Below are 461,373 nucleotides of genomic sequence, written 5' to 3' on the forward strand. Positions count from 1 at the left end.
ATAAGTTCAACTCTGAAAAATAAATCACAATGAAAAATAGTATTACTTCGTTACTCCTGCTACTTGGCCTTTGTGCCACTGCACAGGTAAAAGTTGGGGACAACCCCACAAACGTGAATGCCAGCGCGGTACTGGAAATGGAAAGTACTGATAAAGGTATGCTCTTGCCACGTATGACGGCAAGCCAGCGTGATGCCATAAGCAATCCTTCCAATGCATTGCTTATATATAATACAAGTGAAGATTGTATTAATATTTACAATGCTGCAAGCAGTAGCTGGAAATCTATTTGCAGTAACGAGGCAGAAGGCACAGCAGATTTCTCGGTAGATTGCAGCACTCTGGTGGTTTCAGGGACATATGCAACGGGTACGGCTCTCGATCCTGAAACGAATTACATAACCGTATCTGTTAATGTTGCCGAATTGGGAACTTACAATATTGTCAGCAATGCCGCAGGTATGTTTTTTTCGGCGATCGGTACATTCACAACTTTGGGAACGCAGGATATCGTATTGGTTGGGCAGGGTTATCCGCTCGTATCCGGAACTAATTTCGTGTCACTGCAAGTTAATAATAGCATTTGTACAACTGTTATCAATGTTACTACCGGTATTGCTACTATTACGGGTTGTGGTACCATAGGAAGCCTTACCGGAAATATATATGCTAATGCACCCATAGCGGTTGGCGATGTATTTCAAAGTTATACAGCAGGTCCTGCATACACTGGTGGCGGGGTATATGGAATTACTTCCTCAACCGTAAATGGGATACGCATCAACCAGCCGGTAAACGGCACATTTATTACAAGTGGTGCACCTATTGATTATTTCCTGTCGGGTACACCGATTATGCCCGGAAACAGTACCGTCAATTATTCAATAAATGGGTATGCCTGCTCTTTCACGGTACCTGTTCAGAGCGGAACCGGACTTGCCTCAGGGGTAACCTGTTCAGGCACCCTCAGCGGCACCTATCAGGTTGGAACGGTAATGAACAGCGGCAATACCAAAGTGGTTACCTTAACCGTTAGCCAGGCCGGCTCTTTCTACATACGCACCAATACTGTCAACGGCATTTACTTTAGCGGCAGCGCTACGGCTGCGGCTGCAGGGCCGCTGAATGTAACGCTTACCGCAAGCGGAACTCCTACAGAAGCGGCCACAAACAGCTATACGGTTGTGGTAAGCAATACTGCCACTACTTTTACCAACTGTTCATTTAACGTAACTGCTGGGCTACCCACCACAGTACCGGCCTTTAATACCCTAAGCTGTGCGTCACTAAGCGCCGGGGTTTCCTATATCAAAGCAAGTAATGCGGGAGCTAATGACCAATTCGGAGGCAGGTTAAATACGTCATCATTCCTTTACGGCAAAGGAACGAAAATATCGGCCGATGGTTTGACATTAGCTATAGGCGCTATCCTGGAAGGCGGTGACTTAACAGGCGGCCCCATCAATTCCACCAATAACGATAACTGGAACACTGCGGGAGCAGTATATGTGTATACGCGCTCATCAATAACAGCAAACTGGGTATTTCAGGCAAAGATAAAGCCTTCGCAATTGAACGCAGGCGATATTTTTGGAAACGCACTGGATCTTAGCAATGATGGAAATACACTCGTGGTAGGGTCAATTCGGGAGTCTGGAAGCGGGACCGGGGTCAATCCGGCCCACAATAACTCAGCCGGCGCTGCCGGTGCAGCGTATGTATTTACCCGTAGTGGCAGTACCTGGAGCCAACAGGCATACCTTAAAGCTAACCAAAGCGATGCGAATGATGTTTTTGGATCAAGCGTTGCCGTGAGTGGCGATGGCAATACAGTGGCCGTAGGAACGCCTGCCGAGGATGGCAGCGGTACGGGTATAAATCCTGCAGTTAATAATAACAAGGCCAATTCCGGTGCAGTCCATATATTCAACCGTAGCAGTGGTGTCTGGAGTTATGGCACCTACATTAAGGCGTCAAACCCTGATTCAGAAGATCATTTCGGCTGTTCTGTTGAGCTCAATAATGATGGTACAACGCTGGCCGTAGGTGCGCGGTATGAAGACGGCAGCAACCCGGGTATTAACCCCGTCGTCAACAACAGCACCAGCGCGGCCGGTGCAGTATATGTGTTTCAAAAAAATGCCGGCACATGGGCCCAGCAAGCTTATTTAAAAGCAGGAAATGTATCCGCAACCGATCAATTCGGGGCAAATGTGGATTTGGACGGCAGTGGTAACACCCTGTTAGTTGGTGCACACGGAGATGATGGTAGTGGTAAAGGAGTTAACCCGGGAGCTAATGAAAGTACAGCTGATGCCGGTGCGGCATACATATTCAAAAGATCGGGAACTGCCTGGAGCCAGTCGGCTTATCTAAAATCCTCAAATCCGACTGCTTCTGATTATTTTGGTTATTCTGTTAGCATAGCTAATGACGGGGCTTCTGTTATTTTAGGGGCTTTTGGTGAAGACGGATCGAACGGATGCATTAACCCGGCAGACAATAATAGCACTACAGATAGCGGAGCTGCCTACCTGTTTAGTTTAGTTGGAGGCAACTGGGTTTATTCGTATATGTTGAAAATGCCTAATGCGGTAGGTTCAACAAGCGGTGACTATTTTGGTGCCGGCGTGAGCATAAATTCTGATGGACGGTCTATCGCCATTGCAGCATTCAACGAAGATGGCAGTGGAATGGGTATTAACCCTACAGCTAATAACTCTGCTGCTGATGCCGGCTGTGTAATTGTGTACACTAAGTAATTTCATTATGAGGCTAGCAGGCAATTTTATAAAACTCTGCTCATAACATTATTGCAAACAATGGAAAAGAAACTACCGGGCCAGGAACCGGGAAAGATAATGCACATCAATGCTGCCGGGGTACTGTTTAAAGACCGGGCGATACTGCCGGTTGTAAGCAGGAAGAAGCCGATTTATTTTGAAGAGGTCAGGAATGTAAAGATCTGGCGCAGGCGCGGGATCACTATCAACCTGATGAGCTTCCTGGCAGCGCTGGCCCTTTGCCTCAATGCCGCCATGGGCCGTTATACAGGGCTTGAGCGGGTGTTTATCCTCCTGTATTCGGTGGTTTTCCTGGGTCTTGCCATCTTTTACAAAAGTGTAAAATATAAAATGACACTGGTGTACAGGGATGGCAACCGTATCGATGTGGATGTGGACCGGTTTTTAAAAGACGATGCCAAATACATGGCCGTCAGGATCAATAAAGCTGTAAGCAGCAACAGGTAATATGCCGGAGAAGAGGAATTACGTGCAGAGGCTGGAGTATTTCTATTTACGAATCGTACTATTGTTCTTTAAATAGTAGCTTTTTTAGTAGCGCAATACAGTCTCCTATCCTCTATCGTATTTTTTGTTGGGGCAATAGAGGTAGTGCTGTATTGTATTTTTTGGGGATGCCGCAGCACGGTTGGTAGCCGTGCTGCTTTTATCCGGTTAAGAGCCGCATGATAGGCTTCCGGTCTCGCTACATTAGAGTTTAGTGCGCCGCGATTGTTTTTAGCCCCCCCTGCCCTGCTGCTTTTTAAAAAAATTTGAAAAAGAGAAATATTTTGTAAGTGGAAGGTGTCAACAGCCTTCATTTTTGGGGAGCCGCAGGCTTTCGGGCCTGCGGTTTATTTTTCACGGGGGTGAAAATCCCAGGCTACAAAATAATTGTAGATTAGTTGGATGCCAGAGGTTGGTTGCCTTTGGGTTTGGATGACCGCAGGCCTCGTGCCTGCGGTTTTTTTATGCGCAAAAGTTTGTTTTTGATCTATTGGATGGCCCTGCATGTCTTGCCGCCTCCAGATACAGATAGATGCAGTTTTGGTATTGATCCATTAACAAGGAAATAGACAAGCATAAAAAAAAGGACAAAGAGTAAAAACTTCTTTGTCCTTTGTGGTGGGCGATGAGGGATTCGAACCCCCGACCCTCTCGGTGTAAACGAGATGCTCTGAACCAACTGAGCTAATCGCCCTAATATGTTTTGCAATCTTGTTCCGTATTGCGAGTGCAAATATACGCTTAGTATTTGTATTTGCAAGGATTTCGGAAAAAAAATTACTGTTTTTTTACATCCTGCAAAACGGCCCGGTCGCTAAAATTCACAACTTCAATTACAATCGGCTCATCTTTAATGGTTTTCCCTTCTATAACATACAGCTTGCCCCCGCCCGGATTCGGCTTATTGCTTTTAGAAAAATCCACATCGCCATATTGCAGGCTGCGTTTTATATCGTCCATAGTTACCCATTTTTCTTTCAGGGTTGCTTCGGCCTGTTTAGATATTAGTATTCCTTTGGTACGAATGTCCTTTAGGACCCTGCAATTCGGCATGTAGCAGAACTCGGTACGTTTTTCGGAGAATATGAAATACAGGAATACGCCCCCTATAAGAAAGCCTAAAAGATAATATGCCAGCCTGTGTACGAATTTCATCGGTGTGTTTTTATATAATTAAAAGCTTAATCGTGTAATTTCCTGCGTTTCCTTTCGGCGCTTATCAGGTTCAGCTCGCGGCTGGTCTGCCCGGCTACAGAGGTATTCTCCTCTGCCCTTCTTATCAGGTAAGGCATCACATCCCGCACCGGCCCGAACGGAAGGTATTTCGCCACATTATAGCCATGTGCCGCAAGGTTAAAGCTGATATTGTCGCTCATGCCGTACAGCTGCCCGAACCATATCCTTGTGTCGTTTGTAGCAATATTGTTCTGCTGCATCAGTCCCATCAGCATGTAGGAGCTTTCCTCGTTGTGCGTACCGGCAAAGATCGCCATTTTATCAAGATGCTCAACCATATACTGTATCGCATCATTATAATTGATGTCGGTTGCTTCTTTGGATATGCATATCGGCGACAGGTAACCCTTCTCTTCAGCGCGCTTGTTTTCCTTCTCCATGTAGGCGCCGCGCACGATCTTCATCCCGATATAAAATCCTTCTTCCTGTGCTTGTGCGTGCAGCTTTTTCAGGTAATCGAGCCTGTCGTGGCGGTACATTTGCAGTGTATTGAAAACGATGGCCTTCTCCTTGTTGTATTTGCGCATCATGTCGGCTACCAGTTCGTCGGCGGCATCCTGCATCCAGCTTTCTTCGGCATCGATAAGCAGCGCCACATCGTTGGCATGGGCCGTTTTGCACACTATCTCAAAGCGCTCCAGTACGCGTTTCCACTCAGCAGCCTCTTCTACGGTAAAAGTTTTGCCCTCGCCTAATTTCTCATATAATTCAAACCTGCCGAAACCAGTAGGCTTGAAAACCGCAAAAGGTATCGCTGTCCGTTCTTTGGCAAACTCAATCGTCTTCAATGTTTTCTCTAAAGCTTTATCAAATTCCGATTCGGCTTCTTTTGCTTCCACCGAATAATCCAGTACTGACGACACGCCTTTGGTAAACATCTTGTCAACAACAGGAAGGCAATCTTCTTCCGTAGTGCCTCCGCAAAAATGATCGAAAACAGTGGCGCGTATAAGCCCTTCAACAGGCAGGTGCAGGTTTAGCGCAAAATTGGTCACTGCCGTACCTATCCGCACCAACGGCTGGGAAGCTATCATTTTAAAGAGAAAATAAGCCCTGTCCAGTTCGGTATCGCTTTTCAGCGCAAAAGCATCGGCCGTATTGTTGAAGATTTTTTCCATTGTTTTAAAAAATTTATGCAAATATAAATACTGTGCAATAATTAATGGTATAAAATACTTTATTTTGCTTATTCGATAAAAGATCATCATGCAGCCGATAAAAACTTCAGGATATACCATTTACTTTAATGACGACTGCTATGGCTACCTGCAGGAAGTGCTTACCTATGAAAAATACTCCGGTATCTTTATATTGGCCGACACCAATACCTCGCAGTACTGCCTGCCTAATTTCCTGGCGCAGGTGCCAACAGAGCTGCCGATAGAGATCATTGAAATCGAAGCCGGTGAAATAAATAAATCCATAGAAACCTGCATTGAGGTATGGCATGCACTGACCGATCTGGGCGCCGACAGGAAAAGCCTTATCATTAATGTTGGCGGCGGCGTGGTGACTGACCTGGGAGGGTTTGCGGCATCAACATTCAAGCGCGGCATGGATTTTATTAATGCCCCTACCTCGCTGCTGGCAATGGTAGATGCATCGGTTGGTGGCAAGACAGGGGTCGACCTGGGCGTGCTTAAGAACCAGATCGGGGTCATTAATAATCCCGTTGCTGTACTCATCGATACGCAATTCCTTGAAACACTGCCACAGCCGGAGATGCGATCAGGACTGGCGGAGATGCTGAAGCACGGCCTGATAGCCGACAAGAAGTACTGGGATAATTTTTCGGACCTAACCGGATTGACAACTGATGACCTGGGTGTGCTGATCCATTGGTCGGTTGAGATAAAGAACAGTATCGTAGAACAGGACCCTAACGAGAAAGGGCTTCGCAAAGTGCTGAATTTCGGGCACACGATGGGGCACGCCATAGAATCGCATTTCCTGAACAGCGCTACTCCCCTGCTCCACGGCGAAGCTATAGCGGCAGGCATGGTTCTTGAAAGTTATTTTTCGATGATAAAGGGCTTTATTGGTAGAGAAGAATATGAAACTATAAAATCGGTGCTGCTTTCTATTTTTGGCACGAATGATTTTACATCAGAGGATATAGAAAGTATAATGGCCTTACTGGTACATGATAAAAAAAACGAGGCCGGGAAGGTACAGTTCGTACTGTTGGAAAGCATCGGAAATGCAGTGATAAATCAGGAGGTGGAAAACGCATTGATAATCAATGGGTTCGAAGACTATCAAAAGTAACAATTTTTTAAGAGATTTGTTTTTAAATACGGATTATTATTTTTTACATTTGCCGGGATGAAAATAAACAAAAACATGTTTTCCCTCATCGGGAGTATCAGCAAATACATGGCTTTGGCAAACATTGGCAAGGTAACGTTTTCGTTGAGGAATATAACCGCGGGTGAGGCTTTTCACAGCATATCGAACTGCCAGGAAAAGCTCCAGATAATATATGCCAATATAAGGGTTTGAAAAAAGGTGATATCTTAGGATTTTTCTTATTTTTATTATCTTATTTATCCCTTAAAAAACATGAACACAAAATATTTCGACCTGATAAACCAAACATTCTATTTCCCTCAGGAAGAATTTACACTTAATAAAGATAACCTTCAGTTCCATAACATAGACCTGATGAAATTGGTGGAGCAGTATGGCACACCATTGAAGTTCACTTATTTGCCGCAAATCTCCAATAACATCCGTAAAGCCAAGACATGGTTCAGGAATGCGATGGAGAAAAACAAATACGACGGTAAATATTATTATTGCTATTGCACGAAAAGCTCTCACTTTGAATATATCATGGATGAGGCTTTTAAGAATAATATACATATTGAGACCTCTTCGGCTTTCGACATCAACATCGTTGAAAAGCTGCTTGAAAACGGGAAGATCAACAAAAACACGTATGTTATCTGCAACGGTTTCAAGAGGGACCAGTACATACAGAATATTGCGAGGCTGATAAACAACGGCCATACGCGTACCATGCCGATCATTGATAATTATGAAGAGCTTGACCTGCTTCAGGAGCAGATACCCGGAAAGTTTAAAATAGGTATCCGTATCGCAGCCGAAGAAGAGCCTAAATTCGAGTTCTATACCTCGCGTTTGGGAATTGGCTACAAAAATATATTGCCTTTCTACCGTAAGCAAATACACGAGAACAAAAAGGTAGAGCTGAAAATGCTTCACTTCTTTATCAATACCGGTATAAGGGATACCTCTTATTACTGGAATGAGCTTGTGAAATGTTTGAAAGTTTACGTTAGCCTTAAAAAGGAGTGCCCGACACTGGACAGCCTTAACATCGGCGGCGGTTTCCCTATCAAGAATTCACTGGCTTTTGAATACGATTACCAGTACATGATCGATGAGATCATTAACCAGATAAAGATCGCCTGTGATGAAGCTGAAGTGGATGTGCCGAACATCTTTACCGAATTCGGTTCATTTACCGTTGGCGAAAGCGCAGGGGCGATATACCAGGTGCTGTACCAAAAACAGCAGAATGACAGGGAGAAATGGAACATGATCGATTCGTCGTTCATCACCACACTTCCGGACACCTGGGCTATCAATAAGCGTTTCATCATGCTTGCTGTGAACCGCTGGAACGACCAGTATGAAAGGGTTTTATTGGGTGGGATGACATGCGACAGCGACGATTATTACAACTCAGAGCAAAACATGAACGCCATTTACCTGCCGAAATACAATAAGGAAAAGCCTTTATACATTGGCTTCTTTAATACCGGGGCGTACCAGGAAACGATTGGTGGCTACGGCGGGCTCCACCACTGCCTGATACCACAGCCTAAGCACATCCTTATAGACCGCGATGAGAATGGCATACTGGCAACAGAAGTATTCTCTGAGCAGCAGCAGGCCGATGAGATATTAGACATCCTCGGCTACAGCAGGAAAGAGAACAAATAAACAGAACTTAGAAAATAAAATAACTGAAATGAACAAAGGACCTATTAGCCAATTTATTGAAAAGTACTACCTGCATTTTAATGCTGCCGCTTTGGTGGATGCCGCTAAAGGCTACGAAAAGCAATTGCAGGACGGTGCCCAAATGATGGTGACCCTTGCCGGGGCTATGAGTACGGCTGAACTTGGGAAGATCTTTGCCGAAATGATCCGCCGCGATAAGGTTCAGATCATTTCATGTACCGGTGCGAATCTTGAAGAGGATATCATGAACCTTGTGGCACACTCGCATTATGAGAGGGTTCCAAATTACAGGGACCTTACGCCGCAACAGGAATGGGACCTTCTTGAAAGAGGCCTGAACCGTGTGACCGATACGTGCATCCCCGAGCATGAAGCTTTCCGCCGCCTGCAGAAGCATATTTACAAAATATGGAAAGATGCAGACGATAAAGGCGAACGCTATTTTCCGCATGAGTTCATGTACAAGATGCTGCTTTCGGGCGTATTGGAAGAATATTATGAGATTGACCTGAAAGACAGCTGGATGTATGCCGCTGCCGAAAAGAACCTGCCGATCATCGTACCAGGATGGGAAGACAGCACTATGGGTAATATCTTTGCTTCTTATGTTATTAAAGGTGATCTGAAAGCGTCTACCATGAAGTCGGGTATTGAATATATGACATTCCTTGCCGACTGGTATACTAAAAACAGCAGCAATGGTGTTGGATTCTTCCAGATAGGTGGAGGTATCGCTGGCGATTTCCCGATATGTGTAGTGCCGATGCTGTACCAGGATATGGAAATGCATGATGTGCCGTTCTGGAGCTATTTCTGCCAGATATCTGATTCTACGACAAGTTACGGATCTTACTCCGGCGCTGTGCCTAATGAAAAGATCACCTGGGGGAAACTTGACATCAATACACCAAAATTTATTATCGAATCTGATGCAACTATCGTTGCACCGCTTATATTTGCTTACTTGTTAGATTTATAATACTGCTTTATGAAAAGAGTTATAGTTGACTACGCCAAATTAACTAATGAAATTTTGACCCTGCTGGTTGAAAAGTTCCCCGAAGGATATGATGATTCTAATATCGTCCGCTTTAAGAATGCCCGTAACGAAACCATTGAAGCCGTAGAAGTAAGGACGGAAGACACCATTTACCTTGTAAAAGTGAGCACCAAGCTTGCCGACAGGATCGAGAATTTCGATGACGATGATATCGACGAGCCGGCAGATGACCTTGATGCATTGAAAGACCTTGAAGTTGGCGATGATGATGCTGATGAAAAGGAAGAAAGCGCCGATACGGATGACGATGCAGACGGTGATGACGACGATGATGAAGATGAGGATGGTTTGCCAAGGCGCAGAAATGTAGGCCTTGACGAAATTGAAGATGACGAAGACGAGGATGAAGACTAATCTTCTACCTAAAATTATATTAAAGAACTCTTAACAGGGTTCTTTTTTTGTTTTGTAAGGATTATTTTTACAAAAAAACATAACGATGAAAACTACCATAGCTATCCTGGCATCAGGATTATTGTTGGCTTCCTGCCAAAAGAAAGAAGAAAAGACGGAAACCACTATTGAACAGCCCGCTGCTACTACAGTAACCGAAAAACAATGCTATCTGAAAGTTATAGCGAAGGACAGTATCATTGTTCAGGTTGAACGCGACGGCGACAGCATTCATGGAATATACCATTGGAAACCTTTCGAAAAGGATAAAAAAATAAGCACGTATAAGGGCGTGATGAATGGTAACACCGCTAATGTAGTGGCATCATCCCAACAGGAAGGAATGAATTACAAAGAAGAAGTTGTCTTTATCATTACTGACAAGAACCTGGAAGTGAAATTTGGCGAAATGGTTGAAGGCAAAGATGGCGTGTGGAAATATAAGGATATGAATGCTACTTCGAAAGAAGTACTGGATAAAGTGGATTGTAAATAAGCTGTAATATAGTGGAACGCGGATTGAGCGAATTTACACAGATTGATGAAATCATACGCCTTTCATAATTAGTGCTAATTTGTGGAATTAGTGGCAAAATTCGCGTGAATCAGCTCAATCCGCGTCATCCGCGTTCCATTTTTCCTATAAATATCTTTCCTTAAATATCTTTATATGATGGTTTTGGTGGCCGATAAGCAGGAAGCCTAAAGCCCTGACCGATACCGTATATCCGGAAGCCGTGCCTTTTCGCAGTAGCTCATCCTGCGTAAAAGATTTGAACATCATGATATTAGCATGGCGTACGGCGCTCATTTCGGTAAGCAGGTCATTGATGCTCCTTTTGGTGGCATCGGTATTGGCCGCAAAGCTGTTCTCATCAAAACCAGGCAATGGCGTATTGTCATTCCGCGAAAATCGTAGTGCACGGTAGGCGAATATCCTTTCAGAATCTATAACGTGCTGTAAAATATCTTTTATAGTCCATTTGCCTTCCGCATAACGGTAGTCGTATTTATCCATTGGGATCTCACGTACAAAATGGGTAAGATTGTGCACGCTTATTTCAAGCTCTTCCGTCAGGCTATATTCAGGATTAACTAAGTGGATGTAGGCTTCTTCCTGGTAGGGTGCGTATTCGTCAGGAGTAATATCAGATATTTTCATTAGTTTAATAAATTGGATATATAGCAAAGCTACAAAAATGCCACATTTCACTCTACTGAAATGTGGCATTTTCGTAGTTTTAAATGAATTATATTTAAGCCGAATTCCTGCTGGCGTTGATATTCCCGAACAATGAGCGTGTTACAATTTTTTCATACACCTCCAGCTCACTTTCATCTCCATTGCCGCTTTTTATTTGTCTTATTTTGTTAAGGGCATATTGCTGTATCGTTAGCAGCGGCACAACAATATGTTCGCGCATTTTTATTGACGCTTTCCCGTCAGGGTAATTTTCCATAAGCTCTTCATAACCTGATATTTTCAGCAGGAGGCGTTTGGTTTCTAAAAATTCATTATAGATGATTTCCCAGAATTCTCCAAACTCAGGGTCGTCCTTCATGTAGGAGGTTAGTGGAAAGAACGATTTAGAAAGCGACATCATACTGTTCTCTAACAGTGTCCTGAAAAACAACGAATTATCATAAAGTGCCTGCACCTTCTCCCACTCCCCTTTTTGCTCGTATTGCCCTAAGGCATAGCCTACCCCAAAGAACCCGGGCACGTTCTGCTTCAACTGGCTCCAGGAACCTACAAAAGGTATAGCCCGCAGGTCGGCAAACACGATCCCGTCTGACTTACTCCTTTTCGAAGGGCGGCTTCCAATATTGGTTTTAGCATAATAGTTCAGCGTACTCATCTGGTCGAGGTACGGCAGGAATTTAGGATGCTGCTTGAAGGCGGTGTATTTCTCATAGCCAAGGCGCGCAAGGTCATCAACAGTTGTTTTCTGCTCTTCCGTAAACTGCTTTTTATCTTTCTCGAAAACACCATTGGTTATACCGGCGCTCAAAAGGTTTTCCAGGTTAAAGCGGCACGAATCGAGCGTACCGAAATTGGAGCTTATCGTTTGCCCCTGTATGGTAATCTGTATCTCATTATTTTCAATACTCGCCCCTTGTGAAGCATAATATTTATGCGTCTTGCCTCCGCCCCTTGCCGGCGGCCCGCCACGGCCATCGAAAAACACGACCTTAACCCCATGTTCGCGAGCCATAAGCGTCAGGTTTTCTTTTGCCTTATAAATACTCCAATTAGCCATCAGGTAACCGCCGTCTTTGGTGCCATCCGAAAAGCCCAGCATTATTGTTTGCCTGTTGCCTCTTCGCTTCAAGTGGGCGGCGTATAACTCATTTGTATAAAGCAGTTTCATTACCGAGTCGGCAGCTTTAAGGTCGTCCACAGTTTCAAATAGCGGCACTATATCTATTGGCGGCTGTTCCCAACCCAAAAGACGGAACATAGTTAAAAGCTCCAGCACATTGAGGGCACTTTCATTATTGCTTATTATATAGCGGTTGATGCCCTGCTCTCCATTATTTTCCTGTATGGTTTTTATGAGAAGGATCGACTCGAGCGTGCTGCGGGTATCTTCATCAAAGTCTTCCGGATTAATGGTAACTTTTAAACTTTCCAGTACCTTTATTTTTCCTGCTTCATCAAATGACTCATATCCTAAAAGCTGCTTGTTGTCTGTTGACAGGAAGTTTATTATATTTTCAAATACAGCATCGTGTATCCTGCTGTTCTGCCGGATATCCAGCGACGCGAAATGAAACCCAAAAAGGTTAACCTTATTAATAAGCCCGTCTATCTCATCAGAATACAGTGACTGGTGGTTATTGACAACCAGGTCCCTTATATCTACCAAGGCTTTTTTAAGTTCTTCAAGCGTAATATAAATCTCTCCTTTTGAATAGAATACCGACCTGTACAGCTTTTGCTCGATATCCGTAATTCTTTCTTCTACACCTGTAAACGTCAGCTTTCTTTTCAGCTGGCGTATATCATTATAATAGCATTTCAATATAGAGCAGCGCAGCCTGTTTGCCACCTTGAGGGTGATTTCTGTAGTTACAAAAGGGTTGCCGTCGCGGTCGCCTCCCGGCCAAAAGCCAAATGACAATACCGGATGCTTTAGCGCACCCTCTTTATATATGGCGCCCTGCACGAAGTTGGAAATATCGCCGGCAGCCTTGTAGAATACATTCTCCAGGTACCATAGCAGGCTTACGGCTTCGTCATACGGGGTTGGCTTTTCTTTTTTTATAAAAGGCGTTTTACCCAGCTGCGACAACAGGAGCTTCACTTCTGCCAGGCTGTTTCTTTTTATTGCCGAAGTCAGGTCGGTAATAATGCCAAGCACTGCACCCGGATAAAACTGCGTGGGGTGAGCCGTGAGTACCGCACGTACCTGGAAATCTTCGAGAAATTCCCGCAGTTCCTCCATCTGCCCACGGTTCTCTGCTTTTTCGCGGCTGTCTCGTATTGAGCCATTGCCTTCAAGGTTATTAAGGCTTGTAAATGCTGCATCCTCTATTGCATCAAACAGCACGATCTGCCGCTCTACATACTGTATAAAACGGAACATCAGGCTAATCTTTTCTTCCTGCGTAGCGTCCTGCAAATACTTGTCTGCAAATTCATCGAATATCTGCTCCGGGCTTTTTTTGTTCTTGTAGCCCTCATCGCAAATTTCGGAAAACAGGGGCAGCAATACGCCTGTATTATCAATCGACTGAAACGGAAGGGTTATGAAGATACTGTTGAAAAGCTGGTATTTGAGCTGTACTTCTTCGTTGAAGCGCTCAATTCTCGTAGAAGGATACATACGGTAATTTTTTGTTGAATTTAATAAAAAACCCCCATGCAAAAAAGCATGGGGGTTATAATATTTTGATAAAAATCTTACAGATCTTTAAATATCGTATGCATAAGACGTTTCTTGTCGTTGATGCTTTCTTCAAGCGAGATCATCGTTTCGGTCCTGTAAACACCCTCGATGTCATCTATCATGAAGATAACCTCTTTAGCATGTTTGGTATCCTTAGCCCTGATCTTACAGAAGATGTTGAATTTTCCGGTAGTAACATGAGCTACAGTAACAAAAGGTATCTCATTTATCCTCTCAAGTACAAATTTAGTCTGCGATGTATTGTGAAGAAATACCCCAACATAAGCTATGAAAGAATAGCCCAGTTTTTCATAATCCAGCGTAAGTGAAGACCCCATAATGATCCCTGCATCTTCCATCTTCTTAACCCTCACGTGCACTGTCCCCGCAGAGATCAGCAGTTTTTTTGCAATGTCAGTAAATGGCACCCTGGTATTGTCGATCAGCATGTCTAATATTTGGTGATCAACTTCATCTAAACGAAACTTACTCATAAATGTATGTTTTAGTTGGTTAAGGTTGTCGGGCATTGCCCATCAAATTAATAATAAATTACATTTATAAGAAAACAGCTGTTTAAACCTCCTGTCCATTAACAAATTTCCTATCCTTACCGATAGAAAAATCTGCTTTTTCTTCAATTTTTGGCATTTTGCTTCCGTCTGGCCCGTGAAATTCTTCGCCGTTGCAGTCGAATTCTGCGTGACCATGTACACCATCTAAATTGCCTATTTCGCTAATAATAGCTTGAAAAATTACAGAATTATCAAATAGCACTTCCCTATATTGTGATGCAAAATTCGTGATTTTTTCTTTATTTTCATAATTTATTTTGACTTTTTTGTACATGATGTCATAAAAAACAATCTTATTTTGAGGAATATTGAAATAATCTACGCTTTTGTTAACAACTATAACGTTTTCGTGAATTGCATTAAATCCTGCTAATAATGCAAAAAAGATAAATTTCCGGGTAAATTCCCTTTCATAATCACCCGCATAGTGACCGGCCTCAAACAGCACCGTAGGTACGCCAAGCGACTGGAACATATCTCCTATGCAGTTGATATTAAAGGAATCATCAAAACGCCCTACCTGCCCCGGTATATAAAGCTGTAGCGTTTCGTTGATGGCAGCAATAACATTTATTGCCTTTTGGCGCGTTTCATTCACATCCCTGGCATCATTAAACGAAGGCGCCAAAAAAGATACAGTAGCCGGTGTGGGTACATCCCCAACACCAAAAATGGTACGCTGGTCGTGCATATTATAACAGTAGTCCGGCTTAAAATCTTCAAAGCATTTTCGTAATATCCTGCTTTCGAGCTGCGAGAGGTTTACCGAATCCCGGTTCAGGTCAACTCCATTAGCATTTACCCGCGTGTAAGCCACAGCACCGTCCGGATTTACTATGGGCAGGATAAAGAAGGTAAAATTGTCTTTTAGCGTTTTCGCAAAGTCATTATCGCTTTTGAGGAATGACAGGAAATCAAAAACAGCCTTAGTAGTTGTTGATTCATTCCCATGCATCTGCGACCATATAAAGATTTTGGTTTTTCCGGTTCCTGCAATAACGCTATAGACTGGCTTCCCCAAAACCGACTTACCCTGCTCGCTAACCTCAAAGCAGTTTTTATAACGTTCAAGCAGCGGCTCAATATGAGTGTTAGTAACATAACGCCCATACAGGAACTCCTCTTTATAGTTGGTGTATAGTGATTCTAAATTCATGTTTGTTTTGTTTAATTACAAAAGTAAACATCTTGTTTTTTACAATTGTAAACAATGGTAATGTTGTAATTGTTTACAATTGTAACAGCGGTTTTATTTACTAAAAAGTTTTTTGCGATTCAGTTACTTTTTATTTATAAAATCATTGTAATTCAATATTTTAAATGTATTCATCTAAATACGAAGTTTACATATTATCCTTGTGTTGAAACATTTTATATTTTGTATGAATTAATTGTTTACATTTGTAATATATATCAATTAATCCAGTATGTTACAATGGTAAACACCGACGATTTTATAAAACGTATCGAAATACTCCTCGATCACTACGCAATCTCTGCATCGGTATTTGCGGACAAAGTTGGCGTACAGCGCTCCGGCCTTTCCCATTTATTATCAGGAAGGAATAAGCCGAGCCTGGATTTTATAATGAAGATTATGGAGAGCTTTCCTGAAGTCGATCTCTACTGGCTATTGAACGGAACCGGCACATTCCCGAAAGAAATAGAAACTACGGTTGCTTCTCCTGCCGCCAGTCCTGTAGCAGAAACTCTCCCCCCGCCTGCTCCGGTTGCCGTCAGTGAAAAAACAGAACCTATTATCACCGATCTTTTTTCGCAGGTTGAAATAGCTGAGCCTGCTCCTGCTACAGCACAGGAAATCGAACCGGTAAATAAGGCGGCGGTAAAAAAACCGGAAACAGCTAAAAAAATAGAAAAGGTATTGCTGTTTTATACTGACGGGACTTTTAAAGAGTATACCCCTGAAAATTAAAAAACCCCGGCTGCTTTATAAAAAGCAGGGCCGGGGCCATTAACCAATAAAACAAACACAAATTTTCTTTACAAATAACCCTTCTAACAGGTAACTCTTTAAGTTGATCTTATTGACTAATTTGTATCTTCAAATCTGTATTGTAAATTTACAACGGGTATTTGTTAAAAACCTGTAATGAAAGGTTAAACTGTTCTTAATCATTTTTAAAGCTATATTCGGGTCGGTATCCCGTAACTCCTATATAATTGCTCTCCAAAACAGCCATATCCGCAGCCCTATCGCCTGTAAGATAATAAGGTGCAGCGAATACCACCTCTTTCTTTGCATAATCAAAGGCCACAGCAACTACCGGGACATCCGCTTTCAGGGCAATGTAATAGAATCCTGTCTTCCACTCCTCTACCTTCTTACGCGTACCTTCGGGTGCAATGGCAAGACGGAATATTTCTCTTTCCCTGAAAATAGCCGCGATTGCATCCACTTTATTCTCATTTTTTTGCCGGTCTAGCGGTGCTCCTCCCATCCACCGGAAATAGCCCGCGAATGGAAACCTGAACAACTCCTTCTTTGCTACAAAATGCATTTCCAGCCCGATAGACCCCCGGGCGAGTACACCGATAATAAAGTCCATCCAGCTGGTATGGGGCACTACGATCATTACGCATTTTTTGAGGTCCGGATCCATTGTCCCTTTTATCTTCCAGCCCATTAGCGTGAAAAAGATAAACCGGTATATTTTTTTCATGTATCTATAAAAAACTGGCTGTAAAAATAGTATATATTTACCAATTGAAATTAATCTGTTGAATATACGAATGAACGCGGTCACTACTGCTAATGCTACACAAAACGCTAAAAAAGAAATCAGGGAAAATGGCTTCTCGGTCATTGAAGGCATTTACGATGATTCTGAGATACAGCAGCTTCTTTCTGCAATCGAAAATGTGGATACATCGGGGGAAACTTTCCGGAAATCGGCCAACCTTTTTGCTATCAGGCAGTTTTTAAAAGAGATACCTGAAACATTACCACTAATTTTTACTGATAAACTGAAGCATATTATAAAAGAAATTTGTGGCGAAAGCTGCTTCGTTGTAAAGTCTATTTTTTTTGACAAGCCGGGCGAATCAAACTGGTTTGTGGCGTATCATCAGGATCTAACCATATCGGTTGCTAAACGAATTGAAACAGAAAACTTCGGGCCATGGACGGTAAAGCAGGGGCAGTTTGCCGTACAGCCACCACTCGATATACTTGAGGATATTTTTACTATCCGCATCCATCTGGATGAAGCCAATGAGAACAATGGAGCACTAAAGGTCATTGAAAAATCTCACTCAAAAGGGATTTACCGTCCGGAAACCATTGACTGGCAAAAGGAAAAAGAAATAACCTGCAACGTCCCAAAAGGCGGAATCATGCTGATGAAGCCACTCCTGCTCCACAGCTCAGGGAGGACAACCAACAATGCGAGGCGCAGGGTAATCCATATCGAGTTCAGCAATAAAAAACTACCGGGAAACCTGCAATGGTCGGAAAAAACAGTGATACCATGCTAAAGCGCATCTTAAGTTTTTTTATCCCGGTCAATATTTACAAGCAACACTCAACTACCAGCCAGAAACTGGAGGTGACGTGGAACAATGGCCAATTGGTACTTGATTCTAAAAACACTAATTATTCTTACGGCAGCTTGCAGCGCATCCTTAGAAAAGGGTTGCATTATATTGGGTTCGAAAGGATACGCGGCTTTGAGAATGCTTTAGTCCTTGGCGTCGCTGCGGGAAGCGTTATAAAAACACTTGCGGAAGAAATAAAATTTAAAGGAAAGATAACCGGCGTGGAAATAGACCCGGCGGCCATTGAGATCGCCAATACCTACTTTGGACTGGATAAAATAACAAACTGCGACATAGTGATCGATGATGCTTTTGAGTTTGTACTGAAAACAAAAGAAAAGTATGATCTCATCATCATAGATATCTTTAAAGATACCGAAATGCCTAACTTTTTATTTGAGGATTTCTGGATAAACAGGATCAATTTTCTACTTAAAGTAAATGGTTTTATATTATTTAATACCATGACTTTAACTAACCAACATAAAGAAAGGAATTTATCGTATCGATCACGCTTTTCGGAACAATATTCAGTGCGGATGTACCCGAAGGTAGAGGACCATAATGAGCTTTTTACGATAAAGAAATTGAAATAAGGATAGTGGTAAATGGAACGCGGATGACACAGATCGGGCGGATTTTCACAGATTGCCTGTAGTCTATACAATTGATTTATCTACATTATCTTTGTTCCAGCATCTTCCGCGCTTTCTCTAAATCCTCAGGCGTATCAATACCGATTCCGGCATGGCTGGTTTCGACCATCCTTATTTTTTTGCCGTACTCCAAATAACGCAGCTGCTCCAGCTTTTCCGAAGCTTCAAGTGATTTCATTGGCAGCTTGTAGAAATCCAGCAGCGCATGTTTCCTGAACGCATAGATCCCTATGTGACGAAAGTACCTCACTCCTGCTTCCTTATCGCGGGGATACGGAATAACCGAACGCGAGAAATACAAAGCAAAATTTTTCTGGTCTACAATTACTTTTACGTTGTTAGGGTTTTCTATATTCTCCCAATCGGTAATATGCATCATCACAGAGGCAAGGTCGATTTCATGTGCAGTATCACTTTTAAAAACTTCCAGCACATCTGCCAAAGGTTCCTTATTGATAAACGGTTCGTCGCCCTGCACGTTTACAACGATATCTACATCAAGATTTTCCACAGCTTCTGCAATTCGGTCGCTGCCGCTTTCGTGCTCTTTTATGCTCATAATAGCCTTTCCGCCATTGGAAACGATCTCATCATATATAATGTCGGAATCAGTTACCACAAACACATCATCGAACAGCCCAGTGTTGAGCGCTGCCTGGTAGGTACGGGTTATAACGGTCTTGCCGCCCAAATCCTGCATCAGCTTGGCAGGGAAACGGGTACTGGCATATCGTGCAGGGATTACAGCTATTATTTTCATTTAATTAAATCTTTATTTCTTTTTACATAATCAAGTGCTTCATGCAGAAGTACCTGTAACTTTTTTACCGTTTTACAATCTTTTTTGTATAACGGATTATCCCAATCAGCATCCCGGACAATCATAATACTAAAGAATCCGGTCCCTGATTCGAAATCACCTCCATACCATCCGATATCAATACAGAGATTTTCAATATGTTTAAAAGTGATCTGGTTTATATCTTCCCTCAGGTCATCCTTATGATATATTAATGGCACATCAGAAAATAAAGGACAATTATTAGAAAAAATAAGATTGCCGTCTGAAATATCAAAAATATTATTCATAAGTATTTCTATTCTTCAAAACTCTCATCCTTAAACCCTATCAGGTACAATTTATCTTTTGCCCTGGTTACCGCCGTATACAGCCAACGGATATAATCTTTTGTAATACCATCTGGTAAATACGGCTGCTCTATGAACACGGTATTCCACTGACCGCCCTGCGATTTATGGCAGGTGATGGCATAGGAGAACTTGACCTGCAGCGCATTAAAATGGATATTATTCTTAACTTTCAGGAACTTGCGGTACTGCGGCTCGCCTTCATAATCTTTCATCACTTCGTTGTACAGGCGGTTCGATTCCTCATAGGTCAGGGACGGCGACTCGCTTTCCACAGTATCCAGCAACAGCACGGTTTCTATCGGCCTTTGGTTGGGATAATCTACCATACGCACCTTTACGCGGGCAAATTTAAACCCATACAACTCCTCGATCCTGAAAATCTCAAGCACTTCAATGATGTCACCATTGGCAATGAACCCGGCTTCACTCTTTTCGTCAAGCCAAAAATAGTTATTCTTTACTACCATCATATAATCTCCGGTAGAAAGTTCGCTTTCGCGCGATAAAATCCGGTTGCGTATCTGTTGGTTGTACTGGTTGGCGCGCTTGTTAGACCGGACGATAAAAGCCGTATCCTCAATACTGTAGTTGCTGTAGGACTGTGTGATAGCATCCTGTATATCATAACCATCCACCAGCCTGATGATGTCTTTAAATCCTTTTACCTTAAACCGGAATGCATCAAAAAAAGCAGTTTTTAGCAACTCCCTAAGTTCAGTCGCATTATACAAGATACCTGAATTCTCTTCCTGGCGCATTACTTCGTCCAATTCAATGTGCTGTATGTCCTTGTAATAATTACGCGCCAGCGATTCGATGTCCAGCGCGGGACTGAGTTCGGAGTTAACCGGTGGCAGCTGTGCCGTATCGCCTATCAGCATCATCTTGCAGTTCTTGCCGGAATACACGTAGGATATCAGGTCGTCCAGCAATGAGCCGTTCTCATACATTTTAGATTCCTGTGATGTGTCCGAGATCATCGAAGCCTCATCGACTATGAAAACAGTATTTGTAAATTTATTCGGCTGTAGCGTAAACCCCACCATACCGCCAGTCCCCTTTTTCGGGAAATAAATGCGCTTATGGATTGTGAATGCGGGCTTGTTAGAATAGCCCGCGATCACTTTAGCGGCACGGCCGGTTGGTGCCAGCAGCACGTATTTTTTATTGGCTTCTGACAAATAGTTCACTATCGTGGAAATGATGGTGGTCTTCCCTGTACCTGCATAACCTTTCAATACAAAAAGTTCGTCCCGGCTGTCATTAATAATGAATCCGGCTGCCTTCTGCAAAAAAATATCCTGCTTAACTGTGGGGTTGAATGGGAATTTTTGGCGAAGGAGTTTATAGAATTCAGGGGATTCATTAATCGGGAACAGTTTATTTAAAGCCCAAAGATAGGTAAAAGTTTTAGCCACGAATTGCACTAATTAACCGAATGTTTTAAAACGGGCGATTGTCAAATTTGTGTAATTAGTGCAATTTGTGGCTAACTTTCTCTTTATACAGTTGATCTTAAACTGCTTTCTTATTTAAAATAGCGAGACTCCTTGTGTAGTACCAGTCCGTACCATCAAAATAGTTTTTGAAATCGAAACCAAGCAGCGTTATTTTTCTGTCAGGGCTTCCATCCCAATCGACAACAAACCCCGCTTCTTCAAGCTTTGATTGAAAATATGCTCCTGTTTCTGCCTTATTTTTACCATTGGACTGCGTTTGTTCGGTATCGCGAAAAGCACCGAATGACAACGTCAGTTCGCCGTCATCAAGGCACCTGTTTAAATCCTGCTCATTATATAGTATGTAACCGTAGGGCTTAAAATTCGTTTCTGCCAGCACCTCATCGATCACCTCATAAGCATCAGAACTCGTGAAGCCTGCCTTATGCAAAGTGATATAGCCCTCTGCGGAAAGCTCGTCAAATACTTTTTGCAGTGAAAGCAAATTGGCCGAAACCTGGGCAGCGGCGGCATGCTGTTGTGCGGTTTGTTTTACATATCCTTCCAGTTCCTCACGGTCAAGCCCTATTTCCGAATAGCTGGATATAATGTCATTTGATCCAAAAAAGCCGCTCTTTATCTTTTTATCTATGTCCTCTTTGTAATCTTCTAATTTCTCCACAGGCGTATTTTTATATTGGTTATTTCCTGAAGCCAAATATAAGCGATTACGGCTTTTATCAGTATGATTAACCAAAAAAGAATGTAAATTTGTAACCCAACCCAAGTTGTTCGATGACTGAGACCATTACCTCAAAAAATTACAAGAAACTGTCGCTCCGGATCGCCCACAACGGGATGTCGTTCTGCTGCTTTGATACACTCAATTGGGAAATCACAAGCTGCAAGTCGGTGGCGTTTTCAAAGTACACACCTATTGAGGAAGAGCTTTGGAAGGCGTTTGTGAACCATCAGCAGCTGACACGCCCGTATGATGAGATCATGGTACTGCATGACAACAGCTTCAACACCTTTGTGCCAGATGCGCTTTTTGACGAAAATTATATTGGCAGCTATCTCCAGTACAATACCAAAGTTTTTGAAACGGATTTCTTTGCGTTTGATGCCATAGGAAGCTATGAGCTGAACAACGTTTATGTACCGATGATGAACGTGAATAACTTTCTCATCGACCAGTTTGGCGCTTTTGAATATAAGAACGTAAACAGCGTGCTTGTTGCAAAGCTGTTGGATGCATCCAAAAATATCGATGAGAAGCAGGTCTATGTACATGTGCAGGACAGCCATTTTGAGATCGTTGTGGTACGCAACCAAAAGTTGCTGCTGTACAATTCATTCGAATACAAAACGCCCGAAGACTTTTTATACTACCTGCTCTTCACGATGGAGCAGCTGTTCCTGAACCCCGAAACGGCAAAGGTAAGCGTGCTTGGTAAGATCGACGAAAGCCATCCGTGTTTTACACTGGGATATACCTATATAAGGAATATTGCCTTGTTTGATACAACAGCGCTACAGGAAAAATGGGGCAAAAGCCAACACGAAACGCTGGAACATTTTATACTATTCAACTCATGAGGATCATTTCAGGAAAATATAAAGGCCGCAGGATAAGTCCCCCAAAAGGGCTGCCCGTAAGGCCAACTACCGATATGTCGAAGGAGTCGCTGTTCAACATACTGAACAACCGCTTCGACTTTGAAGGGCTTAAAGTGCTCGACATTTTTGCCGGTACGGGCAACCTAAGCTATGAGTTCGGGTCGCGCGGGGCAAGCAGCATAACCGCTGTGGATGCCGACTTTGGCTGTATAAAGTTCATAAAGCAGACAGCGGCTGAGTTTGATTTTAATATTTCCGCCGTAAAGAATGATGTATTTAAATTTCTGGCCGGGCATAAATCGACCTACGACATTATTGTAGCCGACCCGCCCTACAATTCTTCCCAAAAAGAATTTGAAACGGTGGTAACACAGGTTTTTGAAAACGGGCTACTGAATGAAGGCGGCATGATGATAATAGAGCACTCCAAGCACACGCCTTTAAATCACATGGAGCATTTTTCTTTTGATAAGAAATATGGCGGAAGTATATTTTCTTTTTTTGAGTTTGGGAGGAAGGATAACGGAAATTAGTCTGGACAACTATAATAATATGGAAACTAAAGCCGACCAATTTTATCCTACTTATAAATCAAGTGAAAGAGATATTTTACTTATAGAATTTGAGGAAGCTCAAAAAATTGCGAATGGGCAATTAAAAGTTTATGCTCAAGTAACAAATATACTTTTAGCAATTGCTACATTTACTCTTACATTTTTCTTTGATGAAAATTTCATTAATAATTCTGGAGTCAAACTTTTTTTGACATTTCATAAAGTCTTTTTTGCTATAATACTGTTTTTTTTTGGCGCAATATTATTGAGATATTTTGTTGACTTACAAAAACAAATTACTCTCAATGCAAGAAAGGTTGTTACACTCAGAACATTGCTTGGATTAGACTACGGCCACATACATTTGACATTACCTAACTGGCGTGTTGAAGGAGCTAATAATCCATTTGCAATTAAATATTTTTATAGCTGGTTTAGTTTTCAAAGTATGCCGTTTTGGCTTTTGAGTATATCAATAAATACAATCTGGTACTTATCAATTTTAAATAGCAAAGAAATTCTTTTTAGTATTCTTGATACAGAATATTTAATACCTTGGGAAATCGGATATGTTATAATCACATTAACCTACATAGTAATTTTCAGAACATCATTATATGATCGACATGAAACCTTTTTTCTAACTTTTACTAAAAATTTTTGTGCAATTTTAAGAATCAAACTTTTAGAAAATTTCGAATATATCCTATATAGGGCAAAGCTATCTTATTTAGAGGCTGACAGGTTGAATCTTAAATATAATTTTTTAAAAGATACAATAGTAAAGATTGAAGATGAAAACTTTCATTCAAATAATGGTGTAGTATTCAAGTCAATTGCTAGAGGAATTTTAAGTCAATCTAAATCCCTGCGAATTAGGTATGGATTTATACAAAGCGGCGGTTCTACAATTACAATGCAATTAGCAAGATCCTTATTTATTCCCGCCACACAAAATAAATTTAAACGTAAAATTGCCGAAATACTTTTATCCATTTGGCTCAATCATCAATTCACCAAAGATGAAATACTAAAACTTTATATCGTCTCGGTTAGGTATGAGAAAGGTATATACGGATTAGCAAGAGCCTCACGTTATTTTTTTGGAAATAATAGGGATAAAACGCTAACACTTGAAGAATCATTCTTTTTAACTGAACGATTGTCTAATATCAACTCAAAAGTTAACTGGAGTAGAATCGAGCATCTGGCAAATAAAGTTTCAAATATTAATTATGACGAGTTGCTTAATATATATCAAAAACAAATAGACGAACATAGACTAAAGATATAGTTATCTTTCTAACAAAAAATAAAGCAGGCCTGTAAGCCGGATTCTGTGCCCGTCAACGACGCGGCCCTTATCATTTATCTGGACCATTCATTACTGAATGGCTCTATCTGCCTACCCCCCGGCATCGGACGGGCCGTCCTACATATAGCCGGTGTACATGGCATTTCACCGCATAGAGTTTACCTGGTTTCACTACAGCATTACCTGTACATACTTTCTGTTGCACTTGTCCTCCCGCGGTTCTGCATCCCGCAGTGACGGGCGTTACCCGCTATGCTGCCCTCTGGTGTCCGGACTTTCCTCGCTCTGTGGTTAGAACGCGATAAGGCGGCCTGCTGGCGCGAAAGTACGTTATTTAAATGAGTTTTCAGTCGCAGTCACAGTTTTCATTTGCTCACTCTTGTGAATTATAGGTTACGAAGCGGTACACCGGACTTCCGACTTCGGACTTATCATTATCCAAAAATCTAACATTCTTTAAGAAAAACCTTAACAATTCATTGGCGCATTAACACTTATAGAATGGCTAATTTTAAGTAAATAAAACAGCTAACATAAATCAAAATATCATGGACAGACAGATGTATCATTACGCCACAGTATCTAAGGCGTTACAGGAACTGAACGACAAAGGCTATACAACCGACTTCAACCTTGAGGAAGAACGTATTAAAACCAATTCTGAAGACTTTGAAATTTCGCACATTTACCGTTATGAAGGAGAAAGCGATCCCGGCGATGAAGCTACCGTATACGGCATTAAATCGAAAGGCGGAGAGAAAGGCGTATTCGTTGTTAGCCCCGGCGCATTTAGTGAAGACGGCGCAGCAAAAGTATTGCTTGACATGTCTATAAAAGGCCGCGCAGAACAGCAATAAACATGAACAGGCTTCAGAAAAGGCTCGAAAAAATAGGGAGCGATCCCAAAATTACCGCCAAAGCCGTTGGCCTGCGTTATTCTTTAAAGTCGGATAAAGGCTATTACAGGAAGCGGAAGGGCAGCGGCTTTACTTATATAGACGAAGAGCGTAGAACAGTTAAGGATAAGGAAGTGCTCGACCGCATTAAGAAGCTGGTGATACCTCCCGCATGGCAAGATGTGTGGATCTCCCCTTTTGAGAATGGGCATCTGCAGGTTACGGGTATTGATACCAAAGGCAGGAAGCAGTACCGCTACCACCCGGAGTGGAACAAAATACGCAACCAGTCAAAATTCTTCAGGCTGCGAAGGTTTGCCAATGCATTGCCTCATATCCGCGAGCAGGTAGAAAAAGACCTGGCGCGAAAGGGGCTGCCTTATGAAAAGGTGATAGCCCTTGTAGTAAAGCTTATTGAGCTCACAAACATCCGGATAGGCAACGATGCCTACAAAAAACTGTATGGCTCCTTCGGGCTTACTACATTGCGTGACAAACATGTTAAGTTTGACGGGGCAACCGTAGTATTTGATTTTGTCGGGAAAAAAGGCGTAAAGCACAAGATAAAATTACAAAGTCGCAGAATGGCCAACCTTGTAAAGAAATGCAGGGACATTCCCGGACAAGAGCTTTTCCAATATTATGACGACGATGGGAAGCATCACACAATTGGATCCGGAGATGTGAACCATTACATCAAGGAAATTTCGGGAGAAGATTTTACCGCCAAAGATTTCCGTGCATGGGCAGGCAGCCTGAATGCCTTATGTGCTTTTCATGAGTGCGGCGAATTTACCAGCGAAAGCGACTGCAAAAAGAAGATTGTTGCCGTATTGGATTCTGTTGCCGAAAAGTTGGGGAACACACGCACTGTATGTAAAAAATACTACGTTCACCCTACTGTTATCGCGGCATTTGAAAGCGGCAATATTTCAAAATATAAATGCGACGACGTGCCTATGAAGGGTGAGCTGAACGCGCAGGAGAAGTCGCTTCTACAATTGCTTTCCACTGAAGATATCGCGGAAGTATTAGCCTAATGCATTAAAATTAAAGGTTGAAAATTTAAATCTGAAATATATGTGATTAAGCTTGGATTTACGAAAGCAGCTATCAGTCAAAGCCTTAATCATATTTGCATTTTTCTGCCATGAATCTTTAAATTTTCAATCTTTAAATCTTTAAATTCAATATATTTGCTCCACAGTTATCTCCATGGAACAATTCATCGTATCAGCCCGTAAATACCGACCGCAGACATTTAAGGATGTCGTGGGCCAGCAGGCTATTACCAATACGCTGCTGAATGCCATTGAGAGCAACCATTTAGCGCAGGCCTTATTGTTCACTGGACCGCGGGGCGTGGGCAAGACCACCTGCGCGCGTATCCTTGCGCGCAAGATCAACCAGGAAGGCTATGATGACCCGTATGAGGATTTTGCCTTTAATGTATTTGAGCTCGATGCTGCTTCCAACAACTCTGTAGATGATATCCGCAGCCTTATCGACCAGGTGAGGATACCGCCACAGACAGGGAAATACAAGGTTTATATCATCGATGAGGTGCACATGCTTTCTCAGGCCGCTTTCAACGCGTTCCTGAAAACACTGGAAGAGCCTCCAAGGCATGCCATTTTTATACTGGCTACTACCGAGAAGCACAAGATCATCCCAACGATACTTTCACGCTGCCAGATATTCGACTTTAAGCGGATAACCGTAAAGGATGCCAAAGAGCATCTTGCTGAAGTGGCACGCAGCCAGGGTATCACTTTTGAAGATGACGCACTGCACATTATTGCCCAGAAAGCGGATGGCGCTATGCGTGATGCACTTTCGATATTTGACCGTGTGGTGAGCTATTGCGGCAATAACCTTACGCGCCAGGCTGTAACCGAGAACCTGAACGTACTCGATTATGAGTACTACGTAAAGGTAACCGACCTGATACTCGAAAACCGTATCCCTGAATTGCTACTTACTTATAACGACATCCTTGCGAAAGGCTTTGACGGGCACCATTTTGTGGCAGGGCTTGCCTCCCACTTCCGTGACCTGTTAGTGTGTAAAAACCCTGCAACACTTGTATTGCTTGAGGCTGGTGAAACGGCCCAGCAGCTCTACAGGGCGCAGTCGCAAAAAGCATCACAGGACTTTTTATTGCAGGGTATAGACATTGCCAATGAGTGCGACCTGAAATACAAAGTGAGCCAAAACCAGCGACTCCTTGTTGAGCTTTGCCTTATGCAGCTTGCCTCCATCACCTTTGATGGAGAAAAAAAAAAGCTGACCGGTTTATAATCCCTCCTCATTATTATAAGGACAATGCCCCGGCTATTAAGGTCAGGGTTGAGGAAACTATTGTACAAACGCCGGAAATTACCCTCGAAACCGTATCGGTTTCTATAGAGGAAAAGCCGGCTGCCATCACCCCGCTGCCTACTACCGAACTTGAAGTAGATACTCCTGAAATCGTAAAGCCTGTTGCCGTTAAGGTTGAGGATAACGATGGTGAGGTAAGAGTATCCGCTTTTTCGCTCGCCGGGCTTCGAAAGAAACGGGAACTGCAGGAAAGCCAGAAGGCACAGGTACGCAATGCCGACGAATTGCCACGCGAGCCGTTCAACGAGACCGACATGCGCCTGCAATGGAACAAATTTGCACAGCGCCTTAGCGATAGCGGCCAGAAGATTATGGCAACCTACATGCAGATCAACGACCCGGTGCTGGATGCCGATGGGTTTACCATTCGACTGGAACTTCCGAACGCAGGCTCTAAAGTGGATTTTGATAACAATAAGCACGAATTGCTTGGCTACCTACGCGGTAAGCTGCACAACCATGACATTGTTATTGATGTACACGTAAATGAGGTCGTTTCCTCAAGGCATGCCTTTACCCCTCAGGAAAAATTCGAAAAGCTTAAGGCCATTAACCCTGCTGTGGAAACGCTGAGGAAAATGTTTGATTTGGATATTTAGATTACTGGAGGTTGGATTATTATAATCTTCGGTTGTAATTGAGCAATAAACTGACTCTATCAGAAGTTAAATAAAATAACTGCCTTGAGAATTAAAATATGAAATCATTAATCGCTGCCTTTTTTTTACTATTTCTCTTCTCCTGCAAAAGTAAAATGCCGCATCCCGATGCCTCTTTGCCTGAAAATACTGAGACTATAGCGGAAACCACAGTTACCCCCGAAAATGTGATGAAAGCCTCACTGTCCCTTTATAATAAAGAATTTGCAAATTTTAATATGGTACAGCACAATTCCGACAGCATACTGGCCTCACACCTGCAAATAGAAATGATCGGCAGGGGACTGTTTGAAAAGATGCAGGAGAATCCTGTTAGCTTTTGGGATGAAGATGCCAAAGGCGCGGTGAAGATCGATACGGTGCTTACCTTAAAGACAAGGGACACGGTACTAACGTTTATAGATGATCTAACCGACACCGAAATGCACCGCACATTCAGTTACGAAGGCCGACTGCCGGTCATTAATCATTTTGTGGTCCTGGGTACATATTATGAAGATTACGGTTATATGCTCTTCAATATGGATACGGGTTATAATACATCTACCTATCAGGCATTCCCACTTATATCACCTGATAAAAAATACATCGTTTCGCTCTATGCGAACACCCATTCACCTCAATCGGCGGAAATGAGCATTGAAAGGATCGAAGGAGGAGAAATTATTCCTTTATTGAAAGCCGGCTTTACCAACTGGATGCCGCAGGAATCGTTTTATGGCAGTGATGGCTGGCTTTACATCTCCGTAAATCACCCGAAAACGTACTGGACACCTGATGGAGAGGTAAGTGAAGAGCACCAATATATTAGGATTAAAATTTTATAACAAGCTTAATCACCTAAGAATATCATCATAAAATTTATAATTCTCCTCATCAAAGCAGACGAAAATCACTTCTTTGATAATGTCATTTTCTGCAAGGAAATCCGAAACCGTTCCGATTGCAATCTTTGCAGCCTTGTCTTTCGGAAAATGGTAAATGCCGGTACTGATATTTGGAAAAGCGATAGTTTCGATGCCATTTTTAACTGCAAGTTTCATGCTGTTGGCATAGGCGCTTTTCAATAATTCTTCTTCCCCGCTCTTACCGCCGTTCCAAACCGGCCCAACGGTATGGATCACATATTTAGCCTTTAGCCTCCCTCCGGTCGTAATTACTGCTTCTCCGGTACGGCAGCCACCCTGCCTGTTGCGTATTGCAATGCACTCATCAAGTATGGCCTTGCCGCCCGCAATATGTATAGCACCATCCACGCCTCCACCGCCAAGAAGCGACGAGTTGGCCGCGTTCACGATGGCATCGGTCTCCATTTTGGTAATATCGCCTTTGACAAGTTTTATTTTAGATTCCATAACTTATATCTTTCCGTAATACATGGCTTTTACAATACCGTCCGAAAGCCCTATTTTTGGCACATAAATGTTGCGTGCGCCACTCCATTTCATGGCATTCAGGTAAATGCGCGCCGCGTAGATAATAACGTCGGCACGATCGGGGTTAAGGCTGAGCTCCGAGATACGCTGCTCATAGCTGAGTCCATTGAGGAATTGGTACTGCGAATTTACATAAAAATAGGACAGCGGCTTTTCCTGCTGCTTGCCCGACATTTTGAAAAGTTTGTTGATGTTCCCACCCGACCCGATAAGGATCACATTATCATAAGGCTCAACTATTTTCTTGATCCATTTTTCTATTTCCTGCCACACGAGCTCACTTACCATATTGTTAAGCAGGCGTACAGTCCCGTTCTTAAACGATTTGGAAGCCACTATTTTGCCTTCAGTAAATAAAGAGAACTCAGTGCTGCCGCCACCTACATCCACAAAAAGATAAGTATGGTCCGGTTTGATGAAATGGTGCAGATCGGTAGCCGCGATAATTCCGGCTTCTTTCCTTCCATCAATGATCTCTATCCTGATGCCCGCTTCCTGTTCGATAATATCCACGACATCCTTAGCATTGTATGCCTCACGCATTGCCGATGTTGCGCAAGCCATGTAACGTTCCACTTTGTGTACTTTCATCAGCAGCTTGTAGGCTTTCATCGCATCGATCATCCGTTGCGTATTTTCTTCGGATATCTCCCCTACGGTAAATGAATCCTGTCCCAGGCGTATAGGCACACGCACCAGCGATTCTTTGTTGAACTGTGTTTCCTTACCTTCCTGCTCTACGATATTGGTAACCAATAGCCTCATGGCATTGGACCCGATATCTATCGCTGCATATTTTTTTAGTGTAATCATTCTCTCTGAGGAAGGTGCTGAGGTGCTTAGGCACTTAGGTTCTTAGGCCCTAAGCAACTCAGAACCTCAGTCCCTTGCGCTTTATAATTGTTCGTAAATAACTTCGAGCTTGTTTCTGTAATAATTGTACGTTTCCAGTTGGGCGCGGAACGGTTTTTCGTCCGGCTTTTTCCTGTATTTGTTTTCGAGCGTCTCGCTGTGCAGGCGCGCCTTTACATTGGCCTTCCACCCTATTTCGAATACCTCCAGCATTTCCTGCTTTATATCCGCATCATAAATTGGGCAGGTTACCTCCACCCTCGCGTCAAGGTTGCGTGTCATAAAATCGGCCGAAGATATGTAAACTTCATGATCGCCGCAATTGGCAAAAATATAAACCCTGGAGTGCTCCAGGTAATTATCTACAATGCTGATGGCCTCGATATTCTCACTCATGCCTTCAACGCCGGGTATGAGGCAGCAAATGCCACGAATGATAAGCTGTATCTTCACGCCTTCCCTGCTCGCCTCGTAAAGCTTGTCGATCATCCTGTAATCGGTAAGGCTATTCATTTTCAGCTTTATATAAGCCTCCTTGCCGCCTATGGCATTGAGTATTTCCCTATCGATAAGCTTGTAAAACTTGCTTCTTGTATAGTGCGGCGAAACGAACAGGTGCCTGTAACGGTGCACCCTATAATTGACATCGAAAAACTCGAATACCTTGCTCACCTCTTTCATGATCTGCGGGTGGCTGGTAAATAATGTCACATCGGTATATACTTTTGCCGTCGATTCATTGAAATTCCCCGTTGAGATAATGCCGTAGCGTTTTATTTTCCCTTCTTCAACACGTTCCACAACACATATTTTGCTGTGCACTTTCAATCCTTTTACCCCAAATATCAGGTTGATGCCTTCTGTCTGCATCTGTTCGGCATACGAGATATTGCTGGCTTCGTCAAAACGGGCCTGCAGCTCTATTTGTACCGTAACTTTTTTTCCGTTCTTGGCTGCATTTATAAGCGAGCTCACAATTTGTGAATTCCTGGCAAGCCTGTAGAGCGTAATTTTTATAGTGACCACTTTCGGGTCGAGCGCTGCTTCGCGCAAAAATTTAATCACATAAGCATACGACTGGTACGGTGCGTTCAAAAGATAATCCTTGTGCTTCAGCTTTTGTATGATGCTCCCCTCCAGACTTAATCCTGTAATGGGAAGCGGCACATTTTGCTGGTATAAAAGGTCCTGCCTGCCAAGGCTGGGGAAATCCATATAGTCCCTTCGGTTATGGTAACGCCCTCCCGGAATAATACTGTCGGAAGAGTCGATCTCCATGTGCGTCAGGAAAAATTCGAGCGTATCACTGCCTATCGCCTGGTCGTATACAAAACGCACCGGTTCGCCTATGCGGCGATCCTTCACGCTCGTTGAGATCTTTTCCATAAGGCTTTTGCTCTGGTCGCTGTCTATCTCCAGCTGGGCATCGCGCGTAATCTTGATCATGTGGGCACAGATGCTTTCGTATTCAAAAATATTAAAGATACTCTCCAGGTTGAGCCTTATAACATCGTCAAGCATAATGATATACTTTTTCTCGCTGTTGGATGGCAGCTGTACGAAGCGGTTTATGGTTTTAGGTATTTCTACAACCGCAAAACGCACACCATCATCTTTAAGGGCAAGCCTTACAGCCAGATATCCTGAGGTGTCTTTCAGCAAAGGGAATTCATCGAGGTCGTTAAGGATAATGGTAACAAGCTCAGGGCTTACCTTCTGTATGAAAAAATCTTTGATGAACAATTCCTGCTCCCTGTTGATCTGGGTTTCATTGACCATAAAGATATTCTCCTTTTCGAGCTCTTTTTCGATAACACTCAAAATGCGGAGGCTGTCCGATTGCTGCTCAATTACAATCTCGGTAATTTCCTTAAGCAGCTTTTGGGCGGTAATTCCACCGAGAATTTTCTCACCGGTCTTGCCCTCGAGGCTCAGCCGGCGGATAGCGGCATACCGTACCCTGAAAAATTCGTCGAAGTTGTTTGAAAATATTCCTAAAAACCGAAGCCTGTCCAAAAGCGGCACTTTCTCATCGCCTGCTTCCTGTAGTACCCTTGCGTTAAATGCCAGCCAGCTTTTTTCCCTGTCAATGTATCTGTTTACCGGTGAATGGTGAATCATGCTTTTTTAATTCTCTTGGAAATAACGTTTTTTTAATCTTGCCTTTCCGGATCGCCTTCCAGTCATTTTCTTCAAATGACAGCGATACGAAACCTGCTGTCGGCACGTTGTCCACAGCATGGTTCCCAAAGGTATTAACAAAATTAGTAATAGCGTCGTTATGTCCAAAAAGAATTAGGTTATCAAATTGGTTATCGCAGGTTTTTATGATATTCGCAAGCTTTTTTTCATCGAACGTATAAAGGTCATCCTTAAAAACGATGGTGTCTATCGGAATAGAAAGGTTCTCTGCAAAAATATAAGCTGTGTTCTTAGCCCTCTGCGCAGTGCTGCTCCACACAACAAACGATTTTGGCAGGAACTCATCTACTTCCCCAGCCATCAGGTGCGCATCGGAAATGCCGCGATTAGATAAAGGGCGGTCTTTATCTACCAGTGGAGCATCCCAGCTTGATTTGGCATGTCGGATCAGGATTAAATTTTTCATACGCTTCAGGTTTAGGTTGTATGTATCAGAAATTTAAATGTCTAAAAAAATAAGAAGCGGTATTCCCTACGAAATGTTAATTCGGTACTAATATTGCATTTATGGCGCCAGCCTGTCGGTTTTCCAGGAAAAGTCCTCCATAAGTTTATACCTTATCCTGTCGTGAAGGCGGTTGGGCCTCCCCTGCCAAAATTCCATTTCTACAGGCTTTACAGTATAGCCACCCCAGTTATCAGGACGCGGAATTTCCTTGCCTGAAAATTCCTTTTCCAGCTCTTTTAAATTATTCTCAAGATAGCTCCGCGACGGGATTACCTCACTCTGCGGCGATACTATTGCGCCAAGCCTGCTGCCTTCCGGGCGGCTCTCGAAATAACCGTCAGAGAGGTTTTCGGCCACTTTTTCTGCAACACCTTTTATGATTACCTGCCTTTCCATTTCATGCCAGAAGAACGACAGGCATATATGCGGATTTGCGGCGATCGCTTTTCCTTTTTCTGAACTGTAATTGGTATAAAAAACAAAACCTTCGTAAGTAAATTGCTTAAGCAGCACCACGCGCGACTTTGGGAAGCCGTCCAGCCCGATAGTAGAAACCGTCATGGCATTCACCTCGGCGGCACTGCCAAATTCTTCTACTTCCACAAACCAGTTCCTGAAAAGCGTGACAGGATCTTCCGGGAGGTTATCTTCTATAAGCTGGCTTTTTTCGTAGGATTTGCGGTAACTGCTTAGGTCGGTCATTTTTGATTTCAGATTTCAGAATGTAGATTTCAGATTGAGCTTCACTCGAATCCAAATAGTTATAGATTCGTTTTAACTTTAAAAAATTGGTAAAATTACAATTTGTTTATTGCCTATCTTCAAATTATAATACACAATGCAATATAAGCAATATAATCGTCATGAGTGAAGTTTAATCTGAAATCTACATTCTGAAATCTGAAATATCAAAGTTCAAAAACTTTTCCGTCGTCTGCCAATAGTACATTTTCGAAGATAGTTTGCGCTTCTTCCCTGAATGGCTCTATAGAGTTGTATCGCGTAGAAAAATGCCCCAGTATCAATTGCTTTACATTGGCCATTTTGGCAATTGTAGCCGCCTGCTTTGCAGTAGTATGCATGGTCTTTTCGCAAAGGTGGGCTTCTGAATCCAGAAATGTGCTTTCATGATAAACGACATCCACATCCTTTATAAGGGGCACGATGCTTTCATCGTATATGGTATCCGAACAGAAGGCATAGCTCTTTGGCGCGGGTGGGTCGAATGTCAGTTCACTGTTTGGAATAACCCTACCATCATCAAGGGTAATGTCACTGCCGTTTTTTATCTTTTGGTAATATGCAGTGTGGATGCCATGCGCCTGCACAGCGTTGATATCCAGCTTGCGCTCGCCAGGCTTTTCCCGGAACAGAAAGCCATTGGTATACACCCGATGCTTTAGCGGGATAGTGGAAACGATAACTTTATCATCCTCAAATACCACTTCGGGTTCTTTGGATTCCAACTCATGGAAATACAGGTTATAGCCCGTCCACGAATTGGATAGCTTCAATTGCAGTAATGTAATCTCTTTAGTGCCTTTGGGGCCATAAATATGGAGGTCAGTCTTACGATTTAGCAATGAAAAAGTGGAGACAAGCCCTATCAGCCCATAGTAATGGTCACCGTGCAGGTGCGATATGAATACATGATTTATTTTAGAGAACCGCAGCTTGTTTTTTCGCAACTGCACCTGCGTACCTTCCCCGCAGTCAATGAGGAACATCCTGTTCTTCATTTCCAGTACCTGCGATGTAGGGTTGGTTAATGTACGTGGTGTTGCTGCATAACAGCCTAAAATTGTCAAATTCATTTGTTTCAGGTTTCAAGTTTCAGGTTGCGCCTGTTACCCGTAACCATCAATAGAAAATAATCAATAAAAAATAATAAATTTAAAAGCCCAGGTCGCGCTCTATCTCCTCCATTTCGATAATGTCATTCGCTTCCAAAGGTGTAGGGACCACGACCATTTCTTCAGGCACATCGTTAAAGTCGATATCCTTAGCCACCAGCACAAAGGATTTCTTTGCTTCCCTGTGCTTATTGGACAATGGCAGGAATGTCAGGACGGCATCAAGGGTAATGTTTCCGTCCTGACTTATGTCGAGGATGAGATTGTGGTCTTTATAGCTGTTGTATTCAGCAGTCACTTTATCCAGGAACGATGCTATGTCCCCCTGCGTGTCCTTAATGGTTATGGTGTGCCCTTTTTCTTCTACTTTCATTTTCTTTTAAATACTGAGGTTCTTAGACAGTTAGATTTTTAGACTGAAAGCTAAGATACGAAGTTCATTATTATTTCTATTGGACTTTAAAATATTTTATGAGCTTAAAACCGCTGGAGAGACATAGTACTATTACTATATCTCATTGAATTTTTATTATGATAGTTCCCAGACGTTGCAATGCAACGTCTCTACATTGTATATATAGTAATTTACGATTGCGACTGAAAACTGCGACTGTTTACTGTTTACTGCTTTATCTTAGAGGCCAGCAGATATATTACCGCCATCCTGACCGCTACGCCGTTTTCTACCTGCTCCAGTATTACCGACTGCTGGGAATCGGCTACGTCGCTGGTAATCTCTACCCCGCGGTTTATCGGGCCCGGGTGCATGATCACGATCTCTTTATCCAATGAATCGAGAAATTCCTTATCGACCCCGTATTGCTGTGCATATTCGCGCGTAGACGGAAAGTAATTCACATCCAGCCTCTCATTCTGCACGCGAAGCATATTGGCAACATCGGCCCACTCCATCGCTTTGCGAAGGTTGGGTTCTACAGTTACCCCAAGCGATTCTACATAGCGTGGTATCAGCGTTTTCGGGCCACATACTTTTACTTCGGCACCCTGCATCTGCAAGGCATATATATTGGATAATGCAACTCTCGAGTGAAGAATATCACCTACAATCACTACTTTTTTACCTTCTACCCCGCCCAGCTTTTCGCGAATGGTATACGAATCAAGCAATCCCTGTGTTGGGTGTTCGTGCGCCCCATCGCCGGCATTTACAATGCTTGCAGACACATTCCTAGAAAGGAAATGGGCAGCACCCGGCCTTTCGTGGCGCATCACTACCATATCTACTTTCATAGAGAGAATGTTATTCACGGTATCGATCAGCGTTTCGCCTTTTTTTACCGACGATTGTGCCGCAGAGAAGCTTATCACATCGGCAGAGAGCCTTTTTTGCGCCAGCTCAAAAGAGAGCTTGGTGCGCGTGCTGTTCTCAAAAAATATATTAGCTATGGTAATATCACGCAGTGACGGGACTTTCTTTATGGGGCGGTTGATCACTTCCTTAAACTGGTCGGCAGTTTCAAATATCAGGTCAATATCGCTTTTATTGATATATTTTATCCCGAGTAAATGATTAACGCTTAGTTCTTTCATTGTTGTTGTTTGTAGTTAAGCCTTAAATTAAAAAAACACCGTCTTCGCCTTCATTCTCTTTCCAGGACACTTTTACTTTCTCATCGTTAATGGCATCTACCTGGCGGCCGCGATAGTCGGGCTGTATCGGCAGGTGACGGCTAAAACGGCGGTCTATCAGTACCATCAGCTCAATTTCCGAAGGGCGGCCAAAGGACTGTATCGCGGTAAGTGCGGCCCGGATGCTGCGCCCGGTGTAAAGCACATCGTCTATAAAGATCACTTTCTTATTTTCCACCAAAAAATCGATTTCGGTACGGTTGGCTTCCAATGGCTTATCATGCCTGCGGAAATCGTCCCTGAAAAAGGTAATATCGAGGAATCCCAATTTTATTTCAGGTACGCTGTATTCCTTTTCCAATATTTCCTTAATGCGTGCTGCGAGGAAACGTCCACGAGGCTGTAAACCAATGAGTACGGTATCGGAAAAATCGAGGTGTTTTTCAATTAACTGGCAGGCCAAACGGTGGAGGATGATATTGACTTCCGTTGAAGTGAGCAATATTTTCTGGCTCATAATGCGGTGTTGTGTTTGGTTTGTAAAAGTAGGTAAAAATTTCAAAAAATTAAAACCGACACGGCATTTCCAAAAATCCTAATATGAAGCCAATTAGTTCAATTTTAACAAAAACCTGTTTTTCCATCAGTAACTTTATGTATGTAACCTAAAAAACAAAAAATCATGCAAAACAGGGTAATCAAACTCAGCTTATTTGCAATGCTGTTATCATTAGTGACAGGCTGCGAAGTAGTGGGCGATATTTTTAAGGCCGGTATGTGGGTCGGTGTTATTGTGGTAATCGCTGTAATAGGGCTTATCATCTGGCTTATCAGCCGGTTCAGGAAATAATATTTATTATTATGGTAAAAGGCCCAAAGATTTTAGAAACCTTTGGGCCTTTTTACATTATCAGCAGACTTGGAATCGTATATTAGTTATACATTTTCGCACGCAGCTCTTTTACTTTGTCATCATCGAGATAGTCATCGAACGTCATGTAGCGGTCAATAACACCTTTTGGCGTAATTTCCAGTACGCGATTGGCAACGGTTTGCGCGAATTCGTGGTCATGGGTCGTGAACAGCACCGAGCCTTTAAAATTCTTCAATGAGTTATTGAATGCCGTGATCGACTCAAGGTCAAGGTGGTTGGTAGGCTCATCGAGCATCAGCACATTGGCGCGAAGCATCATCATACGCGAAAGCATGCAGCGCACTTTTTCACCTCCCGATAATACGCGGCCTGTTTTAAGAGCTTCTTCCCCACTGAAAATCATCTTGCCCAGGAACCCGCGGATATATACCTCATCGCGCTCTTCTTCGGTTTTGGCCCATTGACGAAGCCAGTCAACCAGCGTAAGGTCATTCTCAAAAAACGCATGGTTATCTGCCGGAAGGTAGGACTGGATGGTTGTGATACCCCAGTCGAACGTACCGCTGTCCGGTGTCATATTGCCATTAAGTATCTCATAAAAAGCAGAGGTTGCTCTTGAATCCTTTGAGAAAACAACAATTTTATCGCCTTTGGCCATGTTGAGGTCAACGTTTTTGAACAGCACTTCACCGTCTACCGATGCACTAAGGTCTTTTACGTTAAGTATCTGGTCACCTGCTTCACGTTCCTGCTCGAATATGATGGCCGGATACCTCCTGCTTGATGGCTTGATATCGTCCACCTTCAGTTTTTCAAGCATTTTTTTACGGCTGGTAGCCTGTTTTGATTTAGCTACGTTGGCACTGAAACGCATGATGAATTCCTGAAGCTCCTTTTTCTTCTCATCGGCCTTCTTATTCTGCTGGGCTCTTTGCCTTGCAGCCAGTTGGCTCGACTCGTACCAGAAGGTATAGTTACCCGAGTATTGGTTTATCTTACTGAAATCAATATCAGATATATGGGTACATACCGCATCCAGGAAGTGCCTGTCGTGCGATACAACAATTACAGTATTGTCATAATTAGCAAGGAAGTTCTCGAGCCACGAAATGGTTTCAAAATCAAGGTCGTTGGTAGGCTCATCCATAATGAGCACATCCGGGTTGCCAAACAAGGCCTGCGCCAATAGCACACGCACTTTAAGCTTACTGTCCATATCGCTCATCAGTGTATAATGGAATTCTTCGCCTATACCAAGGTTAGATAGCATCGCGGCAGCATCAGAATCGGCATTCCACCCATTCATCTCTTCGAAGATCACCTGCAGTTCTCCAACCCTTTCGCCATCTTTATCAGAAAAGTCGGGCTTGAGGTAAATCTCGTCCATCTCCTTTTTAACGGCATACAGGGTCTTGTTACCCATCATTACCGTTTCGAGCACGGTATGTTCATCGAACATATTGTGGTTCTGGTTAAGTACCGACATCCTTTTGCCCGGCTCCAGGTACACGTGCCCTGAAGTAGGGTCGATATCTCCTGCCAATATCTTAAGGAATGTTGACTTACCTGCACCGTTTGCGCCGATTATACCATAACAGTTGCCCTGTGTGAATGATGTATTTACTTCGTCGAATAAAATTCGTTTACCGAATTGTACCGATAAATTTGAAACTGATAGCATTTTAAAAAATTTTTGCAAAAGTACAAAAATTAAGGGAGGATTACGTATGTTGCATTACAATGGATAACGAATTCTTATTTTAACGCCGTTTTAACACTATTAAAGAAGTAATAAAATATTTTTGTTTTTGCGCAATTATCACCTAATGTCAAACTACTATAAGGCCGTACTATTATTTGGCATCCTGCTAATGATCACATCTTGTAAAAAAGATGATGATTTTACTGCTTATTTTGGCGGACAGGTGATAAATCCCCGCAACAACTATATTGTATTCAGCAAAGATGATAAGGTAATAGACACGCTCAGACTGGATAAGAACAACCGCTTTTTCATAAAATTCGATTCGCTTACACCGGGGCTTTACAGCTTTAAGAATGAACCTGATTACCAATATGTTTACTTTGAAAAGAATGACAGTATCATGGTCTCCATCGATCCCTCCGATTTTGATGAGTCGATAGTGTTCAGCGGCCGCGGGGAAAAGAAAAATAACTTTATGATGGAGTTATTCCTCCTTCATGAAGCCGACAGGAACAAAGCGTATAATGTGTATGACAAGGAATTCCCGGAATTCGTAAAGTCCATCGATTCAACCTACCAGCTCCGCAAAGCTTTTTACGAAAAGAACAAGGCAGCGATAAATTGGAGCAGCGACTTTGATTTTTATGCGTCGTCGCGGGTTAACCTGAACTATTATACTAAGAAGGAGTATTACCCCTATTTGCATTTCAGGAGAACGGGTAAAGAAGTAAAATCAAAGCTTCCCGGAAACTTTTACGATTTCAGGAAAACCATTAATTATAATGATACCAAACTGCTGCACTATTCGCCCTACCTGCGTTATTTAACGGCTATGCTCAACAATATGGCCATTACAAAAGACCATAAAAGCGGCAGCCTCGAGGAAGAACTCTATAGAGATAACATAGAAAAGCTGAATATCGCCGACTCGGTATTCTCTAACCAGGCGGTGAAAAATGTGGTGCTTAACAATATTGCATTCAGCTACCTTCTTGAAGACCAAAATATAACGAACAATAAAAAATTCCTCGACCGTTATCTGCAGCTCTCCACTGACGACAGCGGTGACAATGAGATACGAAAGATCGGCAATGCCATACAGCTGCTGAAAGAAGGCCGCAAACTACCTGATGTAAAACTGGTTGACGGTAACAACAAGCCGTTTGACATTAATAGTATAAAAAAAGAAACCGTGATCTTTTTCTGGACCGGCTGCGCGAAAGCCCAGGCTGAAATGGTTTATGAAAAGATAAACAGCCTGAAAAAGACGTATGGTAACGTTGCGTTTATAGCTGTAAATGTAGATGAAGCCACGGAATGGAAAAAAACGGTAACCCAATTCAGTTCGCAAAATGTATTGCAGCTCCGTGCGGCTGACTTTAAAGCATTGCGCGAAAAGTGGGTTATCACCAAGATAAACCGCACCATCATCCTCAACCCCGACGGCACTATAAAAAATGCCTTTGCCAATCTTATGGATGAAAAATTTGAGGAATCGCTTAAATAGATTTAGCCACGAATTTCACAAATTGCACCAATTTTTCTTTCTGACTTTAAAATATACCTCTTTGGAGCATATTACGAAATAATTGCATAAAACAAATAAGCCACGAATTACACCGATTACCAAGTGATTTGGTGAAATTAGTGTAATTCGTGGCTGAAATATTTATCCTGAGAATTATCTTGAATAATTAGGAGCCTCTTTAGTAATCGTTACATTATGCGGGTGGCTTTCGGAAATACCGCTTGACGTAATACGTACGAACCTTCCTGTTTCCTGCAATGTAGAGATGTCCTTTGCACCGCAATAGCCCATACCGGCACGAAGCCCGCCTACAAACTGGAGCATGCTTTCGAACAGTTCGCCCTTATACGGCACGCGGCCCACGATACCTTCCGGTACCAGTTTTTTCACGTCGTCCTCCACATCCTGGAAATAACGGTCTTTCGATCCCTCTTTCATGGCTTCTACCGATCCCATGCCGCGGTAGGATTTGAATTTCCTTCCTTCGAATATAATAGTCTCTCCCGGCGATTCCTTAGTCCCTGCCAGCAATGAGCCAAGCATTACGCAATCGGCGCCAGCCGCAATGGCTTTCGGGATATCGCCTGTGTAACGGATACCGCCATCGGCAATCACCGGCACACCTGTTCCCCTTAATGCAGCGGCAACTTCAAGCACTGCAGAGAACTGAGGGAAGCCTACACCGGCCACTACACGTGTGGTACATATAGAACCGGGACCGATACCTACCTTAACAGCATCAGCGCCATTTTCAGCAAGATAAAGCGCAGCTTCGGGAGTAGCGATATTACCTACGACTACATCAAGGTTAGGAAATTTAGCCTTTACTTCTTTTAAGACATTTACAACACCTTTGGTGTGACCGTGAGCCGTATCAATGATAACAGCATCAACACCTGCATTTACAAGCGCTTCGGCCCTCTGCACCGCATCGGCAGTAACACCCAGGGCAGCGGCTACGCGAAGGCGGCCGAACTTATCCTTATTAGCTATTGGCTTTTGTGTCAGCTTTGTAATGTCCCTGAAAGTAATAAGGCCTACCAGCTTGTAATCGCCATTGACTACAGGTAGCTTTTCGATCTTGTTTTTCTGGAGGATGCCTTCCGCCACATCAAGGGTTGTTCCCTCGCCTGCCGTTACAAGATTTTCCGAGGTCATTACTTCAAGGATTGAGCGGCTGTTGTCTTTCTCAAAACGAAGGTCACGGTTGGTTACAATACCTTTCAGGGTGCCGTTCTCATCGACTACCGGGATACCCCCGATGCCATATTCCTTCATTACATTCTTGGCATCGCCTACTACGGCTGTAAGCGGCAGTGTCACCGGGTCGATAATCATGCCGGACTCTGCCCTTTTCACTTTGCGGACCTCCGTGGCCTGCTGCTCGATGGTCATGTTCTTGTGGAGTACGCCAATGCCGCCTTCGCGGGCCATAGCAATTGCCATAGCGCTCTCGGTAACGGTATCCATAGCGGCAGACACCACAGGGACATTGAGCGTAATGTTTCGGGAAAATTTCGACTGTATGCTTACTTCGCGAGGTAAAACTTCAGAGTAGTTGGGAACAAGGAGAACATCGTCATAGGTAAGGCCTTCTCCGATGATCTTAGTTGTGTGTGCTTTCATCGTTGCAATTTGTAGTTAAATTGCATGCAAATATAGTAAAAATTAAATTACAAAAGACAAATAACAAATTCACGATGTAAAGTAATAAGTTTATTATAATTCTATAATTTAGCTTCAGAATTTTTTACATGAAAGACTATGGCCTGAAATTGCGGCATATATTAATAATCTTTATAAAGGTTACTATTACGACAGTAATTTTTTATTTACTATCCTATTATCTTTTTGTAATAAAAATAGAAATTCACTTTATAGATTACTTCACTGATTACATTTTGCCTGTGGGGCTATCAACGCTTTCAACTACGATATGGATACGCCCAAAATTAAAGCTTTTGGTTTTTAACAGTAATTCAGATCCCTTACTATTTTATTATTTTATATGCATCGGGCACATGACTTGGCTTATGGTAGCAGCTGCCTCATGGCTGGTTTTGGCTACAAATCCACTTATTAGTCTTAATAATGTACAAGAATCAGAAAATATAAAAACCAGGTTTTATAAAATTGAAGATTATACTATTGATACCAGAAACACCTCGTTTTCTTATAGTATAGAAAAGATCAAAAAAGAGAGGTATTATTATATGGATCTTTATTTTGTTGCCCCATTTCTTATTAGGGATAAAAACGGATATTCAGATAATTATAAATACTGGATAATAAAAGAATATTACAATAAGCAAAGCACTGATATTGATAAGGAACTACGCAATAAATACTTTGACGATTTTATAAAGACAGCGGAAAAAGATTTTAAGGAAAGAGGATATGCTTATCATGCAAACCATTTTGAAAGAATAATGTATTCTATTGAAAAAAAGCATGCGCTGAAGGCTATTCACAAAATAACTCCAGGCATAAGAGACAAAGATGTTATTGTATTCATATCATCTCAAAAGGATTTGGGTTATGAGAAGCGAAGAGTTCAGAAAATAATATATATAGCTTCGTTGTCAGGTATCTTAACCTTAATGTTAACTTTAATTTTTCCGGGATTCAATCATCGTAAATTAAAGTCATTTGCAGGAAAGAATCCATTGTCGGAAATAGTAAATTTACTTTTCAAAAATTAATGATTTAATGTTTTTAGCATCGGAAAAAACATTCCGCACAAAAACCGGCTATTGCCATATCTTACCCGATAAGATCATACTGACCAGGGATGGTACAATTGGCAATATAGCTAAGGCATCTGTTGGGAATAAAATCGCCAGGATATTGATAATTTACGGAATTATTGCTGCTATTTTTTTCTATCAGGCTTATAACAGCTATACTGACGGGGAGGTTGTTTTTTGTACATTATACTGTGCAGCAGGCCTGTATCTCATCTACGGGATCACTACCAGCATCAACAATTCTGCTGCGCCGGTTATAGAGCGAAGTACAATTAAGTCGGTCACGTATAAAAAAGCCATTCCCGGCCTTACCCGGTCACGGTTTGAGGTACTGTTTGAAGATAATGGTAAAATAAAAAAGAGGCTGATTCTGCTTCCCGGGTCCTTGTCGGGAGGACCGGCTGAAACGGAAAATGCGTTGGAGATCATGGCAGAAGAAAATTTAATTACAAGTTCCGAATAATACTATCTGTTCGAACGGCCATTTGTACCTGCCAGGCCTGGGAGTTTTTTATAGCCCCATATTTGTCGTACTTTTGCGGCACATGAAACAAATTTTAAACCTATTCGATTTTTCCCAAAAAGTAAATTACAAAAACGAGGTGTTGGCAGGGCTTACAGTGGCCATGACCATGATACCTGAATCGCTTTCCTTTGCCATTCTTGCAGGCTTTCCGCCATTGGTGGGACTTTATGCCGCATTTATTGCTGGCCTCGTAACAGCAGTTTTTGGCGGCCGGCCCGGAATGATCTCCGGCGGGGCAGGCGCGACCGTAGTTGTGCTGATAGCCCTTATGAAGTCGCACGGCATAGAATATGTATTTGCTGCTGTTGCCCTTGCAGGGGTTATCCAGATACTTATCGGCCTGTTTAAGTGGGGTAAATTTATAAGGCTGGTACCGCAACCGGTTATGTTCGGTTTTGTAAACGGGCTCGCGGTGATTATTTTCATGTCGCAGCTGGAGCAGTTTAAAACCGCTATCAACGGGCAAAGCTCATGGCTGTCAGGAAATGCTCTTTTGATAATGACGGGACTAGTAGCCCTTACGATAGGCATAGTACTCCTTTTTCCAAAAATAACCAAGGCAGTTCCTGCATCGCTGGTAGCAATAATTATTGTTTTCCTGGTCGTGCTGCTTTTCGATATCGATACAAAAACAGTGAGCGATATAGCTTCTGTAGAAGGGGGCTTCCCGCCATTCCACATACCTCAAATCCCTTTTAGCTATGAAGCTTTTAAGATTATTGCTCCGTATTCACTTATAGTGGCTGCTGTGGGGCTCACAGAAGGCCTGCTTACGCTAAACCTTACCGATGAGATTACCGGCACCCGCGGCAACAGTAACCGCGAATGTATTGCACAGGGCGGGTCGAACATAGCAAACGGATTCTTTTACGGGATGGGCGGCTGTCCTATGATCGCACAAACACTTGTAAATCTTTCCGCAGGGTCGAGGGCGCGCCTGTCGGGGATCATTGCTTCCATTACCATATTGCTTATCATACTTTTTGGTGCCCCGGTAATAGGACGGCTCCCTATGGCTGCCCTGACCGGTGTGATGATCATGGTTGCCATAGGCACATTTGAGTGGTCCAGTTTCAGGATAATCAACAAGATGCCAAAGCACGATATTTTTGTTGGTATACTCGTTGCGGTAATTACAATTGTGCTTCACAATCTCGCACTGGCAGTCCTCATAGGAGTCATCATCTCGGCGTTGGTTTTTGCCTGGGAGAGTGCTAAGCGCATCCGCGCAAGGACATATATTGACCAACAGGGCAGTAAGCATTATGAAATTTATGGGCCGCTGTTCTTCGGCTCGGCAATGACCTTTGCAGAGAAGTTCGATGTGGAAAATGATCCGGGGTATGTGATCATAGACTTTAAGGAAAGCCGGGTAGCAGATATGTCGGCCATTGAAGCGCTAAATACCATCACGAAAAAGTATGCCCAGTCCGGAAAGACTGTAGAGCTGCGCCACCTGAGCCCGGATTGCCGCGAACTGCTTAAAAATGCTGCGGCTGTAATCAATGTAAATATTGAAGAAGATCCCGGTTATACGGTTGCTACAGATAAAGCTGCGATCCGATAGGCATGTGTCCAATCATCAAAAATATCCCAAACACTTTTAATGATACTCCCCAAACAGCTTTGTAGCCTCATTATAGGCGCTTTCAAAGCTCATGGCACGCAGGTTATGGTCGGCTTTTTGGGCGGTAAAGTACGATAGCATTTTTTCGGTAGGCATATTGCCGGTCAGCTCATCCTTGGCCATGGGGCAGCCGCCAAAGCCCTGTATAGCTCCATCAAAACGCAGGCAGCCTGCTTTGTACGCCGCATCCACTTTTTCGTGCCACTTATCGGGCGTAGTGTGCAGGTGCGCACCGAATTCGATATTAGGATACTTCGGAATAAGATTAGCGAACAGGTAGTCGATAACTTCAGGGGTCGAGCTGCCTATGGTATCTGAAAGGGATAAAATCTTTACGCCCATCCCGGCCAGCTTTTCGGTCCACTCCCCCACTACATCCACATTCCATGGGTCGCCATACGGATTGCCGAAACCCATAGAGAGATAAGCCACAACTTCCTTATCAGACTTATCTGCAATATTGAGGATTTCCTGCAATGTAATGATCGATTCAGCTATGGTCTTGTGGGTATTTCGCATCTGGAAGTTTTCCGAGATAGAGAACGGATACCCAAGATATTGTATTTCCTTGTGCTGTGCTGCTGCTTCTGCGCCTTGTGTGTTTGCAATGATGGCAAGCAGCTTGCTTTCGGTAGCAGACAGGTCGAGCATAGCTAAAACTTCTGCCGTATCCTGCATTTGCGGGATGGCTTTTGGCGACACGAAACTCCCAAAATCTATGGTATCAAAACCAACCCGCAGGATGGACTGTATATAGGCTGCTTTCTTCTCGGTGGGTATAAATGCCTTAATGCCCTGCATGGCATCCCTCGGACATTCGATAAGTTTGACTTTATTCATAGAAGCCCAAAGATAAAAAAGAATTGGTGTTTACGAAAACGTTTTTTTTAAGTTGCTTAGGTTATGAGGCACTTAGGTTCTAAGCACCTCAGGAACTAAATAGCTAAGAACCTAATAACCGCTTACAAATATCCTTAATAAGTCCCGGACCTTCATAAATAAAGCCTGTATAAAGCTGCACCAGGCTTGCTCCGGCTTCCAGCTTTTCCATGGCATCTTCTGCTGTATGGATACCGCCTACCCCAATGATGGGGAATGCCTTATTGCTTTTCTCTGAAAGGAAACGGATAACCTCTGTAGAGCGTTTTGCTAACGGTTTTCCACTCAGTCCGCCCATTTCCGACTTATTCCCAGACTGCAGCCCTTCGCGGGAAATGGTAGTATTAGTCGCGATTACACCGGCAATTTTGGTAATGTTTACAATATCAATAATATCCAGCAGCTGATCATCGGTAAGGTCGGGAGCAATTTTTAGCAGTATCGGCTTTGCTTTTGGTTTGGTGTTATTTTTATCCTGCAGTGTTTGAAGCAGTTTTGTCAGCGGTTCCTTATCCTGTAGCTCCCGCAGGTTCGGCGTATTGGGTGAGCTCACATTCACCACAAAATAATCTACGTAGTCGTACAAGGCATCAAAGCATATCTCGTAATCGCTTACGGCATCTTCATTGGGCGTCACTTTATTTTTCCCGATGTTGCCTCCAATCAGCACGTGGCCTTTGCCTTTTGGGTTTTTCTTCAGCCTTTCCACAGCGGCGGCTACTCCTCCATTATTGAAGCCCATACGGTTAATGATAGCGCTGTCTTCGCGAAGGCGGAACAAACGTTTCTTCGGGTTGCCTTCCTGCGGTTTTGGCGTAAGCGTCCCGATTTCTATAAAACCGAACCCAAGCCCGGAAAGCTCTTTATAAAGTTTGGCATCCTTATCCAGCCCGGCAGCAAGGCCAACAGGATTTTTAAATTTCAGCCCGAAAACTTCGCGCTCCAGTTTTGGGTCGGAAACTTCATAAACGGAATTTAAAACTGACGGGATGCCCGGAATGCTGTTGAGAAAACGTATCGACGAGAAAGTAAAATGGTGCACTTTTTCGGGGTCGAAGCGAAAAAGCAATGGCCTGATAACTGATTTGTACATGGTTGTTGTGTTGTTAGTGCAAAAATAAGATTATAAGCGGTATAAATAAATGTTTCCGTAAATTTATCCCACGAAACGTTCCTTATGCTTAAAACCATTTTTTTACAACTCGCAGGAAGCTATACTTCAAATACACCACTTGCCGAAATGCTCTGGGCAGAGATACAGAAAAAGTATTCTGGCAAAGGGCGATATTACCACAACCTCTCGCATCTGGAAAACCTTTACACACAGCTCGAAACCTGTAAAAGTGGCATACAGGACTGGGATACCCTGCTGTTCTCAATGTTTTACCATGATATAATTTATAAAGCAACAGCAAAAGATAATGAGGAGAAAAGCGCTGAAGCCGCAGTTAAAGCCTTAAAGGCGATCGGTTACTCTGCTGATAAAACAGATTTATGCCACTCGCAGATCATGGCTACTAAATCGCATACGGTTAGTGATGACAATGACACCAACCTTTTTACCGATGCCGACCTTTCAATAGTAGGGAGCAATTGGGAGGATTATGCGGCCTATTACAAGAATGTGCGTAAAGAGTATTCCATATATCCTGACTTTATGTATAACCCCGGGCGGAAGAAAGTCTTACAGCATTTCCTGGACATGGAACATATTTTTAAGACAGAATTTTTCAGGGATAATTATGAGGCAAAAGCCCGCGAAAACCTAAAGAGGGAAATAGAATTACTAGGATAAAACTTAAATTTGACGGATAAAACAGTACAATGGTTACAAAAGAAGACCTTGAAAAAAGATATTTGCAGCTTTCCAATTCTGAACTGATAGATATCATCGACCGGAAATTTGAATATACAGAGCTTGCGGTAACTATTGCAATCCAGGAGCTTGCAAAAAGAAATGTGGACGAGCAGGATGTGGTAAAATACAAGGAAAAAGTATTTTTAGAATTTCGTGATGAGTTTCAAAAGAATTTTGTTGACGACCTGAGCATTTCTCAAAAACTATTCTTCTTTTATTTTTTCTGGATACCCTTCATTACTATTCCTCTCAAAAATAATTTTGCGCGCGATGGCTTCATGTTAAAGCGCAGCCAGGCCGGTTTTTTCTCAACAATGGGCTTTGCAGCCTGCTTTATTTCAATATTTTTAGTTAGTGTCAGTTCAGCCCTGACGTATGCCGTTTTTATCCTGCTTGGTTTCCTGACACTTCAGTACGACCTTTTGATCCGCAGAAAAAACCGCCTGCAAGCATCCCGGGAACAGATTAAACAATCAGAAGAGTAGATTAATTGGGTCATTATGGGAATCTGAAAAATAATATACTGTTTAACTGTTCAAATTAGGCAATTAAATGCTGTAAATCGTAAATTTGTGCTTCAACAAACAAAACGAACATGCAGCATATTATAGACCGGTTCATTAGCTATGTAACCGTTGATACCGAATCTGACCCGAATTCTGATACCACGCCGAGCACTGCAAAGCAATGGGACTTAGCCAACAAACTTGTAGAAGAGCTGAAAGCCATAGGGCTTGAAGATGTAACCATTGATGAAAATGCCTATATCATGGCGACACTCCCATCGAACGTGGCACACGACGTTCCGGTAATAGGGTTCGTTTCCCATTTTGATACCACACCCGATTTTACCGGGGCCAATATCAAACCACAGATCGTTGAGAATTATGATGGTGGAGATATCATCCTGAACAAGGAACAGAATATTGTGCTTTCGCCGAACTATTTTAAAGACCTGTTGCAATACAAAGGGCAAACGATAATCACCACCGATGGTACTACCCTTTTGGGCGCTGATGACAAAGCCGGTATTACCGAGATCGTTACGGCAATGGAATACCTGATACAGCATCCTGAGATCAAACACGGAAAAATACGCATCGGCTTTACACCGGATGAAGAGATAGGACGCGGTGCGCATAAATTTGATGTGGAAAAATTCGGGGCCGACTGGGCTTATACTATGGACGGCAGCCAGATTGGCGAACTGGAGTACGAAAACTTCAATGCGGCGGGTGCCAAAATAACCTTTAAAGGTAAAAGCGTGCATCCGGGTTATGCGAAAGGCAAAATGATCAACTCGATGCTTATCGCCAATAAGTTCATTTCGAAACTGCCGAAAGAAGAAGTGCCGGAACATACTTCCGGATATGAAGGATTTTTCCATGTTACAGGAATTAACGGAAGCATTGAGGAAACTACGGTGCAGCTTATCATACGCGACCATGACAGGAAAAAATTCGAGAAGCGTAAAAAGCTGGTGAAAAAAATTACCGACAGCATCAACAAAAAATTCGAAAAGCAATTTGGCGGCGACATTGCCACTGCCGAGATAAAAGACCAGTACTACAACATGAAGGAAAAGGTAGAGCCTGTTTTCCATATTGTAGACATTGCCGAGCAGGCGATGAAAGACCTTGGCATAACGCCAATAATCAAGCCGATACGCGGCGGTACTGACGGCTGCCAGCTTTCCTATATGGGGCTTCCATGCCCGAATATCTTTGCCGGTGGGCATAATTTCCATGGCAAATATGAGTATGTGCCTGTAGAAAGCATTCAAAAAGCCGTGGAAGTGATCGTAAGGATCGCCGAGCTTACCGCGATAGAAAAAAGCCATGGAGCAGCCTAAGAAAACCTGGAATAAGGAACACCTGTGGCCTGAAGGGCTGGATGCGCTAAAGTCCATCATCAATACCACAGGACTTGAGGAAACCACCAAGTGGGGCGGGCCAACCTATACTTATAACGGAAAAAATGTGCTGGCTATAGGAGGGTTTACCAACTATTTCGCTATTTGGTTCCACAAAGGGGTTTTCCTGAAAGATCCTGCAGGTGTACTGATCAATGCACAGGAAGGCACCACTAAATCGCTGCGGCAGTGGCGGTTTACCAATATAAGCCAGATTGACGAAAAACTGCTGCTGCAATACATTAACGAGGCTGTTGAAATAGAAAAGGCGGGGCTGGCCGTAAAGCCCGAACCGAAACAATTCGCAATGCCGGAGATACTGCAAAAGGAACTTGATGCCTCACCTGAAATGGCTGCAGCATTCGCCCGATTTTCACCTTATAAGCAAAAGGAATTTTTAGAATTTATTGGTTCTGCAAAGCGTGAAGAAACACAGAAAGCACGGCTTGAAAAGTCGAAACCGATGATACTGGAAGGCAGGGGCCTGAACGATAGATACAGATAGTTTTCAGCCGCAGTAACATGCTTCAGCCGGATAAAGTATTTGTATAAAAAATCCCCATCATGATTTCGTGATGGGGATTATTGCTGTTATTATATTACAGCGGACAGATAAAATACGTTATCGTACACTTATTCGCCGATATTTGCCGTGTTGCTGACCGGTTTCCGCATAAAGCGCCGGCGTAGGTTCTCATCCTGCACGAACGGGTGGAAAGTGCAGCACCCCTTACAGCCTCCAGCGGCAAAACTGACTACCCGTCATCTTCGCTTCGACATCGTGTACTGTATTGTTTCCTGTCTATAATGTAAAGGTACACAACGAATTGTTACCCTGCTCTTAAAGAGAGCTTAAACTCATGTTAATACTGTATATATAAAAAAATCCCCATCTCTCGATGGGGATTTCGTTATGCTTTTGCCGGTGCACTTACCTTTTGGCTTAGCTCAAGGGAAATCGCACTGCGTTCCATTTTTAGCTTTCCGGCCATAGTTTCTATAACCACAGTATCTTCAGCAAGTTCGGATATCCTTCCGTGGATGCCGCTTTTGGTAATTATTTTATCGCCTATCTTAAGGGCTTTTTCAAATTCTTTTTCAAGTCTCTGTTTTTTCTGTTGTGGCCTTATCATTAGGAAATAAATGACCACGAACATTAAGACTAATGGTAAAAATGTTTGTAACTGTTCCATGAATTAGTGTTTTACAACGCCTATCCCGCCGGCTTTTGGCGTAACGTTGGCTTTAAAGTTAAGTATTTCGGTTCCTTTCTCTGTATTAAGGGTTACCGTAACCTGTTTTGACTGGTTGCCGCTTTTGCCGCTTGAGTTAAAAGTAACTTTTATCTCGCCCGTCCCACCCGGTTTCACAGGGCTTTGGGTATAGCTTGGTATGGTGCAGCCACAGCTTGCCTTTACATTGCTCACAACCAGGTCGGCCGTACCTTCATTGGTAAAAGTGTAAGTATGCTCTACCGTAGTACCTTCTTCTATAGTACCAAAATCGTGATCCATACTGGCGAATTTTATCACCGGCAGTTTTCCGGATTCTGCATGGGCAAGCTCTGCTTTTTTGGCAGTGGCATCGTCAATGCGCAATGCGGCATTTTCTTTTTTGCATGATGTAAGCGCTAAAGCTGCTATGGCAAGCATAGCTACAGATCTTTTAATCATAACTATTGTTTTTTTTAAATTGTTTTACATTAAACCTCTTCCGGTTTTTACTAATTTATTGTTGGCCTGATAGTCCTTAATAAGGTTATCGAGAATACCATTGATAAAAATACTGCTTTTCGGTGTCGAGTATTCCTTTGCGATCTCCAGGTATTCGTTTATCGTTACTTTTACCGGGATAGAAGGGAATTTCAGGAATTCGCATATTGCCATTTTAAGGATGATAGCATCCACCTCGGCAATACGTTCGGTATCCCAGTTAGGCGTCTTATCGATAAATTCTTTGGCAAGCTCTACCTCGTTAAGCACCGTTTTGCGGAACAGGTTGCGCACAAACTCCTTATCATCGGCATCTTTATACAATTTTGGCACATAAAATGCATCTTTGCCTTCAATGGTAAGCTGTTTCAGCTGCTTGCTGATAAGCGTGTTCACCAATGGGATATCATCTACCCAGGTAAGCTTGTGATCTTCGAGGTAATCGTACAGCTTTTCGTTAGGCGCTACAACTTCGGTAAAAAGGTCCAGCACAAACTGGCGGTCTTCCTCAAAATTGTTCTCCCTGTTGTGCATGTATTTCTCATATACCTCGCTGCTTTTCACATCTTCGAGAAGCAGGAGTATATAATCATCGTTAAGTTTCCAGTTATTGATCTTGCGGTCTTCCAGCGCTATGCTCAGGGCATTGCTTTCGGCAAGGATCTCCAGTACCTTATTGTTGATGAATTTCTTGTTGGGGTTGCGGTCCTCGGCAGTTGCGAGGTGCTTTTTTTGGGATTTTACAATAAAATCTTCTTCGCTGTTCCTTATTTCTACCAATGCCGAAAGCATGATAAGATAGAGGTCACGGATATTTTCTATGCTGTTAAAAAGAAATTTCTCTTCCTTTTCAAGATTGTCTGAATCATTTTGATGCATGGCATAAATAGACTGCATCACCTTCACCCGAATATGTCTTCTGTTTAACATCCTCCTTTAAGAACCTTTAAAAATTAACGAAGCGAAAGAAAAATTCTTTCGCTTCGCAAAATTAAGAATAATATCTTTTTACGCTAATTATTTAGCGGTTTCTTTTTTCCTGTCGTCAATACGCTTCTGTGCGATAGACATTGCTGCCTGCTGCGTAGTGATGCCGTTCGCTTCAGCGAAATGGAATATCTCAAGCGTAGTGTTGTAGATATTCTCAGTCCTTCTCATAGCTTCAGCTTTGTCATAGCCTACGATCTCAGCATAAACATTGATGATGCCACCGGCATTGATAAGGAAGTCCGGTGCATAAGCAATCCCTTTTTCCATCAATATCTTTCCGTGCACCTGCTCTACTGCAAGCTGGTTGTTGGCAGCGCCCGCGATAACTTTAGCTTTAAGCTTGTTGATGGTGTCATCGTTAATGGTAGCACCAAGCGCACATGGAGCATAGATATCAACATCTGCACTGTAGATGTCGCCTTCGTATATTTTAGCGCCGTATTTTATGGCTACTTCTTCCATTTTAGCCTGGTTGATATCAGCTATCTGCACCAAAGCGCCTTCTTTTGTAAGGTAATCGATAAGGGTTTCGCCCACGTGGCCTGTTCCCTGTACCAATACTTTTTTACCGCTAAGGTTATTGGAACCGAACTGGTGCATTGCTGCAGCTTTCATACCCATATAAACGCCATAGGCTGTTACAGGAGATGGGTTGCCCGAACCTCCTATAGATTCTGATATACCGGTAACGTGTTTTGTAACTACATGTATACGGTCCATATCGGCAGTAGTTGTACCTACGTCTTCAGCAGTGATATATTTTCCGCTAAGCGAATCTACAAACTGCCCGAACCTTGTGATCATCTCAGGTGTCTTGTCTACTTTCGAATCGCCAATGATAACAGCCTTGCCTCCACCCAGGTTCAATCCTGAAATGGCCGACTTATAGGTCATACCCCTTGACAGCCTCAAAACATCATTCAGGGCTTCCCACTCATTGGCATATTTCCACATCCTCGTTCCTCCAAGCGCAGGGCCTAAAACTGTGTTATGGATACCAATAATTGCTTTTAAACCTGTATCTTTGTCATGGCAAAAAACCACCTGCTCATGATCGTTGAAAGATGCCTGTCCAAAAACCGGATCGACCTTCGTAAGTTCGTTAGCTTTAATAACTTCTGTTATCATAATAGAATTTTTTAAATTTGAAATTATTCAAAAACAGGTTACAAAATTACACATATAATTAAGATAAGACAATATATTTGTGTTTTTTTACGTATTCAATAATTAAACGTATATTTTTTTGATACTCACAAAACCTTACCAAGAATAAGGTTTTAACATTTAAGCCTATAAAAGAATTGCATTCTGCATTATACTATGAAAGAACTTCAGTATTTAAACAAATATTTTATAAAATATAAATTTCAATTTCTTCTAGGGATTTTAATAACTATCGCCGCGCAAATATTCTCTTTGTTTACGCCGCAGCTTGTTAAGGAATCCATCGACTCCACACAGAAGTTCCTCGAGAAGGATAATGTGCCTGCCGGAGCCATTTATGACATGCTGGGCGAAAACCTTCTCCTTATTATAGCCACAACATTAATTGGCGGTGTACTCACCTTTTTTATGCGCCAGACACTCATTGTAATGTCGCGCCATGTGGAGTTTGACCTTAAGAACGAGATATTCAGGCAGTACGAGAACCTTACACAGAGTTTTTACAAGCAGAACCGCACCGGCGACCTTATGAACCGCATCAGTACCGATGTAGACAGGGTGCGCCAGTATGTAGGGCCTGCCATTATGTATTCGCTCAATACTATAGTAAGGACAGTGGTCGTGATAACGCACATGATCATCATTTCGCCAAAGCTCACCCTTTATACACTTATCCCGCTGCCGCTGCTTGCCTGGAGTATCTTTAAGATCAGCAGGGAGATCAATAAAAGGAGTACGCTGTACCAGCAGAACCTTTCCAAACTATCCAGTTTTACCCAAGAAATGTTCTCGGGCATCAGGATAATAAAAGCATATGCGCTCGAAAAGCAAAAACAGGCTGCTTTTGATGAGCTGTCGCGCGACAGCGTTAAAAAGAATATGAGCGTTGCTAAAGTGAACGCACAGTTCGGACCGCTAATGATATTACTGATAGGCCTGAGCAACCTGGTGGTGATCTACGTTGGCGGGATGATGTACATCAACGGCAGGATAGAGCTTGGCACCATAGTGCAATTCATGCTGTACATCAATATGCTTACGTGGCCGGTAGCGTCATTAGGATGGATATCCTCGATGATACAGGAAGCGGAATCTTCGCAAAAAAGGATAAATGAGTTCCTGAAGATTGAACCTGAAGTCAAAAACAAAACAACCGAACATACTCCTATATTAGGACAGATCGCATTCAACGATGTGACATTTACATATGACGATACCAATATCACCGCACTTAAAAATGTTTCATTTGAAGTAAATAAGGGGGAAACGCTTGCTATATTGGGGCGTACCGGCTCGGGAAAATCAACCGTACTGTCGCTTATCAGCAGGCTTTATGATGCAGAGAGTGGCACCATCACCGTTGATGGTGTAAACATTAAAGAGGCCAACCTGTACGACCTCCGTAATAGCATTGGCTTTGTGCCGCAGGATGCCTTCCTGTTCTCTGACACGATACAGAACAATATCAAATTCGGGAATGAGGATGCCACAAATGATGAAGTTATCGCGGTAGCCAAAAAAGCAGTTGTGCACAACAACATCAAAAACTTTACAAACCAGTATGAAACGATATTGGGAGAGCGTGGCATAACGCTTTCCGGCGGACAGAAACAACGCGTGTCTATTGCACGCGCCATGATAAAAGATGCGCCGATACTCCTGCTCGACGACTGCCTATCTGCCGTGGATACCGAAACCGAGGAAGCTATCCTGAACAACCTGCTTGAATTCTGCAGGGATAAGACCACTATAATCGTGAGCCACAGGGTGTCTTCTGCAAAAAATGCGGATAAGATAATCATACTGGAGGACGGCAGGATCATCCAGCAGGGCACACATAATTCGCTGGTAAGCCAGCCCGGTTACTATAAAGAATTATACCTGAAACAACTTTCTGAAAAAGAATTGCAATAATTTGTTGCTTTATTTAGATTTTTTTTAGATTTTTGGTTGCTACATAGACCAATATAAAAGAACCCAGGATTATGAGAGAACATGACATGCTGGAAAAGGAAGAGATCTTTTCTAAAGTTTTAAGGGCGGGAAGACGAACGTATTTTTTCGATGTAAGGGCCACAAAAGCCGATGATTATTACATTACCATTACCGAAAGTAAAAAGTTTACCGAGGAAGATGGTTCTTTTCACTTCAAGAAACATAAAATCTACCTGTATAAAGAAGATTTCACTGCATTCAGGGAGATCCTTGACGAAATGACCAACTATGTGCTTTCCAACAAAGGCGAAGAAGTTATTTCTGAAAGGCACCAGAAAGATTTCAGGAAACTTTTTGGTGAAAAAGGAGAAGAGGCAGTATCTTATTCTGCCACCGAAAACTTTACCGATGTAAATTTTGACGATATTTAACAGCCGTCACAATTAGCGATCACAAAGTCCGGAATCTGTTTGGTTTTGGGCTTTTTTGTTTTTGAATTAGTGATTATAAAACTTTTTAGGCTAAGTGAAGTATTTGAGTGAAATTGCAAAAGAAAATTATATGAATACAAAATACTTAATACTATTCTTCCTAATCACAGTAAAAGGATTTAGCCAAACCTTAGATAAAAATATTATAAAATCAGATTATTCTATCAATTACTCCTCAAATTGGAAACTTGACGAAACAGGAAGAAATGGATCTGATTTTATTTTAATTTCCTCGACATTTACAGGAAAATTTAGAAACAACATCAATTTATTAATACAAAACCTCAAAGGCACGAATTTAAATCTTGACACCTTTACAGAATTATCTAAAAACCAGATTAATTCCAAAGGGAAATTAATTACAAGTCGTAAGAAATCTGCAAATGGGAAAGAATTTCAGGAACTTACATTTGAAGTATCGATTCCAGATTATAACGTTAAATTTTTACAATACTATTTTTTAAAAAATGAAAAAGCATATATATTGACATTTACAGCCTTGAATAGTGAATTTGACAACCTGTTACCTGAAGTAATTCAAATAATGGACAGTTTTCAAATTTGAGAATGGAAACTACCCAATCCTCAACCCATTCTCAACCTTAAAATCAGGAGAAAGCAATATCACATCGCCCTCCTGCCCTACTGCGCCTAGCACAAGGCATTCGCTCATGAATTTGCCGATCTGCTTTTTAGGGAAATTGACGACAGCTACAATCTGCTTTCCAACTAATTCTTGTTTGGTGTAACGCTTTGTAATCTGCGCCGAGGATTTGCGTATACCGATTTCAGTACCGAAATCTATAGTCAGCTGATAGGCCGGTTTTCGTGCTTCGGGAAAATCATTGGCTTCGAGTATGGTGCCAACACGCATTTCTGTTCTTTCAAATTCTTCCCAGGTTAGCATAGTTAAGCAATTATTTAAATATAGTAATGTACCAATTGAGCTTCACATGACAGAATTGATACATTGAAAAATTGATACATTGGATTATTCCTTTTCCAAAACCACATCAATCGGCTTGTTCATTTTGCGCCCAAACTTCATGGCGGCCTGCTGGCTTTCGTTAGAGCAGAGCATATACATGTTATAGCTGTAAAGAGGCAGTATTACGGTTTTGAATTTACCGCCATTATCTTTACCATCTTTATCTTCTATCTTTATCTGGAATCGGTCGGCCTGGAAAGTATTAGCGACAGAAATAAGGTAATTGTCTTTGGCAAACGGGAAGAACCAGCGCTCTTTTGCAGCGGTAGCACCTTCGGGAAGGCGCTTGTTGTCATCACCTATAAGGTAATTGAAGCTGAATACCATCGGCTCATCGGCATTCTTAAAGCTGTATTTATTAGCGGTGTTGACAAGATCGTTGCCAAGGCTATCCACTATAGTTATCCTGAGATTCTTAATATTCTCTTTCTTCCCGGATTCGTGCACATCCAGCACCACATAGGAGGTAAAGTCATAGCCGCAATGCATCACCTGTGCCTGCGAATTAAAACAAATAATCAGAAAAAAAAATAGAATGTACCTCATAATATGCAAAAGTAAGATTTATAAATCTTACTTTCAAAAACTATTCCATTAAAATGGCTGGCTTATTTCTTTACTAACACGATCATAATAAGCAAACCTGCAATGAATGATGTCGCTGCTGCAAATGGGAAAAAATACATATACTCTGCTATACCAAAGAAAATATAGGCAAAACCTACAGGACATACAACTTTTTTTGCTATTAGGCGATTCTCATTAATAAATCCGGATGTAAGCCACAATATGACTATCGACATACCAAAAAGGCCAAATATCATAATGCTGTATCCAGTGTGGTAGTCGGCCATGCTTTTTGATGCCCCCATAAAGTCAGCCTGATATCCTTTCATTACCCGAACCACTTTTGCCATACCGGGATCTGTCGGATTATCCCAATTAAGATGACCTATTGTATGCCCTAAAAGGTGTATGGTAATTAATACAGCCGCAATTCTCAATAATAATTTTGAACTCATAATGATTATTTTTTTAGCAAAGCTATATTTTAGAGCGCAGAAAAAATTGTAAAAATCGGAAGTTACCGGTAGAATATCTTATCGAAATCGTTTACCTGTTTTTCAAATTTTCCTGGTGGCATGCCTGTAAACCTTTTAAATTCCCTGATAAAGTGAGACTGATCATAATAAAGTCCGTAAACATCAATGGGCTGATTAAAAGAGAACGCCTGATAGGCAGTATGAAAACGCACGACCGAACATAAGTTTTTCGGGCTGATTCCTAATTTTTCATCAAATTTTGCTGTAAGCCAGCGACTGCTGTAGCCTGTTTCACGCTCCAGGTGTTTAATCTGTACCATTCCTTTAGATGAGCGGATCCTGCTAACGCAATATTCAAATATGGGGTCTCGGCCATTGTTAAAAATTTTGAGAAGATAATGCTGTAGAAGTATTGCTTTCTTTTCCGGCGATGGCTCATCAGTAATTTGTTCTTCAATTTCCAATGCTTTTTTTCCCACCACATCTATAAGTGCATAAATTCGATTATGTATGTCCGCCTGTCTGATATTAAAAAATCGGCTTATACCCATTGGGGTGAATTCTACTCCTATTGTACCTGACTCCGCATCATCCTGTACATCAACAATTGAAGGAACATCACAAATACCTATGAGGGTAATACTGTTTTCTTTTGACATGTGTTTCCATCCTGGCATAGTTCCCGACAACCCGTTACAAAAAGGCACTACAAGCTTGGGAAGCCCGTTTGGAACTACCAACTTCATATCTTCATCAGCGATTTTTTCCGATGACCTGAAAATCCATACCTTTTCCACATACCCCTTAAGGGCAGGATGTATCGGAATATGCTGCAGACTCATCATTTCGCTAAAATATAACAAAAAATTACTTTATCAAAAAGAAACCCTAATATCTAACGACATTAGGGTTTTTACAGTTTTATTCACGCACAATGTAAAACTATAGTAATACAAGGTGGTATATTTTTAATGCGCTCAAATGAAGTTCTTTTTGAATACGTTACTTCACCTCCATCAATTCTACATCGAAGATCAGCGTGGCATCCGGAGGGATAACGCCGCCTGCGCCGCGTGAACCATAACCAAGGTGAGAAGGTATAACGAAACGCGCTTTGTCGCCTACCTGAAGCAGTGCAATACCTTCGTCCCATCCTTCGATAACCTGTCCAACGCCAAGCTGGAAATCGATAGGCTGCTTCCTTTTGTAAGAAGAATCAAATACCTGCCCGTTCTCTAATGAGCCTGAATAGTGAACTGATACTTTTTTGCCTTTCTCGGCTTTTTTGCCGTTCCCTTTCTGGATCATTTTGTAACGAAGCCCGCTATCAGTCTTGTCAAATCCTGCAGCCAGTTTTTCCATAGCTTCTTCAGCTTGTTTCTTTGCTTCGGCAACACGTTTTTCACGGGAACCTTCAAAGGTGCGGAACGCCTCTATAGCATTCCACTTTTTAGCCTCTTCGCCTTCGCGGATGATTTCAAGGCTTTCGATAACATCGCCCTGCTGAATGCGGTCAACTACATCCTGGCCTTCTACCACGTTACCGAAAACAGTGTGCTTATTATCCAGCCATGGGGTTTCTACATGCGTTATGAAGAATTGCGACCCATTGGTACCAGGCCCTGCGTTCGCCATAGAAAGTACACCCGGCCCCTTGTGTGTAAGAGTTGGGTGGAACTCATCGTCAAACTGGTAGCCCGGCCCGCCGGTACCTGTTCCCTGCGGGCATCCACCCTGTATCATGAAATCAGGGATAACCCGGTGAAACTTCAGTCCGTCGTAGTATGGTTTGCCCTGCGGCTTTTCGTTATTTTCAAGGTTGCCTTCTGCAAGCCCTACGAAGTTGCCTACAGTTCCCGGAGTCAGGTCGTAAGTCAGCTTTACAAGGATGCTTCCTTTATTGGTATTGAATTTTGCGTAAATTCCGTTTTCCATTATGTGAGTTGTTTTTTCGTTTGTGAAGGGCAAATTTACGAATTATTTTACTACCGCAGCGGCATGGATTTCATAACAAATTGTAAATTTGGTTCAATAAAACAGTATGGAATACACGGCGGAAAAAGTTTGCAAAGAATGTGGCGCTAAAGATATTTTTGAGCTCACCAAAACAGAGGCTGCGTTTTCACTGAAAGATAGTACGCTTCAAAACAGCAAATGCACCAATTGTGGTTCTGAGAGATGGAATTTTTACGCACATAATAGACCTGACCTGGATACTGAATTGCTTGAAATATGGGGTAATGATCCTAATATCTATTTTATGGACCAGGATGAAGATATTGTACTTGCCGAAGAAGAGAATATACCATTGTTTTTAAATGCAATAGATAATAAACTCTATCCTCAAAGAAAGCTAAACATATTACTTGCTGCTTTATGTATCATAGTTTATGACAATGTCGCTGCAAATGAAGAGTACACGGATGAGGAAAACATTAAAAGAAAAAAAATCGCTGACAAAGTTATTCCTGAATTAAGCTATCGAAAGCATCTTATAGATGAAACAAAAAACTGGGAAATAATGGACTATATCAGGAAAGTCGTGTTCCCACTTATCGGATTAAATAAAAGAAAATGAAAAAAGAAGATATTTACCTCGATATAAACAGGAAGGCATGGAACCAGCGTACGGAGGTTCATGTAGATTCCGATTTTTATGATATGCCCGCCTTCGTGAACGGGAAAAGCAGCCTTAATGAAATTGAACTTGCCTTATTGGGCGATATAAGTGGTAAGACAATACTGCACCTGCAATGCCATTTCGGGCAGGATACCATCTCTTTTTCACGCATGGGAGCGGTCGCTACAGGTATGGACCTTTCGGATAAAGCCATTGAAAAAGCCCGCGAGCTATCAGACCGGCTAGGTACACAAACACGATTTATCTGCTGCGATGTATACGACCTTCCTAACCATCTTGACGAGCAGTTTGACATTGTTTTTACAAGCTATGGCACAATAGGGTGGCTGCCCGACCTTGCGAAATGGGCAGGCGTGGTCTCGCATTTCCTGAAGCCGGGAGGCCGGTTTGTTTTTGCAGAATTCCATCCTGTGGTATGGATGTTCGACAATAATTTTGAAAAAGTACAGTACAATTATTTTAAGTCCGATGCCATTATCGAAACGGAATTTGGCACCTATGCCGATGTTACAGCGCCGCTCGAGCACGAAATGGTTAGTTGGAACCACGCACTATCAGAAGTAGTTACAGCGCTTATCGCCAGGGGATTGGAAATACATTCATTCAATGAATACGACTACTCGCCTTACAACTGCTTTAGTGGCACCGAGGAGTTTGAGCCGGGAAAATTCAGGATAATCCGTTTTGGGAATAAAGTACCAATGGTATATTCGCTGATGGCGGTGAAAAAATAAAGGTTATGAGCTTTTACCATGTACTGTAACCGTATCGGGATCATCGCTAAGATAAACAGGATTATTTTCTGATGTGGTTATCGATAGTACCACTCCGTACTCGCGGGGCAACCCCAGTGATTCAGCATCGCGCCACTCTCCTTTGCCAAGCACAGCGACCGCTTCTCCTTTTTCCAGCACGCCTTCACTGTAATGTAAAGACTTGTTCAGGCCAAGGAAACCCTGGCTTTTCTTATCGTGCTTTTTCAGGTAAGCTTCAAGCCTTGGGCCTGCATCTTCAAAAGTACCCGAGTGGTATCGCTTATCCATCTCAATATACTTTTTGATAGTGTTGTCATTAATATAGGCAACCTTATCGCCATCACGCAGTACAAAGCGGCATTTATCCTCCGCCTCTATAAGCGTTGACGAACTTTTTCCGTGACTCTGCATTATACGGACGCAGTACCATGCACATTCCCTTCCGGAAAGCGGCGCTTCAAGAGGCTCATCAACAAATTCTACCCGGCCGACGATCTTTGCGGTTTCGCCATGCTTAAAGTCTGCAAGGCTGCGCAATGGTGCCTTTTTGAGCTTTCGGCGTACAATTGCCTTGCGGGTAAAAAAAGAAATAATTATTGCAATGATAACTACTACGGCAAGAATAATCAGGTCGGCAGTACCAAAACTTCTATGGCTGTGATATCGTAATGGGTAAAGCATAAATTACAAATTTTGGCGCAATATAGCAATATAACTTTGTTCAAAACACCAATTTCTAACTGTAATATTTTTACATATAATTACTACATTTGTTTCGCTAAAAATCGCCACTATGGAAAGCTTATTCGACCCACACGGGAACCAAAAAATAGTAGAACGCATACACCAACTCACACCTATAAAGCTCTCAGAATGGGGCGTAATGACCGTTGCCCAAATGATGGAGCACTGCCAGATGCCGCTTAAGGTAGTTTATGGCACTAAAGAGATCAAGGTAAACTGGCTCATGAAGCTGTGCTTTGGCCGTAGCGCCAAGAAGATGTTCACAGGAGAGAAAAAATTCGGGAAAGGCCTGCCGACAGCTAAAGAATTCAAGGTCACTTACCACCCTGACTTTGAGGAAGCAAAAAAAGGCCTGCTGGAGCTTGTTACAAAATTTACCCGCGACGGGCATGCAGGTATCAAGGTTACAAGTCACCCGCTGTTCGGTAAAATGACCTATGAGGAAATAGACCACGCGCAGTGGAAGCACCTGGATCACCATTTAAGGCAGTTTGGGGTTTAAATGTAACAATAAGGCAATTAATTAATGTAACAATTGGCATGCGGTGTGGCAATTGCTACATTTGCAAATTATAAAAATTGATACATTACCAATGCGCATCGACATCATTACCGTACTTCCCGAATTATTACGAAGCCCCTTTGAGGCCTCGATCCTAAAACGCGCCATCGACAAAGGTATCGTGGAAGTGCACCTCCATAACCTTCGCGACTACAGCACCAATAAGCATAAGAATGTCGACGACTACCAGTTTGGCGGGGGTGCCGGAATGGTGATGTCCATTGAGCCGATCGATGCATGCATATCCAGGCTGAAAAGTGAGCGCGACTACGATGAAGTGATTTATATGACCCCTGATGGCGAAACGCTGAACCAGGGAATGGCGAACCGCATGTCGCTTTTAAAGAACATCATTATCCTTTGCGGGCATTATAAAGGGGTTGACCAGCGTGTGCGCGACCATTTTATTACCAAAGAGATATCTATCGGGGATTTTGTGCTTTCGGGTGGCGAACTGGCCGCGGCGGTGGTTTCGGATGCTATCATACGCCTGATACCGGGGGTACTAAGCAATGAGACCTCTGCACTTACCGACAGTTTCCAGGACAATCTGCTCTCCCCCCCTATCTACACCCGCCCCGCCGAATATAAAGGCTGGAAAGTACCGGATGTGCTCCTCAGCGGCAACTTTGCCAACATAGACAAATGGCGTGAAGACCAGGCGTTGGAACATACGAAGAACAGGAGGCCGGATCTTTTGGAATAGTTTTTTTGTTTCAGGTTTAAGGTTTCAGGTTGCTGCTCTGTCCATAATAGTTAAGCATGGATTTATCAGACCCAAAACTTTCAAAAAAACTTTAAACTTTAAACCTTAAACTTTTTGCTGCTTCAAAATAATTTTTACCTTTGCACCCTCATTCGGACCAACCTCTGACGAAAATCGTGAATGTTGCTTTGGATCAATCATTTAAAATTAACAATTATGTCTGATCTATTAAAATTTGTTCAGGACGAATTCGTAGCAAAAAAAGACTTCCCTGATTTCAATGCAGGTGACACTATCACTGTGTATTATGAAATTAAAGAGGGTGAAAAAACAAGGACACAGTTCTTTAAAGGAGTAGTTATCCAAAAAAGAGGCGCTGGTATCACCCAGACTTTTACAATCCGTAAAATGTCAGGTGCCGTAGGTGTAGAGCGTATCTTCCCGGTAAACATGCCTGCTCTTCAGAAAGTTGAAGTTAACCAAAGAGGTAAAGTTCGCAGGGCACGTATATTCTACTTCCGCGACCTTACGGGTAAAAAAGCAAAAATCAAAGAAAGAAGGAGATAATCCAAACTTTCGGAATTATACAAGGATCCCATCGCATTGCGGTGGGATTTTTTTTATGTAAGACCCCAAAGGTTTTAAAAACATAGGTGTTCGGAAGACTATAGGGTTCTTTATGCATAAATTAAGTTTTTAAATTACTTGATTTTGCAAGGATTAGAAATTTAATCGATATCCTTATATGCCGCTCCTCCGGAGCTCAAGTAGGTTTCGCTTACATTTTGCTATAAATATTCCGTCCCTCCGGGACTCATCAGTGGCAGCCCCGGCGGGGCGATATGTTTATAGAAATGTTGAACATGAATGCCTTAGAACTCCGAAGGAGTGACATGTGGATTATTTGTCACTCTTCCGAACTCTTGTATTTTAAAAACCTTTGGGGTCTTTAGCAACTAAAAATATGATTGTAACGTCCGCGTGAGGATCCCGAAAGCTTTCGGGACGGCATCCCGTAGCCTGCCTGCCGGCAAAGGCAGGCTTGCGAAGGGATACAGCGACTTGACGCTGAAAGCCGAACTAGCGCGCCCAAAAAAATTAATTGAAAACATTATGTTCTTACACCGTTAAAAACTACATTTGGATATGGATCCTATCTTTATAAAAATAGCCGACGTACGCGGCGGTGTACACTTCATAAATATCTCGCATATTTATGAGGTTGAGGAAATTGTAACCGCCAAAGGTAAAGAACGGCACACGCACATCAGATATTATTCCATACCGGATTGCGCAAAATGCCAGGTGAATAAAGTAATTACAAAAGAATTCCCGACTTCCGTGCTGGAGCGCATCAATCAATTAAAGCAAAATTCGTAAAATTTCAATCGTTTTTTTGCCGGTTTTGCCGTATCCGTTTCCGGTAGATTTTGCTATATTTGCGAGCCTTGCTTTCATTATAGCGAAGCACAGTAACAAACACAATATAACTTATTAATAATCCCTTTCCAACTTCGGAAAGGGGCCATTTAAAATTAATCTAATGTCCAAAACATCAAAGATTTTTTACACGATAACTGATGAGGCCCCTATGCTGGCCACGCATTCTTTCCTTCCTATTGTACAGGCCTTTACCGCCCCTGCCGGAATTGAGGTTGAAACCCGCGACATTTCCCTTGCCGGAAGGATACTGTCTAACTTCCCGGAACGCCTGACCGACGCCCAAAAGACGGGCGATTCGCTTACCGAGCTCGGCCAGTTGGCGACCACCCCGGAAGCCAACATAATAAAGCTGCCAAATATATCGGCTTCGGTACCGCAGCTGAAAGAAGCCATTAAAGAACTACAGGGACAGGGCTACAAAGTGCCAGATTATCCTGAAGATGCAAAGACTGATGAAGAAAAAGAAATAAAAGTCAGATATGCCAAAGTATTGGGATCTGCTGTAAACCCGGTTTTACGCGAAGGCAACTCCGACCGCAGGGCACCAAGGGCCGTTAAGAATTATGCCAAAGCACACCCGCACTCGATGGGGCCATGGTCGGCAGATTCTAAAACCCATGTTGCCAGCATGAGCGAAGGCGATTTTTACGGAAGCGAGAAATCGGTTACCGTAAAAGAAGCCACTGATGTAAGGATAGAATTTACAGGCAATGACGGTGCTGTTACCGTACTAAAACCAAGCACGCCGCTAAAAGCAGGCGAGATAATCGACTCGTCGGCGTTGAGCCTCAGCAAACTGAAAGCCTTTGTTGCCAAAGAAGTAGCTGACGCTAAAGCACAGGGTGTATTGTTCTCCCTGCATATGAAAGCGACAATGATGAAGGTGTCTGACCCTATCATCTTCGGCGCAGTGGTAGAAGTTTACTTTAAGGATGTTTTTGAGAAATACGCAGCATTGTTCAAAGAGTTGGGTGTAGATACGCGCAACGGCCTTGGCGATGTGTATGCCAAGATAGCAGGCAATGCTCAGGAAGCTGAAGTGAAAGCTGCCCTTGATGAGGCGATGAAAAACGGCCCTGCAATCGCGATGGTAAATTCAGATGCAGGAATAACCAACCTGCACGTACCAAGCGATGTGATTGTGGATGCTTCTATGCCGGCCATGATACGCACTTCAGGACAGATGTGGAACGCTGAGGGTAAAGGACAGGATACCAAAGCGGTTATCCCTGACAGGTGCTACTCAGGGCTTTATACAGCTACGATAGACTTTTGCAAAAAACACGGCGCTTTTGACCCTGCAAATATGGGCAGCGTACCAAATGTAGGCCTTATGGCGCAAAAAGCCGAGGAGTACGGTTCGCATGACAAAACCTTTCAGGTTGCTGCTGATGGCGTTGTAAAGGTGATCGACAATAATAACGGTACCATATATATGGAGCAGGCAGTTGAAGCAGGCGATATCTTCAGGATGTGCCAAACCAAGGATGCTCCGATACAAGACTGGGTAAAGCTTGCCGTAAACAGGGCGAGGCTTTCGGCTACCCCTGCGGTATTCTGGCTGGATGACAAGCGTGCGCACGACAGGCAGCTTATCGAAAAAGTAAATACTTACCTGAAAGACCACGATACGAATGGCCTTGACATCAGGATCATGGATCCTATCGCAGCAACGAACTTTACACTGGAAAGGATTATAAAAGGTGAAGATACGATCTCTGTAACCGGGAACGTACTTCGCGATTACCTCACCGACCTCTTCCCTATCCTGGAGCTTGGTACATCGGCAAAAATGCTTTCTATCGTTCCGCTGATGAATGGCGGCGGGTTGTTCGAGACAGGCGCGGGAGGTTCTGCTCCTAAGCACGTGCAGCAATTCGTTGAAGAAGGCTACCTGCGTTGGGATTCGCTTGGCGAGTTCCTTGCATTAGGTGTTTCTCTGGAGCACCTCGGCCAGACACAGGACAATGCGAAAGCACTGGTTCTCTCTGAAACGCTGGATGCAGCCAACGAGAAATTCCTCGAAAACGACAAATCACCTGCACGTAAAGTAGGCGGTATCGACAACCGTGGTTCGCATTTTTACCTTGCCTTATACTGGGCACAGGCGCTTGCCGCACAGGATAAAGACGCTGAACTGAAAGCTAAATTTGAGCCGATAGCTAAGGAACTTACTGAAAACGAAGCTAAAATTGATGCCGAGCTTATCGGGGCGCAGGGCAAGCACCAGGAAATTGGCGGCTACTATCACCCTGACTTTAACCTGACTGATATAGCCATGAGGCCAAGCGGGACGTTCAACAGCATCCTGGCTAAATTGAATTAAGCGATTAATGCTATATTATATTGAAGCCATCCGTGAGGGTGGCTTTTATTTTAAGTTGGTAATTAAAATATAAATCTTTTAATTTGATAAATTAAAGAACTTATGGAGCTGGGAATACTTAGAACTGTTACAGCAAGACAGAAATGGATTAGTGAAGCCAAGGACTTTACTCCATGGCTTGCACAAAATATTTTATCATTGAGTAATGCCGTGGGTATTGAACTCGAAGTAGAAAATATTGAAGTAAAGTGCGGGCCATACTCAGCGGATATTTTAGCCAAAGATACAGCAACAAGTAAATTTGTAGTGATTGAAAATCAGTTAGAAAAAACTGATCACGACCATTTGGGAAAGGCTATTACTTATGCTTCGGTTTTAGATGCCTCGACAATAATTTGGATTGCAACAAATTTTACAGAAGAACATAAAAAAGCATTAGATTGGTTAAATGATCATACATCTGATGAAATTCATTTTATGGGGTACAAATTGAATTATGGCAAATTGACAATAGTAATCCTGCACTAAAATTTAATATTATAAGCCAGCCCAATCAAGCTGTTAGGCAAATCGCCAGGACTATAGCAGCAGAAGATCTTTCTGATAAGAAAAAATTTCAGTTGGAATTTTGGACAAGATTTAAAGATAAACTTGCGCTAACAAGAAAAATAAATTCTCTCCAAACACCACGTCCACAATATTGGTATGATATAAGTTTAGGAAAAAGCTATTTTACTCTCTCAAATATTTGCAATACAGAACAGAATACAGTTGGCATTAGAGTTTATGTAGGAAATAAAATCGCTCCTGTAGTATTTCCCTATCTGGAAAATAGAAAAGAAGAAATTGAAGATCTAATTGGTTTACCGCTGCAATGGGATCCAAATCCTGACAATAGAGATAAGATCATTTTGCTAGCTCATTCTACGGATTTTGATGACAAAATATTAGTAGATGAAGCTCTAAATTGGCTAGTTGATTATACAATTAAATTCAGAGAAGTATTTAGCAGGATTATTAGGGAGATGAGAATTACAAATATTGAATAGCCATGAAAATAGAAGACCTAAATAAATCCAAATTTCCAATTTATAGTTTTTGATAAAAATTGGAAGAATAAAAGGAACGATATTATTTCCGGGGAAACTGGAAAAGCAAATGGAATTTATCCAAAGGGGGGTGCCTAAAGCCACATATGAAATAAATTTGATCATCAAGCCATCCGTGAGGGTGGCATTTTTATTTCCGATAACTTGTACCTAAAAATAACTCTTATCCCGGTTTTGATATTACTTTTAAAACTGTAGCTATGAAACAAATACTACTTCCCTGTTGCTGGCCTCATATCCGGTTAAAAGAAATGCACCTATTTACTATTAGACAGGATGGGAAAAGTAGATTAAGTTTTGGAGAATAACTTTATTAAAACAAGTCTTACATTTGTAAAAATAATTTCTGCGAAATGTATATCAATCCTAAAAACCAGTTTGATAAAGCTGCTGATGGCGCTACAGAAAAGCTTATACGCCTGCTCGCTGAGAACGGTACCGAAACCAAGGTTAAAACAGGGCAGCCGGCAATAAAGGAAGGCCAGCGCTGCGACTTTTTTTTCATTGTCATTTCAGGGAGCTTCCGGGCATACCGGCTGCTAAATGACAAGGAAATGATTATCGGATTTAGTTTTGCCGGCGATATTGATACAGCGCCCTATGCTTTTATTACCAACTCCTATAGTACCGAAACCATCGAAGCTATAGTTGACAGTACAATCATCAAAGTGCACCGCAACACCCTGGAATCATTGAAAGAGCTTTATCCCGAAATGAAAAACTTTACCGAAAACCTTTTGGCCCATTATATTGAAGTGTTGGTAAAGCGGCATATTGAATTCAAGACCTATACTGCCGAACAGCTCTACCACTCATTATACCAAAGGCAGCCGGACGAGGTAAAGCTTATACCGCTAAAATATATAGCTTCCTACCTTGGCATTTCGCAGGAACGTCTGAGCAGGATAAGGGCAAAATCACCGAATTGACTTAGGTCAATTTATATTTATCGCCATTAAAATAAATTTGCGGCATCAATCAAAAAAATCGAAATCATGAAAATTTTAAAATTATTGCCCCTATTGTATCTGTTTGTTTTTGTAGCATGTAACAACGATGACGATGTAAAGCCGTCTGTCGACAAAAAGCCGTTGTTGCAGGAAAAGCTTAACGCCGCACTGGCAGACTTTCCCGGCCTCAGCCTCAGCGTAAAAACACCGACTGAAAGTTATACTCTTGTAGCAGGCGATGCTGCCGTAGGCCAAACACCAATGCAAACGGGCAGCCTGCAATATATGCAGAGTATATCTAAGACGTTTACAGCGGTGGCCGTGCTGAAACTTAAAGAAGAAGGCAAAATAGACCTTGATGCCAGGATTAACACCTATCTTCCTGCGGATATCTGTAATAATTTAGCCAACGGGAATAGCATTACCGTTCGGCAGCTGATGAACATGACTTCGGGGCTGCCCGATTATCTTGACAATGATTTATTTTTCGAGGATGTGCTCTCGGGTCCGCTGCCTATGCCCAGTGAGCAAATACTTGGCTACATATATGGTAAACCTGCCAACTTTACTCCCGGTACATCTTTTAGCTACAGCAACATCAATTATCACCTGCTCGCCCTGATTATCGACAGTGTTACCGAAAACGGCCACCGCCAGTACATCACCCAGAATGTTATCGGGTCAGCCGGGCTTACCAACACGTACTATATAGCAGGCTCTGATATTACAGCCGCGCCTGCGGGTACTGTGGCCAGCTATCTCGCAGATGGCAATACATTTACAGATATAAGCGCGCTGCAGCTGGGCACGGTACTGTCGTTCATTGGCGATGACGGTATTGTTGCTGCACCAGCAGATATCGCATCATTTTACTATAAGCTGTTACACGACGGTTCTTTAGTATCGGCAGCTTCATTGGCAGAAATGAAAACAACTGTAAGCCTGCAGGGCGAGCCAATATATGGCCTTGGCCTGCATTTTTATAAAACTGACAGCAGCGTGCATGCCATAGGGCATGACGGAAGCGGTGCAGGTGCCGGCGCCTATGCATTTTATTTCCCATCAAAAAATACGAGCATCGTATTATGCACAAATACGGGTACACTTACCGATGCCGCTAAGGAAACGCAGCTAATGAATTTGTGGCAGGAAGTAAGCGGTATTTTGCTGGAATAAGATTTAGTTGTATTATTTTTCTGTAATTTATTGTAACAGACTGCAATTTAATTCGTCATACTGCGTTATGAAACCGAAAAAGAAAAATAAGCAGCTGTAAAAATTGCAGGTATTTGCCGGAAATACATAAATGTATCCGGGAAAATTGCTGCAACTTTGCATACAGTTCATCAATCAATCAATAAAACAAACCACATCATGATTTTACGAACGAAAGGGTATCTTACGGTATTCCTCATCATGTTCCTGGGGAGCGTATTGGCCCAGGAAAAATTTACCCTTAGCGGTACCATTGCTGATGGCAGCAGCAACGAAACGCTTATCGGAGCCAGCGTTTACATTAAAGAAGTACAAAAAACCGCCACTACCAATGAGTACGGTTTTTTTTCAATTTCGCTTCCCGCAGGCACGTACACAGTGCAGGTTAGTTATGTGAGCTTTGGCACACAGGAAGAAACTATTGTCCTGAACGGCAATGTGCGGAAGAATTTCAGCTTGGTCTCGAGCAGTGAGGAGCTGCAGGAAGTCGTTATATCTGACGACCGCCGCAGGGCCGAGATCAAAAGGCCGGAGATGAGCGTAAACAAGCTCTCGGTACAGGAAATAAAGAAAATGCCTGTTGTGTTGGGCGAAGTGGATGTATTAAAATCCATACTCACGCTTCCCGGCGTAACCAATGCGGGCGAAGGCTCGTCGGGCTTTAACGTACGCGGTGGGGCTGCCGACCAGAACCTTATCCTGCTGGATGAAGCGACCATCTTCAACTCTTCCCACCTATTTGGTTTCTTCTCGGTATTCAACTCGGACGCGATTAAAGACCTTAAGCTTTACAAAGGCGGTATACCGGCACGCTACGGCGGAAGGGTATCATCGGTCCTGGATATTTACCAGAAAGAAGGAAACAATAAGGAATTCCACATGAATGGCGGCATAGGCCTCATATCGAGCCGCCTTTTGGCCGAAGGGCCGATAGTAAAGGAAAGGGGCTCCTTCCTTATAGGCGGAAGGGCTTCGTATGCCCACCTGTTCCTGAAGCTGACCGATAATGATAACTCGGCATATTTTTATGACCTGAATACAAAACTAAGCTATAAGCTTAATGATAATAACAACCTGTATTTATCTGGTTATTTTGGCCGTGACCTTTTTAACATCAACCAAAGCTTTAATAATATTTACGGGAATTCGGTAGTGAATTTGCGCTGGAACCACCTGTTCAGCGAGAAGCTTTTCTCGAACATGAGCATGATATACAGCGATTATTATTATGGGCTCCAGCTCGATTTTATCGGGTTTAACTGGGATTCCGGCATTAAGAACTTCAATTTCAAGTACGACCTAAAGCATTATCTTTCGGATAAGCTCAAGCTGAATTATGGATTGAACACTATTTACTATGACTTCAATCCCGGGGAAATAACCCCTAATGGCCCGAATTCTGCCGTGAATGCCGAAACGCTGGAAAAGAAGCACGCCTTTGAACCGGCTATTTACCTTGATGCCGAACAGGAGCTTACCGACAATATCACCGTAAGCTATGGTATGCGCTACAGTATGTTTTACCGCCTTGGCAGCCAGACGTTCAATACCTATGCCAATAACCAGGCGGTTACTTTTGACGAAGAACTGAAAATATATGAGAAAGCCATGCCTACCGGCACAAGGACCTATGGCAGTGGTGATGTTATAGCCAATTTTGGCAACCTGGAACCCCGCGCTGCCATATCTTACCAGTTGGATGACAACCAATCGGTAAAAGCGAGCTACAACCGTATGGCACAATACCTGCACCTGATATCGAACACCTCTTCCCCTACTCCGCTCGACGTATGGGCGCCGAGTGACAACTATCTTAAGCCGCAATTGCTGGACCAGGTGGCTGTAGGGTATTTCAGGAATTTTAAGAATGATGCCTATACGCTGGAAGTGGAAACGTTCTTCAAAAAAATAAAGAACAGGCTGGACTATATAGACGGCGCCGACCTGATCGCTAACAAAGCCATAGAGCAGGTGGTGCTTCCAGGTCGGTCAAGGGCCTACGGACTCGAAGTGCTGCTAAGGAAAAACACCGGCAAGCTGGGCGGCTGGATATCCTATACACTATCGCATGCCGAGCAGCAGACCCCGGGAAGGGCTCCGGGTGAAACCGGAATAAATAATGGCAGGTGGTACCAGACAGGCTATAACAAAACTCACAACCTTTCTATTACCAGCACTTACGAACTTACGGACAAGTGGTCGTTCGGCGCGATATTCGTATTGCAGTCGGGGCTGCCTTCTACCTTCCCGAACGGGCAATACCAATATGGGGGCATCACGATACCAACCTTTGAAGGCCGCAATAACAGCCGCCTTCCGGCCTACCACCACCTTGATGTTTCGGCAACCTATACGCCAAAACCCGAAAAGAAAAAAGGATGGCAGGGCGAATGGGTTTTCAGCATTTACAACCTGTACAACAGGATGAACGCCGCCTCTATCACTTTCAGGCAAAATGAGGACAGCGGGCATAATGAGGCCGTGAAATTATCCATTTTCGGAATCATACCGAGTGTAACGTACAACTTTAAATTCTAAAACACTGTCACCCTGAGCGCAGTCGAAGGGCCTAAACAATATATCATGAAAAATATCAAATATATACTGCTTCTTATAACTATCACATTGCTTGCCTCCTGCGAGCATGTGGTGGATGTTGATCTTGATACGGCTCCGCCACGGCTTGTGGTAGATGCCTCTATCAACTGGGAAAAAGATACTGATGGAAGCCAGCAGACCATAAGGCTTACCACAACTGCGCCTTATTACCAGAATGAAGTGCCCCCGGCATCGGGCGCTACGGTTTTTATTACCAACACCTCCGGTAATGTATTCAATTTCATAGAAGATCCGGGCACAGGCAACTATAACTGCATCGACTTTGTCCCGCAAATTGGCGAGACCTATGTACTGACCATAAATTACCAGGGACAAACCTATACTGCAACAGACAAGCTGTACGCCACCCCTGATATAGCTTATACGACCCAAGATAATGAAGGTGGTTTCTTCAACGATTCTGTCGAGGTACGCTTCTTTTTTATGGACAATGGTTCGGAGGACAACTTTTACATATACCGCTTTGATACCGACCTGATGCCATACCCTGATTATGATGCTATAGACGATGAGTTTTTCCAGGGGAATGAGATGTTTGGTATTTATGACCATGAGGATTTTGAGCCGGGCGACGTACTGAAAATAAGGCTATATGGTGTTTCGCAGCGTTACTATAATTATATGGACCAGCTGATTGACATTGCCGAAGGAGGTGCAGGCAGCGGCCCGTTCCAGACGGTTCCGGCTAATGTGCGCGGCAACATCGTGAACCAGGCCAGTCCCGATAACTATGCCCTTGGCTATTTCAGGCTGGGCCAGGTCGACACATTGGATTATGTAATACAATAGTTGGCATTCTTTTTGTAAGAATAAACCAAAACCCAAAATATGACCCGAAAGCCTGCCATAACATTACTATTCCTTATGGCAGGCTTTCATGCGTTCGCGCAGATCCCATTCGATACCATCTACAAAAATGATGATAGTTATGAAGTGTCGGAACTCATTAATTATAAAGCCAACTTCATCCTGAATAAACAATTTGAGGATGCAACGGAAATAGACAATGACTACTTTATCGTAAAGAAAAACGGGAAGTATGGCGTGTATAACGAGACCGCTAAAAGTATTTACGCCGAAGTAAAGTATGACACCATTACCCCTATCGGTAATTTCCTTCTTAATGGCAAATGGGGCAACCTGCTGTATGGGGAAGAACTATCGAAACTGATATTGGAGCACCCGCGGGGCGTTGTTTTCATTAAAGACAAGAAATATGGCGTAAAGAAAATATCAGGTGAAACTATCCTGAAAGCAGAATATGATGAGATCATACCGCAATCGTACGGGCTTTTCTTTTTCAGGAAGAAAGATAAGTGGGGTTTTATAAATGCGGATAAGGACAAAAGCCTGGTAAAGCCCAAATTTGATCATATGGTAGCCTATACTGACTTCGATACGCAATATCCAACCGTTATAGCCTACAGCAATAAAGTCCAAACGAAGTACACTATTTATGGGCAGCCTGCCGGAAAAAAACAAAAGAGAGCAAAGCAGCAACGAATCATTAAAAGGTACTACGGGTTTGTACAGGGATATTGGTTCAGCGGATGGAAACCTGCTACGTTCTTTTTTACCGATGGCAAAAAGAACGGCGTGAAAGATCCCGCAGGAAACGTAATAATCCCTGCAAAATATGATATGATCAACCCGCTGATGGATGGCAATTATATCGTCTCGCAAGATACACTGCACGGGATGCTGGACAGCAAGGGGCAGATTATAATACCTCTAATATATAGTGGCATTGGCCCTGTTAAAGGTGATGCGCTGAAGGACAACCTGTTCTATGTTTACAAACAGAATGTGTCGTCGGTTTTTGATGCGAGAGGCAACCAGCTTTATCCTTTTGAGATATTGTCTTCAGAAGGTTCGATGCCGTTAAATGAAGATTACAGTAAAGTGTGTTTTCAGATCGTGGAAAATAAGGTCCTCGAAAAGAAGAAAGAGCTGGATGAATATGGCGAGCCCGTATTTGACAGTGATATATACAGCAAGGCACTCCTGCTTTATGAAAATGGAAAAATAACGAAGGTGCTTGGCGGCTGCACCGACATAAAATATATTGACCATCCGGATTCTTACACTGTTGTGTATACCGTTTACGGAAGTCCGCTTTTTGGCTTTTACAGCGAGGAAACAGGCAAAAAGACAGATGCTGTTTATAAAAAGTATTTACCGGTAGGTAATGGCCGCATTGTTGCTATGAAAGGCGAAAAATATGATACCCTGCTGGACGAGAATTTAACTGCAACCCCGCTGGATATAGAAGTGACAGGCTATAAAGATGGGTATTACCTTGTAAAAGACAGCAGCGGCATGAAGGTAATGGATGAGAATCATACTGTTTCGAAATTTGCCTATCCGAAGCTGGAGTTTTTAAGCAATACTGACCGCGGAAGCTATATAGCTCCCGAACTGAAGGCTGCATACTCCCGTGTATTTAAATTTTATGATTGGTCTGGGAAATGCGGTCTTATCGATGCAGATGGAAAGATACTTTTCCCTGCCGATACCTATGATGATATAAGCATAGCATTACGTACTGCCGATGACCCCTACCCTACAGCCGACAGGATGAAGGCCATCGGGAAATATTTAGACCGGATAATGGTTGCTAAAACATATAAAGGCGATACTGCGGAAACCGACCTGTATTTCGAAGGTGAAAAGATCGCGTCTTTCAATGTTTACAAAAATTGGCAGCTAAAATACAGCGACATTACACAGAATAACCAATTGATCATCAGGTACCCCAATATCAGGGTGTATAACCTTTTGACGCAAAAAACCGACCTTGAGGTAAAAGCCAATAATTTTAGCGAAGATACGGATGGCGGCTTTACAGTTATTGAAGAATATGGCAAGCGAAGAGGTATAGAGAAATACAGCACTTCCGGAAAATTGCTGTCTATCATTGCAATCCCTAAAGAGGGATTGTACAGCTACGAAAAAAGCAAACTGGAATACATTCATAAACAAAATGGGAAATATGGCCTTGTAAATGTAAAGGGCGAAATGGTGTCACCGTTTTTGAATGATACACTTTCAACGTACGATTACCTGTATTATATTGCAACTCGCGGCACCAAAATGGGAATCATTACAAAGGAAAGCGTCGCAATCCCTTTTGAATATGACGCGATTACCTATTATCCTTATAATTGGATGAATACAGAAAAGGGTGTTTATATCCTGAAAAAAAATGGAAAATTTGGCGTAGCCGATAAGGATGCTAAAATACTTCTGCCCGCAGAATATGATACTGCATTCGCTAAAGGGGAATTTATCATTGCTAACAAAGGAAATGTCTTTTCTGTTATGGACCGAAGCGGTAAACTGTTGTTCAATCTGGATTGCGACACATTAGAGGCCTATACGATGGAGCTGCTATATTTTACCAAAAACGGGAAGCAGGGTATAGTACGAAATGATGGAAAAACATTAATGGCAGCTTTATATAATCAATTCGAACAGTTGGGTAAAGACATTTATATTGTTACCGACGGAGATGCTAAATATCTAACTAATGATAAAGGTGAAAAGGTTCTAAATTTGCCCTTACAGTCGGCAAACACTATTACTTCGGATTACAAGCCTTTTGATATTACAGAAGACTATCTTGTTTTGCAAAACACAGGAGGCAAATACGGCTTATATTCTTTGGACATGAAAGAACTGCTCCCTTTTGAATATGACGATATCAGTGAAGTGGTGAACTTCAAATATGTTATTTTGAAAAAGAACGGGCATGTTGGTGTCGTGACTACTGAAAATAAAACAGTTATCCCTTTTAAATACGACTATATTAATTTCCGGGAATATGAGGACTACTTTGAAGCAGATGCCGGTAAAGCAAATTACCTTATTGCGCCCAATGGCATTATCCTGCAGGAAGAACTGGATGATTAAATAATCTTTTGGAAAGCGTCCCTTGGTGTGCCATCGCTTACATAGATCATCCCGCAATAAGTAAAGCCATTCTTCTTTAAGAAATTCTGCATGGGCAGGTTGTCATGGTGCGTATCCACCCGAATATTACCGATCTTTGAAAAAGCAAAATCGAATGCTTTTTGGGCGATACCTTTGGCTTTGCGCCCCGATGCCAGGCGGTGTATTACTCCATACGGCTTGTCATTTAGCCAGGAACCATCTTCGATCACTTTATAATTCGGGTCCGGGTCTTCTCCTTCCATAAAGCAGAAATAGCCGACGATTTCATTATCTAAAACACAAACAAATCCGTGGCCGTTATTGATATCTTCTAAAATAATATCCTGCGAAGGATAGCCCACCCACTGCGTCATGTTCCCGCTTTCGCGCATGATTTGGCGGGCTTCATCAATAATGGGCATTATAGTATTTAGGTCATTGGGTGTGGCTTGTTTTACCTGCATTTTTTATTTTTAAGTTGTACCGCAAAGTTGCACAAAGAAGACACAAAGATGCGCAAAGTTTTTTAGTATAGTCAAATCTATATAAATGTCATTCTATAATTTGCAGGTTTTATTTTCACGCAAAGGCGCAAAGCCGCTAAGACTCATGCCGGATTTAAGTCGTAAAAGCCGCAAAGCATTGCGTAGCAATGTTTGGATCACTCAGCTTTGCGTCTTGGCGTCTTTGCGTGAAATTCATTTATTTGTATAAAATAAAATTGATTCAAGTATAACTAAGGACTCAAAGTAATTTCTGCTAAAGCAGAAATTGAGATCCGTGGAAATCCGCCTGATACGTAGCCTGTCCAGCTTTAGCAGGGTTCCTTAAAATATCTTATTTTTACGTCAAATTAAAAAGCATGTCATCACACCACATTGTACGCGACGACCAGGAACCCGCACTTATCATTGCCAATGGGGCTGAATGCAGCAAAGAGCTTATGGGCCAGCTGCTGGAATGGTCGCCACTGGTTATCGTGCTCGACAGCGCTATTGAACGCGTCATCAACCTTGGTGTGAAAGTAGATGTGCTGCTGGGTGATTTCGACCGTGGGCTTGATCCGGAGCAATACCGCGATATGCAGTACCCGCTGGAAATTGTATATACTCCCGACCAGGACAAGACCGACCTTGAGAAGGCTTTCGATTTCCTTATCGACCGGAAGTTTCCCGCTGCCAATGTAATCTGGGCCACCGGAAAGCGCGCCGACCATACCATTACCAATATCACCAATATTGTGCGTTATCGTGATAAGCTGAAGGTCGTGGTACTTGATGATCATTCGAAGATATTCCTGTTACCTAAAAAGTTTGAAAAATGGTACCCCGCAGGTACTCCCCTTTCATTGATCCCAATTGGAAAAGTATCGGGCATCCACTCCAAAAACCTGAAATACGAGCTTAACAATGACGAGCTGACCATTGGCTACCGCACCGGAAGCAGCAATGAAGCGCTGGCTGACGGCATGGTGGTGATAGAACATAGGGAGGGTGACCTGCTGATGATGGAGTGTTTTGATTAGTTTTCAGTCGCAGTCGCAGTTCTCAGCCCGAATAACCGATACAATTCCCTATAGCCCTGATTGAAGTGGAAATCCTTTTTGCAAAAAAGATTGAAACGGAAAGCAGGAAAATGGATGGCAAAAAAAGCCCAAGCCATTCGCTCCTAAAAAAATCTATAATCAAATCCATACAAAATGCAATTCTGCAATATGTCGATTTTATTTTCACGCAAAGTCGCAAAGCCGCAAAGACTCATGCCGAATTTAGGCCGTAAAAAGCCGCAAAGCATTGCGCAGCAATGTTTAGAGCGCTCAGCTTTGCGTCTTTGCGACTTTGCGTGAAATACAATTTTATCTGCGTGCAAATAAAATTTGTGTCAAATAAAATTGATTCAACTATATAATAAATTGTAATCACCCGGCTACTTCCCTTTACTTCATGTTCCTAACAAAAAAGGACGCTTTGAAAACTCAAAACGTCCCTTAAGAAAAATGTTTCAGTAAGTATTTAATTAATGTCCTGAGAGCAGGTATTCTTTAAAAGTGTCTGTTTTAGGGTCTTCGAATATTACTTCGGGGCGGCCTTTTTCCACGATCTCGCCAAGGTACATGAAGGCTACGTAGTCGGCCAGCCTTTTCGCCTGTCTTAGCGTATGCGTAACCAAGACAATAGAGAATTCTTTACTTAGTTCTTTGAACTGTTCCTCTATCTTACGGCTTGAAATTGGGTCGAGTGCAGAGGTAGGCTCATCCGCAAGGATAACCCTCGGCTGTATCGCAAGTCCGCGTGCCAGGCAAAGGCGCTGCTGCTGCCCTATAGAAAGCCCGCTGGCCGGTTTTTTAAGCCTTTCTTTCACTTCGCCCCACAGTGCTACTTTTTCAAGATAGTACTCTATGCGGCCATCCTGCTCGCTTTTATCCTTAATACCTTTCAGCTTTAGGGCATAGCGGATGTTATCGGCAATGGTTCCCGGCAGCGGGTGCGGCCTTTGCGAAAGCAGCCCCATTTTCTGGCGCAGGTCGTATACATCTATTTTTTTATCGAGTATGTTCTCGCCTTCAAACAACACTTCGCCTTCGGTACGGATATCCGGGTATAGGTCGGTTAGCCTGTTGAAGGTCTTCAAAAGCGTGGTCTTACCACAGCCCGAAGGGCCAAGCAGGGCCGTTATACCCTTGTCGCGGATGTTCAGCTCCACATCTTTCAGGGTTTGCTGCTTGCCGTGCCAAAGGTTCAGGTGGTTTACGTATATAAGGTTATGAAGCCCTTTGGCTTCGTCTTTCTTTATTATTTCCTGGTCAATAGGAAGCGTTTTATCATCCATCATCGTATTCTGTTTTTTGAAAGTTTATTGCTGATCATCCTTGAGGCAACGCTTATTACAAGTATGATCATTATCAGTACAGCTGCTGCTGCATAAGCACGTGCTTTTACTTCGGGTATCGGCGAGCTAAGCTGGAAGAAAACGGCCAGTGGTAATGTTGCGGCAGGCTCGTTAAGGCTTTCGGGTATATAGTCTGTATAGCCTGCAGTAAAGAGAACTGAGGCGGTATCGCCTATTCCTTTTCCAAGTGCCAACAGGAAAGCCGTTGTTACACCGGGCATGGACTGCTTCAGTAGAAAACGGAACCCGGTCTCCCCTTTAAAATAGCCCAATGACAGCGCCGACTCGTAAAGCCCTTTCGAAACATATTGTATCGATTCGTCCATAGAGCGAATCATTACAGGGCTTATGAGCAATGCAACGGTTATGATAGCCGCAAGCAGGGAGCTTTGCCAGCCGAAAAGCAGCATCAGGTTAAAGCCGAAAGCTCCATACACAATAGCGGGCACACCCAAAAGCACATCGAGCCATAAACGGATCTTTTTCTGCCATTTGGGGTGCGAAAAAAGGTAGGTGTGGATAAACAACGTTGCCGGTATGCTGATAAGCAATGCCAGCAGCGAAGCCCCTAAAGCAAGGTATAGTGAGCCGATAATGGCATTCAGTATGCCGCCTTCTTTTCCGAAATAGTATCCACCTTTAGGGACTTCGGTAAGCATCTGCCAGTTGAGTGCCGGGATGCCTTTGGCAAAAATGCCAAAAATAATACTGAAAAGCACTATAACAATGGTTAGCGTAAACAGGAACAGTATCGCTTTTACAATTTTTTCTTCTAAATGTTTTTTCTTACTCATGGCTTAACTGCTTTTTAGGTGATAATGCCCGATTACCTTGTGTGCAAAGTAATTGAACAGGATTACGATGATCAATAGGATAAGTGCAGAAAGCATCAGTGCCGAATCGTATTTTGGTATCGACATCATTTCGCCATAGTTATTTGCCAATAATGCCGGCAAAGGGTAACCCGCATCGAATACGCTCTTGGGTATCTGGACAATGTTCCCTACTACCATCAGCACTGCAATGGTTTCGCCAAAGGCCTTACTGACCCCGAGCGTAAACGAGGCAATGATGCCGTGCTTTATCTTTTTGATGATAATATCCCTGATTGTCTGCCATTTGCTGGCTCCCATTGAAAGGCCTATCTCCATCAACTCCATAGAAACCGCTTCGAACAATTCGATGAGCATATTGAGCACAAAAGGTATGGTAGCCACTGCAATAACCACGCCTGCCGCAAAAACAGAATAGCCGGTGGCATTTTCTGCACCGGCTCCTGTTGCCCATTCTGATATAAGAGGGACTATGGTTATGATACCCCACAGCCCGAAAATGACCGATGGTATACCTGCTAAAATGTCGATTACCGTTCGTAACATCCGCTTTACCCATAGTGGTGCGAACTGCGTAATATAGATCGCTGCGGCAAGGCAGACGGGAATCATCAGCACCAGCCCAGTAAGGGTAATGATAATGGAATTGACGATAAACGGCCACAAACCGAACTTACCCTGCATGGGCATCCAGTCCGACCCGAAAAGGACATCACCAAACAATCCCGGCGCAGAAACTATTGGCCAGGATTTGTATAGCAGTGATGCTCCGATGGCAAACGGCAATATGATTATGATGAGCAATGCAAAGAGCATCCATGATCTCCGGAAATACTCCGCTATATATCTTCTTTTTGGCATTTAGCTATAATTTTTTTATCTGCTTCTCGATGTTGTCTTTTTCAAGCAGTATGTAACCGTTACTTACTACAAAATTTTGCCCTTTTGTAAGTACCCAGTTAAGGAATGCCTTAACAGCAGGCGATGCAGGCTTGCCTTTGGTAACCAGGAAAAGCTCACGTGCCGGTGGAGAAGGGTACCTTCCGTCAGCAATAGCTTTAGTGATGTCGCCAAGTGATTCGTAGAAATTTTCTTCCGCATCGATCTTGCCGTTACCGTTAACATCGATAGGCAGTACCTCAAGACCCAGGTATTTTTTGCCGCTGTTAATGTCATAAGCATAAATTACATTGTTGTAGCCAATACCGTTCTTGTCTTTCTTAACAGCATCAGCAAGGCCCGGATCTCCAAAAACAGCAATGCCCTTAAGCTCTTCCTGGGCTTTTCCGCCAAGGTATTTTGCCCATGTTTCCGCAGCTCCGGCGGCATCGGAGCGGGTATATACATTTACTTTTTCTGTAGATTTTTTCCAGTTCTGCTTGCCGTCCTTGAGGAATATAGCAGCCAGCTCATCGCGGGTAAGGCCTTCTGCTTTTAATTGTGCCAATAATGGATTGCTTGCAGAAATAGTAGGTATCACGGCATCTTTGGTAACTGCAAAGCCATAAGCGCCCTGGTCGGTCTCTATTTTACTGATCTCTTTTGAATACATGGCGATATCTGCTGCACCATTCAGCATGTCGGTCATACCTTTACCGGCACCACCACCGGATATATTGAATTTCACATCCGGGTATTCTTTACGGAATTCCTCAGCCCATACATTTGCCAGCGGGTAAAGCGCGAACGCACCCGACATTGTAATTGTACCTTCTATCTTTGCAGTTCCGTCAGCATTTTTCTCTGCTTCTTTTTTTCCGCAGGAATTTAATAAGCCAACCAGCATAACAGCTGATAAGGCGATAGTAATTGTTTTTTTCATTTTGTCTGAATTTAAGGAGGATTATTATTTTTTATTTTTCTTAATGAATATGTCGAGTGCATTAAACGTCAGCTCGATGTAGGCAAAATTTGACGCCCCTGCGTGTTCTCCATTCGCTGCATCCTGCCTGTTCTGCACAAATTCTCCGGTTGAGAAGTACATATAACCAATGTTGGCATCCATGAATTTAAGCGGCTTGAATTGCAATCTGGAATCGAAACCGTGGCCCAGGAACTTACCGCTCTGGCCTGTTGTGTCACGGTTCCCTGTGCCTGCAAGCAGGTTGTTGAAACGGTCTTTTGAACTTTGCAGCCAGTAGAAGCTGTAGCCCATATCTATTTTATAGCCTTTAACAGGCTCAAATTCTACTTTCAGTTTGGGGGTCACTACGTTTTCAGGTATGATATAATCATCGCCTGACCACGGCCTCGCGAATCCGTAGAAACGCTCGAACCTGTTCGTTTTTTTATCATTAGGGTCTTTATCTCCAGTTACATAGCCAAAGAACATGCTAACCCTCGGCTTCCATGAATGCTGGAACCTGTACCCCACTTCGGCTGTTATCATGTAAGCGTCCTGTCTTTTTCCCTGATCGTCACCAAACTGGTAGGTACCGGTAAAGTCGTAGTTCCACGCCTTGTTCACGAATCCGTAAAGCCGTACTCCCGGTGAATGAATCTGGCGGTACCCTATCCTCCTGTCCTGCCTGAGGCCCATGTAATAAGGCTCGATGGTTATTACATCCGACCATTTTCTCCAGTGGCCAATAGCGGCGCCAAACTGCCTGTCATTATCTGCGTGATCCCGGTCGTCAATTACCCTTACTATGGGGCGGAGTGCAAGAAGGTCGAGCTGCCAGTCATTCTTATCCTGCCCTAAAGCGGCCCTGAAACCAAGGAAGTTATTGGTAGTATTCCTCCATAAATTCTGTCCAATAAGCCTCCTGTCCAGGAATTCGAAAGCCTGGCGGCCGTACCTAATCATGAATGGGCGGTTGTTACCCAGTGCGTCGGTGCCGAGCGCTTTTTTGAAGTAAAGCTCGGCAAAGCCCTGTATCATTTCCCGTTTGTTAACGTCGCGGTTATCAAGCGGGTATTTACCGTTCGACCTGTCGCTGTCCTGCATCTCCAGCACGAGCCTGAGCGGGTCGATAATATTTTTAATGCCTATATATAATTTCCCTTTGTAGAGGATAGGATAATCAGTGCTGTGGCTGTCCGGCCTCCTGATATCGTTGTTCCTGTATTCGCCCCTAAACCTGTAGTCAAAGCCTGCATCCAGCCATGTAAGCTTTTCGGCAATACCCGACTGGCCAATGTTCCTTACATAGCCTGGTGGGTCGGTTTCCCTTTTGGTCCCGTAAGTACCCGCTTCAACGTAATAGGATGTCCTGGCAGGCTCCTCTTTTGCCGGTGCTGTAACAGTCTCGGTTTTTACACTATCGGTGGCTGTTACTTTAACAGGCTCCTGCGCAAAGGCACTGCCGGCTGTAAATAACATAACTGAGCTAAAAAGGATAAATGGATTCTTGCGTAGACGTAAGTTCAATACAAATTCTACCAATTTGATAGAATTAGTCGAAAAATATTCACTTTTAATTGCTGTTTCGTAATTTTTACCCATGCTTTATGTTAAATTTCGGCTAAAATAGTAATTCTACTAATATGATGGAATTTATTTTTTAACATTTTCAAGAAAAAATTATTTATGCTTATTAACTAGCTATTAATCAGTGAATTAAAATAAATAGCTAACAGGAAGCATAGCGTGAAACATTGAAGATTAAAACATTACGCCAAAGAAAAGATCAGGGCTCTAAAAACGAAGCTATGCTGGTTTCCTTCATAACCAGTCGGGTCTGTTCCTTAATTTTCATGAACTCCCTCCGCATGGTACAGGTCACTTCGTCATTACAATCGGCACATTGTTGGTAATAATCGAAAGCAACACAAGGAACAAGCGCGATGGCACCGTCAAAAAGCCTGTGGATATCGGCTACAGATATAGTTGCTGGCGGCTTACTGATAAAATACCCGCCGCCATAGCCTGTCTGGCTGCCAACATAGCCGGCACGCTTAAGGACAAGCAATATCTGTTCGAGGAATTTTTTAGGGATATTTTCATCGGCTGCGATATCTGCCGTAAATACGTTGCCTTTTCCCTGCTTTTTGGCAAGGTATATCAGCGCCTTGAGGGCATATTTACATTTTTTCGACATCATGGGATGCAAATATAGGGAAAAAAGACTATTTTTTCCCTATATTTTTAGCAGCATAATAACAGATAAACCGGGCTATTGGTGAAGGTTTTTATCTAACAATTGTTTCATAGACTCTTTTGAAATTTCATCCGGCTTTAATGTAACTGATAATTTATCACTTACAACGGCATCCTCCATAGCGAACCACGGCGTTTCTTTATAAGCACCTACGGCAATAATAGTTACCGGCTCACCTATCGGCAGGTGTATATTTCCCATTACGGCAATACATTTTTTGTCCATATAGCAAGGGATGCATACTTTCCTTTTTTTGAAGACCAGATAGCTAATTGCAACGTCGCTTTTTTGTTTATCCGATATATTGATCTCTACAATTACATCCTTTGCCTTAGGATCATTATAGAATTTGTCACAATTTGCCCATCCCATTTTATCAATAGAAAATATATAACTCTCTGCAATGCTAATTTTTTGCTTTTCCAATTCTTGTTTTTTCCGCCTGATTCGTTCCTTTTCTTCCATTTCTTTCTTTTGTTTCTCAATACGTTCAATAGCTTTTTCATATTCTGCCATTGCTTTTTTAAAATCCTGCCCTTCAAATACCGGTATTACTTCATAACTAAGCGTCGGCTTTCCTTCAGCGGTGAGTGTAAGCGTATAGGTACCTTCTGTTTTGGCCTTCGCAAGGGCAACATGTTCCCACTGAGTGCCATCTACAGGTTTTTTATAGTTTTGGGGATCGGTAAGTTTCCATTTTACATTTTTGAAATAGCTGAACTCTGGGAAATATTCAGGGTGTGGGAATACAAGGTTGATAGTCACACCATCTGATTTTTTATATTCTACCGGTTTTAGCGGCGCGATCGGAGCGAGTATGTCGTAATTATTATTATCAAGTTGATCATCATTTACTATTAGTTCCTTCTGCCGGGCCACCATTACTTCATTGGGAGCTATTATGTTTTTTGGATCGACCCAATTGATAGTACCATCTTTACTCTCTTCCCCTGAGAATATCTGCATGCCGGGCACTTTCTTTTTAGCAGGCATTGTTATCTCTATTTTTTTTGAATCGGCAAGAAATAGTGGTTTCCCTCCCGAAGTAGCATTCACATATACCATACCGCCGCTTTCGAGTATCTTATCGCCTGACATCGTTGCCAGACCGCCCAGGACAATATCTGCCATGTTCAGGGCTTCCTTTAGCTGCACCGTTACTTTGCCCTTTACGGGTTTGCCGTCAGCATCTACGAACGCGTTGGCCGGGATGTCGAGCTTTGTGCCATTCTTTCCCTTAACTGTGGCTTTTCCTGATGCCTCTATGGTGAACTCCTGGAGCGAAAGGTTATCCGTATTGAAGAAGCTACGTGGCGAAGCCTGTGCAATCAGCGGGGTTTCGGTGGCGGGTTTTTCGACTGCAGCCGGGGCTTTTACTTCTGTCTCTTTTTTACAGGCGATGAATGATAGTGCGGCAAGGCAAAGGAGGGATAGGTTTTTCATAATGGGTTGGTTTATAAAATGGCAACGGAAAAGGACTACAAAAAATTGCGTACGTAGTAACAACGATAACTGAAAATAAATACAGCTTCTCCCTTAGCCCTGATTGAAGCGGTATCCTCCCGGCGCAGCAAGGGAGATATAGCGGAAAGCAGGAACAGGGATGGCAAATATTCCAAAGCCATTCGCTCATGAAAATTCATAAATGAAGGTTTTTGAACGAAATAAATCATTTAATATTGTAGAGGCGTTGCACCGCAACGTCTCCCGTAAATTTATAAATGCTGAGACGTTGCGGTGCAACGCCTCTACACCGGAATTGACAAAACTGCGGGTGAAAACTGCAACTGCGACTGCCCACTATTTTGTATATTTGTAAAAAAGCCAAAAGAAATGAAATTCAATGTAGTATCTGACTATAAGCCTACCGGGGACCAGCCTGAAGCAATACGGCAGCTGACCGCAGGCATTAATGAAGGAGAGAAATTCCAGACCCTGCTTGGGGTAACAGGTTCGGGTAAGACCTTTACCATGGCCAATGTGATACAAAATGTGGAAAAACCCACATTGGTACTGGCGCACAACAAGACACTGGCGGCACAGCTGTACAGTGAGTTTAAGCAATTCTTCCCCAACAATGCAGTGGAGTACTTTGTATCCTATTACGACTACTACCAGCCCGAAGCCTACATACCCGTGACAGGGCTTTATATAGAAAAAGACCTTTCGATAAATGAGGAGCTCGAGAAGATGCGTCTTAGTACTACCTCCTCCCTACTCTCCGGCCGCCGCGATATTATCGTGGTCGCGTCGGTGTCCTGCCTCTACGGTATCGGTAACCCGGTAGAGTTCCAGAAAAATGTGGTGTCGATAAAACGCGGCGAAATGATATCGCGTACCAAGCTGCTGCACCGCCTCGTACAAAGCCTGTATGCGCGTACCGAAGCCGACTTTACACCCGGGACTTTCCGCATCAAGGGTGATACTGTGGAAGTATTCCCGAGCTATGGTGACGAACCGTTCCGTATCCATTTTTTTGGCGATGAGATAGAGGATATAGAAGCGTTTGACAAAGCAACTTCTAAAGTTATTGAGAAATACGACCGCCTGAACATTTACCCGGCCAACATGTTCGTTACCAGCCCCGATGTGCTGCAGGGCGCCATTTGGGAAATACAGCAGGACCTCGTAAAGCAAGTGGATTACTTTAAGGAAATAGGCAAGCACCTAGAAGCAAAAAGGCTTGAGGAGCGTACTAACTTTGACCTCGAGATGATACGCGAACTGGGGTATTGCTCGGGTATTGAGAACTATTCACGCTACCTTGACCGCAGGCTACCCGGCACACGCCCCTTCTGCCTGCTGGATTATTTTCCGAAAGACTTCCTGATGGTGATCGATGAAAGCCACGTGACTGTAAGCCAGGTGCATGCGATGTACGGCGGTGACCGTTCGCGCAAGGAAAACCTTGTGGAATTCGGTTTCCGGCTACCGGCCGCGATGGATAACCGCCCGCTGAAATTCGAGGAATTTGAAGCCATGCAGAACCAGGTAGTGTACGTGAGCGCGACCCCTGCTGATTATGAATTACAGAAAAGTGGCGGTGTGTATGTAGAGCAGGTCATACGCCCAACCGGATTGCTTGACCCTATTATCGAGATACGCCCAAGCCTGAACCAGATAGACGACCTTATTGAAGAGATCCAACAGCGCGTGGAGCTTGACGAGCGTGTGCTTGTTACGACACTGACCAAGCGTATGGCCGAAGAGCTCGCCAAATACCTGACGAAGGTCTCCATTCGTTGCCGCTACATCCATAGCGAAGTGGATACGCTGGAACGTGTGGAGATAATGACCGACCTCCGTAAAGGGTTGTTCGATGTGCTCATCGGGGTAAATCTGCTGCGTGAGGGCTTGGACTTACCAGAGGTATCACTGGTAGCCATACTGGATGCCGATAAAGAAGGTTTCCTGCGCTCTAACCGGTCATTAATACAGACCGTAGGCCGCGCGGCGCGTAACGTGAATGGTAAAGCCATCATGTATGCCGACAAGATAACCGACAGTATGCAGCGCACCATTGACGAGACCAACTACCGCCGCGAAAAGCAGCATAACTACAATATTGCCAACGGCATTGTACCGCAGGCGCTGAACAAGAAGATCGAGAAGTCGGTTCTTGGCAAAAGCAATGCCTACAAGCTGGAAGAAGCCCCTAAGATCGCCGCCGAACCTGATACTACGTACATGACGAAGATCGACATTGAGAAGATCATCCGTGAGAAGCGCAAGTCGATGGAAAAGGCTGCGAAAGAGCTGGACTTTTTACAGGCTGCGAAATTGAGGGATGAGATAAAGGTGTTGCAGGAGAGGGTTTAGGATTGATTAATTTATTATTTTATGATTTGATAAATATGAAAATATTTCAAGTAATATTATTTCTAATTTCACTTAAATTATCAGCGCAAAATATGAAGCCTGTAGAACAGCTTATTAACACCGCAGAACCTGGATGGGTATTGGTAAATGAGTGGATCGGTGAAGCGAAAAATAAAATTGAAGTTCTGCCTGCGAATACCGAAAAAGCTAAAGAAGCACTCTATAGCCTACAAATTACTACGCGCTCGCCAATGGGTGCGATTGTTTATAGTTCAGGCGGTATTTTAATTGATAATGGATGGATTAGGATTCTTGGTTCAGGAAGTGAGAAACTGAATCGATCTCTTCCTGAATGGAATAAAGGAAAAGCTTTTGATGAATTTGGAAAATCCGGAAGATTTATGTTGATTGCTGATGATGCAGTGGGAGGCTTTTTTATTTTAAATGGCGGAGGTTTAGGAACTGATATTGGGAAGATATATTATCTTGCCCCTGACAGCCTTGAATATGAACCCTTAGACATGACATATACAGAATTTTTAATTTTCTGTTTCAATAATGACTTGAATGAGTTTTACAATGGGTTTCGTTGGAATAATTGGAAAGATGAAGTTTCTAGTCTTGATGGAGATAAGGTTTTATCATTCTATCCCTACCTTTGGACAAAAGAGGGAAAAGACATAAATATAAACTCAAGAAAAGCAGTATCAATCGAAGAGCATTATTTTCTTACTCTTGATTTTAGAAAGCAATTAGGGTTAGATTAGTTTATTCATGTTATCAGAACGAGTAGATAACTTTTCTCAGCTATTTTGTCAATAAATTAATTTACAAGCCATTAACCCAAAATGGACGATATCGAATCAAAACTACATAAAATTATAGTAACAGCCATTAACAACATACCGGTCAGCCGGATGGGAGAGTTTTTCCATAAATGTTTGTGCTTTAAACAAAATGCTTACATGAAAAAACTAGTCACTGCTCTTCTTCTCATGCTACCCTTCCTCGCTTCGGCGAATGTCCTTACCGATACCATAACCAACTGGCAGGTTTATAAAGATGGTAAGCTCGTTTTTAAAAGCAATGATGGCAATAAGAAAATTTATACCGTGAGCCTGAATAAAGAGGATAAATTCAAGACACTTGAATTGCATATAGGAAGCGATATAGGTACAAACGAAACCAAAAGGAAGCTATTGTTTTGGCAGGGCGATAAGCTTATTTACACTTCCGTTAAGGCTGTCAAACCCCACGTAAGCACAACTTTAGTCCTCACTAAAGAAGAACTGCTGCGCGCTGTAGGCCCCGACATTGACAAAACCTTTACCGTAACCTACGTGGAAGGCTCCGGCAATGATGGCAGGGTTGTTTTTCAACTGGTAGTGCATTAGCTCCGGTCATACAGCAAACCCACGATATTGCATCGCCTAAAATTAAAACACAAAATAACCTACTTATATTAAACCTGATGGCTATGAACACACTTGCATATTTTGAGATCCAGGCTACTGACGTGCAGAAAGCTAAAGCCTTTTATGAAGCTGTTTTTGGATGGAATTTTGTAAAAGAAGAATTTTTCCCAATAGAATATTACCGCATAGAAACAGAAAATATGTTTGGCGGATTGCTGCAGCGCCCTGCAGATGTCCCACCCATGGGTTATGGTACCAATGCTTTTACCTGCTCTATGATGGTGGAAACCTTTGATTACACTGCCGAAAAGATACTTAGCAACGGCGGACGTGTAGCCATGGCAAAGTTTTCAGTGCCGGGAAGGTGCTGGCAGGGCTACTTTTTGGATACTGATAATAATACATTCGGCATTTTTGAGGTTAACGAAAACGCCGGAAAGTGATCGCAGTACAGTTTAAATATTGCTTTTCACTTTCTTAAAACTCTATTAAATCCATAGAGAAATAATCGTAAACACCTCTCATACAGCATATATTTTTTTCATTTTTCAATAATTATGACAAAATATTACTATTATTGCAAAAACTACTGACATCACTTAAAGAGCGGTATTATGAAAAAAATCGGCATCATAGGAGGAGGCTTTACAGGTACAATGACGGCAGTGCACCTTATTGAAAGATCGGCTGCATGCGAGATCACAATATTCAATGAAGCTGCGACTTTTACGCGTGGAACGGCCTACACTCCATATTCCGATAAGCACCTGCTTAACGTGATTACGTCGAAAATGAGCGCCTATCCCGGAAATCCCGATCATTTCCTGGACTGGGTAATGGAACGCCCCGACTTTAAGGACCTGGACAGGAAGCTTATTGCCAATGCCTTCATGCCGCGTGCAATATATGGTAAATACCTAACCGAAGTTTGGGATAGTGCCCTTGAGAATGCCGACGGCAAATGTATTGTTAACGTTGTAGACCAACAGGTTACCGACCTTGATGTGAATAACAGCTTTATCACTCTTAAACTGGATAATGGTGACAGCATGATGTTTGATTACTGCGTGATCGCTTCAGGAAATAACGCTCCCCGCAATCCGCGAATCAAAAGCCCCGGATTTTACAACAGCCCAAATTACTTCCAGAATCCGTGGAAAGAAGAATCGGTCCTCAACCTTACTCAAAAACCGGTACTTATAGTTGGTAATGGCCTTACTATGGTAGATACCGTGATCAGCCTCACCGAACAAGGGTTTAAAGGGGAGATCCACTCGATATCGCCAAACGGATTCAATATACTGCCACACAGGCATATCGGCATGAAATACAGTAAGCTCGCCGAAGAAATAAAAGAAGGCATGACGCTTTTGGAAATCGTGAGCCTTGCCAACAAACACATTAAGATCGCCCGTGAATATGGCGTGAGCGCCGAACCGGTTATCGATTCGTTCAGGCCGTATACCCAAAAGATATGGCACAATTTCTCTGACAGGGAAAAAACCACTTTCATGTCGCGCCTGAGGCATTTATGGGGAACGGCGCGCCACAGGATACCGATGCACTCTTACGAAAAACTACAAAAGCTCCAGGCTGAAGGCAGGCTGCACATACATTCAGGCAACCTTATAGATATTAACGAGAATTCAAACGGTATCGAAGTAGAATACCGTGACAGAAATGACGGTGTTACCAAAATGATGACTGTCGGAAGGATAATCAATTGTACAGGGCCTGAAAGTGACTTTTCAAAGCTGGAAAGCGGTTTGCTTAAAAACTGCGTAGACAACAATATCCTGAAACAGGATGCCCTGAAGCTCGGTATTGTTACCGATATTCATACATATGGTATTATTGGGCCTGACGGAAATGCGTACCAAAACCTGTTCACTATTGGAGGCAACCTGAGGGGTGAGCTATGGGAAACTACAGCAGTGCATGACCTTAGGGAGCAGGCCGAAAAGCTGTCACAAAGCTTGGCTTCAAAGATCATGGCGGAGAGCGCTGAACTAATATCTTAATATAAGCCAAGGGTTAAAAATAACCTAAAACGCCTGAACATTTATTTATATTGGGTTATTTTCATGGAATAGAATCAAATATATCATGAAAATAAAGGCTATATGTATGGTTATGTTGTTTTCCCTGCTTTCCTGCAAGGAAAATAAAACAGAGGATGAAAACCCGAAAAAGAATACGATAACTGCCCCGGTAGGTCAACCTGAATCTGACACAATTCCTGTAGATGACAACATCCCGGTTGAAGATCCAATCAATGATATAAAGAAAGAGTTCTCAAGGATAAATGCGGCAGCGTTAACCAAAAAGCACTATACTTACCAGTGCGATGAGCTTATGGCAATCGACTATTATTACGAAGGTGATACTGTCGTAAAAGCAGTGGTAGATTATGGTACTGTAGGCGACCATTACCAGAAATCGGAGTTTTATTATAAAGATGGTAAGCTGTTCTTCTTTTACGATTTTACCGAGGGCGGCCCTGCCTGCGAAGGCTGCCAAATGAAACTGGAACAACGTTATTATGTAAAGGATGACCTCGTAATAAAGTACATCAAAAACAAAAAGGAAGAAAAATGCACGACCTGCAATTTCTCCCAACGCTCAATTCCTTACCGTGCGCTAAAAGCTGCGAAAACACTCGACTTTAAAACTGCATTCTGCTCATAATGAAAAAACACGCAAAAGGTACGGTTACCGAATTTACCATTGAGGCCCCACAGTTAGGGCGCGAGAAGACAATTTGGGTATACCTGCCCTACAATTATAATGAAAGCGAAGATCGTTTCCCGGTTATCTATATGCATGACGGGCAGAACGTATTTGACCACGCCGAATCCCAGAAGCGGGAATGGCATGTAGAAGAGAAGCTTAACGACCTGCATTCGGAGGCCATTATTATTGGCATTGAACATGGCGGGAGTACGCACCGCATTGACGAAATGACGCCTTACAAGAATGAAAAATACGGCGGCGGCCATGCGGATGATTATCTTGCTTTCATTACAGATACGCTAAAGCCTTACGTTGATATGCATTACCGTACTTTGCCTGATAAAGAAACTACCACCATATTCGGAAGCTCAGTAGGAGGCCTGATCTCGTTTTATGCATTGCTGAAATTCCCGGATATGTTTGGCAATGCCGGGGTCTTCTCCCCTTCATTCTGGTTTAGTGAAGAAATATTCAAACTGATAGAAACGGTTGGGCTAATCGAAGGCCGTATCTATCTAATGGCGGGTGATCATGAGAGCACTGCTATGGTGCCCGACCTTGAGCATATGGAACAATTGCTTCTTGAGCGGGTTAATCATAAAGAGCAGGTATATAAGAAGATAGTACACGGCGGGCACCATAATGAGAAGCTGTGGCGAAAAGAATTTAAGGAGGCATATTTATGGCTTATTAATAAATAGTGTATAGAAATTCAATATCTGACTATTTACCAAGGATATATTTCTTTTCTTTGCAGGAATTAACCCCGGATAAATCATTATGAAATTTTCACATCTTCTTATTTTTATTACATTAAATACCACTGCATTATTTGCACAAAAACAAGGCATCCCTTCAGTTTTTTTTCTTGATAGCCTTGAAATAACGATGGATGATTTCAGAAAGATCAATCCTCTGACACTAACTCTGACATCAGTATATTATGATTCTACTGCTGTTGAACTTGTAGGAGAAAGAGGGCGCAGAGGTGTAGTATACCTGGAAACCAAGCAATTTGCAAAAAAAAGATATTGGAATTTCTTTAGATCAAAGTCAAAAGAATATAGAAAACTATTTCCGACAAAAGATAGCGATATGAATGCCGTTTATATCCTGAATGATACTGTACAAACAGGAGACGACTTCCATGGTGATCTTGCTCTTATTGACAATGAAACATTCATATCTATCAAGATCATTGATAAGAAAAGTTTAAAGAAAAAATATTCTATCACAGATAAAGATTATGGTATCGTTATAGAAGCTACAGAGCCAAAAGAATAAATATACCTTTTATTCTCAGAAGACTTTTTTACAACTTATATGTCCCATATCTAATTCTGCTGCGCCCTGAATAAGGCCAGCAGCATATCGGGATCAATAAGGCCGGTAGGCGACCGCTGCATTTCATTCAGCACACCTTTCATGGCGAAAGGGCTAAGCCCCATGTTAATGCCCATTTCACGGATAGCAACCTGCTCGTTATCATGCAATACACCATCAGCATGCATCAGCAATGCCAGCCTGTAAAACTGTAGAATCCTCTGATGCTCGCTTTTGATGACCACTTTTTCAGCAGGATGTTCGAAAAGGCTTTCAAAAACAGGTTTTTCAATTTTAAGCTGTGCTGCTACAATAGAGAGAAAAGCGAGTTCCCTTTCATGTATTTCACCATCGATCTTTGCAAAGGAGATCATTTCGGTCAACAAGCTTAATTTTTCTTCATACGTGTTCATTGAATTACTATTTTTAGCTAATTTATTCTTTTGACCGTAAAAAAACAAACGAATTATGAAACGGTACCTATTTTTATTGTTCGCGTTAATTTCAATTACTGCGAAAGCACAAAGCACCGCATCGGGAAATGTTTGTACTTTCACAATCCATTCGCCACAGCTTGATGTGGAGAAGAAGATATGGGTTTACCTGCCTGCAACTTACCAAAGTGACATCAAAAAGAAATATCCCGTAATCTATATGCATGATGCCCAGAACCTTTTTGACAGGGCTACATCATTTACGGGTGAATGGCGTGTTGACGAGACCCTCGACAGCCTTAAAGCCGAAGTGATCGTGGTAGGTATAGAGCATGGCGGCAACAGACGGATGGCGGAGCTTACTCCCTACCCTAATGCCAAATACGGCGGGGGTGATGCTAACATATATCTCGACTTTATCACCGAAACACTTAAGCCACATATTGACGAAAACTACCGCACCAAAACCGACAGGAAAGATACCGCTATAGCCGGGAGCTCGCTGGGCGGCCTTGTATCCTATTACGCCTTGCTGAAATATCCGGAAACGTTCGCGAAGGCGATTGTGTTCTCCCCGGCATTTTGGTTTTCGAAAGAAATTTATACGCTTACGGAAGAAACTGCTAAAATCGATGGCAGAATATATTTCCTTGCCGGGGACAGCGAAGATGAAAATATGGTACCCGACCTTGAAAAAATGGTAAAGCTGGTTGAAGGAAAAATAAAGAACAAAAAGCACCTTGTACAAAAAGTAGTACCGGGCGGCAAACATAATGAGGAACTTTGGGCCCGGGAATTTCCTGCTGCCTTTCTATGGATAATGGAATAGACCTGAATTGGTTCATTTGGCTATTTGTAACGAATAACCAAATCCACGAATCCACAAACCAACTATAAACACTATCTTTGTTAAAAATTTAATGGAGATGAATAACAACGATGTATTCAAAAAGCTTCGTGTAGCCCTTCAGCTAAGGGACGACCAGATAGTAGACATATTGCAGCTTGTGGATTTCAGGATTTCTAAGGCCGAGCTTGGCGCTTTCTTCCGCAATGCAGACCATCCTAACTATATGGAGTGTGGCGACCAGGTGTTGCGTAATTTCCTGAACGGGCTGGTTATCCATTTGAGGGGAACAAAAGAAAACCCCACAAATGCCATGGATGTCATTGAAAAGAATAAGGCAGCTGTCAAACAAAACGCTGGAAAAGCAGGTCAGGAAAATAAAGCCCCGGCATTAAAAGAAAAACCAAAACGGCCGCCGCTAAAAGGCCCGAAGCAGCATAATAATAACAAAACAAAAAAAGAGCCTATTGTTGAAAAAGTAAAATTCAACAATGGTAAAAATAAAAAATCCTGATGTGTTCAGGATTTTTTTATGGTCGCCCGTAGAGATTCTTTATCTTTGGGTAAACGTCATCCAATGAAAAATTACTTCACTCTTTTACTTATCATCATTTCGGTATTTTGTTCCTTCGCCCAAAAAACCGAATATACCACCCAAAGCAACATCCGCTATTATCCCGAAAGCATTTATAAAAACGATGCGTATGCCGCAGAGCGCTGCGTACTGGATATTTACTACCCGAAAGGCGTAAAGGATTTTGCCACAATACTTTGGTTTCATGGCGGCGGGCTTACCGAGGGTAGCAAATACATACCCGAGGCACTGAAGGACAAAGGCTATTGTATAGTAGCCATAGGTTACAGGCTAAGCCCCAATGTAAAGGCAAAATCCTGCATTGAAGATGCAGCGGCGGCCATTGCGTGGGTGTACAAAAATATCGCGACTTATGGAGGAGATCCTTCACACTTATTCGTATCAGGGCATTCTGCAGGCGGGTATCTGGCCATGATGACAGTGCTGGACAAATCCTACCTTTCAAAATATAATATGGATGCCGATAAGATCGCCGGGCTGATACCGTTTAGCGGGCAGTGCATTACTCATTTTACCATTCGCAAAGAAAAAGGCATTCCGGAGAAACAACCCGTGGTTGATGAATTTGCTCCTTTATACCATGTTCGCTCGGATGCACCGCCTACATTGCTTATTACAGGAGACCGCGAGCTGGAAATGCTGGGCCGCTATGAAGAGAATGCTTACATGGCACGGATGATGAAGATTGCCGGGCATAAAGATATCCGCCTGCTGGAACTCCAGGGCTACGGGCACAACATGGAAGCGCCTGCTTTCCCGTTGCTGCTGAAGGAAGTAAAAAGGATTATGGATTTGAAGAAATAATCTTATCTGTACAGGATATAAATAGCCGTTGCAAGATTGAAAAGGCCTATCACAATATTAGTGATGCCGAATGACCTGTAGGTCTTATTAAGCAGGCTTTTTTTATTATTTATCCTTCTCCACCTGATGGCATGCCAGGTGGCCAGTGTTCCAAGTGCCACAAAACCGGCAGCTGAAATATACAGGTAAGGTAAGTCTAATTCGCTTAAATTACTGGCTTCCATAGCGGAAAGTTTTTAAGGAAAAAATCCCCAACTAAAGCCGGGGATTTTTTATATAACTTGTAAATTGTTTTCTTAGCTAAGAGCAGCTTTTACCTGGTCTGCAGCTTCCTGGAAGAGTGTTGCAGAAAGGATTGGCATACCGGAGTTGTCGATAAGCTCTTTTGCAATATCGGCATTGGTACCCTGAAGGCGAACGATGATAGGCACTTTGATTGAATCACCCATATTTTTATAGGCATCAACTACACCCTGGGCAACACGGTCGCAACGAACGATACCGCCAAAGATGTTGATTAGGATCGCTTTTACGTTCGGGTCGCGAAGGATGATACGGAAAGCCGTCTCTACCCTTTTAGCATCCGCAGTACCACCCACGTCAAGGAAGTTGGCCGGCTCAAATCCTGCATATTTAATAAGGTCCATAGTTGCCATAGCAAGCCCCGCACCGTTTACCATACAGCCTACGGTACCGTCAAGGTCAACGTAGTTAAGGCCTACTTCTTTTGCCTCAACCTCGATAGGGTTCTCCTCGCGGATATCGCGCATGTCGGCATATTTTTTCTGGCGGTAAAGGGCATTGTCATCAAGCACCACTTTAGCATCTACAGCCATGATCTTATTATCAGATGTCTTAAGCACCGGGTTGATCTCAAACATGGAAGCATCGCTATCGATGTACGCTTTGTAAAGCGAGGCAACGAATTGCGTCATTTCCTTGAAAGCGTTGCCGCTAAGACCAAGGTTAAACGCGATCCTCCTTGCCTGGAAAGCCTGAAGGCCAACAGCAGGATCAATTTCTTCGGTGAAGATAAGGTGCGGCGTGTGCTCGGCAACTTCCTCGATATCCATACCTCCTTCGGTAGAATACATGATCATGTTGCGCGCTTTGCCCCTGTTCAAAAGAACAGACATATAGAATTCTGAAGTTTCACTTTCTCCGGGATAGTACACATCTTCAGCAATAAGCACTTTATGTACCCTCTTGCCCGTAGGAGGCGTTTGCGGGGTTATAAGGTTCATGCCGATGATCTGTTCTGCAAGCTCTTCAACCTGCTGAAGGTTTTTAGCCAGCTTTACGCCACCGCCTTTACCGCGGCCACCTGCATGTATCTGTGCTTTAACAACATGCCATCCTGTTCCGGTCTCGGCAGTAAGCTGTTTTGCAGCAGCTACAGCCTCGGCAGGATTATTGGCTACAATACCGCGCTGAACACGTACGCCGTGGCTTGCAAGTATTTCTTTTCCCTGATATTCGTGTAAATTCATAATTAATGCATTTATCTTTTTAAAAGTGCAACAAAAATAGGAAAATCCATCCAATCGCAGAAAGGTTTTTAAATTTTTTATTACGGCGCCTATGTTAGATTTTTCCACGCAGATTTTTTCTGCGGAAGCTATGGGCAGTTCATAATTTGAAGGATTTAACTTAGGGTTTCAGTTATGTTGCCTGTTATGTAATGCGTGCCGGTGTCAACTGAATTTTGGTTTTAACACGCAACCTTTTAATATCCTTACGTCTTATTTATAAAGACGGAATTAAAAATAATTGCTATGAAAAATCTTGTATGCCTTTTAGCTGCTGTATTCGCCTTATTCTTAACCCATTCTAATGATGACGACTATGCTTCGGGGCATTCTGTGAATGAAATACCTGATTAAATATTTTACTTTTTTGGCGCAACCTTTTTACAATTTAGCATCTAAATTATAAAAAACACAAGCCATGAAAAAAACAGCACTTTTACTTTTACTCCTGCCTTCGATATGGATGACAGCATGCAGCGATGACGATAATTCCAATGTCAACGACCCACAAGCCGCAGAAGGGCAGTGGAAACTGGTAAACGTTAGCGGAAGCATTGCCGGTACCAGCCACGACTTTGCACCGGGCACCATCACATGGACTTTTGATGAGGATGCCAACACCGTTACCGTTGTAAATAATAATACCAATGAAAATGCCGAGGACTTTTTTGCTTCCGGGACGTATGATTTTCATTTTGAGGCCAACCAGAATACTCCTGATATGTGTGCACAATCCCTTTTTATTGAAAATTTAGAACTGGGATGCCAAACCGAAACTGCCACACAGCTTGTACTATCGCAGACTTGGGCGGATGGCTACCAACTTACTTTTGTAAAATAAGGTTGTTACTTGTTTAGGCCGGGTTGGATCTAAAACACTGTTTCGTCACTGCGGTTTTAAATCAGCCCGGTTTTTTTTTATTAGACTGTTAGATATTAGATTAATGGATTTTAGATTGCACGGCAAGATTTGGAATTTGTTATTTCAATATTGGAATTTAAAAAGAGATGTTGTATTTATAACAATTTGTTATATTTTGTTAATCTTCAGCAGTTGACTTGTTTTGGTTTATATTCCGATTTAATTTTACCGAAAATAAGAAGGAAATATGGACACGAAACAACTGCTGCAACTGGCCGAAGAATTTGGGAATCCGCTTTATGTATACGATGCGGCTAAAATACAATCGCAATACCAAAGGCTCGAAAAGGCTTTTGCAAAAGTAGAGCATTTAAGGATCAACTATGCCGTAAAGGCGCTCTCTAACATATCGGTACTGAAACTGCTGAAGCAAATGGGCTCCGGCCTTGATACGGTTTCCATACAGGAAGTACAATTAGGGCTGCTTGCCGGGTTTTCGCCCGACAGGATCATCTATACCCCAAACGGTGTTTCGATGGAAGAGATCGAGGAAGTAGCCGCAATGGGTGTCCAGATCAACATTGATAACCTTTCGATACTCGAGCAATTCGGAGCCAAGCACCCGAAGACACCGGTATGCATCCGCATCAATCCGCACGTTATGGCAGGCGGCAACAGTAATATTTCTGTTGGGCACATTGACAGTAAATTTGGCATTTCCATCCACCAGATGCCCCACCTGCTGCGCATTGTAGAGAATACAGGTATGCACATCAACGGCATCCACATGCACACAGGCAGCGATATTCTTGACATTGAGGTGTTCCTTTATGCGGCAGAGATATTGTTTGACACGGCAATACACTTTAAAGAACTGGAATTCCTGGATTTCGGAAGCGGGTTTAAAGTGCCTTATAAAAAAGATGATATCCAGACCGACGTGGAAGAATTGGGCAAAAAACTCACAAAACGCTTTAATGCGTTTTGCAACGAATATGGCCGGGAGCTTACACTCGCTTTTGAGCCGGGGAAATTCCTGGTGAGCGAAGCAGGTTTTTTCATGGCCAGGGTAAATGTAGTTAAGCAGACGACCTCAACGGTATTCGCAGGGGTCGACAGTGGCTTTAATCACCTCATCCGCCCAATGTTATACGGGTCGCAGCACCATATCGAGAATATTTCGAACCCTAAGGGCAAGGAGCGCTTTTACTCGGTGGTAGGTTATATCTGTGAGACCGATACATTTGCCAGCAACCGCCGCATTGCTGAAATAAAAGAAGGCGACATACTATGTTTCCGCAATGCCGGGGCATACTGCTTCTCGATGAGCAGCAACTACAATTCAAGGGTGCGCCCTGCCGAGGTGCTTTGGTATGAAGGTAAAGGCCACCTGATAAGGGAACGCGAAACATTTGAAGACATCATCCGCAACCAGGTTATTATGGAGTTTGGGGCGGCTGTGGTTTAGGTTATATATATTGTTACTTTGAAGAAGGCCACGTAGAAATACGTGGTTTTCCCATTTTATAAAAACAGGTAATTTTACCTATGATGGTCAAAATATTGTTTATTATTTTTGAGCAAAAACATATTTATGAATAATTCAAAAGCTCATTACATAATATTTCATCCTGAACACGCTAGATGTTGTGTTGAAGTGAATGCTACAGTAAAAGACAATGATACTATCATACCAAATTGGAAAGGAAAAATTTACGTAGATGCAATAGGTGCTGGAAATGAAGATCCCTTTGTTTTTAATGATCCATGGATTTATTCTTATTGTCATGCAAGTCAATTGCGAAGAAATTTCCGTAACGATAGTTTTGTCCAAAAAGGTTCAAATTTAGTTTTTGTTAGTGGGCAAGATGCTGAAAAAGGAATGCTTACAGTAGATACCGTATTTCATATAAACGATGCTTATAGATGGCAAAAAAATCCTTTGGACCTTCCAAATAAATTTAGCCAACATTATTTTAATGACAAATCCGACCTATGGAACCGTCATTTAAAGTTTCCAATTACTGAAAAAGTTCACGATTCAGTATCTCACACCTATGAAGCTAAGAAATATCGACCTGATAATCCAGAATATTCTTTCCTTCCATTAGAAAAGAGCGGTATCCGTACATCAATATCTTTTGAAAACATTCCAAGAGAAATCCGAAATAAAATTACAACTAGGATCAAAGGAAAATATCCTGCATTACTCTCTCAAATTGAGATGGATATTATTATAAGTATGATTAACCAAAAAAGTCAAATACAAGTTTTAGGAGATATTATCTTATCAGAGCAGATAGCTTTTTATTATAAAAAGTGTTAAACATAAAATCTTGCTTTCCTATTTCCTAAACACCTGCGAAATAATCCCGCCATCATACCCAATATTAATTCCCGGCTCGGCATCGCCTATGAATTGCAGTACCCTGCTGACACTATAGTTATCTATCCCGAACAATTCCGGGAATGGGTCTACTTTTTTCCTTAAAAAACCGCTTTTCGGCACGAACTCAAATGAGATATCGGTAATCATTATCCTGCTACGGGATTTAACCGTATAAAATCGGGAGTACTCGGAGAGGGTAATTTCTTCCGACTGGTTTGCAATGCCTTTAGCATGGCGGATGAAGAATACCGCAATGCCATCTTTTACCGCGACAATAAGTTCGGGTTTTTTCATCGTCAGCCCATCAAAAAGCGATTTGATGGCGAAACCAAGCCCAACAATAAATATAACGCCTCCAAGGGCGGTCTTCCATGTAAAATCATTGGCTAAAAGTGATGGAAGGGTAAACCACAATATAAGCGTAATAGCTGCTATAGCAAAAACAAAAACTATAAGTTTTGCTTTTCTGACGCGCAACGGGATTTGTAGGATATCGTTCATTACACTAATTGAGTAAAATTATGTTGCAATATATAAAATCATTTAAAGAATTTCGGCAAAAAATATATCTTTGGGACACGTAAAATAACCTATTAAATGAGAAAAATTATAATGATGCTAAGCTTCGCACTTTGTACGGTCGCGATAAATGCACAGGAAAGAATTGACAGGCCTGATTTAAAATTTGAAAAGAGTTCACAAGTCTTAACGGAAGCCACAGGATGGATTTATAATAAATCTTCCGGAAAATGGATGGAAAACTTAAATACTATTACTACCGACAAGCCTTACTCAGACAGTAAGAGAGCGATTGAATATATGCGGTCGCGGTCATCTTCAACCTTCAATAAGCTGCAAATAAAGACAATAACTTATAATAATACCCCCTATTATATACTTGTTATGGAAAGGTGGGCCGGAAGTTACAAATATCCTTCCATACAGAAGGATTGGCAAACAGGTATTCGTAACTATGCCTATATAATTAGCGAGGAAGAATATAACAAGCTTAGAAATATACAAAACTCCATTGAAGTCCTGGTTGAGGGTGATGTGTATATTTATGAATACGATGAGACCAAACTGCTTGATGAAATACAAAATGAATTAATAAAAATAGATCAGCAAAAGGCATTGGAGACACCAAAGAAAAAGAAGCAAAAGAATGAAGAGAAGAAAGGCCGCAAGATGCTATTTTTGGTAACAAAATCTACTGAAGGACAAATACGATTTAAGTTACCGATGACTATATATGGCAGTGCTCCAGACTTTTCTCAAGAATATTACGAAACAGCCCCTGAAAATTTTTCGAAACTTATTATACCAAATACATAATATATTTATCCTGGATATAATGCGAAAATTACCTGAAGTAGTACCTTAGAAAGGCAGTTTTTAATAAGTGTATTAATCAATTATTGCGAATCCTACATGCATTGAAATAAATTAAGTATTAGTAGGATTTAATTCTATTTTATGCAAAAACTCAAAGCCGTAATTTTCGACCTTGACGGTACACTTGCCAATACCCTTCCGTTATGCATCAGCGCTTTCCGGAAATCTATTGAGCCATTGGCCGGAAGGGAGGTTAGCGATGCCGAAATTATAGCGACTTTCGGGCCTTCGGAAGAAGGCACCATAATGGCCCTGGCACCAGATCATTATGATAAAGGCGTGAGCGATTACCTCCGTATTTATGAAGAAAGCCATGCTATGTGTCCCGCCCCTTTTGAGGGAGTTATTGAATTACTGGACGTTCTGAAAAATCAGGATATCCGCATTGCGATGGTTACCGGAAAAGGACAGGTTAGCGCCGATATCTCTTTGGATAAATTCGGTATCGCCCACTATTTTGAATTAATGGAAACCGGCATTCCGCATGGGCCAAGCAAGCCAAAAGGAATACAGGCGATCCTGGACATGTGGGATGATATTACTAAAGATGAGGTGATCTATGTCGGCGATGCCCCGGGTGACATTACCGCATGCAGGCAGGTGGGCATACCGGTAATTGCAGCTGCCTGGGCAGAAACCGCCGAGCCGGAGCTGCTTCTCCCTATGCTACCGGATGAGCTGTTTTATACCGTGGACGATTTCGCGGAATGGCTGAAAGACCACATATAAATTTAATAATATCGTGTAGGAAAAATTTATTACATTTGGTTGTCATCAATCATAACCAACTGAAAATGAAATACAAATTTTTCTTCCTGATGATTATCCTTACAGGGTATGCAGGCCAGGCCCAAATCATTATAAAACCTACGGATGCCCTGTGGAAAGCTATCCAGGATAAAAACCAGAAGCATGCGAAGGCTTTTGTATCCGGTGATATACCCGCACTGATGGAAACCTATTGGAACTGGGGCGTAGTAATGCCGGAACACAGCGCAACACGGTATTATCCCGATGCCATAAAAGACTATTACAAGCAGTGGCTTTCGCTTGCTAAAATGAACAACTTTACGAAAACCACCTACGAGGTGATTGATTATGATGGCTATGCATTAGAGACCGGTACCTTTACACAAAATTACACCCTGAAAGGCGGCAAACCTTATAATTATACCGGGAAATACATGGTGTTGTGGCGCACCAGCTCCAAACTCTTCGATTCGCCCTGGATAGCAGCCGAAATATGGGGTTCCAATACTCCTTTCGATGATGCTGTGCTTCCGCAGATAACAGATGAAGGCGCTGTTGTGCTGCGCGACAGGCTCACCAATTCTGATATTGAGAAAGAAGTGAAAGGGCGCAATGCTATAATTGCAAAACTTGTAAAGGAACGCAAAGGCGGCGAGCATGCGAACATGTTCCTCCCAGATGCCATTTATATGACGTATTATACCCCGATGCTGGTTGGCATAGACAAAATACGCCCTTATTTTACCGAACACGAAAAGCCGGGCGATGTGACTATAGACTCACTTTTGCTTGACGCTTCATTGGTCATGGAAACAAAAGACGGGGCTATAGAGTTCGGTTTTTACAGTGTGGGATATACAGCGAGCGGTCGTAGCGGGATGGTTAACGGTAAGAGCATTAACGTATGGAAACGAGATAAGAACGGAGCACTGATGATGTTCAGGCAAATGGTGAACCATGATTAGTTTAATATACAGCACAAAGCAATAATTAACTTGCAAATTATGTTATAGAAAAGAACTACCACCCTTGGCATCATGAAAATACTATTGACTTTAGTGGCACTTTTACTCTCGTGCCCTGGCTTTTGTCAAAATAAAGACATTAATATTGATTATATGGTATATACTCCATGGTGCGTAGCAGCATCAATAGAGGATTCGATCAAGGGTATAGACTATTCGATGGGTCTGGGAGTTGTTGCAAAAAAAATAAAAGACCGAAAAAGATCCCCTAAAAGATCGGTATCCGTTTTCCTAGATGAACAAGTGATAAGCTTATACCATAACTATAACGGATACAGGCTATATATAATAAACGCTACAGATAAAGATGAAAGGTTTGATACGGATTGTGGCGTTTTGTTCGCTGGTACAAAGGCTTATATAGATGATAAATGGCAATCTATAGAAGAAAAGCCCCTTATCATCAGCTGCAGCTTTACTTATGAAATATTGAAAACGGGATATTATTGGGAATTCCATGTACCAAAATTCACAGGAGAAATACCGGTAAAGATACGTTACAAAGTTTACGCAGGAGGTACTTATATCTATTCTAATGAGATAGATGCCAAGATCAACAGGGGACAACTAACAAACAAAACATCTGATTATCCTGAATGGGAAAAGCCTTTGGAAGAACATTAACTGAAGTATCACAATTTTATTTACCTTTAATGCGATACTTAGTACATCCACACATAACTAATGAAATTCTTAGTTCCCACCCTCTTGCTACTTTCCTTTCTCTCTATTAATGGAAAGGGCAAATTCACACATTTTGAGAAGCCGCAGCAAGGACTAACCGATACAGATACACTGATCATAGGCGATATAAACAATGATAAAATTATTGATACTGCATTCATCACCGGCCCAAAATGGCTGAATGAAGAGGATGGCTGGGGCGACCCAGGAACTTCGCCATACGAAATCGATATTACATTTTCATGCGGACTGCCTGCTATCCATAATGGCACAGCTGTAATGGGATATGTGGAGAACATCGGTGACATTAACAAAGATGGGATTTCGGAGATCATTGTTGTCCCTATATGGTTTATCGGTTGCTGGGGGCGAATGGAATTTTACACTTTCAAAGAAGGCAAATGGCACAATTTCGGTGAGGCAGAATGCCATATTTGCAATGAGGATGATTACAGATACATCGAAAGGATCACAAAACTTAGCAAAAATAAGATTCGGGTAATTGAAGATGCGTGGGACAGCGAAGCTGGCGACAGGGTAAAGAAACCGAAGATACTGAGGTTAAATTTCAAAAAACAAGCATCAAATTCCAAATAACAAACTGCGATACCCTGACATAACGAATAAATAATGTTCAAAATGAGAGGGCTATTACATTAGTTTTTTACCTTTGGTGAAATCGTACATTTTTCATCTATGGACAGAAGAAGATTTTTCAGGAATGGGTCGCTGTTTACACTTGGCGCTACATTAATAAGCCCTTTTAAAGGCACTGCCGGAATACTCGATACCGGTATATTAAACAAAAACAAGAAAGCAAAAAATATCATCTTTATGGTGAGCGACGGCATGAGCACCGGCACCCTCAACATCGCCGACCTGTACATCAACCGCAAGCTTGGGAGAAGCTCCAACTGGTTGCAATTATACAAAGACCAGCGCGTTAGCCGGGCACTTATGGATACGGCTTCTGCGAGCTCTATCGTTACCGATTCCTCAGCGGGGAGCTCTTCGTGGGGCGGCGGCATGCGGGTGAACAATGGCTCGCTGAACGTTGGCCCAAAAGGTGAAAGGCCGCTGCCGATACTCCAAAAATTCAAAAAAGCGGGTAAGAAGGTGGGCTGTGTTACTACAGTGCCAATAACCCACGCTACCCCCGCAGGATTTTGCGTGAATAATGATAGCCGCAATTCGCAGCCCGAAATAGCAGAAGATTACCTGAAAATAGGCTTTGACATAATGATGGGCGGCGGCAATAAGTATTTCAGCGCTGAAAAAAGGCAAGATAAGAAAGATGTTTATGCCGACTATAAAGCCAAAGGCTGGCAGGTAGCAAAAAACAGGCAGGAAATGCTGCAGGCTACCGAAGGAAAGCCGGTGCTTGGTGTATTTGCTGAAGATGCGCTGCCTTTCAGTATCGATCGCAGAAGTAACAGCGAGCTTGTAGCTAAAGTCCCCACCCTTGCAGAAATGGCCCAAAAAGCCATTGACCACATGAAAAACAACAAGAACGGTTTTGCCCTCCAGATAGAAGCGGGAAAAGTAGACTGGGGAGCGCACTCTAATGATATTGCCGCGCTGCTGTATGACCAGGTGGCTTTTGATGAAGCGATAAAGGTAGCGATAGATTTTGCCGAAAAAGACGGCGAAACACTGGTTATCATTACTACCGACCACGGCAACGCCAACCCGGGGGTCATTTATGGCAAAGAAGCCAACAAGAATTTTGACAACCTGCAGAATTTTGTTCAGACCAACGAATGGGTACTGAATGAGATCAAGCCGGCATCGACTACAGCACAGGTGCGCGAATTTATAAAGCATGCACAGGCAACAACTATAACCGAAGATGAGGCCAAAACGCTGTTAAGCTATTATACCGGCAAATTTGGCAAGAAGGATGGGCTGTATAATTATAACAATTTACCCTTCAGGGAATTTGCAGAAATGCAGAAACAATATAATTCGGTGGGTTGGATAAGCATGGACCACTCGGCTGATTATGTTGAGCTGGCGATGTTCGGGCCCGGCAGTGAATTGCTGAAGCCTTTTGTAAAAAATACCGACCTGCACTACCTGATGCTGCAGGCTGCTGAAGTGGAGAATAAATTTTAGCCAATGAAAACCCTGCTTTGCTTCATACTCACTTTATTATTTTTCAGCTGTAACTCATCAGGGAATTTGCCCGATGAAGACGATTTGCAGGATGGCGACCTTATTTTCCAGGAATCTACATCAGCGCAGAGCAAGGCCATACAATTGGCCACGCACTCAAAATATTCGCACTGTGGGATAATTTTTAAGGGAGAAGGCAACTGCTTTGTTGTTGAAGCCATACAGCCGGTACAGTCGACACCGCTGAAGGATTGGATCAAACGCGGGAAAGGCGGGCATTATGTAGTAAGGCGCCTTAAAGATGCCGATGATGTACTGACACCAAAATTCGTCCTTGAAATGAAGAAATTTGCCCGTATTTATTCAGGAAAAGATTACGACCTCCATTTCAGCTGGGACAATGACAAAATGTATTGCTCGGAACTTATCTGGAAAATTTACAATCAAAAAGGCAAAGGAATCGAAATAGGCCGATTACAGAAACTTAAAGATTTTGACCTGAGTAATCCTATTGTAAAAGAAAAGCTTGCCGAACGCTACGGTGATAAAATACCTTATAATGAAAAGGTTATTTCTCCCGGAGAGATATTTGATAGCGACCTGCTTGAAACAATTATTTCGAAATAGTCCTGTTTTGTTTTTACCACAAAGTGCCTGTTTATTAAACCTACATGGTTTTAAAACCTTGCAGGTTGAGAACGTAATGATGATATCCTACAAGGTCTTTGAGACCTTGTGGTATAATTTTACAAAAAACGAACTGTTTTTACGATCGGTATTAAAACTTCACAGCCATCATCTCCTGCTTTGCAATTTCGAAGTCAGCTATCATTTCCCGTAAAATTTCGCCTGCAGGTTTTATCTCGTGTATCAGCCCTGCTATTTGCCCTATCTCAAGCTCGCCTTCTTCAAGGTCGCCTTCAAACATTCCTTTTTTGGCACGCGCCCGGCCCAACAGTGTTTTCAGGTCGTCAACTGTAGGCGACTTGGCATACAGTGCCACTACATCATGGAAAAACTTGTTCTTTATCAGCCGCACCGGAGCCAGTTCCTTAAGTGTAACATGGGTATCACCATCCTGGGCATCAACTATCGCCTGCTTGAATTTTTCGTGGGAGGAAGATTCTGTTGAGGCAGCGAAACGGCTGCCCACCTGTACGCCATCGGCACCAAGCACCATCGCGGCCAGCATTCCTCTTCCGGTGGCTATTCCCCCTGCGGCTATCAGCGGCACAGACAGTTTTTCCTTTACCATTGGAATGAGAGCTAACGTTGTAGTCTCTTCCCGTCCATTATGCCCACCGGCTTCAAAGCCTTCAGCCACAACGGCATCGACTCCTGCTTCCTGCGACTTCAGCGCAAATTTCACACTGCTCACTACGTGAACAACAGTAATGCCTTTCTCCTTTAAAAATCCGGTCCATGTCTTTGGGTTGCCCGCAGAGGTAAAAACGATCTTCACGCCTTCCTCTACGATTATATTCATGATCTCCTCAATGTTCGGGTAGAGCATCGGCACGTTTACCGAAAAAGGCTTATCTGTTGCTTTTTTGCATTTTTGGATATGCTCCCTAAGCACTTCAGGATACATCGACCCTGCCCCTATGACACCTAAGCCTCCGGCGTTGCTTACGGCGCTGGCCAGTTTGTAGCCACTGGCCCAAATCATTCCCGCCTGTATTATTGGATATTGAATGCCAAATAGTTGTGTGATTCTGTTCATGTATTTATTAAAGTGGTTATTCCTTTATTATCCTGCCCGATTGTGTCTCCTGCCCGCTCTCGATCCGGTAACTGTAAACTCCTTTGGCAAGTTCGTTCATAGTTACTGAAGTATGATCTAAAGACAAATTCTCCTCCGTGACTTTTTGTCCCAAACTATTAAAAACAGTTACCGTTGCACTAAGAATCCCTTTAGGAAAAACAAAGTTTACTACTCCCTGTGTAGGGTTCGGATAGATAAGGAAAGGCTGTTTTTTGACATCTTCGAGACCAAGGCCATCGTTCAGCGCCATGGCAAAATCAGGGATGCCGTAGCCGTATTGTATATTCGGGTTGGCATAGCGGTCAGCCGATTGTTTCACCACTTGCAGTATCTCGGCATTGCTCAAACCGGGCAGCGCCTGCCATAAACAGGCTACCAGCCCTGCGGTGATAGGGCTCGAGAAAGACGTACCATTTGCCGCACCGATACTGCCGTCTACGCCTGATAAAGCCGAAGCCACTCCCTGCGCCATCACATCGGGTTTGACCCTCATATCATAGCTTGGGCCAACAGAGCTGAACGAGGCATATTCCTCTGTTGCATTAACAGCGCCTACGGTCAGCGTGTTAAAAGCGTCCGCAGGCACACCGATATGCAGATTGGCAGTATTGGCAGTATTCCCTGCTGATGTTACGCATAGCATACCTCGTGAGAAGGCGATGTTGGCGCCACGTGTTATAAACGCGGTCTCACCGTTAATATCCTCATAGGCATAGCTATAGGCCGGATTATCATATATAAAGTACCCAAGCGACGTGTTGATAACATCGGCACCTAAACTGTCTGCCATCTCGGCGGCCTGCACCCAATACGACTCCTCTACAGGGTTCTCGCCGGAAACATCTTCGGTGACGAACAGGTAGTAAAAAGCATCCGGAGCCGTGCCCACAAGTTGTCCTTCGGTATAGCCGCCCATGGTAGAAAGTACCATCATGCCATGCGTGCCACCCGAATAAAAATTATCCGACTGGCTTACAAAATTATAGCCGCCAAGTATCAGGTTGTTGTCGCGAAGCCTTTGGAACGGCTGTAAATTATCTACTCCGGGAAACCCTGCATCGAGCACAGCTATTGTCATGCCGGCACCGGTGAAATTTTGCTGGTGAAGCACATTGCCGTTGAGCATTTGTATCTGGTTGACCGAAGTTCCGTAGTTGAAATCAGCCTGGGTTTCCATAACTTTATTAACCAATGCAGGTTGTTGGATACTTCCCGGCCTTCCTGAAGTATTAAGCAACTTATTTGCAAAATCGATATGGTCTACAAAATCAAGGCTGGCAAGGTCATTTACAGCATCCTCGCTTCCGCGGACATGCAGGCAGTTGAGCCATTTGGACTTTGCCATGACGGTAATTCCGGGCGAAGCGGTTATCCCGTCGATATAAGCCTGGTGGATGGGTACGTCTATTACATCAAGCGGAATATTATGGGCGGCCCGCCTGTCGATCGCTTTTTGCGAAAGCATCTCCAGCGGGTTCGCAAGGTAAAAACCCGCATCGGGCTTATTGGTAAAATAAACCCACGCATCTTCCTGCTGTGCGGAAACTGCTATGGAAATAAGCAGGAACAGAATGTACAACAGCTTTTTCATAGGCGAAAAGTATGACATTTTTAAAAATTAAGCAAACGCACAGGCAGGTTGCTGTATTAAATTTAAAAGCTATTTTTGTAATATCCGCTAAAGAAAAATGTTTTATGAAAAATTTAATTGCCGGGCTGTTCCTGCTCGGTGTATTTACTGTCAACTCACAGGTAAAACTCACTGACTCCGATTTTAAAAACCTGGTCGCTATTGGCGAGATCCGCTCAAAAGATTATATGGCAAATGGAAAGGATTTTGACAGGTCGCTCACAAAACTCCGCACACCAAAACTCGCCCATATCGTTGATGTGCTCACACTTCTCGACGGCAATGATACAGCGCTTTTGAGTGCCCGTCACCTTACCCGCCCCGATAATGAAGAACTACAGCTTTGGTACGTATTACGCGAGATTGGGAACAATATGCAGAAAGATAACAAAAACCCACGTCCGAATACAGATGTTGCCAAAGATATCCTGGGCAAACCTATCGATGAGCGCTGGCTGGTAGATAACTATTATGATGAGCTGGACCGGGGAATATCAATGATGTTCAACGAAAAAGACTTTAGTGCGATTAACCTCGACATACAAAGTTACAACCTTAAAAACCAAACTGAAAAAGCGATCTTTTTCCTGAACATTATAAAGCCGTTCACGCAGCGTTTCATCTTGCTTAACAATGTAAAGAACCCCGATAAGATCATGGAGTTCGCTGCCCGTATGCCGCAATTTAACGGAAAGGCCTATTATACGTTTACCTACTTCGATTTTGAGGATTTTGAATACCCCTTCGATCATGGAATGGCTTCCTATACAACGACAAACCTAAAGGAATATTATAATTGGCTGATGTGCCACTTTATGGCCACTGCCGAAAAGGGAATGTCGGCTGTAACAAAAGAAATATATTACAACTCGATACTCTACACCCAAAAATATTTCAAATACTCCGGGGTAGAGACCGACCTTACCGAGATATATAATAACGCGAAACAATAATCATAGCTTTTAGTGGCTGCGTTCATACACTTTAATAACAAGCCTTATTTCATAAGATAATTTATAATGATATACCTGATACTTAGTATTATCTGCAGCGTAACGGTTGGCGCCATTTTTAAGATTTCAAAAAAGCATGATACGTGCACTACCCAGATCGTAACCTGGAACTATGTTTTTGCACTTATACTCTGCTACATTTTTTTCAACCCCGACCTTTCGATGGCCGCTCCCAAAGCACACTGGAGCCTTTATACGCCACTGGTAATCCTGCTCCCGTCGATCTTTCATTTAATGGCTACATCCATAAAGCACATGGGTATCGTAAGGACGGATGCCGCCCAAAGGCTTTCGCTGTTTATACCCATTATCGCTGCATGGCTTATATTCAGGGAAAATTTCAGTACGCTGAAACTTGCAGGCCTTGCCGTAGGATTCCCGGCCATACTGCTCATACTTGCTAAAAAGAAGGAAGAAAGCCCCAGCCGCAACTGGATGTTTCCCGTGCTCGTTTTATTTGGGTTCGGTATTATCGATGTGCTTTTTAAGCACGTCGCGATATTGCCTTCGCCAAGCTATACCACATCTTTATTCTTTATTTTTTGCGGTTCGCTGGCAGTAACCATGTTGGTTGTACTCTACCAGGTCATTATCCTTAAAATAAGCCTTAAGCTTATGAGCCTGGCTTTTGGTGCGTTGGTGGGCATATTCAACTTTGGCAATATCCTGTTCTACCTTAAGGCCCATAAAGAGTTCGCCGAGAACCCTTCAACCGTTTTTGCCGCCATGAATATGGGCGTCATCGTTGTAGGCAGCATTGCCGGTATCTTTATTTTCAAGGAAAAACTATCAAAATGGAATTATATGGGGATTGTTTTGGCTTTGTTGGCTATTGTTTTGATAACGTTGTCTCAGGTTTACAAGGGGGTGTGATGTGAAATGAATTTATTATTGCATATGTTAATATAAGTGAAATTCAAGGACTAGATTAAGTTTAAATAATAATCCCAAGTGATTGCAAAAGATCTAAAATATGTCTGGCTTTAATTGGTTAACTAAATTGTGTTGACTTGCGTTCGTGATTTGATATGTTGAAGTCCAAATGGTTTGATAACCTCTTGTATAAGATATAAATTCAACTGTTTCTCCCCGTGTTCTTGTAGTACATAGTATAACATCACATCGAAAAACATCAGTTAACTCAATTAATCTATGTTGCAATCCCGTATTTGGATCTCCTTGAGTTTCCATTCCTATTATTATTCCTTTATTTCTACAATCAATCTGAAATAATTGATTGTATGTATTAATAACGGTACTGGAAAAATTGGCGTATGGACAGGGTAAGTACTAAGAAGTAATGTAGCAAATTCTCTTAAAGTTCCACTTTTTCCTTTACCACCCGTAGTCCAAATAGCTAGGATTTTTTGTCGAAAAAATTAGAGGCAGTCATAGTTTAAAATATTTTAATTCCTATTTATAAATTACCCTTTTCTTTGCTGATGAATCACCTTCATACTGAATATTGGGGTAAAACTGCTTAAAATTAACACCATAGATTGTATCCCCAGGAATATTTTTTATGAGATTATATTTAGTTATAAGTTCAAAATCATGTTTCATGAAATCTTTTAAATCAAAATCAATTTCTGGTTTAAATTCCCAAGATTCACCCATTTTTGACAAACTATTTGCGAAAAAGATTGCCTGTTCATATGTCGATAGCTGTGCCCGTAAAATTTTGACATAATTATATTTTTCTTTATAATCAATATTTGTTTGATTATTTACATAACTTACCATTTGATATAAATGACGATAATAATGTCCTATTCTAAATTGATGTCCACCATAATATTTAATATATCTATTATGATAGTTTTCAATTTCAGTGTATGCTGAATCATTCGGTATATTGCGGTTTTTACGCCATTCGTAAACCGCTGTTACCAATTTTTTTTTCTTTGTCCTTGTTCCTGCATTTTTTATAATATTCCATTTTGTAAATATTTGTTCATCGAAAGCCGGTTTTAAGCTTAGATAATTAATTACCAAATCAATAATATCTGAACGATATTTATCTTTAAAAATATGTTTCAAAACTAAAATACCTTCAGCACTTAAACCATAAAATACTATACTATAACAAATATCAATTTTAGCTAAAAGAGCAAGACTGATATTATTATCTTTAATATATGGTTCATTTAATAATTTATTCTTATAATCATCAATATATACAGAATTAAATTTCACAAATGGACTTAATTCATTTCCACATATTATAAATTGGTTAAAAATCACTTTGAAAACAGATTTCCCTTCATAAACAATTTTTTCAATGAACAATGAATCATCATTTTCAGCTAATTTTTCTCCATTAAAATTCAATTCATCTACATTTTCTCTATGAAGTCTAATCATTTCATAAAATTGATTTTCAAACTGGGTCTTTTTAAATTGCTCCTGCTGTTCTCCTAACTCAATCTTAAACTGAATTTTATCTTCTTCTAACTGCTTTAAAAACTGTTCTCTTTGGAGTTTATTAGCTTGAAATTGCATATAAAAAGCTAAGTATGTTAACAGAACACCTCCTATGGCAATAAATGGATTCATAATTCCGCCTAATGTATCTCCAATCTCTCCTGTGTCAGTTAAATCTATAATTGAAAATTTAACAAAAAAGTATGGAGCTATAAATGAAAACAACAACGCCAAAAATGCTAAAATAAGCATTGTAATCGCTTTATAATTAAGCTTATATAATTTTATTTCGTCTGTATTATTCGCTTCCATTATATTAATTTAATAAACGCAATTTAACATTTTTAATTAATCGTAGTAAATTTTGTATTTAAATCCCATTAAAAAAATAATTGTACCTTAGCCCTACAAACAAATCCAATGATCTCGAATACCCAATTCCAGCACGAACTCGACCTTATCATAGCCAATGCCATACGTGAAGATGTTGGCCCCGGCGACTACTCATCCATTGCCTGTATACCCGCCACTGCCACAGGTCGCGCCAAACTGATCGTTAAAGACAACGGCATCCTGGCCGGCGTGGACTTTGTGCAGCAGGTATTTAAGTATGTCGACCCCAACCTTGAAATCGAGGTTTTTATAAAAGACGGTACGCCTGTAAAATATGGCGATATCGCATTCCATGTGTCAGGCAGCTCGCAGAGCATCCTTAAAGCTGAAAGACTGGTGCTCAATGCCATGCAGCGTATGAGCGCCATTGCTACCAAAACCAAAAAATATGTCGATATCCTTGAAGGGACAGGTACCAAAATACTCGATACCCGTAAGACTACGCCCGGCATCCGCGCCCTCGAAAAATGGGCCGTGAAGATAGGCGGCGGCGAAAACCACCGCTTTGCGCTATACGACATGGTGATGCTCAAAGACAACCATATCGACTTTGCCGGGGGCATTACCCCTGCCATCCAAAAGACACACGAATACCTGAAGGCAAATAACCTCGACCTGAAAATTATAGTGGAGGCACGCAGCCTGGAAGAAGTCCGTGAGATCATAAGCAACCCGGGTGTGTACCGTATCCTGCTTGATAACTTCGATTATGAGACTACACGTGAAGCTGTTGCGATCATAGGCGACTATTGCCAGACGGAATCTTCGGGCGGCATCAATGAGGACACGATGCGCCACTATGCCGAATGCGGTGTGGACTATATTTCCTCGGGTGCGCTCACCCACTCCATCTACAATATGGACCTTAGCCTAAAAGCATTCTAAATGTCGGTAGAACTCGAACACAGGCTCGAACGGATACCCGTTATAAAGCATCTTGTGCGCTTCGGCAAAAGCATAAAGCTGCCTTATAGCGAAGGGCTTACGCTGTATCACCTTGTCGAGCTCTACATTACCGGTATCGTCAATGGCGATATCTCCTACCGGGCCGGGGCCATTGCGTTCAGCTTCTTTATGTCGCTGTTCCCGTTCACATTGTTCCTGTTCAACCTCATTCCGTACATCCCGCTACAAGGCTTTAAGGAAGACTTTATGTTGTTCGTGCATGACAACGTGCCACCCAACACCTACGATGCCATAGCAGACATCATCACCGATATCATGACCGATAAAAAGGCCAACCTGCTTTCCTTCGGTATCGTGCTGGCCATCCTCCTGATGAGCAACGGTATGAATGCCATCCTGAGCGGTTTCCAGAACAGCATGCACATTACTATAAAACGGACTTATTTCAGGCAGTATGCGCTCGCCATCGGCCTGTCGCTCGTTTTTGCCATCATACTTATCATCACGGTGGCATCAATCGTAATATTGGAGTATTTTATCCAAACGCTGACCAACCATGGCTGGCTCAATGACGATGTGTGGTTGCTCAGGCTGGTGCGCTACCTGATCCTGATACTCATGATACTTACCACAACATCGCTGCTGTTTAAGTTTGCCGCCAAAGAGACCCGGCAGGCCGCTTTCTTCAGCTACGGATCGGTGTTCAGTACGGTTTTGTTTGGCTTAACCTCGTTCGGGTTTAGTATTTACGTTTCGCAATTCGCGCAGTACAATAAGCTGTACGGATCTATTGGCACGCTACTTGTATTGATGCTGTATATATGGATTAACTGTTTTATTCTCCTGCTTGGATTCGAATTAAATGCGCTTATCCATAAATTAAAACGAAAAAATTTATATATTTAACAAATTAACAACTTTAAATTATGAAGAAAGCATTATTAACCCTTCTGTTTGTTGCCGTTGCGGGAATTTTTTCTGTACAGGCACAAGTCACGGGCCGATGGAAAACCGTTGACGACGAAACCGGTGAAGCAAAATCTATCGTAGAGATCTACGAGAAAGATGGCAAGGTGTATGGCAAAGTGGTTGAAATACTCAACCCCGCCAAAAAGAACGCTACCTGCACTAAATGCAAGGGCGCTGATAAAGATAAGCCTATCCTTGGCCTTGTAATTATTAAAGGCCTTACAAAAGATGGCGATGAATGGACCGATGGTGACATCCTCGACCCAAGTAAAGGTAAGCTATACAGCTGTACCATAGAGCTCGATGGCAAGGACAAGCTTAATGTTCGCGGATACATGGGCATCTCGCTTTTGGGCCGTACCCAGACATGGTCAAGGGTTAAATAGTTTTCAGTTTGTCATTCTGAACGAAGCTCAGCGCAGTGAAGAATCTTATTTCAGAATCTAAAATATCCTAAATACCTAAAGCACTTTCGGAAACGGAGGTGCTTTTTTGTAGCAGGTTTAAGCGGTTCTTTGTTATCGCCTGTCCCGCTGTCGCCTTTATCTGCCTTCGCAGGCTGCGGCAGGATACCGGCTCTATCGGGGCTATTGGGAAATGGCAGTTGTTTTGTCGGCTATCGCATTGAATCTGCAAAACTCTCACCTTCGGGGTTAGGAGCTTTTTATTATCTTTGTGGTATATAACCCACTCACATCCTGTATATGCCATATTTCATCGAAGTAATCCTGCCATTAAACCTGACTAAGCCACTCACCTACTCTATCACACAAGGAGAATATGGCTTCCTTAAACCCGGTATGCGTGTCGCGGTACCAGTTAAAAATAAGATCTATACAGGCTTAGTTACTGAATTGCATCAAAATGCACCATTACTTTACGAAGCAAAGGAAATCCACCAAATTCTCGACGATGAACCTTTAGTAACTAAAATACAGCTTGCGCACTGGCAATGGGTAGCGAATTATTACATGTGCAGCATTGGTGAGGTGTACAAGTCGGCAATGCCAAGTGGTTTTTTGCTGGAAAGCGATACGATCATTACATCACTCCAGGATTTCGATGTCGAAAGCGGAGAACTTACTGATGACGAATATCTTATTTATGAAGCCCTGCAACAGCAATCGGCATTGAAGATACAGGAAGTTACTTCCATACTTAATAAAAAAACAATCCTTCCTATCATTAACCGGCTGATTGCAAAAAATGTGGTGGCTATACAGGAGGAAATATCTGAAAAGTACAAGCCCAAGACCATACGTTACATCCGCCTGCCGGAAGAATTCCTGCGGGAAGAACAGCTTGCTGAATTGATGGAATTGTTATCTAAGGCACCTAAACAGCGCGAGGCCGTGATGCAGTATTTCCAGCTTCAGGCATCGGAAAAAAAACCCATTACTGCTAAAAAGCTTAATGATTCGGGGATAAATTCTACAGTCATAAAGTCTTTGATAGACAAAAACATCTTTGAAGAATATTTCCTGGATGAAGACCGCGTACAGTTTGAGGGCGATAATAATGCAGGCTTTGGCCTCAGTCACAAACAAAAAGAAGCATTTGACGAAATAAAGAAAAGCTTTGGGCAAAAAGATGTTACACTGCTTCATGGCATTACGTCGAGCGGCAAGACCGAGATCTATATTAAGCTCATTGAAGAATATATAAATTCCGGCCAACAGGTACTGTACCTCCTTCCGGAAATCGCGCTTACGACACAGCTTGTAGTACGGCTTACCGCCTACTTTGGCAACCAGGTAGCAGTATTCCACAGTAAGTATAATAATAACGAACGGGTAGAAACCTGGAACCAGGTGCTGTCTGCATCCGAAACGGCAAAAGTCGTCATCGGGGCGCGTTCTGCCTTGTTCCTGCCCTTCCAAAACCTGGGGCTTATCATCATCGACGAAGAGCATGAGCCAACTTTTAAGCAGCAGGACCCGGCTCCACGCTACCATGCACGTGATGCGGCCATCGTTTTGGCGAATGCCCATAAGGCTAAAGTTTTACTGGGGTCGGCAACACCCTCTATAGAAACGTATTACAACGCGTCCGGCGGCAAGTATGGCTATGTAGAACTGAAGGAACGCTTCGGTAAGGTAATGCCGCCTGAAATCATCCTCATTGACTTGAAAGACAAATACAAGCGCAAGCAGATGACCGGGCACTTCAGCGATTTTATGATCGAAACCATTGCCGAAACGCTGGCCAATGGCAAGCAGGTCATCCTGTTCCAGAACCGCCGCGGCTACTCGCCCTGGGTAGAATGCCTGACCTGCGGGCATGTTCCGCAATGCCCACAATGCGATGTTAGCCTTACCTACTATAAATATAAAAACCAGCTGCGCTGCCATTATTGCGGCCACCACATTGCCAAGCCCACGCACTGCCATAAGTGCCAGTCGCCCGACCTCGATACCAAGGGATTTGGTACCGAGCAGATAGAACTCGAGCTTAAAACATTGTTCCCCGATAAGCATTCGTGGCGCATGGACCAGGATACTACCCGGGGCAAGCATGACTACGAAAAGATAATCGATTCGTTTAAGAACAGGGAAATTGATATTTTGGTAGGTACCCAGATGCTGGCAAAGGGGCTGCATTTTGATAATGTTGCGCTCGTGGGGATAATGAATGCAGACAACATGCTGTACCAACCGGATTTCCGTGCATTTGAGCGCGCTTACCAAATGATGGTTCAGGTTGCGGGGCGTGCCGGGCGGAAAGACCAGCGTGGTAAAGTTTTGATACAAACGTATAACCCACTGTATAATATCATTCGCCAGGTGACCGATAATGATTATGAAGGCATGTACAAGGAGCAGCTATATGAAAGGCATAATTTTAAATATCCTCCGTTCTTCAGGCTTGTACGGATTACATTGCGGCATAAGGATTATGAGAAAGTAAAAGAGGCGGCAATTTGGCTGTTCAATGTGTTGTCGCAACAGCTTGGCGTAACGGTGCTGGGGCCGGAAGAGCCGGGCATCAACAGGATACGCAATGAATACATCCGTACCATAATGATCAAGATCCCACAAGGTGCCGCGCTGGGAGGCACCAAAAAAGCGATACAAAGGGTGCTCTCAAGCTTTGATGCCGTATCACAATACAGGGCAGTAAAGGTGACACTTAATGCCGACCCGTATTAGTTATAACAATACAGGCATATAGAAAACTATATGCCTGTATTATTGTTTTTTTAGGTAAGGGGATTCTAGGACGGTTTGTTGAGTGCGTTAGCAAGGTCTTCTTTTTTATTGCGGCTCAGGGGTATCTGTGTTTTGCCTATTTCTGCAAATTTGCTGTTGAAACGCTGCACCTTATCAATATTGATGATAAAGGATTTATGAACCCTCAGGAATTTATCTGGCGGCAGGTCGTTTTCAAAAGATTTCATGGTAGAGAGCACCAGGTGCGTATCGTCTTCGGTATTGATCTTTACATAATCCCCGAAAGCCTCTATCCATTTTATTTTTGAGATATAAACCTTGAAGTTCTTGAGGTTGCTTTTTACAAAAATAAATTCGGCCTCCTCTTCGGCACCGTCATTTTTCATCTGGTGCATTTCAATAGCCTTTTGCACTGCCTTGTAAAAACGCTCCTTATTGACGGGCTTATGCAAATAATCGACAGCGGCGTAATCAAAAGCCTTAAGGGCATAATCTGATTTTGACGATACAAAGATGATCTGCGGCCTTGATTTGAGTCCATCGAGCAGGTCGAACCCTGTTTGTACCGGCATTTCTATATCCAGGAACAGGAGATCGACGCTTTTGTTAAGGATGCAGTTACGGGCATCTGAAGCATTGGAAAAATCTCCAACGAGCGTCAGGTCGGGATGCTCATTAACCAGTTTTGCTACAGTAATCCTATGTATTGTGCTATCATCAACAACAACACAGTTAAGTTTCATTTGTCATGCTCTGTTTATAATGTTCAGTAATTTTGTTTCGTTTTTTTAGTTTGGGATAAGACAAATATAAACAAAAAATCATTTTTAACAATTCCAAAAAAAGCAAAATTACCTCTTGCGCATTAAATATAAATAATTACATTTGCACCCAATTTTATAACAAATAAATATTTTTATTATGAATCACTATGAAACTGTTTTCATCTTGAATCCCGTTTTATCTGAAACCCAGGTAAAGGAAACAGTAAGCAAGTTTGAAGATTATCTTACTTCAAGAGGTGCCCAGATCGTTGCAAAAGAAGACTGGGGATTGAAAAAATTGGCTTACGAGATCCAGCACAAGAAAAGCGGATTTTACACACTATTGCAATTCCAGGCTCCGGGCGAGATCCTTATCGGCTTTGAAACCGAATTCCGTCGTGACGAAAGGGTAATGCGTTTCTTAACCGTAAGCCTTGACAAGCACGCCATCTCATGGGCAGAAAGAAGAAGAGAAAAATTAAAAACTAAAGCAGCCAACTAATCATGTCAAATATAGAGCAGTCAGCTAAAGGAAAAAAAGACGGGGATATCAGGTATCTTACGCCTTTGAACATAGAAACGAACAAGACTAAAAAGTATTGCCGTTTCAAAAAATCAGGTATCAAATATGTAGATTACAAAGACCCTGATTTCCTATTGAAATTCGTAAACGAGCAGGGGAAATTGCTTCCGCGCCGTTTAACAGGGACTTCCCTAAAATACCAAAGGAAAGTATCTGTAGCTGTAAAGAGGGCACGTCATTTAGCATTAATGCCATATGTGGCTGATTTATTAAAATAAAAAGGAGTCAATATTATGGAACTTATACTTAAACAAGACGTACAGAATTTAGGTTTTAAAGATGATGTAGTTACCGTGAAAGCCGGATATGGCCGTAACTTCCTAATTCCACAAGGATTTGCCCAAATGGCAACGCCTTCAGCTAAAAAAGTTTTGGCTGAAAACCTTAAACAAAGGGCTTTTAAAGAGCAAAAGATTGTAAACGAGGCAAAAGCGACTGCTGAAGCGCTTAAAGCACTTGAGATAAAACTAACTGCAAAAGCAGGCGGCGAAAAACTATTTGGTTCTGTAACCAATGCTGATATCGCAGAAGCGCTTGAAAAAGCAGGACAGCCTATCGACAGGAAATTCATCACAAGCGGTATCGTTAAGCGTACCGGCAAATACTCTGCAAGCATCAGGCTTCACAGGGATGTGATCGTTGACCTTCCTTACGAGATCGTTGCTGAACAGGAAAAATAATTTTCTGAATATATATAGAAAGCCTTCCTTTTGGGAGGCTTTTTTGTTTTACATACACATACTACTTTGTAACTTTGCCACTCTGAAACTTTAGAACGCACAATGAAATACGCACGACTTACAAAAGAACAGCTTGAAGAACTGCACCCGGAATTCATAAACTTCCTGGCATCGCAGTCTATAGATAAAACCGAATGGGATACCCTGAAAAAAGAAAAACCTGAAGTAGCCGAACAGGAGATCGATGTGTTCTCTGACCTGATATGGGAAAACGTGGTTTCCAAAGCGGAATGGCTGGAACATTATTCTAAAAATCATATCTTCCTGTTCAAGCTCGACCAGGAAAAAATGGAAAGCATCGTTATCCATGCACATACTCCCATAGCCGATTTCCTTACAGAAGGCGGCCTGCAATGGCTCAATGAAAATATCTTTTCGGATGAAGTACAAATCCAGCGTGGCGCGAAGCCTTTCAGCCAGGAAAGGAACGATGAGATATTCAGCCTTATCGAGCAGGGCGCTATTTTGAGCGACGGTACGCTTTATAAGCAACTGGAGGATATGTTTTAGAGGAAGGGGCTGAGAGCCTTAAGTGCTGAGTTATTGAGGTTATTAGTTACTTAGCATCTTAGCGACTAAGAACCTCAGCAACTTTGCAGCTTTTTCAAAAAACTTGGCTAAATTAGCGGGGCAAACAAATTTCAGCCAATGAACATCGAACAGCAGATAAACGCCCTTCGGGAAGAACTCAACCAGCACAACCATAATTACTACGTACTTGATGCCCCGACCATATCCGACTTTGAGTTTGACATCAAACTCAAAGAACTTCAGGATCTGGAGGCAAAGCATCCTGAATATTATGATGCCGACTCTCCTACCCTGCGTGTGGGCGGTGCGGTTACCAAAAACTTCAATACGATAGCACACGAATACCGCATGTATTCACTGGACAACAGCTATTCCAAAGAGGAGCTGCTGGAATGGGAAAAACGTGTGCACCGGGGCTTAGGAACCGATAATGTGCAGTACACCTGCGAGCTGAAATACGACGGCGCTTCCATAAGCATTACTTATGAAAACGGGAAACTAAGTCGGGCAGTAACACGTGGCGACGGTTTTCAGGGCGATGAAGTGACTACCAATATAAAGACCATACGCGCTGTTCCGCTTAAGCTAAAAGGCGACTACCCTGAAAAATTCGAGATTCGCGGGGAGATCATCCTCCCGCTTGAAGGGTTTGCCAAAATGAACCAGGACATCCTGGCTAATGGCGGTACGGCCTACGCCAATCCGCGTAATACCGCATCGGGCTCCCTAAAGCTGCAGGATAGCGCTGAAGTGGCCAAACGCCCGCTGGATTGTTTATTGTATTCTCTTATTGGCAATAACCTTCCTGTCGCTACGCAGTTTGAAGGCCTTGACAAAGCGCGCCATTGGGGCTTTAAAGTCCCTAAGGAAGCACGCCTTGCCAAAAATATGGAAGAAGTGATGCAATTCATAGGCCATTGGGACATACACCGCCATGAACTGCCGTATGAAACCGATGGTGTGGTAATAAAAGTGAACGATATCCACCAGCAGGAGGAACTGGGCTATACCTCCAAGTCGCCACGCTGGGCTATTGCATACAAGTTTAAGGCGGAACGCGTTTCTACCAGGCTAAATTCAATTACCTACCAGGTGGGCCGTACCGGTGCGATAACCCCGGTTGCGAATCTGGAACCTGTACAGCTTGGCGGTACGACCGTAAAACGTGCGTCACTCCACAACGCCGACCAGATTGAAAAGCTGGACATCCGTGAAGGCGATGAAGTATTTGTAGAAAAAGGCGGCGAGATCATCCCTAAAATCATTGCGGTTGATTTTACAAAAAGGCCGGAAGATTCAAAACCAACTATTTATATTGAAAAATGCCCGGAGTGCTTTACGGAACTGGAACGCAAAGAAGGCGAAGCACAGCACTACTGCCCTAACTACTATGGCTGCCCTCCGCAGATAATCGGGCGCATACAGCATTATATTTCGCGAAAGGCGATGGATATCGAGGGCCTTGGCGGCGAAACCGTGGCGTTGCTATATAATTCAGACCTGGTGCACAATTATGCCGACCTCTATGAACTGAAAAAAGAACAAGTTGTCCCACTGGAGCGCATGGCAGATAAGTCGGCGGAGAACCTTATCAATGGTATTGCCGCATCGAAGCAAATCCCGTTCGAGCGCGTGCTGTATGCCCTTGGGATACGTTACGTGGGCGAAACCGTTGCCAAAAAACTGGCAAAACACTACAAAAACATTGACAATCTGGCGAATGCCTCGTTAATGGATTTGGTTTTGGTTGATGAGATCGGAGAACGCATTGCGCAAAGTGTTATTGAGTTTTTTGAAAATGAAGAGAACCGCAAGCTTGTAGAACGCCTGAAAAGCTATGGTGTACAACTGGAAACCACTGCTGCCGATACAAGCGTAAGCGACATGCTTGCCGGCAAAATATTTGTGGTATCGGGTGTTTTTGCCAAATTCTCACGCGATGAACTGAAAAAAGCGATAGAAGATAATGGCGGCAAAGTTGGCAGCTCTATATCATCTAAAACCGACTATGTGATTGCCGGTGACAATATGGGCCCTGCGAAATTGGAAAAAGCAAATCAGCTGGGTGTAAAGATCATTAGTGAGGATGAGTTTATTTCTTTAGTAAGTTCCTGAGTGGCTTAGGTTCTGAGGCTCAGTGTATATCAGTAAAATAGAATCGATGAAAAAGCATATTATCTTTTTGTTGTTTATCGGCCTAAATTTATATTCCCAAGATAAAGGAATCGAAATTTATACAATTAAAACTATCAATAATTCCGAGAAGGACTGCAATAATTGTTTCGATATCAGCAAAGAAATTTTGTCAGGTGAGCCATTATTGAAAACCACCGATATTGACCATTTTGATTGGGAAAAACAGCAATTTATCTTAAATGATACTGGGAGAGAGAAGGTACGTAAATTAGATATCCCAATGGATGGATTGCCGGTTGTATTTGTAATTAATGATGAACCGATTTATGGTTTTTGGCTATGGCATCCGTTATCATCCCATGTATGTGATCGTGTTTTAACATATCCGAATTGGAGCTTTGAACTGGAATTTGGACTTCCAAATGATGGTTTTGGTTCAGATCCAAGATATGATGCGAGGATTAAAAAGTATTTGAATATCAAAGACTAATTCAGGATACACTCAGAAAAGCCCAGATTAAATGAATTAAATATCTCCGCTGCCAAATATGTTATTTAACTCACTACCTTTTGCAGTTTTCCTGCCCATAGTATTCCTGCTGTATTGGCGGATAAGTCCAAAAAATCTGCACCTGCAAAATGTATTGTTGCTAGCAGCCAGTTATTTCTTTTATGCCTGTTGGGACTGGCGTTTCCTGTTTCTTTTACTATTTTCTACAGCATTGGATTATGTTACAGGCTTAAATATAGTGGCTGTGCAAAGCCAAAGGGTCAAAAAGTTTTGGTTCTGGCTGAGCATCTCCGTAAATCTATGTTTTCTGGGTGTTTTTAAATACTATAATTTCTTTGCTGACAGTTTCACAACGGCAATGTCCGGTTTGGGCCTTACGGTACATCCGGCAACATTAAATATCATATTGCCCGTAGGGATCTCTTTCTATACTTTTCATGGCCTTTCCTATGTCATTGATGTTTATAAAGGCCGTATCAAAACCGAAAGGAATTTTATAGATTATGCGCTCTTCGTGAGTTTCTTCCCATTGCTTGTGGCCGGGCCTATTGAGCGGGCAACGCACTTGCTCCCACAGTTGAAGCGGGAGCGCATTTTTAACCTCAACAATATAAAGTACGGCCTCCGTCAGATACTTTGGGGGCTTTTCAAAAAGATCGTCATTGCCGACCAATGTGCAAAATATGCCAATGCCATATTTGACAATTCCGATACCCTTTCAGGAAACAGCCTGGCTTTTGGGGCACTGTTCTTCACGTTCCAGATATATGGGGACTTTTCGGGATATTCTGATATAGCGTTAGGCACGGCACGACTGTTTGGCATCGACCTGATGCGGAATTTTGCTTACCCGTATTTCTCCCGGGATATTGCCGAATTCTGGCGCAGATGGCACATATCGCTTTCCGGATGGTTCAGGGATTATGTTTATATCCCGCTTGGAGGAAGCAGGACCAGCCCGTTAAAAAAGACAAGGAATATATTCATCATATTCATCCTGAGTGGATTTTGGCACGGTGCTAACTGGACCTTTATTGCATGGGGGATACTCAATGCGTTATATTTTTTACCCTTGCTGCTCACCGGCCGCAATAGGGATAATATTGAAATTGCGGGCGGAGATGGACTTTTCCCATCATTTAAAGAAACCTTGGGAATGGCAACGACTTTTTGCCTGACCGTTTTTGCGTGGATATTTTTCAGGGCAGAGAATATCGGGCACGCTTTCAGGTATGTTGGGAAGGTGTTCTCAAAAAGCCTTTTTGACATGCCTGATTTTGAAGAAAAAACACAAGGCGTGCTATTACTTGGCGTAGCCTTTTTGTTCCTTTTGGCTGAATGGATCGGCAGGAAAGAGCAATATGCCATTGCAAGGCTGGGACTCACATGGAACAGGCCTGCCCGGTGGGCATTTTATTATTTACTGATCGCTGCTATATTTCTATACGGCGGCAAAGAGCAGCAATTCATTTATTTCCAGTTTTAGCCATGAAAAAATTAGTCATCCTGCTCATAAAGTTCTTTACTCCCCTGCTGGTAATAATAGCTATTTATGCATGGCTGGATCCCTTTAAGGTAGTGCGGCACTATGATACCTATTATAAGCCTTATAATAAAGTAAGTGTGTTCCTCGACAAAGATTATATAAGCACCGCTAATTACGATAACCGTTATGAGAAAGAACATTATGACTCTTTTATTTTTGGTAATTCAAGGTCGATGATGTATCAGGCTGCCCAATGGCAAAAATACATTGGTGCCGGGAGCAGGCCTTACCATTTTGATGCATCGAACGAAACCCTTTTCGGCATTTGTAAAAAGATCGCCTATATTGATAACAAACAGGAAAAACTAAAAAATGTACTTTTAGTCATTGACAGGCAATTGCTTTTGCAGACAAAAAGCAATGAAGGCCATCTATTCGAAATATCGCCTCAGCTTGTAAATAATAAGAACTTTACCGATTTTCACCTTACATTTTTCAGGGCTTCCCTTACCTGTAAATTCCTGCCCGGTTATGTGGATTATAAAGTTTCCGGAACGCCAAAGCCATACATGACAGGGAATGTCTTGGATGATATCCCCTTCACGTATAATGCCGTGATCAACGAGATGGTAATGACCGATACGGAAAGATCGATAGCTGAAGGCACTTTTTATACCGCTGAACGGATGAATGTTTTTTATAAGCGGGATACGATACAGAAGGTTTCGGAAGCCTGTATTGGCATTAAACAAAAACAAATGCTGAGTGAGATCTCGTCCATTCTAAAAAAACACGGCACCAGGTTAAAAATAGTGATCAACCCGCTGTACAACCAGGAAAAATTGAACCCAAAGGATATTGCTTTCCTTAAGAGGCTCTTCGGTCCGGATGTAGTATATGATCTTTCGGGCATTAACAGCATTACGAACGACTACCGCAATTATTATGAAAACTCGCACTACAGGCCGCAGGTAGCGAACATAGTCCTGAAAAAAATGTATGGCGGGCGTTAATTTTATTAATTTTACAACCCTGAACAGATACTTATGAACATCAGGCTACTCGCCATAGGAAAAACTGATAACAAAGCCCTGCAACATCTCATGGACGATTACATGAAGCGGCTGTCTTTTTACATAAAATTCGAGTTAGAGGTTATTCCCGATATTAAGAATGCGAAAAATCTTAGTGAGGCACAGCAAAAGGAAAAAGAGGGTGAGATAATTTTATCCAAACTCTCCCCTACCGACCAGCTTATTCTTTTGGATGAGAATGGCAAGTCATTCAGTAGCGTTGGCTTTTCTGAAGAATTGCAGAAGAAGATGAACTCAGGGATAAAAACACTGGTATTCGTTATAGGGGGGCCTTATGGCTTTTCGCAGGAGGTTTATACTAAAGCACAAGGCAAGATATCATTATCTGCTATGACTTTCTCCCACCAAATGGTAAGGCTGTTCTTTATTGAGCAGGTGTACCGGGCATTTACTATTCTGAGGGGGGAGCCGTATCACCATCAATAACCATTTCAGATTTTTGATTTCAGAATTTAGATTGAGCTCCACTCCTGCTGTTAGTCGGTTGGCTTTGCATCACCTTTTTCGAAATATATTCCCTTTTCTTTTCCGTCAAGTGAAGTAATTATCATAATATAACAATCATAATGAAATGATGTACTTTGCATTAATGCTATAGGTAAGCTGTTTTTATAAATAGTATCAGTATCCAGATAATATCCTGAATCTTCCATTTTATCACTGAACTGTATCCAATCACCTACGCGAAATCCCTCTCCCCATTTCCATTGATACGAAGCGGCAATTTCCGCGTCCGATTTGCAACTTACTATGATAAGCGAGATCAAAGGCAATAACATTCGTTTCATACTATACTATGCATATTTCATTTTACTAAAAATATCAATCGTTTCTTTCGCCTCCTTTACATCATGCACCCTCAGTATATTCGCGCCTTTATTTAAAGCAATCGTGTTCAAAACCGTAGTCCCGTTCAGCGCTTCCTGCGGGGTGTTGCCTAGCAACTTGTATATCATTGATTTTCGCGACATTCCTGCGAGTAGTGGTAAGCCTGTCATTTGAAAAAGCTCCATTTTATTGAGAACCTCATAGTTCTGTTCCAATGTCTTGGCGAACCCGAATCCGGGGTCGATAATAATATCATTGATGCCAAAGTTCCTCGCGGTATTGATCCTTTCCGCAAAATAAGATAGCATTTCTTTTACGATATCATCATACTGCGTCAGCTTTACCATGGTCTGCGGTGTGCCCCGCATGTGCATCATGATGTAGGGCGCTTTCAGTTTGCCAACGGTCTCCAGCATTTTGTCATCCAGCATCCCGGCAGAGATATCATTCACAATTGCTGCGCCACTTTCCACGCAGGATTTGGCTACAGCCGAACGAAAAGTATCTACAGAAATAAGGGCTTCCGGGAAATGCTTCTGCAGCAAATCCACTACGGGAACAATGCGCTGCAGCTCTTCTTTTTCGCTTACAAATTCGGCATTGGGCTTTGAGGAATAGGCGCCAACATCAATAAAATCAGCTCTTTCGTAAAGCATTTTTTCGGCGTGGGCAAGCATTTTTGCTTCATCTTTATGCTTTCCACCGTCAAAAAAAGAATCGGGCGTAACATTGAGTATACCCATTACTTTGGGTTTCGAGAGATCGACCAGCGTGCCTTTGCAGTTGATAAGCATGGTTATTCTTTTTTAAAACCACCCTTGCCTTTGGGGGTCTTTTTTATTACATTTGGAAAAATTAAAACACAAAGATACTACTTAAATGAGTTCTACCTCCAGGGAATATGACAGCATAATTGCAGTTTGCAGGCAGCTATACATCAATAAAATGAAAGATTACGGAAGTGCCTGGCGCATCCTCAGGCTGCCATCGCTTACCGACCAGATCTTCATCAAGGCACAGCGCATACGGAGCCTTCAGGAAAATGAGGTACGCAAAGTGGATGAAGATGAAACCGGGGAATTCATAGGCATTATCAACTATTCCATTATGGCATTGATACAGCTTGATAAAGGCATTGCCCTGCAGCCCGACCTCGATGTGGAGGAAGCTACAAAGCTTTATGACGAAAAAGTTCTGCTCACCAAAACACTCATGGAGGCCAAGAACCACGATTATGGCGAGGCCTGGCGCGATATGCGGGTGAGTTCCCTGACGGACCTTATCCTGCAAAAGATACTGCGCGTAAAGCAGATCGAGGACAACAAAGGGAAAACCCTGGTATCAGAAGGTATAGACGCCAATTACCAGGACATGATAAACTATGCCGTATTCGCACTGATACTGGAAAAAAAAATATAACATCTTACAAACACACATAAATGAAGGTAATCATAACAAATATTTGCAGGATACTTGTCGGGGTATTATTCATCATATCAGGGCTTATTAAGCTTAACGACCCTATAGGCTTCTCATTTAAACTGGAAGAATACTTCAGCGCTAACGTACTGAACCTTGAGTTTTTAGTGCCTTATGCATTGGCATTGGCTGTGGTCATCGTTATTTTTGAAACGGTACTGGGCGTAATGCTCCTCGTTGGCTACAAGAAAAAATTCACGATATGGAGCCTCTTGCTCATGATCATCTTCTTTACGTTCCTTACCTTCTATTCGGCCTATTTTAATAAAGTAACTGATTGCGGGTGTTTTGGCGATGCGCTTAAGCTTACGCCGTGGCAGTCGTTCAGCAAGGATGTGGTGCTGCTGGTGCTTATCCTGATATTATTCTTCAACAGGAAGCATATCAAGCGCCTGTTTGGGAAAGTAGCTGTAAATGTGATGGTATATGCCAGCCTGCTTTTGTGCTGCCTTTTCGGCTATTATGTGCTAAACCACCTGCCTGCAATAGACTTCAGGGCGTATAAAGTGGGTACCAACATTAAGGAAGGCATGAGCGTTCCTGAAGGTGCGCCTAAATCGGTTACGGAGATGGTATTTATCTATAAAGTGAACGGGGTAGAAAAAGAATTTACTGATAAGGAGCTTGACAAAATACCGGCTGACGGGGTATTCGTTGACCGTAAAGATAAAGTTATCGTAGAAGGCTATGTGCCGCCAATACACGACTTTACCATTGAAAAAGACGGCGAGAACTTTACCGATGCTATGCTTGAAGAACCAAAACTGATATTGCTTATTTCATACGACCTTTCAAAAGCCAGTGATAAAGGCCTTTCCCAACTGGAAGCATTCTCTAAAAAAGCGCAGGCCAAAGGTTACAAGGTAATAGGCATGACAGCATCGGACGCGCCGGTAATTGAGCAAAAGAAAAAACAGTTCGGCATTACATTCGATTATTACTTTTGCGACGCTACAACACTTAAAACCATAGAGCGCGCTAACCCGAGCATCGTGGTTATGGAGAAGGGCACGATAACCGAAAAAGCGCACTGGAATGATATTGATTATGTTCAACTGAAGTAATTATTTAGATTGTTGGATGTCGGATGTCCGAAGTCGGATGTTTACAATCACACTCTGTAATTGATAGCTTCATCTAATCTGCTGCATAAGCATCGGACTTCCGACATCGGACTTGAAACAATAAAAGTGATAAGATACTTTCTATACAAAACAGGATATGCGCTTCTCACGCTTTTTGGTGTGGTAACTGTCATATTCTTTTTGTTTACGGTATTGCCGGGCGACCCTGCTCGGATGATGCTCGACCAGAACGAGAACTCGGAGCAGCTGGCTATCATCAAGAAAAAATACGGGTTCGACCAGCCTATTGCCACACAGTATTTTTATTACCTCAATGACCTCTCCCCCATTTCCTTCCACAGTACGACTGAAGGCGATTACACTTTTTTATCGGAAGGAAAATACAGCGCCGTTAAGCTTTTTACCATTGGCGGCACAACTACGGTTTTAAAAGCGCCTTACCTCCGCGAAAGCTTCCAGAAAAGTGGCAAAAAAGTAACGCAGGTAATAGGCGATACCCTGCCGAACACCGTAGTGCTGGCTTTTTTTGCGATTATCATTGCTATTGTGGTCGGGATATTTTTCGGCATCATTTCGGCATTGTATAAAGATACGTGGATCGACCGGACCATTGCCCTGGTAAGTACTTTGGGCATGAGCCTCCCTTCATTTTTTGCGGCTATACTATTTGCGTGGCTGTTTGGGTTCCTGCTGCATAAATATACCGGGCTCGACATGACCGGGAGCCTTTATGAGGTAGATGACTTTGGCGAAGGGTCGTATATTAAATGGAAAAACATCATATTGCCTGCTATTGTGTTGGGAATACGTCCGCTTGGGGTGGTAATACAGTTGATGCGTAATTCGCTCCTCGAGGTTATGGGACAGGACTACATCCGTACTGCACGGGCTAAAGGCCTGAGCGAAGTACGCATCATCCGGAAGCATGCCCTTAAAAATGCGCTCAATCCTGTAGTTACGGCCATATCGGGCTGGTTTGCATCGATGCTTGCCGGAGCTGTTTTTGTAGAATACATTTTCGGGTGGAACGGCCTTGGCAAAGAGGTTGTAGAAGCGCTCAACACACTCGACCTGCCTGTCATTATGGGATCGGTGCTCGTTATTGCGGCAACATTCGTTATCATCAACATCCTTGTGGACCTTATTTATGCCTGGCTGGATCCGAAGATACGATTGGGGTAACGAAAACGATATAACAAATATTTAGATTTTTAATCGCTGTTTGTTCGCCTGCAAATCGTAAATTTGAGACTCTTAATTCAAAAAAATGAAAAAATTACTCTTGCTGCCACTTATCCTTTTCGGATTGATAGGCTGTACCGAAGCGCAGGAAACTTCTTTTTCCAAAGAAGCGCTCAATGCAAAAATGACATCGCTGGACGGAAAGGAAATCGCCTTTAAAGATATCCTTGCACAATATAAAGGGAAAACCGTCGTGATCGATGTTTGGGCCTCCTGGTGCCCCGATTGCGTTAAAGGCATGCCGAAAGTACATGAACTTCAAAAACAGTTCCCTGATGCGGTTTACTTATTTCTGTCATATGACCGTGCAGACGATGCGTGGAAAAAAGGCATAGAAAAACATGGGCTGCAAAAAGGACAGCACTACCACGTGGGCACTAATATGAAGCAGGGTGACTTTGCACCGGCCATAAAACTGGACTGGATTCCGCGCTACATGGTTGTAGATAAAAACGGGAAAATTGCCCTGTTTAAAGCCATTGAAGCCGATGACGAAAAACTGATTGCTACTTTAAAAAACCTTAAATAATGAGAAAAAAGATCGTTGCAGGAAACTGGAAGATGAATAACGACAGTGCGCAGACCGAGGCGCTTATAGATGAATTGCTGGCTAAAAAACCGGAAAATACAATTGCTAAGATCGTAATAGCCCCGAGCTTTGTAAACCTGCAGGCGGCAGTGGAACAAACACATGGCACGAGCATAATTGTTGCAGCACAAAACATGCACCAGGCCGAAAGCGGAGCCTATACCGGCGAAGTTTCAGTAGGTATGCTGAAAAGCATTAAGGTAAACACCGTTATATTGGGACACTCTGAAAGAAGGGCTTATTTTGGCGAAACTAACGCGCTTTTGGCTCAAAAGGTAAATACGGCTTTGGCGCACAACCTTACGGTCATCTTCTGCTTTGGCGAAGAGCTTGCCGACAGGCAGTCGGGCAATCATTTTGCCGTGGTAGAATCGCAACTGAAAGAAGGTTTGTTCCATATTAGCGAAAGCGACTGGAGCAGTATAGTACTTGCTTATGAGCCTGTTTGGGCTATAGGTACCGGCGAAACGGCTTCACCGGAACAAGCGCAGGAAATGCATGCTTTCATCCGCACGCTGCTTCGCAACAACATCGGCAACAAGATTGCAGAAGAAACCTCTATACTATACGGTGGCAGCGTGAAGCCTGACAATGCGCGCGAGATATTCTCCAAACCGGATGTTGATGGCGGGCTGATAGGCGGTGCATCGCTTAAGGCAAATGATTTCCTTGAGATTGTGAACGGGATGCAATAGGTCCATTATTATAAAATAAAAAGCGGCGACCCGGATGGATTGCCGCTTTTTGCTTTTCGTATCAGAATTAACCGTATAAATTACTTGCTCTCCTTCAGCACCATATCAATAGTGATAGCCCCGGCAAGGATGATCATTTTATTCTTTTTATCAGAATAATCAGGGTTGATCATTACATTGTATTTATCGGCTGAAGTGAATATCTCTTTCACTGCTCCTGCCCATTTTTTAGAGATAGCCCCGATCTGCATCTGGCGGGCATCTTTAATTACAAAGTTCCAGGCTTTCCAGTCGCCCGATATCACACCTACAACATTCTCTGCCATGTCGGTTATCGTGAAGGTAGGCTTGAACAATTTGAACTTCTGCTTTATCTTGCCTACAGGCTGGCCATTGGCATCCTGGATTACGATCTTCGACATAAAGAATGTCCAGCCCCTCGAAATAGTGGCTTCCAAGCCGTTATTGGCATTGCGTATCTCAAGGTGGAAAGGCATCATGGCTTTGTTCAAAAACAGCCTTAGCACTTTTTGCCCGGCACTTATCTTTTGCTTTATAGCGCCTATGTTTTCCCCTTTGTCATTATATAGGGTATAACTGTTCTCGAACTGGAAGAAATTTACTTTCTCATCAATAAAATAGCTGTTAGAATCAAAAAAGTTACTGTTCATTTTAATCGGTTGGTTATTTGTTTCCTACTCATAAGGCTTTTCGGATAGCGCCCCGTTTTTTTCAGTGGGTGCTGGCCTCCACTTTTCAGGTTCATAAAAAGCAAACATAGGAAATATTAAGGTTTCATTAACAGATTTACAATTAAAAAACATAAACCCTATTCATGATAACAGTTCCTTGGTTTTGAGATAATACCCGCATAAAATGCAAAACCCATTTTTGCAGCTACTAAAAACTACAAACCATGTTACACAACTACACAAAAAAAGGGCTGCTGTTATTTGCTATTTGCATGATAACACATTTGTCGGGAGCACAGACCCTGCTCCATTACTGGAATTTCAACAATCTGCAATCAGGTACGGTAGCCAGTGTTGCCGCAGACAATTCCTTAGTCCCCGGATCTGCCGCAATCACCTATCCGGGTACGGGTGCAGGCTACATGGATGATGTAGCCGGAGATATCCTTAACGCACAGGGTACAGACGTTGCCGGCAAAGGCCTTCGCCCGCGCAACCCCAGCAACACCCGCGACCTGCTTATCGCTTTTCCCACAACAGGGTACGAAGACATTGTAGTAAAGTTTGCTACTACCAGAACTACACAGGGAGCAACAGAACAATACTATTCTTATAGTACTGATGGCGGCACTACATTCATTACAAACGGACTGGCTGTAACAACGTTCAACCCGATGGTAGATACCTACAGCCTTGTTACACTTGATTTTTCTAACATTGCAGGAGCAGACAACAACCCGAATTTTATCGTAAAAATAAGTTTTGGCGGCGCTACGGCATCAGGGTCAAGCGGCAACAACCGCTTTGACAACATCACCGTTATGAGCGGCACAAGCAGCGAACCCGTGAATTCTACAGTTGCTTTTGCCGATGATTTCATTGTAGTAAATGAAGATGCAGGAACATTGGATTTCGTAATAAATCTTACGAGCCCTACGACAGGATCTGTAGATCTTGTTGTGAAAGGCGCACCGTTCAGCACTGCTGACAGCAACGACTTTACATTCACAACACAAACCCTTACTTTTACAGCAACAAGCGCGCTCACGCAAACCATCAGCATTCCGATTATTAATGATACGGATGAAGAGCAGCAGGCAGAATACTTTGTGCTAAGCCTTGAAAATCCTGTAGGCATGACGGTAACAGGTGAAACACTGGCAACCATTTACATTAAGGATAACGACCGCCTTGCTCCTGTGCCTAACCAGGATATCCAGCTGGAGTATGTTACGAGTTTTGACCCGTCAGGTATTAGCGACAGTACCTGCGAAATTGTGGTGCATGACCCTGCGAGCCAGAAGTTGTTTACAACAAGCGCTGTTGAAGGCAGGCTTGACATCGTAAGCTTTGCCAACCCTGAAGCGCCGGTTACAGTAAGCTCAATAGATATGACACCTTATGGCGGCGTAACGAGCGTTGCGGTGAAAAACGGCATTGTTGCCGTGGCTTCGCCAAATAACCCGGAACACCTTAACGGGCATGTAGTATTTTTCAATACATCGGGTACTTTCCTTAAACAGGTAGAAGTGGGTGCATTGCCGGACAACATTTCTTTTACGCCGGATGCTGCCAAAGTGCTTACCGCCAATGAAGGCCAGCCGAACAGCGATTACAGCATAGACCCTGAAGGCTCTGTAAGCATCATCGACATATCTGGCGGCATCGATGCCCTTACGCAGGATAATGTGACTACACTTTTATTTACTGATTATAACACACAGGAAGCTGCCCTTATCGCTTCGGGTGTAAGGAAACTGAAGCTAACGAGCACAATGTCGGAAGACTTTGAACCGGAGTACATCAGCACAAGCGCCGATTCCCAAAAAGCATGGGTTACACTTCAGGAGAATAATGCTATAGCCGAGATCAACCTTGCCAACAATACTATTGCAGATGTTTGGGCACTTGGCACTAAAGATATGAGCATCCCCGGAAACGGTTTTGATATATCAGACAATAACAATGAAGTGCTGATAGCTAACTGGCCTATAAAATCATATTATATACCTGATGGGGTTGCCACGTATAATGTTGGCGGTACCAACTACATCATAACCGCTAATGAAGGTGATGAAAAAGAATATGACGGATTTGAAGAAAGGACGACCATCGGTGCGGCCGGCTACGTTCTTGATGCAGCGTCCTACCCACAGGCAGCCATGCTTAAAAAGAGCCACAATGCCGGGAGGATGAGGGTAACCAACCTTGACGGAAATACTGATGCAGATGCAGAATATGAGCAGATATATAGTGTAGGTACGCGCTCGTTCTCTATTTTCAATGCTGATACTAAAGAGATCGCTTATGACAGCGGCGACGATTTTGAGATGTATACATCAGCTGCTATCCCTGCGATATTTAACGCTGACAGTGAAAGCAACACACCAAAGTCAAGGAGCCGCGCCAAAGGCCCTGAGCCGGAAGGCATAACAATAGCTACTATAATGGACAGGACTTTCGCCTTTATCGGCCTCGAGCGTATCGGCGGTGTAATGGTGTATGACGTTACAGACCCGAATAACGTTCAGTTCACAGACTACAAGAACAGCAGAAGTACATCAGCCTATGAGGGTGATAACGGCCCGGAAGGCATCATATTCATAAAAGGCACTGACAGCCCTGACAGCAAGCCATATATCATCGTAGCCAATGAAATCAGCGGTACGCTTACCATATTCGGGGTAAACACCGAAAATCTTGGTACAGGCGAATTCAATAATGGCCCGAAAGCGTTCACGGTATTCCCTAACCCATCAGTTAGTGGTATCGCATACTTCAACCGCGCTGCCGATATTGAAGTATATGATTACAGCGGCAAGCTTATCCTTTCGCAAAAGCAGGCGCTTACTATCGATACCTCCAAACTGACCTCCGGCATTTACCTTATAAAGACCGCCGAGGGCATAACGAAGAAATTACTCGTGGAATAGTTGTTTTTCTTTTTAATTTTTTTATCCTGCCTCGTAAAAGGCAGGATTTTTTGTTAAAACTTATTACATTAGCCTTAAAACCACACTATATGAATCCTGTAGCCTTATTCTGGCTGTTGCTGGCCATATCTTTTATATGCTATAAGCTCAAACGTAAAAAATTATCTCGTGTACTTGCAGCAACCGCGTTTATCCTGTTATTCCTTTTTTCAGTTACGCCTTTGCCTATATGGATGCTGCGGAACCTTGAGCAGCAATACCATACATACAACCCTGATAGTAAGAGTACTCAAAGGCCGATTTTGGTCCTTGGAGGAGGCCACACAAACGATGCGTCATTAGCCTATGTGCACCGCCTTTCCGTCCCTGCCCTATCGCGACTGGCCGAAGCGGTTAGGCTTTACAACCTGCAGCCGGGCAGCAAAATTGTTTTATCAGGATATTCTGAGTCCGGCCAAATGCCAAATGCCGTGGTCATGGCGCGCTCGGCACTTTCATTGGGTGTAGCTGCAAAAGACACCATGATGATGGTAAAGCCTGCCACTACCTGGGAAGAAGCAAAATACTTTAAGAAACGCTTTGGCACGGCACAAGAATTTATTTTGGTCACCAGTGCCTCACACATGCCGCGCGCTATGGAAGCCTTTCGTAAGCTGGGGATGAAGCCCATTGCCGCCCCGGCCAACTACCAGATACAAAAGGAGCCGGACAGCAGCCTGTACCCATGGAAGCCTTCACCCAATAACCTAATGTACACCGAAACGGCTTTTCATGAGTATGTGGGAAGGCTATATTACAAGTGGTTTAAGGAGGAGTAAGTTTAGGGTTTGTCGTGTTAATGCTCCGCAAAAATTAACCCTACTGTTAATCATTTTTAAATATGAAACCTTTTCATGACTTTTCTTAGTAAATTGTATCGTTATCTTTAATTTTCATATTATGAATAAGTCAGGCCCTATAATATTTATCGAAGACGACGTAGATGACCAGGAAATTATATCGCATGTTTTTAAAGAACTGAATTTAAAAAATGAAATCCACTTTTTCGGCGATGGAGAATCGGCATTACACTATCTTACCGAAACTGAAATTGAGCCTTTTATCATATTTTCCGACATCAACATGCCAAAACTAAGCGGCATGGAACTGCGCAAAAAAGTGCATGAAAATGAAGACCTTCGCTTAAAGTCCATCCCCTATCTCTTCTTTTCTACACTGGCTGAGCAGCGTGACGTTATAGATGCCTATTCAAAATCGATCCAGGGATTTTTTGTAAAACCTGCCAGTTACAGTGAATTAAAGGATACCATACATTCGATTGTAGACTATTGGCAGCGATGTGTATCTCCTAACTATATAAAATAGCCAATTGGATGAGGCAGCAATAAAAAATCCCTCCATTTATAACAGAGGGATTACAATATACTGTTACAGGTTTATATACCCGCTACTGCCTTTATCTCGTCAATGATCCTTACGGCCAGTGCATCTGCTTTATCCTGCGTTTGTGCCTCGGTATAAATCCTGATGATCGGTTCGGTATTTGATTTTCTTAAATGCACCCATTCATCGGCAATGTCTATCTTCACGCCGTCAATGGTCGATATCTGTTCGCTACTGTATTTCGCTGCCATACCTTCCAGTATCGCATCCACATCAATCTGAGGGGTAAGCTCTATCTTATTCTTGCTCATGTAATACTGCGGGTACGAAGCCCTTAGTGCCGCCACCGAGGTTATATTATTTTCTGCCAGGTACGTAAGGAACAAAGCTACACCCACGAGTGAGTCACGCCCGTAATGCAGTTCAGGGTAAATGATGCCGCCATTGCCTTCGCCGCCAATGATGGCGTTATTCTTTTTCATCAGCTCCACAACATTCACTTCGCCTACAGCGCTGGCTTCATAGATACCGCCATGTTTTTGGGTTATATCGCGAAGTGCCCGGGACGATGACATATTGCTTACGGTATTGCCGGGCGTTTTGCTTAATACATAATCAGCCACAGCTACAAGGGTATATTCTTCTCCGAACATCTCGCCGTCATCTGAAATGAACGCAAGACGGTCCACATCAGGGTCGACAACAACACCAAAGTGTGCTTTCTCTTTAACTACAAGTTCGCAGATGTCGCCAAGGTGTTCTTTCAAAGGCTCCGGGTTATGCGGGAAATGCCCGTTTGGCTCGCAGTATAGCTTTACTACCTCTACTCCCATCTGCTCCAATAATTTTGGAATTATAATACCTCCTGAAGAGTTAACTCCGTCTACCACAACCTTGAAACCGGCTTTTTTAACCAGTTCGGCATCAACAAGCGGCAGGTTTAGCACCTCATCAATGTGGATATCCATATAGGCATCATTCACGATAATCTCGCCCAGGCTGTCCACATCTGAGAAATCGAATGCCTCACTATCAGCGATCTCTAATATTTTAGCGCCATCGGCACCGCTAAGGAACTCTCCTTTTTCATTAAGCAGCTTCAGGGCGTTCCATTGCTTCGGGTTATGACTCGCGGTAAGGATGATACCGCCATCGGATTTTTCAAGAGGTACGGCAACCTCAACGGTTGGCGTTGTCGAAAGGCCAAGGTCGATTACATCGATACCCAGCCCTACAAGTGTATTCACTACAAGATTATGAATCATAGGCCCGGAAATGCGTGCGTCACGGCCTATTACAACAGTTAGCTTTTCTTTGCCGGCATGGCCTTTAAGCCACGTTCCGTATGCCGAAGCGAATTTTACAGCATCTACAGGGGTAAGGTTATCGCCTGTCTTTCCGCCGATGGTGCCGCGGATGCCTGAAATAGATTTAATTAAGGTCATTTTGGTCGATTTTTTGGTGACGCAAATATAAGCGTTTTAACATTTGCCTCAAGATTTATCAGGGGAGATTTTGCAGCCTGAAAACTAATGCCTAAATTCGGGATATGAATTTCCTTGCGCATATATACCTTTCGGGCGATAACGACCTTATTAAGATAGGCAACTTCATTGCAGACGGCATCCACGGGAAGCCCGACGATTTTCCGCCGGATGTTCGAAAAGGCATCATAGTGCACCGTGCCATTGATACCTATACCGATGCGCACCCCATATTCCGGCAGGGTACCAAACGCCTGCATGCGGCCTACCATCATTATGCCGGGGTGATCATGGATATTTTTTATGACCACTTCCTGGCAAAGAACTGGAAGGAATACAGCACGGAACCACTGCATAAATTTACAGCCGCTTTTTACAAGTCGCTCAAAGACAATTACGACATCCTTACCGAACGTGCAAAAGGCATGATGCCGCATATGATACAGTATGACTGGCTCGGGAGCTATGCCACAACGGAAGGGATCGGGCGTATTCTTACCCAGATGGACCACCGTACCGGGAACAAATCGGTTATGGGAAAATCCATTAAAGAACTTCTTGAATTTTATGATGTGTATGAAGCCGAATTCAGGGAGTTTTTCATTGATATACAGCAGCATGTAAAGGACAAACTGGCGGAGTTATGATGCTTAAACCTGAACACCAAAAATGGACTTTATAGACAATCTCTCTTTAGCATATAAAGAAAACGCCTCGCCCGAAAAAGCCGTGCCGATGGAAAAATACATGAAAAATCTTTTTGTTTTTTATGGGCTGAAAACCGATCTCAGGCGCTCCCTGCATAAAGCCGCAGCTGAAAAACATAAGGCAGAACTGAAGGAAAATGCGCGCGGCATCGCTTTGGAGCTTTATAATAAAAAGCAAAGGGAATACCATTACAGCGCTATCGAGATCCTGATAAAGAAACTGAAAAATAAGTTCGTAAAAGAGGATATCAATTTAATTGAAAAGCTGCTCGTTACGCATTCTTGGTGGGACAGCGTAGATACCATTTCCAAATACCTTTTGGGTGAATACCTCAGGCAATATCCTGAAGAGACCGCAGAAGTTGTTGCACGCTTTTCCGCTTCGGAGAACATGTGGCTCAACCGCGCTGCCATTCTTTTCCAATTGGGCTATAAAAAGGATACCGATGCCGGGATACTTTTCGGCGAATGCGAAAAACACAGGCATTCAAAGGAATTTTTCATACAAAAAGCTATAGGTTGGGCATTGCGTGAGTATGCAAAAACAAACCCCGGAGATGTCAAAAATTTTGTTGCCACTGCCGGTTTGAAGCCATTGAGCACACGTGAAGCATTAAAAAATCTATAATTCCTTTAGGGTTTTTGATAAATGGAGTATCTTAGCAGATATCCAAAAAATCTAATCTTACTATTTAATGCCCAATCGTTCTGTTTCTAAAACCAGGCTCTTCATCAGGCATCAGCTGGGCCGTCTTGAAGCCCTGCTTTTCCTAATGAAAGGACTTCTTTCCGAAAGGCATTTTATGTATCTTTCGTGTGTACTGGTTGCAATTTCCACAGCTTTTGCCGTGATCCTGCTTAAGGCATTTGCCCACAATGTATTCCTTTTAGCCACCTACGTTAACCGTTACCTGAAACTTCCTTATATCAACAGTATCCTGCCTATCGTAGGTATCCTGCTTACCGTTCTTGTAATCCGGAAAGTGCTCCATAACAAGATGGAAAAAGGCAGTTCGCGGATCTTATATGCTGTTGCCAAAAAGGGCGGCATCATGCCCCGTACGCAGATGTATGCCCAGATCATAACAAGCTCACTCACTGTGGGCCTTGGAGGGTCGGCGGGGCTTGAGTCACCTATAACCATAACCGGTGCGGCATTCGGGTCGAACTTTGCCCAAAAATACAAGCTCTCCCAAAAGGAGCGGATACTTTTGCTCGCATGCGGCGTGGCGGCAGGTATCGGTGCAGCATTTAACGCGCCTATTGCGGGAGTTTTGTTTGCCATAGAAGTTGTCCTGACCGATGTAACCATTACTGCATTTATCCCAATCATTATTTCTGCTGCGACCGGTGCACTCATTTCAACAGTAGTACTGAATGAGGAAGTATTGCTTTCCTTTAAACAGCAGCAGGTTTTTGATTACCATAATATTCCGTATTACATACTCCTTGGTATCCTTGCAGGGTTCGTGTCGCTATACCACGCGCGGACCTTCCAGAAAGTCGAAGGCCATTTTGCACGGTTGAAAATAACCGGCTACCGGAAGGCGCTTTATGGTGCCATACCGCTGGCGTTGCTTATCTTCCTTTTCCCAACGCTGTTCGGCGAAGGTTATGAAAGCATCAAAACGCTATCCAATGCCAATGGCAGTGAGCTTTTAGAAAATACCCTTCTTGAAAGCCTGAAAGATAATGGCTGGGTAATGCTTTTATTTATAGGCATTACCATGATGCTAAAAGCCTACGCTACCGGGCTTACTCTGGCCAGCGGCGGTAATGGCGGTAATTTTGCACCATCGCTTTTTGTGGGTTCCTATCTTGGCTTTTTTGTGGGCAAGTTCCTCAGCCTTATCGGTATGGATAATGTGCCAATAGGAAATTTCACTATTGTGGGAATGGCAGGTATATTGAGCGGGCTTTTTCATGCGCCGCTCACAGCAATCTTCCTTATTGGCGAAATTACAGGCGGCTACAACCTTATGGTTCCGCTGATGATTGTATCATCCATTAGCTTTGCGGTGTCGAAACAATTTGAAAAACATTCTATGGACGTGAAGCACCTTGCGGCTACGGGGCAGGTTTTCACGACCGATAAAGACAAAAATATACTTTCGGGTATAGACATACTCGCTGTTGTAGATACTGACATGCCGCACCTGATGCCTACACAAAAACCGGAAGACCTGATAGGACTTCTCTCTACTACCACGCAATCTGTTTTTGCTGTGGTGAACGAAAAAAACAGGCTGCAGGGAATTATCGACCTTAATAAATGCAGGCACATTGTTTTTAACGCATTCCAGATAAAATATTCAACTCTGGAAGAAATTATGGCCGTTCCCAAAGAAGTAGTGTCGCTGGAAGATTCCATGGAAATGATCATGGACAAGTTTGATGCAACACATGCTGAATACCTTCCGGTGCTGAAAAACGAACGGTATTATGGCTTTATCTACAAGAGCAAAGTCCTTGAGGCTTACCGGACTAAATTAAAGGAAATGATAATTGAATAATCTTAATATCGGATAGGTGTATTTTTACATCTATCCGATATTAAAGAATAATTAGTACCTTTGTGGCATGTGGGAAATAGATGTGACATACCGCGAAGAATTGCAGCCGCAGTTTGACAGGCTTTATGAAAAACATAAAGAATTGGTAAACAGCAGGCCGCTACCCTATGCTGCCCTAAGCAAAATACGGGAAAGCCTCAGCCTGGAATGGACTTACAACTCTAATAGTATTGAAGGGAACACCCTTACACTCCGTGAAACACAAATGGTGCTTCAGGAAGGGATTACCATAAAAGGCAAATCATTACAGGAGCATTTTGAAGCAAAGAACCACGAGAAAGCCATTGATTACCTGTACAATCTTGTAGATGATAACTATACTTTGAGGGGTATCGATATCTTAACGCTGCATGGCCTTGTATTAAGGAATATCGAAGATGAGTATGCCGGGCGTATCAGGAATGCGGGCGTAAGGATATCGGGTGCCAATTTTGTCCCACCTAATGCCCAGAAGGTTTCCGGGATGCTGGATGAGCTTGTTGATTTTATTAATAATAATCCACTGGGGTTGAATGACATCGAGCTGGCCACTGTTTTTCATCATAAGCTTGTATGGATACATCCCTTTTTTGATGGTAATGGCCGTACGGTGCGCCTTGCCATGAATTTATTACTGATGCGGAAGGGTTTTCCACCTGCCATTATTTTAAAGAATGACCGGAAGAAATACTATGAAGCCCTTAACCAGGCAAATAACGGCAAGTATCAAAAGCTAATGCTGCTGATGGTTCAGTCTCTGGAAAGAACGCTGAATATTTATATTACTTCACTTCCCGGTAGCAACTATGATTATCAGGAAATATCGAAACTTGTCGAGGAGCCAGGTTTCCCATATGGGCAGGAATATATCAGCCTGTTAGCAAGGCAGGGAAAAATTGATGCTTATAAAGAAGGCCGTAACTGGCTTACTACTGCCGATGCCGTGGAGAAATACATAATATCAAGGAAGAGGAAAAGATAATGGCTGTCGATTGACAGCCATTGTTTTATTATGAGATTTCTCTCTCCGCAAGCTCCATTCGAAATGGAACACAAGCTTATTTGATCTATTTATTCCCTTTTTCGAAATCAGCGATGAATTGTGCAAGGCCGATATCAGTAAGTGGGTGTTTCAATAATCCTGTGATTGCAGATAGCGGGCCTGTCATTACATCGGCACCAATCTTAGCACAATTTACAATGTGCATGGTATGGCGTACCGAAGCTGCAAGGATCTCGGTCTCATAGCCGTAGTTGTCATATATCTGGCGGATCTCTTCGATTAGCGCAAGGCCATCAGTAGAAACGTCATCAAGGCGGCCAATGAAAGGAGATACATAAGTAGCGCCTGCTTTGGCGGCAAGCAATGCCTGTCCTGCCGAGAACACAAGCGTTACATTGGTCTTGATGCCTTTATCCGAAAAATATTTTGCAGCCTTAACGCCTTCTTTTGTCATTGGCAGTTTTACAACAATCTGCTCATGCAGGTCGGCAAGCTCCTCGCCTTCTTTAATCATTCCTTCAAGGTCAAGGGCATTCACTTCAGCGCTCACATCGCCATCCACAATATTGCAAATGTCAACATAGTGCTTAAGGATATTATTTTTTCCTGTAATGCCTTCTTTAGCCATTAGCGAAGGGTTGGTTGTAACGCCGTCAAGCACCCCAAGTTCCTGGGCTTCTTTTATCTGGTCTAGGTTGGCTGTGTCAATAAAAAACTTCATCGGAATAGTATTTGTTTTAGTTGTATTGAAAAATTTTGTGCAAAACTACAATTTATAATGGTTCATCAGCATTTTTTCGTAGACTTTATCGGGGAGTATCCTTTTAAGCACTATGGAGAATTTCTGCATAAAAACTCCTACTTTATAATGCACATCGGGATTCGGCGTTTTCATAATAGCATATACCGCCTCAGCCATTTGCAACGGATTGCTCCCGGAATCAACGTGGGTATTCATTTCTTTAAGGGTATTTCCATACGATATTTCGTAAGCCGAACCTTTGATAACCGGTGCGTGGTATCGGCCTGCGGCTATATTAGTGGCGAAATCGCCGGGTGCCACACTGGTTATGGTTACCCCAAAACCTTTTACTTCCATGCGAAGTGCCTCTGTAATCAATTCCAGGGCGCCTTTGGATGCCGAATACACACTGCGATACGGCAAGCCCATATACCCTGCAATGGACGTTACGTTTATAATAAGTCCGCTTTTCTGTGCACGCATTTGCGGCAATACGGCTTTCATCACTTCGATGGGGCCAAACAGGTTGGTCTCAAAATTGTTTTTTATCTCCTGTGCCGGAATTTCTTCTAACGGCCCGGTGATGCCCACACCAGCGTTGTTGATCAAAACATCTATTGTCCCTGCTTTGGATATTACCTCGGCTACAGCTTTCCTGATGCTTTCAGGATCGCGGACATCGAGTGCTACCAACGGAAATACCGAACCGGTTACTTTTTCAGGGTTGCGGCTGGTGCCGTAGACAGTATAGCCCTTTTCATGGAGAAATTTGCCTATGGCTTTGCCGATTCCGGAGGATGCGCCGGTAATGAATATAACTTTGCTCATAGTTTAAGTTTTTAATTGCGGAATGATTTGCAATCAATTATATGTAAGACGCATTCAATGCCTCTCTATTTCGGTTCAAAGATAATTTCGTTTGCCCTAAAACAAAAAAATCCCCTTGCGGAGATCGTCTTAAAAAAAGAAAAAATGGCAAGCGATCTACATCGCACCGCTACAACCACATACCTTTGCTGTGTTCCCACCCTGGAGGAGTCTGCAGGAGCTGGTCGTGTAGGACTTGCCGGTGCAAATATACAATCTTTTTGTATTTTTGCAAACCAATTGCACGTTATAAAATTCATTGTATATTGGCACTATTATTTTACATAACCATGAAAAAACATAACTTATTAAAGTTCACATTATTGACAGGGGCTACACTGGCACTTTCAAGCGTATTAATTATTTCGTGCAATGATGAAAAAAAATCATTTGAGATAGATCTTACCGATGTGAAAGAGCAATATAAGGCAGATGAGACCGTATCGCTCGTTATTGCAAACCCTAAAAACGATGCTATAGACTCCGTAGCTTATACCGCTAACGGCAAGCGCATCGGCAGTGTAAAAGGCAATGCTAAATTTGAATTTAACCTGCAAGGATCAAAATTTGGCTACCAGGAAATAAAGGCTATGGTCTATACGGATGGCGACAGTAGTGAGGCTACTGCCAGGATCGAGGTGGTATCAAGCGTTAAGACGCAACTGGTAAACTTTGAGGTTGTGAATACCTATCCGCACGATACCGAATCCTATACACAGGGACTGGAGTTTTACCGCGACACCCTGTTTGAAGGTACGGGCCAGTACGGGAAGTCGACACTTCGTAAAAACAACTACAAAACAGGAGAAGCGTATAAGCGCATCAGCCTTGATGGCAAATATTTTGGCGAAGGCGTTACGATCTTCAACAACAAAGTGTACCAGCTTACCTGGAAAGAAGGCACCGGATTTATTTACAACCCGGATAACCTGCAAAAAGAGAAAGACTTTGCCTACTTTAAGGACGTACAGGGATGGGGGCTTACACACGATGATAAATACCTGTACATGAGCGACGGTTCTGAAAAGATATACAAGCTTGACCCGGTAACGCTTAAAGAGGTGGACTATATCAACGTTTATACCGGCGGCACTAAGGTAAAATCGGTTAACGAACTGGAATGGATAGACGGCAAGATATACGGCAACATTTACCAGGAAAACGCTATCGCAATTATAGACCCAGCTACGGGCGCTGTTGAAGGCGTAATGAATATGACGAGCCTTAGCGACCAGGTAAAAAACCCAAGCAGGGATGTACTGAACGGTATTGCCTACAACCCGAAAACAAAGACCATTTTTATAACCGGAAAGAACTGGGATAAGATGTTTGAAGTAAAAATAAAAAATAGTTTTCAATAAATTTGAATTATGGATTCATTATTTGATGTAATTATAGCGTTTTTAGATGCTATATTTCACAGAAAAAATAACCCTTCGAATTGATCATAAAGCTGCCTTCGGGTGGCTTTTTTTATTAAATTAGAAATATGAAACACCTTATACTCAAACTGGTATTGCCGCTTACACTGTTTTCCTTTATTTTCGTTACCAAATGGTCGTATGTGCAGGTAGAAGACGGCCCTGACGAAATGTTGCACGGTTTCCCGTTACCCTACCGCTGTCCGGGCTGGCATACTTCTTTATCGACCCAGTATTTCCTTACCGAAATGGCATTTGACCTGCTGGTGTACTTTCTGTTCTGGCTAATTCTCATTTATCTTGTAAATAGATTTGTGCTTGTCTTAAAGCCGCATAAATTCACCGTGATCGTGCTGTGGTTCGTTACAGCGCTCACGCTTTGCCTGCCGGTATTACTCGCCACAATGCCCGACAACATGTTTATCACCAAAAGGGATTTCAATTATGAGGAAATTGATACCGGTGTACAATTCATGTGGGAAAGTGAATCCAAACCGGACTATTATAAGTACTTTCCTGAAAAGCAACCAGGTAAATAAAAAAGCCTCCATTAAAAAATGAAGGCTTCAGTAACCAACAAACCATACATTATTTATGCATCAACACGGTATCGATAACATGTATCACACCGTTTGACTGGTTTACATCAGCGATAGTAATTTTGGCTTTACCGCCTTTTTCGTCCATGATCCAAACGTCTTTTCCGTCCATCATAAACCATAGTTTTCCACCCTGTACTGTAGTTACTTCAGCTTTACCGCCGCCTTTTTTAATAGCAGCCATAACATCGGCAGCGCTCCAGTTACCACTCACCACATGGTAAGTAAGTACGCCCTGCAGCATTTTTTTGTTTTCAGGTTTTAAAAGGGTTTCTACAGTCCCTTCAGGCAGCTTGTCGAAAGCGGCATTGGTGGGAGCAAACACTGTGAACGGGCCTTTACCCTGCAACGTTTCTACAAGACCGGCAGCTTTTACAGCAGCTACAAGCGTAGTGTGGTCTTTAGAGTTCATGGCATTCTCTACAATGTTTTTTGTAGGGTACATAGCTGCACCCCCTACCATTTTTGTTTTCTGTGCGAATGATGCTGTTCCGGCCATCATTGTAAATGCAACTAAAGCAACTGATAAAATTTTTGAAACTTTCATGATTGGATTATTAAATGTTATAACTCCAATTACGCCTTGTTGAACTATCCGGTTTTGTAGGAAATGTAATTTTTAGAAAAGATTAACTTTTTGGCACCACACTAAAAACAATGCTTTTTAAACCGTTACGGATTTTACCTGATTTTGTAAAACAGGTAAAACCACGTGGAAAAATCTGAATTAAATTTTGATACTTTGTAGCTACAAAATAATTATAATTCTATGGCCGATTTTTCAAAATCAGACCTTAAGTACACTACGTACAGCTGGAACACTGCTGAGGATGATAACAAAACGATAGAGGGATTCCCGGACAATATCCCCTGAACAGGGCTGAAGGCTACGAAGTCCTCTATTTTATAAAACGTTACATGAAGCACAGGAATTACTCCCTGCCTTCTACTTTTGAGAAAATAGAAGAAGCCCTGTGGACACGCGTACCCCTTGACAAACGCACCCACAGGAACATAAAAGAATGGCTTGAAACGAAGTATACCTTTTAAACCCCGGCTGTTATAAGCGCGAACTTGTCTGAAGCATCTATAACGGTAGCCTTGTTGCTTCCGTAAAGGCAATTGGCCGCCTTTTTGAAAATAGCCGATTTGGCCTCGCCCTTATTGAGGTACATATTTAGCAGAACATATGTTTTAAACTTATCCTCTCTCTTAACATACGACTGCAGCTCTTCGGAAATACCGGTATCGTTTCTGCGGCTTACAATTTTCGCCCTGCCCCCGGCAATGGCAGCCGCAACTTTGCCCCAAAAATTTCGGGATTATTAGTACGGCCCGAAAACTTAAATTCCCTGCTTTCGGGAAGTTGTAAAACCACAAAGTAATTTTCCATTATAGTAAGATTTACTATGTGGTTACGCATGGATTTGAAATGCGGTTTTCTATTTAATATTTAATTAACTATTGTTCAGGCACCACTATTTACAGGTTAAAGTAGACATGAAGTTGCCGAATACATCAATTTTCGGCAGAAGTAATTGTTTGAAACTAATAGGTTTTGTCAAGCCCCAGATACTCCACAATTCCAAGGCTGTATTGATTGAAAATCAAAATATAAAGCCCTGAAAACCACGCTTAGCAAACAAATTTTGGCTATCGGGCCGGCAGCTTCATTATTACCTGAACTCATGGAAAACCCAATTAGAAAAGGTATACCGATCATAAAAAATGGAAAAACAAAATAAGCGCCTAAAGCATATGCCGAATCGCTTAGCTTGTAACTAAGGAATATTGGTATATAAATTATTGCCGAAAGCAAAAAACCAAGGCCATAATCCTTCGGATTGACATTTCCTGCAAGGATTGATTTGATAGTCTTCACAGCAGCATTGATAAACATGAATATTGCCCCCAGGATAAATGGTAATATAATTAATCCCATATTAAAATTTAATTGATGGCAAAACTACGTTATATTATGAGTAATGTATTAAGATCCCTGAAGATCTTTTATTTCAGGTTTGATAACCATAAAAACTCTTTGCTGCAGGATAATTTTAGAGTAGTTTTGGTTTAACTAATAAAATACAACATGATATCCTACGATCCGAAAGAGTGGTTTTCGTTCATATTCCAATTTCATAAGGGCGATACGTTCCGCAAGCTTATCCCTATAATGGCAGGCATTGCTGTTTATTCAGGCATTATTGCATGGCTCGAGATCGAATACTGGCAGCTTTCGGAAACCAGCCATGTAAAGAATATCACCGTCATGCATGCCATGCTGGGTTTTGTTATCTCCTTGCTGCTTGTTTTCCGCACTAATACGGCCTACGACCGCTGGTGGGAAGGCCGCAAGATGTGGGGTGCATTGGTAAACAACAGCCGCAACCTCGCTATAAAAATGGCAGTGATGCTAAAAGACCCTGCCGATAAGGAGCTTATGAAAAAACTAATACCTGCCTATGCTTCGGTACTCAACATGCACCTGAAGAATGCCGACATCAGCCACGAATTGTTTGATGATGCGATACTGGCCGCTGACCATTATAATCATAAGCCCAACCAGATCGCCAAGACCATTATGGCCCGCGTTAATGATATGTATAAAGAAGGTAAGATCACCGGCGACCAGCTTATCCTATTGACAGAAGAATTGCGTTCATTCCTCGATATCTGCGGTGCCTGCGAGCGCATCAAGAACACGCCTATACCCTACTCATACAGCGCATTCATTAAAAAATTCATTTTCTTTTATGTCATGACGCTGCCTTTCGGATATGTGTTCCAGTTGGGCTATTATGTAATCCCGGTGGTAGTATTTATTTTCTATGTACTGGCGAGCCTTGAGCTTATCGCCGAAGAAATTGAAGATCCTTTCGGCACCGACCCGAATGACCTCCCACTGGAAAAGATCGCCGAAACCATCAGGAAAAATGTGGAGGAGTTGATTTATTAAATGGTAGAGGTCGGAAGTCCGAAGTCGGATGCCTGAGGTGAAGACTTCAGACATCGGACTTCGGACACCCGACATCTTTACCACCAATTTAACAGAAACCGGGAATATAATCCATACCTTCATTTATTCTAAAATGAAGCGCCATGAATCATGATAAAAAACCATCAGAAGGCACCACGAGTGCCGATGATAATGTGAACAACAATGCCCATTATTCCGGTTCAGGGGAAATTACCCGCGATGATGAGCGCGATCGCAACGACAGCACTGAAGACTGGGATGCTGAGGACAGCCGCACAGGACGCAATAAGTAATTAATACTTAGCGGCCAGCGAAGCGAATAAGCCATCCCAATCAGTATTTCCGTGGTTTTTACCAAGCCTTACAATGATGAGGTTCTTCGCAGGATTTACATAAATATATTGTCCTAAGATACCCTTAGCAGAATAACTTCCATCGCCGTTAAGCCACCATTGATTGGTGTATTCCTGATTGCCGGGTGTCGGCGTAGTAGACTCTTTAACCCATTGGCTGCTAACGATCTGCTTTCCATTCCAGTTGCCTTTGTTAAGGTACAGCCTGCCTAACTTCGCAAAATCTCTTGCCCTTGCATTGATGCAGCAAAATGTTTTTTCGAGTCCATCCTTCTTTTTGTCGAGGCTCCAGGTGGCATCATATTCCATACCCAAAGGCTTCCATAGCTTTTCTTCAAGATAATTCGTTATGGTTTTGCCTTTCAGCGCCCGCTCAAGAACAAGGCCTAACAGCTGGGTATCGCCACTGCTGTATTCAAATTCACCACCGGGCGCATGGGCCAGCTTCCTGCGCTTTATGGCACTGCGAAGGTTTCGTCCGTAATAATAAGTCGCCGCGTCGCCAAAAGGGTTCACATAGCTCTCATTGAACCTGATACCGCTCTTCATATCCAACAGGTCTTTAATAGTCACCTTTTCAAGGCCGTCGTGGTTTAGTTCAGGAATATAATTTACCATCGGCTCCTCTATTGATTTGATAAGTCCATCGTCCAGGGCGCATCCTATCAATATCGATGTTACTGATTTTGCCATGGAGAAGGATGCCACCACCGATTCCTCATTGTAGCCGCTGAAATATTTTTCATACTGGATGCTGTCGTTTTTAATGATGATAAAGGCAACCGTATTGCTGTTTTTCAGGTAATCATCAAAAGTGGTCTCTTTATTTCCGACAGTAAGCGTTTTAGGAGCTTTTGGCTTTTTAGATACCGCATAGTGGAATTTTATCGAGTCGGACTTCGCAGTGCGTGACGGGAAGATCTTGTGGTCGGTGATATTGGCAAAATTGTAATAAACAAAACGGCCTATTGTACAGGATGCAAAAAGCATTGCAACACTGAACAGGCATAAAAGGTTTAAGCTTCGGGAAATGTACTTTTTCATCTTATTATTGCAGGGTTATAATACAAATATGGACAAAAATATTTATCCTGAGTGAAATAGAGGAAAAGATATTACCGCAGATTCCACTACTGCACACTGAGAGACATTAAACCTGGCCAAATAAAATTTGGCATACATCGTTATCTATTATAGTTTTGACATAAACTGGCAAAATTTTTGTTACTTTGTTCTCAAAGATCATTTTATGAAATACATCTTTATACTCCTTGCAGCAATTACGTTTACCGGCGCACGGGCCCAGCTCGATAGCGGTACGGGCGGTATTGCTATTCCGCGGAGCAAGACTACTGTACCAAAGGCCGCGCCAACCATGAGCGCGGCAAGCCCATTTTCGCGTAATAAGGAAAAAGCGCCGACGAACAGTACCGCACCGAAGATCGGCGAAAAGGAAAAGAACTTCAGTATGTTCCAGAAAAATGATTTTGTGAGCCGCAGCAGCGAATACCAGGACCGGGTAGAGATACGTGAAAGAGGCGAATCCAACGAGGCTTATAAAGGGAACAAATATTTTGGTGAGGTGCGTACCAAATCGAAATTCGTACAGGTATTGGCGCGCGATTTTGAATATGCCGATGGCGACAGGATAAAAGTACTGGTAAACGACCGCGTTGTAGTTGCCGAAATTATACTCGACAATAGCTTCAGGGGCATACAGATAACCCTTGACCAGGGCTTTAATAAAATCGATTTTGAAGCGCTGAACCAGGGCACCTCCGGGCCGAATACCGCCGAGTTCAGGGTTTTTGATGACAAAGAGCAGGTAATATCTTCCGACCAATGGAACCTGGCAACAGGGTTTAAGGCAACTGTCATGGTTGTAAAGGAATAAATCATCTTTTGTTTATGCTAAAAAATTTATTTTTCCTTATTGCTTTTATCACCTGGTTTTCCGCAATTTCACAAGATAAAGAAGCTACTCTTTATTTTAAGGATGGAACCAGCATATTGGGATATGGGGAAATAAAGATGGAAAATAAAATTTTAAAGCTGCTACAGGGCGGAAAAATCTTTTTTAAGATCAGTAAAGATGACAAACCTGATGAATGGGATGGCGAAGATGTAGACAAGATAGTTTTCTCCGGTTATGATTTTTCAGAGACTACCTACCAATTTGTAAAGGTTACCAAAGATAGCGAAACATATTACGCATTATTGCAGCTTATTAGCGAAGGCGAAGTGAGCCTTTATGCTACAATCGATCCCAAACCTGATAAAAAACGTTACCGCACAACTACACGCTTTATGGGCGGGCAGGGATTTTCAGGTATGCCTACTGTATCAACCACCGAAATGGAATATGAACCATACTATTATGTAAAGAGGACTGATGAACCCAAGCTAACCAGCTTCATTGGCAATAAAAAAAGAATAGCTGAATATTTCAAGAATTGCCCCGGTATCGTAAAACGGCTTAAATCCAATGAATTCGGCGTAAAAACCCTTGAGCAGATAGTAGAATACTACAATGATTTTTGCGGAGAAAATTCGCAGGACAGCGATCCAGAAGCTGATAAAGATTAAATAAAAAGCCCCGGTTGGGGCTTTTCCATTTTATAAGCTAAAGTTATTGTAAAGACTCAAAACCTAAGTTTCTCAGTCCCTAAGAATCTTAATCATCATTCATAGAAATAAGGAATTCTTCATTGTTCCTGGTTTTCTTGAAACGGTCGTTGATGAAATCCATCGCTTCCACAGGGTTCATATCGGCAAGGTATTTCCTCATGATCCACATGCGCTGTATCGTCTTGGCATCAAGAAGCAGGTCATCACGGCGTGTGCTTGACGAAGTAAGGTCAATAGCAGGGAAGATACGCTTATTGGCAATCTTCCTGTCCAATTGGAGTTCCATGTTGCCTGTACCTTTAAATTCTTCAAAGATCACCTCATCCATTTTAGAGCCGGTATCGGTAAGCGCTGTAGCAATGATACTAAGCGAACCGCCGCCCTCGATATTACGGGCAGCACCAAAGAAACGTTTTGGTTTCTGTAACGCATTGGCATCTACACCGCCGCTCAGTACTTTACCGGATGCAGGCTGTACCGTGTTGTAAGCCCTTGCAAGGCGCGTAATCGAATCAAGCAATATTACCACATCGTGTCCACACTCTACAAGGCGCTTGGCTTTTTCAAGAACGATGTTCGCTACTTTTACGTGACGGTCGGCAGGCTCATCAAAGGTAGAAGCAATAACTTCTCCCCTAACGCTGCGCTGCATATCGGTAACCTCTTCCGGCCTTTCGTCGATAAGCAATACGATAAGGTACACTTCGGGGTGGTTGGCCGCAATAGAGTTAGCGATATCCTTAAGCAGCATGGTCTTACCTGTTTTAGGCTGTGCCACAATCATACCCCTCTGCCCTTTCCCTATTGGGGAGAACAGGTCGATGATCCTTGTAGATATAGTGCTCTGCCTGTCGGCAAGGTTGAATTTTTCTTCAGGGAAAAGCGGTGTAAGGTGCTCGAAAGATACCCTGTCGCGTACCACCTGCGGGTCGTGGCCGTTTATTTTGTTTACTTTTACAAGAGGGAAGTATTTCTCGCCTTCTTTTGGAGGACGAACCACACCCTTTACGGTATCGCCGGTTTTTAGGCCAAATAGCCTTACCTGCGAGTTCGAGAGGTAAATATCATCGGGAGATGCAAGATAATTATAATCCGACGAGCGAAGGAAACCATAACCGTCAGGCATCATCTCAAGAACGCCTTCACTTTCTATGATGCCTTCAAATTCATAATCAGGCTCGCGGTAATTTTGCTTTTTTTGTACGTGAGGCGTGTTGGTGGCAACATCGGCATTCTGCTGTGGCTGCTGCTGTTTGTCTTTATTGCCCTTATAGCTCGGATGATTCGGGTTATTGGCATTAGCCCTTTCTATCTGTGCCTGTCTTTCTTCTTCGGTAAGCTGCCTTTTTGGCTTATTTTCGCCAGCTGCTTCCGGCTTGTTCCTGTTCTCTTTGGCAGGTATAATGATTTTCTTATTGTCCTCCTGTGCCCTTTCCGCTTTCGGCTCGGCCTTTACTGGCGTTTCAGGTGCAGCTTCAGCAGGTTTAGCTTCAGCTTTTTCTTTTATTATGCGGGGTTTTGGCTGGAATTCCTTTTTTGCCTCAACCGGGTTTTCAGTAACTGATGGTGTTTCATTTATATCATTCTGAGGCAATTGCTCTTCCGAAGGTGCCGGAGCAGCTTCAACAGATTGCTTTGCTTTCGGCCTGATAATTTCTTTCCTGTCATCCGGATTTTTCGAGATCCTTAAACGTTTGCCTTTTTCAGAAGGCTCAGCAGGCGTTTCTTTCTCTGCTACCGGGGCAGCTTCTTCAAAAAGTGGTTTTATGATGGCCGGGTTGGCAGCCTGGTGGTCTAAAATCTGGTAGACAAGCTCGTCTTTTTTTAAACCTCTGTATTTGTTAATTTTTGCTTTTTTTGCAATTTCCTGAAGCTCAGGAAGCTTCATTTCTTTCAATTCGGAAATATCAAACATGAATAATCTTTGAGTTAAATTAAATATCGTAAATCAAATGTTGGTAAGGATATTTTTTTGGGAATAGAATACTTCGCAGAATGAAGTATTTATGGTTTTGTACTGCAATATTACAAATTTATTTTTAGTACGCAATAGTATTTTTTTAAAAAGAAAACATATTTTTGTGCTGCGAATAAATCGGTATGTTACAAAGAATACAAACCATATATCTTATTATAGCTTTTATAGCGGCGGGTGTGCTCCCCTTTGTTTTCCCGTTGTGGACAACGAAGAACGGCGAGCATTATTACTTTATTAAGAACCTGGCTTACGTGGCTTTGTTCGGGTTGAGCACCACGCTTACGGTTGTTAGCATACTAACATTTAAAAAAAGGAAAAAACAGTTTGTCATGGGCAGGCTGAACATAATATTAAATTTAATTTTATTAGGGTTATTTGTTTATCAGTCGCTAAATGTATCCGGAGAAACCGATCCTGCGTTGATCGTTTCAGAGAAGGGTATTGGGATCATCCTCCCGATTGTTTCTATCGTTTTTTTAAGCCTTGCCAATAAGGCTATCAAGAAGGATGAAGATCTCGTAAAATCAGTAGACCGATTGCGATAAACCTCTTAACTTAGTTTATTAGTGCGTAAGAATCCCGCCCCGGCGGGATTTTTTATTTCCTTTTTTTCTTACCACTAAGCAACCCGAAACGTTTTTCGGTATCTTAGTTGAAAAACCAACCGTTATGAAAAAACTACTACTGGCACTATTCGTTGCCGGAATGTCGGCCGGGTGCGGTATCGATTACCTGGGTTCAACGAAGATCATATTCGAAGGCCGTGTTACCAATCCTGCCGGCGAGCCTTTGGAAGGTATTAAAGTAAGTACCAATATTTCCAACAGTGAAACCAACGACGAGATAAGCTACGACTTTACCGACAGCAACGGAAATTACCGGATGATCTTCCCGAAGGCAGCAGAAAAAGTAGACATTCAACTTTTCATCAATTCTGATGAAGCTAACACAGAACTTTCTCAGACCGTGATAAGCAATATAAGTTTTGATGATGTGGAAGACTACACCATTGATTTCGGCACAGAGTCCCTTTACCAATCCCAGGGTTCTGTTGCGTTTCATATCGACATACAAAATAATCTACCCAGAAAACTTCAGGTATTAGGCATGATTGCATACAAAAGGATAGATTATCATTTTGAAGGCCTGCCTAATGATCCGGGTTATGGTTATCCTACCGACTTTTTTGTTGCTCCCAACCAGGTACTCACCCTGAGGATCATGGATCCCGAAGGAAATATCCAGGAGGTGCAGGTACCCATTGGCGAAGAAAATGTAACCTATACACTGTAATTATGAAAAGGCTATTATTGATACTTACCTTGATAATAGGTTATTATTCCTTTGCGCAGGACACATTAATGAAACCAATGGAGCGCCCAAAACCGGAGTTACGGAAAGAATATTTTAAAATCTACCGCATATTTCCCATCGCTATCGGGAATAATGTGCTCGCAAAAGCCAATGACCCAAATGGGGGCATCGGGATTGGGGTGACTTTTTACAGTTTTGAAAAGCTGCATATTATGGGGCTTTATGAGTTTTCCAGCTATAAGGTGACCGACCCATCGCTTGCTGCCAATGTGGAAAATACCAACCTTGCCAATCTGGGCCTTGAGGCGCTTTATAAGATACCTGTCGCAAAAAACCTTTGCATTAACCCAAAATTCCTTGTGGCGTATATGACCGTTACGCAACGCGCCCAAGGCAACCGTTATGGCCGTCAGGAAGGATTCGGTTTTTCACCCGGTTTTGATGTGGACTACAAAATTTACGGAGCTTTCCGTGTATTTGCAGGAATGAATTACAGCATATCATTCCCGGAAACCCATACCCGGGACGACTACAGGTCATTCTTCGGGGTGTTGCAGCAACTGAACGTACAGGTCGGAATTAAGTTTTAACCCCTCTTCCCTATCTCTATCACTTCGAGGTTCTGTATTTTATCGCCCTCGATTTCAAAGCGCAGCATGGTACGCACCTGGTGGAAACCGCTTACTCCCGCCGCACCGGGATTCATGTGGAGGAGACCCAGCTTTTGGTCGAATTGAACCTTCAGAATATGCGAATGCCCACAAATGAATAGTTTGGGCGGATTAGCCTGTAACTCGCTGCGTACGGCCTGGTTGTATTTGCCGGGATAGCCGCCGATATGGGTTATCCATACATCAACGCCTTCGCAGAAAAAGCGGTTGTTAAGTGGAAATTCAAGCCGGGCCTCATTGCTGTCAATATTGCCATATACAGCGCGTAAGGGCTTTTCCTTTTTGATTGCATCGGTCACGGAAAGGTCGCCGATATCCCCTGCATGCCACACCTCATCGGCCATGCGTACATATTTTAAAATGGTATCATCGATATGGCTATGGGTATCGGAAAGCAGGAGGATCTTTTTCATAGTACAAAAGTAATAAAAAGTCGGCCCCCTAGCCCCGAAGGGGGAACTCCACTCTTGCTAAAAATTACTGTATTGCACGGAAAAACCTGAATTTCAAAGTTTTAATGACTGTGCGAGAATTTTGATATATTCGTATCGTTAAAACAAACTTGATGAAACTATCATATTATATATTGATCGCGGCCTTTTTTATAATTACAGGATGCAAAAAGACATCGGAGGCTGAGGAAGTTTCGGTTTTACCTGCAACTGACACCATTCCAAAACCGGTTTATGATGGTTACGATGGCGACCGCCAGGCAGAAGATACCAGGATAGTTTATCCGTCTTTTGAAGTGGTGTTTCACGGATTTGCAGGCTATGACGTTGACCGTAAGAACGGTAAACTATACGGCGATCCGGACGATGTGGAATTAAGGCTTGCCAATAACGGCCTTAAGGAAGCGCTCATTGCTAAAAAGGACACCGTCATGTTGGGTGAGTCGCCCGAATATACAACAGAAAATAAGCTTTTAGAGATCATATCCAAAAACCAAGACGATAAGTTTAAAGTTTCCATGTATTATACGAGTTCGCTTAATGAAGTATTTAATGATCGCGGGCTTTCAACAAAAGAGATTGAAAAGGCATACGAGAACGCTGATAAGTATAATGAGATTACAAAAGAAATAGCGCTAAGGGACTCACTTGGCTTTTTCAGGACAATAACACTTGAAAGTTCCACTGATGAGGCTTTTGAGAAAGAAAAAAAATTTAATCCCGGCCAGCATTATTACGATGAAGACCTGAACAGGGTAAAACGTAAATACAACATTAATGATACAGTAGTTCTGATGAATGGCGGCGACTACGGCGACAGAAAGGTAACCCTTGTCAGGAAAGGTAGACTTTTTGAGTATACGTATGACTCCTATATAATAAAAATAGAACGTTATAACAAAGGGCAATTAGCGGAAACGAAGTATATTGAGATCATGATTTCTTATGGATGCTAAGTTTTCTTCACAAAACGGCCCCAGCCTTTAGCCCCGACCGCGCCGGTATCCTGCCATAGCCTGCGAAGACAGATAAAGGCAAGGGCGGGACGGCGTGTAGCAATTGCACCGGTGATCGTGATCCTGAAATAAAGATTATACCAAACTAATAATTTAACGCAGAGTGTAGATTCCCTCTTTGGGGGTTAACTGGCTTTTTTCGTATCTTTGTTCCCTGTTATGAGATATTTTATAGAGTTCGCTTACAATGGGAAAAACTACTGCGGATGGCAGTACCAGCCGCATAGCCCATCGGTACAGGAAACACTCAATAAGGCGCTCTCCCTCCTACTTAGAAAACAAATTGATGTGGTTGGCGCAGGCCGCACCGATGCCGGCGTGCATGCCCGGCAGATGTTTGCCCACTTTGACCATGAGGAAATTGCAAATACTGATATCCTTGTACAAAAACTGAATTCGTTCCTGCCAAAGGACATTGTGGTATACCGCTTTATCCCGCTGCACAATGATGCCCACGCCCGCTTTGATGCCATTAGGCGTACCTACGAGTACCACATCCACAGCTTTAAGGATGCTTTTGACCATGAAGGAAGCTGGTACCACTTCCATCACCTGGATGTTGACAGGATGAATGAAGCCGCGCAGGTTTTGTTTGACTATATTGATTTCAAGTGCTTTTCGAAAACGCATACCGATGTGAAGACCTTCAACTGTAGGATCATGGAAGCGAAGTGGGAACAGCAAGGAACCAAACTGGTATTTACCGTTAGCGCCGACCGCTTTTTGCGCAATATGGTACGCGCTATTGTGGGAACGCTTGTCAATGTAGGATTGGGAAAAATAAGCACAGACGATTTCAGGAAAATAATAGAAAGCCGCGACCGCAACCTTGCTGGATTCTCGGTCCCGGCACACGGATTGTACCTCACGAGGGTAATTTATCCGTACCTTTAAGCCATCAAAATTGCTATGAAAGCCAAAAAGACGACATCATTAAAAAAGGTAATGCAGTTTGCAAAACCTTACAGGGCCCGCTTTGTTTGGGTCATCATATTTGCCATAACGCTTTCCATTTTCGCAGCGGTAAGGCCTTACCTGCTCAAGCAAACCGTAGATGCCTACATATTGCACAAGCACGAAAGCGGCCTGCTATATTCTGTTGGGCTAATGGCTGCAGTGCTCCTCTTTGAAGTAGCATCGCAATTCTATTTTGTGTACTGGGCCAACTGGCTCGGGCAGGATATTGTAAAGGACATCCGCGAAAAGCTATTCGGGCACATCAGCAGTTTCAGGATGAAATTTTTCGATAATGAAGCCGTGGGCCGCCTGGTAACGCGTACCGTGTTCGACATTGAGTCCATTGCAAAAATATTCAGCCAGGGATTGTTCATGATCATCAGCGACCTGCTGAAAATGCTTGTGGTGCTCGGCGTTATGTTTTACATGAACTGGAAGCTTACCCTGATCGTAATGCTCGCCATGCCGGTACTGGTTTTTGCCACACGCATTTTCCAGAAAAAGATGAAGGGCGCATTTGAGGAAGTGCGTGCTCAGGTAGCTAACCTCAATACCTTTGTTCAGGAACGCGTTACGGGAATGAAGATCGTACAGCTCTTTAACCGTGAGGATATTGAGTACGAAAAGTTTAAGCAGATCAATAAAAAGCACAACGATGCATGGCAAAAGAACATATTGTATAACTCCATCTTCTTCCCTATTGCCGATACGATCTCGCAGCTTACACTGGGTTTCATCATCTGGTACGGAAGCATGAGCATCCTCAACGGCGAAAGCATCACCTCATCGGGAGACCTGTTTGCTTACATCTGGTTCATTGGTATGCTCTTTAACCCGCTAAGGCAGATCGCCGATAAATTCAACGAGATGCAAATGGGCATCATCGCATCCGACAGGGTTTTTGAATTACTGGAAATGGAGGAACTGATACAGGAGTCGGGCACCATTGAAGCCGGACATTTTAAAGGCGAATTGCAATTTGAGAACGTACGCTTCAGCTACCTTGAGGGTGAAGAAGTGATAAAAGGCATTAACCTTACGGTAGATGCCGGGTTACAATAGCCATTGTAGGCGCTACGGGTGCAGGGAAATCGACTATCATTAACCTGCTGAACCGCTTCTACGAAATTGACAGCGGAAAGATCACTATAGACGGTACAGACATCAACGCGTTTACCCTCGACAGCCTTCGCAAACAGATAGGCATTGTGCTGCAGGATGTATTTCTTTTTGCCGATACCATCCTGAACAACATCACACTAAACGACTCCTCTATTTCACGCGAAGATGTAATTGATGCGGCCAAAGCTATTGGCGTACATGATTTTATCATGAGCCTGCCCGAAGGATATGACTATAATGTAAAGGAACGCGGTGTGATGCTGTCGTCCGGCCAGAGGCAGCTTATCGCGTTCCTGAGGGCTTATGTGAGCAACCCAAGCATCCTTATTTTGGACGAGGCAACATCGTCTATCGACACGCATTCGGAAGAAATGATACGCACGGCCACAGATAAGATAACCCAAGGCAGGACATCCATCGTTATTGCTCACCGACTCGCCACCATAGTAAATGCCGACAAGATCATCGTGATGGACAAAGGCCTTATTGTAGAGTCGGGTACGCATTATGAACTGATCAACCGTGAGGAAGGGTATTACAAGAATTTGTATTATTCGCAGTTTGCGGTGGAGTCGCCTAATATGTAAGAAAAATTATGGCGCCGGTTAAACCAAATCGTTGTTTTTAAGTCATAGCAGAAATATTACCTTACAACACGTTATATCCCGAATCAACCTATAATTTGATTTACTATGAGGCTATTTTTCAGAATATTCGTATTGGTGCTTATGGCAGAAACCTTCCTTGGCCTGCTTTCTTTACTGTTGGAAACCAAAAGCGCTGATTATGCTTTTTTAAACGAAATAGGCAGTGTCATCATGTTTTTCCTTTCCCTGCCATTCAACCTTGTAGCGCCGGGATACCCTTACTATACCCCGGAATCGGAGTCAGGGCTTATCGTTGCACTCCTGGTAGCATTGACACTGATAATCCATACATCGGTAATTTATTTGTTGTATAAGGCGGTGACGCGGCCGGAATTCAAATAAGGCGAAACATTTTAGTATAACCAAATAAATACTTATTTTCGTAGCGCAAATTAAACAGCAAATTATATACTGATGAAATACGATATCATTGTTTTAGGCAGCGGCCCGGGCGGTTATGTAACTGCCATAAGGGCTTCGCAATTAGGATTTAAGACTGCAATTGTAGAAAAAGAAAGCCTTGGCGGCATCTGCCTTAACTGGGGCTGTATCCCTACCAAAGCGCTCCTGAAAAGCGCGCAGGTTTTTGATTACCTGAAACATGCTTCTGACTACGGGCTTACCGTAAAGGAATTCGATAAGGATTTTGGTGCCGTTATTGCACGCAGCCGCGGTGTTGCCGATGGCATGAGCAAAGGCATCCAGTTCCTTATGAAAAAGAACAAAATCGACGTTATTGAAGGCACCGGAAAAGTGAAGCCGGGCAAGAAAATGGACGTTACCGATAAAGACGGCAAAGTGACCGAATACAGTGCCGACCATATCATCATCGCTACGGGCGCACGCTCGCGCGAATTGCCAAACCTTCCGCAGGATGGCAAAAAAGTGATCGGCTACCGTCAGGCTATGGTGTTGCCGGAGCAGCCAAAGTCTATGATCGTTGTAGGCTCGGGCGCGATAGGCGTTGAGTTTGCACACTTCTATAACTCTATGGGAACTCAGGTGACTATAGTTGAGTTCATGCCGAACATCGTTCCTGTTGAAGATGAGGATATCTCAAAACAATTTGAGCGTTCGCTGAAAAAAGCGGGCATCAACATCATGACCAATTCTTCTGTTGAGAAAGTGGATACTTCGGGTAATGGCGTAAAAGCTACCGTAAAGACTGTCAAAGGCGAAGAGATCCTTGAAGCGGATATCCTTCTTTCTGCTGTGGGCATCAAATCGAACATAGAGAACATTGGCCTTGAGGAAGTAGGCATCGCTACCGACAGGGATAAAGTATTGGTAAACCCGTACTACCAGACAAACATACCGGGGTATTATGCTATCGGCGATATCGTTCCGGGACAGGCTTTGGCACACGTTGCCTCTGCCGAAGGTATCCTTTGCGTAGAGAAGATTGCAGGCCTGCACGTTGAGCCGCTTGATTATGGCAACATTCCGGGCTGTACGTATGCTACCCCCGAGATCGCTTCTGTTGGCCTTACTGAAAAACAGGCTAAAGAGAAAGGCTATGAGCTAAAGATCGGTAAGTTCCCGTTCACCGCATCCGGAAAAGCGAAAGCTGCGGGTACTCCTGACGGTTTTGTAAAAGTGATATTCGATGCCAAGTACGGCGAATGGCTGGGCTGCCACATGATCGGCGCCGGCGTTACCGATATGATCGCTGAAGCTGTTGTAGCAAGGAAACTGGAGACTACCGGCCATGAGATCATCAAGTCGGTACACCCACACCCTACCATGAGCGAGGCGATAATGGAGGCTACCGCTGCTGCTTATGATGAGGTGATTCACATATAGTTAACAGCCTGCCTGCCGGCAACGGCAGGTCGCAGTCGCAGTTTTCAGTGATTGCGTAAATAATATAAATCCGTCCTGAAAATTCAGGGCGGATTTTTTATATTTATAAGATGAAAGAATCTCAATTTTTCCATTTTTTGATACTATTTTCATTTGGGATATGCCTTGTAGCAATAGTTAATATCGTTTCAAGCTATTATTATAAAAAGAAACAAGTCCGGTTACTGGGTCTTATCGGTAACAATTATGTTTTTAAAAAAGAAAAGATAAAATGTGAAGTTTATAAATCCGGAGCAAAGAAAGCAGGCTATCGTTTTAATCGTTGCGACCTTTATATCCTTGATGGTGCTATTGTAATAACCGGCTATATAATTTTTTAGGAGCAACGATGTATTCTTCTTCTGTAATCCTTACTACAAAACCTGAAGAATATTTTCAATATATCGGCTTGGCTGAAATTATAAAGCCCAATAAGATCAATCCCGATTCCTTTGGCGGAAGCGTCTATGTAGATATTGGTGAATCAGGCTGGCAGACAACTAATATCAATATAATACTTAAGGGATTAAGTGATAGCGAAAAACAATTCTTCAGGAACTTATAAATATGTTTATTCTCTAACTTAATTTTTCAGGGCGGACTTTATTTCTAAATTTGATAACCATCATACAGGACTAAGGCAAAATTGCTATTTTAGCATAAACAACCAATCAATGAAAAACACCTTTTCAATTTTGGCGCTAATCCTGATGGCTTTTATAACGGGATGCGGAAAAAAAGAAGCCGAAAAAACAGCAGTTGAAACGACCAAAGAAATGCCATCGGATAAAGAGACTGCAAAAAAAGAAGTCATTGCATTGATGGATACGTTTCATAACGCGCTTAAAAGCAAAAATGGAGCCGGCTTCAAAAACCTGCTGGACAAAGATGGCCTGTATTGCGGCACCGACCCCACTGAAATTTATAACCGCGATACGTATGCCGAAAATATGGCAGAGGCCCTGAACGACCCCACGCTTGGCACTATAGCCTATACTGTGGATACCCGCGAGATAAGGGTTGACGAAACCGCTACTGCAGCGACGATAATGGAACAATATAAGATCGCCCTTTTCAGCCCGGAGATCCCGTGGAGGCTGGTAAGCCATGCCGTTAAAAAAGACGGCACCTGGATCATCGACTTCTTAAGCTTTACGCTGGTGCCTACCAATGCCCAACAGGACAAAATGAACAAGGCCGTTTTATAAAAGGTATACTATATATTCTTTTACATTCGATTTTAGAGCAGCGTGGCCATAGCCTAAACAATTCTTAGGGGAAAGTTATAGTCTTTTTGCTGTCAAATCATTTGCACTACCTTTAATGTAAATGATATAGTATGAGCCGTAAACTAAAGAAAAAAGCTAAAAAGAGCAGCCACAAAAAGAACAAGCTGGGTGTAAAAAATTCTCTTGTCAATAATATCAACGCACGAAAAAGAAAAGGGATCTCGAGAAAAAAGAAAGACTCGAAAATCTCTAAAACGTCTTATAAAAAGATGAAGAAAAACTGGGGCCGAAAAAAAAAGAAAAAATAAAGAGCCATAAAAAAATCCGCCGGAGCGGATTTTAAATTATAGTATGCGATGTGATTACAGTAAAAAATTGATCCCTACATTTATAGCGCTCCTGGAGTTCAGGACCGGACTGTCATTATTATTCTTAAAAACGTCGATAACTCCTGCCTGTTCCTGGTATTCGATGAATATCTTTATATAATCCGAAACCGGTATCTTCACACCCAATCCGAAGGCAAGCCCGGCATCGGTGTCATTGAAAACATCCTTTACATCGGTATTAAATGTTGTTTCTTTCGCACTCATTAAAAAGCCTACATAACCCCAAAATTCAGGTACCAGTTATTGGTACGCCCAAAATGCCAACTGGCCATTACCGGTATCGTCAGGTAGTCCGCATTGATATCTGTGGTGTAGGTACGCCCGCGGTCATCATCGATAAGGTCGTTATCCCACCCTTTTCTGTCATAGGTCAGCTTTGCCTTTATACCCCAGCTTTCGGAGAAATAATATTCTGCAGAGCCGGCAAAGTTATAGCTGTAGTTGGTATCCATTGTACCATAATCGCTCGAAGTGGACGTACTGAAATTAAGGCCTGTATTAAGCCCGAATTCTACATTCCCTTTAGACTGGGCATTTGCCGTGTAAATTCCTGCCATAGCCAGCAGGCTGAAAATAATTTTTTTCATGTCTTTGTTTTTTGGGAAATGTAACAAAATGTATGCCATCAAATTCGTGTTTGTACAGATACGGGAGCGTCAGACTGATTTCAGTGCCTCTATAAGGAGGTCGATATCTTCCCTGTCATTGTAGTGGCTGAAAGAAATACGCAACGACGGTTTTCCTATTTCGTCGGCAGGCAATAACTCCTTAAGTACATGCGAGGGCTTTATGCTCCCCGACTGGCATGCGCTGCCACGAGAAACGGCAATACCTTTCATATCAAGATGGAAGAGTATCATCGAGGTTTTGTCTTCGCCCATTGGCAGGAGGACATTAATAATATTGTAAAACAATCCGGTACCATCGCCATTTGTATGCCCGTTTATTTTAAAACCGGGCTGATGTATAGCCAGTTGTTCAACAAGGTAATTTTTCAGGGATGTGATATGCGCCCTGTCTTTTTCAAGGGTGCCGTAGGACAGCTGCATCGCCTTTGCCATTCCGGCCACCTGGTGGACGGCTTCGGTGCCTGCCCTTTGCCCCTTTTCCTGTTCCCCGCCGTACAGCATTGGGCGAAGCGCGGTATTTTTCCTGACAAATGCAAACCCCACTCCTTTTGGCCCGTGGAATTTGTGCGCACTTGCTACTAAAAAATCCACCGGAAGGTCCTGCATATCGAACCTTTCTTTACCAACGGACTGTACAGCATCGGTATGGAATAACGCTCCTGCCTGCCTGCAGATACGTCCCGCCCTGGCAATACCAAGGATAGCGCCCGTTTCATTATTCACATGCATAAGGCTCACCAGTGTAGGCATATTATCCGACAGCAAATCAACAAGATGGGTAAGGTCGGCTGCGCCACTGGGAAGCAATCTTACATAATCTACAGCAACACCATATTCTGCGCTTATGGCTTCAACGGTATTCAAAACGGAGTGGTGCTCGGTACGGCTGCTGATGATCCGCTGCACTTTCAGGTCTTTTACCGCACTTCTTATGATCCAGTTATTAGCCTCTGTGCCACCCGATGTGAAAATGATCTCGCGGGCTTCGGCGTTAATCAGGGATGCGATGGCCTTGCGGGAGGTTTCCAGCACCACCTTAGCGCTTCGGCCGATAGCATGAGTTGAAGAAGGATTGCCGTAATTTTCGGCCATCACGTGCGTCATCTCCTGAATCACTTCGGGGTGAATGGCTGTAGTGGACGCATTGTCAAGGTAAACTTTTTTCATCATGGCAAAATTACTGAAAAATACGCAGTAAATATATTTACAATACCGCCGATATTATTGCTTTAATACAACATCCTGCATTATATCCCGTTGTGTTTACAGGATAAAATCAGTTGTTATAAGTTTAATCGGTATAATACGCGTTCCTCTTTTTTATAATGCGGAATTTGTGTAAAAACGCTATTTTTGTTGAAAATTACTTTATATGAAAAAGATCTTCGGACTGATAGCCCTTTTGGTATTGGGTATGGTTATAGGATGCGATGACGGCGAAATGACATTTAACTCTTTCAATTTTGCAGACGGAACTCCTGCCAGGTGCGGCGACAGCAATATATACTACAAGATCAATGGTACCGAGGTACTTATGATAAACTTTGGCGCGAGTCCACTGGTCAATGTGCCTACACCTGAAGATGCAGAAGGAAATGATATACCGAAGATGATAACCATCAGCGGCAGTAATACTATTACCTACAGGAATTATAGCGGCACCCCCAACGCCAACACCCTGTGCTCTTTCCCCGCACCGTCGTCCCCTACAGTTGTTGAGGAGTGGAGCGGCCAGGGAACGATATCAGTAATTACTGATGTAATAAAAAACAACGATAATATTATTACAGGGTACAGCCACAAGATCACATTGGTAGATGTCTCTTTTACAAAGGATGGGGAAACTACACGCATTGTTGATAATGAATTTGGCTCTATAATAACACCAATAGGACTTTCTTTTGACTTTATCACCGATGGCAATGAACTTCCTACTGTTCGTAACTGTCCTGAAAACACTTTGGTTTTTGAAAGGAACGGACGTGAAGCGCTTGTACTTGATTTCGCCCCCGCTATGTATCCTGCTACCATTGGACAGACTACAACAATTACCTTTACTAATGAACCGGATGCGAACGAAATTTTATTCCTGGTGTATGCCGGCTCTATCAGCAATTCTCATATCTGCGATGTGATAAGCCCCATATCGCCTGTACTTACCCAACGATGGTCGGCAATATCCGGAACAGCGGTTATTACAAGCGTACCGCCGTCTGGTGTTGGCGGTGCTCCTATTGAATATCAGATACGGCTTAACAATGTTGTTTTCGGAAAAGATTCCGATGAAAGCGGGGAAACCTTTGCTATATCCGACCTTGTAGTGCCTGCTGATCCGTCTAATCCCGGAGAATATTATTTCGGGATATATGCCCCGTAAATAAATAGAATTTACCTGCCGGGGTTTTGCTTAATGTAGACCTCGGTAGCTCCAAGTCCGTATTTTTGGTAATCGGCATCCTGAAAACTAATACCGTCATACCTGCCTAACAGGAAATCGAGCTCGGCTTTAAGTACGCCCTCCCCTACCCCGTGGATAAGGACCACCTTCGGCATCCTGTTCCGTATGGCAAATTCTATCTGGCGTTTGGCGGTCTCAGTCTGTAGTGTGAGTATGTCGTAATTAGACATGCCCTTTTTGTTAGGCACGAGCTTTTCTATATGCAGGTCGACTTCCAGTACAAAGCCATCCTTTTTTGATTTTTTTTCCTTTACGAAACTCCTCTTCTTTGGGAGCTCTTTTTCTCTAAGCACCGAGCTTATGGACTGCGAAGAAACAAAAGATTTCATATAGTTTGTATTGTGCAGCTTCACCAGCTCATTTTCTTCAAATTGCAGTTCAAAGCCTTCGGTAGTCTCAATTATGACCGTAGTTCCTTTGATCCCCTTTACGCGACCGCTAAAGGAATCATCAAGCACCGCTACTTCATCACCTGCCTTAAACCGTCCCATCGCCTTCCTCCTCTTCGTTTTGGCGCTCACCCTTGCTTGGGACTTTGGCCATAAGCCGCATAAGGCCAATCATAAAAGCTGCCATGGCCGCAATCATTATGATCATGTTGGGTTTTGCCTGCGACTGCTCAAACAGTGCAAGGAATGCAGCGCCGAACAGCAATATAATGTATATGGTTTTCATAGTGCCAAAAGTAATAAAATAATGCAAATAGTCATTTCAATGGTAATCAAACTCCAAAGTCAGTACTTAATTAATATTATTTAATTTTCAATTATAATAACTTATAATTTAGATTATTTAATTTATAATTAATATTTTATGAATTATAATCAATATTTTAACAAATAATTAATATTTACAATATTGTATTGACATACATTGCAGCACAAACCAAAAAAATTTTATAATATGAAATTAAAATTGTCCTTACTGTTTTTAGCCCTTTCGGCTTTAACATTTACGATCAGTTGTAACAGAGAAGAAAACTCTGAAGACAAAACCGGCATTGCAAAAAGAGTTGGCGATTCCGGGAAGTATGACATCACCTTTGATGATGAAGACAGGGATTTGGAGGTAAGCCTTGCAAAAGACGGTACCGTTTATACCACTTATTTTATTTATAAAGAAATATCCACCGGTAATCCCTTGTTTTCTTTGGAATATTCATTTGACAACTCAAAAGAAGGCTGGAAATATTTTGAGCAGAGGAACGCCCTTGATTTTGCAGCAAAACTAAAAGATCAGAACCTTAGCGAACAGGAATTAAGACGCTTGAATTTTATGCTCGATCAAAGTTATCAGGATCTTGTGCACGAAGTTACAGAGCAAAATTTCGATATGACATCCTATTCGGGCATTTCTTACCTGAAGTCGGCTGTAGCGGCTAACTTAAGGGCTATTGCTAACCATTCAGAGCTTACAGGCACATTAAGCCCTTCATTCCTTGTAGATAAAACATTCTTTATGTTTGAGGAAGACCTTAAGATAAATCTCAGGCCAATTAAGGAAAATATTGAGTCGCTTGCCGGAGAAGCAGCAAAATACAATCTTGCTTCAGATTTAGCTATGGTAGATTTTATCCGTGAAACCGAAAGAGATGAGATCACATTTGATGAATTTTATTCTTTTTATGCTCCTGCAGACCAATTGCATGATTTTGTAGAAGGCGCAACTGTAACGATGAATGCAGGTGATTGCAGCGGGTGGTGCCTGATTGGATGCGGTAGCGACTGGGGATGCTGCGGAAACTACACAGGATGCTGCGTTTACTCATCGGCCCTTTGCCTCGCACATGATCTTGCATGTACCGAGTGTACTCCTGCGTGGCTCTGCCTCAGTGGCTGTAAGCCAGATCATGGTAATAACAGACCTGTAAGGTTTTTAATGAGTTTATAGACACGAGATAAACATTAATTATATAACAAAGCGGGAAGATCAGATGAATGATCTTTCCGCTTTCATTTTAAAATACGCTGCAAGGTTTTCTTATTAGCCTATCTTCACTCAAGTAAAAACTTCAATAGTACTCTTCGGCAACCTTCCGGTCAGGGAAATAGCGGGTCATCAAGCCATTCAAGCGGCAAGAAGAAAATATTAAAAATCCATTAAGTTATTTGAAAAGGTATGGATCTGATATCATCAGGACAATATTTATTATTGAAAATAACAGGTGTAATAATAAAGCAGCTACACTAAACTGATTCCTGTTTTTAAACCAATATACAATTAAAAATATAGGGATTGCAATAGTTATTAAAACAACGATCAGCGAGGACATCTCGTAAAAGACACTGAAAAAACTGTTCTCTTCCACGTTGGCAAACTTGCTTACCAGCCAGTAAATAAACACTACCGGATATATAAATTTTAATGACCTGACAATTTTACCCATTACCTCTGTGTTAATGTTGTATCCTCAAATCTAATAAAATTACGCAACATACTCAGCAGTTTGGCCTATTTTTTCGACATCTTCAATGTTAATAATTCCCTAAAAAACAATACTTTACGAAACATTCCATTGCTGTCAGTTTATAGAAATCCTAAGTTGTTTTATAAATAGTAAAGCCCGGCTGGCCGGGCTTTACTAAAAAATTATATTTTTTCAATTACATGCTTCCTGCCACTGCGGCCGCGAATACTGCCACAAACACGATAAATACCACAATTATCAGGATTATAGATATCACCACGCTCATGAAGTGATTCTTGAGGTTCCTGAATGAAGCAGTAAGTTTGTGGGTATTGTTTTCACTTAGTGCATTTTTCGTAGAAGATGCAAATTTGATAAGGAACAGCATCGGGATAAAATACATGACGGCCATTATCAGGTACATGAACGCCAGGGAAGATATCGGCATACCGTTCATGGCGCGGTTCATCTCCTGCATATTACCGGCAGCGAACATCATAAGGGCTGCAAGTAACATAAACCCTGAGAATATGAATCCCATAATGGCAAGCCCGGTGCCCCAGTTGGCAGCGCCGCGTAAAAAATCTTTTGCTTCGTTATTCAACTGCAGCTCAAAAGAATCAAAAGAAGAATTGTACTCAGAAAATGTTTTTTGGTCGTCCATAATAAATGCTGTTAGCTATTGATCTTATTTTTCGAATTGTTTTAGTGTATTTGTAATGATAGATACACAGTCAAGGATCTGTTCTTCGTTCATTACCAATGGTGGCGCAAAACGGATGATATTGCCGTGTGTAGGTTTGGCCAAAAGGCCGTTGTCCCTCATCGCCATGCAGATATCCCATGCAGTAGAGCTGTCCTCTGTGTCGTTTATAACAACGGCATTAAGCAGCCCTTTACCCCTTACAAGGGTCGCAATGCTGCTTGTTGCAATGTACTCGTTCATTTTTTCACGGAAAAGCTTTCCAAGCGCCTCAGCATTTTCGGCTAAATTCTCCTCCTTAACCACTTCAAGCGCAGCGATGGCAACGGCAGCCGCTACAGGATTTCCGCCAAAGGTAGATCCATGCTGGCCCGGTTTGATGACGTTCATTATCTCATCATTCGCCAATACTGCCGAAACCGGATAAGCGCCACCTGAAAGGGCCTTGCCAAGGATAAGGATATCCGGCTGTACGTTCTCATGGTTTACGGCAAGAAGTTTACCGGTACGGGCAATGCCTGTCTGGACTTCATCAGCAATGAAAAGCACATTGTTAGCGGCACACAATTCTTTTGCTTTTGCCAGGTAACCTTCGGCTGGCACATATACGCCTGCTTCGCCCTGTATAGGCTCTACAAGGAAGCCCGCTATATTTTTCTCCGTTTTCAAAACGTTCTCAAGCGCTTCGATATCATCGTAAGCTATCTTAATGAAGCCGGCTGTATAAGGCCCGAAATTCTTCCTGGCGTTCTCATCGTTAGAAAAAGAAATGATCGTTGTTGTCCTGCCATGGAAGTTATTTTCGCATACGATGATCTTCGCTTCATGCTCTGCAATGCCTTTTCTTTCGTATGCCCATTTGCGGCAAAGCTTGATGGCAGTTTCTACAGCCTCAGCTCCGGTATTCATTGGCAGCACTTTATCGAAACCAAAATAATTGGTCACGTATTCTTCATACCTGCCCAACTGGTCGTTATAAAATGCGCGCGATGTAAGCGTAAGCGTTTGCGCCTGCTCCATCATGGCGTTAATGATCTTCGGATGGCAATGACCCTGGTTAACTGCTGAGTAAGCCGAAAGGAAATCGTAATACCTTTTGCCTTCCACATCCCACACATATACGCCTTCGCCCCTGCTCAAAACCACAGGCAGCGGATGGTAGTTGTGCGCTCCGTGTTTATCTTCCAGCATGATGGCATCTGCCGAACTTAATTTTTCTAAAACTGACATTGTAAATTCTGTTTATATTTTTTAATCAGCCATTCCTGCTTTTGGAGAGAAATCATCCATTTAAGGCCGCAAATTACTAAAAATAAAATTATTGCCTGTAGAATTTGAAGAAAAGGCAACTTTTGGAAAATTCCAAATGACAAATTCAAAATGACAAATTACAAACGTTAGTGTGGCGATGTTCCCGACTGCGCTCGAACTGACAATCGTACAGAACGTTATTTATGTTCATAATATGGGTCATCATTGTCAAATCGAGCGAAGTCGGGATGCCTCACACTTCTATACTATTCCGCAGCGGGTGCTTTTGCACAATATTTTCAAGTAGAAGCGCTATTTTATCTTTCAATTCCTGCGGCTCAATGATCTCGGTACAGTCGGCGAACATGAGCAGCCAACGTGGAAGGCCTTCCTCGAACGACCGTAAGAGGAACGTCATTTCGACATAATCCTCAGTTACTTTATCGGATATAAAACCGAAATAATGCCGCTGCTGCTCCATGTATTTCGCAACGCTTTTATCCACTCTTATAACGGCTTTTATCAGCGCCACTGCTTCTTTGGCCTTTTGATGCTGCTCGTAATATTCTTTTAAGGAGGTGCGTTCCTGCTGCGGCTTTTCGGTAATTGCTACGCTGATGATCCTGTCGGCCCTGAATTGACGGTAGCTTTCACGAAGGTGGCACCACGCAATGCTGTACCAGTTATCATTCTCGTGGAAAATACCCAGCGGCTCTATAAGCCTTTCGCTGTTCTCCTCATTGCCAAACGCCCTGTACACCAGCTTCACTACTTTCTTTTCGGCAGTGGCCTCCAACAAAACATCCAGGATATTGCCCGGCGATTTTTTATCCTGTTTCATGTTCATGACAAGGATATTATCTTCCAGCGTTTCAACCATATCTTTTTCGCTTCCGCGTAAAACCGCTTTTACCTTATACATTGCAGAGCCAAAATGCTGCTGCAGGCTGCCGTCGGTAAATTTTTCCATGAGCTTTTCGGCGGTAAGGAATGCCATTGCCTCTTCGCGGGTAAACATGATGGGCGGCAGCCTGTAGCCATCTACAAGCGAGTAGCCTATGCCCGCTTCGCCATACAACGGTACGCCGGCCTCTTCAAGGGAGCGGATATCGCGGTATACGGTGCGCAGGCTTATGCCGAACCTGTCGGCCAGGTCCTGTGCCTTCACTACCCTTTTGGACTGTAGCTGTATCAATATCGCGGTAATCCTGTCAAAGCGGTTCATAGTGGGGAATTATAGCCCAAATATAAAATTTTATCCTATATAAACGGAACGCTGATGATGCAGATTTTTTTAGATTTTCGTGGATTTGCCGCATAAAAAAGCCCCAAAAAATGGGGCTCTAATAAATATGAAATCTGATTTTAACTTAACTCCGTAACAATGTTGCATTTCGTTTATTAAGCGAATCTGCAAAACAGCAGTTGAATTTCTTTTATATTGATTTATTTGTGGTTCTATAAAATTAATCAATTCATTTTTAATACAATAATTATTTTATATTTTTAACAAAAAAAAACAATTCCTTAAGCTGATAAGCAATAATGAGCAAATATTTATTATTATTAATTTTTTCTTTGAGCTGCATGCAGGACAAAAAACATCCTTCTCCTGAAGCTGCGGGTTATATCGAAGAGGTTTTAGACATCCTTCAAAAAAATTCAGTAAACAAGAAGAATATTGATTGGACTATATTACGGAAGAAGGTAAAAGAAAAAGCCGGTGATGCACAAACGATCGCTGATACTTACCCTTCTATTCATTATGCGTTAACGTTGCTTGGCGACGGCCATAGCTATTTTGCTCCTGTTACAGATGTATCAGAGGATGATAAAGGAGCCCCGCCTGTGTTGCACGACGAAATAGTACCCGGTAATATAGGCTATATAAGAGTAAGATACTGCATGGGCAATGCTAAACAGAAGCAACAATATGTTGATGCTATCTTAAATGATATACGCATCAGGGATAAGCAGGAACTAATTGGTTGGATTGTTGACCTCAGGGGAAACTTCGGAGGGGATATGTCGCCAATGCTTGCCGGTATGGGGCCTCTGCTTGGCAATGGGATTATAGGATACACGCAGTACCCTGACGGAAAAGAAAGTACTTGGCGTTATGACAAAGGGAAGTTTTTATTCGAAGAAGGCAGCGATACAATAAAACAGGAAGAATATATCCTTAAGAACAATAATCCTTTTGTTGCGGTGCTGACGGATACCCTCACAGCCAGCTCAGGTGAGGCGGTCACAGTTGCTTTTCGCGCAAGGCCAAAAACAAAAAGTTTTGGAACCCATACCTATGGTGTACCAACAAGCAATCAGAGGTTCGATCTTTCGGATGGTTCTAATATACTGCTTACTGTAGGGGTATTTGCCGACAGAAATCACAATCCCTATCGCGGGCCCATATATCCTGATACCGAAACAACCAATGATAAAGCACTACCCGAAGCCGTGAATTGGCTGAAAAGGCAAAACAGGCAATAACTTATGTATTTTCCAACATTTCAAGCAGCTTCAATGTTGTATTCCAGTTCCGGGTGGTGGCTTTCAGCTTCAGTTTGCTTTCAATAAGGTTGTTCGAAAGCTTAGAATCGGCAGCGCCAATAGCCAGCCTGAAATACAATATATTTTCATGAAGCGCTATAACGTCGTCGCCTATAGGCGCCTGCCTTAATTTTTCCATGCTTTCTTCCGATGGCACCTCACTCAGAAAAGTAACGTATATCTTTTTGGTACCGGCTTCTTCGGGGACTTTACCTTCTGTAAACGGGTTGTTATCAACAGCTTTATCTAAATCGTTCTTATCAACTACAAATACAGAAACATCAAAGCCATACTGACCTTCGATGAGTTTCTCAATAGCTTCTGCCAGCTTTTCTTTAGATTTTTCAACACTGCTGAAAATCACATTGCCGCTTTGGATATAGGTCTTTACGTTTCCATATCCGGCAGATTCCATCAGCTTGCGGAGGTCTTCCATCTTAATGATCTTTTTTCCGCTGACATTGATGCCGCGAAGGAGTGCGAGATAGGCAGGCATATTTTTGATTGAGGATTACCTACAAATTTATTCAAATTTTATAATAATACCTTATTTTTGCCGCATGGGAAAAAGGAAAAATACCGACAAGATAGTATTTGACAATGTGGCCGTGCTGGATGCCGGTGCAAAAGGCGTTTCGGTGGCTAAGGCCCCTGACGGAAAAGTGATCTTTATACCAAATGTAGTGCCCGGCGATGTTGTAGACGTACAGACCTTTAAGAAGAGGAAAGCCTACTACGAAGGCAAAGCAGTGCATTTCCATGAATATTCGGCGGACAGGGTAATACCGCCCTGCCAGCATTTTGGCGCATGCGGCGGCTGCAAATGGCAGAATATGAACTATGACAAGCAGCTGTTCTATAAGAACCGCGAGGTGTACAACCACCTGAAGCGCATCGGCAAGGTAGAGCTTCCTGAATTTGAACCGATCAAGGGCAGTGAAAAGCAATTCTTTTACCGCAATAAAATGGAGTTCTCCTTCTCGAATGCCCGCTGGGTAACCGAGAAAGAAGTACAGAGCGGCGAAGAGATCGATAACCGCAATGCGTTGGGCTTCCACATTCCACGCATGTGGGATAAAATTTTAGACATTACCAAATGCCACCTGCAGGAAGACCCGAGCAACATGATACGCAATGCTGTGAGGGATTTTGCCAATGAAAACGGACTGGAATTCTTCAACCCACGCGAGCATTCGGGATTACTGCGCACACTGATGATACGCACGGCCTCTACCGGCGAGATCATGGTGCTTATCCAGTTCTTTGACGACAATAAGGAACAAAGGGAAATGATATTGGATTTCCTTGCGCATAATTTCCCGGGCATTACCTCATTGCAATATGTGGTGAACCAAAAAGCGAACGATACCCTTTACGACCAGGACATTATACTCTACAAAGGGCGTGACTATATACTGGAATCGATGGAAGGTCTGAGCTTTAGCATCAATGCCAAATCGTTTTACCAGACCAATTCCGACCAGGCGTATGAACTATACAGCATAACCCGCGACTTTGCAGGGCTGACAGGTAATGAAGTGGTGTACGACCTTTATACCGGTACCGGTACCATAGCGCAGTTCGTATCGCGCAAAGCCAAAAAAGTGATAGGCGTTGAAGCCGTTCCTGAAGCCATTGCCGATGCCTGGGAAAACGCAAAGCGCAATAATATTACCAATTGCGAGTTCTTTGTGGGAGACATGAAAGTAGTGTTCAACGAGGAATTTATTGCCACGCACGGGAAACCGGATGTGATCATAACCGACCCACCGCGCGATGGCATGCACAAGGATGTTATCGACCAGATATTGCGCATCGCACCCGACAAAGTGGTATACGTAAGCTGCAACTCGGCCACACAGGCGCGCGACCTGGCACTCATGGACGAAAAATATAAAGTTACGCGCGTTCGCCCTGTAGATATGTTCCCACAGACGCACCATGTGGAAAATGTTGTACTTTTGGAAAAAAGATAATTAAAAGGCCGTACCGCTATGAAAAGACTGATCGCGTCCGTAACCCTTTTGCTGATAGCTACCTGCTTTGTGCTGAGCTGTGAAAAGGATGATATCTGTGCCACCAACACTCCTACCACGCCAAGCCTCATCGTTGAATTTTACGACAAGGATAATACTGAAGAGCTGGTAAATGTGGTTAACTTCAAATATTATGCTGTGGGAGAGACCGATACGCTTCCCGATGTTGCAGACGATGTAACCACCACGGTCAACAAAATAAAACTGCCGCTGCGCACGAATGCAACGACTACAAAGTGGGGGCTTATTTTTACCCGCCGCCTCTCAAACGGGCAGTTTACCACGCCAAACACCGACTTTTTAGAATTCAACTATACAACGAACCAGTTCTATGTATCACGTGCCTGCGGGTATAAGACCACGTTTACGCTTAATCCTGACCAGCCACTGGGCTCCAACCCAAAACTGACGGACTCTGATGCTGCGGATGGATTGTGGATAGATGACATCAGCCTTGAGACTACTAACATTGAAAACGAAAATGAAACACATCTTAAGATATTTCTATAGCCTTTTATTGCTTCTTTCGTTTTCCGGTTTTTCACAGGAAAAAAAAGCTGCCGATACGATAGCGCCGCCTGTAAAGTCGGACCGTTACGGACTACGGCTGGGCATAGACCTGCACAGGCTGACACGCTCTTTTTACGATGATGGCTTCAGGGCGCTCGAGATCGTGGGCGATTACAGGCTTACCAAAAAATTCTACGCTGCCGCCGAACTTGGCAACGTAGATTATACGGTAAACGATGCGCAGCTGAACTTTACTACCAAGGGGAATTACCTCAAAGTAGGGTTTGACTATAATGCCTACGATAACTGGCTGGATATGGAAAACATGATCTATGTTGGCTTCCGATACGGCTTTGCAAGCTTCAGCCAAAACCTGAACTCCTACAAGACCTACGAGAGTTCCGGCTATTTTGACGAGGTGACCGTTTATCCCGATACCAAGTACAGCGGACTGACAGCACACTGGATAGAAGTTGTAGGCGGCCTTAAAGCAGAAGTTTTTGACAACATCTATATTGGCTTCAGCTTCAGGCTGAACAACCTCCTGACCGATAAAAAACCCGTTGATTTCGACAACCTTTACATACCGGGCTTTAACCGTACCTATAGCGGAAAATTTGGAGTAGGTTTTAACTATACCGTTTCCTATTTTATCCCGCTTTACAAGAAGCAGGGTGTACCGAAGGAGAAGAAATAATACAATTATACAGTAGCCTAATTTATTTAAGCCTACATGGTTTTAAACCTTGCAGGTTGGGAACGTAAGGATATGCGTATCGCGTTCCAGTTTTGCACGTTTATAAATGTAAGCGTGGTGGTTGTGGTCGATAGGCACCACAAGGGTGAATCTGACGGCTTCTCTGATTGATAAGTAATAAAATTTGATAATTTTTGGTACGGCTTTTTTACAGCAAGCGATCCTGATTTTAAAACGATTAAAATAATCATTTTATTACGACCAAAACCGGGGAGGATTTTAAAAAATACAGATTTTTATCCGGTAACTGCACCTAAAGCAGATATTCTTCAGATTCCAACGCTGGTTGCCCATACCAGGACGCTGATTCATCGTTTAAAAATTATCAGACAGTTTAACCTATTTTAGTTTCCTGATAAATTCAATGGATAAATTAAGTGTGGCAATCAACTTTAATTTATATGTTTGAAAATAATCTGAAAGCTGTGCGGTTTAGGCCATACCGATAAAATTTAATAACGAATAATGCAGATACTTTCATGGCGAAAATGACTCCTGAAAATGCGCAATCCATACTGAAAAAACATACAATTGAAGCTGATGCAAAACATCTTGCCGATGCTTATGACAATATTGAATTATTTGAAGCATTGCTGGCAGCCGGCGCCGACCCGAATTACATGGTGGAGGGTTCTACCCCCCTGTTTATGGATGCTTACGGCCGAAGTAAATACTTTCCCTTCAAGCTGTTGATGGAATATGGTGCCGACCCTAACAGGCCCTATAAAAACGATCCTAAAAGCCCTAACGTTATTTTTGACATGGCATCTACTTCCGGGCCCGGTATGTTTTTCTGGCCCATGCTTGAAGCCGGCCTCGAACTGAACGCGTTCCATCCCGTAACCGGCGAAAACCTGGTGACCTATATGGTACGTCAGCCGTATTCTTCTGTCGATGTACTGAAAAACCTGCTGGAAAATGGAGCAGACCCGAACCTGCCAAACAAAAACGGTTTTACTATCTATGAACTGTTAGCACAAAATAAGATAAGGACACGCAAGCCTGAATTTTTCCTGCTGAAGAAATATGAAAAAGGCGGCCGGGAATTGCCACCCATACCTGAAGGAATTATTTCTCCGGTGAAAAAGCCCATTTTAAAGATCAGCTATGAAGATTCCATCAGCTCGTGGAGGGCTTTGGAAGTACTTGGTAAGGACGTGGATAGCCTGACTGTCAGGATGTATAACCTGTATTTTTATGATACTGAATTCCCGCGCTCGCACACAGCAGCGCTCAATATTGTTTTCTCACTTTTAGAAAGGGCAAAGACACCATCGCAATGGCAGGATATAGCAACTGTTTTTGAATATGACAAACACCATATCGATGTCGCCCGTAAGTACATCAGGTCGTTTGAGGTTTACGATGTTAATGCAGTCCACAGCAACGACCTGTGGAAAGACACGCAACTGTACAAATTTGATGAGGTTACAGACGATATGCGGGAAAAGCTAATGCATGCTACGATGACTATCCGCGTGAGCGATCCCGAAATGCTTGAGACCATAGAACCCGGTACCTGGATGAATATTCCGTATCGTTCCGCCAGTCCGTTTTGGTATCTGGAAAACAAGGACGCCGGTACTTTTTTTGCCCTGTTTAAGAGCGAAGGCGGCAAATGGATGTCGCGCGAAGGGGAAATCGGCACCGATGGCAAGCTGAAACCGGTAGCTGGCATCAGCAAAGGCTACTATAAAGAGGAAAATAACCGTGCCGAGGCATTTGCTTTTGGAAAAAAAGAAGCAGGCTATGAGCTGGTTTATAAAAACTACGACACTGCCTACAATATTGAAGAAGAAATACGAAATGGCAAGGCTGAGGAGAAGATCAATGAAAACAAAGCCAATTACAGCGAAGAAGCGATAGCGGCAATACAAAACGAAGATGTTGCAAAGCTGAGATCCATATTAGCAACCGGCGTTCATCCCGATACGCTCAAAACATCTTATGGTAAGCTTGCGACCGAATATGTTGCCGATAAATACAGGACTACCCAAAAGCACGCAGAAATGCTGCAACTGCTGCTGGATCATGGCGCTGACATTAATCATAAAGAATATGACCATCCGCTGCTTCAGCAAGTTTGCAGCGGGCATGCTAAAAATGAGGCCAGTGACGAAATGGTACGCTGCCTGATCGCTGCCGGAGCCGATATTTTTGCGAATTCAAAATCTAAAGGCTATCATAAAAGCTCGGTGCTGCAATCGGCGTGCTATGGCGGGATGCTGTGGTTTGTAGCATACCTGCTTGAGAAAGGTGTGCCTGTTGATTATAAGGACACCGAAGGGATGACGGCTTTAAACTACGCGGTACTGTCAGACAGGAACAGTGCTGCTATAATCGATGTTTTGCTAAAGAACGGGGCTGATAAAAACGATTTCCTGACGCTTAGCCCACACGGTTCAACGTCCCTTGAAAACGCAGAGATACCGGAAACGATCGAAAAGATAATTTCCCTGGGCTTCGATATCAATATGAAGAACAGCCATGGTTATCCCGGGCTTTTTAGGGCAGCCGAATATGGAACAGCCGAGATTTTTGAAACGTACCTGAACCTCGGCGCCGGGGTTGATCTGCCCAACGTACTTAACCGGGTCAATTACCGCCTGCACGACAAGGGCAGCAAACAACAAAGTGTTGAAGTGTCTCTGAAAAAATTAAGGATGTTGCACCAGCGCGGCTATGATATTACCGCCGGCACCACTACATTTACATGGACCTACCAGAGTTATGAAGGACGCAAAAAAATTACAAAATTTGAAGAGCAGGTGCTCCTTGATCTTTGGGAAATGGGATGCAGGCCATCCTGGAAGAAAACTTTTTTGGAATATGTAAAAAGAGTAAACAGTACCAAACTGATAGCTTTGGCAGAAACGCTGCCGGAACACAGGGTATCTTAAAAGTCAGCTGATATTTAACCCATTAAATAAAAAATGCCGCAGATTATCGAACTGCGGCATTTCTATTATAAAGCAATTTTTTTAATTATTTAATAACCAGCTTTTGGGTTGCCAGTTTTCCATCGGCAGTAAGGGTAATGAAGTATACTCCGCTTTTTAGTGAGGACACATCAAGGTCGGACTGGGTACTTGTAACCGTAGTTTTAAGTACTGTCTTGCACAATACATCGGTAACGGTTACACCTGCATTAGCGATGCTATTCTGCATTTGCAGAGTTACTTTTGATGATGCCGGGTTCGGGTAAAGTACAAAACCATTGGCAGTAAAATCAACTGTACCTGCAGTGTCCGTTATAGTGGTAGTGATGCTATTGGTATTCACAACCGGGTTAAAATCAAAGTAAATACCGGCTTCTGCCGACATGGAATCTCCTACTATAACTGTAGCTTTAGGCTTTATTTTATAGATTACATAACCATGGCTTTCCTGCTCATTTACTTCTGCGCCCGGAAGCTGTATATTATTGAACCTGAACTCAACTTCATTACCTGTCCTGTTGGTTTGAAAATCATGGCTGCTTACTATTGGTTCGAAAGTATCCCAGTCAAGATTGCTGTCGAGTGTTGTGAGCACCTTTACATTGTGTGCATTGGCATCGCCCATATTTTGGAAACGGATGGTATAATGCAGGTAATCATCGGATTGTTCTTCGGTTATGGATTCCCCTTCGCGGACGTTAATGTCGTTTGGATCCCAGGAATTGGTTACAATTTGATTTAATACGAAAATATTATTATCGGGGTTGGTATCGGTTTCCCCATCATAGGTAGCGCTTATAGTGAAAGAAATTACATCGCCCATGTCTACAATACCCGGCATAGCCATGAGAAAGTCAATAAACATTACCTCAGGATGGCAAGGAGCCAAATCGCTATAATTGAAGGTGAGTATATTTCCATTTTGTATAACAGGAAATGCCGCACCTGCAAAGTCTAAAGCTGTATCGTCAAATTGCAATGTTATGACACCATTGGCTTCTGATCCTCCATAATTGCTCAATATGATACCATAATTTGCGGGAAATCCGGGCTGCGCTGTATTTGAAGGACAGATAGATATTGCCACATCCCTGTTGTATGGCATGGACAGGCAAAAGTTTACGTTTTCAATATTTTCTTCTCCCATAACTACGGATTGAGTGCCAGGGGTTATAACAACACCACTAAAATTAAAGGGATTTACAGTAATATTGTTATTTCCTTCCTGCACATTATGAAAGGTATAATTGCCATAATCATCTGTATAAGCATACGTTGTATTATTCCCCGAAACACAGGAAACTAAGATATTTGCGGCAGGCATACCAGGTGTATCACATCCGTTTTCGAGAATGTCAAAAGATAAATGGCCGGAAATCTCAGGGCCGGAACATTCTACTATTTCAAGCAGAATTTCATATACTGTTATACACTCAGATGCATATACGTTTGAAACTGCCAGATAAAGAACCTCCATTGGGTATAAGCTGTAATAAACAGGTAATTCATTTATTGGATTAGCCCCTAACTGTGCATCCGTATAGTTTTCGTGAATGGTAAAAAATGAATCAGGATAATTGATTTGCAGCACGGCAATATAAGGTTCAAATTCAAATGCACCATGATATGGCATTGTCTCACATCCTATAAGAGGCTCCAGTACAATATCCGGGTTGTGATATATCGTAATGAGAGTACCGGTTGTACCTGAGCAATCACTATTTGGCATATAAGGAAAAATAGTCTGTGTTTCTGTTATTACATCGCCAGGCAAAAGCTGTGTCCCCGTGCCGTCCTCGCCTGTATAATATTCTATGCCTGCCTCAACCTGTGGCAGCACATAACTTTCGCAAACGTACACATCCTGAAACAAAGGGGTGCTCCCCCAAAAGCCTATCTCAAAAGATTGCTCATTAGCAGCATTATTAGCATTATTCCTAACCTTCATATAAATGTACTGATGCTCATATCCGACTGGCATTGTATAGACTTCGGGGTTGGCAATAGGATTTGTATATAGATAGTCTGAAAAATATGTAACCGTATAGTCATTTGGTGACTGATCTCCTAAAACCATTGGTGTGCGTGTCGTAAGGTCAAATATTTCATTGCCGCATTGTACCATGTTCGATACCGGATAAATAGCTACCTGCGCAAAACCCGGAGCGCAGGACATTACAAAAAATGCAAGAAACAGTATTTTTTTTCTCATAAAGATCTTATTGGTTATCTCTATAACAGTACAAACTTTAAATTCCCTACAGCTTATAGCATAAAAAATGCCGCAGATTATCGAACTGCGGCACTTCTATTATAAAGCAATTTTTTTAATTATTTAATAACCAGCTTTTGGGTTGCCAGTTTTCCATCGGCATTCAGGGTAATAAAGTACACGCCGCTTTTTAGTGAGGAAACATCGAGGTCGGACTGGGCACCTGTAACCGTAGTTTTAAGTACTGTCTTGCCCAATACATCAGTAACGGTCACACCTGCGTTAGTTGCTGTGCTGTTTTGCATTTGCAGCGTTACTTTTGATGATGCCGGGTTCGGGTAAAGTACAAAACCATTGGCATTAAAGTCTCCTATACCTGCTGTGCCCATTACGGTAGTTGTAATGCTGTTAGTATTTACTACAGGGTTGAAGTCGAAATAGATACCGGCCTCTGCCGACATAGAATCTCCTATAACAACAGTTGCTTTAGGCTTGATCCTGTATTCGATAAAGCCATGGCTTTCCGGTTCATTCACCTGAGAACCTGCAAGCTCAATACCATCAAACCTAAACTCTACTTCGTTGCCATTGCCGCCACGGTTTGCCTGGAAGCTGTGGCTGGAAACCATCGGCTGGAAAGTGCTCCAGTCAAGATTATTGTCCAGCGTGGTAAGTATTTTTACATTGTGCGCATTGGCATTACCCATATTTTGGAAACGGATGGTGTAATGCAGGTAACCATCTGCCTGAGCTTCGGTGATCTGCTCACCTTCGCGTACATTGATGTCGTTAGGATCCCATGAATTAGTAGCTATGTGGCTCATTTCATAGGTATTGTTATCCGGATTAATATCACCTGATAGTGGTGTAACGTTAGCAGTGAATGAAATTACATCACCAAGGTCTACAGTGCCCGGCAGGCCTACCATGAAATTAACATAGATATAGGTTGTCTGATACGGCTGTACAGGCCCGTAGTTAAAACTAAGCACATTGCCTGCCTGCACCATAGCGGGCGATGAAGAAATATAATCGAGCTGGGTATCGTTAAACTGTAAAGATACCGTGCCGGTGGCAGACGTATTGCCATAGTTATATACTGCCACCAGATAGGTAGCTAAAAATCCTGGCTGCGCAGCAGTTGTAGGATATACAAATACAGCTACATCGGTTACCGGTGCCGGAGGTGTAAGACAGAAGTTAATGCCATCAACGTTTTCATTTATCGTCAACGGATAGCTTGCAGGAGCAGCAATTAGATTAGTAGGATAATAGGTATTTACATACACTGTAATCTCCGAAGCCGGAACATTATAAAAAGTATAATTTCCGTTTGCATCGGTATAGGCATAATTTCCATAATTCCCGGATAAATAATACACTTGTACACCGGCAGCAGGAGCGTCGCTTTCACTGCATCCATTGCCGTCTGCATCATAGGCTACATGTCCTGAAACAGTAAAAGTGTCTCCGCATTGTGTCACAATAATAGCCAATTCCCGAGTAACCACCCCATTTTCGGTTACAACACCTACATAGAGCACTTGTTGCCCGGGCACATTATTCATATATTCATTTATATCGACAATAGCATTAGTGCCATTTAAAGCATCATCATACGTTTCATAAATACCCATATTCAATACACCCGGATTACTGTTATAGATAATTCCGTAAACAGGCTCAAGGTTGAAGACTGCCACACCATCACCATTATCATCACAAGCTGTAAGCGGCTCCAGATAAGGAATACAGTCGACACCATTTGTTATTGTTATATAGACATCATATTCCGTCACACAACTTCCATTTGAACCCATGATATATATTACCTGCGACGTAGTGATTACATCTCCCTGCGATAATGGGGTACCTGTACCACCCGGGCCTGTATAATAATTAAAAGGTTGGGGCAATACTGGCAGCGTGTAACTCTCGCAGGAAACTACTTCTGGGAAGAAGCCAGTTTCAGGGCTATTGAGTATTGTTACGGTAAAGCTGCTTTCATTACTACATGTGCCGCTGGACGCATAAATGTAAATAGTAATAGAAGTAGTAATAGTAGTCCCGGCCGCTATCATTGTGCCTGTACCATTAGGCGCTGTATAATAATTCCCACTATTCAGGGCAGGAAGTACAAAACTGTCGCAAACCGCTATGTCGCTTACTTCGGGAACAAACGGGGCGGGCCAAAACCCTACGACAAAGCTGGTAAGGGCAAAATCGCCTGTAGTGTTATTAGAAACACGAATGTACAGCGCCTGCTCGATACTGCCTGTGGTTATCATGAAAGCTGTAGGATTCGCGATTGGGTTTACATTCATTTCCGCATCCTGGTAACTTAAATAATACATTACTGTATAATCGTTGGGGGACTGGTTTGCTAAAGTGATCGGCGTGCGGGTGGTCAGGTCAAAGACCTCGCTGTTGCATTGCACCATATCGGGCACCGGATAGGCGTTAACCTGAGCAAAAGACTGAAAGCTGAACATGGCAAACAGTGCCAGGAAGAGTAATTTCATTTTCATATAGGTTGGTATTAATTTGTTGTTGTAACTATAACAGGACAAATGTTAAATCCCCTACCCATATTCAAAAGAACTTTTATTTTTACTTAAAAAACTAAATATCGCGTAATAAAAAAGCCCTGCAAATACAAGGCTCAATGAACTTTACTTTTTCCGCCAGTTATCCGTTATGGCATCGTAGTCTATCTTAAATGCAGGGTCCTGCTTTATAAGGCGCTTTTCATCAAAAGCCTTTATCAGGTAGCCTTCTATCATATAATCTTCGGCAATGGTGGCAGGGCTGTATGTTGCCTTTAGGTTAATATCAAAAAGCCTCGCCATACGGTTGGACCAGAATGCCTTCCAACCGCTTTTATGTTCCTTTATCAGGTCGAATGTTGAATGGCCGGTTTGCCGGTAGATCAGCTTTACCAATATCTGCCCTTCTTTCCGTGACAGTTTTTTCAGCTGTGCCTCAAATTCGTCCTCAAGGTATTTCTCCACGATTTTGGCATATTTTTTCTTCTCCCTGTCGGTCTTCAGTTTCTTCATATTGTTATCCAGAAGCGTAAGCCTGTCGGCGGCAATTTTCGCATACGGATACACCTTAAGCACCCTTTTCCGCAACAGGAGCAGCTGTTTTTTTTCATCCGGTGATATGGAATCTTTCACGTTGGATATAACGATCTCACGCAACTCTGTACTGAACGTGATCGTGTCGTTCTCTATAGTATCAGTAACCACCTGGGCATTTGCGCCCACGCTTAAAAATATCAGGAATATAAAGTATACCCGTGCTTTCATTGTTAAGAAATTTATGCCAAAATTATGCATTATTATATAACTCTGTAATCTAATTTATATTTTAGCCAAAAATTAAATTAATGGCATCAAATTCTATACTTACCGACACTTCTCTTGCCTTTTTAGAGCAATACCTGAATAACCCCTCGCCTACCGGACACGAATCGGGCGGGCAGAAAATATGGATGGACTACCTTAAGCCGTATGTAGACACTTTTATTACCGATACCTACGGTACTGCTGTGGGCGTCATTAACCCCGATGCACCCTACAAAGTGGTTATTGAAGGGCACAGTGATGAGATTTCATGGTATGTAAACTACATTACCGAGAACGGCCTTATCTACGTTATCCGCAACGGTGGTTCCGACCATATGATCGCTCCATCCAAGCGTGTCAATATCCATACCAAAAATGGTATTGTAAAAGGTGTTTTCGGCTGGCCGGCCATACACACGCGCAACCGCAGCAAAGAAGAGCCTGCCAAAATTGAGACTATCTTTATCGACTGCGGCTGTTCTACCAAAGAGGAGGTAGAGAAACTGGGCATCCACGTGGGCTGCGTTATCACCTACCCTGATGATTTCATGATCCTGAACGAAAACAAATTCGTATGCCGCGCTATAGATAACCGCATAGGCGGGTTCATGATTGCCGAAGTAGCGCGACTGCTTCATGAAAACAAGAAGAAGCTGCCGTTCGGTCTTTACATCACCAATTCCGTACAGGAAGAAGTTGGCCTTCGCGGCGCGGAAATGATCACCAAGACCATCAGGCCGAATGTTGCCATAGTTACCGACGTATGCCACGACAGCACCACACCGATGATCGATAAGCGCATTGAAGGCGAAACCCAGATAGGAAAAGGCCCGGTAATCACCTACGCGCCTGCCGTGCAGAATAACCTACGCGAGCTTATCTTAGAGACTGCTGCAAAGAACGAGATTCCTTTCCAAAGGCTGGCATCATCGCGTGTGACAGGTACCGATACCGATGCATTTGCCTACAGTAACGGCGGTGTTGCTTCGGCGCTTATTTCATTGCCGCTTCGCTATATGCATACAACTGTAGAAATGGTACAGCGTGAGGATGTTGAGAACGTGATTAGGCTTATTTATGAAACATTGCTGAATATAGAGAACGAGGAGACGTTTTCTTATTTTAAATAATATTATACCAATGTCTTAAAAATAAAAAAAGCATCTGCCGCGGCGGATGCTTTTCTTTTTAAGGGAACTAAGATTTAAGCGTTTTGTGCTGCCTTAAGCAGTTCTACAGCCTCACCGGCATTAGAAAGCTGGGCATACTTCAAAGCTGTAAATCCTTTTTCGCACTTAACCTTCACGTTGGCACCTTTTTCAAGTAACATTTTGATGATCTCCACATTGTTGTAGCGCGCGGCTATCATAAGGGGAGTCATGCCGTTAGACAGTTCATCGACAGAAGCACCATATTCGATGAATTTTTTAACGGCATCAACATCTCCTTTAGAGATCGCTACACCAAGCGGGGTTGTAGTCACATACGTCCTTACTAACTCAAATTTGTTGGAAGTAGTTTCAACAGTTGAAGCAATTGCTGCATTACTGAATGTTACAAGAGCCAGTCCTAAATAAATGATCGCTTTTTTCATGATGATTGAATTTTTAATTGATGATTGTTTTTATATTTTTGATTGTTACCGGTTGATTAGGCCGTTTGAAGTAATAGACGCATACAACCACCTAAACGTTACTGTAAAATTTAATTTTAACACACATTTAACAGATTAATCTTACTATGCACGCCTACTAAAAACAAAAAACCACCTGCGGTTACAGGTGGTTTGGATGAATAATTTTGAGAATTATTTTTTTAGGTAATTCGTTACATTTTTTTCGATGCGCTCCAGAATGTTACTGATATCTGCTTTGCCGAACTTCTCCCCGATGATATTTTCATATAGTTCGATATACCTGTCTGAAACGCTTTCGATGTATTCTTCGGTCATTTCAGGTATCACCTGTCCTTCTTTACCCTGGAAATTATTAGCGATCAGCCATTGCCTTACGAATTCTTTTGAAAGCTGCTTTTGGGCCTCGCCTCTGTTTTGACGCTCACCGTAACCATCGGCATAAAAATAACGGGAGGAATCGGGCGTGTGTATCTCATCTATAAGCACTATTGTGCCATCTTTTTTCCTGCCGAACTCATACTTGGTATCTACCAGTATCAATCCGCGGGATGCTGCGATCTCGGTACCTTTTTCAAAAAGTGCGCGGGTATATTTTTCAAGGACACTGTAATCTTCTTCGGAAACAATGCCCTTGGTAATGATGTCCTGACGCGAAATATCGGCATCATGCTCGCCGTTATCAGCTTTTGTTGTCGGCGTGATTATTGGTGCGGGGAATTTATCATTCTCCTTCAGGCCTTCAGGAAGCTCCACGCCACACAATACCCTGCGCCCGGCTGCATATTCGCGCGCCGCATGGCCTGACAGGTAGCCGCGTATTACCATTTCTACCTTAAAAGGCTCACACAGGTGGCCTACGGCAACATTAGGGTCGGGCGTATCTATAAGCCAGTTGGGAACAATATCCTCGGTAAGGCGCATGAATTTGGTCGCGATCTGGTTTAGTATCTGTCCTTTGTAGGGAATGCCTTTCGGAAGCACCACATCAAAGGCCGAAAGCCTGTCGGTGGCTACCATGACAAGCAGCTCATCATTGATGTTATACACTTCCCTTACCTTACCTCGGTAAACAGATTTCTGTCCCGGAAAATTGAAATCGGTAGTTGTTATCGTCTTTTGTGACATGTGTTGTTGTTTTGTGTAGTTGAGGTGCAAAAATAAGAAAGATAATTATCAGCTCACCTGTTTATCTTTCAATTTATATCGAATTGCAAAAACTGTATTTATTATAAAAGAAATTATCACTCCCAATGCTGTTAAAAAAGTGAACAGGTACTCATATTTGATATGCTCGATTCCCCACATTACCGGAAGGGCAAACAGAAAGCATAAATTTATGACTGAAACTATACTGTTCAGCCGCATTTTTAGTATCCACAAAAAAGTGTATCCAAACACAAATAATAGTGTAGAAAAGATTGCTAATAAAGCTGCCAGGTCATTCATCAGATCCCAGGCCCACCCGACAGTTTTATTCATTCCCCAGGTTCCAAGCGAGCCACTGCCTAATGAGATCCCTAATACAAGTATGATGATAAAAGCACCTATTACAGTGACTAGCAGTGAAAGCAAAAGCGTCTTCGGTTTTCTAAAATCCATTTTTTAAAATTCAAACACCTGACAGGTTTTGAAACCTGTCAGGTGTAATAGTAATGCTCTATTTAAACCTACAAGGTTCTTAAAAACCTTGCAGGTTGGATAACATACTAGGACTAAGCTCCTAAGAACCTCAGTCCCTCAGCACCTTCCTCAATCATGATTCTCAATGCTTTTATAAGCATCAATAATTTTCTTCACGAGGCGGTGGCGCACGATATCCTTATCATCAAGATAAATGATGCCTACACCCTCCACGTCTTTTAATATAAGTATCGCCTCCTTAAGCCCCGATATGGTACGGCGCGGCAGGTCGACCTGGCCGGGATCGCCGGTGATCATGAACTTGGCATTCTTGCCCATACGGGTAAGGAACATCTTCATTTGCGAGTGGGTTGTATTCTGCGCCTCATCGAGGATCACGAATGCATGGTCAAGCGTGCGGCCGCGCATGAACGCGAGTGGGGCTATCTGGATGATGCCTTTAAGTATATAGTCTTCCAGCGTTTGCGGCGGTATCATGTCGCGCAGGGCATCATATAGCGGTTGCATGTATGGGTCCAGCTTTTCCTTCATATCACCGGGAAGGAAACCGAGGTTCTCCCCCGCTTCTACTGCGGGACGCGTAAGGATGATTCTTTTCACCTGTTTTTCCTTGAGCGCTTTTACGGCAAGGGCAACACCTGTATACGTTTTGCCCGTACCGGCCGGGCCAATGGCGAATACCATGTCGTTCTTCGCCATATAGTCTACCAGTTTCTGCTGGTTAGGCGTCATGGCCTTAATGAGCTTGCCGCCCAGGCCGTGCACGAGTATCTTGTCGCTCGGGTCCATGTGTTCCACCTGCGAGTTGCTCTGGATGACCCTTTCGATCACGTTGTCGTCGATGTTGTTGTAGCGGGTAAAATGCTGCATCAGCCTCTTGAAGCGGTTCTCGAACTCATCGAGCATCTCTTTTTCGCCGTAGGCCTTGAGGGTGGTGTCGCGTGCAACGATCTTCAGCTTGGGATAATATTTTTTAATGGTTTCAAGATGGGAGTCCTGAGCGCCCCAAAAATCCTTCGGGGCAATATCGTTCAATTCAATTATTCTTTCGTTCAAAAGCAAGTTTTTTTAATTAGAGAAATAAGCCATATAATTATTAGCTTTGCATTCAAATTTAGTGAAATTTAATCTCGCTTTTTGTAAAAGTTTTACACAATTTTATGTCAATAATTACCCTGACGACCGATTTCGGGCTCAAAGACCATTTCGTTGGCGCGCTGAAAGGAAAAATCCTTTCGGAGTACAGGGAAGCTACTATTGTTGATATTTCCCATGACATCGACCTTTTTAATGTGCCGGAGGCGAGCTACATTATAGGAGCAGCATACAGTAGCTTTCCGCAGGGTACGGTTCACCTTATTGGCGTAGATTGCGAACTCACCAAAGAATGCAGCCATATTGCCATGCTCTGGAACGGCCACTATTTTATATGTGCCGACAACGGTATACTGAGCATCCTTACCCAAAAGATAGTACCCGAGAAGATCGTTGAGATCAACATCCACAGCCGGCTGCCCGAAGGTTCATCTGACATGGACGTATTCGTGACCGTTGCATGCCATCTGGCAAAAGGCGGGCTGCTGAACGTTATTGGTAAAGAGATCACGGAAATAAAAGAGATAAACGAGCTGCAGGCTGTTGCGGCAGATGATAATAAGTCGATAAAAGGCTATGTAATTTACATCGACCATTTTGGAAACTGTGTGACCAACATTACAAAAAAGCTGGTGAAGGATATTGCCAAAGGGCGCGATTTTGATATTACATTCAGCACCAAAAGCATTAAGTCATTAAAAAAAGGCTATTCGGATTTTACGGTTAATGAGCGCTTCTCACTAAAGGATTATGAGGGCGAAAAGCTGGCGATCTTTAATGAGGCCGGGTTCCTTGAGATAGCGATATACCGCAGCAACCCCTTGACGGTAGGAACCGCAAAAACATTGCTGGGGCTGAAATTCAGGGATGTCGTGAATGTGGTGTTTAGAGCCCCCTAACCCCCGAAGGGGGAATTAGCAAGGGTATTGAAATATAAAAACAAAAAACAGTATGTTTGTAAGAATTGTAAAGATGGGTTTTCAGGAAGATAAGATTGCTGCCTTTCTCGATAATTTTGAGCAGGTGAAGCAGGATATACGAAATTTTCCTGGTAACCGTTTCTTAGAGTTATACAGGGACAAAAACGACCCTTCGGTATTTTTCACCTACAGCTATTGGGAAACTGAAGATGACCTGGAAAACTACCGCAAGTCTGACCTGTTTTGTGAAACATGGGCCATTACAAAGCCGATGTTCCGCCAAAAGGCCGAGGCATGGAGCGTTGATAAACTGGTATCGTTGCCGTAACTTTGAACTTTAAACGTTTAAACTTTAAACTGATTAATGAAAGCATTATTATTACGTGAGATCAAATCCTTTTTCGGTTCGCCGATAGGATACCTGGTCATCGCCATTTTCCTTCTGCTCAACGGGCTGTTCCTGTGGGTTTTTGAAGGCGAATTCAATATACTCAACAGCGGTTTTGCCGACATGAGCCCTTTTTTCACGCTTTCTCCGTGGATACTTATTTTTCTTATACCTGCAGTGACCATGCGCAGCTTTTCTGACGAAAAGAAACAGGGCACTATTGAGCTTTTATTCACAAAGCCTTTGAGCGTTTGGGAAATAGTAAACGGCAAATTCTTCGGTGCATTGACCCTTATAGTGTTGGCCATCGTACCTACAATAGTATATGTACTGGTACTTTCCTCCTTCGGTAACCCGGAAGGCAATATCGATATGGGAAGCACACTTGGCTCTTACTTCGGGCTGCTGTTCCTTATTGCGGGCTATACGTCTATAGGTATATTTACTTCTACGTTTTCCGACAACCAGATCGTTGCCTTCATCGTATCGGTATTTTTGTGCTTTTTCATTTATTTCGGGTTCGAAGGAGTGTCCGGCTTTGCAGGCGGCTTTAGCGGTTTTGTGGCTTCACTGGGTATGGACTATCATTTCAAGAGCATGAGCCGCGGCGTACTCGATACACGTGATATCATTTATTTCCTGAGTGTGACGGTATTGTTCCTGTCACTGACTGTTTACAAACTTAAATCACTAAAAGGGTAATGGAAACAGCAGCAGAAACAACCCAAAAAGCGCCAAAGGAAAACAAGAACCTGAAACAGCTTGTCATTACGGTAATCGTATTACTGGCGCTCAACTTTGCAGGGAATTATGTATTTAAGCGCTTTGACCTTACACATGATAAGCGCTATACCCTATCGCAAACATCGCTAAACATTATCAACGAGGCGGCCGACCCTATTTATGTGGAAGTATACCTTGCCGGTGATGTTACCGACGACTACAAGCGCCTACAGGACGAGACGCGCCAGCTATTGCAGGAATTTGAAGCCTACAGCCCGAATGTGAGGTTCAGCTTCGTCAACCCTATTGATGAGTCGGATGGCATGGACGGCGCAAAGCGCGAACTGATATACAACTTGTATATCATGCAATATCCACAGTTCAAATCGAAAGAAAAAGCCATAAAGAAAAGCATGGCAGGCATCACCAACCTTGACGAAGCCGTAATTGAAGGCTTTATAAGGGCGGGAATGCAGCCCGCAAGCATATCGGTGATCGACAAAGGCAAGCAATCGGAAACTGTGATATTCCCATGGGCGATCGCTACCTGCAACGGCAAAAGCGTAAAAATACCATTGCTTAAAAACCAACGCGGGGCGTCGGCACAGGAAAATGTGGAAAGCTCTGTGCAAAACCTTGAATATGCCTTTGCCGACGGTTTTAATAAGATAGTGAAGGAAAAAGACAAAAAGATAGTAGTATTACAGGGCAATGGCGAAATGCCGGGCAGCAAATGGCCAGCTTCCTGAAGCAGCTGAAAGACAGCTATTACCTTGGCCCTTTTACACTGGATTCTGTTGCCAAAGACCCGCAAAGGACATTGAAGGCACTACAGCACTATGACTTGGCCATCATTGCCAAGCCTCGCGAAAAATTCACAGAGGAAGAAAAGCAGGTCCTCGACCAATATATTGTAAATGGAGGTAAAACGCTATGGATGATCGATCCCGTACAGGCCGAAATGGACAGCCTCAACGAGAGTGGTACCATACCGGTACTGCCGATGGACCTCGGGCTTAACGATATGTTCTTTAAATACGGCTTCCGCATCCCGCCTGTGCTGGTCAAGGATGAAATGGCAACCCCTATAAAGCTTGCTAATGGCCAGGAAGGCAGCGGCACGCAATACCAGCAATACCTGTGGAAGTTTGCGCCGTTCATTTATCCGGATTCCATTAATCGGAACCCTATTGTAAAGAACCTTGGCGGTATAAAATTTGATTTTGCAGGCAGCATCGACACACTGAAGAACGGCATTAAAAAGAACGTTCTTCTCGCTACGTCTAAATATTCACGCACAGTGGGAACCCCTACTACCATCAGCCTTAATATGGTTATGGAACAGTTCGATCCGGCACAGTACCAGAAGGGAGGCTTTATCCCGGTTGCGGTATTGCTGGAAGGCAGCTTCCACTCGATGTATGAAAACAGGATATTGCCATTTAAGGACCCTGCCTATAAAACAGTAGGCAAGCCCGGGAAAATGATCGTGATCGCTGACGGAGATATCGTAAAGAACCAATTTGACAAAGAAGGCCGCCCGCTGGAGCTTGGCTTTGATAAATGGACCGGCGAGGTGTATGAGAACAAGGACTTTATGCTGAACTGCGTCAACTACCTGCTTGATGACACGGGACTTATCAACATCCGAAGCAAGAATGTAAGCCTGCCTATGCTGAACATGAAGAAAGTGCACGATGACTATACCATGGCACAGCTGATAACTGTCGGGCTGCCAATACTAATACTTCTGGTATTCGGGCTGCTGTTCACATGGCTCAGGAAAAAGAAATATTCAAGATAGTGTTAATAAAAAATTTTCACTATTCAATTTGATTACGATATATTTGTGAAACGTAAAACCACGCGGTTTTGCCAATAAACTAAACGAAACACATGAAATTTATAGTATCCAGCTCCTATTTGCTGAAACAACTTCAGGTACTTGGAAGCGTTATTAACAGCAGCAATACACTGCCTATCCTTGATAACTTCCTGTTTGAACTGGACAGTACCGAACTTAAAGTATCGGCTTCCGATCTTGAGACTACCATGTCTGCCATGCTTGAGATCGATTCTGACAGCAAAGGAAGTGTTGCCGTACCTGCAAAGCTGCTGCTGGAAACCCTTAAAACGTTTCCTGAACAGCCGCTTACGTTTACCGTTGAGGATAATAATACTATCGAGATAAGCTCTAATTCCGGTAAATATGCACTGGCGTATGCATCCGGCGATGAGTTCCCCAAAGCCGTTACGCTTGAAGACCCATCGGTAACCATTGTCCCTGCAGAGGTATTGGCAACTGCCGTAAGCAAAACTATTTTCGCAGCCGGTAATGATGACCTTCGTCCGGTAATGTCGGGTGTGTTCTTCCAGTTCTCGCCACAGGGGCTTACGTTTGTAGCTACTGATGCACACAAGCTTGTGAAATATGCGAGGACCGATGTAACCGCATCGCAGGTTGCTGACTTCATTATGCCGAAAAAGCCTTTGACGATCCTTAAAGGAATCCTTGGCACTTCGAATGCAGAAATTAAAATTGAATACAACGATTCGAACGCGACGTTCTCTTTCGATAATTATGTGCTTACGTGCCGCCTTATAGATGGGAAATATCCTAACTACGAAGCGGTTATACCAAAAGAAAACCCGAACAAGCTGTTGATCGACAGGACACAGTTTCTTAGCTCTGTACGCCGTGTGGCCATCTTCTCAAACAAAACCACACACCAGATACGCCTTAAAATAGCAGGTACCGAACTGAATATCTCAGCCGAGGATATCGACTATTCCAACAAGGCCGAAGAGCGTTTAACCTGTGATTACCAGGGTGACGACATGCAGATAGGCTTCAACTCAAGGTTCCTTACCGAGATGCTGACCAATCTTCAAAGCGATGAGATCATGCTGGAAATGTCATTGCCTAACCGCGCGGGTATATTAACCCCTATCGATGGCCTTGACGAAGGTGAAACAGTAACGATGCTGGTGATGCCGGTAATGCTGAATAATTAAATTCCAAAATACAAATACCAAATCTCAAACGTTTGGAATTTGGGATTTGGAACTTGGAATTTCAACGTCGCTATTTAATCGACCCTTTATAAAGAAACCCGTAATGCTGTGGCTTTACGGGTTTTGATTTTGTATTCCGGCAATCATAACCCGGAACTGATGTGAAATTTCAGGTATCACTTAATTTGTTTATGAATTCACAAAATTAATAATGTCTTCGTTGAACCTGTTTTTGTGGGTATAAAAAAGCCCGTGGGGAGCGTCATCATAAACGATGTACTGAGCATGTGGCACAAGCTTAATTGTCTCTTCTGCAGAAACTGCAATAGGCACAGTCTCATCTTCTTTGCCATGTATCACGAGTAATGGTATCCTGATACCCTTCAGGTCTTCCCTGAAATCAGTGGTAGACCACGCCAGCATCGACTTGATCGTGGAATATCCTGCCGACTGTAGTGCCAATACCATATCATGCTGCAGAATTTCCGCACTTACGGGGCTGCTGAAAATGCCTGCACCATAAAACATCTTTGAAAAAGCAGCCAGGAATTTCGGCCTGTCTTCTTCAATCTGTTCCCTCATGGTATCAAATTGTTCCTGCGGAAGCCCGTTTGGATTATCATCGGTTTTAAGCAGAAATGGCGTCACCGAAGCTACAAGTGCTGCTTTGGTTACCCTCCCGTCGCCATTGTATCTTGAAAGGTATCTTGCCACTTCTCCCCCACCCATGGAAAATCCTACCAGCGTTACATCGGTAAGGTCGAGTTCCTGAAGCAAAAGCTGCAAGTCCTGCGCAAAGGTATCATAGTCATAACCTTCCCAGGGACGTGAAGATAATCCGAAACCACGGCGGTCATACGCTATTACACGCAGGTTGTTTGCCGGAAGCACATTAAGCTGGTATTCCCACATCTGATAGTTAAGCGGCCAGCCGTGTACAAGTACTACCGGCTTTCCGCGCCCGATATCCTGATAGAAGATATTTATTTCTTCAGAATGTCCTGAAAGGCTGACTGAATTTGTTGTAATGAAAGGCATACTATAGTATTTTGTAATTAATAATAAAATAAAGTTACTAAGTACAAAATCACATATAGTGCTTGTTAAGAAAGTGTTGGGTGTTAATGAAACTACAATTGGGAATTGTTTATTCCGATCATCGCGAATCTATGACACCCATTTTTTCCATGAGGAAGGTAGCGCTCTTGTTTTTGCAGATACCTTCGCGGAGGCGGTAATCAAAATAAAGTTCGCCATCAACGATCTGTGATTCAAAACAATGGTTGGAAACATTTCCTGGATATTGTGACGCTATATTACAGACTTCAATATCATGCGTAGCGATGGCTCCAATGGCTTTGAGCGCAAGCATCTTCTCTATAACCTTCAGGCTGCCGGTGCGCTTATCTTCCGAATTCGTGCCGCGTAATATCTCATCCAGGAGCACAAACGCCCTGCCTTCCTGTAGCTTATCCATTATGTACCTCAGTCTTTTTACTTCGGCAAAAAAGTACGATTCGCTGTCAGATAAGGAATCGGACAAGCGCATGGATACCAAAACCGGAAGCGGATGAATATCGGCTTCGGAAGCGCATACCGGAGCCCCTGCACCGGCAAGCACCATATTGATGCCAAGGCTGCGCAGAAAGGTGCTTTTGCCCGACATGTTAGATCCTGTAAGTATCATGTAGTTTTTCCCAAAATCGACATCATTGCCTATCCTGCCTTCGGCTTTAATAAGCGGATGGAACAGGTTTTTAAACCGGATCGTATAACTGTCATTAAGTTGCGGGAAATTAAAGCCGGGATTATTATATGCAAGATTTGCCAGGCTGGAAAGCGCTTCTATTTCGGCAACCGAATCAAGCCATTTTACGATATCCTGCGCATGGCGTTTTTTCCAGTCAAGCACTGAGCGCAGCGTGTGGAAATGGAACAGCAAAAGCCCGTTGAAAAGGATAGCGCCCGGTACATTGGCAATACTGTCTAGCCTTGCAAAAAGTACAGAGAGCCTGATAATACTGTCCCCTGCTTTCTGTTGACCGCCTGTAAGCACGGCCTGAAGGTCCATAAGCTTTCCTGAAGTAAAGCTATAGTTCTCTATTTCTTTTATGATACGCCCGTAGCCTTCTATGATATTGTGTATCTCGGTAGTGTCGGCGGTCTCCCTTTTTATGACTTTAAGATAGCCCAATAGAAAAACAAGGTTCCACCCGAAAAGATAACCGGCAACATCAGAATAAAGGCCGTTGCCCGTGACAAGATAAACAATTAAGCACAATAATAGCGCTATGGGAGAAGCTATGGACAGGATTTTAGCCATCCCTGAAAAACTAACCCCCTCTTGGTTGGCCCATCCCGTCAGGCGGCTGTATATAGGCGCGCTGTCCTTATTTATTTTGCCCAAAGCCATGATTTCCTGCCTCCATTCGGGTAGGGCAGCAAGTTCTTTTACAGCTTCCTGTCGTTTTAGTATTTCGCTTTGCCCGGCACTTTCCAAAAGCATCGAAGCGAGCCTTTCTTTCCCTTTATAAGTCTGTGTTCGGTTCAGGTTTTGGAACAGCGAGCGCTTCCCGAAAATATCAAGGTCGTGGGAATAGGCATGTGTTGCATCGTGGAATTCAGCTCCATCTTCGAACGGTATATTTTTACCCGACAGGTAATCCAGTTCCTCGTTGTTAACCAATAGAAGCGCTTCTGCCCGTTTTTTCTTTTGCACCACTTTTGTGTGGTAGTGCATCAATACAAAGAAAATCACGCAGCACACTGCCATCCCTAAAATAAGATACAGGATATCCTTAGTCGTAAAAGCGTAGTATCCCAATACCAAAAAAACTGCCGCAACAGCAAAACGTGCTGTGCCGATAGTGTTGTATTTTCGGCCATAAGCTGCCGATAGTTCCTGAAAAGCCTGCTGCCGGCTTTTGTAAAATTCCAATTGTTCCATTGCGGTAAATATAGCAATAAAAGTCCCGATGTCGCCATCAGGATCAAATGCTATTCTTCGTGGAATACCAATAACGGCACCTTGCTGTGGTAAGTCATTTTCTTGGTAAGGCTGCGATGGAAAAGCCCTTCGAAAAAGCCGCGCTTATGGGCACGCATGACAAGCAGGCCGGTATGCTGGTTTTCAATAAAATCAAGTATTGCCTGTTCTATATGGTCATCCTCGATATTGAAAAAGTCGATGTTGCTGCCCCTGTAATATACTTTCCATTCGTTGATGCGTTCCTCGATATCTTTGGGGTCGTCGGCATTTTTGATGTAAAGGCATTGTATCCTGGCTCCGAATTTGTCGGCAATAGCCATCGCACTTTTCAGGGCATCATTGTCTTTGTCCTGGTATTGCGTAGTAAAGGCGATACTTTTTACTGGGTGGTATTCCGCTTCGGCGGGAATAGCCAGCACAGGCACTTTCACATTGACTACCACTGCGCCCGCAACCGAACCGATGAACGTTTCCTTAATGCCACTGGCTCCTTTGGTCCCCATCACCACCAGGTCAATATTTTCGTCATTACAAACCTTATTGATATTGTACACAAGGTCCCCATACAAAAGGATATTTCGCATTTTCACATGCCCCAGGTTCTGGTGCTCCGCCAGCATATGCAGTTTCGGCAATTCGTCCCTGAAGCTTTCAAACTGGTTCATTTCTATGACATCAAAAATTTCAGTAGCAGTTTCGGGCACTAGAGGGGTTTCTACGATTGGGAGGTCATAAACATGCAATATTACAAGTTCGGCCTTAAAAGAATCGGCAAACCGCAGCGCATATATAAATGCGGTATTTGCAGCTTCGGAAAAATCGGTTGGAAAGAGTATTTGTTTCATGGCAAAGGGAATGTGTATTAGGCTAAAGATACAAAAAAGGATGCGTTTTTCTTACTTTTTATAGTAGTGTTAACAGAGATTTAAAGAAGGCGCTGAGGTAGTAAGGGACTTAGATCCTTAGCTACTCAGCACCTCAGTAACTAAGTACCTTACAAAATGCTATCTTTGCAAAAACAAAAACAATGATCCCACAGGATACCATAGTAGCGCTGGCGACGCCTTCTGGCGCCGGGGCGATAGCGGTGATACGCATTTCAGGCAATGATGCCATTAAGATAGCTGCAGGTGTATTTGCTTCGGTTTCCGGTAAGGATATTACCAAACAAAAATCGCATACGCTGCACCTTGGCCATATTACTGACGGCCCGAAAATATATGACCAGGTACTGCTTTCCCTGTTTAAAGGCCCAAACTCGTATACCGGTGAGAACACAGTAGAAATTTCCTGCCATGGGTCGGTTTACATACAACAGCAGATCATACAATTGCTGCTGCGAAAAGGCTGCCGTATGGCCAATGCTGGCGAATTTACCCTGCGTGCCTTCCTGAACGGGAAGCTCGACCTGAGCCAGGCGGAAGCTGTGGCCGACCTGGTAGCATCTGATAACGAAGCATCGCACCAGATCGCCATGCAGCAGATGCGCGGCGGCTTTTCGAATGAGATAGCCAAACTGCGTGAGGAGTTACTTAACTTTGCTTCGCTTATAGAACTGGAGCTTGATTTTGCCGAGGAAGATGTGGAGTTTGCCGACCGTTCGCAATTCCACGAGCTGTTAAACCGAATTGAGTTTGTATTGAAGCGCCTTATCGATTCTTTTGCGGTAGGTAATGTTATTAAGAATGGCATACCGGTAGCTATTGTTGGCGAACCGAATGTGGGCAAAAGCACCCTGCTCAATGCATTGCTGAACGAAGAGCGCGCCATTGTGAGCGACATTGCGGGCACAACACGGGATACTATTGAAGATGAGCTTGTGATAAACGGAATTGGCTTCCGGTTCATTGATACTGCGGGAATCCGTGAAACGCAGGATGTGGTCGAAAGCATCGGCATCAAAAAGACCTTTGAAAAGATGGAACAGGCGCAGGTAATTATATACCTGGTTGACGGTTACCAATTGACAGGTGACGGCAGCTCACTGGATTCACTTAGGATTGAAATTGAAAAATTAAAAAATCAATTTCCGTTAAAACCTTTGGTTATAATTGGTAATAAGGCAGACAAACTAAGCGTGGCCGATACTTCGGAAATACTCAATACAGTACCTGAATTGCTCCTGGTCTCTGCTAAAAATAATATTGGCGTGGAAGAACTGAAGGAAAAACTGCTGTCCTTTGTCAACACGGGCGCGCTCCGCAACAACGAGACCATTGTGACCAATACCCGCCATTATGACTCCCTGCTAAAAGCACTGGAAGAGATACAAAAAGTGCAGTGGGGCCTGCAGTCCGGCATATCTGCCGACCTTATGGCTATTGATATCCGGCAGGCGTTGTATCATTTTGGGGAAATTACCGGGCAGGTAACCAACGATGAGTTACTGGGGAATATTTTTGCGAATTTCTGCATCGGGAAGTAAAAAGGTATTAAAAACACATAAAATCACAAACAAAACCAGTTAAAACGCTTATAAAACAGCGGTTTAGCTGGTTTTTCATTTTATCGATAGTTTGTGATGTTTTGTGATTTTTGTATCAATTTTGTACCCCATTTGTACCTCAAACTGACAAAATTTTCGAGGTACAAATCCAGGGTGAAATTATGGCACACACAGGCACACAGAGGCACATGTAGACACTGAGGGACATAAAAAGACACATTATGAGTTCAAATTTGAACATTCCCAAGATTTGCGAATTTTGCAAAAAGCAGTTTATTGCCAAAACTTTCCGTACCCGATTCTGCTCTCTCCCCTGCAATCAAAGGGGTTACAAAGCAAAACAGCGAAAGGGAAAAATCGAGAAGGTGGAAGAAGTGACAAATACTATCCTGACCGGCGATTTGACAAAAATCAAGGCAATGGAGTTCCTAAGCATCAGCCAGGCCTCGGTTTTACTGGGAATCAGCAGGAGGACAATTTACCGGTTAATTCACAAACGATGTCTGAATATTGGAAAATTTGGCACCCGGACCGTACTAAAAAAAAGCGAGCTGGAAAGCTTTTTCGAACTGCCGGCCGAGGTACAAGTTATTGCCCCGGCTGTCAAAGAATTTCCGGGAATAAAGAATTGCTATACCATCACCGAGATACAACAACGCCACGGCATCTCGCCAGGAGCATTATATAACATGCTGCAACGCTACGGCATCGCAAAGTATGTGGTCGGTAAATTTACCTATGTTGCAAAGGAGGAGATCAATTTAATCTTTAATGCAGACTGATCATGAAAAGGATAAAGGTTACTTTACGCAAGAAGGCGATGTCGAACGGCAAGCTTTCGCTCTATCTGGATTTCTATCCGCCGTACTTCAATGTTCACACCGGCATGTACTCCCGCAGGGAATTCCTTCGGATACACCTCATTGCCAAGCCGAAGAATCAGATAGACAAGATCACCAACATCGAGAACCTGCACACCGCCGAACTGATGTGTACCAAGAGGCAGAACGAGGTGAACAAGGAATTCATCTATACCCCTTTCGAGATTGAGCAGCTAAGAAAGACAAAGGCCATGGAGTCCTCCTTCCTGAAATACTTTAAGAAGCAGGCAGATTACAGGGAAGGTCCGAACAAGCTGATCTGGGACAGCAGTATTGCCCACTTTGAGATTTTTTCAGAGTCACGAGAATTCAGGTTCAAGGACATCAACACGGATTTGGCAGAAGATTTCAAGGAGTATCTGTTGAAGGCAAAAAGCCTCAGGGAAACAGGAAAGCGGCTGTCAAAAAACACCGCGCTCTCCTATTTAAATAAATTCAAGGCCACGCTGCGCAAGGCTTACAAGGAACAGATACTTGCCTCGGACGTGAACGCCGCGGTAAACAGCATACCCGAGGAGGAATCCATGCGGAACTATCTGACGCTTGAAGAAGCCCAGGCCCTTTCCAGGACCCCCTGCGATAAGGAAATCATTAAGAGGGTCAGCCTCTTCTCCATCCTTACGGGCCTCCGTTATTCCGATATCCAGAACCTCAAGTGGGATAACGTAACGGGATACGGCGAGGACTGCCATATAAGGTTCCGACAGGAAAAGACCGAACAGCCGGAAACGATGCCGATATCACTGCAGGCCTACCTGCTCCTGGGTGAAGCTGGGGAAAAGGGCCAGCCTGTCTTCGAAGGCCTTCAGAAATGGGATGTATACCGCCACCTGCCCCTTTGGGTTGCCCAGGCGGGCATCACCAAGCACATCACATTCCATTGCTTCAGGCACACTTACGCGACACTGCAGTTGTCCCTGGGGACCGACATATTCACCGTCTCAAAGATGCTGGGACACAAGAGCATCAAGACCACACAGGTCTATACGAAAATCGTGGATGAGAAAAAGAAGGAGGCCGCAAAAAGGATTTCATTGGATTAGCCTATTCCCGTTTTGACCTGAATTGCTTTTCGAGATCCCTGCGGACCTCAAGGGCAGTCCTTATCCTGCCCGACCTGATCCATTCTTCAAGTTCCGAACGGTAGAAGTACAGCTTCTTTCCTACCTTGTTTACGGGTATCTCGTTCCTGCTGACCTTGGAATAGATTGTAGGGACAGAAAGATTGATGAGCCTCGATACCTCCTTTACGGTGATCGGCTCATCGGTCATTCCTGCTCCATCTCCTTTCTGCATCCGATCTTCAATAGACCCTATCCTGCTCAGGATTTCTTCCAGCTTATCAAAAAATAATTTTCTTACAGAAGGTTTCATATTCAAATGTTTACGAACCTTAAATTAAATCATGTGATTATATAAAAATTCTATTGTCCATACGTGGCACTCAATGTCCACATTTTTCTACTGAACCTGTTTGGGTGTGTCCGTTCATTACAATGGAAGCCTGCAAAGCAGGCTTATGTACATGTGGCATTGACAGGATCCTTTCCAAGCAAAACGGATAAAAAGGCAGCTAATTTATGGCGGCCCTCCCCGGTTGTCGTCCAAAAGACTACGGCATAATGATTTGCTCCCAAGCTCGCAAAACACCCTTCGGGACTTATTCCGTTTCCTTTTGGCCTCCTGCTCGGTCCGCCCAGTTTACCTGCTTTCTTTTTTCCCGTTTTTCTTTTGGAAAGTATATGCGAAGCAAGGCGAGCTGGGGAATCAGGAAACTGGGAATTTGTTTAATCTAAATTTTAGAAATCATGGGACACAACCTCAATTTCAACGAGAACACGGGACGCTACTCCTTTTTCAGCGTCCAGCAGAAGGCATGGCACGGACTGGGACAGATTGTGAGCGACTATCCAACAAGCGAGGAGGCCATCAAGCACGCGGGGCTTGATTACGAAGTACTCAAGAAGCCCGTAATAATTAAAAATGTAGGCACTATGGGCCAGCACGACGGCGAGCCAGCCAGGGGAATCGATATAGAGATTCCTGAGCGATTCGGCACCTACCGCAGCGACACCAACCAAGCTTTTGACGTGGTGGGAAAAGACTACCAGATTGTGCAGAACCGCGAGGCCTTTTCATTCTTCGATGCCATCGTTGGCGGGAATGACGGGATACTCTACGAGACCGCGGGCGCACTTGGAAGGGGCGAGAGAATTTTCATTACTGCCAAGCTGCCCGACTATATCAGGGTGGGCAGTGGCGATGACGTTACCGAGAAGTACATCTTCCTGACAACCTCGCACGACGGGAGCGGCAGCATCACGGCCGCCTTCACCCCTATCAGGATTGTCTGCCAGAACACCCTGAATGCCTCGCTGAGGCAGATGAGCAACGTGGTACGCATCAAACACACCTCTGGCGCAAAACAGCGCTTGGAAAATGCGCACAAGGTCATGGGCGTTGCCGACAGGTTCAGCTCAAGACTGGAGGACATCTTCAACCACTGGGCCAGGGTAAAGGTCACAGACACCGAGCTCAGGAAAATCCTTGAGGTGGCCCTCTGCCCCAATCAGGCCACACTGGAGAACATCAAAAACGGCAATGCGGACGAGAATTCCGCCATTTTTAAAAATACGGTCGAGGACGCCTTCGCCTATGCGATGGTGAGCGACTCCCAGCAGATGGATACCACCAAGGGCACGCTCTTCGGCGCTTACAATGCAGTGACGGGCTACTTCCAGAACGTAAGGAAGTACAAGAATGAAGAGGCAAAGCTACAGAACATCGTGCTGGGCGGCACGGCGCAGGCCAAGGGCCAGAAGGCATTCGACCTGTGCACGGGCTTTGCAGAGAAAGGAATTGCGATTTTAAACTGATTACAAACCTGTTCGGGCGCATGCCTCGGCAAGTGCCCGAACCTTAAAAACTACAAGCCATGGCAAACTGGTGCAGCAACTGGGTAATTTTTCAGGGAGATGAGAATGCCCTCGGCAACATACGCGAGCTCTTCAGCGGGATGAAGGCAAAGGAAGAAAGCACGGGACACGGGCAGCTTCCTGAATTTACGGACACTGACGGCGGCTATTTCTTTAATATCTATTTTGAAGAGGATGAGCTGTGCGTCTACCAATACGAGACCAAATGGGCCCCGAACACCGAGGCGCTCGTTTCAATCGCGAAGCATTACGGCGCCGCCTTCACCCAGGATTATGAGGAATCGGGCTGCTTGGTCTTCGGAAAGGCCAAATTTGAGGACGGCTTGCTAGAGGACATCTGTCTGGACAATGACGATTTCGACGCGTACGTGTACGACGACGAGCAGGACGCCTACTATTTCGAGGGCGAGACCTACGAGAGCAATCTGGAAATACTGGAGACCCTGCTGGAGAGGAAGGCACGGATAAACGATATAGAAGTGCAAGCTGATGAAAGCCTGTAAGGGATTTAGAAAGGCCCGGCCACCAAGGCCGGGCTTTACATTTTGACAGCTTTCCTTTTCAGGCGGCCGCCATCGTGCAGGCACTCCCTCGCATACTCGGGAAAGCCTCCACGCTCCTAAAAATGAAGCAACCACTTCGACAGGCGCACCAGGTGCTGCAATGCCGAAGCGGTTGCTGTTTTTTTGCACGAGGGCCATCAGGGCTCCTCCTTAGGTTTCAGATTCCTTGAAGCTCACTGACCACGGCTCCTGAACTCGAAATGCAGCTGCCTCTCGTTGCCAAAACTATCGGATATCCAGATATCGAAGGAATGTGTCCCCGTCGACCCCGATGTATAGTAAAGCCTGAAATTTCTCTGCTCCAGCGGATAGAGGTCGTTGCCAATGTACGGCGGGTCATCCTGACAGCGCAGGTGCCCTGCCCCCTCGTATTGGAAGTAACGGATGTAGTATCGTGCCCCAGCATAGAAGGCTTCCGGCACAATAGCCAGCCTGATCTCGACGGTCTCGCCAATAGCGATTCCATCAGGGACGGGCATTGCATTGACCTCGAAGGGAAAATCCTGCTTTACCTCCAGGTTGCCGGTATCACAAGATAGGGCCAGGCCTGCAGTGATTACAACTGCAAGGCAAAATAGGCCACGCACGCCGAAATAGTTTTTATAAATTCTTTTCATGTTACCTAGTTTAGATTATAACGTATACCAATGACAGACAAGGGCCTCAGCTGCTTTGCTGATGTGCCCCATAGAGCCTTGCAGCTGCCCTGCAAAACCAGTACGATGCGATCGGAAATCCAGGCCTCGAAAGATACTGTCCCCTGCACCCCGTAAGGGATACCGTCCCTGTCATGCAGCCTGGCCCCGTCGGGAAATTCTCGTTTCCCCTTGTTGTAGGACTCGTAGCCCGCCACTGCCCCCAGCCCCGCATTCAGGGCCAGGCTCCTTGCAGGATTTCCCAAAAGCTGGAGGCTGTAGCCGGCCTCTAGGATATAGCTCTCATAGGGAACCGGCAAATCCTGGTAATGGTATTGGCGGTGCGCATACTCCAGCCCGTAGCGCTGGTAATTTCCCCCGCTTCCATAGACGACCATTGCCGCATTAAGTGAAAAGTTTTTCATGGGGCTGCCGGCATCAAACGTACCCGCCCCGATCTCGAAGCCCACCGGGCCTCTTACCATCCGTTGCGCCACCGCCTCATGGCAGGCCAGCAGGCCCATCACCATGACGGCCAGATATTTTACTGTCTCTTTCATGATTCCTTAATATTTCAGTTTCAGCCCATCGAGCGCCTGTGCCTTTAGCAGGTCGGAAAACCCGACATGTATGGACTGGTTCCTGTTGCCGTACTTTTCAAATACCTCGACCACCAGCTCCTTTTCCTGGGAAAGGGTGAAATAGTCCAGCAGGAAGACGTTTGCCTTCTTTGATCTGGTTCCCACGTCGTCCAGTGGCATGTAGCTCCTCAGGGGCACCAGCACGCGGTCCTGTGCCACGGCGCGCCTTCCGACCTTCTTGTCCGCCACCCTGAAGGTCATAAAGTCCGTCCTGAAAGGAATACCGGTACTGTTCTGGAGCTCGGTATGGAAATAGAACTTTCCGCCATGGGTATAGATGCCCTTGACCGCAAAGGTTATCCCGTAGCTCTTGGAAGCAAGGTGCTTTAAAGTCCTGCGGTCCCTGGTATGGATGACCTGCATCAGAAGGCCGGCAAGAGAGGGAGGGCTGTCGGCAAGGTCCTCGAACAGCACCCTCTCGCTGGCAGCCTGCCCTAAGGCGCTGCGCATCTTGAGCAGGTCATAGCTGAGTACCTGCGGCTGCTGGCTGTAGCATACGTTGAAGGCATAAAACCTGCCGTCATCGGTGATGACCGAGAAATTGGTCTCTTCCTCAAAACCCGGCCTGGAGGCCTTGATGCGCAGCACGTTCCCTGCGTCCTCCGCCTTGCCGGCAGCAAGGTTGTCGCTGCCCAGGTCGACATAGCGGATGGCGGTGGGAAAGATGACATGGGTGGTCTTTCCATAGGTGACCTGCATCTCGAAGGCCTCCAACCTGCCCATCTCCAGGCTTGTGATTCCGTTTTCAAAATTCTGTGCATGGCTGGCACAAGGGCCGCCCAGCAGTGCCAGCAGTGTGGCCGTAATGCTTAATAGTTTTTTCATACTGTGTGATTTTAATTTTAGCTTGTTATTATTTCTTCGATACCAGGTAGAGTTCGTAGGATGCAGGAAGGTGTACCTTGGCCAACTTCACCCTCTTGGAGAAATAGCCAGAGACGCCCTGCACTACCCCCCGGCCCAGGTCGGCCGCCATCTGCTGGCCAGCAGACCGGGTCATCATGATGCTGGTGCCTCCCGTGCCTGCCATGTTCCCCGCAATCTGGTTCAGGGCACCCGCCTCGGGGTTGTAGGGTATATGGAGCCCCTTCTGCCCGTCGGTATCATAGGCCTCCAGGCTTACCGGGACTATGGAGCCGTCAGCGACCAGCGAGGTGACCTGGAGCTGCAGCCTGCCGGCGTCGAACTTGGCCAGCGCCGTCACCAGGCTGCCGGCCCGTATGGTTCCCGAGGAGAACGTTGCAGGTTCCATGAGCCTGAGCTGCACGGGAGCCCCCGGGATAACGATCTGACCCTGATGGACACAGGCCCTGATGCCATTCTTTTGATCACCGGAGGTCCCTTCAGTGCTGACCTGCCCCAGCAGCGAGACCACCCCGCCGCTTGCCGCATGCACGGGTTCGAAAGGCTCCTCTGCCACACTCCCCTGCTGGTCGCCCGGATCCTGGGGTTTGCCCCCCGGAAAGTACTTGGAGGCCATCTGGTAGGATTTTTCCATGAGTGCCAGCTGGCTGTCCAGATTGTTTCCTGGAGGCTTCCGGGACCCCTCGGCAAGCTGCCTCCTGAGGCTTTCAAGCTCTTCCTTCATCTGGCTGCTCTCGTCATTGCGGTAGAAGCTGCCCAGGCTCTGCCGGGCATTGCGGTAGCTTTCCAGCCCCGGGACCTTGGCTTCTGGTACACTGGGTTCCTGTGCCAGCGTGTCGCCGCCCTGGGAATCCTGCCAATAGTCCGACAGGGTCGAAATGGCCCTGCTTTTCTCCTCGTCGCGCTCCTTGAGCAGTTCCTGCTCGTATGCCTTGCCCTTGTCCGAGGGCATGGCCGCCTCGCTTGCCTGCGGGACTGCCTGGTTCGCTCCGATGCCTTCACGCTCCTTTTCGGCCTGCTCCTGCGAGGGCGAAAAGATCATGTACAGGCATCCTGCGAAAGCAATCACCATAAGGCCGATGACGCCATACTTCTTTAGCCTTGCCCCGGTATCGGAGCCCCCGTGCTCCCTCTTTCCTGCCGGGCCCTCACTGATGAAGATCTCCGGCTTCTGCTGCTTTTCTTTCATTTGCTTTCCTTTTTTGATGAATTGTTCGTCTCTTCCGTTATTGGATTGCGTATCGTCCCCAGATCGGCAGGGGCGGCCCCTGCCAGCTCCCTCCTGACCTGCACGAGCACCAGGGCCGCCAGCAGTACGTAGAGCAGGAAACTTCCCGCCACCCACCTGCGCTGTATCCTGCGCGGCAGCGCCCTCCAGCGCTCGTCAAGCCGCTGGTCCCATTTTGGGCCCGCCCCTATCAGCCGCTTCATGGCTGGCGCGGTATTACCTCAATGTCCCTGTTCTCCTCGATCCTGAAGCGCTCGATATTGAAGCCCTGCGGATTGCCGTCCGATCGTACCGAATTGGCAAGGAAGCAGGATGTGACCAGGCTTCTCCTGGTAATGTTGCTCGTACGAATGATGTACTGCCGTGCGTAGGTCACCGTCCTGTAGGGATGCGTGTCAAAGTCGCAGCGGATGCTGTCCACCTCGATGCGCTGCTGCACGTTGCCCGAGATGATCCTATTGTAGTAGCCCTTCTCGGCAAGGTCCTTGTAATAGTCGAAGGCCGTCTTGTCGGCAAGGCTGAAGGCCCTTCTCATGTTGCCCTCGATGGCGCCCTTGTCCGGGGCCAGCGTGAAGAACAGCTCATGGAAGCGCCTTACGTGCTCCCTGGCCTCCACGGGCCTGTTGCTTGCAGCATCCTGTGACAGGGCAAGCATCAGCGACTTCCCGCTGTCCAGCACGTAGATCTTCTGGCGCTGCTCCTGGGCGAATCCGTAGGACTTCCAGATGGCGAATCCCGTGACCAGGCCGCAGAGCACGGCAAAGAGGATTGCATAGAGCCGGATCTGCCTGAAGCTGTTCTCGATGTTCCTTAGTGTCTTGAATTCCATATCTTATGTGCTTTTATTTGAAGTTATCATTTCAATAGCCTTCCTCCTATGTTCCCTACCGCGCTTCCTGCGCCTGCGCCTGCAACATTGCCTGCCTTCTGTGCGGTCTGGTTGACATTGCGGCTGAAATTCCCCATCCCGCCGGCCTGTATCACCCACCCGGTTACCGTCGGGATCGTAAAGTAGCCGATGATGCCGATGATCATGAAGATGATGTATACCGTATTGGAGGTATCCGGGATAAAATTAGGGTCGGAAAGGTTCTCAATGTCCTGCTGGAGTACCAAGGACTGTATCCTTGCCAGCATGGAGCTGAACAGGTCGGCCACCGGTAGCCAGAGGTAAACCGAGACATAGCGCGTCAGCCACTGCGTCAGCGTGGACTGGAAGCCGTCCCAGATGCTGATGGCAAAGGCAATGGGTCCCAGGATCGAGAGCACGATCAGGAAGAAGGTCCTGATGGTGTCGATCACCAGTGCGGCGGACTGGAACAGGATCTCAAGGAGTTCCCTGAAACCGTCCCTCATGCTCTTCTCGAGCTGGAACATGCCACGCTCAAGGTACATGCCCGACATGGTGGCCAGGTCCGAGGGCGACCAGCCCAGCTCGTCAAGCTGCCGGTCGAACTCCTCGTCGGAGACCAGGTAGGCCGTCTCGGGATTGCGGAGCATCGCCTCGTGCTCCAGCCGGTCCTTCTGTTCCTGCAGCGTATTGAGGTCCAGTACCTGGCCCTCCAGTATGCCGTGGGTTCCCCTGACAATCGGGCTGAGTACCGCATTGATGGTGCCCAGGACCATGGTCGGGAAGAACATGATGCAGAGGCCCAGGGCAAAGGGACGCAGCAGCGGGAACACGTCTATGGGCTCCGCCCTGCTCAGGGCCTGCCATACCTTCAGGGCGACGTAGAACAGCGCGCCAAGCCCGCCAAGCCCCTTGGCAACAACGGCCATCTCTGCCGAGAGCGGCATCATGTCGTCGTACAGCGAGCGCAATACCTCGTGCAGGCTGCTGAAATCTGCTTGCAGTACCATCGCCTACCAGTATTTCTGGTCAGGGGTACCGTAGAGCTCCAGCACGCGCCTGGTATCGTTCTTCTTCTTGGCCCTGAGGAAGCTCACCGAAATGTTCTTGTTGGTGTAGTAGCGCACCAGGTTGTAATAATTCTTTACCCTGCCGTGGACCCTGTCGATGATGTCCATGCGCTCCTTGTCGCTCAGCGAAAGGCTCGAGGCGTTCACGATCTGCCTAAGCTCGTCCAAAAGGCCCGTACTCTCGTTCAGCAGCTTGGAATAGCCGCTGCCTATTGCTGCCAGCTCGCTGGCAGAGAAGTTCGGATCGTTCATCATCCTTCCGAAATTGGTGACGTAGAGCTCCGAGATGTCTCCCACCATCAGCACGGTCTCCTGTACCTTCCTGGCGTCCTTGACCAGGTTGTTGACCGCCTTGAGCGCGTCGTAGTACTCCTTGCCCTGATTGTAGACCTTCTGGACCTCCTTGAAATTGTCGAGCATGCTGCTGGCCGTGGCCGAGGTGTGCACGATCTGCTCGGCCGTATTGACGATGCCCTGTGCCAGGTTGGTCGGGTCGCTCACGACCCACTGTGCCCTTGCCGGGGCCGCTGCCAGGCAGCACCACGCCCCGATTGTGATAATCAGATTTTTCATATTTGTGGTTTTAAAATGTTACGTTGGTTGTTCCTCGCGGCGCCTTGCCGCAATCCTTCGGATGGCCAGCTCGACGTTCCCGCCCAGCTCCGCCGCCAGGGCCATCACCTCCATCTTTTCGGTCTCCTCGGTCGTATAGGCAAGGTATTCCTCCAGGCTCACCTCCGTGGCATATACCGCCGACTGCGTGCCGCCCAGCCCGATCCAGACCTCCTTGTACAGCCTCGAGGGGCTGTTGTTCATGTTGATGGAAAGCACCTGTGCCTTTTCCTTGTCGGTAAGGCCCAGCATGGCCTGTATATCGTCGAACTTGTTCATGTACTTGCGCTGGTCCAGCAAGATCTTGCAGTCGGAATTGTTGATGATGCTTTCCTTGACAATCGGCGACTGTATGATGTCGTCCACCTCCTGGGTGACCACTATGGCCTCCCCGAAGAATTTCCTCACCGTCTTGAACAGATACTTTATGTATTCGGCCATACCTTCCTTTGCTATAGCCTTCCACGCCTCCTCGATAAGGATGAGCTTGCGCACCCCCTTGAGCCTTCTCATCTTGTTGATGAAGACCTCCATGATGATGATCGTCACGATCGGGAAGAGTATCTTGTGCTCCTTGATGGCGTCAATCTCGAAGACGATGAACCGCTTGGAGAGCAAGTCCAGCTGCCGGTCCGAATTCAGCAGGTAGTCGTATTCCCCGCCCCTGTAGTAGGGCTCCAGCACATTGAGGAAGTTGGCCAGGTCGAAATCCTTTTCCCTGACCCTCTTCTCCTCCAGCACCTGCCTGTAGTCCTGCCCCACGTATTCGTAGAAGCCGTTGAAGCCGGCCTGGCCCGCATCATGGCGGATCCTCTCGATGTAGCCGCTTACGGCATTGGAGAGCGCCACCTCCTCGGCGCGCGTCGGGGGCTCGTTGTCGCGCTTCCACAGGGTCAGGATCAGGGTCTTGATGCTCTCCCGCTTCTCGATGTCGTACACGCCGTCCTCGGTGTAGAAGGGATTGAAGGCTATCGGGTTCTCCTCGGTATAGGTGAAGTATACCCCGTCCTCTCCCGAGGTGCGGCTCCTGACCAGCTCGCAGAGGCCCTGGTAGCTGTTCCCTGTGTCCACCAGCAGCACGTGCGCACCCTGCTCGTAGTACTGTCTCACCATATGGTTGGTGAAGAACGACTTGCCCGATCCCGAGGGCCCCAGTATGAACTTGTTCCTGTTGGTGATCACGCCCCGCTTCATCGGAAGGTCCGAAAGGTCAAGGTGGATGGGGCTGCCCGTGAGGCGGTCCGCCATCTTGATGCCGAAGGGCGAGGACGAGCTGCGGTAGTTGGTCTCCTGGTTGAAGAGGCAGAGCGCCGGCTCGATGAAGGTATAGTAGCCCTCCTCGGCGGGAAAGTCCCCGGCGTTGCCCGGCATAGCCGCCCAGTAGAGCGTGGCCGCATCGACCGTGTTGTGGCGTGGCTTGCATTCCATCAGCGCCAGGGCGCTTCCCGTATCGTTCCTGAGCTGCTTGAGCTCCTGGGGATCGTCCGACCACGCCATGACATTGAAATGCGCCCTGACCGACGGCCAGCCGTAGGAGTGCGCCTCATTGAGGTAGCGCTCGATCCATTCCCTGTTGATCTGGTTGCTCCTGCTGTAGCGGCCCAGCGAATGCATCGTCCGGGCCGACTTCTCGAACTGCCGCAGATTGTCCTCGCTGTTGTCCAGGAAGATGTACTGGTTGTAGATGTGGTTGCAGCCAAGCAGGAGCCCCACGGGCGCCGCAAAGGAGAGCATGCAGTCCGAGCGGTCCGTGGAGAGCTTCTCATAGCGGCTCTGCGGGCTGACGCTCCCCGGCAGGTCGTCGGCATCGGACAGCGTGTGCAGGCAGAGCCTGTTGTTGCCGATGCGCACCTCCTCCGCACCCAGGGCGATGTCCTGGAGCACGCCCGTCCCGGACTTGCTCAGGGTTAGGTAGTCCTGGAGCAGGCCGGGCTCCGCCCCATTGCCCAGGATATCCTCAGCCGAGAGGCGCTTCAGGGAAACCAATCCGGAATCGTTCAGTATGCGCTCGAACTGCGAGACCGCCTCCATGAACTTGGCGGCGGAATCCCCGTCCCTGGCCTCCCTGGGTACCAACACGCCGCGGCAGAGGCTGGAAAAGTTGCTCTGCATCCGCATGCGCTCCCTGGTGGTCTTGGTAAGGAACAGGTAGCAGTAATGATCCAGGAAGGGCCTTTCGTTGAAGTGGCGCTGGAACGAGCGTCCCAGGAAGCTGATCCCCTCCTGGGCAAGGTCGGGCCGGAAGGCCTCCTTGAGGAACCAGTCCTGCTTGTGCACGATGGTATGGTCGGGAAGGGTCTTTATGGCCTTGTGCCAGGCCGAGTGGATGGCATCATATTCTGCCGGGGCCACCGTGAAGAGCTCTGGAAGCCTTACGGCGAAGCAGGCCGTTATGTCGGCATCCTTGGACAGGATGCAGTTGCCCTCCACCGCCAGGAGCGGCAGCCGTGACTCGAGGGTTGCGGATCGCGAAGTGTTCCTCATGGGATTGTCTTTTTAATGTTGCTTGCAATTGCGGTACCTGCAGGCTTCCTGCAGATGATATAGCGCGGATGCCTGGCCCTGGCCCCCTTCTTCATGAGCCCGTGCTCTCCGTACTTGCTGTTCAGGGCGAAGGTGGTCCAGACGGTCAGCCCACCTCCCACGGCCCCAAGCAGCAGGCACAGGTAGGAGTTGGCACCGGCCATGTAAAGGATCATGACCAGGATCAGGATACCCAGCAGGCCCCCGGCAAAGATGAAGAGGTACTGCGCCTTGAGGCCCCTGAATTCCACGGTCCTTCCGATTCCCTTGTTGATCTTGTACTCTTTCATGGGAATGCGGTTAAAGGAAGAACGAGCGCAGCACGGTGGCCGCAACGATCAAAAAGATGCAGGCGCCGAACCATGAGGCCGCCGTCTTGCTGGTATCGGGGTCCCCGCTGCTGAACTTGTTGTACACCTTCACCCCGCCGATCAGTCCCACCACCGCGCCGATGGCGTAGATGAGCTGGGTGGCGGGATCGAAATACGAGGTGACCATCTGGGTCGCCTCGGTGATGCCGGCCGCGCCGTCACCCTGGGCCGAGGCCTGTGTGGCCGCCAGCACGAGCAGTGCCGTGGCAGCCAGTCTGTCTGCAATTGTTTTCATAAGCCGATGTTTTAAGCTGCCCTATGGCAGGATTTCGGGGCAAAGGTATCGGGGAGTCGTCACGGAGCTTAGTTAGCAGCCTGTTGTGGAAGCAGTTGGCTTTATATTACCCATAAAAGAGTTTTCAGTTATCTTAGCAGCCAAAAATCAATCTCACATGGAAACACCTGAAAAAAAGAAAATAGACTTTGACTTATCTGAATACACTGCGGGAAAGGAACTGCATAAAATGCTGAATCCAAAGCTGGATTTTGAGACGCCTTACACGTTCTACTATGACGAGACCAATAATATCAGGACATTCTATGTCCGCGAGAATGACTTCAACTACACCTTTACGGCAAACTTCGTGCTTGGCGGCCTTGCTATAGAAGGGGAAGTGCCTGACGTCAAAGATCTGATTGACAGTTTCAAGCTGCAAAAGACAGCTAAGGAGGTAAAGTTCGGGCTTATAGCCCATGGAGATTTCCTGGACTGCCTGAAGTCACGGAAACTTACATTATATCTTAAGTTCCTTAATGAAACCAATGTCTATTTTCACTTCTCCAGCCTCAATATCCTCTTCTGGTCTCTGGTTGACATTGTAGATTCAGCAATAGTGGATACCGAAACGATACATAAATTCGGGCCTGATTATATCATGCACCTAAAAAATGATCTGTATAAACTGGCAAGGCTTGAAATTGATTTAGTAGTACAGTTGTTTTACCATTATGGCTATCCTAACATCAAGCCTGAGAGCCTTACAGATTTCGTTCAAAAACTTATGGAAGTTTTTGCCCCTTACAAGGATAAACCTGAGTTCAGGCCCGGTATTGAAGCGCTTAACGATATTTTGCAAAAGGCAGTGGCGAAGGGAAGCCTTCCGTTCGTTATGGACGACGAGGACCATATATTACTTAAAGATTTTTCCCAATTTTACCTGCATCCACTTTATACCTTCACTACCTCCAGTCACATTTTTGACAATGAGGAAGAGATCATCAAAATTCTGGACGGTTACAGGATACTTGACAAGGGCGAAGAATTTAATGGCTTCGCGTTTGTTGACTCGCTAGATAGTCCGCTAACGCAGCTGTCTGACGTCATGGTAGGTTTCATGGGAAAATATACCCAGTACAGGAACACGCACAGTGCGGCAGAAATCGAGAATGATATAATGGACCTCGAACCACTCCAGGTGGTGAATCTTCAGCTCTTCATCGACGTCCTGCAGAAATCAGTTGAAAAGAACCCGGCCTTCCACCACGAGACAGACGCGATCTCGGAAATTGGCAAGCTTCATCTTATCAGGCATGTATTACGATTAAAAAAGATTCGCGAAAACATCTTAGATCAATAAAAAGCCAGACCTAATGGTCTGGCTTTCGCATCTCCCCTAGAGGAAATCCCCAATACGGAAATCTCCATCATCATCGTTCCGCAGGATGTGAGGTCCGGGGTCGGGCCCGGGAGACCTGTCCAGAAGTATAGCAAGCTTCCGGGAAGAATCTCCCAGGGCATTCTCGAGCAGCGTCAAAAGGTCGGTTCCATCAATCTTGCGGACTGTTGCTTCCGCTTCCGTAAAGGATGCCGCAGGACCTTGTCCCGCAATGGCCATCCCCGCGGCGCTCAGCTCCTCAAAGGTAACCCCCGTGGCAAAACCGCCTGCGCTGCCCTGTAACCCATAGGCCATCAATTCCTCTTCCTCCTCCTCAAGGTCGGGTATGGTGCCCCTGGCCCTCTCCGGTCCTTCCTGAAGACTTTCACCTTCAACAGGATTCCCGTATTGTTCAGATGTAAAATTATCGGCTTCCCTGTCACCCTTACCCGGTTGTCCTGGGGTGTCGTCCATCTGCGCGGCATGTCGCTGGCTTTTTGTCTTCCCCATGATGTCGGGCAGCTCAGGTGCCTCTCCCTCGTCCCCTTTTGCATTCCGTGCCCCAGCCGTGTGCCTCTCATGCAGTAGCAGCGCGATGATGACCAGAAGGCCGAGCATCATTATATATTCAACTCTCATAATATTGGCTTGTAGCTCTCATTAAAATTCCGGGTGATCTCCGCCGAAAATTCGCCGAAGTGGTGCGACAGCACATTGTCCAGATAGGAATAGAGCGATATCCTGTCCCCGCCTATGACCTGTACGATGCGCGTCAGCCGCTCATGGTACTCGGGCCTGATGTACACGGACTTGCCGCTCCTGGCATTGGATGCCGCCTCGGAAAAGAACAGCTCCAGATAGGTGTCTTTCGCCTGCTGCTTTGCAACCACGGGCTCTGGATTTTTTGCCTGAACAGCTGGCGAGCCTGCAGGGCGTAACTGCGCTGGCGGGTCTGGTTCCCGACCGCCTGCCATCATCTCCATCAGCCTCTTCTCGTCTATGGGTTCCTTTTCCCCGCCGCTGCCCGCTTTCATAATCCGGTTATCTTTAAGAATTCCTCCATAAACGCGGAAAGCCGGCAATCCCTCATCAGCCGTTCCTCGGCCGGGAGCAATGTGGAGCGGAACACGCCCCTCTGCAGGGCCATGCCTTCCTTGCGGAAGCGCTTGCTGTCGGTGATGAAAGACTCCATCAGGTCCAGCCCCATATCCCGGATGATGGTTTCATACGAGGCGTAAAGGCCTGATTTCTCTCGGCCGTCAACCTGGTTCCAGAACAGGCTGATCGTCCTGATCCTGGCATTTTCCTGCCTGGACATGACGTTCTGAAGCACATCGGTGAAGCTCAACGTGCTCTCCAGCACGATCCTGTCGGCGGTGATCGGGGCGAAGATGTGATGCACCCCTGCCAGCAGCGTCAGCACGCCTGAGCTGTTGACCGTTCCCGGCAGGTCCACAAGCGCCACGTCTGCAGGGCTATCGCTGCCAGATAGATAGTTCTCTGCCTGTTCCCAGAAGCTGTCCGCCGTGCACTGTATGACGGGGTATGCCTTCTTGCCGATGGATGTAAATAGCCTCTGGGCCATCTTCTTGAGGCCCTGGTCCTGCATGACCGCCTTGAGGTCCCTTTCCCTCATCTGTACCAGGCTGTGCTGCGGGAAATCGCAGTCGAAGACCACAACATTGTATCCCAGCCTGTAGTGAAGCAGGCTGGCCACAAGGGTCGTAAAGGTACTCTTGCCTACGCCGCCCTTCTGGGTCGAGAAGGCCACAAATCGTGTCGTTGTCTCTTTTTCCATATTCATCGCTATAAGTGTTTACTGCTATCAATACTGGCATATGCCGGTGCATGCCTGCCGGCAGGCGTATGTGGCTGCATATCCAGGCCGGTATGGCGGTACGGGAATACTGTACTGCCGACGCATGTTGCCATTCACACACATACTACAGTGAGCACGTACTTCCCTACGCAATTGCGTAGCTACGCGGCTACCTCTACAGGTGCTGCATTGCGGCTGCCACCAGGCACAAAGGAACACAGGTATATAATCGCATCTTCGGGGCTGTCCGTCTTTGGAACCGCAAGGAAGCCTTTGGCCAATTCTCCCGTGCATGGGCCAAAGCAGTGCCTGCCTATCTTTGGCAATGGCAATTGCAGGTTGGGAGCGGGATTTTCCCCGCGGCCTTTACCCCCTAAACACAATCCGCCCCGAAGGGCGGATTTTCTGTTCGGCAGAACAGAGCAAGTTGTGTTTTCAGGCACCCTAAACTCCGTGGGTGCCCGAAAACAACTTGCCCTTGCAGGGGGCCGGAAAACGCCCTCCGAAGTCGGGGTTTATCAAAAAAGAAATGGATATGGACAAGGGAAAAACAGCAAAGGGCGGCCGCAGGCCAAAGCAGCATCCAAGGACGCACCGCTATGTCTTCCGGCTCGACGACCTCGACAATGAGAAATTCCTCAGGCTCTTCGAGGCTTCCGGGCTGGACAGCAAGGCTCGTTTCATAACGGCCGTACTTTTTGAAAGGGAGATCAGGACGGTAAGGATCGATGTGCAGGCCAATGACTTCTACGTGCGGCTCACCTCGCTTTTCAGCCAGTTCCGGTCGGTCGGTACCAACTACAACCAGGTGGTGAAGATACTCTACAGGAACTTCTCCGAAAAGAAGGCCGGCGCCTACCTCTTCAAGCTCGAGAAGCAGACGGCCGAGCTCGCGCTGCTGTGCAGGGAAGTGATCCTGCTTGCCGAGTCCTTCAAGTCCGAGTACCTCGACCAGAAGAAAGAGCCATGATCGCGAAGATAGGACATGGCGCCAGCATAACAGGAGCCCTGAAATACAACCTGCAGAAGGTACTACAGGAAAACGGCACGATCCTCTTCCTGAACAGGATGTCGGAAAATACCAGGGGAAAATATTCGTTGCGGGAGCTCACCCGTTCCTTCGATCCCTACCTGGCAGCCAACAGGCGTACCGAGAATCCGGCAGTGCACATATCGCTGAATCCCGATCCCAGGGACCGGGTCAGTGATGGCCAGTATGTGAAGATGGCCGAAGCCTACATGCGGGAGATGGGTTACGGGGACCAGCCCTATGCCGTATTCAAGCATACCGATATCGGTCGGACACACATCCACATCGTCTCGACCTGTGTGGCGCGTGACGGCAGGAAGATCTCCGACTCCTATGAGAAGCGCCGCTCGATGAAGGCCTGCAGGAAATTGGAAGAAATGTACGGGCTCAAGCCCTCGGGCGAAAAAAAATCCGATGATTCCGGCCTGCGACTAAAGCCGGTAGACTGGCAAAGCGGTGACGTCAAGTCCCAGATTGCAGCAGTGGTCAGGCACCTGCCCCGGTATTACAGGTACCAGAGCCTTGGGGCGTACAACGCTTTGCTTTCCCTGTTCAATATCACGGCCGAGCCCGTGAGCAGCGAATCCTTCGGAAGGCCGCGGAAGGGGCTGACCTACTTCGCCCTTAAAGAGGGGACCAAGGTAGGCAGGCCTTTCAAGTCCTCCCTGTTTGGAAGGCATGCCGGGCTGGCAGCGCTGGAAGCACATTATGCGCGATCCGGGGAAGCCATGAAGGAAGGTCCGCACCGAAAGGCTCTCAGGGGCCTGATCCTGCCACTAATGGATACGGCAAAGGACTTGGAATCCTTTAAGGGGCACCTTATACGCTCCGGCGTGAGCACCGTAGTGCTCCGGAACGACCAGGGACGCATCTACGGGATGACCTTTGTCGACCACGATTCAAGGATGGTCTGGAACGGCTCCATGCTCGGCAGGGAATGCTCGGCTAATGCGTTCAACGAACTGTGGAACGGGCATACCCAGTTGGCCAAGGAAGGTGGCACCGTTATGGAGGAAGTAACAGAGCTCCGTCAAGACCAGGACCGTGGTGACCTTCCACTGGAAGTCCTCGGATCCCTTGGTGCTATCCTTTCGGGGTTCTTTGCCGGGGACGGTGCCTCCGACTACGGGGAACATCAGGTCCCGGAGCACCTGAAACGAAAAAGGAAAAAAAAGAAATAGTCTAACCAAATACTGGAAAACATGCAGGGAGAAGATGACGCAAGGGGGCTGGCCAAAATAATGGCCTTTATGAGGGCGGTGGGCATACTGCTGTTGCTGGCCCATTTCTACTGGTACTGTTACGGATTGTTCGAATTAATGGGCTGGACGCTGGAGCTGGCTGGACGGGTGCTTGGAAACTTTCAACGCACCGCGGGCCTGTTCTCCCATCCGCTCTACAGCAAGCTGTGCGCCCTTGTCCTTTTGGCGCTGAGCTGCCTGGGTACCAGGGGTGTCAAGAATGAAAAGATCACCTGGCCGAGGATATATGTCCTTCTTATTGCGGGTGCGTTGCTCTATTTGGTCAGCACCTTTCTTGTGGACAGGCTAAATAGGGAAACGGCCGTGCTCTATATCCTGGCAAGCAGTGCGGGATTCATCGCCCTGATGGTCGCCGGTACGTGGACCTCCAGGCTGCTGCGCAACGACCTCATGCAGGATGTCTTCAATAATGAGAACGAGAGCTTCCAGCAGGAAACCACCCTGATGCAGAACGAGTACTCGGTCAACCTTCCCACCCGCTTCTACTACAGGGGGAAATGGCACAGGGGATGGATCAACGTGGTCAACCCCTTCAGGGCCACCATCGTGCTGGGCACCCCGGGATCCGGAAAATCGTATGCCGTGGTGAACAACTATATTAAGCAGCACATCGTGAAGGGCTTTTCGATGTACATCTACGACTTCAAGTTCGACGACCTCTCCACCATCGCCTACAACCACCTGCTCAGGCATGCCGGCAAATACGAGGTGCCGCCGAAATTCTATGTCATCAATTTTGACAACCCGGCGCGCAGCCACAGGTGCAATCCCATCAATCCCGATTTCATGACCGACATCTCCGATGCCTATGAATCGGCCTACACCATCATGCTGAACCTGAACCGCAGCTGGATACAGAAACAGGGCGACTTCTTCGTGGAATCACCGATCATCCTGCTGGCGGCCATCATATGGTACCTCAAGCTGTACCAGGGCGGCAGGTACTGCACCTTTCCCCACGCCATCGAGCTGCTCAACAAGAAGTACGCCGACGTCTTTACTATCCTTACCTCCTATCCCGACCTGGAGAACTACCTCTCCCCGTTCATGGATGCCTGGCAGGGAGGCGCCCAGGACCAGCTTCAGGGACAGATCGCCTCGGCCAAGATCCCGCTCTCAAGGATGATCTCTCCGCAGCTCTACTGGGTGATGACCGGCGATGATTTTTCACTCGATATTAATAATCCGAAAGAACCTAAAATTCTATGTGTAGGGAATAATCCCGACCGCCAGAACATCTATTCGGCAGCCCTGGGGCTCTACAACTCCAGGATCGTCAAGCTCATCAACAAGAAGGGACAGCTCAAGAGCTCGGTCATCATCGACGAGCTGCCTACGATATACTTCAGGGGCCTGGACAACCTCATCGCCACGGCGCGCAGCAACAAGGTGGCGGTATGCCTGGGATTCCAAGACTATTCGCAGCTGGCCCGGGACTACGGCGACAAGGAAAGCAAGGTCATACAGAATACCGTCGGCAACATCTTCAGCGGACAGGTCGTCGGGGAGACCGCCAAGAGCCTTTCCGAGCGATTCGGCAAGGTGCTGCAAAGGCGACAGAGCATCAGCATCAACCGAAATGACAAGTCCACCTCCATCTCAACGCAGCTGGACAGCCTCATTCCCGCTTCGAAGATAGCGACCCTGACCCAGGGCGTTTTTGTAGGTGCGGTCTCCGACAACTTCGACGAGCGCATCGAACAGAAGATCTTCCACTCTGAAATTGTCGTGGACAACGAAAAGGTCAGCCGAGAGATGCAGGCCTACAGGAAGATACCCGATGTACGTTCCTTTAGGGACGCTCAGGGTAACGATATCATGGAACAGGAGATCACGGCAAATTACAGGAAGGTGAAGTCCGACATTGAGGGGATCATTGCCAGCGAGCTCGAAAGGATCAATAACGATCCCGACCTGCAGCACCTCGCAAGGAAAGATTCTATGTTATGATCCCAAGTATTTTGTATATTTTTTTTATTTGATTTTAAAAGCTCTAACAGTGAACATTCAAAAATAAAATGAAAATGTTTTGTATTTAAATTTAATATCGTAATATTGCGATATAAATAAATAGTCAAATGGGAGTTACAAAAACAGAAATATATAAAGATGAGCAAAATAAACTTGCATCGCTTCTTAAAGTTTTGGGGCATCCCGCCAGAATAGCAATCCTGCAATATATCATCAACCAAAAAGCATGTATTTGTAATGATCTGGTTGAGGAGTTAGGATTAGCACAGGCAACTATTTCACAACATCTAAAAGAATTAAAAACTATAGGGATTATTCAAGGTTCAATTGAAGGAAAATCGGTTTGTTATTGTATTGAAGAAAAGGCATGGAAACAATTTCAAGAGGAATTTAATGGCTTTTTCAATCAGGATGTAAACGTAAAGCAGTGCTGTTAAGGCATTTTTTTACATCTTAACATCGTTATATTGCTATATAACATTTATATGTTTAATTATTTATTTTATCCTATTAAAAATTAGTATTATGAAGTTATCAGAAATCAAAGAAATTTTACCAGCATTAGAAAATGTTGAATTTCAGTTAGAAAATGGAACATTTGTTCCTGAACACTTTCACGTTACTGAAGTGGGACAAATCGTTAAAACCTTTATTGATTGTGGTGGTGTAATCCGTAAGGAAAAGGCAGTCAATTTTCAACTGTGGAATGCCGATGATTATGAGCATAGGTTGAAGCCAGGAAAGCTATTAAGCATAATTAAACTTTCAGAAGAAAAATTAGGAATTCAAGATGCCGAGATAGAAGTGGAATATCAAAGCGATACTATTGGTAAGTACGATTTGGATTTCAATGGAAATACATTTGTACTGAAAAACAAAACGACTGCTTGTTTGGCTCAGGATGCTTGCGGACTTCCTACTGAAAAGCAAACCAAAAGCCTTTCTGAATTAACTGCAGATCAATCAAATTCTTGCACTCCAAATTCTGGATGTTGCTAAACCTTTAAATATAATATCTATGTATCCATTGCTATCAAATACAATTCAGCAGTTAAAGTGGGAACAAATCAATAATGATGAGCGTAAAATTACGTTACAGCCATTGATTGATTTTATTCAGCTAAAAATAAATAACCAGCAGCAAATAAATATAAATTTCATCTGTACCCATAATTCACGCAGGAGCCATTTATCACAGGTTTGGGCACAAGCAGCGGCTTCTCATTTCGGTATAGAGAATGTGATTTGCTATTCGGGAGGTACAGAAGAAACCGCATTATTTCCAAAAGTAGCTGAAACTTTATCAGATCAGGGTTTTAATATTTTCAAAATAAATGATGGCACTAATCCTGTTTATGCAATAAAATATAGTGATAATTCCAAACCGATAATTGGATTTTCTAAAAAGTATGGCAGTCCTTTTAATCCAGTATCTGCTTTTGCGGCTATAATGACCTGCTCGCAAGCTGACGGTGGATGTCCTTTTATCGCTGGTGCTGAAAAAAGGATTCCCATCACATTTGAAGATCCTAAAATTTCAGATAATACCTCTGACCAGACAAAGGTATATTCAGAAAGGAGCATACAGATCGCAGCGGAAATGTTTTATGTCTTTTCAAAAATTACTAAATAGCCGATGCAGCCAAAACTAAAGTTCTTAGACAGATACCTGACCTTATGGATATTCCTTGCAATGGCATTCGGTCTATCCTTAGGATACTTCTTTCCGGGTATTTCAAAAATTACAAATAGGCTATCCGTCGGCACTACAAGTATTCCGCTGGCAATAGGTTTGATATTGATGATGTACCCTCCACTGGCAAAGGTGGATTATTCCTTATTGCATATAGTGTTGAAGGATAAAAAAGTTATTAGTATTTCTTTATTGCTAAACTGGATTATCGGACCTATTTTAATGTTCGGATTAGCCATTCTTTTTTTAAGAAGTGAGCCGGATTATATGGTAGGCTTGATATTGATAGGCTTGGCAAGATGTATTGCAATGGTCATAGTATGGAATGACTTGGCAAAAGGTAATCGGGAATATGCGGCACTATTGGTCGCGTTAAACAGCATCTTTCAGGTACTTTCTTACAGCTTCTTGGTTTGGCTGTTTATCAATGTACTGCCAAGCGAATTTGGCCTTGCTAGTTTCAATGTAAGCATATCTATGAAAGATGTAACCGAAAGTGTATTGATATACTTAGGGATACCTTTCTTCGCAGGTTTTTTAAGTCGCTACCTCCTTGTAAAATCGAAAGGTATTGAATGGTATAACCATAAATTTGTACCAACAATATCGCCCATTACATTATACGCATTGCTATTTACCATAGTGTTGATGTTCAGTCTGAAAGGCGATAAAATAATAGAATTGCCAATGGACGTCATTAAGGTCGCCATACCGCTAGTCATCTATTTTGTCCTAATGTTTTTCGTAAGCTTCTTTATTAATAAATCTTTGAGTGTTCCTTACGATAAAAATGCAGCAATTGCATTTACCGCCACAGGAAACAATTTTGAACTGGCTATTGCGGTGGCAATAGCTGTATTCGGAATCCATTCACCTCAGGCATTTGTAGGCGTAATTGGACCGTTGGTAGAGGTTCCCGTTCTTATATTATTAGTAAAGATAAGCCTGTGGCTTAAAAAGAAATACTACAACTAGACAAATCCAGGTTGAAGAAGTACGTTCTGCATGCATTTGATTTTTAACATTGTACGCTTTTCACTTAGATTAATAGCACACAAACATTCGAGTGTAAATGTTCAAAACGTCAATTCTATGCACGGTTATGCAAATAATAGCCATCTGATAAGGACTAACTTTGTGGTATTTTAATCCAGTCATGCACCACCAGAACCCTTTTGTGACCTACAGTATCGAGAATGGCGTGCTCCACCTGTCCTGCAAGGCAGGGGTCCACATCTCGATTTCCGATGCACACCGCATAGTGGCCGACCGGCTGATGGTTCAGGGCGAGAGGGAATATCCCGCCGTCTGCGTCCTTGAAGGCATCCTGCAGGTCGACCATACCGCCCTCGAATTCTTTGCCAGGGAGGGCATGGTGCTTATCACTGCCCTTGCCTTCATCACCAACGAAAAGAGGCACCTTGATTACCTGGTCGGGTACTTCCTGAAGATTGGCCTGCCCGGGATCCCGTCCGGGGTTTTCGCACAGCTCGAACAGGGCCTGGAATTCCTGAACAAGCACCAGTAAATTGCGAGCCATGCACCGTGAAAAGAACATAAGAAGGCTGCAGGCGGCCTGTGAGATGATCCTGGAAATGGCCGCAGGAAATTACAGCTTCCGCGTGGACCGGTCTGGAGAGGACGATATCCTGGAAGTCCTGCTGGCCCTTCTGAATCTCATGGCAGAGCACAACAAAGAGGCCCTTTTCCACAGGGGCTATGTCAACCCGCACAAATCATACAATTACATCCGGCAGGAGGCCATCATCCTGGACAGGCACGGCACCATTCTTGGTCATACCCCTGCCCTTGTCCACATGCTGGGAGACGATGAACTTGTCGGCCTGCCCATTCGCCGACTTATTGAAATACGCAGCCTTGCACATTGGGACCGGGCCTTCGCCGAAATAATAGAGGGGCATCTCGAACATGCGGCTGTCCCTGTCGAATTCTCTGTTCCCGGTGAACTGGTCTTTGCCCCCCTGTGCGTCGTTTCCAGACTGGCACATTCCGGCAATTTCCTGCTTGGCTTTATCATGCCGGAAACCTTGCCTTTGGAAAACCCTGGACAATTTCCTGGGGAGGGTCCTGTGAGTGACAGCGATGCACGCGAGGCTGAGCTCATGCAGAAGGTATACGACTTTGTCCTCATGCACCATGAAGGGCCGTTTCCCAAAATAAGGGTGCTCGCCCGGATGTTCGCCACCAATGAGTTCAAGCTCAAGACCGGCTTCCAGCATCACTTCAGGACCTCGATCTACCAGCTCTACAACGAACAGCGGCTCAAGAAAGCCTTTCTGCTGATCCGTTACAGCAAGAAGGCCCTTAAGGACATTGCCTATACGGTCGGTTTCACCACCTACAGCAATTTCTCCAGGGCCTTCAAGATCAAGTTCGGATGCGGTCCCGGGGAGATCCCAAGGCCCAGGTTCGGCCAATGACTACCTTTTTGGGTCATTGCATTCCTTATTTAGTATGTTTTGGTTTTTTCTGTTTTGGAACTTTACAATGCCAAACTAACCGATCACCTATGAAAACAATATCTTATAGAAAAGTCATCATAGATATCATCTGCTACCTTTACGTGCTACTTTTTATCTACGCAGCCGTCAGCAAATTCCTTGATTTTGAAAACTTCAGGGTACAATTGGGCCAGTCACCATTGCTGAGTGCTTTCGCAGCTTGGCTTTCTTGGGCAGTCCCTGTTTCTGAAATCATTTTCGCCATTCTAGTGCTTATTGAAAGAACACGTACAATAGGTCTGTTCCTTTCCTTTTTCTTGATGATGATGTTTTCTTCCTACATCTATATCATATTGAATTACAGCGAGTCCATCCCCTGTTCCTGCGGTGGCATACTTGAAAAGATGGGTTGGATAGAGCACCTGTGGTTCAACATCGGTTTTGTGGTGCTTGCAGTGATTGGAATCTTGCTTTCAAATAATAAAGACAACAGCCATGAAAACTAAAATTATAACTCTTGTAGCCGGCGCATTGCTAAGTATAGCAGTCGTGATTGTGCTTTTTCAAATTTCAGTCAAGATTACAAGGCACCACAATTCCTTTATCAGGAATTTCCCAAAAGCCGCTTACAAGACCAAAGAGGTCGATTTAGGGTATAACAGTTTCTACTTCGCTGGACATGATCAAGACAAGGTATACCTCGGTAACGTATCTACGCCTACACAGGTATACACCGTAAAGAATAATACCCTTTTCAAAGAAGACAAACTGATCGAACTTGATAAAGTGGAGCGGCCTTTTAACGCTTTCCAGGTGCGTGTCAGCCCGCCTTACTTCTACGCCTATGATGGCACTGTTTCTTGCATATATTCAGGAAGGGTTGCCGACTGGAAAGCACGGCTAAGGTGGATCGGTAATAATTTTATCGACCAGGCAGTCTTTATTGATTCGCAAAGAGTCGCATTTCGTGAGCAGAGTAAAGCAGGAACAAAAATTGGAACCATCGACCTTTCTAAAAATGGAATCATTAAATACGGCAACGATATATTGCAGAAACAGTCCGATGGCATATTTGATGTCGATGGTAAATTGCTGTTCGATAGTTCACAAAAAAAGATAGTCTACCTGTATACTTATCGAAATCAATATACGGTTGCAGATAGCCGGTTGCAAATCGCCTTTCGAGGCACTACCATCGACACAATTTCACAGGCGCAGATTTCCGTGGCAGTGCTGAAAGATAGGGAACAGCAAAAGATGTCGCGGCCTCCACTGAAAGTCAACAGGGCCGCACTGGCTTACGGAAACCTTTTGTTTGTCAATTCTGGTATACTGGGCCGTTACGAGCCTGAAGAAATGTGGGACATTGCCAGTATCATAGATATCTATAATCTCACCGATCAATCCTATGTAGCGAGCATGTACGTCCATGATGTGCATAGGAAAAAGATGCGAAGTTTTATGATTTCAGGAGATCAACTGTATGCGCTTGTCGGTGATGCAATGGTGACCTACAAGCTCAGTACGATCATAACCTCAAGGTATAACTTAAGTAACGAAAAATCTACCGGCCGGTAGCAGGAGAAGGTCGAAAACCTGTAACAGAGTAGACCGCCATTAAATACTTTACATTATGAATAAAAAAATGTTCAGCATCGTACTGCCAGCGGCAGTCCTTGCAATCGGAGTTTTAAGTGCCTTTGGCACACAGGCGAAATCATCTGATAAGGGTGCGCTTGCAAATGAGCCAGGTTGGTACCATACCTCGCCAAATGAGCTTTGCAAATCTGAAACGGATTGTAACATTGTCCAGGGCGATGTCTGCACCGTCAACATGATTCCGGGCGCACAGCAACTGTATCGCAGAACTGCTTTAAGAAGTTGTGAATTCCCATTGTACAGACCGCAATAATCATTGTGGTAAAAAACAATGCAGTCCACCACGGTGGACTGCATTGCCATTTCTAGTGGCCGTTGCCGGTATAGTCGGATTGCATCCACGGACGTATGGGGCCGTCTTTCAGATGGAATGCAAACCATTCCTCTATTTTCTGCCGAAGATCCTGCTGGTTTTTTGGATTGCTCAATACGTGCTTTTCATCAGGATAAATCAGCAACACCCCCTGCTTCCTTAACCTCCGCAATGCCATATAGAGCTTGATGCTGTTTTCAGCATCTACATGGCGGTCATCCGCCCCTGTCCATATCAGCATGGGCACGCTTACTCCTTCCAGCAGAAAGACTGGCGAATTTCTGTAGTACCGTTCCCGATCCTCATACAGCGATTTTCCCATCCGCATCTGTCCCGATTCATACATCCAATAATCGTCTGAATTATAGTCCCAGGCAACGTGCAGAAAATTGGTGGCAAGGTCAATAATCCCGGAACCCGAAACGATGGTTCGAAAGGGATGTTTCTGGGTAGCAATAAAATTCGCCTCAAATCCGCCATACGAATGTCCGATAAGCCCCATACGCTCCTTATCAATACTTCCAATTTCCAATACTTTTTCGATGGCTGCATTTAAGCAGGCCATTGCCGCATTACCCGTATCTCCAACCGCTGGAACAATGGTAGGCAGAAACACAAAATAATCCTGCAGCATGTAATGGGTGGCATTAAATCCTATGGAGGCCGGCAAATGCGGGATAGTATACACGTGCAATTCCTTTTCCTGGCTTTCATAGATATCCACCACCATCGGATACTTTCTATCGGGACTGTAATTGGCAGGATAAATCAGGACACCGCTCATAGACTTGCCCATGGCGCGGTAGGTTATCAGTTCCGACCTGCCCCAATAATAGGCTTCCTGCTGTCTGTTGCTCGTAGCAACTACCGCCTGCTTTTGACTTCCTAACTTCCCCGTTACCAATTGCGGCGAAAGGTCAAAGTCCTGCTCCATAAAGAGGAAGTGTTTACCGCCTTGAGCAATTAAAAAGTTATCTATTCTCCGGTCCTTGTAAACCAGTGGCTTTTCCTTGTGCCCCGGCATTAATTCAAAAATTCCTGTATTGCCATCCTTTTCATTATACGCCGTAAGGTATTGCGGTTTGGTCAGATCATACTGTGCGCTCACCCTTCCGTCATAGCTGGGTTTGGAATGCTTTGCTGCCGACTGTTTGGCAAAGCGGAAAACGGTATTTGTTTCCTTACCGTGCGTCAACCTTACCGCCCTGCTCCCATCCGGTGCAGCTTTCCAGATGTCGTAGGCATCATAAAGCAGTACGGCGCTATCGTCGAGATCCCAGCCTGCGATTCCAAAATAGAAACTGTCATCTGATCCGCTTTCCGCATCATTAACTCTGGCAGATGCCCGTACCGGCAAGACAAGGTTGTGATGCGTCGCCTTCCTTATGTTGTAATTCCACCAAGTCCCATTGCGGAAGTACGTTACATATTTTCCACCCGGCGACACAAACAGGTAGGATTGATTGCCTGAGAATTGTTCTAAAAATAAATGCTGCGCTCCATCGGCAAGATCTGTAATAACATAATCGCGGTCACTGAACTGTTTGAATTGTGGCGCATAAGCTAAAGGATCAGATGTGATGGCATGGCGCTGGTCGCCACTCAGAAGCAAATGCGGCATCCTGTTGTCGGTCAGCTGGCGGCACTCTCCTGTATCCGGGAACCAAACGGCAACCTTGCTATAGCCCTGCCAGCCATCCGTAGCCATTTTTGCAGGATACACGTCCTTATCGGTGGTGTTCCAGACCTGAACTGACTTCGCATCCTTATCTGGGCTGTGGAGTGTATCGTCCATGTAGAAAAATATGCGTTGCCCATCTTCAGAGATCGTCAGCGAAGTTCCTACTGCCATTGCCTTCGGAAGATGTACACTGTTCGCCATGACAAAACGATGCATTTTCTGTTTCGCCAAGCTGTAATAGCAGACGGCACCTCTGTCGAAATCGGTGCCGTCAGGATTTTTAAGGAACGCTACACCCTGGCCTTTTTCCTGCCATTCCAGAAAATGCAGCAACTCTCTTGATTTCTCTAAGGTCGTTTGGGTGCCGTCACCAATACGTATTAATTGTACCGAATGGGTATCCTCCAGTTCCGTGATGCAGGCAATAAGAGTCTTTGCGGGATTTAGTTTCCACTGCCTTACATGGGGTATTCGAAATTTCACTTTTCCTTGATTGTCAATGAATTTAAGCACCCCGCTTCTACCCGTACTTCTTGTAATGATCGTTGTTCCCGAAATAGCAAAATCCTCCACATCGGGTGTGTTTTCTGCACTGCCATTTTGTAAATTTATGCCGTGGAGTACATTGCCTGGCAACAGGCAGACGAATTTCGTTTCCCCTATAAAGGCAGATTTTGTCCCGTTCGGTAGGATAAAGGTCCTCTTGGTGCGGGTATGGGTTACAAACAGGGTATCGCTTCCAGTTTTATAGTGGTGCAGGTAGCTGATCCAGTTACCATGCTCTGAAAACTTGTCCATAAACAATTGGTGCCATAGGGCATATTGGTCTTGAGTCAGTGCCTTCTTTTGTTTAGCTTGCCCCATTGCGGGGCAGCTGACTAGACAAACTAAAATAAAGAAAATGACTGACCTGATCTTTCGGACCGGACAATGCATTACATGTTGAACTGCCGCTTCCATCAGTACCCCGTATTTTGTGGGTTCAGGTTCGGATTCAGCAGCAGTTCGGCTTCCGGGAGAGGCAGCAGCTGATCGGTCGCTTCCCATCCTGTTTTTGAATCCAATACGGCATCGAGCCTCGCGGTTCGCTTCAGGTCAAAAAAGCGGTGTCCTTCCGTGAAAAGTTCTACCCTTCGCTCCTTCTCTATCGCCGCCAGGATTTCGTCCTGCGTTGTTGCGGCAGTGTTCCCTAGGCCGGCAGTAGTCCGTATCAGGTCCAGATCTTCCTTGGCATTGGTCAGTTCACCTTGCCTTGCCCTCGCTTCTGCACGGATAAGGTACAATTCTGCGGTACGGAACATGATGGAATATTCTACCGACGAGCCTGTATTGTCGATTGCCTGGTACTTGTAGGCATGATACCAGGTTTCGGCGCCGTCCGTCACGGCTCGTATCCATTTTGTCCTGCGGTTGTCTCCTGCTTCAAAGGCATCCACTAGGTTCACCGCAAGCGACGACACAGGTGGCGGGCCTTCCAGGAATATGTGTGCTCCCGCCTCGTTGGTATTCACTCCATCACTTGCCGGCATCAGATGCCAGATGGTCGCCGTGCTCTCTTTCTTGAAAATCAGGTCAAGATCGGTTTCCCAAGCATATAGGTCGGCATTGTTCAATACTGCCGAAGCCATGTCAGCCGCTGCTGCCCATTGGCCGTTGTACAGATATACCCGTGCCAGCAGGGCCTCCACGGTTGCCTTATTGGGGCGCACCCTGTCAATGGTGATGTAGTCAGTTGCCAGCAACTCCCTTGCGGCCAGCAGATCTGCCGTCAGATGTTCATATACCGTAGGAACCGGCATTCTTGAAACTGTGCTGTTTGCGCGGTAATCCGTCGTTTCGATATAGGGGATCGCACCATAGAGATTGACCAGGTAAAAATGAAGTAGTGCCCTTGCAAACAATGCCTCTCCCCGCAGCTGGTCTTTCTGCGCCGCCGTGAGTGCCGTTGAATTGGCTACGCCCTCTAAAACTGCATTTGCAGCATAGATCTGGCTGTAGCTGGCATTCCACCATCGCTGTATTATGGCATTTGTAGGCAGTACAGTGTTGTCCGGAAAGGAGGTGTCGCTTGGCTGGGATACGCCATAGAAAGTCATCTCATCGGCATACTCCCCCAGCTTGTAGGTCATGCCGTCAGGATTGCCATTCAAAAGGCCGTTGGTGCGCATTTGGGCATAAATGCTTACCATGGCGGCTGTTGCGGTGGTATTGTCTTCAAAAACCGCTTCGGATGGCAATTGGGACGATGGCAGGTCAACGTCTACAAAATCATCACAGCCCACAAGCGTCAATGTGCTTAGAAGGACAAAAAGAAATGATACGGTTAGGGTACGGTTGTCGCAGACCCTAAATTTGAATTTATTTTTCATAAGGGGTGTCGTTTGGTTAGAAGGTTAATTGCAATCCTGCTGTAAGAATGCGCAACGGGGGCAGTGAGTTCGATCCTGTAAATTCAGGATCGGCACCTTTGTAGTGGGTGATGGTGAGCAGGTTCTGCCCTTCGAATACCACCTTGCACCCCATCTGTCCTATCCAGTGCTTTGGAACATCATAGCTCAGCGATATGTTTTTGAGCCTTATAAACGAACCGTCGGTAATCACGCCGTCACTGCTCAGGAAGTTGACATAGCCCTGGGTTACCGCGGCAGTAGTCCCGGTTGTAAATTGCTGGTAGGCGGCTGTATCTCCTTCCCCCTGCCAGTGGTCGAGCAGGTCGGCCGACTGGTTACCCATCATTCCGGGAATACCCAGCGACGCCGTATTGTATTTTTGCTGCTTCACAAACTGGAAAAGGAAATCAAGGTTCCAGTTCTTGTACCGCAGCTGGTTCTGGAAGCCACCGTAAAATTTCGGGTTCAGGTCGGCAACGTGCGTCCGGTCGGAGCTGTTGATCAAGCCGTCCCCGTTCTTGTCCTCAAACCGGTAAATGCCTGTCTGGGCATCTACACCCAGGTAACGGTATACCTTTCGGATATTCAACGGCTCCCCCAACACAAACTGGCTGCTGTAGGTAGAAGCTTCCAATCCTGGGAATGACACGAGTTTGTTTCTGGCCACGGTCAGGTTTACATTGGTGGTCCAGGAGAAGTCCTTTTGCTGCACATTTGCCGTGCGGAGCGTCAATTCAAATCCCTTGTTATCAACGGTAGCATCCAGATTGGCCTGGATCGAGGAGAATCCCGCAGTACCCGGTAGCGGTACGCCTACGAGCTGGTTGGACGAGCGGTTCTCGAAGGCGGCGATCGTCAGGAAAATGCGGTCCTTAAGGAAGCCCATTTCCAATGCCGCTTCAAGCTTTCGGTTGCTTTCCCATGCAAAGTCAGGGTTAAAGAGGCGTGTCGGTTCGAGCCCGATGATACCTTGGTAGTTTTCTCCTGTGGTGGTATACGTGTCCAGGTACTGATAATTGCCTATCTGGTCGTTGCCGGCTATGCCATAACTCCCGCGCAGCTTGCCGAAACTGACAATGCTGTTTTCAAAAGGCTTTTCGGAACCAAAAAGCCATGCCGCTCCGACCGCACCAAAATTGGCAAATTGCTTTCCTGGTCCGAAACGGCTTGAGCCATCCCTTCGGGCTGTCAGGTTCACTATATAGCGCTCGTTCCAGATCACGTTCGCACGCCCAAAGAAGGCCTGGTATTTGTAGACTGCCGTCTCATCAATATCGGTAACCACGGTAGTGGCGGCCGCCAGATTATAGATCAGGTTATTGCTCGTGAAACCATTGGCGCGCTGTACCAATTGCCGTCCGGTCTGGCTTTGAAAGGTGGCACCGGCAAGCGCATCGATCCTCGCTTTTCCAAATTCCGCTTTGTAGTGAAGCTGTGGTTCGGCAATCCAAGATTGCCGTGCGGCGTTGCCGATGGATATTGAGGAAAATTCCGGCCCTAATCCCCATTCCGGATTGTAGATGGTCGATGGTAAGGTGCTGCTTTCTTCGTGCCGCAGGTCGGTAAACCCAAAGTTCGAGCGCAGTTCTAGATTCTCTAATAATTGATAACCAAAAAGCGCATTGGCCACAAGGTCGTAGGTCTTGGCAAGCGACTTTCCTTTCAGGTGGCGCAGCGGATTGCTAAACGTGCCGTTCTCCCAGTTCAGGTTGCCTTCTTCGTCAAACAATGCAGGGGCATTCGGTGCCAGTGTCCGCGATTCGACAGTGTAGTCCCGCGACGGCTGGTCGTTGTCCTGGTGCGTATAGCCTGCCGAGAAGTTGGTCCTGAACCTTTTGTCTGCAGATTCATGGTTCAGGTTCATGCGCACGTTCCCTTTCTGGTAGGCAAAGTCTCCGGGGAATACGGTCGTTTCCTTGGCATAGTTGCCGCTCACCATGAACTGCGTCAGGTCCGATCCCCCCGACACGGCAGCATTAACCTTGGTAAACTGCGCTGTGCCCCCGGTTAGTTCTCGCTGCCAGTCGGTATGGCGCGTGCGGTCCCACGTTCCGTTCACATCATAGGCATTGGCTGGAAAAGCGGTGATGCCGTCATTAGCATAAGCTTCCTCGCGCATGGCAAGGTATTGCTCGGTATTCATAAGGTCCATAAAACGGGTAACCTTCCCTGCCCCTTTATTGATATTCAGGGTAAACCGGGCCTTCCCCGCCTTTCCTTTTTTTGTGGTAATAAGTACTACGCCATTGGCACCACGCGATCCGTAAATGGCGGTCGCATCGGCATCTTTCAATACCTCGATGCTTTCAATGTCACCGGGATTGATGTTGTTGAGCGGACTGCTGGGCAATGACATCACGGTATTGGTATAGCCCACGCTGAGTGCTTCGCTCGAGTACGGCACGCCGTCAATAATATACAAGGGTGCGTTGCCGTCGGCACGCAGGCTGTTCTGTCCCCTGATCTTAATTTCAAACCCGCTGCCTCCTATCCCTGACGATTGCACGATATCCACCCCCGCCATTCTGCCCTGCATGGTCGCAAGCATGTTGGTCACGGGTTGCTTCTCGATATCTTTTGCAGTGATTTTGGCAATGCTTCCCGTTCTTTCCTTGTCCTTCACCTTATAGTAGCCGGCATTGATCACCACCTCCTCCAACTGCCTTGAGTCTTCGGACATCGTGACATCAATGGCAGATGAAGTAATGGGGATTTCCTGTGTGGTGAACCCCATGAAGGAAAAGATGAGCACCTCTCCCATCTCGGCGCTTATGCTGTATTGGCCCTTCTCGTCTGTAATGGTACCCCTGTTGGTGCCTTTGACAATAATATTGACACCCGCCATCGGCCCCTGGTCGTCAGTGACCGTTCCCGTAATTGTTGACTGGTAGAAATCGTCGGTATTGGGCCTGAGGTAGTTGGCATGCATGTGGCTGCACCACAGCAATAGCCCTAAAATAAAGGCAAAGTAGCCCCTGTTCAATGAAATTATTTTCATAATTTTGAATTGTTAAATGAAACGTCAGTTTAGTTTAATCATGCCTTCTGCGCGAACCGCCAAGTTTATAGCAGAGGGCTTTTTTTGTGTCTTTTTATTTTTTCATTCGCATACTGGTTTTACTGGTTAGTGATTAGCTGTTCAGGGTTAATATTCTTTATCCTACGCGCAGGATACCCGGCCCATACCCCATAACTAACTCGAGGGTGGATGCCTTGGAGCCGGGCACAGTTAACTAAAAACTATCATGCGTATAAAAGATTCAGAGTCACTACAACGTTTGCGTGATACAGCAAAAAAAAAGAGAAGTCGCTTGAAATGAAAACTGATTGAAGTTGGGTGTCTCCTTAAAAAGGAGGCGTGGGTTTAAACTCAGCTTATTGCTCACGAGGTACTGGTATACCAACACGCAAATAAGTGAGCCCACGCCATATGGCGTGAGCATTTGCACTTATCTTCCTGCGTGTTTAAAAATTACCAGTTTTCGTGAGCAGGTTCAAAGCGAATGCTTCATTTATGTATTTTGAAGTATCGCAAAATTACACTTCTACTAGAAGTAATTATACAAATATACTTAAAAATTTACAATAGTACCCTATAGGGTACCATTATTTTTTTCATTAAAGCTGAATTTTAACTCTATGGAGAACGTAGATTTTATAACCGAGAGAAAAAAGTTCGGCCGACACATTTTAAAACTTAGAAAGAAGATATCTAGTAAAGATTATCCAGGCAAATTTATTTCGCAGCAAGAGTTAGCAGATCGCAGCGGAAATATAACCAAAAAGACTATAGGTCAAATAGAACGTGGAGATATTAATCCATCATTTGAAACTCTTTTGGTCTTGGCTCAAGCTCTCCATATTTCAATTCAAGAACTTTTTAATTATCATTAGAAAAGATGCTATAGGCATCTTTTTTATTTCTTAGTTGGTGTAAAACATGTAATTTTATTGATGAAGATGTTATTGTTTCTATTATCTTACTACTAGTGATAAATTAATAATAGACAACAATTAGACTTTAGTAATCTATAATTGAAAAATAATGAAGTAGAGTTAATCTGAGATTGAATTAAATCCATTAATGTAAAGACTCGAGAAACCCAAATTTTTCAATCTTTTAATTATCCCTGTATCCCCCAGATCTTGATACTAAAGTTTAATCATATATAGCATTCTCTTTTAGCTTGTCTTTAATATTGTAAGCTAGTTCAATCTTTGGGCGCTACCGATTTTAATTCATAATATTTTACAATATAAATTGGTTACATTTTCGCAAGATTTAACTTATAAAATTATCCATTCTGACGTAACTGCAACCTATCATAGAAGTCGTTAAAGCTACATAAAGAGTGCATCCATATAAATATGCGTCACCAAATAGTTGCTTTTTATATATAAATATTGACACTGTACACGAAATGAATAAAATGTTAAAATAATTTTATATTTTCACAAAATATTTTAATTACTTTATTATAATGCTTGATCAATCTTTTTCCCATGAAAACTTTAGAGTTATTATGGATGTCGAAAATAGAAAAGGTAATTATCTCGAAGATAAAGGCTTCTTCAAATCATCCGACCTATTCAGAAAATCACGAGAAATAACGGATCAGATTATTATCTTAAATAACCAAATTTCTATTGAAAGAGTATCATTAAAAAAGATTGTAAATCCTAAGCCAGAAGATTACAAGGAATTTAATAATTTGGTTGCTGCCAAAGAAGAGTTAAAGCAAAATCGGGAGGCAGAACGGAAATTTATACTATCTGAACTTAGTCAAAAAACAAACTCAGAGGATTATCAAATTAAAATTGAAAAAGGACAAATAAAATTTGGCAGTCAATTATATGTAGCAGAAAATGAACCGGAACACTATTTTGTCTTAAAACAATTACAGCGCAATATCTATAAAACTTTTAAAGTTAAACAGTCTGACAGACGTGAAATTCTCACACAATTAAAAACTTTTCTTGAAGACGATTTTCCAAAGTACGTTGTTAGAACCGACATAAAAAGCTTTTATGAATCAATTCCTCATAAATACCTACTTTCAAAAATTGAGGAAAACAGTTTACTCAGTTATCCATCTAAGAGAATAATAAAAGATATTTTAAATCAATATTGGAAAATTTTGCTTTCAGAGGGAATTAAAAAAGAATCTGATGAAAGAATTGGCATTCCACGTGGTATTGGAATCTCAGCATACTTATCAGAACTTTATCTTAGAGATTTTGACAGGAAAATTTCGTCTCAAAAAAACGTTAGTTTTTATGCTAGATACGTTGATGATATAATTTTTGTAGTCACGCCAAAATTAAAAAGTGAAACTGTTTCAACAACAGATATAAAAATTGAATTATCAAAATTATTAGCTTCTACTTCCTACCTTCAAATCAACAATAGAAAAACCACAGTAATTGACTTGTGTTTAAATAGTTCTAAACTTGAACAATTTATTTATCTAGGTTATAAATTTTCAATAGGATACAGAAATGAAATGATTGCTGGAACAAACGAGCTAAGTAAGGTTCCTTTAGAAATTACAATGTCAAACGACAAGTTTAATCGATATAAAACCAAGGTTAAGCTTGCATTTGAAAGCTACTCTACTGAATTCGTAAAATACCCTGGCAGACACTCATCCATAAATAGAAAACTTTTGATTAGAATAAAATTTCTCACTAATAATTTTCAACTTTTTCGTCGAAAGCAAAATGTATTAGTAGGTATTTTTTTTCGAATGAATTTATTAATAAAGATGTAGATTTAATTAAACTTGATACATATCTTAAACGGCAAATCACATCGGTTGCCCCAACTGTCAATCCAAACCTACTTTTAAAACTTAATAGTCTGTCTTTCAAAGATGGCTTCCACAAGAAGAGATTCCTTAAATTTAATTATAAATCATTTGAGAGTGGAAAAGTTTTAGAAATATGGAAAAATATATAATATGAGAAAAAAGGTTCCAATTATTCGTCATAGTGAACGTGTTGTTCTTTCTGATGTACTTCCATACGAAACTCCATTGATCTTCTCAAACAGATATTTCTATAAATATTTAATTAAAAGGAAAAAGTGCTTAAAAAACGTCAAATTCAGATCAAAACACCGAGCTTTCACAGAAATTGAAAAATTGTTATTTACAAATCAGGATGTAACATCTCCATTTGTATTCCATATACGCCATAAAACACATGATTTCAGGACTTTGAGTTTAATTCATCCTAGTAATCAATTAAAAGTTTTAGATTTTTATGAAAAATATAGCGAGAGTATACTTTACTGTTGTTCACTAAGCCCTTTTTCAATTAGAAGACCATCTAAAATAGCAAGATTTTCGTTCTACAATGACCTTTTGCACAAGAAAAACCAAGATGGCGATTTTGAACACGCTCAAGTTGAAGAAGAAGATAATGAATATGAAAACTTAAAATCTTTTTTTACATATCAGAAATACAGTAATATTCATAAGTTTTTTGAATCCTATCAGTTTCATAGAAGTGAAAAAAAATATAGAAAGTTACTAAAGGTAGATATATCAAAATGTTTCGATAGCATTTACACCCATACAGTTTCCTGGGCAGTTTTCAATAAATCAATTGTAAAAGACAATATTCCCCAATCATTGAAAACATTTCCTGGCGAATTCGACTATTTGATGCAAAAGTTAAATGCAAATGAAACAAATGGAATTGTAATTGGCCCTGAGTTTTCGAGGATATTTGCAGAATTAATACTTCAACAAATTGACAGGAACTTGTATGACCGCTTAAAGTTTAATGATGGTCACACCAAAAGTTTAATTCACAAAGTCGATTACGAAATTTTCAGATACATCGATGATTATTTTATTTTCTACAACGATGAGTCTGATTCGCAAAAAATACTTTCTGATTTGAAATTATGTCTTGGTGAATACAAGATGTATATTAACGAGAATAAATCTGCCACATACGAAAAGCCTATTATCACTGAGATCAGTTTGGCTAAACAAAAAATAAGTGATTTATTTAAAGATCATTTAAAGTTAAAAGAATCTATTAGTAAAGATGACGAGAATAATTCAACAATATACTTTTCATCAAACAGTGTTATTACAAGATTTAAAACTATCGTGAAGGAAACAAGCGTTAGTTATAAAGACATTATGAACTACAGTCTTGCTGTTCTTGACAAAAAAACTGCAAAACTCGTAAATAAATTTTTGAAAGAGAAAAAAATAAATCCAGATTTAGATCAAAAAGAATATGAAAAGGGATTTTTGGAAATATTGGATGTTTCATTTTTTTTATATTCAGTATCTCCGAAAGTGAATTCTACTATAAAACTCTGTTTAATAATAGATAAGATAATAAGATTTCTTAAAAAGAATAAAAGTAATTCCTACATTGAACCATTTTCATTTAATTATAAACATAATATATTTAAAAAAATAGCAGATGAGATTTTTTTAATTCTACAAATAAATAAAACAAAATCTGAAACCCAAGTAGAATCACTCTATTTGTTAATAGCATTATCTCAGTTAGGCAGAGAATATAGGCTGAACTTAAAAATTTTGTCTTCATATTTTCACATTGATACTAAGTCGGACGGGACACTTGTAGCAAATAATAATTTAAACTATTTTTCAATAACTGTTTTACTTTTTTATATAAAAAACATTCATCAATATCGAGACATTAAATATTTTATTAAAGATTACATCATTGAAAAATTTCAGATGATAACAATCAACCATAAATGGAAAACAGAATCAGAAGCTGTAATTCTATTGATGGATATTTTAACTTGTCCATATTTAAATGATTCTCTTGAAGCGCTTGAGAGGAAAGAAATTAAAGACAATATAGTAGAAATTGAAAATTCTTTATTAAGGAATACAACCTCTGATGGGTTAGTAAATTATATATCTTCAGTTAAAAAACTATTTAAAAAGTTTAAATCACATAAAACCACCAAATGTTTAAAAGATAAAATTATAAGGAAATTCGAAAGTAATCTTGAAGACTATTTAAACGAAATAAATTTAAGGACGGGGTTCGAAGTTTATGCAAAAGAAGAAGCTTTGATGAAATTCGTTGATTATTTTAAGAACAACTTCCACGAACACATTGATATATACAAATACAAAAAACAATTATTATCTTTGATTGGAATTACTGAAAATCAAACTCATCTAATACAGCAAGAAAAGTTTTGGTTCATAAAATGGACCGATTTTGATTTTGGTATGGAACTTCAAGCAAAACGAAGTCAAGAAGTTTACTAAAATATTGCTACCACCGACAGCCAGAAATGGCGCCACACACAAGTAGCTTCTTTGTAGCCCTACTATTGGGTTATTTAGAGTTAAATAAAGTAGCCTATGTCGGGGGCTACTTTTTTGCTTATAAAATATTCTAATGACTTTTTTATATTCATTTTTTCAAGCATAATAATTGCAAACATCACACTGATAACTAACTAAAGCTAATAACAATTTGTCTTTACTGAAAGCGGCAACGGTAGCAGTATTATCTCCATTTTAAAGGAATAAAGAAAGTAGAAGATGCAAGTAGTGAAAAATTTACCGAGGAGTGCGAGGGATAAATTTTTGTTAATACATTAATTCAAAGAATTTATAATTTCCTTATGATATCGAGCAAGGCTTGCATTTAAACCTTCAACGCACCTAATAAAGTTTCTTTTAGCTGAATTTGGCCTAGCATAGATCTCAATTGCTATTCTCTCAGCTAGATTTTCTGAAATATCAGGCGAACACATATCTAGAACTCGCCCCATACAATACCATCGATTGTGAGAAACTGCTAATTCCGCTCCGACGAACGTGCACTCTGCCTTAATCGATAGATCAACAGTTATATCATAAATCGTTTTAACATGGCCAATTACAACATCGCAATAATCAAAATTAAATGATGTATCATTAATCCATGCTAAGTACGATTTTGCAAACCTGTTCCAATGTCTTTCATTTATTTTTAAGCTATCCCCTATAAATTTGATATTTATATCGTAAAAAATTGCGTTTTTCAGCTCTGGTGTTCTTTCCAAAGAGGTTACAAAATAATCAAAGTTATCTAGGCTCCAGTTAGGATAGTCTTTTAGGCTATTTATTAATAATTCAGCCTCCTCATGTAGTTCTTTAGAAACCTCAACCTTTGACAATTTACTTAAGAGTACGTCTCTTAAAATACTTACATTTTCAAAACGATTTTGTGGAACTTCTTCTGTACATTTTTCAATAATTACGCCTATTGCTCCTCTACTACTTAATCTTGAATATGGCTTCCTTTGAGTACCATCATAAATATCATGTAAAATTGCTCCAAAAGAATAAATATCTGCACTACTAGTCACATTTTGAAAATCAGTATATTGTTCGGGTGCCATATAAGGCAATGAACCATATGCTAATCCACTTCCTGTAACAAAAGTTGTTGTTAATTCAGGATCAGATGTAATTAACCCCATATCAGCCAATTTCCATTTATTATCATGAAACAGTATGTTTCCTGGTTTGATATCCCTGTGTATAAACCCCCTTGCATGTAGGTATTCCAAGCAATTTAATATATCTGAAAGCCCTTCAGGTGCTCTTCTCTGTAGTTTACAAAGTGTAATTTCTTCTTGATAAGTTTTTGAAGCAATAGGCATCAAAAACCAAGGTTCATCCTCATTAAGCTCAGCATGTACAATGGGAATTATAAAGTCCGAGGAAAGTTTTTGTTGGACTCTCACCTCCCGAGCAAATCTTCTTTTAAACAAGTCGTAGTCTTCCTTTGCTACGGCATGATTTGGCTGGAAAGTTTTCCTTGCATACAGATTACCATCTTCCGCTCTTACTTCATGAATTATCCCGAAGCCACTTCTATCATGAATAATCCTATTGACTGCCTCTATTTTCATTCAATATTTTTTTGAAAAACCATTTTTTTAGTTTCAAGCTCTAAAACACATAATTCACCATACCCCTCATCATTAACAATATATGCACCTCCATCAATTCCATAGACTTGTAAATCCTCACTTTTGAACTGCTCTATGATTTCAAAAGCTGTCATCGGTGTGTGACCGTGAATAACCTTTCTACCTGCTAACCAATCTGCATTGTACAAGACCTTCCAATCTCTCAACCAAAGTAGAGATTCCTTATCACTATATGGATTTTCAATAGTCATATTGATACCCGCATGAACGAAAATATAATTTTCAGCAACGAAGTAATCATCGAACGATTTTATAAAATCAATATAGGCTTTTGGTATTCCGTTAATGTCTGATGTTAAAAAACTTTGCAGAGTTTTGTTACCTCCATTTCTTATCCAATTGACCTTTGCAAATGTATCATCAAGTGCATCCAATAACATTTGTTCATGGTTTCCCTTTATACATGTAACATCAAAACCATGATTTTGCAGTAATATTACAGTATCAATGACTCCTTTGCTGTCATGACCTCTATCAATTAAATCACCAAGCAAAATCAGTTTGTCAGTCTTTTTTAAAGAAACCTTTTTTAAAGCCTGTCTAAATGTTTTGTTACAGCCATGAATATCGGAAATAATGTAAGTACTCAAAATAAGGTTATGTTAAATCAAAATATTATTACTAATCTAAAAATATATCAATCGGTATAATACTTATAGTTAGTCGCTTAATCAATTGTGTATTGAATGATGTCGCAATTTACACAATTTAAAGAAATAAATAATGGTATCGACTTTCAGAATAGTAATCTAAAATCTTTAAATGCATTCCTTAACAGCAAAGATTCTAGGTTAACGACTTAATTTTTAACCTCATGAAGTGAAATTGAAAGCTTTTGCAAGACGATTCATTTGATCCTAATATCAATTCCTATAAAATTGGAAGCATTGTTTGCAGCAATGGAAAATTAGCAGAAAGATCGCATCCATTAGTTAATTGTAAGTAGTTGTGGGCTTACTTTGTTATTTATTAAATAGATGTACATATAAATTGTCGGATAATTGTAGGCAACAATAGCACGAAAGTGTAAGAGAATTCAATATTTAGATATTCGCCTCTTTAATTTTAATTATCTTTGAAATCCTTAATTTAAAATAAAATTTTTTCTTTATTCTAGAATCTAAAGCTAATCTCCTAAATACATTTCCTTATGATTGATCTTGAAACCGCAAATAATAATTTACTAAGTGAAATTGAAAGTGTTCGTAGCGAAATAAAAACCGACAATTTCAGCATGGCGGTTAGGGAACTAATCCAGATATTCAAGGATGGTGACCTAGAACTATTCCCCTCATATCAAAGACTTTTTCGCTGGGATGATGCTCAAAAAAGCAGGTTTATTGAATCATTGCTGATGGGTATACCGACACCACCAATTTTTATAGCACAGAAAAAAGGCTCCAAGTGGACAATCGTGGACGTACTTCAAAGGATTTCCACGATCCTGCAGCTTATGGGCTTGTTTAAAGACAATAAAGGGGTTGTAAAACCAACCTTCACATTTACTGCAACAGAGAAATTACCATCCATAGAGGGAATGAAGTGGGATCAGCTTGATGAAGACGTTCAAAGAATTATAAAGATGTCTAAATTGGACCTTAAGATTATTCTTGTTGAAGATAATATTACTGCACAGTACGAGCTATTCAAGAGGCTTAACACAGGTGCTGTAGCGTTATCAGCTCAGGAAATCAGAAACTGTTTGATTATTATGGTCAATGAAGAATACTATAATAAAATTGACACTTTGAAGAACGACGCACACTTTAAGAATACAATAAAATTAACTGACGCGAAGAATGAAATTGAATTCCCCATGGAATTAATTTTAAGGTATTTTATTTTAAAATTTGATAGTATTGATTTCACAAAATACAATATGTCATCTGATCTGCTTGCTGACTTTATCGATAAAGAAACAGCAAGAATTATTCAAAGTGAATCATTTGTATTGGATACCGAAATTGAAATTTTCAAACGCGTTTTCAATCTATTAGATGAAGTACTTTCTGATGAAGCATTCAGAAAATTTAATGTTGAGAAAGATGTATTTGAGGGTGCATTTCTTCAGACCAGCTTTGAAGGTATTGTTTCAGGAATTGCGCACAATATCGATTATTATGAGAATGATGGTAAAGATAGCTTGAAAGAAAAGATTAAAAACATGTATAAAGATGCGACCTTCATAGAGGCTGCCAAGAGAGGTAACAAAGCACTTCCAAGAATTCAGAACATGATTGCATTTTCAAACACTTACTTTTTACCAGATGCAAATTAAAGATTTTGAAGATTTACTAGTGGAGGATTGGACCTGGCGCAAAAAAGAAGTTTCAGATCTGATTTTGTTTGCCGAAAAGGAAGAAAACACAGTACTTCTAAAGTCCATTATTCTATTATTATATGCACATTGGGAAGGCTATATAAAAAAAAGCAGCAAGACGTATCTCAAATATATATGTGACAATAATCATAAGCTAAATGAATTAACAGATAATTTTAAAGCGGTAGCCTTAAAAGGATTGACAGGTGAAGTTATAAAAAGTGGTAATACTTTAAGCCTTCAAAATGAACTTCTTTACATAAAGAAATTTTCCCATTTGGATAATATTTCAATAGATCATCACATAAAAATTGATTTAGATGATGAAAAGGATAAAAATATCATTAATACGCATGATAATCTAAATCCGGAAATTTTTGGTAATATTTTAAAAATTATAGGGATTGATTACAAAGAACAATATGATGCCAAGGAAATTTTTATAAATACATACCTGTTGTCAAATAGGAATGCGATAGGCCATGGTAGTAAAGAATTATTCAAGGATGAGAATTTTGAATTTAAGATCTCTTCAATGAAAAGGTTGAGGGATGTAATCTTGGTTATTGTAGAGAACTTCAGGGATGAACTGATAGAATTTGCTCATAACAGTTTGTATTTAAAAGCTAACGAAGAAAAAGCCAAGCAGTTAAAGCAAAAATTTGAATCTCAATTAAAAGATGCCTTCACCGAAATCGACAAGGCTTATGCTTAATATCTAATTGTCTTTGTTAATAATCATATCTTCAAGATCACCAACATTAATCCTAACTTGAAGAGGATCCTCTACTAATACTGTTTTATTAAGATATTGAATGTCTGGACATACTAAAACTTTTAGCACTCCCTCATCCTTAAGATCTTTGGAAATAAGTTTCCATTTAATCTTTAGGTCATGCTTTTCAGCAAGTGGCTTTATATAGACTTCATCTGAAGTATAGCTGTCATCTCCTACCAGAATTTTAGTTTCTGGCAATACTTTACCTGCATTGCTGTCATTGGATAAGATTAGGTCAGACCGAAAGAAGGATTTTGAAATTACAGCCAAACCAGTATGGTTTTCATTTGTGTCCGCCATGTCCTGAATGTCCTCTTCAATCTCGAAAAATAGCTTGAACTCTTCTATTGGACTGTCGCCTGTATTTTGTATCCTTAAAGCAAAACTGAAATAACTTAGATTTACTTCAGTTGTAGAAGCTACAGGATAAGCCAAGCCTTGCATCATTTTATTGACACTGATAATATTATTGAGAGCTTCCGGATACACCGGGTGCGCAGGCACAATCTTTTGCCTGTAATGGGTTGTCTCTTTCTTAAATTGGGGTATTGCCGATAACTCTGTTGTTGAATCGTGAAAGGTCACTAAAACGCTCTTGCTGGTCTTGAAGTTTTGGCTTTTAAGGTACCAGTCATGCGTGTGACGGTTCTCGTCAATCATATCCACTATGTCTTCCCAGGAAAAGATGTGGATCTCAAAGCTCCCAGCGGCTTTATTCTCTATATTCTTATTTCTGATATAAGCCTCTATGCTAGCATCCTTAACCGCCGTGGTTGCAAAGTATAGCTTTTTTAGAGGCGGATCAAATGCTCGCGCCAATTTTATTTCCTTGTCGATCTCAGTTTCAGTAAATTGCTTGTTAGTGTATTCATCCTTTCCCTTGCATTGTATACCGAAATAGGCATCCTCCCCGAAAGGAATGCCATAGACATCTACTCCATTCTGATCCTGTCCAGCCCTTCCGTTCTTTTTTATCTCGGGACAGTTCCATATTTCTCCCCACAGTTTTTTGCACAGGGTTTCAAAATCCTGCCAGTTGGCGGGACGTCGTAATGATTTGGATGCTTCCATTTTTTTCTTATAAAAGATTAGTGTTACGGTTCTCGCTAATCTCCCGATAAAGATAGCGATTGATTTTAAATTTGATTATTTTTGACACATGAAGAACTCGATTGCCAGCCGTAAAAATAATAGCACAACCTATTCCCTCTTACGGGAAGGGACGTTGACGGCACTGCTGCCAGAAACTGATCCCCTAAAAACATTACATAGTGGGAGGATAATGGCCAAGGCATGGGCAAAGGACTTGCCTGAGAACAAGAAATTTGACCTCGTCCAGAATTTTATAAGGCAGGTAATCGTGGTATACTGGCAGATCGTGCATGATAAACCGGTCAACTTAAAGAGGCTGCCTCCCTTTCAATATTCTTTCAGGAAGGCAAGACTGGACAACTCTGCAACAGCTGTCGCAAATGCCCTTGGGAGGGCAGTCGCAAGGTTTGGCGTGACAGAGGCTGCCTTCCATGTTGGAACAATATATACCTCCCTCCTGCCCGACACGTTGCGTTCCAAGAACGGAATATTCTATACTCCTCCATCATTGTCCTCTCGGCTTATTGAAATGTCTGAAGCTTCGGGTGTTAATTGGTCTACGGCAAAAGTAGCCGATCCTGCCTGTGGAGGTGGAGCCTTTCTGGCTCCGGTGGCCCTAAAAATAATGGAATCGCTTCCTGATCTCAAGGGGCTTGGGTTAGTGGAACATCTGGAAGCAAATTTGCGTGGTTATGAGATAGACCCTTTTGCGGCATGGATTACGCAAGTCTTTCTTGAAGTAGCGGTAAAGGACAGGATTGTAGGAGCCAAAAGAAACGTCCGTAGCCTTGTAACCATATGCAACACTTTGGAGTATGAATTTGGAGAAGCGGAACAATATGATTTGGTAATCGGAAACCCGCCCTATGGGAAGGTTTCCATAAGCGACGCGACAAAAGAAAAGTATAAGGAAAGCCTTTTTGGACATGCCAACCTATATGGGCTATTTACCCATTTGGCAATTAATATGACCAAGTCCAAAGGCATCGTAAGCTACCTCACTCCTACCAGCTTTCTTTCCGGAGAATATTTCAAGAACCTGCGAAGCTATATATTGTCAAAGGCTTCACCCAGTGAAATTGATTTCGTGGCGATACGAAAAGGGGTGTTTGAGGATGTCCTTCAGGAAACAATGCTTGCTGTCTATAAAAAACAGACAATGAAACAAGCTCAGGTTGATGTAAATGAGATCATCACATCGACAGAAGATGAATCTATCGTGGAGAGTTTTGGAACTTTCAACGTGAAAGCTTTACAATCCAATCCCTGGATACTGCCTCGCACATTGGAACAGTCCAAGATTATTCCCGCCATGTCAAAAATGAGATTTCGCTTATCCGATTGGGGCTATAAAATCAGTACAGGACAGCTGGTATGGAATAGGAATAAAGCACAGCTCAGCGATACCTATAAGAAAAATGCATTTCCGGTAATATGGTCTGAAAGTATTACACAGGAGGGTAATTTCGTATTACGTGCGGAAAAGAAGAATCACTCTACCTGGTTTCATTATAAGGGTGAAGAATATCTCCTGACAAGAAAACCCTGCCTACTGCTGCAGCGGACCACTTCCAAGGAACAGGAAAAGCGACTGAATGCAGCCATTCTTCCTCAGGAATTATTGGATAAAAGGAAAGCGGTGGTCGTTGAAAACCATATCAATATCATAAGCGCCTCGGAAGAAAGAGCTAAAGTCGAACTAAACGTATTATGTGTTTTCCTTAACAGCAAGGCGGTTAATGATGCTTTCAGAACAATAAGCGGAAGCGTTGCCGTCTCTGCTTATGAACTAGGGTCATTGCCGGTACCTTCACCGCAAAAACTGAAAAAATTAAAGGAGCTGGTTGATACCAAGGCCCACCCTTCTTTGATAGAGAAAGAGTGTCATGATCTTTATACCTTACATAATGAGTAACCAGCTACCACCGTACATTACAAGGGAAGCAGTTTTGGAAAGGCTTCCTACTATTTTTCCCGAAGGGACTCCAAACCGCAACTATTGCATAAGGCTGATGTCAGCAAGCACCATCTTTACTATGCTGTATATCGGAGCCATTGATGGAAATGATATCTACGCCGCCCCAAAGCATATATACAGGATGACAGTCGAACAGGCAGAAGATAATACATCAGCGGGCCGGATCAATTATAGGGTTAATTCATTGAAAAAAGGTGTGGACATCCCGGGAATCCGATGGTATGCCGACAATACAAGAGAGCCCATACGGGATGAGACCTTAAGGGAAGGGCTTCAGCGCGTGGGAGCGGTTATAGCCATACCAATTCCGACGACATCCAGCAAACCACGCTATGCACTCCAACAGGATTTTGCGGCTCTCTTTAATCCTGATCTTACGGGAGATGTTCTGGCAAGGGCAATTGAGCAATGGCAACAGAATAACCTGAGTACCGGGGCCCTGATGCGAATATCGCTCGCTGGCAGGACTTCAGGTAGTGCTACAGGGAATGTACTGGTTTCTCTTCCTAATGGTGAGGTTAGAAGCCTGAGTACCGGATTGAGCTCGGATATTTCTAAGGCGGTGATCGAAATATTCGCGCCAATATACTTGGTAAATCCCGCGGTACTGTGGATAAGTACCAGCGATGCGAAAGTTCCGTATCTGGATAAAAGGATTGCAGACTCTATCGGCCTAAACATAGAGGCGGACAAAGAGTTACCGGATATAATTTTAGCGGACTTGGCAGGAGACACTCCTACATTAATCTTCGTTGAAGTTGTTGCGACTGACGGTGCCGTTACTCCCAGGAGACAGGAGGCCATATATAATATAACCAACACCGCAGGATTGGAACGAGAAAGTATCGCCTTTGTGACTGCCTATCTGGATAGGCAAAGTCCCGGCTTTAAGAAAACAATTTCAAATCTGGCCTGGGGCAGCTTTGCATGGTTCGTTTCCGAACCTGATAAGATAGTCCATTTTAGCGATGGACGCTCCAAACTCATAGATATTATCTCTCCAATAAATATTTAGGTAGATATATTTTATAACTAAGAAAAACTATAGCTGATAACATGCTGAGCACAGAAGATTTGGTTACGCCTGCCGCTACACTACCGTTAACGGTAGGAGATTCTATGACATCATCTGACATCATAGCCTTATTTGCAACGCTAATTTCAATTTTCGCATTTGCAATAACTTTTCTGAGTTATCGGAGAGAACGTAGTAAATCCAACCAAGATTTGGTTTTTCAGGAAAAAATAGCTGCTTATAAGGACCTGTCGCGTCATGCTAACATCCTCTTCGAATCATTCTTCGACCTTGTAGAGGACTTGCAGGATCATGACGGGACAAAAAAGCAATGGACAAAGCATCTTGAAAAGGAATGCAGAGCTTATGACGATCAGGTAACAAAATTTCAGGAAGTCATTTTTGAGTCGATCCCCATACTGCCTGAGAAGGTTTACAGGGAATTGATTGAATTTGGTCTGGAATCAAGGCATTTTATTACTTCGGCCTTTAATGGAGATTCCCTGCTTACAATCAATGCACATGATAAGCTTGAAAAAAGCCTTAGAAATATTATCAAATTGATGCGGAAGGATTTAAATGTTGATAAGGTAAATATCAACCTAAAGAAGAGATTAAAATAAAATTTTTCCGGCCTCTTAGCATATTAATTCTATCTTATCTTTTAATCCGCATAAAATTGGAAGCCATTGTTTGCAGCAATGGAAATTAAGGGAGAGATGGCATCCCTTAGCTGAACATAATTAAATGCAGGTTCGCCCGCTTGTTGATTAAACAGGTACACATATTCCTCCAGAAGTTTTGATTTGGGACTGACTTCCGAAACAATCTCAAACGCTGTTTTTTGGAGGTCGTAAAACTTATCAAAATGTAGATCCATACTTGGAAGCTTATCGCTCTTCATTGAATTATATATTACATCAATTGGAGCCAGATTCCAGATAAGGTCATGTGATACAAAGGCATGTGGCACGAAATGATCCAAGGCGTACTTGTTTATATTCAGTTCACTATCTGTATAAATACATTTTACAGTTCCTAGCTCCTTAAAAACAATATCCCAGTAGTTCTTCCTTTGATTCGTAAGCGACCCTCTGAATGGAGGTTTGATTAGCTTTCCTGGAATATCAGGAACATTAGGATTACGGACTTGTAAAAAGCTTGAAAGGTTCCAATAACAGAAATCCTTTAGAATCCTAGCATTGCTTTTTATGTAATCTATCCAGATTGGATTGATTTCGATATGGTCTGTATGCAATCCATATAAAATCTGGTTGTGGAAACTTTGGGATTCCAGATAAATTCTGTTTCTATACTGGGTATAATTTTCATCCTTGTTTTTACCGATCCAGGGTGTTAGGAACCAGTGTGGAACATTCTTATCGAAATGCCTCAATAGGGAAATTGTTTCCTTGTTTTTGCTATTTAAAAGTACCTCTAATAATTGTTCTCTTCTAATACTTATTGGTATAGCTTCTGTTGCTGCAATCGCCTTGATAGCTTGCTGGATCAAATCCTGGTTGCCAAATGAAATATGAAAATAATTTACCGTATACCATGCGTTTGCCAGCATCCTGGCAAAAAGTTCCTTTTTGTCTACTGACAGCTTCCCTTCTTCTATTACGTCTATTATGGCAAGCAACCAGTAATACTTATAGGTGGCCGAAGTATTATTGAAGGCAGATGCCAGAGGGGCGATATTAAGTAATGAAGAAGATGGTAAGCTCATTTGATTTTTTAATTAAGCAGGAACATACCAAAATTGTAAAAGATTTTATATATTATCCTGCCTAAATTGTTACGGCATTAAAAATACTTAATTAAATATTTCATATGGATGCTGATACTGAAAATTTTATTTGCTATGAGTGCATAGGAGAGAATTACTTAAAGTTAGAGATTGAAAGACAAGGAAATATCTGTAAATGTTCATATTGCGATAATGATGAGATTGAATGTTATCCATTATTGGACGTTGCTAATAGAATTGATTCCGCATTCGAGCAACATTTCCTGCGGTCTTCTGAATCACCACCTGACTACTACTCAATTGAACACCTAAAAAGTTTAGATGGCTGGGAGCCTGACGGATTGCCTGTTGTGGAGGCCATAGCTGACGCCGCAGAGATTTCTGAAGAGGCAGCTTCAGACATACAGGAAATTCTCGCCGAAAAACATTACAGCCGATCCGCAGCAGAAATTGGTGAAACTACTGAGTTTGATATTGATTCTTTCTACGACAGGAAAGAACCTGATGACAGGGAATGGCAAAGCCAGTGGGCTGCCTTTGAAACAAGCCTTAAAACAAAATCACGTTTTTTCAGTAAGGAAAATGAGCAACTCCTAGCCTCAGTATTCGATAATTTAAATGTACTGAGGACCTTAGACGAAAAGCCAATAATTAAAACAATAGGACCAGATACCGATATTACAAGTTTGTTTAGGGCAAGGGCTTTTCAATCCGATGATAAATTAGAAAAAGCTTTGCAACAGCCGGAAAAAGAGCTTGGCCCTCCCCCTCCTGAATTTGCAACGGCAGGAAGGATGAATGCAAGAGGTATTTCAGTATTTTATGGTGCGACTAAAGTAGATACTGCATTATGTGAAATCAGGCCACCCGTTGGCAGTAAGGTTGCAGTGGCAAAGTTCAATTTAATGAGACAATTGAAGGTTCTGGACCTCACCGCGCTATCTACTACTACAGTTGAGGGCAGTATATTTGATATCAGCTATTCTGAACTAGTATCCAAGACAATGTTTCTTAGAAAACTCAGTCAACGAATCACCAGGCCAATTATGCCGGATGATGAACATTTTGATTATTTAGCAACGCAAGTGATAGCTGATTTCTTGGCTGCTGAATACGGATTTGATGGAATCATCTTTCCATCTGCCCAGTCTGCTGATGGTGTAAATATCATCTTTTTCCATCATGCGTCAGGTGTTGAACCAATTAAACATCCGAAAGGTACAAAGGTTGATGTGAGCTTGTATGATTGGTATGATGAGGAACAATGTCCAGAATACAGGATTACTACTTCCATCCCAAAAAAAGAGAATGAAAAGAAAGAGGATACATTTTATGATATACCTTGGTTCCACCACATTGAAAGCAGTACAGAAATTCGAAAAGATTCTTTGGCAATTGACCTAGAATCCATTACTATTGAACATGTTTCGTCAGTACACATAGTTACTAGTAGCTACTCTGTCACTTCAACATCACACGAAGAAAGATTCCAACAACCTGATAATACTTCAGAATTTACTTTTTAAAATTTACTTTAAATTATCATGACATTAATAGTTTCCTGGATCGGTGTTGACGAGAAAAAAAAACAAAAAAAGATAGCATCGCTCTATATAGCTTCCGACAGCAGATATAGTTGGGGAAATCTTGGCAAATATGATAATGGTGTAAAAGTGTTTCGATGTATAAACGCTCCTGAAATTTTCGGCTTTTGCGGCGATGTATTATTTCCCTCCAATCTTGTCAGCCAGTTAATAACACAAATTGATAATGGCCTGTTCTTTTCAGGCAGTGAGACAAGCGATGTAAAATCAAGGAAAATCGCTAATTTCATAAGTGAAGCTGTCAAGTACTACCCTATCGTTGCTTTCAACCAGAACTTTACAATAATTTACGGTACGAGGATAGCTGATGACTTTCACTTATTCAAATATATTCACAACTACAAAACAAGGGCGTTTGACTATGAAGAAATCAATCTGCCTCTTGAGTCAGGAAAAGTTTTCAGCGGAGGTTCCGGTTCAGAGGAATTTGACAAAAATTACCAATCCTATGAGAACCCAAAGCATAACGAATATGGTACGAGCAGGGGTGTATATCAATGTTTTGTACGCACACTGCTAAATATAAAGGATAAATATTCAGGGGGCGCACCCCAGATAGTAGGACTGTATCGTAAGGGAAATGCTGTACTCTTTGGTAGTGTAATTACTAAAAAATTGTACATTTACGGTCAGGAGTTTATTCAAAATACAAATGCCGGGAATATAGAGTGGCGCAATGAAAATTTTGAAAGGACAAATCCTGAAACCGGTAAGATATTAGATGGTGCCCAAAGGCAACCAAGCAAAGATGCAACTCCCTAACTCTCCACAAATTCTATTTTATAACATGGGGAGGTCGAGGTGTCTGGCAGTGGAAAGCTGCCATTAGGGTATTCAAAATGCAATAGTGGTGTAAATAGATAGCACGTCCATCTCTAAATGGGAGGTCCTGGCGCAAATCCAGGCTGCATTTTAATTTTATTCTTTAAGTTTCATGGGAAAACAGCTATTTATAATTGGAAACGGATTTGACATATTTCACGGAATACAATCCAGATATTCAGATTTCGAAGCATATGTCAAAACTTCGCGCCCTTCGTTGTACGATGCATTGCTGGAATATTTTCTCCAAGATGAGTTGTGGTCTGATTTTGAAGCTACTTTGGCACTGATCGATACCAACAAGATTGTAGAAGACGCAGCCCAATACCTTGATGACTACGGGGCCGATGACTGGAGTGATTCCGGGCACCACAATTACCAATATGAGATGCAACAAGCCATTGATGTGGTAACAGTTGATTTACGGAATGCCTTTATAGAATGGATACTTCATCTTGAAATACCATCTACTGGAGATTTAGCGCTGCCTGAAGATGCCACTTATCTGTCGTTTAATTACACCGAGACACCGCAACGATGTTACAATATAGCGGAAGATAGCATACTTTATATCCACAATAAAGCAATTGATTTGGATTCAGAAATCGTATTGGGCCATAGCCGGGAATTGAGCGCTGAAGAATCCTTTTCTAATTATGAAGAAAATGACGAAATGGAAAGTTACGACGTACGTGTAATGGAGGGAAATGTCATTTTGGACGATTACTTCAAAAACACCTACAAGGATACTGCCTCAATCATATCAGAAAGAGAAGATTTTTTTAGAAGTCTTTCGGATATTGATGAAATAGTAATATTGGGCCACTCTCTGTCTACCGTAGACCTTCCATATTTCGAGAGAATTGTTGATTTTGTAAGTCCAAATTGCCAATGGAAAGTTTCGTATTTCGGAAACAGGGATAAGCCTGTCGAAATCTTGAAATCCATTGGAGTTCCTGAAAAAAACATTACTGCAATAAAAATAGAAGAGCTGTTATCTTAGGTGTTACTCACCCATTTCAAAAGAAAGTTTTACCATAGTATTTTATCAAAATATTTTTCTTATTTTTCGCACAAGTCATAGCAATTACAAACATTATGGACGCAGGAAAAAGGACAATTAATGATATTTTTAACGGTAATAGGATCTTGGAGGTACCGTTCTTTCAAAGGGCCTACGTTTGGGGGGAAGATCAATGGGAACGGTTGCTGGAAGATATGGAAAATGTTAGCTCAAATGTTAAGCCATATTTTTTAGGATCAGTAATACTAAAACAACAGCCAACCCCTACTGGAAGCATCGTTGGAGATGTGCGAACCGTCATTGACGGACAACAGAGACTTACAACCCTCAACATCTTTTTTAAGGTCTTATGCCTTATGAATGGCCAGGTCAATATGTTTGACAGGACATTCCGATTAATGAATAACGATATTGCCATAAAGCACAATCACAATGATGCTGAAACTTTTGAATTTATATTAAACCTGACAGAACTTATTGAGCTTGATCAGAGAAATAATATTTTTAAGGCCTATGAATATTTTAGGAAAAATATTTCCGTTGAAAAACTAAATATTCAGCATATACTGTCCAGCATCTTATTTGTGGGTATCGATCTTAGTGCTCATGAAGATGAACAGCAAATCTTTGATACGATCAATTCACTTGGTGTTACATTAACTACTGCTGAGCTCTTAAAAAATTATTTCTTCAATAGGGATATTGTTTCGTATGAACTCTACTGGAAAAAGGTATTTGAGGAAGATGATGAAACAAAAAGTTATTGGGATAGGGAATTTTTTGCAGGCAGGCTGAAAAGGACATTTATTGATCTATTTTTCTATTCCTACTTGCAAATTAAGATACAGCAGGCAGATCTCAAGGTAAAAACGGAAGACAAAATAGAATTTTCAAAAGTGGAGGCCCTATTTGAATCTTATAAGAAATTCATAAATGATTATCAGTTAGATAAGGTAGAGATACTGCAAGAAATCAAAGAATATGCCATCCTTTTTAAGAATAGCTTTGACCATTCTATAACCGCATCAGAGCTAACAGAAGTACATGGCATAGAACGGATTAATGCAATAATATTTGGATTGGAGACAACAACAATAATTCCTTATGTATTATACGTTTTGCGTAATGTAAAGGATGCTGTCCAGCGCGATGATTTATTTCATATAATCGAATCCTACCTAATGCGAAGGATGATAGTCCATTCAAATACAAAAAATTATAACCAGCTGTTTACCGATAGGTTGATAGCGAATGAAATTCTTTCCAAGGATATGTTCTTAGATTACATCAATCTAAGTTCTGACAAGGTTAATTATTATCCAGGAGATGATGAGTTGCTTAAAGGTTTCGAACAATCTATTCTGGTAAACAAACAAGCGGCGGGAATCCTTTACATGATTGAGTCAAAAATTAGAAACCGTCAAAGACATTCAACTCAGCTTTTGGGAATGAATAAATATAGTCTGGAACATCTCATGCCAAAAAAATGGGAGAACCACTGGAATACCGGTCTATCGAAGGAAGAAGTAGATTTCCGAAATAGGAAGCTTTTGACTTTGGGAAATCTCGCTATAATAACCCAGTCCCTAAATGCCTCGATACGAGATTCCGACTGGGAAAGCAAAAAGGAAGGAAAGGGTAACAGATTTGGATTAAAGCATTTCTCTTCTGGAATTGAAACTCACTCTTCCTATCTTGCGCTAGATGCTTGGAATGAAGAAGCAATAGCTGGTAGAGGTTACGACCTGTATGAATTAGCTAAATCTATATGGCCTAATTAATTTTACTGGGTAAAAAGCTTCATTAATAATCTCTTTAAAATATTTTGATTAAAACTGCATGAATTTTAAATAAAAATATTTGCAATTTGGATTGATATTTGATTACTTTTGTTTTCCTGAAAGGATTAGTTATGAAGAAGATAGACAACCTGCACAAGAACCTGAAGCGTGGCAATGTGTACCGCAGGGCGGACCTTGCCCGGTTCTCCAGCGCCGTGGACCGGCATCTTGCCGAGATGGTAGGTGAGGGTACCCTGCAGAAGCTTTCCCAGGGGCTCTATTATTTCCCCAGGCAGTCCGCCTTTGGCCCGGTGCCTCCTGACGAGGCGACCCTTGTGAGGTCCTTCCTCAAGGACGACGAATTCCTGATCACTTCTCCCAATGCCTACAATTCTTTAGGTGTGGGAACCACGCAGCTCTATAACAAGAGGGTCGTGTACAACCACAAGCGCCATGGTGAATTCGACCTGGGCGGTACAAGGTTCAGCTTTGTGGCCAAGCCCCGGTTCCCAAAAAAGGCAACCTTGGAATTCCTATTGGTGGATCTGGTAAACAATATAGCAAGCCTGGCAGAGGATCCGGAAGCTGTCCTGCAACAGGTACAGCGCAAGGCTGGGTCTATGGACCCTGTTAAACTTAGACAGGCCGTAAAGTCTTATGGCGGTGTCAAAGCCAGGAAGGTATTCGCCCCTGTCCTATCACTTTAATCCCAAAACCATGGCTGATATCTACCTGCACCAGCACAAGGATTTTCCTGAACTGTTATCCATACTCTCAAGGGAGACCGGCATACTTTCGCAGCTTATCGAGAAGGACTACTGGATCATGCACGTGCTCTACGGACTGAAAAAGCAGGGCTTTTCCTTTGAACTCAAGGGCGGTACGTCCCTGTCCAAGGGCTATGGCATCATCCACCGCTTCTCCGAGGATATCGATATCCGCATACTTCCTCCCGATGGCCATGCCGTAGCGGTCGATCCGAAAAAGGTAAAGAAGGGGCATGTCGATTCCCGATTGGGATATTACGACTGGCTTGCCGGCGAGATAGCAATCGATGGGATTGTTTCGGTGGAACGCGATACGGCCTTTGACGACACGCGGTACTACCGTAGCGGTGGTATCCGGCTTGCCTATGAGGCACATGGAGAGGGTATTGAGGGACTGAAGGACGGCATACTCCTTGAAGCGGGCTTCGACACGGTGACCCCGAATACCCAGGTGAGCATCTCCTCCTGGGCATACGACCGGGCAGCAGCAACTTTGGGCATTTCGATTATAGACAACAGGGCTGTAGATATCGCCTGCTACCATCCCGGATTTACCTTCGTGGAGAAGCTCCAGACAGTGGCTACCAAATTCAGGCAGTTCCAGGCAGACGGGATATTGCGTCCCAACCTGCTGCGTCAATACTACGACCTGGCCTGCCTGCTGGATTATCCTGCCGTGGGCGAATTCATAGGCACGGAAGATTACCACGCCCATAAGCTGGCACGTTTCCCAAAACAGGATCTCGAGGCTCCCCTTTCCGAAAACCAGGCATTCCTGCTTGACGATGCAGGGCTGCGCGCCGATTATCAGGCGCAGTACCAGGCTACTGCTGCACTCTACTATAATGGACAGCCGCCTTTCGGCGAACTGCTCGACCGCATACGCAGGGACCTCGGCCGCTTCTAGCTGCCGTTATCCATTTTGTTCCTCTTCCTCCAGCTTTTTTTTGAGCGCCTCCACAAAGAAGGTCGGCGAGATCCCATTGCGGGCCTTGAAGGCATTGACAAAGCGCTGCGTGCTGCTAAAGCCGCACTCCTCGGCAAGCCCACCATTGTTGTATTCCCTCAGTTTTCTGGAAAGCTTGAGCTCTTCCGTGATATAATCTATTTTCAGGTCGTTGATATATTCGGTAAATTTCTTGTCCCTCTCCTGGGCAATGACTCCTGAAAGATAGGTCGTGTTGGTCCTGAAGGCCGAGGCGAGCCTTGCCAGGCTCAGGTCCCGCTCAAGGAATTTCCTGTCCCGTTCCCATTTCTCGAGCTGGAACACGAGCTTCTCCTGCGATCCACGGCTCATATCCGAAGGTTCCCTGTTTTCACGCACCCTAGGATTCCTCGCCTGCCCGTCATTGTCTTTCATGAGCCGCTCGAATTTCTCCTGCCAGTCCATTCGCTGCCGTCTGTAGCGGACAACGGCAATTACGGCAACGACGGCAATTCCGGAAAGGATGACGATGAAAAGCGTCTCATTGCGTTTCTGGCGGTCCAGCCTGGAATGTATCGCTGCGCGTTCGGCCAGGAGCTCCTTGGTGTCGTATTCCTTGTGTATGCGCCCGAACAGATAGGACTGGGTGGATTTAATCACGCTGTCGGCCTTCAGCAGCTGGTCGACATAGAAAAGCGCCACCTTTGAATTGTCCTCCTTCTTGTAGTGGCGGATCAGCAGCTCGTAGTTTTCCCTCAGGTCGGGCCTCATGTAGCCCATGTCCTGGAATATCCTGTCCACCTTCTTGAAGTGCCCCAGGCCCAGTGCCTCTTTCCTTTGGGCCCAGTAGCTCTTGCCGATGTAGAAGTGCCCCACCGATATGTTGCCGAAGTCCTTGTTCTCAATGATTGCCGGAAGCGATGACTTGATCTGCGATATGGCGGTCGCATAGTTCCGCAGGAAATAATTGTTGACGCCCGAGGTATGCCGGAAATAGGCATCCATCTCATGGTTGCCGAGCCGCCCCGCCTCCTCAAGCCCGAGCCGTACGTAGCTGGCGCACCTGCCGTAGTCGCCCATCATGTTATGGCACAGGGCAAGGGAATGCAGCGTATTGAGGTATGCCCTGGTGTTGGTGGCCCTGAAAAAAGTCCTGCATTTTTCGAAAAGCAGTATGGCCTCCTCATAGAAGCCGAGGTAGTACTTGAGATGGGCGATGTTGTAGCTGGTCTTGTTCTTTAGATACTCATCGCCTGTTGCGGATATGTAGCGGTCGGCCTCCAGGTAATTGTCCAGTGCCTCGTTATGGCGCTTGAGCCCGTAATAGGCAATACCACGGGAAAGGTAGGCGCTGCCGATCAGCTTGTCGCTGCGCGACTGCAGGGCGGCACATACCATGCTGTCGGCATAGGCGATCTTAATCTCCCCTTCCCTGTAGTGGATATAGTTCTTGTATCCGTAGACTATCTCATCCCAGTTCTGCTCCTGTTTGGCTTTTTCCAGGAAGGCCTTCAGGTAGGCCTCCCTGCGCGGCGCATCCTTGTTATGCTTCTCGATCTTGTCAAAAAGGCTGTCAAAGGACTCTCTGGAGAGGCTGTCGTTACCCGTCAGGGGAGCTGCCGCATGGGACAGTGCCGCAAGCAGGAAAAAGAAGGCGGTAGGTATATTTTTTAGTACCATTTATGGAGCTACTAGTAGGTAAGGTTTCTCGGGGCGCAGTAGTGAAATGGGGTTTTTCTGTATGGTTGGGGTTAACCAAATATACTCATTAACTGGGTAGTAATTAAAAAATTAACATACGGCATGCCTATGGATTTTGCGAAAATCCATAGGCGATATTATGGAAACCCACAGCAGTCGTGTTGTAGGCCAATTCCCATGCATTTAGCTTTGTCGGGAATTCAAAAGCGAAACGGGCCATCGTGGCCATCAGATTCAGCTTACCCGGGTAAATGGACTGAGAGAGGAATCAGTAACATTTAAACCTAAATCATGAAAAGAATATTTCCTATAGCCATGCTGCCGATTATGGCCGCAACCATTATGTCATGCTCGGACGATCTTCCAGAAGCGGAACCGGCAGCCATTACGGCAGCACATGCCGAAAAGAAGTCCCTGGCAGTGGGCGGAACATCCCACAGCCTGTCTGCGATAGGCCTTGCGCACAACCTCCTGCTGGACGACTGCTTGTCCCGCAACATGCCGCCACCCTCCACCCTTGCCGATATCGATGCCACGGTTGCTGTGGTGATGCAGGCACATGGACTTGCCGTTCCCGGCTGCGGGGGCTCCGGCTGTACCGCGCTGGTTGCCGGTATCATCAGCGACCCCATGTCCTTCCACAAGTCTACCATTGCAGAGTCGGGGCTTTCCTATGTCGCAGCGGCCTACCTCACACAGTTCCTTCAGGATTTCTCCCTGCCGGCACAGGGCGCGGAAGCACAGCTCGAACTGGTCAGGGACGCGCTGTCGGATATTGCCGACAGTCCTGAGTTCACGGCCTTCGACAGGGACGTGCTGCTGACCACGATGTCCATAGCAGAGGCATCGGTCCTTTATGGAAAGGAAAGAAAGGACAAGGACTGGGAGACCTCTGTGGGCAATATCGTGGCCGCCTCAAGGGGCGCGCTGGGGCAGCCTGAACTTGCCCTGCGCCTCAGCCTGATGGCAGGGATCATGCAGCACCATAATCTTCAAGCCCACTAGGCCATGAAAAGGAAGGGCAGCAGTAAAATGAGGACCAGGATTGTCGCATCCCTGCTGCTGCTTTTTCTAAATGCGCTCGGAATTGTCCTGGTCAGCGAGCTCCTTTCAGTTGATGAGATGGTGCGCTACCACGGTAATGGAGGCATCACTTCTTCACAGTACAGGATCCAGGCCCTGCTGCTCCTGGCAATAGCCGCAGCGAATCTTGCAGCCTGCCTGGTCGCTGTTATCTGCACCTACTATGAAAGGCCGAACCGCACTGAAGGCGCTAAATTCTAAATACCACCTGCCCGATGCCACAAATTCACTGCACTGACGTTTACAGCTTCTCCGGACCAAACAGCAGGTCCCAGAAGGTTCCGAACGGTGGCACAGCGCGGCTGCTGGCCGTTCTGGTACTTGCCGGCAGCCTTGAGCTGCAGGCAGATGGTTCCTATCTTACCATACGCAAGCATGATTTTATAGCCGCATGTGCAAGCCAGAAGTATGACCTTCATGGATCTGACTATACGGCAATAGTGATTGATACGCCTTATACTGGCTTTTCTTCGGGCAGTCTGGCAATGCTGGCCCTACTCCGCGGAAGGACCGTATCGTTGCAGCAAGATAGGCTTTCCATTATGTCCATGCTGATGGAAATAGCACTGTTATGTGCCTGCGAGGAAAGATACGGGAAAAGGGAAGCATTCCTTTCAGGCATACTTGCCCTTGCCATAAGCCTGGCATCAGATACCCGTGCCGCTTCGGATGGCGGTCAGGATACGCATGCCTTTGGTCCTGCCCCTGCATTCCTGTTGCTGGCAGGCAAGAACATACGCCGGTACCACTCCGTCGCGTATTACGCAGATGCCCTAAACATCACGCCGGGCCACCTTAACAGGACCGTGAAGGCCGCACTCGGCCTGACTGCCAAAGGCTGCCTGGAATCCATCTTGTTTTCGGAGGCAAGGGTGCTACTGGGGGATCCCGGGTTCAATATCGCTGAAGTCAGCGACATCCTGCACTTCAGCCATCCTGCGGTCTTCATCCGCTTCTTCAGGAGGCTTTCAGGCACCACTCCCCTGCGTTACCGTGCGGGCAGTTAATCTACAGATCGATGAAACCGAAAACAACATGAAATGGTACAATCTGCATTTTACAAGGATATGCTCACAAAGGTCAGCTCCAAGGAACAGGAGGTCGCCCTTGACGGGCCAGACAGCATCCGGCAGTCCTACATGATGGCCGCCTTCCTGCGTGATGCGCTCACGGAGCTCAAGGAGCATATTTTCCGCAAGGGGTTCGAAGACCCCCGGCAGGAGATAGAGTTCTTCAGGAAGGTCAAGCCCCAGGTGCTCGGGAGGCTCATCTTCTACAACAAGGTCTACAGGATCGAGATTGCCTGCCCGTTCCGGCTGGGCAAGATGTACCGCAAGTTTTTTGCGGAGCAGCTCCGGCGCCTCAAGGCGGAGTCCATGGAGCACCTTTCCGACTCGGAGTTCTACACCTACTACCGCTCGGGGCAGACCGACAGGGATGAGGCCTATTTCCGGCTGGGCAACATAGGACAGCCCGTGGGGCTCAACAGCTTCCTGTTCGAGAGCGACCCGCGCTTCTCCACCTACTACGACTACAAGGCGGCGCGCATCATTGCCACCGACCTGCTGTACGGCTACCTGCTTGCAAAGGCAAGTCCAAAAGAAAACGTGGAGGACGGCGCAGGATCAGGGGATATCTGCTGGACAGGCACCAAGAATGCGCTGATCGAGCTTATCTATGCCCTGCATACCTCGGGGGCAATATCAAACGGCAAGGTAGGGCTACGAAGGGTCAGCATGGTCTTCCAGTCCGTGTTCCGCACTCCCCTGGGTGATATCCACCACGCCTTCCACCGCATGAAGGACAGGGCCGGAAAGCGGACGCTGTTCATCGACCAGCTGAAGTCGTCCCTGGAAGACTACATGGACAAGGAACTCTGACAAAAGGCACTCTCTACAAGGGCAGCACTCCGGTGCTGCCTTTTTTTTGTTAAAAATCACCAGCCCATTGGCAGGGCTTGGCAGATCCTGTCGGGGACGTTGCGGAATTTTGCGGGAATAACTTAAAATCTCACGATCATGAATATTGACAGGAACGAATTTATTGCATGGATGGAACGGATCATGGACCGCTTTGACATCATCGGCGAGAACATCGCCAAGGCCTCGCAACAGCGCAATGCCATAGACGGCGAGGAACTGCTGGACAACCAGGACCTGCTGCAGATGCTCAAGATCAGTACCCGCTCCCTGCAGCGCTACCGCTCCGGCGGGAAGCTTCCCTACTATACCATAAGCGGCAAGATATACTACAAGCTTTCCGACGTGCACCAGTTCATCCGCGACGGCTTCAGCGCATCGCGCAGTGACGCAGGGGAATGACAAAGCGCGCCACGGCGCGACACGCACCTCCCCGGACCATTTGGCGATGATACATTAGCAAACTAAAAAATGAAATGCGCATGGCAGCAACAGACCACAGGAATGCCGGCAAGGATGACCAAAGCGAAACCCTGCTGGTAATGGACAAGCAGGAGAAAAGTGTAAGGGCCGTAAGCGGGATAAGCCCCGAAGGCCTCATGGAGACGGTAAGCCCCCTGAGGAAAAACAGCGGAAGGTTCATCACCCTGGACCGCGGCGGGGACCTGTTTTCCAACTTCTTCTCCAATTTCATGAACCAGATGCACAACCCCACGCGCTTCTCCCTGTTCATCGTCCCAAAGAAGACGGCCATTGAAATGGCGGCAGTGCTGGGCCGGGTGCTTGACAGGGCTTCCCGGCTGATGCCGCTCAATGAGATCAGGATACCGGACCTAAACACAGAAAATAAATTAAATCAGGATACTATGGAAGCAACAGAAAGAACTACAGAAGCTGGCGAATTGCGCTACAGGCCCGAACAGGTAAACTGGGAGGCATTGTCCTCGATGGGACTAGACAGGGACAGGCTTGAAAGGATGAACCTACTGGAACCCCTGCTCAAGGGATACAAGACCAATGAGCTGGTGCCCCTGACCCTTACCCTTGGAACTGCAGTGGTAAGGATGGACGCCAGGCTCTCGCTGCAGCCCAACGATTCGGGCGAGATTGTAGTGGCGATGCACGGCATCCGCAAGGAGCCCAACATGAACTACCCCTTCTTCGGGCATGAGTTTACCGACCAGGACAGGCAGAACCTGCTTTCATCCGGAAACATGGGAAGGGTCGTCGAGCTGTACAGCCAGAAGGACGCGCAGTACCATCCCTCGCTGATAAGCGTGGACAGGATGACCAACGAGCTGGTGGTCTGCCGCACCGAATGGGTAAGGATACCCGACGAGATCAAGGGCATCAGGCTGGACGAGGCCCAGAAGCAGGAACTGCTGGAAGGAAAGCCCCTCTATCTTGAAGGCATGATATCCAAAAAGGGAGAACCCTTTGATGCCACGGTACAATTCAATGCCGACAAGCGCTATGTCGAGTTCCAATTCGACAGGAATGGCGCAAGGACGCAGGAGCAGAAGGCATCCCAGGACACGGAAGCGCCAAGGAACTTCAGGGGCAGGGAGCTAACCGAGGAACAGTACGGCAAGTTCAGGGAAGGCCAGACGGTCTACATGGCCGGCCTTGTCGACAGGCAGGGCAAGGAATACAACGGCTACATTACCTTCAACAAGGAAACTGGCAAGACCGGATTCTCCTTCCAGAATCCCGACAATGCCGCGCAGAAGGCCAGCCCGTCCGAAGCGAGCAAGACCCAGGTAGCGGTCAACTCGGAAGGCAAGACCAACGAGGCAACCAAGAACCTGAAGGAACCGCTGAACCAGCGCCAGCAGGAACCCGAGACAAGACAACAGCAGGACCAGCAAGAACAGCAGGCGCCTGCCCGCAAGGGAAGAAAGATGTAACCCAAATGTTATGATATGAAGGCAATCATCGCAGAAAAACCGAGCGTGGCAAGGGAAATTGCCGCCATTGTCGGTGCAGTGGAAAAAAGGGACGGCTACCTATCCGGAAACGGCTACCTGGTGACCTGGGCCTTCGGGCACCTGGTCGCCCTGGCCATGCCGCAGGATTACGGGATCGATGGGTTCAGGGAGGCTTCCTTGCCCATCCTGCCCCAGCCCTTCCTGCTCACACCTCGCAAGATAAAGAAGTCCAAGGGCTACGAGGCTGACCCGTCGGCGCTCTCCCAGCTGAAGATTATAAAAAAGGCAATTGGCGAGTGCAAGAGCATCATCGTGGCTACCGACGCGGGCCGGGAAGGGGAACTGATCTTCCGCTACATCTACCAGTACCTTGGATGCGCCAAGCCCTTCGAGCGGCTATGGATCAGCTCGCTGACCGAGAAGGCCATCCGCAGCGGGATGGAAAACCTCAGGCCAGGCCAGGAATTTGACAGGCTCTACCAGTCTGCAATGCAACGCAGCCGGGCCGACTGGATCATCGGCATCAATGCCTCACAGGCACTCTCGCTACGTGCCGGCCAGGGCACCTATTCGCTGGGACGCGTCCAGACCCCGGTCCTGGCCATGATCTGCCGCCGCTTTCAGGAACACGGCGACTTCAAAAGCACCTGCTACTGGCAACTCAGGCTGCAGCACAGGAAGGACTATGTGGATTTCAGCAGCATCTCGGTAAAAAGATGGGAAGACCGCAAAGAGGCAGCCACCGCGCTAAGACTTATCGAGCGCGACGGGAAGGCCCTGGTGAAATCCGTGGAAATAAGGAATGTTACGGAGCAGCCCCCCCTGCTCTATGACCTGACCGGGCTGCAGAAGCAGGCCAACAGGACACTCGGCCTCTCGGCCGCAGAAACCCTGGACATAGCACAGGCACTCTATGAGAAGCGTTTCATCACCTATCCCAGGACTGCGAGCTGCCATATCACGGAAGACCTATGGCCGGAGCTTCCTTCATTGGTTCGGCTCCTGGCGGAAAAGCCTTCATGCCGTGCCATGGCAGGCAGGATGAATTACGGGCGCTTCAACAAGCGCATCGTAAACGACCTCAAGGTGACCGACCACCACGGCCTGCTCATAACCGACAGGATACCCTCCGCCCTCACTGCAAAGGAAAATGCGATATACGACATGATTGCCGTAAGGCTGCTTGAGGCGCTGTGCGAGCCCTGCCAGAAACAGGCGCATGCCGTCGGGCTGGAAGTCCATCATCATGATTTCTTTGTCCGCGGAAGCAGGATCGTCCAGCCCGGCTGGCGCGCGGTCAGGGGCAGCCAGTCGGAAGCGGATGAGGAGATGGTGGACCTGCCGATGCTCAGGGAGGGCGACGAATTGAAAATTGGCGGTGCATTGGTCCTTGAAAAGAAGACAACCCCTCCTCCACTCTATGATGAGGCATCCCTTTTGCAGGCCATGGAAACTGCCGGGAAGCTGCCCGATGATCCTTCCATCCCTGCTACGGGATTGGGAACACCCGCCACCAGGGCGACCATCATTGAGACCCTGCTAGACAGGGAATATATCAGGAAAGAGAAAAAATGCCTGCTGCCCACGACAAAAGGGCTTAAGGTATTTGAATGGGTACAGGAAATGAAGATTGCCGATCCGGCAATGACTGCCCAGTGGGAACTCTCCCTGAAGGCTATAGAGACCGGCGAGGCCAGCCCAGAAGCTTTCCAAAAGGATATAGAGGAACATGCGAGATCCGTTACTTCGGAACTTTTGAAGATTGCACACGTGGGAGAGGAATATCCTGAGCTACTGTGCCCAAAATGCAAGGCGCATAACCTGATCTTAACCAACAGAATTGTCAAGTGCCCCGGCGGTACCTGCGGATGGATCCAATTCAGGATGGTCTGCAAGATCCAGATCCCTGTTGGGGAAATTATAAATTTGATTACCAATGGGAGAACATCCCTGATTACAGGCATGGAGAGCAAATCGGGTAAAAGATTTGATGCCTGTCTAATTCTTAGTAACGATGCCACAGTAAATTTTGAATTCAATAAGTAGAATTCATTTCTAATAAGATGCGACAATTGTCTTGGTAAAAGTTTACTTATCAAATGGATATCTCTTATTTTAGCCTAAAATAAGACCTAAGATGGAAAATAGACGTACGGTGCCAAAAGAGCTATATGATAATTATAATTTACTGCTAAAATATAAGGATAACAGGAGGACACAGGAGGAAATTTATGACGATTTACTCGCGATAGTAAAGGATACAGAAAAGGGTAAATTCTTACCATTTGTGATGCAGATGATGAATATGATAGGGCTAAGGCATACGACTGATATGTACAAGAACCTGATGTCTCCTTTGAAGCAGTTCGCCTATGTAATTGATGTATATTTTTCAACTGTCCATTCACAAGGCAAAGCAATGCCAGATGAAAACGAGTGGACAAGGCTGACAGAACTGCTGATGGAAACCGAGATGACTTATTTTGGAGAAATAGGCTTTCCAACAAATGAGTCAGACTTTGATCTCGAGAAAGTCAGCGTTTCCATGAAGTCCTTCTTTGATTTCTACTCCAATGCCCAGCTATCCTATGATGAGCAGACATTAGGCAGGCTAAGAAATAATTTTGAGAAATTCGATACTGATATAAAATCTCAGTTCGGGTTTACCGTAAGCGATATAGTTACGTTCTGTCACCATGCCGGTAACCTTTGCAGGGAAAAGGCTGAAAAAACACAAAATAGTGCTTCCTATGGCTGGGAGGAACTTACCTCCAGGCTTATTGCGCAGGGGCTAACAGATCCCAAAGATTGGGTAAATGTTCCGGAAGTGCAGACATTAGTAGAATTTGTAATGAAGCCGGGAAGCTGGTTTATACATACTGCCCAAGAAGTAACTAATACTACCTTATCGGCAAAGACCATTGATGACCTGATCAAATTTCTTCTGTTTGATGAAAATATACTGGTCGGAAAGACCGTATATTATGCTGATGAAAGGCAATATTTATCCACTCCGATAATTTCACTTAATGCTGATGAGTATCTTATACCTCCTTTTAAGCTACTTATTGAAGCATTCTACAACCGTATCAATGCATGGCTGGCAACCACCAAAAGCAACAAGTATCTCAAGGCAAAGAATAAAGCCCTTGAAGAAAAAACGCTTCAAATATTCAGGAACTTTTTTAAGTCAAATGCCTCCTACTATCAGACCTTCTATTTCGACAAGAGCAATCGTGCTGAACAGGATCTTCTGATCCTCTATAAAGATATCGCCCTTATCATAGAAATTAAAGATTTCAAATTCCGAGCGCCAATGCGGGAACCAATTAAGGCCTTTGATAAAATCAAATCGGACTTCAAGGGCGGCATTCAAAAGGCATACGACCAGTGCAAGAGAATGGAGAATGCACTTGAGATTGGAAATAATTTTGAAATCTATGACGAAAAAAACAATAAATTGCTCTGGGAGGTCAAGCCTGGAAAAATCCGCAACTGGTATTCCATAATTGTAACCCAGCACAAATACGGAGGCATACAAACCAATCTTTCAGAATTACTATCTAAAGAGCAGGATGCTCTCTATCCATGGTCTGTCTGTGTTGATGATCTTGAAATCTTCCTGCTGGGATTATTAAAAATCAAAAGGAACTCATCATCACATAATTTCATAAACTATCTGGAATACAGGGAATACTTTCATGAGAGGCTGATCTGTAGTGATGAGCTTGAAATGTGTGGTCTATTCCTAATTGCACAGCACAAATTCAGGCATTATGCAACCCAATCCGAAGATTACTTTGCTACTGATATCCGCATGTCTGGAATCTTTGATGCACATTACCAAAATGGATTAGGTTTTACAGATGAGATTAATATCCAAAATAAAAAAAAGCAACCGATAGGAAGTTATGAGAAATCCTTTGATGTTCATATCGTCTCAGGTCATGACATGAAAGATTAACTTAAAAGGTAAAGTAAACATTAGATTTTTGAGACGATTCCTTCAAGCCCTTCATTAGCAATAATAGTATCAATAATCGCAATTGCAGCTTCCTTCTGTGAAAATGAAACTGTAAAATAATGGATATAATTACTTTCATCTGCATCATCAAAGTGGATGATGTCTGTAAAGGAGCCGGCTATAAGACTTCCTTTTAGTTTCAGTATCTTTCTGGCCGTTGGGGTATCGACTTCCTTTTTAATTTTCAGGCGTACGGTCGTGTTCATGTGGTGGTTAATTCTTAAGTCCTTTCAGTGCCTTGATCTCTTCCTTTATGCCCATCAGCATCTCCCTTATGCTCTGCGGTTCCATGCTGTCCGGCTCGAACTCCCTGGTGGCGATGCTGCCCGCATATTCCCAGATCTCCAGTATGTCGGAAAGCCTGACTGCGTAGGGCTCGTAGAAGGTGTTGTCCGAGCTCAGCACCAGGCTGCTTTTTTCATGGCTGCTGAGCCTCTTGTACACGATGCCGTCATCCTTCATAAGGAATACATAGGTCCTGCCGTTCCTTATCTCCCCGAGGTTCTCTATGTAGCGGCCCACCACGAAGGAACCCTCGTTGTGCGGGGGCATGGAATCGCCGTCGATCGGGAAGGCCCTGAGCTTTCCCTTGCCGATAAAGGGCAGCGAGATCTGCTGCAGCCCCTCTATGAACTCCGGGTCGCTGTAGCCGTTCAGGTAGCCCGCTTTTGCCTTGTGGGGGATGATCTCGATGGTATTCTCCCCTGCCCTGTCCACGGTGATGGGCAGCAGGATCCGGTTGTCCTCCAGGCGTATCAATCCTCCGGTATCCACCTTGCGGATATCCACCGAGAGCAGCACGTCGATGCTGTAATGGTAGTAGTGCGCGATGCGCTTGAGGATCTCATACGGCGCCTCAGAGGCCCCGGACTCGTACTTCACATAGCGCGCACGCGTGATTAGAAGGTCCTCAGCGAGCTTTTCCTGCGAGACCTTCTTTTGGAGCCTTAAATACCTGATGTTGTCGGAAAAGAGAGACATGGGCTAAATTGTTGCTATTTGTAACAGCAAATATATAAATTTTTGTTTCAATCTGGTCTAATTTTGTTCCGTACAAAAAGAAAAGATTTATGGAACGCTCGATAGTACATATGGACCTGGACACCTTCTTCGTCTCCTGCGTGAGACTGCAGAACGCTGCCCTTGAGGGGATTCCGCTGATCGTGGGCGGCGGGGACCGCGGCGTGGTGGCCTCCTGCTCCTACGAGGCGCGCAGGTTCGGGGTGCATTCGGCCATGCCCATCAAGATGGCCCTAAGGCTCTGTCCCGAGGCCCGCGTGGTGAAGGGCGACATGGAATTATTTTCCCGCTATTCGAATACCGTCTCCCAGATCATCGAGGAGAAGGCCCCGGTGATGGAAAAGGCCTCCATCGACGAGTTCTACCTCGACATCACGGGCATGGACAAATTCCACGGTTCCTACAAGTGGACCAGCGAGCTCTCCTCTCTGATTACCCATGAGACCGGCCTGCCCATCAGTTTCGCCCTCTCGGTAAACAAGACCGTATCCAAGATCGCCACCGGGGAGGGAAAGCCCAGGGGCAACCTGGAGATCCCCCAGCTCATGGTCCGGCAGTTCCTCAACCCGCTCTCCATCCGGAAGATCCCGATGGTGGGCGACGCCACCTTCAAGCTATTGTCCCGCATCGCCATCCGCAACATACAGACCCTGGCCGAGATGCCCGTGAACGTGCTGCAGGAGATGATCGGCAAGAACGGCACCGAATTATGGAAGAAGGCCAACGGCATCGACAACACCCCCGTGGAGCCCTACCGCGAGCGCAAGTCCCTGTCCACCGAGGACACCTTCCACCAGGATACCACCGACCTGGCCTTCCTGCGCTCGGTGCTTTCGTCCATGGTGGAGAAGCTGGCCTACCAGCTGCGCAGCGAGGGCTGGCTTACCTCCAACGTGACGGTGAAGATCCGCTATTCCAATTTTGATACCGAGACCCGCCAGATGGCCCTGGCCTATACCTCCTCGGACCATGTGCTTACCAGTGCCGTCCTGGAATCCTTCGGGAAGCTCTACCAGCGCCGCATGAGCCTGCGCCTTGTCGGGGTACGCTTCGGCAAGCTGGTGCGCGGCTCCTACCAGATCAACCTGTTCGAGGACACCCAGGAGATGATGTCCCTGTACCAGGCCATGGACAGGATCAAGAACCGCTTCGGCGCCGGTGCCGTGATGCGCGGTAGCGGCATGCACCAACCCAAAATACGCTAAGCCATGTATCTCAACTGCCATTCCTTCCACAGCCTGCGCTACGGCACCATTCCCGTTCCCGGCCTGGTAGCCCGGGGCAAGAGCCTCGGGGTTACGGCCATGGCTCTTACCGATATCAATACCGTCACGGGCATCTACGAGTTCTACAGGGCCTGCTTGGAGGCGGGCATCAAACCCCTTGTGGGCATGGAGTTCCGGGAGGAGCACAGGCTGTGCTACATTGCCATTGCCCGGGACCGTTCCGGCATCGGGGAGATCTGTCGCCACCGTACCCGCTACAACCTGGAAGGCCTTCCGGTCCCTGCTTCCGCGCCCGATTTCAAGCGGGTGTTCGTGATATACCCCATCGAAAACGTGCCGGAGGTGCTGGGGGAATCCGAATACATTGGCATCCGGGCAGAGGAGCTTTCGCTGCTGATCCGCCCCGAGTGGAAGGCAAGGCTCAACAAGATGGTCCTGCTCCAGCCGGTCACCTTCCGCTCCAAGGCGGAATACAACCTGCACCGCATCCTAAGGGCCATTGACCTGAACACACTGGGCAGCAAGCTCAGGCCTTCCGATTATTGCGCCTCCGATGAGACGATGGCCGCCCCGGAACAGATCATGGCACGCTTTGGCCAGTATCCGGGCATACTGGAGAATACCCTTGCCCTGGTCGATGACTGCCATTTCGAATATGAGTTCGGCATCCCACGCAACAAGAAGCATTACACCGCCAACCGTGATACAGACCTTGAATTATTAAGCAGCCTGGCCCATCAGGGACTCCTGCGCCGCTATGGATCCAACAACCCCTCAGCCAGGGAGCGCGTGGAAAAGGAACTGGCTGTAATACACCAGCTGGAATTCAGCGGCTATTTCCTGATTACCTGGGATATTGTCCGATACAGCAATTCAATGGGGTTCCTGCATATCGGGCGCGGCAGCGGGGCCAACAGCATCATTGCCTACTGCCTGGGCATCACCGATATCTGCCCCCTGGAGCTGGACCTGTATTTCGAGCGCTTCCTAAACCTGAACCGCAAGAGCCCTCCCGATTTTGACATCGACTGGTCCTGGAAGGAGCGCGACGTGATACTGGACTATGTCTTCCGGCGCTACGGCGCGGACCATGTGGCCTTCTGCGGCACCAATGTGGAATTCAAGTACAAGTCCATATTCCGGGAAGTGGGCAAGGTATTCGGGTTCCCAAAGGAGGAACTGGATGCCTTGTCCGGCACTGCAATGGACCGTCATGACAAGAATGAAGTGGTCAAGCTGGTGCACCGCTACGGCATGATGATGGAGAAATATCCCAACCAGCGTTCCATGCATTCCTGCGGGATCCTTATATCGGAAGACCCCATCACCGATTTCACGGCATTGGAGCTGCCACCCAAGGGCTTCCCCATCGTGCAGTTCGACATGCACGTGGCCGAGGAGGTAGGCTTTGACAAGTTTGATATCCTCTCCCAGAGGGGCATCGGGCATATCGACGATTCTGTAAGACTGATCAAGAAGAACCTCGGCATTACCGTTGACATACGTGACACCTCGCTTTCCAAGGACGAGGCTTCCTGCAACGCTTTTTTAGGCAAGGGAAATACCATCGGCTGCTTCTATATCGAGAGCCCTGCCATGAGGGGGCTCTTGCGAAGGCTTAAATGTGATAATTATAAGGTCCTGGTGGCGGCCTCCTCCATCATCCGCCCGGGGGTGGCCCAGAGCGGGATGATGAAGGAATACATCTTCCGGCACAACTATCCTGATAAGTTCGAGTATTTCCACCCCGTATTTGAAGAGCAGCTTGGGGAAACCTATGGCATCATGGTCTATCAGGAAGATGTGATCAAGATCGCCCTGCATTACGGCGGGTTGGCAGCGGCTGATGGGGAGATACTGCGCCGGGCTATGAGTGGCAAGGGGCGTTCCAAAGCAGCACTGCAGCGGGTAAAGGATAATTTCTTTGCCTCCTGTGCGGCAAAGGGCCATCCCGAGCAGCTGAGCGCCGAGATCTACCGCCAGATCGAGTCCTTTGCCGGCTATTCCTTCTGCAAGGCACACTCGGCATCCTATGCCGTGGAAAGCTACCAGAGCCTGTACCTGAAAGTGCATTATCCCGTCGAGTTCATGGTGGCGGTGATCAACAACCAGGGCGGGTTCTACCGCACCGAGGTCTACGTGCACGAGGCCAGGATGTCCGGAGCTGCTATACATAACCCTTGCGTTAACAAGAGTGAAGTCGAAACCACTTTGTACGGCAAGGATGTCTACCTGGGTTTTATGCACCTGCAGGGCTTGCAGGGGGATATCGCCAGGCGGATTTGGGAGGAGCGTATGGCAAATGGAGAGTACCATTCCCTGGAGGATTTTATCAACAGGGTGCCTGTCGGGATCGAGGGCCTGCAACTGCTGATCTATATCGGCGCATTCCGCTCTACGGGAAAAAATAAGAACGAACTCCTGGTAACTGCCCGGCGTATCATGATGAACTTTAAGCCCGAACACCGCCAGCCGCAATTGCTGCCCGAACCTGTACGGGAATACAAACTGCCGGAACTGAAACGTTCTCCCTTTGAGGATGCCTTCGACGAGATCGAGCTCCTGGGGTTCCCGGTCTCAGTCACGCCGTTCAACCTGCTGAAGACCAGCTACCGTGGCGACGTGATGGCACGGGATCTGGTACAATACCACAAGAAACAGGTCAGGATGCTCGCCTACCTGGTCTCCCGCAAGCACGTGCCTACCAAGATGGGAGCCATGTATTTCGGTACCTGGATCGACAGCAACGGGGAATTCTTCGACACGGCCCACTTTACAGGAAGCCTCAGGGAGTATCCCTTCAAGGGTGGTGGCTGCTACCTGCTCCTGGGGACCGTGGAGGTGGACTACCACTTCCCCACCATCACCATATCCAAGATGGAAAAGATGCCCTTCATGGCCGATCCCCGTTACAGGGAAACCGATGCGGAAAGCACCCGTACCGAGCAGAGGCTCCGCGAGGACGTATCCATGACCCACCGCGCCCCTTACCCGCAGGAACAGGAGATCAACCTGCCAAGGCACAAGATGAACAGCGTAAATGAAAAGAAAACAGTATGAAAAAGATGGAATATGCCATAGTCGACATAGAGACCACAGGCGGGAATGCATCGGGCAGCCGCATTACGGAAATTGCCATCATTATCCATGATGGCAAAGATATCCTTGACCGCTTCGAAACACTGGTCAACCCGCAAAAGGAAATACCACTGCCCATCTTTGCCCTGACCGGCATCAATAATGAAATGGTACGGGACGCTCCTGTTTTCGACGATATTGCCCAGCAGGTCTTCGAGTTATTGGAAGGACGGATTTTCGTAGCCCACAATGTCAACTTTGACCACTCGTTCATACGCCATGAACTGGGCAGGGCGGGCTTGAAATGGTCGGCCACAAACAAACTGTGTACGGTACGCGCTGCGCGCAAGATCAAACCCGGGCTTCCATCTTATAGCCTGGGTAACCTCTGCAGGTCATTGGATATTCCGCTGCTGGCCGCCCACCGCGCTGGTGGCGATGCTGATGCAACGGCTATTTTACTGTGCCAGCTACTGGAATGCGACAGCGAGGGCACCATCGATAAGATGATTAAAAAGAACGCACAGGACCAGCGCCTTCCGCCCAACCTGCCGCCGGAAGATTTTGACCGCCTCCCTGAAAATACGGGAGTGTATTATTTTTATAACCAGTTCCGTACGGTCGTCTATGTGGGTAAGGCCAAGAACCTGAAGAAGCGGGTGGCCCAGCATTTCAGCGGGCATAAGATCACGCCCCAGCGGCAAAACTTCCTCCGGGACATCTACGCCATTTCCTTCGAGGTATGCGCCTCCGAGTTCATGGCGCTGCTATTGGAATGCTGTGAGATCAAAAAGCTCTGGCCCATCCATAACAGGGCGTTGAAAAAGTTCGACCCAAAGTTCGGGCTGTATGAATATGAAGCCCGGAACGGCTATAAATACCTGGCTGTCGGTAAGCTTGCCAAACACCAACGCTATGTTGAAATGTTCCATTCCCTGCATGATGGGGTAAACCTGCTTCTAAAGCTGGCGGGACAGTTCAGCATTGATTACCGGTTTATCCATTATGGGACCTCTAAAGATGAAGCTGCTCCTGCACGTGATCTTACAGCGCTTCCGGATATGGACATCCATAATGATGCCGTGAACGGTGCCCTGGAATCTTTGGAGGCTTCCCGGCCGAGTTACGCCATCGTAGATAAAGGGCGGAGCCGTGACGAACGCAGCTGCATCTGGGTAGAGAAAGGGCATTTTTATGGAATGGGCTACATCAGCTCCGATATCGGCATTTCAGACGTTTCTGAAATCAGGGATTATGTCACCCCCTATCAAAGTAATGGCTACATTATGCAGCTGATCAATGCCTATGCCGACAGATATCCCGGCAAGGTCAAAAGGCCGGCCGTGCAGGTGGAAGAATAATATAATAGATCAGATATGACACTCTTTGACGATATCGAACTCTTTACGGTAGGCACTTCGCCTAAGAAATACCATGACCTGCCCGGCCTGGAGCTGATGCAGCATGACAGCTTTGTCCCAAGGGAACAAGCCGATCGCTACTATGAGATCCTTCTCGAGAGCACGCCCTGGCGCCGGTATGAGATGCCCATGTACGATAAGATCGTCACGGCCCCGCGCATGGTTGCCTGGTATGGCGAGCAGGAAGAGGCCGGCGAAGGCGCCCTGCCCTGGACTCCCGAGCTGTTGGAGCTTCGAAGAAAGGTCGAATCAGGGACGGGGCTGGAATTCAATGCCGTATTGCTGAACCTGTACAGGAACGGCAATGACAGCGTCGCCTGGCATTCCGACAGGGAGCACAAGATCGGAAAGAATCCCAATATTGCCTCAGTTACCTTCGGGCAGACACGTCCCTTCAAATTCAGGCACAAGATTGACAAATCGATTGGGCAACTGGAAATACCACTGCATCATGGCACATTGCTTCTGATGTCGGGAACCACCAACACCTTCTGGGAGCACCATATCCCAAAGTCCGCCAAGGACATGCTGCCGCGGATTAATCTGACCTTCAGGCAGGTGAAACTGTAGCTTAAATGATTCTTGCATCGCTTACATAGCCCACTTTTTTCAGTTCTTGCTTGTATGCTTCTAACTTATCAAATGAAGCAATGGCAAGTTGAATCATTTCCCTTACTGCTTCCGTCGCCGGCTTCGCTATTGCATCCCGCTGCACGATCCTCAGATTCTCATGCAGCTTTATATACAAGTCCTTCCTATCAAGGCTGGCGGAAACATCTATTCTATGTGAGATGTCAACAAATTTTTGGACGAGATCCTTAATCAGTACTTCATCGTCAATCCTTATCATATGCAGCATTTGGGCTTTTGCCTGGTTGATCACCACGTTATTAAGTTTTCCCTTTCCGAAGAGCATGTCAATCATTTCCAATAATCCCAGATGGGGAATCTTACACTTTATCTTCTCATAAACGTTTGCTCCCTCCTTAAAGGGGAAGTTTAGATAGGATATCTGCTGCACATCGTTTAAGTCTATATATTTCTGGAAGCACTCCTTCTTGTAGTTATGTATGACATTAAGTATAAAGCACTTTGTACTGTCCGTAGTTTCCAGGTCCAATACCTGGACCTCATAAACATAGAAACTATTAAATATTTCTTTAAACAGGGTATGCTTCTTCGCTGGTACCAGAATCTCTGCAAAGGCTAAAAATTTTGCCAATGGTTCAAAGACAACCTCACACTTCTGAGCAGTATCAAAACGGTTGGATCCAGTATAATTTACCTCCGGAGGAAAAAGCTTCACAAAAACTGCTTTGGAGAAGCTTCTATATTCTTCTATAATTTCCTGGCAGATATCATCTTCACCATACTGCAATGCCTTCTTGAAAAATTTTTCTGTAGTGAAATTCAGATTTAAATACCTGTATTTTTCCCCATGGCCGAGAAACTCCTCAAAACCTTCCTTTTCAATGTTTTCAAAGACAAGCCTCTCGATACGGAATATTGTCCGCATTACAAGAATTGCTATGTATTCGTTTTTTTCCTTCAGCGCCAGGAAATAGAAATTTTCGAGGGAATCAAAAAACTTATAATACAAATCCTTAAAATCCACATAATACTTTTCCTCTTCCTTATTGGTGACGTTGGTCCTGAAAAAGTCAACCATCGTGTCGGTTATCAATTCTATATTATAGAAATCGGACTCCTTTACCGACATCAGGCCAATCTCGTTGATGATGTTTATAGGATCCTTCTGGTGAAAGGTATGCATGTCGCCCTCCATTTTTGCAATGAAACGCGCTACGGTGACATCTTCATTGAGCTTATTAAAAAGGTTGATTATGTTTTTCCTGTTCTGTGAATTTCTAAGCAGGAATATAAAGCATGGGAAAATCGAAAAGAAGCTTACAATAGAAAGCACGATCGAAAAGAAAAATATGAAATTGCTAAATGAACTACTAACCGGAGCTTCTTTTATAAAGTACACGGAATAGGACAGTAATACTACGGCAGCAAAGAGCAGCGTTATGCAAATCTTTGCGCTTCTATTTTTAAAAAAGTCCAAAAAGGCATAACGTCCAAAATACCTGTAGAAAATATTAAACGATAAGACTATCAATGAAAATGTGATCCCAAAAAGTACGCCTATTGTCCTCAATATGGATTCCAGCAATGCAGCCTGGGTTTCCATAGCAGGCATATTAATGCCATACGAATAAGGGAATAGAAAAATATATCCTACGCAAAAAATCAGCAGCAAAACTAAGAAAACGGACCAGTCAAAAAAGATGTAATCGAACGGCTTCTTGCGCGACAACAGGAAAAATTGTTGCCTGTAAAAATTTTTACGGAAGATGTCTTTTATTTTCATTTACAGATGTTTAATTATAACCATGCTAAGCTAAAAAAAATAAACTTTCAAAGCTAACACTTCCCTCTATTGCAACAATATATGGATTCAATGTCCTGCTCATCCCATAAGCCTATTGCCAAGTAATCTTTATTTTTTATTTTTACATATACATTTCATCAAGTCCCTATCTATTCCCCTTTTAGCAAAGACCTAGCACCTGTACAAGATGTCCAAAAAAATAATTAATTCGGAACCCGCCGCCTACCCTAAGACAAATACTCCTGAGATCGAGGCAGTGAGAATGTTGGAATATATTATCGACAAGGAACGTCTCAAGACCAGCCTCAGCGTCCTTGATAAGGTGCCCAATATTGACGGACATATAGAAATAGTTACAGAGCAGCAGCATCCTATAGGCAAGCTGGAAGTACAGGTGAAATATTTGCCGCAAAAAAGCCATGCCCGGCCAAAGTACCAGTGCGATCTCCAGTTTCTTTCCTACTGCGAAAACAATATAATGCCGGTACTTCTGATTGTTGTCAATACTAAAGATGAAAAGGCATACTGGCTACACCTGAGCAGGAAAGTTATCACAGACCTAGCAGCCAGGATCAAGGGAAAGACGGTTAGCGTCAGTATCCCCCTTGAGAATGTCATATCGCGTGAACAGGACGGCTATCTCGGTTCCTGGGTTTCCATCATCGATGATTACAAGACAAGGCTGATTAATTATGAGGGTATAAAAACCAAGCTTGAAGAAATCACGACGGTACATGCTGCGATGAAAAAACTTAGTAATCGCGCTGTCGGTCTGGATAAGTCAGAATTCAAGGAGATTCATATGTTCCTGGATTACTACAATCGCTTCCTGGACCACGACTTTTCTATTATTAAGGAGATTTTCTATAAGGATTACTGGAAGATAGGTGTTGCCTATTCCAGATACGAAGAAAAATGCTTGGCGTACTCGCTGTATCCCATCTCCTATTCGACCAACGATGTCCAGATTAAGCATATTGCAAACGATGAGGCCAGGCTCTTGAAGAATCTGTTGAAGCGCGTTAGCAATCACACGACCAATCCTATCAAATACCAGCCCAAGATGCTTGCTTATCAGTATGTCATCGATGATCTGAAAAAGATAGTGGACAAAGAAATGCTTCTGCCGATCAATGAATTTGTCGCGATTGAATACATCATTTCCTTCCTGGACAGGTTTGATGAAATAACAGGTTTTGATAAGGACCAGAAGCTATACCCTCTTCAAGAAATCCGCAATCTTCTTGATAACCACTTGCCATTGTTTATAGAACAGTACTTGCAAAATGAAGATCCAGAAGAGGATATTACTTTTGAGCTCGACCATTTCAGGTGGTACGTATTGGAGGAGGAAATAATACAGGTCCACGAAAGGCTGAAGCAGAGACTTGCCCTGGGCAATTCTGAAATTACCCTGACCAATTTGAAGATTACCTCAACCAGCTTCAATATGGAATACCTGCACAATTTGATCAGGCACCTTGAGAACGTCGGATTGAAAATGCTCACTCGCCACTATCCTATTAAGAAATATCCTCAGGCGGAAAGCTATTTTACCTGGCAGGTCTACAATGATTTCGAGGTGAAACAGGCTACAGAGACTATCTTCAGGAACCTCCCCTCTATTTATAATCGTTTCGTCTCGGAATATTTTCCAAACATTGCACCGGAGGTGGACTTCTATTCGTTCTTTGACCGGCTCGTTGTGAATATAGAGCCTTTAGATCTTGAAAACATTAGGGGTGGGTATGGCATCCAATTTGTTTATCTCAAGGACCTTGACGAAAATAAGGCAAACAGGACTGATGTCTACATGCTGGGACAGGACAAGCCTGTTGTATCCTTTGAAATTTTTAGAAAGGAAAAGAAAGTATGCATTGATGGTCGCCAGTATGAAGTGATTTCCTCTTCCAGTTCGCACCTTGATAACATATTCCGGGACCTTCCCATGCTAGAATACATTTATGATACCTTGAAAAACCGACTGGAAAATTACCTAAAGCCATTTCATGATGGCATCAACATCTTTAAGTTTACCAAAAGCTAGTTAAACTGACACTCCATATTTGCCGGTAATGGCTGGTTCGATGTCAATATTTCTAAAAATCAAGGATATTAAAGTTGCCAATTGCCACTGATATCGACTGCCTCTACCTTCTTTATGAATTTGATTTCTTCCTCTTCTTCGTAACTGAGAAACATCAAATGAAAGATTTCGTAGCTGTTAATTTTCTGAAAATCTCTCCGTATTTGCTCTATATGATCAATTGTCTTGTAGATGATCAAAATATCAATATCTCCGTACGTCTTTCCATTAGTTATATATGAGCCGAATACAAAGAAACTATGATCGCAGTATCGTTCAGCAATAGTCTTAATTTCGTTAATTATATTTACTTCCATGGCTTATTTAGCTCTGAATAGAGTTCGGACCAAGTATAAAGTGGCACATTCAGCATGCTTGCAACTGAATATGCTTGCGATGTGATTCTACCGATCGGATTTGAAGCTAAAATTGCGTCAAAACCATTAAAATCGTCCTTCAGTTTTCGTATTGATTCTGCATTTACTTCATAGTCATTTGTTGCTACTATAATTACAGAGGATAAGTTCCTATTTCTAAGTATGTTAAGTCTTTTATTGTCTAATCTTTCAACTTTGAAGACCTTGGAATGCTGCTGCAGGCCTCTCAGTACAAATTTGACATCCCGGTGAAGATAGGGCCAGTTTTCATTTTGAGAAATTACCCTGTAAAGATCGCTGAGGCTACCAAAGCTTATTTTCCTATCATCCAGAAAATTGTAAATCTCCCCTTTGTAAATTGCCTCTGACTTAACATTTAACAGAAAGTCAACCTTGTAACGATTGACAATTCCACTCACGTTAGCAAGATTTAATTCGCTAAATGAAAAAGTTCCCACCTTAATTTCTATTCCACTTAATCTCTTGATAAGAATCAGATCATCTTCAATGATTTCAGCTGAGGAAACATCATCGTGTGTCCTAATCTTATCTAGCGTCCAAGTAACCAAACTTCTTTCAATCATCACTCAAAAATTTTATTCATTTTTACCGGAAAAGTTGCTCCACTGATTTCGTTATTGTTTATATGCTTATCTTCAAAATCGCTAACGTGCTGCTTAAATTCAGCAAACAATAATTCTTCCTCTGTGTTTAAAAGCTCATAATTTATATCTACTAATTGCACAAGTTTTCTATTATTAGGCAAAATTGTCTTATGTATTCCCTCCCGCCATTTTTTTGGAGATTCACTTTCTGGATTAAAGCGTTCGTCAGTTAGGGGTCCAAACTTATCAAAAATCACTTTATTTTCCAGCATTATCCGCATTACTACTTTTCTTATTTCGGATCTGCTGCTGTACCTTATTATTCCAAACTGCCTGCTAATTTTCAATGAATGATCTGATTTCCATCTTCTTATTAAATTATCCGGAAATTCGCTTTCTGCCTTGTCTATCTTGGTGTGGCAATTTGGGCAAAGAAGGATTAGATTTTCAAAGCTTCCCTTATCAACAGGAGATAAAACAACTGAGCTTCTTGGACCATCACCGCTCGCAGCGATTATATGAGCCATTTCCGCTATATGGAAATCACTGTCACCAACGTTCTGAAACAGATGTAAATTGCATTCCGGATTCTGGCAGTACCCACCTGAATCAGCAAAGAGTTGAAGTTTTACAAGTGGACTGGGAGATGCTTTTCCTCTTTTGCAGGACATAATTGTCTACTATATTAGTTAGTTTTATATACTTCTAATTGCAAGGTTTTTTTATTATCCTGCATTATTTAACTTAAAATGGCTTTTTAACGTTCAGCTCTTCTAAATATACTCCGCTTCCCGCCAAATCTTCTATGGTCATCCTCTCAATTTTTAGCTCATACGAATCTGCCTGTATCTTAGCGATCATTAAATCGTCAATTCTATATCCCAAACAGCTGATAAGTTTAAGAATTGAGTATCTATCCTTAGGGGTTGTTTTGCAGCCAAAGATAATTTGCTTAATACTCTTGTTGTTAATCTTCAGTAAGCCCTGCGAATTGTTAATCAGTCTTACTTCATTTTCATAAGCCCATTTGCTACATTTTGTTTTATAAATGGTAAGGATTAAATTTTCCAATTCGTCATAATCCAAATTAAAAATGTCTAATGGTGAATCATTGTAGTCCACAGCAACGATTTCTAATTTTTCATCTTTTGACAGACAAATACTTTGGTTTCCAGTATCATCGCAAAACTCGAATTTCAAACAAATACCAGTATGGTTATTACCATAATGCCCCCACATTACAGGGCATGTCTGTGTAGTAGAGCCACACGCAACCCCAAATTTATTTATATCAATATAAAGAAATGCATAATCCGCATACATTTTGTTTTGAAGTTCAATACTATTAACTTTAAATGCTTCCTTGAAATATTCTGGATTATTATAGAAAGTAAAAATTTCAATCAATTTATACTCATAATTGCCAATTTCATTATAATAGCTTTCGTCAAATTTAAATAGAACTTTTAAAAAAACTTCCAGTAAACTTTCAAAGTCCAGCTTCTTCTTTTCAAAGTCCTTCAAATTTCTAATTATATCTATCTTTTCATTGATGTGCTTTTGAATAAATAAATAGAATTTTTCCAGCTTTTGAATATCAGAACATAGTTTATATCTTGGTAGTGAATCAAATGGATCATTAAAGTATCTGGGATTTGAAAAGTACAATTCGTTATTGATTAATGAATTAAACAAATTCTGGTTTATGGTGAAATATTTGTAAAAGGATGTAATTGGTTGATCCATATGAACGTGTATATTAAACGACTTGATTAAAGCATAACAGTCTCAAAATAATATTGGAGCGAGTTTAAGCATTTATTATATCGTTACTTTTTATAATTTTTTTATAATCACAATTCGGGTAGTTGGAACATCCCAGGAATTCGCTGTAGGGCCCCCTGCGCTCTACTAGCTGGCCGGAACATTCCGGGCACTTGCCAGGACTGGATTCCCCCTCATCGGGCTCATCCATTATCTCGCCCAGAAACTTGCTGGGATTCAGCGCATCGTAGAGCAGGAAGTTCTTGTGCCTGGCCCTGGTGATCGCCACGTAGAACACGCGGCGCTCCTCGGCATTTTCAAACCGGTCGCCTTCGTGCAGGAGATAGCCCAGCAGGGGATCGTCCGCTATCTCGGAAGGAAAGCCCAGCGTTCCGGAGTTTATGTCCAGAAGTATGGCATAGTCGCAGGTCATCCCCTTGACTCTGTGGGCAGTATAGTAGTCTATCCTGAGTTGGGGATAGTCCCTTTTCAGCTCTCGAAATCCTGCGGGAACGTTATGGTGGTACCTTCCGATCAGGAAGACCCTGGCATCCTCTTTCAGTATGCTGATCTGCTCAAGGGCTGATCGTACGGCCAGGTCCTTGGCCTGCTGGTAGGCTTCGCGGTTGCCGGCAAATTTCATCGGGATGAAGGCAAAGCTCTTCTCCTGGGCCTGGCGGTCAGAAAATAGCGTCTTGCGCAACTGTGAGGGGTTCTTCTGGATATAATCACTTGAGACTTGCAATATTTCGTCATTGAATCGATAGGTCCTTAGAATAGGCGTCGTGCTGGTAAAGCCGAAGTGTTTTTCAAACTCGGTAATGATTGAAATATCACTCCCGGTAAAACGGAATATGGATTGCCAGTCATCGCCAACCGCGTAAAGCTTTAATTCGGGATACTGCTTTTTCAGGCTTTTCAGGAGCTCGTACCTCCCCAGGGACATGTCCTGGAACTCGTCCACCAGGATATATTTGTAGGGCCTTGTAAAGTCCCCACGGCCGATGTGGCCCGCCGCCTGGTTGACCATGTCACTGTAGTCTATCGCTGAATTCTTATGCAGGTGCTCTTGGTAGCGCTGGTACAACGGCTTGAAGACATCAAGGAAAACGGCAAGCCTGCGATCTCGGCCCCTTGATTGGATATCCTCCGGGTGCCGGGCATTAGATTTCATCAAGCCAAGGAAGGTATGGATTAGGTTCATGAAGTCCTCATAGTAGGCCGACTTCTTTACCAGTGGCAATATGTCTTCCGGCTTTCTGGGCTCGAGAGCCACTCCATGCGCTCGAAGCTTTTTCTTTAGATTGGCGATCAGGCTACCCTCCGCATTTTCAAACGAATAGGTCTCGATAAGTTTCGTCCCCGATTTTGCATGGATTGCCCTCTTCCAGCTAATCCCGGCATTGTAATAGTCCTTGGCCGTTGTATAGGGTTGCTTGGTACCGAACCAGTTCGGAACGTTGCCCTCGCGGTCAACCCCGAAATGTTCGTGCCATATGTCGTGGTCCGTCAGATAGAAATCAGGACGGTAGCTCCCAAAGTCAGGGTTGCGATCCTCCGGTGCAAGGGGATAGTGCTTCTCGTACTCGTAGTTTATGCCGAACAGGCAAAGGAAGTTGCCAATCTGTACCTCTTCCTGGCTGCCCATGCTTATGCCGTCCAGGGTAACGTTCTTGAAGCCCTGCTCGTGCTTCAGGTAGTCATTCCTTGTTTCAAATCTGAACTCGTCACGCTCTGGCCTGTTGAAGAAGGCCAAAAAGTTGACCGCCTTTCTTTGGAAGTCCTTGTCGGTGAGGAACAGCTCGTCGAAAATTTCCTGAAGGTAGGCCTTCGCCGCATCCTCATCGCCCTTGAAGGCCAGGTGGATCTCTTCGCTGGAGCAATGGCGCTTGACCAGGAAGCCGAAACTGTTGAAAGTGCGTACCTCCAGCTTTTCAGCTCCTTCAATATCTTTGCAGAATTTCTGGCATCGCTCATACATTTCATTCACTGCATTCTTTGTAAAGGATATGATCAGCAGCTCCTCGGGACTTGCCAAACCCTTCTCAAGTATATAGGCCACCTTGGCAGAGATCGTGGTGGTCTTGCCGGTCCCGGCACCTGCGATTACCAGATTGTTGTCCTCGTCCCGGATGACCGCCTCTATCTGGTCGTCTGACAGGGGATATTCCTCAAGGGAATCGAAAAGGTACCGATAGGTCTCCGTTTCCCTTTTGACAAACTCATCGTTGTAGTTTTTTCGCAATGTGGAAATTTCATCGTACCTGCCTATAAATTCAGTAATGTCGTTCTCCAGCTTCAGATCAAGCCCTAGATCGGCATAGTTGTTCACGATAAGTTTCCGAAGGTCCTTATATCCATTGATGTACTGTTCTTCCTGCCCAAAGGCGAAGTATTGTCCAAAGTTGGTTAAGCGCTCACCGAAAAAGTTGGCTTCTTCGAGTCTTTCCCTGGCACCAATTAGCCATTGTTTTTGCTTTTTTTGAAGAACATGCTTCCTGTACAAGTACCATATACCAAAGACGGATAGGCAGAGCAGGACTGCAAACATGATCGAGAAAAAATTGCTTGTTTTTTTCCTTGGCATCCGTTGGTAAGGTTTATTGCGCGGCAAGAACGTGAAAAAACTCCTATTAACCAAATGTCCCAACGTATGGTTATCGTTAAGTATAAGATCCTGGAAGGTTTATAGTAGCCTGAAGGCTATGGGAGTATGTCGTAGTGCGGTACAGCTGCTGATGCAATTGCCCCGCAGCTGGTGGGAATATTGCATGGCAAAAACTGATGTCTGAAATCTTTGCTTTAGTTAAATATTGGCGTTCCTATGGCTATATTCAAAATAGTGGGCGGGCCTGTAATCCAATTCGCAATTATCAAACAGATAGCAAGCCATACACATTTTCTGAATAATATCAAATCTTAGATTCTTATTAAGCTAAAATGGCAAATCTGCTTCAAGATCTGAAAGTATATTCCGCACTTTATTTTCTTGTTTCTCTTCCTTGTCCAAATCATCCTCATCTTGGGAACCAGAGTAGAATTTGTCAATAATTCTTATTTCTGTTTCAAACCCATACTCTTTGAGCAGTTCAAGCAAGGCTCCCCTTTCATAGCCGGTCTCTAGGAGCTTGGATTTGTATTTGCTGCCATTCATCTTTGCGATAAATTCTTTTCCATCGTCGAAAAAATTAGCGGAGGTGATAAAGACCGCCTTTGCCTGCTTTCCTTTTTCAATTGCCGTCTTATAATATTTTTCGGCGAAAGGGAGCGTCCTTCTGAAGAACCAGCGAAGCGTTGCTTTTTTCTCCGTATCACCCAGATTTATGGTAGCTTTCGCATTATACCCCTTGAGTTCAACAAAAATTAGTTCAGGGGGATTGCTGGATTCAATGATATAGTCATACTCATAACTCTCCTTTTTTCCTTTATTATCTGCGCTTAATATCTTCCCCCTATCGATTGATGCATTAGGATACAGCGTCTTTAATAAAGGATACATAAGAAACTCAAACAGGGTTCCCCTAAGCTCCTTCAGCGCCTCGTCCTGGCCTGCATTGTTTATTGTCTTTAATATATTCTCAATCGTCTTTTCTATAGCGTCATCCTCTTTTAGCAGTACTGACAATTCCCTGAAACGATTTAGAACTTCATATATTCTTGTTCCGAAAATAGCACTGATGTCAAAGGCTATGATTCCATTTTTCCTTATTTTATTTATTGTGTGCGTCGAGCACACCCTGTAAATAATAATGGGGAGTATTTTTCTATCCTCCTCGTTCACAGATTTACGATTTATCTGTATCCTGCCGATAAATGCATCAAGATGTACTGCCGAATATTCTGAGGCTAGGACAACGTCCAATACAGCGAGAGTTTTCTTATCCACCGTATCCGCCTTGGCTCCCAAAATAGGGTTTATTCCTGTTGCCCTGGAATAGGCAAAGGCATCCCAGATCAGGTTATTGTGCTTTGCTCCTATATGCGGTGTCTTCTTATTCCTGTATATGGCGTTTCCTGAGTCAATAATATTCGCATTACCTAGCCAGCGCAGTATATCCGGCAATACGCTGCAGTCGGCAACCATGGCTACAAAATGATCAGCCATCATCGCATCCACTACCGCCTCTTTATCCTTATAAATTTTATATACAATGTAGACTAGGTCATTGCGGTCCGTCACCTTATGCACGATGTCGAGCTTCATCAGCAGGGTGAGTATGTCATCTAGTGAAACGACTTTGGTCGAGCTCTCCTCCAAAGGGGCTGAAGTAATTTTCAGGGCCTCATAATACGATATGATTCCCTTGTTCTGATCCATCAGTTCCAATAACCTGTATATCGGAGGGCGTGATTTCTCCGCAATCTTTTTGACCCCATCTTTTCCAAAATCATATTCATTATAAATGTAGACATACTGGCCCTTTCCAAAGGTATATGGTGCCGATGATTTGATCGCCTTCTGGGCAACCGCCCGCTCAAGAATCTTTCTCGCATATTGGGAAGTAACATTAAAAGTTTTTACCAGGATGGCATTTACTTCCATGGCAGGCTCGAACAATTTCTCCTCAAGAAGCTTGCTTAAAAAAGCATTATATCTTTCCTGTACCGTCTGTTTTTCTTTCATTTGTCACACTGCCCTTATAAATTTTATTTTTTTCTTTTTTTGCCAGCCTGCGTTTTTTCAAATCAAAATCGAAATAAATTTTAAAATATTGATTTTTAATTGATTACAAATTAGAAATTCCCCTAAATATGGCAATATTGCGATAATAAGCCATGAATTTAAGAATAAATTGTCACATGAATTGCTTTCTTACCATCACTTCACTTGTTCATCTCACATTCTATCTTTTAATCGGCTATATCGTTAATGCATCAATTTCTAATCAGAATGCGTAACTTTGGAATTTCGCATCCTACTAGCTCAAAGCAATTTTTAGCCGGACAAAATCGTTCTCTTAGTTTTTTACGGGATTATATAAATTATCGATAAGATCATACAAATCATCGCTGACTTTAACCGGGTCCCTGTAGATTTCAGTACCTGAAAACCTTACTACATCATACCCTTTGGATTTCAGCAACCTATCTCTTTTCCTGTCCCTTTCAAATGATTCTTTTGAACTATGATACTGATAGCCATCGCATTCTACAATCAATTTGACTTTTTCATTTCCAGGGCACCAAATTAAAATATCAGCCCTTATACTCTTTCCATCAACCTTATAGTTCGGAAAGCCTGCCTGAAGCGACAAATGATAGGAATTCCATATAAAATTATCTACCACCAGTCTGTGATATTCAAAGATTTCATAGTCACCCTCTTTATATCTTCCTGAGTCAATTTTGCCTTGGATAAATTTTTCGAAATGAATCAAATCCGTATCTCCAGTATCAACTTTATATCGCTCAATCACACGGAGAATATCTAGATGATTATTTCGAAAGTTAGATATGGCATCCTCTACATCTTCAAGTGGGGGTGTAACCTGCAGTTCCGTATTTCTATTTTTGAGAAATAATAGCGTCAGTGAATTTATGAAGATTCTCTCAATTGGAGATTCGCAGCATTCAAATACGATATCAGTATTAACACGTGCATAATTTTCGATAAATTTCTCGTAGAATGAAGCGAAATTATATGGATCATCAGGATCTGCTTCCACTTTCCTTTGCTCATTAATCGATCTTTTTATAAAGTCATTAAAAAGGGGGGCGAACAATTCTCTGGATTCCAGCCTCTTTCTTAAATCTGCAGTTTCATTCATTACTTTCTTTTATATAGTTACATTATTTAAATTCGCAGACAGAATTCTTTTCCGTAAATTAAAAACAAATAATACATCGTTAAATTCAAAAATTTTATCATGAGTAAATCCCTGATCTGATATTTTTGAAGAATGCCATCAAGAAGTATTCAGCAATATAAAAATTTGGTCTTCGTACCATAATGTAATAACAATGTGCTGTTTTTATTTGTATGTACTTTTCGCACTTGGACCGGTACGATTGCCTGGAATGACTACCGATATAATATAGTCAGGGTAATTAACTTCAAGATTAGTGGCTGGTGGCAGATGATGAATTTTAAACCAATCCTTAAAATTTGGAGGCGATTCCTTAGATTTATCGCTAAGTTCTAACAAAACAAATATTCCTAACTGATCATATCCTGAAGTATATGTTTGCGCTTGAGCCAAATAATTTTGCTCAAGAATCGATTCATCAGGCCGAATAATCGATTTTTTGAGTTCAATTGGAATAGTAATAACATCCTTTTTATAGAGGATATCTACCCTACCTCCATCAACAAATTTTGATTTTTCATGCTCCAGTCCATCCGCAATTTTTGAATGTTCAAAATAACTGATCATGCTATCCTGCAGGTCTTGCTCAATACCATCCTGGCCTTTACCATTCTCAGATTTACTGTATAAAAAAAGAAATCTTTTTTTGTCATTATTAACTAAAGTAGACCTCGTATATCTGATTACTTCTTCTAATATATTTAAAAAAGCCGTCTTTTTTTCTATGTTATAATTCGGTAGAAATTTATCAATTTTAATCGCAAGATCCATAAAAATTTCCTGACCTTGTATGCTCCCTGTCCTGAATGGTAATTTACTACTGCTATTACTCTTTAAAAGATTGGAAAGCGCACTTTCTAATGAAATTTCTTTTTCCTTGATTTTTGTATAAATTTCTATGCCCTCTTCGGGACCTACGTTTTCTTGCAAAGCAATAAGCAATTCATAATTTTCAGGATTTTCACTAACAGTGTTGGAAAAACCGTTAATTATCTTTTCAATAAAATCTTTTAGCCCTAACTCACTACTTGTAGTTTTAAGTGCACTTAAACGTTTCTTTTCACTGGAAAGATGAAGGTCGTAAATAACTGTTTGCAAATTTTCAAAAACACCTTTCGCTAGTTTATTCATTAAACCCACTGTCCCAAATCTGAGCTTATTTAGCTTTTCAATTTCAGAATGCACTGCCATCAATGCCTGCATGCTGTAGTTGAAATCAATCCACTGATCTGATGTTCCGGAAATATCAAAACTCTTTTTAATTTCACCAATAAGCTGGTAAATTAAAAAGTCCAATTCCAATCCGTCATGCTCATATAAATTTCTGATCAGTAAGCTTTTCTCTAATGATTCTAGACTATCCTTTACTAAGATCGGATCATTTGATAGAACTGCCTCAATCCAATCGATCAGCAAAATATAATATTCAGCATCATCACGATTCTCTGCAGCATTTCTAGCTGCTATAAAATATCTTTTTGAATTTTGGATGTTGCCAACCAATGTAAATATTTCAGAGTTATTTAAATTTAGAGATAGTGAGTGCAATCCCAGGCAAACAAGAGCCTGGCCAGAAATCTCAGCATCTTCATCATCAGAAAGAACCTTTAGAAGTTCCAAACAATCAGATGTCAAAACTTCAGGGAAGTAAGGCAGGTATTTCAAACCTATTGTCTTTAATATGCTGTCATCTCTTGAAATGAAATCATGAACTAGTCCTGCAGTCGACAGCCTGTTGCATATCTTTCCAATAAGCGTTAAATCACAGATGATTTTAAAACAGGATCGTTTAACAGATTGATTAGCTGAATTTTTTATGCCGTCTAACAAAAAATCAAACAATTCACTGCCGCTTACCCCATCTGCATTAAGATTATCATAAAAGTTATCCAAAAAAAGTATTTGCTCAAATGCAGTACCCTTCTTAAACAAGTCAATATATTTGTGGTACTCGCTCATTAAAAGATAAATTCATCTTCATTTTTAATAAATGTACGATCCTCATCTGTAATCTGGGCAAATTCCCTCAAAGCAGAGCCTACAAAAATTTGAAGTTGGTCTTTAAATCTGTCATTGATACTTTTAAAAATATCCGAGAGTCCTTGAAGATGCTTAGGAACCATCTCTTCGCTACCTGGTGAGTCAAAAATCAAAAACCGTGGGTGTCTGCCTAAGCGATGTTCAATATCCAACTGAATCAAGCTAAGGTAAAATGCAATTTTCACCCTCAGCTTTTCTCCCTCGTTCAAATCATTAAAGCTTATGGGAACACCATTTTGCGTAAAGATTAACTCATATCTGTCATTAATCTCAATTTGGGAAATACTCTTTAATCCAAAGACATTTACTTCATTTAATATCAATTGTTCAAGCTTTGCTAGAATATCCTTGTTCAACACAATACGTTTTTTTTCCAGTGCCGAAAGAGCGTAATCTAAAATTGATTTTTTCAAATTAAGTGCGACCAATTCCTGAGAAACTACATTTAGCTCTACCTTCTTTATCTCTTCTAATTGAAAACTCAAAATAGCCTCTTCCTTAATTAATTGATCCTTCTTTTCTATAGAATCTTTATATTTTCCTCTTTCTTTATTTACTAGCGCTATCTCACTCTCTATTTCTTTAAGCCTTCTGTTATCTGGTTCTATCGAGGGGATCGCTATTAGTTTTCCATAATGGTCTTCAACGCTTTTTTTAATATTTTTTATTAATGCCTCTGCCTTGCCAATTGTCGTACTGATTTGCTTTAGTTTATCATTGTGTCCGACGATTTCCTCTTTAATTTGGGTTACCTTCTGTGAAAGTTCAGATTCATCAACTTTTTGCTCTGTAGATTCCTCACCACAGAGACTGCAAATATGGTGTTCACGTTCGTTTTCCTTTTTTGCATCGCTTACTTGAAGTTCACAGTGGGGACAGGTCTTAATCTCTAAATTGCTAAAAAAACTTTGGGACTGTTTATAAATCTCTAGATTTAGCTCTTGTTTTTTAAGCTTGCTAATTTCCGTATTAATCTTATGTCTATCACTTTCCAAGTTCCTTATTTCTTCTTCTACTGGAATAAGTTTTGCTTTTTCAGCTTGATAAGAATCAGTTAAGGTTCTTTGGTTTATTCGTATCTGGTTAGCCCTCTCTTGAATTTTACCATATTCTTCGACCAGTGGCCGCTCATCAAAATTGATCTCTGCATTCTTCTTAATTGAATCAAGTTCTCTGATTACTTCTTGGTATCTTTTGTCAAGGCGTTCCTTTGTTGATCTGGTAGTGTCTACTTTTGATTTGTCTACAAGCTTGATTTGACCTATTTTTTCAGAAATGCGGTCTCGTTGCACATTCAGCATATTTATGGGATATGTCAAAGGCAAGCCTAGAATCATTTCAAATATTTTTTTGCCTTGGGAACCAAATTTTTCATTGTCAAAAAACAAGTATTCATAATTGCTTGATTCTAAATATATAGACTTGAAATAAGTTGACCAACTAAGGCTTGAGGTACTTAATTCAAAAGAATCTTTCCCACCGCTCTTTTGAGTATACTTCAGATTATAAAATGAAAACTGCTCGAAAAAGAAATTTTGTAACTTATCTTCAAAATCTTGCCTGCTGTTAAATACAAATTCTACGTCTTTTTGTATTGTATCTAATTTTTGATTTGCCTTGTAGGAATTATATTGATCAATATTGAAGCTATACAGGGCACCCTTGTCGCGACCGGTACGATCAATATTGCACGTATAAGTTACCTTTCCAATTGTAAATTCTAAAAGAATCTCATGTATCCATAGCTTTATATCCTTCTTGATACTGTCATTGCCTGTAAGCGCAAATTTGATAATTTTAAATATTGTAGACTTTCCTTTATGATTATCTGCAATCCAGATATTAATTCCTTTGTGTAAAGTTTGATCGAAATTAATTGCTTCACCTGATAGCTTAGTTCCTGAAAAAACAAGACGATTTAATAACAGAGATTTTCCCAAAGAAGTGGGACTATCTTTGTTATAACTTTCTTCTAAATGAAGAAGGTCTTCAACCTCTTCTGAAGAAATATCCTCTTCAAAATTCAGGTGTACATATTTGATAAATTCTCTATAATTAATTTCTGTTTTACTACTCATAATAGTTCTTTATTAAATCTGCTCTCAAAGGCAATCCTTACCTTCGAATTGATATTCTGAATATGACTTTTATAAGATATATCGCTGTACTCCGCATACATATATTGTCTACTTTTCAATTGAGATCCTGTGAATTTGTCAAAGTATTTTTTGATTAATTCACAGCGTTCAAAATACCATTGCATTGCTGGTACTAATTTCAGAGAGTTCTCAATTCTATCTGCACAATTCAATGTTACGTAGTAATTTTTATCATAAGTCTTGCCATCAATTCGCTTTTTGCTTTCATGCTTAATAAATCCGATGCTAACATGAAAAGCAATCACTTCATCAATGCTCTCATAAGCGCCGTGAAAAAATTTCTCCATCTCCTCTACTCTCAAATCTGGCTCATTATCTGAATATATCTTGCTGATTACATTCTTAATCTCATTCCTATCTATACTACTATCATTATCCATTAGATTCATTAATTCCATAGAAAGAAAGTCTGGATAACGAAGTAGAAAATCTAATGCTTGAATTTTTATTTCACTCCGAAATAAACCAAAATATTGAATATCGTCACTTTTTGAGCGCTCACAAAAAACATAGAGAATTATTATAATTCGTAAGCGATCCCGATATTTTCTTAAGAAATTATCCATAGTAGGTATTTAAGAATAAAAATTTATAGAAAGTGTAGAAATTTTTATTTTACGCTAATATATAAATATTAACAATTGATAGTATATCTAAGGCATGTACAATTGAAATATATTAAGAAATTACAGACAATTAATAATTCTTTTTGGTGAAATACTAGTTGAAAACATTCCTGAAATTGCTGAATGGAAAATTGCTACCAAGTTTGGTAGTTATATAGTTTTTAAGATATGTATGATCATCTTCTGCTCTATTGCGACTCCAACATTGGCTGTTTCCATTTACACTCTCACAAAGCCCTTCAAATTGATCATCATCTAATCTATCCAGGTTGGGCTTTAAAACATAGGTAAATATTTTATCCGCTTCATTATAACTTCTGCAAGTAATATAACGCCATATTATAAACTCAGTAATTTCTTTAGTGTAGCCTTTAGAAACACCAATTCTGATAAGTATATTGTAAGCATCTGCACTAGCATCATATGGAAATGTGGCATCAAATTGGGTATCGATCTTTCCCTTGATAGTTGCCAAATGATCTAAAAAATTAGGTGACAAAAACCATGCACTTGTTTTGGCACTTGGATCCTTTTCCGCTTCTTGTGCTAATAACAATCTGACATCTTCACTGAACACACTGTAAAGATCTTCATTCTCTGCTATAAAATTAATAAGTAGCTCTTTTACAGTATCAGAATCATGAACATTACTAAAGTATTTTTTTTCGCTTTTAATTTTTTCTATGGCAGCAGAAAGATTCCTTTCATATAGAATTTTTAATAGCTTATAATTTAGCTTACGGTTGGACTTAGCATTACTGTCATCAAGCTTAAAAACGATTTTCCATAAATCTCTAAATATAATGACCTCAATTGACGGAGTTAAATTTTCAAGATATTTGGCTCCTACGTACTTGTTGATACTTAATTGATTAATTAATATATCTTTCTTATCCGCTAAATCCTGAAGCATAGCACCTAGAATTTTTTTAGAAAGAATCGGTGGCTTTAAAAAAAAAGATTCTAGCATATTACGTATGTGGGCTCCAACAGTTTCCTTATTAGGAGTATGAAGGCGATCTTCTTTATCAATAACTGGGTGGGCACATAAATGTCTGTCATTTCTTAGACTTAAGATACGTGCATAATCAACATTATCAATTAAACTTGTTCTGGTTTTAATTTCTTCAACCAGTGTTTTTTCCCACTCAGGGCTAGTCGGATGATCTGCTTGAAACTTTCTTATATTATCAAGTATGCTGATAGCAATAGCATCTGAATATATGTCTGCCAAAGTTTCTAATTTGTCAATCATATCACTGATAACTACACTGTAAAGAGTAACTACCGCAGCTCTGTGATTATTATTAAAATAAGAACTGGCAACTTCTTTAAAATAATCCTTAGTTTTTGCTGAAACTATTTTCTGACCAGCATGTTCTATACTAAAGTCATTCATATTAAACTATAATTTTGCGTTAATGAAATCTAGAAATTCTCAAATATAAGTAAATCCGTACATTCTGTAACAAGTATAATTACCTGTTTGATCATATTGCAGAATGTTGCTGGCTATTAGAACATCAGGAAAAAAATTGAACTATAAAACTCATTCATCAGTACTTTAGCATTCATCGTATTGTTACCTCTACATTCTTCTGACAAATCAAAAAAACCATAGAATTTAGTTTATAGGATATAAAAGTGGCATTGGTAAGAAAGTTTATAAATTTGATATTTAAACACCGATTTGTATGATTCCTTTGGCTAAGTTATTGTCAAACTAATTTACAATAAATCAAAACATTACCTTATGGAAAAAATCAGTATTACACGGCAGGAACTGTATGACCTTATATGGTCCGCACCTATATCTCGATTGGCGAAAAACTATGGTATATTAGATTATCAGCTGCGTAAGATTTGTAATGATTTTAATATCCCTGTTCCTCAAAACGGTTATTGGCAAAAGCTGAAATACAATAAGCCAGTCAGCAAGATTGCCCTTCCTCCTGATTTGAATGAGGACAAAAAAATCCTTCTATCAGCAAACGGACAGGAGAATGGCCAAACTGCTCAATCTGCCTCCCATTCAGAACTGGACATAATACTGAACGACCCGAATACACCTTCATCAGTTCCAGAAGTACTGACCAAACCACATTTCCTTACTGTTGAAACAAAACGCCATTGGGCCGATTTTAAGTTGAAGCGCTACGAATATGACCGCTCCATACCCCACCTGTCCATACGAGTTGAAAAGCCAAACCGGAATCGGGCGCTGATATTCATGGATACCTTGGTCAAACTTTTGGAATACAGGGGTCATAAGGTAGTAATCAAGAATACCGAAACCCACGCGATACTGTTTGGAGTCGAAATCCAACTTGATCTGCGCGAAGCTGGAAAACGTATCCCCAATCCTCCTGGTAGTTATCCTACATTTGAAGTAGTTCCGACTGGCGAATTGATTCTGAAAACAGGTAAATATTCTATCGATAAGGAATGGCGTGACGGAAAGATCCTAATTGAGCAGATGTTGCCCAAAATCATTGTCTGGATGGAAGCAAAGGCCAGTGATTGGGCTGAAATGATGGCAAACAACGAGCTTGACCGGCATAATAAGAAAATGAAACAGGAATTCGAAGCAGCAAAAAAAGCTCTGCAAGAACAGGAGCTAAATAGCTTTAATGAATTACTGCTAGACGCTGAACGGTTTAACAAGGCAAAAATGCTGAGGATATATATAGAGGCCTTTAAAGAAAATGCATTGGGAAACGGTCCCATTGCAATTGAAACTGAGCTATGGATACAGTGGGCTTTGAAAAGAGCGGACTGGTATGACCCTTTGACAAATGCGGAAAATCTTCCTTTCGAAAATAGGTAATAGATCTTAAATGCCTCTAAATTTGTATCTTTGTAAATATAACCTGTCCTTCAGGTTATACATAGATCTGTACGCTAACTATTGTTTTGTTTGTGATGTTTATCGTTAGTTTGATAAACTTTGTACCGTAGTTGTACCTTACTTCTATCAAAGGCTTCCTATTACTGGAAAGTTACTTTCTGCATCGGTAAATAGCAGGCACAAAGCATCGCAAAACATCGCAAACAAAACCAGTTAAATTGTTATAAAACAGCAATTTAACTGGTTTTTGGTTTTTAGTCACTTTATCTTTATTTATAGATATTTGGATAAAGTTTGTACCCCAGTTGTACCTCATTTTGAAAATGCTCTCAGCGATCAATTATGAGGCGAAAACATGGCACACAGAGGCACACTTGGACACAGTGAGGCACAAAAATTTAGGCGATGAGCACCAACATCAGGATCAAACGGATCTGTGATTTCTGCTTACAGGAATTTACAGCAAAAACAACGCGGACAAAGTACTGTTCGCACAAATGCAACAGCCGGGCCTATAAGGCTGGCCAACGACAGTCAAAAATTGAAAAAAGCAATGCGGAGACAGCCAGGGTTATCACAACCGACCTTGACAAATTGAAGCAGCGCGAGTTCCTAAGCATTACTCAGGCCGGACTGCTGTTTGGTATCAGCCGACGGACAATTTACAGGTTGATTGACCGGGGATATATTAACATCGCAAAATTCGGTACCCGTACCGTAATCCGGAAATGCGACCTGGAAGCCTTCTTTGCTGTGCCGATCGTCCTCCAAAGATTGAAAGCCGTACAGGCATTCCCCGGAATTGAAAATTGTTATACCATTGGACAGGCACAATCTGAATTCAATATTTCACCGGTTGCACTGTACCATTTACTGCACCGCCACGGGATAATGAAATACTCCATTGGGAAGTTTACCTATGTACCTAAGTCAGAACTGGATGTGATATTTAAAGCGGTAGCAATATGAAAAGGGTAACTGTTACATTGCGAAACAAACCTGTCAGTAAAGGTAGGGTGTCACTTTATCTTGACTTCTATCCGGCCGTATTTGTTCCCGAGATCGGGAAGAAAACAAGGCGGGAATTCCTGAAGCTATACCTGCATGAAAAACCGAAGAGCTTCGGCGAGAAGCTGAACAACTCAGAAAATCAGCGTATGGCAGAACTTATATGTACGCGCCGCCGTAATGAAGTGAACAAAGAGTTCATTTATACCTCTTTTGAACTGGAACAAATGCGTTTAAAGGAAATCAGCGAACGTTCCTTCCTGCAATATTTTAGAAAACAGGGAAGTAAAAGAGATGGTAATAATGCTGAAATATGGGAAACGGCCATTTGCCATTTTGAGAATTTTATTGACGGTAAGCAACCATCCTTCAGTGACATCACAATCCCATTTGTGGACGATTTCCGGGAGTACCTGCTAAACGCAAAAAGCCGTAGGAACACAGGTAAAAAAATTTCTCGCAACACGGCTTTGTCTTACTTCAATAAACTGAAGACAACACTAAAAAAAGCATACAAGGAAGGTTTGTTGCAAACCGACGTGAATGCTGGTATAGAAGGTATCACCGAGCAGGAATCGCAGAGGAATTATCTGAATATGGAAGAAGCTACAGCATTGTTCAGGACGCCTTGTAAAAGTGAGATAGTAAAGCGGGTAAGCATCTTTTCCATACTGACCGGCCTGAGATATTCGGACATCGCCAAGCTTAAATGGAAAGAGATAGAACATACATTTAACGATGGCTATTATATACGCTTTACCCAAAAAAAAACAGAGAAGCAGGAAAACCTGCCAATTTCAGAGCAGGCTTATAGTATACTCAGCAGTGCTGCCAATGGAAATGAGTTGGTGTTTCCGTGCCTGAAGAATGGGAATTTGACCGTCTTGTGCCGTTGTGGGTTCAGGCTGCAGGGATAACGAAACACATAACATTTCACTGTTTTAGGCATACCTATGCAACGTTACAGATTGCCGGGGGTACAGACCTGCTGACGGTTTCTAAAATGCTTGGCCATAAAAGCGTGAAGACTACACAGATTTATGCAAAAGTTGTTGACCAAAGAAAAAGGGAAGCTACCGACAAGATTAATTTGTCTTAGCTTCCCTTTTAAACTGTGTATATAATTACAGCTGTCTTTTTACGAGTTCCTCATTAGTAAGCATCTTTCCACTTTCGATCCAGGCAGTGAGTTCCGATTTGGAGAAATATAGCCGCTTCCCTTTCTTAAAGACAGGTATTTCATTCCTACTGACCTTCGAGTACAGCGTTGCCACGGAAAGGTTGAGGAACTGGGCAGCTTCGTTAACGCTGAATAACTGGTCTTCGGTCTTTTGGCGAGGCCCAATGCTTTTTAGAAGTGACTCAATATGATCCATCTTATCAAGAAGCTTGCCCATTAGTTTTGGTATTTGGTCGAATGTAAATGGCTTCATATTTTTAGGCTTAATTGATGATAGAAACTGACGGCAGTATCATAACCTGATAGAAATACAATTTGTGCTACGCCCCTGAATCTCGGCTTTTGTCCTGAGATAAACGCTTTGAATTAACGAGGGATCGTCATTTCCCGGGGCTGTGATTGTTTATTACTTCTAATAATCGGAGCCAGCTATCATTAACTTTTTATGTATTATAATTCTGTGTCGCTAATTCTATATGTAAGCTGCATAGCACATACTAACATTTACATTCACGAACCATTGATATTTTAATGCGGCGTTTCCATTTTCACTATTCTGTAGTTTGGTAAACACAATATGCCCAGAGCAGGCATTTGGGCCGTCACTATAGTTTAATCCGGCAGATAGATCCTGCTGCCCTTATTTTTTTTGAATGAAGGCTCATAACGCAGGTAGCCATAAGCTCTATGCGCGCTATGAATATGTAGATGCGGCAAAAGCTTACGAAAAGCTGGACAAGAAAGACCCTTACGTATACGCCCAAATAGCCGACAGCTACTACAATGTATTCAACAGCAAGGAAGCGGTAAAATGGTACCCTAAAGCCATAGAAGGCAGCACCGATGCCGAGATCTACTGGCGCTATGCCCAGATGCTCAAGGCCGAAGGCAAATATGAGGAGGCCAACGCACAGATGCAGAAATTTGCATCGATGGCCCCTGGTGATACAAGGGCAGTAGAATTTAAGAAGGACCCGAACTACCTTCCTAAATTAAGGAACCAGGCCAAATTGTTCGATGAGAAAGTGCTTGACATCAACGATAAGAAATACGGCTCTTTCGGGGCAGTGCTTTCGGATGACAACACGCTGTACTTTACCAGCGCAAGGAATACCTCACGCAGGAACTACGGATGGAGCGAAGAGCCATTCCTTGATATGTACACGGCAACCTACAATGCCAACGGTACCTACAGCGAGCCGGCATTGCTTCCTGAGGTGAACAGCCGCTACCATGACGGCCCGGCCTCTGTAACCGCCGACGGCAACACGATGTACTTCTCGAGCGAGAGCTTCAAGGAGCGCAAAGAGTACGAGAGGGACAGGGAAAACAACCTGAAGCTTGGCCAGGTATGGCTTTTCAGGGCAAAAAAAGTAAACGGCAAATGGGGCGATATCGAACCGGTACCGTTCAACAATAAAATGTGGTCGACAGGCAACCCTGCCATCAGCAAGGACGGTAAGACATTGTACTTTTCTTCCGACAGGGAAGGCACTATGGGAGGCAACGACATCTGGAAAGTAGAAGTGAACGGCGACAGCTACGGCGAGCCGGTAAACCTTGGGCCAAAAGTGAACACCACAGGAAGGGAAAGCTTCCCGTTCATCACCGATGACAACAAGCTGTACTTCTCCTCCGATGGCCACAAAGGCTTCGGATCATTAGACGTGTTCATGATCGACCTTAACAAAGGCACCGATGCCATCAACGTAGGAGCCCCTGTAAACGGCCCTAAAGATGACTTCGCCTTTACCTTCAACACCAAGAACAATATTGGTTTCTTCTCCTCAAACCGTGACGGCTTTGACAAGATCTACAGCGCGACACCATTATGCGCGGTAGAAGCCATCGTACAGGTAAGGGACAAAAAGACGCTTCAGGCGCTTCCGGGAGCCAAAGTGGCGATACTTGACGAGAAGAACAACGTGATCGAGACCAGGACAGCCGATGCCAAAGGTATGGTAACCTACACTGTAGATTGCAACAGGGCTTACGGGCTTCAGGGCAGCATGGAAAAATACAGCAACGGCACAGCCAAGGTACCTGCAGGCAAAGGGCCGCAGGCTAACGTAAACCTTGACCTTGATCCGATCGTTGTAGTTCCGGACCAGCCGGTGATCGTGCTTGACGATGTCTTCTTTGAATTCAACAAGAGCAACATCACCAAAGAAGGCGCTTTTGTACTGGATAACTTAGTAGAGACAATGAAAAAATACCCTGAGCTTGTAATCATGGTAAAATCGCATACCGATAACCGCGGCAGTGACAAATACAACATGGCGCTGTCTAACCGCAGGGCGAAATCTACGGTACAGTATGTGATCTCCAAAGGCATAGCCAAGGCGCGCATCTCTGGCGAAGGCTATGGCGAGAGCCAGCCTAAGGTAGACTGCGGAGCTAACTGCACAGAAGAGCAGTATGCACAAAACCGCCGTTCAGAGTTCATTATCGTAAAGAAATAGTACTCAACAAACCAATCAATACCCTAAAAGCGGTTCCGGAAGGAACCGCTTTAAATTTAAATATTTCTACTTATCACACATGGGATTACTATTTGAGCACTAAAAAACTTAGCAACAATGCGATCTGGTAGCAGCCAACTAAGAACTACAAACCTAAGTCATTTTAACAATTTATTACTTACAGCCCAACCTTTAAGCTTAAAATATATCATTTAAATTACTTGAAACATAACAGTAACTATGCATTATATAAATAACATCATACTTTGCAAAACATATATATGGATGCACTGGACACCGAACAATTGAAAATATATTAAAAAACTTAGCCAATAAATTTCTTTAGCAATTAGATGTCCAACATAACGCATTATTCCCGATATGATTTTCAACGCTTGGCTGGAAAATATGTCGGGCGACTCTGAACCACACCCTTCCATTCGGCAGTCTTTAAACATGTTACAATATTTTGTGTCAAATTCGGGGCAATCCACTTTTGAAAATTAGAAAACATCAGTAAAACATATAGGTTTCCGGACTTAGATTCGATTCCCGGAGCTGATTTCACTTCATATTATCCCACTTGTAAAAGAGCCACCAGTAATGGTTTGGCGCATATTGGCATTTATCTGGTTCCTTAGAACGCTACCTGGGCGGAAAGGGTCAAACGTCCCAGGGTCGGATACTCCCGCTTTTGTTTCACAATATGCATTTGCCTTTGAAAGTATCCATAAGGTATTTTATTATCTGTATGATTATCTTATCGTCAAAGTGGTGCCTCATGCCTGTCTTTGTATTGTAGCTTTTTTTCAAGATTTTCACGTGCCTAAATAAAAGATGAGCTGAAGAAGAGTTCCGGCGCTGCGTCTCTGTCAATACGTATCATAATGATGTGTTCTTCAAGAAAAACAGCAGTAAGCTAAATAGCCTGGATACGTTGGCCGAAGTAGCTTTTGAATTCTACCCTGATACAATCCTGTTATCATGCTATATCGATGAATCGGGCAGGCTGGAGAGGGCGCGTGAATACCTTGCTCAAAAATTTGGCAATTCTGGCTACCAACCGAAAATCATAGCCAAAATCCTCTACCAACCTGATGACTATCATCTAGGAGGTTATCGATATTTTTATCATTGATCCGGCAAAAAGCAAATTATAATACAATGGATAAGTTAACCTTGTCACGGAATGAGTTCTACGAACTTATATGGAGTGAGCCCCTCAGCAAGTTGTCAAAGAAATATGCACTTTCTGATAATGGGCTACGCAAGATGTGCAGGAAATACAATGTGTCCATCCCAAAGAATGGCTATTGGATGAAAATGAAGTTCAATAAGCCTGTCAAGCCCGAAAAGCTGCCCCCCTTTAAAATGAAAAAGGACGAGATAGAGATTTCCTAAGGGATGAGGGCAGTACGATCAATCTTGATGAATCCCCCGAAACACTTCTGGTACGCGAAATCAATGCGGACCCCGATGCACCCCTCAGGGTGCCCGAAGAACTCGTAAAACCTCATCTCCTGATAAGGGAGACCAAACGGCACTGGGCTGATGTAAAGAAACATAAAATAGATTACAATTATGATAAGAGCATCCCATACCTGAGTATCCATGTGCAAAACGAACACAGGCCAAGGGCGCTTCGCTTTTTTGATGTGCTTATAAAGCTATTGGAGCATCGGGGGCACAAAGTCGTAACCCGCGGCCATGAGACGTTGGTGATTATCGGAGAGATCGAAACCCAAATTTCATTACGGGAGGCAAGCAACAGGGTATACAGGACTGAACGGAATTGGACAACTTCCGATCTTGTACCTAACGGGAAGCTTATCTTTAAGGCAGGAAAATACTCCTGGGATAAGGAATGGCGTGATAATAAAACGCTGTTGGAGGTTATGCTTGCCAAAATTGTGGCCAGGCTGGAGCTCGATGCGAAAAAGGAAGCGGAATGGCGCGAAAGGTCACGCCTCGCGGAGATACAGCGCGCCGAAGAAGAACGTATACGGAGGGAGATAGAAGCAATACGCAAAGCAGGACAGGAAAAATTTGACCTGCTGCTTAAACAAGCGGAGCGCTTTGACAAAGCGCAGAAGATACGCGCTCTAGTCGCCGCTGCCCGGGCAAACGCGTTGGATGACGGTCAAATTTCACAAAAGAGGAAGGAATGGATAGAGTGGGCATCAAGGAAGGCGGACTAGTATGACCCGCTTTATGACATCAAGGACGATATTCTTGATATGGAGATTTAATTATCGGACGCCTCCTTGATGAATTTAAATTTCAAATGCATTTTATATATTCAATAGTTGCGCTCAAAAGGATTGTACGTCATGTTCTTAATTGGAATCTACCGATTTACCGTATTACGAATGAGTCTGAATATTTGCTACAGTCTAAAAGCATAAAAATGTAAACAATCCTCTAGTAGACAAAATAAACCATTAATTTTGGAAACGTATAGAAAATATTAATAAATCCCGTTAAGTAGGCCAATTTCTTTAAATCCTGCATAAAATGGTTTGGAATTTGTATACCTGGGTCATTCTTAAAAAAAGTGCTAAATCGAAAGATTTAGCACTTTTCTTGTTTAATAATCTTATAGAATATAAAATTATTAGATTTCTTGTAAGTTTTACTTTTGGTTTCGATGTCCAGAGTAGTCACCACGACAGGATTAAACCATTTAAACGTTATAAAAGAATGGTATTGAATATCGTTGGTATCTATTTTAATAGTAAATACATAAAGAATTTAAAACCAGTAATAGCTCCCACAAAAAAGGGGCAGCTACCCAAGCTGCCCCTAACAAGGAAAATTCATCACTTCCTAAGTTAACCCAAACTTATGGAAATCACATTAACTAACCCCAAAATTTTTATTATACGCCTTGCATTAGCGCTCCAATGTCTTCTTCCGTCACAACAGGGTTTGCGCCTGCCGATGCCGCTACAAGGGCCCCCACGGCACAGGCATAGTCTATGGTACGCTGCGGGTCCTGCCCTGAAAGCAGGCCCATAACAAGTGTTGCGAGGAACGAGTCGCCTGCACCTACCGTATCTACTACTTTTACCGGATAGCCATTATTACTGTAAAGGCTTCCCTCCCACATCAGCACGGCACCATGCTTGCCTTTGGTAGCACACATAGAGCGCGTCCCGGTTTTATGAGCTATAAATTCCATATTGTCTTCCAGTAAGGTGTAAGGCGAACCCATGCCAGCTGCGATCTCAAGCAGTTCTTCATCATTGAATTTAATAAAGCTTGCCGACCTGATAAGGCTTTCGATGGTTGCCTGCGTGTAATGCGGCGGACGCAGGTTGGCGTCAAACACCTTGTAAATATCATTTTGAAGAAGTTCCTCCAGCGAACGCTTTGAAGCTTCATCGCGGCACACGAGGCTGCCATAGATCAATACATCGGCATCACCTGCAAGGCTGCGCGCGTGATCTGTCAGGTCTATCTTATCCCAAGCAGACGGGTAACTTATCTCATAGCTTGCGCTGCCGCGCTCATTTACATATACATGTACTAATCCGGTAGGATATTCTTCTGTCCTTATTATACCAGTAGTATCCAGTCCCTGCGCTTTTACATAGTCTACAATTTCATCGCCATCGGCATCTTGCCCTACGCAGCTTATCATGGCTACTTCGCAACCAAGGCTTTGCATCCTGAGGGCCAGGTTTAACGGTGCGCCGCCTATTTTCTTACCATCGGCAAAAACGTCCCAAAGTACCTCGCCATACGATACCGCTTTAAGTTTCTTCGCTTTATTCATTCAGATAATAATTATAATTTAAGGCTTTAAAACCTGTAATCCTGTTACACTGGCAGTAGCTCCGCCGGTAGCTATAATCCCCCATTTTTGCTGATCACGGCCGTAAATACGGTTCGTTAATGCTACTTTACCATTTATATAAACCACACAAACGCTGCCGTCTGCAATAATATCGATGTTATATGCCGTGCCCTGAGATATAACCAGCGGCATGCGGGTAACCAGGTCGCCATTGCTGTTATAGGCGGCAATACGGTTCTGCGCGGGTTCCAACACAACTTTATAGTAGGTATTATCGCTTACATTAAAGTAAAAACCTGCCGCGCCTGTAGCATTTGTTAGCGAAAGCTGTGCACCAATGCGAACTTTTTTACCGGCTGCGCCAAAGGTTGCCATTGCAGTTCCCGACGTGCTGTTTAATGTATATCCCCCATTGCTTTCGGTTACAGTTCCGGTAGAAGATTCCATCGTTACAGGAGTATTTTGCGTAAACAATGTACTTACCGCATCCGGCGCTTTTGTAGCCAGGGTGCCGTCAGAATTTTGTACCAGTTCATGTATTACAAGGTTACCTGCCCATTCCCTGCCGCCAGTGTCATTTTCCGGTGCCTTGCGTGCGGCCCACCCAAAGGCATATCTCTTACTACCGTCTGATGCTGTTTTTGCGGCATAATAATATTCCCCGTCTATGAGGTCGTTCACGGGTTTTGTCCACGGTCCGTTAATACTTGTCGCCATGCGATAATGCGTGCCTTTGTTACCGCTCCAGTTTTCGCTGAACATCATATACCAGTAACTGCCCATTTTAAACACATCGGCGCACTCCATCATCAGGTAGCTGTCTTCAGGTGTAGTGGTATACAGCGGCCCTTCCGGTACCCAATTGCCACTGGCAGGGTCGGTAGTTGTAAATTTAAGCAAAACCGCTTTACGCGAAGGGTCGGTTTGCGTGCTTACAAGCATCCAGTATTTACCATCGTCAGGATTCTGGAATACCTGCGGGTCGCGGAAATCATAATCGTAATATCCTGCAGGCGCCGTTATTTTAAACGACGGCTGCTTGGTCCAGGTCTTCATATCGGTACTGGTGGCTAACAGTACGCTTTCACGCGGGTTGTTCGCCATAAATGCTGCTATCTCATTATGCCCAGAGTAATAAAAGTAATAGGTACTGCCCACTTTAACCATGCTGCCTGTGCCCACCCCAAAATCGGGTTCGTCCTGCCCTCCGTAGGGTATCCTCTGCCCTTCGTATGTAAATGTGGAGAGGTTGGTAGTGCTATACTCGTGGATATCATGGAAACCTTTTCCTGCAGGTTTGTTTATGGCATCGTGCAAAAAGTAAATATGCCAGGTGCCATCTTCATAATACGGCATTACATCGCCGGTATAGCCTGCGCTATAGTACGGCTCGTCGCCGCCCATCCATTGCGATGGCGGTGCAGGGTAAATGCTGCTCATTTCTGTTTCGCCGCCCATTATCGAGCCGCCTATGTACTTATCGTCATTGGAGCACGAAAGGAACGAGAGTGTTATGGCCGCTGCTAACCCTATATATTTTAGTTTCATAGTGATTATTTTATTATTGCCCAATAAGGTAGTTAAGGCTGTTTTGGGTAAGTGTCTGTATATTTGTAATAAAGGAATTCGGCTGACTTGGGTTACCGTTAGCATCGGGCTCATTATACCAGTCATAAGCCCCCATAGATATTATTACAACATTAGCATTGCCGTTGTTGCCCCATTCCGCAACTGTAACGCGGCCGTTAAGGGCATCGTCCCAGGACTCGCTGGCCAGGTTAATGCCGCCGGTCTGGCTTCTCCAGCCTGCGCCGTTATTGTAGCCGCCCCATTCCGGTAAAAACCACCATGCGGTATGGTTTAGCCTGTAGGTCCCGCCCTGCAGCAAATTTGCTTTTCCTGACTGGAAAGTTTGCAGCCCCTGGAATATAGGGTGCTCTTCATGCCCCACAAAAGACATCCCCCAGGAGTTACTGTCTACGCCTCCGGCAGGCAAAAAATCGCCAAACACATTGTTGGGCCCTTTACCCGCAGGTACTACACCCAGTGCATCTACATACTGGCTGGCAAATGTGGTAAGCAGCAGGTTGCCGCCGTTGGCCCTGTAGTTTTGAAGCGCTGTGGTAACCGCAGGGTTATACGCTATTGAAGGTAACGTCTGAGCCGAATCATAGTGCCACCAGATAACATCGATATCGCTGATGCTTGTGCCTGAATTGATCTGTGTAAACGAAAGGTACTGCGCGCCACTGTAATTTGCAAAAAGCCAGTCGCAGGCAGTTTTTTCATCCATATTGGTAATAGCTTCGCGGGTAGCTGCTGTACCCAGGAAAGCGACAGTAATTCCTTCTACTGGAACACCTACGTTAGCCGTATAGGTCACCACTGTGCTTCCGGATGTTACGGTAAATACCACCGGATTCGTAAAATCTATCGTGCTGCCCGAAGCCGGCGAGATACTCACCCCTTCGTTAAGTTCTATTACGGGCTGTAATGCCGTAAGATCTGTACCGGCCGGAAGCGTAAGGTTTATGGTGTGTGCGGTGTTATTAATAACCGCTGCCAAATTATTTATTTTAAAGCTGACTATAGGGGGCGATACTATTACATTTACCTTATAGTCCTTAAACAAGTTCCCGTTTACAACGCGGAATGCTACCGGCTGGCTAAAATTCATGGCCTGGCTAAAGTCAACATTTAGTTCAGCGCCCTCAGGTAGTACTACGTCCGCAACTTCAGCGTTTACAGTACTGCCAAAAGGCAACGTAACGGTTATGGTTCCTGCATTATTATCAATAACACCTTCCGTGCCGTTTATGCTGAACGATTCAACGCTTACGGCAACGTTATTTTCAAAGCCTGTTTTATCAAAACTGTCTTCGCACGAAAACAGTACAGCTATAAGCGCCAGTAGCAGACCCGCTTTATGAATGCTTTTTTTAAATACTTTTTTCATAATATTTCAATTTAGTATCGATTAATAACCCGGGTTTTGGTGGTATACGCCCTGGCTGAAATTTATCTGTGCCAACGGTATCGGGCAGTATTCTTCCTTGTTTTTATCAAAATACGCATCGTTATAATAGGCACGTTTGGTTTTTTCTTCAGCATAGTAGGCATTCATAACCTCATCGGTAACACCCCAACGCACGAGGTCAAAAAAGCGGCTGCCTTCCATAGCGAGTTCCAGGCGGCGTTCCCAGCGCAGGGCATTGCGGGCATACTCCTGGGTCCAGTTGCAGTTTTGCCCGTTTATATAAGGGCTAATATTTGTATTGGTAGCGTAGCCCGATATTAGCGCAGTACTGTTCGCTGCACGGTTACGAACCTGGTTTATCAGTGCAAGCGCATCGTTCTGCTGGCCCATTTCTATTAAGGCTTCGGCACGCATCAGCAGTACATCGGCATAGCGTATCTGGATGCGGTTTTTAGAGTTGCCGTAAAAAGGGTCAATGTTTACCACACAGCCACAGTTGGGCGATACGTTTTCTTTAAGTGACGCATAGTAACCATAGGTACTCGGGCTCCTTACCCAGGCCATCACATAAGTATAATCAGGGTCATATTTCCATGGCAGTCCCGGTATGGCTACCGTATGGTAAAGGCGTGGGTCTACCGAGTAGCTGCTAAGCTGGTTATAATCGAGGTCATCATCATTAAAGGTATTAAACAATGGCAGCCCGTTATTGGTCTTAAAAGCATTGACCAAATTCTGGCTTGGCTTATGGAAGTCGCAGCAGCCAAGGCCCTGTGGCGTGCTCAGCACATCGCCGAAGTTCAGCCTGCCGTAAAGTGTGCCGTCATCTTTGCTGAATTGTATTGCAAATATACTTTCCGGCCCGTTTTCATAACTGCCCGGAAGAAAGTTATTGGCGAAATCAGGCTCCAGGCTCGCCGACCCCATTACCTGTGCAGTAGCGTCCAGCACCTGTTGCAGGTGTTCCTGGCTGATGCCGGTCACATTATAGTTTTCATCCTGCGTATAGGCCTGGTACAGGCGCGTTTTGGCAAGGTAGGCATATGCTGCTTTTTTGCTGGCGCGGCCCACCTGTGCCTGCGCATCCGGCAGGACAGCGGCGGCGGCTTCAAAATCAGAAGCTATTTTTTCCCAAAGTTCCTCATTGGTAAGCTGGGTATTGCTTATCTGCGGATATTCTTCCACAGGGATATCTTCGGTTACATAAGGTACGTTGCGGTACAATATTTTTAGCATGAAGTAAAAATGCCCGCGGATAAATTTCATTTCTCCTATCCGTGCCTCTTTTTGCGGATACTCAGCCGCATCAAGCATCTCCAGTGCGTGCAGTGCCTTATTACAGCGCGATATTCCTACGTAGTTCAGGTACCACAGGTTGTCCAATTCGGCAAAATCTGACCGGATATTGTTTGAAACCTCAAAAAAGTGGAAATCCTGGATGTCGTTCGTTCCGCTGCCGCCTTTATAGGCATCATCGCTGCGCACATTGCCATACGGCCAAAGGCTAAAAGGGGTATCATAGTGGTCGTTGCCCAGTGCAGCATAGGCCGCATTAACAAAGCCGTCTACATTTTCGGCGGTTACTACTTCACCTTCGCTAAGCACCCCGCGCGGGTTATTATCTAAAAAATCAGAGCAGGCAGTAATGTTAAGCATCAGTGCCAACGCGCCCACAGTATATATTATCTTTTTCATCTTAATTCCTTATTTGATTATAATGATACATTAACGCCTACCGTGAAGGTTACCGGCAGCGGATAACCGAAGGCCGGGCTTTCGGGGTCTACGCCCGTAAATTTTTTGCTGTCAATGATAAGCAGGTTTTGTCCGCTTACATAGATCCTGAAATTGTCCATATTATACTTTTCGCTAAGCGATTTTGGCAAAGTATAGCCCAACTGCAATACGCGAAGCTTCAGGTAGTTGCCTTTCTCTACATAGTATGTACTGAAACGGCTCTCGGCATTGCGGTCCACTGTGGTAAGTGCGGGAATGTTAGAGTTAGGGTTGTCTACACTCCACGCGTTGAGCAGGCGTGTACCTTTGTTAGAGCCTACATCGTCCACGCTCCAAAAATCAGTCTGGTATTTGGTACTGTTAATAACATCTACGTTGCCAATGCCATCCCAAAAAGTGGTAAAGTCAAAGTTCTTGTAGCTCAGCGCGATGTTGATACCATATTGGAAGCCCGGGTTGGGGTTGCCTATCCATGTGCGGTCGCTATTATTAATAGTGCCATCGCCATTAAGGTCTTTATAGCGTATGCGGCCCAGGCCTTTGCCCGGCTGGTCGGCCGAATTATCAACCTCTTCCTGGCTACGGAAAAGCCCATCGGCTACATAACCGTACATAGAGTTTATCGGCCTGCCTAAAATATTGTCGTCAAGGCCGTTGCCGCCATAGCTGTTTTGTACAGCTCTCGGCAGTTTGGTTATCTTGTTCTTATTGGCTGAAATGTTTGCCGACACTTCATACTTAAAGCCACCGGCGGTTTCATCATGGTACGTAAGGGCCGCTTCCCAGCCTCTGTTTTCCATACTTGCGCCGTTTACCCACTGGTTACCGCCCTCGCCTATTGCACCAAGGTAAGGAGGCTGTACCAATATATCTTCTGTTTTCTTTATATAATAGTCGGCCGAACCGCTAAGCTTCTGGTCGAAGAAACCAAAATCAAGACCTATATCGGTTTGCGTGGTAGTTTCCCACTTCAGGTTGTCGTTGCCTGTTTGTGTGGCGATAAACCCCGAAGGCAGCAGGCCGTTGTTGTTGCCGTTTATATCGTAGGCCGTGCCGTAGGAGGTTGCCCAGGTAGGGCTGCCACCGGCATAATTGGCCAGGAACAGCGAATATACTGCCGTGTTGCTTATCTCCTGGTTGCCCGTTTGTCCCCAGCTGGCGCGCAGTTTCAGGTCAGAGATAACAGAGTTTTCCTTGTCTTTGATAAAACTTTCCTGGCTGATGCGCCATCCGGCAGATACTGCAGGGAACGTACCGAACTGGTTGTTTTTCCCAAAGCGTGACGATCCGTCGCGGCGGATGGTGCCCGAAACAAGATAGCGTCCGTCATAATCATATTCGGCTTTGCCAAAATAAGACAGAAGCTTATACTGTGTCGAAGTACCACTGGTAAACGATTCGCCTGTACCGGCATCAGGATACATATAATCGGGCGTTTCTACTATAAAGTCATTTTTACGCAGTGTCGTATTGTCAAAAACATCCTGGTACATTTCGGTACCCGCAAGCAGGTTAACGTGGCTTTTACCCAGGTCAAAGTTGTACAGTGCGGTGTTCGTCCACGTCCATTTGTCGCTTACGCTCTGGTCTATCGTCACCGATGTCTGGTCGTTATGGAGATACCCGGAGGTATAGCTCCTTTGAAGCGAACGCTTATTATAATAGCCGTAATCTATACCGAAACTGGTTTTTACATGCAGGTTCTTTATTATTTCAAGATCTGCGTAAGCATTACCGAAAAGACGCAGGTATTTGTAGCCGTTGTCCTTATTATACTCCAGCAGGCGCACCGGGTTTTGCCTGTCGTTCATGCCGCCTACCGGGCCACCCCATCCGCTACCATCTGTGGTATGTACCGGTATGATTGGCAGCGCACGCAATGCAGGGTCGAGCACTCCCGGATCGGTAACTTCGTTAGTGCGGGCAAATGTAAAGTTCTCGCCCACTGTAAGCTTTCCGTCAAAATATTTGTACGAGCTGTTCATGCGTGCGGTAACACGCTTAAATTCGGTGGTTTTTACAATACCGTCATTATTATAATAGCTAAGCGAGAACAGGTAGCTGCCTTTATCAGTTCCGTTAGATACCGAAAAATCATAATTCTGGGCTACACCCGTACGTGCTATCTCGTCATACCAGTCGGTATTGGCCGATTTTAGGGTATGCGCCGCGTCCAGGTATTCCGGCACCAAAACCTTATTTAGCGTAGGCCTGCCGTTTGCCGCGCTCCAGTCAAACTGATAACTCAGGTTATTGTTATTGGGATCTATCCCGTCATTCACATTAGCCTGCCACAACGCCTGTCCATACTGTTCGGCATTTAAGACTTTCAGCCTGCGGGCATAGCCTGAGAATGCGGTATAATGGTCGAAGGTGATACGCATACGGCCGTTCTTCCCTTTTTTGGTGGTTATGATGATAACCCCATTGGAGGAGCGCGAGCCGTAAATACTGGCTGAAGCAGCATCTTTAAGTACCTGTATGGTTTCAATATCATTAGGGTTCAGCTCGTGCATGCCCGATTTTGTAGGCACCCCGTCTATAACCAATAGCGGTGCGGTATTGTTAAGCGTACCCACCCCGCGGATCACGATCCCTGTGTTAGAGCCTGACGGCGAACCATCGGTAGTTACACGTACTCCGGGTATACGGCCCTGCAGCGACTGTAGCGCATTAGGCTGTTTCTGCTTGTTGGCTTCTTCCATATCCACCACTGCAACGGCGCCGGTAATGTCGGCTTTCTTTTGCGATGAGTAGCCGGTAACCACTACGGCATCCAGTTCTTTGTTGTCAGGAACTAATATAATATTCACTGTTTCCTGCGCTGCAATCGTTTGCGGCTTAAAGCCAATATAGCTTACCACAAGGTTTGCACCGGGAGTAATATTGGTAAGCAAAAAGTTACCATAAAGGTCGGTTGAAGCACTAATACTAGTACCCTCTACCAGTACCGAGGCCCCCGGGAGCGGCATATTGTCTTCTGCAGACACTACCGTTCCCTTTACCCCTATTCCCTGCGCGGTAGCAGCCAGAACCGGAAACAGGAGGCATAAAAAGAGAATAATTTTACATTTCATAATTAATCTTTTGCTTGGTTATGGTTTATCGTGTTTATTAAAATTTCAACTGGTTAATAGTAAGATCGTTAATTTCAAATACAGATGATGCCGCTGCCGAAAATGTGCTGAAAGGCTCGCTGGCAAAAAATATTTCTGTCATTACCGTTTCGCCGTCGTTGTAAAAAATTTCGATGCTTGTTTTATCCATCAGGATGCGGAATGTACCTGCCTTCTGTAATCCGCTCAATGCTGCCTTAGACGGCGTTCCCGTAAACTTTTGGAATTCGGCTATGCTGCCTGATCTCTGACGGTCTATGAAAAGGTTATGCGCTTTGTTATCTATACCAAAGCTCAGGGTTTCGCCGGCGTCATTACTAAATGTAAAGGTGTATACATCCTGCTTCAGGTCCTTCACACTGAATGTAATGTCGGCCTTTGTAAGGTCTGTCATACCTTTCTGCGAAAGCACCGCTGTACCTTTCACTACAATCTTTTTCTGTCGGTTGGCCTTTTCGATATAATTTTTAAGCGCTTCGGCAGGGCTTGTTAAAAGGGCATATTTACCATCCTTTTTAACGAGTTTCAGTTCCCTGGGGATCGTATTGCTACTGCGCCATCCGTTAGTGGGTACTACCTCTGCATATTCCCAGTTGCTCATCCAGCCTATCATTATCCTTCGGCCATCTTTTACCGGAGCATTGCCCCAGGTAACGCCCGCATAATTATCCTTGCCATGATCCAGCCATACAGCCTTTTCTTTGGCAACCCTTTCGGCAAAAGCCTTATCGAGGGTAAAGGTTTTACCATCAAAATCGCCTACGAAATATTGTGTACCGCTTCCTCCATTTGCACCACCGGGATTAAGGCTTTGTATCAGTACCCATTTTGTTTCGCCTGTACCTTCTACTTTCATCGGAAAGAAATCAGGGCATTCCCATACCCCGCCGTGCGCTCCTATATTTTTGCCAAAGTCAGAAAGGTAACTCCAGTATTTCAGGTTTTTGGAAACGTATAGCTGAGACCTGTCCTGGGCTGCAAGCACCATTATCCATTGGTTGTGTATATTGTCCCAGGTAACTTTAGGGTCCCGGAAATCGCGTATGCCCGGATTTTTGATCACGGGATTGCCCACATCATATTTTGTCCAGGTATATCCGTTGTCCAGCGAGTAAGCAAGTCCCTGCGACTCTACATCCATTGCACCGGCTTTCTCCTTAACAGGGTCGTGGTAGGTAAATATTGCCACTACCGGTGCAGTTTTTCCGTTGCCAAAGCCACTGGTATTGTTCACATCGAGTACCGCGCTGCCCGAAAAAATGTACCCGAACCTGTCAGGATAAAGCGCTATGGGCTGTTCTTCCCATTTTACCAGATCTTTACTGGTAGCATGCCCCCAGTGCATCGGGCCCCATTTGTTGCCATAAGGCCAATATTGGAAATACAGATTGTAAATGCCATCGGCATAAAAAAGCCCGTTGGGGTCATTCATCCAGTTATTCTTTGGCGTGAAGTGAAAATTAGGCCTGTACAATTGCTCCCCGGTACTTTTTACATCCTGGGCACTGCACAGCGTAGCCAATAAAAGCAGGGCGCCGCTAAACGCTAATGGGAGAAGTTTTTTCAGTATCATTTTGTGGTGTTACATTATTCGTTAGTTCTTCACTTAATTCTTCAAGAGACCTGCCCTTTGTCTCCGGCATTAAAAAGGCAACAAAAACAAGCTGGAAAACCATCATGATGGTAAATATCAGGAATACGACCTCAGGGCCAATGGTACTGAAAAGTATCGGGATAAGTGACGGGATAATGGCTGCCAGTACCCAGTGTACCGAACTTCCAAAGGCCTGGCCCGATGCGCGGATATGGTTTGGGAAGATCTCTGATATAAATACCCAGATAACGGCCCCCTGCCCTATGGCGTGTGATGCAATAAAGAGGAAAAGAAATGCGGGCACCGATACGCCTCCCCAGTTGAAATAAAATGCAGCGGATACCAGCCCCAATGAAATGATGTATCCTATAGAGCCTATGTACATAAGTAATTTGCGTCCAAGCTTATCAATAAGGGCTACACCAAGCAGGGTAAACAGTAAATTGGCAACCCCTATGCCTATACTGCTCAAAAGGGCGGTATTCTCTCCGAGGCCTGCTTCCTGGAATATCCTTGGAGCATAGTATAAAAAAGCGTTGATGCCGGAGAACTGGTTAAAGAAAGCGATAAGGAAAGCCAGCATCAGTGGAAAACGGTATTTTTTCATAAAGATGTTTTCATGGCTCTTATCCCCGGCCTGCTGGATCTCCAGCATCATAGATTCGATATTGGCAGAAGGGTCTACAATAGCAAGTACCTTGCGCGCTTCCTCATTCCTGAACTTCGATAACAACCACCTCGGGCTTTTAGGCACGGTAAACATGAGCGATATATAAATAACTGCCGGTACAGCCTGTATGCCCAGCATCCATCGCCATGCATTTTCGCCAACATCTTTAAGAAAATAATTTGATACAAAAGCTACCAGTATACCCAGTACGATATTGAATTGATACAAGGCTACAAGGCGGCCGCGTTTTGCAGCAGGGGCTATCTCAGACACATATGCCGGCGCAGCGATAGTGGAAGCACCCACGCCAAGGCCCCCTAAGAACCGGAACGCGGCAAACGTGAAAGGATCATTAGCCAGTGCCGAGCCAATGGCTGAAACAAGAAAGAAAACACCTATCCATAACAAGGTATTTTTACGGCCTATTTTATTTGTAGGGATGCCGCCAAAGATGGCGCCAACCACGGTGCCCCATAGCGCCATGCCCATAACCACAGAGCCATGAAAGGCATCGGATGAGTGCCAAAGTTGCTGTAGCTGTTTATCGGCGCCCGATATTACTACGGTATCAAAACCAAAAAGAAAGCCTGCCAGCGCGGCGGTAACAGACCAGATAAGTATTTTATTCATTGCAGCGATATTAATTGATCTGCTGCTAAATTATCAGGTAACACCTCATTTGTAATTTTGAAAATGCTACAATTATGTAACACCCGTGAGACAACATCTGTCAAAACCCAACAAACAACTGTAAATCAACAGTTTAATTTTACGAAAACGATATAACTAAACCGTCGGGATACATTTTTTGTTACCTAATGTATATTTTTGATACATGGCATTCCGTATATCCTTGTATCATTTTAGCCTTTTATTTTATATTCTTTAGGAGAAACACCAAATTTATTCTTAAATGCTGTAGAAAAATAATTGGGCGATGAGAAGCCCAGCGAATAAGCTATCTCACTGATATTCATGTCGGCCTCACGCAGCATTGTAGCAGCTTTCTCCAGGCGGATGTTATTAATATGGTCGCTTATGCTCATACCTAATATAGCCTTTACTTTACGGTACAATTGTACGCGTGATACATGGAGCTTGTCTGCCAGCTCTTCTACAGAGAATTTTGGATTATCCATATTTTCCATGATATGGGTATTCATGCGCGAAATAAAATCCTGTTCTAAAGTACCGAATTTAGATTCCGGCTCCACACGATAAATATTGTTGGTATAATAATAGCGTAATTTTTCGCGGTTAAAAAGCAGGCTGGTGAGCGACTGGCGCAAAACAGACAGGCTGAACGGTTTTGCCAGGTATTGGTCAACACCGGCCTGCATACCCTGTATAACCGACTCTTTATTGCTTTGCGCACTAAGTATAATAATGGGAATATGAGAAGTGCGCAGGTCTTTTTTTAAGATCCTGCTTATTTCAAAGCCATCTGTCCCTACAAGGTTAATATCGCAAATAATTATATCCGGCACCAGCTCCAAAGCCAAAGTTACAGCGTTGCTGCCGTCTGAAGTATGCACGTCATATTCTGCCGAAAGCTTGCTGCTTAAAAAGTTTACCAGGTCAGGATGGTCTTCTATTACCAGCAATGTATATTTCTCCAGGCCGGGAGTTAAGACGTTAATTTCCGGCAGGTGCTCAAATTCAGGGTCATCCTGAAGTAACGATGTGTTGTATTCTGTAGTAGTTGTGGCGCTATTTATTTCTGCCTGCAGCAGGTGTTCCCTGCCCTTATTAATCGTAATTACAAATTCGGTACCCTGCCGGGACCTTACTTCTATAGTTCCTTTGTGAAGCGCTATAAATTCTTTAGAAAGGTTCAGCCCTATTCCGCTGCTGTTCTTACTGTTATTCGATGCCCGGAAAAAAGGATCGAACACCATATTTATCTCTTTTTCAGGAATTCCTATACCGCTGTCTTTAAACAGGATCTTCAGGGTGTTATCTGCTCCATCTTTAATAGTTATGGTTATCTTACCATTATCCGGAGTAAATTTAAAAGCGTTAGACAGCAGGTTAAAATATACCTTATCCATAATGCTGTTATCTATATAAACTTCTGTATCCTTATGGTCGGCAACAAGGCGGAAGTCAATATTCCTTCGGGCTGCTTCGCCTTTAAAGTTGGCCATCACCTGGCTGGTAAAAGAGTAGATGTTGGTTTTAGAGGCCCTTAAGTTAAATTTTCGCTCTTCTATTTTCCTGAAATCAAGCAATTGGTTTATAAGGCGCAGCAGGCGATGGGAGTTGCTGTATATCAGTTTTAGCTCATCCATAATGCGGGTACCCTTTATCTTATCGTTTTCTATAAGCGATTCGGCATAGCTTAATATCAGCGTTATAGGTGTTTTAAACTCGTGCGACAACCCTGTAAAAAAACTTAGCTTTGCTTCATTGCTGCGTTGTGCCGCAGCGGCCATTACTTCGATCTCATTTTTTTGGTCGGTAACGGTACTGTTGATCCGCTCCAGCTGCCGTTTTTTGCGTGAAATGGAAATAGTACTGTAAATGCTGTATACGGCAAGGCTGAGTATGATCATAAGGAATAAAGTAAGCAGTCGCACCAGGCTATGCTGCGATGCATATTCCCGCTCCTGTTCGCTTATGTTCTCAAGCTGTTGTTTTATAACCGTTTGCTGCTGGTCTACCTTATCCAACTGGCTCTTAATGATCTCTGCATTTATTTTATCTATAACGATCGTATTCAGAAGGTTATTTTTAGTAATGGGTTCCTTGTTGTATATTTTCAGGGCAAGCCTCAGTGCTTCGTTACCCCCTGTAGGGTAAAGTATGGAAGCCTGCAAAATCCCTTTCTTAACCAGTTCTATCCCACCATTAGGGGTATTAAGGGCATCTACCCCCACAAATTTTATCTTATTCTCCAGGCCAAGTTCCTGTGCAGTTTCCCACGCACCCAGTGCCATACGGTCATTCTGCGCAAAAATGTATTCAATGTCCGGGTCGCTTTGCAATAGCTTTTTTAGCTGTGGCTTTACCGATCTGCTTTCCCAGTCACCATTTATAACGCTTACCAGCTTCATTTGGGGATGCTGGTCTATTATTTGAGAAAAACCCAATCCGCGCTCATAAGCCGGTGACGACGTTTTAAGCCCTGTTATTTCTATTATCTTTCCATTGCCATTGCTGTTAGAAACAATATATTTTGCGGCAATGCGGCCTACCTCTATGTTATCGGCACCTATGTAGGCGGTATACTCTTCGCTGTTTATCTTGCGGTCTACCATAATTACCGGAATGCCTTTTTTTACCGATTTTTCTACAATAGCGGTAAGCGGCTTTGCCTCAATAGGCGATACGATTATAACATCTGTGCCAAGGTCGATGAACTTTTCAATATCCTTTATCTGTTGCTGCACATCGTTATTGGCATCCTTAATTTCTAAATTTACTTCGGGGTGCAGCGATGCTTCTATCACCATGCTCTTGTTTAACTGGCGTCTCCAGTCATCGGTGTTCATTCCTTGGGAAAAGCCGATCTTAACTACTGTGCCATCATTAGGTTTGGCACAGGAAAAGGTTAACAGCAATGCAAATGCTGCAATAAGGAGGTATTTTATACGGGACAAAAAACACGTAGTTTTCATTCGGTTATTAGTCTATAAATAGGTGGGTTCTGTGGCGCGTCCGGACTGTACGAATTTAAAGGAATTTGCCATATGTTATATATTGGTGTAAGGTGCAAGTTAAGCTAAAATAATATGTATGTCAAAATCCATCGTCTGCTAATTAAGTAAAAAAATAAAGGATTGACAATTTAAACGTTATTTAATTCTCTAATATTCAAAAACGCAAGTATCATTTTTATAAGGGCCGGTAACAAAATCGATACTATTTCGTTTTCGTGAATTTCAAAAAACAATATAATCCAATAAAAAACAACAACTTACATTTATTAGAGAATGTAATAAGGTGCATGATATTTAATTGTAACAAAATTAAAAAAGTATACAGCTTTTAACTGATACTTTAGTAAGCGATCCTGAGTTGCGCAACGGATGTTAAACTACAACGTTTACACGTGCATAAAAGATCCTGATCACTTAACCAATATAATCTTTACAATTATGAAAAAACTATTACTTACTTTTCTGCTTTTTATAGCAGGTACAACAATGATGTTTGCGCAATTTCCCAGTGTGGGTATCTTAGGGGCGGCTACTCCTCTTGGATGGAGTGGCAATCAGCCGGATATCGCGATGGCTACTAATGATGGCGTTACGTACACCCTTAACAACATTAGCCTTTATACCGGTGGGTTGAAATTTCGTCAGGACAACAGCTGGCCGCTAAACTGGGGAAATACGGCGTGGCCAAGCGGCACCGGCGTTCAGGACCAGGGCGGTATGGACGTGCCGGTGGTTGTGGGTGTGTACGATATTACGTTTAACCTTACTACCAAAGAATATAGTTTTGTGTATAAGTTCCCGGTAATAGGCATCCGCGGGAACGCCACATCGGTAGACTGGGGAAGCGCGGATGGCGATATACTTCTTTCTACCACCGATGGTGTTACCTACACACGCAACAACTTTACACTGGATAACGGAGGCCTTAAATTCCGCCAGGACAATGACTGGCCTAATAACTGGGGCGGCGCGACATGGCCATCGGGTACCGGTATCTTTAACCAGGATGGTGTCGATGTTCAGGCACAGGCCGGAAGTTACAATATTACTTTTAACCGCACTACACTTGAGTATAATTTTGAACAGGTGTTTATAAGCATCGGTATGATAGGCAGCGCCACAACCGCAGGCTGGGATGGCCCGGACATTGATATGGAGACTGCTGACGGAATTACCTATACCCTGAACAATTATGCACTAACCACAGGCGGACTAAAATTTCGTGAAAATGACGAATGGCCCAACAACTGGGGTGGTACCGACTGGCCTTCGGGCGTAGGGATATTTGATCAGGGCGGGGTAGATATACCTGTACAGGCAGGAACTTACAATATTACTTTCAACCATGTAAGCAAAGTGTATAATTTCGAGAATTCCGAAACAGCAGGTTATACGGAATTTAATTCCAACGGTATTACCATATTCCCCAATCCGGCAAAAGAGGTAATTAACATAGGCAGTACAAATGAGCAATTATCCAACATAACTATATTAGATGTGACAGGTAAGATAGCAGCCAGCTTCACTGCAAATGCTACAAATGCCGCATTGGATATTTCAGCCTTATCTGCTAGTATTTATTTTGTACAGATCTCGACTGAAAAAAACGTCCATACAGCAAAGTTCGTAAAAAATTGATATATTAATTTACCGTCTATTTAAACTAAAAAAATACCTCTATCCTGCGTTGGAGTGGGGGTATTTTTTTGCATAATTATCAGTTGTCCTTTAGCCTGGCACAGTAATAAAACCAAGTTCCACCTTTTATACCTCTCCTATGGCTCTATTTCTTCGCAATAATGGACTCAACTTATCACATGCTTTAAAATTAGAAAGTTTCTTGTCTAATAAAATATTGCCAGTGCTTTGTAACCATTCAGAAGTTAAAGATGTTTTGAATCCCCAACAAGACAAATAAACCGCTACATTTGAAACATAGATAAAATATCTTAATACATCCCCTTAAAGTAAGCCAATTTCTTTAAATCCTGCATAAAATGGTTTGGAATTTTACACTTAGGGTCACTACTCAGGACAACTTTAATAAGTTATTAGAAAGTCGCAAAAATGTCCTTAAATTTCGTTTGAAGTTATATCTTTGCATTGTATAACCGCTATCATGCGTGTACAAATGTCTAATTAACAAACTAATGGTTTGTTTGTGATGTTTATCGATATTTCGATAAATGCTGTACCCTATCTGTACCTAAACACATTGAAATTCAGCAAGATAAAGGCTTTCTAATTTCTGCATTGGTAAATAGCAGCTGCAAACCATCGCAAACAAATACCAATAAAAAAAATATCGTGTTCTTTGTAATCGGTTTGAACGCAATCCTCTATTGTCGAAAGCCCGTTTAGATAAGAATAAATAAACCTGGCTTTGCCATTAGGCGCAATAACCCTTGTATCTTCAGCAGGAACGCCGAAGTCGCTTTAAAAGATCCAGAATGTATCTATGAAGGGCTGAAGCCCGGGATGTGGGACTATGCGCTTTAAGATCATTCTTGTCAATTGATTCGCGACAGGTTAACCACCTATATAGATTTATTAAAATTAATGACCGAATTCACCCAGAACTCGAAATTCTCCTCGTCAACATACAGCCAACAGCGATTTTCCCTCCCAGGCATTATCAAAGGAGTGCATTTTGTCTAAGGAAAAATTCAGTTATAACCAACATTTATAATAAATAATGCCATACTATTAGAGTTATCATTGCTGTAGCCATTTTTTAAACCTTGGGACCTTGAGCCTGCTTACAATCACATTATACTCAATTGAAATGGTAAGGTTAAGTACAACCTTTCTGCTCTCAAGGGCTTCAAAGGATTTTATCGCTTTTTTGTTGATGAGCATCTTACGGTTTATTCTGAAAAAATCTCCTGGATCACATACAGAGTCTATATATTCGAGATTCTTGTATAGTGGGGACTTTTCATTTTTAAAAGTATACAGATAAACAGTTTCAAATTCGATACAAAACGCAGCAATTTCTTCGACACTTTTAATAATAGTTCGTCCACGGTACTGCGTAAGGAAATTTTGCTGATAAGCTGTCGGCAACTCATTTTCCATCTGGAGAGGCCGGGTTTTAATTGTCTGCAAAAAAAGCTTTTTATACTTATCCAGCGAAGCAGCAATTTCTTCTGCCCTAAAAGGCTTTAAAATATAATTAATACCATTGTTTTGTATGGCCTGAAGGCTGAATTCATCATAGGCAGTACAAAAGATAACCGGTATGGTGATATCTACATGCTTAAATATCTCAAAACTTTTTCCGTCGGAAAGCTGTATATCAAAAAACAAAAGGTCAATACGGGTACTGTTACAGGCCAGGTAAGCAACAGCCTCAGCTATCGATTCTAAATGCTGTATAACTGTAAAACCTTCATTGCTTTCTATAATTTCATGCAACAACCTGGCCGTGTGCTGCTCATCTTCAACAATTACAACATTCATATTTTAATAAGTTTAAGTTTTACGCAAAAAACATTTTCATTTTGTGTAAAACACATACCATTTTCTATACCCAGTAAATCATAGCGCCTTTTAAGATTTCCCAGTCCATACCCCGACGGTTCCTTATTTTCCATCTTTGGGTTAATATTATTCTCAACATTTATATAACCATCTGCAGATGTGTAAACATTAATCAGTAAAGGTACTTTGCTGCTCATAGCATTATGCTTAAAACAATTTTCTGCTAAAAGCTGTAAGGATAAAGTGGGCAAAAACCAATTTTGAAAAGCATCATCAATCATCAGCTTCATGTGCACACCGGATTCATTACGGCTTTTCATCAGGAATAAAAATGCCTCCAGGACTTTTAGCTCTTCAGATAAGGTAAGCGTAGTATTTTCATTATATTTAAGGGCCTGCCTGTAAAAATCGGCGAGGTTTAGTATAAATTCTTCTGATTGTGGATGGTTACTGTGTACCATCCCCCTGAGAGTGTTAAGCGAATTGAACAAAAAATGGGGGTCTACCTTGCTGCGAAGCGCTTCAAGCTGCACACGGTAATTTTCTGTTTGTACCTGCTCTTTTTCAAGTTCCAGCCTTACTACTTTTCTATTAGTGCGCAAAGCATATTGAATTATAGTAAAAGGGATGATTGCTAAAAAGGATTTGTACACAAACAACCATTTTACCGGCCTGTTTCTAAAAAAGGAAAGAATGAAAAAATATTATATATAACTATAAAAAAGATTGCGCAACCGAGAACTATTTTAAGCCATTTATAGGTTTGGGCCTTGGTATTGATAAAATACAAAAGGTGCCAAAGCAGGTAAAGCATTACAGAAATAACCGTCCAGCGTAATATCGTGTCGATGTTTATATTAGCGGATTCTATGTATTCATGCGATGTAATGTAATTTAATACCGGAAACAGCAGGCATAATACAATAGGTAAAATTTTTTCTAATGGCAGTTTCATAAGCAGATAATTACCGCAAAGCTAACAAATTAAGACACATTACTTTTGCTGCTGGCTCACAATTCTCCCATCCATCATGTCAATGATCCTGTCGCAACTAGCGGCAAATTCATCATCGTGGGTAACGGCAATAATAGTTTGCCCGCGATCTTTCGCAAGCTGCCTGAAAATCTCAAATACTACTTTTGTGTTTTTAGAGTCCAGGTTGCCTGTAGGTTCATCGCCCATGATAATGGAAGGGTCGTTAATAAGTGCCCGGGCAATGGCAACACGCTGCTGCTGCCCACCCGATATTTTACTGGCAGGCTTATCTTCCTGGCCTTTAATATCCAGCATTTCCAGCAGGCCCATGGCCTTTTCACGAATTTCTTCTACCGGTTTCTTTTTTAGCTTAAGAGCCGGAAGCATTACGTTATCTAATACCGAAAATTCGGGTAATAGGTAATGAAACTGAAAAACGAATCCGATATGCTCGTTGCGGAACGGTGCCAGCTTATTTTGCTTTAGCCCGGTAAGTGTAGTGCCATTTATCGCTATTGTGCCTTCATACTCGGTATCCATCGTAGAAAGCAGGTACAGTAATGTTGATTTCCCACTGCCCGATTTACCCGTTATAGCTACAAATTCGCCGGGGTTTACATCAAAATTAATGTCTTTAAGTACCTGGAACTTTACAGGCTCTACAAAATACTTGTTTATATTTTTAGCAGAAAGTGCATACATAACTAAAAAATTTATCCTCTTAAAATTTCTACAGGGTCTATTTGAGATGCCTTTTTCGCAGGCAGGTAACCGGCCACAAAGGTTACCATGAGGCCAAAAAGCATGGCCAGGATATAATCGGAGGCATTGTATGAAATAGGCAATGATGTAAAGGAAGCAATCCGGAACGGAATACGGTCTACAACGGCGGATATGCCATAACCCAGCAATAAGCCTAATACCCCGCCTATTAGCCCGATAATTACAGATTGTGTCAGGAATATCTGTATGATGTCTTTACCATCAAAGCCCATGGCTTTTAATATCGCTATCTCGCGTATTTTTTCGTTCACGGTCATGTTCATGATATTATATATACCAAAACCCGCTACTATGAGTATGGTTAAGGAAACCGCAACAGCTATTATATCCCTCAGCGTATTGGCCGACTCAAGCTGGCTGTTTCCTTCCTGCCACGCCTCGGTTTTGAAAGATATGTTGTCCCGCACCCTGTCGGCAATTTTTCTTGCATCGTTATAATCATTTACATTGGCCAGGACATCGGTGGCATAGCTACGATTCTTGTTTAAAAGTTGTCTTGCCGTGTGTATCGATATCAATGCTTTAGATTTATCTACACTGCCCGAGCCGGTTTCCAGGATACCTACCACACGGAATATTTTTGTAACCCCATCAGATGTGGTAAGGGTAATGTTGTCGCCCAATTTAGAGCTCGTTTTATCGGCAAGGCCACTGCCCAGCACAATACCATCCGGGCGCCTGTCCAGTTCGTTTAGGCTGACCTGGGTAATGTAAGTAGCGGTATTAAACAGAAGGTTTTCATGCTGTACATCAATACCGGAAAGTGTTCCGTTTACTTTAGTAACCCCATTCCGAAAAAAAACGTTCTGGTTTACCTGCTCTGTTACCGCCACAATGCTTTTGTCTGCTTTAAGGATGTTAACAACATCCTTTGCATTTTTAATGCCTTCGGTATAACTTATATTTTTGCTGTTGCTTACCCATAATAACGTATCGGCAGATTCAGGCTGGTTTAAAATGGGCTTTGCCTCTCCTGTAAGGTCGTTATAAACCCTTATATGGGCCATGGTGGTGAAAGTTATTTCGGTTTGGGCACTGTTTACACCATCCATAAAGCTATTCATAAAAATATACATGGAAATACCAAAGGTAACGCTCAGCACAGCCACGGCAAGCTGTTTTAAGCGCGAGGTGAGGTGTACCCATGATATTTTGTTGTTTGTATTATTCATTTTTACCTGAGTCAAGGTTCCAGTTAATACCTGCAAAAAGGCCATTGCTGTCATGAGAAGGATTGCGTTCGGCGCCCTTTGTGTTTCCGTTGGAAACATGCAGGTGCCTTGCCCCAAAAAATATTGAGGCTGTATTGCTAATAGCAATTTGCACTCCCAGGCCATACTTTGTAGTGCCGTTCCAGTAGGTACCCAGGCGTGAATCTTGGGTTGTGGGCTGAGGGAAATTATCAAGAAAGTATACTATCCCCCCACCCGATTCAAACCAAAATTTCCAGGATGGCCTGTTGATCATATAAAACCGTGCGAACGGCCTTATAGAAAAACCCAAAGGATTGTTATACTCGTCAAAAGGATTGGTCATGCTAAATTCGGCACCTACAGACATCCATTTTCTCAGCATAAAGTTTACCCCCGTATTACTTTGCACTACAGTTGTGTAGGGATATTTGTAGCCAAAGGTTATACCCCCCTCTGTATAAACAGAAAGACGGTTAGTAAGAGCGCTGTCTTTTGCTGTAAGCAATAAGCCCCCGGCCACCACTACCGCCGGAATTATGAAGCCCATATTGGTATGCAACTCTACAGGTTTAAAACCTAAAGGATTTTGATACCATTTATCACCAACCGGATATTGCGCCTTTACCGTAAGGGTAAAGCCAACCATAATAAGTAAGATAACTTTCGTTTTCATATCCTTTAATTGGTTTGCATCATATCTCCAGATTCTTTTTTCTCCTCTTGATTTGCAACCTGCAATACGTCATTTTCGGTAAGTCCGCTTTTTACCTCTATAAGCCTGCCGTATTTTTTGCCAGTCTTTATTTTCTTTTCATCCCCGTTTTTCAGGAGTACTGTATTATCTCTTATCAAAGCGTCAACCGGTACAAGCAATACACTTTTTCTTGTTCCCGTAACAATATTGGCCTGCAACTGTGTGCCTGATAGTATAACATTCGCTGGTACCGTAAAAGTAGCCTGCACCACATAAGATTGTTCTGTTTCATCAAAGGCAGGCAGTATCTTGGTAATTTTTGCCGTAAAAGAACTGTCGGGGTAAGTATTTAGGCTAATGGCGGCTTCCTGGCCTAAGCGCAACTGTACAATATCTTCTTCTGCAACGTAAAGTTTTAAAATATACGGTCCGCTGCCAATACGGGCTATTACTTCGCCCTTTCGCACCAGTTCACCTTTCTTTTTATAAACATTAATTATCCTGCCGGGTTTATCGGCAGTGAGGGTATAATTATCCAGTAAATCCTGCTGGGCCTGTAACTGGGTGCGGCTTCTGCCGGCATTCAGCTGCAGTGCGTTTTGTGCTTCATCATACTTTTGCTGAAGCGCCTTCAGGCTGTTTTGCGAAGCCTTATATTTCAGTTCTGCATTTTCAAGCTCAAGGGGCGAAACAGAATTTGTTTTGCGTAAACCGGCATAACGCTCATAGTTAAGCTTATCTAACGCCAACTGGCTTTGAGCCTGGTTTATCTCGGCCTGTATCTGTAAAAGCTGTGGCGATGAATTTCCTGAGTTTTTAAGTGCATCTTGGTATACCAGGCTGCTTTCTTTCACCTGCGCGCTTTGCACGTCGCTTTTTATCCTGGCCAGGAAGGTACCTACAACCACAGTATCCCCTTCTTTTACCGGAATCTCAAGTATAATACCATCGGCATTTGCAGAAACTATATATTCATCGTCCTGGGTAATTTTCCCGCTGGCAAAAACAGCCTCCTGAATCGTTTTGCGCACGGGTTGTATTTGTTCCTTCTTTCCACAGGAAATAACAGTAAATAGAAACAATATGTAAAAAGTAATTCGCCACATAGGTATTACGGTTGTGTAGTTATAGTCTGCCTAATGTATATTTGATAATAGCTTACATAGTAATTGCTTAAAGACTGCATATACTGGTTTTGCACGGCAAGTAAATCTGCAAATTTATCCAGGCGTTCATCCAGGCTAATGATACCGCTATTGTAACGGTTAGCGGTAAACACATCGTTTTGCTGCTGTAAATCCAAAATCTCTCCCTGTTTTTGTAACTCCTGCACCGATTTTTGATATTGCAGCACCAGGGTTTCATCATCTTTTTTAGCCTGTATTTCCTTGCTTTCTAAAAGGGTTTGCTGCTGCTCAAACGCCAGATTTGTCTGCAATACCTTTTCGCGGGTGGCGAGGCCATTAAAGATGGGCACACTTAGTTTAACCCCAAACAGTTGCTGAGACAGCTGGTTGGTATTGCCAAAATTTAAAAAACTATCGCCGGCCCATGTATAATTATATTGATACAAAAGGTTAAGCGAGGGATAGTACAACGATTTTACCTGTTTTAATCGGGCTTCAGCCATTGTTGCCTGGGCCTCCTGTAATTGTACCTCTGGATGAGGGCTATTTATGGTTGTTTCTTCAAGGGGGACATCCTGTATATTTATGGAATCCGTTACTACTATCGGTCCGCTGATATTGAGCTGCCGCTGTAGCTTATAGTATAGTTCTTTAACCGAGTATTGCAGGTTATCCAGGTTATTTTTTGCCTGTAATTGCTGTATTTTGGCACGATTAAGGTTTTCCTGGGTTATAATGCCCTTACCATACTTCTCAGACGAAGTTTTAAAAATACTGTCGGCTACCATCAGGTTTTCTGCGCTTATAGCAATGTACTTTTCTGTAAGCAGGATGGCATAATAGGTTTGTGCCAGTTCGTTAAAACTATTGTAACGTATAGCAGTTGCCGAGGCTTTATTAACGGCCTCCTGCGCCGCAGTGGTTTTTAACTCAAACCATTTTTCAAAATCAAGCACATTCCAGTTAGCCTGCAGCCCTGTGGTATAAAGGTATTTCCTGCCAAAAGTAAACTCGTTATAGCTGCCTGCCGGGGCTGTGGGGTCAAACAGGTTTGCAGGTACCAGTGTAGGCTGTAGTGTGATATTATCGGTATATCCGCCAGAAGCATTCACTGTGGGCAGGAGCGCTTCTTTAGCAGCCCGGGACTGCGAATGGCTAATTTTTTGCTGTATGTCAGCATTTTTTATGGCCGCCGCATGGGCATCAGCATAGGCCAGAACTTCCTGCAAAGAGCCGAAACGCTGCTGCGCAAACGCCTGAAATCCGTATGAAAACAGTACCAGTAAAAAAAGCTTTTTCATAAATCCTACTGTTTCTGGCGGTGCCATTTCTGTGATTTTGAAACAGGCCCGTAAGAGCCCTTAATCTCAATTGTATTGGTATTTTTTATTGTAACCGTGCAGTCCATTTCTTTATTTTTCTTAATAACATGCAATGTACCTTTGTAGCTTGTACCTACTTTCTTTAAACCGGTAATTTGCTTTTTACCAATTAAGGAATTGTCTTCGGCTTTTAGTATAATAGCCTCATATATACCCGAATTTTGGGTAAACTCCAGTACACGGGTTTTATCTTCATTTATCCATTTACCGGATAAATCATTATCAATAGCGATTACAGTATTGAATTGAAGTAGCGTAAATAACGACAGTAGAAAAATCATTTTGTAATATTTTTAGGTAAAGTTGCAGAGTTTGTAATTAATGCCTGATTTAAAAATGACTCAAATGGACATATTTGACAGTGAATTGAACAAATCAGGATTTAGCAAGGGCACTTACCTATGCTGCCATCTTATTTCGCACAGACGGGATATTTAGTTCAGACGATCAATTTTATAATTTTCAGATTATTTTCCATTTGAACCCGATATCGTGAAAAATCGTGGGGGTATAACACAGGAACAAATTGCAGAAACAGAAACGGACACAATGGCCAATAAAATAAAATATAAATGATCCTGCTTATGCCAATTAAAGATTATACATTGATCTATGATAATATCGGTGGTCTCCACTTTTGGTGGATTTTGCCAGCATTTTTTTAAGCCTGATTATACATGACACCTATTTCTATTGGATGCATAGTTTATTTCAATTATGGCCCTTATTTTCGTTTTTGGGATAAGATAATAAAACCAAAATAACTGATTATGCAAAAAATATGACGAAATTCAACAAAAGAGATTCCCTGACTGAATTAAAAGGTTTTGCGCTTAATTTGCAAGCGCTTTTAATCAATCTCAATAGTCGTAGATCAACACTCATCTGCAATTTCTGGTACAATATGGACTTTTCAACTTAAACGCGGTCACAATTGCCGTAACCCAACTGAGGGGTTGGTGCATCCAAAGTGTCGGTAAGCAGAGGAATCTTAATACGCACCTTCTGCTAACAATCTCAATGCTGTTACGAAAAAAAACCTACTTAGTTTTTATTAAGTAGGTTTTCTATTAATCTTCCTTACTGAAATAGCAATGTATAAAAACTTCATTATCAGAAAAAAGCAATTATTTACGCTAACCCAGCCCGATTAAAACCTGTCGCTTAAATTACAATTGTTCAGGATCGGGCGCGTTGACCTCATTTGCCGGTATCTTCTAAAAAATGATTTTTCTGCTTGCCTTAACTCCACCTACTGTGCTTACCTGTATAATGAGCATCTGTTCTTCGGCCTGCAGCGTTGTGATCGAAGTCCTGGAGTCATTAATATTACCTGTCCTATACAACAGCCTTCCCCTGACATCATAAACAGCAACCGATTCCATATCTGAATTGCCCGAGCTAATGTTAATGGCATTGCCCTGTTTGTACACGATTATGCTGTTAGCATTAAATTCAGGAATATCAGTATGCAATGCCTCAGCATATACCACATCGAACCTGCCCGTTATTATTCCGGCATCGGTTGTAAATTCATAAGGATTCACAAGGTTGTGGATTACACCCAAAACATTATCCCTTAAGTATATTTCCTGCCCTTGGGTAAATACCCCGTCAAAATGGTCTAATGAAATCGTATAGTTACCGGCAGTGGTAATTTTATATTCCATTGGAACCTCGTCCGATGCGTCAAATGCCGGCCGTGCCTGTATTGCAAATTTGTTTTCTCCTGCAAGTGAGTAGATCGCAATCTCACCATCGGTAAGCGCTTTTCCATCCCAGCTAAAATCGCGGCCTAATGTTGTGAATGGCGTATAGGCAATTGTCGCTTGCCCGAAAGCGCCATTGGCATTGGAAAGATTAAGCCACAGCCTTGACTTGTCTGAAGCATCCATCGCCGATCGGAACATTTGGCCATTATTCATTGCAACCCGCATTTCATTGTTGAATGCTACTGTGCTGCCTGTTGCCTGCACGATAAAGCCCTGCCCTGAGTTGATGACCCAGTTCTCACTGTCATCCGGGTTATCAAATACACCGTTGCTGCTGTCCCCAAACACATTGCCTGAATTTTTGTTATAGCCGGCCAGGGTTAGTGAAGCGTAGCTCGAGGTATTCTCATCATTTTTTTTCCTCCAGAAATAGATGGGGGTATCTTCGGCTAAATTATTTTGGTTGGCTTCAAAGAAAGCCGCTATGTTTATGGATGAAGGGTAAGGGTTCCCTATTCCGTTGAAGCCATTTATTCCATCAGCCATACCAGTTACCGGTACATCTACATTACCATTGTTAGGCACGCCAATAAAATTTCCTGTCCACGGTGTTGGTGCAATAGCATCGCTTACATAAGCAGGATGGCTATTCGAAACACGGATTAAGTAGCTTTTGCCTTCCGCAAAATCCGTTGTTGCCGGAGACTGTATTGTCGCATAAGCATCGCTTAATGGGTTATATGTATAGAACCTATTATCCAGTGTCTGCTGCGAGAAAGCCTTCAGCTTCTGCCATGCTACCGGTGATGCCCATAAGGCATAATCGAGCCGGTACATCGGTGCGCTTTCTTTTATTACAGATATGGTTCCCACATTATCAACATCATCTGACTGGATAAGGTTGGCATTGTGCTGTATAGTGAATGTTGCATTATTATTATCAACTGTTACAGCTCCTTTTATGGTAAAGTTATCTCCCTCTGCTATCACTACGTCGCCACTGTTCACCGTAAGCGAACAGGCAGTTATATTTCCGTTTTCAGTTGAATTATAATCACCATTTATGACAGCGCTGTATTCATAGCTTACCGGAGTTCCATTGCTCCATTCTGTGCCATTCCATGCAGTGGTCATACCGCATACCATGAGTTTATACTCGTAAGCGCCCATGTCTACAGCAGGTCCGTAAAGCCTTTCATTTCCGGCAAGGTCAGTCGCTGTGGCTGCATTATTAAAGTAGGAAGTGTTTCCTGCATTTATCGCAGGACTTCCCTGCTGTAAAGTGTAATCGAGGTTAGCAGCATTAGTGAATAGAGGATCGGCGCCAAACGTATCGCCGCCGTTATTGCCAAATTCCGGAGGGAGCAGGCAATTGACAAAAGTCATTGGCTCAAGTGTTTGGAAGTTACCCGCTATAATGCTGTTTATCATAACTATTGAGGAGTTATATCCGTAAAAGGAATACTCCCCCATACCACTATTATACCCAAATGTACTGTTTACAATCTCTACATTGTTCATGCTGGCGATCATAACTGCGCCAACCCCGTAAATCGAGGTATCATTATTAGCGACGAGAACATTTGTCAACTTCAGCCCATTACCCTGTTCGCAGTAGAGTCCCGATCCGTGATTAAATGCTGTATTCGATAGTATTTTTACATTAGTTAGTTCCGATCCTTCAGAATACCTCATGAAAATCCCCCGGTCCTTGTTATGCTTAAGAGTACAGTTCCTTATTTGTATCGCCATCTGCTGAACACGCACACCTGACAAGGATGCATTTGATATAGTGAAACCATCCACCGTTGCGCTTCCGCCTTGTATTCCTGCATAAATTACATAGGTGGAGTTATCGCCGTACATATCCAGTGGCCGGTCGTTAGCATCATAAGTGTCGTTATCATTAATATCCCCGCTAAGTACGGTTTGCGCGGCAGGGTTAGTGAGATCCCGTTGCGCAACAGAGGTTTCATTACCTATAAAATGGCCATATAATTTAACAGTATCCAATAATACAAATGATCCGTTTGTTGGAACTGGCTTATACGTTCCGCCTGCTACCCATACCTGCGTTATTGTGCCGGGCGCTATGGCATTAACATCCATTGCAAAATGTAATGCATTACCGAGTTCACCTATTGCATCTTCCCACGAAGTGCCCGTGCCCGTTGCATTTTTCTTTACAAATAAGATATCTGACATAACGAGATATACCTTTATCCCGGTGCGCGCGCTTTCGCAGCCGTTCAACGTTTGGGAAACAAAATAAGTTCCTGTAGAAAGCTGAAGAGAAGACGCTACAGGTGTGCCACCCGATGAAGAAGTGTACCATTTTAGATCTGTACCCTGGGCCGAAATATCTGCAAAGGTTACAGGCGTGTTAAATACCTGATCTGACGGTGCCGATGGCGGAGGAGTATAAGTGCTTACTGCCACAGCTGTCCGTGGGCCCTCGCACATCACTGTTTGTGAAGCATAATACGTACCGTTAGTCAATACCTCAGATTGCAGCAATACTTCGCCACCTTCTGCCTGGCTGTACCACGTTATACTTGCACCATCGGCCACAAGGTCGGCGACAGTTGCGGGTCCGCAAAAGTTTTGGGCTGAGGCCGCAGGCGCTGCAGGGACTGAGTTTACAGTAACTGATATTGTTGTTCGTGAACTTTCATAGCCGTTTAATGTTTGCGAAACATAATACGTGTCGCTGGCTACAGCGCTATTTGCTGCCAGAGCCGCACCGCCTGTTAAAGCAGAATACCACTTAAGGTCAGTACCCGTAGCGAGGAGGCTGGCCACTGTAGTAGTGCCGCAAAAATTTTGTGCCTGTGCTGTAGGGGGGTCGCTTTGGTGTTCATAAGCGCCCATATCTATAGCAGCGCCATATAGCCTTGGCTGGCCCGAAAGGTCGATGGATGCAGCAGCGTTAGCAAATAGCGATGTATTGCCAGTATTGCGCGCGGGGCTTGTCCCGGAAAGCCTGTAGTCAGCACCCGCAGCATTAATGAAAATTGCGTCAGTATCAAGGTTGCCGCCGTTATTTGTACCAAAATTCCCGTTCCATGCGGCGCTGCCGCCGCTTCCCTGCACAATACTGTTGTACCAGGCGGGAGTTCCTCCGTTTATTGTAACAGCATTATTATATATAATCGAGTTCTTTATTTGCGGTGTTCCGTTCTGGCTATAAAAGCCCGCACCGGTCGCGGCGGTGTTGCCTGCAACTGTGACGTTGAGTATTGAAGGCGAGCTGTTAAGCAAACTCAGGCCGCCCCCAAGGCCACCCGTACCCAAAATCGTGTTATTAGCTACAAGTACATTTGTGAGCGCAGGAAACGAGTCGTAAGCATAGAGGCCGCCGCCGCGCCTGGCTGCACTGTCTGTCGTACCAAGAATGTTACCGGTTATAGCCACGTTCGTTAATACAGGGCTGCCGTTATTAAAGTACAGTCCCCCACCTTCCGCTGATGCATAGTTATTCTTAACAATAAGGTTTGTTAATGTCGGGCTCGTGTTGTGGCTGAACATCCCACCACCCTGACCACCGTAACCGTTTGTGATAGTGAACCCGTCGAGTAGTGCCGCATTGGTAACTCCGTTATTATCATTGACAATCACCGCAGCATTATTACCCAGCAGGACTGTTATGTTTGCTGTCCAGTTCCTATCGGCAAATGCAGGATTGCCTGTGGCAGCAAATCCTCCGTAGATCTTCACACCTTCCTTCATCGAAAAAGACTGGCCCGATGCCGGCTGGTAGGTGCCTGCCGCTACATAGAGATGCCAACCAGACGATGAGCTATTTATTGCCGACTGAAGATTGCCAGTCGCGTTAGCCCAGGAGGTACCGTCACCCGTCCCGCCCTGCTTTACATAGCGAACTGTTTGTGAGGACATGGTAAGTCCGGAAAATATAATTAGTAAAAAGCCCGCGAATTTTAGCTTGCGGCAGGTAGAGTAAAATGTTATCATGCAGTAGTAATTAGTGGGATTTAATCTGCCGCTAAATAACTGCTAATTCTTATGCTACCTTTATTTTAAATATAGATTAAAGCGGGACATCAGAATAAAATCATTTCTGTACTATATTCTAAATCAATGCTTTAATTTTTTATTGTGTTGGGTCAGTACATATTCCATGTCTTTTTCGTCCGTAATACCCATTTTTTTCCTGATACGGTATTTTCTTTTACGGACAGCCTCGGGCACAACTTTTAAAATAATTGAGAGATCTTTATAAGGCAGATTTAGATTGAGGAGGGCACAAAAATACAGGTCGCTTTCACTGAGCTGCGGATAAGCCTTGCCCAGGCTTTCTATAAAGCCGGTGTTCGAACTGGTGAATGTTTCGCGAAAACGGTCGCCGTAATCAGTATCCCCTATCAGGGATTTCAATTCTGTCGTATCAGCATTAATGTCCGGGCTGAGGTTTGCAAAGTCGTTAAGATATTTCTCAATACTCCCTGTTTTTTCTTCAATGTTTTTTAATTGTTCCTCTTGCTCTTTAATCTCAGCAGACATCTTTTTATTTAACATTTGTGCTGCCTTTTGCCCCGCTACCAATTCCGCAATATCAGATTGATTTTCGGCTAATTTTTTCCGATGCTGAACCGTTTTATAGAGGTAACAAGACATCAATGCTGCCAACAGTGTTAATGGCAGCCATATCCAAAGCAATTTTTTATTTTCAGTGCTGTCAACAGATTCCTTTAATTTTGAATTGATCTTTTTCAGCGTATCATTTTTTTTACCCTGGAATTCGTGCTGGATACCTGCCTGCATTGTTATCACTGCTTTTTTATCCTGTGTGCTATTAAGAGTGTCCAAAAGCTCTATGGTAGTTTTTGCGCTCGCAAGTGCCATATTATGGTCGCCCATTTTTTTATAAACTTCAATTTTTGCCTTTTCATAGCGTGCAAGGTCCTGCAGGTTTGCCTTATTTTTAAAGGTGCTGTTATCAACGAGGGCAATTACTTCCTGTGCCCTGTCCATTTTTTTTAGATAAACAAGTAATCTGAGATAAAGATCGGCCACGGGCACTGCCCTTCCCGAATTTACGGATGACAAGAGGTAGAATGCTTTTTCGTAATATTTTTCACACTGCACAAAATTCCTTTTTTGGGTTTCGAGCCTGCCTAACGTAGAATAGGCACTACCTATAAGTTCTTTGTCGCTAAACTGTCCAAGTCCGGCTATAGCCTCCAGAAGCGACATTTTAGCCATATCCACCTTACCTACATTGATGAGGCATTCACTGTAATTGATAAGCGTTAAGTAGTAGTTTTTGAGCATGCCCGCCTTTTTAAACCCCTGTAGCGTTTCCTCATACAAATCTATTGCAAACGGGTAGTTGCCAATATTCATATAGGTATTGGCAAGGCTTTGCTTGATAGGCATCTGGTCTTTTTTATTCTTTGCCTTCTCAAATAAACTAAGTGCCTTAGTGAGAAAAGGAATTGCATCCTGGGGGCGTAACATGGCATTATAATTGGCCGCGATCTCACCATATACTGTTGCCAGCCCTTTTGGGTCGTTTATTGCCAAATACTCGTTTTCTGAAAGGTTCAGCAGCTGCAATGACTTACTGTAATCTGTTTTTTTACGATAGGGAGCAGCCATTAGCCTGAGAACACGGGCACGGTATAAAGGTAAGCCCACTGAAAAATCAAGGGCTTTTTCGTAGTACAAAATAGAGGAATCGGGATTATTCTTTACAAGATAGTAGTAACCGCTGTAAATATTTGCCATGGCATAAACCGTATCATGCTGCTTTTTTATATTAAGAACCTGGCTAATAAGCACTCTCGCGCTATCCGGTTTAATAAAAAGAAGTTTTTCTATATCCGATAGCTTTTTTTCCGTATCTGATTTTTGAGCATTGCAAACTCCCATAGCTAATATTAAAAGCAGAGCGAAAAATCGTTTCATCAAATGGATGTTGTAGTGGTTACGATACTAATCACATTCTAAATATATTAAATCATATAATAAACATGATGCATTTAAATAAAAATCAAATTTAGTATTTTAATATCCATAATTCGAGACAATATAATTTTGTTGGTGAACATTTAAAATAATATTCAAAGAGTATATAATGGTGATATTAATGTATTAATAGAAACTAATTTACTTTTTATGAGCTTTAAAGCATCCTTATTAGTACCATCGTTATCGTTGTAATCGATATCGCCCTTAATATTATAGTCAGATCACCGTCATAGAAATCTGCAACAGTATATTTAGTATAGTTAATTAGTTATCTGGTAGAAGTTGATTTTGAAGTAATCAGGGACAGTCACCGTTGAAGTAGTTAATCAGATCGATTTTCTTTTTCCTTTGAAATTAGGATTATGGTCATTTGACTTTTTATCCCTAGCTTTTTTTCGAATGATATTGGTTCCTGATGAACCCTTATTAGCGTTATAAACATCCGCTCTTTGATTACTTTACATAGTGATTTGATTTTAAATTATTAACCCCCAAGTTAATCAATTAATCAATCAAAAAAATACTTTGCTTTAATTTGTAGTCCTGGTTTTTACCCATTTTCTTATATTTACCTGCCTTAAACCAATCAAATCTTTAAGACACAAATCTGTCATAACAAATGCTACCATTATGAGATATAATATAGTAAAAATCTTTTTTCCGTTACACGGCCAGGATATAGGAAAAGATGTAACCACTGAATTAACATCAGGAAGAATTGCTGAAAGTTTTGATACCCTATCAGAAAAAATAATAGTTCATAAGATTGTTGACCCTCATTATGGCAAAAGAAAAGACTTAGTTATAATAGTTAAGAACAATACAACAGATGACATTCAATTGTACAGATTTCCTGAATCAACAGAAGGGAATTATGTTGTTGATATTGTAATACATTAAACGTTATAAATACAACACCCAACATTACACTAACCACAGCTGGCACAAAATGCAAAACAACTTCAATACCGTATTAGAAAAATACCGCAAAATAGCTTTTAGCGAACGCGATAAGGGCGACCGCTTTGAAAGGCTTATGAAAGCGTATTTGCTTACCGACCCTAAGTATGCCTACAAATTTAAAAAAGTATGGCTGTGGAATGAATTTCCCGGTAAAAACGACCTGGGCGGCGGCGATACCGGTATTGATTTGGTTGCGCTTACCATAGAGGGCGATTATTGGGCAATACAATGCAAATGCTTTCAGGAAACCAGCACCATAGATAAGCCTGCCGTTGATAGTTTTTTATCTACCAGCAGCCGCACATTTAAGGGAGAGGATTTAAAGACACACCACTTTGCACACCGACTTTGGATAAGCACTACTAACAAATGGGGCAGCAATGCTACGCAATCCATAAACAACCAGCACCCGCCCGTAAGCAGGATAAATCTTTCTGACCTAAGAGAAGCCCCGCTGGACTGGGTAAAGTTGGATAACGGCATTACCGGCGAGGTAGCCCGCACCGCTAAAAAAACACTTAGGGAACACCAAACCAATGCCTTAAATAATACACACGCCCATTTTATAAATAACGACCGCGGCAAGCTGATAATGGCCTGTGGTACGGGTAAAACATTTACCTCCCTGCGCATTGCCGAAAAGGAAACTAACGGCAAAGGCTTCGTTTTGTTTTTAGTTCCCTCTATTGCGCTATTGGGTCAAACCCTTAATGAGTGGTATGCCGATGCAGTAGAGCCTATTAATGCTATTTGTATTTGCTCTGACCCTGAAATTACTAAGAACCGTAAAAAGCTGGAAGATATCGATACCTCATCGGTGGTAGATTTAGCCTTGCCTGCCTCTACTAATGTAGATAACATACTGCACCAGTTTGCCGCACTCAATACCCTTCGCGAAAGCGGTATCACGGTCGTATTCAGCACCTACCAAAGTATAGAGGTTATTGCCAGGGCACAAAAGGAACTGGCAAAAGTACAGCCGGAATTTGCCGAGTTTGATCTTATTATTTGCGATGAGGCACACCGTACCACCGGCGTATCTATTGCGGGGGAAGACGAAAGCGCATTTACAAAGGTGCATAACAACGACTTTATTAAGGCTAAAAAACGCCTGTATATGACTGCCACCCCGCGCCTGTATGATGATAACGCAAAAAGCAAAGCCGCTCAGGCAGAGGCGTTATTATGCTCTATGGATGATGAAAAACTGTATGGTACTGAAATATACCGCATAGGCTTTGGTGAGGCGGTTGAAAAGAACCTACTTACCGATTATAAAGTACTGATACTTACCCTTAGCGAAAACGATGTGCCGCCGGCGGTGCAAAAAATGATCGCTGATAAGGAAAGCGAAATTAATACCGATGATGCCAGCAAACTGATAGGCTGTATTAATGCCTTATCTAAAAAAGTATTGGGCGATAACGGTATGATCAGGGATACCGACCCCGAACCGATGCGCCGTGCTGTGGCATTTTGTCAAAGCATAGCAGCCTCTAAAAAGATAACGGCCACCTTTGAAACTGCTGGCGATACCTATATTGATGAGCTGCCAAGGGATGAGCAAAGCAAAATGCAAAAGGTAAGCAGTATGCATATAGATGGCACTATGGATGCCACCCAGCGAAACGAATTGCTTTCATGGTTAAAAGATGAGCCTGCCGATGGCGAGTGCCGTGTGCTCACCAATGTGCGCTGCCTTAGTGAGGGTGTAGATGTACCCTCGCTGGATGCGGTTTTGTTCCTCTCTGCACGTAACTCCCAGGTAGATGTAGTGCAAAGCGTGGGGCGCGTTATGCGCCGGGCAGATGGCAAAAAATACGGCTATATCATTATCCCGGTAGTTGTGCCTGCTAATGTGGAGGCCGATAAGGCACTGGATGATAACGAACGCTATAAAGTGGTGTGGACGGTATTAAACGCCCTACGTGCGCATGACGACCGTTTTAATGCCACTGTGAATAAGATAGAGCTTAACCGCAACAGGCCTGCCCAGATTATGGTGGGCGGTACTGAATATGGCTTTGATGGCGATGGCAACCCGGTTAAAAAAGAGTATGGCGACGGCACGGCCAATGCTGCCGATATTGCCGCGCAGCTATCCTTACAGTTTGAGCAGCTGCAAAACGTGGTGTTTGCCCGTATGGTGCAAAAGGTGGGCGACCGCCGCTACTGGGAGCAATGGGCAAAATCGGTAGCGGAGATTGCGCAGCGCCAAACCGAGCGTATTACGAAAATTATTAATGAGGATGCAAAGCACGAAAAGGAGTTTGAAAAATTCCTGAACGGGCTGCACCAAAACATAAACCCCTCTATAACCAAATTGCAGGCTATAGAAATGCTGTCGCAGCACATTATTACCAAGCCGGTATTTGATGCGCTGTTTGAGGGGTACAGCTTTGTAAACCACAACGCCATAAGCCAGAGTATGCAAAAAATGCTCGACCTGCTGGAAGAGCAAAGCCTGGAAAAAGATGCCGAGACGCTGCAAAAGTTTTATGACAGCGTAAAAATGCGGGCGGCAGGCATAGACAATGCCGAGGCCAAACAGCGCATTATAATAGAACTGTATGATAAGTTCTTTAAAACGGCGTTCCCTAAAATGGTAGAGCAGCTGGGTATCGTGTACACACCAGTTGAGGTGGTAGATTTTATTATACACAGCGTTAACGACATACTGCAAAAAGAATTTGGCCGCAGCATAAGCGATGAGAACATACACATACTTGACCCGTTTACCGGTACAGGCACCTTTATAACCCGACTGCTGCAAAGTGGCCTTATTGATGAAAAAGACCTGGAGCGCAAATACCGCCACGAGATACACGCCAACGAAATTGTATTGCTGGCCTATTACATTGCAGCGGTTAATATAGAAACCGCGTTTCACGATGCCACGCCCGACCCTGATGACGGCATAGGTAAAGAAAAGTACATACCGTTTGATGGCATAGTGCTTACCGATACCTTTCAGTTGGGGGAAACCAAAGAGAGCGAACGCCTGTTTAATGATACCTTTACTAAAAACAGCGAACGGGTACAGGCACAGCAAAAAGCCCCATTGCGTATTATTATTGGTAATCCCCCATATTCCAAAGGACAAAAATCGGCTAATGATAATGCACAAAACCAAGCTTATCCCAAATTAGACGCTCGTATCGGCGAAACATATGCTGAATATACAGATGCAACAAATAAAAATGCACTTTATAATCCATATTTGAAGGCCTTTCGATGGAGTACTGATAGATTAGATAAATCAGGGGGAATTATTTCTTTTGTAACTGATGGAGGCTGGATTGATAATACTTCCATGAACGGATTTCGTAAAGTTATAGAAAAAGAATTCTCATCTATTTACGTATTTAATTTAAGAGGCGACCAACGTACAAGTGGCGAACTTAGTAGAAAAGAGGGAGGTAAGATATTCGGCAGTGGTTCACGTTCCCCTATTACTATTACTTTAATGGTAAAAAATTCTGAATTACAAAGTGAAAAAGCTCAAATTTATTATTATGATATTGGAGATTATCATTCACGAGAAGAAAAACTAAAAATTATTAATGAATATAAATCTTTTGATAGTTTAAAAGTTTTATTTAAAACTTTAATTCCTAACAATCACGGAGATTGGCTGTCTGCTAGAAGCGATACTTTCAAAGAATATTTTAGATTGGATTCTGAAAAAAATATGATTCACTTACTCAATCAATATTTATTACACATTCATTAGGTATAGCCACTGCAAGAGATAGTTGGGTTTATAATAGCTCTAAAACAGTTATGTCTTCAAGTATGAAGAAGACAATAGATTTTTACAATGAACAACGAATTGATTTTGCAAATCAAAAAAGTTCTGCAACTAAAGATTTTAATACTTATTGTTCAAACGACCCAAAGAAAATAAGTTGGAACGACTCGCTTAAAAATTTATGTGCAAAAAATCAACCTTTGAGTTTTAACGAGACTAATATTATAACTGGAATTTATCGGCCTTATAGCAAATTAAACTTGTACTTTGATAAAAATTTCATACAGCGTCCTTATCAGCAAACAAAACTGTTTGCTGCGAATTTAAAGAACATTGTAATCTGTGTTTCAGGGCTTGGTGGTTCTAAAAATAATTCAATCTATATTTCAAAATACATTCCCGACTTAAATCTGTTAGATGCTGGCACTCAATGTTTCCCTCTCTATTACTATGAAGAAAACAATGCTACGCAAAAAGGCTTGTTTGATAACAATGATGAGCAGCAATTTACCCGCCGCGATGCCATAAGCAATTTTATTTTAAAAAGGGCTGTAGCCCAGTATGGCAAAAACGTAACCAAAGAGGATATTTTTTACTATGTGTATGGCTTTTTGCACAGCAAAGAATACCGCGAAACCTTTGCCAACGACCTTAAAAAGATGTTGCCCCGCCTGCCCCTGGTAGAGGACGTGCGCGACTTTTGGAAATTCAGCAAAGCAGGCCGCCAACTTGCCGATTTGCACCTTAACTATGAGAGCGTACCACCGGCGCCGGGCGTTATAGTGCTGCACAACCCGCTTAGTGTAAAAGACAGTGTGAATGCATTGGGTACTGATGAAGTAAAGTATGTGGATTATGAAGTGCAAAAAATGCGCTACCCTAAAAAAGGGCAAACCGAAACCATTATATACAACAGCCGCATTACAATAGATAATATACCTGCAAAGGCGTATGAGTATGTGGTAAACGGCAAAAGCGCCATCGACTGGATCATGGAGCGTTACCAGGTAACCGTACACAAGGATAGCGGCATTAAAAACGACCCTAACGACTGGGCGCGTGAACACAACAACCCGCGCTACATACTGGATTTGCTGCTAAGTGTTATCAATGTAAGCGTTCAAACGGTTGATATTGTTGAGGGCTTGCCAAAAGTGAGTTTTGAGTAGATTAAACGGCTAATTAATCAGGAATAACAGAAGAGATTCTTAAGACCATTGTAAAAGATAAGGGTTTAGTAAAAAGGCACACTGACCGGGGCTATTACAAACAAGTCACTTTTGCAGAAATTCAAATGATTGGCTTAATCGACAAGGGCAGACATTATGAATTAAAATAGAAAGTGCATGTTTGCTTATGGCTTCTATTTACTTAGTCGGACATAATTTAACTACAAACTGGTTAAGAAAAGAAGAAGTCGTTCAAATTATTATGAAAGAATTACGATCTGCAGGATATGAGTTGCTATATGATTATTCATTATATAACAATTGTTAAATAAAGATGAAGTAATAAAAATTTTACAAGAAGATATTAGATCATATTTAAAAAAAGGGCCTAAATAGGCCTTTTTTTATTTATAAACTTTCCCTTGACATTCCCAATAAAAATTGAGAATCGTATCTTTTTTATGGATACTAAAAACGAGTGATCCTTTTTTCTTAATTATTGTATCTCCTTTTTCTAATAAATCATCATACTGAACCCACCATCTTGCATTATCTTTACATGTACAATCTTCTTTTGTATATAATTGTTTTCCCTTTGCATTTAAATATGGTGATGTAAAAGCAGGCAATCTATCAAATATTAGCAAACATTCTGTTTCCCTTGCGCTTTCTGCGCTTTTTTCACAATTTATATTAGAATTACAAGAGCCTAATATAAAACATATAATAATTATTTTTAACTTCATTACGATTTTTTCTTACATATTCTATCGCACCACTTGCCTTAAACGAAACTCCATTAGATTCGGTTTTACCCTAAACCAAACGTAGGTCCCAAATTAATAGATTTGCTTCAAAGAAAAATCCATTGACAGCAATATTTCCAGATAAACTAATTGCATCGGGTACATATGGCCCATAAGCACCTGCATCCCCAATATTAAAAAGTCCAGTATGTTGAGTAACATTGACTACATTCAAGGCTATACCAGTTTGTGTAGTTCCATCTTCTATATAAAATGTACTCATTCCTCCTTGACGAGTCTCTGCATGAGGACCTACATAATTGAACCCTGTTGGAGTTCTTTCCGGAGACACAGACCCTAATGAGTATACCATTTCATTAGAAAATATACTTCAAATCCAATCATCTGGACCCATCCCATCAGGATCTGTAAAGCGCATTGTATTATTAAAACAATAATTATATGGGCTATGCCTTCTCATCTTCTCATCTTCTCCGCCAGTGGGTCGATATTCATCCACCTACCCAATACCGGGTCATGATTTCTTGCGCCATAGTCGTACCAGTTAAGCCCCAGGTCGTCCTGCAGTTCCTGTACCACCTAAAAAGTTTATTAAACAAATTAAGATGATTAGTAGTATAGCCTTGCCGATTCCTTAGGGTCGATCATATATAGCCAAGCGTGTGCTTTCATGTTCTACACTATCCAACACTGTATATTACAACATTAGGACAACCGGAATTCCTAATGGGAAAACAGTAACATTAAAATTATTTGAAGATGATGGTATGTTACTTAAACCTGATGAAAAGTTCAACGGCAAAGAGCTTACTAAAACAGTTAAAATTAGTGATGGCAAAGCATCCTTCTCATTAACCCTGGATGATAGCTGGGAGAAGAATATAAAGAAAGATGTTGGTTTTGAAATTGAATTTTATTGGGTCGCGTAACACCAGAATATTATTTTTATGGTGAGAAACTTGGCAGTATTTTAAATGTCAGTGGATCCAATAGGTTCCTTTTTTTTAAACCACCTACGAAGACATATAACTTACCGGAACTTTTGACATTCTCAGGAGAGGTTATTGTTTTATGCTCTTGGAGATGCTCTAGAGATTCCAGATGCAGAAGAACAATTAGATGATTGTAAATTTTTTGTTGGGGCCAGGATACTAAAAAATAAAGAAAAATTTAAAAACGTTGAACAAATCAGTCAACGCAATAAAGATGTTTATAACTTAAATAATCTATAATAATAAAACTAAGATGACGGAAATTACCGGGGCTTCAAACTTTGGTTATCTTAATGAATATGTAAAGAAAGGTAAGCCGACAACTAGTAGTGACAAAGAGATATTAAACTTTTTCTCTAATAAAGCAGTTCTAAAAAATGTCCGAAAATTAAGTAAAGGATTATAGACCTACTGGGATCTCGAAGATTTTGCTTAATATCATGTTTACTAATGATTCACACAATGTTCCAATTCCCGGGCCTTGGGGGTGGGCTTCGGAAATGCTGACAAACTATGTTTTTAAGCCTGAATTAGAAAAAGTTATCCAGGATTTAAGAAATGAAGCAATCAGCAAATTTCAAATTACAAAACAATATGGTCTAGAGGCCAGCATTCTTTTCCTGCAATCTCCAGCCGGAGATATAGGCAAGTACCGAAGTCATAGGGTAAGTACACCTATTTTAAAAAAGTTATTAAAAGGCGATTTTCTTACTATGAAGGACGTAATCAGTAGTGACCATTATCCCGATCAGATTAATACAATTATATATCAAGTATTCGATGAGGGTTTTTCAGGTGAAGAATATGCTGTTATAGATTGTATATTCGTTGGTGACAACCTTTTAAAATAATAATTACAATTTAAAGAAAATGGTTAGGGAAAATTTTTATCTTTATATAAAATCAATCGAACTACGGCAACATCTATAGATGATGTTAGGGCACAATAATTAACCGGTTTAAGTGAGCTTGGTATCGATCGGCTTAAACTCTGAAGGCATCATGGCCAGAAAATAGGCGCCTAAACTTTGGCATTAATTAATCTTAGATGCATGAGCATTATAATAGGAATGCTTTTATAAGAAAAGTAATCTGGCATATATCACAATTGAAGTGTAACAGCAATACTAAAAGTGCCGGAAAAACATATTAAAAACCGCAATCATTAATAAATATCTAGATTGCGGTTTTCTTCTTGCTACAATACTGCCGCAGCTTTTGTCCATTGACAAATTGTTTACCATCAGATGTTTTTGCTTATATCTTTCCTCCTATTTTGAGATAATGTCTCTTTGATATTGTACAGCATCATCTTTGATTACCCTGCTATATAAATATATATTTGAAAATATCAGCATTTGTCTCCCCTAGTATTCTACTTAATCATAGTATATGTGGACTCTAAACATTCAATTTAATTAAGTTCCGTTCTTGTTTGTAAATATAATTCATTGTTTAATGATTCATTAAATTTTAAGCTTTCGATTTATGTAATGATATTTATTTTAAATTGCATTAAAAAGTATGTGCGCCCTAAAATGAATAGAATACTCAAAGTATTTGTTTTTATATTTTTTAATTTGACTTCAGTTTTTTCACAGGAAGACAGTTCCGGGCGTATCAAAATATTGCGCGATAAAATTTCTGAAATTAAAAAGCTGGCGACCACCAATCCCGAAGGCGCTTTTTCCCAAATACAGGACTTCTATGAAGAAGCAGAATACGCGGGTTACAAAGAAGGTGAGCTTGCCTCATTAGCACTAAAATGCTGGTATTACACTAATAAAGACTTAAAAAAAGCAATAGCCGCCACCCAGGAATTGCAGCGTAAAGCTGATGCATATGACAGTACTTTTTATAAGGCTGCCGTACATGAATATTATTCTAATATATACCTCGGGAGTGACCTGCCGGAAAAAGCATTGAAGGAAGCCGAAACAGCTTTAAAAATGCTTCAACTGGTGAGGACAGATGATAAGTTCCTCATACAAGATATAATTGCCCGAAAAGCAAATGTCTGTACGGTTGCTGCGGAAGTTTACCTTTTAAAAAAAGAATACAGGAAGGCAGTAAAAGTATTGCTGGAAGCCAACAAGCAAATCAGTGATCTGGATGACACCGAAAAGAAAAGATTTATTTATAAATCTAATTACACAAACTTAGGGGCGGCTTATGTCGAATTTGACCTTGACTCCGCACAATATTATATAAATAAATCAGTTGCATTATCCAATGAAGGAAATTCAGATATTTTCCAGTTTAACAACAGTTTTCTGTTAGGTTACATTTATAAAGAAAGAAAAGAGTATTCTAAAGCGATAATTAACTATAAAATGGCAGAGGAACGTCTTCCATATGTAAACGCTTCGCTCGAAAATACAAATCTTATATATAAGGGACTTGCTGACACTTACACAAGTATCGATAGCTTGAAGCAGGCGAATATATACCTCCAGAAATTGCAAAACAGCTTGTTGGAGAATGAGAAGAACAAAAACAAATCGCTACACAAGATAATTGACAATGAGCTCCTTATGGAGAAGCATAATTCCATTTACATAGGTATCGGTTTTGGGCTGGTATTACTACTTATGTCCGTATACCTAGTGATGCTGCAACGAAAAAATAAGGAACTTAGCAGGCAGGAAAAAGTCAGCGAGGAGTACCTAAAAGAACATTCAGATGTTACAATGGTAGATGAAGCTACGCTTTCCCGTCTTATAGAAATGGTAAAAAATGACGATCAGGCTTTCATGGCTGCGTTTTACAATTGCTTTCCGCTTTTTCTGGAAAAGCTCAGGGACATACATCCGACTATCGTTCCTTCGGAAACCGAATTTTGCGCCCTGCTAAAGCTGAATTTATCTACAAAAGATATTGCCCGCTATAAGAATATAGAGCCAAAATCTGTCCAGAATAAGAAATACCGAATCCGGAAAAAACTCAACGTTCCGGATGATGTCGATATATATTTCTGGTTCAATAAATTTTAGCTGCGCTGTTCAAATCCTTAGTCATTATAATTACGCGAGCCATTTATAGGCTTTGGGGCAGTCTTTAAATTTCATGGAATATTTATAAAAGCCCATTGGTTTTTTAATATTTGTTTTTTGTATTCTTATTTAAAATAACACCAACTATAACTTAATAGTTCGCCGCACTATAAGTCACTTTACCTTCCATTGTACCCAAAATTTTTTATTTAGCCATACTATTTAATCAATAAGTACCTTCCTTGTTTAGCCTTATAATTAACGCTTTATATAAAAATAAAAAGGTGAGGTATAACTGAGGTATTCGTTTTTTATGGCCTTTCGGCATAGTGGTTATTTTTGCAGGACTAACATAACCAAACATCGCAATATTAGTTTACTTATGAAAAAAATTATTACACTATTACTAATGTTTACATGTGTATTTTTAAATGCACAAAATACTGTCCCTACAATTGAATGGGCAAAGACCATAGGATCGGGAATGGATGAGGGCGACGGGAGTTGGGATATCCTGCCATTAGAAGATGGCGGATATATGGTTACCGGCCAACAGTGGCTAGGGGATATAACTTCCGAAGTTGGCCAGCTGGATTATTGGGTGGCAAGGTTAGATGCAGGCGGCGCTATAGTTTGGCAGAAGACCTATGGTGGCAGCCAGTCTGACCAGATAAAAAGAATAGTGAAATCTCCAGATGGAGGATATTTGCTTGCCGGTATCTCACAATCTTCTGATGGCGATGTAGGAGGGCACTACGGACAGGATACGTATCTCGACTGGTGGATTATAAAAATCAATGATAGTGGAGATATTATGTGGCAGAAAAATTTAGGTGGTACAGGAAATGAATATTTATACGATGCAATTGTCACTTCAGATGGTGGCTATATTCTGCTAGGCACATCCGCCTCTAATGATGGCGATGTTATAGGAAACCACAATTTTGCGGGTTTTGCGACAGACGGATGGATAATGAAAGTTAGTGTTGCAGGAGATATAGAATGGCAAAGATGCTACGGAGGGTTTGGAACTACTACTTTAACATCTATACAGCCCACACCGGACGGAGGCTATGTAATTGTAGGAGAAACAGAAGCTTTAGGAGGTGACGTACCACAAACCGCTCATGGACTGCTTGACTCGTGGATGATAAAAACAGATAGCGCAGGTGCCATTCAATGGTCTAAACTTTTTGGCGGAAGCGGGATAGACAGCTTTGTTTCTGTAAAGCTCACGGAAAGCGGAAATTATATCACTGCTGGATTTACTGATTCCAATGACGGGGATATCAGCTTTAACCATACAGCCCCGGGCAGCTGGAAACTTAGAGATGTATGGGTAGTTGAACTGGATGGAGATGGTAATATAGTTTGGGAAAAGACATATGGCGGAACAGGGAATGAAGCAGCATACCAAATACTCCTTACAGCTGACTGCGGATATGCTTTAGGAGGGTTTTATCTTTATGATTCTTTCGAAGGACAACCCAACAGGTCAGACCCCCTGGCCTCAACACTGGTACCAAGTGATGGTTTTCTGATGCGGATAGGGCTGGATGGTGAACTAGCATGGGTAAAAACGATGGGGGATATCAAAATGATAAAATATGGAACTTTGCCTTAACGCCGGATGGCGGCTTTATTATGGTTGGAGACACAAATTCCGCAAATGGGGACGCCATAGGCAACAATTCTTTCTATGGCTATTACGAGCTATGGCCGGGATATTCAGAATGGTTTGGCACGTTTGACAATTGGATCATAAAATTAGGCCCTGATTGCGAAGTACCCCAATTAACCACAGCTACTTCTGTTGATACATGCATTGGCGGGGATGTAACACTTACCGTAGCGACTACGGGGCAAAAAATAAACTGGTATGTCAGTGCGGATGCCATAACGCCTGTTTTTACAGGTGCTGAGCTTGTGCTTACTAATATCACTGCAGACACTTCCTATTGGGTAGAGGTTTCTAATTGCCGCTGTATTTCACCAAGGGTAAAGGTTGCTGTAACTGTAAACCCAATTCCTGTAGTAACAGTAAACGATACCGCAGTTTGCGCCGGAAATACCGCTATGCTCACAGCGGCTTCGGCAGGTAATACTATAAACTGGTACAGCAGCGAAACTGCTACAGCGGTACTATTTACAGGAGAAGAATATAGTACACCAGAGCTTTTTGCCACAACAAGCTACTGGGCAGAGGCTGTTTCTCCAGAAGGTTGCACCTCTCAAAGAGTTGAAACAAGTGCTGTAGTAAATGCAGTGCCACTTATAACTGTACAGGATACCATGTCTTGTTTAGGCAATACAGCTGTAATAACCGCAATATCAGAAGGGAATACAATAAATTGGTATAATAGCGCAACTTCAACCGAAATACTGTATACAGGGTCAGAATTTACTACGCCCATACTTTCTACAACTACAAACTATTGGGTTGAGGCAGTATCTCCGCAAGGTTGCGTGTCGGCGCGAACAGAAGTTGCTGTCACCGTAAACACATTACCACTGCTAACGGTAGCTGATACCGTCATAACTATATGCGAAGGCACCCCGGCAGTACTTTCGGCGGCATCGGCAGGGAATACAATAAACTGGTACGGAAGCGAAACAGCAACGCAACCCCTTGCTACGGGAAACGAATTTATAGTTACAGGGCTTTCGGTAAACAGAAGCTATTGGGCAGAAGCTATATCTCCTGAAGGTTGTGCTTCTGCAAAGGCAGAAATTATGGTTGAAGTAAATGCACTACCAACAATAAGTGCTCAGGGTGCGGCAGTTTGTGAGGGGTCAATAGCAACACTTACGGCCTTTTCTGCAGGAAACACCATAAACTGGTATATCGCCCAAAACGATACAGCGATACTATTCTCCGGTACAGAATTTATTACACCGCCACTCCAGGAATCAACAAGCTACTGGATAGAAGCCATATCGCCAGAAGGATGTGCAACAGCTAGGACGCAGGTCACCGTAACTGTAACGGCCCTGCCAGTGATTACGGCATCAAATACTGATTTTAGTATTTGTTCAGGTACTACAGCCCTGCTTTCCGCAACTGCAAATGGCAGCAACATTATAGCTTGGTTTGATAGTGAGACGGCTACAACGCCAATTGCCACAGGCACAGACTATATAACACCCGTGCTTACTGAAGAAGCATCTTATTGGGCATCGGCATACAATCAGCAAACACAATGTTTTTCAGGTAAAGTACGATTTACGGTGTCAGTTAATAATAATGTTGTACCTGTAGTCACATTTAGCTACCAGCAGAGTTCTTATTGCTATTCTTCAAATGATCCTTCACCTGTACTGGCCGCAGGATTTACGCAAGGTGGCACATTCAGTTCAGCAGAAGGCCTCGCAATAGACGCCGCTACAGGCAGTATAACAATACGCGACAGCCAGCCGGGTGACTATCTGGTTGTTTATCAGGTAAGCAATCCCGACATCTGTTTGGATTATGGGAGATTTGAGGCCCATGTAGCTATAGAGTCATGCGATGTCGTCCAGCGAGGCATATCGCCCAACGGGGATCAGTTTAATCATTATTTTGACCTTACAGGTATGGGAGTAATGAAACTTTCCATCTTTAACCGCTACGGAGTCGAAGTATATAATGCCTCAAACTATGTGAAAGAATGGCAGGGACAGGATAATAAGGGCAATGAACTACCTACCGGTACCTATTTTTACGCGATCACTAAAAATAATGGCGGGCAGCTAACAGGGTGGGTGTATATAAATAGGTAATATTGAAAATAACTACTACAGGGACAACTCAATTGGAAATTTAAAATCATTATTAAAACAATGCATAAAGCCTTATATACAGTAGTATCCTTTGTTTTATTACTTTGTGCCTCTGATGCCGTTTATGGACAGCAGCAAACAGCGCATTGGTTTTTTGGGAAAAATGCCGGACTGGACTTTATAGCGGGAGCACCCATTGTTAATACTAGCGGTCAAACAGATGCGAATGAAGGAACTGCAAGTTTTTCGGATGAATTTGGGAATTTGCTTTTTTATACAGACGGGACTAATGTGTTTACACGCAACCATACTATCATGCCAAATGGTACAGGGCTAAACGGGCATTTGTCTAGTACCCAGTCTTGCATCATAATACCGGCTCCTGGTAGCGCAAATCTGTACTATATTTTCACTACCGATGCGCTTGAGCGTTTTTTAGAAATACCCTTAGGATCACAATCAAAAGGGTTGAATTATAGTGTCGTAGATATGTCTATTGGAGTTGATGGAGAGGTAACTGTCAAAAATATTCCATTACCTGTAGGCGGCTTCCAAAGATGTAATGAACAGCTTACTGCCGTTGCAAAAGCAGACTGTTCCGGTTACTGGGTAATTACCAGTTATCTGGGGAAATTCTATTCATTTTCCGTAACGTCTGATGGAGTTAATCCAGATCCTGTAGTATCTGTTGGAGGTCCTAATTCTATTCTTCCCGGCGCCGGATACCTTAGGGCTTCGCATGATGGTAAAAAAATAGCATATACTTCAATTACTGAAAGCGGCGGGCTTAGGGTGTATGATTTCAATAATGAGAATGGCATTTTGAGCAATGAGAACATATTATTTATGCTGCCAAGGCAATATTATGGTGTGGAATTCTCTCCTAATAATACCATCCTGTATGCATCTACTGCCAATAACCTGCTACAGTATGATCTTTCTGCTACACCTGCAAATTCTGAAGTTATACTGGCAACAAACAATGCTAATATGATGGGAGCCTTACAATTGGGACCTAATAATAAGATTTATTACGCTGATGTAGAGCAATACACTATTAACGACCACCTTTCCGTGATCAATGATCCGGATAATTTTGGGAATCCCGGCTATGTACCGGATGCTATATCGTTGGGTACAAAGCGTGTTTTTGGGCTTCCCAACTTTATTCCTTATCTGTACCATGTAAAGCTTTTTATTAATAATAACGATATTGTAACCCAAGCCTGTGAGGGGGCACCTTTGGCTTTTAGCTACTGCCATGTAAACCGAGGCAATGTCTCATCTACCATATTATGGAATTTTGGTGATGGGAGTACAACAACGGATGAAGCGCCGGAACATATCTATACGGCCGCCGGAACATACACTGTAACCCTAAACGTAACGATAGGTGGCAGAGCCTATGCATCTGCAACGCAAATTACCGTTATTGCTGCTCCTGTAGCGCAAAATGCAGAGCAGAATATATGTATCCCGCAGGGAGCAGCACATACTTTTAACCTTTCACAGAGTTATCCGCAGATTAACCCAGGAAATGAAAATGTAACTATTACTTTTCATCCTACGGAACAGAAGGCGAAAGATAACGAAGATGCACTGCCTCTTGATTTTTCAACGACTGTATCTAAAACTTTGTGGATAAGGATCGAAAGTACCCTGGGATGCTATACAGTCAGGAGAATGCAGTTAACAGTTAACCAAATACCGTCGTTCAGTACACAATATAACGTGGCAATATGTAGTGGGAATACAGCGGTATTGCAGGTAACTGCACAATCATCCGACACTATAAACTGGTATTATGCACAAAATTCGACGACACCTCTGTTTACAGGGAATAATTATGAAACCCCTGCACTTACTGCAAATACAAGCTATTGGGTTGAAACTGTATCAACGGCAGGCTGCCTTTCCGGCAGGGTAAAGATTACTGTAACAGTTAATTCATCTTCAGTATCAATTCAAAATGCGGTTACCTGTTCCGGCAATACGGCTACTTTATTAGCATCCTCCCCTAGCAATACTATAAATTGGTACGATAGTGCCGTCGCGGTAGTGCCCGTTGCAACAGGAGGGCAATTTACAACTCCTATACTCACATCAGATACAAGCTATTGGGTAGAAGCCTTAACAGATACAGGATGCCGTTCCGAAAGGATGCAGGTTAATATTACAGTTAATGCAGTACCTGCATTGGTTGTCGCAAGTGCTGATTCAATATGTCCGGGCAAAACGGTGCTTACCGCAACTACAACTACGGGAGATACAATAAATTGGTATGCTAGCGAATCGGCTGCAATCCCTGTTGCAACAGGAATAGCATTCACAACTCCTGAACTTACTTCAACAACAAGCTATTGGGCAGAAGCAGTATCTTCTTTAGGTTGTAGGTCAGCCAGGGTCAAAGTCTCCGTAAATGTTTATCCTCTTCCTATCGTAACGATATCACATGCCAATTTAGAAATTTGCGAAGGAACATCAGTGGCGCTTGATGCTACATCGCCCGGTAATATTATAAATTGGTACGATAGCGCTGTGGCAACTACACCATTATATACAGGGAAAACATTTACCACCCCGGTTCTCTCGGGAGATAATATCTACTGGGCAGAGGCGGTGAGCCCTCAGGGATGTATTTCGTCAAGGGTTGAGGTTAATGTGACTGTAACTTCATGGAAGACTCCTGTTTTTGATATATTGCAGGAATATTGTAAAGATGCACAGCCGGAATTATTACCACCGGTTTCGGTGAATGGTATAAGGGGAAGCTGGAGCTCGCCCGCGATCAGCACTGATACATCCGGGATGCAATCCTATACTTTTACGCCTGATCCGGGGCAGTGTACAAGCGGGCCGGTCGTAATCAACATTGAAGTATTTGAAAGTATAATGCCTGAATTCAAAATTGAAACGCACTATTTTTTCGATGAAAGACCAAAATTTTTTCCTAATGTATCCAACAATGGCGTGAAAGGTATCTGGAGTGAAACAGCCAGTAGTGGAGGTTCACTGTTTGGAAGTAAGACCTACACATTTACACCTGATCCGGGACAGTGTGCCGGAGATTTCTCAACAACGATAAAATTTATTGACTATCCCCGATTCTTTAGTCCAAATGGCGACGGGCATCATGACCTGTGGAATATTTGGGGTTTCGAACGTGAAAATAAAGCCTCGATCAATATTTTCGACCGTTATGGAAAACTGATAAAACAATTCGACCCTTTGAGAGAGGGATGGGACGGTACGTATAATGGCTATACGCTTCCCGCAACCGACTATTGGTTTATGGTAACATTTACAGTTGACGGAGTAAACAACAATGAGTTCAAAGCACATTTCTCGCTTCTGCGTTAGATATGGAGAAAAAAAATGTAATATGCGGGCCGCACAAACGATCACTTTATAGTTTAGTAGTTTAGGTAATTTAAGATCTTGGCGGCCGGTATTACCACTAACCTAAATTTAGAGAAACACACATGAAGAAATTTTACCTTGCAGCATTATTAGCTCTTGGAGGACTGCTGGATGCCAATGCCCAGCAGGATCCGCACTACACGCAGTACATGTACAACATGAACGTGATCAACCCTGCCTATGCGGGCTCGAAGGAAAACCTTGCCTTTGGGTTATTGTACCGCAAGCAGTGGGTAGATATCCAGGACTCCCCGAGCACGGGCACCTTTTCGGGCCACAGCCCTGTTGGCAAGAATGTAGGCCTTGGCTTATCGGCCATAGTGGACCAGATTGGCCCTGTGCAGGAGACCAACGTTTATGCCGACTTCTCCTACACCCTTAAATTAGGCGGCGAGCACAGGCTTGCCCTGGGCTTAAAAGCCGGTGCTACCATGCACAATGTCGGCCTTTATGACGATATCGGCAATGGCTATGTGCCGGACCCGAATGACCCTGCCTTCCAGGAGAACGTTAACAATACCTACCTGAACATCGGTACAGGTGTTTTCTACTATACCCAGAAATACTACCTTGCCTTCTCGGTACCGAACATGCTCAAGAGCAAGCACCTTGATGTGACCAACAACGGTACGTCTTACCAGTTCGGATCGGAAGTATCGCATTACTTCTTAACGGGAGGTTATGTATTTGACCTTACCGATAACCTGAAGATGAAGCCAACCTTCATGATCAAGTCGGCCTTTGGGGTAGACCCATCGATCGACGGCTCACTGAACTTTTTGTTCTTCAACAAATTTGAGATAGGCGCAACCTACCGCCTTGACGATTCTTACGGCGGGATGGTGAACTATGCCATTACCCCTAACCTCAGGATCGGCTATGCGTACGACCACATCGTATCAGACCTTAAAGTATCGACCCCTGCCTCGCACGAGATCATGCTTTTGTTTGATGTGAACTTCCCGAAGAAAGTATCCCGTTCCCCACGTTATTTCTAACCTAAAAGCGACATAAGAAAAATGAAGAAAATATATATTACACTTAGTTTTATGCTCGCCACCATGGCAGTAACGGCACAGGATAACAAGGACCTTGAGGCGGCCGACAAGCTCTATGCGCGCTATGAATATGTAGATGCGGCAAAAGCTTACGAAAAGCTGGACAAGAAAGACCCTTACGTATACGCCCAAATAGCCGACAGCTACTACAATGTATTCAACAGCAAGGAAGCGGTAAAATGGTACCCTAAAGCCATAGAAGGCAGCACCGATGCCGAGATCTACTGGCGCTATGCCCAGATGCTCAAGGCCGAAGGCAAATATGAGGAGGCCAACGCACAGATGCAGAAATTTGCATCGATGGCCCCTGGTGATACAAGGGCAGTAGAATTTAAGAAAGACCCGAACTACCTTCCTAAATTAAGGAACCAGGCCAAATTGTTCGATGAGAAAGTGCTTGACATCAACGATAAGAAATACGGCTCTTTCGGGGCAGTGCTTTCGGATGACAACACGCTGTACTTTACCAGCGCAAGGAATACCTCACGCAGGAACTACGGATGGAGCGAAGAGCCATTCCTTGATATGTACACGGCAACCTACAATGCCAACGGTACCTACAGCGAGCCGGCATTGCTTCCTGAGGTGAACAGCCGCTACCATGACGGCCCGGCCTCTGTAACCGCCGACGGCAACACGATGTACTTCTCGAGCGAGAGCTTCAAGGAGCGCAAAGAGTACGAGAGGGACAGGGAAAACAACCTGAAGCTTGGCCAGGTATGGCTTTTCAGGGCAAAAAAAGTAAACGGCAAATGGGGCGATATCGAACCGGTACCGTTCAACAATAAAATGTGGTCGACAGGCAACCCTGCCATCAGCAAGGACGGTAAGACATTGTACTTTTCTTCCGACAGGGAAGGCACTATGGGAGGCAACGACATCTGGAAAGTAGAAGTGAACGGCGACAGCTACGGCGAGCCGGTAAACCTTGGGCCAAAAGTGAACACCACAGGAAGGGAAAGCTTCCCGTTCATCACCGATGACAACAAGCTGTACTTCTCCTCCGATGGCCACAAAGGCTTCGGATCATTAGACGTGTTCATGATCGACCTTAACAAAGGCACCGATGCCATCAACGTAGGAGCCCCTGTAAACGGCCCTAAAGATGACTTCGCCTTTACCTTCAACACCAAGAACAATATTGGTTTCTTCTCCTCAAACCGTGACGGCTTTGACAAGATCTACAGCGCGACACCATTATGCGCGGTAGAAGCCATCGTACAGGTAAGGGACAAAAAGACGCTTCAGGCGCTTCCGGGAGCCAAAGTGGCGATACTTGACGAGAAGAACAACGTGATCGAGACCAGGACAGCCGATGCCAAAGGTATGGTAACCTACACTGTAGACTGCAACAGGGCTTACGGGCTTCAGGGCAGCATGGAAAAATACAGCAACGGCACAGCCAAGGTACCTGCAGGCAAAGGGCCGCAGGCTAACGTAAACCTTGACCTTGATCCGATCGTTGTAGTTCCGGACCAGCCGGTGATTGTGCTTGATGATGTATTCTTTGAATTCAACAAGAGCAACATCACTAAAGAAGGCGCTTTTGTACTGGATAACTTAGTAGAGACAATGAAAAAATACCCTGAGCTTGTGATCATGGTAAAATCGCATACCGATAACCGCGGCAGCGATAAATACAACATGGCGCTGTCTAACCGCAGGGCGAAATCTACGGTACAGTATGTAATCTCCAAAGGCATAGCCAAGGCGCGCATCTCGGGCGAAGGCTATGGCGAGAGCCAGCCTAAGGTGGACTGCGGTGCTAACTGCACAGAAGAGCAGTATGCACAAAACCGCCGTTCAGAGTTCATTATCGTAAAGAAATAGTACTCAACAAACCAATCAATACCCTAAAAGCGGTTCCGGAAGGAACCGCTTTAAATTTAAATATTTCTACTTATCAACACATGGGATTAATAGTTGAACTCTAAAAAACTTAACAATCATGCGATCTAATAGCAACTAAGAACTAACAAATGAGCCATTAACGATTTTTATTACTTCTCGTCCGAACTTTTTAAGCTCTAAAAATATCATTAAATTAATTGAAACATTACAAAAACTATCCATTATATAAAATAACATCAATACTTTTGCAAAACTTTTTTCGTTAATAATCTATTAACAAAACCAACCAATTATGAATAAACCACACTCTCTCTATTTATTAGGGATTATTTTCTTTTGTTCAGCCTGCCTTAACGCCCAGGACCTTCTTTGGGAAAAATCCTATGGCGGCAAACACGCCGATTATTTACTTGATGCACAGTCTACTGCCGATTATGGCTTTATCCTCGCCGGCACGTCGCTATCACAAAAATCAGGGAATAAAACCGAAGATAGCCAGGGCGACCTGGATTACTGGATTTGGAAAATGGATGAGAATGGTGAGCTTGACTGGCAGAAAAACCTCGGCGGCACAGGTGCCGATATCCTCTATAGCATCCGCAATACCAATGATGGCGGCTTTATTTTGGGAGGCACTTCCGACTCACAGCCGGGAATCCACAAAAAAGATTCCTGCCGCGGCAAAGAAGATTTCTGGATCGTAAAGCTTAATGCCAAAGGAGGTGAAGAATGGCAGCGTACTATCGGCGGAAGTGGCCAGGAGATTCTTAAAAGCATCGTTCCAACTAAAGATGGCGGCTACATCCTTGGTGGTTCATCGGCATCAAATATTAGTAGAAAAATCCTCAAAGGCGCTGCCGATCCATTTGATAAATCGGATAAATGCCGGGGAAATATGGATTTCTGGATAGTAAAGCTCAACGAAAAAGGAGAGGTGAAATGGCAGCGCACCCTTGGCGGCAAATATGCCGATATGCTGGAGAGTATCGAGCAGACCAAAGATGGCGGTTTTATCATTGGCGGCTACTCCAACTCCCCGTCCTCAAAGGATAAATCCGAAGAAGGCTATGGTGCAGGCGACTATTGGATCATAAAGCTCGACAAAGATGGCAGGACGGAATGGGAAAAAGTATTTGGAGGTGAAGAGGACGATCACCTTTATACCATAAAGCAGACACAGGATGGCGGCTATATCCTGGGAGGGAATTCCGCTTCGGCTACTTCGGGCAATAAAAGCAGGTCCAACAAAAAAGGTACTGACATTTGGCTTGTGAGGCTAGATGAGAATGCCGAAATACTCTGGCAGGAAACTTACAATACAGGAAACGTAGACGTGCTTACCTCACTTATTGAAAACAATGACGGTACATTCCTTTTAGGGGGCTATGCCCAGACAGAGGTCATGGGGGAAAAGAAAGCCGATAAAAAAGAGATCAACGATTATATCGCCATCAAGATCGCTGCCGATGGAGATGAGCTATGGAAGAAAGCTGTAGGGAGCAATGGTGAGGATATCCTTCGGAAACTCATAGAAACCCGCGATGGCGGCTACCTGCTTGCAGGGACCTCAAAAGGCGATGTATCCCGCGACCGTAAGAGCGGGCAGGGCAGCAATGATTTCTGGGTGGTAAAGCTAAAGGATAAGGACAAAAAGAAAAAAGAAGAAAAAAGGGCACAGCTTGAAGCCATACCCAACCCTACACAACAATATACCAATGTGATCGTAGGGTTTGAATACAATACCGGCACGGCTACCGTAGTCGACCTATCCGGTCACGTACTACAAACCTTTGCAGTGACCGACAGGACTATCCCTGTAGACCTCGGGAGCTATGCCGATGGCTTATACATCATCGAAATAAGCACCAATGCCGGGACTGGCTCGGTGAAAGTAATGAAAGGAAATTAATCATCATTTTTTTAAGTCAAATGAACAGTAAAACATATTTCGCCATAGCGTTGGCCTTTATTGCCAATAGTTTTGCCTTTGCACAGGCGGTCCAGGATCATGAAGATTATTTTAAAAAAGCCCTATATAAAGCAAAAACTCCGGAAGCATGGGAATTTACCGATTTTTCCAATGAAGGAAATGTTGATATATCTACAGGAAAATTTGGAATAACTATTCCTTTTACTACAATTGAAAGCGATAATTTTTCATTACCCATTCAGCTTTCTTATTCAACAGGTGGGATAAAGCTTGGAGATAACGCTTCAGAAGTAGGTATGGGATGGAACCTTGTGGCAGGTGGCTCTGTAACACGAATATTAAATGGTACTCCTGACGATGTGATGGTTCAGTATCACGACGGCATAGAAGGTGGAAGATATGGCCTATATAATTTATATACAGGTAAAATCGCACCCGAAATCGCAGATACACAATATTCGTTTCCCAGAAAGCTAAACAGTTTAGTCACAAAATATTTTCGTGGCTCAGCTACTGTAGGTTATCAGGACTACTATTCTGCTAATTTCCCTACACCTTATGCTGTCGATTATATGAGTGTGTTACCTAGCGATTATCTAATAACTTCCATTTTGCAGATGCAGACGCATACAACAAATGCGGAAAATAAGAGGGATGTTTTTCATGTTTCTGTAGGTGATCTGAATTTCAATTTTATTTTGAAATTAAAAGATTATTATATAGAACATGGTTACTATGGAAATACAGTACTTTTTCAGGATTCTAACGGGAATCTTCTATATGAAGCGATTCCCTTAGATGATAAGGATATAAAGATTGACATTATTTACGGTAATATTCCTGATTACTGGTACGAATGGAGTGATTTTACGTCGACTGCAGAGCGATCAAAAACAATTGCTGATATTGGAATTAAAGGCTTTACAATAACAAACAAAAATGGTATTATTTATCATTTTGAAAATTATACATTCACAGAACCTGAATATATAAAAACGTTTTTAGACCATGGTTCAGGCGCTCCCAATTATCAGAGGACTATCGAGTATGTGTTACAGGATGTGCAAATAAACAACTGGGAACTTACAAAAATAACTAGCTTACCTAATGGCGATGAGATATATTTTGATTATATAAAACAAAGAGTTTCTGAAGAAAAGCTTGTGCCAAGGCAGCATGATGGAGAATATACGGGTCATCCGTACAATCTAAGGCCGCAAAAACCCTCATACGCCATTGAAAAAGTCGATTTAGGCCGCGAAAAACTTTATTTGGATAAAATTAGAACAAAAAACTATTCAAACCTTAGTACAGTAAAATTCAATTACAATAATGATTTAAGGACAGATTTGGAAAATGCCAGGAGTTTGAGCAGTTTACAGCTGTTTGATCATAATAATTTGCTGATAAAGGAGTTTGATCTTGAGCATCAATATTATGGTGCATCAACATCCAATAATTATGAGACCACAAGGCTATACCTGAAAAAGATTGTAGAAAAAAGTATTCAAAGCAGATCGCCTATAGTTTACGATAGCACTAAAGACATTGAATACTCATTTGATTATTATAGTCCCGGCAGCCTTCCGGGGAAAAATGCTGTAGGCTTTGAAGACATATATGGATATTACCTTGGCAATACCGTCGAAAATACGTACCCGCCTTTTCCAAAGCTATATGTAAGCCTGGCTCTTGAAGGAGATAAAATATCTTATTACCCCTTAATGAACAGTGACGCATTTGTATTTAACGGGGCTGAGAGAAGGCCAAATCAAAATACTGTATATTATGGCACACTTAAGAGTATTATATTTCCAACAAAAGGGAGCTTGGAGGTAAATTATGAAGCCAATAAATTTTATAATGCATATACAACAGATCTCAATGTGAATGGCCCTGGCTGCAGGGTCAAGGAATTAAAATATTATGATGAATCACATAACCTTGCAAAAATGAAACGATATGGCTATACAACTTTTAATAATACTACCATATCAAGCGGTCAGCTCATGCATAAGCCCTCTTTCGCCTTTATCTCGAATTATGCTATTGATAATGCCCAAGATTTGGCTGTGGAACAAACACACACTTATTATACATCTGAATTAGGGTTTAATATATTTCTAAAATACACAAAATCAGCAGAACAACTTAATTTTGAAGGAACTACTGATACTTATGATAAATTAAGAAAGTTGATCACCACTTCAACACATACACTCGGGCCTCAAACTGATTTTTTTGGCAGGGAAATCCTATATACTAATGTAACAGAAGAAAATGTTTCAAATATTGCCAATACTACCAATGGGAAAACAAAATATTATAATTACTATACCGATAACAGGCCTGAAGTAAATGTTGTAAGTGGACCTACGGACGATCCTACATACATCCCTCCAGGGTCAAAATATGTATATAAAGATTTCTATCAAGATCAAAGGCCATGGTGTTGCGATGCATATTATACTTCTGATATACAAGGCTATACAAAAGTCAAATATGGTTATATTGAAAAAAAAGGAAAAGATATTTATCCTTTCCCCGCACGGAATTATTTTGGAAATCATGAGGCCCTTAAAATAGGAAAAACGTATAAAATAGAGTATTTAGATAATAATAATAATAAATTACAAGAGAAAAATTATACTTATACGTTATTAAGAAATTCAACGTATAAAACATTGAATTTTGACTTGGGTTACCTTGATACTTTTTATTATAGCACGTCACAAGGTCCAAACTTACGGCTGGAATACTTTAACGATTCCGGATCTCCCCTTTTACAAGGAAATGCAGGGCTATATTTTTATGCAATCGACGAACTTTATACCAACCAGAAGCTTGTGCTTGAAAAAGAGGAGGTTATCAATTATTCTGTAAACAGCAATCTAAATACATCAACAGAATATGAATATAATGAGAAGTTTTTGACCAGCAAAACGAAAGGAACCAATTCACTTGGTGATTTAACGGAAAACAGGTTTTATTATCCTTTCAACCTTTATAATGATGAATCCCAACCTACCGTCATTACGCAAATGCAGGAGCTTAATAGAATTTCAGATGTGTTGAAACAAGAATCCTATGTAAATGGAATCTTGACCAATTCAATACTGAAAACCTTCAGACTGAATGGGCTATTTCTTCTTGATAAGGTTTATACGAGAAAAGGTACAGAATATAATGGAGCAGATGCAAATCCCTATGATATATATTCATCGTTTGACAAATATGATAGCAGGGGAAACATCTGGCAATATACATTACGTGATGGAACTCCTGTGAATCTTATTTGGGGATATAAGCAACAATACCCTATAGCTAAAATTGAAAATTGCAATTGTTCATCCATTCCCGATGAGATCATTAGCAATCTGGACCTGCTTAGCAGATATGATAACGATAACTGTTTTACAGGAAATTGTAACGAACAAGAATTACGTGATGCATTAAATGCATTACGCGCAGCATTGCCTGAAGCCATGGTCACTACCTACACTTATGACCCCATGATAGGTATGACAAGTATTACCGACCCTAAAGGCTATACAACCTATTATGAATACGATGCTTTCGGTAGGCTAGCCGCTGTCAGGGATAAAGATGGTAACCTTATTTCTGAAAACGAATACAATTTCAGGCCGTAATGAAAAACCCGCAATCTTTTAAACAGACATTATGAAGAAACTTCTATACATACTCCTGATTTTTCCGTTGACAATTTTGGGGCAAACAACCTCGCAAAATTATGTCAAAACATCGGTTTACCGGGAAGAAACACAAACAAGCGATCCCACTAAAGCAAAGACTGCTGTAACTTATTATGATGGCCTTGGACGGCCAATACAAAAAGTTGTCGGAAAGGCTTCAGCTACAGAAAAGGATATCGTTACACATATGGAGTATGATGACTTTGGCCGCCTGGCGAAAACTTATCTTCCTTATCCGGCTGCTACGAATGATCTTTCTTTTGGTAGCGGGTCCTATAATGCTACCCTACAATATTACAGCACGGCCACAGGTATAGAGCACACCGGCAATCCGTATAGCCAACAATTTTTAGAACCGTCCCCGCTAAACAGGATGTTAAAACAGGCTGGCCCGGGAGATGCATGGAAAGGTAATATTTCCGATAACAATGACCACACGGTAAAATTTGCCTATTTGTTTAATAGAGATAATGATAATGTACGAAAACTCAGAGCTGTTGCATCATGGAATTCGGTAACCGAAATATATGATATCACCTTTACTAATGATGGTATGTATACAGCAAACCAATTGTATAAAACCATTTCACAGAATGAGAACAAAACAGGCGATATATATATTAGTGGTAGTACCTCACTATTAAAGCTGAATACTGTTGAGGAGTTTAAAAACCGGCAAGGGCAGCTTATACTAAAAAAAACTTTTAATAAAATGCCGAATGGCACAGGCGAAGCTTTATACACGAATTATATATATGATCAGTTTGGCAACCTGACTTATGTATTGCCGCCAAAGATACCTATGATGACGATACCACCTCAAAGCGATCTTGACCTATATTGCTACCAGTATAAATACGACAGCCGCAATCGCCTTGCAGAAAAAAAACTGCCCGGCAGGCAGTGGGAATATATTGTATATGACAGCCAGGACCGAGTTGTAGCTACCGGACCCGCTCTTTCGCCTTTTGGTTCGCCGGGCACTACTCCGGAACAAGGCTGGCTTATAACGCGATATGACTCTTTTGGACGCGTAGCCTATACAGGCTGGAAAAGTGAGGGTACGACCACTTTTACATCTGGTATGCGCAAAACAATGCAGGATGTGGCAGTTGCTATTGCCGAAAAAACAACTTCGGCAGTTTCCATTGATAATATACAAGTTTATTATACCGATACTTTTGCGTCAGGTACCAAACTACTTACAGTAAATTATTATGACAATTATGTCTTCCCTGGTGCGCCGTCAGCGCCATCAGGTTCCATTGAAGGACAGTCATTGCTGACTAATTGCAAAGGTTTGCCTACAGGATCATGGGTTAGGGCACTTACTACTTCAACCGAAACATTAGGCCAGCTATCGTATACATTTTATGATGCTAAAGGCAGGCCGATACGTTCTTATGATGCCAGTTATCTTGGTGGATACACCACGACCGACAGCAAACTCGATTTTGACGGTAGCTTATTATATAATATCACAAAGCACAAACGCATAGCTGCGGATAATGAGCTTACTGTAAGGGAAGATTTTGAATACTCGGCACAGGACAGGCTAATAAGTCATAGCCATAAGATAAACAGCCTTGATACAGAACCCCTTGCAGCATTTACCTATAATGAGCTGGGTCAGGTGACACAAAAAAGTGTTGGTACTACGGGGGGAAGTTCCGGCATCCCGATACAAAATATGAAGTACAAGTACAATATAAGGGGATGGCTTACCGATATAAATAATGTTGATGCACTTACCAGTTCGCCTGGTGGCATTACAACCCTCTTTGCCTTTAGGATAGGCTACAATACAATTACCGACCCCGTAGGGGATGTGGTTCCGTTGTATAACGGCAATATTGCAGAAACATATTGGCGGAGCAGCAGCGATAACGTACAGCGTAAATACAGTTATGAATATGATGAATTGAACCGGTTGACCGATGCCTATTACCAAAAGCCGCAGGAAACCATTCAGCTAAATAACAGCTATAATGAATCGGTTACCTACGATAAGAATAGTAACATTTTAACCCTCAAGCGCAATGGGGGACTAGACGACCCTAATACTGTAATAGCTATAGATGATCTTGCTTATGGATATATAGGCAATCAGCTGATGAGGGTAACCGATGCTACCAATAGCCCACAGGGATTCAAGGAGTATGTTACTACCTCATATCGTTATTCTTATGATGTTTATGGCAATATGAAAGTTGATAAGAATAAAGGCATAACTGACATAACCTATAACCATCTAAACCTGCCGGTAGAAATTGTTTTTAGCGGCAGTAACAAAAAAATAAATTATCTTTATAATGCGGCTGGTGTTAAGCTGAAAAAAACAGTAACTGATGGCAATACAAATGTGGCTGTAGTCGATTATTTGGGAGGTTTTCAGTATAAAGGTGGGGCACTGCAATTCTTCCCGACATCCGAAGGCTATGTGGATAATACGGTTACAGGTGGCACTAACAATTTTAATTATGTGTACCAGTATAAGGACCATTTAGGGAATGTTCGGATGAATTTTGCCTACAAACAGGCTTTTGGCCTTGTAATAAAGGAAGAAAGCCACTATTATCCATTTGGCTTAAAGCACATGAATTACAACATGGACGAGTGGGAATACCAAAACGAAGGTGGCGATATTGTACTGGGTCCACCGCCCGTAACACCAACAGGTAAGTTGCCTAATAACTATAAGTACAACGGCAAAGAGCTGCAAGACGAGCTGGGACTGAATATGTACGACTATGGCGCAAGAAATTATGACTCTGCGTTGGGTAGATGGATGAATGTAGACCCTAAAGCGGAGGTATCAAGAGGATGGTCGCCGTATGTTTATGCTTATGACAATCCGATGAGATTTATAGATCCAGATGGGATGATGGCCATAGATGGTGATGATTGGTTTAAAAATAATTTTACTGGAGAAGCAACATATATACCTGGCGCTACAGAAGACACGAAAGTTGAAGGATATACTTATATGTGTGCAGAATGCGAAAAATATGAAATATCGCCAATTATCCGACCTCAGGGTCCATTATCGGAGGGGAATGTTTTATACCAAGCAGACGGAAGTAAATTACCTCTGATGGACGGTCTTACTATACCTACACCTGCCCCATCACAATCTGGAAATGGCAATGGAGGCCTTTCATTTGGTTTAAGCATGGGTGGGGCTATGGGGGGCGGCATAGGCTTTGAGCTTGGTCTTGTAAAAGATTTTGCAACCGATAATTGGGCAGCATATTTTTCTTTTAAATCACATGTAGGTTTAGGTGGAGGTGTGGGAGTTAATGCAAGTGTTATTACCCCAACTGGTAAAGATGATTTCTTAATTAGTGATTTTGCAGGTACATCAATGGAGTTTTCGGGGGGAATAAATACTCCACTAGGTGGAGGAGGATACAGTTATGGTGGTACTAGTCCAAAACCTGGTAATGGAATTTTAGATAGAATATCAAAAATAGGTCAAGGCCCACGCGGGTACACTACTGGGAGTATATCACCAGAATTGTCGGGTCCTTCTGCAAAAGTGAGTGTGGGCGCATTGACAACTAAAACAGAATCATACATATGGGATTTTTAAATCAAAATAAATATAAATTATTAATAGCTGTTACAATAATTAGTATAATGTTTTTTTTAGCGAAAAGACTACATGTAAATGATAATTTCTACAATAGAATGTTTGAAGATAGAAAAAATGAACATTATTCAGGAATTATAGAAAAAAAGTATATTGATAACGAAGAACATAATATTCCACAATTGAAGTTGAAAGATACTATATTATCTATGGAAACTGAATTTTGGAACAAACTTTCAGTTGGAGATTCGATTGTCAAGATTAAGGGAGAAGACTATATTAGTGTATTTTCTAATAAAAAATTAAAAATTGTTCTTGATTATTCAAAATATTTTAATGAACTGTCTGGAAAAAAAATAAATAAGCCGAGTATTTTTTATCCAAATCAACAAGGTTTAATAAATGATTTTGATAGTATCTTCACAAATGACCAAAAAGATGAACTTAGTCAAATGCTGTTAGATTATAATATTAAGAGCAAAAATAAAATTATAATAGCATCTTTAGATTCCATACCCACAGATATTAATTTTCAAGTATATGCCGAAGATCTAGGTAGAAGATGGAAGATTGAACAAAATAATCAAGGAAGGACTATTCTAATTGTGTTCAGCAAAAGAAACCGAAAGGTTGCTTTGACCAAGACAAACGCAGTTGTAAATTTATCGGAGGATAATATAAAAAGTATAGTTTCAAAAGAAATATTGCCTGACTTTAAAAGGGACAATTACTATCTTGGAATTAAAAAAGGTATTCTTGGAATAATGAATAAATGGAACTAATTATAGTAGGGATGTCAATCTTTAGTGTATCAATGTGTTGATATCCGTTGTGGATAGATACGTTAACCTGAAAACAATATTTTATAAAAAATATGACTCAAATAAAGAACAGCCTTCAGGTTGTTCTTTGTGTCTTTTAAAGCCTTAGAAACCTATAAAGGGCTGTTGTAATATCTGGCATATCAAATTTTTTCATATTAATTAAACACTTTTGTAGCGCTATTTATAATTTCTTACATAACCTCAATAACCTCCACAACCTTACAAACATGGTGAACACCAAAGCAACCGCACCCTCCATGACCGCGCCGTTTACCCAAGGCGAGAGACAGGTAGCTGTCTGGGTGCATTGCGCTTGTGGTGGTTGTGTATGCCAGTCATAAACTTGCTGGCAATTATATCGTATTTGAGTTGGGTGCTGGGTGAGTTATCAGTAGGGAAGCCGTTTAAGTTTGGGAGGTTGTTTTTCATAATTTCTATATTGTTTGCCATGAAGGTAAATAATCCAATTCTCCCCCGCCAGCGTTTTCAAAAGAAATGGCAAGATTGAAGATGAATCCATCATCTCTCCCGGTCGGGAGAGATGATGGATCATCCATTTTATGCAGCTATCATATTCCTTAAAAGGCTTACCCGCTCGGTTGTAATCACTACACCAGCATAATCATTGTACTATTGTTGTTTCCTCTCGTGTCCGATATACGTTACCAACTCTTTCATTGAGACCTTAGACCTGTTTAACCCATCAATCATAGCCATGCTTTCCTGAACTGGGAAGGAAAGCGCGCTTAATAACTGACATAGGTTTATTTCATTCTGTAGTCGGAACTTGTCAGGGTTTCAGAAATAGAAATTGTCCCTGAATACCTGCAACAATCTAACGCGATATTTAAAGAGGAGGTGTCACAATCTGTTAAAGTTGACGAAAAGCTATCGTTATATATACAATTTACCAGAATGAAAAGCCGAACAACGGCAGGATTCTTGAGTCTATGCTACCCAGATTGGATGTCAAACATTAAGCATTATTCTCGATATGATTTTCAACGCTTAGCTGGAAAATATGTTGGTCGACTCTGAACCACACCCGCTTATTTATGTGTACGAGCCATGGATTCACACAATTTAAAATCACTAAAATGCACAAATCTTCCACTAGACAAAATACCATTAACTTGGAAATAGTAACAAAATATCTTAACAAACTACTCTAGGTAGGATAGTAGTCAGAAAGTCGCAAAAAAATAGCAGCCGCAAAGCATCACAAACAAAATCAATTAAATTGTTATAAAACAGCAATTTAACTGGGTTTTCATTTTTAGCCACTTTATCTTTATTTAGTGATGTTTGAATACCATTTATAAAATCAGGGATCAGCTATTTTTTTGGTGGAAGGTTGCGCTCGAAGAGCCAGCGGAATGGCCGTATCCGGGACTTGGGCTTTAGCCCGTAGCGCCTGATGCTTTGCTCCATTATGAATGTCTTTGCCTGTTGTATGTCATCAGTAAAAATAAGCAGCTCCAGGTCATGGTCGCTTACCGTTCCTTTGGATTTCATCCGGGAAAGATGTTCCAGCAATGTATTGTGGTATTCCTTGTTGAAAATGATAACCGGAAAGTTTCGGATCTTGCCGGTCTGTATCAGCGTCAGGGCCTCGAATAGCTCATCAAGTGTGCCAAAGCCCCCCGGCATCACGATGAAGGCAAAGGAATATTTCACAAGGAGGATCTTGCGGACAAAGAAATGCTTCACCTGCACCCACCGGTCTACATATAGATTAGGCTTTTGTTCTACAGGGAGCTGTATATTGCAGCCCACCGAACGGCCACCGGCCTCCCTTGCCCCTCGATTGGCAGCCTCCATTAGCCCCGGTCCCCCGCCGGTCATGATTGTAAAGCCCAGCCGTGCGAATTCCCCGGCGGCCTCGCGAGTAAATTCATAGTAAGGATGACCCTGGCTGAAGCGTGCTGAGCCGAAAATGGTGATACACGGGCCTACAAAATGCAGCTTACGGAATCCACGTATGAGTTCCCAGAATGTTGTAAAGGTGAACTTCAGTTCCTGAAACCTCGACTGGGGGCCTTCCAGGAACTGGATCTCCGACTTTCCTGACGTTTCTTTTGTTTCCATCAGCTGCAGAGTTTCATGGCAATGCTGCCCAGGGTACCCATCTCACCGGCTTGGCCGAAAAGCACTTTTCCGCGGTGCTTGACTACATTCCAGATGATATCACAATATATCTTTTCATCTTCGGGGGTAATGGCTGCATCGTGATCCACGACCAGTATGTCCCCCCTGCCCTGCTGAGATGCTTCTAATATATCAGGCAAAACTGTCAGGGCTCCCCCTGTCCCGGCAAGGTCCTTTACCATAGCGATCAGGTGCGCCCGCAGTTTGTCCTTCCGGCTGAGTAGTTCCGACCATGCAGCGTTAGCAATATTGTGGTAGGAATGGCCTGCTTTTAGCGTTATATGCGCCGGATACACCGATGCGAAACGTGCAGCCTGCATGTAGCGGCTATACATGGCAGGGGATGCAGCAATTACATAACGCAGCCTGGAAGTGTTGAAGCGGGTGATAAGCTCGCGGTCCAGGCTGTCAAAAAGGCCGGGGATATCTTTGGGCAGGCCGGGGCTGCTGCCGGGTACCAGGGGGAAAAATCCGTCTTTGGTTTCGGATAGTACCTTATCGTTCTGCGCATGGAGCAGCCGTACACCCTTGTGGTCAAGCAGCAATATATTGTAGTCGCAGAAATTGTTACTAACCTCGATAAGGGGGCGAAGATCAAAGCGGTCGGCTACCTGTACGCGGTTCTGCGGCACGGGAAAGGGCGAATAAAGGACCTCCCGGACACCCTCGGATAAGAAAATGCTCATGCTGCCGAACTCATGGTGAATGGCAACTTCCGCAGGAAGCAACTGGAGTTTCTCGGGCACCGTCGTATCCCCGGGCAGGTCTGCCCCTTCCTGTATCATAACTCCGGCCTGTGCTGCAAGCCTCGCTAACTCTGTTGCGCAATGGTCGGGTGTTGTGCACGGCGCAGCGGTGTTCATGGATATCGTTACGCAGGACGTTCCCCTATGGGAGGCAATCCCCTTGAAGTCAATAGTTTCCATAATACTTGTTTTTTTAAAGTTTTTGTATCATTCAGGCAGCAGCTCCGCTTTTTGCGGGACGCTGCAGTATTATTGCCAGCCAGCAGTGCAGCAGTTTAAGAACCTTTACTATGATGCTGTGAGCTGTGGTTTTTCCATGTTTTTACAGTACTTCCAGCAGGTTCTGTACGTGTTCAGCCCCCGAGGCATTCCAGGCCATCTTTTCGGCTGCTTCTTTCTGAGCAAGCGAGGGTACGCTTCCCCGAAGGATAATTGTATTGCCAAGGGCTTCTACGGTAATATCATCATCGTCAATATCGCGATTGCGAAACAGCGCTCCCTCGACATCCCGCGCATCGGCTTTATGGTCCGGTTGTGTTCGCACAGTGATCTTATTGTTTACGCCTTTTACCCCCAACAGCTGTGAGGCGGCCTCGCGGGCGGCTTCCCTCTGAAAATTCCGGCCTACCTCGCCCTCCAGGGTAACATAGCCGTCACTGACCCTAATCCTAAGCTGCTTCCAGGGAATCTCCCAACGCCACTGGTAGGCCTGATGGATGGCTTTTTCGATCTCAGCGTCAGTGAGCACCATTGGGCCGTTTGGCGCGACTATAATATGGTTGACAATACCCCTTACACCACTGACATGCCTGGCCGCGCTTTGGGCAGCTTCCTTTTGGCTGTATTGTTCAACCTTACCCGTTAGGATTACTACGCCATCCTCTACTGCAACCGCAATAGGGATATCGTCCACCTCAGGCTGGAAGTAAAGCGACCGCTCCACATCCAATTGAATGGTTTCATCTGTTTTCATATTTATCATGATTATTTAGTTGTTGTAGCCCTTGCGCGGCCCCATTGCCCGAAGCAAATATCCAATAGATGAATCCGCTGATTACGGCTGCAAAAAAGCACCAGGCCGATACGAAATCACGATCGTACAGTACTTTTGCTGCAAGGTACGACAGTGTTAGAGCTACAGCCAGACGATACATACCCCTGATGCCGGAAACCCAGAACGGGGCAAGGATGGCAAACAGGTAAGGCAGGCTTGCCATGATATGGTAAGGAGAATGCTGGTGCTGCATGTACCGGATATGGCAATCCGCAACGGTTACTCCCACGCTATAAGTAAACAGGTAAAAAGCCAGATAAAGGGAGGTAAAAATGCCGATGATAAGAAGCATGCGGAGAATATTCCTGCGCACCCTGTCCCGTTCCGGCAGCAGCAGTGCTAAGGGGATCAATACCGGCCAGACCGATTCAGCCACAAAAAGGTAAAAATAAGCAAGGTCTGTCCTTAAGCGGTAAAGCGAAAGGTTTCCCATCGAGACCCATATAAGGCCCTCGGCGAATTGCTGGATTGCGAAAATTAGGGGTATGCAGGCAAAAAGCAGTTCAATCCGCTGCCTTGCCTTTCCTATGGAAGCTGCGCCCAGGGCTGCCAGTAAGACTGCCAACGTAAAGCTTGCAGAAGATGAGATGCACATGGCGGTATGTTTTTAGTTAAGGTAAAGTATCATTTCCCAGCACTGCAATGGTGCTGGCGAGAGCCTGCAACGCCTCGCGGTAGTCCTTTATAAAGGCCGGATTATCGTGCTCGGTGCGCTCAAGGTGTTGTACCGCGTCCCTGTAGGCATCACTATGCCCTTTCAGCCTTCCCCTTAGTTTATCCAGTTGGTACTGCGCCTTGATAAACTGCCTGCGCCGCGCCGCCATATGCCTTCGCCTGCCCGGGTCGGCCGTTTGGATATCCACCAGTGTAAGCAGTGAATCAAGCCGGCACAAAGTGCTGTCCGCTTCGCGCTCAAAATCCCTGTACTGGGAAGATATTTTGATTGCCGGCACAGTATCCCTGATAGCGGATGTCCTGATTTGGGTATCTCCTGCACCATTACAGCCGGGCAGCACCATAACGGCCAGGACAAGGCCTGTCAGGCGCAGGAGTCGTAGTTTAAGCCTCAACATAGGTAAGGCTGTTCAAGGTTCACGACAAGGTTATTGATAACCTTTGTCACCCCAGGGGTCTTGTAGGCGAGCTTTTCCGCTTCTTCCTTTTGGTAGAGCGAGCATACCGTACCCTTAAGCTCCACAGCCGTGCCATGCACTTCTACTTCTATTTCATCGGCATCAATCGACCAGTGCCTGCGCATGGCCCGGACCACCTGGTCGCTATCCACCTTTTCAGCCAGCTCCTTCCCCAGCCTGATCTCATTGGTCACGCCCCTTACGCCCGGCAGGTCTTTTACCAGGTGGCAGGCATGCTCACGCTGGTAGTTCCAATGAAGGGTTCCCTCCAGTGTCAGCCAACCATCCTCAACTGTTACCGTGAGGGCATCCTGGGGAATGATAAGGCTCCCTTGAAGCATCCTTACAGCATCTCTGGCAATATCGATATCATCGGCAAAATCGCGTTTGCCAATGTGTACCGACACTTCGTCCACCACCGCCCTTACCCCTGCAACAGACTTTGCGGCATGTTCCGCCTCTGTTTTCTTAGCAAGGGAGTCTACAATGCCGCTTAACGTTACGATCCCGTCGCTAACGCTTACTCCGATTTCCGCAGCATGGAGCAACGGCTCGTAACCCAGCGCCAGCTGCACATCGTATTGCAATTCTTCATTTGTTTTCATAGTGAAAGGTTTAAAGGAACCCTAAAGCCCCCGTTACACATCAGGCATAGAGGTAGTCGTATTCCACCACAAGCTGGTTGTCTACAAACCATACTCCGGGCGTCTTATAGGCAATGCGCTCGGCCTCATCTTTCTGGAAAAGCGAAGACACTATGCCGCTCAGGCTGATGGTAGTGCCATGGGCGCGCACATGGATCTTGTCAGAATCGATCGCCCAGTTGCGGCGAAGGGCATCCTCTACTTTTTTCTGCTCGATCTGGTCCTCGACCTCAGACTTTATCATTAGCTTGTTGGTCACCCCCCTGACACCGGCCAGGTAACGAACAGCGTTCCTGGCGGCCTGCCTCTGGAAGTCCCAGTGCAGGGTGCCCTCTAAGGTAACCCAGCCATTATCTACCGTTGTCTTGATCTTGCTGTCAGGCACCGACCAGTTTCCCTTCAGGGCAAGCACTACGCTTTCAGCGATATCAGTATCGCTTATTACAAAGCCATTGGCAAACCTTACTTCGATGTCGTCTACTACCGCCTTTACACCTGCTACGCTTTTGGCCGCCTGTTCGGCTTCGGTCTTTTTAGCATAGCTGTCTACCGTACCGGTCAGCGTCACAATTCCGTCATGCACGATCACGCCGATTTCAGCTGCGTGGAGCAGCGGTTCCCATTTGATGGCATCCTGCACATCTTTTTGGAGTTTTTCATTACTTTTCATGTTTACCATTTTTTTAGCGTTAATAAAACTGTTGGAAAGCGAGGCAACATTTAGCCGGGCCGCAGAAACAAAATTGCTTTATAATCCAACAATAAAACATGATATTGATCAGACAAAAAAGTGATTTTAAGCACTTTGTATATTTTTAGGCTATTCGGTTATTTTGCTATGCGGTTAATCGTTTTGCAGGCATTAAATGATTATTACATCGGAATATTTACGACATTTGGTTAAGCTTCGGGATGAAAACAAGGCGCTTTTTTGGTCAACCATCCATTGATGCCAGTGCACCATTGAATTTATATTATAATGCCGCAATTGTCTCCTGAAGACACCAGTCCGGGCTTCCTGACTATCAGGCAACTCAATGTATTGCCGGTTGTTTAGTGCGCCTTTGCAAAACACAACCTTAACGGGACTCTGTAAAGATCAGCCGCAAGGACCCTGCCTCGCTTTCAGGCATTTCAACGGAAATAGTTAGTCGTACTATTACCGATGAGGAATAAGGTGCCGGTGGATAAACCGGCAACACTATTGCTATCCCGGACATTGAAAAGTTCAGCAGGATGAAAAACTGATACATGATGAGGATCACATAATTACGTGACCGGCATCATCCTTTATAACTTGTGTAGATTTTAATTTTGTTAACTATTTTTGATATTCAACTAAATACCAGCACCATGACACCCGTTGCAACCACAACGAACCTACTCTCCTGCCTATGGAATGAATTGTTGAATGACCCGTCTACAATAATTGGATAATCCCAACCGAGCGTTGGTAATTTAAATTATACAAATACCTCAAATAGCTACTTCTATGAAAGTAATAAAACGCTCAGGCGACATCGTAGACTTCGACAGGAAAAAGCTGGAAAACTCCCTGTTGCGCTCTGGTGCGATGCCATCCGTCGCCAGCCAGGTCCTGGCAGGGATAGACTCGCAGCTACACGAGGGCATTACCACCAAGCAGATTTATAAGCAGGCATTCGCTATGCTCAGGCGCGCATCCAATGCGCACGCAGCACGCTATAACCTACGGACTGCCTTGCTGCATCTTGGACCCGCAGGGTTTTTCTTCGAGAAATTCATAGCGCGTCTGTATGCCGCACAGGGATGGCAAACCGCAACAAACTTAATGCTACAGGGCAATTGCGTGTCCCACGAGGTGGATATTGCCATGCGCCGTGATGGTGTTATCATTATGGCCGAATGTAAGTTTCACAATAGCCGCGAGGCCATCAGTGATGTCAAAGTGCCCCTCTACATCCTGTCCCGGTTTAATGACCTAAAACCAAAAAAGCATGAGTTGTTTGGTATCTCAGATCACATCACCCAATGCCTGATCGTGACCAACAACCGCTTCAGTGCAGATGCCGTCACTTTTGCGAACTGTTCCGGCATGCAGCTCCTGAGTTGGGATCTGCCGGCAAACGGGTCTATCAGCCTACTGACAGACCGCAACGGCCTGTACCCCGTGACCTGCCTTACTACCCTGACAGCGATAGAAAAAGAAAAGTTACTGATACTGGATATACTCCTTGTTAAGGAAGTCCTGGATCATTCGGACTGCCTGCATAAAATTGGCATTAGCGAAAACAGGATAAAAAATGTACTAAAAGAATGTTCTGAACTACGTAATACATGAAAATATGAAAATAAGATTTTTAGGCGGTGCCGGTACCGTAACAGGATCCAAAACCCTTGTGGAAAGCAACGGCGTAAGGATATTGATTGACTGCGGCCTTTTCCAGGGCCTCAAAACCCTGCGGGAACTAAACTGGGAACCCCTACCGGTGCTGCCCGAAACGATTGACTACGTACTGCTCACCCATGGCCACCTTGACCATTGCGGCTGGCTGCCAAGGCTCGTAAGCCAGGGGTTCCGGGGCAAGATTTTCTGTACGGGCCCTACGCGCCAGATCACAAAGCTGATCCTTCTGGACAGCGCAAAGATACAGGAGGAAGAAGCGGAAAGAGCCAACAGGGAGCACTATTCTAAACACGAAGTTGCCGAGCCGCTCTACAACATGGAACAGGCAGCTGCTGTATCCCCATTTTTCAGGACCGTCAAACCACACGAGGAAATAGCCCTGGATGCAGATATAACTGCCCTATTCTCCAAAGCGGGGCATATCATAGGCGCCTGCAGCATAAGCCTTCACCTGGAAGGCAAGACCCTGGTTTTTTCCGGGGATATCGGCCGTGATGACGATGTGCTGATGTTTGCCCCTGAAAAGCCCGTTCAGGCTGATTATGTATTTTTGGAAAGCACCTATGGCAACAGGCTGCATCCCCATGCCGATGTGCTGCTACAGCTTGAAACTTTTATTACCAACACTATTGATAAGGGCGGTACGGTCATTATTCCCGGTTTTGCGGTAGAAAGGGCGCAATCGCTCATGTTTCTCCTTTGGCAGCTCAAAAAGCAGGGAAGGCTGCCCGATGTGCCGTTTATACTCGATACGCCTATGGGCGCAAATGTACTGGAGGTTTTTACCCAAAATACATCCTGGCACAAGCTTACCCCTGAGGAATGCTCGGGGATGCTGCAGCGCTTTACCATTACATCGGCCTTCGAGGATACGTTGGCTACAATAGCGGATAAGCAGCCAAAGGTTATTCTTGCCGCCAGTGGCATGGCAACCGGGGGCAGGATACTCTCTTACCTGGAATACTATATAGGGATCCCGGAGACTACCGTTATTATTACCGGCTACCAGGCAGAGGCCACACGGGGAAGGAAATTACTGGAAGGAGCCCGTGAAATAAAGATCTACGGACGATATTTTCCCGTAAGGGCAAAAATACTGCAAATCGAAGGGCTCTCTGCCCATGGTGACCAGAACGACCTGCTCAACTGGCTTTCCGCATTAAAAGTAGCGCCAAAAAAGGTGTTTTTAGTACACGGGGAAAACCAGCCAGCCGACGAATTGCGCATCAGGATAAATGAGCGTTATGGCTATCCCTGCACCGTCCCGCTAATGGGCAGCGAGGTTGAGCTATAATTTTCTTCGCCTGTAGTATTTGACCGCCTCGTACCACAGGACGGAGCTTGCAGCGACCAACAGGCACCATAACACTTCCGATAAAGGGACCGGCACAAATTGGAATACCGAAGAGACATCCGGCACCACGAGGGTTACAGCCAGGATTGCCATAGTAGCTAACAGGACATACGCTATCAGGGGATTTTTGTAACGCACCACCGTCAGAATCGAATAAACGCGGGAGCGGCTGACCTGCGTAAGCAATATATTGGCCAGTACAAGGGTTGTGAACACAAGGGTGCGGGTGTGCTCCCCGGTAAAGCCCCTTGCTACCGAGACCTGATAAACCAATACAAGTCCTGCAGTGATGGCCGCCCCCTGCAGGAGGCTATGCGCCAGTTCTCCCCAGCTGAAAAAAGAAGCTTCAACCGGGCGTGGCGCAGCGTGCATAGTATTTTTCTCTAAAGGATCACCTTCAAAAGCTACCGAGCAGGTCGGCCCCATGATAAGTTCCAGTACGATAACGTGCAGCGGTGAGAAAATTGCAGGGTAGGTCCAACCCAACAGCAACGGCAGCAGGACGATAAGTATAATAGGAATATGGATGGCAATGATATACTGTACGGCCTTCTTGAGGTTGGCATAGATCTTTCTTCCTGCGGCGATGGCGGTAACCATTGCCGAAAGGTCGTCTTCCACCAAAACCAGCGAGGCAGCCTCTTTGGCAATGGCCGTGCCTTTCCTGCCCATAGCAATGCCGATATGGGCAGCCCTGAGCGCCGGGGCATCATTTACCCCATCCCCTGTCATGGCAACGACCTGCCGGTTTGCCTTCAGGGCATTGATTATCCTGAGCTTTGCCTCGGGGAACATCCGGCTGAATATTGCATTATCCCGCACGGCTATCGATAGCTCCTCATCAGAAAGGCGCATTAAATCTTCCCCGCCTATTGCCTTATCATATCCCCTAAATCCAACTTCCTTAGCAATGGCCTCTGTCGTAAGGCTGTTATCACCGGTAATGATCTTCACCTGTACGCCTGCATCATAAAACTGTTTTAGCACCATTGCCATATTCTCTTTGGGCGGATCGTAAAAAGCAACAAGCCCCATATAATCCAGGTGCAGGGCCATTTGGTCTTCAGGCAGTATTTCATCAGCGGCACTACCAACGGCAAGTACCCTGTAACCCTGTGCTGCCAGCGCAGTAAGTACCTCCCTGACTTTTTGCTGATGCGAAGTTGTAAGCCCTGAAGCCCTCAGTACCGCCTCGGGGGCACCTTTTACCGCTATTAGGCGATGTCCCGACGCATTTTCGTACACATGAGTCATCATAGGTGGCTGGCCTGAAAGGGGATATTCGCGTACCATTCTATACAGAGAACGTTCATCATTGTCTGTAAATAAGCTATATGCGTCATGAAGAGCCTTTTCCATAGGGTCGAAGGGTATCGGCTCACTGGCAAACATCGCTATTTGCAGCAATTGCCCGGCAGGCACAGACAGTGTTGTGGCAGTGCCTGCGTCTGTTATTGTTCCGTCCGGTAAGGCGAGTTTTGCGAGGCTCATCCTGTTTTGGGTAATTGTTCCGGTTTTATCAACGCATATCACCGTAGCACTGCCAAGGGCCTCAACCGTTTTCATCTGCTTGACAACAATACCCGAGCGCATGAGCCTCCATGCGCCCAGCGCCATAAAAGTAGTGTAGGCAACAGGTATCTCTTCAGGAAGGATGCTCATGGCAAGGGTCAACGCCTTGAGAAGGCTTTTAATAAAAGAACCCGACTGATAAAAATTAATTGCCCAGACCAGCAAAAACACAATAGTGCCTATTATCGCCATATTACGTACAAAGGCGCGTATCTGCCGCTCCAGTGGGGTGCGTTCTATTACCACCTGTTTCAGCCTGTCCCCTATCATTCCAAGCCTGGTGGCATTGCCGGTGTGAGTAATACGGATAACGGAGAGCCCGGATGTTACAGCTGTTCCGGCATAAACTAGCCTGTCCGGCCCGTTCTCATCCTTTTCCACCGGGAATGCCTCACCTGTAATCACTGATTCGTTAAGGGAAAAGTCATTCGCCTGCAGGATTTCGCCATCCGCAGCAACGGTCTCGCCTTCCCTGGCAATCAGGCAATCGCCCGGCACGAGGTCGGCAGTATTGATAAGCATCTCTGTCCCCTCGCGTATAACCGTGCATTGCGGCTGGGTAATTTCCTTTAATTTTTTAAATGCATTGTGGCTGCGTCCCTCCTGCACTACAGAGACCACAGCAACCAACAATACCGCCGAAAAAAGCAATAAGGCATCCGAAAACTTTCCGCTTATGAGATAAATGGAGCTCGCAGCAAGGAGCAGGATAATCATGGGTTCAGTGACAATCCCTTTGAATATGCGCCAAAAAGGATGACCGGATTTTCCGGACAGCACATTCAAGCCATGGGCAAGCCGGGCTTCCCGTACCTGGTCCTGGCTGAGTCCTTTAAAGGTATTTGTTAACGCCATATCTATAATGATAGTAAGTAGTTATGAACACCATTGCCCTGATTGCAAAGGTACACATTCTGTTAATGCATAATATGATACCCGTCATTCAGCATGGCTTTTCTGTACCGGGTCCGCAAAGCAGTGACCGGGATACTGGATGAGTACTTCTAAAGGCAGGAGGCATGTTCAGGCGGACGTGACGGGCGTCATATATTTAGCGCCCTACCCTTCGTAATATTGCAGGATGAAAAGGCTATCTTACCTCCCGGACTTACTAAAAAAAACAGGCCAGTTGCTGCTCCTGGCGGTCCTGTTGTGTACGGCTGAGAGCAAGGCTGGCGCAAGTGTATTGCAGGAGGGCCAATTTATCTGTAAATCGGATATCGCTTCATATTGCCGCAATTACACACGGTTTGCTTACCTGGAAAAAGAACTTGCCGCACTCTACAGCAATGACAGTGCCTTTATATGGTTTGACGATGTGGAGTTAAATGATTTTGCGTATGTCGTTTATAACAATGCGGGGCAAATGGCCAACGAGGGGCTGCCCCAATCTTTTCCCTACGCACAACGTTTCGAGGCTATTTTTAACCAAGGCGTAGACAGGCAGGTTGAGACCGAACTGCTGATCAGCTCCCTTTACCTGTTCTATAACCGCAAGGTGTACGGGGGCCTAAGTGAGCAGGACAGCGCCGGGACCGGATGGCATCTCCCAAGGGAAAAAACCTGCCTTACAGCATTCAACGATTCCCTTGGACTAAAGCCATCCCGCAGGTTGTTTGGACAATATTACAACCTGAAAAAGGGGCTGCAGCGGTACCTTCAGATAGAGCAGGAAGGCGGCTGGGACTCTATTGCCGTCCCGTCTGCAGAGATCCACGTAATGCCGGGAGACAGCGCACCGTTGATCCGGAAGATCCGGACCAGGCTTTATATCGAGGGCTACCTCAACACAAATTCGGGGAGCCTTGTATATGACCGGGAACTTCGCCAAGGCATTGATGCTTATCGCCAACGGCAGCATATGGACAGTGATAGTCTGATCAATGCAGCACTTATTGATGCGCTGAATATCAACGTTACAGAGCGTATCCGATGTATTGCTGTAAATATGGAGAGGTGCCGCTGGATTCCTGATGGGATAAGCAATGCCCCAACATGTATCGCGGTAAACATACCCTCATACCGGCTCCTGTATATCAGGGATGGCATAACGGTACTTGAATCAAAAGTAGTGGTGGGCACCCGGGAGCATAGGACAGCAGTCTTTACCGGGGACATGGCGTACATCGTGTTCAGCCCCTTCTGGAATGTGCCCTCCAGCATATATAACAATGAAATAGCGCCGCAACTGCGTCTGGATCCCCGTTACCTGGACACGCACAATATGGAATGGCACGGCAAGCAGTTGCGCCAACGGCCCGGACCCGGAAACCCTCTTGGGCAGGTAAAGTTCATCTTTCCGAATTCCAACAGCATCTACCTGCACGACACCCCGTCCAGGAGCCTGTTTGAGAAGGAAAATCGTGCCTTTAGCCACGGCTGCATCCGGGTGGCGCGGGCGCGGGAATTGGCAATAGCGATCATGCAGGCCGATGCAGGATGGACGGAAAGCGAGGTTGACAATGCCTTAAATTCGGCAAAGGAACGGTACTACACGCTAAAGCATAAGATTCCCGTATATATCGCTTACTTTACTGCATGGGCTGACCAGGACGGCAAGGTTTCGTTTTTCGATGATATCTATCAAAGGGATAAAAAACTCCAGAAATTATTATTGGAAGAATGAGCCTGACTGCTAACATACGCGATTTTTTTGACGAAACCGGAAAGGTTGCGGCCTTTACAGGCAGGTTCTTTAGTGTGGGGTTCACCCCGCCGTATGAAACGAAAGAATTTATCAGCCAGTGCTACAATATTGGATACCGCTCTTTTGGGCTTATAGCCTTAACCAGTTTTATCATCGGGTTGGTGCTGACGATGCAGCTGCGTCCTGAACTTGTGGATTATGGGGTTGAATCGCAGCTTCCCGTTATGGTGGGCATTGCAATTATCAGGGAGATAGGCCCCGTGATTGCAGCACTGATATTTGCGGGAAAGATTGCCAGCAGTATTGGCGCTGAACTGGGATCGATGAAAGTAAGCGAACAGATCGATGCTATGGAGGTTAGCGGTACGAATCCATTTAAGTACCTTGTATCCACACGTATCCTGGCCTGTACCCTGATGCTGCCACTACTTATAGTAATGGCCGATGCCATAGCCCTTTGGGGTGCCTACATAGGTGTTAATATGCAGGGAGTTACAAGCCTTACCCTATTCTTTCACCAGGTGTTCAGCTCCCTGGGGTTTAATGATGTGCTGCCTGCACTTGTAAAAAGTTTCTTTTTTGGCTTTGCGGTCGGGCTGGTAGGCTGCTATAAAGGCTATACCGCTGCAAAAGGCACCCGGGGCGTAGGCAATGCATCCAATACAGCGGTAGTGCTTGCTTCGGTGCTGATATTTATAATTGACCTGTTGGCTGTACAGATTGTCGAAATGCTGGGATACAACTGATCACATGGAAAATTCGAACACCAATAACACAGAAGGCCACGCAGCGGCTATAACAATTAGCCACCTTTGCAAGAGGTTCGGTTCAAACATGGTGCTTGACGACTTTAACCTCACCGTGTATAAAGAAGAGAACCTGGTAGTGCTGGGCAAATCCGGCTCAGGGAAGTCGGTACTCATAAAATGCATCATAGGGCTCATTTACCCGGACAGTGGCAGCATAACTGTTAATGATACGGATGTACTGGCCCTGGGGCACCATGAGCTGGACAAGATGCGTGCCCGGGTAGGCTTTCTTTTCCAGAGCAATGCGATCTACGATTCCATGACGGTGAGGGAAAATCTCGAGTTTCCGCTGCGCAGGCGATGGATCAGCCTGGAGCAGGCCGAGATTGATGCATTAGTAGCTGAAGCCCTGGATAATGTGGGCCTTGGGCATACAATAGATATGATGCCCGCAGAGCTTTCAGGGGGCATGCTCAAGCGGGTTGCACTCGCCAGGACTCTTATCCTCAAGCCTGAGATCATACTTTATGATGAGCCTACTTCGGGACTGGATCCGGTTACAGCAAGGGAAATTGAGAACCTTATACTGGCCCTCAGGCAAAAATACCATATCACTTCGGTCATCATATCCCATGATATGAACTGTGTTAAAAAGACCGCAGACCGTGTTGTACTTTTACTTAACGGAAAATGCTATGCCGAAGGGACCTACAGGGAATTCAGGGAATCACAAGACAGGAACATTAAACAATTTTTCGAATAATGACTAAAGAGGGCTTAAATACGGTACGGCTGGGGATTTTCGTCATTGCAGGGCTTGTGCTTTTAGTTGCCGCACTTTTTATTATTGGCAATAACGGAAGCCTGTTTGGCAGCAGCGGAGAGCTCAGGGTGCGATTTGACAATACCTACGGACTGCAGAAAGGCAATAACGTTTTCTTTTCAGGCATCAATGCCGGTACGGTAAAGTCTGTCGTGCTTCTTGATGAGGCTACCATCGAGGTGACCCTGCTTATCGACCGGGACATAATGCAGTACATTCCCGAAAATTCAATGGCTTCCATTAGTACCGAGGGGCTTATGGGCAATAAATCCGTGAATATCACCCCTGCGCCGCAGCAACATGCGAAAGTGCACAATGGTGATTACCTGATGCCGGCACGGAAGGCTAATATCGATGATATGCTGGAGACACTTTCAAAAAGCAATGACAATATTGCAGCAGTATCCCTTGCGCTGAAAAATACGGTATCGCAGATAGAAGGCAGCAGCCTGCTTAAAATGATCGACGACCCGCAACTCTCCAGGGATATGATGGCCTCTGTGAGAAACCTCAACGGGACGATGGAGAACGCGCGGCATATAACATCGCAACTGGATGCAGTAGTGCTTGACGTCAAAAATGGGCAAGGCGCTGCCGGGCTGTTACTTTCCGATAAGGAATTTGCCGGCGATATAAAAAATACGGTAAATAATATACAGCGTGCAAGCGTACAGATTGAGTCCATGGCGGGAGAACTGAACGAAGTAGCCCTTACGCTTAAAGCCGGTCTAAACAGTAAGGGGCCTCTTAACGCAATAATGACGGATAGCATTATGAGCGAAAAAATCAAAAGCAGCCTCGATAATATCGAAAAAGGCACTGATAATTTCAACCAGGATATGGAGGCGCTTAAGCATAACTTCCTGCTCAGGGGATATTTCAGGAAACTTGAGAAAAAGAGGGCTAAACAAAAAACAGAAGGCCAGGCAAAACCATAGATCAGCGCCTTTTTCTAATATACTTATTCATAAATTTTCAGTTTCTCCTGTAAGGCCCTTATTTCATGCTGCATTGCCTGCATTTTTTCCAGGAGGTGAAAAACGGCATCCAGGCCCTCGGGATTGATGTTCAGTTCCACATGCAGTCTGATCAGCTTTTCCAGTTTGGGTAGCTCTGCCGGATCGATGTATGCTTCGGTATTAAGATATATAATTTTTATAAGGCTAAACTCATGTAATGTCGTCAGCAGCGAAACGCCCACCTGGTGAATTTCGCAAAATGGCTTTAACTGTATAAGGTCTTTTGTTTCCATACTTTTTATTTTGAAAGGTTTGCCAGTTGTTCAAACAATTGTTTTTGCTTTTCGTCGAGTTGGGAAGGAATTACAACATTAAGGGTTACATACAAGTCTCCAAACTGTCCCTCTTTCTTATATACCGGGAAGCCCTTGCCTTTAAGCCTGAGCTTTGTGCCATTTTGCGTGCCTGCCGCTATCTTCAGCTTTACTTTTGTATCCATTGTCTGGAATTGCACCTCACCGCCGAGTACTGCTGTGTACAGGTCGATATCCTGCGTGGCGTAGAGATCGTTTCCGCTTCGCCTGAACTTCGGGTCCTCCTGTATTGAAAAGGTAATGTACAGGTCGCCGTTGGGCCCGTTGCCCGAACTGCTACCCCCCTGCCCTGCGAGCCTGATAACCTGCCCGTGCTCTACTCCCGCCGGTATAGTGATCCTAAGATTCTTACCCTGCACGGAAAAAGTCTGCTGGTGGGTCTTAGCTGCCTGCTGCAGGGTGAGATTCAGTGTTGCGTTAATGTCCTGGCCCCGGAACCTGGCTTGTCCGCGGCCGCCCTGCCCGCCAAACATGGATTCGAAAAAATCAGAGAAATCACCTCCCTCAAAACCGGCACCGGAATAGCCGTAGCTGCCGGCACCTTGTTGCTGACCCTGCTGCTGTTGTTGCTGTGCCCTGCGGTACTGCTCATATTCTTCGCCGTGTTCCCAGTCCTTACCAAATTTGTCATATTTGGCCCGTTTCTCCGGATCGCTAAGCACAGCGTTGGCTTCATTGAGTTGCTGAAACTTCTTGTTGGCTTCCTTATCGTCCGGATTAAGGTCGGGATGCAGCTTACGCGCAAGCTTTCTGTAAGCCGATTTTATCTCGTCAGCGGAAGCCGACTTGTCTACGCCCATTATATTGTAATAATCCATAAGCGGTTAAATTGAAATTATATCTGATTTACTTGTTGGCAATGTGCAATTTACGCAATTTTAAACCAATGACCTAGATCATTCTGACACGCCAGGCCACAATGATATAGGTCATTTTGCTTTCGGTTTCCACCTATTACCTTTATGGACAACTTAAACCCCGGGGCTATGAAAAAATACTCTCCCCCACAGACTTTTCAAAAATTTCACTGAATCGCAAGCTATCCAGCCCGGATACAACCGAAAAGCCAACAGCCTCACTTACCCAACTAGCGGGTATTGAAGGTATCGTTGAGAACAACTTCTTTATCCGCGCCAAATACCGCTTTCCTGTTGGCTCCCTCCGGGAATTCGAACTGGCCGTTAACCACATACTTATATTCGGTAAACCGATAACCCGTTGCCATTGTAACGGTAAGCCTGTACTGCCCGGCAATACTGTCCAGCTGCATGGGTGTGTCCTGTTGCCAGCTTAATGGCTTATCGCCTCCGCGCACCGATGCCGTGCTGCCCGGGGGAATCCCTTTAGCGGAAAGCGTAAATGTAATGTTTCTGGTAGTGGTTGGCTGGACGCAGGAAACAAGCAGCCACCCGGCCAGCAAGAGGTATACGTATCTCATTTTTTGATTTTTTTAGTGATTAAATAATCCAGGCCGAAACGTCCGCTTCCGAGCACCATGGTGTAGAGTGTGATGAAGGCAAAGCCAAGGGCCGGCAGCATATTCCAATATCCGCTTTGAAGCTGCTGGCAAAAAGCGGCAACCAGCATGGTTATACAAATCAGCAGCGAAGCAACCCTCGTCTGCAGCCCTGCAAGCAGCAGCAGTCCCCCTACCGCCTCGCTGAATCCTCCCATCCAGGCGAAGAAGGCGGGGAAAAGTGCGAACGGGCCGCCAAATTGGGCAACGTCATTGGGAAACCAGAAGGCCACTTCAAAGAGTCCGAGATTAAGGTCCGGGTCAGACCATGGCATCCCGAATTTCTGGGCACCGAAATTAAAAGCCATAAAATAGCCGCAGACGAGCCTTGGCAATGTGAGCACGGCATCTTGTGTCCAGTGCGGCAGGATGGCCGGTGCCGTAAGTTTTTGGAATAGTCGCATAATATATCGATTTTCAGCGAAAGTAATCACAGTGCAGTACACCGAAGTACCAAATTATAATTTGGTCACTACTTCCGGTTTATTATGCTATATTTCAATATCTTTAAAACCTGAAAATGTAATTCTGCAAGTTAACCAAAGACGTTTATGCAATTTGATTTTGGGGTTCACAGTTCGCTGTTGCTGGTCTTCCAGGCGCACATCATGGTTTATTCCGGGCTGTGCTTTCGCAGGTATTTGGCAGACAGATACGCATCTGATTTGTGGCTTTCCTTATTGCTGCTCCTTTCGTTTCTCTATGTGTGCCCGTGGATGCTTGGGTTTGCAGGATGGTATTCCCTCCAGCCTTTCAGGGATATCCTTTTCTATGTGCCTTTCCAGCATTTGTTCTTTTTAGGCCCTGTCATCCTATTTTATACGCTTAGCCTTTTAAATCCGGGATTCCGGTTCCGAAAAAAATACCTGGCCCATTTCGTACCCGGGCTGGCATACATTATCTACTCGGCGGTGCTATGCATTTATGATAAGCTTATTTTCGGAGGCTATTATTTCCTGGCTGATGAGCAGGACAGGGATTTTGACGACTGGTACCAAATCAGCGGGTTCATTAGCATGATTGTCTACTTTATTGCAGCATTGCGGTTTTACATCAGTTACCGCAAAATCACGCTTAATTTCCTTAGTAATGCCGATGCATTCTCATTCGTCTATATCCGAAATTTCCTCATCGCTGTGCTCGGTATCCTTATCAGCTGGTGCGTGATCGCAATATTCGGGCTTTTCTTCAGGGTCGACTTTATTGACAGCTGGTGGCACTTCCTGTCGTTTTCGATATTCAGCTATTACATTGCTATTGCAGGCTATTCCAACGCAATCAGGTCGAGGATTTATATCGAAAGCTGGACCCTGCGATCGACCGGAAGGATACTCCTGGCAAAAGGAAGCTCCGGGCGGCAAATCGGTTTTCAGGATACAGTGCTCCTGGCCGAACCCCGGGATTGGAATGAACCGCCGGAAGAAGCGTTACCTGATGATTACTCTGAATGGCTGCAGAAGATCGATTCGATGATGCAGTCTGAAAAAAGTTATGAAGACCCCGAACTTTCACTCCCACAGCTTGCGGCGCGCCTTCGGCTAAGCGTACCCGCACTCAGCAGGATAATCAATAAAGGAGCCGGCAGCAATTTCAACGATTTTATAAACGCTTACCGTGTACAGGCAGTGATTGGATTGCTTACCGCGGGCGGCCACAAGCGAAACACCCTGTTGGGCCTCGCGTACGATTGCGGCTTCAACAGTAAGACTACCTTCAACCGTGCCTTCCGGAAAAAGGCCGGTATGTCCCCTAAAGATTTTATAGCATCCCTGCCTAAATAATCGGACAATTTATTCTTATCTTTAGATTCAAATCCCAGTTTCATTATATAACTACAATGGAAAACGAAACTCATTTTATTAACAGGAGCGGCTGGTTACGTGCGGCCGTGTTGGGCGCAAACGACGGAATCCTTTCTACCACAAGCCTTGCCATAGGCGTTGCTGCCGCAAGTGATACCCGTTCGCCAATTGTACTGGCAGCTATGGCGGGCCTTGTGGCTGGCGCCCTTTCAATGGCTGCAGGCGAATATGTATCAGTGAGCTCCCAAAGTGATGTAGAAAAATCCGATCTTGACCGGGAAATGCGCGAATTATCCGAATTTCCTGAAGAAGAGCTTGAAGAACTCACACAAATCTATATAAAACGAGGACTTACCCCAACGCTTGCCAAAGAAGTCGCATTGCAGTTAACAGCGCATAATGCATTGGAAGCCCATGCACGGGACGAACTGGGCATAAACGAAATTACACAGGCCAAACCCTTACAGGCTGCATTTGCCTCTGCCCTGGCCTTTCTTTGTGGTGGCACGCTTCCTTTTCTTGTAGCGATATTTGCCCCTATAAAAAACATGGTATACCTTCAGTACGGATTTGCAATTGTTTTCCTGGCGCTATCGGGAACATTAGCAGCCGGTGCGGGGGGATCGGGCAAATTCAAGTCGATAGCCCGTATTTGCATATGGGGTACTATTGCCATGGCCGCATCAGCGCTTGTAGGATATCTTTTTGATGTGAATGTAGCTTAGCCCGCTTAATTATAGTAAATAAATCGTAAGCTAATACTAACAGACTTTGCTGAGATAATATTGGTAGCTATAAAGCATATTTGTCATTGATTATCATATTCAAAGAACGCAAATGAAAAAGGCAGAAAGCAGCTACCTGAAGTGGCTCACCATAAAACCTGATCTGAAGGTAACTCATTTTGCTTTATTAATGAGCCTGCTTACTTTTTTGCTCTTCCATTTTCCTTTTTACACCTTTGTATTCAATAACGTTGATTATAACAGCTGGAACGGGATCAGTATCATCATCAGCCTTATTGTGCTGATGCTGGTAGTGAATGCCTTGGCATTTTACCTGATTTTGTTCCTCTCGCGTGTTATTGGTAAATTTCTGTTGGTGCTGTTCTTTATAATCAACGCTATTGCGGTCTATTTTATCGCTACTTATGGCGTCATCATTGACGAAAGCATGATAGGGAATATACTCAATACCAATTATGAAGAGTCAGGCAGCTTCTTTTCATTTAAATTAGTGCTATATGTACTGCTGCCTGGCGTTATACCCTCTATTTATATAGTTAGAGCTAAAATAAAAAACGTCCCGTTAAAGGAATTCCTTATCACTTCTTCGCTCACTCTTCTTTTCATTTTGACATTAGTATTCGCCAATGCTTCCAACTGGCTATGGATCGATAAGAACTCCAAGACGCTGGGCGGGCTGGCAATGCCGTGGTCGTACTCTGTAAATACCCCTCTTTTTTATATCCATAAATCGCAAAAAAATAAAAAGGAAATCTTATTGCCAGGTGCTACCATACAGGATAACAGAAAATCGGTTATGGTGCTGGTCATTGGTGAGTCTGCAAGGAGCATGAACTTTTCACTCTATGGCTATAATAAGAACACAAATCCGCTGCTTTCAAAAACACCAAATGTATCTCATTTTGATGCTTCCTCCTGTGCCACCTACACCACGGCAGGCGTAAAATGCATTTTAGAGCATACGCACACCGATGAGCTGTATGAAATTTTACCCAATTACCTGTACCGTAATAATGTAGAGGTCATCTGGCGGACGACAAACTGGGGCGAACCGCCTTTGCACATTAAAACCTACCAGGGCAGGGATGCTTTAATGCGGCAATGCAAGGGTGAAGGATGCAATTACGATGAGATCCTGCTCACAGGGCTAAAAGAACAGATACTGGCCAGTAAAAAAAACAAGGTTCTGGTCGTATTGCACACCAGTACGAGCCACGGGCCTACTTACAGCAAGAAATATCCGCCGCGGTTTGAAACCTTTAAACCCGTTTGCAACAGCGTTGAATTAGGGAATTGCTCACGGGAAGAGCTGATGAACGCTTATGACAATACCATTGTTTACACCGATTACATCCTGCATGAGGTAATAGAAAACCTAAAGCAATTGAAGGGGTATGACAGTGCAATGCTATTTGTTTCAGACCATGGCGAGTCTTTGGGGGAAAAGAACCTGTACATGCACGGAATGCCTTTAAGCCTTGCGCCTAAGGAACAATATGAAATTCCGTTTATCGTATGGCATTCTGATAGCTCGGGACAGCTAAAGCCTTTAAAAACGGTATCCCAAAACCATGTTTTCCACAGCGTCTTACATTTTTTAAGTGTACAAAGCCCTATTTACGATGAGCAAATGAATATTTTTAAATAAAAGGGCTTGCTTGCGTAGCCGGGATTACAAGAACCCCGGAATTTTTTCTTACTTTGTAGCTTACAAATACAATCCCTTAGTAATGGATAAAAGGTCTCAGGTTTTCAGTTGGATATTTCATTCGAATGGCTATCGCAAGCTATTAGTATCGCTCATTTTTGCCCTCGCCTGTTCAGCCGCACTATTGCCTTTCCACCTTAGCCTCATAACGCGCATTATGGCGGGTTGGGATGTATTTGCCCTTGCCATGACAGGAATGATGTGGTTCCTTTTTTGCACAACTACCGCTGCGGAACAGAAAAGGATTGTAAAAAAACAGGACGATAACATAAGCACCATATTCGCAATCGTGCTTACGGCTGTGTGCATAAGCTTTTCCGGTGCCCTGTTGCTTATATTTAATAACGATAAGCCCTCATTTGATAATAGCGTATCAACCATTGTTACACTAATTGCTATAGGCTTGTCGTGGATATTGTTCCATACAATCTTTACCGTACGTTATGCGCATTTGTACCATGACGACACAATCATAAAGCACGAGAATGGGTCCGGCGGTATAAACTTCCCGAATCCAGATGCGCCCGATTATATTGATTTTGCCTATTTCTCATTTGTGATCGGAATGACCTTCCAGGTATCTGATGTGACCATTTCCTCCAAAACGATACGCAGGTTTGTTTTACTTCACAGCCTCATTTCATTCGTATTCAATACGATAATCGTGGCATTGGTCGTAAATATTATAGCCGGAAGCAAGATCCATGGATGAGGGTTGAAAAGCCGGACAAAAAATATTTTACTTATTGGTGATATTGCATGAATTTTTGCCACTTATCTTTATAAACGTCATATTATGGTTGAAAATAAAACTATCGACAGTGACAGCCGCAAGGCAAGGCTGGAAGCGCTGTACATAAAAGCCTTCCCGCTTGTGGCGCGCTATGTGGCAAAAATGGGAGGCACCCGTGATGAAGCAAAAGATATCTTTCATGATGCACTGCTCCTCTATATGGAAAAAGAATACAGTACAGGTATTAACCTTCAATACAGCGAGGCCTCTTATATCCTGGGCATTGCGCGCCACCTTTGGGCAAAACGCGGTACTGCATCAGCCCATACTATTGAGGAGTTAGCTATAACCCATGACGACCAACATTATACCGAAGTTGCATCGCTCAGACTGTCCGGCCTGCTGGCCAAGGGCGGGCGCAAATGCCTCGAGCTGCTGTCGGCGTTTTATTATGAGAAACTGGATATGGAAAGCCTTGCACAACGTTTCGGGTTTGCGGGGGCGCGTTCGGCTACCGTGCAGAAATTCAAATGCCTTGAGAAAGTAAAAGATGTCGTAAAAGCCAAATCGCTGCAGTATGAAGACTTCATGGAATGAAATGCAGGCCATAGAAAGCTACGTGCTGACTGCCGGTAAGCCTGAAGACCGGGTGCTCTTTCAGGCAAGGCTATTGCTTGAACCGGAGTTGAGGGAAAAGACCTATTGGCAACAGGAAACCTATGCCGTAGCTAATGAATATGGCCGCCTTAGGCTGAAAGAAGATATTGAGCAGATAGCCAATGAAATAGCCATGTCCAAAAAATACGCATCCTTCCGCCAAAAGATCCTGGGTATCTTCAGCAAGTAATCCATACAACATACTATTATCCGTGCACCTTTTTTAAGGTGGCGGCTCCCTCATGCCTTATATGAACTAAAATAGTGAGTTGATCCAAGAATTGTATCACAGTTGTCACTTCGAGCGCAGTCGAGAAGCAAGAAGAACGAAAATGCCGTTTCGATGCCTATGTCGGCAGACAGGCTGCACTTAATATGACATTTTCATTCTTCTTTTAGAAATATAGTTGTTTAAATCTAATTCACATTAAAAACTAAAAATATGAATTCAAAAGAATTCCGCAACTATGCGGTAAAGCACCACAGGATCAACAGCATTTATGTCGACAAGTACATTGCCAATACACAGGCGTATGCCAAGCCGATGGCGCTCACACCCTACATCATGGAAGAACGCCAGCTCAACGTGGCCCAGCTGGATGTATTCTCCCGCCTGATGGTCGACAGGGTCATTTTCCTGGGCGAGGCAGTGGAAGAACGGAATGCCAATATCATACAGGCACAGCTGCTTTTTTTGCAATCGCTCGATGCCCATAAAGACATCCAGCTGTATGTCAATTCGCCCGGAGGTTCCGTTTATGCAGGCTTTGGCATTTACGACACCATGCAATACATCTCGCCCGATGTTGCTACGATTTGTACAGGAGTCGCGCTCTCTATGGGGTCGGTATTACTGTGTGCCGGAGCGGCAGGAAAACGGTCGGCGCTGAAGCATTCGCGCGTCATGATCCACCAGACCTCAAGCGGTGCGCAGGGCACGGCAGCCGACCTTGACATCAGCATAAAGCAAGTTCTTAAAATACAGGAAGAGTTGTACCAAATGATCGCTACGCATAGCGGCCAGACGTATGAAACCATCTGCAAAGTAGGCGAGCGCGATTACTGGATGACTGCCACGGAAGCAAAGGAATTTGGGATGATCGATGAGATACTTTAGAGCAGACTATCTTTCAGGTAAGAAACAATTTAACCACATAGATACATAGATTTTCATAGTTCAGTATGCAAAAAAGCCACAGTAGAGTTGAAGCTTTGCTTCAATCCTATGTTAACTCTAACACATATTATTTAAACTTTTAAAGCAATTTAAACTATGTATCTATGTGGTTAAAATAGAGGGTCAATTATTAAATTTCTATTTCAGCAAGCGGTTTTTGGGCTATAACTTTATTAGGATATTTTGCAGCATAGGAATACAGCAATTGCATGATGTACTGGTTGCTCCGGTAAGGTGTAACATGATCCTTCATTTCCGAAGGCTCTGTAAATCCAATATCCGAAGGGATATAGCCCATGCCATAAAAGTGGCCGTTCTCGACCCAGATACAGCTGCGCTCATCGGCTGAACGGCCTTTATCAAGGATAGCAAAGCTCGGCCTGCTTTTTAAATAAAAGTCAATGGCACTTTCGATTTGCTGGTTATGCTGATCCACTTCAGGCAGGTCTGTGTCATCGGTTCTCCGGTATGCTTCTTCTTCCGAAGGACTGCAGTATTTACAGAACCTGGGGTCGATTTCAAACTGTCCGGCAAGATCCTGGAGCAGTCGTATCCCATCATATAATTGGCCGAACACCTCTATGCATTTCTGGAATTTAGTCACCTTACCTATGGCGAGGTACCGGTAGCCATTGCGGGCTTCATATTCGTAAAGGCCATATTTTGGCTCAAAACGCTTCAGGGCTTTATTATGTACGGGCCATAACTTTTTGATCTCGGTACACTCCAGCAGCAGTGCCATCAGTTCGGTAGCGCAGACCTCAAAAGAAATGCTGTAAATATCCCGCAAAAAATGCTGCCGTTGCGGGGTAATCTTATGGCCGCTAAAATGGGAAGCCACACGTTTTTTCAGGTTGACCGCCTTGCCTACATACACAACTTTTTTCGACTGGTCGTAAAAATAATATACGCCCGGCTTTTCAGGTAATTGCTCAAAATCTTCCGGTGGGAGGTTTGGCGGGAGGCGCTGGTCCTGAGCCGTTTTTTTGATCATTTTATCCATCTCCCCATCGCTGTCCCACTCGAGCAGTTGGGAAAACAATATAGCCGTAGCATCGGCATCGCCGCCGGCACGGTGCCTGTTCTCTAAGGGTATAAATAACGACCGGCAAAGATTCCCCAGGCTATAGGACGACAGCCCCGGCCTGATCTTTCTTGCGGCACGCACCGTACATAATTTTTTCGCCGTCCATTTAAATCCGGCTTCTTCCAACTGGTGGCGGACAAAGGAATAATCGAAATTGACATTGTGGGCAACAAAGATTCGATCTGAAAGCATGCCGAATAGCTTTTCTGCAATGTCATCAAAAACAGGGGCATCTTTCACCATTTCATTGGTAATGCCTGTAAGGGCAAAAATGGGCAGCGGTATCTCCTTTTGCGGATTGACAAGTGTTTCGAAGCGGTCGATTACACTGGTACCGTCATGGATAATGACTGCGATCTCGGTAATACGGCTTCCTCCGGCATTCCCACCGGTAGTTTCGATATCCACTATTGCATATTCAGTCGTCTTCATTTATCACTACCATTAACTGATTGTTCCGCAAATTTATATGAAAATAATTGCTTCAAATGTAGTTTAAATTCTTATATCAAAATATTTTTTGAATAGAATTTTACGGTGAAGGGACTTAAAAACAACCGATTCCGTTAGGCGGTTCTAAATCTTTATCTGCAATGTAGTATATATCGTACGCGGGTCGCTTGGCAGTATGCCCGGCCCCGGATAACCCGTAGCCCTTCGTGTAAAATAATAATTGTTGGTGAAGTTATTAACGCCTGCCTCCAGCTTAAAGTTCTTCCAGGTATAGGAAGCTGAAACGTCAGCCACATAATACGAAGGTACCTGCCCGAATATCCCGAAGGTGTTATCGTTAGGATCGGTTTTGGTATTCCCGCTGTCGGTATATTGTTCTGATAAATAAGTAAGCTGCAAGGATGCTTTAAAGTTGCCCAGCCCAACCGTAGTACCTGCTTTCAGGTTAATAAGCGGGACAAATTCAACCGAATTGCCTTTTGTATTCGGTACGTCGGTCTTTAAATATTGGCTACCGGTAATAGCATTATTTATAAAGGCGGTCCATAAGAAGCTTTCGTTCTCTTTAAAGAACGTATTGCTGATATTCCAGTCGGCCATCACTTCCCAGCCATAAGTAATCGCTGTGCCCACATTGCTCCGGTAGCGCACCACAGCGCCGCTGCCATTGGGGTTTGGCGCCATATACTCGCCTATCTTATCATTATAATAAAGTGCATAGATATTGGTGTCGTAACTAAACCTGTCATCGGTTTTGCCACGAAGGCCAAAGTCGAAAGTGAAGCCCTTCTCATCCGTAATCGATGGGTCGATAGCAAGGCCGGGGCTGGCGGTGCGGATATCGTTGAACGTTACCGAGCGGTAGTTCTGCGATATATTGGCATACCATTCTGCTTTTACCGAAGGCTTATAGCTAAACCCTATCCCGGCAAGGATAAAGTTACGGTTCTTGACCACGTTCTCATTTTCCCGCTGGTCAAGGATAATGTTCCCCGCCTGGTCGGTATTGATGCGGCGCCAGTAGCCATCGGCACGTGTCTTAATATTCTCAAACCTGATGCCCGGCGTGATGGTGAATTTATCCGACAGCCTGAAAATATTTTCGGCAAAGAACGCAAGGTTTAAATTGGGATATACATAACTGCTCTGGTTCGTATAGTATGGAAATTCGGCGTTGGCATAATTAAAATCGGGCCCGCTGCAGCTGCTTCCCGGCCCCTGTTTGGCGGTATTACGCGCCTGGTAGTATTTCATACCGACCATAAAGGCGCTTTTTTGGTTTTTAAGCGAATACTGCTGGAGGAATTTCACTTCGGTGCCCCAGTTTACAAAGTCGCCTTTTATAAGGTCGCGTACCGAGCCGGGGGTATCGGCGTTGCTCACACGGTTGCTAAGATACCCAAGCGCGCTGCGTGAGGCATTGAGCCCAAAAAGCTGCACATTCAGTCGGGCATCATCTGTAAAGGCGTGCTCAAAACGCAGGCTGTAAAGGTTCCAGTTTACATCGAACCAGTTGCGGGTACGGTAGCTTTGGAACATATCCTTGTTAAACATCTGGTCGGTAAGGCCGCCCGGCTGTTTGGCAAGGTAATCGAACAGCGTATAGTCAAAATGAAGCGAGGTTTTCGGGGTAAAGTCGTAATTCAGGTTGATGAAAAAATTACGGCTGTTAAATTGGGAATTAGGCCTGAAGCCATCACCTTGCTTGTAATTAAATAAAGTGTAAAAACTAAATTTCCCCTCGGTAACACTCAGGCTTGTAAAGTTGGTATACAGTCCATAAGACCCGCCGGTATTCCTTACCAAAACCTCCATAGGTTTTGGCGACGGCTTGTGCATTATAAAATTCACCAACCCTCCAAACTGCGTACCATATTGGAGCGATGCCGCCCCGCGCACCACCTGTATGCGCTCCACGCCTTCTGATGGCGGGGTGTAATAGCTTTCAGGATAACCCAGTACGTCGGCGCTTATATCGTAACCGTTCTGGCGCGTATTGAAATTGCTGGTACGGTTCGGGTTAAGCCCCCTCCCGCCAATGTTGAGCTGCAATCCGCCATCCGAATTTTCGCCAAAGGTAAGCCCTACTATCTGGGCATAGATCTGTCTTGTGTTGTTAGTGGCTTTATTTACGGTAAGCCTGTCAACCTCTATCACTTCGGTCTTTTTTCCGGCATAAATCGAGGTGCCTTCTATATCCTTAAGGTGCGTAAGGGCAAAAAGGCGTTCCTTGTTACGCTCAATCACCACCTCGTTGAGCTCAGTAATTTTTTGAAGCATTATAGTGGCCTGCTTCCCGGCGATAACGTCTTCTTCCAAAAGTGCGTAACCTTCCTTATAAAATGCAAGGTGCAATTGTTCTTTTGAAGCATGTATCGAAAATGAACCGTCAGTACCAGTAACTACAGTAGTGCCGTTTTCGGTATCGATGACCTGTACGCCACTAACTGCATTGCTGCTTTCGTCAACTACGATACCCGTATGGGAATACTGTTGTGCCATAAGCTTGTATGGAAATAATGCAATAAGCAATATAAAGCTAAAACCCAGTGATCGTATCATTAAATGGCAGTATCCAGGTTTTGTGGGCAAATGATTCATCTTCTTTCGCAAGGTTAACATCAGGATTAATATAGAGGGTGCTCAGGCGGCCATTGAGGGCCACATAGCTTTCGGCATACACTTTTGGGTCGGCCATCCCTTTGCGGGCGTAAAGGTCGTGCAGAAAATGCGCATATTCCAAAATAAAATCGGGCTGGAACGACATTTGTTTTTCCTGAAAGGCCGTAAGGTAGTCGCGGTTGTTTACATATACCGTTTTCCCGGTGGTGCTGTCGGTTACTTTAAACTGAATGTACCCGGCTTTTTCCATAAGCATTACGCGCCACGAAAACCGGAAGCCTTCCTCCGTCCAGAAGAGCTCGCCCGGATACAGCAGGTAGCGGAATGGGAATAAAAGCTGTATCAATATAAATAATGACAGGAATAATGCTAGGGGTTTATTGGCTACTGCCCTGTGTTGTAAGTTTTCTGTTGGCTGAAGTTTTCCTTTTGAAAATAATTTTGCGATGAAAGCCAGTACCTTTCGGTGGAACTGCGGGCTGAAGAATACCAGCGACGAAATGATCATTACATACGGGAAAACGCCTATGGGGAAAAGGATACGCGTAAGCAAATGGAATACCACGACCAATGTGAAGCCGAAAAGACGGGTGCGTCGGTTGAGCAGCAGGAAAACGATAAAAAGGTCATATACAGCGCCAATATAGCTAAACGCATAGGCTACCCATTCCCTGCCCAGCCACGGCCCGATAATGGGTAAATGCGTATTGCCGGTAAGCCATATTTTTAATGGCATGGCAGCCACAAGCCAGTCGGAGTTTAGTTTTGCCAGCCCGGCATAAAAGTAAACGATGGCGAGCAATACCTTAAGTATATCTACCGTGTAGCGCGGTACGGTATTACTGAAAAGCGAAGGTTTTCTTTTGGCATCCGCCGAAAAAAACACATTGGCAGGCAAAAAGATCAGGACAAAGCTGATAACCGATATGAAATAATAATGGTTGAGATAGGTGGTCTTATCCATCAGCTCTATGTAGGTAAAGCTCAGGAAGAACAGCACGATACCCAGCCGGTAACGGTAACCAAATGCCACCATTAATGCTGAAATGCCGCAAACTATAAAGACCAGATAGGTATATATGCCTATCGGCTTTACCCATTCAAAGCCATAATAGGTAAAATGAAATCCGGGGGTAATATAAAACTTATTGATCCAGCCGTTCATTGCGAAGCGCACAACGCTAAAAAACATCATCAACCCAAAGGCTATCCGGTAAAAAGCCAGGGTAGCGGCATCGGTATAGGTGTTTAAATAGGTATGGAAACGCTGCTGCAACATGGCTTAATCCCCGTCACCGTCTACATAATCGATGCTTATGTTGAGTGCCTGGAGCATATCCAGCTTTTCATAAACGGTCAGTTGCTGCATCGCCTGGTAGGCTGCAAGCATTTTGCTGTTATCGTTAGTGATCTGGTTGCTGAAGCTGTTGTCAAGCTGGGCAACAGCGGCAAGGGCAGCATCGTATTTCGCATTGATAACAGCGCTGAGGTTTTGCCCGTCGCGAACGGCATTAATAGCGTCAAGGTAGCCTTTGAGGCCCGGGCCTGTGGTTTCGGAACCAAAATATTTTCCGTTGAAGAAATCGCGTGAAGCAGTGATCGCCTCGGTAAGCAGCTGGTGGCTCACGTTGTTCCTGTAATAGGCCTCAACTTTATTAGGAAATGTAGTCCCGTTGCTGAAAAGCCCCGCAGGTATGCCAAGTTTAGGCGTACGCACATCTTTCTCAAGGTTCTTTACAAAATTATTTACCGTCTGGTTTATCGGGGCGCTGACCGCTGTACCCGTACCGGCGATAAAAGTAGCACGGTAACCGCCATTCCAGTCGGCAAGGATGCTATCGGCTACAGTTTTAATGTGGGAAGCAAGGTCGGCCACATAGGTACGTGCATTACTATTCCCGCTGTAATAATCGATGATGGCCGCATCATCATTGCCAACGCCATACAGCATATAATCCAGTGCAGGAAAGCCTTCGCGCGCATAGTTTACCGGCTGCGAAAGGTTGTAAGTGCCTGACGCGATATTGCTGTTGATGCCTGCTACATCGGCAGGATACGTATTGCTGCCTTCTATCAGATGGAGCTCAAATGCTTTTGGGTCGTCAAAGATACCCACATGCTGGAAAGCAAGATAGGCTTCGAGCCAGGCAGCGCGTAGCTCATCAAGGCCCTGCTGTGACGGGGCTGCAGAAAAAGCCGTTGCCTTAGCACTGAGGACATTTGCCTTAGCCTGGTAATTTTCGAATGATGGTACTATTATATTATCGGCCCAGCTGGTCATCAGCGCTGTACGGTCATAGTTTCCTGTATTTACATTACTATTGTCGGAAGACGAACATGCAGCAGCCAATACTGCAAGGCTAAGAACAAGTATCTTTTTCATCTCAAAAAATTTGTGCAAAGGTATGAACATAGGTTATTTATTTATAACTATTCCAAATAATTTTTACATTTCTTCGAAAATTATTTTTATCTAATATAAAACTTCCTATTTTTGCGCTGTTTTTAATCAATCTAAATAAAATCAGGGATGAAAAAAATAACTTTCAGCTTACTTCTGCTCGCGGCTTCGGGCCTTGTTATAACCGCGTGTAATAATGATGATGATAATTCCGGCAACAGCAATGTTACCAAAAGGCAGGTCATAGAAAACTACGCCGATATCGTTGCACAAAATTACCAGGATGCCCTTGATGATGCCAACGACCTTGAGGCAGCCATCAACGATTTTACAGCCAACCCTACGCAGGCAAAATTCGATACTGCCAAAGCTGCATGGAAAACCGCACGTGAAAGCTATGGTACTACCGAGGCATTCCGTTTTGCAAACGGCCCGATAGACAACGACCAGGACTTTGATGCCCCTGAGCCACTAATGAACGCCTGGCCGCTTGACGAAGCTTATATTGATTATGTGAATGATAGCAACTCTCCTGATTACGGAGGTGGTATCATCAACAAACCGGCAATTTACCCTACGATAACAAAACAACTCTTGGTTGACCTTAACGAAGGTGCAGATGAAAAGAGCATCTCTACAGGCTACCACGCCATTGAATTTTTACTATGGGGCCAGGACCTTACTGCTCCTGCGGCCAACCAGCCGGGATTAAGGCCTTATACCGATTATGTTGACGGCGGCACTAATAGCAACCAGGACAGGAGAAGAGCCTACCTTAATGCGGCTGCCGACCTGCTTACCGACCACCTGACCTATCTTGTAAACCTTTGGAAAGTGGGCGGATCGTACAGGAATACTTTCCTTGCTTTACCTGAGGGAACAGCGCTACAGAACATTTACCTTGGCATCATTACGCTTGCGGCATCTGAATTGCCTGTAGAGCGTATGTCGGTTGCCCTCGAGAATGCCGACCAGGAAGATGAGCACTCCTGCTTTAGCGATAACACGCACCGTGACATCCACCTGAACCTACAAGGCATTATAAATGTGTATGAAGGCAAATACGGCAACATTGACGGCGCATCATTGGCCGACCTGGTAAGGCAGGCGAACAACACACAATACCAGGCTATCGAAATGGCTATCAGTTCAGCTACTAATGATATTGCGGCTATTTCTATCCCTTTCGACCGTGCGATAAGCGGTGGCCCTACAAGCACTGAAGGCGCTAAAGTAAAAACTGCGTACCTCCAGATCATTTCCCTTTCGCAGGAACTTCTTGCAGGCGCGACAGCCTCGGGAGTTGTGGTAAACGGCATTGACTAATATTTGTTCCGATATAGAATAATTTATAAAGAGTGCCGTAATTTTGCGGCGCTCTTTTTACAGTTTATAAATGAAAACGTTACAACTTTCCGTCCTTATATTATCCTGCCTCCTTGCAATATCATGCAATGACGAGCAGGGCGGCTACCAAACCCTTACTGCCGAAGATGGCGAACAGTTCAGCGGCGGTACATCTACAGTGATCAATGCTACCGAAGAAGCCTTTGGTTTTGCCTCGGCTACCCTGACACCGGACCAATCGGTTGATTTTGGCGTGGGGAACTCGCTTTTCAGGCAAAGCTGGGTAACGGCACCGTCGTCTACTACGGCGCGTGACGGGTTAGGCCCGTTTTTCAATGCGATATCCTGCAGCTCCTGCCACTTTAAGGACGGACGCGGACGTCCGCCTGCCTTTGATGGCGAAATGGGTAAAGGATTGCTTTTAAGGCTGAACATACCTGGAATGGATGAATGGGGTGCCGGGCTGCCCGACCCTATCTACGGACACCAGCTACAGGACAATGCATTGCTGGGCATTACCCCGAAAGGGAATTACACTATCACGTACCAAAATATTAATGAAACACTCGCGGACGGAACGGTGGTAACACTACAATCGCCAACCTACCACATCAATGCACCGGGCTACGGGCCCTTGGGGGCCGGCCTGCTTGTATCGCCCCGCGTGGCTAACCAGGTTATTGGGCTTGGCCTGCTTGAAGCTGTGCCGCACACTACCTACCTTAACTTTGCAGACGAAGCCGATACCAACGGCGATGGCATTTCGGGCAGGGCAAATTATGTATACGACAAAGAAAGCAACAGCATCAAAATGGGGCTTTTCGGGTGGAAGGCCAACCAGCCGAGCATAAAGCAGCAGATAGCAGCCGCATTCCTGAACGATATGGGCATTACCTCGCCTGTATTCCCTGACGAATATGCCCCGACAGGCTTTGACATCAGCGTCATACCTAACGGCGGCACGCCTGAAATACCCGATGTAGCCTTCAACCGTGTGCTACTGTATTCGCAAACACTATCGGTTCCCGTAAGGCGCAACTACGATGCGCAAAACGTGCTTCGTGGAAAGCAATTGTTTACCGACCTTAAATGTGCTTCCTGCCACATCCCTAAGATGCAGACAGGTAATGACTACCCTATCGCAGGCCTTCGCAACCAGACGATACGCCCATATACCGATATGCTCCTGCACGATATGGGACCCGGCCTTGCTGACGGAACCCCGGACTTTCTTGCCACGGGAAGCGAATGGCGTACCCAGCCGCTTTGGGGCATAGGGCTCATCAACACCGTGAACGGGCATACGCAACTGCTCCACGACGGGCGGGCGCGCAATGTTACCGAAGCCATACTTTGGCATGGCGGCGAGGCACAGCAATCGAAAGAGATGTTTATGGAACTCAGCACACAGGAACGGCAGGACCTGCTGGATTTTATAAATTCGCTTTAATACTGTTATTCATTGACACAATAAATAAAATTAACCGGGCACATCAAATTGTCCGGTTTTTTTATGCTTCAAATTCCGGTTTGTGACACAGGTCATTTACCGGATCGGCCATCTGTCATAGTTTTGCCGTTGTTGCGGATAGTGCCTTATACCGCCGCGACTTAAAAATGATGTGATGGAACGATCTGTAATAAAATTCAATGAGGCCGGAATAGAGGATGTTACGGAAGTCGGAAGTAAAAATGCGGCTTTGGGCGACCTTTACACTAATGGTGCCACTTCAGGCCTGCATATTCCCGATGGCTTTGCGGTAACGGTTGGCGTTTTTAAGCAATTCATGGATCATAACAATCTTGAGGGATCGTTGCAACAGCTTATGGAACGGCTGGACAGGACGGATTTTTCAAACCTTAGTGAAACCGGTAATGCCGCCCGCAGGCTTATCATGGATGCTAAATTCCCAAGGGCACAGGAACAGGAGGTTACAAATGCCTACGCCGCCCTTTTCCCTTTAAAAAATGGCGATGTGGCAGTACGCAGCAGTGTATTTGCAAAAGGGCATCAATATTTTTTCCCTGAAGGGCTGCATGAGTCGCACCTCAATATCAGGGGGCCGCTTGCACTCATTTATGCCATAAAATGTTGCTATGCCTCGCTATACAGTAACAGGGCCATCAAATTCAGGGAAATGCACGGCATACCGCATGGTTCCGTACAGCTTTCTATAGGTATACAGTGCATGGTACGCGCCGGTACAGGATGTTCCGGCATTGGCTACACATCGCATACTGTTCCCCGTTTTCCAGATGCAGTGCGCCTTACTGCCAACTGGGGGCTTGGCCAAAACACCCTGCCGGAAACCTGGGACGAATACATTATCCCTAAGACATTACAGAATGCAGGATACGGTATACTGAAAACCATAGGCACCAAAAGCAGGATGACGGTGTATAAAGATATCTCTGCCGGTACCAACTCTATACTGACCGTTATTACCCCTCCTGAACTGCGCGAAAAAGCCGTGCTTGATGATGCAGGGATATTGGAACTCGCACGGATGGCAATATTGCTGGAAGCGCACTACAGTTATCCTGTAGTATTTGAATGGGCCAACGATGGGGAGGAAAACCTGTTTTATATTACCGGCATACGACCTGCTGTAACGGGCAGCTGCGACAGTAACAACATGAACGCTGCACCGCTTCCGGAAAGACGGGATATTGCTTAAGCATTTATTTATATGATAACACTACAGATTTTTCCCGATATTTGTTCTTAGTAAAAGACACCTAATGAAAAATGAGGCGCTGCTGAACTCTATCGTAGAGAATGCCATTGACGGTATCATTACCATCAACGAACATGGCATTGTCGAAACCATCAATCCCGCGGCCTGCAGGCTGTTCCTTTATACGCCCGAAGAGGTTGTAGGCAGGAACGTCTCCATGCTTATGCCGCAGCCTGATAAAGAACGGCACGATGATTACATCCATAAATACCGCCAGACCGGCCAGGCACACATTATAGGGTTTGGCCGTGATGTGATGGGCCTGAAAAAAGACGGCAGCATTTTTCCCTTCCGCCTTGGTGTGACCGAAGTGAAGTATGAAGGAGTACGGATGTTTGCCGGGTTCATACACGACTTGAGCCACCAGAAGGAAGCCGAGAACCGCCTGATGGAATATACCCAGCACCTTGAGGATGTGGTAAAGGAGCGCACCACTTCGCTGAACGAAACTATTGAAGAACTTACCAAAGCTAAGGAGGAAGTGAGCCAGTCGCTCGAAAAAGAAAAAGAACTGGGCAAGCTGAAAAGCCGCCTGCTCTCGATGGCATCGCATGAGTTCCGCACGCCGCTGAGTTCCATACAGCTGTCGGCATCCCTGATAGAGCGCTATACGGCATCTTTTGAAAATGCCAATGTAGCCAAGCACCTGTACAAGGTAAAAGGTGCCGTGAACAACCTAACCACCATACTGGACGACTTCCTGCATGTAGAAAAAGCCGAAGCCGGCAAGGTAGAAGTAAAATGGGGCACTTTCGACGTGGAGCATTTCTGCAGGGAAATCGTGGATGAGATACAGCTGCTTGCCAAAAAAGACCAGAACATTATCTACAACCATAATGGTGGAAAGACCCATGTGTACCTGGACCGCAACCTGTTGCGCAACTGTATCTTCAACCTGATGTCTAACGCTATCAAATATTCGGGTGAAAACACCACCATTCACCTAACCACGATCATTACTGCCGACAGCTTTACCATTACCGTGGAGGACAACGGCATCGGCATACCCCAAGAAGAGCACAAGCATTTATTCGAAGCCTTTTTCAGGGCACAGAACACAGGCAATATACCCGGCACCGGGCTGGGCCTCAATATCGTGCTGCGCTATGTAACGCTGATGAACGGCACCATCGAATTTAAAAGCGCTACCAACGAAGGAACCTTATTTACAATTACATTCCCCATACAATGACCAGAGTACTTATAATAGAGGACAATGACGATATCCGCGAAAATATTGTAGAAATACTGGAGCTTTCGGGCTATACGGTATACGCCGCACCCAATGGGAAAGTTGGCGTTGAGCTGGCCATAAAGCAAGTTCCCGATATCATACTGTGCGATATCATGATGCCCGAAATGGATGGCTATGGCGTGATAGAGGCACTGAACAAGGATGCGGAAACGAGGGCAACGCCTTTTATTTTCCTTACGGCAAAAGCAGAACGCACCGACGTGCGCAGGGGAATGGAACTGGGCGCCGACGATTACCTCACCAAGCCATTTGACGATACCGAACTGCTGAATGCCATAGAAAGCCGCCTTAAGAAAAAAGAAGCGCAACAGCTTTTTTATGGCAAAACAGCCGAAAAGCTGGACAGCATCATCAGCAGGAAAGATGGCCTGGAGGAACTGAAAAAGGTAATGCAGGAACGCGACACCCGTATGTTTAAAAAGAGTCAGGTCATACACCATGAAGGCGACCGCGTTATTGGCATTTACTTTGTGATCAGCGGCAAGGTAAAAACAGTGCAGCTTACACGCGATGGGCGGGAACTTATAACCGGGATGTATGCCGCTAACGATTACCTGGACCTGAATATTATACTGTCGAACGACACCTATATAGACACGGCTGTAGCCTTAGAGCCAACAGAACTAAGCTTCCTGCCGGGCGAACAGCTGGACAAGCTGCTGTTCCTGCATCCGGACATTGGCGCTAAATTCATAAAAATACTGGCTAACAACATACGCGACAAAGAAACCAGGCTGCTGCAGATTGCATACTTATCGGTGCGGAAACGGATTGCACAATCCATCATACGCCTTCTGGACCAGCAGGGCGATGGCTCCGGGAGTATTAAAATAAGCAGGGACGACCTCGCGGCAATATGCGGTACAGCGCCGGAAACTGTGAGCCGTACCTTAAGCGATTTTAAAGAGGAAGGCCTCATTGAAAAAAGCGGCAGCACTATACAAGTGATAAACCGCGATAAGCTGGACAAGCTGAAGAATTAATTGCTTTACAGGTTTCGCCAATGCGTGACAGGCATCATTTTATAAGCCGGGGGATTAAAATATTTTTACAGGGTAATTAAAACCAACCTGACATGAAAAAAATTTTGTTCCCCACAGATTTCTCTGCAACATCCCTTAATGCATTTGTGTATGCACTGCATCTCGCAAAAAACATTGATGCAGAAATCATTACGCTCCATGTATATGAATATCCCATAGGCTTGTCTGTTGACAACGATGATTTCCTGATGGAAAATTATAATGTGGGTGACTGGGGCGCTTTTGAGAATTTTAAAAGTGAAGTCCCAAAACTGCGTGAAATAGCAGAAAGAGAGGGAATGACGCATGTACCTGTGAGCCATATGATGGAAAGAGGCATTGCGGTTGACGGAATTGTAAATACGGCCGCCAATGAGCAGGCCGACATTATAATAATGGGCACAAAAGGTGCCACCGGGTTGAAAGAGATCTTTTTAGGCACCATAACTGAAAAAGTAATAAAACAGGCAAAATCATTTGTAATTGCCGTACCGGAAGGTTATCGCTTTGAGCCTATCCGAAAAATACTTTTCCTGGCCGAATACGAAAAGCTGGAAATGGATCTCCTGAAAAAAGTAAAGGATTTTGCCGTCATATTTAAAGCAGATATCCACGTTTTGGAAGTAAAGAAACGTAATGACGATGCCATTGATATTCTGATGGCTAAATGGAAAGACACCTTCAAAAGCGACACTATCTCCTTTTCCTTTATAAATACCGATGCCACCGAAGACCTGATATTAGAATTTATAGATTATCAGAAGATTAATATGGCCGTGATGTCCATACATCACAAAAACCTGTTTGAGCGGTTGTTCCTGTTTAGCCTGTCCAGGCAAATGGCCTTCCATTCAACCATCCCGGTTTTAGGTATTCCCGCTTTATAAAAGAAAGCGGCTGCCGATTTGTGGCAGCCTCGCTTTTTCAAAATACCAGGTTTATTGTACTTTTTCCATTTCACTGAGGGTCTCCTTCAGCTTTGCTTCTTTTTCACGGTAACTTTCCATAAAATTCTCCATCCTTTTGATAACGGATGCATCTATTTCAAGGGAATCTGCCTTTTCCTCAAATCGTTCGCCCCGCAACAACTTTTCACTAAGCTGTTCCAGCTGGCCTTCGGCATCGATAATTGCATTGCGCAGCTTCAGCTTATGATGCCTGTTAGGATCGTCAAGCTTATCGGTTGCCTTTGAAATCCGAACCTTTGCAGCTATAATATTACTCTCCGATTCTTTCTTAAACAGTTTCCATTCGGCAACGGCATTGCGTACACGGTAATCCATTTCTTCATAATCGGCTTGTTCGGTAGTTTCATACACGCTTTTTTCGTCTACATCTTCCTCGCATCCTTTCGGGGCCAGCGCCAGCAATACTGCGGCAAGCATAAATACTTTCATATCGGGTTGATTTTATACTGCAAATCTCATTCATCTTTATACTGTGTAAAATGATGGCTGTCACTATGTGAGCAGGTACACATACCATTGGTGACCTATGTCATTTTTTAGCCGTGCACCGCCCTGTATTTTTGCTTTATAAAAATGATGCAGATGGAAAGTTCTATTTTACAGAAATACAATGTACCGGGGCCGCGCTATACTAGCTACCCTACGGTTCCCTACTGGGACAATTCAGGATTTACCGAAGGCTTGTGGCAGGACAGTGTGGTACAGTCGTTTGGCGAAAGCAATGCCACACAGGGCATCAGCCTGTACATCCACCTTCCGTTCTGCGAAAGCATGTGTACCTTTTGCGGGTGCAACAAGCGTATTACAAAAAACCACGCCGTGGAGGCAGCTTACATCAGCGCCATACTGAAAGAATGGGCCATGTACCGCGACCTGTTCAGGCAGCGGCCGCGCATTAAGGAACTGCACCTTGGCGGGGGTACCCCTACTTTCTTTAGCCCGGAAAACCTCGAAAAGCTGGTAAAAGGCATTTTTGAGCTTGCCGATGCCGCTCCGGGATACGAATTCAGCTTTGAGGGCCACCCGAACAATACTACGCGGGAACATCTGCAAACATTATACGACCTGGGCTTCAGGAGGGTGAGCTTTGGCGTGCAGGACTATAGCGAAACCGTGCAGAAAGCCATCAACCGCATACAGCCGTTTGAGAATGTTGCTAAAGTAACATTAATGGCAAGGGAAATTGGGTACACATCTATCAGCCACGACCTTGTATTCGGCCTTCCTTACCAAACGGTTGAGAACATTGTAGATACCATAGAGAAAACCAATGCCCTGAGGCCCGACCGCATCTCTTTTTACAGCTATGCCCATGTGCCCTGGATAAAAGGTACCGGCCAGCGCGGCTTTGATGATACCTCCCTGCCAAAAGACAATGAAAAGCGGCGGTTGTACGAAATAGGAAAAAAAATACTGTGCGACAAGGGCTATCACGAGATAGGCATGGATCATTTTGCACTTGAGTCTGACAGTATGTATACGTCTTTTAAAAATGGTACGCTGCATCGCAACTTTATGGGGTACAGCTCATCGGCCACACAGCTGATGATAGGCCTCGGCGTTTCGTCTATAAGCGACAGCTGGTACAGCTTTGCCCAAAACGAAAAGACGCTGGAAGATTATTACCACAGGATAGAACAGAACGAGCTGCCGGTATTCCGTGGCCATATACTTAATGATGAAGACCTCATCATACGAAAGCACATACTGAACCTGATGTGCCGTTTTACCACCTCATGGGATAACGATGATGACTATTTTAACGAACTGCCCGAAGTACTTTGGGACCTTCGTGAAATGGAAAGGGATGGTTTGCTTGCGATAGAAGACACATTCATTGAAGTTACAGAAAAAGGGCTTCCCTTCGTACGCAACATCTGTATGGCGTTCGACCTGAGGCTGAAAAGGAAAGCGCCGGAAACAAAGCTGTTTTCGATGACGATATAATTTTTTAGGTTTTGTTTAGTAGATAAAAACCGGTGTCGTTGCGATGCCGGTTTTTTTATGGGTTTACTCTTCTGCAAACTTCCCATCTGCCATTTGTAATGCCCATCCTGCCATGGCACTGATAACAGGTATCAGTCCCTTTCCCGCGTTCGTCAGGCGGTAGGTTACAAATGGGGGCACTACAGGCTTTGCTTCCCTTATAACGATCTCATCGGCCTCCAGCTGCTTCAGGTGCTGTATGAGCATCTTTTCTGTGATGGCCGGTATAGCCCTCTTGAGTTCGCTATAGCGCTTATCGCCCTGCGAAAGATGGTAAAGGATTATAGGTTTCCAGTATCCGCCTATCTTTTCCATCGTAAAGGTAACCGGGCAGGTTTCGAGCGCATAGGCTTTATTTTCCTGGATGGTCGAAGTTTCTTTTATCGCTGTCATTATACATACTTTAGGGTAAGTACTTGTAAAAAAGTAAGTAAAGGTATAATTTTGTTTCATAATAATAAAATATTTAACCATGAAAATAGCAATTACAGGCTCGCTCGGAAATGTAGCAAGGCCATTAGTTAAACAATTACTGTCTGAAGGCCATCAACTTAATGTGATAAGCAGCCATGACGAACGCAAAAACGATATTGAGGCTTTAGGGGCAACTGCCGCTATAGGCCCAATAACAGACACATCATTTTTAGCGGAAGCTTTTTCGGGTGCTGATGCCGTTTTCGCCATGACACCGCCAAGCCTTGCACTGCAAAACGTTGTAGCAGCCAATACAGCAGCCGGGAAGGCTATTGTTGACGCAGTGAAACAAGCGAATGTAAAGAGGGTTGTACTCCTGAGCAGCATCGGCGCCGAGCTTGACGGCGGCACAGGCCCTATTGCCGCCCTGAACGCAATTGAAAACGCCTATAACAAACTGGAAAATGTTACGGTTACGTTCCTCAGGGCAGGATATTTCTACATCAACTTCAATAACAGCATCCCTATGATACAGCATTCGGGAATACTGGGAAGCAACCTGGCAGCCGATACCCCTGTCCCATTGGTACACCCACGGGATATTGCAACGGCAGCGGCAGGGGAACTAACGAGGGGCAATGCAGAAAGCGGCGTGCGCTATATTGTAAGTGATGTGAAAACCCCTGCCGAGATCACAGCGGCATTCGGGAATGCTATCGGCAAGCCCGGATTGCCATGGGTAACCTTCAGCGATGAAGACAATGAGCAGGGCATGGTACAGGCAGGCGTTCCCGCTGAAATAGCCGCACTGTATACCGAAATGGGGCGCGGACTTCGTGAAGGCAGCATACAGGCTGATTTTTTAAACGGAGGGCATTCTGTGGACGGAAAAATAAAACTTGAAGATTTTGCAAAGGAATTCGCTTCGGCATTCTAAATGAAGAACGGCAGGTACTCCCTGCCGTTTTTTATTATTTGCATTGTGGTGCCCCGGTTACATAAAGGCTTATGTTGGAAGGCGAAAGGTAGGGAATACCCAGCCCAAGCCCGCGCACGATAAACAGCATACCAATAGCAACCGCCGCGTAAGGCACAATTTTGCTGAATGAATTGCGCAGTGGGTTCTTAAGAAATCCTGAGGCGTAGACCACCAGGCTCATAAGCGGGATCGTACCGGCACCGAACAGCACCATGTACATTATTCCGTAGGGCACGCTTTGCATGGCAATTGCCCCAAACAGCGCCGCATAGACCAGGCCGCACGGCAGAAATCCGTTAAGCAATCCGGCTGTATACAACGACCTGTATCCTTTTTGCCTGAACCTGCTGCCCAGGCCTGATTTTACTTTGGAGATTAGCCTGTATACCGGCTTGCTGAAGTTGTAGCGCGCAAATATTCTTTGGGGAATCATTACAATGGCGATCATCAGTATGCCGGTGATGATAGAGAATTGCTGCTGGATCCCTGCAAGGTAGATACCCCTTCCCACAATCCCGAACACAAGGCCCATTGCTCCGTAGGCCGTCAGCCTTCCTGCATGGTAAGTAAATATCTGCAGGGTTTTCCTGGCGGGATTGCTCCTGTCTACCGGCAGCATCATGGCTATTGGCCCGCACATGCCAATGCAGTGCAGGCTGGAAATAAGGCCGAGTATGAGTGCAGAGTAGAGCATTTTTTTTAGATTGTTGGATTTTGGATCTTTGGATTTTTAGATGAGAGATAATAGATGATAGATATTGGATTACTTTAATTTATCTATTTGTCTATCATCTATTATCTCTTTATCTATTATCACTATCTCTTTTACAGCATCAGCATCTCTTGCGTGAAATAGCCTTTGCCGTTATATTGCCAGTCTATGATAATGTCCCATCGGCCGCCTGCCAGGTCACTTTTAGGTATGAGCAAATGATGGCCTGATAATGAAAAGGGTACTTCATGATCAAGTTTTTGGTCAGACGGCCTGTAGAGGGACACTTTCCCTGTAATTTTTTTATCGTCGAATTCTTCGGGGAACGTAATTTTGATGTCTTTCCCCTCATTTATTATCTGTACTTTATGTTCAAGGGCAGCAGCATTTTGCTCCCTGTCCAGCTGTGCCTGCAGTGTGCGTTCCTGCTTGTAGTACTCCTCTACCACAAGCTCATTATCGTATTTGCTGTCGCTTTGCACCCGGAAGACAAAAAACAATATGAATCCCATAAACAGTGCAAAAGCAGTTACTATTCCCGTACCCCAGTTAAATTTCATGTCATTTATAGTTTTAGTTTGTTTATTTTTAACCACATAGATACATAGCAAATCAGTATCTTTTATTTGATGTCTTAGGATGTTGAAGCCCACATAGTGAAGCAAAGCTTCAACCTTTGTGTTGCTATGACTATAGAGCATTATAAAAAACCTATGTACCTATGTGGTTAAATATTTAAACTGTTAGTTAAACGTCCTCGGCCCCAAAAAGTTGGTAGTTTCGGTATCTATGCGCTTATCGCCGTTATACACCTCAAGGGTTATTTTTGTTTTGTCGCCCTTTAGCCAGGCGGGGTTTATCTCTACGAACAGCGTTCCCGAAACCATACCTTCCTTCGGCACTTTAAACCTTGGCGCACCTACGGTCTTTACAGTACCTTTAGGATTAGCTAAAACAAAGTAGACATCGTTAAAATCCCTTCCTGTTTTATTAATTACCTTGTAGGTGAACACATTGCTTATATTCTCGCCCTTGTGCTCAAAAAGCTGCCCGGGCAAGCGAAGCACTGTAGCCTCTGCATCGTTGCGCAAAAAGAGCATTCCTGTAAAAACGCCTGTCAGGATTAGCAGTACCGCTGCGTAGCCTTTCATACGGGTCGTGAAGACGAACTTTTCCTTTTTGGTTATCTCATCCTCGCTGGCATAGCGTATCAGCCCCTGCGGGAAACCTACCTTGTCCATGATGGTATTACACTCGTCTATACAGGCAGTACAATTGGTGCATTCCAGTTGGGTCCCATTACGGATATCGATACCCATAGGGCAAACGCTAACGCAAAGCTTGCAGTCAATACAGTCGCCTTTGCCGGAAAGCAGGCGGTCCTCATTCTTCACGATCCTGCCGCGGCCTTTCTCGGCCTCACCGCGCACATGGTCGTAGGCCACCACGATGGTCTTGTTATCCAGTAACGCCCCCTGCAGCCTGCCGTACGGGCAAACGATGATGCATACCTGTTCCCTGAACCACACGTAGATATAAAAGAACACGGCTGTAAATATCAGCAGGGCGATAAGGGTACCCATGTTGCCTGCTGGCCCCTCCTCTACCATTTCTATCAGCTCATCGCTTCCGGTAAGGTAGGCCAGGAATACATTGGCAATAAGGAATGAGATGACAAAGAACACAAACCATTTAAACACTTTTTTTCGGATCTTCTCACCATTCCATTCCTGCTTGTCGAGCTTTATCTGTGCGTTCCGGTCGCCTTCGATCCAATACTCAATCCTGCGGAAAACCATTTCCATGAAGATCGTCTGTGGGCATATCCATCCGCAAAAAATCCTCCCGAAAGCTACCGTAAACAGCGCTACGAACACCACGCCAATAATCATGGAAATGACAAATAGGTGGAAATCCTGAGGCCAGAAAGGGAATCCGAAAATATTAAACCTACGCTCCAGCACATTGAACATAAGAAACTGGTTACCATGTATCTTAACAAATGGTGCCGCAAACAAAAATGCAAGCAGGAACCATGTTAGCGTCTTGCGGTATTTATAGAGTTTCCCATTAGGCTTTTTGGGGTAAACCCATACCCTCTTTCCTTCTTCATCTACGGTACCCAGCCGGTCCCGGAACTCATCATCATGCAGGTCGTCCATATTACTTTTTATTTATCCTGAATCCGCGGAGTATTCACTAGGGATTCAAAGGCTTTACGATAATCGTACTAAATCAGGGTTATTTTCCGTTAGTTGCCACTTCAGGCGCTTTTCCGGCTTCTTCTTTCCATATCTCGCCATCCGGCGCTTTCGGGTCTTTAGGGTTAGAACCCTGTAGTGAAAGCACATAGCTCGCTACTTTTTGTATCTCAGATGGTTTGAGGGTACCCTTCCATGGCACCATCCCCTTGCCGTCGCGGCCACCTTCTGTTATGGTATGGAAAACATTCTTGATACCGCCACCCAGCAACCAGTATTCATCCGTAAGGTTAGGCCCTATCGCGCCCCCTGCATCAGACCGGTGGCATGGAATGCAGTTGGTCTCGAATATTTTCTTCCCTTCCGCAAGTTCTGCAGGATCGGTCAGCAGCGTTACAGTGTTGGCATCTATAAGGTCTTTGGCAGTCTTGCGGTATTCCTCAACTGCCACGCGCGCCTCTTCCATTTCGGTATCAAATTCAGCTTTCTGGTCTTTGCCGTCCATGATATGGAAACGCACCAGGTAAATCGCTGCAAAGGCTATCGTTACATAAAAGAGCTTTACCCACCACGGCGGCAGCACGTTATCAAGCTCATGGATACCATCATAATCATGATTCATCAGGATGGTGCCTTCTTCTTCTATCGGCCTGCTCTTTACAAAGAAAGCCTTCAGCTTTTTAAACCATTTGCTGTCTTTGTAATCAATCGCATCGGCTTCGTCCAGCTTCCTTTTCTGCTCCTCTGTAAGCAGGCTGTAGGTTACCTTGTCTACCGCAGCGATCACGATCTCTATTGCTACCTGCAAAAACAGGAATACGAAGAGGAATACCGATACTAACGGGTATTTGATAAATGCCGGGCGGTCGCCGGAGTCGATAAAATATTCGAGGGCCATGAATACCATTGCAAAAAGCAATGGTACCCGTACGTATACTGGAATAAACTTTTTCATAATGTAGAGGCTATTGGTTTTCGGTTCCGTTTTCTTCCTCCCCTGCAAAAGGGAGGTTGCTCAGTTCGTTAATCTTTTCTTTGCGGTAGGTATACACCCAGGTATAGAGCACAATGAAAAAGATAAAGAAGATAAGCAGCGAAATGATGGGATAAATCTCAATTCCCGCAATGGATTCCAGGTTGTGCTTTACAAACTTTAGCATGGCTTATTATTTTGAAGGTTTGTTGTCTTTTATTTTGATATCGGTGCCAAGGCGCTGCAGGTAAGCAATAAGCGCTATGATCTCGCGGTCTTTCATCGGTACGAATTCTTCGCCCCGTGCCTGCGCTGCCTTACGGCTTTCTTCGTAGCTCTTCACAAAGTCAGGATCGGCATGCAGGCTTTTCTCGATCTTTGCTGCCTGCTCATTAATGCTGGACTGTGCATTGGCAATGTCTTCTGTAGTATACGGAACCCCAAGCTGCTCCATCACCTCCATTTTTTTCTTCGTATAGGAGTAATCCATCTTCTTGTTATCGAACAGCCACTTATACGCAGGCATGATCGAGCCTTCGGAGGTACTTTGCGGGTCCCACAGGTGGTTGAAGTGCCAGTTGTCGCTGTATTTTCCGCCAACCCTCATCAGGTCCGGGCCGGTGCGCTTAGAGCCCCAAAGGAATGGGTGGTCGTATACATATTCACCCGACTTCGAATATTCGCCATAACGTTCTACCTCACTGCGGAAAGGGCGTATCATTTGAGAGTGGCAGCCCACGCAGCCTTCGCGGATGTAGAGGTCGCGGCCTTCAAGCTCCAGCGGTGTATAAGGTTTCACCGTAGATATCGTAGGTATGTTCGATTTAACCATTATGGTAGGGACAATCTGTATAATTCCGCCTATCAATACGGCAATGGTAGCAAGAATGGCAAGCTGTATCGGCTTCCTTTCCAGCCATGGGTGGAATTTCTCACCTTTAAGCCTTTTGCTGCTTATCTTTTGCAATTCAGGCGCTTCGGCAAGTTCATCCTCGATTTTCTGGCCCTGCCTTACGGTCATTATGATATTGTATACCAGTACCAGCAAACCAATTACGAATAGTGTGCCGCCAATAGCCCTCATCCAGTACATCGGCATGATCTGCTTCACGGTCTCAAGGAAGTTACCGTATTTTAATGTTCCGTCAGGGTTGAATTCTTTCCACATAGATGCCTGCGTAAACCCGGCCACATACATTGGCAAAGAATACATAATGATACCTAATGTACCGATCCAGAAATGGAAGTTGGCCAGCTTAACAGAGTACAATGTTGTTTTGGTCATGCGCGGTATCAGCCAGTAGATCATACCAAAAGTGAGGAAGCCGTTCCAGGCCAGCGCACCAACGTGTACGTGAGCCACGATCCAGTCGGTAAAGTGGGCAATGGCGTTTACGTTTTTCAATGACAGCATCGGGCCTTCAAACGTTGCCATACCATAGCCGGTAATGGCTACTACAAAGAACTTAAGTACCGGGCTGGTGCGCACTTTATCCCATGCGCCACGCAGTGTGAGCAATCCGTTGATCATACCACCCCATGACGGCGCAATAAGCATTATAGAGAATACCACACCAAGATTCTGTGCCCAGTCGGGCAATGCAGAATACAGCAGGTGGTGCGGCCCAGCCCAGATATAGATGAAGATAAGCGACCAAAAGTGGATGATGGACAGCTTGTATGAATATACAGGGCGGTTGGCAGCTTTAGGTACAAAGTAGTACATGAGCCCCAGGAATGGTGTGGTAAGGAAAAAGGCCACGGCGTTATGCCCATACCACCATTGCACCAAAGCATCCTGTACACCGGCGTATGCGGAGTAGCTTTTCATCCCGCTTACCGGAATGGCAATACTGTTGAAAATGTGCAGAATGGCAACGGTTATGAATGTAGCAAGGTAAAACCAGATGGCAACATACATGTGGCGTTCCCTCCTTTTTATGATTGTACCTATCATATTGATACCAAACACGACCCATATCAGCGCGATGGCGATATCTATAGGCCATTCCAGTTCGGCATATTCTTTAGATGAAGTATAGCCCAATGGCAATGATATAGCTGCTGCAACTATGATAAGCTGCCAGCCCCAAAAGTGGATGTTGCTCAAAACATTCGAGAACATACGGGCTTTAAGCAGCCTCTGCATAGAATAATAAATACCGGCAAACATGGCGTTGCCCACAAAGGCGAAGATCACCGCGTTGGTGTGCAGAGGCCTTAGCCTTCCGTAGCTAAGCCAGGATACACCGTCGGTAAGATTAGGGAACAGGTACAGCGAGGCTATCAGCAGCCCCACGAGCATTCCCACTACCCCGAAAACTATAGTGGCGTAGAGAAACTTTTTGACTATCTTATTGTCGTAATAAAATTGTTGCATTTCCATGGTCAGGCGTTATTTTGATTTTGTGGTTTGTTTTCTTGCTTCTTTAGCTCGTCGTCAAACAAAACCCTGACAGACGGCGTGTAACTGTCGTCAAACTGTCCCTGCCTTACCGCCTTTATAAAGGCGTACAGGAAGAGGACCGCGACAATGATACTGATGGTGATCAATAAATAGATTACGCTCATGGTTCTTAAATTTATGTTAACAAAATTAGGGTGTCCGGATATCTTAAAATATGACGGTGGTCATACTCCCGGCTTTTTTCGCTATTTCCTTCGTGCATAATAATTGCTCATCAGCGTTACAAAGCTTATAATGGTTATGGTGCTCAGCGGCATGATGATAGCGGCAGTAAGCGGCATCAGCCTGCCTGTAACCGCAAAGGACAATCCCACCACATTGTAGAGCAACGATAGCCCAAAGCTCATCCGGATAGTCCTTATCGTACGTTTGGAAAGCCGCATAAAATAGCCAAGCCTCCGGAATTGTGACGCGTCCAGGATACCATCGCAGGCGGGCGAGAATACATTCACATTTTCTGATATGGCAATGCCTACGTTACTTTGAGCCAGTGCCCCGGCATCGTTAAGCCCGTCGCCTATCATCATTACACTGCTTCCCTTTTTCTGGAGGTTTTCAATAAAGGCCAGCTTCTGCTCCGGTTTTTGGTTGAAATGGAATTCGGTACCTTCCGGCAGTAGCTGTTCAAGCACATGCCTTTCGCCGGCATTATCGCCAGAGAGTATCTTCAGCGAATATTTTTTCTGCAATTCGGCAAAAAGCTCCTTGAGCCCTTCGCGGTATTGGTTGTCAAAAACATATTTGCCCATATAATTGCGGTTGATCGCAATATGTACATTGGTCTGCATCAGGTTATCTTCCTCATAGCCTACAAAAGATACCGAGCCAATCCTGATATGGATGCCGTCAACAACACCGCTAATACCTTTTCCGGTCACTTCCTCAAAATCTTCAACAGGGAGCGTGCGTGTCATAGGCAGCGCATCATACAGCATCCTGCTAAGCGGGTGGTTGGAGCCGCGCAGTACATTCCTTATATACATAAGCTGCTTATCATCGGGCGCGTTACCCTCAAAATAGATCTCCGATTTCTTATTGGTAGTTATCGTCCCGGTTTTGTCAAATACTATGGTGTCTATTTTTGCCATCTGCTCTACCACGGTGGCGTTTTTGAGGTACAGCTTGCGGTTGCCCATTATCCTGAGCACATTACCCAGTGTAAAAGGCGCGCTGAGGGCAAGTGCGCACGGACAGGCCACAATGAGCACAGCGGTAAACACATTAAATGCGGTTTGTGTATCTATAAATATCCAGGTACTGAAGGACATCACCGCTATGAGCAGCAGCAGCGGCGTAAAATACCGGCTGATCGTATCGGTCATTGTTTTATAATCCCTGTCGCCTTTTCGGGAAAACACATCGTTGCTCCACAGCTGTGTAAGGTAGCTTTGCGATACCGACCGCAATACCTCCATCTCCACCACGGGGCCTATCTGCTTGCCGCCGGCATAGACCTTATCGCCTGAATGCTTGGTTACAGGCACCGATTCGCCGGTTACAAAGCTGTAATCGATCAGGGCGCTTTCACTCATTAGTATACCGTCTACAGGAATAAGCTCGCTATTGCGTATCAGCAGCCTGTCACCCGCCAACACATCATAAACCGGGATGGAAGTTTCACTCCTGTCAGCCAGTATTTTGGTTACTGCGATCGGAAAATAGGATTTAAAATCACGCTCGAACGAGAGAAAATTATAGGTTTTTTGCTGAAAGAGTTTACCTAAAAGCATAAAGAATACCAATCCTGTAAGGCTGTCGAAAAAGCCCTGTCCGTAGCCGAAGATGATATCCACCGTACTGCGGACAAACATGACTATAATCCCCAATGCAATGGGTACTTCTATATTAAGCATTCCCGCCCTGATGCTCTTCCAGGCCGATACATAATACCCGCTCGCCGAATACAGGAAGGAGGGCAGCGCCAGCGCAAAAACCAGCCAACGGAAAAAACCGCGATAATTATCGAGCCAGTATTCTTCCATCTCAAAATATTCCGGGAAGGACAACAGCATGATATTACCAAAACAAAAGAACGCTACGCCCAGCTTGTAAACAAGGTCACGGCTTATGCTTTTGGGTTTATTATCGTAATTATCAAGACTGATGTATGGCTCATAGCCAATAGAATTGAGCAGGTACACTAGTTCCCTCAGGCTGGCAACGGACGGGTCGAAGATGATGCGTACCCGTTTTTCGTGGAAATTGACCTGCGAGCTGCTCACCGCCCTGTTGAGCTTATTGAGGTTTTCCAGTATCCAGATGCAGGAACTGCAATGGATGTGGGGAATGTAAAGGCTTATTATATGTACATTTTCTTCCTCAAACTCCAGCAGTCTTTTTACGATATCCTCGTTATCCAAAAAGTCATATTTCCCTTTGATGTCCTGCGGAGTAGCTCCGGGCGAACGCTCAAAGCTGTAATAATCTGTAAGCCCGTTGAGGCTGAAAATCTCATATACGGTCTTACAGCCGTTGCAGCAAAAAGATTTCCCGTCAAAGACGATCTCCTCTTTTTTTACAACGTCCAGTCCGCAATGAAAACAGTGTTGCGTATCCATTATTTGCTCATTTTACCTGTGGCAAAATTGGCTTTTAAGGAAAAAAGGGGAAATGATACGCATCATTAAAGCTGCAGGGGGCCAAATGTTAAATGTGACCGCTATCATATTTGCCGCAGCGGGACGGGTGTAATTTTACCGAAAATTTCAATCCCATGCCACGATATACTACAGCGGAAGAAGCCGTTAAAATAATACAATCCAACCAAAGGGTGTATGTACAGGCCGCTGCCGCAACACCCTACTTCCTTACCAAAGCGCTTAGTGAAAGAGCACCGGAGCTGCGCAATGTAGAGCTGTGCCACCTGCACACCGAGGGTGAAGCCCACTATGCCGACCCTGCACTTTCCGATAGCTTTCATGTCAATTCATTTTTCATAGGAAAGAATGTACGCCATACACTGGCAGCAGGAAACGGCTCCTATACCCCGGTATTCCTTAGCGAATTGCCCAACCTGTTCCGCCGCAATATTATCAGCCTGGATGTGGCCTTTATACACGTATCGCCACCCGATGCCCACGGCTACTGTTCTTTGGGTGTATCTGTAGAAGCAACGCTTGCCGCCATACAGAATGCCAAAACAGTCATCGCACAGGTTAATCCGCAGATGCCAAGAACCTTTGGCGATGGCATAATCCATGTATCGCAAATGGATTACCTTGTGGAAGTGGACACGCCTGTATTTTCGCACGGCCAGGATGCAATTTCCGAAACCGAGAACAGGATCGGGCAGTATGTAGCCTCGCTCATCGATGACCGGAGCACACTGCAAATGGGTATTGGTTCCATACCCAATGCTGCGCTGTCCAACCTAAAAAACCACAAAGACCTTGGCCTGCATACCGAAATGTTCTCTGATGGGGTGATCGACCTTATTGAGCAGGGTGTTATCAACTGCAAATACAAAGGCGTAATAAAAGGCCGGGCATTAGCAACATTCCTTATCGGGTCGCAAAGGCTGTACGATTTCGTAAACGACAACCCCTTTGTGGAGATGCGGGAATCATCTTTCGTAAATGATACTGCACAAATCCGCCGCAACCCAAAAATGGTTGCCATCAATTCGGCCATTGAGGTGGATATGACAGGACAGGTGTGCGCCGATTCCATTGGTATGAAAATGTATTCCGGTGTGGGGGGCCAGATGGACTTTATCAGAGGTGCATCGTTAAGCGAAGGCGGAAAAGCTATCATTGCGTTGCCTTCGGTAACTAAAAACGGGGCCAGCAGGATCGTGCCTTTCCTCAAGCAGGGTGCCGGGGTAGTTACAACGCGCGCCCACGCACACTATATCATTACCGAATACGGCATTGCCGACCTGTACGGAAAAACCCTCAAGCAGCGCAACAAGGCGTTGGTAGAAATTGCGCATCCTGACCATAGGGAAACCATCGAAAGAAGTTTTCATGAAGGTGCAAAAGCGGGAATTAAGAGAGTGATTTTACCATAAAAAAAGCCGGTACTTTACGGTACCGGCCAGACAAAATAAACTCAACTAAATAATAAAACACACATTGCCGCGGCCCTTGTGGGAATAGCCGACAGCATTATTTTTTATATACTTTCATTTTTTCAACACGGCTGCCAGAATAGATGTGGAGCATGTACATTCCGGATGAAAGGCTGCTCATATCTATTGTGTGGTTCATAGCGTTTACAGCTTCACTGCACAGCATTTGGCCGGTAAGGGTGTACATTTCAATCTTGTCTATTTGGGTTGGATTGCTTACGGACAGCCTGTCCGATACAGGATTTGGAAAAGCCGATACCGCGGAAAGCAGGTTCTCCCCCACTCCCATGCTGCCTTGCACAGTCAGGCTGATATCATCAATATAAAATAACCCCTGGTTTTCGAAAGACTGCACATCGAAATGTATCCAATAATCACCCGTTTCAGGTACCGTAAAAGCCTCGGTAGTATGGGTTACAGGTGTTGCGCCGGTAATGCTTAGGTGGGTAGCGAGGTCGTCATAATAACTGGCGCCCGGCTGCTGCAGCTGCACCCCAAAACGGCCAATGGTTTTTGTCGCATCGCTGTTACCATACCGATAAGAAACTACATACTGGACACCCTGTACCAAATGTACCTCGTTGGTATAGAGATCCGCACCAATGGTTGGCTGCATCGCGCCGCCTCCCTGCGAACCTGTGTAGGTATCATAGGCCAGAAGCTTGCCACTGAAACCGGAAACCGGCCCTGCAATACTTTCGAACACTTCGCTTGAGGCAAAGGCAAAATAGGTAGTGGTCATACAATCCGGCAAGGCGGGAACTGTCGCATTTTCAAATGTGCTTGTATAAGGCACCGTAAAAGCCTGGTCGCACTGGGCGATCCCCAGTTGCGAAAGGCATGCAAGAAATAAGGGTAAAGTAATTCTTTTCATCATTATAAGTTTTTAATATTAGTAATTGAGTTTGGGTTCTTTATTTATTTGTTGATCAATGCTCTTCCCTGTTTATGTATACCCATCCGGTTTTCGGCTGACCGGCAACTGTCTTTATAACATAATAATAAGTACCGTCGGGAAGCGCTTCGCCGTTGTCCGACTGGCCTGACCATTCTGTAGTATAATGCTTCCTGTTGTATACTTTAAGCCCGTAACGGTTAAAAACGCTTAGCTCTTCTATATCGAAACCTGCCAGGTCGAAATAATCGTTCCTCCCATCAAGGTTCGGCGATATTCCCCTCTGGATATTGCAATTGGCCGAAACCACATTATAAACCATACTGCCGCGGCATCCTTCTTGTGTTTCAACAGCTACACTGTATTCACCGGGCTTAGCAATAAAAACTTTTCCTGCATTTGCAGCAAAACTATCAGGACCTTCCCATGAAAAAGCAGCTGTGGCCGGGTCAAAAGATCCTTCCAACGGCAACGCCTCCAGAGTGAAACTCCCATTATTGCAGGACTCAGCAACAGTAACACCAAAAGCAGGCTTTTCTATTATATGGATGGTGCGGGTGTTTTCACAGCCATTTACGGCCACGGTTACTTTATAAACCCCAAAACCTGAAGGCTGCAATGTTGGTGTGATTGCCTCAAGCGGGGCATCGTTAAAAAACCATTGGAACGATGCCGCCGATATGTCAAAATTTTCGGGTGTTAATTGGATCACCTCGTTTTGGGGATCGCAGGTGGCAAGCACTTCTGGCAACGAAAATTGGGGAATGGCGTTAATGATAACCTGTTTTTCTATTTCCCAGGTGAAGCCGTTGCGTTTGAGGGTAACTTTTACAGTATAAGTACCCGCAGCTGTATAAGTATGTACCGCAGTATTACCTGCAGACGAGGTACCGTCGCCAAAATCCCAGTTGGCTTCCTGAGGGCTTCGGTTCCACACTACTGAAAAAGCGGTTTCGGAGCCTGCACAAAAATGCTGTGCTTCAATATCAGGGCCTACAAAATAAGAAGCTATTGCGGTGGGCAGGCCAAGCTCGGCAAACCGTTGGCTGCCAAGGTATACGCTGCCCCATTCGAAATTGCACCCGGTGCCTAAAACCTCAGGGTTGTGGATAACGCTAAGGCTTTCCGAAAGGCCATCGGGTTTATAGATCTTTCCATTACTTGCTAATTGCAGTGCACCAAGCGTAAAATAAGGATCTTCGTATACAACCGTTCCCGATGTGGCAATATCGGCAGCAAGCAGGTTGTACTGCCGGAGCTTGCCCGTACGTGCCGTATATAATACATTGCCCGAAAGCGAAAATTCAACACCATAAGGCCCTTCCATTGCTCCATTTTCCAGTTGCAGGGCGTTTGTTGCTTCTCCTGTAACCTTATCATAATCACATAGGAACACGCCCCCTGCCTGGCTTGCAACCGCCAGCCTTGAGCCGTCTGCCGATAGCTTCATTGCGCCCGGCTCAAAATACGGATCGTTCCAATGCAGCGTATTTTGAAAAAAGGGTCCTACATTGCTCACAACAGGCTCATTGATACCATTTTCGGTTAGCAGGAACGAGTAAACAACATCACCCGGATACCCGTGGACCACTATCCATATATCTTCGCCGTTTTCATGCAAAGTCGCCGTGATGCCCTCGGTAGTGCTATCCAGGAGGTTTATGTTCTTGTTTGCCGTCACCGCACCCAGCCCGCCGTTCGCAGCCATGTTCACTTCCGAATAGTTTAGCCCGACAGGATTTTCTACAGCGCCTACTGTGAAAATATAGTATTTTGTCGCACTGCCCGGGCCGCCTGTTATCAGTACTCCCTGCGTGCTGGAGGTGTTTCCCATAAGGCCGGTGCCGTTTTCCATAACCTGGTGCTGCCTGTTATAAACCGTTACCCCATCGGTATAGAACAGCAGGTTGCCCTGTGCGTCGGCAATGCAGGAGGAGCCTTCGCTGGTATCAATCTGCCCATCGTATAAAGCTACCGGTTCCCCACTATTAAAATCTACCCCTGCAAATAGCCCAAAATACCATATATTAGTTTCTTTCTGGGCAAAGACAGCCTGGGTAAGAATGGCCAGCATTAGCACATATATCTTTTTCATAGCAACAATTTTTAGTGCATTGGTTGGGAAGGTATGACTGCCTAGTTAACCACGATTTTTTCATTACTCTCGCCGCTTTCGCCTTTAATACGTGCGATATACATTCCCTTTTGCAGCGAACTGAGATTTATGGTATTGCCGTTGTTAATATCCTTAGCAGTGAAAACCGTTTTTCCGGTGAGGTCGATTATACTGATATCTACGGCTTCGGTGGTCATAACATTTAAAATGCCTGTAGTTGGATTGGGATATAATTTAAATTGTGCCGCTTCCTGTTTTGGATTGCTTAGTATTCCATTGGTCTTGAAGGCTGCGGGCGTTACCAGAGCCGAACCGAAATTGGCAACACGCTGGCTGAATATCACCTCTCCGCCGGATACAATGTCTATGCCGTGCGGGGTCTCGCCAATCATCCAGCCGTAACCATTAGCCGAATAAAACTCGACAGAATAGCATTCCGTATCATTACCCGGAAGTGTGATCTGGTGTACCTTGGTCGTGTTGGCATCAACTCCGCCGCCGCCAAAAAAGTCTTCATTGCCATGTTCATAGGGCCCGCCGGAGCCTACCACTGTACCCGCACTGTTCTTTATGGCCCAGGAGATCTCGCCTGCATAAAAGTTAGTAAACACATTTACAGTGATGTTGTTATACCCTTCGCCGGTCTCAGTAACATTAAAGGTATCCGTTGCAGTTTGCGCATTGCCGGGCACTGCACCATTGATGCTTGTGATCACCGCCTGATAGTCAGCTCCCGGATCGATGACAACAGGATCGAAAGTTATCATGGCATCATCAAACGTGCCAATATTCCCCGTGTAATTTTTTGTTGCCAATACATCCGATCCGTTCCGCAATTCAATAGTAGCAGCGGTGATGTTTTGTGTACCGTAATTTGTTACCGATATCTGCGGTGATCCTGCTCCGCCATCACATACCATAAAGTCGGCCATTACAGCTTTGCCGTGGTTCGGAAGGTCGGTTAGCGTGCCGCAGTTTGCACTGATGTCCTCTTTAAGCCCTTCAAAATTAAGCTGCTGTATCTCGCTCACAATCCCGTTAGGGCATATCCTGAAAATGGTAGGGAAATAATTGATCTGGTAAAGGCTCGATATATTGTCGTTATTAATGACCGGATAGGGCGAATGCTCCATCCAGTTGCCCATGGTTACGCCGCTGTCTCCCGGCATGTTCGTACCATAAAGCGATTCGATGGAGGTGTAGCCATCCCCTTCCACAAAAAGCACGACCACATCTCCTGAGCCGGCCTGCCCGTAGGTATAATACAGGTCTTCCAATGCGCCGGACTCATGGTAATACCAGCAGTAGTGGCACCATGTTGCCGAAATATCCATAATGACGGTCTTGCCCTGTGCGAGGTATTCGGAAAGGGAATGTGTGTTGCCGTCGAGGTCGGTAACCATAAAGTCCGGCGCCACGCTCCCCGGGGCGATCTGTGCCCGGGATACCAGGCCGGTGATAGTAAACAGGGTAATGAATAGTAGTTTTTTCATAGTAACATTATTAAGTTAGTGCGTTAAAAAAAGGCAATAGCTATCCTGCCGGCGTCAAATAGTGCTTTGGCCTGGCAATGGTATTCCAATAAAATTTTTATTTAGTTTTTATGCAGCGATAAGAACTTTTCAGGATCGACTCCTGTAGCATCCCTGTGCATTTTTATGAGTGTTTGCGTTACATTAGTAATTGTCCATATCCCCTGGAGAGCTTCCAGCCCTGACCCGTCAAATGCAAGCTGCATCTCGGTGTTGCTTCCGGAAACAGCCCATGTCCCGCTAACCGGGCTCCCGCCTGATATAGTGATCGTTCCGTTAGCATTAAAAATAAAATCGTAATACCCATAGGTTATGGTCTGGTCGGTAAAACTGAAATAATATGATACATACCATGATCCCTGTACAAGCACATCGCCCGGCAGCGGATTGGGGTTAGGTTCCGGATTGAGGAGCGCCAGGCATTCATCGGTATAACTGTCTATGGCAGCTTCTAGTGCATTGTTATCTATCAGCGTCAGCACGGTGCCGTCGGGAGCATTAAAATGTATTGGGTAATCAAAGGCCAACCCGTCATACGTTACATCATTCAGTATTTCGAAGAGCGCCCTTTTATTGCCCAGATCGAAAGATTCTGCCAATTGGTTCTGGCTGTTGTACGTGTTTATTTCAAGCGGGTACACAAGGTCCATGCAGGATAATTCTACATATCCGGTACAGCTACCCACTGCGGCATCAAACTCTGTCTGATCGTTAAAAGCCGCTTCGGTATAATCAGCGTAAACAACGTTTACCGGAAAGTTTATCGTTACCTCATCAGTTCCTGTTGCCGAAGCTTCCAGTATATCCCGCACCTGCTGGTAACCGGCCTCCGATGCTAAATTCACCGTTTCCCCATTGGCAACAACCGAATACGGAAACGCAATGGCAAAACAGCTTGTCCCATCGATAAAATCGTCTATTGCCGACGGGCTTTGTGTTACCCTGCGCAGCTTTCCGGCAAGGGCAGCATTGCTCAGGATATTGTTTTCCGGCGCGAGGTTTATGGCCCGCTCTTCGGTCTCGCAGGACAGCGATAAAATGCTAAAAGCGGCAATGGTTAGTATTCGTTTCATTTTCCCTGTGGTTACGATGTTAAGACAAAAAATTTCCGGGCTACCCTACTTGACTATTAATTTTTTTTTACCTTGGCCCCCAAAATAATACATGCAAACCTATGGAAAAGCCTGAAAAACAAGACATTTGTGACAAAATATTTTTTTCGGCTTTTTTTAAGGCGCAGGCACAAGCCTTGCGGAATTTCCTTTACTTCAGGTTTGGCGATAAGGACCTCGCCGAAGATATCACACAGGAAGCGTTCATAAAATTGTGGCAAAACTGTGCCGAGGTGCGCTACCCAAAATCGTTTTTATATACCGTTGCAAAAAACAGTGCCATTAACCATACGGCCTACCAGAAAGTTGTTTTTAATTATGCCGAAAACAATCCGGGGAGGACTACCGATAACCAGAGCCCGGAATACCTGATGGAGGAAAATGAATTCCGCCAAAAGTTTGAAAATGCCATTGCAGGTCTCACAGAAGGCCAGCGCACTGCCCTGCTGCTGAACCGGATAGAAGGTAAAAAATATAAAGAAATAGCCGAAATGCTGGGTATAAGCGTAAAAGCCGTTGAAAAGCGGATACACGGTGCATTGGTAGCATTAAGCGAAAAAATTGAGAATTTCAGGTAGGGTTTTGCCCTGCATCATTGTCAAATTAAAAGATAGTTCAATTTAACCACATAGGCACATAGTACCATTATGATAAAAAGTGAAGGTAACATATTAGCACACAGTTTTTTGAAGCTTTGCTTCAAACTATGAGCTCCTTTGAAAAGGCATGTTGTTGCATCAAACAATTAAACTATGTGCCTATGTGTTAAATTTTGAACTGTTATAAAAACTGGTTTATGAAAGACGACACACTACTTGCCCGTTGGCTTGCCGGTGAACTTGAAGCTGAGGAACTTGCCGCTTTGGAGAACGATCCGAGGTATGCTACTTTTTTGCGCATAAAAAATAATTTTGAGCAAATTGAAAGACCCCGGTTTGAAGGCGGACCCATGCTTGAAGATATCCTGCAGCTGGAGAAAAACCCTGCAAGGGTGGTGCCATTGTACCGCAAAAGCTGGTTCCAGACGGTGGCCGCATCTATAGTCCTGATTTTGGGGTTTGCTTTTATATTTACCAGGCCGGATAAGATGGAGACCGCCAATGGCAAAACCCTGGCTTTCACACTCCCTGATAATTCGGCTGTAGTGCTCAATTCCGGTTCTGAATCAAGTTATAGCAGTTGGAACTGGGATAACAACCGCAACATCAGCCTTGACGGTGAAGCGTATTTCAGGGTAGCCAAAGGGAAGAAGTTCACCGTAAATACACCCCTTGGCACAGTAACGGTAATGGGTACGCAATTCAATGTAAAAGCTCGGGAAGGCCGGCTCGACGTAGTTTGCTACGAAGGGAAAGTGCGCGTGGGATATAATGGAAAAGAGACCATACTTACCCCGCACCATTCGGTTACCGTTGAAGGCGCGTCAGTAAAAGACGGCGTTGTAAGCGCAGGCAAGCCTAAGTGGATAGATGGTGAGCTTGAATTTGAATATGAAAAACTGTCGGCCGTGTTAGGAGAGATCGAAAGGAAATATGATGTGGAGATCAGGACAGACCTCAACTCAGGCAAGACCTTCTCGGGCACCCTTCCGGGCAATGATATAGACGGGGCGCTGCAAACCCTTTCCCGCCTGTACCGCCTGACGATAGAAAAACAGGGTAAAACGATCATACTAAAGTCCATGGATGGCAAAAAATAAAATTATTGCGTTCTTTTTTAGCATAATTCCCGTGTGTTGTTTAGCCCAAACGAATAACACAATACCCCTGCGCGCCCTGTTGGAGGAAATATCCAAAACGCATAAGGTAAAATTCAGCATGATTGATGAGGACATTGCGATGTACAACTTTGCTCCTCCTGACAAAAAAATAAGCCTTCAGGAAAAACTCGACTATATAGCTGGCAGGACAAGGTTACGCTTTGAGGCGGCGGGCATCGGTAAATATACCGTTTACAATGACATAAGTCCTGAAAACCCATTGTGTGGCTATCTCATTGACAGCAAAACCGGAAAAGGCATCGACGGAGCCCTGATCTACTTTGGAAGTACTACTGTAAGTTCCGGTGCCGATGGCTATTTTAGCATGTCGCTATCTGCCAAAGGAACCATAACTATTTCGCACATTGGCTATAGCCAAAAGATAGTAGCGCTTTCGGAATTCTATGTTCCCGGCTGCCTCAACATTACTCTTGAGGAAGAGGTTACGGAACTGAAAGAAGTAATTGCCGAACGTTACCTCGCCGCGGGCATATCTCGGAAAGAAAATGGCGAACTCGTAGTAAAGCCACGCAAATTCGGCATTCTGCCCGGCCTTACCGAACCGGACGTACTGCAAACCATGCAGCAGCTGCCGGGGGTTATCAGCATTGACGAGACGGTATCCAACATCAATGTGCGCGGCGGCACACATGACCAGAACCTGTTTTTGTGGAATGGCATCCGCATGTTCCAGACCAGCCATTTTTTTGGGCTGCTCTCGGCCTTCAACCCGTTGCAGGCAACGACTATTTCTATTTTTAAAAACGGCAGCCCCTCTTATTATGGGGAAAGCGTGTCGTCGGCAGTAGATATTTCTACGCATACTCCAAATCCAGAAAATAAAAATATTGTGGCGGTCGACATGATCAATGCTGCCTTCCTGGCCTCGGTAAACCTTACTACAAAGGACTTTTTACAAGTTTCGGGAAGGCGGACGTATTCCGACCTGTGGGCTACTCCTACTTTTGGTGAATACCGGAACAGGATATTACAGAATACTACAATTACCAATGTACTGCAGGACCAGCAGGTTAAGGTAGCAAGCGATGAGAAGTTCTATTTTTACGATCTTTCCCTTTCCTACCGCCACACACTTAACGAAAAGCACGCCTTATTTGTAGACGGTATAGCGATGAGTAATAACCTAGATATTTTCCAGCATACCGAAACAGCAGATAAAAACGGGAACCTTTCTCAGGGTACCGTTGGCGGCAGTGCAACCCTGAAGTCAAAATGGGATGAGAACAATACATCGGAAGTGCAGGTTTATGTATCTTCCCATGACATGGATGCTTCCAATGAGTCTATTGAAAATGAACAGGCCACGCGCCAAAGTAATACGATATTCGATAAGGGCATACGGCTGAACTATGGGCGGTTGCTTTCGCAAAATCTCCATATCAGCGCAGGTTATCAGTTCAATGAGGTCAGCGTTCGGAATTTTGATGAAGTGAATATCCCGGCTTTTTCTAAGAACGAAAAGTTGGTTTCCGTTTCACATGCGGTTACAGGGCAGGGAAATTATGCTTCCGCAGACGGCAAGACAAAAATCAGTCTCGGAATACGCGGCAATTATTTCGACAAATACCGCTTGTTCATGGCAGAGCCGCGTGTTGTATTCAGCCGATTGCTTAAAGAAGGCCTTACGCTTGAAGTATCGGCCGAACGAAAAAGCCAGGCCATTTCACAGGTTATCGACCAGCAGCAGGATTTTCTGGGGATAGAAAAAAGGCGCTGGGTACTTGCGGACGGGAATAACATCCCTGTCCAGAAAAGCACACAGGCATCTCTGGGACTTACCTATTCAAAAAGAGGATGGCTTGCCACAATAGAAGGGTTTTACAAAAAAGTGGCCGGCATAACCAGCGACAGCCAGGATTTCCAGAACCAGTTTGAGTTTGATAACAGCACGGGATCTTACAGGGTCTTAGGCTACGAAGTACTGCTGCAAAAAAAGTTCAGCCGTTTTTATACCTGGATCTCCTATACCTATAATGATAACCGGTATAAATTTGACAGCTTTGTGCCTCCGGGGTTTGCGAACAACTTTGCCGTTTCGCATGCGGTTACTTCAGCGGGTATCTATGAATGGGATAACTTCCGTTTTGCATTGGGTACGAAGTGGCGTACCGGCAGCCCGCAAACCGAACCGTTATCATTTTCCATCGACCCTAATAACCCGGCCAATTCGCAGATCATCTACAAAGCGCCGAACAGTTCCAGGCTTAGTGATAACCTGCAAGTAAATTTATCGGCATCCAAAACATGGAGCCTTGGCAAAAAAACGCTTTTCACTGCAAGCTGTTCGGTACTTAACATCCTGGACAGGCACAATGTGATCAGCCGCTATTACCGCATAAACAAATCAAGTAATGCTGTTGAAAGCGTAAATACCTACGGGCTTGGCAGGACACCCAATCTGAGTGTTAAGCTGGCTTTTTAATTGCTTTATCATCTTATCTACATATAATACTACGTTAACATAGGCTTTACACGAGGCCAGTACATTTGTTTTAGGATAGTTTTACCTTTTATTTAACTATTCCCGGCTAAATGAATTGTTACATTTGGTTTAATCATTTATATAATTATGATCGAGTTAGCCAGGCCACATAGAATTGAAATTCCTGCCGAAAAACCAAAGGCAGCAATTGCATCGCGCGTTAATTATACTAAAGTTATCTTTAAAATAGCATTGGTTAGTATAGCTTCGTTTTTGGTTATAGGCGCTGTTATCTTCTTTGCCGACATTGCGAATATGCTCGTACTAACGCATCGCGAATAGCCTCTATATATTTTTAAACAAAATATCTTCGCCGATTTAGCGGTTCGACTTAACGCTTTGACTAATCTTATACTTCAGTTTTAAAGAATCAGAACCTACCCGGACCAAAAAAGGCAACGGCCTTTGCCTGGACAATCTTTGGCCTTATTTTTTAAGAAAATTTTTATCTTAATTTATACTATATTGCCGGCTGTTACCCACCACCTTTTGATAAATGAAAGTATCTCAACGCTATTGTTTTGGGCGTGATGAGTCATTGAAGGCGTGGGTAGAGAAAGGATAGTATAAGAAGTTTGGATCAAAATTTTTGCAGTAACTATGGGGATGTTTGTAATTAGCAAGCGGTATAACGGGGATTATAAATTTACTTTTGCTTCGCGCAAGGGAAAGACCATTTTCACGAGTATTGCCTGTAAGCAAAAAACGGATTGCGAACGGATGATCGAGGGCATCAGGGAAAATATCGCATCTTTTGCTTTTACAAAGAACAGGACAGCCGCCGGCAAATATTTTTTCAGGCTGTCGAAAGATGGCCTGGTACTGGCTACCAGCCGGAAATATTCATCGGAATACAGCTTTTCTAAAGGCATCAACGAGATCCTTAAATATGTCCCTGTTTCGGAAACACTGGATTTTTCTGAAAACGAATTTGTATTCCCCGATGCCGATACGGTTTTTGAAGAAGCAGAACAGGATTAACAGCAATCTTTGCGATTCAGTTAAAAAATCCTCCGTTTTTTAAATTACGTTGTATGATATGCATTTTTTAAATAACATTTGATTAACTTGGCGTACGTAAGGCTACAGCTTTCCCGGCTAAAGTTAAAAAAACACCCATTGAAACGCAGTATTTTAATTATCAGCTTCTTATTCCTGTTTATTGCATGCAATAAGAAGGAAGGGGCTGTTGCATTAAATGCTGCACCTGCAAGCCAAAATACTGATGGTAACCATGCGAGGCACACTGCTGCTAACAGGCCACAGGACCTGAAATATTCCCTGGAGCAGCTGGATAATACCAGGGGATTGTCTAACAGTTCGGTCAACTGCATTTTCCAGGATTCCCAGAACTTGCTTTGGATAGGGACCTGGGACGGGCTCAACCGGTATGACGGCCATGATTTTAAGATCTTCAGGCCCGAGCCCGACAATAAGAATTCACTCAGCAACCAGGTTATCCTTAAAATTGCCGAAGACAATTCGGGAGCAATATGGGTACTTACCATGCATGGCATCAACCGCTACGATAAAAAAACAGATGCTTTCCAACAGTTCTATTTTTCTACTGAGAACAAGCCCCCCTCATCGGAATCGCAGTTCAATATGGCGCTTGACAGATCGGGACAGGTATTTTGCGCGGTAAAAGACTGGGGGATCGGATATTTTGAAGGAAGCGCTTTCCAGCCGTTTCCCGCCAACAGCGTTACTGGTAAAACCGTAAAAAAAATAGAATTTTCGGCAACAGGCGAATTGCTGGTGCTTTTTGAAGATAATGAGTTGCATGCCTTAACAATAAAAACCCTTGCTAACGGTAAAAAAACGATAGCAAAGTCTGCGCTGGTTGTTGGTAATATACGGACTTTTGACGTATTGCCTGATAAAGGCATCTGTACGGTTTCTGTCACTGGCGAGGCTGCCCTGTTTTCACTGGCCGATAAGCAACGCAATATACTTTCCCAAAAGAACATTATCAACATCATTGGGCATACCCCGGAAGGGCTTGTACTGTCAGGCAAGGCAGGTTATTTTATGATCGATACTGCAGGGAACACCATTACCATGCCCTGGTCGAAATACCTGAAAAACCAAAAAATAACAACCCTGATACAGGGAAGCGAGCATGTAATTTGGACAGGCACCGATGGCGACGGGGTATTCAAGATGTACCCGCTTAAAAAATCGTTCAACCTGGTATCCAAAGCACAGCTGCCGGAGCTCGATGGCGGTATCGTGCGTACCTTCCTGAAAGACGGGGAAAATTCTTTTTGGATAGGCACAAAAGGGAAAGGCCTCTTCCGGCTGCCTGCCAATTTTTATGAAAATCCCGATAAGGCGTTGGCTTTCGCGAATTTCAATGAAGATAACAGCCCTATAAATAATGCAGTATATGCCCTGAGCAAAGGAAATGATAATATTGTATTGATTGGTACAGATGGCGACGGCATAACGGTATATGATCTCAATGTATCAAGGCTTATCAGTTGGAAAGACATTTTGGGAAATGAAAAATGCGGGCACTTTAAGTCGGTTTATGCCATCTATCAGGACAACGATGGCTTTATCTGGCTGGGGACAAACGGCTACGGGATGATACGCTTCAAAATAGAACGGGCGGACGGCAAGTTACAGGTCACTGATTTTAAAAAATACATGGCGGGTAATGGTGATAGTATGCTGAGCAGCAACATTATATTCTCGATCATTCCCGGAAATGAGGGTCAGCTATGGGTAGGCACGCGGCTAGGCGGCCTCAACCTTTTTGATAAACGGACTGAGCATTTCCGGACTTACAAAAATGTGCCAAACGATCCTAAAAGCCTTTCCAACAACGACATACTATGCCTGGTTACCGATGCGGATAATAAACTGTGGATAGGAACCAGTTTTGGCCTGAACGCATTGGAAGAAATGAAGAGTGACGGCAGCGCAGTATTTAAAAATTTCACCGTTAAAGACGGACTGCCCAACAACACCATCCATGGTATCGTGCCGGATAAAAAGTCGAACCTGTGGATAAGCACCAATTTCGGGCTGTCTAACTTTACCATTAACCCGGCGAAGTTTACCAACTATTCGAAGAACGAAGGCCTGCAAAACAATGAGTTTGCCGATGGAGCCTTTTACAGTGACCCCGAATCAGGACTTATTTTTATGGGTGGGATAAAGGGATTCAATTATTTCCTGCCGGAAAAGATAAAGGAGTCACCGACCGTACCCGACCTGCTTATTGACAGGATAAGCGGGCAGAACCAGGCTACCCCCTACTATCAGGGATTGGTAATTTCGCCTGATTCGAAAACAAATCCGTCAATCGTATTAAATCATAACCAGAATTTTTTCGATATCCATCTTACTGCGCTAACCTATACGAACAATGAAAAATGCCAGTATGCCTACCAGCTAAGGGGATTTGACAAGAATTGGAATTCTATCGGCAACCGTAAGATCATTTCCTTTACGAACGTGCCAAGAGGCAATTATTCGCTATGGGTGAAGTGGTCGAACATTGACGGGGTATGGAGCCGGCCTGTGCACGCCATAGATATCAGGGTAAGGCCCGTGTGGTGGCAATCAAACCTGGCGACTGCTATCTATCTGGTACTGGGAGCGCTATTCCTCCTATTTGTACGAAGCTACTACCTGAAACGCCAGTCGCTTCAGCAAAATATCCTTTTCAGGAAAAAGGAAGAAGAATTACATGAAAACAGGCTGTCGTTCTTTACTAATATCGCGCACGAATTCTTAACACCCCTTACGCTGATCGTGGGGCCTGTACAGAAATTATCGGAAGCCACACACCTTGATGAACGCAACCGTAAGTTTACGCTGATGATACAAAAAAATGTATCGCGGCTGCTGTTCCTTACCCAGCAATTGCTGGAGTTCCGAAAGGCAGAATATGATTACCTCGAAGTCACGGTAAAGAAATTCGACCTTATAAGCCTAATCGAACAGATCGCTGAATTGTTTGACGACTGGGCACTGGACAAGAACATCAATTATCAGTTGGAAGTCCCGTCTGAACTGCCGGGCTGGTTTGATAAAGACAAGCTTGAAAAAATAGTGTTCAACCTGATGTCCAATGCTTTTAAGTATACGCCCAGGGACGGGTCTATTGCATTGAAATGCAGCATTGAGAAAGGCAGGCTGAACATCACGATAACCAATACCGGGGAAGGCATCCCAAAAGAAAAGCTCGAATCGCTGTTTGACCGTTTCTTCCTCTCGGATGCCAACCGGAAGCCCGACCCCGAAATGTTCAGGACAGGCATTGGCCTTGCGTATATCAAAAGGCTGGTAACGGTGCTGCGCGGTGAGATCCTGGTATCGAGCGTTGCAAATGCCGAAACGGTTTTTACTATCCTGATCCCATGCGAAAAAGAAGCATTCAGCGATAAGGAAATAGATACCGAGATAGCGCCGGTGCTGATATCCCACCACCTTAAAAATATCCTTGAAGACACTACTACAGAGCAATGGAACGTTGTGCCTGATAAGATCTCGGCGGTAGAAAGGGTTGAGGACGACAGGAAAAAGATACTGATTGTTGAGGACGAGAAGGAGATACAGCTTTACCTGAGGGATTTGCTGGCGCAGAAATATACCATCATAAGCGCCTACAACGGTGTTGAAGCGTTAGAGATGATTGAGGAAGAAATTCCCGATATCATCATCAGTGATGTGATGATGCCATTGATGGATGGTGTGGAACTCTGCAAAAGAATAAAAACCGACATCAGGACCTGCCATGTTCCGTTTATCATGCTTACTGCTAAAAATTCTGTGCTGCACAGGATAGAAGGTTTGGAGAGTGGTGCCAACTCCTATATACCGAAGCCTTTTTACCCCGACCACCTGCTGGTACGCATCCAGAAGCTGCTTGAGGAAAAAGCGATGATAGTAAAGCATTTTACACAGGATACACTCGTTGAAAACCTTTCGGGGATGCCGATACATAGTGATGAGAAGGCTTTCATAAAATCGCTGATCGACCTTATCCGTAAAAATATCGATAACGAAAACCTCCAGAGCGCGTTCATAGAAAAGGCCCTTGGGATAAGCACATCGCAACTATACCGGAAGACAAAAGAGATTTTTGACCTCTCTCCCGGCGACCTGATACGCACCATACGCCTGAAGCATGCTGCGGAACTTTTGCGCAAAAACGTTTTGACAGTGTCGGAAATATGCTATAAATCGGGGTTCAATAACCGCTCCTACTTCTACAGGGAGTTTAAAAAGATGTACGATACAACGCCGAAAAATTACCAGCTTCAGTATAAGGCGCGGAGTGCATCTTTTTCAAATAACTGACAATCAATATGTTTATAATCAGTGTACACTTTTGAAAAAATAGTGTACACACTTTTTTATGCTTAAATTTTACATTTATAACGTTTTCGTAAAATCATTATTACACTTAAACTAACCATTTATTATTAACATGAGAAAAATTTACCAATTATTAACAACTCAACCTTTTTTAATATGAATCGGAAAATTATCTACACTTTGCTCCTTTTATGGACAATGTTATCAGGAGGTGTTATTTATGCGCAAACGGTTACCGGGACCGTTTCGGATGCGAACGGCCCTTTGCCCGGCGCAGATGTTATTGTTAAAGGTACTACCATAAGCACCATGACGGATATTGATGGTAAATATACAATCAGCAATATCGGGACAGATGCTGTACTGGTGTTTAATTATGTAGGGTATATCCCGCAGGAAGTTGCCGTGACCGGCGACAGCACCGTGAACATTACTTTAATGGAGGATACCCAGTCCCTGAACGAGGTAGTGCTTACAGGTTATGTAGGACAGCGGAAAAACTCCATAACCGGTGCCGTAGGACAGGTAAATGTTGAGAACACCTTAAAAACAAGGGTTCCCGATGTGTCCCAGTCCTTACAGGGGCAGATAGCAGGTGTATTTGTTGCGGCAAGTACCGGTGCTCCCGGCGATGGCATCAAGATCAGGATACGCGGTGAGGGCACCTTGGGCAACAATGATGTATTATATGTGATCGATGGTGTACCAACACGCGATATTTCATTCCTTAACGGAAACGACATTCAGTCCATCAACGTCTTGAAGGATGCCGCTGCTGCTGCGATATATGGTTCCAGGGCTGCGGGTGGTGTTTTGGTTATAACAACAAAAAAAGGCGTTGAAGGCAAGCCTACACTTGAAGTGAATATGTTTACAGGAGTGCATTTTGCGCAAAACCTCCCTGATATGCTGAACACGGACCAGTACCTTACGGTTAAAGACCAGGCATGGCACAATACCCTTGGCAATGCTGCCGGTGCCGAAAGCCCGTATGCTTTTGACAGGAGGACCAGGACCGACCTTGCCAATACCAACTGGCAGGATGAGCTTTTTACAACAGGTGTTTCTAACAACCTGCATATATCTGCAAGCGGAGCTACAGACAAAGTGAAATACTTTATTTCCGGCGGTTACTATGGCATGGATGGTATTGTAACGGAAAAGAATGACCGTTTTAAAAGGGTCAACTTCAGGTCGAATGTAAATGCAGCTGTAAGCGATCGTTTTGATGTAGGCACGAACTTGCAAATGAGCTTTGCCAAGCAGGACAGGTTGTCGTCAAGCGGCGACTCGCCGGGTGTTATCCGCCATGCGCTTATACGTCCGCCGGTTATTCCTGTATACAAAGACCCGAGCGACCCTACCTGGTCGGCGGCAAATCCTTATACTGACCTTCCGTTTTATGTAGGTCCCGGCGATTACAGCAGGAACTATGAATACAGCTCTAACCCTTTGGCCATCGTACATTTTACAGATGATATAAGGGAGGTTTTCCAGACTTTTGGCAATGTGTATGCACAATATGCTTTCCTGGGCGACAAATCGCTTAAATTTAAAAGCAACTTTGGCGCAGACGTAAAATTCCTGCATGGTAAAACTTTTGGCGAGAACTTCGGGGACGCTGATATCACAGACACAGGCAATGTGTACTATGGATTAGGAAGGAACAACAGGCCGAACAGCCTTAATGAAAGCAGGACACAGGATGTGACTTTTACATGGTCTAACACGCTTAATTATGTAAAGACATTTAATGGTGTACACGACGTAAACGTACTTTTAGGCCAGGAGTTCATAACTAACAACTCTTCTGCATTAGGTGGTGCAAGGTCGAATTTTGATAATACTACAGATCCTTTCAGGTACCTCGATTACGGAGGGCTTGGAAGCGCCAATACACCATACCCGTACAGCTCAGGATCAGAAACCAGCTGGAGTTTGCTATCCTATTTTGCATCAGGTTCATACGGATATAAGGATAAGTATTTTGCAACAGCAACCATGAGGGCCGATGCTTCTTCAAGGTTTGGCCCGAACAACAAATGGGGGTATTTCCCTTCTGTCGGCGCTAACTGGATTATTTCTAACGAAAACTTCCTTACCGATGTAAACTGGCTTTCTTACCTTAGATTAAGGGCAAGCTGGGGCCAGTTAGGAAACCAGGAAATACCTAATAATGCCTATCAGACGTTGATCACTACAACCGGAGGAGTTGTGAATTATACACGCTTTGGTAACCCTGACATTAAATGGGAAACTACGACACAAACCAACGTAGGTCTTGATTTTGGGTTCTTTAAAGATAAGCTGACGTTCTCTGCCGATTATTTTAACAAAACCACCGATGATATCCTGTTGACCGTACAACTTCCCGCTGTATCTGTAGGGGTTATCGACCGAACTTATGTTAATGCAGGCCAGGTGGAGAACAAAGGCTTCGAGTTTGGAGTAAAATACCAAAATAACGACCACGACTTCAAATATGGTGTAAATGCCAACCTTTCTACACTTACAAGCAATGTAAACCGTCTTCAGCAATTTGTGAAGAATATACAAAATGATTCTGACCACACAAGGATAGAAGCTGGACAGCCGGCATATTCTTACTATGGTTATGTGTTTGACGGAATTTACCAGAATGCTGCTGAGGTGAGCTCTTACCTATATACCAATGCAAACGGTGCCCAACCGGGTGATATGAAATTCAGGGATCTTAACCACGATGGGCAGATCAATGCGGATGACCGTACTTTTATCGGTAACCCGAACCCAAAAATGATGTATGGTTTCACGTTTAATGCATCGTACAAGAACTTTGATATCTCGTTCCTTTTCCAGGGTGTGCAGGGCGTTGACCGTTATAATGACCTGAAGCAGATACTTGATTATGACAGCCGTCCGTTCAACTCTACAACTGCAGTATTGGGCGCTTGGCATGGTGAAGGTACAAGTAATACGACTCCAAGGGTTACGTTCAATAATAATGGCGGCGGGTTTGTATCAAGCAAATTTGTGGAAGATGCTTCTTACCTAAGGCTGAAGAACATAGAACTTGGCTATACGCTAAATAATGTGGTACCGGGCATCAGCGGTTTACGTATATATGTTTCGGGGCAGAACCTGCTCACATTCACAAAGTATACAGGCCTGGATCCTGAATCAACATCATACATTGATAAAGGAACGTACCCACAATCTGCTGCAATTATCTTTGGTGCGAAAGTAAAAATCTAGAAAAAAATTGATCATGAAAAATTATATTAAAATTGGACTGCTATGTGGCATCATCACACTTGCCGGCTGCGAGGATGAGCTAACGAAGGACCCTGTAGGGCTAACAACTTTAGAGCAAGCTAACACTACCCCAACGCTTGCAACGATAGAAACGTCTGTGCGCTCTTCTTATGACCTGCTGTCGAACAGGCTTAATATCCTTGCCCAATGGGATTGGGGCGGAGGACTTGTATTCCAGAACGATTACGTGATGCAGGATGTGGCATCGGATGATATGGAAAAGAAATGGAATCCTGATGGCGACCAGCCCTGGATCGACGACCTGAACAACTTCACTTTCACCTCGACAAACGGTGGCCCGAACGGCTTATGGAAGTATGATTATGAGGGTATCAAGAGGATCAATATCGCAATATTCCACCTCACAAATCCGGATATCGAAGCTATTACCGGAATTACCCCTGAAAGAAAGAACCAATTATTGGGTGAAGCCTATTTCCTGAGGTCTTACTACTATTTTTCACTTGTAACAAACTTTGGGGATGTTCCTCTTATCTTAAGGCCGGTACAAACCTACCAGGAAGCCTTTGAGGTAGCTGTAAGGGAAGACAAAGCAGTAGTGTGGAACCAGATAAAAGGAGACCTTGCCCTGGCGAAAGGCTTGCTGCCAAACAGTAAATTCTCATCGGATACCGAAAAATGGAGAGTGTCTAAAGGCGCAGTTATTGCACTGCAGGCAAAAGCCGAATTGTATACCGAAAATTGGAGCGCTGTTCCATCATTGGTTGACGAACTGGCTCCACTTGGGTTTAGCCTGAATGCTAATTATTTTGACAGTTTCAGCACTGAATTTACCGATAACGAAGTGATTTTTGCTTTTGACCACCAGACCAATGCCACGCCTACAAAAAGAGGTAACGGCATCTGTGCGCCGCTGGGATGGGGATTCTTCGCGCCAAGCGCCGATTTCCTGGCTTCTTTTGAACCGAACGACCCAAGGTTATTGTATACGGTGGATGTTGCTCACCAAAACGTGAATAAAATGCTTGGAAGCCTTGACGGTACTAATAAAGGTAATGACGATGCGCCGAACAACAAGATCTACATTCGCTATGCCGATGCCCTGCTTTGGAAAGCCGAAGCTTTGAACGAGCAGGGAGACCACGCCGGCGCTATTGCTATCATTAACCAGATCAGGAGCAGGGCAAGGAATACGGTTACCGCTACAGGTGACTTTGCTCCTGCAGGAACATTGCCGGACAGGCCTGCATCTACTGACGGGGCTACTGTAAAAGGCTGGCTGATATCGGAACGCAGGGCCGAACTTGGCTTTGAGAACCAGAGGATGCTTGACCTGAAACGCTGGGGCATTGCAAAACAGGTGATGACGGCCCACGGAAAAAACTTCCAGGACAGGCACTACCTATACCCTATTCCACAATCTGAGATTGACGCTTCTGCCGGAACGCTTACGCAAAACGAAGGCTATTAAAATAAAAGTTTGGGTTAGCTCAGGTACTGTTAAAGCAGGCCTGGGTTAACCCTTAATTATTCAATACAACTATTATGAAAGACATTGCAAAACGCTTTGTTGAGAATCCCCTATTGTCTCCACAGGACCTGGCGCCAAGTACAGAAGGGCTTGAAATTACCTGCCTGTTAAATCCGGGCGCATTTACCTTCCAGGGAAAGACCTGGCTAATCGTGCGGGTCGCAGAGAGGCCCAAACAAAAAGACGGTATCATTTCCTTTCCGGTACTTACCAATACAGGAGGAATTGAGATCATGGAAATAGAAACATCGCACCCTGAGCTCATTGCTACTGATGCCAGGGTAATCAATTATATAGGAAACGACTACCTCACTACCCTCTCGCACCTGCGCCTGCTTTGCAGTGACGACGGCATCAATTTTTATGAGCCTGAAGGTTACCCGGCACTGGTTGGCGAAGGCATTATGGAAACATTCGGTATCGAGGATTGCCGTGTAGCTGAGATAGACGGTACGTATTACCTGACGTTTACTTCTGTTTCTCCGAATGGCGTTGGCGTTGGCCTGCGCACTACAAAAGACTGGAAAAATTTTGAAAAGCACGGGCTTATATTCCCCGCACACAATAAAGACTGTGCCATATTTGAAGAGAAGATAAATGGTCTGTTTTATGCAATCCACCGCCCGAGCAGCGTGGATATCGGCGGTAACTATATATGGATCGCTTCTTCACCCGACGGTATCCATTGGGGCGACCACAAATGCATTATTAAAACACGAAAAGGCCACTGGGACAGCAAAAGGGTTGGCGGTGGCGCTGCGCCTATCAAAACCGAAAAAGGCTGGCTCGAAATATACCATGGCGCCAACGAACACCACCAGTACTGCCTGGGTGCTTTCTTAATGGATTTGAATGACCCTTCAAAAGTGATTTCAAGAACCGAAGACCCTATAATGATGCCACTGGAAGAATATGAGCTGAAAGGCTTCTTTGGGCATGTGGTATTTACCAACGGCCATATCGTTGAGCCGGATGGCGACACGGTAAACGTTTATTATGGTGCGGCCGACGAATTTGTATGTGCAGCGAAATTTTCTATCAAAGAAATACTCTCACTTTTAAAATAGAAGTAATGCTAAAGAAACTTAGTTCGGAGTTCAGCCATTTTAGAAGCCAGAGCCATAATTTCAAAATACTGGTTCTCACCAACATGGTCTATGCGCTGGTACAGCCGGTGATCGATATTTTTGTGGCGGCTTATATCATGAGAAATTCTGATGATACGTCGAAGGTCGTTATTTACCAGTTGGCTATCTATACAGGCATCCCGCTTACTTTCCTGCTGAACGGATTTTTGCTGAAATATTTTAATATACGCAAGCTATATTCTACAGGGATGATGCTCAGCGGTGTTTCGATGGTCATAATGATGTCACTGAAGACCCTTGACCTGACCGGGATAGCCATTGCGGGCATTACCATGGGGCTGTCATTCGGGTTGTACTGGGCTAACAGGGATTACCTTGCGATCTCGATCACCAATGATGAGAACCGCAACTATTATTATGGGCTCGAGACTTTCATTTACACGATTATTGCCATAGCCGTGCCTGCCACGATCGGGTGGTTCATCCAGTCGAAAACAGGCGAATCTGAAAAGCACAATGCCTATCTTATCATTACTGGGGTTGTATTTATCATTACCATGATCGCCTCTATGGTTTGCTTCAGGGGCAAGTTTGAAAACCCTGTCCAGAAAAAGTATATTTTCTTTAAGTTCCATCCGCTTTGGTACAAATTATTGTCGCTTGCCATGTTCAAGGGCCTTGCACAGGGCTTTTTGGTGACAGCGCCGGCAATGCTTATCTTTAAGATTTTAGGTGAGGAAGGCGCTCTTGGCAATGCGCAGTCGATTGGTGCCATCCTTGCCGCCATTATTATTTATTTTATCGGGCGTTTCTCCAAGCCGTCCGACAGGATCAAGACGTTTTCGGCAGGGCTAATCCTGTTTGCATTGGGCGCATGCCTTAATGGCGCATTGTTCGACCAGACCAGCGTTATAATATTCCTGCTGCTGCTGCTTATCGCAAAACCACTGATGGACCTGGCCTACTACCCTATCCAGCTTCGTGTTATCGATATCGTATCGCACATCGAAAAAAGGGGCGAGTTTGCTTACATACTGAATCATGAGTCGGGCTTATACCTTGGCAGGCTTTTGGGCGCTGGCACGTTTTTGGTTTTGTACTTTGTGATCTCCGAAGATTTTGCGCTTCGTTATGCCATCGGTATCATTGCATTGCTCCAGTTATGCTCTATATTTATAAGCAAAAAGATAATTGCACAGGGCAACAGCATAGCTCCTGAAAAAAACGACATAGAAGAGCCGAAAGTACTGGAAGAAACTGCTGCCAACCTTGTTTAACATTAACATCAATCAATCACATGAACATTTTATATAAAGCTACGGCAGTCTGTTTATTACTATCGGGAATTGGCGCGGCCGCGCAGGTAAAGCAGCAGCCTATACCGCGTGTGGACCAGATGGCCGATTTCCCGAAGCCTTTTGAGATCATCGATTACACGAAGCTGTCGCACGATTTTGATCGTACAGTGTATGACTTTAATGCTAAAGGCGACTTTTGGCCGTTGGTTTGGGTGGATACCTCACAAAAAAACTTCCCGCAGGACGTCGTGGGCCTGTATACTGCCATAGGTGATGTACGTCAGGGGCCTCGCAACAACAAAGGCATGTTCCATGAAGCGCTCGCTACTATGGGCGCAACACTAGGCGGGACCCTTGTCGGTATTGATAAGACCAACCAGGACAGCCGTAACTATGTTGCCATGCTGAAAAACTATTACAACAGCGAAACCGGATGGAACATCATGATGAACAATACCTGTCCCGAAGTAGCGCTCCTTGGTGGAGGTTACGGGCGCGACTGGTGGTATGATGTGTACCCCAACCTGCTGTTCTATGCTATTTATGACAAATACCCGGATGAGCCCGGACTTGAAGAAATGGCAAGGACAATTGCCGATAAATTCTACGATGCGGATGTAATCCTGAATGGCAATTATGACTATTCGTATTTCGATTATGGGAAAATGATGCCCATGAAAAATAACATCTGCGCGCAGCCCGATGCAGCCGCAGGGCATGCCTGGGTTCTATATGCCGCTTACAAAAAGTTTGGCGATACCAGATACCTGAAAGGCGCTTTGTCTGCCCTCAGTGCACTGGAATCGCAAAAGCTGAACCCTACGTATGAATTGCTGATGCCTTTCGGGGCCTACCTGGCTGCAAGGATAAATGCCGAGCAAAATAAAGCCTACGACATCAACAAGATGTTGCACTGGAGTTTTGATGGTACACCGCTGTGCCGTGAGGGCTGGGGAGTATTGGTGGGCAACTGGAATGGGTATGATATATCGGGAATCGTAGGCAGTACGGTAGACCGTGGCGGCTATGGCTTCCTTATGAATACCTATGATGCCGCATGGCCTTTAGTGCCCATGGTGCGCTATAACCAGTCGTATGCCAATGCGATAGGCAAATGGATGCTGAATGCCGCTAATGCCTCAAAATTCTTTTACCCGCAATACATGCCGGATGAGCACGAAACCATCCCGGAACTTGCAAGCGCAGGCAAAAATGTCATTGCTTACGAAGGGATCATCAAAAAATCGAACATGGACCAGTATCAAAACGTTCAGGCTCCTGTTGCACAGGGCGATGGGCCGCTTTGGGTATTGGGGCAAAACCCTCCGCAGTCGCAGTTGAGCGTTTACGGCAGCGGGCACGTGGGGATCTTTGGGAGCATCATCAAAAAAACGAATGTGGAAGGCGTTTTGCAGCTAGACCTGCTAGCCACCGACTTCTTCCACGACAAGGCCTACCCTTCTTATTTGTATTACAACCCTTATACGGAAGGAAAGACGGTTAATGTAAAGGTTGCAAAAGGTAAAAAGGTCAATCTGTATGACACCGTATCGGGGACTTTTGTAGCGAAAAATGTATCGTCTACGGCAAAATTAAAGCTATCACCTAAAAACTCCGCCATCATCGTAATGGTCCCTGCAAAAGGCCAAATAACCATTGAAGGCTCAAAGATGCTGGTAGACGGCGTTGTTGTAGATTATAATTACCAACCGAAAAATAAATAACATTGAAAGGCAGGAGTATATTTTTAATTATAACCGCCTGCTTTTTCAGTTGTATGGCTATGCGCGGACAGGACTTGGGGAATGAAAAAAAATGGTGGAAAGAAAGCGTATTTTACCAGATTTATATGCCCAGCTTTGCAGACAGCGGTGGGGACGGCTATGGTGATTTCAAAGGAATCACCGGCAAACTGGGCTATTTGCAGGAAATGGGGATCGGAAGTGTTTGGCTGACCCCATTCCTGTCTTCTCCTAAGGTAGATAACGGCTATGACGTTGCCGATTATTATGCCATCGACCCTGCCTACGGGACTATGGCCGACTTTAAAACTTTTCTGGAAGAAGCTCATAGAAAGGATATCAAAGTAATCATGGATCTGGTACTGAACCACACCTCAACACAATGCAAATGGTTTCAGGAAGCGAAGAAATCTAAAGACAATCCGTATCGCGATTATTATATCTGGAAAGATAAGCCCAACAATTGGGAGTCGTTCTTTGGAGGGCCTGCATGGGAATTGGATCCTGTTACCAACCAATATTATTACCACAAGTTTGATGTTACGATGGCCGACCTCAACTGGTCGAACCCTAAGGTTATAGTCGAAGTACAAAATATACTGAAGTTCTGGCTTGATGCCGGTGTCGACGGCTTCCGGCTCGATGTGATAAACTTCCTGAACACGGATGGCATCACGCAGGATAACCCGGTAAAAGACGGAAAGCAGCAGCACCTGTACGACATTGACCAGGAGGGCGTAAAAAATGCCATGCGGGTTATAAAATCGACAGTGAATGCATACGGTAACCGTTTTATTGTAGGTGAAATTGGCAGTGACAAGATCGAAGTGTTGAAACAATACCAGGCGGAAGACCTGCTCGATGTGGTTTTCAATTTTAATTTCGGGAGCATTCCCTCTTTTTCTGCGGAAAGGATTTTTAACGAGCTTCAAAGCATGGAAAAGGAAATGAGCAGCTACCCTACCCTGTTTTTCGGGAGCCACGACATGCCGCGGATGATCGACAGGTTAGCGGGTGGAGACCCTGAAAAAGCAACCGCGCTTGCTGCACTGATGCTTACAGCAAAGGGAGTTCCTTTTATTTATTATGGCGAAGAGATTGGGATGCATAATATCATTGCCAAAAACTTTGAGGAAATAGCAGATATACAAGCGAAAACGGCTTACAGGCTAGCTGTTGAAAAAGGGAAGACACCCGCTGAAGCATTGGTTGAAGCCAATGCCCAAAACCGCGACAAATCCCGCAGCCCGATGCAATGGAATGCACAGGAGTTTGCCGGATTCTCAACCGCGAAAAGCTGGATAAAGATAAATCCTGATTATAAGGAAGTCAATGTAGAAATTCTGTCAAAGAAGAAAAACTCAATATTTTCTGAATACAAAAAACTAATTGCTTTACGAAATTCTGAAAAAGCACTGCAATACGGGCAATACAAAAAACTGGAATATAAAGAGAATCGGATCTTTTTTACACGAAGTTTTGAAAATGAAGAGGTTACCGTGATCCTTAACTTTGGGACAAAAACTACAGTAAAGCTTCCGGCAGGCGCCAGATTATTGATTGGAAATACTGACCTGAAACCGAATGGGTATATCATTTATAAGACTACACGACATTAAAAGGTTACTGCCAAGACCAAATCTAATAGATCACGTGCGCTAAATACACAATACTATAGCATACTATACAGCTGACGCTTTGTGTATCAAATGACCGGAAGATGGGCTCTTCTGATAAATGATTCCTTGTCCGCAATAACGCCAGCAACCAGAACCCGGTTGAAAAAGCAATATCCATAAGATCGAAACGGCCGTTTAAAAAATGTACCAACTGTAACAATTCCATTCCCACGGCTATAAGTATCGGGATGAATACCAACCTTAGCTTATAATTTTTCAACCGGATATAAAATGGCCCGGAAGTCAGCGTAATGCAAAATACCCACAGGCCTTCGGGCAAGGAATAAACAATACAGTCCCTTAGCGGTAGTGCTGAAATTATGGCTGTTTTTAAACTGTGATAGCGTCCTCTGGAGATCAATGCTATGACAACTTGGTTGACCAATGTTTTCTCTGTCCGGTAAAATACGTAGATAAACAGGCATACCAGTAAAGCGACGGCTAATAGTGGGATGTACTTTTTCAAGGCCTGGAAAAAATAAGGAGTTTATAATAAGAGCCGGTCCCCAGCCCTGTTTGTTTTACCAGAGAAAATTGCTGCAGCCCTTCAATTTCCCGCCAACGGAACAGTGACTTAAAATGAAAGAGTGAAGATACCGGATGAAAAGCCCTGTCGATATATTGCAATCCGTTATCCGGCGTAAAATGATTCAGGATGAACAACTTTCCGCCGGGCTTCAGTACCCTGTGTACTTGTTCCAATAGCCTGTCGGGATCTTTGGCAACAGCCAGTACATGCGACATCACCACATATTCGAAAGAAGCATCGGGGAACGAAAGATCCTCACCATCCATAACCATAAGCTTAATAGTGCTGCTTTCAAAACGTTTTCCCCTATTCAGCATGGCTTCAGAAATATCGATGCCTGTAATATCGTGGCAAACATACATAGGCAGGTGCGAACCGGTACCCACACCTATTTCCAGCAGGGTACCGGGAGGACATTTGTTCACTTCACGGATCAGGACTTTTCTCTGGCCTGCTAAAAAAACGTTTATCACAGGGTATAGAAAAGTTATGCGGTTATAAAAGCTACGTGCCGTTTGCATTTTAAGAAAGTTTAAAGTGAAAAGGACACTTGCGCCCTCTTGGTTCAACATCCAGCGCTTTCAGGTCGTTCTTATATTTCGAAGGCTGGATCATGGCTTTCAATATCCCGTCGGCTTTCAGGTATCTCGCCAGCTTATAAGTACCAATAAAAGGCCTCAGCAGCGACATTCTTCTAAAGCCAAGGAACTCACGTACTATTTGCGGCGCTATCAGCGATTGTGACTCTAATAGTATACGATAACGCACAAGCCCAAGATGCTTGCGGTATTGTCGGAACAGGTCGTCCGTATAAATGCTGTGCTGCATGTCATGGTCCATGTGATGCAGGCGCATTATTTGCCATTCTTGGAAAGTTTCCGGCAGGCCTTTCAATCCCATCCGGTCCCCTACCCTGTAAAACACATCGAAAACTTCCTGCTTTTCGTCTTTATTTAATTTGCGCTCGAGCACTTCAAACGACCTCACTGAATAATCGATTAGCATAAACAGCACATCCCTGTAAGCCCAGTCAGGAATGCCCATACCTCGCTTTGCCTCTACTGCGGCATGTATTGCCGCAATGGTGTCGATAGCTTTCAGGGCGGCCTGTTTATCGGAAAAAATTATTGACCGGGCGTAGGAAACCGTAGAGAAAAGTCTCCCCAGCGGATCGGCAGGCAGCTTGCCGGTAAAGTACAGCCAGTCGACCGCCTTGTTGAGCGCAAACTCTGCCGAAGCGCCTGCGAATATAAAGAGGATATTATCGCTGTTGCCCCATATCTGCCGTACTATCGAATCCTTTTGTACAAAATATTCCGTTTCCATATTTCTTTATTATTATTTAAAAGAACTTTGAAATACAAAGTTTTATTGCAAATTTTTTTATTTATGTGACTTCACTAAATTTTCAAGTATCCTCAGGTGCTCCAGGAATGCCGTCCTGCCCTCTTTGGTCATAACATATTTGGTATTGGGCTTCCTGCCTACGAATGATTTTTCTACAGCAATGAATTCTTCTTTTTCCAACGCTTTCAGGTGGCTGGCAAGGTTGCCGTCGGTCACATCCAGGTATTCCTTAAGGGCATTGAAGTCGAGGGCATCATTAACAGCCAGCGCTGACATGATTCCCAGCCTGATGCGGCTCTCGAATGCCTTATGTAATCCATTTACTGAAATTTTCACCTGTCGTATTTAACGTGTATATATATGCCATAAACTATGTGGGCAACCCCAAAACCAAGCGCCCAGAAAATCAGGCCATAGCCAATAAAATAGGAGCTTGCCAACCCGAGGGCTACCTGTACCAGGCCCAATATCTTTATATCCTCATAAGTGTACCTGCTTGCGACAAATAATGAAAGTCCGTAGAATATCAGTGTTATAGGCGCGATAAGCCCTACCAGTCCTTTTGATAGCATTACCAGGGCAAGCAAACCGCCGGTGATCAGTGGTACGCTCATATTGATAAGCAACCGCCTTGAAGTAGCATTCCACATCGTTTCATTTCGTTTCTGCGCCTTCCTGTTGGAAAAATAGAATGCGGTGCCAATAGCCAAAACCAATATGGCAACCGCCAATAAAAACACTTTCACCAAAACTGTTGCGACCTCACCTCTTGAAGACGAGGAATAGACAATTTCGTCAGGGTTAAAATCAAATACTTTATAGGCTGTAAACGCTCCTGCCAGGGCATATACACCGGCCATGATGCCTGCCCAACCGGACAGGGAAAGAAATTTGGTAGACCGTTCCATCATCGAACGAATCTCGGATATGTCCCGGATAAGATCCTGCTGTTCTTTCATATAAAAGTACTTTTCAATACAAAGTTAAGCATTTCGGTCAAAAATCTACCACAGGGTAATATTTTTTTACCACAAGGTGCAGGAAGGTTTTTATAAAGGCACAAAGCATTGTAAAAAACTTATACTCTATAAATTTATTTAATAAAATAGAACCATAGCTCTTTATTGATGCTAAAGCGAATATATTTAAACATAGTGAAGCGTAGCTTCAGGCTCTGTGTCACTTTATTGAACTTTAAAGCTTATTTATGGCTATGTGCCTATGTGGTTAAATAAAATTTACACAGTCCTGAAATATGAAATTGCACAATATCGCCTTAAAACACATACAGAGGTGTAAAATCTGCCTTTTAAATTGTTAAAACCCAAAATGCCAATCATAGTTTGTTTTTCAAAAAATAATGTCGCAGACGAACAATTTCAGGCCTTAGATTAAGGCGTTTTTTCACATTTAATTAACAAAAATGTCAATAGTTAAAATCCTAATTTATCTGAAAACCGCCTTGTAATTTTGTAGTCTAATTTTTATAATATGACAACAATTATTCTAAATTACTGGTGGGCAATTCCGGTAATTTTATGTGTTTTAGGGTACAAATTCGTACTACGTGTTTTTTTCGGAATGGTAATAGTGCCTGAAGATAAGATCGGGCTGGTTACCAAAAAGTTCGTTTTGTTCGGGGAAGGAAAGTCCATGCCCGACAGCCGCATTGTGGCAACCAAGGGAGAAGCAGGTTTCCAGGCGCAAACGCTCGCTCCCGGCCTGTACTGGATGAAATGGATATGGCAGTACAGCATTGACATGACACCGTTCACCATTATCCCGGAAGGCAAGATAGGCCTTATCCTGAGCAAGGACGGTAAAGAGATACCTACAGGCCGCATTTTGGCACGAAGGGTGGAATGCGATAACTTCCAGGATGCCGCGGCATTTTTGGATAACGGCGGGCAAAAAGGCCGACAGACAGCTTTTGTCACCACAGGTTCCTACAGGATTAATACCTTTTTGTTTGAAGTCGTAATTACAGAACAGATAAAAATATGGGAAAATATGGTGGGTGTGGTTACCGCCCTTGACGGTGAGCCGATACCTATCGGGCAGATAGCAGGTAAATTTATTGAGGGGCACAACAACTTCCAGGATTTAAACGAATTCCTTGATAAAGGCGGCAACAGGGGTTTGCAGCCACAGGTGATGCTGGCCGGTTCCTACTACCTTAATACATGGGGTGTGCAGATCGAGCAGATACCAATGACGGATGTGCCGATAGGTTATGTGGGCGTTGTGATATCTTATATAGGAGAAGACGGCATAGACGTTACCGGCGAGACCTTTAAGCACGGCAACATTGTTTCTAAAGGCGACCGCGGTGTGTGGGTAGAACCGCTTGGACCCGGCAAGTATGCGATAAATACTTATACTACCAAACTGGAACCGGTACCTACCACCAACCTGGTGCTGAACTGGGCCAATGCACGCAGCGAATCGCACAACCTCGATAAGAACCTGTCGACCATTACGGTACGCTCTAAAGATGGTTTCCCTTTCAACCTGGATGTGGCACAGATCATACACGTGCCTGCCAATGAAGCACCTAAGGTGATTGCGCGTTTCGGCAGTATGACCAATCTGGTATCGCAGGTACTGGAACCTACCATAGGTAACTACTTCCGTAACTCGGCGCAGGACAGTGATGTCATTTCGTTCCTGAGCACAAGGAAAGAGCGCCAGGAATCGGCCAAGAACCACATCAAGGCGGTATTAGACGAATATAACGTGAATGCTGTTGATACACTGATCGGGGACATTGTACCTCCGGAATCGCTGATGAAAACGCTGACCGACCGTAAGATTGCGGAAGAAGAGCAGAAAACCTACCAAACCCAAAGAATGGCACAGGAACAGCGCCAGGGTGTGGAAAAAGAAACTGCGATTGCAGACATGCAGAAAGAGATCGTGCGTGCCTCACAGAGCGTTGAGATAGCACAGCGTACTGCCGATGCTACCGTGAAAAAGGCGGAAGGTGACGCCACAAGCCTTAAGCTGAATGTAAATGCCGAAGCCGAAGCTACCAAGATGAGGGCCAATGCCGAAGCGGAAGCCACAAAAGCAAGGGCCGGCGCACAGGCAGAGGCTACCAAACTTACTGCAAGCGCCGAAGCAGAGCGCATCTCTAAAACAGGTTTGGCTGAAGCCGAGAAGATCATGGCGATAGGTAAATCGACTGCGGAAGCTTACCAACTTCAGGTTTCGGCGATGGGCGGCGATAACTTTACCCGTTATAAAATTACCGAAGAGATAGGCAAAGGCAATATTAAAGTGATTCCTGATGTGATGATATCCGGTAATGGCGGCGCCGATAATCCCCTTAGCGGAATGCTCGGCCTTAAGCTTATGGAAATGATGGATAATGGTAAAAAAGACAAACCCGATCCTGAGATGAATTAGATCATCTAAAAGGGAACGCGGATAACGCGGATTTTGGCGGATTCACACGGATTTTTCACAAAATCCCAATATGCTCCAAAACAGCCTTCGGGCTGTTTTTTTGTGCGTTCATATTATCAACAAAAAAAGCCGGAGAACCCCTGTGGCACTCCGGCAAAATATAAAAAATAAACAGGCTCTTTTTTATATGACAGTGAATAATACTACTGTTTAAGTATTTTCACTGTTTTCTTTTCACCCATAGCATATACTTTCAACAGATACAGGCCGGAAGAAAGCTTTTCGAGGTTGATAACGGCATCTGTGTTTTCCACTAACTGATCGTGTACCAACTGGCCGGTAATATTGTAAACCTCAACCTTATCAATATTATCAGTATTTTTTATCCTTACAACATCCTTAGCCGGGTTGGGATACACTTCCATTTTTGCGAAGGCAGCACCGCCGGTTCCCATGATATCGGTAGTAGTAAACGGTACCATAGTCCATTCTCCATTGACAGGCCCGCAGAAACTTTTTATGTAGAAATAATAAGTTGTCCCCGGCTCAAGATCGTTCAGTTCCAATGAAGGTGTCATTGTCATGGTCCCGGTACCCTCCGGCGCTATTTCCGTTGTGTTGTAGTCATAGAAATAGCCCAGACTGGTATTCTCTTGATTCGCCATCCATGATATTGTGGCAGTGGTATTTGTAATAGGAGAAACTACAACGTTTTGAGGAGGGTTGCAGGGCCATTCCTGCAATACAATATTGTCAACATATAAGTGCCCCTCAAAAGCATCGCTATATACTTTAAACCCGATATAATAGATACCGCTTTCAGTAACCGTAATAGGGTTTTCAAAAGCATAGTGGACGGGCTCACCACCCGTAACGTTATCATGCACGCCTATCGCGTTTGCTGAAGCGGGATTTGGGCTGGTCGCAAGATATGATGCCAATTTTTCGGTACCTGTCGCGCTGTTATTGCCATAAGTATAGGACAGCCTATACGGCGTACCTGCTTCGAGATAAATCCCTTTTTCAAAATACCATGCATCCGCCTGCTCATCGCTACCGGTGTAATGAAGTGCATTATCTGTAAAACCATTTCCGGGGTTGTTTACCGTTGTCCATGGGTTTCCGGTATCGCCTGTAACCAAAAGCGCACATTCCGGTACAGCCGGAACGCTGGCAGATTCAAAGTCCTGCAAAAAGGGTACTGTAGCTACTTCTTCGCATAAGGCGGTGGTAAACAGTACCGGCTCGCTCCATTCGGTAAACGAACCCTGGCAGAACGACCGTACATAGGCCGAATAGGTTTCGCCCGGGGTCAGCGGATAGTAACTGTTGAGCGTAAGAATATCAGCCGTGGCCGTTGTGAGTCCCGCTACCGGATCGCCCGTTCCCGAAACTATAGATATCTGGTAAAAAAATCCGGGTTCCAGTACGTTGGCAAAATTCCAGCTAAGGGTCGCAGCTGTATTGCTAACATTGGTAACCTTAAGGTTTTGGGGCGGCTGGTACGTCCATTCCTTCACTATGATATTATCGAGAAACAGGTTGCCCTGGTTAGCATCAGAAGCAGCGTTAAACCCAAAATAATATACCCCGCTGGCCTCAACATTTATCCTAAGCGATATCAGTTGTTCGGAGGCTGTAATCTCCACGTTTGCAGGATAAGTGATATTTGTGAGCATAGAAGCGGCATCAGCAGCGGTTCCATAATATACGTTCAGCCTCTCAACAGCGGCATCGTTACTGTTGCCGCAGCTGTAAAACACCCTGTAATCAACACCTGCGGTAAGGTTGATGCCGCGTGTAAAAAACCAGGCATCGGCGGCATTGTCAGGACTGGCAATATATTCCAGGGTGTTGGTAGTAAAGTCGGGATCGGGATTATTCGCGGTGATCCAGTTATTGCCTGCACCGCCATTCTGGAACGAAGTGCAGTCAGGCGCTGCCGGTAGTACTGCTGACTCAAAGTTTTCAGTGTAGGGAGTGTTGACCGGTTCGCAATCCTGCGCCAGCGCGATGTACGGCCAAAACAGGCTCGCGAATAAAATAAAATAGATAGTTTTTTTCATGATCTTTCTTTTTGTTAAGTAATTTATATAGCAATTTATTTTGAAGACAAAGTTTAAAAGTAACCGGAGCGCCAACCGGCTCCCCGCCTACATAAAGAAAAACCTACCGATCTGCTTTTTAGCAGTATTAATGCCTGATCTGTTTCACCCAAATGGTGCTTGCTAAAGTTGGAGAGCCACCCTGATCGGCTCCCCAACAATAAGTAACAAAAACAAATCAAAATCCAACCGTAGAATAGACAGCCACACACAGCTTCTACCCTACTATTCGCACATAAAAAATAAAATACTTTAATAATCTTCTGATAATTAAGATATTTAATAAATTTTTATCCCGACAAACATACATCATTAGGCAAATGCAATGTGATACTATTTAATCATTTACATTAAATATATCTACACTTAACAGTAAAAAAATTAATACAAAAAGCGGTTATTAGTATCGTATTACAAAATGAATTAAAGCATAGGGGATTGTTTTCTGTCAGATGAAAATAAAAAAGCTGTCCATTTTGCAGGGACAGCCTTTTCCAATTAATGCTAAAGAAAGTATACTTAGGTATAATTATTTATAATTTCACGCAAAGCCGCAAGCCGCAAAGACTGATGCCGAAACAATCTCTCTTAAACCGCAAAAATATTGCTTCGCAATAACTTAAGGATCATGCAATATTATTTCTTTGGTTTGGCAGTCATGTAATAGATCAACTCGCCGCCGCCCATAAGCTCTTCATGCGTTATAAAAGGCCTGTCCAACATTTTACCGTTAAGCTCGACTTTAGAGACATAGACGTTCTTGTCACTTTGGTTTTTAGCTGTTATCACCAGTGACCTGCCGTTTTCGAAGTGTAAAACCGCCTTTTTCACCTTCGGGCTGCCCAGTGCATATTGATCAGATCCCGGTGTTACCGGATAGAACCCAAGCGACGAAAAAATGTACCACGCGCTCATCTGGCCGGTATCGTCATTACCTCCCAGCCCGTCAGGTGCCGGATGGTACATCGCATCGAGTATCATCCTCACGCGGCTTTGGGCTTTCCACGGGTAGCCGGTCCAGTTGTAGAGATAGGCCACATGGTGCGAAGGCTCGTTGCCGTGAACATAGTTACCTATGATTCCATCGCGTGTAATATCTTCGGTCTTTTCAAAATACTTATCCGGAAGCTGCATCGCAAACAGCGAGTCGAGGTGCTGCGTGAATTTTTCCTTACCTCCATTCAACGCCACCAGCGCTTCGGGGTCGTGCTGTATGCTGAGGCTGTAGTTCCATGCATTGCCTTCTATAAAGCCCTGCCCATGGGTATCGAGCGGATCGAATTCTTTTTTAAAACTGCCATCCGTAAGCCTTGGGCGCATAAAGCCGGTACTTTTATTGAATACGTTCCGATAATTTTGAGAACGCCTCATATACGTATCATAGACATCAGGCTTATTCAGCTTTTTAGCAATCTGGGCAATACACCAGTCATCATAGGCATATTCGAGGGTTTTGGATACCGATGACCCATTCTTATCTTCGGGCACATAGCCATATTGCAGGTAATACTCAATTCCGTCATAATACCTTAGGTTCGATGAGCTGATGCAGGCCCCAAGCGCTTTCTCCATATCAAAACCGGTGTTGCCTTTTGCAATGGCATCAGCGATGAGCGAAACGGAATGGTAGCCTATCATGCACCAGTTCTCGTTGGCGTAGTGCGACCATACCGGCAACGCCTTGTGTACACTCTGGTCGTAATGCGCCAGCATTGATTTTATCATATCTGTATTGCGCTGCGGCTGAATAATGTTGAATAGCGGGTGCAGCGCCCTGTAAGTATCCCAAAGAGAAAAAGTGGTGTAATTGGTAAATCCGTCTGCCTTATGGATGTTCTGGTCGAGCCCTTTGTAACTGCCGTCACCATCCATATATATTGTGGGGTTGATGAAAGCATGGTACATTGCCGTATAAAAGTTGACCTTATCTTCCTCGTGGATTGTTTCAATATTTATTTTGTTCAATTCTTTTTCCCAAAGCAGCTCACCTTCGTGCATCGTTTTATAGAAATCCCAATGCGGTATTTCTTTTTTCATGTTCTCCAAAGCGCCAATAGTGCTTACGGGAGAAATGGCAACCTTTATTTTTACCTGTTCGTTTTCTGCAGTTTCAAAATCAAAATGCATCCTGATGTTTTTGCCTGCTGCTTCAGGGAAATTTTTCGTCTCATCAAATTTCCGCCAGAACCCTTTGTAGATGTTGCCTTCATCATACTTGCGTGCTCCGTACTGCCTAAACGGTTTTGAGAACGCGATCGCAAAATAGACTGTCCTTGTGCGTGCCCAGCCTTGTGTCTGCCGGTAGCCCGTAATGAGGGTGTCATTCTCTACGCGTACAAATGTCCAGACATTTTTTTCATTGTGATTGTAGATTCCTGCTATAAGGTCGAGGATAATATGGGCATCATTAGCTTTCGGGAAAGTGTACTGGTGGAAGCCCACACGCTGGCTTGTGGTAAGTTCGGCAGTAATGTTATGGTCATCGAGCTTTACCTTATAATAATTGGCGCGGGCAGTTTCGTTTGCATGCGAATAGGCCGAGCGATAGCCCGTCTTAGGATTCGACGCTGTTCCCGGATTGAGCTGTAATGCCCCGGTAGTGGGCATGATAAGCAGGTCGCCAAGGTCGGAATGGCCCGTACCGCTGAAATGCGTGTGGCTGAATCCGGCAATGGTTCTGTCTTCATACTGGTAGCCTGCACAGTATTCGTAGACCTTTCCGTTGTATTTTTTATTCAGTTCGTAAGGGATAGTATCAGTATCCGGGCTCAGCTGCACCGACCCGAACGGCACTGTCGCCCCGGGATACGTATGCCCCATGCGCTGCGTCCCGATAAGGGGATTGATATAGCTGTAACTTTTCTTAACGGCACTAGCCTGCGACCAAGCCATTGCCGAAAAAAGCAGGCAGGCGAAAAGGAGTTGCGATCTGGTTCTCATTATAATTGATTAGTTGTATGTTTAAAGGCATACATAGATAAGTATTTATTTCTATACCCGAAAACAAAAACGGGCCATAAGCCCGTTTTACCCCCAAAAAATTAAAAACATCACTAAAGCTGGTTAATGATTTACTATGATCTTTTTTACAAAAGATTTTCCGTCAGCGGTTGCGTTGAGCATAAATATCCCATTTGCCAGGCCAGACACATCAAGTTTATTTCCTAACACAGGCAGCACTTCCCTTCCCGACATATCATACAGGCTTCCCTCTACCGCTGTACCGGCAGGTACATCAAGCATTACTATGCCCGATGCAGGGTTAGGATAAGCATTTATAGCAGCTGTCCCGTAGGCCTCCCTGCCCATTGTTGACTGTAGCGGGATAAAGCTGCCGCCCAGGGTGCTCACCATGAATAACCCGAACGCGGGCCCATTACTGTTGTTCTCCGGATGGGCAAATCCGCTGGAGAGAATAAGAGCTGCTTTATTGTCCATGCCCATAGTAGCAAGTGGCACTTCATAAGAGCATAATACTACATTGCCAGTAGTAGTACTTGCCTGGATTACGTAATCCATTACAGGCATGCTATGGTATCCTGCCGTAAAAACGGGATAAGGCATATCGTATATAAAGACCCCAAGCGGAATACTGGTTTCCGAAATGTTGATATTGCCTGAATCTGTGCAGCCCTGGTTCATCAAAATACCTGCATAGCCGGGCATATAGTCGTTAGCGAATGCACCATAAAAAACATTCAGCTGAAATGGTGGCGCAGGTGAATAACCTGTCTGGCTGTGAATGCCATTGGCTACAATTACATAAGTACCGTTGAATGTTTCAGTCATGCTGTAAAAGCCATCTGCTACAGAGGTACTGTTGCCGGGCGCAATGGTAAACGTTAGGGGAATTCCTGCCGGCAATTCCAGGAAAGGTGTCGCCTCACGGAATCCCATATCGTCGATGATCCTGATATCGCCCATGTAAATATCAATGTGGCTTAAAGCCGCATCGGGCGAATTGTGCACTGCCTGTATCTTTGCCTGCGAAAGGGCATTTTGGCTTACGAGTAAAATGGCTGCTGCCACGAGAAATGTAATTTTTTTCATTTTGCTTTAGGTTAAAATTGATAGGGCAAATGTACTTTTGCCAGTTCAAAACACCTGAAAAACATGGTGAGCAATTCGGTAATCAATGTGATAAATCCATGATTTAAAGCAAATTAAACATCCACCCCATAAGCCTTTGATTTAATTTTATATTTATTAAATTCGCCGTCAGGCTTAAGCACAACTATTAAAATGAGCGATATTGTAAGGTCCTGTTTTTTTATTCTTTGCTTTCTCTGGATTCCTGCTGCGGGCTTATGCCAGGCCGGTACCAAAAATGATGCTTTGCTGCGCGAACTGGAACTGCAGGCTAAAAAATATGAGGGGGACACAACAAGCAAAGGAAAGGCCGCGATCATGGAGGCATATAAACAGCTGCTTGACGATGCCGAAGATACAAATGATCACCGCAACGTTGCCGCCGCAGCGCTGGCTGCCGGCATATCTATGTATGAGGCCCGGAATACCGATGAAGCACGCACCTTCTTTAACGAATCAATTAAGCATGAAAAAGATTCGCGCCACAAGGACAGCCACATCCACAGCGCCCGTGCAAGGCGTTTTCTGGGGGATGTATTCCTTCTTACCAATGATTATAAAAAAGCCCTGTCGCTTTACCTCGAAGGCCTCGACATAAGTATAAAGCATAAGCTTAAAGGAGAGGAATCGGCACTGCTCAATAACCTGTCGGTGCTTTATATTAAGATGTATGATCCAAAAAACCTGCCCAATACAAAAAAAGGCATGGAGTATGCCTCTAAAGCCATCGCAATATTAAAAGAAAACCCGTCTTCCGATACTGATGCATTACGATCGCTGGCTGTGGCCTATAATAATTATGGCGACCTGTCCAACAATTATGGTAAGGACAGCAGGCAGCGCAGCTATCAGGAAAAAGCCGTGAACGCTTATGAGAATGCGTTGGCGCTGTTTGATAAGATCGGCATGAAGGGACAAAAATGCGGTGTGTACGGCAATATAGCCTATGCATACAAGGACCTGGGCAACAGGCAAAAGTATTACACAAACCTTTTGAATGCCTATAATGTGATGCAAACCGAAAGGGTATCGCTTTATGAGCAGGAAGGTATCCATTATGCGCTGGGAGAATATTATCATGAGGAAAACGACGGGAAACAAAGCCTTTACCACCTGAAAGAGGCCGAGAAGCTCCTCGCGGCCGACCCTGCCAAGGATTACCAGATCATGGTATTGCTGAAAGGCCTGGGCCAGAAAATTTATGCGGCACGCGGCGATTTTAAACAGGCTTATGCTTACCCGGCAGATTTCCAGAAGCTAAACGACAGCCTGCTGAATGCCGAGACGCTGCGAAAGTTTGAGGAGATAGAGGTAAAATACCAGAGCGAGCGCAAGGGACGCCAGCTTAAGGAAGCGGCGCTTTCGCTGGAAAATGCCCACCTGATGCGCAATGCCGTAATTGTGGTGGCGGTATTGCTCGCGCTGTCCCTGTTCCTGTTTTACCGTTTTTATACGGCAAAAAACAGGGCGCTGCTTTTTAAGAAAGAAGCTGCCGATATGGCGCTGCAAAAAGCCGGGCTTGAAATACAGGCCAACAAGGAAATGCTTGACCGGTACACACAAAGCTTAGTCGAAAAAAGCCACCTCATCGATGACCTGGAGAAACAGTTAACCGAATCGGGAAAAGCAGACGATACCGCGCTTAGCAAGCTGTCCAACAGCAGGATACTCACCCGAGAGGATTGGGCCGAATACAAAAGGCTGTTTGATAAGGTGTATCCCGGATTTTTTATAAAGATGCGCCAGAAATATCCCGACATTACCGATGCCGATGAGCGCATACTCGCGTTCAGCAAGCTTAATATCAGCCTTAAAGAAGCCGCCGACCTGCTTGGCATTTCTTACGACTCCATGAAGAACAGCCGCTACCGCCTCCGCAAGAAAATGGGTATCGACAATGAAACAGGCTTCAGGGATATTACGGAGAATATTTAGAAACTTGTACCAATAAAAAGCCTTTTAGTTTTTAAAAGCTGTTCTCTGCCAGGGTAATTACATACAATCAAATTCTTGGATGGCTTACTGCAGCCGGGAAGAAAGTAATTGTTACAAAGGCTTGCTGATGTGCTTCTCAGGGATGAGCAGGTTGAATACCGCGCCATTTTCAGAGCTTCCGTGTGCATTTAGCCCGCCGTTATGGTTTACGGCAATTTTCCTGCACATAGCCAATCCAATCCCTGTACCTTCATATTCTGATTTTCCGTGCAGCCTCTGAAAGATGTTGAATATCTTGTCGGCATATTCTTCACGGAAACCAATGCCATTATCCCTGAAGGTTATTTTATAATATACTTCTTGCTGGAAATCATTCTTCGCTTTTTCGGCTGCCGTCATAACAGTTGCTGATATGTTTATTGTCGGCTGTATATCGGTACGTGCGAATTTGAGGGAATTGCTGATAAGGTTGCCAAAGAGCTGTGACATCTGCAACGGAATGGCTTCAATCACCGGCAGGTCTTCAAATGTGATCAGGGCGCCTTTTTGTTCGATGAGCAGTTCGAAATCAGTTATAACATCTTTCAGCACTTCGTTCAGGTCAGTAGGCGTGAATATTTCCGAATCCTTCACTAACTCAGAGTAGGTCAGTACATCGCGTATCAGCGTCTGCATCCGGTTGGCGGAATTCTTTATCTTATCAAAATAATTACGGGACTGGCTATCAAGGTTATTCCCCGACCGCGACTCAATCATTTGTGCGAACGTGCTTATTTTACGCAAAGGCTCCTGTAGGTCGTGTGAGGCAATGTAGGCGAATTGTGCCAGCTCCCCGTTAGATCTGCGTAGGTCATTATTGGCTATTTCCAGTTCGCGGGTGCGTTGTGTAACGATATCCTCTATTTCGTGCCTTGCCAGCACCTGGGC

410 protein-coding genes, 1 tRNA gene, 2 other RNA genes and 1 pseudogene (1 of these 414 only partly in view) are annotated in these 461,373 nt (G+C 43.9%); 230 read left to right on the forward strand and 184 right to left on the reverse strand.

All coding sequences use genetic code 11. The features are described 5' to 3' along the window. Window positions 1-29: 29 nt before the first annotated feature. Both HYN59_RS13570 and HYN59_RS13575 read left to right on the forward strand, forming a co-directional pair. Window positions 30-2,762: a beta strand repeat-containing protein gene (locus HYN59_RS13570; protein ID WP_108778779.1), complete on the forward strand. Its 2,733-nt coding sequence runs from the start codon at window positions 30-32 to the stop codon at window positions 2,760-2,762. Window positions 2,763-2,822: 60 nt separating this feature from the next. Beyond that, entirely contained in the window at window positions 2,823-3,251 is a 429-nt protein-coding gene (locus HYN59_RS13575) for a hypothetical protein (RefSeq protein WP_108778780.1), read from the forward strand. Between the two features lie 68 nt (window positions 3,252-3,319). On the opposite strand, the gene HYN59_RS17980 is transcribed toward HYN59_RS13575, so the two are convergent. From HYN59_RS17980 to HYN59_RS13590, 4 genes are all read right to left on the reverse strand, one after another. After that, window positions 3,320-3,604, reverse strand: a complete 285-nt coding sequence (locus tag HYN59_RS17980) for a hypothetical protein (RefSeq protein ID WP_146185941.1) — start codon at window positions 3,602-3,604, stop codon at window positions 3,320-3,322. A gap of 302 nt (window positions 3,605-3,906) precedes the next feature. After that, a tRNA-Val gene (locus HYN59_RS13580) sits at window positions 3,907-3,984 on the reverse strand. Window positions 3,985-4,067: 83 nt separating this feature from the next. Then, window positions 4,068-4,445, reverse strand: a complete 378-nt coding sequence (locus tag HYN59_RS13585) for a DUF4258 domain-containing protein (protein ID WP_108778781.1) — start codon at window positions 4,443-4,445, stop codon at window positions 4,068-4,070. A gap of 26 nt (window positions 4,446-4,471) precedes the next feature. Next, window positions 4,472-5,644, reverse strand: coding sequence for a proline dehydrogenase family protein (locus tag HYN59_RS13590; protein WP_108778782.1), 1,173 nt, complete (start codon window positions 5,642-5,644; stop codon window positions 4,472-4,474). An 88-nt stretch (window positions 5,645-5,732) separates the two neighbouring features. On the opposite strand from HYN59_RS13590, the gene aroB reads away from it, so the two are divergent. The 6 genes from aroB to HYN59_RS13615 all read left to right on the forward strand — a co-directional run bounded on the left by aroB (window position 5,733) and on the right by HYN59_RS13615 (window position 10,468). Then, on the forward strand, window positions 5,733-6,794 hold the full coding sequence (gene aroB / locus HYN59_RS13595; RefSeq protein ID WP_108778783.1) for a 3-dehydroquinate synthase: 1,062 nt from the start codon (window positions 5,733-5,735) through the stop codon (window positions 6,792-6,794). 57 nt (window positions 6,795-6,851) lie between these two features. Beyond that, window positions 6,852-7,028: a hypothetical protein gene (locus tag HYN59_RS18100; protein WP_181369440.1), complete on the forward strand. Its 177-nt coding sequence runs from the start codon at window positions 6,852-6,854 to the stop codon at window positions 7,026-7,028. A gap of 60 nt (window positions 7,029-7,088) precedes the next feature. After that, window positions 7,089-8,498: an arginine decarboxylase gene (locus HYN59_RS13600; protein WP_108778784.1), complete on the forward strand. Its 1,410-nt coding sequence runs from the start codon at window positions 7,089-7,091 to the stop codon at window positions 8,496-8,498. Between the two features lie 28 nt (window positions 8,499-8,526). After that, window positions 8,527-9,498 (forward strand): deoxyhypusine synthase family protein, encoded by a 972-nt coding sequence (locus HYN59_RS13605; RefSeq protein ID WP_108778785.1) that lies wholly within the window; start codon window positions 8,527-8,529, stop codon window positions 9,496-9,498. Between the two features lie 9 nt (window positions 9,499-9,507). Beyond that, entirely contained in the window at window positions 9,508-9,933 is a 426-nt protein-coding gene (locus HYN59_RS13610; protein WP_108778786.1) for a DNA primase, read from the forward strand. An 85-nt stretch (window positions 9,934-10,018) separates the two neighbouring features. After that, a complete protein-coding gene (locus tag HYN59_RS13615; RefSeq protein ID WP_108778787.1) occupies window positions 10,019-10,468 on the forward strand; it encodes a hypothetical protein in 450 nt (149 codons plus the stop codon). A gap of 144 nt (window positions 10,469-10,612) precedes the next feature. On the opposite strand, the gene HYN59_RS13620 is transcribed toward HYN59_RS13615, so the two are convergent. From HYN59_RS13620 to HYN59_RS13635, 4 genes are all read right to left on the reverse strand, one after another. Next, on the reverse strand, window positions 10,613-11,134 hold the full coding sequence (locus tag HYN59_RS13620; RefSeq protein ID WP_108778788.1) for a DinB family protein: 522 nt from the start codon (window positions 11,132-11,134) through the stop codon (window positions 10,613-10,615). A gap of 94 nt (window positions 11,135-11,228) precedes the next feature. Beyond that, the gene (locus tag HYN59_RS13625) at window positions 11,229-13,802 is read right to left on the reverse strand and encodes a phosphoenolpyruvate carboxylase (RefSeq protein WP_108778789.1); all 2,574 of its coding nucleotides are present in this window, start codon (window positions 13,800-13,802) and stop codon (window positions 11,229-11,231) included. Window positions 13,803-13,879: 77 nt separating this feature from the next. Beyond that, window positions 13,880-14,359 (reverse strand): Lrp/AsnC family transcriptional regulator, encoded by a 480-nt coding sequence (locus HYN59_RS13630; protein WP_026300077.1) that lies wholly within the window; start codon window positions 14,357-14,359, stop codon window positions 13,880-13,882. 82 nt (window positions 14,360-14,441) lie between these two features. After that, window positions 14,442-15,596: a M14 family metallopeptidase gene (locus tag HYN59_RS13635; RefSeq protein ID WP_108778790.1), complete on the reverse strand. Its 1,155-nt coding sequence runs from the start codon at window positions 15,594-15,596 to the stop codon at window positions 14,442-14,444. 279 nt (window positions 15,597-15,875) lie between these two features. On the opposite strand from HYN59_RS13635, the gene HYN59_RS13640 reads away from it, so the two are divergent. Next, entirely contained in the window at window positions 15,876-16,373 is a 498-nt protein-coding gene (locus HYN59_RS13640) for a helix-turn-helix domain-containing protein (RefSeq protein WP_108778791.1), read from the forward strand. A 196-nt stretch (window positions 16,374-16,569) separates the two neighbouring features. Here HYN59_RS13640 and HYN59_RS13645 read toward each other — a convergent pair whose 3' ends face one another. Then, window positions 16,570-17,121 carry a 1-acyl-sn-glycerol-3-phosphate acyltransferase gene (locus tag HYN59_RS13645; RefSeq protein ID WP_108778792.1) on the reverse strand — a complete coding sequence of 184 codons (552 nt, stop codon included), beginning with the start codon at window positions 17,119-17,121 and terminating at the stop codon, window positions 16,570-16,572. A 70-nt stretch (window positions 17,122-17,191) separates the two neighbouring features. Here HYN59_RS13645 and HYN59_RS13650 point away from each other — a divergent pair, with 70 nt between their 5' ends. Further along, on the forward strand, window positions 17,192-17,935 hold the full coding sequence (locus tag HYN59_RS13650; RefSeq protein WP_108778793.1) for a phytanoyl-CoA dioxygenase family protein: 744 nt from the start codon (window positions 17,192-17,194) through the stop codon (window positions 17,933-17,935). Next, complete coding sequence (locus HYN59_RS13655; RefSeq protein ID WP_108779742.1) at window positions 17,929-18,591, forward strand: spermidine synthase; 663 nt, start codon at window positions 17,929-17,931, stop codon at window positions 18,589-18,591. Before HYN59_RS13650 ends, HYN59_RS13655 begins: the two co-directional genes overlap by 7 nt. 85 nt (window positions 18,592-18,676) lie before the next feature. Here the strand turns inward: HYN59_RS13655 and kdsB are convergent, their stop codons facing one another. The 4 genes from kdsB to HYN59_RS13675 all read right to left on the reverse strand — a co-directional run bounded on the left by kdsB (window position 18,677) and on the right by HYN59_RS13675 (window position 21,924). After that, on the reverse strand, window positions 18,677-19,411 hold the full coding sequence (gene kdsB, locus HYN59_RS13660) for a 3-deoxy-manno-octulosonate cytidylyltransferase (RefSeq protein ID WP_108778794.1): 735 nt from the start codon (window positions 19,409-19,411) through the stop codon (window positions 18,677-18,679). Then, window positions 19,408-19,740 carry a hypothetical protein gene (locus HYN59_RS13665; protein WP_108778795.1) on the reverse strand — a complete coding sequence of 111 codons (333 nt, stop codon included), beginning with the start codon at window positions 19,738-19,740 and terminating at the stop codon, window positions 19,408-19,410. The genes kdsB and HYN59_RS13665 overlap by 4 nt, the downstream gene beginning before the upstream one ends. A gap of 8 nt (window positions 19,741-19,748) precedes the next feature. Further along, window positions 19,749-21,173 carry an ATP-dependent DNA helicase gene (locus HYN59_RS13670; RefSeq protein WP_108779743.1) on the reverse strand — a complete coding sequence of 475 codons (1,425 nt, stop codon included), beginning with the start codon at window positions 21,171-21,173 and terminating at the stop codon, window positions 19,749-19,751. Window positions 21,174-21,318: 145 nt separating this feature from the next. Continuing rightward, window positions 21,319-21,924: a DUF6891 domain-containing protein gene (locus HYN59_RS13675; RefSeq protein ID WP_146185942.1), complete on the reverse strand. Its 606-nt coding sequence runs from the start codon at window positions 21,922-21,924 to the stop codon at window positions 21,319-21,321. A gap of 113 nt (window positions 21,925-22,037) precedes the next feature. On the opposite strand from HYN59_RS13675, the gene HYN59_RS13680 reads away from it, so the two are divergent. From HYN59_RS13680 to HYN59_RS13690, 3 genes are read left to right on the forward strand one after another with little or no spacing between them, the layout of a single operon-like run. Beyond that, entirely contained in the window at window positions 22,038-22,841 is an 804-nt protein-coding gene (locus HYN59_RS13680; RefSeq protein WP_108778797.1) for a DUF3822 family protein, read from the forward strand. After that, a complete protein-coding gene (gene rsmD / locus HYN59_RS13685) occupies window positions 22,838-23,395 on the forward strand; it encodes a 16S rRNA (guanine(966)-N(2))-methyltransferase RsmD (RefSeq protein ID WP_108778798.1) in 558 nt (185 codons plus the stop codon). Before HYN59_RS13680 ends, rsmD begins: the two co-directional genes overlap by 4 nt. 19 nt (window positions 23,396-23,414) lie before the next feature. Then, entirely contained in the window at window positions 23,415-24,710 is a 1,296-nt protein-coding gene (locus HYN59_RS13690; protein WP_108779744.1) for a biosynthetic peptidoglycan transglycosylase, read from the forward strand. 16 nt (window positions 24,711-24,726) lie between these two features. On the opposite strand, the gene rnpB is transcribed toward HYN59_RS13690, so the two are convergent. Continuing rightward, window positions 24,727-25,049, reverse strand: an RNA gene (rnpB, locus tag HYN59_RS13695) — RNase P RNA component class A. Between the two features lie 230 nt (window positions 25,050-25,279). Between rnpB and HYN59_RS13700 the strand changes: the two genes are divergently transcribed. From HYN59_RS13700 to dnaX, 3 genes are all read left to right on the forward strand, one after another. Further along, window positions 25,280-25,588 (forward strand): hypothetical protein, encoded by a 309-nt coding sequence (locus HYN59_RS13700; RefSeq protein ID WP_108778799.1) that lies wholly within the window; start codon window positions 25,280-25,282, stop codon window positions 25,586-25,588. Window positions 25,589-25,590: 2 nt separating this feature from the next. Next, window positions 25,591-26,667: a DNA topoisomerase IB gene (locus HYN59_RS13705; protein ID WP_108778800.1), complete on the forward strand. Its 1,077-nt coding sequence runs from the start codon at window positions 25,591-25,593 to the stop codon at window positions 26,665-26,667. A 175-nt stretch (window positions 26,668-26,842) separates the two neighbouring features. Beyond that, a complete protein-coding gene (gene dnaX / locus HYN59_RS13710; RefSeq protein ID WP_108778801.1) occupies window positions 26,843-27,928 on the forward strand; it encodes a DNA polymerase III subunit gamma/tau in 1,086 nt (361 codons plus the stop codon). Between the two features lie 13 nt (window positions 27,929-27,941). On the opposite strand, the gene HYN59_RS18295 is transcribed toward dnaX, so the two are convergent. Continuing rightward, window positions 27,942-28,265 (reverse strand): hypothetical protein, encoded by a 324-nt coding sequence (locus HYN59_RS18295; protein WP_245895571.1) that lies wholly within the window; start codon window positions 28,263-28,265, stop codon window positions 27,942-27,944. Between HYN59_RS18295 and HYN59_RS18300 the strand changes: the two genes are divergently transcribed. Together HYN59_RS18300 and HYN59_RS13720 are read left to right on the forward strand one after the other, a co-directional pair. After that, complete coding sequence (locus HYN59_RS18300) at window positions 28,234-28,608, forward strand: hypothetical protein (protein WP_245895573.1); 375 nt, start codon at window positions 28,234-28,236, stop codon at window positions 28,606-28,608. The two genes, HYN59_RS18295 and HYN59_RS18300, sit on opposite strands and share 32 nt — an antisense overlap. 98 nt (window positions 28,609-28,706) lie before the next feature. Then, window positions 28,707-29,495: a hypothetical protein gene (locus HYN59_RS13720; protein WP_146185943.1), complete on the forward strand. Its 789-nt coding sequence runs from the start codon at window positions 28,707-28,709 to the stop codon at window positions 29,493-29,495. A 9-nt stretch (window positions 29,496-29,504) separates the two neighbouring features. On the opposite strand, the gene HYN59_RS13725 is transcribed toward HYN59_RS13720, so the two are convergent. The 9 genes from HYN59_RS13725 to pyrR form a co-directional block, all read right to left on the reverse strand. After that, complete coding sequence (locus HYN59_RS13725; RefSeq protein WP_108778804.1) at window positions 29,505-30,023, reverse strand: O-acetyl-ADP-ribose deacetylase; 519 nt, start codon at window positions 30,021-30,023, stop codon at window positions 29,505-29,507. 3 nt (window positions 30,024-30,026) lie between these two features. Continuing rightward, complete coding sequence (locus tag HYN59_RS13730) at window positions 30,027-30,917, reverse strand: Ppx/GppA phosphatase family protein (RefSeq protein WP_108778805.1); 891 nt, start codon at window positions 30,915-30,917, stop codon at window positions 30,027-30,029. Between the two features lie 81 nt (window positions 30,918-30,998). Next, a complete protein-coding gene (gene ppk1, locus HYN59_RS13735; protein ID WP_108778806.1) occupies window positions 30,999-33,077 on the reverse strand; it encodes a polyphosphate kinase 1 in 2,079 nt (692 codons plus the stop codon). Beyond that, the gene (locus HYN59_RS13740) at window positions 33,043-33,564 is read right to left on the reverse strand and encodes a SixA phosphatase family protein (RefSeq protein ID WP_108778807.1); all 522 of its coding nucleotides are present in this window, start codon (window positions 33,562-33,564) and stop codon (window positions 33,043-33,045) included. The genes ppk1 and HYN59_RS13740 overlap by 35 nt, the downstream gene beginning before the upstream one ends. A gap of 99 nt (window positions 33,565-33,663) precedes the next feature. Beyond that, window positions 33,664-34,308 carry a pyridoxamine 5'-phosphate oxidase gene (pdxH, locus tag HYN59_RS13745; RefSeq protein ID WP_108778808.1) on the reverse strand — a complete coding sequence of 215 codons (645 nt, stop codon included), beginning with the start codon at window positions 34,306-34,308 and terminating at the stop codon, window positions 33,664-33,666. A 206-nt stretch (window positions 34,309-34,514) separates the two neighbouring features. Continuing rightward, window positions 34,515-35,420, reverse strand: coding sequence for a ribonuclease Z (locus HYN59_RS13750; protein ID WP_108778809.1), 906 nt, complete (start codon window positions 35,418-35,420; stop codon window positions 34,515-34,517). A gap of 79 nt (window positions 35,421-35,499) precedes the next feature. Further along, a complete protein-coding gene (locus HYN59_RS13755) occupies window positions 35,500-35,832 on the reverse strand; it encodes a ribonuclease Z (RefSeq protein ID WP_108778810.1) in 333 nt (110 codons plus the stop codon). Window positions 35,833-36,080: 248 nt separating this feature from the next. Next, on the reverse strand, window positions 36,081-37,010 hold the full coding sequence (locus tag HYN59_RS13760; RefSeq protein ID WP_108778811.1) for an aspartate carbamoyltransferase catalytic subunit: 930 nt from the start codon (window positions 37,008-37,010) through the stop codon (window positions 36,081-36,083). 22 nt (window positions 37,011-37,032) lie between these two features. After that, window positions 37,033-37,566, reverse strand: coding sequence for a bifunctional pyr operon transcriptional regulator/uracil phosphoribosyltransferase PyrR (pyrR, locus tag HYN59_RS13765; RefSeq protein WP_108778812.1), 534 nt, complete (start codon window positions 37,564-37,566; stop codon window positions 37,033-37,035). 165 nt (window positions 37,567-37,731) lie between these two features. Between pyrR and HYN59_RS18105 the strand changes: the two genes are divergently transcribed. After that, the gene (locus HYN59_RS18105; protein ID WP_181369441.1) at window positions 37,732-37,899 is read left to right on the forward strand and encodes a hypothetical protein; all 168 of its coding nucleotides are present in this window, start codon (window positions 37,732-37,734) and stop codon (window positions 37,897-37,899) included. Window positions 37,900-37,981: 82 nt separating this feature from the next. On the opposite strand, the gene HYN59_RS13770 is transcribed toward HYN59_RS18105, so the two are convergent. Further along, window positions 37,982-39,604 carry an ABC-F family ATP-binding cassette domain-containing protein gene (locus HYN59_RS13770; RefSeq protein ID WP_108778813.1) on the reverse strand — a complete coding sequence of 541 codons (1,623 nt, stop codon included), beginning with the start codon at window positions 39,602-39,604 and terminating at the stop codon, window positions 37,982-37,984. 145 nt (window positions 39,605-39,749) lie between these two features. Between HYN59_RS13770 and HYN59_RS13775 the strand changes: the two genes are divergently transcribed. Next, a complete protein-coding gene (locus tag HYN59_RS13775) occupies window positions 39,750-41,135 on the forward strand; it encodes a TlpA family protein disulfide reductase (protein WP_108778814.1) in 1,386 nt (461 codons plus the stop codon). A gap of 174 nt (window positions 41,136-41,309) precedes the next feature. Here the strand turns inward: HYN59_RS13775 and guaB are convergent, their stop codons facing one another. After that, window positions 41,310-42,782 (reverse strand): IMP dehydrogenase, encoded by a 1,473-nt coding sequence (gene guaB, locus HYN59_RS13780; protein WP_108778815.1) that lies wholly within the window; start codon window positions 42,780-42,782, stop codon window positions 41,310-41,312. Window positions 42,783-42,910: 128 nt separating this feature from the next. Between guaB and HYN59_RS13785 the strand changes: the two genes are divergently transcribed. From HYN59_RS13785 to HYN59_RS13795, 3 genes are all read left to right on the forward strand, one after another. Then, on the forward strand, window positions 42,911-43,858 hold the full coding sequence (locus HYN59_RS13785) for a hypothetical protein (protein WP_108778816.1): 948 nt from the start codon (window positions 42,911-42,913) through the stop codon (window positions 43,856-43,858). 7 nt (window positions 43,859-43,865) lie between these two features. After that, window positions 43,866-44,366: a phosphoribosylaminoimidazolesuccinocarboxamide synthase gene (locus HYN59_RS13790; protein ID WP_108778817.1), complete on the forward strand. Its 501-nt coding sequence runs from the start codon at window positions 43,866-43,868 to the stop codon at window positions 44,364-44,366. A gap of 82 nt (window positions 44,367-44,448) precedes the next feature. Further along, on the forward strand, window positions 44,449-45,996 hold the full coding sequence (locus tag HYN59_RS13795; RefSeq protein ID WP_108778818.1) for a SulP family inorganic anion transporter: 1,548 nt from the start codon (window positions 44,449-44,451) through the stop codon (window positions 45,994-45,996). A 36-nt stretch (window positions 45,997-46,032) separates the two neighbouring features. Here HYN59_RS13795 and HYN59_RS13800 read toward each other — a convergent pair whose 3' ends face one another. Beyond that, the gene (locus HYN59_RS13800) at window positions 46,033-46,896 is read right to left on the reverse strand and encodes a hydroxymethylglutaryl-CoA lyase (RefSeq protein WP_108778819.1); all 864 of its coding nucleotides are present in this window, start codon (window positions 46,894-46,896) and stop codon (window positions 46,033-46,035) included. A gap of 103 nt (window positions 46,897-46,999) precedes the next feature. Next, a complete protein-coding gene (locus HYN59_RS13805; RefSeq protein WP_108778820.1) occupies window positions 47,000-48,028 on the reverse strand; it encodes a quinone-dependent dihydroorotate dehydrogenase in 1,029 nt (342 codons plus the stop codon). 84 nt (window positions 48,029-48,112) lie between these two features. Between HYN59_RS13805 and HYN59_RS13810 the strand changes: the two genes are divergently transcribed. From HYN59_RS13810 to HYN59_RS13825, 4 genes are all read left to right on the forward strand, one after another. After that, window positions 48,113-48,730, forward strand: coding sequence for an HD domain-containing protein (locus HYN59_RS13810; protein ID WP_108778821.1), 618 nt, complete (start codon window positions 48,113-48,115; stop codon window positions 48,728-48,730). Window positions 48,731-48,759: 29 nt separating this feature from the next. Then, window positions 48,760-49,278: a hypothetical protein gene (locus tag HYN59_RS13815; protein WP_108778822.1), complete on the forward strand. Its 519-nt coding sequence runs from the start codon at window positions 48,760-48,762 to the stop codon at window positions 49,276-49,278. A 110-nt stretch (window positions 49,279-49,388) separates the two neighbouring features. Next, window positions 49,389-50,645, forward strand: a complete 1,257-nt coding sequence (gene pepT / locus HYN59_RS13820) for a peptidase T (protein ID WP_108778823.1) — start codon at window positions 49,389-49,391, stop codon at window positions 50,643-50,645. Next, the gene (locus HYN59_RS13825) at window positions 50,632-51,210 is read left to right on the forward strand and encodes a YdeI/OmpD-associated family protein (RefSeq protein ID WP_108778825.1); all 579 of its coding nucleotides are present in this window, start codon (window positions 50,632-50,634) and stop codon (window positions 51,208-51,210) included. The genes pepT and HYN59_RS13825 overlap by 14 nt, the downstream gene beginning before the upstream one ends. 406 nt (window positions 51,211-51,616) lie before the next feature. Here the strand turns inward: HYN59_RS13825 and yajC are convergent, their stop codons facing one another. The 4 genes from yajC to HYN59_RS13845 all read right to left on the reverse strand — a co-directional run bounded on the left by yajC (window position 51,617) and on the right by HYN59_RS13845 (window position 54,535). Continuing rightward, a complete protein-coding gene (yajC, locus tag HYN59_RS13830) occupies window positions 51,617-51,898 on the reverse strand; it encodes a preprotein translocase subunit YajC (protein WP_108778827.1) in 282 nt (93 codons plus the stop codon). A 3-nt stretch (window positions 51,899-51,901) separates the two neighbouring features. Next, complete coding sequence (locus tag HYN59_RS13835; protein ID WP_245895575.1) at window positions 51,902-52,378, reverse strand: DUF1573 domain-containing protein; 477 nt, start codon at window positions 52,376-52,378, stop codon at window positions 51,902-51,904. Between the two features lie 24 nt (window positions 52,379-52,402). Then, window positions 52,403-53,314 (reverse strand): transcription antitermination factor NusB, encoded by a 912-nt coding sequence (gene nusB / locus HYN59_RS13840; RefSeq protein WP_108778828.1) that lies wholly within the window; start codon window positions 53,312-53,314, stop codon window positions 52,403-52,405. 120 nt (window positions 53,315-53,434) lie between these two features. Next, window positions 53,435-54,535 carry a Glu/Leu/Phe/Val dehydrogenase dimerization domain-containing protein gene (locus HYN59_RS13845; protein ID WP_108778830.1) on the reverse strand — a complete coding sequence of 367 codons (1,101 nt, stop codon included), beginning with the start codon at window positions 54,533-54,535 and terminating at the stop codon, window positions 53,435-53,437. Between the two features lie 195 nt (window positions 54,536-54,730). Here HYN59_RS13845 and HYN59_RS13850 point away from each other — a divergent pair, with 195 nt between their 5' ends. The 3 genes from HYN59_RS13850 to HYN59_RS13860 all read left to right on the forward strand — a co-directional run bounded on the left by HYN59_RS13850 (window position 54,731) and on the right by HYN59_RS13860 (window position 57,565). Further along, complete coding sequence (locus HYN59_RS13850; protein ID WP_108778832.1) at window positions 54,731-56,488, forward strand: ABC transporter ATP-binding protein; 1,758 nt, start codon at window positions 54,731-54,733, stop codon at window positions 56,486-56,488. 71 nt (window positions 56,489-56,559) lie between these two features. Beyond that, on the forward strand, window positions 56,560-56,940 hold the full coding sequence (locus HYN59_RS13855) for a PUR family DNA/RNA-binding protein (protein WP_108778834.1): 381 nt from the start codon (window positions 56,560-56,562) through the stop codon (window positions 56,938-56,940). A gap of 130 nt (window positions 56,941-57,070) precedes the next feature. Further along, complete coding sequence (locus HYN59_RS13860) at window positions 57,071-57,565, forward strand: PsbP-related protein (protein WP_108778836.1); 495 nt, start codon at window positions 57,071-57,073, stop codon at window positions 57,563-57,565. A 9-nt stretch (window positions 57,566-57,574) separates the two neighbouring features. Here the strand turns inward: HYN59_RS13860 and HYN59_RS13865 are convergent, their stop codons facing one another. The 5 genes from HYN59_RS13865 to HYN59_RS13885 form a co-directional block, all read right to left on the reverse strand. Beyond that, window positions 57,575-57,907, reverse strand: a complete 333-nt coding sequence (locus tag HYN59_RS13865) for a tRNA-binding protein (protein ID WP_108778837.1) — start codon at window positions 57,905-57,907, stop codon at window positions 57,575-57,577. An 84-nt stretch (window positions 57,908-57,991) separates the two neighbouring features. Further along, a complete protein-coding gene (locus HYN59_RS13870) occupies window positions 57,992-58,534 on the reverse strand; it encodes a hypothetical protein (protein ID WP_108778839.1) in 543 nt (180 codons plus the stop codon). Between the two features lie 62 nt (window positions 58,535-58,596). Further along, on the reverse strand, window positions 58,597-59,010 hold the full coding sequence (locus HYN59_RS13875) for an LIC_13387 family protein (RefSeq protein WP_108778840.1): 414 nt from the start codon (window positions 59,008-59,010) through the stop codon (window positions 58,597-58,599). A 62-nt stretch (window positions 59,011-59,072) separates the two neighbouring features. Next, window positions 59,073-59,876 carry a helix-turn-helix domain-containing protein gene (locus HYN59_RS13880; protein ID WP_108778841.1) on the reverse strand — a complete coding sequence of 268 codons (804 nt, stop codon included), beginning with the start codon at window positions 59,874-59,876 and terminating at the stop codon, window positions 59,073-59,075. A gap of 157 nt (window positions 59,877-60,033) precedes the next feature. Continuing rightward, the gene (locus tag HYN59_RS13885) at window positions 60,034-60,966 is read right to left on the reverse strand and encodes a peptidylprolyl isomerase (RefSeq protein WP_108778843.1); all 933 of its coding nucleotides are present in this window, start codon (window positions 60,964-60,966) and stop codon (window positions 60,034-60,036) included. A 106-nt stretch (window positions 60,967-61,072) separates the two neighbouring features. On the opposite strand from HYN59_RS13885, the gene HYN59_RS13890 reads away from it, so the two are divergent. Both HYN59_RS13890 and HYN59_RS13895 read left to right on the forward strand, forming a co-directional pair. Then, entirely contained in the window at window positions 61,073-61,609 is a 537-nt protein-coding gene (locus tag HYN59_RS13890) for a hypothetical protein (RefSeq protein ID WP_108778845.1), read from the forward strand. Next, complete coding sequence (locus HYN59_RS13895) at window positions 61,606-62,406, forward strand: class I SAM-dependent methyltransferase (protein ID WP_108778847.1); 801 nt, start codon at window positions 61,606-61,608, stop codon at window positions 62,404-62,406. The genes HYN59_RS13890 and HYN59_RS13895 overlap by 4 nt, the downstream gene beginning before the upstream one ends. A gap of 3 nt (window positions 62,407-62,409) precedes the next feature. Here the strand turns inward: HYN59_RS13895 and HYN59_RS13900 are convergent, their stop codons facing one another. Continuing rightward, the gene (locus tag HYN59_RS13900) at window positions 62,410-63,108 is read right to left on the reverse strand and encodes a hypothetical protein (RefSeq protein WP_219928778.1); all 699 of its coding nucleotides are present in this window, start codon (window positions 63,106-63,108) and stop codon (window positions 62,410-62,412) included. Between the two features lie 112 nt (window positions 63,109-63,220). Between HYN59_RS13900 and HYN59_RS13905 the strand changes: the two genes are divergently transcribed. From HYN59_RS13905 to HYN59_RS13955, 12 genes are all read left to right on the forward strand, one after another. After that, window positions 63,221-63,673: a DUF1569 domain-containing protein gene (locus HYN59_RS13905; protein ID WP_108778849.1), complete on the forward strand. Its 453-nt coding sequence runs from the start codon at window positions 63,221-63,223 to the stop codon at window positions 63,671-63,673. Window positions 63,674-63,764: 91 nt separating this feature from the next. Then, window positions 63,765-64,439 carry a tRNA (guanosine(37)-N1)-methyltransferase TrmD gene (gene trmD / locus HYN59_RS13910; RefSeq protein ID WP_108778850.1) on the forward strand — a complete coding sequence of 225 codons (675 nt, stop codon included), beginning with the start codon at window positions 63,765-63,767 and terminating at the stop codon, window positions 64,437-64,439. 216 nt (window positions 64,440-64,655) lie between these two features. Further along, window positions 64,656-65,006 (forward strand): 50S ribosomal protein L19, encoded by a 351-nt coding sequence (gene rplS, locus HYN59_RS13915; RefSeq protein WP_108778851.1) that lies wholly within the window; start codon window positions 64,656-64,658, stop codon window positions 65,004-65,006. Window positions 65,007-65,585: 579 nt separating this feature from the next. Next, window positions 65,586-65,819: a hypothetical protein gene (locus tag HYN59_RS13920; protein ID WP_108778853.1), complete on the forward strand. Its 234-nt coding sequence runs from the start codon at window positions 65,586-65,588 to the stop codon at window positions 65,817-65,819. Between the two features lie 163 nt (window positions 65,820-65,982). Then, the gene (locus HYN59_RS13925; RefSeq protein ID WP_108778854.1) at window positions 65,983-68,208 is read left to right on the forward strand and encodes an NADP-dependent isocitrate dehydrogenase; all 2,226 of its coding nucleotides are present in this window, start codon (window positions 65,983-65,985) and stop codon (window positions 68,206-68,208) included. A 102-nt stretch (window positions 68,209-68,310) separates the two neighbouring features. Further along, window positions 68,311-68,736, forward strand: a complete 426-nt coding sequence (locus HYN59_RS18175) for a hypothetical protein (protein WP_219928779.1) — start codon at window positions 68,311-68,313, stop codon at window positions 68,734-68,736. Window positions 68,737-68,828: 92 nt separating this feature from the next. Beyond that, complete coding sequence (locus HYN59_RS18180; protein ID WP_219928780.1) at window positions 68,829-69,257, forward strand: DUF4268 domain-containing protein; 429 nt, start codon at window positions 68,829-68,831, stop codon at window positions 69,255-69,257. Between the two features lie 413 nt (window positions 69,258-69,670). Continuing rightward, a complete protein-coding gene (locus HYN59_RS13935) occupies window positions 69,671-70,246 on the forward strand; it encodes a Crp/Fnr family transcriptional regulator (protein WP_108778856.1) in 576 nt (191 codons plus the stop codon). Window positions 70,247-70,312: 66 nt separating this feature from the next. Next, the gene (locus HYN59_RS13940; RefSeq protein ID WP_108778858.1) at window positions 70,313-71,443 is read left to right on the forward strand and encodes a serine hydrolase domain-containing protein; all 1,131 of its coding nucleotides are present in this window, start codon (window positions 70,313-70,315) and stop codon (window positions 71,441-71,443) included. A gap of 198 nt (window positions 71,444-71,641) precedes the next feature. Further along, window positions 71,642-74,020, forward strand: coding sequence for a TonB-dependent receptor (locus HYN59_RS13945; protein WP_108778859.1), 2,379 nt, complete (start codon window positions 71,642-71,644; stop codon window positions 74,018-74,020). A 45-nt stretch (window positions 74,021-74,065) separates the two neighbouring features. Continuing rightward, entirely contained in the window at window positions 74,066-74,890 is an 825-nt protein-coding gene (locus HYN59_RS13950; RefSeq protein ID WP_108778861.1) for a DUF4249 domain-containing protein, read from the forward strand. Window positions 74,891-74,929: 39 nt separating this feature from the next. Further along, window positions 74,930-78,013, forward strand: coding sequence for a WG repeat-containing protein (locus HYN59_RS13955; RefSeq protein ID WP_108778863.1), 3,084 nt, complete (start codon window positions 74,930-74,932; stop codon window positions 78,011-78,013). Here the strand turns inward: HYN59_RS13955 and HYN59_RS13960 are convergent. Beyond that, a complete protein-coding gene (locus tag HYN59_RS13960) occupies window positions 78,010-78,498 on the reverse strand; it encodes a GNAT family N-acetyltransferase (RefSeq protein ID WP_108778864.1) in 489 nt (162 codons plus the stop codon). The genes HYN59_RS13955 and HYN59_RS13960 overlap by 4 nt on opposite strands. A gap of 398 nt (window positions 78,499-78,896) precedes the next feature. Between HYN59_RS13960 and HYN59_RS13965 the strand changes: the two genes are divergently transcribed. After that, a complete protein-coding gene (locus HYN59_RS13965; RefSeq protein WP_108778866.1) occupies window positions 78,897-79,559 on the forward strand; it encodes a thiamine diphosphokinase in 663 nt (220 codons plus the stop codon). A 491-nt stretch (window positions 79,560-80,050) separates the two neighbouring features. On the opposite strand, the gene HYN59_RS13970 is transcribed toward HYN59_RS13965, so the two are convergent. The 7 genes from HYN59_RS13970 to HYN59_RS14000 form a co-directional block, all read right to left on the reverse strand. After that, entirely contained in the window at window positions 80,051-80,866 is an 816-nt protein-coding gene (locus HYN59_RS13970) for a phosphate ABC transporter ATP-binding protein (RefSeq protein WP_219928781.1), read from the reverse strand. Then, window positions 80,863-81,717, reverse strand: coding sequence for a PstA family ABC transporter permease (locus HYN59_RS13975; protein WP_108778869.1), 855 nt, complete (start codon window positions 81,715-81,717; stop codon window positions 80,863-80,865). The genes HYN59_RS13970 and HYN59_RS13975 overlap by 4 nt, the downstream gene beginning before the upstream one ends. Window positions 81,718-81,720: 3 nt before the next feature. After that, on the reverse strand, window positions 81,721-82,617 hold the full coding sequence (gene pstC, locus HYN59_RS13980; protein WP_219928782.1) for a phosphate ABC transporter permease subunit PstC: 897 nt from the start codon (window positions 82,615-82,617) through the stop codon (window positions 81,721-81,723). A 4-nt stretch (window positions 82,618-82,621) separates the two neighbouring features. Next, complete coding sequence (locus HYN59_RS13985; RefSeq protein WP_108778872.1) at window positions 82,622-83,578, reverse strand: PstS family phosphate ABC transporter substrate-binding protein; 957 nt, start codon at window positions 83,576-83,578, stop codon at window positions 82,622-82,624. Window positions 83,579-83,602: 24 nt separating this feature from the next. Beyond that, a complete protein-coding gene (locus HYN59_RS13990; protein ID WP_108779747.1) occupies window positions 83,603-85,078 on the reverse strand; it encodes an alginate export family protein in 1,476 nt (491 codons plus the stop codon). Between the two features lie 307 nt (window positions 85,079-85,385). Continuing rightward, window positions 85,386-85,799 carry an RrF2 family transcriptional regulator gene (locus HYN59_RS13995; RefSeq protein WP_108778873.1) on the reverse strand — a complete coding sequence of 138 codons (414 nt, stop codon included), beginning with the start codon at window positions 85,797-85,799 and terminating at the stop codon, window positions 85,386-85,388. 72 nt (window positions 85,800-85,871) lie between these two features. Beyond that, complete coding sequence (locus HYN59_RS14000; RefSeq protein ID WP_108778875.1) at window positions 85,872-87,299, reverse strand: hypothetical protein; 1,428 nt, start codon at window positions 87,297-87,299, stop codon at window positions 85,872-85,874. A gap of 390 nt (window positions 87,300-87,689) precedes the next feature. Between HYN59_RS14000 and uvrB the strand changes: the two genes are divergently transcribed. From uvrB to HYN59_RS14040, 8 genes are all read left to right on the forward strand, one after another. Beyond that, window positions 87,690-89,675, forward strand: a complete 1,986-nt coding sequence (gene uvrB / locus HYN59_RS14005; RefSeq protein WP_108778876.1) for an excinuclease ABC subunit UvrB — start codon at window positions 87,690-87,692, stop codon at window positions 89,673-89,675. Between the two features lie 35 nt (window positions 89,676-89,710). After that, window positions 89,711-90,442, forward strand: a complete 732-nt coding sequence (locus HYN59_RS14010; RefSeq protein ID WP_245895577.1) for a DUF2625 domain-containing protein — start codon at window positions 89,711-89,713, stop codon at window positions 90,440-90,442. Window positions 90,443-90,640: 198 nt separating this feature from the next. Next, window positions 90,641-91,069: a hypothetical protein gene (locus HYN59_RS14015; protein ID WP_146185944.1), complete on the forward strand. Its 429-nt coding sequence runs from the start codon at window positions 90,641-90,643 to the stop codon at window positions 91,067-91,069. A gap of 83 nt (window positions 91,070-91,152) precedes the next feature. Beyond that, window positions 91,153-91,533 carry a VOC family protein gene (locus tag HYN59_RS14020; protein ID WP_108779749.1) on the forward strand — a complete coding sequence of 127 codons (381 nt, stop codon included), beginning with the start codon at window positions 91,153-91,155 and terminating at the stop codon, window positions 91,531-91,533. Between the two features lie 171 nt (window positions 91,534-91,704). Further along, window positions 91,705-93,111 (forward strand): FAD/NAD(P)-binding protein, encoded by a 1,407-nt coding sequence (locus HYN59_RS14025; protein ID WP_108778879.1) that lies wholly within the window; start codon window positions 91,705-91,707, stop codon window positions 93,109-93,111. Window positions 93,112-93,196: 85 nt separating this feature from the next. Beyond that, window positions 93,197-93,778: a hypothetical protein gene (locus HYN59_RS14030; RefSeq protein WP_108778880.1), complete on the forward strand. Its 582-nt coding sequence runs from the start codon at window positions 93,197-93,199 to the stop codon at window positions 93,776-93,778. Continuing rightward, window positions 93,778-94,524, forward strand: a complete 747-nt coding sequence (locus HYN59_RS14035) for an alpha/beta hydrolase (RefSeq protein ID WP_108778881.1) — start codon at window positions 93,778-93,780, stop codon at window positions 94,522-94,524. The genes HYN59_RS14030 and HYN59_RS14035 overlap by 1 nt, the downstream gene beginning before the upstream one ends. A gap of 79 nt (window positions 94,525-94,603) precedes the next feature. Next, window positions 94,604-95,107, forward strand: coding sequence for a hypothetical protein (locus HYN59_RS14040; protein WP_108778882.1), 504 nt, complete (start codon window positions 94,604-94,606; stop codon window positions 95,105-95,107). A 50-nt stretch (window positions 95,108-95,157) separates the two neighbouring features. On the opposite strand, the gene HYN59_RS14045 is transcribed toward HYN59_RS14040, so the two are convergent. After that, entirely contained in the window at window positions 95,158-95,559 is a 402-nt protein-coding gene (locus HYN59_RS14045; RefSeq protein WP_108778883.1) for an excinuclease ABC subunit B, read from the reverse strand. A gap of 55 nt (window positions 95,560-95,614) precedes the next feature. Between HYN59_RS14045 and HYN59_RS14050 the strand changes: the two genes are divergently transcribed. The 3 genes from HYN59_RS14050 (at window position 95,615) to HYN59_RS14060 (ending at window position 97,826) form a co-directional block, all read left to right on the forward strand. Further along, complete coding sequence (locus HYN59_RS14050; protein ID WP_108778884.1) at window positions 95,615-96,409, forward strand: alpha/beta hydrolase; 795 nt, start codon at window positions 95,615-95,617, stop codon at window positions 96,407-96,409. 97 nt (window positions 96,410-96,506) lie between these two features. After that, on the forward strand, window positions 96,507-96,941 hold the full coding sequence (locus HYN59_RS14055; RefSeq protein WP_108779750.1) for a DUF1456 family protein: 435 nt from the start codon (window positions 96,507-96,509) through the stop codon (window positions 96,939-96,941). 63 nt (window positions 96,942-97,004) lie between these two features. Beyond that, window positions 97,005-97,826 carry an alpha/beta hydrolase gene (locus HYN59_RS14060; RefSeq protein ID WP_108778885.1) on the forward strand — a complete coding sequence of 274 codons (822 nt, stop codon included), beginning with the start codon at window positions 97,005-97,007 and terminating at the stop codon, window positions 97,824-97,826. Between the two features lie 2 nt (window positions 97,827-97,828). Here the strand turns inward: HYN59_RS14060 and HYN59_RS14065 are convergent, their stop codons facing one another. Then, window positions 97,829-98,050 carry a hypothetical protein gene (locus HYN59_RS14065; RefSeq protein ID WP_108778886.1) on the reverse strand — a complete coding sequence of 74 codons (222 nt, stop codon included), beginning with the start codon at window positions 98,048-98,050 and terminating at the stop codon, window positions 97,829-97,831. Window positions 98,051-98,122: 72 nt separating this feature from the next. After that, entirely contained in the window at window positions 98,123-99,316 is a 1,194-nt protein-coding gene (sucC, locus tag HYN59_RS14070) for an ADP-forming succinate--CoA ligase subunit beta (protein ID WP_108778887.1), read from the reverse strand. Window positions 99,317-99,773: 457 nt separating this feature from the next. Here sucC and HYN59_RS14075 point away from each other — a divergent pair, with 457 nt between their 5' ends. The 3 genes from HYN59_RS14075 to HYN59_RS14085 all read left to right on the forward strand — a co-directional run bounded on the left by HYN59_RS14075 (window position 99,774) and on the right by HYN59_RS14085 (window position 102,543). Continuing rightward, a complete protein-coding gene (locus HYN59_RS14075) occupies window positions 99,774-100,196 on the forward strand; it encodes a hypothetical protein (RefSeq protein WP_108778888.1) in 423 nt (140 codons plus the stop codon). Between the two features lie 268 nt (window positions 100,197-100,464). Beyond that, on the forward strand, window positions 100,465-101,685 hold the full coding sequence (gene lysA / locus HYN59_RS14080; protein ID WP_108778889.1) for a diaminopimelate decarboxylase: 1,221 nt from the start codon (window positions 100,465-100,467) through the stop codon (window positions 101,683-101,685). 126 nt (window positions 101,686-101,811) lie between these two features. Next, window positions 101,812-102,543 carry a hypothetical protein gene (locus HYN59_RS14085; protein ID WP_108778890.1) on the forward strand — a complete coding sequence of 244 codons (732 nt, stop codon included), beginning with the start codon at window positions 101,812-101,814 and terminating at the stop codon, window positions 102,541-102,543. Between the two features lie 18 nt (window positions 102,544-102,561). Here HYN59_RS14085 and HYN59_RS14090 read toward each other — a convergent pair whose 3' ends face one another. Further along, window positions 102,562-103,107, reverse strand: a complete 546-nt coding sequence (locus HYN59_RS14090; protein WP_108778891.1) for a hypothetical protein — start codon at window positions 103,105-103,107, stop codon at window positions 102,562-102,564. A gap of 96 nt (window positions 103,108-103,203) precedes the next feature. Here HYN59_RS14090 and HYN59_RS14095 point away from each other — a divergent pair, with 96 nt between their 5' ends. The 7 genes from HYN59_RS14095 (at window position 103,204) to HYN59_RS14130 (ending at window position 109,202) form a co-directional block, all read left to right on the forward strand. Then, window positions 103,204-103,941 (forward strand): hypothetical protein, encoded by a 738-nt coding sequence (locus tag HYN59_RS14095; protein WP_108778892.1) that lies wholly within the window; start codon window positions 103,204-103,206, stop codon window positions 103,939-103,941. A gap of 141 nt (window positions 103,942-104,082) precedes the next feature. Then, entirely contained in the window at window positions 104,083-104,730 is a 648-nt protein-coding gene (locus HYN59_RS14100) for an HAD family hydrolase (protein ID WP_108778893.1), read from the forward strand. A 65-nt stretch (window positions 104,731-104,795) separates the two neighbouring features. Continuing rightward, the gene (locus HYN59_RS14105) at window positions 104,796-105,716 is read left to right on the forward strand and encodes a YybH family protein (RefSeq protein WP_108778894.1); all 921 of its coding nucleotides are present in this window, start codon (window positions 104,796-104,798) and stop codon (window positions 105,714-105,716) included. Window positions 105,717-105,788: 72 nt separating this feature from the next. Further along, window positions 105,789-106,400, forward strand: a complete 612-nt coding sequence (locus HYN59_RS14110) for a hypothetical protein (RefSeq protein WP_146185945.1) — start codon at window positions 105,789-105,791, stop codon at window positions 106,398-106,400. A 60-nt stretch (window positions 106,401-106,460) separates the two neighbouring features. Beyond that, window positions 106,461-107,057 (forward strand): hypothetical protein, encoded by a 597-nt coding sequence (locus HYN59_RS17985; protein WP_146185946.1) that lies wholly within the window; start codon window positions 106,461-106,463, stop codon window positions 107,055-107,057. 99 nt (window positions 107,058-107,156) lie between these two features. After that, window positions 107,157-108,575 carry an alkaline phosphatase gene (locus tag HYN59_RS14125; RefSeq protein WP_108778898.1) on the forward strand — a complete coding sequence of 473 codons (1,419 nt, stop codon included), beginning with the start codon at window positions 107,157-107,159 and terminating at the stop codon, window positions 108,573-108,575. Between the two features lie 3 nt (window positions 108,576-108,578). After that, window positions 108,579-109,202 (forward strand): YiiX family permuted papain-like enzyme, encoded by a 624-nt coding sequence (locus HYN59_RS14130; protein ID WP_108778899.1) that lies wholly within the window; start codon window positions 108,579-108,581, stop codon window positions 109,200-109,202. A 151-nt stretch (window positions 109,203-109,353) separates the two neighbouring features. Here HYN59_RS14130 and HYN59_RS14135 read toward each other — a convergent pair whose 3' ends face one another. Further along, window positions 109,354-110,298 (reverse strand): NAD(P)H-dependent flavin oxidoreductase, encoded by a 945-nt coding sequence (locus HYN59_RS14135; RefSeq protein WP_108778900.1) that lies wholly within the window; start codon window positions 110,296-110,298, stop codon window positions 109,354-109,356. A 16-nt stretch (window positions 110,299-110,314) separates the two neighbouring features. Then, window positions 110,315-111,931 carry a S8 family serine peptidase gene (locus HYN59_RS14140; RefSeq protein ID WP_108779751.1) on the reverse strand — a complete coding sequence of 539 codons (1,617 nt, stop codon included), beginning with the start codon at window positions 111,929-111,931 and terminating at the stop codon, window positions 110,315-110,317. Window positions 111,932-112,035: 104 nt separating this feature from the next. Between HYN59_RS14140 and HYN59_RS14145 the strand changes: the two genes are divergently transcribed. Both HYN59_RS14145 and HYN59_RS14150 read left to right on the forward strand, forming a co-directional pair. Continuing rightward, window positions 112,036-112,923, forward strand: coding sequence for a hypothetical protein (locus HYN59_RS14145; protein ID WP_146185947.1), 888 nt, complete (start codon window positions 112,036-112,038; stop codon window positions 112,921-112,923). 66 nt (window positions 112,924-112,989) lie between these two features. Next, window positions 112,990-113,856: an EamA family transporter gene (locus HYN59_RS14150; protein ID WP_108778902.1), complete on the forward strand. Its 867-nt coding sequence runs from the start codon at window positions 112,990-112,992 to the stop codon at window positions 113,854-113,856. Window positions 113,857-114,396: 540 nt separating this feature from the next. Here HYN59_RS14150 and HYN59_RS14155 read toward each other — a convergent pair. Further along, complete coding sequence (locus tag HYN59_RS14155) at window positions 114,397-115,719, reverse strand: putative phage abortive infection protein (RefSeq protein ID WP_108778903.1); 1,323 nt, start codon at window positions 115,717-115,719, stop codon at window positions 114,397-114,399. Window positions 115,720-115,827: 108 nt separating this feature from the next. On the opposite strand from HYN59_RS14155, the gene nadC reads away from it, so the two are divergent. From nadC to priA, 4 genes are all read left to right on the forward strand, one after another. Continuing rightward, a complete protein-coding gene (gene nadC, locus HYN59_RS14160) occupies window positions 115,828-116,685 on the forward strand; it encodes a carboxylating nicotinate-nucleotide diphosphorylase (protein ID WP_108778904.1) in 858 nt (285 codons plus the stop codon). Beyond that, the gene (locus HYN59_RS14165; RefSeq protein ID WP_108778905.1) at window positions 116,686-117,612 is read left to right on the forward strand and encodes a YihY/virulence factor BrkB family protein; all 927 of its coding nucleotides are present in this window, start codon (window positions 116,686-116,688) and stop codon (window positions 117,610-117,612) included. Window positions 117,613-117,632: 20 nt separating this feature from the next. Next, a complete protein-coding gene (locus HYN59_RS14170; protein ID WP_108778906.1) occupies window positions 117,633-118,061 on the forward strand; it encodes a DUF2147 domain-containing protein in 429 nt (142 codons plus the stop codon). 318 nt (window positions 118,062-118,379) lie between these two features. After that, window positions 118,380-120,824 (forward strand): replication restart helicase PriA, encoded by a 2,445-nt coding sequence (priA, locus tag HYN59_RS14175; RefSeq protein WP_108778907.1) that lies wholly within the window; start codon window positions 118,380-118,382, stop codon window positions 120,822-120,824. A 65-nt stretch (window positions 120,825-120,889) separates the two neighbouring features. Here the strand turns inward: priA and HYN59_RS14180 are convergent, their stop codons facing one another. Continuing rightward, window positions 120,890-121,588 (reverse strand): LytR/AlgR family response regulator transcription factor, encoded by a 699-nt coding sequence (locus tag HYN59_RS14180; protein ID WP_108778908.1) that lies wholly within the window; start codon window positions 121,586-121,588, stop codon window positions 120,890-120,892. Window positions 121,589-121,766: 178 nt separating this feature from the next. On the opposite strand from HYN59_RS14180, the gene rpsF reads away from it, so the two are divergent. From rpsF to rlmH, 9 genes are all read left to right on the forward strand, one after another. Then, window positions 121,767-122,111, forward strand: coding sequence for a 30S ribosomal protein S6 (gene rpsF, locus HYN59_RS14185; protein ID WP_108778909.1), 345 nt, complete (start codon window positions 121,767-121,769; stop codon window positions 122,109-122,111). A gap of 2 nt (window positions 122,112-122,113) precedes the next feature. Continuing rightward, a complete protein-coding gene (rpsR, locus tag HYN59_RS14190; RefSeq protein ID WP_108778910.1) occupies window positions 122,114-122,410 on the forward strand; it encodes a 30S ribosomal protein S18 in 297 nt (98 codons plus the stop codon). 15 nt (window positions 122,411-122,425) lie between these two features. Further along, complete coding sequence (gene rplI, locus HYN59_RS14195) at window positions 122,426-122,872, forward strand: 50S ribosomal protein L9 (RefSeq protein WP_108778911.1); 447 nt, start codon at window positions 122,426-122,428, stop codon at window positions 122,870-122,872. A gap of 102 nt (window positions 122,873-122,974) precedes the next feature. After that, window positions 122,975-123,442, forward strand: coding sequence for a DUF6495 family protein (locus HYN59_RS14200; RefSeq protein WP_108778912.1), 468 nt, complete (start codon window positions 122,975-122,977; stop codon window positions 123,440-123,442). Between the two features lie 138 nt (window positions 123,443-123,580). Next, entirely contained in the window at window positions 123,581-125,578 is a 1,998-nt protein-coding gene (gene ligA, locus HYN59_RS14205) for an NAD-dependent DNA ligase LigA (protein WP_108778913.1), read from the forward strand. 46 nt (window positions 125,579-125,624) lie between these two features. After that, window positions 125,625-126,089, forward strand: a complete 465-nt coding sequence (locus HYN59_RS14210) for a hypothetical protein (protein ID WP_146185948.1) — start codon at window positions 125,625-125,627, stop codon at window positions 126,087-126,089. Window positions 126,090-126,147: 58 nt separating this feature from the next. Continuing rightward, on the forward strand, window positions 126,148-127,596 hold the full coding sequence (locus HYN59_RS14215; RefSeq protein WP_108778915.1) for an MBOAT family O-acyltransferase: 1,449 nt from the start codon (window positions 126,148-126,150) through the stop codon (window positions 127,594-127,596). Window positions 127,597-127,598: 2 nt separating this feature from the next. Beyond that, window positions 127,599-128,609, forward strand: coding sequence for a hypothetical protein (locus HYN59_RS14220; RefSeq protein ID WP_108778916.1), 1,011 nt, complete (start codon window positions 127,599-127,601; stop codon window positions 128,607-128,609). A 33-nt stretch (window positions 128,610-128,642) separates the two neighbouring features. Next, a complete protein-coding gene (gene rlmH / locus HYN59_RS14225; RefSeq protein ID WP_108778917.1) occupies window positions 128,643-129,116 on the forward strand; it encodes a 23S rRNA (pseudouridine(1915)-N(3))-methyltransferase RlmH in 474 nt (157 codons plus the stop codon). A 50-nt stretch (window positions 129,117-129,166) separates the two neighbouring features. Here rlmH and HYN59_RS14230 read toward each other — a convergent pair whose 3' ends face one another. Together HYN59_RS14230 and folP are read right to left on the reverse strand one after the other, a co-directional pair. Continuing rightward, window positions 129,167-129,478 (reverse strand): hypothetical protein, encoded by a 312-nt coding sequence (locus tag HYN59_RS14230; protein ID WP_146185949.1) that lies wholly within the window; start codon window positions 129,476-129,478, stop codon window positions 129,167-129,169. A gap of 6 nt (window positions 129,479-129,484) precedes the next feature. After that, the gene (gene folP / locus HYN59_RS14235; protein ID WP_108778919.1) at window positions 129,485-130,312 is read right to left on the reverse strand and encodes a dihydropteroate synthase; all 828 of its coding nucleotides are present in this window, start codon (window positions 130,310-130,312) and stop codon (window positions 129,485-129,487) included. A gap of 85 nt (window positions 130,313-130,397) precedes the next feature. Here folP and HYN59_RS14240 point away from each other — a divergent pair, with 85 nt between their 5' ends. The 5 genes from HYN59_RS14240 to tpiA all read left to right on the forward strand — a co-directional run bounded on the left by HYN59_RS14240 (window position 130,398) and on the right by tpiA (window position 134,608). Beyond that, complete coding sequence (locus tag HYN59_RS14240; protein ID WP_108778920.1) at window positions 130,398-130,937, forward strand: DUF1599 domain-containing protein; 540 nt, start codon at window positions 130,398-130,400, stop codon at window positions 130,935-130,937. Between the two features lie 20 nt (window positions 130,938-130,957). Then, window positions 130,958-132,061 carry a BT_3928 family protein gene (locus HYN59_RS14245; protein WP_108778921.1) on the forward strand — a complete coding sequence of 368 codons (1,104 nt, stop codon included), beginning with the start codon at window positions 130,958-130,960 and terminating at the stop codon, window positions 132,059-132,061. A gap of 126 nt (window positions 132,062-132,187) precedes the next feature. Further along, window positions 132,188-133,264 carry an ABC transporter permease gene (locus HYN59_RS14250; RefSeq protein ID WP_108779752.1) on the forward strand — a complete coding sequence of 359 codons (1,077 nt, stop codon included), beginning with the start codon at window positions 132,188-132,190 and terminating at the stop codon, window positions 133,262-133,264. A gap of 85 nt (window positions 133,265-133,349) precedes the next feature. Continuing rightward, window positions 133,350-133,853, forward strand: coding sequence for a TlpA family protein disulfide reductase (locus HYN59_RS14255; protein WP_108778922.1), 504 nt, complete (start codon window positions 133,350-133,352; stop codon window positions 133,851-133,853). Next, a complete protein-coding gene (gene tpiA, locus HYN59_RS14260; RefSeq protein ID WP_108778923.1) occupies window positions 133,853-134,608 on the forward strand; it encodes a triose-phosphate isomerase in 756 nt (251 codons plus the stop codon). Before HYN59_RS14255 ends, tpiA begins: the two co-directional genes overlap by 1 nt. 80 nt (window positions 134,609-134,688) lie before the next feature. On the opposite strand, the gene HYN59_RS14265 is transcribed toward tpiA, so the two are convergent. Beyond that, on the reverse strand, window positions 134,689-135,279 hold the full coding sequence (locus HYN59_RS14265) for an LURP-one-related/scramblase family protein (protein WP_108778924.1): 591 nt from the start codon (window positions 135,277-135,279) through the stop codon (window positions 134,689-134,691). 245 nt (window positions 135,280-135,524) lie between these two features. Between HYN59_RS14265 and HYN59_RS14270 the strand changes: the two genes are divergently transcribed. From HYN59_RS14270 to HYN59_RS14280, 3 genes are all read left to right on the forward strand, one after another. After that, window positions 135,525-138,233, forward strand: coding sequence for a choice-of-anchor I family protein (locus HYN59_RS14270; protein ID WP_108778925.1), 2,709 nt, complete (start codon window positions 135,525-135,527; stop codon window positions 138,231-138,233). Window positions 138,234-138,322: 89 nt separating this feature from the next. After that, window positions 138,323-139,051, forward strand: a complete 729-nt coding sequence (locus HYN59_RS14275; protein ID WP_108778926.1) for an ElyC/SanA/YdcF family protein — start codon at window positions 138,323-138,325, stop codon at window positions 139,049-139,051. Window positions 139,052-139,172: 121 nt separating this feature from the next. Beyond that, window positions 139,173-139,598: a response regulator gene (locus HYN59_RS14280; RefSeq protein WP_108778927.1), complete on the forward strand. Its 426-nt coding sequence runs from the start codon at window positions 139,173-139,175 to the stop codon at window positions 139,596-139,598. A 71-nt stretch (window positions 139,599-139,669) separates the two neighbouring features. Here HYN59_RS14280 and glmM read toward each other — a convergent pair whose 3' ends face one another. Beyond that, on the reverse strand, window positions 139,670-141,061 hold the full coding sequence (gene glmM / locus HYN59_RS14285; protein ID WP_108778928.1) for a phosphoglucosamine mutase: 1,392 nt from the start codon (window positions 141,059-141,061) through the stop codon (window positions 139,670-139,672). Between the two features lie 104 nt (window positions 141,062-141,165). Here glmM and HYN59_RS14290 point away from each other — a divergent pair, with 104 nt between their 5' ends. From HYN59_RS14290 to HYN59_RS14305, 4 genes are all read left to right on the forward strand, one after another. Then, the gene (locus tag HYN59_RS14290) at window positions 141,166-141,747 is read left to right on the forward strand and encodes an acyl carrier protein phosphodiesterase (RefSeq protein ID WP_108778929.1); all 582 of its coding nucleotides are present in this window, start codon (window positions 141,166-141,168) and stop codon (window positions 141,745-141,747) included. Between the two features lie 22 nt (window positions 141,748-141,769). Beyond that, the gene (locus tag HYN59_RS14295) at window positions 141,770-142,435 is read left to right on the forward strand and encodes a DNA alkylation repair protein (protein WP_108778930.1); all 666 of its coding nucleotides are present in this window, start codon (window positions 141,770-141,772) and stop codon (window positions 142,433-142,435) included. Window positions 142,436-142,502: 67 nt separating this feature from the next. Further along, complete coding sequence (locus tag HYN59_RS14300) at window positions 142,503-144,320, forward strand: chloride channel protein (RefSeq protein WP_108778931.1); 1,818 nt, start codon at window positions 142,503-142,505, stop codon at window positions 144,318-144,320. Between the two features lie 67 nt (window positions 144,321-144,387). Continuing rightward, on the forward strand, window positions 144,388-145,341 hold the full coding sequence (locus HYN59_RS14305; RefSeq protein ID WP_108778932.1) for a Fic family protein: 954 nt from the start codon (window positions 144,388-144,390) through the stop codon (window positions 145,339-145,341). 85 nt (window positions 145,342-145,426) lie between these two features. Here the strand turns inward: HYN59_RS14305 and fsa are convergent, their stop codons facing one another. The 3 genes from fsa to ffs all read right to left on the reverse strand — a co-directional run bounded on the left by fsa (window position 145,427) and on the right by ffs (window position 147,173). Beyond that, on the reverse strand, window positions 145,427-146,083 hold the full coding sequence (gene fsa, locus HYN59_RS14310; RefSeq protein WP_108778933.1) for a fructose-6-phosphate aldolase: 657 nt from the start codon (window positions 146,081-146,083) through the stop codon (window positions 145,427-145,429). 45 nt (window positions 146,084-146,128) lie between these two features. Continuing rightward, window positions 146,129-146,932 carry an SDR family oxidoreductase gene (locus HYN59_RS14315; protein WP_108778934.1) on the reverse strand — a complete coding sequence of 268 codons (804 nt, stop codon included), beginning with the start codon at window positions 146,930-146,932 and terminating at the stop codon, window positions 146,129-146,131. 143 nt (window positions 146,933-147,075) lie between these two features. Then, window positions 147,076-147,173: signal recognition particle sRNA small type (gene ffs, locus HYN59_RS14320), an RNA gene on the reverse strand. An 88-nt stretch (window positions 147,174-147,261) separates the two neighbouring features. Between ffs and HYN59_RS14325 the strand changes: the two genes are divergently transcribed. Further along, a complete protein-coding gene (locus HYN59_RS14325; protein WP_108778935.1) occupies window positions 147,262-148,332 on the forward strand; it encodes a glutaminyl-peptide cyclotransferase in 1,071 nt (356 codons plus the stop codon). Window positions 148,333-148,460: 128 nt separating this feature from the next. Then, window positions 148,461-148,931, forward strand: coding sequence for a hypothetical protein (locus HYN59_RS14330; RefSeq protein ID WP_108778936.1), 471 nt, complete (start codon window positions 148,461-148,463; stop codon window positions 148,929-148,931). Window positions 148,932-148,980: 49 nt separating this feature from the next. Here the strand turns inward: HYN59_RS14330 and HYN59_RS14335 are convergent, their stop codons facing one another. Further along, complete coding sequence (locus HYN59_RS14335) at window positions 148,981-149,538, reverse strand: fasciclin domain-containing protein (protein ID WP_108778937.1); 558 nt, start codon at window positions 149,536-149,538, stop codon at window positions 148,981-148,983. Between the two features lie 371 nt (window positions 149,539-149,909). On the opposite strand from HYN59_RS14335, the gene HYN59_RS18365 reads away from it, so the two are divergent. Beyond that, complete coding sequence (locus HYN59_RS18365; RefSeq protein WP_281261167.1) at window positions 149,910-150,041, forward strand: hypothetical protein; 132 nt, start codon at window positions 149,910-149,912, stop codon at window positions 150,039-150,041. On the opposite strand, the gene HYN59_RS18370 is transcribed toward HYN59_RS18365, so the two are convergent. After that, on the reverse strand, window positions 150,038-150,166 hold the full coding sequence (locus HYN59_RS18370; RefSeq protein ID WP_281261168.1) for a hypothetical protein: 129 nt from the start codon (window positions 150,164-150,166) through the stop codon (window positions 150,038-150,040). The two genes, HYN59_RS18365 and HYN59_RS18370, sit on opposite strands and share 4 nt — an antisense overlap. Window positions 150,167-150,552: 386 nt before the next feature. After that, complete coding sequence (locus tag HYN59_RS14340) at window positions 150,553-150,933, reverse strand: hypothetical protein (protein WP_108778938.1); 381 nt, start codon at window positions 150,931-150,933, stop codon at window positions 150,553-150,555. 150 nt (window positions 150,934-151,083) lie between these two features. Here HYN59_RS14340 and HYN59_RS14345 point away from each other — a divergent pair, with 150 nt between their 5' ends. Continuing rightward, window positions 151,084-151,950, forward strand: a complete 867-nt coding sequence (locus HYN59_RS14345) for a bestrophin family protein (protein ID WP_108778939.1) — start codon at window positions 151,084-151,086, stop codon at window positions 151,948-151,950. Window positions 151,951-152,093: 143 nt separating this feature from the next. Then, window positions 152,094-152,264, forward strand: coding sequence for a hypothetical protein (locus HYN59_RS18110; RefSeq protein WP_181369443.1), 171 nt, complete (start codon window positions 152,094-152,096; stop codon window positions 152,262-152,264). Here HYN59_RS18110 and HYN59_RS14350 read toward each other — a convergent pair whose 3' ends face one another. Further along, window positions 152,265-153,368, reverse strand: a complete 1,104-nt coding sequence (locus tag HYN59_RS14350) for a serine hydrolase domain-containing protein (RefSeq protein WP_108778940.1) — start codon at window positions 153,366-153,368, stop codon at window positions 152,265-152,267. It lies immediately after the preceding gene. A gap of 205 nt (window positions 153,369-153,573) precedes the next feature. Here HYN59_RS14350 and HYN59_RS14355 point away from each other — a divergent pair, with 205 nt between their 5' ends. Beyond that, window positions 153,574-154,218 (forward strand): hypothetical protein, encoded by a 645-nt coding sequence (locus HYN59_RS14355; protein WP_108778941.1) that lies wholly within the window; start codon window positions 153,574-153,576, stop codon window positions 154,216-154,218. 137 nt (window positions 154,219-154,355) lie between these two features. Further along, on the forward strand, window positions 154,356-154,910 hold the full coding sequence (locus HYN59_RS14360; RefSeq protein WP_146185950.1) for a hypothetical protein: 555 nt from the start codon (window positions 154,356-154,358) through the stop codon (window positions 154,908-154,910). 88 nt (window positions 154,911-154,998) lie between these two features. Here the strand turns inward: HYN59_RS14360 and rho are convergent, their stop codons facing one another. Continuing rightward, window positions 154,999-156,867 (reverse strand): transcription termination factor Rho, encoded by a 1,869-nt coding sequence (gene rho, locus HYN59_RS14365; protein ID WP_108778943.1) that lies wholly within the window; start codon window positions 156,865-156,867, stop codon window positions 154,999-155,001. A gap of 185 nt (window positions 156,868-157,052) precedes the next feature. On the opposite strand from rho, the gene HYN59_RS14370 reads away from it, so the two are divergent. From HYN59_RS14370 to HYN59_RS14380, 3 genes are all read left to right on the forward strand, one after another. Then, on the forward strand, window positions 157,053-157,475 hold the full coding sequence (locus HYN59_RS14370; protein ID WP_108778944.1) for a DUF4293 domain-containing protein: 423 nt from the start codon (window positions 157,053-157,055) through the stop codon (window positions 157,473-157,475). A 124-nt stretch (window positions 157,476-157,599) separates the two neighbouring features. Further along, window positions 157,600-158,223, forward strand: coding sequence for a peptidase associated/transthyretin-like domain-containing protein (locus HYN59_RS14375; RefSeq protein WP_108778945.1), 624 nt, complete (start codon window positions 157,600-157,602; stop codon window positions 158,221-158,223). Window positions 158,224-158,225: 2 nt separating this feature from the next. Further along, the gene (locus tag HYN59_RS14380) at window positions 158,226-158,834 is read left to right on the forward strand and encodes an outer membrane beta-barrel protein (protein WP_108778946.1); all 609 of its coding nucleotides are present in this window, start codon (window positions 158,226-158,228) and stop codon (window positions 158,832-158,834) included. On the opposite strand, the gene HYN59_RS14385 is transcribed toward HYN59_RS14380, so the two are convergent. After that, window positions 158,831-159,328 carry a metallophosphoesterase family protein gene (locus tag HYN59_RS14385; RefSeq protein ID WP_108778947.1) on the reverse strand — a complete coding sequence of 166 codons (498 nt, stop codon included), beginning with the start codon at window positions 159,326-159,328 and terminating at the stop codon, window positions 158,831-158,833. The two genes, HYN59_RS14380 and HYN59_RS14385, sit on opposite strands and share 4 nt — an antisense overlap. 152 nt (window positions 159,329-159,480) lie before the next feature. Between HYN59_RS14385 and HYN59_RS14390 the strand changes: the two genes are divergently transcribed. From HYN59_RS14390 to HYN59_RS14430, 7 genes and pseudogenes are all read left to right on the forward strand, one after another. Then, complete coding sequence (locus HYN59_RS14390; RefSeq protein WP_108778948.1) at window positions 159,481-160,323, forward strand: hypothetical protein; 843 nt, start codon at window positions 159,481-159,483, stop codon at window positions 160,321-160,323. Between the two features lie 219 nt (window positions 160,324-160,542). Continuing rightward, a complete protein-coding gene (gene truA, locus HYN59_RS14395) occupies window positions 160,543-161,277 on the forward strand; it encodes a tRNA pseudouridine(38-40) synthase TruA (RefSeq protein ID WP_108778949.1) in 735 nt (244 codons plus the stop codon). A 15-nt stretch (window positions 161,278-161,292) separates the two neighbouring features. After that, a pseudogene (locus tag HYN59_RS14400) lies at window positions 161,293-163,049 on the forward strand (ABC transporter ATP-binding protein). Window positions 163,050-163,154: 105 nt separating this feature from the next. Then, window positions 163,155-163,451: a hypothetical protein gene (locus tag HYN59_RS14405; protein ID WP_108778950.1), complete on the forward strand. Its 297-nt coding sequence runs from the start codon at window positions 163,155-163,157 to the stop codon at window positions 163,449-163,451. A gap of 72 nt (window positions 163,452-163,523) precedes the next feature. Continuing rightward, the gene (gene lpdA / locus HYN59_RS14410; protein WP_108778951.1) at window positions 163,524-164,912 is read left to right on the forward strand and encodes a dihydrolipoyl dehydrogenase; all 1,389 of its coding nucleotides are present in this window, start codon (window positions 163,524-163,526) and stop codon (window positions 164,910-164,912) included. Between the two features lie 713 nt (window positions 164,913-165,625). Continuing rightward, window positions 165,626-166,159 (forward strand): nuclear transport factor 2 family protein, encoded by a 534-nt coding sequence (locus HYN59_RS14425; protein ID WP_108778954.1) that lies wholly within the window; start codon window positions 165,626-165,628, stop codon window positions 166,157-166,159. Window positions 166,160-166,290: 131 nt separating this feature from the next. Next, complete coding sequence (locus tag HYN59_RS14430) at window positions 166,291-166,488, forward strand: hypothetical protein (RefSeq protein WP_108778955.1); 198 nt, start codon at window positions 166,291-166,293, stop codon at window positions 166,486-166,488. Between the two features lie 54 nt (window positions 166,489-166,542). Here the strand turns inward: HYN59_RS14430 and HYN59_RS14435 are convergent, their stop codons facing one another. From HYN59_RS14435 to HYN59_RS14445, 3 genes are all read right to left on the reverse strand, one after another. Beyond that, the gene (locus HYN59_RS14435; protein ID WP_108778956.1) at window positions 166,543-166,773 is read right to left on the reverse strand and encodes a hypothetical protein; all 231 of its coding nucleotides are present in this window, start codon (window positions 166,771-166,773) and stop codon (window positions 166,543-166,545) included. Window positions 166,774-166,781: 8 nt separating this feature from the next. After that, a complete protein-coding gene (locus HYN59_RS14440) occupies window positions 166,782-167,156 on the reverse strand; it encodes a porin family protein (protein ID WP_181369444.1) in 375 nt (124 codons plus the stop codon). Between the two features lie 69 nt (window positions 167,157-167,225). Continuing rightward, window positions 167,226-168,365: a cysteine desulfurase family protein gene (locus HYN59_RS14445; protein WP_108779753.1), complete on the reverse strand. Its 1,140-nt coding sequence runs from the start codon at window positions 168,363-168,365 to the stop codon at window positions 167,226-167,228. A gap of 205 nt (window positions 168,366-168,570) precedes the next feature. Here HYN59_RS14445 and HYN59_RS14450 point away from each other — a divergent pair, with 205 nt between their 5' ends. After that, window positions 168,571-169,575 carry a hypothetical protein gene (locus HYN59_RS14450; protein WP_108778958.1) on the forward strand — a complete coding sequence of 335 codons (1,005 nt, stop codon included), beginning with the start codon at window positions 168,571-168,573 and terminating at the stop codon, window positions 169,573-169,575. A gap of 11 nt (window positions 169,576-169,586) precedes the next feature. Here the strand turns inward: HYN59_RS14450 and HYN59_RS14455 are convergent, their stop codons facing one another. Together HYN59_RS14455 and HYN59_RS14460 are read right to left on the reverse strand one after the other, a co-directional pair. Next, on the reverse strand, window positions 169,587-170,147 hold the full coding sequence (locus HYN59_RS14455) for a Smr/MutS family protein (protein ID WP_108778959.1): 561 nt from the start codon (window positions 170,145-170,147) through the stop codon (window positions 169,587-169,589). Further along, complete coding sequence (locus tag HYN59_RS14460) at window positions 170,134-170,331, reverse strand: hypothetical protein (RefSeq protein WP_108778960.1); 198 nt, start codon at window positions 170,329-170,331, stop codon at window positions 170,134-170,136. Before HYN59_RS14460 ends, HYN59_RS14455 begins: the two co-directional genes overlap by 14 nt. A gap of 228 nt (window positions 170,332-170,559) precedes the next feature. Between HYN59_RS14460 and HYN59_RS14465 the strand changes: the two genes are divergently transcribed. Then, the gene (locus HYN59_RS14465; protein WP_146185951.1) at window positions 170,560-171,546 is read left to right on the forward strand and encodes a hypothetical protein; all 987 of its coding nucleotides are present in this window, start codon (window positions 170,560-170,562) and stop codon (window positions 171,544-171,546) included. 713 nt (window positions 171,547-172,259) lie between these two features. Here the strand turns inward: HYN59_RS14465 and HYN59_RS14475 are convergent. The 3 genes from HYN59_RS14475 to HYN59_RS14485 form a co-directional block, all read right to left on the reverse strand. Further along, window positions 172,260-172,727 carry a hypothetical protein gene (locus HYN59_RS14475; protein WP_108778963.1) on the reverse strand — a complete coding sequence of 156 codons (468 nt, stop codon included), beginning with the start codon at window positions 172,725-172,727 and terminating at the stop codon, window positions 172,260-172,262. A gap of 24 nt (window positions 172,728-172,751) precedes the next feature. Beyond that, on the reverse strand, window positions 172,752-173,996 hold the full coding sequence (gene rocD / locus HYN59_RS14480; protein WP_108778964.1) for an ornithine--oxo-acid transaminase: 1,245 nt from the start codon (window positions 173,994-173,996) through the stop codon (window positions 172,752-172,754). A 274-nt stretch (window positions 173,997-174,270) separates the two neighbouring features. Then, window positions 174,271-175,242 (reverse strand): helix-turn-helix transcriptional regulator, encoded by a 972-nt coding sequence (locus HYN59_RS14485; RefSeq protein WP_108778965.1) that lies wholly within the window; start codon window positions 175,240-175,242, stop codon window positions 174,271-174,273. A gap of 362 nt (window positions 175,243-175,604) precedes the next feature. Between HYN59_RS14485 and HYN59_RS14490 the strand changes: the two genes are divergently transcribed. After that, entirely contained in the window at window positions 175,605-176,507 is a 903-nt protein-coding gene (locus HYN59_RS14490; RefSeq protein ID WP_181369445.1) for a S41 family peptidase, read from the forward strand. A gap of 1 nt (window position 176,508) precedes the next feature. Here HYN59_RS14490 and HYN59_RS14495 read toward each other — a convergent pair whose 3' ends face one another. After that, window positions 176,509-177,063, reverse strand: a complete 555-nt coding sequence (locus HYN59_RS14495; RefSeq protein ID WP_108778967.1) for a DUF1697 domain-containing protein — start codon at window positions 177,061-177,063, stop codon at window positions 176,509-176,511. Window positions 177,064-177,127: 64 nt separating this feature from the next. On the opposite strand from HYN59_RS14495, the gene rlmD reads away from it, so the two are divergent. From rlmD to HYN59_RS14515, 5 genes are all read left to right on the forward strand, one after another. Further along, entirely contained in the window at window positions 177,128-178,543 is a 1,416-nt protein-coding gene (rlmD, locus tag HYN59_RS14500; RefSeq protein WP_108778968.1) for a 23S rRNA (uracil(1939)-C(5))-methyltransferase RlmD, read from the forward strand. 18 nt (window positions 178,544-178,561) lie between these two features. Next, window positions 178,562-179,113 carry a DUF6452 family protein gene (locus HYN59_RS14505; protein ID WP_108778969.1) on the forward strand — a complete coding sequence of 184 codons (552 nt, stop codon included), beginning with the start codon at window positions 178,562-178,564 and terminating at the stop codon, window positions 179,111-179,113. Beyond that, complete coding sequence (locus HYN59_RS14510; RefSeq protein WP_108778970.1) at window positions 179,085-179,810, forward strand: DUF6048 family protein; 726 nt, start codon at window positions 179,085-179,087, stop codon at window positions 179,808-179,810. The genes HYN59_RS14505 and HYN59_RS14510 overlap by 29 nt, the downstream gene beginning before the upstream one ends. A 36-nt stretch (window positions 179,811-179,846) precedes the next feature. Beyond that, window positions 179,847-179,981 (forward strand): hypothetical protein, encoded by a 135-nt coding sequence (locus HYN59_RS18375; protein ID WP_281261169.1) that lies wholly within the window; start codon window positions 179,847-179,849, stop codon window positions 179,979-179,981. Window positions 179,982-180,349: 368 nt separating this feature from the next. Beyond that, window positions 180,350-182,770 (forward strand): ankyrin repeat domain-containing protein, encoded by a 2,421-nt coding sequence (locus tag HYN59_RS14515; RefSeq protein WP_108778971.1) that lies wholly within the window; start codon window positions 180,350-180,352, stop codon window positions 182,768-182,770. 85 nt (window positions 182,771-182,855) lie between these two features. Here HYN59_RS14515 and HYN59_RS14520 read toward each other — a convergent pair whose 3' ends face one another. From HYN59_RS14520 to HYN59_RS14530, 3 genes are all read right to left on the reverse strand, one after another. Then, window positions 182,856-185,021, reverse strand: a complete 2,166-nt coding sequence (locus HYN59_RS14520) for a T9SS type A sorting domain-containing protein (RefSeq protein ID WP_108778972.1) — start codon at window positions 185,019-185,021, stop codon at window positions 182,856-182,858. Window positions 185,022-185,140: 119 nt separating this feature from the next. Continuing rightward, window positions 185,141-187,549: a T9SS type A sorting domain-containing protein gene (locus HYN59_RS14525; protein ID WP_108778973.1), complete on the reverse strand. Its 2,409-nt coding sequence runs from the start codon at window positions 187,547-187,549 to the stop codon at window positions 185,141-185,143. A gap of 144 nt (window positions 187,550-187,693) precedes the next feature. Beyond that, entirely contained in the window at window positions 187,694-188,332 is a 639-nt protein-coding gene (locus HYN59_RS14530) for a DUF4294 domain-containing protein (RefSeq protein ID WP_108778974.1), read from the reverse strand. 80 nt (window positions 188,333-188,412) lie between these two features. On the opposite strand from HYN59_RS14530, the gene HYN59_RS14535 reads away from it, so the two are divergent. After that, window positions 188,413-189,501, forward strand: coding sequence for a M42 family metallopeptidase (locus tag HYN59_RS14535; protein WP_108778975.1), 1,089 nt, complete (start codon window positions 188,413-188,415; stop codon window positions 189,499-189,501). 74 nt (window positions 189,502-189,575) lie between these two features. Here HYN59_RS14535 and HYN59_RS14540 read toward each other — a convergent pair whose 3' ends face one another. From HYN59_RS14540 to HYN59_RS14555, 4 genes are all read right to left on the reverse strand, one after another. Then, a complete protein-coding gene (locus tag HYN59_RS14540) occupies window positions 189,576-189,965 on the reverse strand; it encodes an ankyrin repeat domain-containing protein (protein WP_108778976.1) in 390 nt (129 codons plus the stop codon). Window positions 189,966-190,178: 213 nt separating this feature from the next. Then, entirely contained in the window at window positions 190,179-191,132 is a 954-nt protein-coding gene (locus HYN59_RS14545; RefSeq protein WP_108778977.1) for a phosphoribosylaminoimidazolesuccinocarboxamide synthase, read from the reverse strand. A gap of 48 nt (window positions 191,133-191,180) precedes the next feature. After that, entirely contained in the window at window positions 191,181-191,606 is a 426-nt protein-coding gene (locus HYN59_RS14550) for a hypothetical protein (protein ID WP_108778978.1), read from the reverse strand. A 150-nt stretch (window positions 191,607-191,756) separates the two neighbouring features. Further along, the gene (locus HYN59_RS14555) at window positions 191,757-192,704 is read right to left on the reverse strand and encodes a PhoH family protein (protein ID WP_108779754.1); all 948 of its coding nucleotides are present in this window, start codon (window positions 192,702-192,704) and stop codon (window positions 191,757-191,759) included. A 104-nt stretch (window positions 192,705-192,808) separates the two neighbouring features. On the opposite strand from HYN59_RS14555, the gene HYN59_RS14560 reads away from it, so the two are divergent. The 6 genes from HYN59_RS14560 (at window position 192,809) to dnaN (ending at window position 197,789) form a co-directional block, all read left to right on the forward strand. Then, window positions 192,809-193,642, forward strand: coding sequence for an SAM hydrolase/SAM-dependent halogenase family protein (locus HYN59_RS14560; protein WP_108778979.1), 834 nt, complete (start codon window positions 192,809-192,811; stop codon window positions 193,640-193,642). Between the two features lie 52 nt (window positions 193,643-193,694). Next, complete coding sequence (locus tag HYN59_RS14565; protein WP_108778980.1) at window positions 193,695-193,991, forward strand: putative quinol monooxygenase; 297 nt, start codon at window positions 193,695-193,697, stop codon at window positions 193,989-193,991. Window positions 193,992-194,027: 36 nt separating this feature from the next. Beyond that, window positions 194,028-194,753 carry a gliding motility-associated ABC transporter permease subunit GldF gene (gene gldF / locus HYN59_RS14570; RefSeq protein WP_108778981.1) on the forward strand — a complete coding sequence of 242 codons (726 nt, stop codon included), beginning with the start codon at window positions 194,028-194,030 and terminating at the stop codon, window positions 194,751-194,753. After that, window positions 194,753-195,523, forward strand: a complete 771-nt coding sequence (locus tag HYN59_RS18455; RefSeq protein WP_146185952.1) for a DUF7088 domain-containing protein — start codon at window positions 194,753-194,755, stop codon at window positions 195,521-195,523. The genes gldF and HYN59_RS18455 overlap by 1 nt, the downstream gene beginning before the upstream one ends. Beyond that, window positions 195,508-196,578 (forward strand): gliding motility-associated ABC transporter substrate-binding protein GldG, encoded by a 1,071-nt coding sequence (gldG, locus tag HYN59_RS18460; protein ID WP_146185953.1) that lies wholly within the window; start codon window positions 195,508-195,510, stop codon window positions 196,576-196,578. The genes HYN59_RS18455 and gldG overlap by 16 nt, the downstream gene beginning before the upstream one ends. A gap of 92 nt (window positions 196,579-196,670) precedes the next feature. Beyond that, on the forward strand, window positions 196,671-197,789 hold the full coding sequence (gene dnaN / locus HYN59_RS14580) for a DNA polymerase III subunit beta (RefSeq protein ID WP_108778982.1): 1,119 nt from the start codon (window positions 196,671-196,673) through the stop codon (window positions 197,787-197,789). Between the two features lie 189 nt (window positions 197,790-197,978). On the opposite strand, the gene HYN59_RS14585 is transcribed toward dnaN, so the two are convergent. The 3 genes from HYN59_RS14585 to HYN59_RS14595 form a co-directional block, all read right to left on the reverse strand. Then, a complete protein-coding gene (locus tag HYN59_RS14585; RefSeq protein WP_108778983.1) occupies window positions 197,979-198,827 on the reverse strand; it encodes an alpha/beta fold hydrolase in 849 nt (282 codons plus the stop codon). Between the two features lie 118 nt (window positions 198,828-198,945). Beyond that, window positions 198,946-200,736, reverse strand: a complete 1,791-nt coding sequence (locus HYN59_RS14590) for a MutS-related protein (protein ID WP_245895580.1) — start codon at window positions 200,734-200,736, stop codon at window positions 198,946-198,948. A 50-nt stretch (window positions 200,737-200,786) separates the two neighbouring features. Beyond that, window positions 200,787-201,623, reverse strand: a complete 837-nt coding sequence (locus HYN59_RS14595) for a universal stress protein (protein ID WP_108778984.1) — start codon at window positions 201,621-201,623, stop codon at window positions 200,787-200,789. A 182-nt stretch (window positions 201,624-201,805) separates the two neighbouring features. On the opposite strand from HYN59_RS14595, the gene mnmE reads away from it, so the two are divergent. The 3 genes from mnmE to HYN59_RS14610 all read left to right on the forward strand — a co-directional run bounded on the left by mnmE (window position 201,806) and on the right by HYN59_RS14610 (window position 205,148). After that, entirely contained in the window at window positions 201,806-203,203 is a 1,398-nt protein-coding gene (gene mnmE / locus HYN59_RS14600; RefSeq protein WP_108778985.1) for a tRNA uridine-5-carboxymethylaminomethyl(34) synthesis GTPase MnmE, read from the forward strand. Window positions 203,204-203,589: 386 nt separating this feature from the next. Then, a complete protein-coding gene (locus HYN59_RS14605) occupies window positions 203,590-204,006 on the forward strand; it encodes a helix-turn-helix domain-containing protein (RefSeq protein ID WP_245895582.1) in 417 nt (138 codons plus the stop codon). Between the two features lie 2 nt (window positions 204,007-204,008). Next, window positions 204,009-205,148, forward strand: coding sequence for a site-specific integrase (locus tag HYN59_RS14610; protein ID WP_108778987.1), 1,140 nt, complete (start codon window positions 204,009-204,011; stop codon window positions 205,146-205,148). Window position 205,149: 1 nt separating this feature from the next. On the opposite strand, the gene HYN59_RS14615 is transcribed toward HYN59_RS14610, so the two are convergent. Next, window positions 205,150-205,479 carry a helix-turn-helix domain-containing protein gene (locus HYN59_RS14615; protein ID WP_108778988.1) on the reverse strand — a complete coding sequence of 110 codons (330 nt, stop codon included), beginning with the start codon at window positions 205,477-205,479 and terminating at the stop codon, window positions 205,150-205,152. 434 nt (window positions 205,480-205,913) lie between these two features. On the opposite strand from HYN59_RS14615, the gene HYN59_RS14620 reads away from it, so the two are divergent. Further along, window positions 205,914-206,981 (forward strand): DUF932 domain-containing protein, encoded by a 1,068-nt coding sequence (locus HYN59_RS14620; protein ID WP_108778989.1) that lies wholly within the window; start codon window positions 205,914-205,916, stop codon window positions 206,979-206,981. Between the two features lie 59 nt (window positions 206,982-207,040). Next, window positions 207,041-207,544 (forward strand): DUF1281 family ferredoxin-like fold protein, encoded by a 504-nt coding sequence (locus tag HYN59_RS14625; protein ID WP_108778990.1) that lies wholly within the window; start codon window positions 207,041-207,043, stop codon window positions 207,542-207,544. A gap of 233 nt (window positions 207,545-207,777) precedes the next feature. On the opposite strand, the gene HYN59_RS14630 is transcribed toward HYN59_RS14625, so the two are convergent. The 11 genes from HYN59_RS14630 to HYN59_RS14680 form a co-directional block, all read right to left on the reverse strand. Further along, window positions 207,778-208,221, reverse strand: a complete 444-nt coding sequence (locus HYN59_RS14630; protein WP_108778991.1) for a DUF3872 domain-containing protein — start codon at window positions 208,219-208,221, stop codon at window positions 207,778-207,780. Between the two features lie 5 nt (window positions 208,222-208,226). Continuing rightward, window positions 208,227-208,724, reverse strand: a complete 498-nt coding sequence (locus tag HYN59_RS14635; RefSeq protein WP_181369447.1) for a conjugal transfer protein TraO — start codon at window positions 208,722-208,724, stop codon at window positions 208,227-208,229. Between the two features lie 81 nt (window positions 208,725-208,805). Then, window positions 208,806-209,705, reverse strand: a complete 900-nt coding sequence (gene traN, locus HYN59_RS14640; RefSeq protein ID WP_108778993.1) for a conjugative transposon protein TraN — start codon at window positions 209,703-209,705, stop codon at window positions 208,806-208,808. A 28-nt stretch (window positions 209,706-209,733) separates the two neighbouring features. Then, a complete protein-coding gene (traM, locus tag HYN59_RS14645; protein WP_108778994.1) occupies window positions 209,734-210,933 on the reverse strand; it encodes a conjugative transposon protein TraM in 1,200 nt (399 codons plus the stop codon). Next, the gene (locus HYN59_RS14650) at window positions 210,930-211,175 is read right to left on the reverse strand and encodes a hypothetical protein (protein WP_108778995.1); all 246 of its coding nucleotides are present in this window, start codon (window positions 211,173-211,175) and stop codon (window positions 210,930-210,932) included. Before HYN59_RS14650 ends, traM begins: the two co-directional genes overlap by 4 nt. Then, window positions 211,172-211,801, reverse strand: coding sequence for a conjugative transposon protein TraK (gene traK / locus HYN59_RS14655; RefSeq protein WP_108778996.1), 630 nt, complete (start codon window positions 211,799-211,801; stop codon window positions 211,172-211,174). The genes HYN59_RS14650 and traK overlap by 4 nt, the downstream gene beginning before the upstream one ends. Window positions 211,802-211,827: 26 nt before the next feature. Next, complete coding sequence (traJ, locus tag HYN59_RS14660) at window positions 211,828-212,832, reverse strand: conjugative transposon protein TraJ (RefSeq protein WP_108778997.1); 1,005 nt, start codon at window positions 212,830-212,832, stop codon at window positions 211,828-211,830. Window positions 212,833-212,835: 3 nt separating this feature from the next. Next, on the reverse strand, window positions 212,836-213,465 hold the full coding sequence (locus HYN59_RS14665) for a DUF4141 domain-containing protein (protein ID WP_108778998.1): 630 nt from the start codon (window positions 213,463-213,465) through the stop codon (window positions 212,836-212,838). Between the two features lie 18 nt (window positions 213,466-213,483). Next, window positions 213,484-215,988, reverse strand: coding sequence for a TraG family conjugative transposon ATPase (locus HYN59_RS14670; RefSeq protein ID WP_108778999.1), 2,505 nt, complete (start codon window positions 215,986-215,988; stop codon window positions 213,484-213,486). After that, the gene (locus tag HYN59_RS14675; RefSeq protein WP_108779000.1) at window positions 215,985-216,317 is read right to left on the reverse strand and encodes a DUF4133 domain-containing protein; all 333 of its coding nucleotides are present in this window, start codon (window positions 216,315-216,317) and stop codon (window positions 215,985-215,987) included. The genes HYN59_RS14670 and HYN59_RS14675 overlap by 4 nt, the downstream gene beginning before the upstream one ends. Window positions 216,318-216,327: 10 nt before the next feature. After that, window positions 216,328-216,633 carry a DUF4134 domain-containing protein gene (locus tag HYN59_RS14680; protein WP_108779001.1) on the reverse strand — a complete coding sequence of 102 codons (306 nt, stop codon included), beginning with the start codon at window positions 216,631-216,633 and terminating at the stop codon, window positions 216,328-216,330. Between the two features lie 157 nt (window positions 216,634-216,790). On the opposite strand from HYN59_RS14680, the gene HYN59_RS14685 reads away from it, so the two are divergent. Beyond that, a complete protein-coding gene (locus tag HYN59_RS14685) occupies window positions 216,791-217,975 on the forward strand; it encodes a DUF3800 domain-containing protein (protein WP_219928783.1) in 1,185 nt (394 codons plus the stop codon). 36 nt (window positions 217,976-218,011) lie between these two features. On the opposite strand, the gene HYN59_RS14690 is transcribed toward HYN59_RS14685, so the two are convergent. From HYN59_RS14690 to HYN59_RS17995, 4 genes are all read right to left on the reverse strand, one after another. Next, window positions 218,012-218,503, reverse strand: coding sequence for a conjugal transfer protein TraD (locus tag HYN59_RS14690; protein WP_146185954.1), 492 nt, complete (start codon window positions 218,501-218,503; stop codon window positions 218,012-218,014). 125 nt (window positions 218,504-218,628) lie between these two features. Continuing rightward, the gene (locus tag HYN59_RS18465) at window positions 218,629-218,883 is read right to left on the reverse strand and encodes a DUF3408 domain-containing protein (protein ID WP_425433048.1); all 255 of its coding nucleotides are present in this window, start codon (window positions 218,881-218,883) and stop codon (window positions 218,629-218,631) included. A gap of 140 nt (window positions 218,884-219,023) precedes the next feature. Beyond that, entirely contained in the window at window positions 219,024-219,791 is a 768-nt protein-coding gene (locus tag HYN59_RS14700) for a ParA family protein (protein ID WP_108779757.1), read from the reverse strand. Window positions 219,792-219,973: 182 nt separating this feature from the next. After that, window positions 219,974-220,138, reverse strand: a complete 165-nt coding sequence (locus HYN59_RS17995) for a hypothetical protein (RefSeq protein ID WP_181369448.1) — start codon at window positions 220,136-220,138, stop codon at window positions 219,974-219,976. A gap of 203 nt (window positions 220,139-220,341) precedes the next feature. On the opposite strand from HYN59_RS17995, the gene mobA reads away from it, so the two are divergent. From mobA to HYN59_RS14760, 12 genes are all read left to right on the forward strand, one after another. Continuing rightward, on the forward strand, window positions 220,342-220,782 hold the full coding sequence (gene mobA, locus HYN59_RS14705) for a conjugal transfer protein MobA (protein ID WP_483866655.1): 441 nt from the start codon (window positions 220,342-220,344) through the stop codon (window positions 220,780-220,782). After that, window positions 220,779-222,023 (forward strand): conjugal transfer protein MobB, encoded by a 1,245-nt coding sequence (gene mobB, locus HYN59_RS14710; RefSeq protein WP_108779004.1) that lies wholly within the window; start codon window positions 220,779-220,781, stop codon window positions 222,021-222,023. The genes mobA and mobB overlap by 4 nt, the downstream gene beginning before the upstream one ends. A gap of 21 nt (window positions 222,024-222,044) precedes the next feature. After that, on the forward strand, window positions 222,045-224,054 hold the full coding sequence (gene mobC / locus HYN59_RS14715; protein ID WP_108779005.1) for a conjugal transfer protein MobC: 2,010 nt from the start codon (window positions 222,045-222,047) through the stop codon (window positions 224,052-224,054). Window positions 224,055-224,182: 128 nt separating this feature from the next. Then, window positions 224,183-224,512 (forward strand): ArsR/SmtB family transcription factor, encoded by a 330-nt coding sequence (locus HYN59_RS14720; RefSeq protein WP_108779006.1) that lies wholly within the window; start codon window positions 224,183-224,185, stop codon window positions 224,510-224,512. An 88-nt stretch (window positions 224,513-224,600) separates the two neighbouring features. Further along, window positions 224,601-225,074: a DUF6428 family protein gene (locus HYN59_RS14725; RefSeq protein WP_108779007.1), complete on the forward strand. Its 474-nt coding sequence runs from the start codon at window positions 224,601-224,603 to the stop codon at window positions 225,072-225,074. Between the two features lie 19 nt (window positions 225,075-225,093). Continuing rightward, on the forward strand, window positions 225,094-225,708 hold the full coding sequence (locus tag HYN59_RS14730) for a low molecular weight phosphatase family protein (protein WP_108779008.1): 615 nt from the start codon (window positions 225,094-225,096) through the stop codon (window positions 225,706-225,708). A 3-nt stretch (window positions 225,709-225,711) separates the two neighbouring features. Continuing rightward, on the forward strand, window positions 225,712-226,743 hold the full coding sequence (gene arsB / locus HYN59_RS14735) for an ACR3 family arsenite efflux transporter (protein ID WP_108779009.1): 1,032 nt from the start codon (window positions 225,712-225,714) through the stop codon (window positions 226,741-226,743). Window positions 226,744-226,924: 181 nt separating this feature from the next. Continuing rightward, window positions 226,925-227,296 carry a DUF7793 family protein gene (locus HYN59_RS14740; RefSeq protein ID WP_108779010.1) on the forward strand — a complete coding sequence of 124 codons (372 nt, stop codon included), beginning with the start codon at window positions 226,925-226,927 and terminating at the stop codon, window positions 227,294-227,296. Window positions 227,297-227,306: 10 nt separating this feature from the next. Beyond that, window positions 227,307-228,209, forward strand: coding sequence for a helix-turn-helix transcriptional regulator (locus tag HYN59_RS14745; protein WP_108779011.1), 903 nt, complete (start codon window positions 227,307-227,309; stop codon window positions 228,207-228,209). An 89-nt stretch (window positions 228,210-228,298) separates the two neighbouring features. Further along, the gene (locus tag HYN59_RS14750) at window positions 228,299-228,736 is read left to right on the forward strand and encodes a MauE/DoxX family redox-associated membrane protein (RefSeq protein WP_108779012.1); all 438 of its coding nucleotides are present in this window, start codon (window positions 228,299-228,301) and stop codon (window positions 228,734-228,736) included. Window positions 228,737-228,785: 49 nt separating this feature from the next. Continuing rightward, the gene (locus HYN59_RS14755) at window positions 228,786-229,808 is read left to right on the forward strand and encodes a hypothetical protein (protein ID WP_146185956.1); all 1,023 of its coding nucleotides are present in this window, start codon (window positions 228,786-228,788) and stop codon (window positions 229,806-229,808) included. A 55-nt stretch (window positions 229,809-229,863) separates the two neighbouring features. Continuing rightward, entirely contained in the window at window positions 229,864-230,142 is a 279-nt protein-coding gene (locus HYN59_RS14760; protein ID WP_108779014.1) for a DUF6520 family protein, read from the forward strand. A 52-nt stretch (window positions 230,143-230,194) separates the two neighbouring features. Here HYN59_RS14760 and HYN59_RS14765 read toward each other — a convergent pair whose 3' ends face one another. The 3 genes from HYN59_RS14765 to HYN59_RS14775 all read right to left on the reverse strand — a co-directional run bounded on the left by HYN59_RS14765 (window position 230,195) and on the right by HYN59_RS14775 (window position 237,271). Then, window positions 230,195-232,681 carry an alpha/beta hydrolase family protein gene (locus HYN59_RS14765; protein WP_181369449.1) on the reverse strand — a complete coding sequence of 829 codons (2,487 nt, stop codon included), beginning with the start codon at window positions 232,679-232,681 and terminating at the stop codon, window positions 230,195-230,197. A 161-nt stretch (window positions 232,682-232,842) separates the two neighbouring features. Then, complete coding sequence (locus tag HYN59_RS14770; protein WP_108779016.1) at window positions 232,843-234,252, reverse strand: RagB/SusD family nutrient uptake outer membrane protein; 1,410 nt, start codon at window positions 234,250-234,252, stop codon at window positions 232,843-232,845. A gap of 16 nt (window positions 234,253-234,268) precedes the next feature. Beyond that, the gene (locus HYN59_RS14775) at window positions 234,269-237,271 is read right to left on the reverse strand and encodes a SusC/RagA family TonB-linked outer membrane protein (RefSeq protein WP_108779017.1); all 3,003 of its coding nucleotides are present in this window, start codon (window positions 237,269-237,271) and stop codon (window positions 234,269-234,271) included. Between the two features lie 641 nt (window positions 237,272-237,912). Between HYN59_RS14775 and HYN59_RS14780 the strand changes: the two genes are divergently transcribed. From HYN59_RS14780 to drt3b, 3 genes are all read left to right on the forward strand, one after another. Next, window positions 237,913-238,167, forward strand: coding sequence for a helix-turn-helix domain-containing protein (locus HYN59_RS14780; RefSeq protein ID WP_108779018.1), 255 nt, complete (start codon window positions 237,913-237,915; stop codon window positions 238,165-238,167). Window positions 238,168-238,754: 587 nt separating this feature from the next. Then, the gene (gene drt3a, locus HYN59_RS14785) at window positions 238,755-240,044 is read left to right on the forward strand and encodes an antiviral reverse transcriptase Drt3a (RefSeq protein ID WP_219928784.1); all 1,290 of its coding nucleotides are present in this window, start codon (window positions 238,755-238,757) and stop codon (window positions 240,042-240,044) included. Between the two features lie 189 nt (window positions 240,045-240,233). Next, window positions 240,234-242,555, forward strand: coding sequence for an antiviral reverse transcriptase Drt3b (gene drt3b, locus HYN59_RS14790; RefSeq protein WP_108779019.1), 2,322 nt, complete (start codon window positions 240,234-240,236; stop codon window positions 242,553-242,555). A 335-nt stretch (window positions 242,556-242,890) separates the two neighbouring features. Here drt3b and HYN59_RS14795 read toward each other — a convergent pair whose 3' ends face one another. Both HYN59_RS14795 and HYN59_RS14800 read right to left on the reverse strand, forming a co-directional pair. Next, window positions 242,891-244,195, reverse strand: a complete 1,305-nt coding sequence (locus tag HYN59_RS14795) for a serine/threonine protein kinase (protein ID WP_108779020.1) — start codon at window positions 244,193-244,195, stop codon at window positions 242,891-242,893. Beyond that, window positions 244,192-244,866, reverse strand: a complete 675-nt coding sequence (locus tag HYN59_RS14800) for a metallophosphoesterase family protein (protein WP_181369450.1) — start codon at window positions 244,864-244,866, stop codon at window positions 244,192-244,194. Before HYN59_RS14800 ends, HYN59_RS14795 begins: the two co-directional genes overlap by 4 nt. Window positions 244,867-245,426: 560 nt before the next feature. Between HYN59_RS14800 and HYN59_RS14805 the strand changes: the two genes are divergently transcribed. Beyond that, on the forward strand, window positions 245,427-246,554 hold the full coding sequence (locus HYN59_RS14805; protein ID WP_108779022.1) for a DUF262 domain-containing protein: 1,128 nt from the start codon (window positions 245,427-245,429) through the stop codon (window positions 246,552-246,554). After that, on the forward strand, window positions 246,544-247,311 hold the full coding sequence (locus HYN59_RS14810; RefSeq protein WP_108779023.1) for an MAE_28990/MAE_18760 family HEPN-like nuclease: 768 nt from the start codon (window positions 246,544-246,546) through the stop codon (window positions 247,309-247,311). Before HYN59_RS14805 ends, HYN59_RS14810 begins: the two co-directional genes overlap by 11 nt. 3 nt (window positions 247,312-247,314) lie before the next feature. On the opposite strand, the gene HYN59_RS14815 is transcribed toward HYN59_RS14810, so the two are convergent. Beyond that, the gene (locus tag HYN59_RS14815) at window positions 247,315-248,445 is read right to left on the reverse strand and encodes a hypothetical protein (protein ID WP_108779024.1); all 1,131 of its coding nucleotides are present in this window, start codon (window positions 248,443-248,445) and stop codon (window positions 247,315-247,317) included. Window positions 248,446-248,533: 88 nt separating this feature from the next. Here HYN59_RS14815 and HYN59_RS14820 point away from each other — a divergent pair, with 88 nt between their 5' ends. Genes HYN59_RS14820 through HYN59_RS14830 form a run of 3 tightly spaced genes read left to right on the forward strand, consistent with a single transcriptional unit; the run spans window position 248,534 to window position 252,082 of the window. Beyond that, the gene (locus HYN59_RS14820; RefSeq protein WP_108779025.1) at window positions 248,534-250,381 is read left to right on the forward strand and encodes an HsdM family class I SAM-dependent methyltransferase; all 1,848 of its coding nucleotides are present in this window, start codon (window positions 248,534-248,536) and stop codon (window positions 250,379-250,381) included. Further along, the gene (locus HYN59_RS14825) at window positions 250,374-251,459 is read left to right on the forward strand and encodes a BsuBI/PstI family type II restriction endonuclease (RefSeq protein WP_108779759.1); all 1,086 of its coding nucleotides are present in this window, start codon (window positions 250,374-250,376) and stop codon (window positions 251,457-251,459) included. The genes HYN59_RS14820 and HYN59_RS14825 overlap by 8 nt, the downstream gene beginning before the upstream one ends. A gap of 41 nt (window positions 251,460-251,500) precedes the next feature. Further along, window positions 251,501-252,082 carry a hypothetical protein gene (locus tag HYN59_RS14830; protein WP_108779026.1) on the forward strand — a complete coding sequence of 194 codons (582 nt, stop codon included), beginning with the start codon at window positions 251,501-251,503 and terminating at the stop codon, window positions 252,080-252,082. Between the two features lie 41 nt (window positions 252,083-252,123). On the opposite strand, the gene HYN59_RS14835 is transcribed toward HYN59_RS14830, so the two are convergent. Further along, on the reverse strand, window positions 252,124-253,188 hold the full coding sequence (locus HYN59_RS14835; RefSeq protein ID WP_108779027.1) for an HNH endonuclease domain-containing protein: 1,065 nt from the start codon (window positions 253,186-253,188) through the stop codon (window positions 252,124-252,126). Window positions 253,189-253,292: 104 nt separating this feature from the next. Here HYN59_RS14835 and HYN59_RS14840 point away from each other — a divergent pair, with 104 nt between their 5' ends. The 6 genes from HYN59_RS14840 to HYN59_RS14865 all read left to right on the forward strand — a co-directional run bounded on the left by HYN59_RS14840 (window position 253,293) and on the right by HYN59_RS14865 (window position 260,114). Then, window positions 253,293-254,735 (forward strand): RES family NAD+ phosphorylase, encoded by a 1,443-nt coding sequence (locus tag HYN59_RS14840; protein WP_108779028.1) that lies wholly within the window; start codon window positions 253,293-253,295, stop codon window positions 254,733-254,735. Between the two features lie 18 nt (window positions 254,736-254,753). Further along, window positions 254,754-255,575 (forward strand): hypothetical protein, encoded by an 822-nt coding sequence (locus HYN59_RS14845; protein WP_108779029.1) that lies wholly within the window; start codon window positions 254,754-254,756, stop codon window positions 255,573-255,575. Window positions 255,576-255,747: 172 nt separating this feature from the next. Next, the gene (locus HYN59_RS14850; RefSeq protein WP_108779030.1) at window positions 255,748-256,638 is read left to right on the forward strand and encodes a bacteriophage abortive infection AbiH family protein; all 891 of its coding nucleotides are present in this window, start codon (window positions 255,748-255,750) and stop codon (window positions 256,636-256,638) included. A 95-nt stretch (window positions 256,639-256,733) separates the two neighbouring features. Further along, window positions 256,734-258,440: a DUF262 domain-containing protein gene (locus tag HYN59_RS14855; RefSeq protein WP_108779031.1), complete on the forward strand. Its 1,707-nt coding sequence runs from the start codon at window positions 256,734-256,736 to the stop codon at window positions 258,438-258,440. A 131-nt stretch (window positions 258,441-258,571) separates the two neighbouring features. Next, a complete protein-coding gene (locus HYN59_RS14860) occupies window positions 258,572-259,147 on the forward strand; it encodes a hypothetical protein (RefSeq protein WP_108779760.1) in 576 nt (191 codons plus the stop codon). Between the two features lie 10 nt (window positions 259,148-259,157). Further along, window positions 259,158-260,114 carry a nucleotidyl transferase AbiEii/AbiGii toxin family protein gene (locus HYN59_RS14865; protein ID WP_108779032.1) on the forward strand — a complete coding sequence of 319 codons (957 nt, stop codon included), beginning with the start codon at window positions 259,158-259,160 and terminating at the stop codon, window positions 260,112-260,114. 6 nt (window positions 260,115-260,120) lie between these two features. On the opposite strand, the gene HYN59_RS14870 is transcribed toward HYN59_RS14865, so the two are convergent. Continuing rightward, on the reverse strand, window positions 260,121-261,812 hold the full coding sequence (locus HYN59_RS14870) for an AraC family transcriptional regulator (protein ID WP_108779033.1): 1,692 nt from the start codon (window positions 261,810-261,812) through the stop codon (window positions 260,121-260,123). A 127-nt stretch (window positions 261,813-261,939) separates the two neighbouring features. Next, window positions 261,940-262,062, reverse strand: a complete 123-nt coding sequence (locus tag HYN59_RS18380; protein ID WP_281261170.1) for a hypothetical protein — start codon at window positions 262,060-262,062, stop codon at window positions 261,940-261,942. A gap of 62 nt (window positions 262,063-262,124) precedes the next feature. Here HYN59_RS18380 and HYN59_RS14875 point away from each other — a divergent pair, with 62 nt between their 5' ends. The 8 genes from HYN59_RS14875 (at window position 262,125) to HYN59_RS14910 (ending at window position 270,727) form a co-directional block, all read left to right on the forward strand. Further along, entirely contained in the window at window positions 262,125-262,838 is a 714-nt protein-coding gene (locus HYN59_RS14875; RefSeq protein ID WP_108779034.1) for a hypothetical protein, read from the forward strand. A 3-nt stretch (window positions 262,839-262,841) separates the two neighbouring features. Beyond that, window positions 262,842-263,117, forward strand: coding sequence for a hypothetical protein (locus HYN59_RS14880; RefSeq protein WP_108779035.1), 276 nt, complete (start codon window positions 262,842-262,844; stop codon window positions 263,115-263,117). Window positions 263,118-263,131: 14 nt separating this feature from the next. After that, complete coding sequence (locus tag HYN59_RS14885; RefSeq protein ID WP_108779036.1) at window positions 263,132-263,923, forward strand: helix-turn-helix domain-containing protein; 792 nt, start codon at window positions 263,132-263,134, stop codon at window positions 263,921-263,923. A gap of 33 nt (window positions 263,924-263,956) precedes the next feature. Further along, on the forward strand, window positions 263,957-264,796 hold the full coding sequence (locus HYN59_RS14890; protein WP_108779037.1) for an RteC domain-containing protein: 840 nt from the start codon (window positions 263,957-263,959) through the stop codon (window positions 264,794-264,796). A gap of 138 nt (window positions 264,797-264,934) precedes the next feature. Next, window positions 264,935-265,237 (forward strand): helix-turn-helix domain-containing protein, encoded by a 303-nt coding sequence (locus HYN59_RS14895; RefSeq protein ID WP_108779038.1) that lies wholly within the window; start codon window positions 264,935-264,937, stop codon window positions 265,235-265,237. Window positions 265,238-265,317: 80 nt separating this feature from the next. After that, window positions 265,318-266,742 (forward strand): DUF3945 domain-containing protein, encoded by a 1,425-nt coding sequence (locus HYN59_RS14900; RefSeq protein ID WP_108779761.1) that lies wholly within the window; start codon window positions 265,318-265,320, stop codon window positions 266,740-266,742. A 15-nt stretch (window positions 266,743-266,757) separates the two neighbouring features. Beyond that, window positions 266,758-268,809, forward strand: a complete 2,052-nt coding sequence (locus HYN59_RS14905; protein ID WP_108779039.1) for a type IA DNA topoisomerase — start codon at window positions 266,758-266,760, stop codon at window positions 268,807-268,809. 91 nt (window positions 268,810-268,900) lie between these two features. Further along, window positions 268,901-270,727: a hypothetical protein gene (locus HYN59_RS14910; protein ID WP_108779040.1), complete on the forward strand. Its 1,827-nt coding sequence runs from the start codon at window positions 268,901-268,903 to the stop codon at window positions 270,725-270,727. A 20-nt stretch (window positions 270,728-270,747) separates the two neighbouring features. Here HYN59_RS14910 and HYN59_RS14915 read toward each other — a convergent pair whose 3' ends face one another. Beyond that, window positions 270,748-270,993, reverse strand: coding sequence for a hypothetical protein (locus HYN59_RS14915; RefSeq protein WP_108779041.1), 246 nt, complete (start codon window positions 270,991-270,993; stop codon window positions 270,748-270,750). Window positions 270,994-271,000: 7 nt separating this feature from the next. Next, the gene (locus tag HYN59_RS14920; protein ID WP_108779042.1) at window positions 271,001-271,768 is read right to left on the reverse strand and encodes an XRE family transcriptional regulator; all 768 of its coding nucleotides are present in this window, start codon (window positions 271,766-271,768) and stop codon (window positions 271,001-271,003) included. 89 nt (window positions 271,769-271,857) lie between these two features. On the opposite strand from HYN59_RS14920, the gene dinB reads away from it, so the two are divergent. Genes dinB through HYN59_RS14940 form a run of 4 tightly spaced genes read left to right on the forward strand, consistent with a single transcriptional unit; the run spans window position 271,858 to window position 278,102 of the window. Continuing rightward, complete coding sequence (gene dinB, locus HYN59_RS14925; protein WP_108779043.1) at window positions 271,858-273,012, forward strand: DNA polymerase IV; 1,155 nt, start codon at window positions 271,858-271,860, stop codon at window positions 273,010-273,012. Between the two features lie 3 nt (window positions 273,013-273,015). Next, on the forward strand, window positions 273,016-276,093 hold the full coding sequence (locus HYN59_RS14930) for a DNA polymerase III subunit alpha (RefSeq protein ID WP_108779044.1): 3,078 nt from the start codon (window positions 273,016-273,018) through the stop codon (window positions 276,091-276,093). Further along, window positions 276,090-277,472 (forward strand): exonuclease domain-containing protein, encoded by a 1,383-nt coding sequence (locus HYN59_RS14935; RefSeq protein WP_108779045.1) that lies wholly within the window; start codon window positions 276,090-276,092, stop codon window positions 277,470-277,472. The genes HYN59_RS14930 and HYN59_RS14935 overlap by 4 nt, the downstream gene beginning before the upstream one ends. Before the next feature lie 15 nt (window positions 277,473-277,487). Continuing rightward, window positions 277,488-278,102, forward strand: a complete 615-nt coding sequence (locus tag HYN59_RS14940; RefSeq protein ID WP_108779046.1) for an alpha-ketoglutarate-dependent dioxygenase AlkB family protein — start codon at window positions 277,488-277,490, stop codon at window positions 278,100-278,102. A 1-nt stretch (window position 278,103) separates the two neighbouring features. Here the strand turns inward: HYN59_RS14940 and HYN59_RS14945 are convergent, their stop codons facing one another. Continuing rightward, entirely contained in the window at window positions 278,104-279,726 is a 1,623-nt protein-coding gene (locus HYN59_RS14945; RefSeq protein ID WP_146185957.1) for an MFS transporter, read from the reverse strand. Window positions 279,727-280,114: 388 nt separating this feature from the next. Between HYN59_RS14945 and HYN59_RS14950 the strand changes: the two genes are divergently transcribed. Further along, on the forward strand, window positions 280,115-281,974 hold the full coding sequence (locus tag HYN59_RS14950; protein WP_108779048.1) for a DUF4365 domain-containing protein: 1,860 nt from the start codon (window positions 280,115-280,117) through the stop codon (window positions 281,972-281,974). A 346-nt stretch (window positions 281,975-282,320) separates the two neighbouring features. Here HYN59_RS14950 and HYN59_RS14960 read toward each other — a convergent pair whose 3' ends face one another. The 10 genes from HYN59_RS14960 to HYN59_RS15005 form a co-directional block, all read right to left on the reverse strand. After that, window positions 282,321-282,974 carry a hypothetical protein gene (locus HYN59_RS14960; RefSeq protein WP_108779050.1) on the reverse strand — a complete coding sequence of 218 codons (654 nt, stop codon included), beginning with the start codon at window positions 282,972-282,974 and terminating at the stop codon, window positions 282,321-282,323. Continuing rightward, window positions 282,974-283,666 (reverse strand): HNH endonuclease, encoded by a 693-nt coding sequence (locus tag HYN59_RS14965; RefSeq protein ID WP_108779051.1) that lies wholly within the window; start codon window positions 283,664-283,666, stop codon window positions 282,974-282,976. Before HYN59_RS14965 ends, HYN59_RS14960 begins: the two co-directional genes overlap by 1 nt. Before the next feature lie 73 nt (window positions 283,667-283,739). Continuing rightward, on the reverse strand, window positions 283,740-284,741 hold the full coding sequence (locus HYN59_RS14970; RefSeq protein ID WP_108779052.1) for a DUF2971 domain-containing protein: 1,002 nt from the start codon (window positions 284,739-284,741) through the stop codon (window positions 283,740-283,742). Window positions 284,742-284,805: 64 nt separating this feature from the next. Next, on the reverse strand, window positions 284,806-287,346 hold the full coding sequence (locus tag HYN59_RS14975) for a UvrD-helicase domain-containing protein (protein ID WP_108779053.1): 2,541 nt from the start codon (window positions 287,344-287,346) through the stop codon (window positions 284,806-284,808). Between the two features lie 348 nt (window positions 287,347-287,694). Next, a complete protein-coding gene (locus HYN59_RS14980; RefSeq protein ID WP_245895584.1) occupies window positions 287,695-289,383 on the reverse strand; it encodes a hypothetical protein in 1,689 nt (562 codons plus the stop codon). Window positions 289,384-289,717: 334 nt separating this feature from the next. After that, window positions 289,718-290,527, reverse strand: a complete 810-nt coding sequence (locus tag HYN59_RS14985) for an endonuclease domain-containing protein (RefSeq protein WP_108779054.1) — start codon at window positions 290,525-290,527, stop codon at window positions 289,718-289,720. 204 nt (window positions 290,528-290,731) lie between these two features. Further along, window positions 290,732-292,525 carry a hypothetical protein gene (locus HYN59_RS14990; protein ID WP_108779055.1) on the reverse strand — a complete coding sequence of 598 codons (1,794 nt, stop codon included), beginning with the start codon at window positions 292,523-292,525 and terminating at the stop codon, window positions 290,732-290,734. Then, window positions 292,525-294,684: a V-type ATP synthase subunit I domain-containing protein gene (locus HYN59_RS14995; RefSeq protein WP_108779056.1), complete on the reverse strand. Its 2,160-nt coding sequence runs from the start codon at window positions 294,682-294,684 to the stop codon at window positions 292,525-292,527. Before HYN59_RS14995 ends, HYN59_RS14990 begins: the two co-directional genes overlap by 1 nt. Further along, window positions 294,681-295,331, reverse strand: coding sequence for a hypothetical protein (locus HYN59_RS15000; RefSeq protein WP_108779057.1), 651 nt, complete (start codon window positions 295,329-295,331; stop codon window positions 294,681-294,683). Before HYN59_RS15000 ends, HYN59_RS14995 begins: the two co-directional genes overlap by 4 nt. A 154-nt stretch (window positions 295,332-295,485) precedes the next feature. After that, window positions 295,486-296,790: a hypothetical protein gene (locus tag HYN59_RS15005; RefSeq protein ID WP_108779058.1), complete on the reverse strand. Its 1,305-nt coding sequence runs from the start codon at window positions 296,788-296,790 to the stop codon at window positions 295,486-295,488. 354 nt (window positions 296,791-297,144) lie between these two features. On the opposite strand from HYN59_RS15005, the gene HYN59_RS15010 reads away from it, so the two are divergent. The 4 genes from HYN59_RS15010 to HYN59_RS18310 all read left to right on the forward strand — a co-directional run bounded on the left by HYN59_RS15010 (window position 297,145) and on the right by HYN59_RS18310 (window position 300,346). Beyond that, window positions 297,145-298,218, forward strand: coding sequence for a hypothetical protein (locus HYN59_RS15010; RefSeq protein WP_108779059.1), 1,074 nt, complete (start codon window positions 297,145-297,147; stop codon window positions 298,216-298,218). A 426-nt stretch (window positions 298,219-298,644) separates the two neighbouring features. Then, window positions 298,645-299,208, forward strand: a complete 564-nt coding sequence (locus tag HYN59_RS15015) for a helix-turn-helix domain-containing protein (protein ID WP_108779060.1) — start codon at window positions 298,645-298,647, stop codon at window positions 299,206-299,208. After that, complete coding sequence (locus HYN59_RS15020) at window positions 299,205-300,164, forward strand: tyrosine-type recombinase/integrase (protein WP_245895586.1); 960 nt, start codon at window positions 299,205-299,207, stop codon at window positions 300,162-300,164. Before HYN59_RS15015 ends, HYN59_RS15020 begins: the two co-directional genes overlap by 4 nt. Continuing rightward, window positions 300,134-300,346: a tyrosine-type recombinase/integrase gene (locus tag HYN59_RS18310; RefSeq protein WP_245895588.1), complete on the forward strand. Its 213-nt coding sequence runs from the start codon at window positions 300,134-300,136 to the stop codon at window positions 300,344-300,346. Before HYN59_RS15020 ends, HYN59_RS18310 begins: the two co-directional genes overlap by 31 nt. Before the next feature lie 25 nt (window positions 300,347-300,371). On the opposite strand, the gene HYN59_RS15025 is transcribed toward HYN59_RS18310, so the two are convergent. Beyond that, window positions 300,372-300,680, reverse strand: coding sequence for a helix-turn-helix domain-containing protein (locus HYN59_RS15025; RefSeq protein WP_108779061.1), 309 nt, complete (start codon window positions 300,678-300,680; stop codon window positions 300,372-300,374). A 400-nt stretch (window positions 300,681-301,080) separates the two neighbouring features. Between HYN59_RS15025 and HYN59_RS15030 the strand changes: the two genes are divergently transcribed. The 3 genes from HYN59_RS15030 (at window position 301,081) to HYN59_RS15045 (ending at window position 305,087) form a co-directional block, all read left to right on the forward strand. After that, window positions 301,081-302,889: an OmpA family protein gene (locus HYN59_RS15030; protein ID WP_108779062.1), complete on the forward strand. Its 1,809-nt coding sequence runs from the start codon at window positions 301,081-301,083 to the stop codon at window positions 302,887-302,889. 1,164 nt (window positions 302,890-304,053) lie between these two features. After that, window positions 304,054-304,290, forward strand: a complete 237-nt coding sequence (locus HYN59_RS15035; RefSeq protein WP_108779063.1) for a hypothetical protein — start codon at window positions 304,054-304,056, stop codon at window positions 304,288-304,290. Between the two features lie 89 nt (window positions 304,291-304,379). Further along, window positions 304,380-305,087 (forward strand): hypothetical protein, encoded by a 708-nt coding sequence (locus HYN59_RS15045; RefSeq protein WP_146185958.1) that lies wholly within the window; start codon window positions 304,380-304,382, stop codon window positions 305,085-305,087. Between the two features lie 680 nt (window positions 305,088-305,767). Here the strand turns inward: HYN59_RS15045 and HYN59_RS15055 are convergent. The 8 genes from HYN59_RS15055 to HYN59_RS15090 all read right to left on the reverse strand — a co-directional run bounded on the left by HYN59_RS15055 (window position 305,768) and on the right by HYN59_RS15090 (window position 320,384). Then, a complete protein-coding gene (locus tag HYN59_RS15055; protein WP_108779067.1) occupies window positions 305,768-306,667 on the reverse strand; it encodes a carbohydrate kinase family protein in 900 nt (299 codons plus the stop codon). Between the two features lie 18 nt (window positions 306,668-306,685). Further along, window positions 306,686-308,236: a glycoside hydrolase family 32 protein gene (locus tag HYN59_RS15060; RefSeq protein ID WP_181369451.1), complete on the reverse strand. Its 1,551-nt coding sequence runs from the start codon at window positions 308,234-308,236 to the stop codon at window positions 306,686-306,688. Window positions 308,237-308,249: 13 nt separating this feature from the next. Next, on the reverse strand, window positions 308,250-309,644 hold the full coding sequence (locus tag HYN59_RS15065; RefSeq protein ID WP_108779069.1) for a DUF4960 domain-containing protein: 1,395 nt from the start codon (window positions 309,642-309,644) through the stop codon (window positions 308,250-308,252). Window positions 309,645-309,665: 21 nt separating this feature from the next. Continuing rightward, window positions 309,666-311,360 (reverse strand): RagB/SusD family nutrient uptake outer membrane protein, encoded by a 1,695-nt coding sequence (locus HYN59_RS15070; protein ID WP_108779070.1) that lies wholly within the window; start codon window positions 311,358-311,360, stop codon window positions 309,666-309,668. A 17-nt stretch (window positions 311,361-311,377) separates the two neighbouring features. Then, window positions 311,378-314,479, reverse strand: coding sequence for a SusC/RagA family TonB-linked outer membrane protein (locus HYN59_RS15075; RefSeq protein WP_108779071.1), 3,102 nt, complete (start codon window positions 314,477-314,479; stop codon window positions 311,378-311,380). A gap of 37 nt (window positions 314,480-314,516) precedes the next feature. Continuing rightward, a complete protein-coding gene (locus HYN59_RS15080; protein WP_108779072.1) occupies window positions 314,517-316,091 on the reverse strand; it encodes a glycoside hydrolase family 32 protein in 1,575 nt (524 codons plus the stop codon). Continuing rightward, window positions 316,057-317,412, reverse strand: coding sequence for a sugar porter family MFS transporter (locus HYN59_RS15085; RefSeq protein WP_108779073.1), 1,356 nt, complete (start codon window positions 317,410-317,412; stop codon window positions 316,057-316,059). The genes HYN59_RS15080 and HYN59_RS15085 overlap by 35 nt, the downstream gene beginning before the upstream one ends. Window positions 317,413-317,645: 233 nt before the next feature. Next, entirely contained in the window at window positions 317,646-320,384 is a 2,739-nt protein-coding gene (locus tag HYN59_RS15090) for a substrate-binding domain-containing protein (protein ID WP_245895590.1), read from the reverse strand. Window positions 320,385-320,882: 498 nt separating this feature from the next. Here HYN59_RS15090 and HYN59_RS15095 point away from each other — a divergent pair, with 498 nt between their 5' ends. Beyond that, window positions 320,883-322,082: a T9SS type A sorting domain-containing protein gene (locus tag HYN59_RS15095; protein ID WP_181369452.1), complete on the forward strand. Its 1,200-nt coding sequence runs from the start codon at window positions 320,883-320,885 to the stop codon at window positions 322,080-322,082. Window positions 322,083-323,159: 1,077 nt separating this feature from the next. Here HYN59_RS15095 and HYN59_RS15100 read toward each other — a convergent pair. From HYN59_RS15100 to HYN59_RS15150, 10 genes are all read right to left on the reverse strand, one after another. Beyond that, window positions 323,160-323,906: a LytR/AlgR family response regulator transcription factor gene (locus HYN59_RS15100; protein WP_108779076.1), complete on the reverse strand. Its 747-nt coding sequence runs from the start codon at window positions 323,904-323,906 to the stop codon at window positions 323,160-323,162. Continuing rightward, window positions 323,903-324,580 carry a sensor histidine kinase gene (locus tag HYN59_RS15105; protein WP_219928785.1) on the reverse strand — a complete coding sequence of 226 codons (678 nt, stop codon included), beginning with the start codon at window positions 324,578-324,580 and terminating at the stop codon, window positions 323,903-323,905. The genes HYN59_RS15100 and HYN59_RS15105 overlap by 4 nt, the downstream gene beginning before the upstream one ends. Window positions 324,581-324,921: 341 nt before the next feature. Beyond that, a complete protein-coding gene (locus tag HYN59_RS15115; protein ID WP_108779079.1) occupies window positions 324,922-325,605 on the reverse strand; it encodes an ABC transporter ATP-binding protein in 684 nt (227 codons plus the stop codon). Window positions 325,606-325,616: 11 nt separating this feature from the next. After that, window positions 325,617-326,858 carry an ABC transporter permease gene (locus HYN59_RS15120; protein ID WP_108779080.1) on the reverse strand — a complete coding sequence of 414 codons (1,242 nt, stop codon included), beginning with the start codon at window positions 326,856-326,858 and terminating at the stop codon, window positions 325,617-325,619. Next, the gene (locus HYN59_RS15125; RefSeq protein WP_108779081.1) at window positions 326,851-327,552 is read right to left on the reverse strand and encodes an acyloxyacyl hydrolase; all 702 of its coding nucleotides are present in this window, start codon (window positions 327,550-327,552) and stop codon (window positions 326,851-326,853) included. The genes HYN59_RS15120 and HYN59_RS15125 overlap by 8 nt, the downstream gene beginning before the upstream one ends. 5 nt (window positions 327,553-327,557) lie before the next feature. After that, window positions 327,558-328,604, reverse strand: a complete 1,047-nt coding sequence (locus HYN59_RS15130) for an efflux RND transporter periplasmic adaptor subunit (RefSeq protein WP_181369454.1) — start codon at window positions 328,602-328,604, stop codon at window positions 327,558-327,560. Window positions 328,605-328,684: 80 nt separating this feature from the next. After that, a complete protein-coding gene (locus tag HYN59_RS15135) occupies window positions 328,685-330,001 on the reverse strand; it encodes a TolC family protein (protein ID WP_181369455.1) in 1,317 nt (438 codons plus the stop codon). Window positions 330,002-330,006: 5 nt separating this feature from the next. Continuing rightward, entirely contained in the window at window positions 330,007-330,363 is a 357-nt protein-coding gene (locus HYN59_RS15140) for a DUF2147 domain-containing protein (RefSeq protein ID WP_108779084.1), read from the reverse strand. 936 nt (window positions 330,364-331,299) lie between these two features. After that, complete coding sequence (locus HYN59_RS15145; RefSeq protein WP_108779085.1) at window positions 331,300-335,766, reverse strand: choice-of-anchor Q domain-containing protein; 4,467 nt, start codon at window positions 335,764-335,766, stop codon at window positions 331,300-331,302. Between the two features lie 123 nt (window positions 335,767-335,889). Continuing rightward, window positions 335,890-337,542 (reverse strand): tetratricopeptide repeat protein, encoded by a 1,653-nt coding sequence (locus HYN59_RS15150; RefSeq protein WP_181369456.1) that lies wholly within the window; start codon window positions 337,540-337,542, stop codon window positions 335,890-335,892. Window positions 337,543-338,415: 873 nt separating this feature from the next. Between HYN59_RS15150 and HYN59_RS15155 the strand changes: the two genes are divergently transcribed. Genes HYN59_RS15155 through HYN59_RS18185 form a run of 3 tightly spaced genes read left to right on the forward strand, consistent with a single transcriptional unit; the run spans window position 338,416 to window position 343,668 of the window. Next, window positions 338,416-338,685 carry a hypothetical protein gene (locus HYN59_RS15155; RefSeq protein ID WP_108779087.1) on the forward strand — a complete coding sequence of 90 codons (270 nt, stop codon included), beginning with the start codon at window positions 338,416-338,418 and terminating at the stop codon, window positions 338,683-338,685. A gap of 49 nt (window positions 338,686-338,734) precedes the next feature. Beyond that, window positions 338,735-342,481, forward strand: coding sequence for a restriction endonuclease (locus HYN59_RS15160; RefSeq protein WP_219928786.1), 3,747 nt, complete (start codon window positions 338,735-338,737; stop codon window positions 342,479-342,481). Between the two features lie 2 nt (window positions 342,482-342,483). Continuing rightward, entirely contained in the window at window positions 342,484-343,668 is a 1,185-nt protein-coding gene (locus HYN59_RS18185) for a type ISP restriction/modification enzyme (protein ID WP_245895728.1), read from the forward strand. Between the two features lie 404 nt (window positions 343,669-344,072). Here the strand turns inward: HYN59_RS18185 and HYN59_RS15165 are convergent, their stop codons facing one another. From HYN59_RS15165 to HYN59_RS18385, 3 genes are all read right to left on the reverse strand, one after another. Further along, a complete protein-coding gene (locus HYN59_RS15165) occupies window positions 344,073-344,414 on the reverse strand; it encodes a hypothetical protein (RefSeq protein ID WP_146185959.1) in 342 nt (113 codons plus the stop codon). 70 nt (window positions 344,415-344,484) lie between these two features. Next, window positions 344,485-344,787 (reverse strand): hypothetical protein, encoded by a 303-nt coding sequence (locus HYN59_RS15170; RefSeq protein ID WP_108779089.1) that lies wholly within the window; start codon window positions 344,785-344,787, stop codon window positions 344,485-344,487. Between the two features lie 104 nt (window positions 344,788-344,891). Then, on the reverse strand, window positions 344,892-345,014 hold the full coding sequence (locus HYN59_RS18385) for a hypothetical protein (protein ID WP_281261171.1): 123 nt from the start codon (window positions 345,012-345,014) through the stop codon (window positions 344,892-344,894). Between the two features lie 188 nt (window positions 345,015-345,202). Here HYN59_RS18385 and HYN59_RS18115 point away from each other — a divergent pair, with 188 nt between their 5' ends. From HYN59_RS18115 to HYN59_RS15230, 12 genes are all read left to right on the forward strand, one after another. Continuing rightward, complete coding sequence (locus HYN59_RS18115) at window positions 345,203-345,364, forward strand: hypothetical protein (protein ID WP_181369458.1); 162 nt, start codon at window positions 345,203-345,205, stop codon at window positions 345,362-345,364. 503 nt (window positions 345,365-345,867) lie between these two features. Next, window positions 345,868-346,278: a hypothetical protein gene (locus tag HYN59_RS15180; RefSeq protein ID WP_108779090.1), complete on the forward strand. Its 411-nt coding sequence runs from the start codon at window positions 345,868-345,870 to the stop codon at window positions 346,276-346,278. A 729-nt stretch (window positions 346,279-347,007) separates the two neighbouring features. After that, window positions 347,008-348,420 carry a LuxR C-terminal-related transcriptional regulator gene (locus tag HYN59_RS15185; protein WP_181369459.1) on the forward strand — a complete coding sequence of 471 codons (1,413 nt, stop codon included), beginning with the start codon at window positions 347,008-347,010 and terminating at the stop codon, window positions 348,418-348,420. 409 nt (window positions 348,421-348,829) lie between these two features. After that, the gene (locus HYN59_RS15190) at window positions 348,830-350,044 is read left to right on the forward strand and encodes a hypothetical protein (protein WP_146185962.1); all 1,215 of its coding nucleotides are present in this window, start codon (window positions 348,830-348,832) and stop codon (window positions 350,042-350,044) included. Then, window positions 349,990-352,179 carry a T9SS type B sorting domain-containing protein gene (locus HYN59_RS15195; RefSeq protein ID WP_108779093.1) on the forward strand — a complete coding sequence of 730 codons (2,190 nt, stop codon included), beginning with the start codon at window positions 349,990-349,992 and terminating at the stop codon, window positions 352,177-352,179. The genes HYN59_RS15190 and HYN59_RS15195 overlap by 55 nt, the downstream gene beginning before the upstream one ends. 60 nt (window positions 352,180-352,239) lie before the next feature. Then, window positions 352,240-355,539: an Ig-like domain-containing protein gene (locus HYN59_RS18390; protein WP_108779094.1), complete on the forward strand. Its 3,300-nt coding sequence runs from the start codon at window positions 352,240-352,242 to the stop codon at window positions 355,537-355,539. A gap of 122 nt (window positions 355,540-355,661) precedes the next feature. Beyond that, a complete protein-coding gene (locus HYN59_RS15205; protein ID WP_108779095.1) occupies window positions 355,662-356,597 on the forward strand; it encodes a PorP/SprF family type IX secretion system membrane protein in 936 nt (311 codons plus the stop codon). A 21-nt stretch (window positions 356,598-356,618) separates the two neighbouring features. Continuing rightward, on the forward strand, window positions 356,619-358,487 hold the full coding sequence (locus tag HYN59_RS15210; protein WP_108779096.1) for an OmpA family protein: 1,869 nt from the start codon (window positions 356,619-356,621) through the stop codon (window positions 358,485-358,487). A 313-nt stretch (window positions 358,488-358,800) separates the two neighbouring features. Then, window positions 358,801-360,417, forward strand: a complete 1,617-nt coding sequence (locus tag HYN59_RS15215; RefSeq protein ID WP_108779097.1) for a T9SS type A sorting domain-containing protein — start codon at window positions 358,801-358,803, stop codon at window positions 360,415-360,417. A 20-nt stretch (window positions 360,418-360,437) separates the two neighbouring features. Beyond that, entirely contained in the window at window positions 360,438-364,088 is a 3,651-nt protein-coding gene (locus tag HYN59_RS15220) for an RHS repeat protein (protein WP_108779098.1), read from the forward strand. Window positions 364,089-364,119: 31 nt separating this feature from the next. After that, window positions 364,120-367,743, forward strand: a complete 3,624-nt coding sequence (locus HYN59_RS15225) for a DUF6443 domain-containing protein (protein ID WP_108779099.1) — start codon at window positions 364,120-364,122, stop codon at window positions 367,741-367,743. Beyond that, window positions 367,731-368,525, forward strand: a complete 795-nt coding sequence (locus HYN59_RS15230; protein ID WP_108779100.1) for a TPM domain-containing protein — start codon at window positions 367,731-367,733, stop codon at window positions 368,523-368,525. Before HYN59_RS15225 ends, HYN59_RS15230 begins: the two co-directional genes overlap by 13 nt. A 1,377-nt stretch (window positions 368,526-369,902) precedes the next feature. Here HYN59_RS15230 and HYN59_RS15240 read toward each other — a convergent pair. From HYN59_RS15240 to HYN59_RS15270, 7 genes are all read right to left on the reverse strand, one after another. Then, the gene (locus HYN59_RS15240) at window positions 369,903-370,655 is read right to left on the reverse strand and encodes an LOG family protein (protein ID WP_108779102.1); all 753 of its coding nucleotides are present in this window, start codon (window positions 370,653-370,655) and stop codon (window positions 369,903-369,905) included. Further along, on the reverse strand, window positions 370,655-371,641 hold the full coding sequence (locus HYN59_RS15245; protein WP_108779103.1) for a baeRF3 domain-containing protein: 987 nt from the start codon (window positions 371,639-371,641) through the stop codon (window positions 370,655-370,657). The genes HYN59_RS15240 and HYN59_RS15245 overlap by 1 nt, the downstream gene beginning before the upstream one ends. Before the next feature lie 142 nt (window positions 371,642-371,783). After that, window positions 371,784-372,434: a BON domain-containing protein gene (locus tag HYN59_RS15250; protein ID WP_181369460.1), complete on the reverse strand. Its 651-nt coding sequence runs from the start codon at window positions 372,432-372,434 to the stop codon at window positions 371,784-371,786. Next, complete coding sequence (locus tag HYN59_RS15255) at window positions 372,421-373,110, reverse strand: DUF6629 family protein (RefSeq protein WP_108779105.1); 690 nt, start codon at window positions 373,108-373,110, stop codon at window positions 372,421-372,423. Before HYN59_RS15255 ends, HYN59_RS15250 begins: the two co-directional genes overlap by 14 nt. A gap of 16 nt (window positions 373,111-373,126) precedes the next feature. After that, window positions 373,127-373,588 (reverse strand): hypothetical protein, encoded by a 462-nt coding sequence (locus tag HYN59_RS15260; RefSeq protein ID WP_108779106.1) that lies wholly within the window; start codon window positions 373,586-373,588, stop codon window positions 373,127-373,129. Continuing rightward, a complete protein-coding gene (locus tag HYN59_RS15265) occupies window positions 373,582-374,253 on the reverse strand; it encodes a BON domain-containing protein (protein WP_108779107.1) in 672 nt (223 codons plus the stop codon). The genes HYN59_RS15260 and HYN59_RS15265 overlap by 7 nt, the downstream gene beginning before the upstream one ends. A gap of 40 nt (window positions 374,254-374,293) precedes the next feature. Next, on the reverse strand, window positions 374,294-374,962 hold the full coding sequence (locus HYN59_RS15270) for a BON domain-containing protein (RefSeq protein ID WP_108779108.1): 669 nt from the start codon (window positions 374,960-374,962) through the stop codon (window positions 374,294-374,296). Window positions 374,963-375,784: 822 nt separating this feature from the next. On the opposite strand from HYN59_RS15270, the gene HYN59_RS15275 reads away from it, so the two are divergent. Then, window positions 375,785-376,612, forward strand: coding sequence for an ATP cone domain-containing protein (locus HYN59_RS15275; RefSeq protein WP_108779109.1), 828 nt, complete (start codon window positions 375,785-375,787; stop codon window positions 376,610-376,612). 4 nt (window positions 376,613-376,616) lie between these two features. Continuing rightward, on the forward strand, window positions 376,617-377,972 hold the full coding sequence (locus HYN59_RS15280) for an MBL fold metallo-hydrolase RNA specificity domain-containing protein (protein ID WP_108779110.1): 1,356 nt from the start codon (window positions 376,617-376,619) through the stop codon (window positions 377,970-377,972). On the opposite strand, the gene HYN59_RS15285 is transcribed toward HYN59_RS15280, so the two are convergent. After that, window positions 377,967-380,459 (reverse strand): cation-translocating P-type ATPase, encoded by a 2,493-nt coding sequence (locus tag HYN59_RS15285; protein ID WP_108779111.1) that lies wholly within the window; start codon window positions 380,457-380,459, stop codon window positions 377,967-377,969. The genes HYN59_RS15280 and HYN59_RS15285 overlap by 6 nt on opposite strands. Window positions 380,460-380,685: 226 nt before the next feature. On the opposite strand from HYN59_RS15285, the gene HYN59_RS15290 reads away from it, so the two are divergent. Genes HYN59_RS15290 through HYN59_RS15305 form a run of 4 tightly spaced genes read left to right on the forward strand, consistent with a single transcriptional unit; the run spans window position 380,686 to window position 384,761 of the window. Continuing rightward, complete coding sequence (locus HYN59_RS15290; protein ID WP_108779112.1) at window positions 380,686-382,230, forward strand: L,D-transpeptidase family protein; 1,545 nt, start codon at window positions 380,686-380,688, stop codon at window positions 382,228-382,230. Next, entirely contained in the window at window positions 382,227-382,997 is a 771-nt protein-coding gene (locus tag HYN59_RS15295) for an MlaE family ABC transporter permease (RefSeq protein ID WP_108779113.1), read from the forward strand. The genes HYN59_RS15290 and HYN59_RS15295 overlap by 4 nt, the downstream gene beginning before the upstream one ends. Before the next feature lie 4 nt (window positions 382,998-383,001). After that, a complete protein-coding gene (locus HYN59_RS15300) occupies window positions 383,002-383,763 on the forward strand; it encodes an ABC transporter ATP-binding protein (RefSeq protein WP_108779763.1) in 762 nt (253 codons plus the stop codon). Continuing rightward, window positions 383,763-384,761 carry an MlaD family protein gene (locus tag HYN59_RS15305; protein WP_108779114.1) on the forward strand — a complete coding sequence of 333 codons (999 nt, stop codon included), beginning with the start codon at window positions 383,763-383,765 and terminating at the stop codon, window positions 384,759-384,761. Before HYN59_RS15300 ends, HYN59_RS15305 begins: the two co-directional genes overlap by 1 nt. 23 nt (window positions 384,762-384,784) lie before the next feature. Here the strand turns inward: HYN59_RS15305 and HYN59_RS15310 are convergent, their stop codons facing one another. The 4 genes from HYN59_RS15310 to HYN59_RS15325 form a co-directional block, all read right to left on the reverse strand. After that, window positions 384,785-385,075: a chaperone modulator CbpM gene (locus tag HYN59_RS15310; RefSeq protein WP_108779115.1), complete on the reverse strand. Its 291-nt coding sequence runs from the start codon at window positions 385,073-385,075 to the stop codon at window positions 384,785-384,787. Window positions 385,076-385,080: 5 nt separating this feature from the next. Beyond that, window positions 385,081-385,974 carry a DnaJ C-terminal domain-containing protein gene (locus tag HYN59_RS15315; protein WP_108779116.1) on the reverse strand — a complete coding sequence of 298 codons (894 nt, stop codon included), beginning with the start codon at window positions 385,972-385,974 and terminating at the stop codon, window positions 385,081-385,083. A 269-nt stretch (window positions 385,975-386,243) separates the two neighbouring features. Next, window positions 386,244-386,594, reverse strand: coding sequence for an early set domain-containing protein (locus HYN59_RS15320; RefSeq protein WP_108779117.1), 351 nt, complete (start codon window positions 386,592-386,594; stop codon window positions 386,244-386,246). Next, window positions 386,591-387,076, reverse strand: coding sequence for a DoxX family protein (locus tag HYN59_RS15325; protein ID WP_108779118.1), 486 nt, complete (start codon window positions 387,074-387,076; stop codon window positions 386,591-386,593). Before HYN59_RS15325 ends, HYN59_RS15320 begins: the two co-directional genes overlap by 4 nt. 147 nt (window positions 387,077-387,223) lie before the next feature. Between HYN59_RS15325 and HYN59_RS15330 the strand changes: the two genes are divergently transcribed. The 7 genes from HYN59_RS15330 (at window position 387,224) to HYN59_RS15360 (ending at window position 393,435) form a co-directional block, all read left to right on the forward strand. Continuing rightward, window positions 387,224-388,453 (forward strand): helix-turn-helix domain-containing protein, encoded by a 1,230-nt coding sequence (locus HYN59_RS15330; protein ID WP_108779119.1) that lies wholly within the window; start codon window positions 387,224-387,226, stop codon window positions 388,451-388,453. A 56-nt stretch (window positions 388,454-388,509) separates the two neighbouring features. Further along, complete coding sequence (locus HYN59_RS15335) at window positions 388,510-389,199, forward strand: VIT1/CCC1 transporter family protein (protein WP_108779120.1); 690 nt, start codon at window positions 388,510-388,512, stop codon at window positions 389,197-389,199. Window positions 389,200-389,311: 112 nt separating this feature from the next. Next, window positions 389,312-390,868, forward strand: a complete 1,557-nt coding sequence (gene eptA, locus HYN59_RS15340) for a phosphoethanolamine--lipid A transferase EptA (protein WP_108779121.1) — start codon at window positions 389,312-389,314, stop codon at window positions 390,866-390,868. 82 nt (window positions 390,869-390,950) lie between these two features. Then, a complete protein-coding gene (locus HYN59_RS15345; RefSeq protein WP_108779122.1) occupies window positions 390,951-391,640 on the forward strand; it encodes a DUF1345 domain-containing protein in 690 nt (229 codons plus the stop codon). Between the two features lie 84 nt (window positions 391,641-391,724). Then, the gene (locus tag HYN59_RS15350) at window positions 391,725-392,258 is read left to right on the forward strand and encodes an RNA polymerase sigma factor (protein ID WP_108779123.1); all 534 of its coding nucleotides are present in this window, start codon (window positions 391,725-391,727) and stop codon (window positions 392,256-392,258) included. After that, on the forward strand, window positions 392,239-392,508 hold the full coding sequence (locus HYN59_RS15355; RefSeq protein ID WP_146185963.1) for a hypothetical protein: 270 nt from the start codon (window positions 392,239-392,241) through the stop codon (window positions 392,506-392,508). Before HYN59_RS15350 ends, HYN59_RS15355 begins: the two co-directional genes overlap by 20 nt. A gap of 252 nt (window positions 392,509-392,760) precedes the next feature. Next, complete coding sequence (locus tag HYN59_RS15360; protein ID WP_108779125.1) at window positions 392,761-393,435, forward strand: ATP-dependent Clp protease proteolytic subunit; 675 nt, start codon at window positions 392,761-392,763, stop codon at window positions 393,433-393,435. Between the two features lie 190 nt (window positions 393,436-393,625). On the opposite strand, the gene HYN59_RS15365 is transcribed toward HYN59_RS15360, so the two are convergent. From HYN59_RS15365 to HYN59_RS15380, 4 genes are all read right to left on the reverse strand, one after another. Continuing rightward, a complete protein-coding gene (locus tag HYN59_RS15365) occupies window positions 393,626-395,014 on the reverse strand; it encodes an exonuclease domain-containing protein (protein WP_108779126.1) in 1,389 nt (462 codons plus the stop codon). A 144-nt stretch (window positions 395,015-395,158) separates the two neighbouring features. After that, window positions 395,159-397,597: a TonB-dependent receptor domain-containing protein gene (locus HYN59_RS15370; protein ID WP_245895592.1), complete on the reverse strand. Its 2,439-nt coding sequence runs from the start codon at window positions 397,595-397,597 to the stop codon at window positions 395,159-395,161. Then, a complete protein-coding gene (locus HYN59_RS15375; RefSeq protein ID WP_108779127.1) occupies window positions 397,575-398,936 on the reverse strand; it encodes an HTTM domain-containing protein in 1,362 nt (453 codons plus the stop codon). The genes HYN59_RS15370 and HYN59_RS15375 overlap by 23 nt, the downstream gene beginning before the upstream one ends. 3 nt (window positions 398,937-398,939) lie before the next feature. Further along, on the reverse strand, window positions 398,940-400,040 hold the full coding sequence (locus HYN59_RS15380; RefSeq protein ID WP_108779765.1) for an imelysin family protein: 1,101 nt from the start codon (window positions 400,038-400,040) through the stop codon (window positions 398,940-398,942). A 147-nt stretch (window positions 400,041-400,187) separates the two neighbouring features. On the opposite strand from HYN59_RS15380, the gene HYN59_RS15385 reads away from it, so the two are divergent. The 6 genes from HYN59_RS15385 (at window position 400,188) to HYN59_RS15410 (ending at window position 407,307) form a co-directional block, all read left to right on the forward strand. Beyond that, window positions 400,188-401,384 (forward strand): imelysin family protein, encoded by a 1,197-nt coding sequence (locus HYN59_RS15385; protein WP_108779128.1) that lies wholly within the window; start codon window positions 400,188-400,190, stop codon window positions 401,382-401,384. 70 nt (window positions 401,385-401,454) lie between these two features. Beyond that, window positions 401,455-402,855, forward strand: a complete 1,401-nt coding sequence (locus HYN59_RS15390) for a di-heme oxidoreductase family protein (protein WP_108779129.1) — start codon at window positions 401,455-401,457, stop codon at window positions 402,853-402,855. 175 nt (window positions 402,856-403,030) lie between these two features. Continuing rightward, entirely contained in the window at window positions 403,031-404,083 is a 1,053-nt protein-coding gene (locus HYN59_RS15395; protein WP_108779130.1) for a PEP/pyruvate-binding domain-containing protein, read from the forward strand. Window positions 404,084-404,147: 64 nt separating this feature from the next. Next, complete coding sequence (locus tag HYN59_RS15400; protein WP_108779131.1) at window positions 404,148-405,335, forward strand: PAS domain-containing sensor histidine kinase; 1,188 nt, start codon at window positions 404,148-404,150, stop codon at window positions 405,333-405,335. Next, entirely contained in the window at window positions 405,332-406,381 is a 1,050-nt protein-coding gene (locus tag HYN59_RS15405; RefSeq protein WP_108779132.1) for a response regulator, read from the forward strand. Before HYN59_RS15400 ends, HYN59_RS15405 begins: the two co-directional genes overlap by 4 nt. A gap of 92 nt (window positions 406,382-406,473) precedes the next feature. Continuing rightward, window positions 406,474-407,307, forward strand: coding sequence for a universal stress protein (locus HYN59_RS15410; protein WP_108779133.1), 834 nt, complete (start codon window positions 406,474-406,476; stop codon window positions 407,305-407,307). A 51-nt stretch (window positions 407,308-407,358) separates the two neighbouring features. Here the strand turns inward: HYN59_RS15410 and HYN59_RS15415 are convergent, their stop codons facing one another. Then, entirely contained in the window at window positions 407,359-407,817 is a 459-nt protein-coding gene (locus HYN59_RS15415) for a hypothetical protein (RefSeq protein ID WP_108779134.1), read from the reverse strand. Between the two features lie 153 nt (window positions 407,818-407,970). Between HYN59_RS15415 and hemN the strand changes: the two genes are divergently transcribed. Continuing rightward, on the forward strand, window positions 407,971-409,335 hold the full coding sequence (gene hemN, locus HYN59_RS15420) for an oxygen-independent coproporphyrinogen III oxidase (protein ID WP_108779766.1): 1,365 nt from the start codon (window positions 407,971-407,973) through the stop codon (window positions 409,333-409,335). A gap of 63 nt (window positions 409,336-409,398) precedes the next feature. Here hemN and HYN59_RS15425 read toward each other — a convergent pair whose 3' ends face one another. Further along, a complete protein-coding gene (locus HYN59_RS15425; protein WP_245895595.1) occupies window positions 409,399-409,827 on the reverse strand; it encodes a winged helix-turn-helix transcriptional regulator in 429 nt (142 codons plus the stop codon). Between the two features lie 19 nt (window positions 409,828-409,846). Between HYN59_RS15425 and HYN59_RS15430 the strand changes: the two genes are divergently transcribed. After that, window positions 409,847-410,725, forward strand: coding sequence for an NmrA family NAD(P)-binding protein (locus HYN59_RS15430; RefSeq protein ID WP_108779135.1), 879 nt, complete (start codon window positions 409,847-409,849; stop codon window positions 410,723-410,725). Between the two features lie 34 nt (window positions 410,726-410,759). Here the strand turns inward: HYN59_RS15430 and HYN59_RS15435 are convergent, their stop codons facing one another. The 8 genes from HYN59_RS15435 to HYN59_RS15470 form a co-directional block, all read right to left on the reverse strand. Further along, window positions 410,760-411,461: a sulfite exporter TauE/SafE family protein gene (locus HYN59_RS15435; protein WP_108779136.1), complete on the reverse strand. Its 702-nt coding sequence runs from the start codon at window positions 411,459-411,461 to the stop codon at window positions 410,760-410,762. A gap of 131 nt (window positions 411,462-411,592) precedes the next feature. Next, entirely contained in the window at window positions 411,593-412,039 is a 447-nt protein-coding gene (locus HYN59_RS15440; RefSeq protein WP_108779768.1) for a FixH family protein, read from the reverse strand. A 183-nt stretch (window positions 412,040-412,222) separates the two neighbouring features. Continuing rightward, window positions 412,223-413,641, reverse strand: a complete 1,419-nt coding sequence (ccoG, locus tag HYN59_RS15445; protein ID WP_108779137.1) for a cytochrome c oxidase accessory protein CcoG — start codon at window positions 413,639-413,641, stop codon at window positions 412,223-412,225. A 79-nt stretch (window positions 413,642-413,720) separates the two neighbouring features. After that, on the reverse strand, window positions 413,721-414,635 hold the full coding sequence (locus HYN59_RS15450) for a cbb3-type cytochrome c oxidase N-terminal domain-containing protein (protein ID WP_108779138.1): 915 nt from the start codon (window positions 414,633-414,635) through the stop codon (window positions 413,721-413,723). A 10-nt stretch (window positions 414,636-414,645) separates the two neighbouring features. Then, complete coding sequence (locus HYN59_RS15455; RefSeq protein WP_108779139.1) at window positions 414,646-414,840, reverse strand: CcoQ/FixQ family Cbb3-type cytochrome c oxidase assembly chaperone; 195 nt, start codon at window positions 414,838-414,840, stop codon at window positions 414,646-414,648. Window positions 414,841-414,846: 6 nt separating this feature from the next. Beyond that, window positions 414,847-417,039 (reverse strand): cytochrome-c oxidase, cbb3-type subunit I, encoded by a 2,193-nt coding sequence (ccoN, locus tag HYN59_RS15460; protein ID WP_108779140.1) that lies wholly within the window; start codon window positions 417,037-417,039, stop codon window positions 414,847-414,849. A 2-nt stretch (window positions 417,040-417,041) separates the two neighbouring features. Then, on the reverse strand, window positions 417,042-417,224 hold the full coding sequence (ccoS, locus tag HYN59_RS15465; RefSeq protein WP_108779141.1) for a cbb3-type cytochrome oxidase assembly protein CcoS: 183 nt from the start codon (window positions 417,222-417,224) through the stop codon (window positions 417,042-417,044). Between the two features lie 81 nt (window positions 417,225-417,305). After that, entirely contained in the window at window positions 417,306-419,678 is a 2,373-nt protein-coding gene (locus HYN59_RS15470; RefSeq protein ID WP_108779142.1) for a heavy metal translocating P-type ATPase, read from the reverse strand. A gap of 155 nt (window positions 419,679-419,833) precedes the next feature. Here HYN59_RS15470 and HYN59_RS15475 point away from each other — a divergent pair, with 155 nt between their 5' ends. Then, entirely contained in the window at window positions 419,834-421,129 is a 1,296-nt protein-coding gene (locus HYN59_RS15475; protein WP_108779143.1) for an acetyl-CoA hydrolase/transferase family protein, read from the forward strand. Window positions 421,130-421,226: 97 nt separating this feature from the next. On the opposite strand, the gene HYN59_RS15480 is transcribed toward HYN59_RS15475, so the two are convergent. From HYN59_RS15480 to HYN59_RS15495, 4 genes are all read right to left on the reverse strand, one after another. Then, window positions 421,227-422,066, reverse strand: coding sequence for a T9SS type A sorting domain-containing protein (locus tag HYN59_RS15480; RefSeq protein ID WP_108779144.1), 840 nt, complete (start codon window positions 422,064-422,066; stop codon window positions 421,227-421,229). Window positions 422,067-422,118: 52 nt separating this feature from the next. Next, the gene (locus HYN59_RS15485) at window positions 422,119-424,179 is read right to left on the reverse strand and encodes a T9SS type B sorting domain-containing protein (RefSeq protein WP_108779145.1); all 2,061 of its coding nucleotides are present in this window, start codon (window positions 424,177-424,179) and stop codon (window positions 422,119-422,121) included. A gap of 41 nt (window positions 424,180-424,220) precedes the next feature. Beyond that, a complete protein-coding gene (locus tag HYN59_RS15490) occupies window positions 424,221-425,693 on the reverse strand; it encodes a T9SS type A sorting domain-containing protein (protein WP_108779146.1) in 1,473 nt (490 codons plus the stop codon). Window positions 425,694-425,794: 101 nt separating this feature from the next. Then, window positions 425,795-426,805 carry a hypothetical protein gene (locus tag HYN59_RS15495; RefSeq protein WP_108779147.1) on the reverse strand — a complete coding sequence of 337 codons (1,011 nt, stop codon included), beginning with the start codon at window positions 426,803-426,805 and terminating at the stop codon, window positions 425,795-425,797. Between the two features lie 101 nt (window positions 426,806-426,906). On the opposite strand from HYN59_RS15495, the gene HYN59_RS15500 reads away from it, so the two are divergent. The 12 genes from HYN59_RS15500 (at window position 426,907) to HYN59_RS15555 (ending at window position 446,973) form a co-directional block, all read left to right on the forward strand. After that, on the forward strand, window positions 426,907-427,422 hold the full coding sequence (locus HYN59_RS15500) for an RNA polymerase sigma factor (RefSeq protein ID WP_108779148.1): 516 nt from the start codon (window positions 426,907-426,909) through the stop codon (window positions 427,420-427,422). 218 nt (window positions 427,423-427,640) lie between these two features. Beyond that, window positions 427,641-428,543 (forward strand): FecR family protein, encoded by a 903-nt coding sequence (locus HYN59_RS15505; RefSeq protein WP_108779149.1) that lies wholly within the window; start codon window positions 427,641-427,643, stop codon window positions 428,541-428,543. A gap of 79 nt (window positions 428,544-428,622) precedes the next feature. Further along, window positions 428,623-431,046 carry a TonB-dependent receptor gene (locus HYN59_RS15510; RefSeq protein WP_181369461.1) on the forward strand — a complete coding sequence of 808 codons (2,424 nt, stop codon included), beginning with the start codon at window positions 428,623-428,625 and terminating at the stop codon, window positions 431,044-431,046. A 147-nt stretch (window positions 431,047-431,193) separates the two neighbouring features. Beyond that, a complete protein-coding gene (locus HYN59_RS15515) occupies window positions 431,194-431,388 on the forward strand; it encodes a hypothetical protein (protein ID WP_108779151.1) in 195 nt (64 codons plus the stop codon). A 318-nt stretch (window positions 431,389-431,706) separates the two neighbouring features. Next, window positions 431,707-432,087 carry a DUF1508 domain-containing protein gene (locus HYN59_RS15520; protein WP_108779152.1) on the forward strand — a complete coding sequence of 127 codons (381 nt, stop codon included), beginning with the start codon at window positions 431,707-431,709 and terminating at the stop codon, window positions 432,085-432,087. Window positions 432,088-432,225: 138 nt separating this feature from the next. Beyond that, window positions 432,226-436,422 carry a hybrid sensor histidine kinase/response regulator transcription factor gene (locus HYN59_RS15525; protein ID WP_108779769.1) on the forward strand — a complete coding sequence of 1,399 codons (4,197 nt, stop codon included), beginning with the start codon at window positions 432,226-432,228 and terminating at the stop codon, window positions 436,420-436,422. Between the two features lie 174 nt (window positions 436,423-436,596). Then, window positions 436,597-439,674 carry a SusC/RagA family TonB-linked outer membrane protein gene (locus tag HYN59_RS15530; protein WP_108779153.1) on the forward strand — a complete coding sequence of 1,026 codons (3,078 nt, stop codon included), beginning with the start codon at window positions 436,597-436,599 and terminating at the stop codon, window positions 439,672-439,674. 13 nt (window positions 439,675-439,687) lie between these two features. Beyond that, a complete protein-coding gene (locus tag HYN59_RS15535) occupies window positions 439,688-441,166 on the forward strand; it encodes a RagB/SusD family nutrient uptake outer membrane protein (protein WP_108779154.1) in 1,479 nt (492 codons plus the stop codon). Between the two features lie 74 nt (window positions 441,167-441,240). Beyond that, window positions 441,241-442,293: a glycoside hydrolase family 130 protein gene (locus tag HYN59_RS15540; RefSeq protein WP_108779155.1), complete on the forward strand. Its 1,053-nt coding sequence runs from the start codon at window positions 441,241-441,243 to the stop codon at window positions 442,291-442,293. A gap of 5 nt (window positions 442,294-442,298) precedes the next feature. Continuing rightward, window positions 442,299-443,591: an MFS transporter gene (locus HYN59_RS15545; protein ID WP_108779156.1), complete on the forward strand. Its 1,293-nt coding sequence runs from the start codon at window positions 442,299-442,301 to the stop codon at window positions 443,589-443,591. Between the two features lie 20 nt (window positions 443,592-443,611). After that, a complete protein-coding gene (locus tag HYN59_RS15550; RefSeq protein ID WP_108779157.1) occupies window positions 443,612-445,336 on the forward strand; it encodes a glycoside hydrolase family protein in 1,725 nt (574 codons plus the stop codon). 125 nt (window positions 445,337-445,461) lie between these two features. After that, a complete protein-coding gene (locus tag HYN59_RS15555; protein ID WP_245895597.1) occupies window positions 445,462-446,973 on the forward strand; it encodes an alpha-glucosidase in 1,512 nt (503 codons plus the stop codon). A 522-nt stretch (window positions 446,974-447,495) separates the two neighbouring features. On the opposite strand, the gene HYN59_RS15565 is transcribed toward HYN59_RS15555, so the two are convergent. From HYN59_RS15565 to HYN59_RS15580, 4 genes are read right to left on the reverse strand one after another with little or no spacing between them, the layout of a single operon-like run. Further along, a complete protein-coding gene (locus HYN59_RS15565) occupies window positions 447,496-448,083 on the reverse strand; it encodes a class I SAM-dependent methyltransferase (RefSeq protein ID WP_108779159.1) in 588 nt (195 codons plus the stop codon). Window position 448,084: 1 nt separating this feature from the next. Continuing rightward, window positions 448,085-448,888: an oxygenase MpaB family protein gene (locus tag HYN59_RS15570; protein ID WP_108779160.1), complete on the reverse strand. Its 804-nt coding sequence runs from the start codon at window positions 448,886-448,888 to the stop codon at window positions 448,085-448,087. 57 nt (window positions 448,889-448,945) lie between these two features. Then, window positions 448,946-449,245 (reverse strand): winged helix-turn-helix domain-containing protein, encoded by a 300-nt coding sequence (locus HYN59_RS15575; protein ID WP_108779161.1) that lies wholly within the window; start codon window positions 449,243-449,245, stop codon window positions 448,946-448,948. After that, window positions 449,242-449,868, reverse strand: a complete 627-nt coding sequence (locus HYN59_RS15580; RefSeq protein ID WP_108779162.1) for a hypothetical protein — start codon at window positions 449,866-449,868, stop codon at window positions 449,242-449,244. Before HYN59_RS15580 ends, HYN59_RS15575 begins: the two co-directional genes overlap by 4 nt. A gap of 532 nt (window positions 449,869-450,400) precedes the next feature. Between HYN59_RS15580 and HYN59_RS15585 the strand changes: the two genes are divergently transcribed. Further along, window positions 450,401-452,317, forward strand: coding sequence for an SPFH domain-containing protein (locus HYN59_RS15585; protein ID WP_108779163.1), 1,917 nt, complete (start codon window positions 450,401-450,403; stop codon window positions 452,315-452,317). 203 nt (window positions 452,318-452,520) lie between these two features. Here the strand turns inward: HYN59_RS15585 and HYN59_RS15590 are convergent, their stop codons facing one another. The 3 genes from HYN59_RS15590 to HYN59_RS15600 all read right to left on the reverse strand — a co-directional run bounded on the left by HYN59_RS15590 (window position 452,521) and on the right by HYN59_RS15600 (window position 458,472). Continuing rightward, window positions 452,521-454,383: a T9SS-dependent choice-of-anchor J family protein gene (locus tag HYN59_RS15590; protein ID WP_108779164.1), complete on the reverse strand. Its 1,863-nt coding sequence runs from the start codon at window positions 454,381-454,383 to the stop codon at window positions 452,521-452,523. A gap of 675 nt (window positions 454,384-455,058) precedes the next feature. Further along, window positions 455,059-457,362 carry a GH92 family glycosyl hydrolase gene (locus HYN59_RS15595; protein ID WP_108779165.1) on the reverse strand — a complete coding sequence of 768 codons (2,304 nt, stop codon included), beginning with the start codon at window positions 457,360-457,362 and terminating at the stop codon, window positions 455,059-455,061. A gap of 123 nt (window positions 457,363-457,485) precedes the next feature. Continuing rightward, window positions 457,486-458,472: a T9SS type A sorting domain-containing protein gene (locus HYN59_RS15600; RefSeq protein WP_108779166.1), complete on the reverse strand. Its 987-nt coding sequence runs from the start codon at window positions 458,470-458,472 to the stop codon at window positions 457,486-457,488. Window positions 458,473-458,664: 192 nt separating this feature from the next. Here HYN59_RS15600 and HYN59_RS15605 point away from each other — a divergent pair, with 192 nt between their 5' ends. After that, window positions 458,665-460,446, forward strand: coding sequence for a helix-turn-helix transcriptional regulator (locus tag HYN59_RS15605; RefSeq protein ID WP_108779167.1), 1,782 nt, complete (start codon window positions 458,665-458,667; stop codon window positions 460,444-460,446). 111 nt (window positions 460,447-460,557) lie between these two features. Here HYN59_RS15605 and HYN59_RS15610 read toward each other — a convergent pair whose 3' ends face one another. Continuing rightward, window positions 460,558-461,373 carry the 3' end of a PAS domain-containing protein gene (locus HYN59_RS15610; RefSeq protein ID WP_181369462.1) on the reverse strand. 1,653 nt of this gene lie beyond the right edge of the window, so the window shows 816 of its 2,469 coding nt (coding positions 1,654-2,469); the start codon falls outside the window, past its right edge; the stop codon is at window positions 460,558-460,560.

The sequence above is a fragment of the Flavobacterium album genome, assembly GCF_003096035.1.
GTDB lineage: Bacteria > Bacteroidota > Bacteroidia > Flavobacteriales > Flavobacteriaceae > Flavobacterium > Flavobacterium album.

Coding starts and splice junctions, on each gene's coding strand:
- HYN59_RS13570 (WP_108778779.1), top strand. CDS start 30: ATGAAAAATAGTATTACTTCGTTACTCCTGCTACTTGGCCTTTGTGCC.
- HYN59_RS13575 (WP_108778780.1), top strand. CDS start 2,823: ATGGAAAAGAAACTACCGGGCCAGGAACCGGGAAAGATAATGCACATC.
- HYN59_RS17980 (WP_146185941.1), bottom strand. CDS start 3,604: ATGAAGGCTGTTGACACCTTCCACTTACAAAATATTTCTCTTTTTCAA.
- HYN59_RS13585 (WP_108778781.1), bottom strand. CDS start 4,445: ATGAAATTCGTACACAGGCTGGCATATTATCTTTTAGGCTTTCTTATA.
- HYN59_RS13590 (WP_108778782.1), bottom strand. CDS start 5,644: ATGGAAAAAATCTTCAACAATACGGCCGATGCTTTTGCGCTGAAAAGC.
- aroB (WP_108778783.1), top strand. CDS start 5,733: ATGCAGCCGATAAAAACTTCAGGATATACCATTTACTTTAATGACGAC.
- HYN59_RS18100 (WP_181369440.1), top strand. CDS start 6,852: ATGAAAATAAACAAAAACATGTTTTCCCTCATCGGGAGTATCAGCAAA.
- HYN59_RS13600 (WP_108778784.1), top strand. CDS start 7,089: ATGAACACAAAATATTTCGACCTGATAAACCAAACATTCTATTTCCCT.
- HYN59_RS13605 (WP_108778785.1), top strand. CDS start 8,527: ATGAACAAAGGACCTATTAGCCAATTTATTGAAAAGTACTACCTGCAT.
- HYN59_RS13610 (WP_108778786.1), top strand. CDS start 9,508: ATGAAAAGAGTTATAGTTGACTACGCCAAATTAACTAATGAAATTTTG.
- HYN59_RS13615 (WP_108778787.1), top strand. CDS start 10,019: ATGAAAACTACCATAGCTATCCTGGCATCAGGATTATTGTTGGCTTCC.
- HYN59_RS13620 (WP_108778788.1), bottom strand. CDS start 11,134: ATGAAAATATCTGATATTACTCCTGACGAATACGCACCCTACCAGGAA.
- HYN59_RS13625 (WP_108778789.1), bottom strand. CDS start 13,802: ATGTATCCTTCTACGAGAATTGAGCGCTTCAACGAAGAAGTACAGCTC.
- HYN59_RS13630 (WP_026300077.1), bottom strand. CDS start 14,359: ATGAGTAAGTTTCGTTTAGATGAAGTTGATCACCAAATATTAGACATG.
- HYN59_RS13635 (WP_108778790.1), bottom strand. CDS start 15,596: ATGAATTTAGAATCACTATACACCAACTATAAAGAGGAGTTCCTGTAT.
- HYN59_RS13640 (WP_108778791.1), top strand. CDS start 15,876: ATGGTAAACACCGACGATTTTATAAAACGTATCGAAATACTCCTCGAT.
- HYN59_RS13645 (WP_108778792.1), bottom strand. CDS start 17,121: ATGAAAAAAATATACCGGTTTATCTTTTTCACGCTAATGGGCTGGAAG.
- HYN59_RS13650 (WP_108778793.1), top strand. CDS start 17,192: ATGAACGCGGTCACTACTGCTAATGCTACACAAAACGCTAAAAAAGAA.
- HYN59_RS13655 (WP_108779742.1), top strand. CDS start 17,929: ATGCTAAAGCGCATCTTAAGTTTTTTTATCCCGGTCAATATTTACAAG.
- kdsB (WP_108778794.1), bottom strand. CDS start 19,411: ATGAAAATAATAGCTGTAATCCCTGCACGATATGCCAGTACCCGTTTC.
- HYN59_RS13665 (WP_108778795.1), bottom strand. CDS start 19,740: ATGAATAATATTTTTGATATTTCAGACGGCAATCTTATTTTTTCTAAT.
- HYN59_RS13680 (WP_108778797.1), top strand. CDS start 22,038: ATGACTGAGACCATTACCTCAAAAAATTACAAGAAACTGTCGCTCCGG.
- rsmD (WP_108778798.1), top strand. CDS start 22,838: ATGAGGATCATTTCAGGAAAATATAAAGGCCGCAGGATAAGTCCCCCA.
- HYN59_RS13690 (WP_108779744.1), top strand. CDS start 23,415: ATGGAAACTAAAGCCGACCAATTTTATCCTACTTATAAATCAAGTGAA.
- HYN59_RS13700 (WP_108778799.1), top strand. CDS start 25,280: ATGGACAGACAGATGTATCATTACGCCACAGTATCTAAGGCGTTACAG.
- HYN59_RS13705 (WP_108778800.1), top strand. CDS start 25,591: ATGAACAGGCTTCAGAAAAGGCTCGAAAAAATAGGGAGCGATCCCAAA.
- dnaX (WP_108778801.1), top strand. CDS start 26,843: ATGGAACAATTCATCGTATCAGCCCGTAAATACCGACCGCAGACATTT.
- HYN59_RS18295 (WP_245895571.1), bottom strand. CDS start 28,265: ATGTCGGTCTCGTTGAACGGCTCGCGTGGCAATTCGTCGGCATTGCGT.
- HYN59_RS13720 (WP_146185943.1), top strand. CDS start 28,707: ATGAAATCATTAATCGCTGCCTTTTTTTTACTATTTCTCTTCTCCTGC.
- HYN59_RS13725 (WP_108778804.1), bottom strand. CDS start 30,023: ATGGAATCTAAAATAAAACTTGTCAAAGGCGATATTACCAAAATGGAG.
- HYN59_RS13730 (WP_108778805.1), bottom strand. CDS start 30,917: ATGATTACACTAAAAAAATATGCAGCGATAGATATCGGGTCCAATGCC.
- ppk1 (WP_108778806.1), bottom strand. CDS start 33,077: ATGATTCACCATTCACCGGTAAACAGATACATTGACAGGGAAAAAAGC.
- HYN59_RS13740 (WP_108778807.1), bottom strand. CDS start 33,564: ATGAAAAATTTAATCCTGATCCGACATGCCAAATCAAGCTGGGATGCT.
- pdxH (WP_108778808.1), bottom strand. CDS start 34,308: ATGACCGACCTAAGCAGTTACCGCAAATCCTACGAAAAAAGCCAGCTT.
- HYN59_RS13750 (WP_108778809.1), bottom strand. CDS start 35,420: ATGAATTTGACAATTTTAGGCTGTTATGCAGCAACACCACGTACATTA.
- HYN59_RS13755 (WP_108778810.1), bottom strand. CDS start 35,832: ATGAAAGTAGAAGAAAAAGGGCACACCATAACCATTAAGGACACGCAG.
- HYN59_RS13760 (WP_108778811.1), bottom strand. CDS start 37,010: ATGAAAGAACTAAGCGTTAATCATTTACTCGGGATAAAATATATCAAT.
- pyrR (WP_108778812.1), bottom strand. CDS start 37,566: ATGAGCCAGAAAATATTGCTCACTTCAACGGAAGTCAATATCATCCTC.
- HYN59_RS18105 (WP_181369441.1), top strand. CDS start 37,732: ATGCAAAACAGGGTAATCAAACTCAGCTTATTTGCAATGCTGTTATCA.
- HYN59_RS13770 (WP_108778813.1), bottom strand. CDS start 39,604: ATGCTATCAGTTTCAAATTTATCGGTACAATTCGGTAAACGAATTTTA.
- HYN59_RS13775 (WP_108778814.1), top strand. CDS start 39,750: ATGTCAAACTACTATAAGGCCGTACTATTATTTGGCATCCTGCTAATG.
- guaB (WP_108778815.1), bottom strand. CDS start 42,782: ATGAAAGCACACACAACTAAGATCATCGGAGAAGGCCTTACCTATGAC.
- HYN59_RS13785 (WP_108778816.1), top strand. CDS start 42,911: ATGAAAGACTATGGCCTGAAATTGCGGCATATATTAATAATCTTTATA.
- HYN59_RS13790 (WP_108778817.1), top strand. CDS start 43,866: ATGTTTTTAGCATCGGAAAAAACATTCCGCACAAAAACCGGCTATTGC.
- HYN59_RS13795 (WP_108778818.1), top strand. CDS start 44,449: ATGAAACAAATTTTAAACCTATTCGATTTTTCCCAAAAAGTAAATTAC.
- HYN59_RS13800 (WP_108778819.1), bottom strand. CDS start 46,896: ATGAATAAAGTCAAACTTATCGAATGTCCGAGGGATGCCATGCAGGGC.
- HYN59_RS13805 (WP_108778820.1), bottom strand. CDS start 48,028: ATGTACAAATCAGTTATCAGGCCATTGCTTTTTCGCTTCGACCCCGAA.
- HYN59_RS13810 (WP_108778821.1), top strand. CDS start 48,113: ATGCTTAAAACCATTTTTTTACAACTCGCAGGAAGCTATACTTCAAAT.
- HYN59_RS13815 (WP_108778822.1), top strand. CDS start 48,760: ATGGTTACAAAAGAAGACCTTGAAAAAAGATATTTGCAGCTTTCCAAT.
- pepT (WP_108778823.1), top strand. CDS start 49,389: ATGCAGCATATTATAGACCGGTTCATTAGCTATGTAACCGTTGATACC.
- HYN59_RS13825 (WP_108778825.1), top strand. CDS start 50,632: ATGGAGCAGCCTAAGAAAACCTGGAATAAGGAACACCTGTGGCCTGAA.
- yajC (WP_108778827.1), bottom strand. CDS start 51,898: ATGGAACAGTTACAAACATTTTTACCATTAGTCTTAATGTTCGTGGTC.
- HYN59_RS13835 (WP_245895575.1), bottom strand. CDS start 52,378: ATGATTAAAAGATCTGTAGCTATGCTTGCCATAGCAGCTTTAGCGCTT.
- nusB (WP_108778828.1), bottom strand. CDS start 53,314: ATGCAGTCTATTTATGCCATGCATCAAAATGATTCAGACAATCTTGAA.
- HYN59_RS13845 (WP_108778830.1), bottom strand. CDS start 54,535: ATGATAACAGAAGTTATTAAAGCTAACGAACTTACGAAGGTCGATCCG.
- HYN59_RS13850 (WP_108778832.1), top strand. CDS start 54,731: ATGAAAGAACTTCAGTATTTAAACAAATATTTTATAAAATATAAATTT.
- HYN59_RS13855 (WP_108778834.1), top strand. CDS start 56,560: ATGAGAGAACATGACATGCTGGAAAAGGAAGAGATCTTTTCTAAAGTT.
- HYN59_RS13860 (WP_108778836.1), top strand. CDS start 57,071: ATGAATACAAAATACTTAATACTATTCTTCCTAATCACAGTAAAAGGA.
- HYN59_RS13865 (WP_108778837.1), bottom strand. CDS start 57,907: ATGCTAACCTGGGAAGAATTTGAAAGAACAGAAATGCGTGTTGGCACC.
- HYN59_RS13870 (WP_108778839.1), bottom strand. CDS start 58,534: ATGAGGTACATTCTATTTTTTTTTCTGATTATTTGTTTTAATTCGCAG.
- HYN59_RS13875 (WP_108778840.1), bottom strand. CDS start 59,010: ATGAGTTCAAAATTATTATTGAGAATTGCGGCTGTATTAATTACCATA.
- HYN59_RS13880 (WP_108778841.1), bottom strand. CDS start 59,876: ATGATGAGTCTGCAGCATATTCCGATACATCCTGCCCTTAAGGGGTAT.
- HYN59_RS13885 (WP_108778843.1), bottom strand. CDS start 60,966: ATGGAAAACGGAATTTACGCAAAATTCAATACCAATAAAGGAAGCATC.
- HYN59_RS13890 (WP_108778845.1), top strand. CDS start 61,073: ATGGAATACACGGCGGAAAAAGTTTGCAAAGAATGTGGCGCTAAAGAT.
- HYN59_RS13895 (WP_108778847.1), top strand. CDS start 61,606: ATGAAAAAAGAAGATATTTACCTCGATATAAACAGGAAGGCATGGAAC.
- HYN59_RS13900 (WP_219928778.1), bottom strand. CDS start 63,108: ATGCTTTACCCATTACGATATCACAGCCATAGAAGTTTTGGTACTGCC.
- HYN59_RS13905 (WP_108778849.1), top strand. CDS start 63,221: ATGGAAAGCTTATTCGACCCACACGGGAACCAAAAAATAGTAGAACGC.
- trmD (WP_108778850.1), top strand. CDS start 63,765: ATGCGCATCGACATCATTACCGTACTTCCCGAATTATTACGAAGCCCC.
- rplS (WP_108778851.1), top strand. CDS start 64,656: ATGTCTGATCTATTAAAATTTGTTCAGGACGAATTCGTAGCAAAAAAA.
- HYN59_RS13920 (WP_108778853.1), top strand. CDS start 65,586: ATGGATCCTATCTTTATAAAAATAGCCGACGTACGCGGCGGTGTACAC.
- HYN59_RS13925 (WP_108778854.1), top strand. CDS start 65,983: ATGTCCAAAACATCAAAGATTTTTTACACGATAACTGATGAGGCCCCT.
- HYN59_RS18175 (WP_219928779.1), top strand. CDS start 68,311: ATGGAGCTGGGAATACTTAGAACTGTTACAGCAAGACAGAAATGGATT.
- HYN59_RS13935 (WP_108778856.1), top strand. CDS start 69,671: ATGTATATCAATCCTAAAAACCAGTTTGATAAAGCTGCTGATGGCGCT.
- HYN59_RS13940 (WP_108778858.1), top strand. CDS start 70,313: ATGAAAATTTTAAAATTATTGCCCCTATTGTATCTGTTTGTTTTTGTA.
- HYN59_RS13945 (WP_108778859.1), top strand. CDS start 71,642: ATGATTTTACGAACGAAAGGGTATCTTACGGTATTCCTCATCATGTTC.
- HYN59_RS13950 (WP_108778861.1), top strand. CDS start 74,066: ATGAAAAATATCAAATATATACTGCTTCTTATAACTATCACATTGCTT.
- HYN59_RS13955 (WP_108778863.1), top strand. CDS start 74,930: ATGACCCGAAAGCCTGCCATAACATTACTATTCCTTATGGCAGGCTTT.
- HYN59_RS13960 (WP_108778864.1), bottom strand. CDS start 78,498: ATGCAGGTAAAACAAGCCACACCCAATGACCTAAATACTATAATGCCC.
- HYN59_RS13965 (WP_108778866.1), top strand. CDS start 78,897: ATGTCATCACACCACATTGTACGCGACGACCAGGAACCCGCACTTATC.
- HYN59_RS13970 (WP_219928781.1), bottom strand. CDS start 80,866: ATGATGGATGATAAAACGCTTCCTATTGACCAGGAAATAATAAAGAAA.
- HYN59_RS13975 (WP_108778869.1), bottom strand. CDS start 81,717: ATGAGTAAGAAAAAACATTTAGAAGAAAAAATTGTAAAAGCGATACTG.
- pstC (WP_219928782.1), bottom strand. CDS start 82,617: ATGCCAAAAAGAAGATATATAGCGGAGTATTTCCGGAGATCATGGATG.
- HYN59_RS13985 (WP_108778872.1), bottom strand. CDS start 83,578: ATGAAAAAAACAATTACTATCGCCTTATCAGCTGTTATGCTGGTTGGC.
- HYN59_RS13990 (WP_108779747.1), bottom strand. CDS start 85,078: ATGTTATTTACAGCCGGCAGTGCCTTTGCGCAGGAGCCTGTTAAAGTA.
- HYN59_RS13995 (WP_108778873.1), bottom strand. CDS start 85,799: ATGATGTCGAAAAAATGTAAATATGCCCTCAAGGCGCTGATATACCTT.
- HYN59_RS14000 (WP_108778875.1), bottom strand. CDS start 87,299: ATGAAAAACCTATCCCTCCTTTGCCTTGCCGCACTATCATTCATCGCC.
- uvrB (WP_108778876.1), top strand. CDS start 87,690: ATGAAATTCAATGTAGTATCTGACTATAAGCCTACCGGGGACCAGCCT.
- HYN59_RS14010 (WP_245895577.1), top strand. CDS start 89,711: ATGAAAATATTTCAAGTAATATTATTTCTAATTTCACTTAAATTATCA.
- HYN59_RS14015 (WP_146185944.1), top strand. CDS start 90,641: ATGAAAAAACTAGTCACTGCTCTTCTTCTCATGCTACCCTTCCTCGCT.
- HYN59_RS14020 (WP_108779749.1), top strand. CDS start 91,153: ATGAACACACTTGCATATTTTGAGATCCAGGCTACTGACGTGCAGAAA.
- HYN59_RS14025 (WP_108778879.1), top strand. CDS start 91,705: ATGAAAAAAATCGGCATCATAGGAGGAGGCTTTACAGGTACAATGACG.
- HYN59_RS14030 (WP_108778880.1), top strand. CDS start 93,197: ATGAAAATAAAGGCTATATGTATGGTTATGTTGTTTTCCCTGCTTTCC.
- HYN59_RS14035 (WP_108778881.1), top strand. CDS start 93,778: ATGAAAAAACACGCAAAAGGTACGGTTACCGAATTTACCATTGAGGCC.
- HYN59_RS14040 (WP_108778882.1), top strand. CDS start 94,604: ATGAAATTTTCACATCTTCTTATTTTTATTACATTAAATACCACTGCA.
- HYN59_RS14045 (WP_108778883.1), bottom strand. CDS start 95,559: ATGAACACGTATGAAGAAAAATTAAGCTTGTTGACCGAAATGATCTCC.
- HYN59_RS14050 (WP_108778884.1), top strand. CDS start 95,615: ATGAAACGGTACCTATTTTTATTGTTCGCGTTAATTTCAATTACTGCG.
- HYN59_RS14055 (WP_108779750.1), top strand. CDS start 96,507: ATGAATAACAACGATGTATTCAAAAAGCTTCGTGTAGCCCTTCAGCTA.
- HYN59_RS14060 (WP_108778885.1), top strand. CDS start 97,005: ATGAAAAATTACTTCACTCTTTTACTTATCATCATTTCGGTATTTTGT.
- HYN59_RS14065 (WP_108778886.1), bottom strand. CDS start 98,050: ATGGAAGCCAGTAATTTAAGCGAATTAGACTTACCTTACCTGTATATT.
- sucC (WP_108778887.1), bottom strand. CDS start 99,316: ATGAATTTACACGAATATCAGGGAAAAGAAATACTTGCAAGCCACGGC.
- HYN59_RS14075 (WP_108778888.1), top strand. CDS start 99,774: ATGAAAAAAACAGCACTTTTACTTTTACTCCTGCCTTCGATATGGATG.
- lysA (WP_108778889.1), top strand. CDS start 100,465: ATGGACACGAAACAACTGCTGCAACTGGCCGAAGAATTTGGGAATCCG.
- HYN59_RS14085 (WP_108778890.1), top strand. CDS start 101,812: ATGAATAATTCAAAAGCTCATTACATAATATTTCATCCTGAACACGCT.
- HYN59_RS14090 (WP_108778891.1), bottom strand. CDS start 103,107: ATGAACGATATCCTACAAATCCCGTTGCGCGTCAGAAAAGCAAAACTT.
- HYN59_RS14095 (WP_108778892.1), top strand. CDS start 103,204: ATGAGAAAAATTATAATGATGCTAAGCTTCGCACTTTGTACGGTCGCG.
- HYN59_RS14100 (WP_108778893.1), top strand. CDS start 104,083: ATGCAAAAACTCAAAGCCGTAATTTTCGACCTTGACGGTACACTTGCC.
- HYN59_RS14105 (WP_108778894.1), top strand. CDS start 104,796: ATGAAATACAAATTTTTCTTCCTGATGATTATCCTTACAGGGTATGCA.
- HYN59_RS14110 (WP_146185945.1), top strand. CDS start 105,789: ATGAAAATACTATTGACTTTAGTGGCACTTTTACTCTCGTGCCCTGGC.
- HYN59_RS17985 (WP_146185946.1), top strand. CDS start 106,461: ATGAAATTCTTAGTTCCCACCCTCTTGCTACTTTCCTTTCTCTCTATT.
- HYN59_RS14125 (WP_108778898.1), top strand. CDS start 107,157: ATGGACAGAAGAAGATTTTTCAGGAATGGGTCGCTGTTTACACTTGGC.
- HYN59_RS14130 (WP_108778899.1), top strand. CDS start 108,579: ATGAAAACCCTGCTTTGCTTCATACTCACTTTATTATTTTTCAGCTGT.
- HYN59_RS14135 (WP_108778900.1), bottom strand. CDS start 110,298: ATGAACAGAATCACACAACTATTTGGCATTCAATATCCAATAATACAG.
- HYN59_RS14140 (WP_108779751.1), bottom strand. CDS start 111,931: ATGAAAAAGCTGTTGTACATTCTGTTCCTGCTTATTTCCATAGCAGTT.
- HYN59_RS14145 (WP_146185947.1), top strand. CDS start 112,036: ATGAAAAATTTAATTGCCGGGCTGTTCCTGCTCGGTGTATTTACTGTC.
- HYN59_RS14150 (WP_108778902.1), top strand. CDS start 112,990: ATGATATACCTGATACTTAGTATTATCTGCAGCGTAACGGTTGGCGCC.
- HYN59_RS14155 (WP_108778903.1), bottom strand. CDS start 115,719: ATGGAAGCGAATAATACAGACGAAATAAAATTATATAAGCTTAATTAT.
- nadC (WP_108778904.1), top strand. CDS start 115,828: ATGATCTCGAATACCCAATTCCAGCACGAACTCGACCTTATCATAGCC.
- HYN59_RS14165 (WP_108778905.1), top strand. CDS start 116,686: ATGTCGGTAGAACTCGAACACAGGCTCGAACGGATACCCGTTATAAAG.
- HYN59_RS14170 (WP_108778906.1), top strand. CDS start 117,633: ATGAAGAAAGCATTATTAACCCTTCTGTTTGTTGCCGTTGCGGGAATT.
- priA (WP_108778907.1), top strand. CDS start 118,380: ATGCCATATTTCATCGAAGTAATCCTGCCATTAAACCTGACTAAGCCA.
- HYN59_RS14180 (WP_108778908.1), bottom strand. CDS start 121,588: ATGAAACTTAACTGTGTTGTTGTTGATGATAGCACAATACATAGGATT.
- rpsF (WP_108778909.1), top strand. CDS start 121,767: ATGAATCACTATGAAACTGTTTTCATCTTGAATCCCGTTTTATCTGAA.
- rpsR (WP_108778910.1), top strand. CDS start 122,114: ATGTCAAATATAGAGCAGTCAGCTAAAGGAAAAAAAGACGGGGATATC.
- rplI (WP_108778911.1), top strand. CDS start 122,426: ATGGAACTTATACTTAAACAAGACGTACAGAATTTAGGTTTTAAAGAT.
- HYN59_RS14200 (WP_108778912.1), top strand. CDS start 122,975: ATGAAATACGCACGACTTACAAAAGAACAGCTTGAAGAACTGCACCCG.
- ligA (WP_108778913.1), top strand. CDS start 123,581: ATGAACATCGAACAGCAGATAAACGCCCTTCGGGAAGAACTCAACCAG.
- HYN59_RS14210 (WP_146185948.1), top strand. CDS start 125,625: ATGAAAAAGCATATTATCTTTTTGTTGTTTATCGGCCTAAATTTATAT.
- HYN59_RS14215 (WP_108778915.1), top strand. CDS start 126,148: ATGTTATTTAACTCACTACCTTTTGCAGTTTTCCTGCCCATAGTATTC.
- HYN59_RS14220 (WP_108778916.1), top strand. CDS start 127,599: ATGAAAAAATTAGTCATCCTGCTCATAAAGTTCTTTACTCCCCTGCTG.
- rlmH (WP_108778917.1), top strand. CDS start 128,643: ATGAACATCAGGCTACTCGCCATAGGAAAAACTGATAACAAAGCCCTG.
- HYN59_RS14230 (WP_146185949.1), bottom strand. CDS start 129,478: ATGAAACGAATGTTATTGCCTTTGATCTCGCTTATCATAGTAAGTTGC.
- folP (WP_108778919.1), bottom strand. CDS start 130,312: ATGCTTATCAACTGCAAAGGCACGCTGGTCGATCTCTCGAAACCCAAA.
- HYN59_RS14240 (WP_108778920.1), top strand. CDS start 130,398: ATGAGTTCTACCTCCAGGGAATATGACAGCATAATTGCAGTTTGCAGG.
- HYN59_RS14245 (WP_108778921.1), top strand. CDS start 130,958: ATGAAGGTAATCATAACAAATATTTGCAGGATACTTGTCGGGGTATTA.
- HYN59_RS14255 (WP_108778922.1), top strand. CDS start 133,350: ATGAAAAAATTACTCTTGCTGCCACTTATCCTTTTCGGATTGATAGGC.
- tpiA (WP_108778923.1), top strand. CDS start 133,853: ATGAGAAAAAAGATCGTTGCAGGAAACTGGAAGATGAATAACGACAGT.
- HYN59_RS14265 (WP_108778924.1), bottom strand. CDS start 135,279: ATGAACAGTAACTTTTTTGATTCTAACAGCTATTTTATTGATGAGAAA.
- HYN59_RS14270 (WP_108778925.1), top strand. CDS start 135,525: ATGTTACACAACTACACAAAAAAAGGGCTGCTGTTATTTGCTATTTGC.
- HYN59_RS14275 (WP_108778926.1), top strand. CDS start 138,323: ATGAATCCTGTAGCCTTATTCTGGCTGTTGCTGGCCATATCTTTTATA.
- HYN59_RS14280 (WP_108778927.1), top strand. CDS start 139,173: ATGAATAAGTCAGGCCCTATAATATTTATCGAAGACGACGTAGATGAC.
- glmM (WP_108778928.1), bottom strand. CDS start 141,061: ATGACCTTAATTAAATCTATTTCAGGCATCCGCGGCACCATCGGCGGA.
- HYN59_RS14290 (WP_108778929.1), top strand. CDS start 141,166: ATGAATTTCCTTGCGCATATATACCTTTCGGGCGATAACGACCTTATT.
- HYN59_RS14295 (WP_108778930.1), top strand. CDS start 141,770: ATGGACTTTATAGACAATCTCTCTTTAGCATATAAAGAAAACGCCTCG.
- HYN59_RS14300 (WP_108778931.1), top strand. CDS start 142,503: ATGCCCAATCGTTCTGTTTCTAAAACCAGGCTCTTCATCAGGCATCAG.
- HYN59_RS14305 (WP_108778932.1), top strand. CDS start 144,388: ATGTGGGAAATAGATGTGACATACCGCGAAGAATTGCAGCCGCAGTTT.
- fsa (WP_108778933.1), bottom strand. CDS start 146,083: ATGAAGTTTTTTATTGACACAGCCAACCTAGACCAGATAAAAGAAGCC.
- HYN59_RS14315 (WP_108778934.1), bottom strand. CDS start 146,932: ATGAGCAAAGTTATATTCATTACCGGCGCATCCTCCGGAATCGGCAAA.
- HYN59_RS14325 (WP_108778935.1), top strand. CDS start 147,262: ATGAAAAAACATAACTTATTAAAGTTCACATTATTGACAGGGGCTACA.
- HYN59_RS14330 (WP_108778936.1), top strand. CDS start 148,461: ATGAAACACCTTATACTCAAACTGGTATTGCCGCTTACACTGTTTTCC.
- HYN59_RS14335 (WP_108778937.1), bottom strand. CDS start 149,538: ATGAAAGTTTCAAAAATTTTATCAGTTGCTTTAGTTGCATTTACAATG.
- HYN59_RS18365 (WP_281261167.1), top strand. CDS start 149,910: ATGAAGCACAGGAATTACTCCCTGCCTTCTACTTTTGAGAAAATAGAA.
- HYN59_RS18370 (WP_281261168.1), bottom strand. CDS start 150,166: ATGTACCTCAATAAGGGCGAGGCCAAATCGGCTATTTTCAAAAAGGCG.
- HYN59_RS14340 (WP_108778938.1), bottom strand. CDS start 150,933: ATGGGATTAATTATATTACCATTTATCCTGGGGGCAATATTCATGTTT.
- HYN59_RS14345 (WP_108778939.1), top strand. CDS start 151,084: ATGATATCCTACGATCCGAAAGAGTGGTTTTCGTTCATATTCCAATTT.
- HYN59_RS18110 (WP_181369443.1), top strand. CDS start 152,094: ATGAATCATGATAAAAAACCATCAGAAGGCACCACGAGTGCCGATGAT.
- HYN59_RS14350 (WP_108778940.1), bottom strand. CDS start 153,368: ATGAAAAAGTACATTTCCCGAAGCTTAAACCTTTTATGCCTGTTCAGT.
- HYN59_RS14355 (WP_108778941.1), top strand. CDS start 153,574: ATGAAATACATCTTTATACTCCTTGCAGCAATTACGTTTACCGGCGCA.
- HYN59_RS14360 (WP_146185950.1), top strand. CDS start 154,356: ATGGAAAATAAAATTTTAAAGCTGCTACAGGGCGGAAAAATCTTTTTT.
- rho (WP_108778943.1), bottom strand. CDS start 156,867: ATGTTTGATATTTCCGAATTGAAAGAAATGAAGCTTCCTGAGCTTCAG.
- HYN59_RS14370 (WP_108778944.1), top strand. CDS start 157,053: ATGTTACAAAGAATACAAACCATATATCTTATTATAGCTTTTATAGCG.
- HYN59_RS14375 (WP_108778945.1), top strand. CDS start 157,600: ATGAAAAAACTACTACTGGCACTATTCGTTGCCGGAATGTCGGCCGGG.
- HYN59_RS14380 (WP_108778946.1), top strand. CDS start 158,226: ATGAAAAGGCTATTATTGATACTTACCTTGATAATAGGTTATTATTCC.
- HYN59_RS14385 (WP_108778947.1), bottom strand. CDS start 159,328: ATGAAAAAGATCCTCCTGCTTTCCGATACCCATAGCCATATCGATGAT.
- HYN59_RS14390 (WP_108778948.1), top strand. CDS start 159,481: ATGAAACTATCATATTATATATTGATCGCGGCCTTTTTTATAATTACA.
- truA (WP_108778949.1), top strand. CDS start 160,543: ATGAGATATTTTATAGAGTTCGCTTACAATGGGAAAAACTACTGCGGA.
- HYN59_RS14405 (WP_108778950.1), top strand. CDS start 163,155: ATGAGGCTATTTTTCAGAATATTCGTATTGGTGCTTATGGCAGAAACC.
- lpdA (WP_108778951.1), top strand. CDS start 163,524: ATGAAATACGATATCATTGTTTTAGGCAGCGGCCCGGGCGGTTATGTA.
- HYN59_RS14425 (WP_108778954.1), top strand. CDS start 165,626: ATGAAAAACACCTTTTCAATTTTGGCGCTAATCCTGATGGCTTTTATA.
- HYN59_RS14430 (WP_108778955.1), top strand. CDS start 166,291: ATGAGCCGTAAACTAAAGAAAAAAGCTAAAAAGAGCAGCCACAAAAAG.
- HYN59_RS14435 (WP_108778956.1), bottom strand. CDS start 166,773: ATGAGTGCGAAAGAAACAACATTTAATACCGATGTAAAGGATGTTTTC.
- HYN59_RS14440 (WP_181369444.1), bottom strand. CDS start 167,156: ATGAAAAAAATTATTTTCAGCCTGCTGGCTATGGCAGGAATTTACACG.
- HYN59_RS14445 (WP_108779753.1), bottom strand. CDS start 168,365: ATGAAAAAAGTTTACCTTGACAATGCGTCCACTACAGCCATTCACCCC.
- HYN59_RS14450 (WP_108778958.1), top strand. CDS start 168,571: ATGAAAAAGATCTTCGGACTGATAGCCCTTTTGGTATTGGGTATGGTT.
- HYN59_RS14455 (WP_108778959.1), bottom strand. CDS start 170,147: ATGGGACGGTTTAAGGCAGGTGATGAAGTAGCGGTGCTTGATGATTCC.
- HYN59_RS14460 (WP_108778960.1), bottom strand. CDS start 170,331: ATGAAAACCATATACATTATATTGCTGTTCGGCGCTGCATTCCTTGCA.
- HYN59_RS14465 (WP_146185951.1), top strand. CDS start 170,560: ATGAAATTAAAATTGTCCTTACTGTTTTTAGCCCTTTCGGCTTTAACA.
- HYN59_RS14475 (WP_108778963.1), bottom strand. CDS start 172,727: ATGGACGACCAAAAAACATTTTCTGAGTACAATTCTTCTTTTGATTCT.
- rocD (WP_108778964.1), bottom strand. CDS start 173,996: ATGTCAGTTTTAGAAAAATTAAGTTCGGCAGATGCCATCATGCTGGAA.
- HYN59_RS14485 (WP_108778965.1), bottom strand. CDS start 175,242: ATGAACCGCTTTGACAGGATTACCGCGATATTGATACAGCTACAGTCC.
- HYN59_RS14490 (WP_181369445.1), top strand. CDS start 175,605: ATGCAGGACAAAAAACATCCTTCTCCTGAAGCTGCGGGTTATATCGAA.
- HYN59_RS14495 (WP_108778967.1), bottom strand. CDS start 177,063: ATGCCTGCCTATCTCGCACTCCTTCGCGGCATCAATGTCAGCGGAAAA.
- rlmD (WP_108778968.1), top strand. CDS start 177,128: ATGGGAAAAAGGAAAAATACCGACAAGATAGTATTTGACAATGTGGCC.
- HYN59_RS14505 (WP_108778969.1), top strand. CDS start 178,562: ATGAAAAGACTGATCGCGTCCGTAACCCTTTTGCTGATAGCTACCTGC.
- HYN59_RS14510 (WP_108778970.1), top strand. CDS start 179,085: ATGAAACACATCTTAAGATATTTCTATAGCCTTTTATTGCTTCTTTCG.
- HYN59_RS18375 (WP_281261169.1), top strand. CDS start 179,847: ATGGTTTTAAACCTTGCAGGTTGGGAACGTAAGGATATGCGTATCGCG.
- HYN59_RS14515 (WP_108778971.1), top strand. CDS start 180,350: ATGGCGAAAATGACTCCTGAAAATGCGCAATCCATACTGAAAAAACAT.
- HYN59_RS14520 (WP_108778972.1), bottom strand. CDS start 185,021: ATGAGAAAAAAAATACTGTTTCTTGCATTTTTTGTAATGTCCTGCGCT.
- HYN59_RS14525 (WP_108778973.1), bottom strand. CDS start 187,549: ATGAAAATGAAATTACTCTTCCTGGCACTGTTTGCCATGTTCAGCTTT.
- HYN59_RS14530 (WP_108778974.1), bottom strand. CDS start 188,332: ATGAAAGCACGGGTATACTTTATATTCCTGATATTTTTAAGCGTGGGC.
- HYN59_RS14535 (WP_108778975.1), top strand. CDS start 188,413: ATGGCATCAAATTCTATACTTACCGACACTTCTCTTGCCTTTTTAGAG.
- HYN59_RS14540 (WP_108778976.1), bottom strand. CDS start 189,965: ATGAAAAAAGCGATCATTTATTTAGGACTGGCTCTTGTAACATTCAGT.
- HYN59_RS14545 (WP_108778977.1), bottom strand. CDS start 191,132: ATGTCACAAAAGACGATAACAACTACCGATTTCAATTTTCCGGGACAG.
- HYN59_RS14550 (WP_108778978.1), bottom strand. CDS start 191,606: ATGGATTTTAGAAAACCGAAGACGCTTTTGCTTTCACTGCTAGTCACT.
- HYN59_RS14560 (WP_108778979.1), top strand. CDS start 192,809: ATGTCAATAATTACCCTGACGACCGATTTCGGGCTCAAAGACCATTTC.
- HYN59_RS14565 (WP_108778980.1), top strand. CDS start 193,695: ATGTTTGTAAGAATTGTAAAGATGGGTTTTCAGGAAGATAAGATTGCT.
- gldF (WP_108778981.1), top strand. CDS start 194,028: ATGAAAGCATTATTATTACGTGAGATCAAATCCTTTTTCGGTTCGCCG.
- HYN59_RS18455 (WP_146185952.1), top strand. CDS start 194,753: ATGGAAACAGCAGCAGAAACAACCCAAAAAGCGCCAAAGGAAAACAAG.
- gldG (WP_146185953.1), top strand. CDS start 195,508: ATGGCCAGCTTCCTGAAGCAGCTGAAAGACAGCTATTACCTTGGCCCT.
- dnaN (WP_108778982.1), top strand. CDS start 196,671: ATGAAATTTATAGTATCCAGCTCCTATTTGCTGAAACAACTTCAGGTA.
- HYN59_RS14585 (WP_108778983.1), bottom strand. CDS start 198,827: ATGCCTTTCATTACAACAAATTCAGTCAGCCTTTCAGGACATTCTGAA.
- HYN59_RS14590 (WP_245895580.1), bottom strand. CDS start 200,736: ATGGAACAATTGGAATTTTACAAAAGCCGGCAGCAGGCTTTTCAGGAA.
- HYN59_RS14595 (WP_108778984.1), bottom strand. CDS start 201,623: ATGAAACAAATACTCTTTCCAACCGATTTTTCCGAAGCTGCAAATACC.
- mnmE (WP_108778985.1), top strand. CDS start 201,806: ATGATCCCACAGGATACCATAGTAGCGCTGGCGACGCCTTCTGGCGCC.
- HYN59_RS14610 (WP_108778987.1), top strand. CDS start 204,009: ATGAAAAGGATAAAGGTTACTTTACGCAAGAAGGCGATGTCGAACGGC.
- HYN59_RS14615 (WP_108778988.1), bottom strand. CDS start 205,479: ATGAAACCTTCTGTAAGAAAATTATTTTTTGATAAGCTGGAAGAAATC.
- HYN59_RS14620 (WP_108778989.1), top strand. CDS start 205,914: ATGGGACACAACCTCAATTTCAACGAGAACACGGGACGCTACTCCTTT.
- HYN59_RS14625 (WP_108778990.1), top strand. CDS start 207,041: ATGGCAAACTGGTGCAGCAACTGGGTAATTTTTCAGGGAGATGAGAAT.
- HYN59_RS14630 (WP_108778991.1), bottom strand. CDS start 208,221: ATGAAAAGAATTTATAAAAACTATTTCGGCGTGCGTGGCCTATTTTGC.
- HYN59_RS14635 (WP_181369447.1), bottom strand. CDS start 208,724: ATGGTAAGAGGCCCGGTGGGCTTCGAGATCGGGGCGGGTACGTTTGAT.
- traN (WP_108778993.1), bottom strand. CDS start 209,705: ATGAAAAAACTATTAAGCATTACGGCCACACTGCTGGCACTGCTGGGC.
- traM (WP_108778994.1), bottom strand. CDS start 210,933: ATGAAAGAAAAGCAGCAGAAGCCGGAGATCTTCATCAGTGAGGGCCCG.
- HYN59_RS14650 (WP_108778995.1), bottom strand. CDS start 211,175: ATGAAGCGGCTGATAGGGGCGGGCCCAAAATGGGACCAGCGGCTTGAC.
- traK (WP_108778996.1), bottom strand. CDS start 211,801: ATGGAATTCAAGACACTAAGGAACATCGAGAACAGCTTCAGGCAGATC.
- traJ (WP_108778997.1), bottom strand. CDS start 212,832: ATGGTACTGCAAGCAGATTTCAGCAGCCTGCACGAGGTATTGCGCTCG.
- HYN59_RS14665 (WP_108778998.1), bottom strand. CDS start 213,465: ATGAAAAATCTGATTATCACAATCGGGGCGTGGTGCTGCCTGGCAGCG.
- HYN59_RS14670 (WP_108778999.1), bottom strand. CDS start 215,988: ATGAGGAACACTTCGCGATCCGCAACCCTCGAGTCACGGCTGCCGCTC.
- HYN59_RS14675 (WP_108779000.1), bottom strand. CDS start 216,317: ATGAAAGAGTACAAGATCAACAAGGGAATCGGAAGGACCGTGGAATTC.
- HYN59_RS14680 (WP_108779001.1), bottom strand. CDS start 216,633: ATGAAAACAATTGCAGACAGACTGGCTGCCACGGCACTGCTCGTGCTG.
- HYN59_RS14685 (WP_219928783.1), top strand. CDS start 216,791: ATGGAAACACCTGAAAAAAAGAAAATAGACTTTGACTTATCTGAATAC.
- HYN59_RS14690 (WP_146185954.1), bottom strand. CDS start 218,503: ATGGGGAAGACAAAAAGCCAGCGACATGCCGCGCAGATGGACGACACC.
- HYN59_RS14700 (WP_108779757.1), bottom strand. CDS start 219,791: ATGGAAAAAGAGACAACGACACGATTTGTGGCCTTCTCGACCCAGAAG.
- mobA (WP_483866655.1), top strand. CDS start 220,342: ATGGATATGGACAAGGGAAAAACAGCAAAGGGCGGCCGCAGGCCAAAG.
- mobB (WP_108779004.1), top strand. CDS start 220,779: ATGATCGCGAAGATAGGACATGGCGCCAGCATAACAGGAGCCCTGAAA.
- mobC (WP_108779005.1), top strand. CDS start 222,045: ATGCAGGGAGAAGATGACGCAAGGGGGCTGGCCAAAATAATGGCCTTT.
- HYN59_RS14720 (WP_108779006.1), top strand. CDS start 224,183: ATGGGAGTTACAAAAACAGAAATATATAAAGATGAGCAAAATAAACTT.
- HYN59_RS14725 (WP_108779007.1), top strand. CDS start 224,601: ATGAAGTTATCAGAAATCAAAGAAATTTTACCAGCATTAGAAAATGTT.
- HYN59_RS14730 (WP_108779008.1), top strand. CDS start 225,094: ATGTATCCATTGCTATCAAATACAATTCAGCAGTTAAAGTGGGAACAA.
- arsB (WP_108779009.1), top strand. CDS start 225,712: ATGCAGCCAAAACTAAAGTTCTTAGACAGATACCTGACCTTATGGATA.
- HYN59_RS14740 (WP_108779010.1), top strand. CDS start 226,925: ATGCACCACCAGAACCCTTTTGTGACCTACAGTATCGAGAATGGCGTG.
- HYN59_RS14745 (WP_108779011.1), top strand. CDS start 227,307: ATGCACCGTGAAAAGAACATAAGAAGGCTGCAGGCGGCCTGTGAGATG.
- HYN59_RS14750 (WP_108779012.1), top strand. CDS start 228,299: ATGAAAACAATATCTTATAGAAAAGTCATCATAGATATCATCTGCTAC.
- HYN59_RS14760 (WP_108779014.1), top strand. CDS start 229,864: ATGAATAAAAAAATGTTCAGCATCGTACTGCCAGCGGCAGTCCTTGCA.
- HYN59_RS14765 (WP_181369449.1), bottom strand. CDS start 232,681: ATGGACAAGTTTTCAGAGCATGGTAACTGGATCAGCTACCTGCACCAC.
- HYN59_RS14770 (WP_108779016.1), bottom strand. CDS start 234,252: ATGAAAAATAAATTCAAATTTAGGGTCTGCGACAACCGTACCCTAACC.
- HYN59_RS14775 (WP_108779017.1), bottom strand. CDS start 237,271: ATGAAAATAATTTCATTGAACAGGGGCTACTTTGCCTTTATTTTAGGG.
- HYN59_RS14780 (WP_108779018.1), top strand. CDS start 237,913: ATGGAGAACGTAGATTTTATAACCGAGAGAAAAAAGTTCGGCCGACAC.
- drt3a (WP_219928784.1), top strand. CDS start 238,755: ATGCTTGATCAATCTTTTTCCCATGAAAACTTTAGAGTTATTATGGAT.
- drt3b (WP_108779019.1), top strand. CDS start 240,234: ATGAGAAAAAAGGTTCCAATTATTCGTCATAGTGAACGTGTTGTTCTT.
- HYN59_RS14795 (WP_108779020.1), bottom strand. CDS start 244,195: ATGAAAATAGAGGCAGTCAATAGGATTATTCATGATAGAAGTGGCTTC.
- HYN59_RS14805 (WP_108779022.1), top strand. CDS start 245,427: ATGATTGATCTTGAAACCGCAAATAATAATTTACTAAGTGAAATTGAA.
- HYN59_RS14810 (WP_108779023.1), top strand. CDS start 246,544: ATGCAAATTAAAGATTTTGAAGATTTACTAGTGGAGGATTGGACCTGG.
- HYN59_RS14815 (WP_108779024.1), bottom strand. CDS start 248,445: ATGGAAGCATCCAAATCATTACGACGTCCCGCCAACTGGCAGGATTTT.
- HYN59_RS14820 (WP_108779025.1), top strand. CDS start 248,534: ATGAAGAACTCGATTGCCAGCCGTAAAAATAATAGCACAACCTATTCC.
- HYN59_RS14825 (WP_108779759.1), top strand. CDS start 250,374: ATGAGTAACCAGCTACCACCGTACATTACAAGGGAAGCAGTTTTGGAA.
- HYN59_RS14830 (WP_108779026.1), top strand. CDS start 251,501: ATGCTGAGCACAGAAGATTTGGTTACGCCTGCCGCTACACTACCGTTA.
- HYN59_RS14835 (WP_108779027.1), bottom strand. CDS start 253,188: ATGAGCTTACCATCTTCTTCATTACTTAATATCGCCCCTCTGGCATCT.
- HYN59_RS14840 (WP_108779028.1), top strand. CDS start 253,293: ATGGATGCTGATACTGAAAATTTTATTTGCTATGAGTGCATAGGAGAG.
- HYN59_RS14845 (WP_108779029.1), top strand. CDS start 254,754: ATGACATTAATAGTTTCCTGGATCGGTGTTGACGAGAAAAAAAAACAA.
- HYN59_RS14850 (WP_108779030.1), top strand. CDS start 255,748: ATGGGAAAACAGCTATTTATAATTGGAAACGGATTTGACATATTTCAC.
- HYN59_RS14855 (WP_108779031.1), top strand. CDS start 256,734: ATGGACGCAGGAAAAAGGACAATTAATGATATTTTTAACGGTAATAGG.
- HYN59_RS14860 (WP_108779760.1), top strand. CDS start 258,572: ATGAAGAAGATAGACAACCTGCACAAGAACCTGAAGCGTGGCAATGTG.
- HYN59_RS14865 (WP_108779032.1), top strand. CDS start 259,158: ATGGCTGATATCTACCTGCACCAGCACAAGGATTTTCCTGAACTGTTA.
- HYN59_RS14870 (WP_108779033.1), bottom strand. CDS start 261,812: ATGGTACTAAAAAATATACCTACCGCCTTCTTTTTCCTGCTTGCGGCA.
- HYN59_RS18380 (WP_281261170.1), bottom strand. CDS start 262,062: ATGGCCACGATGGCCCGTTTCGCTTTTGAATTCCCGACAAAGCTAAAT.
- HYN59_RS14875 (WP_108779034.1), top strand. CDS start 262,125: ATGAAAAGAATATTTCCTATAGCCATGCTGCCGATTATGGCCGCAACC.
- HYN59_RS14880 (WP_108779035.1), top strand. CDS start 262,842: ATGAAAAGGAAGGGCAGCAGTAAAATGAGGACCAGGATTGTCGCATCC.
- HYN59_RS14885 (WP_108779036.1), top strand. CDS start 263,132: ATGCCACAAATTCACTGCACTGACGTTTACAGCTTCTCCGGACCAAAC.
- HYN59_RS14890 (WP_108779037.1), top strand. CDS start 263,957: ATGGTACAATCTGCATTTTACAAGGATATGCTCACAAAGGTCAGCTCC.
- HYN59_RS14895 (WP_108779038.1), top strand. CDS start 264,935: ATGAATATTGACAGGAACGAATTTATTGCATGGATGGAACGGATCATG.
- HYN59_RS14900 (WP_108779761.1), top strand. CDS start 265,318: ATGGCAGCAACAGACCACAGGAATGCCGGCAAGGATGACCAAAGCGAA.
- HYN59_RS14905 (WP_108779039.1), top strand. CDS start 266,758: ATGAAGGCAATCATCGCAGAAAAACCGAGCGTGGCAAGGGAAATTGCC.
- HYN59_RS14910 (WP_108779040.1), top strand. CDS start 268,901: ATGGAAAATAGACGTACGGTGCCAAAAGAGCTATATGATAATTATAAT.
- HYN59_RS14915 (WP_108779041.1), bottom strand. CDS start 270,993: ATGAACACGACCGTACGCCTGAAAATTAAAAAGGAAGTCGATACCCCA.
- HYN59_RS14920 (WP_108779042.1), bottom strand. CDS start 271,768: ATGTCTCTCTTTTCCGACAACATCAGGTATTTAAGGCTCCAAAAGAAG.
- dinB (WP_108779043.1), top strand. CDS start 271,858: ATGGAACGCTCGATAGTACATATGGACCTGGACACCTTCTTCGTCTCC.
- HYN59_RS14930 (WP_108779044.1), top strand. CDS start 273,016: ATGTATCTCAACTGCCATTCCTTCCACAGCCTGCGCTACGGCACCATT.
- HYN59_RS14935 (WP_108779045.1), top strand. CDS start 276,090: ATGAAAAAGATGGAATATGCCATAGTCGACATAGAGACCACAGGCGGG.
- HYN59_RS14940 (WP_108779046.1), top strand. CDS start 277,488: ATGACACTCTTTGACGATATCGAACTCTTTACGGTAGGCACTTCGCCT.
- HYN59_RS14945 (WP_146185957.1), bottom strand. CDS start 279,726: ATGGAAACCCAGGCTGCATTGCTGGAATCCATATTGAGGACAATAGGC.
- HYN59_RS14950 (WP_108779048.1), top strand. CDS start 280,115: ATGTCCAAAAAAATAATTAATTCGGAACCCGCCGCCTACCCTAAGACA.
- HYN59_RS14960 (WP_108779050.1), bottom strand. CDS start 282,974: ATGATTGAAAGAAGTTTGGTTACTTGGACGCTAGATAAGATTAGGACA.
- HYN59_RS14965 (WP_108779051.1), bottom strand. CDS start 283,666: ATGTCCTGCAAAAGAGGAAAAGCATCTCCCAGTCCACTTGTAAAACTT.
- HYN59_RS14970 (WP_108779052.1), bottom strand. CDS start 284,741: ATGGATCAACCAATTACATCCTTTTACAAATATTTCACCATAAACCAG.
- HYN59_RS14975 (WP_108779053.1), bottom strand. CDS start 287,346: ATGCCAAGGAAAAAAACAAGCAATTTTTTCTCGATCATGTTTGCAGTC.
- HYN59_RS14980 (WP_245895584.1), bottom strand. CDS start 289,383: ATGAAAGAAAAACAGACGGTACAGGAAAGATATAATGCTTTTTTAAGC.
- HYN59_RS14985 (WP_108779054.1), bottom strand. CDS start 290,527: ATGAATGAAACTGCAGATTTAAGAAAGAGGCTGGAATCCAGAGAATTG.
- HYN59_RS14990 (WP_108779055.1), bottom strand. CDS start 292,525: ATGAGCGAGTACCACAAATATATTGACTTGTTTAAGAAGGGTACTGCA.
- HYN59_RS14995 (WP_108779056.1), bottom strand. CDS start 294,684: ATGAGTAGTAAAACAGAAATTAATTATAGAGAATTTATCAAATATGTA.
- HYN59_RS15000 (WP_108779057.1), bottom strand. CDS start 295,331: ATGGATAATTTCTTAAGAAAATATCGGGATCGCTTACGAATTATAATA.
- HYN59_RS15005 (WP_108779058.1), bottom strand. CDS start 296,790: ATGAATGACTTTAGTATAGAACATGCTGGTCAGAAAATAGTTTCAGCA.
- HYN59_RS15010 (WP_108779059.1), top strand. CDS start 297,145: ATGGAAAAAATCAGTATTACACGGCAGGAACTGTATGACCTTATATGG.
- HYN59_RS15015 (WP_108779060.1), top strand. CDS start 298,645: ATGAGCACCAACATCAGGATCAAACGGATCTGTGATTTCTGCTTACAG.
- HYN59_RS15020 (WP_245895586.1), top strand. CDS start 299,205: ATGAAAAGGGTAACTGTTACATTGCGAAACAAACCTGTCAGTAAAGGT.
- HYN59_RS15025 (WP_108779061.1), bottom strand. CDS start 300,680: ATGAAGCCATTTACATTCGACCAAATACCAAAACTAATGGGCAAGCTT.
- HYN59_RS15030 (WP_108779062.1), top strand. CDS start 301,081: ATGAAGGCTCATAACGCAGGTAGCCATAAGCTCTATGCGCGCTATGAA.
- HYN59_RS15035 (WP_108779063.1), top strand. CDS start 304,054: ATGGATAAGTTAACCTTGTCACGGAATGAGTTCTACGAACTTATATGG.
- HYN59_RS15055 (WP_108779067.1), bottom strand. CDS start 306,667: ATGAATAAAGCGAAGAAACTTAAAGCGGTATCGTATGGCGAGGTACTT.
- HYN59_RS15060 (WP_181369451.1), bottom strand. CDS start 308,236: ATGAAACTAAAATATATAGGGTTAGCAGCGGCCATAACACTCTCGTTC.
- HYN59_RS15065 (WP_108779069.1), bottom strand. CDS start 309,644: ATGAAAAAAGTATTTAAAAAAAGCATTCATAAAGCGGGTCTGCTACTG.
- HYN59_RS15070 (WP_108779070.1), bottom strand. CDS start 311,360: ATGAAAAAGATAATATATACTGTGGGCGCGTTGGCACTGATGCTTAAC.
- HYN59_RS15075 (WP_108779071.1), bottom strand. CDS start 314,479: ATGAAATGTAAAATTATTCTCTTTTTATGCCTCCTGTTTCCGGTTCTG.
- HYN59_RS15080 (WP_108779072.1), bottom strand. CDS start 316,091: ATGATACTGAAAAAACTTCTCCCATTAGCGTTTAGCGGCGCCCTGCTT.
- HYN59_RS15085 (WP_108779073.1), bottom strand. CDS start 317,412: ATGAATAAAATACTTATCTGGTCTGTTACCGCCGCGCTGGCAGGCTTT.
- HYN59_RS15095 (WP_181369452.1), top strand. CDS start 320,883: ATGAAAAAACTATTACTTACTTTTCTGCTTTTTATAGCAGGTACAACA.
- HYN59_RS15100 (WP_108779076.1), bottom strand. CDS start 323,906: ATGAATGTTGTAATTGTTGAAGATGAGCAGCACACGGCCAGGTTGTTG.
- HYN59_RS15115 (WP_108779079.1), bottom strand. CDS start 325,605: ATGTATGCACTTTCTGCTAAAAATATAAACAAGTATTTTGTAGAGCCT.
- HYN59_RS15120 (WP_108779080.1), bottom strand. CDS start 326,858: ATGAATAATACAAACAACAAAATATCATGGGTACACCTCACCTCGCGC.
- HYN59_RS15125 (WP_108779081.1), bottom strand. CDS start 327,552: ATGAAAACGAAAGTTATCTTACTTATTATGGTTGGCTTTACCCTTACG.
- HYN59_RS15135 (WP_181369455.1), bottom strand. CDS start 330,001: ATGAAAAAGCTTTTTTTACTGGTACTGTTTTCATACGGATTTCAGGCG.
- HYN59_RS15140 (WP_108779084.1), bottom strand. CDS start 330,363: ATGATTTTTCTACTGTCGTTATTTACGCTACTTCAATTCAATACTGTA.
- HYN59_RS15145 (WP_108779085.1), bottom strand. CDS start 335,766: ATGATAACATTTTACTCTACCTGCCGCAAGCTAAAATTCGCGGGCTTT.
- HYN59_RS15150 (WP_181369456.1), bottom strand. CDS start 337,542: ATGGCAAATATTTACAGCGGTTACTACTATCTTGTAAAGAATAATCCC.
- HYN59_RS15155 (WP_108779087.1), top strand. CDS start 338,416: ATGAGATATAATATAGTAAAAATCTTTTTTCCGTTACACGGCCAGGAT.
- HYN59_RS15160 (WP_219928786.1), top strand. CDS start 338,735: ATGCAAAACAACTTCAATACCGTATTAGAAAAATACCGCAAAATAGCT.
- HYN59_RS15165 (WP_146185959.1), bottom strand. CDS start 344,414: ATGAAGTTAAAAATAATTATTATATGTTTTATATTAGGCTCTTGTAAT.
- HYN59_RS15170 (WP_108779089.1), bottom strand. CDS start 344,787: ATGGTATACTCATTAGGGTCTGTGTCTCCGGAAAGAACTCCAACAGGG.
- HYN59_RS18115 (WP_181369458.1), top strand. CDS start 345,203: ATGTTACTTAAACCTGATGAAAAGTTCAACGGCAAAGAGCTTACTAAA.
- HYN59_RS15180 (WP_108779090.1), top strand. CDS start 345,868: ATGTTTACTAATGATTCACACAATGTTCCAATTCCCGGGCCTTGGGGG.
- HYN59_RS15190 (WP_146185962.1), top strand. CDS start 348,830: ATGTTTACATGTGTATTTTTAAATGCACAAAATACTGTCCCTACAATT.
- HYN59_RS15195 (WP_108779093.1), top strand. CDS start 349,990: ATGGGTAAAAACGATGGGGGATATCAAAATGATAAAATATGGAACTTT.
- HYN59_RS18390 (WP_108779094.1), top strand. CDS start 352,240: ATGCATAAAGCCTTATATACAGTAGTATCCTTTGTTTTATTACTTTGT.
- HYN59_RS15205 (WP_108779095.1), top strand. CDS start 355,662: ATGAAGAAATTTTACCTTGCAGCATTATTAGCTCTTGGAGGACTGCTG.
- HYN59_RS15210 (WP_108779096.1), top strand. CDS start 356,619: ATGAAGAAAATATATATTACACTTAGTTTTATGCTCGCCACCATGGCA.
- HYN59_RS15215 (WP_108779097.1), top strand. CDS start 358,801: ATGAATAAACCACACTCTCTCTATTTATTAGGGATTATTTTCTTTTGT.
- HYN59_RS15220 (WP_108779098.1), top strand. CDS start 360,438: ATGAACAGTAAAACATATTTCGCCATAGCGTTGGCCTTTATTGCCAAT.
- HYN59_RS15225 (WP_108779099.1), top strand. CDS start 364,120: ATGAAGAAACTTCTATACATACTCCTGATTTTTCCGTTGACAATTTTG.
- HYN59_RS15230 (WP_108779100.1), top strand. CDS start 367,731: ATGGGATTTTTAAATCAAAATAAATATAAATTATTAATAGCTGTTACA.
- HYN59_RS15240 (WP_108779102.1), bottom strand. CDS start 370,655: ATGGAAACAAAAGAAACGTCAGGAAAGTCGGAGATCCAGTTCCTGGAA.
- HYN59_RS15245 (WP_108779103.1), bottom strand. CDS start 371,641: ATGGAAACTATTGACTTCAAGGGGATTGCCTCCCATAGGGGAACGTCC.
- HYN59_RS15250 (WP_181369460.1), bottom strand. CDS start 372,434: ATGAAAACAGATGAAACCATTCAATTGGATGTGGAGCGGTCGCTTTAC.
- HYN59_RS15255 (WP_108779105.1), bottom strand. CDS start 373,110: ATGTGCATCTCATCTTCTGCAAGCTTTACGTTGGCAGTCTTACTGGCA.
- HYN59_RS15260 (WP_108779106.1), bottom strand. CDS start 373,588: ATGTTGAGGCTTAAACTACGACTCCTGCGCCTGACAGGCCTTGTCCTG.
- HYN59_RS15265 (WP_108779107.1), bottom strand. CDS start 374,253: ATGAAAACAAATGAAGAATTGCAATACGATGTGCAGCTGGCGCTGGGT.
- HYN59_RS15270 (WP_108779108.1), bottom strand. CDS start 374,962: ATGAAAAGTAATGAAAAACTCCAAAAAGATGTGCAGGATGCCATCAAA.
- HYN59_RS15275 (WP_108779109.1), top strand. CDS start 375,785: ATGAAAGTAATAAAACGCTCAGGCGACATCGTAGACTTCGACAGGAAA.
- HYN59_RS15280 (WP_108779110.1), top strand. CDS start 376,617: ATGAAAATAAGATTTTTAGGCGGTGCCGGTACCGTAACAGGATCCAAA.
- HYN59_RS15285 (WP_108779111.1), bottom strand. CDS start 380,459: ATGGCGTTAACAAATACCTTTAAAGGACTCAGCCAGGACCAGGTACGG.
- HYN59_RS15290 (WP_108779112.1), top strand. CDS start 380,686: ATGAAAAGGCTATCTTACCTCCCGGACTTACTAAAAAAAACAGGCCAG.
- HYN59_RS15295 (WP_108779113.1), top strand. CDS start 382,227: ATGAGCCTGACTGCTAACATACGCGATTTTTTTGACGAAACCGGAAAG.
- HYN59_RS15300 (WP_108779763.1), top strand. CDS start 383,002: ATGGAAAATTCGAACACCAATAACACAGAAGGCCACGCAGCGGCTATA.
- HYN59_RS15305 (WP_108779114.1), top strand. CDS start 383,763: ATGACTAAAGAGGGCTTAAATACGGTACGGCTGGGGATTTTCGTCATT.
- HYN59_RS15310 (WP_108779115.1), bottom strand. CDS start 385,075: ATGGAAACAAAAGACCTTATACAGTTAAAGCCATTTTGCGAAATTCAC.
- HYN59_RS15315 (WP_108779116.1), bottom strand. CDS start 385,974: ATGGATTATTACAATATAATGGGCGTAGACAAGTCGGCTTCCGCTGAC.
- HYN59_RS15320 (WP_108779117.1), bottom strand. CDS start 386,594: ATGAGATACGTATACCTCTTGCTGGCCGGGTGGCTGCTTGTTTCCTGC.
- HYN59_RS15325 (WP_108779118.1), bottom strand. CDS start 387,076: ATGCGACTATTCCAAAAACTTACGGCACCGGCCATCCTGCCGCACTGG.
- HYN59_RS15330 (WP_108779119.1), top strand. CDS start 387,224: ATGCAATTTGATTTTGGGGTTCACAGTTCGCTGTTGCTGGTCTTCCAG.
- HYN59_RS15335 (WP_108779120.1), top strand. CDS start 388,510: ATGGAAAACGAAACTCATTTTATTAACAGGAGCGGCTGGTTACGTGCG.
- eptA (WP_108779121.1), top strand. CDS start 389,312: ATGAAAAAGGCAGAAAGCAGCTACCTGAAGTGGCTCACCATAAAACCT.
- HYN59_RS15345 (WP_108779122.1), top strand. CDS start 390,951: ATGGATAAAAGGTCTCAGGTTTTCAGTTGGATATTTCATTCGAATGGC.
- HYN59_RS15350 (WP_108779123.1), top strand. CDS start 391,725: ATGGTTGAAAATAAAACTATCGACAGTGACAGCCGCAAGGCAAGGCTG.
- HYN59_RS15355 (WP_146185963.1), top strand. CDS start 392,239: ATGAAGACTTCATGGAATGAAATGCAGGCCATAGAAAGCTACGTGCTG.
- HYN59_RS15360 (WP_108779125.1), top strand. CDS start 392,761: ATGAATTCAAAAGAATTCCGCAACTATGCGGTAAAGCACCACAGGATC.
- HYN59_RS15365 (WP_108779126.1), bottom strand. CDS start 395,014: ATGAAGACGACTGAATATGCAATAGTGGATATCGAAACTACCGGTGGG.
- HYN59_RS15370 (WP_245895592.1), bottom strand. CDS start 397,597: ATGATACGATCACTGGGTTTTAGCTTTATATTGCTTATTGCATTATTT.
- HYN59_RS15375 (WP_108779127.1), bottom strand. CDS start 398,936: ATGTTGCAGCAGCGTTTCCATACCTATTTAAACACCTATACCGATGCC.
- HYN59_RS15380 (WP_108779765.1), bottom strand. CDS start 400,040: ATGAAAAAGATACTTGTTCTTAGCCTTGCAGTATTGGCTGCTGCATGT.
- HYN59_RS15385 (WP_108779128.1), top strand. CDS start 400,188: ATGAAAAAAATAACTTTCAGCTTACTTCTGCTCGCGGCTTCGGGCCTT.
- HYN59_RS15390 (WP_108779129.1), top strand. CDS start 401,455: ATGAAAACGTTACAACTTTCCGTCCTTATATTATCCTGCCTCCTTGCA.
- HYN59_RS15395 (WP_108779130.1), top strand. CDS start 403,031: ATGGAACGATCTGTAATAAAATTCAATGAGGCCGGAATAGAGGATGTT.
- HYN59_RS15400 (WP_108779131.1), top strand. CDS start 404,148: ATGAAAAATGAGGCGCTGCTGAACTCTATCGTAGAGAATGCCATTGAC.
- HYN59_RS15405 (WP_108779132.1), top strand. CDS start 405,332: ATGACCAGAGTACTTATAATAGAGGACAATGACGATATCCGCGAAAAT.
- HYN59_RS15410 (WP_108779133.1), top strand. CDS start 406,474: ATGAAAAAAATTTTGTTCCCCACAGATTTCTCTGCAACATCCCTTAAT.
- HYN59_RS15415 (WP_108779134.1), bottom strand. CDS start 407,817: ATGAAAGTATTTATGCTTGCCGCAGTATTGCTGGCGCTGGCCCCGAAA.
- hemN (WP_108779766.1), top strand. CDS start 407,971: ATGGAAAGTTCTATTTTACAGAAATACAATGTACCGGGGCCGCGCTAT.
- HYN59_RS15425 (WP_245895595.1), bottom strand. CDS start 409,827: ATGAAACAAAATTATACCTTTACTTACTTTTTTACAAGTACTTACCCT.
- HYN59_RS15430 (WP_108779135.1), top strand. CDS start 409,847: ATGAAAATAGCAATTACAGGCTCGCTCGGAAATGTAGCAAGGCCATTA.
- HYN59_RS15435 (WP_108779136.1), bottom strand. CDS start 411,461: ATGCTCTACTCTGCACTCATACTCGGCCTTATTTCCAGCCTGCACTGC.
- HYN59_RS15440 (WP_108779768.1), bottom strand. CDS start 412,039: ATGAAATTTAACTGGGGTACGGGAATAGTAACTGCTTTTGCACTGTTT.
- ccoG (WP_108779137.1), bottom strand. CDS start 413,641: ATGGACGACCTGCATGATGATGAGTTCCGGGACCGGCTGGGTACCGTA.
- HYN59_RS15450 (WP_108779138.1), bottom strand. CDS start 414,635: ATGAAAAAGTTTATTCCAGTATACGTACGGGTACCATTGCTTTTTGCA.
- HYN59_RS15455 (WP_108779139.1), bottom strand. CDS start 414,840: ATGCTAAAGTTTGTAAAGCACAACCTGGAATCCATTGCGGGAATTGAG.
- ccoN (WP_108779140.1), bottom strand. CDS start 417,039: ATGGAAATGCAACAATTTTATTACGACAATAAGATAGTCAAAAAGTTT.
- ccoS (WP_108779141.1), bottom strand. CDS start 417,224: ATGAGCGTAATCTATTTATTGATCACCATCAGTATCATTGTCGCGGTC.
- HYN59_RS15470 (WP_108779142.1), bottom strand. CDS start 419,678: ATGGATACGCAACACTGTTTTCATTGCGGACTGGACGTTGTAAAAAAA.
- HYN59_RS15475 (WP_108779143.1), top strand. CDS start 419,834: ATGCCACGATATACTACAGCGGAAGAAGCCGTTAAAATAATACAATCC.
- HYN59_RS15480 (WP_108779144.1), bottom strand. CDS start 422,066: ATGATGAAAAGAATTACTTTACCCTTATTTCTTGCATGCCTTTCGCAA.
- HYN59_RS15485 (WP_108779145.1), bottom strand. CDS start 424,179: ATGAAAAAGATATATGTGCTAATGCTGGCCATTCTTACCCAGGCTGTC.
- HYN59_RS15490 (WP_108779146.1), bottom strand. CDS start 425,693: ATGAAAAAACTACTATTCATTACCCTGTTTACTATCACCGGCCTGGTA.
- HYN59_RS15495 (WP_108779147.1), bottom strand. CDS start 426,805: ATGAAACGAATACTAACCATTGCCGCTTTTAGCATTTTATCGCTGTCC.
- HYN59_RS15500 (WP_108779148.1), top strand. CDS start 426,907: ATGGAAAAGCCTGAAAAACAAGACATTTGTGACAAAATATTTTTTTCG.
- HYN59_RS15505 (WP_108779149.1), top strand. CDS start 427,641: ATGAAAGACGACACACTACTTGCCCGTTGGCTTGCCGGTGAACTTGAA.
- HYN59_RS15515 (WP_108779151.1), top strand. CDS start 431,194: ATGATCGAGTTAGCCAGGCCACATAGAATTGAAATTCCTGCCGAAAAA.
- HYN59_RS15520 (WP_108779152.1), top strand. CDS start 431,707: ATGGGGATGTTTGTAATTAGCAAGCGGTATAACGGGGATTATAAATTT.
- HYN59_RS15530 (WP_108779153.1), top strand. CDS start 436,597: ATGAATCGGAAAATTATCTACACTTTGCTCCTTTTATGGACAATGTTA.
- HYN59_RS15535 (WP_108779154.1), top strand. CDS start 439,688: ATGAAAAATTATATTAAAATTGGACTGCTATGTGGCATCATCACACTT.
- HYN59_RS15540 (WP_108779155.1), top strand. CDS start 441,241: ATGAAAGACATTGCAAAACGCTTTGTTGAGAATCCCCTATTGTCTCCA.
- HYN59_RS15545 (WP_108779156.1), top strand. CDS start 442,299: ATGCTAAAGAAACTTAGTTCGGAGTTCAGCCATTTTAGAAGCCAGAGC.
- HYN59_RS15550 (WP_108779157.1), top strand. CDS start 443,612: ATGAACATTTTATATAAAGCTACGGCAGTCTGTTTATTACTATCGGGA.
- HYN59_RS15555 (WP_245895597.1), top strand. CDS start 445,462: ATGCCCAGCTTTGCAGACAGCGGTGGGGACGGCTATGGTGATTTCAAA.
- HYN59_RS15565 (WP_108779159.1), bottom strand. CDS start 448,083: ATGCAAACGGCACGTAGCTTTTATAACCGCATAACTTTTCTATACCCT.
- HYN59_RS15570 (WP_108779160.1), bottom strand. CDS start 448,888: ATGGAAACGGAATATTTTGTACAAAAGGATTCGATAGTACGGCAGATA.
- HYN59_RS15580 (WP_108779162.1), bottom strand. CDS start 449,868: ATGAAAGAACAGCAGGATCTTATCCGGGACATATCCGAGATTCGTTCG.
- HYN59_RS15585 (WP_108779163.1), top strand. CDS start 450,401: ATGACAACAATTATTCTAAATTACTGGTGGGCAATTCCGGTAATTTTA.
- HYN59_RS15590 (WP_108779164.1), bottom strand. CDS start 454,383: ATGAAAAAAACTATCTATTTTATTTTATTCGCGAGCCTGTTTTGGCCG.
- HYN59_RS15595 (WP_108779165.1), bottom strand. CDS start 457,362: ATGAGAACCAGATCGCAACTCCTTTTCGCCTGCCTGCTTTTTTCGGCA.
- HYN59_RS15600 (WP_108779166.1), bottom strand. CDS start 458,472: ATGAAAAAAATTACATTTCTCGTGGCAGCAGCCATTTTACTCGTAAGC.
- HYN59_RS15605 (WP_108779167.1), top strand. CDS start 458,665: ATGAGCGATATTGTAAGGTCCTGTTTTTTTATTCTTTGCTTTCTCTGG.